Below are 461,373 nucleotides of genomic sequence, written 5' to 3' on the forward strand. Positions count from 1 at the left end.
GGCGGCAGCGAAAGGGACATACGTCAAAAACGTGACGATTACGTCAACGATGGGTCCTGGCATTAAAGTGGACCCGACGACGGTGGCTGTTGCACAGTAACGGTTGACTTTCTGCGTCGAGTCTGATAAAATGCCATTTGGCTGAACAAACGAATATCATTTATACCGTAGACAGTAGGTGCCTGTTTGAGGCTTAATTTCCTACCGAGGTATGTGGACGATAGAACAGCGCGCGCCCTGCGTCGGGGACGAGCGGCGGTGCGTTGAACGACACCTCCATGTCTACGCGGCATGGAGGTTTTTTATTGAGCAGACGGTATAAGTGGTATTCTCTCATTTTCCTTACAGGAGGTGCAGGACGTGTCGAGCGCGATTGAACTGAAAAAACAAGTGGTTGCCGAGATTGCGGACAAATTTCGCGCCAGCAAGGCAACCGTCATCGTCGATTACCGCGGCCTGAACGTGGCGGAAATGACCGAGTTGCGCAAACAGCTGCGCGAGGCAGGCGTCGAGTTTAAAGTGTACAAAAACACCTTGACCCGTCGGGCGCTCGCGGAAGTCGGCCTGGAAGGACTGGATGAAGTGTTCACCGGTCCAAATGCCATCGCCTTCAGCAATGAAGATGTTGTGGCGCCGGCAAAAATTTTAAGCGAGTTTGCGAAAACGCATGAGGCGTTGGAGATCAAAGGCGGCGTCATCGAAGGGAACATCGCCAGCAAAGAAGAAATCGATGCGTTGGCGAAGCTCCCGTCCCGCGAAGGGTTGCTTTCGATGTTGCTTAGCGTTCTCCAAGCCCCGATCCGCAACTTTGCGCTTGCGGTCAAAGCGGTGGCTGACAAGCAAGAAGAACAAGGCGCGTAATGGCGCATCGATATGTGCTTAACAATCATTCAGAAAACAAAGGAGGAAGTTGTGATGACGAAAGAACAAATCATTGAAGCAGTGAAAAATATGACCGTATTGGAATTAAACGAATTGGTGAAAGCGATCGAGGAAGAATTCGGCGTAACAGCTGCGGCTCCGGTTGTTGTCGCGGGCGGCGCAGCAGCCGGCGCTGAAGCAGCGGCAGAAAAAACGGAATTCGACGTCATTCTTGCCGACGCCGGCGCGCAAAAAATCAAAGTCATCAAAGTCGTTCGCGAAATCACTGGCCTCGGCCTGAAAGAAGCGAAAGACTTGGTCGACAACACCCCGAAGCCGATCAAAGAAGGCATTGCGAAAGAAGAAGCAGAAGAAATCAAAGCAAAACTCGAAGAAGCTGGCGCGAAAGTCGAAATCAAGTAATGGCTGCGCCATTGAAAAAAGAGGCTTGCCCGAAGCAAGGGACGGCCTCTTTTTTGTTACACTATATATACGGAAGGCAGTGCAGCCTGTCGACAAGGAGGAGGGGATGATGATGAGCGAGCATTATTACTCAGTCAATCCGACGTCGGAGCGAAACCCGCAAACGTGGACGTTTACGCTCCGGGGGCATGAATTTCGCTTTACAACCGACAGCGGAGTGTTTTCAAAGCGCGAAGTCGACTTTGGCACACGCCTGTTAATTGAAACGTTCGAGGAGCCGGGAGTGGCTGGGGATTTGTTGGATGTCGGCTGCGGATATGGGCCGATCGGGCTTGCCTTGGCCAAATCGTTTCCAAACCGGCGCGTTCACATGATTGATGTCAACGAGCGGGCGCTCGAACTGGCGCAGGAAAACAAGCAGGCAAACGGGATTGACAATGCGGTGATTTACAAAAGCGATCTTTTTTCGGAAGTCGGAGAACAGCGATTTGCAGCGGTCGTCACCAATCCGCCGATCCGGGCTGGCAAACGGGTCGTTTACGCGATTTTTGAACAAAGCCGCGATCATCTGCTCGATCATGGCGAGCTATGGGTCGTCATTCAAAAAAAGCAAGGCGCCCCATCGGCCTTGCAAAAGCTGAACGAATGCTTTCCTGCTGTAGAAGTCGTCGCGAAGAAAAAAGGATATTATATCATAAAGGCGAAAAAATGTTGACACCGTTTTTTTATTGTGGTAGCATTATAAAATGCTAAATATGCACATTTCCCACATGAGGGGATGACGTATATTTTTGGATATGATGGAAAAAATGATAAAATCAATATACAGCTAAACATATGGTTTTCTACTGGATAGAAACCATTTTCTTTTTTTCTCCATCCAACGCCTGGTTTCCTCGCACCGGGAGCGTGTGAAATCCCCTTACCGAAACGGCGGCGTCATAGCTGAACCGTTTCCGTCCGGATGGCGGGGGCCAGCCGCATGCATGCCTAGCGCTTTGCCCCGGAATGGCGGAGCGGCCGACGGCCTTGGCGGCATATGCCGCCAAGGCGGCTGGATCAATGCGATGTTCCGCTTCCGGTTTTCACTAATGTCTACATTTGAGGGGTGAATCACTCTTGACAGGCCGACTAGTTCAATACGGGCGACACCGCCAACGCAGAAGCTATGCACGCATCAGCGAAGTGCTGGAATTGCCGAACTTGATCGAAATTCAAACGTCCTCCTACCAATGGTTTCTCGATGAAGGGCTGCGGGAAATGTTCAAGGAAATTTCCCCGATTGAAGACTTTTCCGGCAATCTCTCGCTTGAATTTATCGACTATAGTTTAGGAGAACCGAAATATACGGTCGAAGAGGCGAAAGAACGCGACGTTACATATGCGGCGCCGCTTCGCGTCAAAGTTCGCTTGATTAATAAAGAAACGGGCGAAGTGAAAGAGCAAGACGTGTTTATGGGCGATTTTCCGCTCATGACGGAAACCGGAACGTTTATTATCAATGGGGCGGAACGCGTCATTGTTTCCCAGCTCGTCCGTTCGCCAAGCGTCTATTACAGCGACAAAGTTGATAAAAACGGCAAACGCGGCTACTCGGCGACAGTGATTCCGAACCGCGGCGCATGGCTTGAATATGAAACCGATGCGAAAGACGTCGTTTACGTTCGCATCGACCGTACCCGTAAACTGCCCGTTACGGTGCTTCTCCGTGCGCTTGGGTTCAGCTCCGACCAAGAAATCATCGATCTGCTCGGCGACAACGAATACTTGCGCAATACGCTTGAAAAAGATAATACCGACAGCACGGAAAAAGCGTTGATTGAAATTTACGAGCGTCTTCGTCCGGGAGAGCCGCCGACGCTTGAGAATGCGAAAAATTTGCTGGCGTCGCGCTTTTTTGATCCGAAGCGCTATGACTTGGCGAGCGTAGGCCGTTATAAAATCAATAAAAAACTTCATATTAAAAACCGCTTGTTCAATCAGCGGCTCGCGGAAACGATCATTGATCCCGAAACCAAGGAAGTCATCGCTGAAGCTGGAGCGATGATCGACCGCCGGACGCTGAACCGCCTGCTGCCGTATTTGGAAAAAGGAGTCGGGTTGCGGACGTACCGTCCGGCTGAGGGAGTGGCGGATGGTCCGATTGAGGTGCAGACCGTGAAAATTTATGCACCGAATGATCCGGACAACGAAAAGGTAATCAACATCATCGGCAACGGCTTTATTGCGGAAGATGTCAAACATATTACGCCGGCGGACATCATTGCATCGATCAGCTATTTCTTCAACTTGCTCCACGGCGTCGGCGATACGGATGACATCGACCATTTGGGCAACCGCCGCCTCCGTTCGGTCGGCGAACTGCTGCAAAACCAATTCCGCATCGGCTTGTCGCGCATGGAACGCGTCGTGCGCGAGCGCATGTCGATTCAAGATACGAACACGATCACGCCGCAGCAGCTGATCAACATCCGCCCGGTGATCGCAGCGATTAAAGAGTTTTTCGGCAGCTCGCAGCTGTCGCAGTTTATGGATCAGACGAACCCGCTCGCTGAACTGACGCATAAGCGCCGCCTTTCTGCGCTTGGCCCCGGCGGATTGACGCGCGAGCGCGCCGGGTTTGAAGTGCGCGACGTTCACTATTCGCACTACGGGCGGATGTGTCCGATCGAGACGCCGGAAGGGCCGAACATCGGGCTCATCAACTCGCTGTCCACTTACGCGAAAGTGAACAAGTTTGGTTTTATTGAAACGCCATACCGGCGCGTCGATCCGGAAACAGGTCGGGTAACGGACCAAATCGATTATTTGACAGCCGATGAAGAGGACAATTACGTTGTAGCGCAGGCGAACGTACCGCTTGCGGAGGACGGCACGTTCCTTGAAGAAAACGTCATCGCCCGTTTCCGCGGCGAGAACATCGTCGTCAAGCGCGATCGCGTCGACTATATGGACGTGTCGCCGAAGCAAGTTGTCTCGGCGGCGACGGCGTGCATCCCGTTTTTGGAAAATGACGACTCGAACCGCGCCTTGATGGGGGCGAACATGCAGCGGCAAGCCGTGCCGCTGTTGGAACCCGAAGCGCCGATCGTCGGCACAGGCATGGAGTATGTTTCGGCGAAAGACTCGGGCGCGGCGGTGATTTGCAAGCATCGCGGCATCGTCGAGCGCGTCGAAGCAAAGGAAATTTGGGTGCGTCGGCTGATTGAAGTGGACGGCAAAGAAGTCAAGGGTGATCTAGATAAATATCGGTTGCTGAAATTCGTCCGGTCGAACCAAGGCACGTGCTACAACCAGCGGCCGATCGTGAAAAAAGGCGATATCGTGGAGAAGGGCGAAATTTTGGCCGATGGCCCGTCGATGGATAAAGGCGAATTGGCGCTTGGCCGCAACGTGCTTGTTGCCTTTATGACATGGGACGGCTACAACTACGAAGATGCGATCATCATGAGCGAACGGCTCGTCAAAGAAGACGTGTATACGTCAATCCATATTGAAGAGTATGAAGCCGAATCGCGCGACACGAAGCTCGGTCCGGAAGAAATTACACGCGACATCCCGAACGTCGGTGAAGATGCGTTGAAAAACTTGGATGAGCGCGGCATCGTCCGCATCGGTGCAGAAGTGAAAGACGGCGATTTGCTCGTCGGCAAAGTGACACCGAAAGGAATGACCGAGCTGACGGCTGAGGAGCGGCTGTTGCATGCGATCTTCGGCGAAAAAGCGCGCGAGGTGCGCGATACGTCGCTGCGCGTCCCGCACGGCGGCGGCGGCATTGTCCTTGACGTCAAAGTTTTCAACCGCGAAGACGGCGACGAACTCCCGCCGGGCGTGAACCAGTTGGTGCGCGTCTATATCGTGCAAAAGCGGAAAATTTCCGAAGGCGATAAAATGGCAGGCCGCCACGGAAACAAAGGGGTTATCTCCCGCATTCTTCCGGAAGAAGATATGCCGTTCTTGCCGGATGGCACGCCGATTGACATCATGTTGAACCCGCTCGGCGTTCCGTCGCGGATGAACATCGGGCAAGTGTTTGAGCTGCATCTTGGCATGGCGGCGAAAAAACTTGGCTTGCATATCGCTTCCCCAGTCTTTGACGGAGCGACGGAGGAAGATGTTTGGAACATTCTTGAAGAAGCCGGCATGGCGCGCGATGCCAAAACGGTGCTGTATGACGGGCGGACGGGCGAACCGTTTGACAACCGCGTGTCGGTCGGGATCATGTACATGATCAAGCTTGCCCACATGGTCGACGACAAACTCCACGCTCGCTCGACCGGCCCGTACTCGCTTGTCACCCAGCAGCCGCTCGGCGGTAAGGCGCAGTTCGGCGGCCAGCGCTTTGGCGAGATGGAAGTATGGGCGCTTGAAGCGTACGGTGCGGCGTATACGCTGCAGGAAATTTTGACCGTCAAGTCTGACGATGTGGTTGGCCGCGTCAAAACGTACGAAGCGATCGTCAAAGGGGAAAACATTCCGGAACCGGGCGTGCCGGAGTCGTTTAAAGTGTTGATCAAAGAGCTGCAAAGTCTAGGGATGGACGTCACGATTTTGACGAGCGACGAACAGGAAATCAACATGGAAAACTTTGACGACGATGATGATCATGCGCCGGATGCGATCATGGTCGATGTGAAACCGGCTGAACCGGAAGAAGCCAGCGAAGAAAAAGATGCGGTAACGAAAGAGTAACCGGCAATGGCGAAAAGGCGGGGAGCGTTTCCCCGCCCGCGGCCATTGAGGCGAACGGATGACGAACAAGCCATGGAGCAAAACCGACGGATCAAAGAGGGAGGTATACCCCTTGCTAGATGTCAATAAATTCGAGTACATGAAAATCGGGCTCGCTTCCCCGGAGAAAATTCGTTCTTGGTCGTACGGTGAAGTCAAAAAGCCGGAAACGATCAACTACCGGACGCTAAAGCCGGAAAAAGACGGCTTGTTTTGCGAACGCATTTTCGGCCCGACAAAAGACTGGGAATGCCATTGCGGCAAGTATAAGCGCGTCCGCTACAAAGGGGTTGTCTGCGACCGCTGCGGCGTTGAAGTGACGCGGTCAAAAGTCCGCCGCGAACGGATGGGTCATATTGAGCTCGCTGCTCCGGTTTCCCACATCTGGTATTTCAAAGGCATCCCGAGCCGGATGGGGCTTGTGCTTGATATGTCGCCGCGGGCGCTCGAAGAAGTGATTTATTTTGCCTCTTACGTCGTCACCGATCCCGGCGATACGCCGCTGGAGAAAAAACAACTGCTGTCGGAAAAGGAATACCGCGCCTATCGCGAGAAATACGGCCAGTCGTTCCAAGCGTCGATGGGGGCGGAAGCGATCAAAAAGCTGCTTCAGGACATTGATTTGGATAAAGAAGTGGCGGCGTTGAAAGAAGAACTGAAGACGGCGCAAGGACAGCGGCGCGCCCGTATCATTAAACGGCTTGAAGTGCTTGAGGCGTTCCGCAGCTCCGGAAACGACCCAGCGTGGATGGTGCTAGATGTATTGCCGGTCATTCCGCCGGAATTGCGCCCGATGGTCCAGCTCGATGGGGGCCGGTTTGCGACATCGGACTTAAACGATTTGTACCGCCGCGTCATTAACCGCAACAACCGGCTGAAGCGCCTGCTTGACCTTGGCGCGCCGAATATTATCGTCCAAAACGAGAAACGGATGCTCCAGGAAGCGGTCGACGCCTTGATTGACAACGGCCGCCGCGGCCGTCCGGTGACCGGGCCGGGGAACCGCCCGTTAAAATCGCTTTCCCACATGCTGAAAGGGAAGCAAGGGCGCTTCCGGCAAAACCTGCTCGGCAAACGCGTTGACTACTCCGGCCGTTCCGTCATTGTCGTCGGTCCGAACTTGAAAATGTATCAATGCGGCCTGCCGAAAGAAATGGCGCTCGAGCTGTTTAAGCCGTTCGTCATGAAGGAGCTTGTGGAGCGGGGGTTGGCGCACAACATTAAAAGCGCGAAACGGAAAATTGAGCGCGTCCACCCTGAGGTATGGGATGTGCTTGAAGACGTCATTAAAGAGCATCCGGTGCTGCTCAACCGCGCCCCGACGCTTCACCGTCTCGGCATTCAAGCCTTTGAGCCGACGCTCGTCGAAGGCCGGGCCATCCGCCTTCATCCGCTCGTTTGTACGGCATACAACGCCGACTTCGACGGCGACCAAATGGCGGTGCACGTGCCGCTGTCGGCCGAGGCACAAGCGGAAGCTCGCCTGTTGATGCTGGCGGCGCAAAACATTTTGAACCCGAAAGACGGAAAGCCGGTCGTGACACCTTCCCAAGACATGGTGTTAGGAAACTATTACTTGACGATGGAACGCGAAGGGGCGATCGGCGAAGGCATGGTGTTCAAAGATACGGACGAAGCGCTGCTCGCTTACCATAACGGTTATGTCCATCTCCACTCGCGCATCGCCGTCCATGCCGGCTCGCTGAAAAATGAAACGTTTACCGAGGAGCAAAACAACAAACTGCTCTTAACGACGGTCGGAAAACTGATTTTCAACGAAATTTTGCCCAACTCGTTCCCGTACATTAACGAGCCGACGACGGAAAACATCGAAGGGCGGACGCCGGACAAGTATTTCCTTGACAAAGGGGTCGACGTGCGCGAGGAGATTCGCAAGCGCGAGCCTGTGCCGCCGTTTAAGAAAAAAGTGCTCGGGCAAATTATTGCTGAAGTGTTCAAGCGGTTCAAAATCACCGAGACGTCAAAAATGCTGGACCGCATGAAAGACCTCGGTTTCCAATATTCGACGAAAGCCGGGATTACGATCGGCGTCGCTGACATTGTCGTCTTGCCGGAAAAACAAGAAATTTTGGATGAGGCGCAAGCGAAGGTCGATACCGTCTTAAAGCAGTTCCGCCGCGGGTTGATCACCGACGAAGAGCGGTATGAGCGTGTCATCTCCATCTGGAGCGCGGCGAAAGATAAAATCCAAGACCGCTTGATGAAATCGCTCGATAAGCGCAACCCGATCTTTATGATGAGCGATTCCGGAGCGCGGGGGAACGCGTCGAACTTTACGCAGCTCGCCGGGATGCGCGGCTTAATGGCCAACCCGGCCGGCCGGATCATCGAACTGCCGATCAAATCGTCGTTCCGCGAAGGACTGACAGTATTGGAGTACTTTATCTCGACGCACGGCGCCCGAAAAGGGTTGGCGGATACGGCGCTCAAAACGGCCGACTCGGGATATTTGACGAGACGTCTCGTCGATGTGGCGCAGGATGTCATCGTCCGCGAAGAGGATTGCGGCACCGACCGCGGCATTTTGGCACGCGCATTGACGGATGGCACCGAGGTCGTCGTCAAGCTGGAAGAACGGCTTGTCGGCCGCTATGCGCACAAAACGGTGCGCCATCCGGAAACCGGTGAAGTGATCGTCCGCAAAGATGAAATGATCACTGAAGACATTGCAAACGAAATTATTAAGGCGGGCATTACGGAAGTGTGGATCCGCTCCGTCTTTGCCTGCAACACGCGCCATGGCGTATGCAAAAAATGCTACGGCCGCAATATGGCGACGGGCATGGATGTGGAAGTTGGCGAGGCGGTCGGCATTATCGCCGCTCAATCGATCGGTGAGCCGGGCACGCAGCTGACGATGCGGACGTTCCATACGGGCGGCGTCGCCGGGGACGACATTACCCAAGGTTTGCCGCGGGTGCAGGAGCTGTTTGAGGCGCGCAATCCGAAAGGGCAAGCGGTCATTTCCGAAATCGACGGCACGGTCATTTCCGTGAACGAAACGCGCGACAACCAATATGAGATCGTTGTTCAAGGCGAGGTCGAAACGCGCACGTACGTTGCTCCATACAACGCGCGGATCAAAGTGGAAGAAGGACAGCGCGTCGAGCGCGGTCAGGAGCTGACAGAAGGCTCGGTCGACCCGAAACAGTTGTTGCGCGTGCGCGACATTACTTCTGTGCAAGAATACTTGCTCCGCGAAGTGCAAAAAGTATACCGGATGCAAGGGGTTGAAATCAGCGATAAGCATATTGAAGTGATGGTGCGGCAAATGCTGCGCAAAGTGCGCGTTGTCGATGCCGGCGATACGGATGTGCTGCCGGGCACGCTTTTGGACGTCCACCAGTTTACCGATGTCAACGCCCAAGCCATCCGCGAAGGAAAGCGACCGGCGACAGCCCGCCCGGTGCTGCTGGGTATTACGAAAGCGTCGCTTGAAACGGATTCGTTCTTGTCCGCGGCTTCGTTCCAAGAAACGACGCGCGTCCTGACCGACGCCGCCATCAAAGGGAAGCGGGATGAGCTGCTCGGCTTGAAAGAAAACGTCATTATCGGCAAACTTGTCCCAGCCGGAACGGGCATGGCCCGCTATCGAAAAGTAAAACCTGCCGTCAAGAAGGAAACGGCTGGCGATACGGTTCCATCGAAGTAAAAAGTAGAGATCGGTCGGTTCAAGGCAACCTTTGACCGGCCGGTCCTTGATGAAAAAAATCCAGTTGACAATGAACAAAGAAAATGGTAGTCTAATAAAGGTGTTCCAACAACCTGGTACTTTGGAGGATATGTTACATGTCTTATGAAAAAGTATTGCAGGCTGGGAAAATCGTCATTGGAACCAAACAAACGATAAGGGCTTTAAAGGAAGGGAAAGTAACGGAAGTGATCGTAGCGGAAGATGCCGATTTGCCGATTATCGAAAAAGTGACCGCTGCTGCCAATGAAGCGAACGTGCCGGTCACGAAAGTCGACTCGATGAAAAAGCTCGGCAAAGCATGCAAAATCCAAGTCGGCGCGGCTGCGGTGGCGATTCTCCGTTGACCAGTTTGCCTTTAAACCTTTGTTTGCATACATGATGAACCACCTGGATATGTGGGCTTAAACGATACATGTGAAAGGAGGAACTTTTTCATGCCTACAATCAACCAATTAGTCCGCAAAGGACGCGAGAAAAAAGTATTTAAATCGAAATCCCCTGCGTTGAACAAAGGGTACAACAGCTTCAAAAAAGAACAAACAAACGTGGCGTCTCCGCAAAAACGTGGCGTCTGCACGCGTGTCGGCACGATGACGCCGAAAAAACCGAACTCGGCGCTTCGGAAATATGCCCGTGTCCGTCTGACGAACGGGATCGAGGTAACGGCTTACATCCCGGGGATCGGCCATAACTTGCAAGAACACAGCGTTGTGCTGATCCGCGGCGGACGTGTTAAAGACTTGCCAGGGGTGCGCTACCATATCATCCGCGGTGCGCTTGATACGGCTGGCGTTGCCAACCGGATGCAAGGTCGTTCGAAATACGGTGCGAAAAAACCAAAAGCAGCGAAAAAGTAATGAAGTGAAGAGAATGTTTTCCTGAAGGGAGGAAAAACTATGCCACGTAGAGGCCCTGTTGCTAAACGTGACGTATTGCCAGACCCAATTTACAATTCAAAACTTGTTACCCGTTTGATCAATAAAATTATGATCGACGGAAAAAAATCAAAAGCGCAAAAAATTCTTTACACTGCCTTTGATATTATTCGTGAACGAACGGGTAAAGATCCAATGGAAGTGTTTGAGCAAGCGCTGAAAAACGTGATGCCGGTGTTGGAAGTGCGCGCTCGCCGCGTCGGCGGAGCGAACTACCAAGTTCCGGTCGAAGTCCGTCCAGATCGCCGCGTCTCCCTCGGATTGCGCTGGCTTGTGCAATACGCCCGCCTTCGCGGAGAGAAAACGATGGAAGAACGCTTGGCGAACGAAATTATGGATGCTGCCAACAACACGGGCGCAGCGGTGAAAAAACGCGAAGATACGCACAAAATGGCCGAAGCGAACAAAGCGTTTGCCCACTACCGCTGGTAAGAATAGCTGCTTGAAAGGAATAGGTGAAAAGGCGCAATCGACGGCCTGTTCACCTATCTTCCTACATATTTCGGCTTTTTGGCCGCGTGCGCGATCATTTCTCTGCAGAACAAGAGGATGGAGGCGCCATCTATCTATTTTATTTTGAAGGAAGGAGAAAATAACCACTATGGCAAGACAGTTCTCCTTGGAAAATACTCGCAACATCGGGATCATGGCGCACATTGACGCCGGGAAGACGACGACGACCGAACGGATCTTGTTCTATACAGGCCGTGTTCATAAAATCGGGGAAGTGCATGAAGGCGCAGCCACGATGGACTGGATGGAGCAAGAGCAAGAGCGCGGGATCACGATCACGTCGGCGGCGACAACGGCACAATGGAAAGGCCACCGCATCAACATCATCGATACGCCGGGGCACGTCGACTTCACGGTTGAGGTTGAACGTTCGTTGCGCGTATTGGATGGAGCTATCACGGTTTTAGACGCGCAGTCAGGTGTAGAGCCGCAAACGGAAACGGTTTGGCGCCAAGCGACGACGTATGGCGTTCCGCGGATCGTGTTCGTCAACAAAATGGACAAGATTGGTGCGGACTTCTTGTATGCGGTGAAAACGCTCCATGACCGCTTGCAAGCAAACGCTCACCCGGTGCAGCTGCCGATCGGCGCTGAAGACCAGTTCTCTGGCATTATCGACTTGGTTGAAATGTGTGCATACCATTACCACGATGAGCTCGGCAAAAACATTGAGCGCATTGAGATTCCGGAAGAATATCGCGATATGGCAGAAGAGTACCATAACAAGTTGGTTGAGGCGGTCGCTGAGCTGGATGAAGAATTAATGATGAAATATTTGGAAGGTGAAGAGATCACGAAAGAAGAGCTGAAAGCCGCCATCCGCAAGGCGACGATCAGCGTTGAATTCTTCCCGGTCTTCTGCGGCTCGGCGTTTAAAAACAAAGGTGTTCAGCTGCTTCTTGACGGCGTTGTCGACTACTTGCCGTCTCCGGTAGACATTCCGCCCATCCGCGGGGTGATTCCGGATACGGAAGAAGAAGTAACGCGTGAAGCGCGCGACGACGCTCCGTTTGCGGCGCTGGCATTCAAAATTATGACCGACCCGTATGTCGGGAAATTGACGTTCTTCCGCGTATACTCGGGAACGCTCGATTCCGGTTCGTACGTCATGAACTCGACGAAACGCAAACGCGAACGGATCGGCCGCTTGCTGCAAATGCACGCCAACCATCGGGAGGAAATCTCGAAAGTATACGCCGGCGACATTGCGGCAGCAGTAGGTTTAAAAGATACGACAACCGGCGATACTCTATGTGATGAGAAAAACCTCGTCATCCTAGAATCGATGCAGTTCCCAGAGCCGGTTATTTCGGTCGCGATCGAACCGAAATCGAAAGCAGACCAAGACAAAATGGGTCAAGCGCTGCAAAAATTGCAAGAAGAAGACCCGACGTTCCGCGCTCACACCGACCCGGAAACAGGGCAAACGATCATTTCCGGGATGGGCGAGCTGCATCTTGACATCATCGTTGACCGGATGCGCCGTGAGTTCAAAGTTGAGGCGAACGTCGGCGCGCCGCAAGTTGCTTACCGCGAAACGTTCCGCAAATCGGCCCAAGTCGAAGGCAAATTCGTTCGCCAGTCCGGCGGCCGCGGTCAATACGGTCACGTTTGGATCGAATTCTCGCCGAACGAACGCGGCAAAGGCTTCGAATTCGAAAACGCCATTGTCGGCGGTGTCGTTCCGAAAGAGTATGTGCCGGCCGTCCAAGCTGGTTTGGAAGAAGCGATGCAAAATGGCGTCTTAGCTGGCTATCCGATCGTCGACATTAAAGCGAAACTGTTCGACGGATCGTACCACGACGTCGACTCGAGTGAAATGGCGTTCAAAATCGCCGCTTCATTGGCGCTGAAAAACGCCGCGACGAAGTGTGATCCGGTTCTCCTTGAGCCGATCATGAAAGTCGAAGTTGTCATCCCTGAGGAATACCTCGGCGACATTATGGGTGACATCACGTCTCGCCGCGGTCGCGTTGAAGGGATGGAAGCGCGCGGGAATGCCCAAGTCGTGCGCGCGATGGTACCGCTGGCCGAAATGTTCGGTTATGCGACATCGCTCCGTTCGAACACGCAAGGGCGCGGAACATTCTCGATGGTATTTGATCACTACGAAGAAGTTCCGAAAAACATCGCCGATGAAATTATCAAAAAAAATAAAGGCGAATAATTGATTTCTCTTGCTAGTTCCGCTATAAATACTTATGTAAGTAAGACTTGGGAACATTTTGTTCCCAAGCATCCTATACTTACCTAACTATACAAATTCATATTTTACTTTTAAGGAGGATCTTTCTCATGGCTAAAGCGAAATTTGAGCGCACGAAACCGCACGTCAACATTGGCACGATCGGCCACGTTGACCATGGGAAAACGACGCTGACAGCTGCGATCACGACGGTTCTTGCGAAACAAGGGAAAGCCGAAGCAAAAGCGTACGACCAAATCGACGCAGCTCCGGAAGAGCGTGAACGCGGGATCACGATTTCGACGGCCCACGTCGAGTATGAAACAGAGGCTCGTCACTACGCGCACGTTGACTGCCCGGGCCACGCTGACTACGTCAAAAACATGATCACGGGCGCAGCGCAAATGGACGGTGCAATCCTTGTTGTATCGGCAGCTGACGGTCCGATGCCGCAAACGCGCGAACACATTCTTCTCTCCCGCCAAGTCGGCGTTCCGTACATCGTTGTTTTCTTGAACAAATGCGACATGGTGGACGACGAAGAATTGCTTGAACTCGTTGAAATGGAAGTTCGCGACCTTCTCTCTGAATACGACTTCCCGGGCGATGAAGTGCCGGTTATCAAAGGTTCGGCATTAAAAGCGCTCGAAGGCGATCCGAAATGGGAAGAAAAAATCATTGAATTGATGAACGCGGTTGATGAGTACATCCCGACTCCGCAACGTGAAGTTGACAAACCGTTCATGATGCCGATTGAGGACGTTTTCTCGATCACAGGCCGTGGTACGGTTGCGACGGGCCGTGTTGAGCGCGGTACGCTCAAAGTCGGTGACCCGGTTGAAATCATCGGTCTTTCTGACGAGCCGAAAGCCACGACGGTTACGGGTGTTGAAATGTTCCGTAAACTTCTTGACCAAGCAGAAGCTGGAGACAACATCGGTGCGCTTCTCCGCGGTGTATCGCGCGACGAAGTTGAGCGCGGCCAAGTATTGGCAAAACCGGGCTCAATCACGCCGCATACGAAATTTAAAGCACAAGTTTACGTTCTGACGAAAGAGGAAGGCGGACGCCATACTCCGTTCTTCTCGAACTATCGTCCGCAATTCTACTTCCGCACAACGGACGTAACAGGCATCATCACGCTTCCGGAAGGCGTTGAAATGGTTATGCCTGGCGACAACGTTGAGATGACGGTTGAGCTGATCGCACCGATCGCGATCGAGGAAGGAACGAAATTCTCGATCCGTGAAGGCGGCCGTACAGTTGGCGCTGGTTCCGTATCGGAAATCATCGAGTAATCAAGAAAAAAGGATGTCCAACGATTGGACATCCTTTTTTCTTTATCCTGGCTGCCAGAGAATCCTATTCATCACCGTTCTTTCAATCTTTGACGCGGCTTTGCCAAACTTCACCGTTTGGGTGTCTTGTTGAAAATGAGGCGGCCGCTATGTATAATGAGGAAGTGTGGGAAAAGCGAAGAAATCACTTGCAATCTCGCTTACATACGAGTATAATATCAAATGTTGGTCTTTGACTGCGATGAAGTGGAAGGTTGCTGACACACCCGGCCGCTTTGCCACGGCGGTGTGCAGGAAATTTCCATGGAGAAGTCTATTTTCAAAATAGGCGAAGAAGGAGGGAAACCAAAATGGCAAAAGAAAAAATCCGTATTCGTTTAAAGGCTTATGATCATCGAATTTTAGATCAATCGGCAGAGAAAATCGTCGAAACGGCAAAACGTTCTGGGGCGAAAGTGTCGGGGCCGATCCCGCTGCCGACGGAAAGAACGGTCTATACGATTTTGCGTGCCGTTCACAAGTACAAAGACTCTCGTGAACAATTCGAAATGCGGACACACAAACGTTTAATTGACATTATCAATCCGACTCCGCAAACGGTTGATTCGTTGATGCGGCTGGATTTGCCGTCGGGCGTTGATATTGAAATTAAACTTTAATCGATTAGGAGGTGTGACGAATGACGAAGGGAATCTTAGGCAGAAAAATCGGTATGACGCAAATATTTGCGGAAAATGGCGATTTGATTCCGGTTACTGTCATCCATGCAACGCCAAACGTCGTGTTGCAAAAGAAAACGATCGAAAACGACGGTTATGAAGCGATCCAATTAGGGTTTGAAGATATTAGCGAAAAACGCGCCAACAAACCGCAAATTGGCCATGCTGCCAAAGCAAACACGGCACCTAAGCGCTTCATTCGTGAAATTCGCGGCGCCAACATCAATGAGTATGAAGTTGGCCAAGAAGTAAAAGTAGACATTTTCAGCGAAGGCGACATCGTCGATGTCACAGGCATTTCCAAAGGGAAAGGGTTCCAAGGGGCCATTAAGCGCCACGGCCAGTCGCGCGGGCCAATGGCTCACGGTTCTCGCTATCATCGTCGCCCGGGTTCGATGGGTGCCATCGCGCCAAACCGCGTATTCAAAACGAAAAACTTGCCGGGACGCATGGGCGGCGAGCGTGTGACGATTCAAAACTTGAAAATTGTCAAGGTCGATCCGGAACGCAACTTGTTGCTCATCAAAGGGAACGTACCGGGCCCGAGAAAAGGATTAGTGATCGTAAAAAGCGCCGTTAAAGCGAAAGCGAAGGCGAAATAACATTTGGCCGAGAAAGGAGGAACTACGTAATGCCAAAAGTAGCATTATATAACCAAAACGGGCAGACAGTCGGAGAAATCGAGCTGAACGATGCCGTTTTTGGGATTGAACCGAATAAACACGTATTGTTCGAAGCTGTCATTATGCAGCGCGCCTCGATGCGCCAAGGAACGCACAAAACGAAAAACCGCGCGGAAGTGAGCGGCGGCGGCCGCAAACCGTGGCGTCAAAAAGGGACAGGACGCGCCCGCCAAGGTTCGATTCGCGCTCCGCAATGGCGCGGCGGCGGCACGGTCTTTGGTCCGGTTCCGCGCAGCTACAGCTACAAATTGCCGAAAAAAGTCCGTCGTTTAGCGATCAAATCGGCATTGTCTTCAAAAGTGCTCGAAAACGACATCGTGGTACTGGACCAATTGTCGCTTGAAGCACCGAAGACGAAGGAAATGGTCAAAATTTTAAACAATCTCTCGGTGGATCGGAAAGCACTCATTGTGACCGACGAACTCAATGAGAATGTATATTTGTCGGCGCGCAACATCCCGGGCGTCAAAGTCGTTCCAGCCAACGGCATCAACGTGCTTGACGTGTTAAACCACGATAAGCTCGTCATTACGAAGGCGGCCGTGGAGAAAGTAGAGGAGGTGCTTGCATAATGAAAGACCCTCGCGACATTATTAAGCGCCCCATCATCACGGAAAACACAATGAATTTGATCGGGCAAAAGAAATATACGTTTGAGGTCGACGTCAAAGCGAACAAAACGGAAGTGAAAGACGCGGTCGAGAAAATTTTTGGCGTCAAAGTCGAGAAAGTCAACATCATGAACTATAAAGGGAAATTTAAACGCGTCGGCCGCTACAGCGGCTATACGAACCGCCGCCGCAAAGCGATCGTTACGCTGACGCCAGACAGCAAAGAAATCGAACTGTTTGAAGTGTAAGACTAAAAGCGAAGGAGGGACATTCCGATGGCGATTAAAAAATACAAACCGACATCGAACGGCCGTCGCGGCATGACGGTGCTTGATTTCTCGGAGATCACGACAGACCAGCCGGAAAAATCGCTGCTTGCTCCATTAAAGAAAAAAGCAGGCCGCAACAACCAAGGGAAAATTACCGTTCGCCATCAAGGCGGGGGTCATAAGCGTCAATACCGGATCATCGACTTTAAGCGTGACAAAGATGGAATTCCAGGACGCGTTGCTACGATTGAGTACGATCCGAACCGCTCGGCGAACATCGCGCTCATCAACTATGCAGACGGTGAAAAACGGTACATCATCGCGCCGAAAAACTTAAAAGTCGGCATGGAAATCATGTCGGGTCCGGATGCGGACATTAAAATCGGGAATGCATTGCCGCTTGAAAACATCCCGGTCGGTACGCTTGTCCACAACATCGAATTGAAACCGGGCCGCGGCGGGCAATTGGTGCGTGCAGCCGGAACGTCGGCGCAAGTGCTCGGGAAAGAAGGCAAATATGTCATCGTTCGCCTCGCTTCGGGCGAAGTGCGCATGATTTTGGGCAAATGCCGCGCTACTGTCGGTGAAGTCGGCAACGAGCAACATGAACTTGTCAACATCGGGAAAGCAGGGCGCGCTCGCTGGTTAGGCATCCGTCCGACTGTTCGAGGTTCGGTTATGAACCCAGTTGATCATCCGCACGGCGGTGGTGAAGGGAAAGCACCGATCGGACGCAAGTCGCCGATGACGCCGTGGGGCAAACCGACGCTCGGATACAAAACGCGCAAAAAGAAAAACAAATCGGATAAATTCATCATTCGCCGCCGTAAGAAATAATGAACGAGCGCAATTCAGAAGGGAGGTTCACTTATGGGTCGCAGCTTGAAAAAAGGTCCGTTTTGCGATGAACATTTGATGAAAAAAATCGAAAAGCTCAATGAAACTGGGCAAAAACAAGTGATCAAAACATGGTCTCGCCGTTCGACGATCTTCCCGCAGTTTGTCGGCCATACGATCGCCGTATATGACGGCCGCAAACATGTACCGGTATACATCACAGAAGACATGGTCGGGCACAAATTGGGTGAATTTGCGCCGACGCGCACGTTCCGCGGCCATGCTGGCGATGACAAGAAAACAAAACGGTAATGAGAGGAGGTTCTGGATATGCAAGCTAAAGCTGTTGCGAGAACCGTTCGCATCGCTCCTCGTAAAGCGCGCTTAGTCATTGACTTGATCCGTGGGAAGGAAGTGGGCGAAGCATTCGCGATTTTGCGCCACACGCCAAAAGCGGCTTCCCCGATCATTGAAAAAGTGTTGAAATCGGCTGTTGCCAACGCTGAACACAACTATGACATGGACGTCAACAACTTGGTCATTTCCCAAGCGTACGTTGATGAAGGTCCAACGTTGAAACGTTTCCGTCCGCGTGCGATGGGCCGGGCAAGCGCCATTAATAAACGCACAAGCCATATTACAATCGTCGTGTCAGAAAAGAAGGAGGGATAATCCGTGGGTCAAAAGGTCAATCCGATCGGTCTGCGCATCGGCATCATTCGTGACTGGGAATCGAGATGGTATGCGGAAAAAGACTATGCAGACCTCGTGCATGAGGACTTAAAAATCCGTGAATACATCAACAAACGTTTGCAGGACGCAGCCGTTTCCCGCGTAGAGATTGAACGCGCCGCCAACCGCGTCAACGTGACGATCCATACGGCGAAACCGGGCATGGTCATCGGGAAAGGCGGTTCGGAAGTGGAAGCGCTCCGCAAAGCGCTCACGCAATTGACCGGCAAACGCGTTCACATCAACATCGTTGAAATCAAAAAACCGGATTTGGATGCGAAACTTGTTGCGGAAAATATTGCCCGCCAGCTTGAAAACCGCGTATCGTTCCGCCGGGCGCAAAAACAAGCGATTCAACGGGCGATGCGCGCCGGGGCGAAAGGGATCAAAACGATGGTGTCCGGCCGCTTAGGCGGTGCAGAGATTGCACGTTCGGAACATTACAGCGAAGGGACGGTTCCACTCCATACGCTGCGCGCTGACATTGACTATGCGACGGCAGAAGCCGATACGACGTACGGAAAAATCGGCGTGAAAGTATGGATTTACCGTGGGGAAGTCCTTCCGACAAAGAAAAAAGCTGAGGAAGGAGGAAAATAATCATGTTAATGCCAAAACGCGTCAAATATCGCCGTGAACATCGCGGACGGATGAAAGGCCGCGCCAAAGGCGGTACGGAAGTTCATTTTGGTGAATTCGGCCTGCAAGCGCTGGAATCGGCTTGGATTACGAACCGGCAAATTGAGGCCGCCCGTCGGGCAATGACCCGCTACATGAGACGGGGCGGAAAAGTATGGATTCGCATTTTCCCTTCGAAGCCATACACAGCGAAACCGCTTGAAGTGCGGATGGGTTCCGGTAAAGGGGCTCCGGAAGGCTGGGTTGCCGTTGTCAAACCAGGCAAAGTGATGTTTGAAGTGGGCGGTGTTTCCGAGGAAGTGGCACGTGAAGCGTTGCGTTTGGCTTCTCACAAACTTCCGATCAAATGCAAATTCGTAAAACGTGAAGAAACTGGTGGTGAGGCGTAATGAAAGCGAAAGAAATCCGTGAGTTAACCACTGCCGAAATCGAACAAAAAATTAAAGCGTTGAAGGAAGAGTTGTTCAACCTTCGCTTCCAGCTGGCGACGGGCCAACTCGAAAACACGGCGCGCATCCGCCAAGTGCGCAAAGACATCGCCCGTATGAAAACGATCATTCGTGAACGTGAGCTCGCTGCCAATAAATAATGTTTGAGAGGAGGTTTGCGGAATGAGCGAACGCAATCAACGAAAAGTGTACGTCGGACGGGTCGTATCAGACAAAATGGACAAAACGATTACCGTTTTGGTTGAAACGTACAAAAAACATCCGTTATACGGCAAGCGCGTGAAATATTCGAAAAAATATAAAGCGCATGACGAACATAACGAAGCGAAAGTGGGCGACATCGTCAAAATCATGGAAACTCGCCCGCTGTCGGCAACGAAACGATTCCGCCTCGTCGAGATCGTTGAAAAAGCAGTTGTTCTGTAATCATTTCATTCCAGTTCGGGGAGATAAGTCCGAAAGGAGGTTTCGTCGATGATTCAACAAGAATCTCGCTTAAAAGTAGCTGATAACTCTGGCGCACGCGAAGTGCTTGTCATTAAAGTGCTCGGAGGCTCGGGCCGCCGCTATGCGAACATCGGCGATGTTGTTGTCGCTACGGTTAAAGATGCGACGCCAGGTGGCGTTGTTAAAAAAGGTCAAGTCGTAAAAGCGGTGGTCGTCCGCACAAAACGCGGGGTGCGCCGTCCGGACGGTTCATATATCCGTTTTGACGAGAACGCCTGCGTCATCATCCGTGATGACAAAAGCCCGCGCGGCACGCGTATTTTTGGGCCGGTTGCCCGCGAACTGCGCGACAAAGATTTCATGAAAATCATTTCGTTAGCCCCGGAAGTTATCTAATGGGACGGAAGCACGTTTCAAGGAGGTGCGAATGCGATGCATGTAAAAAAAGGTGACAAAGTGCAAGTAATCTCCGGTAAAGACAAAGGCAAACAAGGCGTCATCCTGGCGGCGTTTCCGAAGAAAAACCGCGTCATCGTTGAGGGCGTCAACATTGTGAAAAAGCATGCGAAACCGTCGCAAGCGAATCCGCAAGGCGGCATCATCGAAAAAGAGGCGCCGATCCATGTGTCGAAAGTGATGCCGTTAGATCCGAAAACAGGCGAACCGACGCGCATCGGCTACAAAATTGTCGACGGTAAAAAAGTGCGCTACGCGAAAAAATCCGGAGAGATTTTAGATAAATAATCGTGACGCAGGAAAGGAGGTACCTTTATGAACCGCCTAAAAGAGAAGTATGTAAAAGAAGTCGTTCCTGCTCTGATGAGCAAGTTCAACTATAAATCGATCATGCAAGTGCCGAAAATCGAAAAAATCGTCATCAACATGGGTGTCGGCGACGCGGTGCAAAACCCGAAAGCATTAGACAGCGCCGTTGAAGAGCTGACGTTGATCGCCGGCCAGCGTCCGGTTGTGACGCGCGCGAAAAAATCGATTGCGGGCTTCCGTCTCCGCCAAGGGATGCCGATCGGTGCAAAAGTAACGTTGCGCGGTGAACGGATGTATGAATTTCTTGATAAGTTGATCTCGGTCTCGCTCCCGCGCGTGCGCGACTTCCGCGGGGTATCGAAAAAAGCGTTCGATGGCCGCGGCAACTATACGCTCGGCATTAAAGAGCAGCTCATTTTCCCGGAGATTGACTACGATAAAGTGAACAAAGTGCGCGGCATGGATATCGTGATCGTCACAACGGCCAACACGGACGAAGAAGCGCGTGAACTGCTGGCGTTGCTGGGCATGCCATTCCAAAAATAATGATCCCATAAGGAAAGGGAGGCGAAATCGTGGCTAAAAAATCGATGATCGCGAAACAAAAACGGACGCCGAAGTTTAAAGTAAGAGCGTATACCCGCTGCGAGCGCTGCGGCCGCCCGCATTCGGTTTACCGCAAGTTTAAACTTTGCCGTATTTGTTTCCGTGAACTCGCATATAAAGGTCAACTTCCTGGCATCAAAAAAGCCAGCTGGTAATCAACCCATTGATTGGGAAGGAGGTAAAACAAAATGGTGATGACAGATCCAATTGCTGATATGCTGACCCGCATTCGGAATGCGAATATGGTTCGTCACGAAAAACTCGAAGTCCCGGCTTCGAAAATCAAGCGGGAAATCGCCGAAATTTTAAAGCGCGAAGGGTTTATTCGTGATTATGAATATATCGAAGACAACAAACAAGGCATTCTCCGCATCTTCTTGAAGTACGGCCCGAACAATGAACGCGTCATTACAGGGCTGAAACGCATCAGCAAACCCGGTTTGCGCGTATACGTCAAGGCTCATGAAGTGCCGCGCGTCTTAAACGGCTTAGGCATCGCGATTCTTTCGACATCGCAAGGCGTCTTAACGGACAAAGAAGCACGGCAAAAAGGCACGGGCGGCGAAGTAATCGCCTACGTTTGGTAATTTATTTGCTCAAGAATGGAGGTGTGTTTGACATGTCACGTGTCGGCAAAAAACCAATTGAAATTCCTGCCGGTGTCACCGTTACTGTGAACGGCAATACCGTTACGGTCAAAGGGCCGAAAGGGGAATTAACCCGCACGTTCCATCCGGATATGACGATCACCGTTGAGGGCAATGTGATCACCGTTACGCGCCCAAGCGATGAAAAACATCACCGCGCGCTCCACGGCACGACGCGCAGCTTGCTCGCCAACATGGTCGAAGGCGTTTCGAAAGGGTATGAAAAAGCGCTCGAACTCGTTGGTGTCGGGTACCGGGCGTCCAAACAAGGGAAAAAGCTTGTGTTGAGCGTCGGTTACTCCCATCCGGTAGAAATTGAGCCAGAGGAAGGGCTCGAAATCGAAGTTCCGTCCCAAACGAAAATTATCGTCAAAGGGGCAGACAAACAACGCGTCGGCGAATTGGCAGCCAACATTCGTGCTGTACGCCCGCCGGAGCCGTATAAAGGCAAAGGCATTCGCTACGAAGGCGAATTGGTGCGCCTGAAGGAAGGCAAAACTGGTAAATAACGCGGCATAGCGAAGCGAAAGGAGTGACACTCGATGATTACAAAAGTTGACCGAAACGCGGTCCGCAAAAAAAGACACGCGCGCATCCGGAAAAAAATCTTCGGCACGACTGAACGTCCGCGGTTGAGCGTGTTCCGTTCAAACAAACATATTTATGCACAAATTATTGATGATACAAAATCAGCAACGATTGTCAGCGCGTCGACATTGGATAAAGAGTTCGGCTTAGATTCGACGAACAACATTGAGGCGGCGAAAAAAGTCGGCGAACTTGTCGCCAAACGGGCGTTGGAAAAAGGCATCAAACAAGTCGTCTTCGATCGCGGCGGATATTTGTACCATGGCCGGGTGAAAGCACTAGCGGATGCCGCCCGCGAAGCCGGTCTGGAATTCTAATTACAAAGGAGGGACAACGATGCGTCGTATCAATCCAAATAAACTCGAACTCGAAGAGCGTGTAGTCGCGGTCAACCGTGTAGCAAAAGTCGTGAAAGGCGGACGTCGCCTGCGCTTTTCAGCTCTCGTCGTCGTCGGCGATAAAAACGGCCACGTCGGATTTGGCACCGGGAAAGCGCAAGAAGTTCCGGAAGCGATCCGCAAAGCCATTGAAGATGCGAAGAAAAACTTAATTGAAGTGCCGATCGTCGGCACAACGATTCCGCATGAAGTCATCGGCCACTTCGGCGCTGGGGAAATCATTTTAAAACCGGCCTCTGAAGGTACCGGGGTTATCGCCGGCGGTCCGGCCCGTGCCGTATTAGAGCTGGCGGGCATCAGCGACATTTTGTCAAAATCAATCGGCTCGAACACACCAATCAACATGGTGCGCGCCACGTTCGATGGGTTGAAACAATTAAAACGCGCCGAAGACGTAGCAAAATTGCGCGGCAAAACAGTCGAGGAACTGTTAGGATAAGGAGGGAACGATCATGGCAAAAAAACTGGCGATTACCCTCACGCGCAGCGTGATTGGCCGTCCGGAAGATCAGCGCATTACCGTCAGAACGCTCGGCTTGCGGAAAATGCATCAAACGGTCGTCCATAACGACAATCCTGCCATCCGCGGGATGATCAACAAAGTCGCTCATCTGGTCAAAGTGAAAGAAATTGAGGAATAATCGTAAGGAGGTGCTTCGCCATGAAACTTCATGAATTGCAACCAGCGCCGGGTTCCCGGAAGAAAGCGGTTCGTGTCGGCCGCGGGATCGGGTCAGGCAACGGCAAAACGTCCGGACGTGGTCAAAAAGGTCAAAATGCCCGCTCGGGTGGGGGGGTTCGCCTCGGTTTTGAGGGCGGTCAAACACCGTTGTTCCGCCGTTTGCCGAAGCGCGGCTTCACGAACATCAACCGGAAAGAATATGCAGTTGTGAACTTGGAAAAACTGAACCGTTTTGAAGACGGAACGGAAGTAACGCCGGAATTGCTCCTTGAAACGGGCGTTATTAGCAAGTTGAAATCGGGTGTGAAAATTTTAGGCAAAGGCCAAATCGAGAAAAAACTGACGGTCAAAGCACATAAATTCTCAGCATCGGCGAAAGAGGCCATTGAAGCGGCTGGCGGTAAAACTGAGGTGATTTAATGTTTCGGACAATCTCCAACTTTATGCGCGTCAGTGATATTCGAAACAAAATCATTTTCACTCTTCTTATGCTGATCGTGTTCCGCATCGGAACGTTCATCCCGGTTCCGAGCGTGAACACCGATGTGCTCAAGCTGCAAGATGAATTAAATTCGTTCGGCGTCCTGAACATTTTTGGCGGCGGGGCGCTGCAAAATTTTTCAATTTTTGCCATGGGGGTTATGCCCTACATCACCGCGTCGATTATCGTCCAGCTGCTGCAAATGGACGTTGTTCCCAAATTTACGGAGTGGTCGAAGCAAGGCGAGGTTGGCCGGCGTAAATTAGCTCAGTTTACCCGCTATTTCACGGTCGTACTCGGGTTTATCCAAGCGCTTGGCATGTCGTACGGCTTCAACAATTTAGCCGGCGGGATGCTCATTCGAAATCCGGGCATCGGCACGTATTTGTTGATCGCGGTTGTCTTGACCGCCGGCACCGCATTTTTAATGTGGCTCGGCGAACAGATCACCGCGAAAGGCGTGGGCAATGGCATTTCGATCATTATTTTCGCCGGGATTGTCTCAGGCATTCCGACGGTCTTGAACCAAATTTACGCCCAACAGTTTGAAAATGTCGGGGAAGATGTGTTTTTGCGCATCGTCCGGCTCCTGCTTGTGGCGTTGGCGATCGTTGCCGTCATTGTTGGTGTCATTTACATCCAGCAGGCGTTCCGGAAAATTCCGATTCAATACGCAAAGCGGCTTGAGGGCCGAAGCTCGGTGGGCGGCCACTCGACTCATTTGCCGCTCAAAGTGAACCCAGCGGGAGTCATTCCGGTCATTTTTGCTGTATCGTTTTTGATTGCACCACCGACCATTGCATCGTTTTTTGGCACGAATGATGTAACATTGTGGATTCGCCGAACGTTTGATTATACCCATCCGATTGGCATGACGATTTACGTCGTGCTTATTATCGCGTTTACGTACTTTTATGCGTTCGTCCAAGTCAACCCGGAGCAAATGGCGGAGAATTTGAAGAAGCAAGGCGGCTACATTCCAGGCATCCGTCCTGGAAAGAATACACAAGAGTATGTAACGAGAATTTTGTACCGGCTGACGCTCGTCGGCTCTGTCTTTTTAGCGGTCATTGCCGTGCTGCCGGTGTTCTTCGTGAACGTTGCGAACTTGCCACCTTCTGCGAAAATTGGCGGTACGAGCTTGCTCATTGTCGTCGGCGTGGCGCTGGAGACAATGAAACAGCTTGAGAGCCAGCTGGTGAAACGCCATTACCGTGGATTCATCAAATAAAGAAGGCAAGAGCGGGCGTCCCTTGCCGATAGGGGGAGTTAGGATGAATTTAGTGCTGATGGGGCTGCCGGGTGCCGGCAAAGGCACGCAGGCCGAGAAAATCGTAGCGGCTTACGGTATTCCGCACATTTCAACGGGCGATATGTTTCGGGCGGCGATGAAGGAAGGAACGCCGCTAGGGCTTCAAGCGAAGCAATATATGGACCGCGGCGACCTTGTTCCGGATGAAGTGACGATCGGCATTGTCCGTGAACGGCTGAGCAAAGACGATTGCCAAAACGGTTTTTTGCTCGATGGATTCCCGCGCACGGTCGCTCAAGCGGAGGCGCTGGAAACGATGTTGGCCGACATTGGCCGCAAACTTGACTATGTCATCCATATCGATGTCCGCCAAGACGTTTTAATGGAGCGCTTGACCGGCAGACGGATTTGCCGCAACTGCGGAGCGACGTACCATCTTGTTTTTCATCCGCCGGCGAAACCGGGTGTTTGCGATAAGTGCGGGGGGGAATTGTACCAGCGCGCCGATGATAACGAAGCGACAGTGGCGAACCGGCTCGAAGTGAATATGAAACAAATGAAGCCGCTCGTTGACTTTTACGAACAAAAAGGCTATTTGCGCAACATTAACGGCGAACAGGACATGGAAAAGGTGTTTGCCGATATTCGTGAATTGCTCGGGGGACTTGCTCGATGATCATTTGCAAAACCGCGCACGAAATCACCCTCATGCGCGAGGCTGGAAAAATTGTTTCCGCTACGTTGGAAGAGTTGAAAAACCATATTCGCCCCGGGGTCACGACAAAGGAACTGGATGCCATCGCGGAGGAAGTGATTCGTTCCCATGGCGCCGTTCCATCGTTTAAAGGATACCAAGGGTTCCCGGGAAGCATTTGCGCTTCAGTCAATGAGGAGCTTGTGCACGGCATTCCCGGCGACCGTGTGTTATGCGAGGGCGACATTATTACGATCGATGTGGGCGCCCAGTATGAAGGGTATCACGCCGACTCCGCCTGGACGTATCCCGTTGGGGAGATCGATGCGGAGACGAAGCGGCTGCTCGACGTAACAGAACAATCGTTGTATGTCGGACTCGCCGAGGCGAAGCCAGGCGCTCGTTTGACGAACATTTCTCATGCGATTCAAACGTATGTTGAAGCGCACCATTTTTCCGTCGTTCGCGAGTATGTGGGGCATGGAATTGGTCAACACTTACATGAAGACCCGCAAGTCCCACATTATGGGCCGCCGAATAAAGGGCCGATTTTGCGTCCGGGGATGACGCTATGCATCGAACCGATGGTCAATGCGGGCAGCCGCCATGTCAAAACGTTGGCTGATGACTGGACCGTCGTGACGGCGGACGGAAAACGGTGTGCCCATTTCGAACATACGATTGTGATTACGGAAAATGGCTATGAAATTTTAACGTGAACGGATCGAGGCAGAGCCGCCTCAAGGCGCTCGGGCAGATCGGCGAACCGTTTTCAACGTTTGCAGTTGTCTAAAGCTGTTTTGTCGATTCCGCGATCAAGGCGGCCGCTTACCGACCTTCCCGTTCACCGTGGACAATTGCGCCGCCTTATGTCCGTCCGGTTTTGCGTAACACAATGTTACTCATTCGAAGGAGGGGGAGCCGCTCGATGGCAAAAGACGATGTCATTGAAGTAGAAGGCACCGTCATTGAAACATTGCCAAATGCGATGTTTCGTGTAGAATTAGAAAATGGGCATACGGTATTGGCCCATGTGTCCGGCAAAATCCGCATGCACTTCATCCGCATTTTGCCCGGCGACCGAGTGACGGTGGAATTGTCGCCCTATGATTTGACGCGTGGACGAATCACGTATCGGTATAAATAAAAGATTGCACTCCGTTTAATAAGGAGGTAAACAACATGAAAGTGAGACCATCTGTCAAACCGATTTGCGAAAAATGCAAAGTTATTCGCAGACGCGGAAAAGTCATGGTCATTTGTGAAAACCCAAAACACAAACAACGTCAAGGGTAATTTCCAAGGAGGTGTACTACGATGGCACGTATTGCAGGTGTTGACATTCCGCGCGACAAGCGCGTAGTCATTTCGTTGACATACATTTACGGGATCGGCAAACCAACGGCGCAAAAAATCTTAAAAGAAGCAGGAGTATCGGAAGACACGCGCGTCCGTGACTTAACGGAAGAAGAGCTTGGCCGCATTCGCGAAATCGTTGGCCGCTTAAAAGTGGAAGGGGATTTGCGCCGCGAAGTATCGTTAAACATTAAACGGCTGATGGAAATCGGTTGCTATCGCGGACTCCGCCATCGCCGCGGATTGCCGGTTCGCGGCCAAAACACGAAAAACAATGCCCGCACGCGCAAAGGTCCGCGCCGTACGGTAGCGAATAAGAAAAAATAATCACGCAAAGGAGGTCATTTGACGAATGGCACGCAGAACAAACACTCGCAAACGCCGGGTGAGAAAAAATATTGACACTGGCATCGCTCATATCCGTTCGACTTTCAACAACACGATCGTGACGATTACGGACGTTCATGGCAACGCCATCGCCTGGGCGAGCGCCGGTTCGCTCGGATTCAAAGGCTCGCGTAAATCGACGCCGTTTGCGGCGCAAATGGCAGCCGAAGCGGCAGCGAAAGCGTCGATGGAACACGGCATGAAAACGGTCGAAGTGAACGTCAAAGGTCCGGGGGCTGGCCGTGAGGCAGCGATCCGGGCGTTGCAGGCAGCCGGATTGGAAATTACGGCGATCAAAGACGTCACTCCAATCCCGCACAATGGATGCCGTCCGCCAAAACGTCGCCGCGTGTAACGCCCCTGTATAGAATTTGAACCATTGTCAATAATGGGATATGATAAAGACCATGGCAGGCAAGCGTAAAGAGAGATTCATGGGGGAATGTTGTTAGGCGTGTACCGTTTGGTCGGGGTCTCGACGTTTTGAAGGAGGGTATAATAATCGATGATTGAAATTGAAAAGCCGAAAATTGAAACGGTCGAACTGAGCGAAGATGCCAAATACGGCAAATTCGTCGTCGAACCGCTTGAGCGTGGATATGGTACAACTTTAGGGAACTCCTTACGTCGTATCCTATTGTCTTCACTCCCTGGTGCGGCTGTGACATCGGTGCAAATCGACGGTGTACTGCACGAGTTTTCAACGATTGACGGCGTCGTCGAGGATGTGACAGCCATCATCTTGAATATCAAAAAATTGGCGTTGAAGATTTATTCAGATGAAGAGAAAACGTTGGAAATTGATGTGCAGGGTGAAGGAGTTGTCACGGCTGCCGATATTACTCACGACAGCGATGTAGAAATTTTAAACCCGGACCTTCATATTGCTACGCTGGCGGAAGGCGGTCGCCTGCGCATGCGCATGACCGCCAGACGGGGACGTGGGTATGTCCCGGCCGAGGCGAACAAGCGCGAGGACCAGCCCATCGGCGTGATTCCGATCGACTCCATCTATACGCCGGTCTCCCGTGTTTCCTATCAGGTCGAAAATACACGGGTCGGCCAAGTGACCGACTATGACAAATTGACGATCGACGTTTGGACCGATGGGAGCATCGGGCCGAAAGAAGCCATTTCCCTTGGGGCGAAAATTTTAACCGAGCACTTGAACATTTTTGTCGGCTTGACGGATGAAGCGCAAAATGCTGAAATCATGGTAGAGAAAGAGGACGATCAAAAAGAAAAAGTGCTGGAAATGACGATCGAGGAGCTCGATCTGTCTGTCCGTTCCTACAACTGCTTGAAGCGTGCCGGCATTAACACCGTTCAGGAGCTGACGCAAAAAACGGAAGAGGATATGATGAAAGTGCGCAACCTCGGCCGCAAATCGCTCGAAGAAGTGAAAGCGAAGTTAGCGGAACTGGGGCTTAGCCTCCGTAAAGACGATTAAGCGCCAGCCCCGCCCGGTGGGGCGGACATGCGCGTTGGCCATAGATTTGGCGTTAAGCGCCGATCGACTACGACAGCAATGAGGAACACATCATTTTAAAAGGGAGGGACATTTGATGTCGTACAGAAAACTAGGACGCACGACTTCTCAACGGAAAGCATTGCTTCGCGATTTAGCGACAGATTTAATCATCAATGAACGCATCGAAACGACGGAAGCGCGAGCAAAAGAATTGCGCGCGGTTATCGAAAAAATGATCACGCTCGGTAAACGCGGCGATTTGCATGCCCGTCGTCAAGCAGCGGCATTTATCCGCAAGGAAGTCGCCAACAGTGAAACCGGCCAAGATGCACTGCAAAAGCTGTTCAGTGACATTGCGCCGCGCTACCAAGACCGCCAAGGCGGCTATACGCGCATTATGAAACTTGGTCCTCGCCGCGGAGACGGGGCGCCGATGGTCATTATTGAGCTCGTGTAACGGTTTCATTTCAACAAGGGCGAGACAGTTTCGTTTGAACTGGATCTATGCCCTTTTTTTTTTTTTACCATCATTTAGCAAGGCACGGCTGGAAACGTGCCAAGGCGAGGAGAAACAATCATGGCCGAACCGATCCTTTCGATCGAAGGAGTGTATTTCCGTTATCCGAACCAATCGGAGTATGCAGTGCAAAACGTGAGCTTCCAGGCCGGACGCGGGGAGTGGCTGGCGATTGTCGGCCATAACGGATCCGGCAAGTCGACCATTGCCCGGCTGTTAATCGGTTTGCTTCGGCCGGAGCGGGGCGTCATTCGCCTGTTTGGGCGCCCTCTCGATGAAACGACTGTCTGGGAGGTGCGCCGGCGCGTCGGCATGGTGTTTCAAAATCCAGATAACCAATTTGTCGGGACAACTGTCGAGGATGATATCGCCTTTGCCCTTGAAAATAATGGTGTTCCGCGCGATGAAATGATTGAGCGCATCCGTGAAGCCATCCGCCTGGTGCATATGGAGGCGTTCCTCGAACACGAGCCGCACCGGCTTTCCGGCGGGCAAAAGCAGCGTGTCGCTATCGCCGGCATTTTGGCGCTTCACCCTGATATGATCATTTTGGATGAAGCGACATCGATGCTCGACCCGCGGGGAAGGGAAGAGGTGCTCGAGACGGTTCGCCGCTTGAACCGGCAACAGCGCATTACAGTATTGTCGATCACGCACGATTTGGAGGAAGCGGCGAAAGCCGACCGCATCATCGTGATGAACAAAGGTGAGGTCATGGCGGAAGGAACGCCGGAGCAAATCTTTCGGCTTGGGGGCAAGCTCGAGCGCATCGGCCTTGATTTGCCGTTTGCCGTGAAAATGGGCAGCCGTTTGCGGGAACAAGGCATTCCGCTTCGTTCCGCACACTTGACGACGGAGGAGTTGGTCGAAGAGCTATGGACATTGTATTCGAAAAAGTAGAACATGTATACAATGCCCGTTCGCCGCTCGCCCGCCGGGCGCTGTATAATGTGAATGTGTCGATTCCCAGCGGGGCATACGTCGCCATCGTTGGCCACACCGGTTCGGGCAAATCGACGCTCCTTCAACACTTAAACGGCTTGCTGCAACCGACAAGCGGCACGATAAAAATCGGCGATGAGATCATCACCGGCGACAAGCGGCCGAAGCAGCTCAAACCGCTGCGCAAAAAGGTTGGGATTGTGTTCCAATTTCCGGAACACCAGTTGTTTGAGGAAACGGTCGAGAAGGATATTTGTTTTGGCCCGCTTAATTTCGGCGTTTCCGAAGAAGAGGCGAAACGGAAAGCGCGAGAGCTTATCAAACTAGTCGGGCTCAGCGAGGATGTGTTGGCCAAATCGCCGTTCGATTTAAGCGGCGGGCAAATGCGGCGCGTCGCCATTGCCGGCGTGCTGGCGCTTGAACCGGAAGTGCTGGTGCTTGATGAACCGACCGCTGGGCTGGACCCACGCGGGCGGAAAGAGATTATGGAGATGTTTTACCGTCTTCATTGCGAAAAACGGTTAACAACGGTGCTCGTGACTCATAGTATGGAAGATGCCGCCCGTTATGCCGACCAAATCATCGTCATGCATGAAGGGACGGTGTGGGGGCAGGGAGCGCCGGAAGAGGTGTTCCGCGATGCCGATCGGCTTGCCGCCATTGGCCTTAGCGTACCGGAGACGGTCAAGTTGAAGCGGGAGCTGGAAGCGCGGTTTGGGGTCGCCATTCCCTCTCCGTGTTTGACGATCGAACAGACGGTGGAGGCCATCCAGCAACTGTTTTCTAGGGTGAGCATTCATGACTAATCATTTCATTATCGGCCAATACGTGCCCGGCCATTCGCTCATTCACCGCTTAGATCCGCGGGCGAAGCTGCTGATCGTATTCGCCTATGTTTTCATCGTTTTTTTGGCGAATAATGCAGTGACGTATGCGGTGCTGTCGTTGTTTACGTTTGCTTTTGCAGCCCTGTCGCGCATCCCGTTTTCTTTCATTTTGCGCGGCTTAAAGCCGATTTTATGGGTCGTGTTGTTTACGTTGTTATTGCATGTATTGATGACGAAAGAAGGGGATGTCCTCTACCGGATTGGCGCGCTGTCCGTTTACGAAGGCGGCATTCGGCAAGGAATTTTTATTTCCATGCGATTTTTGCTCCTTGTGCTCATAACGACGATGCTGACGCTGACGACAACGCCGATTGAAGTGACCGATGGCGTCGAAAGCTTGCTTAGTCCATTGAAAAAATGGCGCGTGCCGGTTCATGAGCTCGCCTTAATGATGGCGATTTCGCTCCGCTTCATTCCAACTTTAATGGAAGAAACAGAAAAAATTATGAAAGCGCAAGCCGCCCGCGGCGTCGACTTTTCCGGCGGCCGGTTCTCTGAGCGGATGAAGGCGATCGTCTCGCTTCTTGTGCCGCTGTTTATCAGTTCGTTCAAGCGGGCGGATGAGCTGGCGACGGCGATGGAAGCGCGCGGCTACCGCGGCGGCGAAGGGCGGACGAAACTCCGCCAGCTTGCTTGGAAGCCGGCAGACACCGTGTTGTTAGCCGCTACGGCCCTGCTGGCGCTGTTGCTCTTTTTATTACGCTCATAGCGGAGGAAGGCCATGACGAGACGGATCAAATGCGTGGTAGCGTATGACGGCACCCATTTTTCCGGTTATCAAATTCAGCCGGGAAAACGGACGGTGCAAGGCGAGATTGAGGAAGTGCTCAAACGGATGCATAAAGGGAAAGCCGTGCGTGTAACGGCTTCCGGGAGGACGGATGCCGGGGTTCACGCCTATGGGCAAGTCATCCACTTCGATACGGCGCTTGTGCTTTCTCCTGAACAGTGGAAAAGAGCGTTAAACGCCCAGCTTCCGGACGATATCGCCGTTCGTTCGGCAGAGGAGGCAGACAGCACCTTTCATGCCCGCTTTTCGGCCAAGGCAAAAGAGTACCGCTACAAAGTGTGGACTGCCGCCGACCGCGACGTCTTTCGCCGCCATTACTGCGCGTGGCATCCATACCCGCTGCATATCGGCGCCATGGATGAAGCGCTTCGCCAACTGATCGGGACGCATGACTTTACGAGCTTCTGCTCCGCCAAAACGGAAATGGAGGATCGCATACGCACCATTTACCAGGCAGAGGTGGAAACCGACGGTTCGATGATGGAATTCCGGTTCATCGGCAGCGGCTTTTTGTACAACATGGTGCGCATCATCGTCGGCACAGTGCTTGAAATTGGCCAAGGGAGGCGGTCCCCGGCAGACATTGCAGCATTGCTTGCAGCCAAAGACCGGAGACTCGCTGGCCCGACGGCGCCGGCTGAAGGATTGTATTTATGGCGGGTGTACTATGATGATGAGTTTTTCGCCGTCAGTTGACCGGTGGTGAACACCGTGTTCGAAAGTCGTCTCACGCTTTTAGATGACAAAAAACCGGGGCGCCATAAGTGAAGACAACGAGTCCCCGTGTAACATCTTCTTGACATTGGCGTTCCGGCAAGCTATTATATCATATGGCATGTATTTTCCACGATTAGCCCCGGACAGCAATCGTGTTGAAATAAACAACTTTACTTGTTCATTTTTCTTTTTAGGAGGGAACTACATTGCGTACGACTTATATGGCGAAACCGAATGAAGTAGAGCGTAAATGGTACGTTGTCGACGCAGCCGGCAAAACGTTGGGTCGTCTGGCCAGCGAAGTCGCAGCGCTGTTGCGCGGCAAACATAAACCGACATTCACTCCGCACGTTGACTGCGGGGATCATGTGATCGTCATCAATGCTGACAAAGTGGAACTGACAGGGAAAAAGTTAACGAAAAAATTGTACTATCGCCACAGCTTATATCCAGGCGGTTTGAAAGTGAGAACGGCGCTCGAAATGCGCACGAATTATCCGGAAAAAATGATTGAACGGGCGGTGCGCGGCATGCTTCCAAAAGGCAGCCTTGGCCGTCAAATGTTCAAAAAACTGCATGTTTACCGCGGAAGCGAACACCCGCATCAAGCGCAAAAACCGGAAGTATACGAACTTCGCGGATAATTGACAAGGGAGGGTATTTATTTTGGCACAAGTACAATATTACGGTACAGGTCGTCGCAAAAGCTCGGTTGCTCGCGTCCGCCTCGTCCCGGGCGATGGACGCATCATCGTCAACAAACAAGACATTCGTGAATATATTCCGACAGAAGCGCTTATCGAAATGGTAAAGCAACCGCTTGTACTGACAGAAACGCTCGGCAGCTACGACGTGTTGGTGAACGTTCACGGCGGCGGATTTGCCGGCCAAGCGGGCGCCATTCGCCACGGCATCGCCCGCGCGTTGCTTCAAGTCGATCCGGAATTCCGCACCGTATTGAAGCGCGCTGGCTTGCTGACGCGCGATGCCCGCGTCAAAGAGCGGAAAAAATACGGGCTCAAAGGCGCCCGCCGCGCTCCGCAGTTCTCGAAACGTTAACCGTGTTGTCCAACCCAGCCAGTTTGGCTGGGTTTTTTGCTTATTTCTGCCTTTGGCCCGCGCGCATGTTTGCGTTCGATCGTTAAACACTACATCGTAAAGGAGCGTGAAACACGATGACAGTCATCACTTCATTCGCGGAAAAAAGGCAGGAAAAGCAGCTCCGCTATGAGCGGAAAATGCTGCGGGAGTTGTCGCTGGAGAAATTGCGGGCCAAAGTGTTGGAACATTTTGCCCCTTTCTATCAAATGTACCGGATTTTCCCATCTACTGTTGAGGAAGGCTGCATTGACCTGGCCATTGAAGCGTATTTGCTCGGCGCCCATTACAGCCGGTTCGGCTATTATGGGGAGTCTGTGGACAGCGTGCGCCGACGTTGCGCGCAAGAGGAGAAATATTTAATTGACACACTTTTTGATTTTCTCTGCTTTTGGGGCAACATCGACGACGATCTGCTCGGCCAGTCGCTCTATTACGCCTGCGAGCAATATATCGTCGGCTGGTGGACCGAAGGGTTTGAACGGGGAAAAAAACGGCGCCGCCTAAAACTTCACTGAATAAGTTCTATTCCCGCCCCTTGTCCCATATAAGATAGAGAAGGGAAACGCGCGGGAGGAGAAACGATGAAAGAAAAATGGAAGTGGCTTGTCGCCTTTACCGCGGCTGCCATTGCGGGAATTTTGTTATTTCCGTCTTTATTTTCTGATCTGACCTCAACAAAACCGTGGAATCTCCCATTGTCCGGGCGAATTATCGTCCTAGACCCCGGCCATGGCGGGCCGGATGGCGGGGCGGTCGGCGGCGAGGTGCTGGAAAAAGAAATCGCGCTCAACGTCGCGAAAAAATTGCGGGACTACTTGCAGCAACAAGGAGCGCTCGTTCTGATGACGCGGGAGACAGACCGCGATTTGGCCAGCCCGTCCACGCGCGGCTACAGCCGGCGGAAAACGGAAGATTTGCACGAACGAACATCATTCATTAACCATTCCGATGCGGATTTGTTTATCAGCATTCACCTCAATGCCATTCCATCCCCGCACTGGCGGGGGGCACAGACGTTTTATTACGGCTCGCTCATCGAAAACGAGCGGCTCGCCAAATTCATCCAAGCCGAGTTGCGGCGCAACTTGGAAAACACCCACCGGGTAGCGAAAATGATTGATACCGTTTATTTGCTAAAGCATGCCAAAAAGCCCGGAGCGCTCGTTGAAGTTGGATTTTTATCGAATCCGGACGAGCGGGAGCTGCTCGCCTCTGACCATTACCAGACGAAACTCGCCGCCTCGATTTACAAAGGAGTGCTGCGTTACTTTTCGAACGAACCTACCCCTCGTGAATAGCGAGGTTTTTTATCGTCCCGAAGCGGGAAAGGCCCTGCTTCCAAGCGGGGAAGAACGGCCAAGGCGAGAGAACCGTTCTCCCCCGTCCAAAAGCGCGCCATCGCCATTCATACATCTGAAAAGAACACTCAATGTAACGAATGTCGAAAAGCCGGGACAGGCAGGGGGCCGAAATGGAAGCCATCTGGCGGTTTATGGTATAGTAAATATATAAGGGAACTATTGATTTGAAAAAGGGTTGGTGAATACGATGCTGACGGAAAACGAAGTGCGAGCCGTTCTTGAAAATATGAAAGACCCGTTTTTAAACAAGACCTTTAAGGAAACAAACGCCATTCAAGAAGTTAAAATTAAGGAAGAGAAAAACCATGTCAGCGTAAAGATCGCGCTTGCCAAAACCGGCACGCCTGACCAACTGCGCGTGCAAACGGCGATCGTCCAGCAGCTGAAAGAGGCTGGCGCTGCATCCGTCGGCTTGCGGTTTGCCGAACTGCCGCGCGAAGTGGTTGAGAAATACAGCGACAATCCACAAAAAACGACGTATATCGCCATCGCCAGCGGCAAGGGCGGCGTCGGAAAATCAACGGTTTCCGTCAACTTAGCGGTCGCGCTCGCCCGGCTTGGCAAAAAAGTCGGGTTGATCGACGCCGATATTTATGGGTTTAGCGTTCCAGACATGATGGGAATTACTCAGCGTCCGACAGTGCGGGGCGATAAAATCATCCCCGTCGAGCGGTTTGGGGTGAAAGTCATTTCGATGGCCTTTTTCGTCGAGGGCAATGCTCCGGTCATTTGGCGCGGCCCGATGCTTGGAAAAATGCTGAACAACTTCTTCAAAGAAGTTGAGTGGGGTGACTTGGATTACTTGCTGCTCGACTTGCCTCCAGGCACCGGCGATGTCGCGTTAGACGTGCACACGCTTTTGCCGTCATGCAAAGAAATTATCGTCACCACTCCGCACCCGACCGCCGCGTTTGTCGCTGCCCGCGCTGGGGCAATGGCGCTGCGCACCGAACATGAAATTATCGGCGTGATCGAAAATATGTCGTACTACGAGAGCCGGAAAACAGGAGAGCGGGAGTATGTCTTCGGCAAGGGTGGCGGAGAAAAGCTGGCCAAAGAGCTGCAAACCGAGCTGTTAGGGCAGCTGCCGCTTCAGCAGCCGGATTGGAACGACGACGACTTCGCTCCGTCCGTTTACGCAGAAGATCATCCGATCGGGAAAATTTATATGGATATCGCCCGCAAAATCGTTGCAAAATATTAATCGGTTTCACAAAAAGCGTCCGATGGCGAGAAACCGCCGATTAGAGCGTTGGCGGTTTTCAGCGCACGGACGCTTTTTGCTTGATTAATCTCCTCCGCCTTGTTGGTTGCCGGTGCTTTCTTCTCACTCTCCCCCTTCCCCTTCGCCTTCTTCTTGTTTTTCTCCGCCTTGCTGAACCTTTTCAGCTGCTTTCATCAACATATCTTGAATTTTCGCCTGATACAGCGGGCTGTTCAACGTTTCCGTGATCACCTTTTGCAAATGCTGGCGGAACTCTTTGCTTTTTAAGACATCGACCATGGCTTTTTCCATTTCTGGATCTTTTAAAATATCGATCATCAGCGCCTGGTAATCGGGATCTTTCATGAGCGCCTTCATCATTTTTTCATGTTCTGCTTGCAGCCCTTTGGCAAAACTTTCAGCGAATTTCGGGTCTTTTAACGCACTTTCCCAGAACTTTTTTCCTTGATCGGATGTCAGCATTTGTTGCAGCGTTTCTTTTACAGCTTTTTGATCTATGACTAGTTGCTGCTTCATCTGATCTTCCGACATAATATCTTGAATCGCCTTTTTCCCCTCGTCGGTTTTTAAAATGTCAACAACCATCTTTTTCGTTTCGTCATAATCCGGGGGAGGGGGGCTGGTTTCTTGAGGGGCACAGGAACCAAGAACGAGAAAACTGAGCAAGAGGAGCGGTAGGCATTTGTTCATGAAAGTGAGCTCCTTTCTGCAAAAATCCCTCACCCTTAATATGAATGTTGGCGAAAAAAATATACATGGGGAAGATCGGAGCTGGCTTTTTCACAAGGGCGCTGGTAAAATGGTAAGCGGGTTATGCTGAAACGATGGAGGATGAAGCTGTGAACAGCCGCAAATGGGTGCGTTTATTTTTGACCACGCTGCTGATCGGCGGAATCGCGACAGCAGCCGTCGGGATAGTTTTGAATTGGAAAGAGTTTGGACATCTCCTTGTACGTTTCGAGGTCATTGAATTTCTTGCCGTATTGCTTTGGCATGTCGGCGTCGGCTTTATTTTCAGCGTCATCAGCCAGGCGGGCTTTTTTGCCTATTTGACCGTCCATCGGTTCGGACTTGGCATGTTCCGTTCCCTCTGGAACGCTGTCCAGCTTGTTTTGATCATATTCGTGCTGTTCGATCTAGTCTATTTCCGCTACATGGTGTTTGCGGATAAAGGCGATTCGATCATCCCGTATGTATTGACCGCCTTGTTTATTTTGGCGGTTGGCTTAGCCGTTGCCTACATAAAAAGCGCGCAGACGAACAAAGGGGCATTCGTCCCGGCGCTGTTCTTTATGGTCGTGGTAACGGTGATTGAATGGTTTCCCGTTTTGCGCATCAATGACCGAGACTGGTTATATTTGATGCTGATTCCGTTATTAGTATGCAATGCATATCAACTTCTTATACTGCATAAATTGACAGGCGGCGCAGGATCGTCCGCGTAAAGCGCCGCCTGTTCTTTTTTGTCGGGCCGCTCATTCTAAAAGGAAACATGATCAGGATATCATCCAACTGCAACGGCCATGCTAAAGTCTTGAGGGAAGGCTGGCGGCTTTTAGGCGAAAACCCGCCTCCCGCCCTTTTTAGTCGATCCCTTTGCTTTCTGCTTCACCGTTGGCCAGCAGCTCAGAGAGGCTGGCGTTTTTATAGCCGTTTTCTTTCATGGCTGCAATAATTTTCGGCAGCGCCTTTGCCGTTTGTTTGGCCGAGTCGGACGCGTGAAGGAGCACAATATCGCCCGGCTCCAAATCGCTTGTAACGTTGGCGACAATTTGCTCTGTGCCGGGATTCAGCCAGTCCTTCGAGTCAACGCTCCAATGCACAACCGTATAGCCGAGAGACTCCGCAAGTTTTAGCACCTTTTTGTTAAAATTCCCTCCCGGGGGGCGCAGCAACTCGACGTTTTTCACACCTAACATGTCGAACACTTTCTCCGCCATCATTAAATCTTGGCGGATTTTAGCGTTCTCGAGTTCTGCATAATTGACAAAATTATACCCCATGCTGCCGATTTCATGCCCTTCCTCTTTGATCCGCTTTACGACGGACGGATGGCGTTCAGCCCATGAGGCTGATAAAAAAAAGGTTGCGTTTTTAATCCCGTGTTGCTTCAATACGTCCAAAATTTTTTCCGCGTTCTCATCCCCCCAGCTAATGTCAAACGTCAATGCCACCTCATCGCGGTCATTGTCCACCTTGTACACGGCCTTAGGCCCAGAGGAAAGCGAAAACACGGGTCGGTTCATTTCATAAGCGTATAGGATGACCGCAGTGAAAAAAGCAGAACAAATAATAATGAGAGCTTTTTTCAATGTCCGCCCATTTAGTGCGTAAAACATGGCTTCCATCCCTCCCTAAACAGTTGTCCTATGTACATCTTATGCGGCGGTCTATGGCAGTTATGAAACATAATTGCCACTCCTTGGCGCCAGAGGAGGTAAAAGCGGGGGTGGGGATAAACATGGATTGGGATCCGCAAACTTCCTAAAAATATTATCTTGCATTTTTGGAGGTAAAGTGGTATATTTTTAAACGTCGCTGTTCGGAAAAGCAGCTTGGCAACAGCGAAGCAAAAAAGTGGTTGACATCAAAAAAGTGTTATGATAATATAAAAGAGCTGTTTACAAAGGGAAATTTACAGCGTTCCTTGAAAACTGAACGAAACGAAGCGCGACGAAAAGCGGAGGTCCGCGGGTCGCCGCGATGGTCAAATGTTCTTCGCCTGCAAGGGTGCTTGCACCCGGAAGGCGAAGGTTATTTGACCCCGAGCGGCGGCGGACCGAAGCTGGACAATACGAAAAGCGGAGGTCCGCATGGGCCGAAGCAAAAGCCAATCAACTTTCTTTGGAGAGTTTGATCCTGGCTCAGGACGAACGCTGGCGGCGTGCCTAATACATGCAAGTCGAGCGGACCGGATTGGGGCTTGCCTTGATTCGGTCAGCGGCGGACGGGTGAGTAACACGTGGGCAACCTGCCCGCAAGACCGGGATAACTCCGGGAAACCGGAGCTAATACCGGATAACACCGAAGACCGCATGGTCTTCGGTTGAAAGGCGGCCTTTGGGCTGTCACTTGCGGATGGGCCCGCGGCGCATTAGCTAGTTGGTGAGGTAACGGCTCACCAAGGCGACGATGCGTAGCCGGCCTGAGAGGGTGACCGGCCACACTGGGACTGAGACACGGCCCAGACTCCTACGGGAGGCAGCAGTAGGGAATCTTCCGCAATGGGCGAAAGCCTGACGGAGCGACGCCGCGTGAGCGAAGAAGGCCTTCGGGTCGTAAAGCTCTGTTGTGAGGGACGAAGGAGCGCCGTTCGAAGAGGGCGGCGCGGTGACGGTACCTCACGAGAAAGCCCCGGCTAACTACGTGCCAGCAGCCGCGGTAATACGTAGGGGGCGAGCGTTGTCCGGAATTATTGGGCGTAAAGCGCGCGCAGGCGGTCTCTTAAGTCTGATGTGAAAGCCCACGGCTCAACCGTGGAGGGTCATTGGAAACTGGGGGACTTGAGGGCAGGAGAGGAGAGCGGAATTCCACGTGTAGCGGTGAAATGCGTAGAGATGTGGAGGAACACCAGTGGCGAAGGCGGCTCTCTGGCCTGCACCTGACGCTGAGGCGCGAAAGCGTGGGGAGCAAACAGGATTAGATACCCTGGTAGTCCACGCCGTAAACGATGAGTGCTAAGTGTTAGAGGGGTCACACCCTTTAGTGCTGCAGCTAACGCGATAAGCACTCCGCCTGGGGAGTACGGCCGCAAGGCTGAAACTCAAAGGAATTGACGGGGGCCCGCACAAGCGGTGGAGCATGTGGTTTAATTCGAAGCAACGCGAAGAACCTTACCAGGTCTTGACATCCCCTGACAACCCAAGAGATTGGGCGTTCCCCCTTCGGGGGGACAGGGTGACAGGTGGTGCATGGTTGTCGTCAGCTCGTGTCGTGAGATGTTGGGTTAAGTCCCGCAACGAGCGCAACCCTCGCCTCTAGTTGCCAGCATTCGGTTGGGCACTCTAGAGGGACTGCCGGCGACAAGTCGGAGGAAGGTGGGGATGACGTCAAATCATCATGCCCCTTATGACCTGGGCTACACACGTGCTACAATGGGCGGTACAAAGGGCTGCGAACCCGCGAGGGGGAGCGAATCCCAAAAAGCCGCTCTCAGTTCGGATTGCAGGCTGCAACTCGCCTGCATGAAGCCGGAATCGCTAGTAATCGCGGATCAGCATGCCGCGGTGAATACGTTCCCGGGCCTTGTACACACCGCCCGTCACACCACGAGAGCTTGCAACACCCGAAGTCGGTGAGGTAACCCGCAAGGGAGCCAGCCGCCGAAGGTGGGGCAAGTGATTGGGGTGAAGTCGTAACAAGGTAGCCGTACCGGAAGGTGCGGCTGGATCACCTCCTTTCTAAGGACGAAAAGCGGAAGCGCCGCGTTCGGCTCTCGAAGCCAAATGTTCTTCACCCGGAGGGGTGCTGGCACCCCGAGGGGGAAGGTTATTTGGCAGAAGAGAGCCAGGCGCTGGAGCTAGACAAGACGAAAAGTGGAGGCCGCAATGGCCAACTGTCGATACACAGCGCTTTCGTTTCGTTCAGTTTTGAGGGAACGAGTCATGTTCTCTCAATGACAAAAATCGTTCCTTGAAAACTAGATAACCGGAAAAGCGGAGGCTCGCGGGTTGCCGCGATGGGCAAATGTTCTTCGCCTGCAAGGGTGCTTGCACCCGGAAGGCGAAGGTTATTTGACCCCGAGCGGCGGCGAGCCGACGCTAGACAATAAGGAAGAAGCCGAGAGCGCTGTAGGTTAAGCTAGAAAGGGCGCACGGTGGATGCCTTGGCACTAGGAGCCGATGAAGGACGGGGCAAACGCCGAAACGCTCCGGGGAGCTGTAAGCAAGCGTTGATCCGGAGATGTCCGAATGGGGGAACCCACTGTCCGTAATGGGGCAGTATCCATGCCTGAATCCATAGGGCATGGAGGGCACACCCGGGGAACTGAAACATCTTAGTACCCGGAGGAGAAGAAAGCAAACGCGATTCCCTGAGTAGCGGCGAGCGAAACGGGAACAGCCCAAACCAAGAGGCGTGCCTCTTGGGGTTGTAGGACCGCTCATTGTGGGAGTGAGAAAGGAACGGGGTAGACGAACCGGTCTGGAACGGCCGGCCAGAGAAGGTGACAGCCCTGTAGTCGAAACTTCGTTCCCTCCCGAGCGGATCCTGAGTACGGCGGGACACGGGAAATCCCGTCGGAAGCAGGGAGGACCATCTCCCAAGGCTAAATACTCCCTAGTGACCGATAGTGCACCAGTACCGTGAGGGAAAGGTGAAAAGCACCCCGGAAGGGGAGTGAAAGAGAACCTGAAACCGTGTGCCTACAAGTAGTCAGAGCGCGTTCATGCGTGATGGCGTGCCTTTTGTAGAATGAACCGGCGAGTGACGATGGCGTGCGAGGTTAAGCCGAAGAGGCGGAGCCGCAGCGAAAGCGAGTCTGAACAGGGCGAAAAGTACGTCGTCGTCGACCCGAAACCAGGTGATCTACCCATGTCCAGGGTGAAGGCCGGGTAACACCGGCTGGAGGCCCGAACCCACGCACGTTGAAAAGTGCGGGGATGAGGTGTGGGTAGGGGTGAAATGCCAATCGAACTTGGAGATAGCTGGTTCTCCCCGAAATAGCTTTAGGGCTAGCCTCGGGATGGAGAGTGTTGGAGGTAGAGCACTGATTGGGCTAGGGGCCCTCATCGGGTTACCGAACCCAGTCAAACTCCGAATGCCAACGACTTATGCCCGGGAGTCAGACTGCGAGTGATAAGATCCGTGGTCGAGAGGGAAACAGCCCAGATCGCCAGCTAAGGCCCCAAAGTGCACGTTCAGTGGAAAAGGATGTGGAGTTGCAAAGACAACCAGGATGTTGGCTTAGAAGCAGCCACCATTTAAAGAGTGCGTAATAGCTCACTGGTCGAGTGACTCTGCGCCGAAAATGTACCGGGGCTAAACGTGCCGCCGAAGCTGCGGGATGACCGTTGGTCATCGGTAGGGGAGCGTTCTAAGGGCGTTGAAGCCAGACCGGAAGGACTGGTGGAGCGCTTAGAAGTGAGAATGCCGGTATGAGTAGCGAAAACAGAGGTGAGAATCCTCTGCGCCGAAAGCCTAAGGGTTCCTGAGGAAGGTTCGTCCGCTCAGGGTTAGTCGGGACCTAAGCCGAGGCCGAAAGGCGTAGGTGATGGACAACAGGTTGAGATTCCTGTACCACCTCCTTCCCGTTTGAGCGATGGGGGGACGCAGGAGGATAGGGCGAGCAGGCGGCTGGAAGAGCCTGTCCAAGCCGCAAGGCTGATCCGTAGGCAAATCCGCGGATTGTAAGGCCAAGCGGTGATGGCGACGGAGTCATCCGGAAGTCCCCGATTTCACACTGCCAAGAAAAGCCTCTAGCGAGGGAAGAGGTGCCCGTACCGCAAACCGACACAGGTAGGCGAGGAGAGAATCCTAAGGCGCGCGGGAGAACTCTCGTTAAGGAACTCGGCAAAATGACCCCGTAACTTCGGGAGAAGGGGTGCTCGTTTGGGTGAAGAGCCCGAACGAGCCGCAGTGAAAAGGCCCAAGCGACTGTTTATCAAAAACACAGGTCTCTGCGAAGCCGAAAGGCGACGTATAGGGGCTGACACCTGCCCGGTGCTGGAAGGTTAAGGGGAGCGCTTAGCGGAAGCGAAGGTGCGAACCGAAGCCCCAGTAAACGGCGGCCGTAACTATAACGGTCCTAAGGTAGCGAAATTCCTTGTCGGGTAAGTTCCGACCCGCACGAAAGGTGTAACGACTTGGGCGCTGTCTCAACGAGAGACCCGGTGAAATTATACTACCTGTGAAGATGCAGGTTACCCGCGACAGGACGGAAAGACCCCGTGGAGCTTTACTGCAGCCTGATATGGAATTTTGGTATCGCTTGTACAGGATAGGTGGGAGCCTGGGAAGCCGGAGCGCCAGCTTCGGTGGAGGCGGCGGTGGGATACCACCCTGGCGATATTGAAATTCTAACCCGCACCCCTTAGCGGGGTGGGAGACAGTGTCAGGCGGGCAGTTTGACTGGGGCGGTCGCCTCCCAAAAGGTAACGGAGGCGCCCAAAGGTTCCCTCAGAATGGTTGGAAATCATTCGGAGAGTGCAAAGGCACAAGGGAGCTTGACTGCGAGACGGACAGGTCGAGCAGGGACGAAAGTCGGGCTTAGTGATCCGGTGGTTCCGCATGGAAGGGCCATCGCTCAACGGATAAAAGCTACCCCGGGGATAACAGGCTGATCTCCCCCAAGAGTCCACATCGACGGGGAGGTTTGGCACCTCGATGTCGGCTCATCGCATCCTGGGGCTGTAGTCGGTCCCAAGGGTTGGGCTGTTCGCCCATTAAAGCGGTACGCGAGCTGGGTTCAGAACGTCGTGAGACAGTTCGGTCCCTATCCGTCGCGGGCGCAGGAAATTTGAGAGGAGCTGTCCTTAGTACGAGAGGACCGGGATGGACGCACCGCTGGTGTACCAGTTGTCCCGCCAGGGGCACCGCTGGGTAGCTATGTGCGGACGGGATAAGCGCTGAAAGCATCTAAGCGTGAAGCCCCCCTCAAGATGAGATTTCCCACCGCGTCAGGCGGGTAAGATCCCTCGAAGATGACGAGGTCGATAGGTCCGAGGTGGAAGCGTGGCGACACGTGGAGCTGACGGATACTAATCGATCGAGGGCTTAACCTAACAAGAAAAGTGGAGGCCGCCTGCTTATCGGCGAGGCGCGCTGGAGGGCCTGCGAGCGGGCTTAGCCCGCCGCAGCAGGACCGAAGCGTCGCGAGCCGATGGCGGCCGGAACTAGACAGCGAAAAGCGGCGGCGAGCCGGAGCTAGACAATGAAAAGTGAAAGCGTCCCGGCTTCTTCCCGAAACGGTTATCTAGTTTTGAAGGAATGAACTTCCTGTTGACAAATAAAGCAGGGTGGATATAATAATTATTGTCTAAAGCAAATCGATCATCCATTGCCTAGTGGTGATAGCGGAGGGGAAACACCCGTTCCCATCCCGAACACGGAAGTTAAGCCCTCCAGCGCCGATGGTAGTTGGGGCCAGCGCCCCTGCAAGAGTAGGTCGCTGCTAGGCAATGTTATTCACTTCGCAATAGCTCAGCGACGAGCTTTAGCATCGTTGAATTTACTTTGAGTTGTCCCGACGTATCCGACTCCTTATGAATTGGCTGGCAGAGGAAGAGGCAACAAGCACATTGAGAAGATGCGCATGACATATAGTTTATTCATCATTCCGCAATAGCTCAGCGGTAGAGCAACCGGCTGTTAACCGGTAGGTCGTAGGTTCGAATCCTACTTGCGGAGCCATTTTTATGCTTCCATAGCTCAGTAGGTAGAGCACTTCCATGGTAAGGAAGAGGTCACCGGTTCGAGCCCGGTTGGAAGCTCCATTTCTCACTGGCCCGTTGGTCAAGTGGTTAAGACACCGCCCTTTCACGGCGGTAACACGGGTTCGAATCCCGTACGGGTCACTTTCGTTCAAATCAACCGTCCTTCGAAGGGCGGTTGATTTGAAAATGTATAGCCACATTGCAACAGTGACATAATAATTACCGGATATCGAATCGTTTCACAGCGTTGGGCTATAGCCAAGCGGTAAGGCAACGGACTTTGACTCCGTGATGCGCTGGTTCGAATCCAGCTAGCCCAGCCATTATTTTTTGTACATAAAATTTACATGCTATGGGTCATTCGTTCAGCAACGAGCGTTGCATCTTCGAATTTGCTTCGAGTTGTCCCGACGCATCTGACATCTTCGAATATGCTAGTAGAGGAAGGGACATCGTTGTCTCGGGAGTGTTATTGAACCCATGAGCCATTAGCTCAGTAGGTAGAGCAACGAGCGTTGCATCATCGAGTTGGCTTCGAGTTGCCCCGACGCACTTGACTTCTTCGAATAAGCTTGTAGAGGAAGGGGCAGGTAGAGTGAAATGAAGCTTAGAGTGTTATCCTAACCATGAGCCATTAGCTCAGTTGGTAGAGCAACGAGCGAAGCATCTTCGAATTTGCTTCGAGTTGTCCCGACGCATCGTGCATCTTCGAATATGCTAGCAGAGGAAGGGACATCGTTCACTGTGAGTGTATACTTCACTATGAGCCATTAGCTCAGTAGGTAGAGCATCTGACTTTTAATCAGAGGGTCGGAGGTTCGAGTCCTCCATGGCTCACCATAGCGCGGAAGTAGTTCAGTGGTAGAACATCACCTTGCCAAGGTGGGGGTCGCGGGTTCGAGTCCCGTCTTCCGCTTGGGCGGGGCCTTAGCTCAGCTGGGAGAGCGCCTGCTTTGCACGCAGGAGGTCATCGGTTCGATCCCGATAGGCTCCATCAAGAGCAGACTGCTTGTGGTTGTCAAGCAGTCTGCTTTTTTTGTTATATCGGTATAAATATTCAAAATTTTGTCAAGTTGAGTCATCCCCTTTCTTTCCTCTACAATAAAGACGTAACGAAAGGAGTGGGAGACAGCATGAAGCCAATTTCAATTATCGGGGTTCCGATGGATTTAGGGCAGACACGCCGCGGCGTTGATATGGGGCCGAGCGCAATGCGTTATGCAGGCATCATCGAACGTCTGGAACGTCTTCATTACGATATTGAAGATTTGGGAGATATTCCAATTGGGAAAGCAGATCGGTTGCACGAGCAAGGAGATTCATGGTTGCGCAATTTGAAAGCGGTTGCGGAGGCGAATGAGAAACTCGCGGCGGCGGTTGACCAAGTCGTTCAGCGGGGGCGCTTCCCACTTGTGCTGGGCGGCGACCATAGCATCGCCATTGGCACGCTTGCCGGGGTGGCGAAACATTATGAGCGGCTTGGAGTGATCTGGTATGACGCGCACGGCGACGTCAACACCGAGGAAACGTCGCCGTCTGGAAACATTCATGGCATGCCGCTGGCGGCGAGCCTCGGGTTTGGCCATCCGGCGCTGACGCAAATCGGCGGATACAGCCCCAAAATCAAGCCGGAACATGCCGTGTTGATCGGCGTCCGTTCCCTTGATGAAGGGGAGAAGAAGTTTATTCGCGAAAAAGGAATCAAAATTTACACGATGCATGAGGTTGATCGGCTCGGAATGACAAGGGTGATGGAAGAAACGATCACCTATTTAAAAGAACGAACGGATGGCGTTCATTTGTCGCTTGACTTGGATGGCCTTGACCCAAGCGACGCACCGGGAGTCGGAACGCCTGTCATTGGAGGATTGACATACCGCGAAAGCCATTTGGCGATGGAGATGCTGGCCGAAGCACAAATCATCACTTCAGCGGAATTTGTCGAAGTGAACCCGATCTTGGATGAGCGGAACAAAACAGCATCAGTGGCTGTAGCGCTGATGGGGTCGTTGTTTGGTGAAAAACTCATTTAATGCATGTGAGCAAAGAGGGTTGGTTGCGGGATTCACGGATATGATGATGATTTGTTCCCGCTGTTTGTGAAAGAGGGGCTGCCATTTGTTTGGTGTCTCCTCTTTTTCAGTTGTATGATACAATAAATATGTTGCATGAAACTTTTCTTGATCGAGCGCCGTAATATACAGTAAGCCGTGAGGCGGGGGTATTGTATTTTATGGATCTATTTATTAAAAAGAGAATTAAGGCGATCCAAAAAGGGGATCAAAACGCATACGCGGATCTTGTCGATTTGTATAAGGACAAGATTTACCGCCTTTGCTATCGAATGTTGGGCAATCGGCATGAGGCGGAAGATGCGGCGCAGGAGGCGTTCATCCGCGCCTACATCCATATTGATACGTACAATCCTGAAATGAAGTTTTCCACTTGGCTGTACCGGATCGCGACGAACTTGACGATCGATAAATTGCGGAAACGGAAGCCGGACGTGTATTTAGATGAAGAGGTCGGAGGCACGGACGGGTTGACGATGCAGGCTCAGCTTCTTTCCCGCGAAACATCCCCGGAGGAGGCAGTGGAAAGCCTGGAGCTGCAAGAGACGGTGCAGCGAGCGATTGAGCAGTTGCCGGAAAAATACCGGAGCGTGATCGTGTTGAAATATATGGAAGATTTGTCGTTGCAAGAAATCAGCGAGATTTTAGGGTTGCCGGTCGGCACGGTGAAAACGCGGCTGCATCGCGGCCGCGAAGCGTTGCGCAGGCAATTGGGTCATTTATAAGAGGGTGGGAGACTATGGAATGTCCGAAAGAAATCGTGTTGCTCATGCACAGCTATTTTGATGGAGATCTCCAGCCAGAAGGAGAGCAGCAGCTGAAAGAACATTTGCGTTCGTGCGCTGCGTGTGCTGCCCATTTTCACGAGCTGAAAAAGACGGTTGCTTTCCTCCAATATGCCGCCCACGTTGCGGCGCCGCCGTCGTTTGCAGCCAAGGTTATGGAGGCGATGCCGAAAGAGAGAAAGACCGCGCGGCTGCGCCGCTTCCTGCATCGCCACCCGCTGCTTACGGCTGCCTCGTTGTTTTTAGCGCTCACTTTCGGCAGCTTAGCTTCTTCATGGGGGGAAAGAAGCGCGTTTTCCGTCTCAGCTGATGAACATGTCATCATCCGCGATCATACTGTCATCGTGCCGAAAGGAGAAACGGTCAAAGGGGATATTGTCGTCCGCAATGGCTTGATTCGGATTGAAGGAACGGTTGATGGGGACGTGACTGTGATCCATGGAAAGAAATATATGGCGTCCGCCGGGCAAGTGACAGGGGAAGTGGAGGAAATTAATCAAGTGTTTGAATGGATTTGGTATAATATTAAAGAAAGGTTCAATCGTGCGCTCCAATCGATTGAATGATGGCAGCCATCGTTCGATGGCTTTTTCCGTGGCCATCAACAGATTGGAATTAGAGATAAAGGAAGTGTGAAGATGTCCTTCGGAGAGCTCCCCATCGTGTCATATTTGTTAAAAGTGGTTGATATCCTTGTCGTTTGGTATGTGATTTACAAGTTGATCATGATGATTCGCGGGACGAAGGCCATTCAGCTGTTAAAAGGCATTTTTTTAATTATTTTGGTTCGTTTCGTGAGCAATTACCTCGGATTGACGACGTTGCAATGGCTGATGGATCAGGCGATCATTTGGGGATTTCTCGCGATCATCATTATTTTTCAGCCGGAATTGCGGCGCGCCCTGGAGCAGCTCGGCCGCGGACGGCTGTTCACCCGCAATACGGTCAATGAAGATGAAGAGCGGATGCGAATGGTGGAAGCCATTGTCAAAGCGACCGAGTATATGGCGAAGCGACGCATCGGCGCGCTGATTTCCATTGAGCGGGAAACCGGAATGAACGATTATATCGAAACCGGCATTATGTTAAACGCTCATGTGTCGTCGGAACTGCTCATTAATATTTTCATTCCGAACACGCCGCTTCATGACGGGGCGGTCATTATTCAAAAAAACCAAATCGCTGCGGCGGCCTGTTATTTACCATTATCGGAAAGTCCGTTTATTTCGAAAGAGCTCGGAACACGCCATCGGGCGGCGCTCGGCATCAGCGAAGTGACTGACAGCGTCACCGTCGTCGTGTCGGAAGAGACGGGAGCAGTATCGTTGACGAAAAACGGCGAGCTGCACCGCGATTTAACGATCGATGAGTTTCGGGAGCTGTTGACCGGCGAACTTGCTCCAGCGACGAAGGCGCCCGCTTCTTCCCGTTGGCAATGGAGGGGGAAGAAACATGGATAAGTTGATGGACCATCCTTGGTTTATTCGCGTTGTCTCCTTATTGCTGGCGATTATGCTGTATATGTCAGCCAATGTCGGGGCGAAAACCGGTGAAACGCGCAACACGTTTGGCCAGGAAGATACGGAAACGTTGATCGATATTCCGGTGGTCGCTTACTATGATGAAGACAACTTGGTTGTATCTGGCGTCCCGAAATACGTGAACGTTACGCTCCAAGGGCCGGCCAGCATTGTCAAGCCGACGGCTCTGCAGCGAAATTTCGAGGTGTATGTCGATTTAACGGAATTGCCGTTAGGGACATACACGGTGCCGATCAAATACAGGGACATCTCTGACAAGTTGAAAGTGACGATTCAGCCTTCCTCGGCCAAAGTGACGATTCGTGAAAAAGTGTCGAAACGGTTTCCTGTCGGTGTTGAATTTTTCAATCGAAACAAAATGCCGGATGGCTATTCCGTTGGAGAACCGACTGTGAAACCAGATGCCGTGACGATTACCGGGGCGAAGGAACTAATCGACGAGATTGCGTTTGTCAAAGCCATCGTCGACTTAGATGGGGCGACGGAAACGTTGACGAGAGAAGCGCGCGTTTGGGTGTACGATCGACGGGGAAATGAGTTAGATATTGAGCCAGAGCCATCGTCGGTGGAAGTAACCGTGCCGGTGAAAAGCCCGAGCAAGACGGTGCCGGTTCAAGTGCGAACAACTGGGGAGTTGCCGGATGGTGTGCATCTTGTCAGCATCACGCCGGAGCCGGATCGAGTGACGATTTATGGACCGAAAGAAGTGTTGAACCATATTGACAAGCTGGAAGGATTGACCGTTGATTTGGACGATATTACGGATGATGCGACGGTAGAACTTGACGCTCCGCTCCCTGATGGCGCAAAAAGCATCAACCCAGACAAAATCAAGGTCCATATTGATGTGGAAAAAGACGTCACGCAAACGTGGAAAGACGTGCCGATCGCTGTCGTCGGCTTGCCGGATTCATACAAAGCTGAATTTGTCAAACCGCTTGAAGGCAAAATTACGGTCCACCTTGTCGGTCCGCCCGATGTCGTCCGCGGGTTGACAAAAGACGATATTCGTTTGTATGTCGATGTCGGTGGACTTGACACCGGCGAACATCAAGTTCCCATTCAATGGAACCACCCTAAACAAGTCCAATGGCAACCGTCGGCGGAAACGGCGATGGTCCATATTCGCGACAAAGCAACTGCACAATAAACTGCATAGTAAGGAGAGAGTGAACGAATGGGCAAATATTTTGGCACTGATGGTGTACGAGGAGTCGCAAATCGTGAATTGACGCCAGAGTTGGCGTTTCAAATCGGCCGCTGCGGCGGATACGTGCTGACCAAAAGCGCTGAGCGCCCGAAAGTACTGATCGGGCGCGACACCCGCATTTCCGGCCATATGTTGGAAGGCGCCCTTGTCGCCGGGCTTTTGTCGATCGGGGCGGAAGTGATGCGCCTTGGCGTCATTTCCACGCCAGGCGTCGCCTATTTGACGAAGGCGCTTGGAGCGCAGGCCGGCATTATGATTTCCGCCTCCCACAACCCGGTGCAAGATAACGGCATTAAATTTTTCGGTCCGGACGGGTTCAAGCTGTCGGATGAGCAGGAAGCGGAAATTGAGGCGCTGATCGACAGCGCGGAGGATATGCTGCCGCGGCCGATCGGGGCTGGGCTTGGGCAAGTAAACGACTATTTCGAAGGCGGGCAAAAGTACTTGCAGTATTTAAAACAAACGATTGATGAAGAAGATTTTTCCGGGATGAAAATCGCCCTCGACTGCGCGCACGGGGCGACGTCATCGCTTGCGACGTACTTATTTGCCGATTTGGATGCGGATGTCGTGACAATGGGGGCTTCGCCCAATGGGCTCAACATTAACGAAGGGGTCGGGTCCACCCATCCGGAAGCGCTCGCCGCATTTGTCAAAGAAAAAGGAGCGGATGTCGGGCTCGCCTTTGACGGCGACGGCGACCGTCTCATTGCCGTCGATGAGAACGGCAACATCGTCGATGGCGACCAAATTATGTACATTTGCGCCAAATATTTAAAAGAAACCGGCCGCCTCAAGCACCAAACCGTCGTCTCAACCGTCATGAGCAACCTTGGGTTTTACAAGGCGCTTGAGGCGCAGGGAATCAAAAGTGTACAAACGGCCGTTGGCGACCGCTATGTCGTCGAGGAAATGAAGAAGAACGGCTATAATCTCGGCGGCGAGCAGTCCGGACACATCATTTTCCTTGACTACAACACGACGGGGGACGGAATGTTGACGGCGCTCCAGCTTGTCAACATCATGAAAATCAAAGGCAAGCCGCTTTCCGAATTGGCGGGGGAAATGAAAAAATACCCGCAGCTGCTTGTGAACGTCCGGGTAAAAGATAAAGAAAAAGCGATGGAAAATGAGCAAGTGAAAAAAGTGATCCAGGAAGTGGAGGCAGAGATGAACGGCAACGGCCGCGTTCTTGTCCGCCCATCGGGGACTGAGCCGCTTGTGCGCATTATGGCGGAGGCCCCGACCGAAGAAGCGTGCCGCGCCTACGTGGAGCGGATCGCGGATGTCGTTCGCCGTGAAATGGGAGTGGAATAACCGACCGCTTGGACAACCACCCTATGCATAGACGGAACGTTCGCTTCCGTTTATGCATAGGTTATTTTATATAAAGGGATGGATAGATGATAGTTGACGCCGCTGGGAATGTCCTGTAATATTAACGTTGTTGCTTTTTTCTTGAAAGGAGGCGATGGCAGGGCGGAACAAGGAGATCAGGAACAGCAGTTGTTCCAGCGGATGGAACGTTTCAAAAAGAAAAACCGGTTGGTTGTTGCAATCGTTTTGACGACAAAAGCGCCTGGACTAAGCGTTGGACGGAAGAACGCTTAGTTGACGAGGAGGAGGTTTATCGAGGTTTTCGGCGGATGCCTCCCGGCTGGAGCGATGACAGCCGCAAGTCCTCTCTTAAAACAAAGGGGTGACCCTTTGCACAAAGGGGAGGATGTCATCGCGCGAAACGAAGAAGGGAGTCTGCCGCCCGTGGATCGGCGAGGCCCCGTTGTTCTTTGACAACTGAACATGGAAGGATCTCATTAGCGGCAGCCTCCAAGATGAAAAGGAGGAACATTTGCCATGTGCGGCATTGTTGGCTATATCGGTAATCAAGATGTGAAGGAAATTTTATTGCGCGGATTGGAAAAACTCGAGTATCGCGGCTACGATTCGGCGGGGATCGCTGTGTTGAACGAAAGCGGCGTGCATGTGTTTAAGGAAAAAGGACGGATTGCTGATTTGCGCCGCATCGTCGACCCGAACGTCAACGCGACGGTCGGCATTGGCCATACACGCTGGGCGACACACGGGGCGCCAAGCCGAGTGAACGCCCACCCGCATCAAAGCGCTTCAGGCCGTTTTACGCTTGTGCATAACGGTGTCATTGAAAACTATGAAATGGTCAAGCGCGATTATTTAGCCGATGTTACGTTTCAAAGCGACACGGACACGGAAGTCATCGTCCAGCTCGTGGAAAAATTCGTCCGTGACGGGCTGACAACGGAAGAGGCGTTCCGAAAAACGCTCTCGCTGCTAAAAGGATCGTACGCCATCGCCATGATCGATGCGCAAGACGAAAACACCATCTATGCGGCGAAAAACAAAAGCCCGCTTCTCGTCGGCTTGGGCGATGGGTTTAACGTCGTGGCGAGCGACGCGATGGCGATGCTTCAAGTGACGAATCAATTCGTCGAACTGATGGATGGGGAGCTCGTTATCGTCACGAGCGAGAACGTCACGATTCAAACGCTCAACGGCGAGACAGTCGAACGGAAGTCGTTTACGGCCGAGCTCGATGCAAGCGACATTGAAAAAGGAACGTATCCGCATTACATGTTGAAAGAAATTGACGAGCAGCCGTTCGTCATCCGCCGCATCATTCAAAAATACCAAGACGAAAACGGCGGATTGACGATTGACCAAGCGATCATCAACGAAGTGCTGAACGCTGACCGCCTGTACATTGTCGCGTGCGGAACGAGCTACCATGCAGGTCTCGTCGGCAAGCAGTTGATCGAATCGTGGGCGAAAATTCCGGTGGAAGTGCATATCGCCAGCGAATTTTCGTACAACATGCCGCTGTTGTCGGAAAAGCCGCTCTTCATCTTTATCTCGCAAAGCGGCGAAACGGCCGACAGCCGCGCCGTGCTCGTGCAAACGAACAAACTCGGCTATAAAGCGATTACGATCACGAACGTCCCAGGTTCGACGCTGTCGCGGGAAGCCGATTATACGCTCCTGTTGCACGCCGGCCCGGAAATCGCCGTTGCCTCGACAAAAGCCTATACGGCGCAAATTGCTGTGCTTGCGATTTTGGCCGCCGCGGCGGCAAAAGCGAAAGGCTTTGAGCTGGACTTTGACTTGACGAAAGAGCTTGCCATCGTCGCCAATGTGATGGAAATGCTGTGCGATGCGAAAGAGGAAATGGAGAAAATCGCGAGCGACTACTTGACCCTGACGCGCAACTGCTTCTTCATCGGCCGCGCCGTTGACTACTATGTCTGCCTAGAAGGCGCGCTGAAACTGAAGGAGATCTCTTACATCCAAGCGGAAGGGTTCGCCGGCGGCGAGCTGAAACACGGCACGATCGCCTTGATTGAGGACGGCACGCCGGTGATTGCCCTCGCCACCCAAGAGCACGTCAACTTAAGCATTCGCGGCAACGTAAAAGAAGTCGTCGCCCGCGGCGCGAACCCGTGCGTCATCTCGATGCGCGGCCTGGAAGGCGACGGCGACCGCTTCATCATCCCGGCTGTCCATCCGGATCTTACGCCGCTTGTGTCCGTCGTGCCGTTGCAGCTGATCGCATACTATGCCGCCTTGCACCGCGGCTGCGACGTCGACAAACCGCGCAACTTGGCGAAGAGCGTGACGGTGGAGTGAGCGGTTCGTTGGTCGGAAAGGCTGTTGTCCGCGGAAAATAAAGTTGGTAACTAGAAAATAAAGATGGTAACTGAAAAATAAAGTTGGTAACCAAGATAAAAGTGTTGGCAATAAAGCATTGCCAACACTTTTATTGTTTTTTAAAATAAATCGGTTAAATTCATATGGAAACCCAAAATGAAGGGGTCTATACTAAAAACGAAGAAGCATTTAAAAGGATTATGCTGATATAAAGGGAGTGAGGGTGTTATGAATTTTTCTGATAAAGTAAGTTTAATTTGGAATACTGCCGAATTATTACGTGGTGATTATAAACAATCCGATTATGGTAAAGTCATTTTACCGCTTACGGTCATTCGTCGATTAGATTGTGTTCTTGAGCCTACTAAGGATGCAGTATTAGAAAAATATAAAACGATGCAAGAACCTTTAACCTTGTTTAATCAAAGGATTTTATACCGTGTAGCGAATGCGCCGTTTTATAATGTTAGCCCTTTTACCTTGAAGAGCCTAAAGAATTATCCTAATTTGTTAGCAGATAACTTTCGTACATATTTGAACGGATTTTCCGAAAACGTCCGGGAAATTCTCCGACATTTTGATTTTGACGTGCATATTCAGAGATTAAGCGAATCAAATTTGTTGTATTTAGTATTAGATGAATTCTTAAAAATTAATCTTCATCCGGATGTCGTAAGCAACATTGAAATGGGGTACATATTTGAGGAGCTTATCCGTCGTTTCTCTGAACAATCCAACGAAACTGCCGGAGAACATTTTACTCCACGAGAAGTAATCAAATTAATGGTAAATATCTTGTTTGATGCCGATAAAGAAGCGTTAACCGGAGAAAAAGTTGTTCGTAAAATTTATGATCCAGCTTGTGGAACAGGAGGAATGCTTGCAGTAGCTCATGAGTATCTACGAAAGTTAAATCCTACGATGAATATCGAAGTTTTCGGACAGGAGTTAAATCCGGAATCCTATGCCATTTGTAAAGCAGATATGCTTATCAAAGGGCTTAATGCGTCTAATATAAAGTTTGGAAATAGCTTTACTCAAGATGGATTAGAGAATGAACAATTCCATTATTTCCTTTCTAATCCGCCATTTGGAGTTGATTGGAAAAAAGTTCAAAAAGAAATTGAAAAAGAACATAAAGAGCTGGGTTACTCAGGAAGATTTGGGGCAGGTCTTCCTCGCGTAAGTGATGGATCATTATTATTCTTACAACATATGATTTCTAAAATGAAACCAGGAGAAAGTCGTATTGCTATTGTTTTAAACGGAAGTCCGTTGTTCACTGGTGGAGCTGGTTCAGGGGAAAGCGAAATACGGAGATGGATTATTGAAAACGACTGGCTTGAAGCGATTATTGCTCTTCCGACAGATCTTTTCTATAACACCGGTATTGCAACCTATGTGTGGATCTTAAGCAACCATAAAAGTCCAGAAAGACAAGGAAAGATCCAGCTGATTAATGCCGTAGATTTTTACCAAAAAATGCGTAAGAGCTTAGGAAATAAAAGAAATGAACTTACTGAAGAACATATTCAAAAAATCGTAGAGCTATACAGTTTCTTCGAGGAAAATGAATACAGCAAAATTTTTGATAACGAAGACTTTGGCTATCGACGTATTACCATTGAACGACCATTACGTTTGAATTTCCAAACGAGCAAAGAGCGAATAGAAAGACTTTATGAGCAAAAATCATTTACAAAACTAACAAAAGAAGAACAAGAGGCAATTATTAATGCAATCAGAGATATTGATGATTCAAAACTTTTCCGAAATCGGGACGAATTTGAAAAGGAACTTAAAAAAGTAATAAAAAAAGCGGGGTTATCCATAAAAGCATCGGTCATGAAAGCGATTTTAACTGCACTATCCGAACGAGATGAACATGCGGATATTTGTTTAGACAAAGACGGAAATCCAGAACCAGATCCAGAACTTCGCGATTATGAAAATGTACCGTTAAAACAAGATATTTACGAGTATTTTGAACAAGAAGTAAAACCTTATGTTCCGGATGCCTGGATTAATGAAACGATAACCGATGATAAAGATGGATTCGTTGGAAAAGTTGGCTATGAGATTCCGTTTACTCGATACTTTTACAAATTCGAAAAACTTCGTCCATCCTCCGAAATTGCCAAAGAAATTCAAGAGCTTGAAGCAAGTATTGTGGAGAAGATTCGGGGGTTGTTGGCATGAAAGATTTAAAACAGATAGAACAATACACATCTTATACGAAATATAAAGATTCAGGAATTGAGTGGTTAGGTAAGATACCTGAACATTGGAAGGTGTCGAGAATAGAATATGTTGCTAATAAAACACTAAATTCAATAGACACCAAAGATATGAAAGGAAAAGAATTATTTTACTATGATATACCAACAGTACAAAGTGTTGGTTCATCACCAAAAGTTGTACTTGCACCTGTCATGAAAGTATGTTAGCTGTTTCTAGCCGAACCCGCAATGCAAAACGCTGGATATTTCTGTATCCGTATCCCCGACGTTTCATCAGCTTGATCTTGTTATTTGTTCCCTCCATTTTCCCATTTGAATAAGGGGATAAAATGCACGATATGATTTCGTCTGTTCGTTTGACGAGTGATTTTGCTGTAAATTATCACTTTATTTCGGAACAAAAGAGACATTTTTTTGCACATTCCTTCAGAAAGCCCTCTCCCCTTTTCTGAAAGAATGTGCTAAATTTTTTGTGAATTATTTCGGAAGAGAAAATCCATCGGTTCATAGGAGGGGGAGGAGGACGTGATTCAATTTCATGACTTTGGCATTGACGTCCAAACGTATGCAGAGCGTGGAAAAGAAAACGACTTCCCTCTTCTGAAAAAGTGTCCGCATTGCCGGGCCAAGCGCCCGTTGCACCGCCACGGTTACTATAAGCGAAACGCATTGACCCCACATGGCGATTATCGCATTTGGATTGTCCGGTATCGCTGTCGGGAATGCTTGAAGACGGTGAGTGTGCTGCCTTCCTTTCTCCTCCCGTATTTTCAGTATACGTTGTCCGCCATATGGCAAGTCGTGAAAGAGCAGTTGGGATTGACCGAAAGGACGAACCAGGCTCCGTTTCTCCCGACAAAGGACGGCATCATCTTTTATGTCCGACGGTTCTACCGAAACCTATCAAGCCTTCATAGCTTTTTTGCGAGGCGGTGGAGGATCATAGGCCCTATCGTGAAAAAAGAAAAGGAACGGGCTTCTTGGTGGATCCAGACGTTAGAGGAACACGGTCTTGATTCGGCCATCAGAGAGATGTGGGAGGGCGGATTCCGACACCCTTTTGCGAATTAAATGGGATCCTGATTTTACATACATACCCTAAATTGGAAATAGTTTCGGTTCCCACAAACCTTTCCTATCGACGGAGAAAAAGCAATTCGGTACGATAAGGGCAGACGGACCGGAACGGTCCTGATTCCAAGTGAGACAAGGAGGAGATTTGAATGAATGAGTCGATGAGACACGACATTGCCCTGTTTCGGTACGGGCTAATCGCTCCGTTGGTGAATGGGCAGGTGGAACCGAAGACGTATCTGAAAGAGGTGAGCGAGCGAGTGCACCATGTTCCCCACCAGGGAGACAAACGAATCGCAGCCAAGACGATCCTCGATTGGTGCACCCGATACAAAAAAGGGGGCTTTGACGCCTTAAAGCCGAAGCGCCGTTCGGACCGCGGCCACTCAAGGCGTCTGTCGCCCGATGATGAGGATCATATTTTAGCCCTAAGAAAAGAACATCCCACCATGCCCGTGACGGTGTTCTACGAACACCTGATCGAGCAGGGGGAAATCCCAGAAAATCATACCTCTTACTTTACTATATACCGATTGTTGAAAAAACACAACCTGGTGGGAAAAGAAATCTTGCCGATGCCGGAGCGAAAGCGTTTTGCGTATGACCAGATCAATGAGCTATGGCAAGGGGACTTATCCCATGGACCCACGATTCGCGTCCATGGGAAAGCCCAGAAAACGTTTTTGATCGCGTATATCGATGACTGCTCGCGGTTAGTGCCATATGCCCAATTTTTCCCTTCGGAGAAGTTTGACGGGCTGCGGATCGTCACGAAGGAAGCGGTGCTTCGTTGCGGGAAGCCGAAACGCATTTACTCGGACAACGGGAAAATTTATCGGTCCGAGGTGCTGCAGTATGCGTGCGCCGAGATGGGGATTACACTCATCCACACCCAGCCGTATGACCCGCAAAGCAAGGGAAAAATCGAACGGTTCTTCCGCACCGTACAGACACGGTTTTATCCACTGTTGGAGCTGAATCCGCCGAAATCGCTTGACGAGTTGAACGAGCGTTTTTGGAAGTGGCTTGAAGAGGAGTATCATCGAAAACCGCACGCCTCACTGGACGGAAAAACGCCGCATGAGGTGTTTCAATCGCAAGTGCATCTCGTGTCGTTCATCGAAGATGGCGATTGGCTGGATGCGATTTTTCTGAAACGGGAGCACCGCAAGGTGAAAGCCGATGGCACGATCACCCTGAATAAACAGCTATACGAAGTGCCGCCTCGGTTCATTGGGCAATCGATTGAGCTCCGCTATGACGAACGAGGCGTCTATGTGTACGAAGATGGCAAACGGGTGGCGGAAGCCATTCGGGTGCGTTTGGAGGACAATGCCTATGTAAAACGCCATCGGTCCCCGTTTGCGGCGATTCCGGCGAAGGAGGGAGAACACGGTGTATAAATCGTTTTACTCCCTTTCGCGGGAGCCGTTTGCGAAAGAAACAGACCCGTCCGAGGCGTATCAAGGGGCGTCATTTCAGGAAGCGTTGCGGGCGCTGGAGTACGTGAAACGAACCCGGGGGATCGGGCTGTTGATCGGAGAGCCGGGGGCGGGCAAGACGTTCGCCCTTCGGGCGCTGAAAGAGTCATTGAATCCATCATTGTATCATGTCGTCTACTTTCCGTTATCCACCGGAGGCGTGATGGATTTTTACCGTGGACTGGCCTTGGGATTAGGAGAGGAACCGAAGTACCGCAAGGTAGACCTCTTCCGCCAAATCCAGCAGGCGATCGAGCGATTGTATCATGAACGGCGGATCACGCCGGTGTTCATTTTGGATGAGATGCATTTAGCGAAGGATGCATTTTTACAGGACATCGCGATCTTGTTCAACTTTGAGATGGATTCGACCAACCCATTTGTCTTGATTTTGGCCGGGCTGCCCCATTTACAGGGGAAGCTGCGGCTCAATCAGCACCGCCCTCTCGACCAGCGGATCATCATGCGATACCGGATGGGGCCGCTGGAGAAGGAAGAGGTGGCGGGCTACATCGAGCATCGGATGAAACAGGCCGGGGCGAAGCATCCGATCTTCACCCCATCGGCGTTAGAGGCGATTGCCCTGCAGTCGCGGGGATGGCCTCGGGTGATCAACACGTTGGCCACGACGTGCCTGTTATACGGGTATCAGCTGAAAAAGGACGCCATTGACGAAGAAGTGGTGCGCATGGCCGCAGAGGAAATGGGGTATTAGCATGAAAGGGGCCGAATCGGCCTCTTTTGTGCTTTTTCTTTTCCATCGGTCCATCAGGCGCGCTGGAAATCTTCATCTGAAAGAGCGTGCAAACGTTCCGAAAGAATGTGCAAAATCCGGAACAATCCGCAAAAATTTTGCACATTATTTCCGAATCCGCCTGAAATAATTTGAAAAAGGGATTCTGAAATAATGTGCTAGTTTACATTTGCGATGGCGCGAACAGCAGAACAAGGACAAAACAAATACCGATGAACCCAGGCGTTCAAACGACGTTTCGCTTGTCGCTCGTTTTGGCTTTTGGATACATAACGAAAATGTTGAAGGGATTGATAGACAGCCTGCAAGGAATCACTCTCTTTCTGCCACTCCCGCACCGTTTGGCGCTCCTCCTCGGTGAGTTTCTCGGGGCACTGGGTCAATAAGCGGCAAACATGCCGAACATGCCCATGTTTCTTGTTCCCTTTTCCGAAGGATTTGCGGCATCGATCCAACGCTTCCGTAAACAATTGAATCACATGAAAATAATCGACCACATGCTTCGCTTCCGGACACACCCCTTGAATGGCTTTTTTCATCGCTGGAGCCAAATCACTCACGACATACTGAACAGAACCAGACACAGGAGCCAACACACGTCCAATGGCTTCCTCGTTCTTTCCTGCTTCAACGGCATACACTTCTCCCGTTTCGGCATCCATGACTGCCACTCCGTAATCATGTCCTTTTCGAAACGCAAACTCATCGACACAAACTGCCTTTGGTTGGATGTCATTCGATAGGAAGGAAGGGGCATGGGTATAAAACCAGCGTTCAACGGTCGTGTACGGAAGCTTGAGCATACGAGCCACCGCCTGAATGGATGTTCCGATGCAAGATTGCGCCACCCATTGCTGAAACGCATCCGTCGCTGCACTTCGAGGGGAAATTCCGGGATAAGACGTGCTGAATGTCATGCCACATGTACAACAACGTCTACGCTCCACAGGGAGTTCCACCCAAAAGATGCCGATCCGTTGAGCATACCCATGCATCCATTGCTTCTTTTTTCCTGTCATTTTGATCGTGCGTTTCAAGCAAACAGGACATAACGGGCATTGTTCAGGAAGAGAAAGTTCGAAAATCCAACGTTCTTCTTCTTTTCGCACCTTTTGAATCAAAACATCTGGTAAATCGATGAGTTCTTTGATAAACTGAGCGTACATGCGAATTTTCCTCCAATGGTTTGGTTTGGACACCTTTACCATACAGGAAAATTCGCATTTTTTGTACCCTCTATTTTCTCTATGCACACCGATCTTCAATGATCAAGTACAACTTGTGGTGAAGAGCCAAAGTGTTAATGATGGCAGATTAGAAAATGGAGATAACATAGAAAGTAACAAATATAAATTAAAAGGTGGAGAAGTATTAATTTCCAAATTAAATCCAAGAAAAAAAACAGTGGTATTAACAGAAAAGAAAAAACAAGATATAGTTTGTTCAACTGAATTTGTCCCATTTTATCCGAAAAAAATAATGGGCAAATACCTGTATTATATTCTAAGCAATAGTAAATTAGCTGATTATTATAATTCGTTTGTAAAATCAGCAACTAATAGCCATCAAAGGGTAGAACCAGCAATAATATCAAAGACGAAAATCCCAGTCCCGCCATTAGATGAACAGAGGTTAATTGCAGATTTCTTGGATTATAAAACATCTCAAATTGACGTTATCATCAAAGGAAAAGAACGACTCATTGAGCTCCTTCAAGAACAGCGCCAAGCCATCATCACCGAAGCAGTCACGAAAGGATTATCGCCAGAAACAACTAAGATGAAGGATTCAGGGATTGAATGGCTTGGAGAAGTACCTGAGCATTGGGAAATCAAAAAAATAAAATATTTATTTAAGCAGATTGATGAGAGAAATAATTCGGAAGACGCTGAATTATTATCTCTTTATACTGATATAGGTGTCAAACCAAGAAAAGAACTAGAACAGAAGGGAAATAAAGCACAAACCGTTATTGATTACAAAATTGTTAAGAAGAATGACATTGTTGTTAATAAATTATTAGCATGGATGGGGGCAATTTCAATTTCAGATTACGAAGGGGTTTGTAGCCCAGATTATGATGTTTACAGAAAAATAGATGAAGAAATTGAACCAAGATTTTATCACTATTATTTTAGATCTCATTATTTCAAAGGTGATTGCTATAGGTTTGGAAAAGGAATTATGATGATGAGATGGCGAATATATCCAGAACAATTTAAATCAATTTTTGTAGTAAAACCACCTTATGATGAACAAGTACAAATTGTAAACTATGTTGAAAGAATATATACAGAATCACGAGTGTTGATTATCCAAAATTAGACATACGCCTTCCATAAATTTGGGCATACTCAAACAAAGCAGCGGCCATCCCGGATTTCCAATCGAGAGGAAGCTGCCCAGAGAAAAAACGGCGAACAAACGAAATGAAGGAAAGAGAGACGTTCGTCCGTTTTTTGGTTTGATCATACAGCCATCGCAGCAACACATACGCGATGAACGCCGCAAACAGTTGGTTGTATACCGCATTTTCCGTCGTGCCAAACAAGGTCGGGACATTCAGATATTGCTTCACCCAACGGAAAAAGATCTCAACAGTCCAACGTTGTTGGTACATGTCGGCAATGGTTTCCGCAGACGCATGGAAGAGGTTCGTCACGACCCGAATGTCGCGGCCATTCGCATCTCGAAAGATCACTACCCGGTGACGCTTGGTGGAGCGGTATTGTTTCGTTCCCAACTGGCACGTGAAGTCGGCTTGAACCGATGAAGATGCGCTCGGAAGGCGGTTCAAGCTTTTTTTCTGATGAAGTTCGATGTTGTCCTTCATCCGAATGACAAAGAGCTGATGCTGCTCCACAAATCGATCGAGGCGTTCGATTTTGAAATACGCCCGGTCTTCCACCAGCACTTGTTGAGCGTTCGTCAACTGTTCTCCCACCGGGCCATCATGACGCAGTCCGATGGTTTCCACCACGTCTGCCGGCAACGAGGATTCCGGCGAATACGCGACGTGCAGCTTCACTCCGGCGCGTTCGCCGTGATACGGAGCCCATGGGAGGCGGTTTTTCCCGACCGTGACGGTCGTCGAATCCACCACCCGAAGCGGTTTGGGAAACCGAAGCGAACGGCGGGTTTGGCGGTTGCACTTGGAAATGATCAACGCCAACAAGCGTTTCATGATGTCATAGGGAACTTCTTTCGCTTTCTTGGATACAGTTGAATAATGGAATCGCGGCAATCCATACAGAGGCCCCACATCGGCTCCGTGGCGAAAGCTTTTCCATTGATGCATGGCGGCCAGCAGGAAGAAGTGAATCAACTCGCGCAACGTAAAGGTTCGAGACGAATCACGATACCCAACCGCTTCGGCAATCAGTTGAATCTCTTCATCCGAAACAAGTTTTTGCATCAAATTCGGGAGTGTGGTATGCTTGTTCATAGAGAGCACCTCCTGGGTTTGTTTGTGTTGCTACTCACATTCTACAGGAAAGGTGCTCTTTTTTCTATACCCTTTGGATTTTATTGGATAATCAACACGCCTGATACAGAATATGAAAATTTAATTGAAGCAATAAATAATCAAATAAAGAAGTTGCATGAATTTCGAGAATCTTTAATTTATGAAGCCGTTACCGGAAAAATCGATGTTCGTGGATTTCGAAAGGGGGAATAAACATGACCGTCGATCATCGTGAAGTGGCTTTTGAATCAGCGATAGAACATGTATTACTTCAGCAGGGTTATCTGAAAGGTAATCCTGCTGAATTTAATCCTTATTTAGGGCTATTTCCAACCAGATTAATCAATTTTATTAAAGATACACAGCCAAAGGCTTGGGAAGCGCTTGAAACGATTTATGGGGCAAATGTTGAAAATAGTTTTCTTACATCCCTTACAAGAGCAATTAAAACGCATCCAAAAGGATTAATTGGTTTATTGCGTGATAGTGCTAAGGGTAAATATAAAGACCGCGGTATTCCAATAAGATTATTCTTTTTAAAACCAGACAATGATTTAAATCCAGATGCAGTAGCTAATTATCATAAAAATCGATTAACGATTACACGACAAGTGAAATACAGCACAAAAAGTAATGAATCCATTGATGTGGTAATTGATTTGAATGGATTTCCAATTATCACAATGGAATTAAAAAATCATTTAACTGGTCAATCCTATGAAGATGCTATTGAACAATACAAAGACCGAGATCCAAACGAGCCGATCTTTTTGTTTAATCAGCGCTCTCTCGTTCATTTTGCAGTCGACCCAGATGAAGTTCATATGACAACAGAATTAAAAAAAGAAAAGACGTACTTTTTACCATTCAATAAAGGATATGAATACGGTAAAGGAAATCCGCCACACCCATCTGGATATAAAACTTCGTATCTTTGGGAAGAAATTTTACAAAAAGATAGCTTATTTGATGTTTTACAAAACTTTATCGAGCTAAAAATTGAAAAAGACAAAAAGAATAAGAAAAAAAATAAAAAACAATTAATTTTCCCTCGTTTTCATCAATTGGATGCTGTAAGGAAAATTGTAGATGATGTATTAGCAAATGGTCCAGGAAAACGCTATTTAATTCAACATTCTGCAGGAAGCGGAAAGAGTAACACGATCGCATGGCTTTCCTATCGACTAGCATCACTAGCAGACGCCAAAGGTAATGTCATTTTTAATACGGTTACTGTAGATGAGCATTTTTCATTACAATAATTTCCATGGTTAGAGAGACAAACAGGGTACCCCTTACGCGATACGGAGCTGTTTTTTGATCACATCAATGGGAATATCTTGCTTCGCAGCGTCATAAATGAACTCGACGACGCTGTGGTCTTTCCGCGACCGAAGAAGCTCCAGCCCGGTGGAGAGGTTTTGTCGGGATTCGGCGATGCTGTACACGCAGGCCAACAGCACCACCGCCCAATACCGTTTCACCGCCCGAATGTGGCGAACGCGGTATCCATCCAGCTTCAGTTGATCTTTCGCCTGCCGGAAAAAGCACTCGATCGTCCAGCGCTGGGCGTAGTAACGCAAGATGTCTTCGTCCCCGAGTTCCCGGTCGGTGCTCAAGATGCAATGAAGATGTTCCGGCGCCATCGGCTGATCCGCCTTCCAAGCCAGCAGCACCACCGCGTCATCGAGGCCATGGATGGCCCCCTCATAGCGATACACGCGATAACGCTCCTGCCCCACCGTGACGAGGCGGGTGTCTTTGGACTCGATATAGCGGGCGAACTGCTTGGCTTGGATGGCGATGCCTTTCGGGTAGAGAATCCGGTTCGTCTTGAGCATCGCGATGACATGGAATCCCTGTTTCAAGCAGGCTTCAATGAGCTTTTTGGACGGATACCACGAATCCATGAGCACATACACCGGCTGAGCCCGCTTCACCTTGAGCGAGGAAAGCATCTCGATCGCCAGGTCGATCTTGCTTTTTCCCGCTTTCTTGTCATACAGGCGGAACGCAAATGGGAACGCCTGCGTGAAGGTGTGCACCATCAGCCAAACGAGCGAATGCCCCCAGACCGATTGATGATCTTTATGCGAGTAGTGCCAGTCGCACCCTTGAATGGCGTGCACAGCCCGTGACGAAGGCTTTGTTTTTTGGCAAATCGTATCATCAATCGAAACAAAAAGGGGTTGATTCTTCCGTTTGGCCAGTCGTTCGACCTGGGAAAGGATCCACTCTTGAAGCTTCCCAAGCAGCCTTTCCTCGTTCCAAGGGCTTTTCGTGAAAAAGTGACGGAGCGTCGTTCGATGATTCGGATGAAAGCTCCAGTAATGAATATCAGTCAATGTTCCCGAGAATCCCTTGGTGGTCAAGGCATCGACAATATGAATGAGATGCTTGATGACCGGTTTGGAAAGCTGCAGCGTCAACCCCAGCGTGAAGAAAAACTTGTGGATTCCTTGGTGATGTGCTAATCTATTCATGAGACATGAACCTCCTTGTGTGAATGGGTTTTGAGCACATCTATTTTACCCAAGGAGTCCGGTTCATGTCTCCTTTTTTGTTTAGTTGTCAATTTATGTCAGTGAATTTGCTCATCTACAGTACGGTTATTGTAATTACCGATCGAGTTGTTTTAGATGAACAAATTCAAGATACTATTCGCCAATTTGATTCCACTCCAGGCTTTGTTGCTTATATCGATAAAGATTCTAACCAGTTAGCTGAAGCTTTAAGTAAAGGATCTAAAATTATTGTAACAACCCTTCAAAAATTCCCGTTTGTGATCGAGAAAATTCAATCGATGCCTGAAGATGCAACATATGCCATCATTATGGATGAAGCTCATAGTTCTCAAACAGGGATAACTGCCAGAAAAATGAAGGATATTCTATCCTACAAAAATTTAAACCAAGCAGCCGAAGCAGATGCTCTTGAAGAAAGCGATGAGCCGGATATTGATGATCAGATTGCTAGCATTTTATCGGCTTATAAAAGAAAACAAAACTTAAGCTTATTCGCATTTACAGCGACACCAAAGAAAAAAACATTAGAGATGTTTGGGCAAATAAATGAAGAAGGAAAACCTGAACCATTCCATCTGTATTCCATGCGCCAAGCTATTGAAGAAGGTTTTATTTTAGATGTGTTAAAAAATTACGTTACATACGAAACATATTTTAAAATATGCAAAGCAATCAATGATGATCCAGAAGTAGAAAAGAAAACGACCATGAAGGGAATTGCTCGTTTTGTATCATTGCATCCGACTAACTTATCTCAAAAGGCAGAAATAATCATTGAACATTTTCGAAACTTTACTCGCCATAAAATTGGCGGTAAAGCAAAAGCGATGGTTGTCACAAGCTCACGTCTTCATGCGAAACGATACATGGATGCATTCCAAGAGTATCTAAAGAAAAAGAATTATAAAGATTTATATGTATTAGTTGCTTTTTCAGGAAAAGTACATGATGAAGAATTAGGCGAAACAAAAACGGAATCAGAAATGAACGGGTTCCCTGAATCCCAAACGAAGTCTAAATTTGAAGAAGATGATTATAAAATCATGATTGTGGCGGACAAATACCAAACAGGTTTTGATCAACCACTTCTTCATACAATGTACGTTGATAAAAAATTATCAGGCGTCAAAGCGGTACAAACGCTATCGCGATTAAATCGTACACATCCTGAAAAACACGATACATTTGTGCTTGATGTAAATTATCACTTTATTTCGGAACAAAAGAGACATTTTTTTGCACATTCCTTCAGAAAGCCCTCTCCCCTTTTCTGAAAGAATGTGCTAAATTTTTTGTGAATTATTTCGGAAGAGAAAATCCATCGGTTCATAGGAGGGGGAGGAGGACGTGATCCAATTTCATGACTTTGGCATTGACGTCCAAACGTATGCAGAGCGTGGAAAAGAAAACGACTTCCCTCTTCTGAAAAAGTGTCCGCATTGCCGGGCCAAGCGCCCGTTGCACCGCCACGGTTACTATGAGCGAAACGCATTGACCCCACATGGTGATTATCGCATTTGGATTGTCCGGTATCGCTGTCGGGAATGCTTGAAGACGGTGAGTGTGCTGCCTTCCTTTCTCCTCCCGTATTTTCAGTATACGTTGTCCGCCATATGGCAAGTCGTGAAAGAGCAGTTGGGATTGACCGAAAGGACGAACCAGGCTCCGTTTCTCCCGACAAAGGACGGCATCATCTTTTATGTCCGACGGTTCTACCGAAACCTATCAAGCCTTCACAGCTTTTTTGCGAGGCGGTGGAGGATCATAGGCCCTATCGTGAAAAAAGAAAAGGAACGGGCTTCTTGGTGGATCCAGACGTTAGAGGAACACGGTCTTGATTCGGCCATCAGAGAGATGTGGGAGGGCGGATTCCGACACCCTTTTGCGAATTAAATGGGATCCTGATTTTACATACATACCCTAAATTGGAAATAGTTTCGGTTCCCACAAACCTTTCCTATCGACGGAGAAAAAGCAATTCGGTACGATAAGGGCAGACGGACCGGAACGGTCCTGATTCCAAGTGAGACAAGGAGGAGATTTGAATGAATGAGTCGATGAGACACGACATTGCCCTGTTTCGGTACGGGCTAATCGCTCCGTTGGTGAATGGGCAGGTGGAACCGAAGACGTATCTGAAAGAGGTGAGCGAGCGAGTGCACCATGTTCCCCACCAGGGAGACAAACGAATCGCAGCCAAGACGATCCTCGATTGGTGCACCCGATACAAAAAAGGGGGCTTTGACGCCTTAAAGCCGAAGCGCCGTTCGGACCGCGGCCACTCAAGGCGTCTGTCGCCCGATGATGAGGATCATATTTTAGCCCTAAGAAAAGAACATCCCACCATGCCCGTGACGGTGTTCTACGAACACCTGATCGAGCAGGGGGAAATCCCAGAAAATCATACCTCTTACTTTACTATATACCGATTGTTGAAAAAACACAACCTGGTGGGAAAAGAAATCTTGCCGATGCCGGAGCGAAAGCGTTTTGCGTATGACCAGATCAATGAGCTATGGCAAGGGGACTTATCCCATGGACCCACGATTCGCGTCCATGGGAAAGCCCAGAAAACGTTTTTGATCGCGTATATCGATGACTGCTCGCGGTTAGTGCCATATGCCCAATTTTTCCCTTCGGAGAAGTTTGACGGGCTGCGGATCGTCACGAAGGAAGCGGTGCTTCGTTGCGGGAAGCCGAAACGCATTTACTCGGACAACGGGAAAATTTATCGGTCCGAGGTGCTGCAGTATGCGTGCGCCGAGATGGGAATTACGCTCATCCACACCCAGCCGTATGACCCGCAAAGCAAGGGAAAAATCGAACGGTTCTTCCGCACCGTACAGACACGGTTTTATCCACTGTTGGAGCTGAATCCGCCGAAATCGCTTGACGAGTTGAACGAGCGTTTTTGGAAGTGGCTTGAAGAGGAGTATCATCGAAAACCGCACGCCTCACTGGACGGAAAAACGCCGCATGAGGTGTTTCAATCGCAAGTGCATCTCGTGTCGTTCATCGAAGATGGCGATTGGCTGGATGCGATTTTTCTGAAACGGGAGCACCGCAAGGTGAAAGCCGATGGCACAATCACCCTGAATAAACAGCTATACGAAGTGCCGCCTCGGTTCATTGGGCAATCGATTGAGCTCCGCTATGACGAACGAGGCGTCTATGTGTACGAAGAGGGCAAACGGGTGGCGGAAGCCATTCGGGTGCGTTTGGAGGACAATGCCTATGTAAAACGCCATCGGTCCCCGTTTGCGGCGATTCCGGCGAAGGAGGGAGAACACAGTGTATAAATCGTTTTACTCCCTTTCGCGGGAGCCGTTTGCGAAAGAAACAGACCCGTCCGAGGCGTATCAAGGGGCGTCATTTCAGGAAGCGTTGCGGGCGCTGGAGTACGTGAAACGAACCCGGGGGATCGGGCTGTTGATCGGAGAGCCGGGGGCGGGCAAGACGTTCGCCCTTCGGGCGCTGAAAGAGTCATTGAATCCATCATTGTATCATGTCGTCTACTTTCCGTTATCCACCGGAGGCGTGATGGATTTTTACCGTGGACTGGCCTTGGGATTAGGAGAGGAACCGAAGTACCGCAAGGTAGACCTCTTCCGCCAAATCCAGCAGGCGATCGAGCGATTGTATCATGAACGGCGGATCACGCCGGTGTTCATTTTGGATGAGATGCATTTAGCGAAGGATGCATTTTTACAGGACATCGCGATCTTGTTCAACTTTGAGATGGATTCGACCAACCCATTTGTCTTGATTTTGGCCGGGCTGCCCCATTTACAGGGGAAGCTGCGGCTCAATCAGCACCGCCCTCTCGACCAGCGGATCATCATGCGATACCGGATGGGGCCGCTGGAGAAGGAAGAGGTGGCGGGCTACATCGAACATCGGATGAAACAGGCCGGGGCGAAGCATCCGATCTTCACCCCATCGGCGTTAGAGGCGATTGCCCTGCAGTCGCGGGGATGGCCTCGGGTGATCAACACGTTGGCCACGACGTGCCTGTTATACGGGTATCAGCTGAAAAAGGACGCCATTGACGAAGAAGTGGTGCGCATGGCCGCAGAGGAAATGGGGTATTAGCACGAAAGGGGCCGAATCGGCCTCTTTTGTGCTTTCTCTTTTCCATAGGTCCATCAGGCGCGCTGGAAATCTTCATCTGAAAGAGCGTGCAAACGTTCCGAAAGAATGTGCAAAATCCGGAACAATCCGCAAAAATTTTGCACATTATTTCCGAATCCGCCTGAAATAATTTGAAAAAGGGATTCTGAAATAATGTGCTAGTTTACAGCAATATAAAAGAAATATTTCAGGTTTCAATGGAGCACAATTTCATGGAGACAATGTCAATTTTGGGGACAATGTAAAACAAGAGAAAACCATAAACTATGGTTTAACAGAACAAATTTTTAAGGAATTATTATCTGAAATTAAAAATATTGCTGACGAGATGCAACGCGAACAGGCTGAGCATTTCGCCAATGAACTGAAAGTCGCCATCGAAAAAAATGATATTGAAAAAGCAAAGAAATTATATGGCTGGTTGGAGAAAATATTAACAAATTCCGCATCATTATTAACACTCGGAACAACCTTTGGTTTGATTTAAAAAATTATTGAGTAACGAAGAAGTTTAACGACCTATTCAAAGGTCGTTTTTAATTTGTACATACAGAATTGATTATGATCACGAAAAATCATTGTTACAACCATGATGTTCGGTTACCAACTTTATTTTTTATTCGAAATTACAATGCTTAATGATCAGTTACCAACTTTAATAAAAGACGTACTACTTTAACAAAGTAAAGAAACCTTGGAATAAAAGAACTATTGGTTACCAACTTTATTTTTCACTAACAGCTGTTGTTGAGTGACAAAAAAAGCCTTATACTCGCGATCGTATCGAAGCGAAACAAATTCAATTCAGTTTGATTGGCAACGAGGATGGGATTCCAATTAGGGAGAAGGAAATAGGATTGAAGGGAATCGAGAAAGGTACCTAAAGGTGCTTTTCTCGATTTTTTATTTGGAGCCAAAAGAGGAGAAATGGATCGTGAATGTTAGTTAATTGATCAAGCAAGGCTTAGCAAAGAGATAAATTAGAATCGAAACAAAAATTTTACATATAAGGGCACGAGTGTTGATTATCCAAAATTAGACATACGCCTTCCATAAATTTGGGCATACTCAAACAAAGCAGCGGCCATCCCGGATTTCCAATCGAGAGGAAGCTGCCCAGAGAAAAAACGGCGAACAAACGAAATGAAGGAAAGAGAGACGTTCGTCCGTTTTTTGGTTTGATCATACAGCCATCGCAGCAACACATACGCGATGAACGCCGCAAACAGTTGGTTGTATACCGCATTTTCCGTCGTGCCAAACAAGGTCGGGACATTCAGATATTGCTTCACCCAACGGAAAAAGATCTCAACAGTCCAACGTTGTTGGTACATGTCGGCAATGGTTTCCGCAGACGCATGGAAGAGGTTCGTCACGACCCGAATGTCGCGGCCATTCGCATCTCGAAAGATCACTACCCGGTGACGCTTGGTGGAGCGGTATTGTTTCGTTCCCAACTGGCACGTGAAGTCGGCTTGAACCGATGAAGATGCGCTCGGAAGGCGGTTCAAGCTTTTTTTCTGATGAAGTTCGATGTTGTCCTTCATCCGAATGACAAAGAGCTGATGCTGCTCCACAAATCGATCGAGGCGTTCGATTTTGAAATACGCCCGGTCTTCCACCAGCACTTGTTGAGCGTTCGTCAACTGTTCTCCCACCGGGCCATCATGACGCAGTCCGATGGTTTCCACCACGTCTGCCGGCAACGAGGATTCCGGCGAATACGCGACGTGCAGCTTCACTCCGGCGCGTTCGCCGTGATACGGAGCCCATGGGAGGCGGTTTTTCCCGACCGTGACGGTCGTCGAATCCACCACCCGAAGCGGTTTGGGAAACCGAAGCGAACGGCGGGTTTGGCGGTTGCACTTGGAAATGATCAACGCCAACAAGCGTTTCATGATGTCATAGGGAACTTCTTTCGCTTTCTTGGATACAGTTGAATAATGGAATCGCGGCAATCCATACAGAGGCCCCACATCGGCTCCGTGGCGAAAGCTTTTCCATTGATGCATGGCGGCCAGCAGGAAGAAGTGAATCAACTCGCGCAACGTAAAGGTTCGAGACGAATCACGATACCCAACCGCTTCGGCAATCAGTTGAATCTCTTCATCCGAAACAAGTTTTTGCATCAAATTCGGGAGTGTGGTATGCTTGTTCATAGAGAGCACCTCCTGGGTTTGTTTGTGTTGCTACTCACATTCTACAGGAAAGGTGCTCTTTTTTCTATACCCTTTGGATTTTATTGGATAATCAACACGCCTGATATAAGGGGGTTTATTAAGATAAAAAATATGGTATAATTTACAAAAAATGAATTCAATATGTTGCATTGAAACTCCTTCCGAAGTCGAGAAAAAGGAAGGGGCTGACCCAAAACGCGAATGCGTTTTGGGATCAGCCCCCACTTTTTTGCCTCAAATATAGAAGAATCGCCCTTTTTTCTGGTAGAATAGAGTCACCAAAACCACTACCACCGAAAGAAGGGCGATTCTTTTATGAAACATGATCATATTTCCTTTAAAGAGTATACCATGGACAACCTCTCTTTGCCAAGCAACATCGCCGATCTCATTCCACGGGATAACATGGCCCACGTGGTTCATGAGATGGTTGAACGCATCCCGATGGAGACGTTTCTTGCTTACTACAAAGGAGGGGGCGCCTCCGCCTATCATCCGAAAATGATGACCAAAATTCTCCTTTACGCTTACACCCAAAAAATGTATCATGGCCGTGAGATTGCACGGCAGCTCGAAGTCCACCTTCCCCTCATGTGGCTAAGTGGATTTCAAAAGCCGGACTTCCGCTCCATCAATCGGTTTCGTTCGGAGCGGATGAAAGACCTGATTGACGACCTGTTCCGGGAAATGATCACGCTGCTCGTGGCCGACGGCTATGTCAAGATGGAAGATTATTTTGTGGATGGAACGAAAATTGAAGCGAATGCCAACCGGTACACCTTCGTTTGGCGCAAATCGGCTGAGAAGTACCAGGAGAAACTCCAAGCCAATGTCGATCGGCTGATTGCCCAGATCGAGGCGATCGTGGAAGAAGAAAAGGCGGAAGACATCGACCCTTCGCCGGCCTTTACGTCAGAAGAAATCCGAAAGAAAACCGAGGAGTGGGAAAAACGGTTGGAGGCCGAGCCGGACAACCAACCGTTGAAGAAGGCCATCAAGAAGATGAAGGAGGACTACTTGCCCCGCAGTGAAAAGTATGAACACCAACTCCATGTATGCGGGGATCGCAACAGCTATTCCAAGACCGATGTGGATGCCACCTTCATGCGGTTGAAGGAGGATCACATGCGAAACGGCCAGCTCAAGCCGGCCTATAACGTACAGGTGGGTTCTTCCGGCCAATTTATTTTGGGGTATTCCCTTCATCAGAGGCCGGGCGACACTCGTTGTCTTCTCCCGCATTTGGAGACCGTTCGAGAGAAGTACGGCGTGGAACCCGAACGTTTGATCGCTGACGCGGCTTATGGCTCGGAAGAGAACTACGTGAAGCTGGAAGAGAAGCACATATCGGCCTTGATCAAGTACCATACGTATGAGAAGGAGAACACGCGCAAGGTCAAGAAAAATCCGCATCATCAGCAGAATTGGACCTATGTGGAAGAAGAAGACGTTTGGATTTGCGCCAATGGGAAAAAGCTGGTTCGCACCGGAACTTCGAAACAGACCACGGAATCAGGATACACCTCGGTCACCCGACACTACCAATGCCATGAATGCGAAGGATGTCCGTTCCGTTCGGCCTGCACGACTTCCAAGTATGGACGAACCACGCAATGGAACCCCATCTATCATGAACAAAAACAGAAAGCCCGCGAACGGTTGGAGAGTGAAGAAGGGCAAGCCCGATACCGCCAACGCCAAACCGACATTGAGAGTGTATTTGGGCAAATCAAACAAAATCGCGGGTTTCGTCGCTTTGTCCTGCGAGGCCTCCAAAAAGTTTCCATCGAATGGGGGCTGGTTTGTGCTGCCCACAATCTTCTCAAAAAAGCCGCTAGGGACAAGCAATTGTCCTTGGTGGCGTAAATGAGGGGGAGAACAGAGTCGGAATTTTGTTCCGTTTGGTAAAATATACAAAAACCAGAGAGGGCTGACTCCAAAAGTCCGCTTTTTGGCGGACTTTTGGGTCAGCCCCTTCTAGTTTTGTAGGGAATTGTTGAATGCAACATAATATCTATAAGGATCTAACCTGTTCGGGTTTCATGGCGGCGAATGGCCACCGCTTTTTGAGGGTTTCTTTTCCTCGCGATGTTTCCGTTTGCCCGTGTGCTCTTGTCACGCCAGACTGAGCCATTGCATAAGATAGTGGCAGATTCCAAGTGTGAGGAGAGTGAACAGGCAATTGAATCCGAATTACGTCCATCCGTATATTAGCACTCAGTGGCCCTACCCGATGTCCAGTTACTTCCCCCCTCATTATGGCTGGTGGAGCTGGTCACCGTATGCTTATGGTATGCTACAACATGCAAGGAACGACAGGTTTCCTTCCATCAAATTGAGAGATTACGGCGGAAAACCGTTCGTTGTCAATATTGAGAGAGCCGCCGAGCAAAATCAAAATTTCCGAACCGCATTATGGACAGGAAAACATTTGCAAGTGACGTTGATGAGCATTGAGGTAGGAGGAGATATCGGACTGGAAGTTCATCCGAATGTGGACCAGTTTATTCGTATTGAACAAGGACAGGGTCTTGTGCAGATGGGGGAACGAAAAGACCGTCTGGATTTTGAAAGAAGAGTGTCCGAAGATGACGCGATCATGATTCCAGCTGGGACGTGGCATAATGTGACCAATATAGGGCATGTTCCCTTGAAGCTATATTCCATTTATGCTCCGCCCGAGCATCCGTTTGGCACGGTTCACAGGACGAAAGCCGAGGCCATGGCCGATGATCGGTGACTGATTTGGCAGTTTCGTTGGAAACCAGAGTTATGTCAGGTTTTCAATTGATTATGGGAAAAAGTAGCCGCAGAGCCCTTCGTCAGGGGTGTTCTGCGGTTTTTGCTTTCAAACGAGGGGTGCCGCCTGCAACATTTAGGGGTTCGTTTGGCAGAACGTCGCGGCTGATCAAAGCGTTTGTGCAGCTTGTTCGCTTCGGTTGGGCGCAGGCGCAATCTTGCGTGTTTCCGGTTGTCATTTTTGCCTCATTGGCGCTGACGAAGATCGCGCCGCTTCCGCTATTGCCGCGGTATGATTGGCTGCTTGTTATTTGCCTGCTCATGCAATGGTGGATGGTGCGGTCAGGGATGGAAACGCGGGATGAACTCAAAGTGATCACCTTGTTCCACGTCATTGGACTTGCGCTCGAGCTGTTTAAAGTGCGCATGGGTTCGTGGTCGTATCCGGAAGAGGGGTATACGAAAATCTTTGGCGTGCCCTTGTACAGCGGCTTTATGTATGCGAGCGTCGCCAGCTATCTTTGCCAGGCGTGGCGAAGGCTGAAGGTGGAGTTGGTGCAATGGCCGCCGTTTTGGATGGTCGTTCCTCTCGCTTCGGCGATTTACTTGAATTTTTTCACCCACCATTATTGGGTGGACGTTCGTTGGTGGCTCTCAAGCCTCGTCATGCTTGTCTTTTGGCGGTCATGGGTGACGTATGAGGTCGGGGGAATCCGCTACCGGATGCCGTTTGTTTTGTCGTTTTTGCTGATCGGATTTTTCATCTGGATCGCGGAAAACATCGCCACCTTTTTTGGCGCTTGGCAATATCCAAACCAGGCGAAGGCGTGGAGCCTTGTTCATCGTACGATAAGGAAGATCAACCGTAAAGCCGTTTTGTGTTCGCCGTGATCATGGTTTTGACTTGTTCGATATCTCGGCCATAGTGTGCCGCCACGGCTCGCGCGGAGTCCAATAGCCATAACGGCGTCGTCAGTTTTCCGGCAAACGGGCCTGCAAACGGCCATGGGCCATCGGTTTCAAGGAGCAGCTGCTCGATGGGAACGAGGGATAACAGCTGCTTGTCGCGCTCGCGGTAGCACACTTCCGGCGTGACGGAGATGTAGTAGCCGCATTGGACGATTTGTTTGACCACGGCAGGCTCGGCCTTCAGCCAGTGGAAATGGGCGTGTCGGACGCCAGCTTGCTGCAAGATGGCCAAGGCGGTTTCGGCGCGGTCGTAGACGGCGTGAAGGGCGAGCGGCAAGGAAGCATCCGCGGCGATGGCCGCGATTTCGGTTAATCGTTCTTGATACGCGGGCAGCTTGGCGCATGCTTCCGCTGAATAGTATGGCAGCCCGACTTCGCCGATGGCGGCGAGCAGCGGCCGCTCTTGCTTGACAAGCTCTGTCCATTCGTTCCAATCGGCTTCGCTTGGCAGCGGTTGCTCGGGATGAAAACCGATGGCGGCGTAGACGAAGGAAGGGAATCGCTGTTTCAACTCGAGCGTTCGGCAGCTGGAGCGCAAATCGGTGGATACGGCGACGACGCCGGTGATGCCCGCTTCTTGCCAACGGTTGATTTGTTCATCGATGTCCGTGTACTGGTCGAGATGAATATGAGCGTCGATCATCCACAGCGACCTCCCCTGTCCTTTTGGCCGTACGATCGCCAACTGCAGCTTATCCCCATTCCTTATCAATCTGGTACTTGCGGATGCGGTATTGCAAGTTTTGTCGGCTTAAGCCGAGCGCTTTGGCCGTTTTGGTGATGTTGAAGCCGTGATGCTGCAGCGCCTTGCGGATGTAGTAAATTTCGACTTCTTCCATGTATTTGTCAAGAGGCAAAATGTCTTCCGTATCAAATAAAAAGTCCGTTTTCGTTTCGTCGGGCGCCAGCTTGGCTCGAAAAGGGGCAGGCAGATGGGCGAGGGTGATGGTTTGTTCTTGTTCCATCGTCGCCATCGTTTCCAACATGACGGCCTCAAGCTCGCGCACGTTGCCGGGCCAGCTGTAAGCAAGAAACGCCTCTTGCACGTCATCGCCGAGTCCTTCGACATGTAGGCCATAGCGCTCGTTGCCTTGACGGATGAAATGGATAGCGAGCGGCAAAATGTCCTCTTTCCGTTCGCGCAACGGCGGCAGGACGATGCAGTGGACGGCAATTTGGTAGTAAAGCGATTTGATCAATTCTCCGTTTTGGACCGCGTCAATCGGGTCGCCGCTTGTCGAGGCGATGAGGCGAACGTCCGCACGAACCGGTTCTTGGCCATGGGCGCGGACAAACTGTTTTTCTTGCAGGAAACGGGCGAGTTTTTGTTGAAGCGGCAGGCTTAACGAGTCAATATCGTCAAGCAGGACGGTGCCGCCGTCCGCTTGTTCAAACAAGCCGGGCTGGATCTCGCCGCCTTCTTCGCTGCCAAACAGCATCGTTTCCATCCAATCGTCCGGAAGCGACAGGCACGTTTGCGCAAAAAACGGCTTGGCCCGCCGTTCGCTTTCATGGTGAATGCAGGAAGCGAGCAAGTCTTTTCCTGTCCCTTTCTCCCCAATGAGCAGCACAGGCGCTTCCGAGCGGGCGGCATGACGCGCAAGGCGGATGGCCTTTTGCATCGCTTCGCTTTGGCTGATGATATCGGCAAACGTGCGGCTGGCTTCCTTGCGTTGGTGGTGTTCTTGGATCAGTTTGCGGAACTTCGTGATGTCTTTGGCGATTTCCACGGCGCCGATGATGCGCCCGTCTTTTTGCAGCGGGTGTGTTTGATTGACCGTTGTCACGGCTTGTCCTTTGTTATTGAAATAGGTTTGCTGCTTGTTCAGAATGCTTTCACCGGTGCGCAGCGCTTCAAGCAATGTGCTCGGCTGCTCCGGGTTGAAGCGGAAGACGTCCAAAATGTTTTTATCGAGCACGTCCTCGATGTTCATACCCTCGATGTCCCGCATTTTCCGGTTGTAAATGACGGTTTTCCCATGTTGATCGACGGCATGGACGCCAAGGTCGATCATTTCGAGAATTTGCTCATACATTGATAAAAGCGTTTCCATATCCCGGTTCACGATCAGCACCTCTCTTTTTTGTATTATAGCATAAGGTGGACGGGAGACAGGAAGGGAAAGAAAGATGTGAAAAATTTTTTTGCTAAATATATTGAAAATAGACAAAAATAGTTCCATAATAAAGTTATAGTTTATTATAAATTGACAAATAGATTTGCAGTAAGGGAGGTTCTGTTCCCTTTCTCGGAATGTAAGCGGTTGCGAAATCGATCATAGAGAGGGGAGAGTTTTCGGGTGCAACCCGTGCAAGAACTGAAACGAGAGCTAAAAAGCAGGCATTGATTTATGATCGCGCTAGGTGGGGTGATCGGCACCGGTTTGTTTTTAGGATCGGGTTATACGATTCATGAGGCGGGGCCAGGCGGGGCCGTCGTTGCGTATACAGCCCGATCCGTTTTTCCCGAATTTTACTGATCATGGCGGATTGTTTCCAAACGGGTTTTGGGCCATCTTTACGACGATGATCCTCGTGAACTTTTCGTTCCAGGGGACGGAATTGGTCGGCGTGGCGGCAGGGGAAAGCCGCGAGCCGGAAAAAACGGTGCCGGTTGCGTTGCGCAACACCGTATGGCGCATTTTGATCTTCTTTATTTTGGCCATTTTTGTGCTGGCTGGTTAGTTTCCGTGGGAGAAAGCCGGCGTTGTGGAAAGCCCGTTTGTTGAGGTGTTTGACAACATTGGCATTCCGTATGCAGCCGATATCATGAATTTTGTCATCATTACCGCGGTGCTGTCGGTGGCCAACTCAGGGTTATACGCGACGTCGCGCGTCCTCTGGTCGATGTCGCGCCAAGGCATGGTCAGTCCGTTTTTCAGCAAGCTATCGAAACGCGGTGTGCCGATCAACGCACTTATTGCCAGCATTGCCATCGGCTGCTTGTCGCTTTTGTGCAGCATTTACGCTGAAGATACAGTGTACGTTTGGCTGACGGCGATCGCGGGATTTGGCGCCGTCACGGTGTGGGCTTCCATCGCGCTGTCCAGCTATTTTGGACGAAAAGCGTTTTTGCGTGAAGGCGGCGATGTGCGCGATCTGAAATACCGGACGCCGTTGTATCCGTTCGTGCCGCTCGCGGCGTTTGTGTTGAATATGGCGACGATCATCGGGCTGGCGTTTATTCCATATAGATGCAACGAAGAAGTTTAACATATCCTTGACGGAAAAGCGGTTTGTCCATTTTCGACTGTCGAAGGCAAGCCATAGGCTTGCCCCGTCACGCCAAGGCGTGACGGAAGACCGAACAACCACCTGCTTCACAGACCCATATATGGGTCTGTGAAGCGGCGTTGTTCGGTCGCCTGACAGTCGATAAAAGCTGCAAATGGTAAATCTTCAAATTGCATCTATACAGATCAACGGATCGCTCTTTACTGCGGCATTCCGTTTTTGCTCGCTTGCTACGTGTACTACCACCTTGTGGCGAAAAAACGGGTTCAGCCCCTAGCCGCAGAAAAAGGGGAGCTCAAGGCGCCAAGTAAAAATCATTGAAAAAAGCCATAATCATTTGCATAATATAACTATGAAACCGTTTTATAACGAAAAATTTTTTTGCCTTTAAAAAGGAGGATGACGAAATGGTGCAGCCGTACAGACACGAACCGCTCACAGATTTTACCGTGGAAGCAAACCGCGAGGCGTTTTTAGCAGCGCTCAAAAAAGTGGAATCGGAGCTTGGGCGCGATTATCCGCTTGTGATCGGCGGCGAGCGGGTGATGACGGAAGACAAAATCACGTCGATCAATCCAGCGAACAAAGCGGAAGTCATCGGCCGGGTGGCGAAAGCGACCAAAGAGCTGGCGGAGCGGGCGATGAAAACCGCTGATGAGGCGTTTCGCACTTGGAGCCGGACGAGCCCGGAAGCGCGGGCCGATATTTTGTTCCGGGCGGCGGCGATCGTGCGCCGGCGCAAGCACGAGTTTTCCGCTTGGCTGGTGAAAGAAGCGGGCAAACCGTGGCGTGAAGCGGACGCCGATACCGCGGAAGCGATCGACTTTATGGAATATTACGGACGGCAAATGCTGAAGCTGAAAGACGGCATTCCGGTTGAGAGCCGTCCGGGGGAAACGAACCGGTTTTTCTACATTCCGCTTGGCGTCGGGGTTGTCATTTCGCCGTGGAACTTCCCGTTTGCCATTATGGCCGGAACGACGGTCGCTTCGCTTGTCACGGGCAATACGGTGCTGTTGAAACCGGCAAGCGCAACGCCGGTCGTGGCGTATAAATTTGTGGAAGTGTTGGAAGAAGCGGGGCTTCCGGCTGGTGTGTTGAACTATATTCCGGGCAGCGGAGCCGAAGTCGGGGATTATCTCGTCGACCATCCGCGCACACGATTTATCAGCTTCACCGGATCGCGGGATGTCGGCATCCGCATTTATGAGCGGGCGGCGAAAGTGCACCCAGGGCAAATTTGGCTGAAACGCGTCATCGCGGAAATGGGCGGCAAAGACGGCATCATTGTCGATAAAGAAGCGGACCTCGAACTGGCGGCGCAATCGATCGTGGCGTCGGCGTTTGGCTACTCTGGGCAAAAATGTTCGGCGTGCTCGCGCGCCATTATCGTCGAAGATGTGTATGACCAAGTGTTGAATCGCGTTGTCGAGCTGACGAAGCAGCTCAACGTCGGCGATCCGGCGGAGCAAGCGACGTTTATGGGACCTGTCATCGACCAAGGGGCGTACAACAAAATTATGGAGTATATCGAAATCGGCAAGCAGGAAGGCCGTCTCATGACCGGCGGGGAAGGAGACGACTCGAAAGGGTTCTTCATCCAGCCGACCGTGTTTGCGGATGTCGACCCGAACGCGCGCATCATGCAGGAGGAAATTTTCGGACCGGTCGTGGCGTTTGCGAAAGCGCGCGACTTTGACCATGCGCTTGAGATTGCGAACAACACCGAATACGGTCTGACAGGAGCCGTCATCTCGCGCAATCGGGCGAATCTTGAAAAAGCGCGGCACGAGTTCCATGTCGGCAACTTGTACTTCAACCGCGGCTGCACAGGGGCGATCGTCGGGTATCATCCGTTTGGCGGCTTCAACATGTCAGGCACTGACTCGAAAGCGGGCGGCCCGGACTATTTGATCCTCCATATGCAAGCGAAAACCGTATCGGAAATGTTTTAAACCAAAAAAGGGCGGCGGCGTCCGCCCTTTTATAGCGAAGAAACGCAGATAAGGAAAGGAGCGGTTGATGATGGCTACGAAGTCCGAACAGCTCATTGAACAGACGGAGCGATACGGAGCACGAAATTATCATCCATTGCCGATTGTCATTTCGGAAGCGGAAGGGGTATGGGTGAAAGACCCGGAAGGCAACCGCTATATGGACATGTTAAGCGCCTATTCGGCCGTCAACCAAGGACATCGTCATCCGAAAATTGTGGAGGCGTTGAAGCGGCAAGCTGACCGCGTCACGCTCACATCGCGCGCCTTCCATAACGACCAGCTCGGCCCATGGTACGAAAAAGTGTGCCGGCTGACGAAAAAAGAGATGGTGCTGCCGATGAACACCGGCGCCGAGGCGGTAGAAACGGCGCTCAAGGCGGCGCGCCGCTGGGCGTATGACGTGAAAGGCGTCCCTGACAATCAGGCGGAAATCATCGTTTGTGAAGGCAATTTCCATGGCCGGACGCTCGCCGCGGTGTCGTTGTCGTCCGAACCGGCTTATAAACGCGGTTTTGGTCCGCTTTTGCCCGGGGTGAAAATCATCCCGTACGGGGATATCGAAGCGCTCAAGGCAGCGATGACACCGAATACGGCGGCGTTTCTTGTCGAACCAATCCAAGGGGAAGCCGGCATCCGCATCCCGCCGCAAGGCTTTTTAAAAGCGGCCTATGACGTGTGCAAAGAACACAACGTGTTGTTCATCGCCGATGAAATCCAAACCGGGCTAGGACGGACGGGGAAGTTGTTTGCTTGCGACTGGGAAAATGTTGTGCCTGATATGTATATTTTAGGGAAAGCATTGGGCGGCGGGGTGTTCCCGATTTCGTGCGTCGTCGCCAACCGCGACATTTTGTCGGTGTTTGAACCGGGCTCGCACGGGTCGACGTTCGGCGGCAATCCGCTCGCTTGCGCGGTGTCGATCGCGGCGCTTGAGGTGATCGAAGAAGAGCGGCTGGCGGAGCGGTCGCTTGAGCTTGGCGAATATTTTTTGGCAAAGTTAAAGCAAATCGAAAACAAGGACATTAAAGAAATCCGCGGCCGCGGCTTGTTTATCGGCGTCGAGCTGCATGGACCGGCGCGTCCGTATTGCGAAACGCTGAAAGAACAAGGGCTGCTTTGCAAGGAGACGCATGAGACGGTCATCCGTTTTGCGCCGCCGCTCATTATTACGAAAGAAGAGCTCGACTGGGCGATTGAGCGGATTGTAAAGGTGCTGTCCCAACCGGCTGCGGTTTAAAAAAGTGGAAAAAAGGTGTCCCGAAAGTACAGCGGGGCGCCTTTTTGTTTTGCGGGGAATGGCGGTTTTCTGTTAAGATAGGGAAAGGATTGCATTGACGCTGCATAAACATCCTACATAAGCGAAGGACGAGTGAATGGAGGAAGAACGCGTGCAGGCTTGGATCACTGATTTTATGGAGCAATTCGGATATATCGGTATTTTTTTGATGATCGCGCTTGAAAATATTTTCCCGCCGATTCCGTCGGAAGTCATTTTGCCGTTTGGCGGGTTCATGACGACGTACACGTCTTTGACGGTGCCAGGCGTCATTGTGGCAGCGACAGCGGGATCGATCGTTGGGGCGATCGTGCTGTATGGGATCGGCCGGCTGTTGTCCGTTGAGCGGCTTGAGCGGATCGTTGACCGCTGGGGCGGATGGCTGCGGGTGAAGCCGGAAGACATTGCCAAGGCGAACCGGACGTTTCATCGCTACGGGGTGTGGGCCGTTTTTTTCGGACGCATGATTCCGCTTGTACGCAGCTTGATTTCCATTCCAGCGGGCATGGCGAAGATGAATATCGGGCTGTTTGTCTGGCTGTCGGTATTGGGGACGCTCATTTGGAATACGATTTTAATCTCCGTCGGCGCGGCGCTCGGCCAGTCGTGGGGAAAAGTATCCGATGTGATTGGCGCGTACGCTGATGTTGTCTATATCATCATCGCGATTGTCATTGTGGTTGCGGTTGTCCGCTTTTGGAAAAGACGCCGGGTTTTATGAACCGGCGTCTTTGTTTGGCGGGTGTCATCGCTCGAACCCGTTCTCATAACGGGCAGCGGATGTCAACGCTTTAACAACAAGTAAATGAAATACGGCGCGCCGATCAAGGAGACGATGACGCCGGCGGGAAGCGGCTCGGCGAGAACGTTGCGCCCGATCGTGTCAGCTGCAAGCAGCAGCCAGCCGCCAATGAGCATGGAGGCCGGAATGACCCGCTCATGGCGTGGGCCAACGATCGACTTGGCGATATGCGGCGCCATTAAGCCGATAAAGGAGATGCTCCCGGTTACAGAGACGGCGGCGGCCGCGACGGCAATAGCTGTTGTCATAAGCACGAGCCGCTCGCGGCGGACGTGGACGCCGACCCCGATCGAAACAGGGTCGCCTAAGTGCAAAATATTGAGATGCTTCGCCCGATATAGCGCCACCAGTGTGCCCGCAGCCAACCACGGCAGCACGGCCCAAATAAACGGCCAATCATCGCCCCAAATGTTGCCGGAAAGCCAGCGGGCGATAAAATCGACTTTTGTCCGGTCGGCGGCGGAAATGAGGACGATCATCAGCCCAGATAGCGCCATCGACATGCCGACGCCGGTTAAGATAAACGGCACCGGCTGCAGCCCGGTTGTTTTCTTGTAGGAGATGGCATAGATGGCAACTGCTGTCAGAATCGCCCCGGTGAAGGCAACGAGCGGCAAGGCGTAAAGAAATGTTCCGGCCTCAATCGGAAAAAACAAAAAGAACAAGGCGACGCCCGCGCCTGCGCCGGCGTTGATCCCAAGCACGCCCGGGTCGGCGAGGTCATTGCGCGTGAGGCCTTGCAATACGGCCCCGGATAAGGCGAGCGCCATGCCGGCCAACAAGGTGATGAAAAGGCGCGGCAGGCGAAGGGAAAACAAAATGAATTCCTCTTCCATCGAACCGTAGCCCAATAGTGTCGGGACGATGCGGTTATATGAGAGCGGCGCATCGCCGGTGCTTAAGGCGACGGCCGCTGTTGCGGCAATGAGCAACGCAAGCACGGCAAAGAGCGAAAAACTTTTTTTTCTCATGAAAAGCCCCTCCCTTGTTTCCGCACGACGAAGAGGAAAAACGGCAAGCCGATGACGGCGATGATGGCGGCCACCGGCGTTTCAAACGGGGCATTGACCGTGCGCGCCGCCGTGTCGGCCAGCACCATGGCGCTGGCGCCGACAGTCGCTGACAGCGGGATGACAAACCGGTAGTCGGCGCCGGCTATTGCCCTCACGAGGTGAGGAACCATTAAGCCGATAAAGGTGATATTGCCGGCGATGGCGACCGACGCTCCTGTTAATAAAAACACAGCGAAAAACAGCCATGTTTTGACGGTCGTTGTTTTTTGTCCAACGCCAACCGCGACGTCTTCACTCAAACTAAGGATCGTCAGCTGCCGTGAATACCATGCGGCAATAGCGAGCCCGGTCGTGATGAGCGGGATGACGATCGACAATTGTTTCCATGAAGCTCCGGCCACCCCGCCTGACATCCACATCGAGACGTCTTTGGAAATGTGGAAATACAGTCCGATTCCTTCGGCGATGGCGAATAAAAGCGTCGAAACCGCCGAGCCGGCCAAGACGATGCGAAGCGGTGAAAACCCTCCTTTGCGGGCGGCGCCGATGCCAAAGACGGCCCCTGCCCCGGCGGCCGCACCAAGCAAACAGGCGACCGTGATCAAAAGATAATGGGCGGAAGGGAAAAAGGCCATTGTCATGGCCAACGCTGCGTTTGCGCCGGCGGTGAGGCCAAGGAGACCGGGGTCGGCAAGCGGATTGCGCGTCATCCCCTGCATGATCGCTCCGGCGACGGCAAGGCCGGCGCCGACAAAGGCGGCCGCTGTTTCGCGCGGCAGACGGAGCTCGCGAATGAGATCAAGCTGTTTGCTTTGTTGATCGGAAAACAACGCCCGCCATACGTCGCTCCATGTCGTATCGGCGACGCCGACTCGCATCGAGCCAAACCAAACGGCGACAAGCAGGCCAAGCGACAGAAAAAACATATAACGAAACGGCCAACGCCGGCGGTCTGCGTCCATTGGTGACTCCCTCTTTGACACAAAGAAGGACGGGACATTCACTGCCCATGAACGCCCCGTCTCGTCGTTATTGGCCTAAAAAATGTTTTTTAAAGAAATCGAGTTGGTAGTCTAACGTAATCGGGTCGTTGAAATAAAATGCCTTCGCATCGGCGACAAACATATGGCCGTTTTTGACAGCAGGGATGTTTTTGAACGTGTTCGTTTCCATAAACGATGTGTCGCCGTCGTCGTTTTTGCTTAAGATGAGATAATCGCCGACAAACTGCGGGAGCGCCTCAAGGGAAACGGCATAGTAGCCCGGTTTGAGCGCCTGTTCTTCTACAGCTTTTGGCATTTTCAGCTTCATTTCTTGATACAAAATCTCAGTGCCGCGCGCCCAGTTGTTGCCGAACACATACAGCTGCTTATCAAAGTTTTCGACTACAGTGACGGTCGCGTTTTCGCCAATTTTGGCCCGGATTTCTTCCCCGGCTTGTTGCGCCCGTTGTTTGAAATCGTCGATCCACGCTTTCGCTTCTTTTTCTTTATTCAACAGTTTCCCGATTTCCAAAAACTGTGTCAAATAATCGACTTTGCCGTATGTAAAGGTGACGGTCGGCGCGATTTTGCTTAATTTGTGGACGTTTTTCGTATTGGATAATCCGATGATTAAGTCCGGTTTTAACGCCATAATTTTTTCAATGTCTTCATCGGTCACGACTTCGGCATCTTTCAGTTTTTCTTGAAAAAGCGGGCTCATTTTCGACCACGAATCCACGCCAACAACGGGGACGTCCAAGGCCAGCACATGTCCGGCAAACGTCGATAAGACGACGACGCGCTTCGGATTAGCCGGCACTTCCACCGGTCCGTTTTCCGATTGGTATGTAATCGTTTCCGTCTTTTTTTCTTTTGGTGAAGCGCTGTTGTTCTTTTGATCGTCCGCCGCGTTGCCGCATGCGCTTAGCACAAGCGCGAACATCAGCAACAATGCAAGCCATGTTTTCCTCATGATGAATAAGCCTCCTTGAGCAATTGATAAGTGAAGCAAATTGGTTTGTTCGTCCGCGGGTCGCGGCCGATGTCGGCGTCGATGCCGAACACGTCGCGGAGCACTTCGCGACAGATAACGTCTTCGCTCCGCCCGGACTTGATGATGGCTCCTGCTTTCATAGCGATGATATAGTCGGCAAAGCGGGCCGCCTGGTTGATGTCATGAAGCACCATGACGATCGTCCGCCCTTCTTCTTGGTTCAGCCGCTCAAGCAGCTCGAGCACCTCAAGCTGATGGGCGATGTCCAAATACGTCGTCGGTTCATCCAAAAAGATGATGTCGGTCTCTTGGGCGAGCGCCATGGCGATCCAGACGCGCTGCCGCTGCCCGCCCGAGAGAGCATCGACCGGCCGGTGCTTTAAGTCGGCCGTTTTGGTGACGTCAAGCGCCCAGTCAATCGCTTCATAATCCCGCTTTGTCAGCCGTCCGAATCCTTTTTGATACGGAAAGCGGCCGTACGAGACGAGCTCAGCGACCGTTAATCCGCTTGTCGCTTCCGGCGTCTGCGGCAAAATGGCCATTTTTTTCGCCAGCTCTTTCGTCGGTTGCTGGGAAATGGCTTGGCCGTCTAAAATGACCGCGCCCGATTGTGGGGAAATGATGCGCGTCAACGTCTTGAGCAGCGTCGACTTGCCGCACCCGTTCGGCCCGATAATGGCAGTGATTTGCCGATCGGGAATGCGGACGGACAATCGTTCAAAAATCGTCCGGTCGTCATAGCGGACGGTGAGCTCCTCGGCATATAAGCGAACCATGCGGCCACCTCCTTTTGGACTAAGAAAATGAAAATCACTATCATTAACAATCTTTATTATAACGAAATTCTTAAAAAAGACAATGAATTTTCTCATCGAAAAAACAAGTTTTATGATGGAAAAAAGAAGGAGAACAGGATGGACAAGGTATGCGGCCGCCACAGCCACTTCCGGTCCATGCGCGCCTTGAGGAGGTCGCGTTTGGCGGCAGTCTGCTCCGCGCCGTTGTTGATGAGAGCGGCCGCCTGGCCGGTCTATTGACAAAAGAGCAGTATTTGGCGGCGCAGGCAAAGGCGTCCCGCCTTCGCTTAAAACAGCCAGAAGCTATGTTCAACCTCACATTTCGCACCCTCTCGACGAAAATCGGGAGGATTTTTTCGTTCCGATGTCGAATGAATCCTTGACACACAAGGAACGTAAAGGAGTTTTTCTCTTATGAACGTTCAAGTCAAAAAGGTCTATCGCAATTCTTATTTGAACCCGTGGTGCTATATAGATGCAATTTGGCTCTTCACCACAAGTTGTACTTGAGATTTTAAGATAGGTATGCATAGGGAAAATAGAGGATACAAAAAATGCGAATTTTCCTGTATGGGGGTGTCCAAACCATTGGAGGAAAATTCGCATGTACGCTCAGTTTATCAAAGAACTCATCGATTTACCAGATGTTTTGATTCAAAAGGTGCGAAAAGAAGAAGAACGTTGGATTTCCGAACTTTCTCTTCCCGAACAATGCCCGTTATGTCCTGTTTGCTTGAAACGCACGATCAACATGACAGGAAAAAAGAAGCAATGGATGCATGGGTATGCTCAACGGATCGGCATCTTTTGGGTGGAACTCCCTGTGGAGCGTAGACGTTGTTGTACATGTGGCATGACATTCAGCACGTCTTATCCCGGAATTTCCCCTCGAAGTGCAGCGACGGATGCGTTTCAGCAATGGGTGGCGCAATCTTGCATCGGAACATCCATTCAGGCGGTGGCTCGTATGCTCAAGCTTCCGTACACGACCGTTGAACGCTGGTTTTATACCCATGCCCCTTCCTTCCTATCGAATGACATCCAACCAAAGGCAGTTTGTGTCGATGAGTTTGCGTTTCGAAAAGGACATGATTACGGAGTGGCAGTCATGGATGCCGAAACGGGAGAAGTGTATGCCGTTGAAGCAGGAAAGAACGAGGAAGCCATTGGACGTGTGTTGGCTCCTGTGTCTGGTTCTGTTCAGTATGTCGTGAGTGATTTGGCTCCAGCGATGAAAAAAGCCATTCAAGGGGGGTGTCCGGAAGCGAAGCATGTGGTCGATTATTTTCATGTGATTCAATTGTTTACGGAAGCGTTGGATCGATGCCGCCAATCCTTCGGAAAAGGGAACAAGAAACACGGGCATGTTCGGTATGTTTGCCGCTGATTGACCCAGTGTCCCGAGAAACTCACCGAGGAGGAGCGCCAAACGGTGCGAAAGTGGCAGAAAGAGAGCGATTCTTTGCAGGCTGTCTATCAATCCCTTCAACATTTTCGTTATGTATCCAAAAGCCAAAACGAGCGACAAGCGAAACGTCGTTTGAACGCCTGGGTTCATCGGTATTTGTTTTGTCCTTGTTCTGCTGTTCGCGCCATCGCAAAATCACTCGTCAAACGAACAGACGAAATCATATCGTGCATTTTATCCCCTTATTCAAATGGGAAAATGGAGGGAACAAATAACAAGATCAAGCTGATGAAACGTGGGGGATACGGATACAGAAATATCCAGCGTTTTGCATGGCGGGTCCGGCTAGAAACAGCTAACATACTTTCATGACAGGTACAAGTACAACTTTTGGTGATGAACCTGCAATTTGAAGATTTACCATTTGCAGCCTTTATCGACTGTCAGGCGACCGAACAACGCCGCTTCACAGACCCATATATGGGTCTGTGAAGCAGGTGGTTGTTCGGTCTTCCGTCACGCCTTGGCGTGACGGGGCAAGCCTATGGCTTGCCTTCGACAGTCGAAAATGGACAAACCGCTTTTCCGTCAAGGATATGTTAAACTTCTTCGTTGCATCTATATAATACCAAATTTGTTCTCAGGTGCTTTGGTATTAGTTTGCGAATAATGCGGCTATAATAGTTATCTCTTACTACCGCTTCGCCAGATTGGAAGTCAGTCCCTCTTTCCCATTTCAACAAAAAATTTATCCTTTTCCCTATGGTAGGAATTACTTCACTTTTTCAAGTTTAAAGTGGTTGATTCTGTAAACTTCATCACAAAGAATATCAATATCCTCTTGATTATGGCTGGTAAGCAAAATAGTTCTCCCTTCTTGCTTGAATTTTCGGAGTAAATTGCGGATATTTTCAACGCTTTCAGCATCCAAAGCATTAAATGGTTCATCTAAAATAAGTGTTTGTTGATCTTCCATAATGGCTTGAGCAAGGGCAAGCTTTTGTTTCATTCCAAGCGAGTAATGTTTTACCTTTTGTGTCGATTCTGGATTTAATCCAACCATCTTCATCGTTTTCTTTATTTTGTCATCATTAATTTTGTTTCTAATTAGGGCTAATGCTTTTAAATTATCAAACCCTGTCTTTCCCGCTATATATCCAGGCCGATCAATGATAATCCCAAAATTATTCGGAAACCGTTTATTGGTACCCAACTCTTCCCCATCCACGATCACACTACCGTGATCAGGAAATATAAATCCGCATATTAGTTTGAATAATACTGACTTGCCAGAACCGTTAGGACCAATAATTCCATAAATTTTCCCCTTTTCCACTGCAAAATTCATATTTTCAAAAATCGTTACCCCTTTAAAAGATTTACTGACTTGATTCAGTTGTATATGTGGCAACTTCCTCACTCCCCTTTTTATAAATCAATGTCTTTTTTATGAAAAATATACAACACAAAAATTATTCCTAAAATATTCCATAAAGATAGAACCACACTTATACGATAAATAGAGTGATCGCTTAATATATAGCCAATACTATTCAATCCAGATGGAATGATTAACCAATTATTAAGACCTGGAAACATAAAGATCGAAAGTATACAAATAGCCAATAGACTATAAAAAATTTCTTTGCTTAGCCAAGAAATAATAAACACAAATAACACATAGAAGAGAACTTGTAGATAACCATTGACAAAAAAATGATAAAATACCTCGGATATCGTAATAGAGTTATCAACAGAAATATAGAAATCAAAAGAAAAACGTTTCAAAGAAGAGAGCAACAAAGAAAATAATGCCAATATTAACAAATAGAATGCAATATATATCATTATTTTGCGATACCATTCCCAAAACCACTTACTTATAGAGCGATAACGCAAAAGCTTATAATAACCAATTTCCGACAATTCTCTTTGTAAATACAATTGTATTAAATAGATAAAACCAAAATATATAACCCAATAAGACAAAAATGACTTTAAACTAAATGTGTGGTTTGAACCGCCTATAAACATGAAAATAAATTGATCCCAAATGGTTTTTCCTAACTTTTCTCGCATACCGGACCATAATGCTATGACAATCAGTGCAAAAAAAATGATATAGCCCCAGTTATATCGCAATTTACTAAATATTTTCGTATTTAAATCTATTCGATTTACACTCCATACAATCAACGTCGCCAATCCTATTACAATTGCGAACGGTCCCCATATATTACCGAACTGTGCAGCCCCCGAATGTAAAATGAGGTAATTGCACAAATTGAATAAATAAGCATGACTAGGAAGAAGTTTAAATGACACTCCACTATATACCCATATGAAAACCGCAATGAATATGACAATACCTTTTCTTTGTGATTTTACATAAATGATGGCTAGAATAAAGTGGATACAAATCAAACTTAGAATGAGTAACGAAAGATGTAATAACAATGCTAAAAAGGGTGTATCTATAAATTTTTGCAATATTTGCGTTTCACTTAGAGAACCATCAAGCTTACTAAACGGGCTCCAACCAGCAAAAGAAGGAGCGCCAATTAATAAAAGCCCACTCACTGCTCCCCAAACTATCGTTGCTATACTGAGGCTTTGAACAAATTTATTTAATGTTTGATACACCCAACTTCGATAAGAACCTAATCGTATAAGAATCGTGTACTCAAAATCAGATATGATAATCGAAATAGAACGGTATAGTAAAACAGGTAAAATGAAATACAAAATAAGATAAATATCACTAAGAAAGCTATGCAACAAGTCCCACTTGTTCAACGATAATTTTGTTTGAACTGAAAAATAATATAATTGTTCTTTCCTTCTTGATCCATATATGTAAATAATCATTCCAAAGATAATCCATTTGAATGTAAATAGTTCATCGATGACATCTTTCCATTTACTTCTTAATATCCTAGCCATAGTGTTTGTGTAGATTCTCCTTTAAATAAAATCCTAATATGATAATGACAATACATAATATCAGGCGTGTTGATTATCCAATAAAATCCAAAGGGTATAGAAAAAAGAGCACCTTTCCTGTAGAATGTGAGTAGCAACACAAACAAACCCAGGAGGTGCTCTCTATGAACAAGCATACCACACTCCCGAATTTGATGCAAAAACTTGTTTCGGATGAAGAGATTCAACTGATTGCCGAAGCGGTTGGGTATCGTGATTCGTCTCGAACCTTTACGTTGCGCGAGTTGATTCACTTCTTCCTGCTGGCCGCCATGCATCAATGGAAAAGCTTTCGCCACGGAGCCGATGTGGGGCCTCTGTATGGATTGCCGCGATTCCATTATTCAACTGTATCCAAGAAAGCGAAAGAAGTTCCCTATGACATCATGAAACGCTTGTTGGCGTTGATCATTTCCAAGTGCAACCGCCAAACCCGCCGTTCGCTTCGGTTTCCCAAACCGCTTCGGGTGGTGGATTCGACGACCGTCACGGTCGGGAAAAACCGCCTCCCATGGGCTCCGTATCACGGCGAACGCGCCGGAGTGAAGCTGCACGTCGCGTATTCGCCGGAATCCTCGTTGCCGGCAGACGTGGTGGAAACCATCGGACTGCGTCATGATGGCCCGGTGGGAGAACAGTTGACGAACGCTCAACAAGTGCTGGTGGAAGACCGGGCGTATTTCAAAATCGAACGCCTCGATCGATTTGTGGAGCAGCATCAGCTCTTTGTCATTCGGATGAAGGACAACATCGAACTTCATCAGAAAAAAAGCTTGAACCGCCTTCCGAGCGCATCTTCATCGGTTCAAGCCGACTTCACGTGCCAGTTGGGAACGAAACAATACCGCTCCACCAAGCGTCACCGGGTAGTGATCTTTCGAGATGCGAATGGCCGCGACATTCGGGTCGTGACGAACCTCTTCCATGCGTCTGCGGAAACCATTGCCGACATGTACCAACAACGTTGGACTGTTGAGATCTTTTTCCGTTGGGTGAAGCAATATCTGAATGTCCCGACCTTGTTTGGCACGACGGAAAATGCGGTATACAACCAACTGTTTGCGGCGTTCATCGCGTATGTGTTGCTGCGATGGCTGTATGATCAAACCAAAAAACGGACGAACGTCTCTCTTTCCTTCATTTCGTTTGTTCGCCGTTTTTTCTCTGGGCAGCTTCCTCTCGATTGGAAATCCGGGATGGCCGCTGCTTTGTTTGAGTATGCCCAAATTTATGGAAGGCGTATGTCTAATTTTGGATAATCAACACTCGTGACATAATATTGTAAATGGGACGAATACCGTCCACAAAGGTTGTTGTGAGATACTAAAAGGAAACAGGCGTGTTGATTATCCAATAAAATCCAAAGGGTATAGAAAAAAGAGCACCTTTCCTGTAGAATGTGAGTAACGACACAAACAAACCCAGGAGGTGCTCTCTATGAACAAGCATACCACACTCCCGAATTTGATGCAAAAACTTGTTTCGGATGAAGAGATTCAACTGATTGCCGAAGCGGTTGGGTATCGTGATTCGTCTCGAACCTTTACGTTGCGCGAGTTGATTCACTTCTTCCTGCTGGCCGCCATGCATCAATGGAAAAGCTTTCGCCACGGAGCCGATGTGGGGCCTCTGTATGGATTGCCGCGATTCCATTATTCAACTGTATCCAAGAAAGCGAAAGAAGTTCCCTATGACATCATGAAACGCTTGTTGGCGTTGATCATTTCCAAGTGCAACCGCCAAACCCGCCGTTCGCTTCGGTTTCCCAAACCGCTTCGGGTGGTGGATTCGACGACCGTCACGGTCGGGAAAAACCGCCTCCCATGGGCTCCGTATCACGGCGAACGCGCCGGAGTGAAGCTGCACGTCGCGTATTCGCCGGAATCCTCGTTGCCGGCAGACGTGGTGGAAACCATCGGACTGCGTCATGATGGCCCGGTGGGAGAACAGTTGACGAACGCTCAACAAGTGCTGGTGGAAGACCGGGCGTATTTCAAAATCGAACGCCTCGATCGATTTGTGGAGCAGCATCAGCTCTTTGTCATTCGGATGAAGGACAACATCGAACTTCATCAGAAAAAAAGCTTGAACCGCCTTCCGAGCGCATCTTCATCGGTTCAAGCCGACTTCACGTGCCAGTTGGGAACGAAACAATACCGCTCCACCAAGCGTCACCGGGTAGTGATCTTTCGAGATGCGAATGGCCGCGACATTCGGGTCGTGACGAACCTCTTCCATGCGTCTGCGGAAACCATTGCCGACATGTACCAACAACGTTGGACTGTTGAGATCTTTTTCCGTTGGGTGAAGCAATATCTGAATGTCCCGACCTTGTTTGGCACGACGGAAAATGCGGTATACAACCAACTGTTTGCGGCGTTCATCGCGTATGTGTTGCTGCGATGGCTGTATGATCAAACCAAAAAACAGACGAACGTCTCTCTTTCCTTCATTTCGTTCGTTCGCCGTTTTTTCTCTGGGCAGCTTCCTCTCGATTGGAAATCCGGGATGGCCGCTGCTTTGTTTGAGTATGCCCAAATTTATGGAAGGCGTATGTATAATTTTGGATAATCAACACTCGTGAAAAGGAAAAATAGTATAAGTGGGTGAAAATTGCTCATATCCAAGAATTTGCGTAATAAAATTGCCTAACAAATAATACATAAATGGGATGGAAAGCGCAACAAAAGGTTTCTCTAAGATCATAACTAGCAATAATCCCATTGTCGCATACATCATTCCATTCAATCCTACCCATAGCGAGTAAATAATTCCATATGGCAATGTTCCAAGAAAAAGCAATTGCTCAAACGTCGTATAAGGAATAGGATTGCCATCTGCAGGATATAAATGAACGATGTCCAAAACAGGTTCAATATACATAGAAAATATAAAAGGGATGAATACCATTAAAAAGGCTATCAAAAAAGATAGAATCGCATTGACTACTAATTTGCTAAATAAGTAAGTAGCCAAAGGGATACGAATACGCACATATGGAATAAAATAGTTTTTTTGTTCACCAACGAAGTAAATCGCATACACAAGAACCATTATGATAGGAAAAAGCAGCGGAACAAAATTAGAATTTAATCGTAGAAAAAGATCTAATTGTCTATAATAAACATAATTCTCTTTAATCAATAAAAATTGAATGGTGGGAAGAACCAATATCAATGCCGCCCAAATCACACATTGACGCCAGGTGACGGCTCTCATCAATTCTACTTTCACCTGATGACTTAACATTTTTGACATCCTTTCCTGCTCTTAGTTTTAGTTTTGAAGAGAATGGACCGGTCGAATGGCTCGGTCCATTCTCATTGTGAATTAATTGCTTCTCCACTCTCCCTTTACCCTTACGTCTACCAATTGAGTAAGATCCGAGCTGAACTCAACTCGGGCATCCTTACCTGATTTGATCGAATTAGGCAATTTGAATGGCCCCCCAACGGTTGCGATACGAACCCAAGGCCCAGTTCCCCCGCTATAAGAATGCGCTCTTGCATCCAATGCTTTTCCAAGTATAGATACTTTCAAATCAGCTGATGCACCGGTAGTAGATTTGGTTTGTTGAGGAGTAAACGCATTATCGTTTAACTTTGGGACAATTACGTCATACCCGTCATACGTTGTACCAGCCTGAGCCAAGCCTCCTGCCGCGAGAAGCCCTGCTGCTAAGGTAAGTACTGCGAATTTCTTTTTCATTTTTTAACATTCCTCCTCGTAATTTTAGATGATAACTGTAGATGAGTATTTTTCATTACAGTAATTTCCATTCCCTAAGAGACAAACAGGGGACCCCTTAGGCGACATGGAGCTGTTTTTTGATCACATCAATGGGAATATCTTGCTTTGCGGCGTCATAGATGAACTCGACGACGCTGTGCCCTTTCCGAGACCGAAGAAGCTCCAGGCCGGAAGAGATGTCTTGTTGAGATTCCGCGATGCTGTATACGCAGGCTAACAGCACCACGACCCAATACCGTTTCACCGCCCGAACGTGGCGAACACGGTACCCATCGAGCTTCAGCTGGTCTTTTGCCTGCCGGAAAAAGCATTCGATCGTCCAGCGCTGGGCATAGTAACGCAAGATGTCTTCGTCACTCAGCTCCCGGTCGGTGCTCAATATGACATGGAGATGATCCGGCGTCATCGGTTGATCCGCCTTCCAAGCCAGCAGCACCACCGCGTCATCAAGACCGTTGAGCGCGCCTTCGTAGCGGTAGACACGATAGCGCTCGTTCCCCACCGTGACGAGGCGGGTGTCATTTGGCTCGATATAGCGGGCAAACTCCTTCGCTTGGATGGCGATACCTTTCGGGTAGAGAATCCGGTTCGTCTTGAGCATGGCGATGACATGGAATCCTTGTTTCAGACAGGCTTCGATGAGCGCTTGGGACGGATACCATGAATCCACGAGCACATACACCGGCTGAGCCCGCTTCCCCTTGAGCGAGGAAAGCATCTCGATCGCCAGGTCGATTTTGCTTCTTCCCGATGTCTTGTCATACAGACGAAAGGCGAACGGAAACGCTTGCGTGAAGGTGTGCACCATCAGCCAAACAAGCGAATGCCCCCAGACCAATTGATGATCGCTGTGAGAGAAATGCCAGTCACACCCTTGAATGGCGTGCGTTGCCCGTGACGAAGGCTTCGTTTTTTGGCAAATGGTATCATCAATCGAAAGGAACAGGGGTTGATTCGTCCGTTTGGCCAGGCGTTCGATCTGGCGAAGAACCCACTCCTGAAGCTTCTCAAGCAGTTTTTCCTCGTTCCAAGGGCTTTTCGTGAAAAAGTGGCTGAGCGTGGTTCGATGATTCGGATGAAAACTCCAGTACCGGACATCCGTCAATGTCCCCGAAAATCCCTTGGTCGTCAAGGCGTCGACAAGATGAACGAGATGCTTGATGACCGGCTTCGAGAAATAAAGCGCCAATCCCAGCGTCATGAAAAACTTGTGGATTCCTTGATGATGTGCTAATCTATTCATGAGACATGAACCTCCTTGTGGGTAGTTGGTAGCACATCTATTCTAACCAAGGAATCGGGTTCATGTCTCCTTTTTTGTTTAGTTTGTAAATTTATGTTAGCAAATTTGCTCATCTACAGATGATAACCGGCCGGCTTGGCCCCATTATATCAAAACGAATTATAATTGTATAGATGCAATTTGAAGATTTACCATTTTAAGCCTTTATCGACTGTCAGGCGACCGAACAACGCCGCTTCACAGGCCATTTCACCCCTTCAGCGGGGAATTCATGGTTTTTGCCCCAGTACTTCGGTGCTGGGGTTTTATTTTTGTAAACATTTTTTGTCAGACACAAAATAAAAACCATCCTTTGCATGGAGGATGGTTTTTTACTGGTTTTTACTTCGTATCACAAGCTCATATCCCATCATTTCACATATCCTGACAAGTTCAGCCACTCGAAGAGAATTGTTATTGATAGCTGATCGGAAAGTTGTTTCTTTGATGTTCAAATTTCTGGCCACGGCAGCCATGCTGTCAATATCGGATTCTGCCATCATAATCTTCAATGCGCGTTTGAGATCTGTATCATTTAAGACAATTTCTCTTTTCATAGTTCCCCTTGTCCCCTTTCCAATATTTTCATTCAACGACAATTATAACATCGAAATAACAAATATTTGATTAAAAAGGTAAAATATTCATTAATTTTCGTCGGCTCGACGAATATTTCATTGTATCATAGGGAATGAATAGAGATTTAATCATTTTTTGGTAACGGGGAGGGGAAGAAGATGGATTTTACGTTGCCAGCCGAGATTGAATTTTTAAAAGAAAACGTCCGTAAATTTGTGAAAGAAGTCGTGGAACCGGTGGCCATGGACATTGAAGAAAACGACCACATTCCAGAAGATATTATTGAAAAATCGAAAGCCATGGGGCTGTTCGGCTTAAGCATCCTGGAAGAATACGGCGGCCTTGGCTTGTCGATGGTCGGCAAATGCGCCATTTATGAAGAACTCGGGAAAACGCATAACGGCTATACGACATTAATCGGCGCTCATACCGGCATCGGTACGGTCGGCATCGTCGAGCTCGGCACCGAGGAACAAAAGCGGCGCTACTTGCCAAAAATGGCGACAGGCGAAAGGATCGGCGCCTTTGCCTTAACCGAGCCGAGCGCCGGCTCGAACGCCGCCGCAATCGGCCGTGTGCCAAGGCCAAGCATCATCGCCCAGCCGCCGGCAAGCTCCACCATCGTCACGATGTAGGCGAGCCAGCCGGGAAGCCCCATCGCCGCAAACGAATCGGCCGCCGCCTCAAGCCCCCGCTGCCATTTCACCCAGCCATGGGCGAAAAAGATGAACCCGGTGACAATCCGCAACAGAAAGGCGCCGAATTCCTGGGAATGCATGAGATTCTCCCTCCTTGTCCCAACAGCATGGTAGTACAATGTATGCGGGTGGGTCCGCCCCCATGCCTTTCGTTAGCCATTCGACCGGCAATGGGCTACAATGGAGGGGAAGCGCGTCAAAAGTAGAGGAGGATATGGCCGTGAAAATTGAAGTATGGTCCGATTTTGTCTGCCCGTTTTGCTATATCGGCAAACGCCGATTGGAACAGGCGCTTGAGCCATTTCCGCACCGGGAAGACGTTGAAATCGTATTCCGCAGCTTTGAACTCGATCCAAACGCACCAAACGAGACCCCATTGACGATTCATGAAATCATCGCCAACAAATACGGCATTTCGCTCGAGGAAGCGAAGCGGGCGAACGCCGATATCGGCCGGCAGGCGGAGGCGGTCGGTTTGACGTTCCGCTTTGACACGATGAAGCCGACGAATACGTTTGACGCCCACCGGTTGGCTCAATATGCGAATGAAAAAGGAAGGCTTCAAGATGTCGTCGAGCGGTTGTTTTACGCCTATTTTACGGAGTCGAAGCGAATCAGCGACCGCAATGTGCTGCTTGCGATCGCCGAAGCAGCCGGGCTTGACCGGACGGAAGCGGAAGAAGTGTTGGCCAGCGGCCGCTACACACAAGAGGTGCGCCGCGATGAGGAAGAAGCGGCGGCGTTGGGCGTCCGCGGCGTGCCGTTTTTCGTTCTGAACCGGAAGTATGCGATTTCCGGCGCCCAGCCGGTTGAGGTGTTCCGGCGGGCGCTGGAGAAGGTATGGGAGGAAGAACAATCGCGGCCGCTGCAGCCGCTGTCGACTGATCAAGGCGGGACGTGCACCGACGAAGGGTGCTCTATTTAAGAAAATAAATCAAAAGGAAAAGCCGGTTAGGGATGCCTAGCCGGCTTGCTGCTTTGCTGTCATCGAGGTCGGCGTCGGTTTGTAATCATAATGCGCCTCGTCGATTTTGTGGATCAATTCCATCGTGACATGGCGGTGGGAAAGGAAATATTGCACCCATTGTTGTGCGCGGGACATGCGTATTCCTCCTTTGGAATTTATTTCCTCGTCCTATTATACCACAAATAGAGGAAATGTTGGCGGCTAGTGTTTCTCCTTGTTTTGGTCCTTTGCCTGTCACCTTTTCCTTTCAAATGCTTATTCTATTAATAAAATAAGAAAAAATGTGGAGTGGATGTCCCTATATTGTCTTCGTGAAAAACGCCGGACATGTAAGGAAGGGGAGGAAACGACGATGCCGAAAATTTTTATTGACCCCGGTCATGGGGGAAGAGATACCGGAGCGATCGGCAACGGGTTGTTGGAGAAAGACATTACGTTGTTTATCGCTCTTGAAATCAACCGTCTGCTGCAAAATGAGTATGAAGGAGTGTTGGTGCAGCTGAGTCGGACAAAAGATGAAACGGTGCCGCTTGAGGAGCGGACGGATCGGGCCAATCAATGGGGGGCGGATTTATACGTGTCGATTCACGTGAATGCCGGTGGCGGCACGGGGTATGAAGATTATATTTATAATCGGCTCGATGACGATTCGGTAACAGCCCGCATCCGCGATGCCATTCATGAAGAAGTCGTCAAGGCTACAGGATTTCGCGACCGTGGGAAAAAGAAAGCAAACTTCCATGTGCTGCGCGAAACAGTGATGCCGGCGGTGCTCACGGAGAATGGATTTATTGATCGAAAAGAGGATGCAGAAAAATTGAATGACACCCAGTTTTTGCGAACAGTCGCCCGTGGGCATGTGAATGGAATGGCACGGGCATTGGATCTGACAAAAAATCAAACCTCTTTTTAACTTCCCTCCGAAAGAAGTCTCCTACTTCTAAACGTGAAGGTGCGCCAGCACCAGTGAAAGTGGGAGATGAATGTCGGTTGGCGTTAGCCAACGAATAGGATAGAATATGGCTAGAACGGACACCTTCGGAACGAAGGGAAGCGTAAAGGGTTCTTGTGTGTGGCTTACCGTTCAGCGAACACACACAAGTCGCTTGAAGCCCCCACCTCTAAGCGAAGCGTAGGTGGTGGGTAGTTCACCGCGTGTGACAGTGGATGGAACGCAAGTCGGGGCATTTACGGAGAAGGAAAATGTGCTGCGTCAAGTGGAGCGTTATTTAGGAAGAGCGAAGCGGATTGTGCTTGAACAAGTCGAGGAATGACGGGAACGCTTGCCTAGTTTCAGCTGGGCGAGCGTTTTTTTGTCCGTTTGTCCTAGAAGGGTAGTGATGGAGTGAAAAAAACACGAAAAACACGGTGTTCTCAAGTTGAGAAGCCTTTTAAAACCAGGCCTTCTCTCGCGCCCCAAAACACTGATTAAGCGAAAGTCACCGTTTTTCACCGGCCTTCTAGAAAAAAAGAGGGAAGCGCTTATTGTGCGCTTCCCTCTTCATTTTCGCGTTTGTTGTAATCGTATTTCGACGGATCGACCGGTTCGAAGCCTTTTGGGGTATAGAACCGGAGCAAATCGCCGTAAACAACCTTATCCGACAGGTCGAGCTTCGTGCGGACGATTTGTTCGAGACGTTGAATCTCCGGCGTTTCTTCAAGCGGCTCGCCCGTTTTCGTATCATAGTACTTGCCGTTGACCGCTGTCACGGTTGGCGTTACGAAGTCACCGTTGCGGAACGGGATGATTTCTTGATGGTCCGGCGACAACAAGTCCGTTCCGAAGTGGACGTAATTTTTCGAGTCGATGCCAAGCAAATGCAGCAAAGTCGGCAACAAGTCGATTTGGCCGCCGAATTCATGAATGACGCCGCCTTTTATGCCTGGGACATGGATGAACAGCGGCACTCGTTGTAACTGGGCGTGTTCATACGGCGTGATTTCCTTGCCTAAAATTTGCGACATGGCCTTGTTGTGATTTTCCGAAATGCCATAATGGTCGCCGTACAAAATAATGACCGAGCGGTCGTACAGACCGGATTTTTTCAAGTAATCAAAGAACTCTTTGATGGCCTCATCCAAGTAGCGGGCCGTTTGGAAGTAACGGTCGACCGTTCCGTCTCCCGTCGTTGCCGGCGGGATTGTGGCATCTTCCTCGCTGATCGGGTACGGGAAGTGGTTCGACAGTGTAATAAATTTCACATAGAACGGCTCTTTCAACGTTTCCAACAGCGGGATCGACTCCCGGAAGAACGGTTTGTCTTTCAACCCGTAGTTCAAGACGTCCTCGTCGTTCATATCATAGTAGCTGGCGTCAAAGAAATGATCGAACCCGAACGATTTGTAAATTTCATCGCGGTTCCAGAACGATTTGTAGTTGCCGTGGAAAACCGCGCTTGTGTAACCGTATTGGCGCAAAATGGCAGGAGCCGCATGGTACGTATTTTGCCCTTTCGTCGTGAAGACGGCCCCTTGCGGCAGGCCATAGAGCGAGTTTTCGAGCATAAACTCTGCGTCCGATGTTTTCCCTTGACCCGTTTGATGGAAGAAGTTATCGAAATAGAATGTGTTCGGATCGCGGGTGAGCGAGTTTAAAAACGGCGTCACTTCCTGGCCATTCAGTTTGTAGTTGATTAAAAAGTTTTGGAATGACTCCAAGTGAATATAGATGACGTTCATTCCTTTGGCGACGCCGAAATACTTCGGATTCGGCTCGGCATATGTCGCCTGCACATGGTTCAATACGGTTGTGATGTCGCTTTTGTTCGCGAACGCCCGTTGTGTCGACGATTTCATGCTTTGGATCGTGTCATAGATCAAGTAGTTGTATACCCCTAAATATTTGACGATATAGTTGCGGTCAAACGTTCTAGTCAACAGCTGCGGGCGGTCGGCTTCCGCGAGCGCCAAGTTGACGCTGAACATTAAAATGGCCGAAGCAAAAATAACGCCTTTTTTGACGCGACCGGCCCGCACCGGCGGAAGCGGGAACCGTTTCGAGAACACGATCACTGCCAAAATGATCGTGTCCAAGAAATAAAGCGGGTCATACCATCTGAGCAATTCCAAAATGCTGCCGCCGAGATCGCCAAAGTTTTTCGTTTGCGTCAACGTCGGCAATGTAATAAAATCGCTGAAAAAGCGATAATAGACGATATTGGCGTATAAAATGAACGACAAAATGAGATTAATAGTAACGAGCCGCCTATATACCCGTGTTTCTCTGCCCAATAGGGCTAAGCCAAAGAAAAACACCGCCGAGCTGATCGGATTGATCAACAGCAAAAACTCCTGCATGGAGTTGCTGATGCCAAGGTTAAATTCCGCTAGATAGGCGACATACGTCTTCAGCCAAAACAAGAGCACCGCCAAAATAAAAAAACCAATATATTGGTTAGGGAGAGAACGGCATTTTGTCAACAATTTCTTTCCAATCGTTTTCACGTTCTCTTCTCCTCCTTTGTCTCTGTATTCTCGAAAGATCCATTTCTATTTCTATTCTTCTATGAACAGCTTCCGCGCATAGCAGCCAGCATTTTGTCCTGACATCATTTTACATCGGAACGTCTCCATGTCAAGTAGCATAATACGTCTTTTGCCAAAAGTCAATGGAATGTTTTTTAAGGATTGACGGGCGCCTCCCTCCTTGCCACCTCGTTTCCCTGTATGGCGATGGACTGCCACTCATATATGACGAATGGAAATCGAAAAGGTTTCAACTGCCCTTCTGAAAACGTCCCGATGCGCGTGGCCATGCCCTTTACCCATTTTATTAGACAACGAGGACATTATGATAAAAATTATTGGCTGTACCGGAATCGGCTTGTTTTTGGTATATTTTTTCTATGCATTATCCACAAACTATAAGGAAGAACTGGATGAAGGGAAAGAGGTAAGCCATGCCAATGAATCCGAAAGGCAAATTTTTTGATCCGCCGAAAATTCTCGTGTCCGGATTTGCGCTCATTATTTTGATTGGAGCGCTGCTGTTGATGCTTCCTGTTGCGACCGTGGATGGAAAGGGGTTGCCGTTTTTAGACGCGCTGTTTACAGCGACTTCCGCGACGTGCGTAACTGGACTTGTTGTCGTCGACACCGGGACGACGTTTACCCTGTTTGGCCAGCTTGTCATTTTGGCGCTCATTCAAGTCGGTGGGCTCGGATTTATGACGTTTGCGACGCTGTTTGCCTTTTTGTTTGGCAAACGCATTTCGTTGAAAGAACGGCTCATCCTCCAAGAGGCGCTCAATAATTTGACGATCGAGGGCATCGTTCGGCTCGTCAAACGCATTTTCCTTTTTACTGTTGTGATTGAAGGGATCGGCGGGGTGTTGCTCTCAATCCGCTTTGCCTTTGACATGCCGCTCGGCCGGGCGATTTACTTTGGCTTTTTCCATGCGATTTCGAATTTTAACAACGCCGGGTTTGATTTAATGGGTGAGTTCCGCAGCTTGACCGGCTATGTGGACGATCCGGTCGTCAGCCTTGTTGTGCCGATTTTGATTATTTTAGGTGGAATCGGCTTTATTGTCATGAATGAAGTGTACGAGTATAGGCAGATGCGCCGCCTTTCCCTTCATACGAAGGTCGTCGCCATTACGACGGCATGGCTGCTAGTAGCCAGCATGGCGCTGATATTGCTGCTGGAGTGGAACAATCCGAAGACGATGGGGCCGCTGTCGCTCTCAGGCAAGTTTCTGTCCGCGTTTTACCAGGCGGTCACTCCGAGAACGGCGGGCTCGAATACGCTTAACATCCCGGATTTGACGCAGCCGACGCTGTTTTTGATCGTGTTTCTCATGTTTGTCGGCGCTTCCCCGGGTTCGACGGGCGGCGGAATCAAAACAACGACCTTTACGACGTTGCTCGGCGCGGTTTGGTCGCAAATTCGCGGGAAGGAAGACGTCATTTTGTTCCGAAAACGAATTGTCTATGATACGGTATACAAGTCGCTGACCGTGACCATGAGCGGGCTGTTTATCGTCATGTTTGTAACGATGGTGTTGACGATCACCGAAAGCGGAAAAGACTTTCTCATGATTTTATTCGAAGCGACGTCGGCGTTTGGGACCGTCGGACTGTCGATGGGACTGACTCCAGAGTTGTCTCCGCTTGGAAAGACGGTCATTATCTTGACGATGTTTGCCGGCCGCGTCGGTCCGCTGACGATCGCGTACGCGGTCACGCTGCGCCGTCAGCCTGATCCGTTCCGCTATCCGAAAGGGAAAATTATGATTGGATAGAGGCAAGACAGGAAAAAGAAAGAAAGTGTAAAGATAAGGACGGTTTATGCGAAAAAGCGGCTCAAAGGCAGAGAAAATTGTTGTTTTTTCCGCTTTTTCACTGTTTACGGAGAAAAGGAGGAGGAGTAATATATGGAAGCAGAAACAACTGAATATTTAGCGCTGAATCCGTCATGGAGCGGGGGACCCACTTGTTGCAACGCTCGTTGCTAGGGGTGAATCCGAAAGGACGGGCATCTCTCCAAGCCCGAACCCGACAGCTAACCTCGCAAGCGCTTTGGGGAGGGACGAGTATGGTTTTGAACCAAACGTAGCCGTTGAGCGCGTCCTCAGCGGTTTTTTCTTTTTGAATCAACTCGAATATGCTTTGGGAGGAACGGAAGCATGGCTTCGTTAAAACGTTTGTTGATTGGGAAACCGATGGAGACAAAACGGCTCAAACATGAAAAATTGCCGAAATGGAAAGCGTTGGCCGTTTTTTCTTCCGATGCCCTGTCATCGGTGGCCTACGCGACGGAAGAAATTTTGCTTGTGCTTGCTTTATTAGGGACAAGCGTCTTTTTCTATTCGCTGCCGATCGCGGTGGCGATTTTAGTATTGCTTTTGTTAGTGACCTTGTCGTATCGGCAAATCATTTACGCGTTTCCGTCCGGCGGCGGGGCGTATGTCGTCGCCCGCGACCATTTGGGGACGAAAATTAGTTTAGTGGCCGGGGCGGCGCTGATGATCGATTATATTTTAACTGTCGCCGTCAGCATCAGCTCCGGCGTCGCCGCGCTGACATCGGCGTTTCCGGGGCTGCTGCCGTGGAAAGTGGAGCTCGCTGTCGCTCTTGTCTTGCTTTTAATGGTGCTCAATTTACGCGGCATTACCGAATCCGCAACGGTTTTCGCCTACCCGACGTATGTGTTCATTGGCTTCGTTCTTGTGATGATCGCTGTCGGCGGGTGGCAGTTGTGGCAGGAAGGATGGCATGGGTTTACGATGCATGAGCATGCTTCCACAGCTCACATGTTTGCGTCCGGTTACAGTTTGTTTATTTTGCTGCGCGCCTTTTCATCGGGATGTTCGGCGATGACTGGGGTCGAAGCAATCAGCAACGGCGTGCCGGCGTTCCGGCCAGACAGTTCAAAAAACGCCGCCATTACGATGGGATGGATGTCCGCATTGCTTGGCGTGATGTTTTTAGGCATCACCGTGTTGGCGGCGGGATTCGGCGTTACTCCGACCGAGCATCAAACGGTCATTTCGCAAATCGGACGCCATGTGTTTGGGAATGGTCTTTTGTTTTACTTGTTTCAGCTGGCGACGATGGTCATTTTAGTGCTCGCGGCGAATACGAGTTTTGCCGGGTTTCCGCAGTTGACGTCGATTATGGCGAAGGACGGTTTTTTGCCGAGAAGCTTGGCGGCCCGGGGCGATCGCCTTGTGTTTTCCAATGGCATTATATTGTTGAGCGTGCTGGCGATCGCATTGATCATCGCGTTTCATGCCAAAACCCATTCGCTCATCCCGCTTTATGCGGTTGGCGTCTTTCTTTCCTTTACGATCGGTCAGAGTGGGTTGATTAAAAAATTATGGAATCGGGAAGAAGGACGGAAATTCGGCGTGCTGCTCACCGTCGGAACGGGAGCGGTGGTCACCGGGATCGTCACGCTCGTCACGATGATCGCTAAATTTACGCAAGGGGCCTGGATCGTCATCGTGGCGATTCCGCTGTTCGTCTGGATGTTCATCCGAATTCACGAGCATTACAAAAAACTTGGCGAGCAATTGCGGCTTGACGAACGGGAGTGGCAACAGCGCGAGAAACTGTTGAAACCAAAAGTCATTATTCCCATTTCCGGCGTCAGCAAAGTGGTCGCCCAATCCGTTCAGTACGCTCGCAGCATTTCCGACGACATTACGGCACTGTCGATTATTTTCGACGAAAAAGCCGAACAAAAGCTGCGGCAAAAGTGGGAGAAGTTTTATCCGGACATTCCGTTGGAAGTCATCTATTCACCGTACCGAACCATTTTGTCGCCATTATTAGAATACATCACGAAAGCGGAAAAAGAAGCAGACCGCGCGCCGGTGACAGTGCTCTTGCCGCAATTTATCGTGAAAAAATGGTGGCATACATTTTTGCATAACCAAACCGCCATCATCTTGCGCTTTTTCTTGATCATGAAAAAAGATGTGGTCATTGCGACGCTTCCGTATCATTTGCGGGAATAATGTCGAGAAAAGGGGAAACATTTCCCCGGAAATCGATGCGTGTCGAATGGCAAGAAAGTCCCCTCTCTGTACGGAATTGCATATCGTACGGCAGGGGGGGATTCCTATGTGGTTATGGGTGTCCATGATTTTGCTCGCTTTCAGCGTGAGCATGGACAGTTTGAGCGTAGGCATGACGTATGGAATGAGGGGTGTCCGTTTCTCCTTTGTTTCGTTGGTGCTGATCGCATTCATGTCCGGGGCGGTGGTGTTTGCGTCCATGAACATCGGCCGCCTGTTGGCGCTTTTTTTGCCGTTGCAAGTCGAGCGAGGGCTTGCTTCGGTCATTCTCATGGCGCTTGGCGGTTGGGCGATTTATAACGTCTATAAACCAAAGGGAGACGGGAGCGAGTTTTCGATGGAGCCTGATGAAGCAGGGGGGGCTAACCGTTTCAGCGGCACTGTTCAAGTATTGAAACGCCCCGAACTTGGCGATCTTGATCGTTCAGGCACGATCAGTCAAAAAGAAGCGTTATTAATCGGCATTGCTCTTTCGATGGATTCCTTTGGCGCCGGGATCAGTTCGTCGCTTTTGCATTTTCCGCCGCTTTCGTTTGCCTTGCTGGTTGGTATGTTCAATCTTGTGTTCATCAGACTCGGCTTATCGTTGGGGTATATGGTGTCAAAAACAAGAATCATGAAAAGGGCGACCATGCTGCCTGGGGTTGTATTGATCGTCTTGGGGTTGATCAAATTATTTCGGTGACACCATGTTGGCGGCTTGTTCGTAATTCAAGTGTGAATAAGATGAAAAAAGGAGAGAGGTCCGATGTGGAAAAAGTTTTTATCGAGACTCGGCATCAGCGCTGCCAAAGTGGATCTCGTGCTGCATCGCCCGCATGTGCGCCTTGGTGAAACGTTGGAAGGGGAATTTTTGCTGGAAGGGGGTTCAGTCGCCCAACACATTCGGAACTTAGATGTCGTATTGCAATTAGAAGTGCAAGCGGAAGGGAAGGCATATCGCAAAACCGCGGCGGTGATCCCGGTCGCGTCTTCGTTTACGATTCAGCCTAGCGAGCGGAAAGTGCTCCCGTTTTCGTACACACTGCCGCACCATTTGCCGATCAGCCGCCCCACGGTTCGTTATACGTTCGTCACCCGGCTCGATATTGCCGATGGGGTGGATGCATATGACCAAGACGCCATTCACATTTTGCCGCCGACCGCCTTGGATCAAGTGTTTTCCGCATTGGCTGCCTTAGGATTCCGGGAGAAACCGGCATCTGGGAGCATTACACCGTACGGACAAGAATTTTCATTCTTCCCAACGGGTGAGTTTCAAGGGATCGTCCAGGAGGTTGAGTTTTTTGCCCTTGTCGAGGGAGAAGGGGTGCGTTTGTATATGGAGATCGACGTCCGCCACGGCTTTGGCGGGGAACGCGAAATGAAACGGGAACTGTTGATTACTCACGAACAGCTTCGCGATTCGGCGGCGGCAGCCCGTCTGCTTCGAGAAGCCATCGAAGAGGCGGTGCAGGCGGCTGGGGCGTTCGGCCAGCTGAGTGGGCATCCGTTGGCAACGCCACATTCGCCAATCTATAGCCATCCCGTAGGCCATTATTCACCCGTCCATCATTCGCACCATGGCGGACATGGATGGGCCGGAGCCATTGGCGGATTCGCGGCTGGCATGTTGGCGGGAATGGTAGCGGAGGAGTTGCTCGACGATGCAGTTGATGATGTGGCTGACGGTCTGGATGTCGATGACTGGTTTGACGGCGGCGATGGATTTGATGGCGGGGATTGGCTGTAAACAGGATGGAGGAAGGCGTTTCGCCTGAGGCGAGACGCCTTTTTTGCCGATACGGAAGGCCCGTACAATGGTGACCGTTTCCTTTTTATAGGCATATAACAGTAAATGGAAATGAACTGATAAAAAACGAGGGGGAAGCGTGATGAACCATATGCATGGGCAAATGCACGGCCATCGCCATTTGGCATGGCATGAAACGTTGGAGCTGCATGAATTGATCGCTTTTCAGGCCAACGCGTTAATGAAAATGAAAAAGGCTGTCGGCAAGATCGACTGTCCTGAGTTGAAAGGGCTTTATACGGAAACGATTCAAGGATTGGAAACGAACTTGCGCGAGCTGCTTGCCTTCATTCCGGCGGCACCGATGATGGAAGAAAGCCGCGACCATGATGATGGCGACCGGGCCTTGCACGCTGGCGATTTGCTTGGCTTTTCAAAAACGGCAGTGCGTAATTATGCTGCTGCCATTACCGAGGCGGCGACGCCGGTGTTGCGCAAAACGTTTGTCAAACATCTGCTCAAAGCCATTGACACGCACGAAAAAGCGTTCAACTATATGTATGAACGTGGTTACTATCCGGCGTACGACCTCGCCCAGCTTCTTTATCATGATGTCCGTAATGCGCAAAAGGCGTTGTCAATGGGATATGAACGATGATGGAAACGAGCCGCTCCCGCCAACGGAGCGGCTTCTTTCATTGCGGCAGGGAGGTGCAGACGATTGGATCACGAATACATAAAGCATAAAATAAAGCAAGGAAATAGTGAAAAGAATGAAGGAGGCGCCATCGATGCGTTGCTATATCGTTTTCGACATTGGCGGCACGTATGTGAAACATGCCGTCATGAACGAGCGCGGTGATTTTTTGGAAAAGGGGCGCTACCGTTCGGAGCGTCATGACTTTCAACGGTTTCGCGACGACTTGCTTCGCGTCGTCCGCCACGCGCAGGCGAGTTACGAACTTTCTGGCATCGCGATCAGTTCGGCAGGCAGCGTCGACAGCGACATCGGTGTCATTGGCGGAAGCAGCGCCTTGCCGTGCATTCACGGCCCTAACTTTAAAGACGTATTCGGCGGGGCGACGGGTCTGCCGGTGGAGCTGGAAAATGATGCGAACTGTGCGGCGCTTTGTACCACTACCTAGAACGGCGTGGGGAGATGGGGGCAGGCCCATTTCCGCCCGCTGACTGATGACTGACGCTCTTCCCGGCATCGCACCCATCCAAAAACGTGCGGGTAGTAGAAACGAATGATTTTGTAGTACAATAGAGCAGGCACGGCCGAAGCAGGGTGTTATTTCGCCCGCCCGGCCCATATGTATAAAAAGGACGACCCCGCGCAGAAAGGATGGAACGAATGAACTGGATCGAGCTGTTGAAGGCGGTTATTTTAGGGATGGTTGAGGGGCTGACCGAGTTTGCCCCTGTGTCTTCGACCGGGCATATGATCATTGTGGACGATCTTTGGTTGAAATCGACCGAGTTTTTAGGCAAGTACGCGGCGAATACGTTTAAAGTCGTTATCCAGCTCGGCTCGATTTTGGCCGCTGTTGTGGTGTTTAAAGACCGATTTCTCGATTTGCTTGGTTTCCGCGGCCGCCATCCGGGCGGACATCCGCGGCTGACGCTTCTTCACGTCATCGTCGGCCTGCTTCCAGCCGGGGTGCTCGGCGTCTTGTTTGAAGACTACATCGACGAACATTTGTTTTCTACGAAAACGGTGCTCATCGGCCTTGTGCTCGGCGCGCTGCTCATGATCGCCGCCGACAAATTCGCGAAAAGAGCTGCGCGGGCGCAGACGGTCGACGAAATTACGTACAAACAGGCGTTTCTCGTCGGATTGGTGCAATGCTTATCGTTATGGCCCGGTTTTTCCCGCTCCGGTTCGACGATTGCCGGCGGGGTGCTCGTCGGCATGAGCCATCGCGCCGCCGCCGATTTCACGTTCATTATGGCTGTTCCGATCATGGCTGGGGCGAGCGGGCTGTCGCTGTTGAAAAACTGGCAATACGTCACGGCTGCCGACATCCCGTTTTTCATCGCCGGTTTTTTGAGCGCCTTCGTCTTTGCCTTGCTGGCGATCCGTTTCCTCTTGCAGCTCATCAACCGCATCCGCCTCGTGCCGTTTGCGGTATATCGGATCGTGCTAGCCGTTGTTATTTCTTTGTTATACTTTTAGTCGCGCCGCTTGGCGGAGGTGTTCCGCCGGGCGGTTGTTTGTTATCTTCTACTTTTACTCTGTTGGCTGGCATGCATTCCGCTTAGGGGAACAAAAGATGATGGATTGTAGAAGACCAAGGATTTAAGGGGAAATGTTGTGCTTCAACAAGGTTTTTCAAATAGAAAAGTCTTGAAACATCATCATTTGCTTTTGGGCGAGCTCCCTAAACCGCATGAATTCGTTGTTTTTCGCCAGTCCGTCTTCTAAAAAATGTTAAGAAAAGTAAAAAAATAGTTGTTGCTTATCTGTACTATGGATTATAATACGGATAAGCCGTTTAGTCGAGTTGCTTATTTCCATGCCTATGCAAAATAAGGCGATGCCGAAAAAACGGCCGTGGTTAGCCGCGTCAGGCATCGCCTGCTTTCACCGGCGGGCGGTGTCTTGAATGATGGAAAGCAATGTTTGCAGCGGATCGCTTCCGCCGGCTTTCTCCATGTTTTTCCGGTAGCGCTCTTTGTTTTCATATAGGCGGCGAATGGCGGCATAGACCGATTCGTTTGTCAAGTCTTCTTCCATCAGCACTTCCGCATAGCCCGCGTTTTTAAACGAGCGGGCGTTGAGAATTTGGTCGCCGCGGCTTGCCGCTTTCGAGAGCGGGATGAGCAGCATCGGCTTGCGCAAGGCGAGCAGTTCGAAAATGGCGTTTGCGCCCGCGCGAGAGACGACGATGTCGGCCAAAGCCAACAAGTGTGGCAGCTCTTCGTTGACGTATTCGAACTGTTTGTATCCTTTTTGGTCTGCGAGGCTTGGGTCGATGTTTCCTTTGCCGCAAATGTGGATGATGTCAAATTCGGCAAGCAGCGTTGATAAGTTGGCGCGCAAGGCGTCGTTGATTCTTTTCGAGCCTAAGCTGCCGCCCATCGCCAGCAGCACCGGTTTTTTGCCGTCGAACTGGCACATCCTCCGCCCTTGGGCAACGCTGCCGTGCTTCAGTTCCTCGCGGACGACGGCGCCGATGTAGACCGCTTTATCGGCGCTGACGTGTTGCTTCGTTTCCGGAAAGGTGAGGCAAATTTTCGTCGCAAAGGGCATGGCGATTTTGTTTGCAAGACCAGGCGTCAAGTCGGATTCATGAATCACCGACGGTACACCGTTCAGCCAGGCGCCAAGAATGACGGGAACGGAGACGAATCCGCCTTTGGAGAACACGACGTCCGGCCTTTCTTTTTGGATAAGGCGGTACGCCTGCCAAACGCCTTTTAGCACGTTGAACGGATCTTTAAAGTTTTTCCAGTCAAAATAGCGTCGCAGTTTTCCGGTCGAAACCGAATAGTACGGTACGCCGTCGATGCGGCCGATGATCTCCCGTTCAATTCCCTCGTGAGAGCCGATGTAGATGATGTCCCAGCCTTGTGCTTTTAGTTTCGGAATCAAGGCGACGTTGACCATCACATGGCCAGCCGTGCCGCCGCCGGTTAAGACGATTTTCTTTCGCAATGCAGATCACCTGTCTTTTTGCAAGATGAATAACGTACAATGCGGCCGTCCCGTTCCGGCCGTCCGGCGGAACGGATATGCCGATGAATTGCTCTTTGCGGCTAGAGTTTCATACCGATTATGTATTATAGCAGATGCAATGTCATTTATGGTAACTATTCACCCCAGTGCTAGTGTATAAAAAAGCCCAGCACAAATAGGGCATTTCGGTCATAGAAAATGCCCTAGGTAGCGGAAAGAACTCGATCGATCGTTTCGCCTGCCAACAGAAGACATAACGAATCCCACACGTTTTTTTCGTGTTTCGTCAGTGTGGAAACGATGCTTCTTGCGATGCAAAACGACTGCGCGAATGTTTCTTCGCGAAACGTACCCGAAATGTTCTCTTTGACTTTGACCATGCGAAGATCGCGTTCGGCTTGGTTGTTGTCAAAGGGAACATGTACTTCACGTAAGAAACGCAGCGCTTCTTCCTTTCGTTTTTGAAGGCGTCGAACAAAAGCGAGTGCTTTTTTCGGAAGAGGCGTCATCGTTTCTAATCGGTGTTGTGCTCTTTCTAGGATGCGATCATACACTCGTTCCCACCGTCTCGCTTCTTCTTCGGAAAGTGCACCGTGATGGGCTTCGACGGCTTGCTTGGCGGCTAACAGAAACGTGGTCATGCGCATCGCCCACGTATGCCCCTGTTCGATGAATCCTTTTAACTCACGCAAATGGTGGGCATGACAAAGGGCATGGGTGGCATGTGTGTATTTCGGATACGTACCGAACGCATCGTGCATCATCGTCCCTTCATATCGGGGAAGAATCCCGATCTCATCGGTCGCTTTTTTTCCACGAGAAGCGTGAGGAGCCAAGTATGTATATCTCGATGTACACGCGACATGCACCCATGCGAGTTTCCCATTGATGCGCAAACTCGTTTCATCGACATGCAGGATGTTGGATTCAAGTAAGGCGTCTTCGATGATGTCCATATTTGATTCCAGCGCTTCGCGTCCTCGTTTCACCATATTGGCAAGGGTTCCTGTACTAATCGAGTGTTGATATAACGCTTCGATTGTATCACTTAAACGCTTGTACGGGATCAATTGGATATGATGTAAATAAACAACGAGTGCCGTGAGCCGTGGACCGTATTGCACATGATTCGTGACATGGGATGGGAATTCGGCTTGTTGCACGCATCGACAATGTGGACACGATTTCACTTCACGTTCATGTTGTGTCACCTCGATCGCCACAGGAGGGACATCAAACACTTGACGGATATCGACTTTGAACGGTTTGACTTCACGCAAAGAAGCTCCACATCCTTGACACGTATGCACACGGTGGACGATGCGATGATGTGGATGTTCCACTTGACGGAGCGTCTTCCCCTCATGTCCCTCTTGCCCACCAGGCTTTTTGCCAGACGGCTCGCGGGAGGAACGCTTTTTCTCAAAACGGTCAGAAGATGGGGGCAAATGGCTATTGGAGCTGTTTTTTTTCGTGCGTGCTTCCAGCTCTTGAACACGGTACTTCAGTTGTTCATTTTCTTTGCGTAGCTGTTTGTTTTCTTTCAACAGTTGCTCAATGACTTGTTGCTGGTGAGTAATGAGCTGCTTTTGTTGTTGAACTTTGCCGATTAAGCCCTCAACTGTAAATACAGCTTGTTGTACCGTCAACATGCGATTCACCTCCTTGTCTATCAATATTCACATCATAGACAAGGAAAGAAGAAAATATTCAGCTCACTTTATGATGTGGCTGAATAGTTACCATTTATGGAGGAAACCGATCGGCTGGACGTTTCGTATAGAAAAAGGGAACGTTTGGGCGTCACATGAAAATTTCATTGTTTTTCTTTTGATTTTTTTTTCATCGAAATTATAATATTATTATTATAAATTTAGTAGTCTGTATTATATATTATTTATTATAAATTTAGTAGTCTGTTCGCACGTTGTGATTTTTTAAAGGAAAAAATATTGCGAGGTGAGGACGATGTTGGCATGGCTTTTCGGTTGTCTGATCGCTGGAATCATCGTTTACGGGGTTGTGCCGACGATCGTCATTCGCAAAAAGCGGGTACTGTTGTTTCGGGAAGGAACAGCGCCCGATTGCCTTGCTTTGACGTTTGATGACGGTCCTGACCCGTATTATACGCCAAAACTGTTGGATTTATTAAAGAAACACGGTGTCAAGGCGACGTTTTTCGTCGTCGGCCGCAAAGCGGAACGTTATCCGGACATTGTGCGGCGCATGGTGGAGGAAGGCCATGAAGTCGGCATTCACAACTATCGCCATATAAGCAACTGGCTTGTGCCGCCGTTTTGGCTCGATTGGGGGGTGCGCCGCGCCGCTGCGGCGATTGAGCGGGCGACGGGCCAACGACCGATTTATTACCGCCCTCCGTGGGGGCATTTTAACGCATGGGCACCGATCGTACAAAAACGGTATACGACCGTGTTATGGACGCATATTGTTGGCGACTGGAACGCCAAACTGGGGGAAATGGAGTTGTTCCGCCGGTTAAAAGGAGCGTTGCGCGGCGGAGCTGTGATTGTTCTTCATGACAACGGCGATGCGTTGGGGGCCGACCGGCATGCGCCGGAGCAAATGTTGTCAGCGCTTGAGCTGCTGCTGAAAGATGAAGCAGCGAGAAAGATGCGCTGGGTGACGATTACAGAAATGAGAAACGCGCAAACTAACAAACGAATCTCGTCGATGTGATGGGGGAGCCATGGAAACAGGTGTATGGTTGCCGTACGTTCAGTCGTACGGATATGTGACGCTGTTTTTGTTTTTATTTTGCGGCATTGTCGGCATCCCAGCGCCGGAGGAAAGTTTGCTTTTTTTCGTCGGTTTGATCGTCGCCAAGGAGCAGCTGCTGCTTTGGCCGTCGCTCGCGTCATGCTGGGGAGGAGCGATGACCGGCATGGTGGCGGCGTATGGCGCCGGACGATGGTGGGGGGCGCCGTTTATGAAAAAGTACGGCAAATACGTGGGAATTACGGACGAGCGGTGGGGGAGGGCTCAGCTTTGGTTCCGCCGTTATGGGAAATGGGGCATTTTGTTCAGCTGTTATGCGCCAGGCGTCCGGCAAATCTTCCCGTATATGGCGGGGGTAAGCCGGTTTCCGTTTCGGCCGTTTTTGCTGCTTGCAGCGCTTGGAACGGCTGGATGGGTCGCCCCGATGATGTTCGTTGGGCTGCTGCTCGGCCGGCATGTCCATATTCCCCTCGTTTCTTTCCCGCTTGTCGGATTGGCGTTGTTTTTGCTGTTTTTGCTTGCGGCGTGGATCGGACAGCGGAGGCGCAAAAATCTTTCGAAAGCTAAAGGGTGCGATCGATGATGAAAGTGTTGTTCTTGCCGTTGTTTCAAATGAACACGGGACACCATAAAGTCGCGGATACGTTGATCGATTTTTTGCGGCGCCAGTTTCCGGCGGTCGAAAGCAAAAAAATCGATTTTTTGAGCTATTGCAATGAACTGATGGAAAAAATGGTGTCAGAAGCGTATTTGCGCTGGATTCGTTCACATCCCGCTTCCTATCATCGCGTGTACAAAACGTTTATGTATCAAGAGCCGCCGCGGTTCGAGTTTGTTTCATTTGAGCCATGGCTGCCATATTTCGAAAGCAAAATGAAAAAAATGCTCGAGCAGGAACGGCCGGATTTGATCGTTTGCACCCACTCGTTTCCGTCTCGCATTTTGCAGCAGCTTAAGCGGAAACAGGCGTTGTTTGTTCCTGTGGTGAACGTCTATACCGATTTTTTCATGAACAGCGTCTGGGGGAAACGGTTTATCGATTATCACTTCGTCCCCCATCCAGAGGCGAAATGGGAACTGGTCACAAAATACGGGATTGACGAAGGGCGCATCGTGGTCACAGGCATTCCGGTTCATGATGCGTTTCGGATCACGACGGAAACGCGGCGAAAGAGGTGGCCGGCCCATATACTTGTCGCCGGCGGAAGCCAAGGGCTTGGCAATATGATGGCCTTTTTGCGGGCGGCCCAGGCATCGACGCTGTTTCGCTATTCCGTGCTATGCGGCGCCAACCGCCAGTTATACGACGAAATTTCCAGCTGGAATCTCCCGCACATCCGTCCGCTCCCGTACATTGCCGACCCGGAAGAAATGAACCGGCTGTATGATGAGGTGGACGCGGTGGTGACAAAGCCGGGTGGAGTGACGGTGAGCGAGCTGCTTCATAAACGCATTCCGATGTTTACGATCGATTGTCTGCCGGGTCAGGAGCGCATCAATTTGCAATATTTGCAGCGGAACGGCTTGATTTACCATTTAGCTGAACCAGACCGCGGCGAGCGGGCCATGTTGCGCCTGCTCAATGATGATGTTGAGAAAAACCGGTTTTTCCGCCGTGTGTCCGACTATTTCGCCGGGGTGGAGAAAACGGGGCAGGAAGCGCTCGCCGAAATGGTGGCGGCGATGCCGAGGCGTCGCGCCCAGCGTGTGCTTCACCCGTAGCGTGGGCCATCTAACGGACGTTAGATAGCATTTTTTTGTGCCGGGTGGATGCCCCAAGAGTAGCGAAACAAGCTGCACCGTACATATAAAATATCAGACCGTTGGGCGCGAAACGTGTTACAATAGGAACGATGGCCAAGGAAAGAGGAGGAACGAAGATGAAAACGAGAGTCGGAGTGTTGTATGGCGGGAAGTCGCCGGAGCATCAAGTATCGTTGTCAACGGCGATGGCAGTGATGAACGCCATCGATCCCCATAAGTTTGATGTGATTCCGATTTACATTACTCCACAAGGGCAGTGGATTAAAGGAAAGCGATTGACCGGACCGGTCAAAGAAGTGAAACAGCTGCAGTTCACGTCGACAGCGACGGCCATGATCCCGGTATCTTTAAACCAGGTGCCGGCGTCGGAATCGTCGTCTGCGGACAGCGAGGAAACGATTGACGTCATCTTCCCGCTTTTGCATGGGCCGAACGGCGAAGACGGAACTGTGCAAGGACTGCTCGAAATGTTAAACCTCCCGTACGTAGGCAACGGTGTGCTTGCCTCGGCCGTCGGCATGGATAAAGTGATTATGAAAAACTTGTTTGCCCAAGCCGGGCTGCGCCAGGCGAAATATGTGGCGGTGACCAAATATGACTGGCAAAAAAGCGGGGAAGCCGTTTACGACCGGATCGAACAAGAGCTTGGCTACCCGTGCTTTGTCAAGCCGGCCAACGCCGGTTCGAGCGTCGGCATTTCGAAATGCAAACAGCGCGGCGATTTGCACAAGGCGTTTGCCGAAGCGTTTAAGTATGACCGGAAAATCATCATTGAAGAAGCGATCGTCGGCCGGGAGATCGAGATCGGCGTCATCGGCAATGATGAACCGATTTGTTCGGTCGTCGGAGAAATTGTGCCAAAAAAGGAATTTTACGACTATGAGGCAAAATATGAAGACGGACAAACGGAACTGATTATTCCCGCTAAGGTGACGCCAGAGCAGTATGAAACGATTAAGGAAATGGCCATTGCCGCGTTTAAAGCACTTGACTTGTCCGGGCTCGTGCGTGCCGACTTTTTCCTCGCTGAAGATGGCACTGTGTATATTAACGAAATCAATACGATGCCGGGATTTACCCCGTACAGCATGTTTCCGCTTCTTTGGCAGCACAGCGGCGTGCCGTATCCGGAACTGATCGAGCGCCTCATTGCGCTGGCGTTGGAACGGCATCAAGAAAAGCAGACGATCACGTACACATTTGAAAAATAAAGAGGGTGAAAGCGGATGATGAAACGGACGGTGCGGCAAATTGCGGAGATGTCAGGCGGTCGGTGCGTGAAGTCGGAATGGGAGACGATTGCCGTCAGCGGCGTATCGACAGACACGAGAGCGATCCAAGCCGGCAACTTGTACGTTCCGCTTATTGGCGCGAAGTTTAACGGCCATGCCTTTGTGAACGAGGCGGTGCAAAAAGGAGCGGCAGCAGTGCTGTGGGCGGAAGCGGAAGGGACGCCGCCAGAAGGTGTTCCGGCGATTATCGTTGACGATACCCTTTCGGCGTTGCAGCGGCTTGCCGCCCGTTACCGCCAACAGCTTGGGCTGAAAGTGGTTGGCGTGACCGGCAGCAACGGCAAAACGACGACAAAAGATATGATTGCTGCGTTGTTGGCGGCCAACTACCGCGTGCAAAAAACAGAAGGCAACCTTAACAATCATATCGGCGTGCCGTTGACGCTGCTTTCGCTCGAGGAAGACACAGAGATTGCCGTTGTCGAAATGGGGATGAGCGGATTCGGCGAAATCGAGCGGCTCACGTTGATTGCCAAACCGGATGCAGCCGTCATTACCAACATCGGGGAATCACATTTGCAAGAGCTTGGTTCACGGGAAGGCATCGCCAAAGCCAAATTGGAAATTTTGGAAGGGGTGCACCACGATGGCTTGTTCGTCTACCATGGCGACGAACCGCTGTTGGCCGAGCGGGTCCCGCATTTATCTCTTCCCCGCCACGTCGTGACATTTGGAGCGGGAGCGGAAAACGACTACTACCCGACCGATGTGTGCATTGAAGCGGGGGGGACGTCATTTGCCATTAACGTGCTTCCGGGTCGGACGCTCTTTATGCCGGTGTTGGGAAAACATCACGTATACAACGCGCTCGCAGCCATCGCGGTAGCCCGCTTTTTTGGCGTCGATTGGGAAGGCATTGATGCGTCTCTCTCCCGCCTGCAAGTGACGCGCATGCGTACGGAAGTCGTCAAGACGAAATATGGCTTTACCGTCATTAATGACGCCTACAATGCTAGCCCGACATCGATGCGCGCCGCCTTGACGCTGCTTGGGGAATTAGGCGGCTACCGGCAAAAAATCGCCGTATTGGGCGATATGTTGGAGCTTGGTGACGAAGAAGTGGCGTTTCATCGAGAGATCGGGGAGGTGCTGCGGCCGGGAATGGTGGACTATGTGTTCACTTACGGGCCGCTTTCGCACCATATCGCCGCGGCGGCCGCCCCATTTTTTGATGATGGACGGGTGAGGGAGTTCGACGATAAAGCAGCGTTGGCCGAGGCCGTGCGTTCCGTCGCGACTTCGGATGACATTGTTTTATTGAAAGCATCGCGCGGCATGAAATTGGAAGAGTTGCTTCGATATTGGGTGTAACATCAAGCAACCCGAGAGAAACTAAAAGCGGCGTCACAGGCGCCGCTTTTCATTCGGGCGGGGGTGGAAATGATGATCGGCTGTTTATGTATTCACGGGTTTACGGGAAGTCCAGAAGAAGTGGCGCCGCTGGCCGATTATTTGCGAGAGCGGACCGATTGGATGATCGAAACGCCGACCTTGCCGGGCCACGGAAGCGAACTGCGGTTGAAAGGAATTACATACGACCAATGGATCGCAGCGGCGGAACAAGCGTTTTTAGCGCTCCATCACCGTTGCAGTGTGGTGTATGTCATTGGGTTTTCAATGGGTGGAGTGATCGCCGTCTACTTGGCGGAAAAATACCCGGTCGCCAAACTCGTGCTGCTAAGCGCTGCGTTTTACCTCATATTTCGCAACCTTTGCATAATATACAAAAAATGACCAAAATATTCGCATAAAAATAAACTTTTATACAGATATTGTAAAATAACTAATTTTTATTCGATGAAATCAGGTTTATTTTGAATTTTTATTCAAGGTGCGAAATGTGAGTTTTACTATGTCAACCCGCGCCAATTATGGCGCGACATCCGCGAGATGTTTGCCAATGGATGGAAAGGAGCGCGGGAGCACCCACTGTTTCTCCGCTATCGAAACAAAATGATGGCGACGCCGTTTTCAGCTGTCAGGGAGTTTCGCAAACTCGTCCGCGATGTGCGTCCCCGACTTCCGCGCGTCGCGGCACCCGCGCTCATTGTGCAAGGAGAAAAAGATGGGATCGTGCCGCTAAAAAGCGCCTATTATTTATATGAGCAGATTGGATCGGCGGAAAAAAAGCTGTTGCTTTTGCCCAATTCGTTCCATCATGTTTGTCATAGTATCGATCGGCACGTTCTGTTTGCTGAGGTGGAAACATTTTTGCGCGCTGCCCATGCCCATCATTGCAAATCACCGCATAACATGGTATGATAACTGTCAAACCTTTCTCACGAATCAGGGACGATTTTGAATTTAAGGAGTTTGGATAACATTGACGACATTCCAAGAACTAGGATTAAGCCAAGAAGTGATGAAAGCTGTCGAGCGGATGGGATTTGAAGAAACGACCCCGATTCAGGCAAAAACGATCCCGCTCAGCCTGCAAAACAAAGATGTCATTGGCCAAGCGCAAACCGGAACTGGGAAAACGGCGGCGTTTGGTATTCCGATTGTGGAAAAAGTGGACGTAAAAAACGGCGCCGTTCAAGCGCTCGTTGTCGCGCCGACGCGGGAGCTCGCCATTCAAGTGTCGGAAGAGCTGTATAAAATCGGCGCGGTGAAGCGGGTGCGCGTCCTGCCGATTTATGGAGGACAAGATATTGAACGGCAAATTCGCGCCTTGAAAAAACATCCGCACGTCATCGTCGGCACGCCGGGCCGCATTCTTGACCATATCAACCGCGGCACGCTGCGTCTTGAGCACGTGCATACCGTCGTGCTCGATGAGGCGGACGAGATGCTCAACATGGGGTTTATCGAGGACATTGAAGCGATTTTAAGCCATGTGCCGACCGGTCGGCAGACGCTCCTGTTTTCCGCAACGATGCCGGACCCAATCCGCCGCATCGCCGAGAGGTTCATGAATGAACCGGAGCTCGTGAAGGTCAAGGCGAAAGAGATGACCGTGCCGAACATTCAACAGTACTACTTAGAAGTGCACGAGAAAAAGAAATTTGACATTTTGACGCGGCTTCTCGATATTCAGGCGCCGGAGCTTGCGATCGTGTTCGGCCGCACGAAGCGGCGCGTTGATGAGCTTGCCGAGGCGCTCAACTTGCGCGGTTATGCGGCGGAAGGCATCCACGGCGATTTAAGCCAGGCGAAGCGCCTGTCGGTGTTGCGCAAGTTTAAAGAAGGATCGATCGAAATTTTAGTCGCAACCGACGTTGCCGCGCGCGGATTGGATATTTCCGGCGTGACGCACGTATATAACTTCGACATCCCGCAGGATCCGGAAAGCTACGTCCATCGGATCGGGCGGACAGGTCGCGCCGGGAAAATGGGTGTGGCGATGACGTTTGTCACGCCAAGGGAGATCGGCCAACTTCGCCATATTGAGCGGACGACGAAGGGGAAAGTGGAGCGGATGAAGCCGCCAACGCTCGATGAGGCGCTGGAAGGCCAACAGCGCATTGCCATTGAGAAGCTTCTCAATGTGGCGGAAACGGAAAACTTGTCGTTTTACAAGCGGGCCGCCGAGGAGCTGCTGGAAGAGCATGATTCGGTGACGCTTGTCGCCGCCTGCTTGAAAATGTTGACGCGCGAGCCGGATACTACGCCGGTAAAACTGACCGAAGAGCCGCCATTAGCGGTCAAGCGGGAGAAAAAACGGGGCGGCCGCCCGGACGGCTCCGCGCGCGGACGGACGAAAAAACGGCGGATTACGGCGCATTAAGCGCCGTTTTTTCATGGCCGGACGACATGAAACGACGGCGGCTCGGGGCGGACGGTCAAAAACGGAGCGAGCAGCCCGCCGGTGACAAAGCCAAACAGATGGGCGATGAGGTTGCCGTCCGGCTCCATCAAGCCGAGCAACAGGTTGATGGCCATAGCGGCCAACAGCAACTGGGCGTGCCGGGGGGCGATGAGGTCGCGGCGAAAAAGGGCGAGATAGCTGTACATGCCAAATAAGGAGAAAATGGCGCCCGACGCCCCAACATGGCTGTACATCGGCGGAAGAAGCAAGGCGGTGGCAAGGTTGGCGCCGACGCCTCCCCCGATATAAAGAAGCAAAAACTTCCTTTTCCCAAGCGCTTGCTCGAGCCACGAGCCGAACAACCATAAGGAGAGGCTGTTCGCGGCTAAATGATCGAAATCGAGGTGCAATAAAAGCGAGCTGACAAGCCGCCAATACTCCCCATGGCGGATGGCGCCGTTCGTTCCGACGATGCTCTGCCAGACTGGCTCAAGCGCCGGAAGAGGAAGCGTGAACAACCCCCATAAGCCAACATGGACGAGCAACAGGATGAATACGGCGGGGCAAAGGCGAGGCAGCGGCCGACCGTCCCCGGTACGGTGAAACATGAACGAGCCTCCTTTCTTGGCAGGAAACCAAACATATGTTATTGCTATAAGCCATCTTATGCGCGACGGCCGGAAAAAATTTGTCCGCGGCCGGCAAACCGATAGCAGGGGGGGAACGCGATGATCATCGGCATCGGCATTGACATTGTGGAATTGGAGCGCATTCGGTCCATCCTTGCCCGCAGCCGCAAACTCCCGGAGCGGATTTTAACGCCGCGGGAGAAGGCGCAGTTTGATGAGTTGCCGCCTGCCCGGCAGGTGGAATTTCTCGCCGGACGGTTTGCGGCGAAGGAAGCGTACGCCAAAGCGCTCGGGACAGGAATTGGACGGCATTTGTCATTTCAGGATATTGAAATCGCCACAGATGCCTACGGGAAACCGCGCATTGCTGCTGACTGCGACCGCGAAGTCGTTCATCTTTCCATTTCCCATAGCCGCGATTATGCGGTTGCCCAAGTCGTCATCGAGCGGTTGGAACCATTCAAGCCGTTCGATCTTTGTCATAGCTAGTCTGCATATTCCCGGGTGTTGTCTCATATATTGTAGTGCATGGACAGAAACCGATATATGAGGCAAAGGGGTTGAAGCGATGGGCAGAAAGGTGCTTATGGCATTGGTCGGCATCATCTTTCTATTTGTGTTAGCTGGCTGCGGGTCCAAATCGCAGGAGGAAGTGTTCAAGGCGCTGAATGAAAAGATGGATGAGATGACAGGTTACCAAGCGGAAACGAAAATGACGTTCCACACCGGCGCCGAGCCGCAAGTATACCATGTGGAAGTGTGGCATAAGCAGCCGTCGTACTACCGCGTCAGCTTGAAAAACGCCGACAAAGGGCAAAGCCAAGTGATTTTGCGCAATGATGAGGGGGTATTCGTCTTTACACCCGCCCTCAACAAAAGCTTCAAGTTTGTCAGCGATTGGCCGAAAAACAGCAGCCAAGCGTATTTGTACGAATCGCTCGTCAAAGACATTTTGAGCGATCCAAAGGCAAAGTTTAAGGAAACGAAAAATTATTACGTGTTCGAGACAAAAACGAACTACCCGAACAGTGAGGTCGTCCCAACACAGGAGATTACACTGCGCAAAAAAGATTTGGCGCCGGTCTCGGTCAAAGTGATGGATACCGACCGGAAAGCATTGTTGACGGTCGAATTTTCCAATGTTGAATTTAACAAAAAGTTTGATGACGATGCGTTCGACACGTCCAAAAACATGACCGGGGCGCGTCTTGAGGTGCCAACGATGGCCGCAGGAAAAGAACAAGTGATGGAAGTCATGTACCCTGATTTGAGCCGGCTGCCTGAAGGAGTGAAAATGCTCGAGGAAAAAGAGGTCAAAAGTGAGAGTGGCAAACGAGTGATTATGACGTTTGGCGGCAAAAAATCATTTACGCTCGTTCAAGAAAAAGCGGAAGTGCTTCCGGCAACGAGCATGCCCGTCTTGGTGAACGGCGATCCCGTCGATTTAGGCTTCACCGTCGGCGCTCTCACCGATCGAACGCTGACATGGTCGTACAACGGGGTGGAGTTTACGCTCGCCTCGGACGATTTGACTCCACAAGAAATGATAATGGTGGCCAGCACAGTGCAGGAAAAAGCGGCAAAATAACGATGCCATCCGAAAAAAAGGCGTGTCTCCCCGCTTCCGAAAGCAGGGGAGCCGTCTTTTTTCTATTGCCCGATTGGAGTTGCGCACCGGTGCAGCCAACCGCAGCGCCCGTCCAACGTTTTTCACTGTCTTTGTACGCTTTTCCCTATTCCTTCTTCCGCAATGGCATGGTAAACTAAAAAAGGACAAAAATGATTTCGAGCGCTTTCAAGTTTGCGCAACAGGAAAGGCAGCGAGAAACCATGAACGACTTTCATCGCGATACGTGGGCGGAAGTGGATTTGGACGCCATTTACGACAATGTGGCGAATTTGCGCCGTTTGCTGCCGGACGACACGCACATTATGGCGGTCGTGAAGGCGAACGCCTATGGACATGGGGATGTGCAGGTGGCAAGGACAGCGCTCGAAGCGGGGGCCTCCCGCCTGGCGGTTGCCTTTTTGGATGAGGCGCTCGCTTTAAGGGAAAAAGGAATCGAAGCGCCGATTCTAGTTCTCGGGGCTTCCCGTCCAGCTGATGCGGCGCTGGCCGCCCAGCAGCGCATTGCCCTGACCGTGTTCCGCTCCGACTGGTTGGAAGAAGCGTCCGCCCTTTACAGCGGCCCTTTTCCTATTCATTTCCATTTGAAAATGGACACCGGCATGGGACGGCTTGGAGTGAAAGACGAGGAAGAGACGAAACGAATCGTAGCGCTGATTGAGCGCCATCCGCATTTTGTGCTTGAAGGGGTGTACACGCATTTTGCGACTGCGGATGAGGTGAACACCGATTATTTTTCCTATCAGTATACCCGTTTTTTGCACATGCTCGAATGGCTGCCGTCGCGCCCGCCGCTCGTCCATTGCGCCAACAGCGCAGCGTCGCTCCGTTTCCCTGACCGGACGTTCAATATGGTCCGCTTCGGCATTGCCATGTATGGGCTTGCCCCGTCGCCCGGCATCAAGCCGCTGCTGCCGTATCCATTAAAAGAAGCATTTTCGCTCCATAGCCGCCTCGTACACGTCAAAAAACTGCAACCAGGCGAAAAGGTGAGCTATGGTGCGACGTACACTGCGCAGACGGAGGAGTGGATCGGGACGATTCCGATCGGCTATGCGGACGGCTGGCTCCGCCGCCTGCAGCACTTTCATGTCCTTGTTGACGGACAAAAGGCGCCGATTGTCGGCCGCATTTGCATGGACCAGTGCATGATCCGCCTGCCTGGTCCGCTGCCGGTCGGCACGAAGGTGACACTGATTGGTCGCCAAGGGGACGAGGTAATTTCCATTGATGATGTCGCTCGCCATTTGGAAACGATCAACTACGAAGTGCCTTGCACGATCAGTTATCGAGTGCCCCGTATTTTTTTCCGCCATAAGCGTATAATGGAAGTGAGAAACGCCATTGGCCGCGGGGAAAGCAGTGCATAATCTGCTTCAAAAGACAAAGGATAGAAAATGGAGAAATGACTTTGCAGCGCCGTTGTTTAATGGTATCATGAAGTGGAAGCAATGAATGGCTGCAGTTCGTGGAGGTGTATATTTGTGTCGGAATCTGGCGCAACGACGGAAATCATCGTTCGTTTGCCGCAGTCGCTGCTGACGGAGCTCGACGTCCTCGTCAAACAGGAGAACGGCAATCGCAATGAACTTATTTACCAGGCGACGAAAATGTATATCCGGGAGCGGAAAAAGCGGCAAATTCGCGAAGCGATGAGACGTGGCTACATGGAAATGGCGAAAATCAATTTATCTATTGCTTCTGAAGCGTTTCATGCTGAATACGAGGCCGATCACACCGTTGAACGCTTAGTTAGCGGGGGGTAATGCTTTGATTGTCAAACGTGGCGACGTGTATTTTGCGGACCTTTCCCCGGTTGTTGGCTCAGAGCAGGGCGGCGTCCGCCCCGTGTTGGTGATCCAAAACGATATCGGCAATCGCTTCAGTCCAACGGTTATTGTAGCGGCGATCACGGCGCAAATCCAAAAGGCAAAGCTGCCGACGCATGTCGAGATCGATGCGAAGCGCTACGGGTTTGAGCGGGACTCGGTCATTTTGCTTGAACAAATCCGTACGATTGATAAGCAGCGGCTGACTGACAAAATCACCCATCTGGATGATGAGATGATGGACAAAGTCGATGAAGCGCTGCAAATCAGCTTAGGGCTGATCGACTTTTGAAGCAAGCGCAAGGAAATCTTTCCGCTTCAGCGTGAGGGACGCCAAAACAGCAAGTGTTGCTGTGGGAAGATCAATCGATGCGCGTGGAAGCAGCATGGGTGCGCAACGTCTCATGGCAGCGATGTCGGCTCACCGGCCAAACGGGCAGATCGGCTCATGGAACGGTCTGTCCCCTCTATTGGCATTTATGTGTATTCTTTCACAAAGAGGCTACGAATAAGTAGCTCTTTTTTTGTCATCCCCGGTCCGGAACTCTCTCCCTGCCCAAGCTCGGTGCAACCGGCGGGGAATGATGGCTTCCTCTTGCTTCGAATGGACAAAAGATCAGCGGGTGCGTCCGGATTGCGGTGCGGTTGCGGCTGGGACATCGTGCTAACGGGAATATGTTGCGTGAAGAAACGTCGTTTGCCGTCTTCGGAAGGCGGCCGAAGTGTGGAATACGCAGAGACGGTCTAGCGGGCAGCTGTTTGCAAACATTGCTCATTTTCAGGAGCGAGTGTAGATGGGAGAACGTGCAAGGCTGTGCATAAGGAGGGAACGTGTTGGCGATTGAACAGCGTTTGATTCAAACGATCGCTGATGAACAACGGCTGGCAGCCAAACAAGTTGAAAACGTCATCAGCCTGCATCAGGAAGGAAATACGATTCCATTTATCGCCCGCTACCGGAAAGAGATGACGGGTGCGCTCGATGAAGTGCAAATTCGTGCGGTGCTTGAGCGCTGGGAGTATTTGCAGCATTTAGAGCAGCGGAAAGAAGAAGTCATTCGGCTGATCGATGAGCAAGGGAAATTGACCGAAGAGCTGAAAAACGCGATTATCAGCGCCACGAAACTGCAGCAAGTCGAAGATTTGTACCGCCCGTACCGGCAAAAGCGGCGCACGAAGGCGACGATTGCGAAAGAAAAAGGGCTTGAGCCGCTTGCCGATTGGCTTCTTTCCTGCCCTGCCGCCCCAACTCCGGAAGAGCAGGCCCGGGCGTTCATTGATACAGAAAAAGGGGTCGCAACGGCAGACGAGGCGCTGCAAGGGGCGAAGGACATCATCGCCGAGCGGGTGGCCGACGATGCCGCTCTTCGTCAATGGGCGCGGGAACAGACGTGGCGGAAAGGGATGATCGTGTCCACCGCGAAGGCGTCGGAGAAGGACGAAAAAAACGTATACGAGATGTATTACGACTACGAAGAACCTGTGGCGAAAATCGTCCCCCATCGTGTCTTGGCGCTGAACCGCGGCGAAAAAGAGGAGGTGCTGCGCGTCTCGGTCCAAGCCCCTGCCGAAGAAATCATCCGCTATTTGCAGCGGCAAACGATCGTCAACGAGGCGTCCCCGGCCGCCCGGCTCGTGGCTGAAGCGGTGGAAGACGGATACAAACGGCTGATGGAGCCCGCCATTGAGCGCGACATCCGCAACGAGTTGACGGAGAAAGCGGAAGAGCGGGCGATCCATATTTTTGCCGAGAATTTACGCAAACTGCTTCTTCAGCCGCCATTGAAAGGAAAAACGGTGCTCGGTATCGACCCAGCCTACCGAACGGGATGCAAGCTTGCCGTTGTTGATGAAACAGGGAAGCTGCTTCATATCGATGTCATTTACCCACACCCGCCGCAAGAGAAAAAGGATGAAGCGAGGACAAAGATTCTTCGTTTACTTGACGACTATCATGTGGATATGATCGCCATCGGCAACGGAACAGCCTCTCGGGAAACTGAACAGTTTGTCGCCGACACGCTGAAGCATGTGCAACGCGATATCTTTTATTTGATTGTCAATGAAGCAGGAGCGAGCGTCTACTCGGCTTCCGACCTTGCACGCGCCGAGTTTCCCGACTTGCAAGTTGAAGAGCGGAGCGCCGTCTCAATCGCCCGCCGCGTCCAAGACCCGCTCGCCGAACTGGTGAAGATTGACCCGAAATCGGTTGGCGTCGGCCAATACCAGCACGATGTGTCGCAAAAAAAGCTGGCGGAGTCGCTCCGTTTCGTCGTGGAGACGGTCGTCAATCAAGTCGGCGTCAACGTCAACACGGCGTCCGTTTCGCTGCTCCAATACGTCTCGGGACTGACGAAAACCGTCTCCGAAAACATTGTCAAACGCCGCGAAGAGCAAGGGAAATTCCGCAGCCGCGAGGAGCTGAAAACGATCCCGCGTCTTGGGGCGAAAACGTATGAGCAATGCATCGGGTTTTTGCGCATTGTCGACGGCGACGAGCCGCTTGACCGCACGCCGATTCACCCCGAGCGGTACGCGGAAGTGAAGCAGTTGTTGCAAAAGTTAGGATTTACAACCGCCGCCATCGGCAGCAATGAGCTTCGCCAAGCGCTGCAAGCCATCGATGTGAAAGCAGCGGCATCCGAATTCGGCATCGGGGAACTGACGCTCCGCGACATCATTGACGCGTTGTGCCGCCCAGAGCGCGACCCGCGCGACGAGCTGCCCAAGCCGATATTGCGAAAAGACGTTTTGAAAATGGAAGACTTAAAGCCAGGCATGGAGCTCGAAGGAACGGTGCGCAACGTCGTCGACTTCGGCGCCTTTGTCGACATCGGCGTCAAACAGGACGGGCTCGTGCACATTTCCAAGCTAAGCAAACAATACGTCCGCCATCCGCTTGATGTCGTCTCCGTCGGCGACGTCGTCAAAGTGTGGGTGGAAAGGGTTGATGCAGCGAAAGGAAGAATTTCATTATCGATGCTTCCGCCGGAATAAGCTGGAGAGGCTGTCCCGTACTGCCCAATGAACAGCAGGGACAGCCTCAAACATATGTTACGGACAGTGCTTCCTTTGATAAAAAAACCAGCATTGGTTTAACAGCTTAATTTGATCAAGATTTTTCTCATAATAGGCTCGTCTCATCTGATTTTTTAGCCACGTAGGCAAAACAGTCACCTCCCTAACATACGGAAAGGTAGTATATAATGTATGTAGCTGCGCATTGTCCTGTGCTGAAAACATAAAAGGGGGGCGCCTGTCATGGATCAAAAACGCTTGCAAGCGCTCGTTGAACAAATTTCCATAAGCACATTTGGCAAGCCGTTCCGCCATACCGCTTTCTTCAACCCTCGTTTGCGCACCACCGGCGGGCGCTACATGTTGCAGACGCATAACATTGAGCTCAATCAAAAACATTACGAGCAGTTCGGCGAGGAAGAATTGATCGCCATTATCAAACATGAGCTTTGCCATTACCACTTGCACCTTGAGGGAAAAGGCTACCGCCATCGCGACCGCGACTTCCGCGAACTGCTGCAAAAAGTGGGGGCGCCTCGCTATTGTCGTCCAATCGGCCAAAAAACAGACAGGTCGAAAACGATCTATACATACATTTGCACATCTTGCGGCCTGACGTACACTCGAAAAAAGCGCATGAACACCGCCCGCTACGTCTGCGGGAACTGCCGCGGGCGGCTTAAACTAGCGAACCAACGCCGTTGAACGCTTCCTTGCTTATGCCGAACCCTATTAGGAACATCCGCCGTGTCTTTCCCGAAGGAAACGAAACTTTTTATGGAGCTCTTGTATCACGGCACGGATATGCGAACGTCCTCTTCGAAAAGAGAGCAGTATCACATTTTGCAAAAAAAAGTGGTTGACAATTAAATTGGCCATATGCTAAATTATAAAAGCCGTCGCCAAACGGCGATGAAACAAACAGCAAAAAACATGTTGACAAAGAGTCGACAGCTCAATATAATAGACAATGTCGATTGTGAAAGTGTAGGAAATCTGAGCCGTTCCACAATAGTTCAACGACGAGCATTAGCATCATCGAATTCACTACAAGTTGTCTCGACGCATCTTTCTTCCTTGAATTATCTGGAAGAGGTAACGAGCACATCGTAAAGTATAGCATAATTTCTTCATCATTCCGCAATAGCTCAGCGGTAGAGCAACCGGCTGTTAACCGGTAGGTCGTAGGTTCGAATCCTACTTGCGGAGCCAGTGTTTGGAGAAGTACCCAAGTGGCTGAAGGGGACGGTTTGCTAAACCGTTAGGTCGTGACTTAACGGCGCGCGGGTTCAAATCCCGCCTTCTCCGCCACTTTCGATAGTCGCATGGCCCGTTGGTCAAGTGGTTAAGACACCGCCCTTTCACGGCGGTAACACGGGTTCGAATCCCGTACGGGTCACTTACAGCGCGGGGGTTTCCCGCGGATTGCGGTCCCGTAGTGTAGTGGTTAACATGCCTGCCTGTCACGCAGGAGATCGCGGGTTCGAGTCCCGTCGGGACCGCCATTACACCAATCGCTGGGCCATAGCCAAGCGGTAAGGCAACGGACTTTGACTCCGTGATGCGCTGGTTCGAATCCAGCTGGCCCAGCCATTTTATGTGTTAAATACGAGCTATTAGCTCAGCAACGAGCGTTACATCATCGAATTTGCTTCGATTTGCCCCGACGCATCGTGCATCTTTGAATATGCTAGTAGAGGAAGGGACATCGTTCACTGTGAGTGTATACCTAACCATGAGCCATTAGCTCAGTAGGTAGAGCATCTGACTTTTAATCAGAGGGTCGGAGGTTCGAGTCCTCCATGGCTCACCATATTAGCGGGTGTGGCGGAATTGGCAGACGCACCAGACTTAGGATCTGGCGCCTCACGGCGTGGGGGTTCAAGTCCCTCCACCCGCACTGATTAGTCCATATGCGGTCGTGGCGGAATGGCAGACGCGCTAGGTTGAGGGCCTAGTGGGGGCGACCCCGTGGAGGTTCAAGTCCTCTCGACCGCATTCCACTAAACCCAAACATTATGTTGATAAAAGAACGAGTAGTTGTTATAATAAAATTTGTCGCTAAAAAATGCGCTCGTAGCTCAATTGGATAGAGCATCTGACTACGGATCAGAAGGTTAGGGGTTCGAATCCTCTCGAGCGCGCCATGATCGGGAAGTAGCTCAGCTTGGTAGAGCACATGGTTTGGGACCATGGGGTCGCAGGTTCAAATCCTGTCTTCCCGATTTGAATATCTTCATCAATTGCTATACGGGTGCAGTTTAGTGGTAAAATCTCAGCCACGAGCATTGCCTTATCGAATCCGCTTCGAGTTGCCCCGACGCATCCAGCGTCTTTGAATGTGCTTGCAGAGGAAGGGGCACGGAAGAGTGTGGTGGATGTTAGTTCGAAATTATATGCGGGTGTAGTTTAGTGGTAAAACCTCAGCCTTCCAAGCTGATGTCGTGGGTTCGATTCCCATCACCCGCTCCACGAAGAAGCAAGAAGAGAAAAATACAAGAAGTTACCTTGTTCCTTGAAAACTGAACGAAACGAAGCGCGACGAAAAGCGGAGGTTCGCGGGTCGCCGCGACGGGCAAATGTTCTTCGCCTGCAAGGGTGCTTGCACCCGGGAGGCGAAGGTTATTTGACCCCCGAGCGGCGGCGGACCGAAGCTGGACAATACGAAAAGCGGAGGTCCGCATGGGCCGAAGCAAAAGCCAATCAACTTTCTTTGGAGAGTTTGATCCTGGCTCAGGACGAACGCTGGCGGCGTGCCTAATACATGCAAGTCGAGCGGACCGGATTGGGGCTTGCCTTGATTCGGTCAGCGGCGGACGGGTGAGTAACACGTGGGCAACCTGCCCGCAAGACCGGGATAACTCCGGGAAACCGGAGCTAATACCGGATAACACCGAAGACCGCATGGTCTTCGGTTGAAAGGCGGCCTTTGGGCTGTCACTTGCGGATGGGCCCGCGGCGCATTAGCTAGTTGGTGAGGTAACGGCTCACCAAGGCGACGATGCGTAGCCGGCCTGAGAGGGTGACCGGCCACACTGGGACTGAGACACGGCCCAGACTCCTACGGGAGGCAGCAGTAGGGAATCTTCCGCAATGGGCGAAAGCCTGACGGAGCGACGCCGCGTGAGCGAAGAAGGCCTTCGGGTCGTAAAGCTCTGTTGTGAGGGACGAAGGAGCGCCGTTCGAAGAGGGCGGCGCGGTGACGGTACCTCACGAGAAAGCCCCGGCTAACTACGTGCCAGCAGCCGCGGTAATACGTAGGGGGCGAGCGTTGTCCGGAATTATTGGGCGTAAAGCGCGCGCAGGCGGTCTCTTAAGTCTGATGTGAAAGCCCACGGCTCAACCGTGGAGGGTCATTGGAAACTGGGGGACTTGAGGGCAGGAGAGGAGAGCGGAATTCCACGTGTAGCGGTGAAATGCGTAGAGATGTGGAGGAACACCAGTGGCGAAGGCGGCTCTCTGGCCTGCACCTGACGCTGAGGCGCGAAAGCGTGGGGAGCAAACAGGATTAGATACCCTGGTAGTCCACGCCGTAAACGATGAGTGCTAAGTGTTAGAGGGGTCACACCCTTTAGTGCTGCAGCTAACGCGATAAGCACTCCGCCTGGGGAGTACGGCCGCAAGGCTGAAACTCAAAGGAATTGACGGGGGCCCGCACAAGCGGTGGAGCATGTGGTTTAATTCGAAGCAACGCGAAGAACCTTACCAGGTCTTGACATCCCCTGACAACCCAAGAGATTGGGCGTTCCCCCTTCGGGGGGACAGGGTGACAGGTGGTGCATGGTTGTCGTCAGCTCGTGTCGTGAGATGTTGGGTTAAGTCCCGCAACGAGCGCAACCCTCGCCTCTAGTTGCCAGCATTCGGTTGGGCACTCTAGAGGGACTGCCGGCGACAAGTCGGAGGAAGGTGGGGATGACGTCAAATCATCATGCCCCTTATGACCTGGGCTACACACGTGCTACAATGGGCGGTACAAAGGGCTGCGAACCCGCGAGGGGGAGCGAATCCCAAAAAGCCGCTCTCAGTTCGGATTGCAGGCTGCAACTCGCCTGCATGAAGCCGGAATCGCTAGTAATCGCGGATCAGCATGCCGCGGTGAATACGTTCCCGGGCCTTGTACACACCGCCCGTCACACCACGAGAGCTTGCAACACCCGAAGTCGGTGAGGTAACCCGCAAGGGAGCCAGCCGCCGAAGGTGGGGCAAGTGATTGGGGTGAAGTCGTAACAAGGTAGCCGTACCGGAAGGTGCGGCTGGATCACCTCCTTTCTAAGGACGAAAAGCGGAAGCGCCGCGTTCGGCTCTCGAAGCCAAATGTTCTTCACCCGGAGGGGTGCTGGCACCCCGAGGGGGAAGGTTATTTGGCAGAAGAGAGCCAGGCGCTGGAGCTAGACAAGACGAAAAGCGAAGGCCGCAATGGCCAACTGTCGATACACAGCGCTTCTGTTTCGTTCAGTTTTGAGGGAGCGAGTCATGTTCTCTCAATGACAAAAATCGTTCCTTGAAAACTAGATAACCGGAAAAGCGGAGGCGAGCGTTTCGCCGCGATGGGCAAATGTTCTTCGCCTGCAAGGGTGCTTGCACCCGGAAGGCGAAGGTTATTTGACCCCGAGCGGCGGCGAGCCGACGCTAGACAATAAGGAAGAAGCCGAGAGCGCTGTAGGTTAAGCTAGAAAGGGCGCACGGTGGATGCCTTGGCACTAGGAGCCGATGAAGGACGGGGCAAACGCCGAAACGCTCCGGGGAGCTGTAAGCAAGCGTTGATCCGGAGATGTCCGAATGGGGGAACCCACTGTCCGTAATGGGGCAGTATCCATGCCTGAATCCATAGGGCATGGAGGGCACACCCGGGGAACTGAAACATCTTAGTACCCGGAGGAGAAGAAAGCAAACGCGATTCCCTGAGTAGCGGCGAGCGAAACGGGAACAGCCCAAACCAAGAGGCGTGCCTCTTGGGGTTGTAGGACCGCTCATTGTGGGAGTGAGAAAGGAACGGGGTAGACGAACCGGTCTGGAACGGCCGGCCAGAGAAGGTGACAGCCCTGTAGTCGAAACTTCGTTCCCTCCCGAGCGGATCCTGAGTACGGCGGGACACGGGAAATCCCGTCGGAAGCAGGGAGGACCATCTCCCAAGGCTAAATACTCCCTAGTGACCGATAGTGCACCAGTACCGTGAGGGAAAGGTGAAAAGCACCCCGGAAGGGGAGTGAAAGAGAACCTGAAACCGTGTGCCTACAAGTAGTCAGAGCGCGTTCATGCGTGATGGCGTGCCTTTTGTAGAATGAACCGGCGAGTGACGATGGCGTGCGAGGTTAAGCCGAAGAGGCGGAGCCGCAGCGAAAGCGAGTCTGAACAGGGCGAAAAGTACGTCGTCGTCGACCCGAAACCAGGTGATCTACCCATGTCCAGGGTGAAGGCCGGGTAACACCGGCTGGAGGCCCGAACCCACGCACGTTGAAAAGTGCGGGGATGAGGTGTGGGTAGGGGTGAAATGCCAATCGAACTTGGAGATAGCTGGTTCTCCCCGAAATAGCTTTAGGGCTAGCCTCGGGATGGAGAGTGTTGGAGGTAGAGCACTGATTGGGCTAGGGGCCCTCATCGGGTTACCGAACCCAGTCAAACTCCGAATGCCAACGACTTATGCCCGGGAGTCAGACTGCGAGTGATAAGATCCGTGGTCGAGAGGGAAACAGCCCAGATCGCCAGCTAAGGCCCCAAAGTGCACGTTCAGTGGAAAAGGATGTGGAGTTGCAAAGACAACCAGGATGTTGGCTTAGAAGCAGCCACCATTTAAAGAGTGCGTAATAGCTCACTGGTCGAGTGACTCTGCGCCGAAAATGTACCGGGGCTAAACGTGCCGCCGAAGCTGCGGGATGACCGTTGGTCATCGGTAGGGGAGCGTTCTAAGGGCGTTGAAGCCAGACCGGAAGGACTGGTGGAGCGCTTAGAAGTGAGAATGCCGGTATGAGTAGCGAAAACAGAGGTGAGAATCCTCTGCGCCGAAAGCCTAAGGGTTCCTGAGGAAGGTTCGTCCGCTCAGGGTTAGTCGGGACCTAAGCCGAGGCCGAAAGGCGTAGGTGATGGACAACAGGTTGAGATTCCTGTACCACCTCCTTCCCGTTTGAGCGATGGGGGGACGCAGGAGGATAGGGCGAGCAGGCGGCTGGAAGAGCCTGTCCAAGCCGCAAGGCTGATCCGTAGGCAAATCCGCGGATTGTAAGGCCAAGCGGTGATGGCGACGGAGTCATCCGGAAGTCCCCGATTTCACACTGCCAAGAAAAGCCTCTAGCGAGGGAAGAGGTGCCCGTACCGCAAACCGACACAGGTAGGCGAGGAGAGAATCCTAAGGCGCGCGGGAGAACTCTCGTTAAGGAACTCGGCAAAATGACCCCGTAACTTCGGGAGAAGGGGTGCTCGTTTGGGTGAAGAGCCCGAACGAGCCGCAGTGAAAAGGCCCAAGCGACTGTTTATCAAAAACACAGGTCTCTGCGAAGCCGAAAGGCGACGTATAGGGGCTGACACCTGCCCGGTGCTGGAAGGTTAAGGGGAGCGCTTAGCGGAAGCGAAGGTGCGAACCGAAGCCCCAGTAAACGGCGGCCGTAACTATAACGGTCCTAAGGTAGCGAAATTCCTTGTCGGGTAAGTTCCGACCCGCACGAAAGGTGTAACGACTTGGGCGCTGTCTCAACGAGAGACCCGGTGAAATTATACTACCTGTGAAGATGCAGGTTACCCGCGACAGGACGGAAAGACCCCGTGGAGCTTTACTGCAGCCTGATATGGAATTTTGGTATCGCTTGTACAGGATAGGTGGGAGCCTGGGAAGCCGGAGCGCCAGCTTCGGTGGAGGCGGCGGTGGGATACCACCCTGGCGATATTGAAATTCTAACCCGCACCCCTTAGCGGGGTGGGAGACAGTGTCAGGCGGGCAGTTTGACTGGGGCGGTCGCCTCCCAAAAGGTAACGGAGGCGCCCAAAGGTTCCCTCAGAATGGTTGGAAATCATTCGGAGAGTGCAAAGGCACAAGGGAGCTTGACTGCGAGACGGACAGGTCGAGCAGGGACGAAAGTCGGGCTTAGTGATCCGGTGGTTCCGCATGGAAGGGCCATCGCTCAACGGATAAAAGCTACCCCGGGGATAACAGGCTGATCTCCCCCAAGAGTCCACATCGACGGGGAGGTTTGGCACCTCGATGTCGGCTCATCGCATCCTGGGGCTGTAGTCGGTCCCAAGGGTTGGGCTGTTCGCCCATTAAAGCGGTACGCGAGCTGGGTTCAGAACGTCGTGAGACAGTTCGGTCCCTATCCGTCGCGGGCGCAGGAAATTTGAGAGGAGCTGTCCTTAGTACGAGAGGACCGGGATGGACGCACCGCTGGTGTACCAGTTGTCCCGCCAGGGGCACCGCTGGGTAGCTATGTGCGGACGGGATAAGCGCTGAAAGCATCTAAGCGTGAAGCCCCCCTCAAGATGAGATTTCCCACCGCGTCAGGCGGGTAAGATCCCTCGAAGATGACGAGGTCGATAGGTCCGAGGTGGAAGCGTGGCGACACGTGGAGCTGACGGATACTAATCGATCGAGGGCTTAACCTAACAAGAAAAGTGGAGGCCGCCTGCTTATCGGCGAGGCGCGCTGGAGGGCCTGCGAGCGGGCTTAGCCCGCCGCAGCAGGACCGAAGCGTCGCGAGCCGATGGCGGCCGGAACTAGACATCGAAAAGCGCAGGCGAGCGGTTCGCCCCGGCTTCTTCCGACGGTTATCTAGTTTTGAAGGAATGACTTTCCTTCTTGACAATATTTATTTTTTAAGTATAATAAATGATGTCGAAACTGAATCGCTTGCCTAGTGGTGATAGCGGAGGGGAAACACCCGTTCCCATCCCGAACACGGAAGTTAAGCCCTCCAGCGCCGATGGTAGTTGGGGCCAGCGCCCCTGCAAGAGTAGGTCGCTGCTAGGCAATCTTATTCACCAGGGAGTAGCAACACGCCTAATTCCCTTTTTCTTTTTGTTTTGCGAGTTTGATCTCAGGACTGCCCGGGAGGCTCAATATAGCCTTAGCAGGGCAGTCCTTTTGTTTTGTATGGCTGTTTTTTTGGCGCCGGCAGTGGCAACGTTGCCGTTCCTTATGGTAAAATTTCAAAAGTGGAAGCAAAGATGATAAAATGGAATAAGGTGGAACACCATGAAGCAGTTTGAACTTACCGTGCATTCTCCGGAAGAGACGAAGGCGGTTGCACGCCGGCTCGGAGAACGGCTTCAGCCGGGGATGGTCATCGCGTTAGAGGGAGATTTAGGTGCGGGAAAAACAACGTTTACGAAAGGGATTGCCGAGGGGCTGGGCATTGTACAAAACGTCAACAGCCCGACCTTCACGATTATCAAGCAGTATGATGGGCGGCTGCCGCTTTATCATATGGATGTGTATCGGCTTGAAGACGAATGGGAGGATCTCGGATTTGATGAATATTTTAACGGTGATGGTGTTGCGGTTGTCGAGTGGGCCCATTTGATTGCGGGGCAGCTGCCTGAGGAGCGGCTGACCGTTTCTTTGTTTCGCCATGGCGGCGATGAACGGAGACTTGTCTTTGAGCCGTCAGGGTGGCGCTATGAACAGCTATGCAAGGAGATTTTTGCGTCATGAAAATATTAGGGATTGATACATCGAATATGCCGCTAGGCATTGCTGTGGCGGATGGGGATGTTATTAAAGGGGAATTCATTACGAGTGTCAAAAGAGATCATTCTGTCCGGACGATGCCGGCCATTGAGTCGCTGCTTCGGCAGTGCGGAATGGCGCCCAATGAGCTTGATTTAGTTGTTGTTGCGAAAGGCCCTGGATCTTATACCGGGGTGCGGATCGGTGTCACCATTGCGAAAACGCTCGCTTGGTCGCTCGGCATTCCGATAGCCGGCGTCTCGAGTTTAGAGGTGCTCGCCGCTAATGGCCGGTATTTCCCCGGTTTGCTCGTCCCGCTGTTTGACGCGCGGCGCGGACAAATTTACACCGGGTTGTACCGGTACGAGGACGGCGCGCTCCGATGCCTTGAAGCGGACCGGATTGTGGCGGCGGACGAGTGGGCCGATCATTTACGCAGACGGGGAGAGGATGTATTGTTCATCGGGGCCGATGCGCCGGTATATAGTGAGCTGTTTCGGAGCCGCTTGGGCGGGCGGTTTTTCATGACGCCGCCGTCGTTGACATTGCCGCGGCCAAGTGAGCTCATCATGCTCGGAAAAGAGAAAGAACATGAGAATCCGCATACGTTTGTGCCGAATTACATCCGTCTTGCGGAAGCGGAAGCGAAATGGCTTGCGAAACAAAAAGGGGACGGGGACGATGGGGATCGATGTGCAATTCCGGCCGATGACCATTCATGATATCGATGAGGTCGTGCAAGTCGAACAGGCGTCGTTTACCGCGCCGTGGAGCCGGGAATCTTTTTATAATGAACTGATGTACAATCGTTACGCGAAATATATTGTCATGGTGCACCGCGGACGGATCATCGGGTATGCGGGGATGTGGCTCGTGATTGATGAAGCGCATGTGACGAATGTCGCTGTGCTGCCACAGTTTCGCGGACAAAAACTCGGCGAAGCGCTTATGCGCCGCCTTATGGAAACAGCCAAGCAGCATGGGGCGGCGACGATGACGCTGGAAGTGCGCGTCTCGAACCATGTCGCCCAGTCGTTGTACCGAAAGCTTGGGTTTCGCAATGGCGGCATCCGCAAACGGTATTATCCGGACAATTTTGAAGATGCGCTAGTGATGTGGGTGAAACTGACATGAATGAAAACGTGCATGTACTAGGTATTGAAACGAGCTGCGATGAAACAGCGGCGGCCGTGGTGAAAAACGGAAAAGAGATTTTATCGAATGTTGTGGCGTCGCAAATGGAAAGCCATCGGCGGTTTGGCGGTGTTGTGCCGGAAATTGCCTCGCGCCATCATGTCGAACAAATTACACTCGTCATGGAGGAAGCGATGCGGCAGGCTGGCGTATCGTTTTCCGATCTTGATGCCATTGCGGTGACGGCCGGACCGGGGTTGGTTGGGGCGCTCCTTGTCGGGGTGAACGCCGCAAAGGCGCTCGCGTTTGCCCACGGGTTGCCGCTTGTCGGGGTGCATCATATTGCTGGTCATATTTACGCCAACCAGCTCGTGGCGGAGATGAAATTTCCGCTGTTGGCGCTTGTCGTTTCCGGCGGGCATACGGAGCTTGTTTACATGGAAGGCCACGGGGCGTTTCAAGTCATTGGCGAGACGCGCGACGACGCTGCTGGTGAGGCGTATGACAAGGTGGCGCGGGCTTTAGGCCTTCCGTACCCAGGAGGACCGCACATCGACCGGCTGGCTCATGAGGGCGAGCCCGTGATTGATTTGCCGCGAGCGTGGCTTGAGGAAGGTTCGTATGATTTCAGCTTCAGCGGCTTAAAATCAGCGGTTCTCAATGCGCTCCACAACGCGAAGCAGCGCGGCGAGGAGATCGATCCGAGACAGATGGCCGCGAGCTTTCAGGCCAGCGTCGTCGATGTGCTGGTGACGAAAACGGTGCAGGCCGCCAAAGAATACGGCGTACGACAAGTGCTGCTCGCCGGCGGAGTGGCGGCCAACCGCGGGCTTCGGGCTGCACTGCAGGAGAAAATGAAAGAGCTTCCCGATGTGGAGCTTGTCATCCCACCGTTATCGCTATGCACTGATAATGCGGCGATGATTGCCGTTGCGGGAACTGTGTTATATCAACAAGGAAAGCGGGCTGATTTGGCGCTCAACGCCAATCCAAGCTTGCCGCTTGTCTAGAAGGTCGGTGATTTAGTACAAAATACTGCTAGCTCCACTTGTTTCTCAATTAGAGAAAAACTGTGGAATCAGCCTTCTTTTTTGGCGAAATGCCGTTGATTTGCTCGTGACAGCAGTTTGTCACCGGCCTTCTAGGAGGTTGGGGATTTCATGAAAAACTGGCCCAAAACGCACTTTTCTCAAGTTAAAAATCCTTTTAAAGAGCGGATCGCTTAGGGCAGGCGGTCTGCTCTTTTTTGTTTGGCAAGCGGAACGGCCGTCGGGTGGGGACTTGTTGTGCATATTTTTATCCATAGGTTGTGGACAATGTGGAAAAGTAAAAAAAACATGATAACGGCGAGGAGTGCAATACACAATCATTTTTTCATAGAGGAAAGGGATTGATTGTGGATAATGTGGTAATAACTTCTGTTTTGCACAGAAAAGTGTGGATTTCTTTGTGGATAATGTGATTAACACAAAAACGGGGCTGACCTAAAAGGTCGCCTGCCTTCAAGATAGGCGCACGTCTAGTGCGGCAGAAACAGCAAGCATATATATGCAACGAAAGAGGGTGTTCCAATCCTTTGGGGACACCCTCTTGTCAGTCATCGTCCTTCACCTAAGAAGCAGCTTTCATGAACAAGGCAAAAGGCTGCTAAACGAGTTGGCCTGTGATCGGCCTGGCGCGGTGATGCGCACGAGCAGTGCACATGAAGCCGCTAGATGCCCGTGTTGGCGTTCCCTGGCAGCGGATTGGCTCAAAACGAGGCGTAGAGCTGTTCCCACTCGGCCAATAACGTTTCAAGCTGCTGTTTCCGCTTTTCGTTTTCTTGCGTGAGCTGCTGCACGGTTTCATAATCGCCGTATACAGACGGGTCGCACAGCTGCTGCTCGGTTTCAGCGATTTGTGCTTCCAGTGCGGCGATCTCGGCTTCGATCTCTTCCAGACGGCGCTGCCGTTGGCGCTGTCGTCTTTTTTCCTCTTTTTCTTGCTCGTATGTGGATTTGGCTGTTTCGCCGCTGTCCGGTGATGCGGGCGGGTGGGAGTCCAGGCGCGCCAATTCGCGCATTTCTTCTTTTTTCGCCACGTAATAGTCATAGTCTCCTAAATATTCGACAAGCCCATCGCCCGAGAGTTCAAACAGCTTTGTCGCGATGCGATTAATGAAATAGCGGTCGTGGGAGACGAACAAGATCGTTCCCGGATAGTCGACAAGCGCCTGCTCGAGCATCTCTTTGCTGTCAAGGTCGAGATGGTTGGTCGGTTCATCCAACAAGAGAACGTTGGCTTTTTGCAGCATGAGTTTGGCGAGCGCCAGGCGTGCTTTCTCTCCGCCGCTTAAGGCGGAAACCGGTTTTAAGACGTCGTCGCCGGAAAACAAAAAGTTGCCGAGCACGGTGCGAATTTCTTTTTCGGTTTTGTCCGGGTAGGCGTCCCACAACTCGTCGAGCACTCGTTTGTTTGTCGACAGTTCCGCCTGGTTTTGGTCGTAATAGCCGATTTTCACATTTGCACCGTACCGGAGCTTTCCGGATTGGACTGGGAGCTTTCCGGCGATCGTCTTCAACAATGTCGACTTGCCGATGCCGTTTGGTCCGACCAAGGCGACACTCTCCCCCCGTGTTATGCGAAAGCTGATTTGGCGGATGACCGGTGCGCCTTCGCGATAGCCGGCGGTCAATTGCTCTGCGGTGAGCACCTCATGGCCGCTCGGCCGCTCAATCGCAAAAGAAAAAGAAGCTGATTTTTCATCTCCGGCCGGGCGTTCAAGCCGCTCCATTTTTTCGAGCTGCTTTCGCCGGCTTTGCGCCCGTTTCGTTGTCGAGGCGCGGGCGATGTTGCGCCGGATGAAGTCTTCGAGGCGGGCGATTTCCTCCTGTTGCTTTTCGTATCGTTTTAGCTCTTGTTCGTATTGCTCGGCCCGAAGCTCCAAATAGCGGCTGTAATTGCCGCTATACCGCTTAAGCGTCGCGTTGGACAGCTCGTACACTTCGGTGACGACTTTGTCCAAAAAGTAGCGGTCATGGGAAACGAGCAGAACGGCGCCGGGGTATGCCTGTAAATATTGCTCGAGCCATGTGAGCGTATCGAGGTCCAAATGGTTCGTCGGCTCGTCTAAAATAAGCAAGTCCGGCTTGGCCAACAGCAGTTTTCCAAGGGCGAGCCGCGTCCGCTGTCCGCCGCTTAGCGAGGAAACGGGCGTTGTTTGGTAATCGTATGACGAAAATTGCAGCCCGTGCAAAACAGAGCGGATGTCGGCTTCATACTGATAGCCCCCTTGTTCTTTGTATTGCTCTTGCAAGTTGTCATACGCTTGAAGCGTTTTTTCGTAGCGGGACGGATCGGCGAGCAGATCCGGGTCGCCAAGCTGGGCGCCGAGCTCTGCTAGCTGCGCTTCGATCGCCCGGAGCGGCGCGAATACGTCCAGCATCTCGTCCCAAATGGAGCGTGACGAGTCGAGCCCGCTGTTTTGCGCCAAATAGCCGATTTTGATATGGCTTGGCTTGATGATTTCACCGCTGTCGGAAGAAAGTTCGCCGGCGATGATCTTCAGCAGCGTCGATTTGCCTGCGCCGTTGCGGCCGACAAGAGCAATGCGGGCGCGGGACTGTATTTCTAGTTTTATATTCGATAAAATAAGGTCAGCGCCAAAATATTTCGTGATTCCATTCACTTGCAAAATGATCATGTCCGTCACCTCGCGAATAGTTTAACGTAAGTCGCGAAAACGGTCAAAGACAGATAACGAAAAATGGTGTATAGTGATAAATGGAGGAGATTGTCTTGTCATCGTTTACGCATTTCAATGAACAAGGCCGGGCGAAAATGGTCGACATTACGAACAAGGAAGATACGATCAGGATAGCGGTGGCGAGAACGAGCGTCACCGTCAATGAAGAGATTTACGAAAAGATGACGAACAATGCCATTGAGAAAGGTGATGTGCTGGCGGTAGCCCAGGTGGCCGGGGTCATGGCGGCGAAAAAAACGGCCGATCTTATTCCGATGTGCCATCCGCTTATGTTAAAAGGCGTCGATATTGCCTTTGCTTGGGAAAAAGAGGCGGAAGCGTATAAACTTGTGATTACCGTGACGGTCAAAACGAAAGGGAGCACAGGAGTGGAGATGGAAGCGCTGACGGCGGCTTCGGTATGCGCATTGACTGTGTACGACATGTGCAAATCGCTCGATAAAGGAATGACGATCGGTCCAACGTATTTGGTCGAAAAAACGGGCGGGAAGTCCGGCCATTATCGACGGAAAACCGATTAGCTGGGGGATGAAACGATGAGCAACGAACAACCGAAAATCCCGCAGGCGACTGCCAAGCGTCTGCCGTTATACTATCGGTTTTTGAAAAATTTACATGCCTCAGGGAAGCAGCGCGTGTCCTCCGCCGAGCTGAGCGAGGCGGTGAAAGTCGATCCGGCGACAATTCGCCGCGACTTTTCGTATTTTGGCGCGCTTGGCAAAAAGGGATACGGGTATAATGTCAATTATTTGTTGTCGTTTTTCCGCCAGACGCTTGAAGAGGATGAGGTGACCGAAGTCGCCTTGTTTGGCGTCGGCAATTTAGGCACCGCCTTTTTAAACTACAACTTTTCGAAAAATAACAACACGAAAATTGTCATGGCGTTTGATGTCGATGAACGGAAGGTCGGAACGACAGTCGGCGGGGTGCCGGTCTATCATCTCGATGAGCTGGAGGAGCGGCTTCGCGGCGACATTCCGATCGCGATTTTAACCGTGCCGGCCGCCGCGGCTCAAGCGCTGACCGACCGCCTTGTCGCGCAAGGAATTAAAGGCATTTTAAACTTTACTCCGGCGCGGTTGAACGTGCCGAACCATATTCGTGTCCATCATATCGATTTAGCCATTGAGCTGCAGTCGCTCGTCTATTTTTTGAAAAACTATCCATCGCCATCGTAAAAAGGAGAGAACAACACATGAAATATTTGTTGCTCGTTCTTGTCATTTTGTTGCTGTTTGGCACGAAAAAGCTGCCGGAGTTGGGGCGGTCGTTCGGCCAGTCGCTTCGCGAGTTTAAAGACGCCACAAAAGGGCTCGCTGATGACGAAGAAACGAAAACCGACCGATGACAAGGCAGGATGGGGAAACGATGAATGACAAAGAAATGTCCGTGTATGAACACCTCGGAGAGCTGCGGAAACGGCTGATCATCGTGCTTCTCTTTTTCGTTGCGGCGCTTGTAGCCAGCTTCTTTTTTGTCGATGACGTCATTGTGTATTTGCAGCACACTGCGGAAGCGAAACAGCTGACGATGAACGCGTTCCGCCTCACCGATCCGATTAAAGTGTATTTTCAGTTTGCCTTTGTCATCGCCGCTGTACTGACTGCTCCGGTGCTGTTGTATCAAATTTGGGCGTTTGTCAGTCCGGGGCTGTATGAAAAAGAGCGGAAAGCAACGCTCAGCTACATTCCAGCATCGATCATTCTATTTTTAGCCGGGGTTGGTTTTGCGTATTTCGTCTTGTTTCCATTTGTCGTCCGGTTTATGAATCAGCTGGCGGAACGGCTCGGCATTCAACAGATGATCGGCATTAATGAATATTTTCAGTTTTTGCTGCAGCTCGTGCTGCCGTTTGGCATCGTGTTTCAGCTGCCGATTGTTGTCCTGTTTTTCACCCGCTTAGGGCTTATTACGCCGCAGCTTCTTGTTCGCATCCGCAAGTATGCGTATTTGGCGCTGCTTATTTTAGCGGCCGCCATTACGCCGCCGGATGTGTTGTCGCAAGTGATCGTCATGATTCCACTGACGCTTTTGTATGAGGGGAGCATCTGGGTTGCCAAAATCGGCTATCGAAAGGCGCAATTAGCGGCGGAGGAAGGAAGCGGCGATCCATATTGAGGGCAGCATCAAGAGGACGGTTCATACGGCGCCAGGCAAAAACCCTCCCCCAATGGGGAGGGTTTTATTGTCTCGGTGTGAAGAACAAGCGAAAGGCGGTGCCGAAATCAAAAGCGGCCAGCGCCGCCAACGCGATGGTTGAGACGTTCCAAATCGTTTCATGAACGCTTTCGATCGCCAAATACGTAAACAGGAAGCCCAAGATGAAATACGGAACAGAAAACAGCCGCGGATGGCGCGTCATAGCCAAATCCTCCAAATGGCCAGCGGCAGTTCCGCTTGGCGCATCATGTTTTCCAATTCATCAGCCAACAAAATTTGAACGGCAACGACAAACGTGTTCATTGCTACATGGGCGAACATCGGCACGAAAATGCGTCCGGTTTTGGCGTATAAAAAGGCGAACACCATCCCCATGGATGTGTACAAAAGCAAATGCTCCGGCTCCATGTGGGCGAGAGCAAACAGAAGCGAGCTGGCCAGCGCTGCCAACCAAAAGTTGTATTTTTCATAAAGCGAGCCAAAAATGATTTTGCGGAAGATGAGTTCCTCCAAAACCGGGCCGATGACCGACGTGACGACGACGAGCAATGGCGTCAGGCGGATGATGTCGATGATTTGCCTTGTGTTTTCCGAGCCCGGCTCAATGCCCAATAGACGCCATTCGATGTTGGCGGCAACGCTTTGCGCGGCAAGCGCCAAAAAGACGCCCGAGATCGCCCACATCCATGACGAGGCGAGCGGCAGCCGCCGCATTGTCCGTTCATCGCGGTCGCCGCGCAGCAGCCATAAAATGATGGCAAAAGCCAATAAAAAGCTGATGACCGCCCAATAGCCGGAGGCAATTTTCGCTGCTTCGAGACGTGTTTGCGCGCCTTGGCCGACGCCGAGGGAGCGAAGGAGCGGCACACCGACAAAGGAAGACAGCTGCATGGCGATATAGGTGATGATGACATACCAGTAACGGCGCTTCAAATCGTTTTACCCCTTTATTTCAAATATATCCGTATTGTAGCACATGTTCGGCGAAATGATAAGAAAAGCGCGCCGGCCGTGGTTGGCGCGGCCGCCACAAAAAAATTGCCTAGCGTTGTTTATTGATGTTAGAAATGTGCAATAATGAAAATGGATTTTGTGCGCCGATTGATCTGGGGCCTGACAGCTTGTTATCCCATTTTCTCCTTATCTTCGCGCATGAAAGAAAAACAGTTATTTTTTTGTATTTCCTACTTGCAAAACGGAGAAGAGTTCATTAATATTATAAGTGTGTTAGCACTCAATAATGATGAGTGCTAATAAGAACGGCGAAAACTATCGTTAAGGAGGTTGTTTCCCGTGTTGAAGCCATTAGGCGATCGCATTGTCATTGAAGTCGTGGAAACTGAAGAAAAAACGGCTAGCGGCATCGTGCTGCCGGATACGGCGAAAGAAAAGCCGCAAGAAGGCCGCGTTGTCGCTGTCGGTGCAGGCCGCGTGCTTGACAACGGCCAACGCGTTGCGCCGGAAGTTGAAGTCGGCGACCGCATCATTTTCTCGAAATACGCCGGCACGGAAGTAAAATACGACGGAAAAGAATACTTAATTTTGCGCGAAAGCGACGTTTTGGCTGTCATCCGCTAATATATTGCGTTTACCACATAAACATTCCGGAAAACTGACATATCCTTAACTTTATGACACGAATACTTACCTTTTTCACGGCATGCAGTGAAATAAATTCATAAGGAGGTAACGGGGTATGGCAAAGGAAATTAAGTTCAGCGAAGAAGCGCGCCGTGCGATGTTGCGCGGGGTGGACAAACTCGCAGACGCAGTGAAAGTCACATTAGGTCCGAAAGGCCGCAACGTCGTATTGGAGAAAAAATTCGGTTCTCCGCTCATCACGAACGACGGGGTAACGATCGCGAAAGAAATCGAACTCGAAGACCCGTTTGAAAACATGGGCGCGAAACTGGTCGCTGAAGTCGCCAGCAAAACGAACGACATCGCTGGGGACGGGACGACAACGGCTACCGTATTGGCTCAAGCGATGATCCGTGAAGGATTGAAAAACGTGGCAGCTGGCGCCAATCCGATGGGCATCCGCCGCGGGATTGAAAAAGCGGTAGCGGTAGCGGTTGAAGAATTAAAAGCCATCTCCAAACCGATCAAAGGAAAAGAATCGATCGCCCAAGTGGCTGCGATCTCGGCTGCTGACGAAGAAGTCGGCCGATTGATCGCTGAAGCGATGGAACGCGTCGGCAATGACGGCGTCATCACGCTTGAAGAATCGAAAGGCTTCACGACGGAACTCGACGTTGTCGAAGGGATGCAATTCGACCGCGGTTACGTTTCGCCGTACATGATTACAGATACGGAAAAAATGGAAGCTGTTCTCGAAAATCCGTACATCTTGATTACGGACAAAAAAGTATCGAGCATCCAAGAGCTGTTACCGGTTCTTGAGCAAGTCGTGCAACAAGGCCGTCCGCTCCTGATCATTGCGGAAGATGTCGAAGGCGAAGCACTCGCAACGCTTGTTGTCAACAAACTGCGCGGCACGTTCAATGCGGTTGCTGTCAAAGCGCCTGGCTTCGGTGATCGCCGCAAAGCGATGCTCGAAGACATTGCGATTTTGACAGGCGGCGAAGTGATCTCGGAAGAGCTTGGCCGTGAACTGAAATCGACCACGATCGCGTCGCTCGGCCGTGCGTCAAAAGTGGTTGTTACGAAAGAAACGACGACGATCGTCGAAGGCGCTGGCGATTCGGAGCGCATCAAAGCGCGCATCAACCAAATCCGTGCGCAGCTTGAAGAAACGACGTCCGAATTCGACCGCGAAAAACTGCAAGAACGCTTGGCGAAACTCGCTGGCGGCGTAGCGGTCATCAAAGTTGGCGCAGCGACAGAAACGGAATTGAAAGAACGCAAACTGCGCATTGAAGATGCGCTCAACTCGACTCGTGCTGCGGTTGAAGAAGGCATTGTCGCTGGCGGTGGCACGGCGTTGATGAACGTCTACAGCAAAGTTGCGGCCATCGAAGCGGAAGGCGATGAAGCAACGGGTGTGAAAATCGTCTTGCGCGCGATCGAAGAACCGGTTCGTCAAATCGCGCAAAACGCTGGTCTGGAAGGCTCGATCATCGTTGAGCGCCTGAAAAACGAAAAACCGGGCATTGGCTTCAACGCGGCAACAGGCGAATGGGTCGACATGATCGAAGCTGGTATCGTTGACCCGACGAAAGTCACTCGCTCGGCGCTGCAAAACGCTGCCTCTGTCGCCGCCATGGTCTTGACGACAGAAGCGGTCGTTGCCGACAAACCGGAAGAAAACAAAGGCAACAACAACATGCCGGATATGGGTAGCATGATGTAATCTCGCCGCAAAAGCCTTGGAACACTGGGGTTTCCCCGGTGTTCTTTTTCTTTTTGACTATATATGCCTCAGCCAGGTGTTCTTACAGCCGCTGATCGGGTGAAGGGCAGCTGTTGTTTCTCCCTCATATCGCTATTCTATTGCACCTTTTCCTCCGCTGTGCTAGTTATCGCACCTCAATGAAAAACGCATAAATCGCATTCCCTTTTTTCCAAGAGGTGTGAATGGCATAAATGTATGCCTCTTTCTTTTCCGGAAGAGTAATGATTCCGTTTTGCACCGGGCGCCAGTCGGCATCTCCGCCGTTCCATACACCCGCTTCGATCGTCAACGGGAGGTTGTCAAATTGGAGGTGTAATTTTGCCCCAGGGGCAACCGGACAGCCATACAGCGATGAGGAGCCATAGCCATCTATTTTTCATGTCGTTTCCCCCTTTCTCAGTTAGGGTATTGTCAAAAGTTTATCCTCCACACTCACGGTTTTCCCTTGAGTTTCAACGGTTGGAAGAAAAAAAGCTTGCCACCCCCGTTGTTTTCGGCCATCATTGAGGTAACGACACCCAACAGCCAAAACAAAGGAGTGACAAGCTTTGTTACCTCAATTATTAGCCTATTTGCTCGAAATAATCAAGACCCAATATCAAATCATTGTGTATTTGATGGGTGTGATCGTGGGAAAATCCTTGAATCTCGAGGACTTGGACGAACCCATCCAAAAGCCGTACCGGAAACTTCAGGTCGATGACCTTCCGATCATCGATGTGCCGGAAACCCTTGATTACCGAAAGCTGTTGGCAGACTATGAAGCCCAGCACGGACGTCCTTTACGGCCCATCCAGCGCCGCGCGAATGCGAAACACCGTGTTCCGGATTCGTTGACCTGCCCTCGCTGCCAGGCTCCCTCTTCTTACCTGTACGCCAATAACGGCGGAAAAGGGCAATACCAATGCAAAGTGTGCCAGTGCCGGTTCAACCACCGAAATCGGTTCACCAAGCAAGCGGTCTTTCGCTGCCCGCACTGCAAAAAGACGCTGGAAAAAATCAAGGAACGCAAAGAATACAACATCTATAAGTGCAAGAACAACGCTTGCCCGTTTTACCAGGCCAACCTTCGCCGGATGACGAAGAAGGAGCGCCAACAGTTTCAACAGGATCCTCAAGCCTTCAAGGTGCGGTATTTGTTTCGAGAGTTCTTGTTTGACTTTCTCCCGTTGGCTTCCTCGTCGCTCATCAAGCCGAAGGTCGATTTGTCCCGGCTGGCTGCGTCGCCGCACGTGTTGGGGCTCGTGTTGACGTACTACGTCAACTTTGGGATGTCCTCGAGGGAGACCGCCGCCGCCATGAAGGACATCCATGGCGTCTCGATCTCCCATCAGACGGTGCTCAACTACGCCAACAGCGTCGCGCTTTGGATCAAGCCCTTTGTCGACCGGTTCCCGTATGAGCTGTCCGGTTCGTTTTGCGGGGACGAGACGTATATTCGCGTCAAAGGGCGCTGGCATTACCTGTTCTTTATGTTTGACGCCGTCAAAAAGATCGTGCTGTCGTATCGCGTCTCGCCCAACCGGGACACGCTCTCGGCCATCAAGGCCATCGATGATGTCCTCAGGAAGCTAGCGTCCCTCCCAGACGACTTGTCGTTCGTCGTGGATGGCAACCCGATTTATCTGCTGGCGCAACACTTCTTCGCCCAACACGGGATTTCATTTGACGTCCGCCAAGTGATCGGGCTGACCAATGAGGATCCGGTCTCGGAAGAGTTTCGCCCTCTCAAGCAGATCATCGAGCGATTCAACCGGACCTTTAAAGGCAACTACCGCCCGACCCATGGGTTTGGTGCGGAAGAAGGCTCGGTGTCCTTTGTGACGCTGTTTGTGGCGTATTTCAACTTTCTGCGCCCACACAGCGCGCTCGAAGGCCGGGTGCCGGTCGTCATCCCGGAACTGGCGGATCTTCCGCATATGCCGGCCCGGTGGACGAAGCTGATCGCCATGGCACAAGCGTTTCTCCAACAAGAGGCGGCCTGACTTTTTTGTCCTCTGGAGCCCGTTGAACAGAACTCCTGCCGGATTCGGCGAAGCGAACCCTTGACCAACCGAACACCGCCAAAGGTAAAATTCGGTCATGGCAAGGGCGGCTTTCTTATTGCCTTCTTTTTTGTCCCCGTCGCCCTTGACGACTCTTCCGCACCTTTGGCGGGTGTTGGTCAAGGGCGAATCCGGCCCTCCGCATGCCCCACGATGCTCAATGGGATGATCTGTGTGGAGTTTTCATAGAACTTTTGACGCTACCTCAGTTAGGCGTTTTGCCTGCTCATTTGTTTCATTGTCGATTGTGATTTTGGGTAAAATTAGAAATGGAAAGGCGATATCCAAAGGAGGAGAATGGAATGAACGTGCGGATTGAACGCGACTCGCTCGGTGAGGTGCAGGTGCCGGCTGATAAGTACTGGGGAGCGCAGACGGAGCGAAGCCGGCAAAACTTTCGCATCGGCAAAGAAACAATGCCGCTTGAACTCATTTATGCCTATGCCGAGCTGAAAAAGGCGGCGGCGATCGTGAACCATCAGGCTGGAAAGCTGAGCGAAGCGAAGCAGCGGGCGATTGTGGCCGCGTGCGAGGAAATTTTGGCGGGCCGATGGGATGACCATTTTCCACTCGTCGTCTGGCAGACGGGAAGCGGGACGCAGACGAACATGAACGTCAACGAAGTCGTGGCGAGGAGGGCGAATGAGCTGCTAGGTGACGGGGAGGGGCGCATTCACCCAAACGATGATGTGAACATGTCGCAAAGCTCGAACGACACATTCCCAACTGTGATGCATATCGCGATCTTCACGAAGATCCAAACGCACCTCCTGCCAGCGCTTGATGGCTTGATCGGAACATTCGCTGCGAAAGAACGCCAATATGAAAAGACGATCAAAATCGGGCGCACCCACTTGCAAGACGCGACGCCGCTCACATTTGGGCAGGAGATTTCCGGCTGGCGGACGATGCTGGAAAAAAGCAAGGCCATGATCACCGAAGCGAGTGAGAAGCTGCTTGATTTGGCGATCGGCGGCACGGCGGTCGGAACCGGAATCAATGCGCCGCCGGGATTTGGCGAACAAGTGGCCGAGCAGCTGAAGGCGCAAACCGGCTATCCATTCCGTTCGGCAACAAACAAATTCCATGCGTTAACCAGCCATGACGAGATTGTTTACGTCCACGGGTCATTGAAAGCGCTCGCTTCCGATTTGATGAAAATCGCCAACGACATCCGCTGGCTGGCGAGCGGGCCGCGCTCCGGGCTCGGGGAGATCACGATTCCAGCCAATGAACCGGGGAGCTCGATCATGCCGGGGAAAGTGAATCCGACGCAAAGCGAAGCGATGACGATGGTCGCTGTTCAAGTGTTCGGCAACGACGCCACGATCGGTTTTGCGGCAAGCCAAGGCAACTTCCAATTAAATGTGTTCAAGCCAGTCATCGCTTATAACGCCATTCAGTCCGTGCAGCTGCTCGGCGATGCGATTCGTTCGTTTGATGAGCGGTGCGCCAAAGGGTTGGAGGCGAATGAAGCGAAAATGAAAGAATACGTAGAGCGGTCGCTCATGCTCGTGACGGCGCTGAGCCCGCATATCGGCTATGACCGGGCGTCGGAAATCGCGAAGCTCGCCCATCGCGAAGGGTTGACGCTCAAGGAAGCGGCATTGAAAACCGGGTATGTGACAGCTGAGCAGTACGAAGAATGGGTGAGGCCGGAGAAGATGATTTAGCGGCACAAAACGACGGGTAGATCAGCCGTGAGCGAATAGGCGGGCCAAAAACGGGGCTGACCCAAAACGCGAATGCGTTTTGGGATCAGCCCCCACTTTTTTGCCTCAAATATAGAAGAATCGCCCTTTTTTCTGGTAGAATAGAGTCACCAAAACCACTACCACCGAAAGAAGGGCGATTCTTTTATGAAACATGATCATATTTCCTTTAAAGAGTATACCATGGACAACCTCTCTTTGCCAAGCAACATCGCCGATCTCATTCCACGGGATAACATGGCCCACGTGGTTCATGAGATGGTTGAACGCATCCCGATGGAGACGTTTCTTGCTTACTACAAAGGAGGGGGCGCCTCCGCCTATCATCCGAAAATGATGACCAAAATTCTCCTTTACGCTTACACCCAAAAAATGTATCATGGCCGTGAGATTGCACGGCAGCTCGAAGTCCACCTTCCCCTCATGTGGCTAAGTGGATTTCAAAAGCCGGACTTCCGCTCCATCAATCGGTTTCGTTCGGAGCGGATGAAAGACCTGATTGACGACCTGTTCCGGGAAATGATCACGCTGTTCGTGGCCGACGGCTATGTCAAGATGGAAGATTATTTTGTGGATGGAACGAAAATTGAAGCGAATGCCAACCGGTACACCTTCGTTTGGCGCAAATCGGCTGAGAAGTACCAGGAGAAACTCCAAGCCAATGTCGATCGGCTGATTGCCCAGATCGAGGCGATCGTGGAAGAAGAAAAGGCGGAAGACATCGACCCTTCGCCGGCCTTTACGTCAGAAGAAATCCGAAAGAAAACCGAGGAGTGGGAAAAACGGTTGGAGGCCGAGCCGGACAACCAACCGTTGAAGAAGGCCATCAAGAAGATGAAGGAGGACTACTTGCCCCGCAGTGAAAAGTATGAACACCAACTCCATGTATGCGGGGATCGCAACAGCTATTCCAAGACCGATGTGGATGCCACCTTCATGCGGTTGAAGGAGGATCACATGCGAAACGGCCAGCTCAAGCCGGCCTATAACGTACAGGTGGGTTCTTCCGGCCAATTTATTTTGGGGTATTCCCTTCATCAGAGGCCGGGCGACACTCGTTGTCTTCTCCCGCATTTGGAGACCGTTCGAGAGAAGTACGGCGTGGAACCCGAACGTTTGATCGCTGACGCGGCTTATGGCTCGGAAGAGAACTACGTGAAGCTGGAAGAGAAGCACATATCGGCCTTGATCAAGTACCATACGTATGAGAAGGAGAACACGCGCAAGGTCAAGAAAAATCCGCATCATCAGCAGAATTGGACCTATGTGGAAGAAGAAGACGTTTGGATTTGCGCCAATGGGAAAAAGCTGGTTCGCACCGGAACTTCGAAACAGACCACGGAATCAGGATACACCTCGGTCACCCGACACTACCAATGCCATGAATGCGAAGGATGTCCGTTCCGTTCGGCCTGCACGACTTCCAAGTATGGACGAACCACGCAATGGAACCCCATCTATCATGAACAAAAACAGAAAGCCCGCGAACGGTTGGAGAGTGAAGAAGGGCAAGCCCGATACCGCCAACGCCAAACCGACATTGAGAGTGTATTTGGGCAAATCAAACAAAATCGCGGGTTTCGTCGCTTTGTCCTGCGAGGCCTCCAAAAAGTTTCCATCGAATGGGGGCTGGTTTGTGCTGCCCACAATCTTCTCAAAAAAGCCGCTAGGGACAAGCAATTGTCCTTGGTGGCGTAAATGAGGGGGAGAACAGAGTCGGAATTTTGTTCCGTTTGGTAAAATATACAAAAACCAGAGAGGGCTGACTCCAAAAGTCCGCTTTTTGGCGGACTTTTGGGTCAGCCCCGTTTTTCCATTGAGACAGCCTCCTGCCGCCAGCTGGCTGCTTTGCACCGGGCAAATGTTAAGCAAACAGGCGAATGAGTTCATTAATCGACAAGACGGCAAACAGCGCCAGACAAAGAACGAGCAGCGCATTCGAGAGCCAATGGTTGCGCCCTTTTTCTGGAAGCGCTTTTTTCGAATTGAGCAAATAAAGAAGCGTCACAGCCAAAAATGGCATAAACAGCGCGCCGAGCGCCCCGTAGGCGATGATGAGTCCGACCGGCTTGCCGATGAAATGCAAGAGCATCGGCGGGAAGGTGAGCCAAAAGACGTAGAAGCGGAACGCTTTTGACTGGTTGAGCGATTCAGCGCCAACCGGCGTTTTCCGCATGTTGCGAACAAAATCGGCGAACAAATACGAAACGCCGTTCCAAACGCCGATGACCGATGTAAATGACGCCGACCAAAAGCCGAGCAAAAAGAGCCAACGGGCAGCCGGGTGCAGCTCGTTGCCCATGATCGAAGCGAATGACACAAGCCCCTGCTCGCCGCTGATCGTCGTGTCAGTGCCGTACAACAAGGCGGCGCCCCAAGCACGAGAAGCGACAACATAAAGATGGCGGTGACAATATAAGCGACAGCGGGATCATAGCGCATCGGCGATACGTAAGCTCGCCCTTTCCAGCCGTTTTCCTGTAGCCAATATCCGTATGACGCCATGGTGATAGAGCCGCCGACGCCGCCGATCAGCCCCGGGCCGATCATCGTCCACTTCGATTTCCCTTTTTTCTCTTCCCCCTTGTTGCAAATAGGTTCCAAAAGTTCAGTATATTCGATATTGTAGTAATAGTATAAACTTCACCTTGTCTACCGCTGAAAGACCCATTCATTACTATAAAAGGAGTTTGATGTCATGGCGATTTACGAGCCGCTGCTCCCCCCTTTTGAAAAGGTGGTCCGCAACATTGAGCAAGTCATTGTCGGAAAACGCGACGTCATCATCCTCAGCTTAACAGCGTTATTGGCCAAAGGCCATGTGCTGCTCGAGGATGTGCCCGGCGTCGGCAAGACGATGTTGGTGCGTGCGCTGGCGAAATCGTTCAACGTGGAGCTGAAGCGCATTCAGTTTACGCCGGATTTGCTGCCGAGCGATGTGATCGGCGTTTCCGTCTACAATCCGAAAACACAGCAATTTGAGTATAAACCCGGACCGATTGTCGCCCACATCGTGCTCGCGGACGAGATCAACCGGACGTCTCCGAAAACGCAATCGGCGCTCCTGGAAGCGATGGAAGAAGGAAGCGTGACTGTTGACGGCGTCACCCGGGCGCTGCCGCAGCCGTTTTTGGTGATGGCGACGCAAAATCCGATTGAATATGAAGGAACGTATCCGCTCCCCGAGGCCCAGCTTGACCGGTTTTTAGTGAAACTGCACATGGGCTATCCGTCTCCCGATGAGGAAATCGAAATGTTAAACCGTCTCGAAAAAGCGGCGCCACTTTCGGAGATCGGGCCGGTGATGCCGCTTGATGAACTGCTCACTCTGCAGCGAAAGGTGATGGGCGTGCATGTGAGCGACACCGTGAAGCGGTATATCGTCGATCTCATCCAGCAAAGCCGTGTGCACGAAGCGGTCTATTTGGGCGTCAGCCCGCGCGGGGCCGTCGCTTTGATGAAGGCGGCGCAGGCGTACGCGTTCATCCATGGCCGCGATTTTGTCATCCCTGATGATGTGCAGCACCTTGCTCCCTACGTGCTGGCTCATCGCCTGCTTATTCGTCCGGAAGCGAAATGGGACAAGCTTGATGCCACTGCCGTCATCAAACAGCTTCTAGCCTGTACGCCGGTGCCGGTGCAAGGACGGCGATAAAAGCGATGAACGCGAAGCGAATGAAGAAGGGGAGGCGTTGGCTCCCGCTTGTTGGATTGTTGCTGTTGACCGCCATCTTGTTTTCCTATGCCATGTTTCAAGGCGGATTTGTCAGCTGGTTTTTGTTTTACAGCTTTTTGCCGTTTGGACTGCATGCGTTTGCCGTCGCCTTGTATCCGATCAGACGCGTTGCGGTAAGCCGGACGGTGCCGGCGAAGCGCTATCATGCAGGAGAACCGATTCCGGTGACGGTCCGCATGGAGCTGCCTTGGGCGATTCCGCCCGCTGCCCTCACCGTTTCGGGCCAGGAGCCGCGGCATGGAGGGGCGATGGCCGCGTGGCCGTTTCGACGCCGCCTTTCTTGTGCGTGGTCGCTCTCGTTGCCGCGCGGCCGCCATCAGTTGGACATCGTGCGCCTCGAGGCTTCTGACGCCCTCGGCTTTGTGAACAAAGCAGAATCGTTTTCGGCGCCGTGCACGATCATCGTGTATCCCCGCTATTGGCCTTGGCCGGCAGAAATGGTGCGTGAATGGTTCGCCTATGGAAAAGAGGCCCGCCCGCTTGCTTACCGCCGCGATCTGGCGGTGGCGGCCGGCGCCCGCGAGTACGCGCCCGGTGACAAAATGTCGTGGGTGCATTGGAAGGCGTCAGCGCGAAGGCAAGCGTTGATGACAAAAGAGTTCGATGAGCCGCGCAATGACGATTGGATCGTCGTGCTCGACGGCGCCGCATCGCCATGGTTTGAGGAGCTTGTCACGCTGGCGGCGTCCATCGCGAAAGCGTTGATCAATGAAGGAGTCCCAGTCGGCCTGCTCGTGACTGGAAAAGCCCGTTCTTATTTAGCGCCGCGGCGAAGCGAGGAGCAGTGGCCGTCGCTCCTTCTCCGTCTGGCGGAAGCGGAGGCGAACGGATCAGCGCCGCTTGCGTCTCAATTGGCGGAGGAGGGGAACTGGAGAACAGCGGCCGGTTGCGTGGTCGTGACGTCGAGGTTATCCGCCGAGTTGGCTGCGCAGCTGCGAGCGATGGCGTCAAAACGCTGCATAGTGTTGTATGTGGTCAACCGTGAATGGGGAGAGGACGAGCGGAGGTGGGCGGACGGACTCCGCCATGCGGGGGTGCACGTATCCCACATGCCCCCTCAATCATGGCAAACTGTCCGGCAAGGAGGAGAAGACGGATGAGGCGGTTAGGGACAAGGATGTTGTCTGCTATGCTGCCCAACGTCCTAGCGGCTTGGCTGCTCACGGAATGGCTTTGGCCGTTGGAAGACGTGACGGATACAGCGCATATTAGATTGTTTGCGGCCTTTGTCGCCCTTTGCTTCGGGATGTATTGGCTCCGCCTTCCGATCTGGCTGTCCGCTTTGGGGAAAGCGGGATATATATGGTGGTCGCTCGCTTGGCTGTTTTCGTTCCATTCGGCCGCCTCGCTGCCGTATTCCTTATGGCGGGATGGCGCGGCTTGGCTGCAGGGGGGACGCTTGTCCATGCCGAGCGATGCCGTGCGCACCTTTGCCTTTTTTCTGCTGCTATGGGCCATCTCGTTTCTGTTTCATTGGCTGATTGTCCAGAAAAAACGGTGGTTTGTCCCATACGCATTGACAGTTGGGTATATCGCTGTGCTTGATACGTTTTTTCCGTATAGCGGGAACGACGCGATCGTTCGCCTTGTGGCGCTTGGCTTTTTCGCCTTCGTTTGGCTGCATGGCGAGCGGCTGCAGGCAAAAGCGCCGTCTTTTCGCATCGGAACGTGGCGGGCGGCCGCTCTGTTCATTCCTGCCGTCGCTCTTGCGGCTGGGTATGCGGGACCGAAGCTGCCGCCGCAATGGCCGGATCCGGTTGCGTTTATCCGCAGCGATCATGCCCAGCCGGAAGAAACGAACGATGACTCGCCTTCTCCTGGCGTGGCAAAAGTGGGATACGGACAGAATGATTCCCGCCTCGGCGGGCCGTTTATCGCGGATGATACCGTCGTCTTTACGGCGAAAGATCGAGGGCTTCATTACTGGCGGATTGAGACGAAAGATATTTACACCGGCAAGGGATGGGAAGTGTTTCCGAGCGAGCAAGTCCGCTCGTTTGCCAACGGCGAAGAGCTCAAGTATGAATGGTGGAGCGATCAAGTTGAGACAGTGGAGCAAAAGGCGGAGATCGAGCGGCGCAATCAAGGGTTTCATCTCGTTTATCCGCTTGGGTTGCGGCGGGTGGAAGCAGCCGAACCGGTCGTGTACCGTATGGATGTGGCGACAGAGAAAATTTATACGACCGATGACAGGTCGAATGCGTTCCCTGTTGGCAAGTATTCATTGACCTATTGGGAGCCGGATTTTCCGATTGCGGCGTTGCGCGCCGCGCCCCCAGTTCGAGACCCTCTTCTGTTGAAACGATATACGCAGTTGCCAAAGACGCTTCCGCAAAGGGTGCGCGACTTGGCGAAGCAAATCGCCGCCGGAGAACAGACGGCTTACGACAAAGTGAGAGCCATTGAGCAGTATTTTCAACTTGGGCAATATACGTACGAAACAAAGGATGTCGCCGTTCCAAAAGAGAACGAAGATTACGTCGATCAATTTTTATTTGAAACAAAACGGGGGTATTGCGACAATTTTTCGACTTCTATGGTCGTGCTCGTGCGTTCGCTCGGCATTCCGGCGCGCTGGGTGAAAGGCTATACGTCCGGAAGGCTTGTCAGCGAGCAAGACGGGGAAAATCTTTACGAAATCCGCAACCATGACGCTCATGCGTGGGTTGAGGTGTATTTTGAAGGCGTCGGCTGGGTGCCGTTTGAGCCAACGCGGGGGTTTGTCAACCCGTATGCGTTTTCACTTTCTCAACAGAATGAGGAGCAACAAGCGCAGCCCTCGCAGCCGGAACTACAGGAACAGCCGCGCGTGCCGCTCGAACAATTGATCAAACGATCATCGCCAGAGCAAGACCGCCATTGGTGGGAGAAGCTGGCCGACAGTTGGTCATGGCAAATGGTGCTGGGCGTGTTCGCGATGCTGGCGGCATTGGGCGGAACGATTTACACGACAAGACGAAAATGGTGGCCGCGCCTTACGCTCCTTCGATTCCGCCGCCGCCAAGTTGACGGCCCGGAATGGCTTGTCCCCGCTTACTTGGCATTGTTGCGTCAGCTGCATGACTACGGGCTGAAACGAAAAGAAGAGGAAACGTTGCGTCAGTATGCCATCCAAGTGGATCGTTTATTCGAAACCGATGAAATGGAACGTTTGACCAAATCGTATGAACAAGCGGTCTACGGCGCAAACAGCAGCCGGATCGACCTCCGTGAGGCGCGTCAATTGTGGGAAAATTTAATAAAAAGGACGATCTCTTGACCGCCTGCCGGCAAGTTGATAGAATGAATTCAAATTTGCATACGGATAGACGAAAGCCCTTCATATAAGCGCAAGAATATGGCTTGCGCGTCTCTACCGGGCCGCCGTAAACGGCCCGACTATGAAGGCAGAAGACGCTGCTATTCTGCCTTCATCCATGTTTTGGGCAACGGCAGCGTTTATTTTTTGGACGGGGTGGAGAACATGAATCAAGAAATGATCGTCGTATTGGACTTCGGAAGCCAATATAACCAACTGATCACCCGCCGCATCCGTGAATTTGGCGTGTACAGCGAATTGCATCCGCATACGATTCGCGCCGACGAGATTCGCGCGTTGAACGCCAAGGGGATCATTTTTTCCGGCGGCCCGAACAGCGTATATGATGAGCAGGCGTTTCGGTGCGACCCGGCGATTTTTGAGCTCGGGCTGCCGATTTTAGGGATTTGCTACGGGATGCAGCTGATGGCGCACCACTTAGGCGGCAAAGTGGAAAAGGCGTCGCACCGCGAGTACGGGAAGGCGCTCATTCAAGTGAAACATGACTCCCTGTTGTTCCACGGTTTGCCGGACGAACAAGTCGTCTGGATGAGCCATGGCGATTTGGTTACCGCTCCGCCTGACGGCTTTGTCGTAGATGCCACAAGCCCTTCCTGCCCGATCGCAGCGATGAGCGATGAACGGCGGAAGTGGTATGGAGTGCAGTTTCATCCCGAAGTGCGCCACTCGGTCTACGGCAACGATTTGTTGAAGAAGTTTGTTTTCGATGTATGCGGCTGCCGGGGCGACTGGACGATGGAAAACTTCATCGATGAGCAGGTGCGTCGCATCCGCGAACAAGTGGGCGAAAAAAGAGTGTTGTGCGCCTTAAGCGGCGGGGTTGACTCGTCGGTTGCGGCTGTATTGGTGCACCGCGCCATCGGCGATCAGCTCACCTGCATTTTTGTTGACCACGGCCTTCTTCGCAAAGGCGAAGCGGAAAGCGTCATGAAGACGTTCCGTGAGCAATTCCAGATGAATGTCATCAAAGTCGATGCGAAAGACCGCTTTTTGGCGAAACTAAAAGGGGTCAAAGATCCGGAACAAAAGCGGAAAATCATCGGCAACGAGTTTATTTACGTCTTTGACGATGAGGCGGCGAAGCTTGAAGGCATTGAATTTTTAGTGCAAGGGACGCTCTATACCGACATTATCGAAAGCGGCACGGCGACGGCGCAAACGATCAAATCGCACCATAACGTCGGCGGTTTGCCGGAAGATATGAAATTCGAACTGATCGAACCGCTCAATACGCTGTTTAAAGACGAAGTGCGCGCTCTTGGCACACAATTAGGCATTCCGGACGAAATCGTTTGGCGCCAGCCGTTCCCGGGTCCGGGGCTTGGCATTCGCGTCCTTGGCGAGGTGACGGAAGAAAAATTGGAAATCGTCCGCGAATCGGATGCGATTTTGCGCGAAGAAGTGAAAAAAGCGGGGTTGGACCGCGACATTTGGCAATATTTCACTGTTCTTCCCGACATCCGCAGCGTCGGGGTGATGGGTGATGCCCGCACGTACGATTATACGGTCGCCATCCGCGCCGTAACCTCGATCGACGGGATGACCGCCGATTGGGCCCGCATTCCGTGGGATGTGCTGGAACGCATTTCAACGCGCATCGTCAACGAAGTGCCGCACGTCAACCGCGTCGTCTACGACATTACAAGCAAGCCTCCGGCGACGATTGAGTGGGAATAAAAACGAACAAAAGACGAGCATTTCCAAAGAAATGTTCGTCTTTTTTTCTTGACAAGCGACCGACAGGCTGATACAATAGCCGTGGAATCATGAATATTGTCGAATTCCGTCGTATAATCCCGGGAATATGGCTCGGGAGTTTCTACCAAGCTACCGTAAATAGCTTGACTACGAGGGATGTGAAATAGAGAGCCGATGTCCTCTCTCTGTTCGTCATTCCTTCTTAGTCAACGCTTCTGGTAGCTGCAGAAGCGTTTTTATTCTTTATAGGGGGGACAGACGTGAGAAAGTATTTTCAGTTTGATGAGCTCGGCACGAATTATCGGACGGAGATCATCGCCGGGCTGACGACGTTTTTGTCGATGGCGTACATTTTGTTCGTCAACCCATTTACCTTGTCGTTAGGGGCGGTGAAAGATTTTCCTGACGAACTGCGCATTGACCAAGGAGCTGTCTTTGTCGCCACGGCTTTGGCGGCGGCATACGGGTCGATTTTAATGGGAGTGCTGGCCCGCTACCCGATCGCCTTGGCGCCGGGGATGGGGCTGAACGCTTTCTTCGCCTTCACGGTCGTCTTGCATATGGGCATTCCGTGGCAAACGGCCTTGGCGGGAGTGTTTGTTTCCGGCATCATTTTTACGATTTTATCGCTCACCGGCGTTCGAGAAAAAATCATCGATGCCATTCCCGTTGAACTGAAATATGCCGTCAGCGCCGGAATTGGGCTGTTCATCACGTTCATCGGCCTGCAAAACGCCGGGATCATTGTGAATAACGACGCCACGCTGGTCGGATTGAGCGATTTGAAAGACGGCAATACGCTGCTCGCCATTTTCGGATTGTTCATCACCGTTGTTTTAATGGTGAAAAAGGTAAACGGCGGCGTCTTTTACGGCATGGTCATTACGGCTGTCGTCGGCATGATCTTCGGTTTAATTGAAGTGCCGAAGCAAATTGTCGGCGCGATTCCGGATATTTCGCCGACGTTCGGCGTCGCGATTGAACACTTGCCGGACATTTTCTCGTGGAAAATGCTTGGCGTCGTTTTGACATTCTTTATCGTTGACTTTTTCGATGCGACTGGCACCCTTCTAGCTGTCGCCAACCAAGCCGGGTTGTTGAAAAACAATAAACTGCCGCGCGCCGGCAAAGCGTTGCTTGTTGACGCGACAGCGGTGATGGTTGGGGCGGTGTTTGGCACATCGACGACGACATCGTATATCGAATCGTCGGCCGGCGTCGCTGCTGGAGGACGCTCCGGGTTTTCCGCGGTCGTGACGGGGATTTTGTTCTTGCTGGCGCTGTTCTTCTCCCCGCTCCTGAGCGTCATTACCGCACCGGTCACCGCACCAGCGCTCATCATCGTCGGGGTGTTGATGGCTTCGTCGATCGGCGAAATTGACTGGAAAAAGTTCGAAGTCGCTGTACCGGCATTCTTCACGCTCATCACGATGCCGCTTTCCTACAGCATCGCCACTGGGATTGCCGTTGGCTTCATCTTCTACCCGATCACGATGATTTTAAAAGGCCGCGCCAAAGACGTGCATCCGCTGTTATATGTGCTGTTTGTCGTCTTTATCTGTTACTTCGTCTTTTTGCGGGAATAGAAGAGGAATAAAGGGCTGTTCCTAAGGCGGATTGGCTGCCGTGGGAACAGTCTTTTTTTTGACAAGAGCGTAGCGGGGACGACAGAGTGTGGAAGGTGATGTGCTATAATGGAAGAAATGATGAAAGGGGAATGAACGATGTTTATCCATCGCTTAGAGGAACATTCATGGCTAAAGTTGCTCACAATGGAAGATGCGGAATCGCTTTTTGCGTTAATTGATTCATGCCGCCCACATTTGCGTCAATGGCTCCCATGGGTGGATTCAACCCAAACAGTAGCGGATTCGAAAACGTTTATCTTTCAAGGGTTGCAGAAGTTTGCTGCTGGAAACGGCTTTGAGGCCGGGATTTGGCACCGCGGCCAATTGGCTGGTGTGATCGGAATTCATTATATGGATCGAGCGAATCGAAAAACGAGCATTGGCTATTGGCTTGGCGAATCGTTTCAAGGAATGGGGCTGATGACGAAAGCATGCAAGGCGTGCATCGACTATTTGTTTACAGAGCAAGGGATGAATCGCGTTGAAATCCGCTGTGCAACAGAAAATCACCGGAGCAGAGCGATTCCAGAACGGCTGGGATTTACAAATGAAGGAACGATTCGAGACGCGGAGTGGCTTTACGATCGTTTTGTCGACCATGTTGTGTACGGGATGCTAGCGAGAGAATGGGAGAAATGTGAATAAGGGGGTTTGGGGGATGCGGAAAAATGGCTCTTCCCCCATAAGGGATTGCATGTCTGATTCCATTGTGAACAATGCCATCATGGTAGTGGTAGTGCCGAAAAGCCATGCACATCTTTAAGGGATCTTGACCGACTCCCTTTGCAAGTGTGAGTAAAATATTTGTGGGTGACATTCCGAAATGATCCCCGACGAGGGTTGCGAACTTTTGTTCGCGACGCTCGTCGGGGCCACCAAGCGAAGCGCGGTAGAAAAAGCAAATGTCGTGAAAAAAGGACTCTCTCCCTGCTATGATGGTGATTGGCAAACCAACCGAAAACAGGAGGGAGAGAGTCCATGAAACATCTTACCACAGAATGGCCTTTATTAAAAGAGCTGGAGGAGCAATTAGTCAGAACTCTTCAAAAGGTGTTCGCTGTCTTGTTGGCGGCCCTTTTGGAGGAGATTGATCAACAACTGGCGGAAGCGCGGGACAAGCGCCGGTATCAGCTGAAAGACAAACGGCCGACTACGATCCAAACGCTGTTTGGAGAAGTGACGTTTCGACGGAACTACTACTATGATCGGCAGGCGGGGGCGTATACCTTCTTGCTGGATGCCGAACTGGGCTTTGATGGAGCGCAGTCGATCAGCCCTTGCCTCGAGGAAACGGCGGTCGAGTTGGCCGTAGAGTGCTCTTCCTACCGCAAAGCGGCCCGTACGTTGGAGTCGATCGTGGGGTATGCGGTCCTAAGCCACGAGGCGATTCGCCAACTGGTGCTGGAGGCCCCTGTCTCGCTGCACCGCCCTGTTTCCCAACGGCACGGCCGAGTGCTATTTGTGGAGGCGGATGGGCTGTTCATTTCCCGCCAGGGGAAAGGGAAACGGGCGAAAGAAGAGAAAATCCTGGCGGTTCACGAGGGATGGAAACGAAACGGTTCGCAGCTCGAGCTCGTGAACCGGCGCCACTACCTCCATGAAGGGGCGGGAGACGTGTGGGAACGGTTTGAAGAGTGGCTGATGAACGAATATGCCTATGATCCGTGCCGGGACCTTTTGATCATCAACGGCGACGCGGCGTCGTGGATCACGGCCTGCCGGGAGTATTTTGGGAAGCGGGCGTGCTTTCAGCTGGATCGATTTCATGTGGCGCGGGAGCTGCGTCAGTGTCTGTCCGGCCATCCGCGTTGGCGGGAGGTGCGGAGGAAGCTGGCGAAACAAGACGAAGAAGGACTTTTGGTCGAGCTGAACAGCGCGGTCGGCACGTTGGGGGACGAAGGCAAAGAACAACAGCTGGCCGCCTTGATTCGCCGGATCGAGTCGATGCCGGGATGCATCCGGGACTATCGGGAGTGGCTGTCGGAGCAAGGGGTGGAGACGACCGGCATGCGTCCGATGGGCCACGCCGAGAGCGTGATGAGCCGGTTTGCGCATCGGGTGAAATCCCGCCGCAGCTGGAAAGACCAAGGGCTTCGGGCGTTTCTGAGGGCGATGGCGGCCCGAATCGACGGGATTTGGCGGAGAAATGGGCAGTTGGTGGAGGAAGAAGAGACCCGAACGGCGGCCTCGGCCTCAACAAAGTCCAAGCGGGTTGAACAGGCCAAACGGAAGGCCGGACGGTTATGGGCAGATGTGGTGCGTCAGAATCTACCGTGTCTGCAGCGGTCATCCGGGACGCCGATCCATCAAGCGTTGTCGGCGCTCCGGGATGGTGGTTGGGTGTAAAAAAATGGAATATCTTATCATCGCCTCAAGATGAGGGATGAGAGTCCGAAAGCGCTTACGATATGAATTCCTGAAAATGGTTCGCTAACTAGTGATTGACAACACCCGTAGTGAACCGAAAAAATGTTCTCCACAAAGTCTTGACTGACTCCCTTTGCAATAAACATTTGACATATCAAAATGGAGATGCTATATTAATAAAGCCGCTTCGATGCGGCAAAAAAAACAAAAAAGAGTGTTGACAAAAAAACGAAAAGATGATACATTATAATAGTCGCTTTTGAGGAAGTAATTCTTCTGGCGATGAAGAGATTGATCGTTCCTTGAAAACTGAACGAAACGAAGCGCGACGAAAAGCGGAGGTCCGCGGGTCACCGCGACGGGCAAATGTTCTTCGCCTGCAAGGGTGCTTGCACCCGGAAGGCGAAGGTTATTTGACCCCGAGCGGCGGCGGACCGAAGCTGGACAATACGAAAAGCGGAGGTCCGCATGGGCCGAAGCAAAAGCCAATCAACTTTCTTTGGAGAGTTTGATCCTGGCTCAGGACGAACGCTGGCGGCGTGCCTAATACATGCAAGTCGAGCGGACCGGATTGGGGCTTGCCTTGATTCGGTCAGCGGCGGACGGGTGAGTAACACGTGGGCAACCTGCCCGCAAGACCGGGATAACTCCGGGAAACCGGAGCTAATACCGGATAACACCGAAGACCGCATGGTCTTCGGTTGAAAGGCGGCCTTTGGGCTGTCACTTGCGGATGGGCCCGCGGCGCATTAGCTAGTTGGTGAGGTAACGGCTCACCAAGGCGACGATGCGTAGCCGGCCTGAGAGGGTGACCGGCCACACTGGGACTGAGACACGGCCCAGACTCCTACGGGAGGCAGCAGTAGGGAATCTTCCGCAATGGGCGAAAGCCTGACGGAGCGACGCCGCGTGAGCGAAGAAGGCCTTCGGGTCGTAAAGCTCTGTTGTGAGGGACGAAGGAGCGCCGTTCGAAGAGGGCGGCGCGGTGACGGTACCTCACGAGAAAGCCCCGGCTAACTACGTGCCAGCAGCCGCGGTAATACGTAGGGGGCGAGCGTTGTCCGGAATTATTGGGCGTAAAGCGCGCGCAGGCGGTCTCTTAAGTCTGATGTGAAAGCCCACGGCTCAACCGTGGAGGGTCATTGGAAACTGGGGGACTTGAGGGCAGGAGAGGAGAGCGGAATTCCACGTGTAGCGGTGAAATGCGTAGAGATGTGGAGGAACACCAGTGGCGAAGGCGGCTCTCTGGCCTGCACCTGACGCTGAGGCGCGAAAGCGTGGGGAGCAAACAGGATTAGATACCCTGGTAGTCCACGCCGTAAACGATGAGTGCTAAGTGTTAGAGGGGTCACACCCTTTAGTGCTGCAGCTAACGCGATAAGCACTCCGCCTGGGGAGTACGGCCGCAAGGCTGAAACTCAAAGGAATTGACGGGGGCCCGCACAAGCGGTGGAGCATGTGGTTTAATTCGAAGCAACGCGAAGAACCTTACCAGGTCTTGACATCCCCTGACAACCCAAGAGATTGGGCGTTCCCCCTTCGGGGGGACAGGGTGACAGGTGGTGCATGGTTGTCGTCAGCTCGTGTCGTGAGATGTTGGGTTAAGTCCCGCAACGAGCGCAACCCTCGCCTCTAGTTGCCAGCATTCGGTTGGGCACTCTAGAGGGACTGCCGGCGACAAGTCGGAGGAAGGTGGGGATGACGTCAAATCATCATGCCCCTTATGACCTGGGCTACACACGTGCTACAATGGGCGGTACAAAGGGCTGCGAACCCGCGAGGGGGAGCGAATCCCAAAAAGCCGCTCTCAGTTCGGATTGCAGGCTGCAACTCGCCTGCATGAAGCCGGAATCGCTAGTAATCGCGGATCAGCATGCCGCGGTGAATACGTTCCCGGGCCTTGTACACACCGCCCGTCACACCACGAGAGCTTGCAACACCCGAAGTCGGTGAGGTAACCCGCAAGGGAGCCAGCCGCCGAAGGTGGGGCAAGTGATTGGGGTGAAGTCGTAACAAGGTAGCCGTACCGGAAGGTGCGGCTGGATCACCTCCTTTCTAAGGACGAAAAGCGGAGGCCGCAATGGCCAACTGTCGATACACAGCGCTTTCGTTTCGTTCAGTTTTGAAGGAATGAGAAATTCCTTCAAAAGCGCCTGTGCCTGCGTCTGCTAGCAGGTTCAGGGAAGCAAGATTCCTCGGCACAAAGCCGCAAGGAAGTTTGTTCAAAGAAGTCGCTTTGCGTCTACAAGTGAATTCAGAGAAGCTGGATTCCTCGACGCAAGACTGCAGAGAAGTGAATTCAATGAAGTAGTCTCGTTTGCGTCTGCGTCTACAAGCGGATTCGGAGAAGCCGAATTCCTCGACGCAAACCAGCGAAGAAGCAGGTTCAAGGCAGCAACTTCGTTCCTTGAAAACTAGATAACCGGAAAAGCGGAGGCTCGCGGGTCGCCGCGATGGGCAAATGTTCTTCGCCTGCAAGGGTGCTTGCACCCGGAAGGCAAAGGTTATTTGACCCCGAGCGGCGGCGAGCCGACGCTAGACAATAAGGAAGAAGCCGAGAGCGCTGTAGGTTAAGCTAGAAAGGGCGCACGGTGGATGCCTTGGCACTAGGAGCCGATGAAGGACGGGGCAAACGCCGAAACGCTCCGGGGAGCTGTAAGCAAGCGTTGATCCGGAGATGTCCGAATGGGGGAACCCACTGTCCGTAATGGGGCAGTATCCATGCCTGAATCCATAGGGCATGGAGGGCACACCCGGGGAACTGAAACATCTTAGTACCCGGAGGAGAAGAAAGCAAACGCGATTCCCTGAGTAGCGGCGAGCGAAACGGGAACAGCCCAAACCAAGAGGCGTGCCTCTTGGGGTTGTAGGACCGCTCATTGTGGGAGTGAGAAAGGAACGGGGTAGACGAACCGGTCTGGAACGGCCGGCCAGAGAAGGTGACAGCCCTGTAGTCGAAACTTCGTTCCCTCCCGAGCGGATCCTGAGTACGGCGGGACACGGGAAATCCCGTCGGAAGCAGGGAGGACCATCTCCCAAGGCTAAATACTCCCTAGTGACCGATAGTGCACCAGTACCGTGAGGGAAAGGTGAAAAGCACCCCGGAAGGGGAGTGAAAGAGAACCTGAAACCGTGTGCCTACAAGTAGTCAGAGCGCGTTCATGCGTGATGGCGTGCCTTTTGTAGAATGAACCGGCGAGTGACGATGGCGTGCGAGGTTAAGCCGAAGAGGCGGAGCCGCAGCGAAAGCGAGTCTGAACAGGGCGAAAAGTACGTCGTCGTCGACCCGAAACCAGGTGATCTACCCATGTCCAGGGTGAAGGCCGGGTAACACCGGCTGGAGGCCCGAACCCACGCACGTTGAAAAGTGCGGGGATGAGGTGTGGGTAGGGGTGAAATGCCAATCGAACTTGGAGATAGCTGGTTCTCCCCGAAATAGCTTTAGGGCTAGCCTCGGGATGGAGAGTGTTGGAGGTAGAGCACTGATTGGGCTAGGGGCCCTCATCGGGTTACCGAACCCAGTCAAACTCCGAATGCCAACGACTTATGCCCGGGAGTCAGACTGCGAGTGATAAGATCCGTGGTCGAGAGGGAAACAGCCCAGATCGCCAGCTAAGGCCCCAAAGTGCACGTTCAGTGGAAAAGGATGTGGAGTTGCAAAGACAACCAGGATGTTGGCTTAGAAGCAGCCACCATTTAAAGAGTGCGTAATAGCTCACTGGTCGAGTGACTCTGCGCCGAAAATGTACCGGGGCTAAACGTGCCGCCGAAGCTGCGGGATGACCGTTGGTCATCGGTAGGGGAGCGTTCTAAGGGCGTTGAAGCCAGACCGGAAGGACTGGTGGAGCGCTTAGAAGTGAGAATGCCGGTATGAGTAGCGAAAACAGAGGTGAGAATCCTCTGCGCCGAAAGCCTAAGGGTTCCTGAGGAAGGTTCGTCCGCTCAGGGTTAGTCGGGACCTAAGCCGAGGCCGAAAGGCGTAGGTGATGGACAACAGGTTGAGATTCCTGTACCACCTCCTTCCCGTTTGAGCGATGGGGGGACGCAGGAGGATAGGGCGAGCAGGCGGCTGGAAGAGCCTGTCCAAGCCGCAAGGCTGATCCGTAGGCAAATCCGCGGATTGTAAGGCCAAGCGGTGATGGCGACGGAGTCATCCGGAAGTCCCCGATTTCACACTGCCAAGAAAAGCCTCTAGCGAGGGAAGAGGTGCCCGTACCGCAAACCGACACAGGTAGGCGAGGAGAGAATCCTAAGGCGCGCGGGAGAACTCTCGTTAAGGAACTCGGCAAAATGACCCCGTAACTTCGGGAGAAGGGGTGCTCGTTTGGGTGAAGAGCCCGAACGAGCCGCAGTGAAAAGGCCCAAGCGACTGTTTATCAAAAACACAGGTCTCTGCGAAGCCGAAAGGCGACGTATAGGGGCTGACACCTGCCCGGTGCTGGAAGGTTAAGGGGAGCGCTTAGCGGAAGCGAAGGTGCGAACCGAAGCCCCAGTAAACGGCGGCCGTAACTATAACGGTCCTAAGGTAGCGAAATTCCTTGTCGGGTAAGTTCCGACCCGCACGAAAGGTGTAACGACTTGGGCGCTGTCTCAACGAGAGACCCGGTGAAATTATACTACCTGTGAAGATGCAGGTTACCCGCGACAGGACGGAAAGACCCCGTGGAGCTTTACTGCAGCCTGATATGGAATTTTGGTATCGCTTGTACAGGATAGGTGGGAGCCTGGGAAGCCGGAGCGCCAGCTTCGGTGGAGGCGGCGGTGGGATACCACCCTGGCGATATTGAAATTCTAACCCGCACCCCTTAGCGGGGTGGGAGACAGTGTCAGGCGGGCAGTTTGACTGGGGCGGTCGCCTCCCAAAAGGTAACGGAGGCGCCCAAAGGTTCCCTCAGAATGGTTGGAAATCATTCGGAGAGTGCAAAGGCACAAGGGAGCTTGACTGCGAGACGGACAGGTCGAGCAGGGACGAAAGTCGGGCTTAGTGATCCGGTGGTTCCGCATGGAAGGGCCATCGCTCAACGGATAAAAGCTACCCCGGGGATAACAGGCTGATCTCCCCCAAGAGTCCACATCGACGGGGAGGTTTGGCACCTCGATGTCGGCTCATCGCATCCTGGGGCTGTAGTCGGTCCCAAGGGTTGGGCTGTTCGCCCATTAAAGCGGTACGCGAGCTGGGTTCAGAACGTCGTGAGACAGTTCGGTCCCTATCCGTCGCGGGCGCAGGAAATTTGAGAGGAGCTGTCCTTAGTACGAGAGGACCGGGATGGACGCACCGCTGGTGTACCAGTTGTCCCGCCAGGGGCACCGCTGGGTAGCTATGTGCGGACGGGATAAGCGCTGAAAGCATCTAAGCGTGAAGCCCCCCTCAAGATGAGATTTCCCACCGCGTCAGGCGGGTAAGATCCCTCGAAGATGACGAGGTCGATAGGTCCGAGGTGGAAGCGTGGCGACACGTGGAGCTGACGGATACTAATCGATCGAGGGCTTAACCTAACAAGAAAAGTGGAGGCCGCCTGCTTATCGGCGAGGCGCGCTGGAGGGCCTGCGAGCGGGCTTAGCCCGCCGCAGCAGGACCGAAGCGTCGCGAGCCGATGGCGGCCGGAACTAGACAGCGAAAAGCGGCGGCGAGCCGGAGCTAGACAATGAAAAGTGAAAGCGTCCCGGCTTCTTCCCGAAACGGTTATCTAGTTTTGAAGGAATGACTTTCCTTCTTGACAACATTTATTTTTTAAGTATAATAAATGATGTCGAAACTGAATCGCTTGCCTAGTGGTGATAGCGGAGGGGAAACACCCGTTCCCATCCCGAACACGGAAGTTAAGCCCTCCAGCGCCGATGGTAGTTGGGGCCAGCGCCCCTGCAAGAGTAGGTCGCTGCTAGGCAGGCAAAAATGAGGGAGCTGTTTGGTTCTCTCATTTTTTTGCCTATTTCAAATGAGTCATTTTGAATGACGCCATTTTTAATCCTCTCCCCCAAAATGTAAAGCGTGATCATCGTTTCCTAGACCCCCTTTTTCATAAAAGCGATAGGAAACGGAAACTCCCGAAAGGGTGTCCTGCACGCCATGGGACACCCTCTTTTTTTATATGCGGCGGTTGACGGTCTGCTGCCTATTGGGACGATCATTCCCCTTTTTTAATCATAATTTTCTTTTTGGGTTCTTCGGGAATGAGGCGATGCAAGTGAATGAAGAGCAGGCCGTGATGGTATGTCGCTTCAATGCGGTCCTCTTTGACCGGGAATGGCAGTGGAACGGTTTTTTCAAACCGGCCTTGGAAAATGCCTTCTTCTACTAATTCAAACCCTTTAAAGTTGAGATTGACTGTCGCCTTCACTTCCAGCGTTTTGTATGATACATACACTTCCGCGTCCTCGATTTTTTTCAGTCCGGGAAGGCTAATGACGATGAGCAGTTCGTTGTCTTTCTTGTATAGGTTCATGCCGGATGATGATTTGTTTGCCGACGGCAGCAACGGCTGAATGCTCCCCCAAAAATCGGTTTGGAAAAACTGCTCCCAATGCTTTGTCCAATCGGAAAACGGTGTGAACGGGTTTTGATCAGCCATGGCGTTTCCCTCCTCTGCTCCTTCATCATATGCCGCCCCGTCTGTTTGGTGATTGATAAAATACGAACATTTCCTTTTCAAAAATATTAAATGTTCGATTTTGCCTTGACACTTTGTTTCAAAACTTGTTAATATAAAAGTAGCTTCATAGTGTATCGCAATGTCCCTCATATAATTTTGGGAATATGGCCCAAAAGTCTCTACCCAATCACCGTAAATGATTGGACTATGAGGGAAAGGATCGGTTTTGGCTTTTTTTTTCGATCAGCAACTGTCAAAGCCCAGAACGATACTTTCCCTCGTTTATGAACGGGAACGCATGTTCTGGGTTTTGTTGTGCTAGCAAAAGGAGTGAAACGGTATGAGCCCGCTCGTTGGGGTGATCATGGGAAGCCATTCGGATTGGGAAACGATGAAACATGCTTGCGCTATTTTGGCGGAATTGGGTGTTCCGTTTGAGAAAAAAGTCGTATCGGCGCACCGGACGCCGGATGAGATGTTTCGGTATGCGGAGACAGCCGAGGAGCGCGGCATCCGCGTGATCATTGCCGGCGCTGGCGGAGCGGCTCACTTGCCGGGGATGATCGCGGCGAAAACGACGCTGCCGGTGATTGGGGTGCCCGTGCAGTCAAAAGCATTGAATGGACTGGATTCGTTATTGTCGATTGTGCAAATGCCAGGCGGGGTGCCGGTGGCGACGGTGGCGATCGGCAAGGCGGGGGCGACCAACGCCGGACTGCTCGCCGCATCGATTCTTGGACTGCTTGAGCCACGCTATATGGAGGCGCTCAAAGCGCGGCGGGAAGCGATTCGCAAACAAATCGTAGAAAGCAGTGATCAATTTGACTAAGCAACGGATCGTTCCTGGGCAGACGATCGGCATCATCGGCGGGGGGCAGCTCGGGCGGATGATGGCTTTGGCGGCGCGCGAGATGGGTTTTCGCATCGCCGTGCTCGACCCAACGCCTGACTCCCCGTGCGGGCAAGTGGCCGATGTGGAGATTACGGCGCCTTATCATGATTTGGACGCCATCGCTGAACTGGCCCGCGTGAGCGATGTCATTACGTACGAATTTGAAAATATCGATGCGCGAGCGCTTGAGTGGCTGGAGGCAAACGCCTATGTCCCGCAAGGAAGCCGACTGCTTGCGGTGACGCAAGACCGGGCGCTGGAGAAAGCGGCGATCGTTGATGCCAGCTTGCCGGTGGCGCCCTATGTCGAAGTGAATGGAGCGGAGGAACTTGAACAGGCCGTTCAGACGATCGGTTTCCCGTGCGTCTTGAAAACGCGGCGCGGCGGCTACGACGGCAAAGGACAATATGTGCTGCGCGGCGAAGGCGATCTAGCCAAAGCGGCTGATTTGCTTGGGCTTGGCCCATGCATTTTGGAAGGCTGGGTGCCGTTTGTGAAGGAAATGTCGGTCATTGTCGCCCGCAACCTCGATGGTGAGACGGCTGTTTTTCCAGTGGCGGAAAATATTCATATCGAGAACATTTTGCATCAAACGATCGTTCCGGCTCGAATTCCGGAAAGCGTGCAAGAGCGGGCCATTCGCTACGCGGAAGTGTTGGCCGCATCGTTTTCGCTCGTTGGGACGCTGGCGGTGGAAATGTTTTTGACTGCGGACGGGGATATTTATATTAATGAGCTGGCCCCTAGACCGCACAACTCCGGACATTATACAATCAATGCATGCGCGACGTCGCAGTTTGCCCAGCACATCCGCGCCGTCTGCAACTGGCCGCTCGGATCGACCGAATTGTTGAAGCCGGCGGTGATGGTCAATATTTTAGGCGAGCACGTCGAGCCGGTCATTCGGCATATCGGTGCGTTCGACGGGGGGACCTACGTCCATCTGTACGGCAAACACGAAGCGAAGCCGAAGCGGAAAATGGGGCATGTGACGGTGCTGGCAGACGATGTCGAGGCGGCGTTGGCGAGAATCGAATCGTGGCAAATTTGGCATGATCGGAGGCTGGAACGAGGATGATTGAACGTTACACAAGACCGGAAATGGGAGCGATTTGGACCGAGGAAAACCGCTTTAAGGCATGGCTTGAGGTGGAACTGCTCGCGTGCGAGGCGTGGGCCGAGCTTGGCGTCATCCCAAAAGAAGATGTCCGCCGCCTGCGTGAAAACGCGTCGTTTGACGTCAACCGCATTAAGGAAATCGAAGAAGAAACGCGCCACGATGTCGTCGCCTTCACCCGCGCCGTTTCTGAGACGCTTGGGGAAGAACGAAAATGGGTGCATTATGGTCTCACGTCGACCGATGTCGTCGATACGGCGCTCGGCTACTTGTTAAAGCAGGCGAACGCGATTTTGCGGCGTGATTTGGAAAACTTCATTCAAGTGCTGAAAGAGAAAGCGCGCGAACATAAATACACGGTCATGATGGGGCGCACGCACGGCGTTCATGCCGAACCGACGACGTTCGGGCTGAAGCTGGCGCTTTGGTATGCCGAGATGGTGCGAAATTTGGAGCGGTTTGAACAAGCTGCCAAGATGGTGGAAGTCGGGAAAATTTCCGGCGCAGTCGGCACGTACGCCAACGTGGATCCGTTTGTGGAGCAGTATGTGTGTGAAAAACTCGGCTTGACGCCGGCGCCGATTTCGACGCAGACGCTGCAGCGCGACCGCCACGCTTACTATATGGCGACATTGGCCTTAATTGCGACATCGATTGAAAAATTTGCCGTCGAGATTCGCGGCTTGCAAAAAAGCGAAGTCCGCGAAGTCGAAGAGTTTTTTGCCAAAGGACAAAAAGGCTCATCAGCGATGCCGCATAAGCGCAATCCGATCGGTTCGGAAAATATGACCGGCATGGCGCGCGTCATTCGCGGGTATATGGTGACGGCGTATGAAAATGTGCCGCTTTGGCATGAGCGCGACATTTCCCATTCGTCGGCTGAGCGCATCATTTTGCCGGATGCGACGATCGCGTTGAACTATATGCTGAATCGGTTCGCGAACATTGTGAAAAACTTGTTGGTCTACCCGGAAAATATGAAGAAAAATATGGAGCGCACGTTCGGGCTCATTTACTCGCAACGCGTGTTGCTCGCTTTGATTGACAAAGGGATGACGCGCGAGGAAGCGTACGATTTGGTGCAGCCGAAAGCGATGGAAGCGTGGGAGCGACAAGTGCCGTTCCGCTCGCTGCTTGAGGCGGATGAGCGGATTACAAGCCGGCTCACCAAAGAGGAACTCGATGATTGCTTTGACTACCGCCATCATTTGAAACACGTCGATACGATTTTTGCCCGCTTAGGATTGGATTGAGCAGAAAACGGCTGGCTTTGGGCCGGCTGTCCGAGCGGAAAATTTTCAATCTTCTGGATAACGGAGGCGTTCATCATGCCGACAAAACAACAGCTGCTGTACGAAGGAAAAGCGAAAAAGATTTACGCGACCGATGCGCCGGGCGTGCTTTGGGTCGAGTACAAAGACAGCGCGACCGCATTTAACGGCGGGAAAAAGGCGACGATCGCCGGCAAGGGGCGGCTCAATAACGAGATTTCCAGCTTGTTGTTTTTGAAGCTGCGCGAAGCCGGCATCGCCAATCATTTTCTTGAAAAGCTGTCGCCGACCGAGCAGCTCGTCCAACAGGTGACGATCATTCCGCTTGAGGTGGTCGTGCGCAATGTTGTAGCGGGCAGCTTAGCGAAACGCATCGGCTTGGCGGAGGGAACGCCGCTTGAGGCGCCGCTTGTCGAGTTTTACTACAAAAACGATGATCTTGGCGACCCGCTGCTCGTGGAAGACCATATTGCGATTTTAAAACTTGCCAGCCGCGAGGAGATTGACCAGTTGAAACGCGAAGCGCTCAAGGTGAACGACGTGCTGGGGGCCCATTTTGCGGAACGAAAGGTGAGATTAATTGATTTTAAGCTGGAGTTCGGCCGCACGGCGGACGGGGCGATTGTTTTAGCCGACGAGATTTCGCCCGATACGTGCCGGCTGTGGGACGCTGACACGAACGAGAAGCTCGACAAAGACGTGTTTCGCCGCGATCTCGGCAGCTTGACGGAGGCGTATGAAGTCATTTTACAACGATTAGGGGGAGAATCGGCATGTACAAGGTAAAAGTATATGTGACGCTGCGCGAAAGTGTTTTGGATCCGCAAGGGACCGCGGTGAAAGGGGCGCTGCACAGCTTGTCATATACGGAAGTGAAAGATGTACGAATCGGGAAGTTCATGGAGCTTGTGATGGAAGAGAGCGGCCGCGACATCAACGAGATCGTTCGCGAGATGTGCGAAAAGCTGCTCGCCAATCCGGTGATTGAAGATTACCGCTATGAAATTGAGGAGGCCGTCGCCCGATGAAGTTTGCCGTCGTTGTATTTCCGGGATCGAATTGCGACGTCGACATGTATCATGCGATCGCCGATGAGCTTGGCGAGGAAGTCGAGTACGTCTGGCATGATGAGGACAACTTGGACCGGTTTGACGCCGTTTTGCTTCCGGGCGGATTTTCGTACGGCGATTACTTGCGTTCCGGAGCGATCGCTCGCTTTTCGAAAGTAATGGCTGCCGTCAAACAGGCGGCTGATGCCGGAAAACCGGTGCTTGGCGTGTGCAACGGGTTTCAAATTTTGCTTGAAGCCGGCTTGCTTCCTGGGGCGATGCGCCGCAATCAAGGGTTGAAGTTCATCTGCCGGCCGGTGCAGCTTGTGGTGGAAAACAATGGGACGATGTTTACATCCGCCTACGAAAAAGGGGAAGTCATTACGATTCCGATCGCCCATGGTGAAGGGAATTATTATTGCGATGAACAGACGCTCGAGCGCTTAGTGGAAAACAAGCAAATCGTGTTCCGCTACCATGGGGAAAACCCGAACGGCAGCCTCATGGATATTGCCGGCATCGTCAATGAGCGGGGCAATGTGCTTGGCATGATGCCGCATCCGGAGCGGGCGGTCGACGCCTTGCTCGGCAGCGCGGACGGGCTGAAACTATTTCGATCGATCGTCAACTATTGGAGGGAGACGCATGTCGTTACTGCTTGAGCCGAGCGCGGCGATGATCAAAGAACAACAATTGTACCGCGAGATGGGATTGACGGATGACGAATTTGCGCGCATTGAGGCGATTTTAGGAAGACTGCCGAACTACACGGAAACCGGCATTTTTTCGGTAATGTGGTCGGAGCACTGCAGCTATAAAAACTCGAAGCCGGTGCTGAAAAAATTCCCGACCGACGGCCCGCACGTGCTGCAGGGGCCGGGCGAAGGCGCCGGGATCGTCGACATCGGCGACGGGTTGGCGGTGGTGTTTAAAATCGAAAGCCACAATCACCCGTCGGCGATCGAGCCGTATCAAGGGGCGGCGACCGGGGTCGGCGGCATCATCCGCGACGTCTTTTCGATGGGGGCGCGGCCGATCGCGCTGCTCAATTCACTTCGGTTTGGCGAACTGACGTCGCCGCGCGTCAAATATTTGTTCGAGCAGGTCGTCGCCGGCATTGCCGGGTACGGCAACTGCGTCGGCATCCCGACGGTCGGCGGTGAAGTGCAGTTTGATCCGTCGTATGAAGGGAATCCGCTTGTCAACGCCATGTGCGTCGGGATCATCTGCCATGAGGATATTCAGCGCGGCATTGCGACGGGAGTCGGCAACACGGTCATGTACGTCGGGGCGAAAACGGGCCGCGACGGCATCCACGGGGCGACGTTTGCATCGGAAGAGTTGAGCGAACAGTCGGAAGCAAAGCGCCCGGCCGTGCAAGTCGGCGATCCGTTTATGGAAAAACTGCTGCTGGAGGCGTGTTTGGAAGCAGTCAAGTCGGATGCGTTAGTCGGCATTCAAGATATGGGGGCGGCAGGGCTCACGAGTTCATCCGCCGAAATGGCAAGCAAAGGCGGATTTGGCATTGAAATGAATTTGGATCTCGTCCCGCAGCGCGAGACCGGCATGACGCCGTATGAAATGATGCTGTCTGAATCGCAGGAGCGGATGCTGCTTGTCGTCAAGCAAGGGCGGGAAGACGAAATCGCTGCGATTTTTGCCAAATACGGCCTAGAGGCCAAAGCAATCGGCAAAGTGACCGATGACAAAATGCTTCGTCTCTGGTTCCGCGGCGAGGTGGCGGCGGAAATTCCGGTGGACGCGCTGGCGAAAGACGCGCCGGTTTACCATAAGCCGTCGAAAGAGCCGGTTTACTACCGCGAATTTCAAGCGATGCCGCCGTATATTCCGCACATCGAAGACTACAACCAAACATTGCTCGGGCTCCTCGCCCAACCGACGATTGCGAGCAAAGAATGGGTGTACGACCAATATGACTACATGGTGCGGACGAATACGGTCGTCGCCCCAGGATCGGACGCGGCCGTCGTGCGCATCCGCGGCACGAATAAGGCGCTTGCGCTCACCACGGATTGCAATTCGCGCTACTTGTACTTGGATCCGGAAGTGGGCGGGAAAATCGCCGTCGCCGAGGCGGCGCGCAACGTCGTTTGTTCGGGGGCGAAGCCGCTCGCGATTACGGACTGCCTTAACTTTGGCAGCCCGGAAAAGCCGGAGATTTTCTGGCAGCTCGAAAAAGCGGTCGACGGGATGAGCGAGGCGTGCCGGGCGCTCGGGACGCCGGTCGTGAGCGGCAACGTCTCGCTGTACAATGAAACGAACGGTGTGGCCGTCTACCCGACACCGGTCGTCGGCATGGTCGGGCTCATTGAGGACCTTTCGCATATTACCACCCAGCTATTTAAGCAAGTGGGCGACCTCATTTACGTGATCGGCGAGGCGAAGCCGGAGTTTGGCGGCAGCGAGCTGCAAAAATGGCTGGAAGGCCGCATTTTCGGAAAAGCACCGGAGATTGACTTAGAGGTGGAGGCAAGACGCCAGCGCCAGCTGCTGGCGGCGATCCGCGCTGGGGTCGTGGCGTCGGCGCATGATGTGGCGGAAGGTGGGTTGGCGGTCGCGTTGGCGGAGTGCCTGATGGGGGCTTTAGGGCTTGGCGCCAAGGTGACGGTCGGCGGCGACCTCGTCAGTGAACTGTTCGGCGAAACGCAATCGCGCTTTGTTGTTTCAGTGAAAAAAGAACATCAGGAAGCGTTTGAACAGCTCGTGGAAGCGAAGCGAATCGGCGAAGTGACAGACGACGGCATCTTGACAGTGAACGGGGAACAGGGGGAAACGGTCATCCGCCTTTCGGTTGACGAGATGCGAAACGTCTGGAAAGGGGCTATTCCATGCTTGCTGAAATCAAAGGATTGAACGAGGAGTGCGGCATTTTCGGCATTTGGGGGCATGAAGACGCCGCCCGGCTCACATATTACGGGCTTCACAGCCTGCAACACCGTGGGCAGGAAGGGGCCGGCATCGTGGCGGCGCATAACGGGGGCTTATCCGGTCATAAAGGGCTGGGGCTGGTGACGGACGTGTTTCAAAGCGGCACGCTCGATGCACTCAAAGGGGCGGCGGCCATCGGTCATGTCCGCTATTCGACGGCGGGCGGGGGCGGCTATGAAAACGTGCAGCCGCTCTTGTTCCGCTCGCAAACCGGATCGATGGCGCTCGCCCATAACGGCAACTTGACGAACGCCATCGAGTTGAAGCTCGCGCTTGAAGGACAAGGAAGCATTTTTCAGACGACATCGGATACGGAAGTGTTCGCCCATCTCATCCGCCGCAGCCAAGCGCCGACGTTTGTCGGGCAAATGAAAGAGGCTCTAAGCCAGATCGAAGGGGCGTTTGCGTTTTTGCTGCTGACGGAAGAAGCGCTCTATGTGGCGCTTGACCCGCACGGCTTCCGGCCGCTGTCGCTCGGCCGGCTCGGCTCGGCGTATGTCGTGGCATCGGAAACGTGCGCGTTCGACGTCATCGGCGCCACATACGAGCGGGAAGTGGCGCCTGGGGAATTGCTCATCATCAGTCATGAAGGGGTGCATTCGGAACGGTTTGCTCCTAGGCAGCCGCGGTCGATTTGCAGCATGGAATACATTTACTTCGCCCGCCCGGACAGCCATGTCGACGGCATCAACGTCCATACGGCCCGCAAAAACTTAGGGAAACGGCTGGCGCTTGAGGCGCCGGCAGAGGCCGACATCGTCACCGGCGTGCCGGACTCGAGCATTTCGGTCGCCATCGGCTATGCGGAAGCGAGCGGCATCCCCTATGAATTAGGGCTCATCAAAAACCGTTACGTCGGCCGGACGTTCATCCAGCCGTCACAAGCGCTTCGTGAGCAAGGCGTGAAAATGAAGCTGTCACCGGTGCGCGGGGTTGTGGCCGGCAAGCGGGTCGTGATGGTCGACGATTCGATCGTGCGCGGGACGACAAGCCGGCGCATCGTCACGATGCTCCGTGAAGCGGGGGCCGTGGAAGTGCATGTGCGCATCAGCGCCCCGCCGATCACCCATCCTTGTTTTTACGGCATTGATACGTCATCAAGGGAAGAATTGATCGCGACGAAACATTCGGTCGAAGAGATTCGCCGCTTGATCGGTGCGGATTCACTAGCGTTTCTCAGCCAGGAAGGGATGCTTGAGGCGATCGGGCGCCCGGACGTCTCGCCAGAGCGCGGGCAATGTTTGGCATGTTTCACTGGCCAATACCCAACCCGCATCGGCCGGGCTGTCCGACCGTGCTTGACGGTGAAATAACATCGCGATGGAGAACGCGATTCGGTGTGAAGTTGGCTGCATGGCGGCCAAAGGGAGGATGGAATGTGGCAAACGCATATAAAGAAGCAGGGGTTGACATTGAGGCGGGTTACCAAGCGGTCGCTCTCATGAAACAGCACGTACAAAAAACGATGCGCCCGGAAGTGCTGGGCGGGATCGGCGGCTTTGGTGGTTTGTTCGATATATCGGCGCTTGGCTATCGCCAGCCGGTGCTTGTCTCCGGCACGGATGGCGTCGGCACGAAGCTGAAAGTGGCGTTTTTGCTTGACCGACATGATACAATCGGCATCGACTGCGTCGCGATGTGTGTCAACGATATTCTTGTCCAAGGAGCGGAACCGCTCTTTTTCCTTGACTATATCGCCTGCGGCAAGGCGGTGCCGGAGAAAATCGCCGCCATCGTCAAAGGGGTGGCCGACGGCTGCGTCGAAGCCGGCTGCGCCTTGATCGGCGGGGAAACGGCGGAAATGCCGGGAATGTATGAGGAAAATGAGTATGATTTGGCAGGGTTTGCGGTCGGCATTGCGGAAAAAGAACGATTGGTGACCGGGCAAACGATTCAAGCGAGCGATGTGCTGATCGGACTGCCTTCAAGCGGTCTCCACAGCAACGGCTACTCGCTCGTGCGCCGCATCGTGTTTGACCAAGCGAAGTTGGACGTTGACCGCATTTACGAGCCGCTTGCGGTTCCGCTCGGCGAGGAGTTATTGAAGCCGACACGCATTTATGCGAAACCGTTGCGTTCTTTGCTGCAGACGTTTACGATCAAAGGGATGGCTCATATTACCGGCGGCGGATTTATCGAAAACATTCCGCGCATGCTGCCTTCCGGGCTGGGTGCGCGCATTGAGCGCGGCTCATGGCCGGGGCTGCCGATTTTTGATTTGTTGCGCCAAAACGGCGGGCTTGAGGAAGAAGAGATGTTTTCCGTCTTTAATATGGGCATCGGCCTTGTGATGGCGGTCAGCCCGGAGGCGGCGGACTCGGTTGTCGATGCGCTGGCCCAGCAAGGGGAGGCCGCATACATTATCGGCGAAGTCGTCGAAGGGGAAGGCGTGTCGTTTGCCGGAGGGAACGGCGCATGAAACGGTTGGCGATCTTTGCGTCCGGGAGCGGCACGAACTTTCAAGCGATCGTCGACGCAGCCAAGCGCGGTGAGGTGCCCGCGGAAGTAGCGCTTTTGGTGTGCGACCGCCCGGGGGCGAAAGTCATTGAACGGGCGGCGCGCGAAAACGTGCCGGCGTTCGTGTTTTCGCCGAAAGAGTATCCATCGAAGGCGGCGTTTGAAAGCGAAATTTTGCGCGAGCTGAAGGAGCGGCGCATCGACTGGATTGCGCTCGCCGGCTATATGCGTTTGATCGGGCCGACGTTGCTTTCCGTCTATGAAGGGAAAATCGTCAACATTCATCCATCGCTGCTGCCGGCGTTTCCGGGCAAAGATGCGATCGGCCAGGCGTACCGGGCGGGCGTTTTGGAAACAGGCGTCACCGTCCATTATGTTGATGAAGGGATGGACACCGGGCCGGTCATCGCCCAGTGCGCCGTCCCGATCGTGCCCGGTGAGCCGATCGAGGTGCTTGAGGCGCGCATCCATCAAGTTGAACATGAGCTGTATCCAGCGGTGTTGCGCATGCTGCTAGGGGAGAAGGAACAACAGGAAGAAAGGATCGAGAATGATGGCAGTGAAACGAGCATTGATCAGCGTGTCCAATAAAGAAGGGATCATTCCGTTTGCAAAGCAATTGGCGGAACTTGGCGTCGACATCATTTCGACCGGCGGGACGAAACGGGCGCTTGAAGAGGCCGGCGTTCCGGTCATTTCGATCTCCGATGTCACCGGGTTTCCGGAAATTTTGGACGGGCGCGTCAAAACGCTGCATCCAGCCATCCATGGCGGCATTTTGGCGGTGCGCAGCGATGAGCGCCACCAAGCGGCGCTTAAAGAGCACGGCATCCGTCCGATCGATTTGGTCGTCGTCAACTTGTACCCGTTCCAGCAAACGATCGCCAAACCGGACGTGACGCTGGCCGAGGCGATTGAAAACATCGATATCGGCGGCCCGACGATGGTGCGGGCGGCGGCGAAAAACTATGCCGATGTCGCGATTGTCGTTGACCCGGCCGACTATCCAATGGTGATCGAAGAGCTGAAAACAACCGGTTCGATCCAAGCAAAGACGCGGCAGCAGCTGGCGGCGAAAGCGTTCCGCCATACGGCGGCGTATGATGCGATGATCGCCGAATATTTGACCGGTCTTGCCGGCGAAGAGTATCCGGAAACGCTCACCGTCACCTACACGAAAAAACAGTCGTTGCGCTATGGCGAAAATCCGCATCAATCGGCGGCGTTTTACGCCAAACCGCTCGGCGCGGCGTTCTCGATTGCCAAAGCGGCACAGCTGCACGGAAAAGAGCTGTCGTACAACAACATCAACGACGCCAATGCGGCCATCAACCTCATTCGCGAATTTCAAGAGCCAGCCGCAGCGGCGATCAAACATATGAACCCGTGCGGCGTCGGGGTCGGTGCCACGCTTCTTGAGGCATTTACGAAAGCGTACGAGGCCGATCCGGTCTCGATTTTCGGCGGCATTGTCGCCGTCAACCGGGAAGTGGACAAAGAAACAGCCGAACGGATGCACGACATCTTTTTGGAAATCGTCATCGCCCCATCGTTCAGCGACGAGGCGCTCGCCATTTTGACGAAAAAGAAAAACATCCGCTTGTTGACGCTTGATTTTGCCGCGCCGGACGTTAAGGAAAAAACGCTCGTTTCCGTCAATGGCGGCTTGCTTGTGCAAGAGGCCGATAAGTATACGCTTGAAGACGCCGAATGGAACGTCGTCACGAAACGCGAGCCGACCGAGGCAGAGCGCGAACAGCTTCGATTTGCTTGGAAGGTTGTCAAACATGTGAAATCGAATGCGATTGTACTCGCCAAAAATGGGATGACGGTCGGCGTGGGCGCCGGGCAAATGAATCGAGTCGGCGCGGCCAACATTGCCATTGAACAAGCCGGGGAACAGGCGGTTGGCGCTGTGTTGGCGTCCGATGCGTTCTTCCCGATGGACGACACGGTTGAAGCAGCAGCAAAAGCCGGCATTACCGCGATCATTCAGCCGGGCGGCTCGATTCGCGACGCCGACTCGATTCGCAAAGCGGATGAGTACGGCATGGCCATGGTGTTTACCGGTGTGCGCCATTTCAAACATTAACGGCGGCAAAAAGGAGAGGAAGACAATGAACGTTCTAGTAGTCGGACGCGGCGGGCGCGAGCATGCCATCGCCTGGAAAACGGCGCAAAGCCCGCTTGTGGACAAACTGTACGCGGCGCCAGGCAACCCGGGCATCGGGGAAGTGGCGGAGCTCGTCGACATTGATGAGCTCGATATCGACGCGCTTGTGCAGTTTGCCAAGCAACGCGCAATCGATTTGACGATCGTCGGGCCAGAAGCGCCGCTTGCTTCCGGCATTGTTGACCGTTTTATGGCCGAGGGGCTTCGCATTTTCGGCCCAACTCAAGCGGCAGCGCTCATCGAAGGAAGCAAGGCGTTTGCCAAAGAGCTGATGAAGAAATACGGCATCCCAACGGCGGATCATGCGACCTTTGCGTCGTATGAAGAGGCGAAAGCGTACATTGAACAAAAAGGCGCGCCGATCGTCGTGAAAGCGGACGGATTGGCTGCCGGAAAAGGCGTGACCGTCGCCCAAACGGTGGAAGAAGCGCTGGCCGCCGCGAAGGCAGCGCTTGTCGATGGCCAGTTTGGCACAGCCGGCTGCCAAGTCGTGATCGAGGAGTATTTGGAAGGCGAAGAATTTTCGTTTATGGCGTTCGTCAACGGCGAGAAAGTGTATCCACTTGCCATCGCCCAAGACCATAAGCGGGCGTATGACGGGGATGAAGGTCCGAACACCGGTGGGATGGGAGCGTATTCGCCAGTGCCGCAAATCTCAGCGGAGACGGTGGAAACAGCGCTGGAAACGATTTTGCGCCCGGCCGCCAAAGCGTTAGTGGCTGAAGGCCGGCCGTTTACCGGCGTGCTGTATGCTGGGCTGATCGAAACGGCAGCCGGGCCGAAAGTGATCGAATTCAACGCCCGTTTTGGCGATCCCGAGGCGCAAGTCGTGCTGCCGCGGCTGAAAACCGATTTGGTTGAAGCGATCCTCGCGGTGATGGAAGGAAAAGAGTTGGCGCTTGAGTGGACGGACGAAGCGGTGCTCGGTGTCGTGCTGGCTGCCAAAGGCTACCCGGGCGCCTATGAGCGCGGAGCGGCCATTCGGGGGGTGGATCGGCTTGATTCCGATGTGCTGCTATTGCATGCCGGGACGAAGCAAGAAGACGGTGCACTGTACACGAACGGCGGCCGCGTTCTTCTGGCAGCAGCGAAAGGGAGTACACTCGTTGAGGCGAAGGAAAAAGTGTATGAACAGTTGACGCGAATCGAGAGCGACGGGCTGTTTTACCGCCGCGACATCGGCCGGCGCGCTATCGAACGCGCCTCCGCCGCATATACACGTATGAAAGAGCGATAATTCCCCCGATTAACGCGGCCAATACGAACGACATATCGGTCATATATTCCAGCAACATGGTCAATCACTCCTTTGGGTGGAAGGTGTCCCGAATCTGGGACACCTTTTTGGCGTGATAATGGAACAATTCGGGCGGGGTCGAAGCCAACTTTCCTGAGAAGTCCGGGCGGCTCAAGACGCAAGTTCCAAGTAAATGGACGACAAGGCCGAAGCCAGTTCCCCGCAAAGTGGATGCCTCCGAACTTGACGAGACGAGGTCGCAGCATCTTCGTCCGCCGGCGCAACACACGCCAGCACGACAGGAAACAGGTGCCATATGCAACCTTGTTCCAAGTTGACCGCATGATGTTCGTTACGTTGGATTGACAACGGCTTCTTTTTGTTCTTCAAGCAGCTGCTGGCGCTGCATGTTGTCAAACAAGGCCGTCAGCGGGCAAAAACGGGTAATCCCTTCACCGACTTTCATGGCCCCAAGCAAAGCGGCGAACAAGTACGATGTGCACCATGGCCGCCGGGCCAGGCGGGCGGTCGCCCATGCTACGACAGTCAAACCGAGCGTAATGCGAATGAGCGCATTCACAATGCCGATATTTGCCATTGGCTTGCCCCTCCTCATCTTTTTATTGTGAAAATCGCTTTCGTACGTTAAAATGGTTATATGGAACGATTAGGAAACAAGGGACGGGGTGTCAATGGGCGAACAACGTTACCGCTGGAAAGGCAGCGAACTGCGTGAACAAGCAGCAGTGATTGAAGGCAAATAATCACCAACGAAAGTATTGGTGAATGCGACGTATTTGCACTCGTATTTTCGTGAATGGATAAAAGGAAATATATGGATTAATGGTGACCGCATCGTGTATGCCGGAGAGCGTCTTCCCGACCGGGTCGACGGGGCATGCGAAGTCGTCGACTGCCGCGGGTATGTGCTCGTTCCCGGCTACATCGAGCCGCATGTCCATCCATTTCAATTATATAATCCCCGTTCCTTTGCCCGTTATGCAGCGGCGCGCGGGACGACGACGCTAGTGAACGATAACTTGTTTTTCCTTTTGCATCTGAATGATGACGAGGCGCTTTTGTTTTTGCAACAAATGAATACGCTTCCAACTTCGATGTATTGGTGGTGCCGGTTTGATGGCCAAACGGAGCTGGAGCGCGAGGATGAGCAATTGTCCAACGTACGGATCAAACGATGGCTTGACCAGGAAACGGTCCTCCAAGGCGGCGAGCTGACATCATGGTCGAGACTCGTCAGCGGCGATGACATCGTTTTGTATTGGATGCAAGAGGCGAAACGGCGGCGTCGCAAAATCGAAGGGCATTTTCCGGGAGCGTCGGAAAAAACGCTTGTTAAAATGGCGCTGTTTGGCGTGGATGGCGACCATGAGGCCATGACGGGAAAAGAGGTGCGAACCCGTCTTTGGCACGGTTATACGGTCACGCTCCGCCATTCTTCGATTCGTCCGGACTTGCCGGTGCTGCTTGACCGGAATGGACGCTGGCACGTCAACACGATGCTCAAAGGCTTTTCATCAGCGCTCGGCGGATTGGCGAGCTCGTACTCGAATACGGGCGATTTGGTTTTAATCGGCAAACATAAGGAAGATATGTTGCTCGCTTTCCGACGGATGAAGGAAATCGGCGGCGGCTTGGTGCTTGCCGAAAATGGCGAAATCGTATTTGAGCTTCCGCTTCCGCTTGGCGGCATGATGTCCGCGCTGGAGATGGAGTCATTGATCGACAAGGAAAAAGAGTTCATCCGTCTGTTGCGGGAGAGGGGATACCGCTTTGAAGACCCTGTGTATTCGTTGCTCTTTTTGCAGTCGACCCATTTGCCGTATGTGCGCATCACCCAGCGCGGCATTTACGATGTCATGCACAAAACGGTACTCTTTCCTTCGATAATGCGGTAAAATAAAAAAGAAAGGGTTGTGTGTCCATTGAAACATTGGCTGTTCGTCATCAGCTGCGCGGCATTGTTGTTAGGGGGCTGCACGACCAAAAGCGAGCCGAAGCAGGCTGAACCAGCCAAACCGGCTCCTCGGCAGGAGCAGCCGTCCAAGCCTCCGGTGGAGGAAAAACAAACGTTCCCGCTGACCGGGCTGCCGGCGAAAGGGAACGTTCATCAACGGGTCGTCGGCGTGATGGTCAACAACCATCCGAAGGCGCGCCCACAGTCGGGATTAAGCAAGGCGGACATCGTGTATGAGGTGCTCGCTGAGGGGGATATCACCCGCTTTTTGGCGCTTTACCAAAGCGAACAGCCGGAACGAGTCGGACCGGTGCGGAGTGCGCGTGATTATTATATTGATTTGAGCGAGGGCTACAATGCCATTTATGTTTGCCATGGATGGAGCCCGGAAGCGAAAGCGCGGCTCGAGCAGGGGGAAACCGATTATTTGAATGGGCTCTTTTATGACGGAACGCTGTTTAAGCGCGTTTCCTTCCGCAAGGCGCCGCACAACTCGTACATTACGTTTGCCAACATTGAAAAAGGGGCGGAACAAAACGGGTATGCTTGGACGGACGATGTCGCTCCGCTGCCGTTTCGCGCGGACAAACCGAGCGGGGAAAAGGCAGGGAAGGTCCACATCGCCTATTCGCACCGCTCGTACGCCCAAGTGGAATACCGCTATGCTCCGGAACGGCATGGGTATTACCGATACAGCGGCGGCGAGCAGACGGTCGATTACGATACGCGCGACCCGGTTGTGGCGCAAAACGTGATGATCATCGCCGCCCGCCATCAAGTGATCGACAGCCATGGGCGGCGCGACGTTGACCTCACGTCCGGCGGCCAAGGCTATTTGCTGCAAAACGGCATCATCCAGCCGATTGAATGGAAAAATGTCGACGGCCGGCTGCTGCCATACCGCGATGGGGCGCCGGTCGGGTTCGTGCCAGGCAAAACGTGGATCAATATCGTTCCGGAACTGGCGATCGTGCAATGGCGGTGACCCGAAAACGGCCGCCGGCGGGTTTTCCAAACCATAAACATAAAGAGGAGAGCGCCAACAGTCCACCAAATCGTTTTTCGCCAAAGCAAGGAGGAGACAAACATGCAAATCGACAAGCTGCGCGGCAGAGAGCTTGATCAACTGTTTAAAGCCATCTTGTCGCTGCGCGATTTGGAAGAGTGTTACCGTTTTTTCGATGATTTATGCACCGTCAACGAAATTCAGGCGCTTGCCCAACGTCTGGAAGTCGCCCGCATGTTGCGGGAAGGGTATACGTACCATAAAATTGAAACGGAAACCGGAGCGAGCACGGCGACCATTTCGCGCGTCAAACGCTGCCTCAACTATGGAAACGATGCCTATGCCATGGCGCTTGACCGCATTAAAGAGGAACAACCGCAAGAAGAGAATGAATCGGTGACAGACTAAGCAGGCAAGGAGATTCCTTCCATTCGCAAAGGAACTCCTTTTCTTTTTGCGGATTTGTTATAATGAAACAATGGAGAACAGAGTGGAAGGGGTATTGTCATGGAAGAGATTCGCGCCTGGCGCCATGTGTTTAAGCTCGATCCGAACAAACCGATCGATGATGAGCGCCTTGAGCGCCTTTGCGAGTCGGGGACGGATGCCGTCATCGTCGGCGGAACGGACGGGGTGACGCTCGATGGTGTGCTCGATTTATTGGCCCGCATCCGCCGTTTTTCGGTGCCATGCGCGCTTGAAGTCACAAATCTTGAGGCCTTGACGCCGGGGTTTGATGCGTATTTCATTCCGATCGTGTTAAACAGCCGCCATGTCGACTGGGTGGTGGGCCGCCATCATGAGGCGGTGAAACAATATGGCGAGATCATGAATTGGGATGAGATTTTTGCCGAGGGGTATTGCATTTTAAATCCGGAATGCAAGGCGGCGAAGCTCACCGAAGCCGACGCCGGCCTGAGCGAAGACGATGTGGTGGCCTACGCTCGCCTCGCTCAACATTTGTACAAGCTGCCGATCTTTTATCTTGAATATAGCGGCATATACGGCGACCCCGCCTTGGTGGAAAAAGTGAAACAGGCGCTCGGCGAGACGCAGCTGTTTTATGGCGGCGGCATCACCGCACCGGAGCAGGCGGCTGAGATGGCGCGCCGGGCGGATACTGTTGTCGTCGGCAACGCCGTTTACGAATCGTTTGAACAGGCGCTGCTGACCGTGGACGCCGTAAAGCGGGCGAATGAGGCGAAATAGAACATATGGTGTATTGGTGGTGAAAACAATGAACTTTTTATCGGAACAGCTGCTCGCCCATTTAAACAAAGAGCAACAAGAAGCCGTCAGGACGACGGAAGGCCCGCTGCTCATTATGGCGGGGGCGGGAAGCGGGAAAACGCGGGTGTTGACGCACCGCATCGCCTATTTGATGGCGGAAAAGCATGTGGCGCCGTGGAACATTTTGGCCATTACGTTTACGAACAAGGCGGCGCGCGAAATGCGGGAACGTGTGCAGTCGCTCTTAGGTGGGGCGGCGGAAGACGTCTGGATTTCGACGTTCCACTCGATGTGCGTCCGCATTTTGCGCCGCGACATTGACCGCATCGGCATCAACCGCAATTTTTCCATCCTTGATCCGACGGACCAGCTTTCAGTCATGAAAACGATTTTAAAAGAAAAAAACATAGACCCGAAAAAATTTGAGCCGCGGACGATTTTAGGCACGATCAGCGCGGCGAAAAACGAGCTGTTGCCTCCGGAGCAATTCGCGAAGCGGGCCTCGACGTATTACGAAAAAGTCGTCAGCGATGTGTATCAAGAATACCAACAGCGCCTGCTTCGCAATCATTCGCTCGATTTTGACGATTTGATCATGACGACGATCCAACTGTTTGACCGCGTGCCGGATGTGCTTCACTATTACCAATATAAGTTTCAGTACATCCATATTGATGAGTACCAGGATACGAACCGCGCTCAATATACGCTGGTCAAAAAGCTGGCGGAACGCTTTCAAAACATTTGCGCCGTCGGCGACGCCGACCAATCGATTTATCGGTGGCGCGGGGCGGACATCCAAAACATTTTGTCGTTCGAGCGCGACTATCCGAACGCAAAAGTCATTTTGCTTGAACAAAACTACCGCTCGACGAAGCGCATTTTGCAAGCGGCGAACGAAGTCATCGAGCATAACGTCAACCGGAAGCCGAAACGGCTTTGGACGGAAAACCCGGAAGGAAAGCCGATTCTTTATTATGAGGCGATGAACGAAGCGGACGAAGCGCAGTTTGTCGCTGGACGCATCCGCGAGGCGGTGGAGCGCGGCGAACGCCGCTACCGTGATTTTGCTGTCTTGTACCGGACGAACGCCCAGTCGCGTGTCATGGAGGAAATGTTGCTGAAAGCGAACATTCCGTATCAAATTGTCGGCGGCTTAAAGTTCTATGACCGGAAAGAAATTAAAGACATTCTCGCCTATTTGCGCGTCATTGCCAATCCGGACGATGATTTAAGCTTGCTTCGCATCATTAACGTGCCAAAACGCGGCATTGGCGCCTCGACGATCGACAAACTCGTCCGCTATGCAGCCGATCATGAGCTGTCCTTGTTTGAGGCGCTCGGCGAGCTAGAGATGATCGGGCTTGGCGCCAAAGCGGCCGGGGCGCTCGCCGCGTTCCGCAGCCAGCTCGAGCAATGGACACAGCTGCAAGAATACGTCTCCGTCACCGAACTCGTCGAAGAAGTGCTCGACAAATCGGGCTACCGCGAGATGCTCAAGGCGGAGCGGACGATTGAAGCACAAAGCCGGCTCGAGAACTTGGATGAGTTTTTGTCGGTGACGAAGCATTTTGAAAATGTGAGCGACGATAAATCGCTCATCGCCTTTTTAACCGACTTGGCGCTCATTTCCGATTTGGACGAGCTGAACGGGACGGAACAGGCCGCTGAAGGAGATGCCGTCATGTTGATGACGTTGCATGCCGCCAAAGGGCTCGAGTTTCCGGTCGTCTTTTTGATCGGCATGGAAGAAGGCATTTTCCCGCACAACCGCTCTCTCGAGGATGACGATGAGATGGAAGAAGAACGGCGGCTGGCGTACGTCGGCATCACCCGCGCGGAGGAAGAACTTGTGCTGACGAGCGCGCAAATGCGGACGCTGTTTGGCAACATCCAAATGAACCCGCCGTCGCGCTTTTTGAATGAAATTCCGGCGCATTTGCTTGAGACAGCCTCGCGCCGCCAAGCGGGCGCCTCCCGCTCGGCCGTTTCGCGCCCGCAGGCAAGCGGCGCCGTGGGATCGTGGAAAGTCGGCGATCGGGCGAATCACCGGAAATGGGGCATCGGCACCGTCGTCAGCGTCCGCGGCGGCGGCGACGACCAAGAGCTCGACATCGCCTTCCCGAGCCCGATCGGCATTAAACGACTGCTTGCCAAATTTGCGCCGATTGAGAAAGTGTAGGAAAGGAGAACAGGTGAACGTATGGACCGCCAACAAGCCGAACGGCGCGCGGCCGAGCTGCGCGAACTGTTGAACCGCTACGGGTACGAATATTATGTGCTTGACCGCCCGTCTGTTCCAGATGCCGAGTATGACCGGTTGATGCAAGAGCTCATCGCCATTGAGGAACAATATCCGGAGCTCAAAACGAGCGATTCGCCGACCCAGCGCATCGGCGGTCCGCCCCTTGAGGCGTTTCGCAAAGTGGCGCATCGCGTTCCGATGATGAGCTTGGCGAACGCGTTTGGCGAAGGAGACTTGCGCGATTTTGACCGCCGCGTCCGTCAGGAAGTCGGGGAAGCGGCGTACGTATGCGAGCTGAAAATCGATGGCCTCGCCGTCTCGGTCCGCTATGAAGACGGCTATTTCGTCCAAGGGGCGACGCGCGGCGACGGGACGACGGGTGAAGACATTACGGAAAATTTGAAAACGATCCGCTCGCTGCCTCTCCGTCTGAAAGAACCGGTGTCGCTTGAAGCGCGCGGCGAGGCGTTTATGCCGAAAGCGTCGTTTTTGCGCTTGAATGAGGAGCGAAAAGCCCGCGGCGAGGAGCTGTTTGCCAACCCGCGCAACGCCGCGGCTGGCTCGCTCCGCCAGCTCGACCCGAAAGTGGCGGCCTCGCGCCAGCTGGATTTGTTTGTATATGGCTTAGCCGACGCCGAGGCGCTCGGCATCGCTTCACACAGCGAAGCGCTTGATTATTTGCAGGCGCTCGGGTTTAAAGTAAACCCAGAGCGACGGCGCTGCGCCAATATCGATGAGGTGATCGCCTTTGTCAGCGAGTGGCACGACAAGCGGCCGCAGCTGCCGTATGAGATTGACGGCATCGTTATTAAGGTGGACTCATTCGCCCAGCAACGGGCGCTTGGCGCGACGGCGAAAAGCCCGCGCTGGGCGATTGCCTACAAGTTCCCAGCCGAGGAAGTGGTGACGACGTTAATCGGCATTGAGGTGAACGTCGGCCGCACGGGTGTCGTCACGCCGACGGCGATTTTAGAGCCGGTGCGCGTCGCCGGCACGACGGTGCAGCGCGCCACCCTTCACAATGAAGATTTTATACGGGAAAAAGACATTCGCATCGGCGATGCGGTCATCATTAAAAAAGCGGGCGACATCATCCCGGAAGTGGTCGGCGTCGTCGTTGACCGGCGCGATGGGGATGAAACGCCGTTTGCGATGCCGACGCACTGCCCGGAATGCGAAAGCGAGCTCGTCCGTCTCGAGGGGGAAGTGGCACTCCGCTGCTTGAACCCGAACTGCCCGGCCCAGCTGCGCGAGCGGCTCATCCATTTTGCCTCAAGGGCGGCGATGAACATCGAGGGTTTGGGCGAAAAAGTCGTCACCCAGCTGTTTAACGCCGGCCTTGTCCGCGATGTCGCCGATTTGTACTGCCTGACGAAGGAACAGCTTGTCGGGTTGGAACGGATGGGGGAAAAGTCGGCGGCCAACTTGCTTGCGGCGATTGAGGCGTCGAAGCAAAACTCGCTTGAACGGCTGCTGTTTGGCCTTGGCATTCGCTACGTCGGAGCGAAAGCCGCCCAACTTTTGGCTGAGCATTTTGAAACGATGGAGCGGCTCGAACGGGCGACGAAAGAGGAGTTGATGGCCGTCCCCGAAATCGGAGAGAAAATGGCGGATGCGATCACGGCGTTCTTCGCCCAACCCGAAGCAACTGAGCTGCTCCAGGAGCTGCGCGCTTACGGTGTCAATATGGCTTACAAAGGGCCGAAGCGGTCGGCTGAAGCGCCTGCTGACTCTGCCTTCGCCGGCAAAACGGTCGTCTTGACCGGCAAGCTCGCGTCGATGTCGCGCAATGAAGCAAAAGAACAAATTGAGCGGCTTGGCGGGCGCGTCACCGGCAGCGTCAGCCGCAGCACCGACCTTGTCATCGCCGGCGAGGATGCCGGATCGAAGCTGGAGAAAGCCCAGCAGCTTGGCATTGAGATTTGGGACGAATCACGATTTTTGCAAGAGATCAACAGGGGGAAACGATGAAACAAATCTCACTACTGCGCAGTTTCGTTGCTTGTCGTTGGACGAATCGGGCCCGAAAACGGTTGGCCGTTATCGGGCTCGCTTCGATTTGTTTGTTGTCTGCGTGTGCGCCGAAGTTTGACAAAGGTGAGGAAGTCGTGCAAGACAAAGGAAGCAAAGAGCAAGAAGCGGTCATCCCGAAATACAACATTTCTGATTCGTATTACCGCGTTGTCTTGCCTTTTAAGCCGTCCGGGGCGCGCGGGCGGGTCGTCAACGACGTCAACACCCGGCTTGATGTCGATGAATTTGAAACCGGGCTGATGCGCTTGGCATCTGAGCAATTTTCCCCGGATGAATATTTGTTGCAGGAAGGGCAATATTTGGACAGCGAAACGATCGGGCGCTGGCTCGCCCGCAAGCGGACGGAAAGCCAGCTGAAGGCAGAGAAAATGAAACCGGAAGACAACATCGGCTTAAACCCGCCGATCAGCGACAAAGGAACGAATGAGCAAAAAAACAAACAAAGCCCGATTTACCTGGCCAGCATTTTGGAGCACGACTACTTAGTGAAAGTCGATAACGACAAGGTGAAGCTTGGTGGCGTCGCCATCGGCCTGGCGTTGAATTCCGTCCACTACTACTCAACCGAGCAAGGGTATCCACGCGAAGTGAAAATCAAAGACGATGTCATCGAACGGGAAGGAAAGCGGATCGCCGCCGAGGTGTTGAAGCGGCTGCGAAATATCAAAGGGCTCGGCAACGTGCCGATCACGATTGCCTTGTACAAACAGGCGCCGCGCTCGTCCGTGATTCCGGGCCACTTTTTCGCGGTCACCCATGTTGACGACGGAAGCGCCACGATCGATGATTGGGAAGCGGTGAACGAGGAATATTATTTATTCCCGTCCGATGAGGCGGAAAAGAACCATCGCGATGACTGGCTCAAATTCAATAATTTTAAATCAGACGTTGAAGACTTTTTCCCGAACTACACCGGCATCGTCGGCAGAGGATTGTACGTCAACGACCAGCTTCAGAAGTTAACGATCAACATTACGATGCCGTTTTACGGCAAAGCGGAAGTGATCGGCTTTACCCAATACGTGACCGGCTTGGTGATGGAAAAATTCCCGGACTACATCACCGTTAATGTCTACATCGCCTCAGCCGGCCAGCCGGAAAGCCTCATCGTGCGCCAGGCGAAAGCAGACGAGCCGTTTGTGCATATTTATCAATAAGGTCGGCATCATCGCGTTATTTGGGATACGGCGAACGGAGTGATCCGAACATTTGATTCTCCAAAAATGAAGGAAGCGGAAAGGGCTGCAGCAGCGGCCCTTTTTTGCGTGAAAAGGCCGTCCGAACGATGGTGGAAAGAACAGGGAGAGCATTGTATAATGACGGTAGGAAAATGAGCGCAGCACTCGAAAACGGATGCAAAACGAGCAACAGGTTATGGCAGGAGGCGGGTGTGAGACTTGAAGGCGATTTGCGTGTTTTGCGGATCAAGCAATGGAAACGATGGGAGATATAAGGAAGCGGCGAAAGCGCTCGGAACGTTTTTAGCCCGAAGCGGCATTACGCTCATTTACGGCGGAGGGACACGGGGCTTGATGGGAGAGGTTGCTGAGGCGGCGCTGCGTCATCAAGGGCGCGTGGTTGGGATCATTCCACTGAAAGTTTTGGAGAAACATACGGGTGGGACACGGTTGGACTCCCCCTTTGCCATCTATGGTTTGCGATAATCAAGAAGCGGTTACTCCATCTTATTCAGCGGCAAAGGGGAGTATGTGGGAATGCATTCGCCAAGGGCTGGCACGGCGCCTAGCGCGAGGGGGCGCAGCATGTGGCAATACAATGGCCGTCAAGAGCCAGATATGATGTACGTGGCGCCCTCGATTTCGATGCGGCGCGGTTTCTGCACGCCCACAAGCCGGCACGAAAACGGGCGCGTCGATGGATGACGGCGGTCAGCCTCATAGAACCGAATCGCAATGCCGTCGACAGCGAGCTCCGCGTATGCTCCCGCTTCATCGCGCCCGACATCGGGTTCGGGCAAGTCAAACAGCCGGCGGTAGCCGTTGACCGTCCGCTGGAGATCGAGGGTGTAGAGGCTAATTGACGACAGCGAAACAGAGCCAATCGGGTGTCTCATGAGCGGCGCCAGCTCGTTCATGCGTACGTCATCACGGTCGCCCCATTGAATGAAAAACGGATAGCGAAACGCGCCGTCTGTGTCGTCTTCGATAAACAGCATCGACCATGTGAGCTGCTTGCCGTCATCGCGCTCGCGGCTGCCGGGGAGCGGACCGACTGGGGCGAATCCTTTGCTTTTGAGCTGCGCCGCCACCGCTTCGATGTCGTTCGTGCGAAAGGCAAACTGGGAGAAGCCGCTTCCTTCTTGGCGGTCGGCGACAAGCTGAGTGATGAGCGGGTTTCCGCACGTTCTCGCCGTCTGTATATCGGCAATGCCGATCCACTCGATGTAGCGCAAATGCTCCACGTAACATAAGGCGTTGTACGTTCCCCATGATGGATGACGGCCGCCGTGGATGGCCACAAGCCCCCATTGTTCAAACGCCATTTTCACTTGCTCGGGCCGTTCGGTCAAGTGGACGAGATGGTCAAACGCGATATGCATGGCAGCGGCCTCCTCTTAGATGAATCGATCAGCGGAACAGCATTTCTTTCAGCTTGTAAATGATTCGTTCGTTGTCGACGGTGCGGTGGGCGATAAAATTCAAGTCCAGCTTGATGTCTTCGATTTGGGCAGCCAATTGTTCGTAACGGGAGTCCATTTTTTGTTCGAGGCGGTCCACCGTTTGTTTCAATGAGGAAAATTCCCGGTGAAGCTGGTGGACGTCAGCGGCGAGAGCTTCCAGTTTGGCGTCTGTTTCGTCTTGGCGGTGGAGGAGAGCAGCCACGATGCCGTTTAATTCCGTTTGCCCAGCGCGAAGCGAATCTTGTTCTTGACGCAGACGCTGTTGTTCCAGGCGGATTTCCTGCTGCTCTTTTCGAATCTCTTGTTGTTCTTTTCGAATCTCTTGTTGTTCTTTTCGGATTTCTTGTTGCTCTTTTCGAATTTCTTCTTGTTCTTGGCGAATGGCGATTTGTTCCCGCTCGAGCCGCTCTTGGCCCTCTACGAGCTTTTGCAGCGTGCCATCCATGGCGCTTAGGCGGTCGAGCACTTGGGTGAGCAAAGCGTCACTCATCGTCATGATTCCCCCTTTTTCGTCCGTTACAGTCATTATAGTACATATGTTCGGGATTGTCAATTAAGAAAATTTGAACATCCATGGCGGACAAACTCCTTCACATTCCTTGTTTGTCAAGGATTTATTCCATATCGGTGCAAAAAAATCCTCCCGATTTTTGTCAGGAGGGTTCTCACATGGAAGCGAATACTTTTGGCAATGCGATGAAGATTACGTAATCTGCATATGTCCATGGATGATTTTGATTTGGCAGCGACATGCAATTTCCCTCCTTGTGCTTTCATTTTATCGTATTTCTTTGAATAAAAAAAGGCGTCACGAGCGATTCCTTCCTGTGTCTAAAATAGGAGCGCGTCCTTTTCCTCCCATCAACCGTTTACTCATGCGTGTGCCATCCCATCGTGCTCTGTTCAGGAAAACGAAATATTCCTACATCAAACATCAAATCCCCCCGGTTTCACGCCTGCCTTCGCTATTGGGAGAGGTTATAGAACGTATATTCGTTTGCATCGTGAATATATAGATTGATTCTCGCCCAGAACACGTGACAACGGTTGCTTCATTGGATAAAAGTTTGGTATCATCATGGTATTGTGATAGGTCGAACTCGTTGGAGGTGAAACTATGTCGCGAATTTCCATTGACCAAGTGAAACATGTCGCCGATTTGGCGCGGTTGGCGATTACCGATGAAGAGGCGGAGATGTTTACGAAACAGCTCGATGCGATCATTACGTTTGCCGAGCAGTTGAATGAATTGGATACGGAGAACGTTCCGCCGACTTCGCACGTGCTTGATATGAGAAATGTGATGCGCGAGGATATTCCAGAACCGGGGCTGCCGCGCGAGGAAGTGTTGAAAAACGCGCCGGATCAGCAAGACGGCCAGTTCCGTGTGCCGGCCATTTTAGAGTAAGGAGGGGGATTTATGTCGCTTTTTGACCATTCCGTATCAGAATTACATACGTTGCTGCAGAAAAAAGAAGTGTCGATTTCCGATTTAGTCGACGAATCGTACCGACGCATCGGCGAAGTGGAAGAAAAAGTGCAAGCGTTTTTAACATTAAATGAAGAACAGGCGCGGGCGAAAGCGAAAGAGTTGGATGACCAGCTCGCCAAAGGCGAAGAAACGAACCCGCTGTTCGGCTTGCCGATCGGCATTAAAGACAACATCGTCACAAAAGGATTGCGCACGACATGCGCCAGCAAAATTTTATACAACTTTGACCCGATTTACGACGCGACCGTTATGGAGCGGCTGAACGCTGCGGGCGCCATTACGATCGGGAAGCTGAATATGGACGAGTTCGCCATGGGTTCGTCGACGGAAAACTCTGGCTTTCAGCTGACACGCAACCCGTGGGACTTAGAGCGCGTTCCGGGCGGCTCGAGCGGCGGTTCGGCGGCGGCGGTGGCGGCAGGGGAAGTGCCGTTTGCTTTAGGTTCGGATACGGGCGGTTCGATCCGCCAGCCGGCGGCGTTTTGCGGGGTTGTTGGTTTGAAGCCGACATACGGCCGCGTCTCGCGCTTCGGGCTTGTCGCGTTTGCGTCGTCGCTGGACCAAATCGGTCCGATTACGCGCACGGTCGAAGACAACGCCTACTTATTGCAGGCGATTGCAGGCGTCGATCCGATGGATTCGACATCGGCAAACGTGCCGGTGCCGAACTATGTGGAGGCGTTGACCGGGGACATCAAAGGATTGAAAATCGCCGTGCCGAACGAATATTTAGGGGAAGGCGTCGACGAAGGCGTGCACCAGTCGGTGCTGGCGGCGCTTGCCGTGCTTGAGAAGCTCGGTGCAACGTGGGAAGAAGTGTCGCTTCCGCATTCGAAATATGCCTTGGCGACGTACTACTTGCTCGCTTCGTCGGAAGCCTCGGCGAACCTCGCCCGCTTTGACGGCGTCCGCTACGGCTACCGGACGGACAACGCGAAAAACTTGATCGATATGTATAAACTCACACGGAGCGAAGGATTCGGGGCGGAGGTCAAGCGCCGCATTATGCTCGGGACGTTCGCGTTAAGCTCGGGCTATTACGATGCGTATTACAAAAAAGCGCAAAAAGTGCGGACGTTGATCAAGCGCGACTTCGAAAACGTATTTGAACGATATGACGTCATCATCGGCCCGACAACGCCGACTCCGGCGTTTAAAATCGGTGAGAAAACGAGTGATCCGCTGACGATGTACGCAAACGACATTTTAACGATTCCGGTCAACCTGGCGGGCGTGCCGGCCATTTCCGTGCCGTGCGGCTTTGTCGACGGCTTGCCGGTCGGCTTGCAAATCATCGGCAAGCACTTTGATGAAAGCACGGTCTATCGCGTCGCCCACACCTTTGAACAGGCGACTGACTACCATAAGCAAAAACCGGTGTTGTAAGGGGGGTTAGGTGATGAACTTTGAAACGGTCATCGGACTTGAGGTGCACGTCGAGCTGAAAACGAAATCGAAAATTTTCTCCAGCAGCCCGAACGCGTTCGGAGCGCCCCCAAACACGCAAACGAACGTCATTGACTTAGGGTATCCGGGCGTGCTGCCGGTGTTGAACCGCCAGGCGGTCGAGTTTGCGATGAAAGCAGCGATGGCGTTAAACTGCGAAATCGCGACCGAGACGAAATTCGACCGCAAAAACTATTTTTATCCGGACAACCCGAAAGCGTACCAAATTTCGCAATACGATCAGCCGCTTGGCCGAAATGGCTGGATTGAAATTGAAGTAAACGGAAAAAAGAAAAAAATCGGCATCACCCGCATTCACTTGGAAGAGGACGCGGGCAAATTGACGCATACAGGCGACGGCTATTCGCTCGTGGATTTTAACCGCCAAGGGACGCCGCTCATTGAGATCGTCTCGGAGCCAGACATCCGCTCGCCGGAAGAGGCGTACGCCTACTTGGAAAAATTAAAAGCGATCATCCAATACACGGGCGTCTCCGACTGCAAAATGGAAGAAGGATCGCTCCGCTGCGACGCCAACATTTCGCTCCGGCCGATCGGATCGGACCAATTCGGCACGAAAACGGAGTTGAAAAACTTAAACTCGTTCAACTTCGTCCGCATGGGGCTCGAGTACGAAGCGAAGCGGCAGGAGAAAATTTTGCTCTCGGGCGGCGTCATCCGTCAAGAAACGCGGCGCTTTGACGAAGCGACAAAAACGACCATCCTCATGCGCGTCAAAGAAGGCTCGGAAGACTACCGCTACTTCCCGGAGCCGGACTTGGTCATGCTTTATATTGACGACGAATGGAAAGAGCGCGTCCGCGCCTCGATTCCGGAGCTGCCGGACGCCCGACGGAAGCGGTATGTCGAAGAATGGGGCCTGCCGGAATACGACGCCAAAGTGCTGACATTGACCAAAGAAATGGCCGACTTCTTCGAAGCAACGGTCGCCAACGGCGCTGATCCAAAACTGGCGTCGAACTGGCTCATGGTCGAAGTGTCCGGGTACTTAAACGCCGAACAAAAAGAGCTGCATGACATCGCCTTGACGCCGGAAAGCCTAGCAAGCATGATCAAACTCATCCAAAACGGCACGATTTCGTCGAAAATCGCGAAAAAAGTGTTCAAAGAGCTTGTTGAAAAAGGCGGCGACCCGGAGAAAATCGTCAAAGAAAAAGGGCTCGTGCAAATTTCCGACGAAGGAGCGTTGCGCAAAATCGTGCTCGAAGTGCTTGACGCCAACCCGCAGTCGGTGGAAGACTATAAAAACGGCAAAGACCGCGCGCTCGGTTTCCTTGTCGGCCAAGTGATGAAAGCAACAAAAGGGCAAGCGAATCCGCCGCTTGTCAATAAGCTGTTAATAGAGGAAATTGGAAAACGGTGATGAAACAAATAGGAGGCCTGCCCACCGGCAGGCTCTGTTTTCAATAAAAATTTTTTCACTATTAAAAAAATATAATTGACAAACGTTGTGATCCAGTGATAGATTCTTTATAAGAAAAACCAATTGATTTAGTAGGATATGAGATCTCGAGGGATCAAAGAGGGGGAGAGGAAACGATGAGCAATGAACAAACCTTCCGCCCGGAGACGCTCGCCATCCACGCCGGGCAAAAACCGGATGCGGAAACGGGCGCGCGGGCGGTGCCGATTTACCAAACAAGCTCATATGTGTTCCGCGACAGCGAGCACGCAGCCAATTTATTTGGCTTGAAAGAGGAAGGGTTTATTTACACGCGCATTATGAACCCAACGAACGATGTGCTTGAAAAACGGATCGCGGCGCTTGAAGGCGGGATCGGGGCGCTTGCGCTCTCATCAGGGCAGGCGGCGGTGTTTTATTCGATCATCAACATCGCCTCGGCGGGCGATGAAATCGTGTCGTCGTCGTCCATTTACGGCGGCACGTACAACTTGTTCGCTCATACGCTGCGCAAGTTTGGCATTACGGTGAAGTTTGTCGATCCGTCCGATCCGGAAAACTTTGAGAAGGCCATCACCGACAAAACGAAAGCGTTGTTTGCGGAAACGATCGGCAACCCGAAAAACGATGTGCTTGACATTGAAGAGGTCGCCGACATCGCCCATCGCCACGACATTCCGCTCATTGTCGACAACACGGTGGCCAGTCCATACTTATTGCGGCCGATTGAATTCGGCGCCGACATCGTCGTCCACTCAGCGACAAAGTTTATCGGTGGGCACGGCAATTCGATCGGCGGCGTGATTGTCGACAGCGGCAAGTTTGACTGGAAAGGGAGCGGCAAGTTTCCGGAGTTCACCGAGCCAGACCCAAGCTATCACGGGTTGGTGTATGTGGATGCCGTCGGCGAAGCGGCGTACATCACGAAAGCGCGCATCCAGCTGTTGCGCGACTTAGGAGCGGCGCTGTCGCCGTTTAACGCGTTTTTGCTTTTGCAAGGATTAGAGACGCTTCATTTACGGATGCAGCGCCATAGCGAAAACGCCCTTGCCGTCGCCAAGTTTTTAGAAGAGGAAGAAGCCGTCGAATCCGTCAGCTATCCAGGGCTTCCAAGCCATCCGTCACATGAACTCGCGAAAAAGTATTTGCCAAACGGGCAAGGTGCGATCGTCACGTTTGAAATCAAAGGCGGCGTCGAAGCCGGGAAAAAACTGATCGACTCGGTCAAGCTGTTCTCCCATTTGGCCAACATCGGCGATTCGAAATCGCTCATCATCCACCCGGCCAGCACAACGCACGAGCAGCTGAGCCCGGACGAGCAATTGTCCGCCGGCGTCACCCCGGGCCTTGTGCGTCTGTCCGTCGGCACGGAGTCGATCGACGACATTTTGGACGACTTGCGTCAAGCCATCCGCCAAAGCCAGACGGTGGGGGTGAAGTAGAAGCAACGAAGCGAGAACCATTTAGAAAATAGAAAGAGCGCCCTAATCGACAAACTAGGGCGCTCTTTTTTGATTTGCAGAGCAAAGCTATCTCAGAACACGCCTTCTCTGCACTTGCAAGGGAAAATCAGTACATCAGATTTTCCGGACACGGAGACTCCAGACTATCCTCGCTTGTCAAGTACGTTCCACCTGAATCCGTGATAGAAGTGTACCCGAAATGCCGGGAAACTCTCAATTATGCAGAGGCCTCTACTCTATTTCGAATGTTCACCTATTAGGTGAAGAACCGAGATGTAATATTTGGTTGATTGATCAAATTTTCTTGTGGGGGCGTGAACCCGTCTTGATCACCGATTCAAGGTTACAGTGATGCACCCATTTTGTTTTAATTTTTCGTATTTACTTCTTTTTTTTTGTTATAATATCCCATGGGACCGGTCCTGTATTTTAAGGTTCATCACCAAAAGATGTACTTGACTTTTAAAGACAAACATGATAGCAATGTGGGAGCGATTATAAAGCGAATATGTGGATTCAGCAAGGCTCCACGAAAGTGTCGCCAACCGCGCTGAATGTAACCGATAATGACACGCGTTATTTCACTGTCGACCAAAGCGCTGTTGGCAAAAAAGTTTCATTAGTGGCGGAAAATGCATCCTTCACTTACGTTACAGTTGATATCGCAGGCAAATTTTACCCCGACAATTGATCGATTTTATAGATATGTTCAGTCAACTTGGACAAGAGAGAGGTTTTCTTCGTCAGGGACGGTCTTCTTCAATTTCAATGAAGAAGACCGTCCTTAAACAGAAGAATTAGGAGATGATTGTATGTATATGGAATTGCTTAAACTTCTGAAAAATAAGAACTTTTATATCAGCGCAGCTTGCCTGTTGTTGCTCGTCATTGGCGCTGTCGTGTTGGGGGTGAAAGATTATCGTGAAAATGTGCAGTTGCTTGAACGAATTTACCACGACAATCCAAATGTTTCCGCCTTGGCATCGCCTCACCTTGAATGGGTTGGTCTAGGAGGCTTCCGATTTAACGTACTCTCTTCTTTATATTACTTCCTTTTTCCACTATTGTTGTCCATTCCATTGGTAGATTCGATTGATCGTGAGCGAAAGAGCGGAAATATTCATTATCAATTGACACGGATGGGAAGGGGAGTCTATTTTCGAAGGAAATTTGTGTTTTCCTATATCAGCGCTTTCTTCTTATTCCTTCTTCCTCTTGTGCTGGGAGTTGTGCTGGTGAATCTTTTGACGAACCATTGGGATTATTCGAGCTTTTCCCAGGCTTATCGGCAATTGGTCCATGGCACGTTGCCGTTGCCGGACAATTCATTTGAAGGGGAAAAGAAAAGCCTTTTTTCTCCTTTATTGGAGATCTCCCCTTATTGGTATGTTCTCGCGTATTATGTCATTGGCGGGTTGTTTGCCGGTGGCTACGTTTGTCTCGGTTTAGCCTTTTCTTTATTCTTGAAAAATCGGTATTTGATCACGTTGATGCCACAAATCATTTATATGGTTTGTTGGGCAGCGCTGACCATTACCAACCAATTGGCCTGGGATCCGTTTAATTTTTTAATCCCTTCACAACCAGTGGAAGGATTGTCCTATTGGAAAATCGTCATCGTGTTTATCCTCCAATTGTTGATCGCGGTAGGGGTATTTTCATATGGAGTGAAGAAGAGTGAAGATGTTCTCTAGACAGATTGTTTTTTTTTGTTTGGCAAGATTTGCTGTTGCATCGCACCGTTATCCGAATGATTTTGGGCGTCATGGCTCTGTTGATGGTGGTGAGCATCTTGCCGCTAGGAATGGTGGTAGTGGGGAAATGGCACAGCCTTAAAGATTTTATCTTGCTCTATCGGTATGAGTTTTTTCATCTGCCTGTTTTTTTATTTCTTTTAGGTTCAACTGTAAATTATCACTTTATTTCGGAACAAAAGAGACATTTTTTTGCACATTCCTTCAGAAAGCCCTCTCCCCTTTTCTGAAAGAATGTGCTAAATTTTTTGTGAATTATTTCGGAAGAGAAAATCCATCGGTTCATAGGAGGGGGAGGAGGACGTGATCCAATTTCATGACTTTGGCATTGACGTCCAAACGTATGCAGAGCGTGGAAAAGAAAACGACTTCCCTCTTCTGAAAAAGTGTCCGCATTGCCGGGCCAAGCGCCCGTTGCACCGCCACGGTTACTATGAGCGAAACGCATTGACCCCACATGGTGATTATCGCATTTGGATTGTCCGGTATCGCTGTCGGGAATGCTTGAAGACGGTGAGTGTGCTGCCTTCCTTTCTCCTCCCGTATTTTCAGTATACGTTGTCCGCCATATGGCAAGTCGTGAAAGAGCAGTTGGGATTGACCGAAAGGACGAACCAGGCTCCGTTTCTCCCGACAAAGGACGGCATCATCTTTTATGTCCGACGGTTCTACCGAAACCTATCAAGCCTTCACAGCTTTTTTGCGAGGCGGTGGAGGATCATAGGCCCTATCGTGAAAAAAGAAAAGGAACGGGCTTCTTGGTGGATCCAGACGTTAGAGGAACACGGTCTTGATTCGGCCATCAGAGAGATGTGGGAGGGCGGATTCCGACACCCTTTTGCGAATTAAATGGGATCCTGATTTTACATACATACCCTAAATTGGAAATAGTTTCGGTTCCCACAAACCTTTCCTATCGACGGAGAAAAAGCAATTCGGTACGATAAGGGCAGACGGACCGGAACGGTCCTGATTCCAAGTGAGACAAGGAGGAGATTTGAATGAATGAGTCGATGAGACACGACATTGCCCTGTTTCGGTACGGGCTAATCGCTCCGTTGGTGAATGGGCAGGTGGAACCGAAGACGTATCTGAAAGAGGTGAGCGAGCGAGTGCACCATGTTCCCCACCAGGGAGACAAACGAATCGCAGCCAAGACGATCCTCGATTGGTGCACCCGATACAAAAAAGGGGGCTTTGACGCCTTAAAGCCGAAGCGCCGTTCGGACCGCGGCCACTCAAGGCGTCTGTCGCCCGATGATGAGGATCATATTTTAGCCCTAAGAAAAGAACATCCCACCATGCCCGTGACGGTGTTCTACGAACACCTGATCGAGCAGGGGGAAATCCCAGAAAATCATACCTCTTACTTTACTATATACCGATTGTTGAAAAAACACAACCTGGTGGGAAAAGAAATCTTGCCGATGCCGGAGCGAAAGCGTTTTGCGTATGACCAGATCAATGAGCTATGGCAAGGGGACTTATCCCATGGACCCACGATTCGCGTCCATGGGAAAGCCCAGAAAACGTTTTTGATCGCGTATATCGATGACTGCTCGCGGTTAGTGCCATATGCCCAATTTTTCCCTTCGGAGAAGTTTGACGGGCTGCGGATCGTCACGAAGGAAGCGGTGCTTCGTTGCGGGAAGCCGAAACGCATTTACTCGGACAACGGGAAAATTTATCGGTCCGAGGTGCTGCAGTATGCGTGCGCCGAGATGGGGATTACACTCATCCACACCCAGCCGTATGACCCGCAAAGCAAGGGAAAAATCGAACGGTTCTTCCGCACCGTACAGACACGGTTTTATCCACTGTTGGAGCTGAATCCGCCGAAATCGCTTGACGAGTTGAACGAGCGTTTTTGGAAGTGGCTTGAAGAGGAGTATCATCGAAAACCGCACGCCTCACTGGACGGAAAAACGCCGCATGAGGTGTTTCAATCGCAAGTGCATCTCGTGTCGTTCATCGAAGATGGCGATTGGCTGGATGCGATTTTTCTGAAACGGGAGCACCGCAAGGTGAAAGCCGATGGCACAATCACCCTGAATAAACAGCTATACGAAGTGCCGCCTCGGTTCATTGGGCAATCGATTGAGCTCCGCTATGACGAACGAGGCGTCTATGTGTACGAAGAGGGCAAACGGGTGGCGGAAGCCATTCGGGTGCGTTTGGAGGACAATGCCTATGTAAAACGCCATCGGTCCCCGTTTGCGGCGATTCCGGCGAAGGAGGGAGAACACGGTGTATAAATCGTTTTACTCCCTTTCGCGGGAGCCGTTTGCGAAAGAAACAGACCCGTCCGAGGCGTATCAAGGGGCGTCATTTCAGGAAGCGTTGCGGGCGCTGGAGTACGTGAAACGAACCCGGGGGATCGGGCTGTTGATCGGAGAGCCGGGGGCGGGCAAGACGTTCGCCCTTCGGGCGCTGAAAGAGTCATTGAATCCATCATTGTATCATGTCGTCTACTTTCCGTTATCCACCGGAGGCGTGATGGATTTTTACCGTGGACTGGCCTTGGGATTAGGAGAGGAACCGAAGTACCGCAAGGTAGACCTCTTCCGCCAAATCCAGCAGGCGATCGAGCGATTGTATCATGAACGGCGGATCACGCCGGTGTTCATTTTGGATGAGATGCATTTAGCGAAGGATGCATTTTTACAGGACATCGCGATCTTGTTCAACTTTGAGATGGATTCGACCAACCCATTTGTCTTGATTTTGGCCGGGCTGCCCCATTTACAGGGGAAGCTGCGGCTCAATCAGCACCGCCCTCTCGACCAGCGGATCATCATGCGATACCGGATGGGGCCGCTGGAGAAGGAAGAGGTGGCGGGCTACATCGAACATCGGATGAAACAGGCCGGGGCGAAGCATCCGATCTTCACCCCATCGGCGTTAGAGGCGATTGCCCTGCAGTCGCGGGGATGGCCTCGGGTGATCAACACGTTGGCCACGACGTGCCTGTTATACGGGTATCAGCTGAAAAAGGACGCCATTGACGAAGAAGTGGTGCGCATGGCCGCAGAGGAAATGGGGTATTAGCACGAAAGGGGCCGAATCGGCCTCTTTTGTGCTTTCTCTTTTCCATAGGTCCATCAGGCGCGCTGGAAATCTTCATCTGAAAGAGCGTGCAAACGTTCCGAAAGAATGTGCAAAATCCGGAACAATCCGCAAAAATTTTGCACATTATTTCCGAATCCGCCTGAAATAATTTGAAAAAGGGATTCTGAAATAATGTGCTAGTTTACACCTAACACAGCCACAAATAGCGATAACTTGACTTTTCTCCCTTCGATCACGACCTCCCCGACTTCTTTCCAATCGACTTGCATTTGTTCGCCAGGAAGCGTTTCATAACGAACGGTGTATTTCTTTTTCGCCGTCTCTCGGAAAGGTTTCATATAGTCTTTTAAAATCGTCTTTCCTCCCGTATAGCCCTGTTGTCGAATTTCAAAAAACAACTTTTCGCTATTAAACACCCCATCTTCTAACATTCGTTTTTGAAGATACGGCTTAAATGGATCTAACTTGCTTTTTCTTTGTTTTCGCTTGGATTTGGAAGGAGGATTGGGGGAGTGAATATATTTTCGGACGGTTTTCCGATCGATCCCCAATTCCCTCGCAATATCGGAAATACTCATTCCCCTTTCATACATCTCTTTGATCATAAAAAATTCCCCTCTCGTAATCATGAACCATAGCTCCTCTCGTTGACACTATGGTTCTATTGTAAGTGGGGAATTTTATTCCGGCTATATTGGGGATTTTATCATCGGCTTTAACATTATTAGCGCGTTTGTGTTCGCGCTCGTTTCGATTCGCTTTTTCTTAAAGCTTATTAACCAAATCCGCCTCGTGCCGTTTGCGGTGTACCGTATTGTCTTGGCGCTTGTTATTTACATCGTGTATTTCTAGAAATTATTTAACTGACGCCCGATGGACAACGTTCCATCGGGCTGTTTTTATTCCAATATCCCAAGCTTCATCGCTTTGACAACCGCTCCCACCCGTGAGTCGACATCCAATTTTCGCAAAATCGAAGATACGTGGTGTTCGACCGTTCTTCTGCTGATGTTTAACAGCTCGCTGATTTCTGCGTTTGTCCTATCCTCGGAAATGAGTTGGAGAATGTTTAATTCTATTTTTGTGAGAGGAGAATTATAATTGGATAATCGCTCAATCGGAAAAGATTTGATTCCTAAATGGCTTTGCCTAATCGCATTGGCCAATTCAAAGGCGGAATTTTCTTTTGTCACAAACGCATAAGCCCCGGCTTCGTAAGCAGCGTGAATGTATTCGTCATAGTCATACCCTGATAAAATAACGACTTTACATGTTGGATATGTTTCAGTGATTTTCTTCGTCCATTCAATTCCGTTATCGTTTTTCATTCTTATATCCATGACAATGACGTCAGGGTTGTGCTTGATGATTTCCTCCTCTAAACGGGCGGGATGACAAATCGTATTTACAACCTCTAAATCAGCTTCATTTTCTAACAATTGTTGAATCCCGAGCATCACTAATAAATGGTCGTCCACTAGTAATACTTTGATTTTCATTTGTTCCATCCCCATCTATTGGCAGAGTTATCGAAACGCAAGTTCCAGCTCCCGGTTCAGACTGTATGTCAAGTGTGCCTTTGAACTGATTGACTCGTTTTTGAATCGTAATCAATCCTAAATGATTGTTTTGCGATAACTCTGATAAACGATTCGGCACCTTAAATCCAATACCATGATCTTTTACTTTTATGTTTAGGAAATTGTTCGTTTCTACAACAGAAACGAAAACCTTCTTTGACGAAGAATGTTTTATGGCGTTGTAAACCAATTCTTTGATCATTCGAAACACTTGAATAGAGAGGGAAGCGGGAATGACTCTCAGATTCGTATTATAATCAATCTCAATGGTAACATTATGGTTCGTTTGGCATTTTCTTTTTAATGAATAGAGACTTTTCTCCAATCCCAAATCTTCTACTATAACCGGATATAACTCATGGCACATTTCCCTTATTTCAAAAATACTGTTGCGGAGCGACTCTTTGATGTCTTCGAAAACTCCGTTATCCATTTTTTTATTTTTGCTTAGCAATTCAAGTTTATTAAAAAGCAGGATTAAATTTTGCAACACCTCATCATGGAGAAAAACAGATAGCTTCTTTTTTTCCTCTTCTTGTTCATTAATCAGTAGCAAATGAAATTGTTTATAATCTTGAGATTCTTTCATTGTTTCCTTTAACTGTTTTTCGATTTGCTGTAACGATTTCGAGCTGGAAAATAATTCTGTCGCGTCGGTTCGAATTTTTTCGATGAGTTTGATTTCTTCTTTTTCAAAAACCGTCGCGTTCGTTTTCTCTCCGATGATGACCCATCCGATCGTTACATCCTCCATATTCATAGGATAGAAAAAGAAGTTCTTTCCATTGATATTCATTTTTTCAGGATGGCAGCTCTGATGAACGCAAGTCAGTAGTTCCGCATCGTTAAAATGGAGAAAAACTCCTGTTTTATGCAAGACCATAGGGATGTTATCGTTTTTCCATATCAGGCATACTCCGCTAACATCGATCGTTTTATGTATTAAATCAGCAATGAGCTTTGCGCAATATTCCAAATGCTTCCCGTTCAGCAATTGCTGAAGGATGAGCAATTTTTCTTTTTGTATTTCTTGATTCTTAAGATGCCATTTTTTCATTTTTAAAGGTTCCAACCCTTTGTGGATCAGGTCGCAAACAACGAAGGTGCATATGAGTAAGGTGTTCATTAAAATCGCTGACTTTAAGTTGAAATTGTAAAACATAGACAATAATAGGTTAAATGCAACTAAACTCAAAATCACTGCTAATAATTGAAAACTAATTTTTCGAAAGATTTCTCGAAAATCAACGATTTCTTGCTTCGTTAATAGATATGACAGTGTCATAGGAAAGATGATGATGCTGCTAAGACTATAATGAAAAGGAACGCCCGAAAAAGAAAAAAATACATCTGGAATTAAGCTAAGAATGACAACAGGAGCAAACGATAGAATCAGGCCAGCGATTAAAAGATACATTTGATTTTTTATTTTATCGGAATTAGATCGAAGGTGTAAATAAAAGATGACAATACAAGATAGTAACGATAGAACCATGTTCGCGACAATGAATGGCCGAACGATCGTGCTGACGATGACATCGTGACGAATGCCTATTAAGAAATAAATGAGCGTTGCGAAGATGGCAATCAATAATGTGATCATACGCACTTGACGAAAAAATGTCGGTTTTGTTGATGAAGGGAAATGCTCAAAAAATTTCATAAGAATATAGGGAGCAAAAGAGACAACAATTACTTCCAATTCTTTTGCCGGTTTTATATTCCAGCTAGAAGGTGTTGACAAAGCAATAGCAAGCCCGCTAATAAACATTAACGCTAAAAAATGTTGAACAACGATCGAGTTCGGTTTTTGCACATAGCTATAGATGCCAATAAAAAAAAACGCCATTCCAATGAACATCGTGAAATAATGCTGGAACGAAAAGTGCTCATTGTACATTTTCAATAGAGTATAACAAATAATAAGGACAAAAATGAGTGGCATGACAAAGGGAAAAACTTTTTTGTTCATATTATCCCTAGCTTTCCAAATAACTTTTTAAACGATTTACTTGAACTTGTTTTTCCGGAAAATGGGCAGTAAGCTGGTCCACTGCTTTATTCATATAGACTTTGGAAAGAATGAAGCAGTAATCGATTGCTCCGGTTTTACGTATATAGTTCTTAATCTCCTGCATTAATAGAGAGTTGTGATCATTTGCTTTCAGTTGATGAAGTTTCTTTAGCAGCCACCCATTATCTTTTTCGATACTATATTCAACGGCTTTAATGAAAGGAAGAGTGGCCTTTTTGTTCGTTAAATCACTCTTATAATCAGAAAGAATATCTTTTGCATCATTTTTCAGTTGACCGGCAATGCCGATGTCAGTCGCAATGGGACCCCATATGTTTTGGTTATGGATATCGCTGAGTTCGCAAACTAGTTTTACTAAGGACGAAGACTTTTGTTTGATAATACGAAAATAATCATCTTCTGTCGGAACATGTTCAGAAATGACAAAATGTAAATCTCTCCACTGTCCATTACAAGCGTTTTGCAACTCATAGATGATAATAGCGAATTTTTCATACACATCTGTCTTAGAATTATGAAGAATGAGTCGAAACGCTTCCATCATACTCGCATTGGCAATGGTGACCGCTTCACCTATAGATAACTGACTTATTATCTCATCACTTTGATCATGATCGGAAATCTCATCAAAAATGTCTGTTGCTAAAATAAGAAGTTCAATAGCAGCAGCGTGAGTGATAACAGATTGGCTGCACGTATCCTCATCAAAATGGAATGAGGATACGTATGCATAAAACTCTCCCCAAGAAAAATAAGTTCCATCATTATTAAATATTTTTCCTTTGCGGTGCAGCATATGGAAAATATATTGTATGATCTCTTGTTCTAACATACAATTAGTGGACAAGTGATTTTGCAAAAAGGTCTTTATTTCGCTTCTTCCAACAATATTCATTCAACCTTACACCCACGGATTTCCTTTCGCTTTCAATCCATCTTGCAGATACTCTACCAATGCTGAGAAGACTTCTGGACTTAAACTCTCCCTTGCTAACGCAAGTTCCGTTGTTCCGATGGAATCTTTCCCTAGTAGTGTTTGAAGAACATTCCATAAGTTTTGGTTCATAATACCTACCTCCAACCAATATTTTTATCAAAATTTTACACTATATTACAGCTTTTGTCATCACTTTCTAAAAAAATAGGTATTTTCCGCAATCAAATTTACGGAAAATACGGATGTTTTTTGTTTTTAAATGTAGTAAATTGTAGTCGTAGGCTATGAACGCATCTTAATAGGAGCATTCCCGTTAGAAGCTTTTCCGGGGACTTGATCAAAAAAAGCCCTCTTGGTATGATGCAGGGGTGTCAACCACATCACTCACCATACCAAGGAGGACTTCAGATGAATTGTACACAAAACTATAAAATTGATCAAGTTACGGAACAAACGCTTGTCGTGGGCATCGATATCGCGAAACGAACCCACTACGCCTGCTTCGTGGATGACCGGGGGCGCGTGCTTCGCAAGTCGTTCCCGATCTTCCAGTCGAAAGAGGGGTTTCAGCAGCTGTATAAAGCGATTCAGGAGGCGATGCAAGCGTTTGGGAAGTCAGAGGTGATCGTCGCGGTGGAGCCGACCGGGCACTACTGGTTGAACCTGGCCTACTTCCTCGAGGAGCACGGGATCCCGTTGGTCATGGTCAACCCGGCGCATGTGTGCCGGTCGAAAGAACTCGATGACAACCTGCCGACGAAACACGACGCCAAAGACGCCCTGGTCATTGCCAGACTGGCAAAAGACGGACGATTCCTCGTTCCCCGGCTGCTGCACGAGATCGAAGCCGATTTGCGCGTGGGAAGCACGCTCAAAGAGAAGCTCCGCAAGGAACAGACGGCGGTGAAAAACGCGATCGTCCGCTGGACGGATCGGTATTTTCCAGAGTTTTGGACCGTGTTTCGTGACTTGGGGAAAACGGCGCTTTCGGTGTTGGAGTGGACGCCGCTTCCGGCTGATATGGCCGGTCGGACCGCCGAGGAGCTCATCGAGGTGTACCGGCAAAGCAAAGGGATGAAATGCCCGCAGAAGGCCAAAATTCAGGCGTTGATCAACACCGCGAAGGACTCGATTGGGGTGACGGAAGGGACAGCGATGGCCCGGTTTGAGATCGCCGCGCTCGTCCGCCGATACCGCCAATTGGAGGCGGAGATCGCTGCACTGGACGCCGAGTTGAAGGCATTGGTTCAAACGACGATGGAGTACCAATGGTTGAAAACGGTCGACGGGTTGGGAGACGCCACGATCATCGATCTGCTGGCGGAGATCGGCAGCTTCGCCCATTATCGGGACCCGCGCCAATTGGTGAAGTTGGCGGGCCTGACGCTCAAGGAGAACTCCTCCGGCCAGCGCAAAGGGCAAAAGCACATCTCCAAACGGGGACGGAAACGGTTGCGCTCGGTGCTGTTTCGGGCGATGATTCCGCTGATTCGGCATAACGAGGCGTTTCGCGAGCTGCATGAGTATTATACGACCCGATCCGTCAATCCGCTGACCGGAAAGCAGTCCATCGTCGCCTTGTGCCGGAAGCTGTTGAATGTGCTGTTTGCGATTTGTACGAAGAAACAAGCGTTTGACGCGGAGCGAATGAAGCAGGACGTCTTGTCCCAGGTGCAACGGGCGGCCTAAGGCCTCCCCCTGCGAACGGAAGAATCGTTGGACAACGAGATGACACCGGAGAAGCTGGCGTGATTTCATCCATTCGACCTTGAGTCCCTAAAGGAGCTTGGCCGGCCTCCGCCTGATGACGAGACCGAACGAGGGAATGTTGGCGCGAAGACGCCCGGAGACATGGGAGGGTTCGTCCTCATCAGCGACGCGGAGATCCAAAGGGTGCATCGAATATGCTTCCCCCCACGGCAGGAAAATATCCCCAGCCGTGGCCGCGAAGCGCACCCTAGGTCTGTAAGATATCCACAAAACTGAAAAAGGATGTAAGGGATTTTGTCGAAAAATATTTTTTGGACACCCCTGAGGGGCCGAAAAGCCTTGATACATCAACATTTCTAGAGGGAGGATGAAAAATGTCAAGTGTAATTAGAAAGATCGCAGAATACTTACTCAAATACTGGCCTAAAATGAGCAACTGGCTAAAACAGGCTATCATCACTCTCGCGGGTAGTGCAATTGTAGACGCGATTGCTCGAGGTCTTAATGCGCTCATTAATTATCTTTCTACCTTATCATCTGCCGTTATCGAAGCTATTGCAAAATTATTAGGTCTATAAAAAAATTGGCTACAAAAGAACTCTATGAAAGTTCTTTTGAGCCAATCCAAATTTGCCGGAATAACTAGAACACATCGTTAACTCACAATTAATTCACAAAAAACGATGCGTTCTAGCCTACATCTAAATATAAACCATTTATTATTAATAATTATAATGGAGTTTTTGTAATATGTCAATGAGTAATAATGTATTATATGTACGCAACTTAACAAAATCCATAAATAATAAAGTTATTTTACAAGAGTGTAACATTACAATAAAAAAAGGAGAGATATGTTCCCTCTTTGGAAAAAATGGTACGGGGAAAAGCCTATTTTTAAAATGTATACTAGGTTATACAGATTTTGATTTTGGTGTGGTTAAGATTGGAGATTATAATATACGGGAAAGACGGCAGATAAGAAAATACAGTGGATTTGTTCCAAGTGATGATTACTCATTTTGCCAATTGTTAACCCCTAATGAATATTTCTCGTTTATACAAAGTGTTTTTTCCTTACCTTATAAAGAAACAAGGAAAAAAATTGAATATTTAGCTGAGAAGTTAGCAGTACAGCCCTATCTAGATGAACTCATTGAGAATTTATCCTTTGGTACAAGAAAAAAAATTGTGTTGATAGGCACCTTATTGTATGATCCTATTCTTCTAGTTTGTGATGAGATTTTCGAAGGATTGGATGAACAATCTGTAAGAGAAGTTCAAGATTTGTTTTTAAACAAGAAAAAAATCGGACATTCTATTCTTTTTACCACTCATTTATATGATGAGGCCATCACTATTACGGATAAATGTTATCAAATAGTGGATAGAAAAATTATAGAAGTTGACACTTCACAAAAAGGAGTGCTATAGGATAGCATGCTCATAAACCAATATTTTAAAATTTACTCGAAATTAGTAGAAGGGCATGTTAATAAATTACTATCGTGGGGTACAGCTTTCCTTTTTGGTGGAATGTTAGCCGTTATGTTATATATGTTTGAAGATGACATTGTATTAAAGGGTGTTCCAGCAGTCATTTTCCTTTTACATCTAGTTGCAATATTTATGAATGAAAATCAAAGAGAAAGTATCAACTTATTATTTGCGTTTTTAAAGACAACTCCTATACCCCCTTTTACTATTATTGTCTTTAACTTTCTGTGTAAATTATTCAGTAAAGACCAAATTCGTTTTTATTTCTGTAGCTTTTTTGTGTTGATTGCATTTAAAATCCCATTATCATTAATAGGACTCTATTTTTTTCGAATCTTTTTTCTAATAATGATTTCTCAAGTTATAGAGTATATGGTGTGCGTAGTAAAAGAAAAATATTTTTCCCGCTTCTTGGTTCCTTTGCTTCTATTATTTATTTTATTTTTATTAGGGAAAAAAGAACCATACTTTTTTAGTATTAATCTTTTATTAAAGAATTTAATAAAATTATACGATGATATCATTTTATTAGGATTTATTATATTATTAGTTATAAGTCCGTTTTTTGTTAATAAATTGTTAAACACTAAAAAGACTAGTATCCCTACACCAATTATAAAGCTAAGTAATATTATAGCAGGAGTGAGCAGTCTAGTATTATTTAATAAGCAGTTAAAGAACATTATTAAAACTTACATAAAGATATACATAAGAGATAAATTCGTACTCTTTAAATATTTAGTAATCACCACTTTATCTATAATATATTCTTGGATTAGTTACACTTTTCAAGGTTCTGAAGATAAAATTTCTAGCTTTTATTTAACTCTTATGATGAATTTTTATTTTTTCTATGAAATTAGAATGTTAGGATTACTCTATTCGAATGATCTTGATGACTTTTTTCCTATATTAAATCGCTATAAAACTATTTCAATCGATTTTATTGCAGGTTGTTTAAATATCTTGTTTAGTTTATTAGCTTTGGCCTTCTATAGCATTTTGTTAAAAGTCGATTTATCTATTATGTTAACTAATTTGACAATTTCTTGTGTTTTTTATATTATCAGTGTTTATTTTAAAGTACGAAAATCTGCAACAAAGAAAGGGATAATTATTACTTCAATTAAATATATTGTTTTATGCCTATTTATTGGTCTAATGTTGTTGGAACTAGGGATATTCTTCAATATCTTAGTTTTAATAATCTTATGTATTTTCACTTATTACAAAATATATAGAGAAGAGAGGACTGAAAATACACTATGAAGTACGTTTTACTAATTGCTGCTACCATTGCCTATTTTATTTATCGTAACCAGTCTCCACAAAATTTTATATTTATAGCAATTATTGCGTTACTTTTAATATCTGTATTTAATTCCAAAGGAAAGCAAAAATAGGTGACTATTATGAAAGCAATTGTCGAGAAAGAATTTAAAAGCTTGTTCAAAGGTTTTAAGTCTATTGCTGTGATTGCATTTTTTCTTGTAGTGTGTTTTGCTGCTTCTAAATTTTTCAGTAATAACCTGGATATATTACAAAAAGATCATGCTGAATCAGCTTACGTCTCTAGTATTCGAGGGCTAGTTATGTTTTTAGGGTTTCTCTTTGTCTTGTCTTTATCCCATGATGCAATCAACCGAGAAGTTGAAAACCAAACGATCCGCTTTTTGGTTACTAAATCCTCTAGAAGTTCTATTGTTATTGGAAAGTTTTTAGGGATTTTTTTGTTTTGGCTGATTTGTATTTTATGCTCATTTATTGTTATTGGTTTATTTGCTAAGCAGATATTTGTTTTTGACTTTCTGCAAATTATGTGTTTCATTGCCTATGCTGTCAGTTTAACCATCTTGATATCTTTAGTAATAAAAAAACCGTCTCATACTACATTTGTAAGTATTTTGTTAGGTATTGCGCTACCTGTTTTAGGATTGTGGTCTGTTAGCTCGACTAAATTCATATCGGAAATCATTAAGTATATACTCCCGTATTACTATATTCTTAAAGGCGGTTACTATATCATTTTTCCGTTTTTTCTCTCTATTCTTATGCTGTTGATAGCTTTGGCTATATTTCAAAGGAGAGATTTGTAGTGAAAATCATAGAGGTATATAACCTAAAAAAGAAATTTAAAGATCATTATGTCGTGAAAGGTGTTACTTTTGATGTAAAAAAAGGTGAAATTTTCGGGTTTTTAGGTAAAAATGGAGCGGGAAAAACGACAACAATGAATATGTTAACAGGTATTATTTTGCCCACTGAGGGCAGTTTTACTATAGGTGGAAAAACGAATCAAGAAATCGATCAAATCAAGAGGATCATTGGAGTAATGCCTGATGCTGCAAACTATTACTATGATTTAACTGCTATTGAACATCTCATATTTTTTTCAAAATTAAAAAAATTAAAAATGAAAAATAGTGATTTGCTTGCTATATTGGAGAGAGTAGGGCTGAAAGGTCATGAAAAGAAAAAGGTTGGCAGTTATTCGTTTGGTATGAAAAAAAAGCTAGGAATTGCCCAGGCTATTCTAGGGAAGCCACAAGTCGTTTTTCTGGATGAACCTACCTCTGGTTTAGATCCGGAGTCAGCCGTTGAAATTCAGCAACTTATTCAAGAGCTATCTCAAGATCACATGACTATTTTTTTAACTTCACATAATCTTATTGAAGTTGAGAGAATCTGTGACAGAATAGCTATTATGGAAAACGGTATAATATCTAAAATCGGGAGCATGGAAGAATTAAGAGCTTTACATCAACGTACTATACGACTTTCCATCAAAATAAAGAAAGAGGATTCTTTTATTGCCCATTCCATGAAAAATAATTTAGTCGATTATGTTTCTGATATACAAGTAAAAGACCAATATTTATATTGTTATCTGTATAAGGAAGCTGATATACCTAAATTGATTCATTATTTATCCAGCCAAAACATTGATATATATGAAGTAAAAACGGAAAAAGCTACACTAGAAGATATTTTCTTTGATCGGACATCTAGGGATGCGATAGATATGATCAAAACTTAATTTTTACATATTATGGACTAATTACATTAAAAAGGCTCTTCACCACAAAATGTACTTGACAATCAGGTTGTTTTCTGATTAAGGGTACAAAAAATGCGAAATTTCCTGTATGGTAAAGGTGACCAAACCATCAACCACGGAGGAAATTTCGCATACAATCTCAGTTTATCAAAGATTTGATCGCTTTACCAGGCTTTCTTATTCAAGGAGTCAGTCAAGACTTTGTGGAGAACATTTTTTCGGTTCACTACGGGCGTTGTCAATCACTAGTTAGCGAACCATTTTCAGAAATTCATATCGTAAGCGCTTTCGGACTCTCATCCCTCATCTTGAGGCGATGATAAGATATTCCATTTTTTTACACCCAACCACCATCCCGGAGCGCCGACAACGCTTGATGGATCGGTGTCCCGGATGACCGCTGCAGACACGGTAGATTCTGACGCACCACATCTGCCCATAACCGTCCGGCCTTCCGTTTGGCCTGTTCGATCCGCTTGGGCTTTGTTGAGGCCGAGGCCGCCGTTCGGGTCTCTTCTTCCTCCACCAACTGCCCATTTCTCCGCCAAATCCCGTCGATTCGGGCCGCCATCGCCCTCAGAAACGCCCGAAGCCCTTGGTCTTTCCAGCTGCGGCGGGATTTCACCCGATGCGCAAACCGGCTCATCACGCTCTCGGCGTGGCCCATCGGACGCATGCCGGTCGTCTCCACCCCTTGCTCCGACAGCCACTCCCGATAGTCCCGGATGCATCCCGGCATCGACTCGATCCGGCGAATCAAGGCGGCCAGCTGTTGTTCTTTGCCTTCGTCCTCCAACGTGCCGACCGCGCTGTTCAGCTCCACCAGAAGCCCCTCTTCGTCTTGTTTCGCCAGCTTCTTCCGCACCTCCCGCCAACGCGGATGGCCGGACAGACACTGACGCAGCTCCCGCGCCACATGAAATCGATCCAGCTGAAAGCACGCCCGCTTCCCAAAATACTCCCGGCAGGCCGTGATCCACGACGCCGCGTCGCCGTTGATGATCAAAAGGTCCCGGCACGGATCATAGGCATATTCGTTCATCAGCCACTCTTCAAACCGTTCCCACACGTCTCCCGCCCCTTCATGGAGGTAGTGGCGCCGGTTCACGAGCTCGAGCTGCGAACCGTTTCGTTTCCATCCCTCGTGAACCGCCAGGATTTTCTCTTCTTTCGCCCGTTTCCCTTTCCCCTGGCGGGAAATGAACAGCCCATCCGCCTCCACAAATAGCACTCGGCCGTGCCGTTGGGAAACAGGGCGGTGCAGCGAGACAGGGGCCTCCAGCACCAGTTGGCGAATCGCCTCGTGGCTTAGGACCGCATACCCCACGATCGACTCCAACGTACGGGCCGCTTTGCGGTAGGAAGAGCACTCTACGGCCAACTCGACCGCCGTTTCCTCGAGGCAAGGGCTGATCGACTGCGCTCCATCAAAGCCCAGTTCGGCATCCAGCAAGAAGGTATACGCCCCCGCCTGCCGATCATAGTAGTAGTTCCGTCGAAACGTCACTTCTCCAAACAGCGTTTGGATCGTAGTCGGCCGTTTGTCTTTCAGCTGATACCGGCGCTTGTCCCGCGCTTCCGCCAGTTGTTGATCAATCTCCTCCAAAAGGGCCGCCAACAAGACAGCGAACACCTTTTGAAGAGTTCTGACTAATTGTTCCTCCAGCTCTTTTAATAAAGGCCATTCTGTGGTAAGATGTTTCATGGACTCTCTCCCTCCTGTTTTATGGATGTTGGTCATCACCATCATAGCAGGGAGAGAGTCCTTTTTGCATGACATTTGCTTTTTTCTACCGCGCTTCGCTTGGTGGCCCCGACGAGCGTCGCGAACAAAAGTTCGCAACCCTCGTCGGGGAATCATTCCTGAATGTCACCCACAAATATTTTACTCACACTAGGAAAACGGTTTTTGCTAGAAAAAGAGCGGAGAAAATCGTTACAATAAACAGTAGGAAAAAACCGAAGCGAAGGTGGACGGAGATGGATGCCACATGGCTCAAACCCATTGTCGAAACCAAATATTTATCGACCGAAAACGCGCACCGCTACCGTGCGATTTTGCGCTATTTCTATATTCAGCACGAGCGGATGCGCCAATATTTGTTTCCAGAAGAAGTGTACGCTTTTTTAAAGCAGCACGAGGAGTTTGCCGATTACACAGAAGATGACTTGCAGCAAGACCTCGACCAGCTCGTGAAATGGAACAACTTGATCGCCCGTCAAGAGACGTCCCACGTGCGGACGATTGAAGAGTTTAAGAAAAAGCGATTCCGCTACCAATGCAGTCCGTACACGGTGGAGATCGAGCGGATGATCCGCACGCTTGAGCAGCTTGGGGATTCGTTCGGAGGATCGCTTGAGAAAACGCGGTTTGACCGCTTGTATGCTTCCCTTTCCCGCATCGAGGCGATCATCGCCTCCGGGTTTCAGGAACAGAGAGATGAAATGTACCAAGTATGGGAAGAGACGTTCGATTATTTCAAGAAAATCATCCAAAATTCCGCAGACTATATGGCCTATTTACATAGCGAAAACGTGGAAGAGCGGATGACGTCCGAGTCGTTTCTCGTCTATAAAGAGCAGTTTACGGCGTACTTGCGCGATTTTATCGTCGCCTTGCAAAAAACGTCGATGCAGATTGAACAATTGCTTGAAGATCTGCCGGAAGAAGGGGTTCGGCAGTTCATCGGGCATGTCGTCGACTATGAGCGGTCGATCCCGCGCTTTGCCGATGCACCGCCGCCGCGCGCTGTGCAGATTGAAGAAAAATGGGAGACGTGGCGCAGCTTGTGTGAATGGTTTTTAGGCCGCAACGGGCGCGAGAGCGAGCTTTCGTTTTTGCAATACCAGACAAATGAGGCGATTCGCCGTCTGACGCGCGTCGTGCAGCGGCTTGGCGAGCGGCATCATCATTTTCGCAGCCGCAAAGGCGACTACTTGCATTTGGCGCGCTGGTTTTCCCGCCTTGAATCGATTGAAGAGGCGCACTGCCTGTCAGCGGTCGTATTCGGCTGCTTCCATACGAAACATCTCGTCGCTGATGCGGAGGCGACCGACAACATATACCGCGACGTATGGGACGAGCCGCCAGCCGAGTGGGTGACGAAGCCGCGCGTCCGCCATTACGGGGAAAAGAAAAAGCCGCAGGCGATTGAAGACAAAGAACGGGAGAAAGAAGAAGCGCGCCTTCGCTATTTGGAAGAAAAAGAGCGCGAGGAAGCGGCGCTCAGACAGCTTGTGACCGATGGAAAAATCGTGCTGGCTGACCTTCCCGAGGTGACTCCATATGTACGAAAAACGCTGCTCGGTTGGATCGCCAAGGCGATGGGGCGCGAGGGGCAAGCAATGAAGACGGAAAACGGGTGGGTGGTCAAAGTGGTGAACAAAGAGGGGACGATTTGCCTTCGTGCAGAAGATGGGGAACTCGTGATGCCGAACTACGAAATTCATGTGCTTTCGGGAGGTGAGTGAGGATGGAAACGGCGTTTGACGACAAGGCGAAAGAAGCGCTCGCCGCGCTGTTTGAGCAGTTTTGGATCATTCGCGACCAAGAGCCGGATTTGTACCAGCTCGTCCGCGAGCGTGAACATGTGTTGAAACGGTATGTGGAGGAGAAGTTTGGGTATCGACTCATCGTCCACCGCTATTTCGCCAAGCTCGAGAAAATTCCCGCCGATCCCGAGCCGTGGATGGGCATCGAGTCGTTTCAAGAGCCGCTCGATTATGCGCTGTTTTGCTGCTTGATGGCGTATTTGGAAGGCAAGGCGGTGGAGGACAAGTTTTTGCTTTCTGACGTATGCGAAGAAATTCGCGCCATGTACCCGGGGGATCTACCAGTCGATTGGACGAACTACGCGCATCGGCGCGCGCTCATCCGCGTGTTGAAAACGGCGGAACAAATCGGTCTTGTCCGCCGGATGGATGGGGAGATTGAAGCGTTCGCCCAGCATGTGGAGGAAGAAGCGCTGTACGAAGTGCCGGTGCTCGCCCGCTATTTTATGCGTACGCATCCGAAAGATTTGTTGCAATATGAATCGATCGACGAATTGCTCGCCGAGGAGTGGAAAGCCTCGCCGCAAGATTATCGGCGCCATCGCCTGTATCGGAAGCTGTTTTTATCCCCGGCGGTGCATCGGACAGAAGGGGACGAGCAAGATTTTTACTACTTGCGCAACTTCCGCCATCGGCTGCGCGATGACATCGAAGCGCATACGCCGTTTCGGTACGAGTTGTACAAAAACGCCGCCATGTTGATGTTGCCTGAGCGGCAGGCGCCGTACACCGTATTTCCTGATCAGAAAGGAACGTCGGAGATCATCCTTCATTTTGCCGCCTTGGTGCGCGAGCGGCTTGGGGAATATCCACCGGATGAATACGGCCGCATCCGGTTGACGTCTGAACAATTTTCCGCCTGGCTTGCCGATTGCCGCCGCCGTTACGGGGCGGGGTGGGGGAAAACGTACCGCGACATGTCGGCTGCCGAGCTTGTCCGCGAAGTGCTTGCGGCGCTCAACGAATGGCGCATGGCCGATGTGGAGCACGACACCGGAATGATCGTCCTTTACCCCCTCCTCGGGCGGGTGTCGGGACGGTATCCAGATGATTTTGACGCGAAAGAGGGAGGAGAACATGGCGAATCCATGGGTGCTTCATCGTGCGGGGCTGATTAATTTTTGGTATTACGACGAGCAGTATTTTCATTTCGCTGACGGCAAGCTGCTGTTGCGGGGAAGCAACGGGGCGGGCAAGTCGGTGACGATGCAAAGCTTGATCCCGGTGCTTTTAGACGGCAAGAAGACGCCCGATCGCCTCGATCCGTTCGGCTCACGGGCGCGGCGCATGGAAGACTACTTGCTTGGGGAAAAAGACGTCGTCAATCGCGATGAGCGGACGGGGTATTTGTTTTTGGAATACAAACGAAAAGCATCCGACCAATACGTCACAACGGGCATCGGCCTGCGGGCAAAGCGGCAAAAAAGCCTCGACTTTTGGGGGTTTGTCATGTTCGACAACCGCCGCATCGGCTATGACCTTCAGTTGTATAAACAAGAAAAAACAGGTGAAAAAATCCCGCTGACGAAACGCGAGCTCGCCGCATTGCTCGGTGCGGGCGGGACGGTCGTCGAGACGCAAAAAGAGTATATGGAGCTCGTCAATAAGCATGTGTTTCGCTTTGAATCGCTCGAGGCGTTTCAAGAATTGATCGAACTGCTCATTCAACTGCGCAGCCCGAAGCTGTCGAAAGACTTTAAGCCGACGGTGATTTATGAGATTTTGGAAAGCTCGCTGCCTCCGTTGACCGATGACGAGCTCCGCCATTTATCCGAAACGATTGAAAACATGGACCAAGCCAAGCAGCAGCTTGAGCAGCTCGAACGCGACGAACGGGCGTTGAAGCGCCTTTGCGATCAATACCGCCTGTACAACGAATATATGATCGCCGAAAAGGCGGCAGAATACGTAAAAGCGGTCAAGCAGGCCGAACAGCTCGCCGCCGAGCAACAACGCCTTCACGATGAAGAAGAAAAGACGCGAAAGGCGCTTGATGAGCTTGAGGAGTCCATCACCCGCCTCGGCCGCGAAGAAGACGTGCTGCGAGCGCGCGAAATCGACTTGGCTGGCCATGAAGTGTTCCAGCAGGCGGAAAAGTATGAACAGCTGAAAGCCGAACGGCAGCGCCTAGAGGAACGGCGGGAGCGGCACGAGCAGACGATTGCGGAAAAAGAACGACAGGAACGTCAGCACCGCCGCCGCCTCGATGAAGCGGAAGCGCGGCTGGATGACCTTGAGCGGAAGCTTGAAGACGAGCTGGAGCAGCTGCGTATGGATGCCGACGAAGGATCCTTTTCCTTGCATGAAACGAACGAAGACGATTTTCACCGCCATCGCCAAAAGCAACAAGAGTTTTCGTTTGCCGCGTGGAAACAGGAAGCCGACCGCCATATCGAGCAGCTCGAGGAGTTGGCGCGTCTTTGGCGCAGGCATGACGAGGTGAAACGACGCTATGAAGAAGCGAGCAGCGAAGCGGGCGAAAGGCGGCGGGAAATGGACGAATGGCGCCACCAGCAATGGAAATGGGAAGAGCTGTTCGAAGAGGAGAAAGAGCGGTTTGAACAAGCCGTGCTTGCCTGGGTCGAGCAGGGAGGAATCGACGTTTCCGAAACGGACATTCAGGCGTTTTTGCAACAAATGGGCGCCCTCTATGAACAGTATTCGCTCGATGATTTGAAGCGCCCATTCGTGCAAGCGTATTACGATGCCGTCGGCAAGAAAAAGGATGAGAAATGGCGGCTCGAGCATGACATCCGTATGTTGGAAGAAAAACGGGCAGAGCGCGAGGCCGAACTGCGTCAATGGCGGGAACAACGCGACCCCGAGCCTGAACGGGATGAACAAACCACTGCCGCCCGGTTGGCGCTGGAGGAGAAAGGCATTCCGTTTGTCCCGCTTTATGCCGCGGTCGAATTTGTCGACGATGTGCCTGACGATGTGCGCGAGCGAATCGAATCGGCGCTTTCACACGCGGGGCTGCTTGACGCCCTCATTACTGCTCGCGAGATCGACGTCGCCTGCGACCGTGTGCTCATTCCGAAACCGGTCCATATGGCGCACACGCTTGCTGATTATTTGCGCCCAGATGCCAATGCCCCTGTGTCAATGGAGCGGATTGACGAAGTGCTCCGAAGCATCGTCATCACCGATGCCGACCAAGAAGGCGGCATGACGATCGATGAAACGGGGCGCTATTCGCTCGGCCTTGTCCGCGGCCATGCGCCGCGGAGATCGAAGGCGATGTTCATTGGCCGTGCGGCGCGCGAACGGTGGCGGCTTGAGAACATCGCAGCGCTGGAAGCCGAGATCGCCGCTGTGGGGCAAGAGATCGACCGTCTGCGCGGGGCGCATCAGGCGGTGGAAGCGGCCATCCAAGCGCTCGCCGACTGGTTGGCGTCCTTCCCATCGGACCGCGATGTGCGCACCGCGTTTGACGAAGCGCAAGAAGCGCGCCGCCAAGCCGAAAGCAAAGAACGGGAATGGAAGCGGCAAGAAGAAAAAGCCGCTCTCTTGGCGCGCGAATGGAAACAAATCAAACAACAGCTCCACGACGAGTCGGCCGAGCTCGATTTGGCCTTTACTTTAGACGGTTGTGAACAAGCCCAGCTCGCCATGAAATCGTACGTCCGCCATGTGCACGAACTCGAAGTGCTTTACCGCGAAACGTGCCATACCGAGGCGATGATCGCCCAACAGCGCGAGCGGCTCGCGGCGCTGGAAACGGAGATCGACGAAGCGAAAGGCGAACGAAATCGGCTTCGGGATGAAACCGAGCGGCTCGCCTTGCGAATCGCGGAGATGGAACGGACGCTCGCGCAAATGGGGGCGGATGACATTCGCGCCGAAATCGCCCGCATTCAAGAACGATTGGCGTTTTTGCGCCAAGAAATTCCGCGCCTTGTCAACGAACGGGCGCGGACGGAACAGCGGCTCATGCGCTTAGTCGAAGAGCGGGAAAAAGGGGCGCAGCGGGAAGCGTTCGCCCGCGAGCTCGCCGCGATGTGGGAAAAGTCGTTTGCCCGTGAAGCGGCGCTTGGGCTTGTGGATCTTGATCGTTCCCGATCCCTCCTGGAGCAGGCGAAAGAAGCGAAACAACGGTACGAAGCAGTGTTAAAAGAGACGCGTTCCTCGCTTCTGGCGCGGCTGAACACCGTCTTTTTCCAAGAGTCGTCCAACTTGACCGAATACCGGGCGTCCTTCGAGCCGCTGGAAGAACAAACGAAGCCCGAATGGACCGCCGCTGCCCCAGACGATGAGATGGCCATGAAAGCCGCGGACTGGCGGGAGAAACAAGAACGGCACGTCATTTACCTCGACTACAAAGGCGAGCGCGCCACGCCGTTTGCGGTGCTGGCGGAAGTGGAGCGCGACATCGTCTTGCAGCACGAGTATATGAAAGAACAAGACCGCGAGCTGTATGAGGACGTCATCTTAAAATCAGTCGGCCGCATTTTGCGCAGCCGCATCCAGCGCGCCGAACGGTGGGTGAATGAGATGAACAAGCTGATGGGCGGCCTCGACACATCATCAGGGCTTGTGCTGTCCATTCAATGGAAGCCAAAAACGGCGGAGACGGAAGCGGAGCTCGATACGAAAGAATTGGTGCGCCTGTTGCGGCTTGATCCGCGGCTGCTTAGAGAGGAAGATTTACAGCGAGTGACGAACCATTTCCGCTCGAAAATCGCCCGCGCCCGCGAATTGCTTGAAGAGCGCGGCCAAGGCAGCACGCTCCATCAAATCATTAAAGAAGTGCTCGACTATCGGAAATGGTTTTCCTTCACTTTGTACTATGAAAAAACAAACGAGCCGAAACGCGAGCTGACGAACCACCGCTTTTACCAATTCAGCGGTGGGGAAAAGGCGATGGCGATGTACATTCCCCTTTTCGCCGCGGCGTATTCGCGCTACCAAGAAGCGGGCGATGATGCCCCGTACATCATTTCGCTCGACGAGGCGTTCGCCGGCGTCGATGAAAACAACATCCGCAACCTGTTCGGACTTGTCGAACAGCTCGGCTTTAACTACATCATGAACTCGCAGGCGCTTTGGGGCGACTACGACACCGTGCCCGCGTTGTCCATTTGCGAACTCGTCCGCCCGCGCAATGCGTCGTTTGTGACCGTCATTCATTACCGTTGGAACGGGCGCGTCAAACAGCTCATGGTCGATGACAAAGAATGGGAGATGATCGAAACGTGAGCACGGCCAAGGAGGCGGCTGCCTTTTTCCGATCCGAACCGGGCTTCAAGCGGCTGTTTGCCGAAATGAAACGCAAGTACGAGTCGCTCGGCCGCGTCGGCGGCGCGGTGTCTTTAGAGGTGTTCACCGATGAAGAGCGGGAGGCGGTGGCCGCCTTTTTCGGCAAAGACGTCTCCCGCGTCTCCCTTATCGCGTTTGAAAAACAGCTCGGACAGACGAGGTTTGCGGGCGTTGGGCTTGTCGAGCTGCTTGAACAGTACTTCGGCGCCCCGCTTGTCTCAAACAAAGAACGGCGCCAGGCGGAGGAAGAGGAACGGGATCGTTTTTTTGCGCGTCTGACCGAGGAGCATCATTGGGTTGAGTCGGTCCGCCCTCAGCGCTTCGTCCAAACGGCGTACGAAACCGACCGCCGCAGCCTGGAGGAGGCCATCCGCCTTGTCAGCGCGGCTTTGGGCCGCCTCCCGCTCCCGTCATACATGCGCCTCCCGCTCTTTGCCCAGCAAGTGGCGGGCGACCCGCATGCGTTCGATTTGTCCACGCTACCGGGGAGATTGTTGCTTTCGGCGTTGCAAGCGACCGTGCCCGGGGATTGGGACATGGCATCTGTAGAGAGCGTCAACGAGTTGCTCCAGTCCGTCGGCTTGCTCCGTGAGGATATCCTGAACTTTGTCACATGCGCCAACATTCTTGCTGAAACCAAGGACGGACCGCATCCTGTTTTCTCCGCTGCCTGGGAGGCGAACACAGCGCTGAACATGCCGCTTAGAGATGTGCTGTCGCTTGTCCGCGCCCGCCCTGCCCATGGGGGGACGGTGTACATTGTCGAAAACGCGGGCGTCTTTTCGACGCTGCTTGACACCCGCGCCCCGCTTGTCAGCACGAACGGGCAAATGAACGTGGCGACGATGAAGCTGCTCGATCTTCTCGCCTCTTCAGGCGCCAAGCTGTATTACTCCGGCGACTTCGACCCAGAAGGATTGGCCATGGCAGAGCGGCTGCAGGAGCGGTATGGACAGGCCGTCACCCTTTGGCGCTTTTCCGTCGAGGATTATAGGGCCGCCAACCCTGTCGTCGACCTCACCCCCGAGCGCCTCGCCAAGCTCGCATCCGTAACGTCGACGCCGCTGCAGCCGCTGAAAGAGGAGATGGCGGAAACGAAAAAAGCGGGGTATCAAGAGGCAATTATCGGGAGGCTGACAGAGGATATCAACGGGTAGTCCATCCACGAGCCAGAGAAGGAGCCCGGAGCGATCGGGTCTCCTTCTCCAAAAGGAATTTTTGCGCATGCTCGTCCGTCTCGAATTGGATGAAGCGAAACAGCGGCTGTTGTTCGGTTTTTTCGAGACGTATTTGCGGCGATCTGAAGAGGAGGAAGCAAAACGGCGACACGAGGGGAGCCAAATGGAAACGAAGGAAGCAAAGCGTGTGATGGAGCTCATCGTCTCATACGAACAGCGGGGGATGGAAAAGGGAATCCAACAAGGAATCGAACAGGGGTTAAAGCAAGGGATGAAGCAAGGACGCCAAGAAGGGATCGAGGAAGGGAAGCTCGACGTGGTGAAGAGAATGCTGGCGAAAGGATACGATGTCGACACGATCCACGAACCGACCGGACTGCCGATGGAGAAGATTGAAAGGATGAAGGGGTGAGATGGTCCTTCGCCGTCAAGCCCCACATTGTCGTCGACCTCCAATCGTGCTAAAACCCCGGGGGATCGACGACAATGGTTTTTAGCGCCTCAAGCCTACAGCCATCAAGGTTGAAATCCGTTGACAGAATTTTTGAAACGTGGTATGCTGAAAACAGCTCCAAACCGAAAAGCTTGATGGAACAAGCATTTTTGGGGTTTTTATCGTACCTATGAGGGATTGAAACAAAGTTTATGATTAAAAAAGCGATAGCGTTTATCGGTTTTTATCGTACCTATGAGGGATTGAAACGGCACCGGGTAGGCCGTCCGCCGGATTGGCGGGAAATCGTTTTTATCGTACCTATGAGGGATTGAAACGAACGCATGGCGCTGACCAAGCTCAGCCCCATCCAAGTTTTTATCGTACCTATGAGGGATTGAAACTCTACATCCGGCTTACTTGTTGGCCGTAGCTGCCCAGGTTTTTATCGTACCTATGAGGGATTGAAACGGAGATACTGGTGTTCTAGGAATGTACCCAGTATCGGTTTTTATCGTACCTATGAGGGATTGAAACTGCGTATAGGAGCAACATTTCCGCCTGGGTTTTTGGTTTTTATCGTACCTATGAGGGATTGAAACTGGGATAAAGCGGCGGAAAAATCCATGTGGCTCATGAAAGTTTTTATCGTACCTATGAGGGATTGAAACCAATTCCTCGGTTTCCCAATCATCATCCCAATCGTCAGTTTTTATCGTACCTATGAGGGATTGAAACCGGATATGGAGCTAACTCTCCGGTTATGGGCTGGATTGTTTTTATCGTACCTATGAGGGATTGAAACCCATCTCCACACAAAAAGCGATATTCGTCATTCGTTTACGTTTTTATCGTACCTATGAGGGATTGAAACCTTGAGCGGCGCATCCTCGCCTCTCTCGCTTGCTTTCGTTTTTATCGTACCTATGAGGGATTGAAACCAAAATTGATCGCATATTCTTCGGATTCAATCGGCACGTTTTTATCGTACCTATGAGGGATTGAAACCGTACCTCCTTCTCCATCATTTCTCGGAGGAGATCAGTTTTTATCGTACCTATGAGGGATTGAAACATCGCATAATGTCTTTTCGTTTTGAGCGCCTCCTCGTTTTTATCGTACCTATGAGGGATTGAAACTTTTTTAGCTTGTAAGCATCATCGAGAGCCTCATTGTTTTTATCGTACCTATGAGGGATTGAAACTGATAAGTCAGTCCGGCGATTTCCCGCCAATCCGGGTTTTTATCGTACCTATGAGGGATTGAAACTAGCGCCACAACAAATAACAGCGACACTGTAAAAAGTTTTTATCGTACCTATGAGGGATTGAAACAATCGTGGGTGTTTGATGAAGTCCTCCCAACCATCCGTTTTTATCGTACCTATGAGGGATTGAAACTTGGGGATATCGAAAAATACCGCTTCAAAGGCGTGATTGTTTTTATCGTACCTATGAGGGATTGAAACATAAAAGCCGCATAGCTAAAAAATGCTTGATACATCGTTTTTATCGTACCTATGAGGGATTGAAACTGCAGCCGTTCCTTGTCCGTCATCGCCGTTTCAAAGTTTTTATCGTACCTATGAGGGATTGAAACAAAGATGCTGCACTTTCTATTTTGGCAGCAGTCGCAGGGTTTTTATCGTACCTATGAGGGATTGAAACGTAATCGTTGAAGTGACATAACCATTCCTCCTTCTGGTTTTTATCGTACCTATGAGGGATTGAAACGCTGTTCCGGTTGGTGATGCTTGGGCGAATCCGTACACGTTTTTATCGTACCTATGAGGGATTGAAACTGGACAGTGAATTTGCGACGGGCGTTTTCGCAGTAGAGTTTTTATCGTACCTATGAGGGATTGAAACATTTCGGAAAAGCGGCCTGATGTATGCTCGAGCCAAGTTTTTATCGTACCTATGAGGGATTGAAACAGATACAACAAACGTAAATCTTGATCCGTGAGTTTGTTTTTATCGTACCTATGAGGGATTGAAACATTCGCTCGCGCTTCAGAACAGGCTCAATTTCTCTCGCTGTTTTTATCGTACCTATGAGGGATTGAAACCTCGCTTCGCACTTGCTTTGGTGAATCGTTCAATTTGCGTTTTTATCGTACCTATGAGGGATTGAAACTCATACCCTCACCCCACTAAAACGCAAGTGATTCCGTTTTTATCGTACCTATGAGGGATTGAAACGCTGGTTGTAAATCTCCATTTTCACGCGATAAATCTCTTTGTTTTTATCGTACCTATGAGGGATTGAAACACCAACGTATTTTTTCCAACAATACACGCTTTGCAAGTTTTTATCGTACCTATGAGGGATTGAAACCGGCTTCAAAAGCTAAACGAGCCAGACCCATCGTAGTTTTTATCGTACCTATGAGGGATTGAAACTTTCATCATCACATGCGGTTGAAATTCGATTGATACGTTTTTATCGTACCTATGAGGGATTGAAACACCGCTATGTCGAATTAATCGAAACCATCAGCCGCGAGTTTTTATCGTACCTATGAGGGATTGAAACCAGTTAGCACAAGAAACGGATACATCAGGAATGGAGGTTTTTATCGTACCTATGAGGGATTGAAACGAAGCCACCCGTGGCGATGACATTGTGGTTGTCACGGTCGAGTTTTTATCGTACCTATGAGGGATTGAAACAACTGGGGGAAATACAACCTCACTAAAGGCGGCAAGCCGGTTTTTATCGTACCTATGAGGGATTGAAACACAATCCGCAAACAGCGAACGCCGAGGGGTTCTACAAGTTTTTATCGTACCTATGAGGGATTGAAACGATGTTAGGAACTAGCTTTTCGTTGCCCATGATTTCTGTTTTTATCGTACCTATGAGGGATTGAAACCCTGTGACAATCCATTCAAAGGCTTCCATTTTCTCAGTTTCTATCGTACCTATAAGGGATTAAACCTGCGCTAACGTCATAAAACGTTCGGCGCTTTTTTGTTTTCGCCGGACTTATGGGGAGTTGCATGTCTTGTAGTAGTATCGTAATTATGAATTTTATAAAAAACAATCTCGTTTTTTATACCATTTTTTTGTCTATATGGTATAATTAGATTAGTCCAAACGATGCGGAGGGGTGATAGATTGATCGAAGCAATCGCCCGAATCGGAAAGATGGTGCTCGAGAAGCAAGGAGAAGTGTCGGTCATTGATCAGCTGGTTGAGAATCCAGGTTATCCTTCTTGTGTGCTCATTTCATTGCGTGTGGATGGTGAGGGAAACGCTGTCTGGGAAGGATGCGAGGTTGAGGAATGCGGAAGTGATTATAAGAAATATTTGTTTCGTTCCGGATCAACGCGCGGAATCAATTATTCTCCGACAGCGAGAATTACGACGATCGAAAATACATATGATCAAAAAGTTCTCGGATGGTTTCGCAAAGTGAATCGGGTGATGGATGACCCGTTTCTCCGTTCTATCGAGCATGTGCTTGTGCAGCAACAAGAAGCGATTTTGCACGAAATGAAAGACAAGCTTTCGCTTTCTGGCGAACGTGCCATCGTCTCATTGAAAATCAATGGTGCTTATTTGTACGGTTGGACGCCATTTCAGGACGCTTTTTTGTATTTGGTGAATGAAAAAGATATGGAATTGGCAGCCCGCCATCAAGTGTGCGCGATTTGCGGAGAACGCAAGGAAACGGTGATTGGTAAGTTATCCGTCTTTCGTTTTTATACGTTGGACAAACCGGGGTTTATTACCGGGGGGTTCGATGAGGCAAAGGCATGGCGAAATTATCCTGTCTGTTTGTCCTGCAAATCCCATATTGAGGAAGGAAGAAAATTTATTGAATCGTATTTGCAGTATCGGTTTTATGGGTTTTCTTATTTGGCGATTCCCAAGCTGCTGATTCCTGCCGGTCGTGATGTATTGGATGAGCTGTTGGAGTATTTGGTGAATGGGAAAAAGGATATCCGCATCCATCAAGACCAAGCGGAATCGTTTATGACTACGGAAGAAGATTTGCTTGGAACGTTGCAGGATTATAACAATTCTCTTTCGCTGCAGTTGTTGTTTTTGCAGAGAATTCAAAGTGCGGAGCGGATTTTGTTGCTGATTGAGGATGTATTGCCGTCGCGAATCAGCGAACTGTTCCGAGCGAAAAAGGCGACGGAAACATTGTTGTACAGAGAAGGTAATCATCCCTTCCATTTTGGCTTTATTCGCACGTTTTTTCCTATCGGTGTCTATGATAAATATTTTTTGCAAGTGGTGGAATGCGTATTTCAAAAGAAAGCGTTGCCGCTTTCGTTTTTTGCTTCTTTTTTTATGGAGCAGTTGCGGGCTGATTTTCACGATTATGAAACCGGTGATGGGTTCTTTGCCGCTAAGACGCGTCAAGCCATTGCGGTCATGGTTTTCTTGGAGCAGGCTGGAGTATTGATGAGGAAAGGGGATCGGGTGGTGGAAGGAAAATTTGCCCGTTTGTTCGAAACGTATGGAGGACAACTGGAGTCGCCGGAGAAACAAGCGGTTTTTCTGCTTGGGGCATTGACGCAAATGTTGCTTGACATCCAGCAGCAACAACGCGGCAGCAAGCCATTCCTGAAACAACTCATGGGGCTCAAAATGGATCAGCGGGCCATAAAAGGGCTGCTTCCGAAAGTGATTGGAAAGCTGGAAGAATATGAGTCTTACTACGGTGGGCATCGCCAGCTCGCTGAAGAAATTTCCCGTTTATTTTTGTCCTCTTCCCCGAGATGGAAATTGTCTGTGGATGAATTGAATTTCTATTTTGCATGTGGGATGAACCTAACATCGCAAGTCAAAGAAATCATATGGAGCAAGGAGGAACAGTAATATGGTGAAACAGCGTTCAGAACTGCTCTTTTTGTACGATGTGCAGTGGGCGAATCCGAATGGCGATCCGGTGGATGGCAATAAGCCGCGCATTGATGAGGAAACAGGGAAAAACATCGTCACCGATGTGCGCTTAAAACGGACGATTCGCGATTACTTGTATGAGTATCGCGGGCAAGAAATTTTCGTCCGTGAAATTGCGCAAGATGATGAGTATATTCAAGATGCGAAGGCGAGAGCGGAAGACTTTCTGGTTCAAGACGGAAAAAAATTAGAAAAATCAAAATTGAACTTAAGTGAAATGAAAAAGATCATCAATGATGAAGTGTTGCGTCAATGCATTGATGTAAGGCTGTTCGGCGTCACCTTGCCGATTGAAAAAAGCTCAAAGGAAAAAGGTTCGATTACTCACACAGGACCTGTCCAGTTTAAAATGGGGCAGTCGCTCCATCGGGTCAAGCTGGAATATATCAAAGGAACAGGTGCGTTTGCCTCGGGCGGGCAAATGACGCAGAAGACGTTTCGTGAAGAATATGTGCTTCCGTATTCTCTTATTGCGTTCTATGGGGTGATCAATGAGATTGCAGCCCGTTCGACGAGACTGACAGAAGAAGATGTGGAGTTGCTGGTTGAAGCAATGTGGGAGGGGACGAAAAATTTAATTTCCCGCTCGAAAGTCGGCCATGTCCCAAGGTTGCTTTTGCGTGTCGTTTATCAAGAGCCTCACTTCCATATCGGCGAACTGGATCAATACATTTCCCTGCATACGGAAAAGGCGGAAGAGGAAATTCGCGATGTCCGAGATTATGTGCTGGATGTATCTCCGCTCATTAAGGTATTGGTTAGGGAAAAGGAAAAGATTGCGAAGATTGAGCTGCGGCAAGATGAAAGGCTTGTGTGCAGCGAACAGCTCGCTGACCGATTGCGTCAAGAAGGCATTGTTGTGGATATTCGATCATAAGGAATGAGCGCGATGAATGTGCTTGTATTTGATATTCGAGCTGATTTCGGGCATTTTCGCCAGTTGTATTCGACTTCTTCTCCGCTCACGTATTCCTTCATTCCGCCGACCGCGCTTTTTGGGCTGCTCGGCGCGATCACAGGGGTGGGAAAAGAGGAAAACGAGTATTTGCGAGTGTTCAACCATGAGACAACCAATGTGGCCGTACGCCTCATGGGGCCAGTGCGGAAGACAAGAGTGGGCATCAACTATGTGAACACGAAAGGGAACATATGGGTGCCAAAACAGCGGCGTGAAGGAGCGCGAACGCAAATTCGTGTGGAATTTTTGCGTTTTCCTCATTTCCGCTGTTATGTTTCGCTCAAGGACAAGGAACGTTTTTCGGAGCTTGTGGATCTCGTTTGCCAGCATAAAAGCGTATACACGCCCTGCCTTGGTCTGAGCGAATGTTTGGCGGATGTCCAGTTTGTCGCGATGGAAGAGTTTCGCTTCGTCGAAGTGGATGGAGAGGATCACGTGCCAATTTGTTCGGTCATTCCTGGAAACGAGATGCGAGCGTTGAAAGTGGAGCCAGGCAAAGAGTATCGCAAGGAGCGAGTGGCTTGGAAGATGAATGCGGAACGGGTTGTTTCCCAGTACGAAGAGGTAGTGTTTGAGGCGGAAGGACAGCCCATTCTCGCCTCTGTCCCTCACTATTGGGAGAATGAACACGGGGAGCGGATCGTCTTTTTCTATTCCGATGGAAGGGGAGAGTAAGATGTATTCCCATCCGCACTATTTATTATCTGAACATTTGCGGGGGGTGGAGCAGCTTTCCTCCCTCTTTTTGTCTGAAAAGTCCATTCGCTTAGCCGATCCAGTGCTATTGGGTAAGATGAACCGTTGGATCGCACTTTTTCACGATCTTGGCAAGGGCCATGCCTTCTTCCAGCAATACATCCAATCGCCTGATGCGTTTCAAGGTCCGCCAGCGCTCAAAAGCCACGCTCTTTTATCGGCAGTCCTATTAGCGATGTTCCTTAAGGAGAAGGGGATTGACGAGTTTGGGCGGTTGTTGGCCTTTCTTGTCGTGAAGCGTCACCATGGGAACTTAGATGACTGGCTCGAAGAGTTGAAACGGATGGGGGAGGAGACGAAGGCGCTGCTTAGGCGTCAAGTTGAAGCCGTCGATTATGCAGCATTGGCGGAACAAATGGCGCTTGCTGGCTTAGGGAAAGAGGGGATCTGGACAAAAGAAACCTGGTCGGCATGGCTCGATGAATTTTTCACCGAGGCCCGGTCCTTGCGCCGTTTCATCATGTCATGGAACCGGGAAAACAAGTCCCTCGCTCCGTATGTACGAGTATTGTTTCTTTTTTCTTTGCTGATTGATGCGGACAAGTCGGAGGCAGGGATCGTCCAAAAGCAGTCATGGTCATTTTCCGCGCGCAAAGAGATCCCCGCGGATCTCATTTTGCGCTACAAACAGAGACAATCATGGGAAACAACAGCGCTCAATCAGCTAAGGGAGCGGGCGTTCCGTGAGGTGGATGAAACGCCGATCGACCTAAGCCAACACTTTTACCGACTCAATTTGCCGACAGGGATGGGGAAAACGCTGGCAAGCCTCCATTTTGCGTTGCGCTTGCGTGAAACCATTGAGCGGCAACAAGGGATCAAGCCGCGCATCATCTATACCTTGCCGTTTCTTAGCGTCATTGACCAAACGGCGAATGTACTTAAAGAGATATTTTCTTGCAATGGAGTCGGGGAAGATCACCAACTGTGGCTCGCGCACCATCACCTCGCTGACATTCGCTATACGACCAAGCAAGATGATGAACGATATGATGCGGATTATGAAGCTGCTAAGCTATTGATCGAAGGTTGGCATTCGGAATTGATCGTGACGACCTTTGTGCAATTATTTGAAACGATCTTTTCCAATCGCAATGCCTCGTTGCGCAAATTTCATCGGCTGGCCAATTCCATTATTTTGATTGATGAAGTGCAGGCCGTGCCTCATCGATATTGGCTGGCCATTCGTCAGTTGTTTGAGGCCATGGCGGAAGAACTTGGCTGTTATTTCCTGTTCAGTTCGGCCACGGATCCGAAATGGTTCCCTGAAGCGATTTCACTTGTGAATGAACAGGCCTATTTCCAGCCGCTTTCCCGTGTGGCACTGTATCCCGATATCGACAAACCGATGACGATCGAGGAGTTTGTCCGCCGCATTGAGTGGGACGAAGAGAAAACGTATTTGTTTATCTTGAATACGATTGAAAGCGCTAAAACCTTTTACAAGACGCTTTTAGACGAAGGCATCGATGAAGCGGAGGTTGCGTTTTTATCCACTCATATTCCACCTAAAGAGCGTCTGCGGAGGGTGAAGGCCGCGAAAAATGGCGAATATCGAATTGTCGTCAGCACTCAGCTGATTGAAGCGGGCGTCGATATTGATTTTGACGTGGTGTACCGCGACTTCGCGCCGCTTGATTCCATTCAACAGGCTGCCGGGCGGTGCAATCGCCACGGGCATCGAACCGGGGAAGTGCACGTTGTGCGCTTGACAGACAACAGGCGGTTATATGCAAGCTATATTTACGATGCCATTCGGTTGGATATTACCCAAACGTTGTTAAAAGGAAATAAGGAAGTGCATGAAGGGCAGTTTTTGCGGCTGATTACATCTTATTTTGAAACATTGGCAGCCCGGATGAGCAATGCGGAATCGGAGCGGTTGTTAAAAGGGATGATGACGCTGTATTTTGATGGCGAGGAAACGATTGACCGAATCCCTGTGTCTCATTTTCGTTTGATTGAAGGGGATGGAGAAAAAATGAATGTCTTTATTGAATTAGATGAAGAGGCTGTTGATGTATTTCGCGAATATGAGGCCATTTTGCGCCTGCATGACCGTTGGGAGCGCCGAAAACGGTTTGCGTCGTTAAAGAGCCGCTTTTCCCAATATGTGATTGCCATTCCTGCGAAAGTGGACCATCAGCCCCCGATTGTCCATGGCATTGGGTATGTAGGGAGAGACTCCCTGAACGATTTTTACGACGAGAAACTCGGTTATCGAACGAAAAGCGAAGGCTTGATCTGGTAGGTGAAGTCAATGGAATATGAAATGCCTGTCACCGGAACGGATATTTGGTATTATTACATTTGCCCGCGCGAAGTTTGGCTTATGAAACATCAAATTGCCCCCGATCAAGAGGATGAGGCGTTAGAACTTGGACGATTTCTTTCTGAAACATATTATCAACGGGATAAAAAGGAACTGTCGATCGGCCATATTGTCATTGACCGCATTCGTCAAGAAGAAGGAGAGCTGATCATTGGGGAAGTCAAAAAATCATCGAGCTATTCCCAAAGCGCCCGAATGCAGCTGCTATACTATTTGGATACGTTAAAGAGAGCGGGAATTGAGGCGAAAGGGGAACTGTTGTTTCCGAAAGAGCGGAAGAAAGAACGGATCGAATGGACGGAAAAAGCGCGGAGCGAGCTGGAACGCGCCGTGGCAGACATCCGCCGCATCGCGCGAATGCCCGTCCCACCGCCGCCAAAAAAGATCTCATTCTGCGGTAAATGCGCCTATCGTGAATATTGTTGGGCGGAGGAATAAGAATGAAAAAGACGTTGTATATTTTCCAAAATGGTGAACTGCGCCGTAAAGATAATAGTTTATACTTTGAAACGGAAGAGCGGAAACGGTACATTCCGGTTGAAAACACAAATGATATTTATATTTTCGGCGAAGTGGATGTGTCCAAGCGATTTTTGGAATTTGCGGCGCAAAAAGAGATCATCGTTCATTACTTTAACCATTACGGGTACTACGTTGGTTCTTTTTATCCGCGGGAACACTTGAATTCAGGTCATGTCGTGTTGAAGCAGGCAGAACATTATCTCGATCCTCGAAAACGGTTGGAACTTGCCCGTCTGTTTGTCCAAGGCTCCATCCGTCAAATGGAGCGGGTGCTAAAATATTACCGCCCTCGCCTTTCCGAACCAGAGGAATTGGAAAAGGCGCTGCAATCGATTGAACAAGAAGAGGCGAAGCTTGATCAGGCGGAAACGGTGGAGCAGTTAATGGCGGTAGAAGGTCATATTCGCGAGGTATACTATGCATCGTTTGATTCCATCATTCGCCATCCGGACTTTGTGTTCGAGAAACGGACAAAGCGTCCTCCGCATAACCGTTTAAATGCGCTGATCAGCTTCGGCAATTCGATTGTGTATACAATGTGCCTCAGTGAGATTTATAAGACATACCTAGACCCGCGCATCGGGTTTTTGCACAGTACGAACTTTCGCCGTTTCTCCTTGAACTTGGACATCGCGGAAATTTTCAAACCGATCATTGTAGATCGCTTGATCTTTGCATTAGTAAATAAGAAAATGCTGTCCAGTAAACATTTTGAGAAGTTGACAAACGGCATTATGCTGAATGAAGAAGGAAGAAAACTGTTCGTCAGTGAACTCGAGAAAAAAATGCAGACGACCGTCCAGCATCGCCATCTTGGCAAGTCTGTATCCTATCGCCGTCTGATTCGACTTGAACTGTATAAAATTCAAAAGCACATTCTTGGCGAAAAAACGTACGAGCCATATGCGGCTCGCTGGTAGGTGGGATCGTTTGTTCGTGATTCTTGTGTATGATTTCAATGAAAAGCGTGTAGCCAAGGCGTTGAAGATTGCCCGCAAATATCTCCACTGGGTGCAAAACTCTGTATTCGAAGGGGAAATTACGTCAGCCAATTACGAAAAGTTAAAGATGGAATTGCGCCAACTTATGGATCCCGATGAGGATTCAGTTATTTTTTACACGTTTCGCACCCAAAAGTATTCGAAAAGAGAAGAGATGGGATTGAAAAAGGGTGGGGACGAATTCATTTTATAAGAACAAAGGACGGCACTCAACAAGGAAGGCAGGATAACATATGAGATTGACAATCACGATGAGCGGGCGGCAAGGGCCTGTTTCCTTGCCGCTCCATTACCAGCATTTGTTGCAAGGGATGTTGTATCGTTCGTTAGAAAATGAGCAGTTAGCTGCATTTTTGCATGACAAAGGATTCCGTCACGGGAAACGGTCATTTAAACTCTTCACGTTTAGCCGTTTATTTGGAACGCACCAAGTGGATCGGGGAAAAAAAGCGATTCGGTTTTTGGATGATTTCCAATGGCATATCGACACCGTTCTCCCAGAGCTGACTCAGCAACTTGGACAGCGATTTTTGTTGCAGAGAGAGATTGAGCTTTACGGACAGCTGATCGAAGTGAAAAGTGTCAAAATGGAGAACATCGACATACGCGAAAACGAAATGGACATTGTCATGCTCTCTCCATTGACCGTATATAGCACATATGAAACGTTCGACGGAAGAAAGAAAACGCAATTTTTTGACCCCGATGATGAGGTGTTCCCCCACCTGATTGAATTGAATTTCCGTCATAAATATGAAGCGTACTACGGCGTTCCGCCGACGGAAAGACTGTTGATCGAGCCGGTTCACGTTCATCATCGTCATCGTGTGGTGACAATGTTCAAGAATATGTATATTACAGGGTGGCTTGGCTATTACCGCCTCTGTTCTTCACCAGAACAGTTGACATTTTTATATCATGTCGGTCTAGGTGGCCGAAATTCACAAGGATTCGGCATGTTTCGCCTTAAAAGCGAATAAACGGGTCAAGAGATTGTCGTCGACCTCCAATCGTGCTAAAACCCCGGGGGATCGACGACAATGGTTTTTAGCGCCTCAAGCCTACAGCCATCAAGGTTGAAAGCCGTTGACAGAATTTTTGAAACGTGGTATGCTGAAAACAGCTCCAAACCGAAAAGCTTGATGGAACAAGCATTTTTGGGGTTTTTATCGTACCTATGAGGGATTGAAACGCGACTCCCGAGATCGCTCTGTCGCTGGAGCCTCCGGTTTTTATCGTACCTATGAGGGATTGAAACGCGACTCCCGAGATCGCTCTGTCGCTGGAGCCTCCAGTTTTTATCGTACCTATGAGGGATTGAAACTCGCAAACGTATCGAAACTCATCCCGGAGATCCCAGCGTTTTTATCGTACCTATGAGGGATTGAAACGACGAACTGAAAAACAAGCTACAAAATGAAAAGTAGTTTTTATCGTACCTATGAGGGATTGAAACTCGATAAAAATCATCCGGGATACCCGGCAAATTCAGTGTTTTTATCGTACCTATGAGGGATTGAAACAACAAAAAGGAAGAGGAAATTTACAGTCAATTGAACGTTTTTATCGTACCTATGAGGGATTGAAACAGTAGTAGCCATCTAAATACGATTCGCCTAGAACGTCAGTTTTTATCGTACCTATGAGGGATTGAAACTTTATTTTCTCCTTTATATCTTTTCTTCAAATTTTTGTTTTTATCGTACCTATGAGGGATTGAAACAGAAAAGGCTCGCTTGCTGGAGTCGATGGGCGCTTACAGTTTTTATCGTACCTATGAGGGATTGAAACCGAAAAGCGCAAGCTGAAAACGGCGAGGAGGATCCGGTTTTTATCGTACCTATGAGGGATTGAAACCCGCTAATCTTATTATAATCCTTTGCGTTTCATTTGGTTTTTATCGTACCTATGAGGGATTGAAACAATCAACAAACAATCTCCTTACAAAAGATCGTGAACGGTTTTTATCGTACCTATGAGGGATTGAAACCCTCTACGAGATACAAAATGTCGCCTAGATTTTCGCGTTTTTATCGTACCTATGAGGGATTGAAACAGTCTATTTGTCTAGCATACTTTTTCGTTTTTGTCAATGTTTTTATCGTACCTATGAGGGATTGAAACCAGAATACCAAATCACTCTGTATATAAAGAACAGCTAAGTTTTTATCGTACCTATGAGGGATTGAAACCTGCCGATCATAATCATAATCGCGCCGCCGGTCATGTTTTTATCGTACCTATGAGGGATTGAAACTCGACCTACTTAGACCATTTTCCCCGCCCTTTGTACGTTTTTATCGTACCTATGAGGGATTGAAACCTCGTTGAATGTGTCCATTGCCCACATGACGTAAGAGTTTTTATCGTACCTATGAGGGATTGAAACATATTTCGAAATCCAGATTTCGCTTTTCACTACTCGTTTTTATCGTACCTATGAGGGATTGAAACCAAGTTTACGGAAGAGCAAAGGAAGCGTGTTTCTGGTTTTTATCGTACCTATGAGGGATTGAAACAGCTGAGTGTCAGCGAACTGGGAGTTGAACACGTCGTTTTTATCGTACCTATGAGGGATTGAAACAGTATCTGTATCGTCTCCTGCGTCGCCACGTACGCGTTTTTATCGTACCTATGAGGGATTGAAACATCAATCGCCTGAGCAAATCGCCATTTCCGCATCCAGTTTTTATCGTACCTATGAGGGATTGAAACTTCATAACCATACCTCCTACATTTTGTTTTTGTTGCGTTTTTATCGTACCTATGAGGGATTGAAACGAATGGAATCGCCCCATCTTCCATCATCGGTGGTACAGTTTTTATCGTACCTATGAGGGATTGAAACTATCTCGTTTCTGCCAGTCTTCTAGTCCTTCTGGTATGTTTTTATCGTACCTATGAGGGATTGAAACCTCCTTCATCTTTGAAGAATCCGCGGTATGTATACGTTTTTATCGTACCTATGAGGGATTGAAACACGGACGCCAATGCGGATTCCACTCACGAAGTTTACGTTTTTATCGTACCTATGAGGGATTGAAACGTAGATCGGCGTCAAGAAATTATCCAACAACTCAATGTTTTTATCGTACCTATGAGGGATTGAAACAAAGGTATTCAGCAAAAGTTGGATGCAGTCGTTGAGCGTTTTTATCGTACCTATGAGGGATTGAAACACAGAACAGACGAGAAAGGGCATCAAGAAGTACGGCGTTTTTATCGTACCTATGAGGGATTGAAACCCTTGCTTCGGCTTCTGATGATGTAGCGGAATTCATGTTTTTATCGTACCTATGAGGGATTGAAACCTTTGGCGTTTCTTCTCTACCTTCATTGTAAATTATCACTTTATTTCGGAACAAAAGAGACATTTTTTTGCACATTCCTTCAGAAAGCCCTCTCCCCTTTTCTGAAAGAATGTGCTAAATTTTTTGTGAATTATTTCGGAAGAGAAAATCCATCGGTTCATAGGAGGGGGAGGAGGACGTGATCCAATTTCATGACTTTGGCATTGACGTCCAAACGTATGCAGAGCGTGGAAAAGAAAACGACTTCCCTCTTCTGAAAAAGTGTCCGCATTGCCGGGCCAAGCGCCCGTTGCACCGCCACGGTTACTATGAGCGAAACGCATTGACCCCACATGGTGATTATCGCATTTGGATTGTCCGGTATCGCTGTCGGGAATGCTTGAAGACGGTGAGTGTGCTGCCTTCCTTTCTCCTCCCGTATTTTCAGTATACGTTGTCCGCCATATGGCAAGTCGTGAAAGAGCAGTTGGGATTGACCGAAAGGACGAACCAGGCTCCGTTTCTCCCGACAAAGGACGGCATCATCTTTTATGTCCGACGGTTCTACCGAAACCTATCAAGCCTTCACAGCTTTTTTGCGAGGCGGTGGAGGATCATAGGCCCTATCGTGAAAAAAGAAAAGGAACGGGCTTCTTGGTGGATCCAGACGTTAGAGGAACACGGTCTTGATTCGGCCATCAGAGAGATGTGGGAGGGCGGATTCCGACACCCTTTTGCGAATTAAATGGGATCCTGATTTTACATACATACCCTAAATTGGAAATAGTTTCGGTTCCCACAAACCTTTCCTATCGACGGAGAAAAAGCAATTCGGTACGATAAGGGCAGACGGACCGGAACGGTCCTGATTCCAAGTGAGACAAGGAGGAGATTTGAATGAATGAGTCGATGAGACACGACATTGCCCTGTTTCGGTACGGGCTAATCGCTCCGTTGGTGAATGGGCAGGTGGAACCGAAGACGTATCTGAAAGAGGTGAGCGAGCGAGTGCACCATGTTCCCCACCAGGGAGACAAACGAATCGCAGCCAAGACGATCCTCGATTGGTGCACCCGATACAAAAAAGGGGGCTTTGACGCCTTAAAGCCGAAGCGCCGTTCGGACCGCGGCCACTCAAGGCGTCTGTCGCCCGATGATGAGGATCATATTTTAGCCCTAAGAAAAGAACATCCCACCATGCCCGTGACGGTGTTCTACGAACACCTGATCGAGCAGGGGGAAATCCCAGAAAATCATACCTCTTACTTTACTATATACCGATTGTTGAAAAAACACAACCTGGTGGGAAAAGAAATCTTGCCGATGCCGGAGCGAAAGCGTTTTGCGTATGACCAGATCAATGAGCTATGGCAAGGGGACTTATCCCATGGACCCACGATTCGCGTCCATGGGAAAGCCCAGAAAACGTTTTTGATCGCGTATATCGATGACTGCTCGCGGTTAGTGCCATATGCCCAATTTTTCCCTTCGGAGAAGTTTGACGGGCTGCGGATCGTCACGAAGGAAGCGGTGCTTCGTTGCGGGAAGCCGAAACGCATTTACTCGGACAACGGGAAAATTTATCGGTCCGAGGTGCTGCAGTATGCGTGCGCCGAGATGGGAATTACGCTCATCCACACCCAGCCGTATGACCCGCAAAGCAAGGGAAAAATCGAACGGTTCTTCCGCACCGTACAGACACGGTTTTATCCACTGTTGGAGCTGAATCCGCCGAAATCGCTTGACGAGTTGAACGAGCGTTTTTGGAAGTGGCTTGAAGAGGAGTATCATCGAAAACCGCACGCCTCACTGGACGGAAAAACGCCGCATGAGGTGTTTCAATCGCAAGTGCATCTCGTGTCGTTCATCGAAGATGGCGATTGGCTGGATGCGATTTTTCTGAAACGGGAGCACCGCAAGGTGAAAGCCGATGGCACAATCACCCTGAATAAACAGCTATACGAAGTGCCGCCTCGGTTCATTGGGCAATCGATTGAGCTCCGCTATGACGAACGAGGCGTCTATGTGTACGAAGAGGGCAAACGGGTGGCGGAAGCCATTCGGGTGCGTTTGGAGGACAATGCCTATGTAAAACGCCATCGGTCCCCGTTTGCGGCGATTCCGGCGAAGGAGGGAGAACACAGTGTATAAATCGTTTTACTCCCTTTCGCGGGAGCCGTTTGCGAAAGAAACAGACCCGTCCGAGGCGTATCAAGGGGCGTCATTTCAGGAAGCGTTGCGGGCGCTGGAGTACGTGAAACGAACCCGGGGGATCGGGCTGTTGATCGGAGAGCCGGGGGCGGGCAAGACGTTCGCCCTTCGGGCGCTGAAAGAGTCATTGAATCCATCATTGTATCATGTCGTCTACTTTCCGTTATCCACCGGAGGCGTGATGGATTTTTACCGTGGACTGGCCTTGGGATTAGGAGAGGAACCGAAGTACCGCAAGGTAGACCTCTTCCGCCAAATCCAGCAGGCGATCGAGCGATTGTATCATGAACGGCGGATCACGCCGGTGTTCATTTTGGATGAGATGCATTTAGCGAAGGATGCATTTTTACAGGACATCGCGATCTTGTTCAACTTTGAGATGGATTCGACCAACCCATTTGTCTTGATTTTGGCCGGGCTGCCCCATTTACAGGGGAAGCTGCGGCTCAATCAGCACCGCCCTCTCGACCAGCGGATCATCATGCGATACCGGATGGGGCCGCTGGAGAAGGAAGAGGTGGCGGGCTACATCGAACATCGGATGAAACAGGCCGGGGCGAAGCATCCGATCTTCACCCCATCGGCGTTAGAGGCGATTGCCCTGCAGTCGCGGGGATGGCCTCGGGTGATCAACACGTTGGCCACGACGTGCCTGTTATACGGGTATCAGCTGAAAAAGGACGCCATTGACGAAGAAGTGGTGCGCATGGCCGCAGAGGAAATGGGGTATTAGCACGAAAGGGGCCGAATCGGCCTCTTTTGTGCTTTCTCTTTTCCATAGGTCCATCAGGCGCGCTGGAAATCTTCATCTGAAAGAGCGTGCAAACGTTCCGAAAGAATGTGCAAAATCCGGAACAATCCGCAAAAATTTTGCACATTATTTCCGAATCCGCCTGAAATAATTTGAAAAAGGGATTCTGAAATAATGTGCTAGTTTACACCATGGTTAGAGAGACAAACAGGGTGCCCCTTACGCGATACGGAGCTGTTTTTTGATCACATCAATGGGAATCTCTTGCTTTGCAGCGTCATAAATGAACTCGACGACGCTGTGGTCTTTCCGCGACCGAAGAAGCTCCAGCCCGGTGGAGAGGTTTTGTCGGGATTCGGCGATGCTGTACACGCAGGAGAGCAGCACCACCGCCCAATACCGTTTCACCGCCCGAATGTGGCGAACGCGGTATCCATCCAGCTTCAGTTGATCTTTCGCCTGCCGGAAAAAGCACTCGATCGTCCAGCGCTGGGCGTAGTAACGCAAGATGTCTTCGTCCCCGAGTTCCCGGTCGGTGCTCAAGATGCAATGAAGATGTTCCGGCGCCATCGGCTGATCCGCCTTCCAAGCCAGCAGCACCACCGCGTCATCGAGGCCATGGATGGCCCCCTCATAGCGATACACGCGATAACGCTCCTGCCCCACCGTGACGAGGCGGGTGTCTTTGGACTCGATATAGCGGGCGAACTGCTTGGCTTGGATGGCGATGCCTTTCGGGTAGAGAATCCGGTTCGTCTTGAGCATCGCGATGACATGGAATCCCTGTTTCAGACAGGCTTCGATGAGCTTCTTAGACGGATACCACGAATCCATGAGCACATACACCGGCTGAGCCCGCTTCACCTTGAGCGAGGAAAGCATCTCGATCGCCAGGTCGATCTTGCTTTTTCCCGCTTTCTTGTCATACAGGCGGAACGCAAATGGGAACGCCTGCGTGAAGGTGTGCACCATCAGCCAAACGAGCGAATGCCCCCAGACCGATTGATGATCTTTATGCGAGTAGTGCCAGTCGCACCCTTGAATGGCGTGCACAGCCCGTGACGAAGGCTTTGTTTTTTGGCAAATCGTATCATCAATCGAAACAAAAAGGGGTTGATTCTTCCGTTTGGCCAGTCGTTCGACCTGGGAAAGGATCCACTCTTGAAGCTTCCCAAGCAGCCTTTCCTCGTTCCAAGGGCTTTTCGTGAAAAAGTGACGGAGCGTCGTTCGATGATTCGGATGAAAGCTCCAGTAATGAATATCAGTCAATGTTCCCGAGAATCCCTTGGTGGTCAAGGCATCGACAATATGAATGAGATGCTTGATGACCGGTTTGGAAAGCTGCAGCGTCAACCCCAGCGTGAAGAAAAACTTGTGGATTCCTTGGTGATGTGCTAATCTATTCATGAGACATGAACCTCCTTGTGTGAATGGGTTTTGAGCACATCTATTTTACCCAAGGAGTCCGGTTCATGTCTCCTTTTTTGTTTAGTTGTCAATTTATGTCAGTGAATTTGCTCATCTACAGAAAACGTTTTTATCGTACTTATGAGGGATTGAAACTTTTCGCTTGCGGCGGTCAAGCCAATCTATGATGTTTTTATCGTATCCACAAGGAACTGAACCCTCTCCATCTTCGCGCGCAGGTGTGATGGGGGGCTCGTTGTTATCGCAGAGTTAGTTTAGACCACATCTCTCATGTGCTTCGTTTGCGGAGATGAAGCGTTGTGCGCAACGGATGGGCGCCTGCGGAACAGGCAGCACAGCATTCTAAGTTGGGCAAAGGCATTTCTAGTCTCACAGGTTGCCTTTCCAAGAGGCGGGAGAAAAAATAAGATGGCGGCAATTTATGTCGGCGGCATCTTTCGATCGAGGGAATCCCTTTTGAGCAGGGGATTCTTTTTTTGTGTTTCGTCCTCCGACGTTGTTTTGTGTCACTCCTTAAGAGGGGGGTGAAACAGTTAATAAATTTCTATAATTTTTTATAAAACTCTCTACAAAAATAATAAATTTTATGGTGTTATTTATGTAGGGAGTTGATTGTTGTGAAGTATTATAGTATTGGCGAATTTGCAAAACTTATCGGAAAAAGTCAGCAAACTTTGCGAAATTGGGATAAAAATAATGTTTTACAGCCTGCTTATGTTGCACCGTCAGGATTTCGCTATTATTCAGAAGAACAGCTTCATCAAATACTTGGGATCAAAAAGGCAACTCCTCCTAAAAAAGTCGTTGGTTATTGTCGAGTATCGAGTCGGAAACAAAAAGATGAGTTGGAACGGCAAGTTGAAGCAGTACGCACGTATATGATTGCAAAAGGGTATTCGTTTGAAATCATCGAAGATATTGGAAGTGGAATCAACTACACGAAAAAGGGATTAAGCCGCCTAATCGACATGGTTTGTAATCATGAAGTGGAAAAAATTGTTGTTTTGTATAAAGACAGATTCGTTCGTTTTGGGTTTGAACTGATTGAACAAATCTGTCAACGTTATGGGACAGAAATTGAAATCATTGACCAAACAGAAAAAACAGAAGAACAAGAGCTGGTCGAGGATTTAGTCCAAATTATTACCGTTTTCAGTTGTAAACTTCAAGGGAAAAGAGCCAACCGAGTCAAGAAGATGATAAGGGAGTGGCTTGAGGATGATTCGGTCCATCAAAGTTAGGCTAGAGCCAAACAACAAGCAAAAGACCGCATTATTTGGCTCCGCTGGTGTGGCTCGTTGGGCATACAATTGGGCGCTTGAACAACAAGAAGCCAACTACAAAAAGGGCGGCACATTCATCAAGGATGGGGAGTTGCGAAAAAGGCTGACGGCTTTAAAACAAAACGATCCAAATTATCAATGGCTATATCAGTATTCCAACAACATCACCAAACAAGCCATTAAGGATGCTTGCGAGGCATACAAGAAGTTCTTTAAGGGGCAAGCAAGAAAGCCGAGGTTTAAAAGCAAAAAGAGAAGCAAACCGTCCTTCTATCACGACACAGCCAAAATCAAGTTTCGCGATACGCATGTATATCTCGAAAAAGTCGGCTGGGTGCGCCTATCCGAATGAGGAAAAATTCCAACGAATACAAAGTATAAAAACCCTCGGATCACGTTTGACGGTGTGCATTGGTATGTATCCGTAGGATATGATATCCAAAAGCCGCTTATCGCATTAAACAGCCATACGCTAGGAATTGATGTGGGAATACAAAATCTGGCCGTTTGTTCAGACGGTCGGGCATTCCAAAACATAAACAAAACGAAAGAAATCAAAAAACTAGAAAAGCGTTTGCGTCGGTTGCAACGCCAATGCTCAAGAAAGTATGAAATGAATAAAATTCAAGAGAAAGGTGGTGCAGTCCGTTACGTCAAAACACGCAACATTGCAAAACTCGAGAGACAGATGCAGAAGATGCGGATTCGATTGGAACATAAACGCGTGGACTACGAAAACAAAGTCGTCAACGAGTTGGTGAGAACCAAGCCTTCTCGTATGGTAATGGAAGATTTAAACATTCAGGGGATGATGAAAAACCGTCATCTATCCAAAGCCATTCAACAACAACGTTTGTACATGCTGAAACAAAAAATCAAACACAAATGTGAATGGCATGGGATCGAATGGGTGGAAGCCGACAGATGGCATCCATCATCGAAAACGTGCAGTTCATGCGGGGATGTAAAACAATCATTCAAGCTGTCAGAACGGGTATTTCGATGTGAGGATTGTGGACTTGAAATGGACAGAGATTTAAATGCAAGCATCAATCTTTCGGGATATCCTGCATAGTGACGGGTACCGTGAGTTACACGGGAAGTGAAGCCTTCGGAGCGTCAACCAAACGAGAGTAGCTTCGGCGAAATCGGACGCGATGAACAAGGAAGCAAACGAAAACTTCTGCAAGTCTCTTGTAGAGTTTTGTAAGTTTTGCGTAACGGGAGCAGCGGAAAAACCAGCTGGAAGAGACGCTCTTTTACTTTCGAGGGGCCTTGTTATTTTCCATTCGCCTTCGCGAAGTTGGGTGGAAAATTCGTTTTTCACCCGTCTCTTCAGCGGTAAAATGTTTGGAATTGTTGAAAAATATCTCCCTCTATACTTGAAAAATAGGATATAATTGATATAAACATAGCTATATTTTCCCAAGATGAAAGAAATATGGAGGGGAAGGGCGGTTGTACCAGCATATTGTTGTAACGTGTGGTGTGTCGCTGTTGACAGGAAACAGGAACGTTTTCTCGATGAATCGGGATGAAATCATGGGGGAGATTCGTCCTTGGTTGAGCGCGGCCAACATCAATGAGGAAAAACAACGAAAAATTGACGAATGGATTCGTCATGCCAGGCAGTTTGCTCATGAGGCCGCCCGGGATCCCAACCGTGTGTCGGCGGAGTATTCGATGATTTATGAACTTCGTCGACAAGGGAAATTGGCGGAGAGGCCGACGGTTGTCCTCATTGCGACAGACACGGTGGGAGGACGGATTGTGGAAGCCGTGTTGACGAGATTGCTTGAGGAAGACTTTGCGGCAAATGTTCGCGTCATGTACGTGGATGTGGATGTGAATCATCCAAGACGGATGCAAGAGACATTGGGGGAATACATGTGGAAGGTGGCGGATGCTCTCTCCCACGGGGAACCGTCAACAACTTGTTTTGCGCCGATTGGCGGGTATAAAGTGATGACATCGTTGGGCTACATCGTCGGGGCGTTTCTGCACTACCCGACGGCTTATATGCATGAGGACGGCCAAGTGTTGCATGAGATTCCTCCTGTGCCCATACATATTGACGAGCAATTTGTTCATGATCACTTTGATCTGTTGCGGAAATGCCAAAAGGACATGGTTGATGCGGATTCGCTTTCTTACCGCGAAAAACAATGTATTCTTCAATATCCGTTTTTGTTCCAGCAAGAGGATGGTCTTGTGTATTTAAGTGCATTTGGACAATTTTTGTTTGAACATGAAAAATATAAACATTTGTTTGCGACCACGTACCTTGTATCCAAACAAGTCGCCAATATGTTGCAACACAATCATCACCAGTTGCTGTTTGTGCACCAACAAATGCGGGAGCTGGTAAAGAAGCTGAAGCATGAAGAGGGAGACATGGGCGTTTTGTACCACGAAAAGTCATTCAAAACGATTGATGTCCGAAAAGTGAAATATCACTTGTACAAAGGAGCGAGCAACGGACAGACGGCGTTTCGCCTTGCTTACCGATACGATGAAAAAGAAGATTGCTTGTATGCCAACTATTTATGGCTTGACCATAACCGATATGAGCGGGAAGCGGAAAGAGGAAAAGGGATTTATGAAGAGGATTCTGAGTTTATCGATATCACGAAACAATTGGCGGGAGTGGGGAGATAAGCGTGGGGAGAAGGGTATTGTTGTCGTTTCTTGGATTGAGCGATTATGAATATTGTTATTACACATACGAGGGCAAATCGTCTTCTTATACGCGTTTTATCCAGACAGCGGTGTATGAGTTGTTTCGCGGGGATGGGCCGATGGATGTGGTGGTGTTTGCGACGAAAGAGGCGCGGGAGCGGAATGGGCAAGACCGCTTGAAAGGGGAGGAGCGGCTGGAGGGCTTGACCACCGCTTTTCAGCGCATCGCCCCTGAGGCGAATGTGAAGCTCGTGGAAATGGAAAGCCGTCAGGATGAACAGGCCAATTGGCGGTTGTTTGACTGCATTCTGAATGAAATTCGGGAAGGGGATACGATTTATTTTGACATCACCCACAGTTTCCGTTCCATCCCGTTTGTCGCGCTCATCGTGTTGAACTACGCCCGCTTTGTGAAAAAAGCGGACATTGGCGCGATCGTTTACGGCTGGTTTGAAATGCTTGGGCGTCCAGTCGATGTCAAACAGTTGCCTCCAGAACGGCGGTTGGCGCCGATTGTCAATTTGACAAGCATGGCGAGGCTGCTCGATTGGACGAACGGGGTCGATCAATTTTTGCGCACGGGGGATGCCTCCATCATCCAGGCGCTGACCGCGAAAGAAAACAGCGAAGTGTTCCGCAATCCGTCTTCGAGCCAGACAATGCGAAACGAAGTGAAAGAATTAAATCAGTTGACGAAGCAGCTTGATCAGACGGAAAAAGTGATCCGCACGTGCCGAAGCTTGCAAATCGATGAAGAAGTGCAGAAATTTCATGAACAGCTCGGCCGCGTTCGCTCAGCGTCGGCGGAAGCGATTAAACCGCTTGTCCCATTGTTGGATGTGATGGAGAAAAAGTATGCGATGTTTGATGATGATCCGATCATGAACAGTTGGAAGGCTGTGCGTTGGTGTTTGGACCACGGATTGATTCAGCAGGCGCTGACGATGTTGGAGGAAAATGCGGTGACGGCCGTTTGCCGGGTGTTGGGGCTTGATTTGCGGAATGAGAAGGCCCGGGGAGATGTTCATTCGGCTATTGAAATTTTATTGCGAGATATTCCGAAAGAGGAATGGCGCGTTCGTTCCGTAGAGCGGGTTGAACAAATAATCGATTTCTTGTCTCCTTATAAGGGCGACTTAAAACGATTTAGCACGCTTAAGGAGCGGCGCAACGACATCAATCATGCTGGGGCGCGGCCGCAACCGCTAAAGGCGGAAAAGTTTTGGCCCGATGCGGAGCAGTCGTTCCGAGAACTTGGTGCGTTTTTTGAACGCATGTCAGCGCTCGCAAAAACGATGCAAATCTCAAAGGAGAATGCGTGATGGCCTATCAGGAAAGCGGGGTAACAGCTGTTGCTCAGTCGTCATATCCGCTTGTTCTCTTGACGCCGGCCGCCATTCACGGCGCTGATCCGAGGGAGAAGGCGGAGTTTCGCCTTCCGTCGTTGCGAGGGGTATGGAGGTACTGGTGGCGGACGCTGCAGGATGAACCTAATCACGAAAAGCTGCTTGCCAAGGAGGAAGAGTGGTTTGGCGGCACGAGGAAAACAAAGCAGCAATCGCCTGTCCATCTAACGTTGGCAAGAGCGATGGAAGGGACAATGAGAGAAAATATTTTGCCGCATCGTACGTCTCCAACGTTTGTTCCGGCGCTTCCTGCCGGCGGGGAGGTGACCGTGACGCTCTCGGTGCGGAAGCGTCATCAAGAGCGATTGGCGCAATATGATTGGCACTTTCAATATATGCTTCACCTCGCCAGCTTCGGGCAGCGGTCGCGCCGCGGATTCGGAGCTGTGCAATGGACGGAGCATCAATGGGATCACGTTGAGGAATACGGTGAAAGTTTGCGTATGACGCTAGAACGCATCGGGGCGGCGGATGCGTTTTCCTTTGCGGAGCGCGGCTGCCTTGTGGCACGACGTGAAGACATCGCAACACCTCATCCGGTATTGTACGCGGTGTGGGTTGGAGAAGGAAAAGAGAGCGCGGCGGAAGTGGTGAAGGCGTTTGGCAGGGCATCGCATGAAGCGAATCGTTATGGCAGCCTAGGATATATGAGAGGGAAAGAAGGAAAGCTTTCTTCCCCGTTATGGTGCACGGTGAGAAAAATTGGGAATCGGTACCACCCGATTGTGACGGAAGTGAGAAGCGGCGGCTCGCGCTACAGCGAGCCGCGCTATGAGCGAGATCGAAACCGGTTTTTAGAGATCGTTGGGGTGAGGATATGACCAATCGCTATATCGTCATTTTTACGGTCGGGCCTGTGCAGTCGTTTATCGCTTCAGCCCGCAAAACGGAAGATTTTTGGAGCGGAAGTTATATTTTGTCCCACTTGGTGCGAGAGGCGATCAAACAGTTTTACCAATTGGACGCCAACTGTGAAGTCGTATACCCGCTCGTCACAAGGGAGGAGTTGCGGTCGCCATCTGCGCGGGATTTTCGCATTGCTTCGATCCCGAACCGCGTGACGGTGGTGATGAAGGGAACAGAAGAAAAGGTTGGCGGCTGGCTGCGCGAAGTGGAGGACAATGTTCGCCAAGTGTTTCTGGACTTCTGCTTTCAAGCCATTCGACGCGTGTTTCCACATCTCACTGCCGAAGAGTATGAATGGCTGGAGATGATGGTGGAACAGCAAGTGCAGTCGTTTTTAGAAGTGTACTGGGTCGCTGAACCGTATGAGCCGTCCGCTTCGTTCCGGACCGTGCGTGAACGCGCCGAACGGCGGTTGGGGGCGCTGAAAAATGAGAAGCATTACATTCCTGTTTCCCAATCCGGCCTTGTTTGCTCCGTCTGCAAGGAAAGGGAGGCGTTGCGGCTTGCCGAGATGAAGGAAACGGATCATTACGGTGAGATCAAGCGGAAAACGCTCCACCTTTGGAAGCGGCGGGCGGCGGAATTTCAAGGAGCTGGGGGCGAAGAAGATGACCGCCGCGCGGGACGGATTCAAGACAATGAATTTTTATGCGGCATTTGTTTAGGAAAACGGGCCGCCCGCGATTATTTTTCCAAGTTGTTTGGCGCCTCGTTTTTGTCGTTTCCGTCTGTCCTCGAGATCGGAGCGGGCGATTATTACGCTGTGCTCATGATGGATGGGGACAACATGGGGAAATGGTTCTCCGGGGAGCGGAAAGAGGAGTATAGCGAAACGAGTAAAAAGTTGGCGCGATTTGCGAAAGAAGTCGTTCCTCAAATTGTCGAAGAACAATGCCACGGCAAGCTTGTTTATGCAGGAGGCGATGATGTTCTCGCCTTCTTGCCGACCGAGACGGTGCTGAAAGCGGCGGAGGAGCTCCGATTGGCGTTTGGCGATGAATGGAAAGGATTAGGTCATGGAGCGACCGCCTCGTTTGGCGTGGTCATCGCTCACAAAAAGTCGCCGCTCCATCTCGTTCTTAACGCTGTCAGAGCGTTGGAGAAAAAGGCGAAACAGTATTCCAACGACAAGACGGGGCAGCAAAAGGACGCCCTTGCTTTAGCGCTTCACACCCGCTCTGGTGAGATTTCGGAAGCGGTTCTCCCATGGATGATTGGGGGAGAGAAGGTTTCACAATTATTGGATCAATGGATTCATCTGTTGAAAACATCCCTGTCGCCGAACTTTATTTTTCATTTCGCTTCCGCGTTTGCCCCGCTGCTGCATGAGCGGCACTGCCCTAAATGGGAGAATGGCGACATGCTCGCGACAGAGCTTCGGCGTTTGCTTAAGCGGTCTGTAAAAGAGGGAAGCCATCTGAGCGCCCAAGAGATCGCCCATCACACGCAAGTTCTTTTGTCTTTGCATGAAGCGGTTCGCAGCGGCTATGACTTTTTGTATCTGTTAAAGATATTGACCTTTTTCAAACGGAGCGAGGGGAACGGGCAATGACAAAATTAGTCTTGACACCGGTAGACACGTTTTTCTTTAAAAACCATCATGCGACGCAAGCGGGGGAGGCGACGGTGATGGAGTCGATATTCCCTCCGCGCCCGAATACGATTTACGGCGCGTTGCGGGCGGCGTACATTTATGCGTACAGCACGTTTGACGACTTTGCGAGGGGCAGTGATGAACAGGTGAGGAGATGGATGGGCACCCCGACTGAGCGGGGGCAGTTCTGTCTCCATTATTGCACGCTGGTGAAAGAAGACGTCTTGTTCTTTCCCCTGCCCTTTGATTATCAAGTCATAGAGGAGGAAAAATCGCTCAAAGCGTATCCATTGCGGCTTGTCAAAGACCGAAAGCCTTCATCATCTGCTTCGATGTGGCGTCTGGCTTCTTCGCGGCGTGACAAAACGAAAAGTCCGCAGCACTATTACGTCCCGATGGAGGAATGGAAGCAGGCGCTTCTTGAGAATAAGCCAATCTCTTCCCTTTGTTCATTGTCATCGTTCATCGCTCGGGAAGATAAGGTGGGAATTCAACTCGACACGTCCAGCCGAACAGCCCAAAAGGGGCTTTTATACCGGGTGGCGAAAGGGCGTTTTGTAGATGGGGCGTCCCTTGTCGCTTACATCGGTGATGGTCCTGATTTCTCCAAGGTAAAGTGGGCGCGGATCGGCGGGGAAAACCGGCCGTGGTCTATCCGCCAGCAGCCGGAAATGCTTCGTATATGGAATCCGGACGAGAAAAAGAGGATTGAACAAGACATCGAGCGGACGAGGCTGGCAAAGATTATCTTTTTGTCCCCTGCGATTTTCGCCAACGGCTCTCGTCCGATTGCGATGGACGGTGATCGGTGGACATGGCCGAACGGAGCGGTGGTGACATGGCTTGCCGCTTCCATCGGACGTCCGGAGTTGTACGGGGGATGGGACATCGTCCGACATCGGCCAAAACCGCGGAAATGGATGATCCCAGCCGGTTCGGTCATCTATGTGAAGATCGAACGCGACGATGCTTTGCCTCTTGTCCTCTCCGCCCTTGACGGCGTTCATCTCACCGATGAAGGGGCGGAGGAAGGGTTTGGATTTGCAGTGATCACGAGTGCGAAAGAAAGCGAGGAGGAGTTGTAATGTATTCGATCGTACGGCCTTTTCTTATGCATGCCATTACGTCTGTCCATGCGGGGAGCGGGAGCGAGATCGGGTTTGTCGACTTGCCTATTCAGCGAGAGAAGCATACAGGATTTCCAAAAATCGAAAGCTCCTCGCTCAAAGGGGCGCTTCGATATCATATGACAGAGTCGCTTCCTGAAGATGGGAAGAATCTTGAACGGAAGAAGCTTGAACTGATTTTCGGCGCGGACAAAGGACAGGAAAGCGTCACACAAGCGAGCGCCATTGCTCTGAGTGATGCACGTGTTTTGCTGTTTCCGGTTAAATCGCTTCGCGGCGTATTTGCTTGGATTACGTGCCCGTTTGTGATTGAGCGGTGGAATCAAGAGATGAGCGTTCATCAGCAATCGATCGGGAAAGAAGTTCAACTTCTTCCGATGCCCGCACCGAACACGGTCAGTTCCGACCGGTTGATGGCGGTCAATGGACGCATTGTGTTGGAGGAGTATGCGTTTTCGGTCACCGTCTCTTCTGAAGCGAAACAGCTGGCGGAACAACTTGCCGCCCTCCTTGGGGAGCATTGCCGCCTGCGTCTTGTAGATCGACTCGTTGTTCTCTCCGATGACGATTTCACGGATTTCGTCAAATTGTCGACCGAAATTAACGCGCGCATTCGCATTTCACCGGAGACAGGGACCGTTGACAACGGTGCGCTCTGGTATGAGGAAAATGTTCCGCCAGAAACGGTTTTTTACAGTTTCCTCTACATTGGTGATGTACGGGGAGACGGAATAGACGGTCTTGCGAAGGCTGCGGATATTGAACGGTACTTTCTGAATGAAAACAAATTTCCATCCGTCTTTCAGCTTGGCGGGAACAGTACATTAGGTCGCGGAATGATGAGAACGATTTGGGTGTGAACGGAGGAGAAGCCATGGAAACAAACGTGAAGCGTGTGGGGATTGAGAACGGGAGAGCCGCATTTGCGTTTCAAGAAGTGAAACAGGCAAAAGAACGATTGAGAGGAAGCTTCGAAAACTATCGTTCTTACGTCAAAAAAATGCCGTCCTTAATTCAAGTCAACGGTCTCGGACAAGCATTGGCGTTTTGTTTTCAAAAAGGGAAGGAATACAAGGCGATTTATCAATCCCTCGCAAAATGGATGAGGGAACAGTTTCCGGATCAATTTTCATCGGCAAACCAAGAACTCGTCGAGGCTGTCGTCAACTTATCGAGCGCTGATTACCGGTTATGGACGATGGAAGCCATGGCGCTGTTAGATTGGATGCGCAAGTTTGCCGACGGGATGGCGAAAGACGATGCAAAGGCGGCAGAGTAAGGAGGGGAGGGCATGCTTTTTCATCCAAAGGACACCCTAGAAGTCGTGCAAAAGGCCAATAAATCGATCGGGCATTTGGCGTACCATCTCCATTATTTTATTGAGCATCGGTGGAATGACCGTAAAAAAGTGTGGGAACCTTCGAAACAGTTGAAATCCGCCCCGATTCTCCCAGAGCTGAAAGAGGTTGGCGAGCAGCTGCGGGCGCAGCGAGAACAGGCCATGGTGGAATGGGCGCAAACAGGGGGAGTCAAGAAGCTGAAAGCCCGCCTCTCTGGCCGAATTGTCCACGGACTGGGCGCGGGGCATGTTCGCGAGACGTCATTGACGATCCACCCCGTGTACGGTCTTCCTTACATTCCTGCCTCCAGTCTGAAAGGCCTTGTGCGCCATTGGTTTATCGAGGCGTATTGCGAAGGGGACGAGAAACGGCTCGGCGAGCATGAAGACGGACGCGCGATTTTTGGGACGCAAGGCAATAAAGGACAGGTGCAGTTTTACGACATCTTTCTCATCGATGGATTGCGGTTGGAAAAGGATGTGCTCGCTGTACATATGAAGGAGTATTATGAGGGAAAAAACGCTGCGACAGATAATCAAAAACCTGTTCCCGTTTCGTTTTGGACGGTCATGGCTGCAGAGGCAGACATTTATTTAACGGCCTATGGCTTTCGAGACGATGAAAAAACCGCCCGTTTGTTGGAGGCAGCATCGTTATACACAAAACAGGCGTTGATGGAATGGGGGATCGGTTCGAAAACATCGTCAGGCTACGGTCGATTTTCTGAAGTGGACGACGTGACGGAAACCGAATTCCTCCCAATGGTGCAAAAAGAGAGCGCCCGTCTTGAGCGTCGAAAAATCGAGCAGGAAATGGTGGAGCGAAAGAGACGCGAGGAAGAAGAACGAGCAAGGCTGGCTCTTCTCTCCCCCGAAGAACGGTTGGTGGCCGAAATTGAACGGCTCGCCGACAGCGAAGCGGATAAGCAGCGAAGCAAAGACGTGCTGTACCAGCAAGTCCTTGAGCAGCGAAACAAACAAGCCGCCCTTGCCTTGCAGGCGTATTGGCAACGCATCGGCGAATGGGGAAAAGGCATCAGCAAAAAACAAAAGCAAAAAATTGACAAGCTTCAACAGCTGCTAAATGACGAATGACACCATCCCAGTTGTCGTCGACCCCCATTGTGTCCAAATCCGGGGGATCGACGACAAGATTTCGAACTTCAATAGAACCTGTTTTCTTTTATGGATAGATCATTTCTCTAGATGAGCAAATGAACTGTAATAAATTTGCAACCAAACAAAAAAGGAGACATGAACCGGACTCCTTGGTTAGAATCAATGTGCCAACCATTCCTACAGGTTCATGTCTCATGAATGGATAAGCACGTTATCAAGGAGATCACAAGTTTTTCATAACATTGGGGTTCACCTTTTCGGTTTTGAAGCATCACGTTCGTCTCGTCGCCGCCTTGATCACCAAGGGATTTTCCGGAACGTTGACCGTTCTCGATGATGCAATCAAAAACCAGCCTCATGCCGACTAAGGGGCCCCTTGTTTGCCTCTCTTAAAAATGCACATCTACTAATTTGAAGGCAGGATTCTGACACAATGTGCTGATGTACATCCTAGCTCTCCATTTTTTCTATCTTCCATGCAGGATTTTTGCCTCTTGCCCGCGAATCGATATGTTGAACATGTTCAAAGAGGGGGGATGGAATGGCCATTGACCATGACCGGCTGTTCAAAGAACTGATCCAAACGTTCTTCGAAGAGTTTCTCCTTCTCTTTTTCCCCGACATCCACGAGCATATCGATTTCCGCCATTTGTCCTTTTTGTCCGAAGAGCTGTTCACGGATGTGACCGCAGGAGAAAAGTACCGCGTCGATCTGTTGGTCGAGACGAAGCTGAAAGGAGAAGATGGGCTGATCATCGTTCATGTGGAGAATCAAAGCTACGTGCAGCCATCGTTTCCAGAGCGCATGTTTGTCTATTTCAGCCGTCTGTTTGAAAAATACCGCACCCGCATCGTTCCGATCGCCGTCTTCAGCCATGATGCCCTCCGCGAGGAGCCGTCCGTGTTTTCGATCGAGTTTCCCTTTGGCGAGGTGCTGCAGTTCCGCTTTTTCCCGGTGGAGTTGCGCAAGAAACATTGGCGGGACTACATCCGGCATGACAATCCGATCGCGGCTGCCCTCCTTGGCAAAATGGGGTATACTGAAAGTGAGAAAGTCGAGTTGAAAAAAGAGTTTTTGCGCATGTTGGTGCGATTGGAGCTGGATGAAGCGAGGCAGCGGCTGCTCTTGGGTTTTTTTGAAACGTATGTGAAGTTGTCGGAGGAGGAAGAGCAACAACTCCAAAGAGAGGTGAGGGCGATGGAAACGAAAGAAAAAGAGAACGTGTTGGAGCTGATCATTTCCTATGAGCAAAAGGGAAGGAAACAAGGGTTGGAAGAAGGCATCAAACAAGGAATGAAACAGGGAATGAAACAAGGAATGAAACAGCTGATTCGTAACATGGCACGCAAAGGAATGACGGTGGAAGACATTGCTCGGTTGGTGGATCTTTCAGAGGAAGATGTTCGGGGATTGCTTAGAGAGTAGGGAAATCAAACACAAGAGGTGGCCATCTAACGAGGGTATTTCGATGTGATGATTGTGGAATTGAACTTGACAGAGATCGAAACGACAGTATCAATCTTTCGAGATATCCTGCATAGCGACTGGTACCGTGAGTTGCATGGGAAGTGAAGCCTTCGGAGCGTCAATCAAACGAGAGCAGTTTCGGCGAAATCGGACAAGGATCAAGCAGGGAATGAAGCATGGGATTGAACAAGGACGCCAAAAAGGATCGAGGAAGGGAAACCCGACATCGCGAAGGAAATGTTGATGAAAGGGTAGGATATCGACACGATCCACGAACTGACCGGGCTGCCGGCGGAAAAGATCGAACAGCCGAAGAAGTCAACCCGCCTTTGCATTGTCGTCGACCTCCAATCATGCAAAAAACCCGGGGGATCGACGACAATGGTTTTTGACGCTCCAAGCCTACAGCCATCACGATTGAAAGTCATTGACAGAATTTTTGAAACGTGCTATGCTGAAAATAGCTCCAAACCGAAAAGCTTGATGGAACAAGCCTTTTTGGGGTTTTTATCGTACCTATGAGGGATTGAAACACAACATGCCGGAGAAAACGATCGGAAATATCCTTGTTTTTATCGTACCTATGAGGGATTGAAACAAAATAGATGTCCCAAAAATTGACAGGCCGAAAGGGTTTTTATCGTACCTATGAGGGATTGAAACTCACGCCAATCTCCAAGTTTTCACGCAGAAACTTTTGTTTTTATCGTACCTATGAGGGATTGAAACAGCTCAAATTGAATCATTTTCGTTTCACGACGAGGGTTTTTATCGTACCTATGAGGGATTGAAACACGAGTACGTCGACGTCGAAACTACAATAGAAATCGTTTTTATCGTACCTATGAGGGATTGAAACTATAGAAAATGCTGGACGATGAGCTTGCCTTTCCGCGTTTTTATCGTACCTATGAGGGATTGAAACTCATCGCCCATTTCAGTGACAATGGCCACGATGTCGTTTTTATCGTACCTATGAGGGATTGAAACCCACATTTCGCATCGCTGTTCGTTTTGAATGCCCAGACGTTTTTATCGTACCTATGAGGGATTGAAACCCCGACGAGTAGCGGGATAATGTTAGCGTTTTTCCTGTTTTTATCGTACCTATGAGGGATTGAAACCCACTTGTTGAATATTCAGCAAAAGATTGCAGACCGAGTTTTTATCGTACCTATGAGGGATTGAAACTAGTACTACAATTTTATCTAGATGTCAACTACTTTTGTTTTTATCGTACCTATGAGGGATTGAAACCGCATAATTGAACACTCTCCTTTGTGATTAATTTTTCGTGTTTTTATCGTACCTATGAGGGATTGAAACTCCTCAACAATCTCGAAGAAGTCGTCAGAGATTGCGGCGCGTTTTTATCGTACCTATGAGGGATTGAAACTCCAGCATGACAACCACTGTCCCGCTGGATTCACGAAGTTTTTATCGTACCTATGAGGGATTGAAACAAGTTTCAATATCGCCCCGAGATGTATTGGCTTTAGTTTTTATCGTACCTATGAGGGATTGAAACGGTAGAATCACAATTTCGGTTCTCCATATACTTCCCGAAGTTTTTATCGTACCTATGAGGGATTGAAACAAGAAGAGCAGGAAAGAGTAAGAGAGGATCTGGAAGGTTTTTATCGTACCTATGAGGGATTGAAACGCATTTTTGTTACCATTTGAATTTGATTCATCATGATGTTTTTATCGTACCTATGAGGGATTGAAACTCTCTTTTCAAAGTGACGATGTTCATTTATGCGTACAAGTTTTTATCGTACCTATGAGGGATTGAAACCCCAATGATCGTAAGGAAAAAGCAACGCCTTTGCGTTCGTTTTTATCGTACCTATGAGGGATTGAAACCCATGATGGTGATGATGCAGCGATTGCAAAATTTCCGTTTTTATCGTACCTATGAGGGATTGAAACATACGCTCGAGCAATGTTGCTTGGTCTGTTATTTCCGTTTTTATCGTACCTATGAGGGATTGAAACGATGCCTCGATCGGTACGCTGATACATCTTTAGAGGGTTTTTATCGTACCTATGAGGGATTGAAACCGTTCATAATTCCCGCGACAAGGTCAGCTTGCAGGCGTTTTTATCGTACCTATGAGGGATTGAAACTAATGAAGCTAAAGGAGCATTCCCGTTAGGAGCTTTTCCGGGGACTTGATCAAAAAAAGCCCTCTTGGTATGATGCAGGGGTGTCAAACAATACCTACCATCATGCCAAGGAGGACTTCAGATGAATTGTACACAAAACTATAAAATTGATCAAGTTACGGAACAAACGCTTGTCGTGGGCATCGATATCGCGAAACGAACCCACTACGCCTGCTTCGTGGATGACCGGGGGCGCGTGCTTCGCAAGTCGTTCCCGATCTTCCAGTCGAAAGAGGGGTTTCAGCAGCTGTATAAAGCGATTCAGGAGGCGATGCAAGCGTTTGGGAAGTCAGAGGTGATCGTCGCGGTGGAGCCGACCGGGCACTACTGGTTGAACCTGGCCTACTTCCTCGAGGAGCACGGGATCCCGTTGGTCATGGTCAACCCGGCGCATGTGTGCCGGTCGAAAGAACTTGATGACAACCTGCCGACGAAACACGACGCCAAAGACGCCCTGGTCATTGCCAGACTGGCAAAAGACGGACGATTCCTCGTTCCCCGGCTGCTGCACGAGATCGAAGCCGATTTGCGCGTGGGAAGCACGCTCAAAGAGAAGCTCCGCAAGGAACAGACGGCGGTGAAAAACGCGATCGTCCGCTGGACGGATCGGTATTTTCCAGAGTTTTGGACCGTGTTTCGTGACTTGGGGAAAACGGCGCTTTCGGTGTTGGAGTGGACGCCGCTTCCGGCTGATATGGCCGGTCGGACCGCCGAGGAGCTCATCGAGGTGTACCGGCAAAGCAAAGGGATGAAATGCCCGCAGAAGGCCAAAATTCAGGCGTTGATCAACACCGCGAAGGACTCGATTGGGGTGACGGAAGGGACAGCGATGGCCCGGTTTGAGATCGCCGCGCTCGTCCGCCGATACCGCCAATTGGAGGCGGAGATCGCTGCACTGGACGCCGAGTTGAAGGCATTGGTTCAAACGACGATGGAGTACCAATGGTTGAAAACGGTCGACGGGTTGGGAGACGCCACGATCATCGATCTGCTGGCGGAGATCGGCAGCTTCGCCCACTATCGGGACCCGCGTCAATTGGTGAAGTTGGCGGGCCTGACGCTCAAGGAGAACTCCTCCGGCCAGCGCAAAGGGCAAAAGCACATCTCCAAACGGGGACGGAAACGGCTGCGATCGGTGCTGTTTCGGGCGATGATTCCGCTGATTCGGCATAACGAGGCGTTTCGCGAGCTGCATGAGTATTATACGACCCGATCCGTCAATCCGCTGACCGGAAAGCAGTCCATCGTCGCCTTGTGCCGGAAGCTGTTGAATGTGCTGTTTGCGATTTGTACGAAGAAACAAGCGTTTGACGCGGAGCGAATGAAACAGGACGTCTTGTCCCAGGTGCAACGGGCGGCCTAAGGCCTCCCCCTGCGAACGGAAGAATCGTTGGACAACGAGATGACACCGGAGAAGCTGGCGTGATTTTATCCATTCGACCTTGAGTCCCCAAAGGAGCTTGGCCGGCCTCCGCCTGATGACGAGACCGAACGAGGGAATGTTGGCGCGAAGACGCCCGGAGACATGGGAGGGTTCGTCCTCATCAGCGACGCGGAGATCCAAAGGGTGCATCGAATACGCTTCTCCCCACGGAAGGAAAATATACCCATCCGTGGCCGCGAAGCGCACCCTAGGTCTGTAAGATATCCACAAAACTGAAAAAGGATGTAAGGGATTTTGTCGAAAAATATTTTTTGGACACCCCTGAGGGGCCGAAAAGCCTTGATAAATCAACATTTCTAGAGGGAGGAATAATGATGAAAGGCATGTTTTTATCGTACCTATGAGGGATTGAAACATAAGTGAGAACCGTGAATTGAGGAGTAGCTTTTTCCGTTTTTATCGTACCTATGAGGGATTGAAACCTCGATTGTTGCGACTATGCCACTTACCGCGCTCGTACGGTTTTTATCGTACCTATGAGGGATTGAAACCACCTGCGGAGTGGGTAGCGGCTTTGCAAGAAAACCGTTTTTATCGTACCTACGAGGGATTGAAACCGGAGTCGGCCGCTTTCTCCACGCGTTTCCGCCCAGTTTTTGTCGCGCCTATAAGAGGCGAAACCCTCTTCAATGTCACGCCATCGTATGAACGTCTTCCGTTTGAAGAAACCGGATGGCTGCACTTCCCCGATCGACCGCTTCGTTTTGCTTCGGCTGCTCATTCTTGCGCCGCTTGCTTTGCAGGAAGCCGCTTTTTTGTTTCGCACATGGAGAACGTTTTGGCATCTGCTTTTTTTGTATGGCCCCATTGATCCACCAGGCATGGTTGTTCACTGCCTTTCTTTGCCGCTGCTGCATTTCCTCAGTCCGATGCGATATACTTGACATGGGAACAATCACGCTTCTTTCTCGTTCACCGTCGTGTCGGCGGACATGCTGCGTTGGCGTTGGACGGTTTGAAAGAAGGCGGAGAAAAGCGACAGGGGTGGGATGGATGCGCCGCAAGCTTCGCGATCTCGGTTTTTCCATCGGCACGCTTCCGACAGGGGAGCGCAATCAAGTCACCGATGTGCCTGGGGTGCGGGTCGGTCATGTGACGATTCGGGAAGATATGAATGAGCGGACAGTGATCCGCACTGGGGTGACGGCGGTGTTGCCGCATGGGGGCAACTGGTTTTTGGAGAAGGTGCCCGCGGCTTGTTTTGTTTTGAACGGTTTTGGGAAAACGGTCGGGTTGGTGCAGGTCGAGGAACTTGGGTTGATCGAGTCGCCGATTATGCTGACCAATACGTTCAGTGTCGGCGCTGTCTGGCAAGGGACGCTTGAGTATATGCTTGCGATGACGCCGGAGATCGGAGATACGACCGGGTCGGTCAACATTGTCGTCGGGGAATGCAATGACAGCTATTTGAATACGGCGCGGGCGCTTTCGGTGACGAAGGAGCATGCGAAAGAGGCGATTGCCGCGGCGCGGGTGGAGATGGAAGAAGGGGCGATCGGCGCGGGGACGGGTATGATGTGCTTCGGCTGGAAAGGGGGCGTTGGCAGCTCGTCGCGGGTCGTGAGTAGGGGATATACGGTCGGGGCGCTGGTCGTGAGCAATTTCGGCCGGCGTGAGGAGTTGCGGTTCGTGCCGTATGTGCCGCCGTCGTTTGATGAACGGGATGTGCCGCCTGGTTCGATTATGATGATCGTCGCGACCGATGCGCCGCTTGATGCGCGGCAGTTGAAGCGGCTGGCGAAGCGGGCGGCGGTGGGGCTCGGGCGGACGGGAAGCTGCGTCCATCACGGGAGCGGCGACATTGTCATTGCGTTTTCCAATGCTTATACCATTCCCCATTTTTCGGATTCTGCTCTTCAACCGTTCCCTCCGCTCGTCCGTGATGACGCGCCGCTCATGAATGAGCTGTTCCAGGCGGCGATTGAGGCGACCGAGGAAGCGATTTGGAATTCGCTTACGATGGCCGAGACGACGGCCGGGCGCAACGGGCGGGTGGGGGAGGCGATTCCGTATTCGCTGCTTCGACGGATGGGAGAATGATCGAAAACGGCCTGAAAGGGATTCCTCTCAGGTCGTTTATTTATGATCTTGGCCGCGCTGTCAGTGGCGGATGTGAAGGCGGTGCGCCCAGGCGGCGATTTTTTCTTTCATGTCTTCACGCCATGCGCGGTCGTGGGTGGTGGATCCGACCAAAGCCCCTGTGGCGATGAGGAGCAGCCCTGACAAGGCGAAAATGGCCGAAATGGATGCGAATCCTGCGATGGCTCCCGCTGCCGTCGGACCAGCGAGGTTGCCGAGAAAGCGGGAGCTGGCTGTGACGCCGAACACGCGGCCTTGGATGCGGCGCGGGCATTGCGCGTTGATCAGCGCTTGAAGGGCAGGCCATACCCCGCCGACGACAAGCCCTTGCAAGAAGCGCCAGACGTACAATTCATAAAGATGGTCCGTCCATACTTGCGGCAAGGCGAACAAGCCGGACAGCACAAGCAGTATCGGTAATGTTTTCTCCTGCCCGATCCGGTCGCCGAGTTTCCCTAAGTACGGTGCGCCGATGATCGTCGCGATGCCGGTGATCGACGAGGCGAGGCCGGATAGAAAGGCGAGATTGCGAGAATGGCCGACGAGCGACTGGACAAAAATCGTCATCATCGAGTTGACGCCAAGAACCGCAATTTGCACGAGAAACGTGGCGATAAATAAGACGATGAGCGGCCGGTGTCTGAATACTTCTTTGAAGCTGGCCTTGTTTTCTTTTGTCTGCGGCACGACGGGATCTTTTTCGAGCCAAAAAATGACCGGTAAGAGCGTCAGTAAAATGCAAAGCCCGGTCACGAGAAACACCGGGCGGAAGCCGAACAGGTCGGATAAGGCGCCGCCGATGAGAGGTCCGATGATGTTGCCGGCGATGCTTCCCGTCTGCAGCGTCCCGAGAGCCTCGCCGCTATGGTCTCTCGGCACAACGCGGGCCAAGTATGAAAACGAGACAGTGATAAATCCAGAGAAAAAGCCGACAAGAAATCGGAGAGCAAGCAGCGCCATCGGTGAGGCGGCGAACGCCATGCATCCGGTGATCAAGCCCATGCCGATCCCCGCGCGGATGAGGTTGGCGCGCTGGCCGTACTTGTCGGCGAACATGCCCCAAATCGGCGCCATGATGGCCGCCGACAAAAACGTCGCCGAAAAGACAAGACCGGTCCAGACGCTCAACGAATGGTGCTCGGTGATGCCCATTTCCCACAACAGCAGCGACAAAAACGGAATGACCATCGTCATTCCCGCCGACACCATGAAATTGCACAGCCAAAGAACGCGGACGCTTCGCTTCCAGTTCATAGGAGGTCATCTCCTATATTATTTCGTTTCTATAATGATTTTACCACGATGGGAAAACAAAGGAAACGATTTTGCTTCCGAACGGGGAAAGCGAGAGTCAGGCCGTGCGACGGTGGGGAGCGGTGTCATTTCCCTGAACAAACACCATCCCCCTTGCCTGCCCGGCAAGGGGGTCATCTATGTCAAAGGGGGAGGAGATTAGGCGTTATTGGCTTGGGCTTCTTTCCACTTGGCTAACTCACGTTCGACTTCTTCATCAAATGGCACAGGGGACAACACGACGTTCGTTCCGAATCGGGCGGCTGCCGCTTCGGCTTCTAAGGCGATGACGCGCTCTTCTATGCGGACAAAGCCGCGCAGCGCCTCGTCGGCGGAAAAGGAGGCGAGCGCCGAGTCGATTTGCTTCAACGCTTGCGCGGCGTTAACGCGGGTAGCGAGCTCCAGCTGCTTAGCTGCGAGCTCGTCGTACCGCTCGCGCAGTTGGTTTAGACGGTTGGCGACTTCGGCTGTTTTCGCTTTGATGGCGTCGTATTGTTGTTTGTACGCCTCCAGTTTTTTCTCATACAACAGCTTGTCGCGCAAGGCGAGTTTGGCGACGGCTTCTTCGTTGCGCTCGAGCGCCAGTTTCGCTTGGCGGCTCCGTTTTTCAATCGTCGCCTCCGCTTGGGCGATGAGCGTCTCATAGCGCTGCTCGGCGACCCATTGCTGGGCGAGCGCCTGGCGCCCTCGTTCGAGCTGTTCTTCAAGTTCGCGCAAATATTGTTTCGTCATGGCGACAGGGTCTTCCCAGCGGTCGATTTGTTCGTTCACTTCAGCGAGAACGATCGTCTTCATTCGGCGAAAAATGCCCATTTGTTTGTGCCTCCTTTTGAATCGTTTTTTTCCATTCATCAAGCCAATCGGTGGAAACGAATGGCGCCGCTGGCATCAACACCTCAACAGCAGATGGTTTGCGCGCTTGGCGACGTCCCAAGGCGTACACCGCGGCCAGTGCAAGCAAAAGCAACACCCATTTCGGCAGCAACGCCGCAATTCCGAGCGTGACGAGCACCCAGCCGATCCAGCGCTTCGACCGCGCCGCGGCGAGCCATACGGCCCCGGCAGCGGCAAGCAAAAGAGGGATGAGCCACTTTAGGAACAACATCGGCATCATCCAGCCTCCACGCTGCTCCATGATGAACTCCCGATGGGGATGACCGAATCCGCCCGGCATGCCGTCAAACGGAGCGCCCGGCCGCCCGTGCGCCATCACTTCATGCGGAGTGAGAATGTGAAACAGGCTGACCCCTGCAAGGGCAACAAGGGCGAGCAGAAAAACTGCCCGAGCTTTCTTCAATCTCGTCACCTCCCTCTAGAAATGTTGATTTATCAAGGCTTTTCGGCCCCTCAGGGGTGTCCAAAAAATATTTTTCGACAAAATCTCTTACATCCTTTTTCAGTTTTGTGGATATCTTACAGACCTAGGGTGCGCTTCGCGGCCACGGCTGGTTATATTTTCCTGCCATGGGGGGAAGCGTATTCGATGCACCCTTTGGATCTCCGCGTCGCTGATGAGGACGAACCCTCCCATGTCTCCGGGCGTCTTCGCGCCAACATTCCCTCGTTCGGTCTCGTCATCAGGCGGAGGCCGGCCAAGCTCCTTTGGGGACTCAAGGTCGAATGGATAAAATCACGCCAGCTTCTCCGGTGTCATCTCGTTGTCCAACGATTCTTCCGTTCGCAGGGGGAGGCCTTAGGCCGCCCGTTGCACCTGGGACAAGACGTCCTGTTTCATTCGCTCCGCGTCAAACGCTTGTTTCTTCGTACAAATCGCAAACAGCACATTCAACAGCTTCCGGCACAAGGCGACGATGGACTGCTTTCCGGTCAGCGGATTGACGGATCGGGTCGTATAATACTCATGCAGCTCGCGAAACGCCTCGTTATGCCGAATCAGCGGAATCATCGCCCGAAACAGCACCGATCGCAGCCGTTTCCGTCCCCGTTTGGAGATGTGCTTTTGCCCTTTGCGCTGGCCGGAGGAGTTCTCCTTGAGCGTCAGGCCCGCCAACTTCACCAATTGACGCGGGTCCCGATAGTGGGCGAAGCTGCCGATCTCCGCCAGAAGATCGATAATCGTGGCGTCTCCCAACCCGTCGACCGTTTTCAGCCATTGATACTCCATCGTCGTTTGAACCAATGCCTTCAACTCGGCGTCCAACGCGGCGATCTCAGCCTCCAATTGGCGGTATCGGCGGACGAGCGCGGCGATCTCAAACCGGGCCATCGTCGTCCCTTCCGTCACCCCAATGGAGTCCTTCGCGGCGTTGATCAACGCCTGAATTTTGGCCTTCTGCGGGCATTTCAGCCCTTCGCTTTGCCGGTACACCTCGATGAGCTCCTCGGCGGATCGGCCGGCCATATCGGCCGGAAGCGGCGTCCACTCCAGCACCGAAAGCGCCGTTTTCCCCAGGTCGCGAAACACCGTCCAAAACTCCGGAAAATATCGGTCGGTCCAGCGGACGATCGCGTTTTTCACCGCCGTCTGTTCCTTGCGGAGCTTCTCTTTGAGCGTGCTCCCGACGCGCAAATCGGCTTCGATCTCGTGCAGCAGCCGGGGGACGAGGAATCGTCCGTCTTTCGCCAGTCTGGCGATGACTAGGGCATCTTTGGCGTCATGTTTCGTCGGCAGGTTGTCATCGAGTTCTTTCGACCGGCACACATGCGCCGGGTTGACCATGACCAACGGGATCCCGTGCTCCTCGAGGAAGTAGGCCAGGTTCAACCAGTAGTGCCCGGTCGGCTCCACCGCGACGATCACCTCTGACTTCCCGAACGCTTGCATCGCCTCCTGAATCGCTTCATACAGCTGGCGAAAGCCCTCTTTCGACTGGAAGATCGGGAACGATTTGCGAAGCACACGCCCCCGGTCATCCACGAAGCAGGCGTAGTGGGTTCGTTTCGCGATATCGATGCCCACGACAAGCGTTTGTTCGGTGACTTGATCAATTTTATAGTTTTGTGTACAATTCATCTGAAGTCCTCCTTGGTATGGTGAGTGATGTGTTTGACACCCCTGCATCATACCAAGAGGGCTTTTTTTGATCAAGTCCCCGGAAAAGCTCCTAACGGGAATGCTCCTTTTGTGTGGTGGACTGGCTTACGGTTTGTATTGTAGAAGGGGAAGGAGAAAATTAGGTGAAAAGCGAATGTTTTTTGAAGGGGTTTTGAGCATATCATCCATTAGGGGGGAGCCGCGAGATGAACGGTGATGTTCGCATGACATGACGGGGGAGGAAGGAAAGACGTGGTTCGGTCGTATGGGGTTGATGTGGGCGGCGCTTTGTTGGTGTTGTGGTTTTCCTTTTTGTTTCCGACGTTTTATGTTGGATATTATGCGTACGGCTCGTTTTTGGGGGTTGCCATCGGTTCGTTGATCGTCGGCCTATCGAGAATTCGATGGCATCCGCAGGCGCGGTTCGGCGGTACTCTGATCGGTTCGTTCCTCATCATCGCGGTGTCTGTCCTCATCATCCGCCTGTTTCCCATCGAAATCCGAGATGTCGGAGACTTGGTTATGCAGTATATCAACGCGGTTGTGAATGCGTTGATATATTTGGCATTCTCCACGCCCTCCACCTGTTGCATCGCCTGAAGCAGGGCGACGTTCCGTTTGCGAAAAAACGCTGAAGCGGCTCATAACGCCTGTCTCACCGTTCAAGAATTATTAGTTGAAATGTGAGGAAGAACATGAAAAACTGTTCTCCATCATTGTCCCTTGCATCAGAGAGAAATCATGAAAGAATGATAACGATGGCAAGGGTCGATAGAAAAAAACAAGCTTCTGAAGCATTACGCTTCAGAAGCTTGTTCGATGACTGTTGCAAATTGGCGGCGATGTTGGATAGTCAAATAAACGAGTGTTCCCATCATCATGGAAACAACAAATAGTAGCAGCTTGCCGATGTTTTCCCACATAAACGAGAAATCACCGCTTGAGATGACCGCTTTCAATCCGAAAACCGAATACGTCATCGGAAGCCATGCGTTAAAGTGTTGCAACGAGTGTGGAATCAGTTCGAGCGGGAATGTTCCCGCGCTTGTTGTCAATTGCAAAATCAGCACGAAAATCGCGATAAATCTTCCTGGATCGCCGAACACGGTAACAAGAAATTGAATGACAGATAAAAATGTGATGCTAGTGACAATGCTAAACACGATAAAGAGCGGGACGCTTTTTACGTGTAAATCGAGTCCAACCAGCAACACGACATCCGCCAGCAGTGCTTGCAAAATCCCAACGCCGAGCAAGACGCCGAATTTAGCCAAAAACCAATGCAATGGCGAACGTGGAACCCCTGCTGGTTCGCGAAGCGGAAAGACGATGGAAAGCAACAGCGCACCCACAAACAATCCGAGTGACAAGAAGTACGGCGTAAACCCTGTTCCGTAGTTCGGCACTTTATTGATTTCTTCCTTGTGGAGATTCACTGGTTGGGCAAACATGTCGTAGACAGCCTCATTGGCCTTGACATCGCTTGCTCGTTCGGCTCCTTCTTTCAACTTATTCGCCAATTCTTTTGAGCCGTCTGTCAGTTGGTTGACACCATCTTGCAAATGTTTTGTCCCGTTCGTTAATTTCTTCGTTCCATCCGCTACTTGTTGTGAACCGTTTGCCAACCGACGCGTGCCATCTTGAAGCCGATCTGCTCCTTGAGCCAATGTTTGCAGGCCTGAAGAAAGTGTTCCACTGCCATGGGCAAGCTGGCTTGCTCCTTGTGCAGCTTCTTGCATTTTTTCATACATTGTGTTCATGCCGCTGACGAGTTGTTCTTGGCCATTCGCCAGTGCGTCTGCGCCATTGACAAGTTGTTGTTGACCGGCAAGCAGTTTGTCGACTCCGCGATCGAGAGCGATATGCCCTTCGTGCAGCCGTCGGGCTCCTTCGTGCAAAGAAGAGGCTCCAGAGTGCAACGATTGGGCGCCGCTATTTAACTCTGCAAGGCCGTTTTTGACTTGTTGGCTTCCTGATGATAGCTGCATGATCTTTTGTTTTAATTGTTCGTATACGGCTCTCTGTTGCTCTTGGGGAGTTGCCTTGATGAGCGCATCCAACTGTGTGTCCAACTGCTCAAGACCGTTTGCGACTTGTGCTGCTCCTGTTTGAACTTTTGCGGCTCCTTCCTGCCACTGAGCCAGTGAAGCTGTGAGCTTTGCCGCTCCATCGCTCAATTTTTCAGATCCTTGTAAAAGCTGCGGAATGCGGGCGTCGAGCGCTTGCATTCCCTCATATACGCGTCTTGTCCCTGAAGCAAGATTCGCTGTTCCTTGTTGAGCCTGCTTGGCTCCGGAGAGGAGTTTCTCTTGCCCAGCGGTCATTTGTTTCATCCCGTTGTAAAGCGTTTCGATTCCGGTTTGAACTTGCAATGAGCCACTGGCAGCTTGGTGCAGTCCGTCAGTAAAGCTCACGGATTTTTCCGCGAGTGTCGCTAAATGGTGATATAACGTTTCACTTCCGTCTTGTGCTTTTTTCATGCCATCATACAGTCGGTTTGTTCCGTTTTGTGCTTGGCTGAGTCCGTCATGCAGTCGTGCGGCTCCGTCGCTCGCTTTTGTCAATCCGTCAGCGACGGTTTGAATCGTATCAAACATGCTTTCGGCATATGTTTCTGTTATGGCGTTCGCTACTTCGTTTTTTATTTTTTCAACTGCAGTTTGACCGATTTGTGCCGATAGAAAGTTAAATCCCTCATTCGGTTTGTAAATGAGCTCCAGTTTTTTCGGATGATCGTCTTGCAGCGTTGTCGCATTCCGGGAAAAATCGTCAGGGATTTGAATGAGCATATAATATTTTTGTTCTTTTAACCCTTTTTCCCCTTCATGTTCGGTTACAAAATGCCAGTCAAACTGTTTGTTCTCTTTTAACTTCTCGACGAGATCTTTTCCAAGATGAATCTCCTTTCCGTCGAGCATTGCCCCTTTGTCTTGGTTGACTACAGCGACGGGAAGTTCATCCAAATGATTGTATGGATCCCAAAATGCCCATAGAAACATGCCGCTGTATAGAAGAGGGATGAATAATACAGCTATGACAGGAATCAGTACTTTGCGGTTGGTCAGAATGGCCTTCCATTCTTTCAACCATAATTGAAATGCGTGCATGCCCGAACCTCCTTTGTGTATAATTATGACTGATTCGTCCATTTAGTCATTTTTAGCCCAAAAAGTGAAGGATTATCATGGAGACAATCCTTTCAGCAAATACAGATCAAACAGTTCGGCAATGGTTTGTTGAGACAATGGTTCGTGCTCTTTTTCCCATTCAATGCTTAGTGCGATGTACATTTTAAACATGAAAAATGCCGTCAACTCAGGATCGCAAGGGCGAATTTCCCCTTTTGCCATCGCTTCTTCAATTTTTTCGCGAATATAGGCAATCATTTCGCGATCAAGGCGTTTCATCACCTCTCGTACAGCTGCGGTGCCAATATCGCGAACTTCCTGCAAAAGTTTGATGGTTAATTCATGTTCCTGGCGGAACGTAAAAATACGTTGCAAGGCGCGTTGGACGTTTTCGCTGAACGACAAACGATCATCCATAGCCGCATCCGCTTCATGCTTAATTTCGGATATAACAGAGGAAACGATATGGTCAAGCAGCTCTTCTTTGCTTTTGAAAAATGTATAAATCGTTCCTTTCCCGACATTAGCCATCTTCGCTACTTGATCCATTGTCGTTGCTTTGTAGCCGAACAGCGAAAATGATTTGGTGGCGGCATCAATAATTTGTTGTTTTTTATCCGACATGGGCATTCATCCTTTGTTTTGACTAAATGGACGATTTGGTCATCACGTTTTAAATCATAACATGAATACGTTCGATTCGCAACAGCAATATTTATGTTTCATTTTTCTCACTCGACGGCGCGTTCTGTTGGGGGAAGGAAGCCTTGGCCTTGCTGTTTTGTCCCCCGGATTTAGCAAGGAAGACGAACAAGAAATTCGGTTCCTTCCCCGATTTGACTATGGACGTGGATCGCGCCGCCGTGGGCGTCGACGATCCATTTGGCGATCGACAGCCCGAGGCCGTGGCCGCCTTGTTGGCGCGAGCGCGCTTTGTCGACGCGGTAAAAGCGGTCGAAAATGCGGCCGATGTCTTCCGGCGGGATGCCGATGCCGGTGTCTTTGACGGAAAGGAACACGTGCTTTGGCTCGGTGCGGATCGACAGCGTCACCTCGCCGCCTTCGGGGGTGTATTTGATCGCGTTGTCGAGCAAAATGTACAATAGCTGCGTCAATTTGTCCGGGTCAGCGGTGACGAGCGCTTGCTCGGGAGCGTGAAAATGCATTGTAATCTGTTTTTTCGCCGCCAGTTCCGACATGAGCTGGAACGTGCGCTCGGCGTGCGGGCGGAAATCGAACGTTTGTTTTGAAAGCTCCAGCGCGGCGTGTTTCGCATCCGCGCGGGCGAGCGTCAACAAGTCGTTCATCAGTTTCGTGATTCGCTTCAATTCGTCACGCAGGCGGTCGAGCAGGCGGTGGGCAAAGTCGTTTTTCATCACATCCTCCTCAAGCGCAAGCGCCTCGACGGACGAGAAGACGACGCTGAGCGGCGTCCGCAGCTCATGAGAGGCGTCGGCGACGAACTGGCGCTGCCGCTCGTACGCTTCTTCAATCGGTGCGAGCGCGCGCTTGGACATAAAGAAGCTGAGCGCCACGCCGACGGCAAGAAACAGCACCGATAAGCCGATGAGCACAATGAGCAGCCAATGGAACACGCCGAAAAACGACGTGACGTCCATGCCGATATACAGCATGCCCACGAAATCGCCGTGGATGACGAGCGGACGGGCGGCGGCGAGCACGCGCCAGTCGCGGGCCGCTTCGCGCGCGAGGCCAGGCATATGCTCGGGCAGCGACACGGTCACATATACAGGGGTGCGCTCGCCTGTGTCCATACGGGACAAGACGTTCAAAAAATACGGGCGCAGGCGCGGATGAATTTCATCCCCAGCAAGCAGATCGCCGTTTGGGCCGATTACGTAAAAGAAAAGTTGATCTTCACTAAGCAGGACGACGCTTTCGTCATGAAACAAGTCAAAATCGCTCTGCTTCAGTAAAAACTGCTCGATCGTATTCGCCTCTTGCTCGGCGAGGCGGCTGATGCGCCGCTCTTGGTCAGAGGTAGCAATCCAGTAAAACAAGGCCGCGGCGATCATGACAAACAAGGCGAGAAACAACGTGAAAATGCCGCTGTAGAGCGCTGTCAGCCGCCAATGGGCGCGGCGGAACAAGTCGGCGCTTCCTAGGCGGCGCAGCCAGCCGCGCCATTCCCTCCAGTTATTTTTCAATTTTATACCCCACTCCTCGAACGGTTTGGATGACATCGTCTTTCAACTTTTTGCGCAATAGCTTGATTGTCGCGTCGATCGTTTTCATTGACACATCGGCATCCCACCCCCAAACGCGGTCCAATATCGTTTCGCGCGGCACGACTTGCCCTTGGTTTTGCACGAGCAAATCGAGAAGCTGAAACTCGCGTGGAGTGAGGAAAATCTCTTCATCGCCGCGATGGAGCGTATGGCTTGTCCGGTTTAAGGTGAAGCCGTGAAACGCCACTTTTTCCTCTTGGAGCGGGACGAACGTGCGCCGTGCGAGCGCCTTGAGCCGCGCGACGAGCTCGTCGATTTCAAACGGTTTGACCAAGTAATCGTCCGCTCCCGCCTCAAGCCCGGTGACGCGGTCGTGGACGGCGTCTTTCGCCGTCAGCATCAAAATCGCGCCTGTGTAGCCGTTTTGCCTCAACCGTCGACAAATGTCCACCCCATCGCCGTTTGGAAGCATCCAATCGAGCACGACGACATCGTAAAACTCGGCGAGCGCGTAGTCGTACGCATCTTCCCCTTCCTGCACCCAATCGATATGGTCGATCCCTTTCTTTTTCAATAAGTGAACGATCAGCTCCCCTAGGTGAAGATCGTCCTCGGCCAGCAAAATTTTCATCGCCATTCCTCCCGTTCTGTCTCTCTTCCTTCTTAATCATATCAAATCGTTCGTGAAAAAACGGTGAAAACGCAGCCCATTCGCCGCGCAGAAGGCTGTTCTCTCAAAAAGAATTTTCACCATTTTTTCACCTTCCTTGGCTATCATGATGGACGAAGAGGAAAAGGAGGCAAACGGCGATGAGGAAAATGAGGAATTTGCATCTTTGGATTGGGCTGATCAGTTCGATCTTTTTGCTTGTTGAGGCGGTGACGGGGCTCCTTCTATCCGAGCCGTGGCTGATCGGTCAGGCGGAGCGCGGCGAGATGCACCGCGCCGCGCAGGAAAGAATGAACGCGTTCGGGGCGGGGCAGACGTCGGGAGCGGGGGCATCTACGGCCCCGATGGCACCGCGCGCCGAGGGAGGCGGATCGTCGCTCATGATGTTCGTCCGCCAGCTGCACGAAGGGAGAATCGGTTCGCTTGACATCCGCTGGGCGGTTGATGTCGCGGCGGTGGCGATGATCATTTTGACCGCGACGGGGATTTTCCTGTCGATCCGCACGCTCGCAGCGGGACGGAGGCGGAAGCAGAAGCGGATGACGCCAGCGCCGGAGACAACATAACGTATGCAGGAAGGGATGAAACGATGCATCGGAACAACCGGAAGAAACAGCGACGCTGGTCTTCTCTTTATGCAAGGCCGATCGATGTCGGTGGCATCGTCGTATTTCGCCCGCCATTTCACTGCTTGGCGGCCATTCGCTCGAAGATGCTGCATATTCCATCATGGATCATGAAGGAGGAGAGGACAAATGGACATGATGCCATTTGAACCAACCCCAACGCCAGAACCGAAACGCCGCGGCCGCTTCGTATCGTGGCTCGCCGCTTCCGTCGCAGGGGCGGTGATTGGGAGCGCGGCGACGTGGTATGTGGCGCCGAAATGGATGCATGAAGAAACGAATTCCCAAACGGAAACAGCGGAAACGACCGCAAAAAGCGAGGCGCTGCCGCTGCAGCCGACGGCGAACGTCAACACGAACATGATCGCTGCCATTAATAAAGTGGCCGATGCGGTCGTCGGCGTCGTCAACATTCAAAAACAAGTCGACTTTTTCTCCGAACAAGCGCAAGATACGGAAGCGGGGACGGGGTCGGGCGTCATCTTTAAAAAAGAAGGCAATGCGGCCTACATTGTGACGAACAACCATGTCATTGAAGGGGCAAACAAAGTCGAAGTGGCGCTTCCGAACGGCAAAAAAGTGAAAGCCGACATCGTCGGCGCGGATGCACTCACCGACCTTGCCGTCTTGAAAATCCCCGTTGAAGGGGTGACGAAAGTGGCGAGCTTCGGCGACTCGTCGAAGGTGAAAATCGGCGAGCCTGTCGCGGCAATCGGCAACCCGCTCGGCCTTGATTTGTCGCGGACGGTGACGGAAGGGATCGTCAGCGGCAAGCGGACGATGCCTGTTTCGACCTCAGCGGGCGATTGGGAAATTGACGTCATCCAAACGGACGCCGCGATCAACCCGGGCAACAGCGGTGGGGCGCTCATCAACAGCGCGGGGCAAGTGATCGGCATCAACAGCATGAAAATCGCCGAAACGGGCGTCGAAGGGCTCGGCTTTGCGATCCCGAGCGAAAACGTCAAACCGATCGTCCAACAGCTCATGAAAGACGGGAAAATCAAACGCCCGTACCTTGGCGTCCAGCTTGTCGATGTGGCGGATTTGTCCGATGATGTCCGCACGAATGAATTGAAATTGCCGTCGAACATCACAAGCGGGGCGGCCGTCACGTCCGTCGAACCGTTCTCCCCAGCCGCCGAGGCCGGATTGAAATCGAAAGACGTCATCACGGCGATCAACGGGGAGAAAATCGACAGCGTCAGCGCGTTGCGCAACTATTTGTACACGAAAACAGCGGTCGGTGATCGCATCAAACTGACGATCTATCGCGACGGGTTTGAGACGACCGTATCCGTCACCTTAAAATCGAGAGACAGCAGACAGTCATAAGAAGACATCGCCTCTTTTCCAGCGAATCGGCGGGGAAGGGGCGATGTTCATTTTCGTGTGCGGCGCTTGCTCATGATGCTGGAGTATAAAGCGAAATGAGACGGCTGTACGTTGATTCCGTGTCGTCAGCACTTTTTGTATCGAGTCTGCTCATATTGCGAGAGCTGGCAGGACGACGTGCAGCCGTTGCATGTCCGAGAGTGGGTGCGCCCGCAATACAGGGGGCCCCATGATCCGAATCATCACTTCGCTCGGAATGATGTTGGAGGAAGGGCTTCGTTTGCTGTTGTCACAAGGACCGAATTCCTTGGCTAGAATAGGCGTGCCTACTACGAGCCACAAGGACGTTCGTGCCTCATATGTACAACAGCGAAGTCTCACGAAGGGATCTCAGTTGTCCATGGAGATGAGTAAGTTTGCTCACCTACGGTTTCAATTGGGCAACGACTCTCGGAAGCGGCTGCACCACCATAATTTGATTTTCCTGATGCTCCATTCGGTTTCTGTTGTTTGAAGCGCATGAACACGCCAATACATGGGCGGATGGGGCATAAACTGGAATTCCAAAAATCTAAAAAACCAAGAATCTCTTTCTAAGGAAGAGATTTTTTTGTCCTTTTTATTTGCTTCTTGCTCGTTTTTAAAATCAATGTGGTATCCTACAGACTTTTCCAATGCTCGATCTTGATATTCACACAGGATCGTCAAACTGTTAGCCATTTGAGCATTCCCACCGTCCAACAGCGTTGCTCCTAAATGATCTGCCCGGACTTCCATCCACTGTGTGAATAGAGATTGGAAAGCAGGAAGCAGAAAAATCAAGAGCCATAGGCCGAGAAAAACAAAGATTTGATTATGTTCTAGCCAATTTGGAAAGGCTTCATGGATAAGGAAAACACCAGCAAAAACTAACCCAATCAACGCAAATCGCAATAACTGTCCTATCAAGACATCTCGCTTTTTCACATGAATCGCCTCATGAGCCAAAATGCCTTCAATGGCTTCATGGGGAAGTTTCAGCGTTTCTGAAGTTAACGCTACCAATGATCGACCAATATTCGCACCTATCGCAAAACCGTTATATTCGGCCGATTCCGTAACATAAATATCAACATGAGAAAGGCCGGCACGTGAAAAGACTTTCTCGATGATGGGCAGCAAATCGGGATCGTCTATTTTCCTCATATCTAAAGCGATTTTCAATACGCGATCCGAAATCCATAGATTGAATATCCAAAATAGTATAATAACAGCGGTTGTTGCGATCGGCCCGATCCCCAGCAAAGTAAACAGTGTGAGAAGGGCTGCATAAGCTCCCACCCCTTTCACCGTTGCTGCAAAATACCATTTTCCTAAAAGTCGTTTCCAATTTTTCGGATGATAAAAAGGCTTTACTTCGAACTCTTCCATTTTATGTATTTCTCCTTTAAGGAGAAAATCCATCGATTCTAATGGATCAGGGGTGAGATAAACTTTTTCACCGGAAAAAGATAACTTCCACGTTTTCCCCATGCTGGTCGTATAGTCCATATTAGGAGAGAACAAAGAAAAAAGCTGGAATAGTTGCAACACATCCGGCCTTGTCTGAACGCTTACTTCTGAAAGTTCCTTCAATGGATATTTTTTGGTTTCAAACAAAGATACAGCATATAATGCTTCTTCGTGTTCTGCGTAAAAAAGGCGGAGAGAGCGAAGCAGTCCCACTCTTTTTGTCAGCCCAACAAAAAGAGAGATGAAGCTATATAAAAGGATGAACGTAATCGCGGAATTCGGCCCGAAAAGGAAATAAAGAACAGCAATGACGATGAAAAATCCGGAAAATAACAAATCCGCTAATAGGCGCTCTTTATTTTTAGACAAGACTATTTCTCTCGCACCTTGTTCTTTTAGTTGATCGATGATCTCTTTCAATTGGGTTTTGCTTCTTTCCGGTACCGGAGAGCTAAAAAAGCTAAATCCAAATATAAAAAAAATGGGCACCGTTTTTATAAACCCTTGATCTAAGAACACATAGACGATCCATCCGATTCCGAGTATCGCAGTGAGGATATGTACATATAAAGAAAGACACCATTTTTTAAAAAAGTATGCCAAGAAACCGAGAAAAAAGCCGACTGCAGCAGTCCAAATCGATATAGTCACATCTGGCATCTGTTGCTCCCCCTGTCTAGTTGAAAAAGTGCAAGAAAACCCCTAGTCATTATTTATCACTTATCACTTAAGTAAATCCACTAACACCCATTGGTAACGAAATTCGTCCATTCTACATGTAGGTGGTTGACAATGGCATGTTGTTGAACGTTCATGAACGTTTTTCTCCAATATTGGTTCTTTTTTCAATTGACATTATAGCAGGGACAGGTTCGTTTTGTATATCTTTTTCTTTTTTCACTCCACTGCGCTTGTTGGGGAACATGAATATGACCTACAATATTTTCCTCACATGTAACGGATAACGATCATTCATGTAGGAGAGGAACCGTATGATTAAGAGACCCGTTTTTGTATGACTCATGTTGTTGTCTTCCGCATGATTCGTGATTTACGCTTACGAAAGCGAGCGGTCAGTGTCCTGGTATGTTCGTTGCATGAATGGATCAGCAGATTGTTGCTGATGTTTTGACCATTCATTGTATATACATGCTCATTGAAAAGTTAACTTTCGCATAAGCGGTGCCCACTCCGGTTATACTGTCCCTAAGGAAAAGTATGGAAAAGGAGCAGAATTCTGCATGAAACGTCTCAAAATCACCAACGATCACGGATGGACACCTCGGACACTTCGCAAACAGGAACGGAAAATCAAAAACACCTTTCTTCGCCAACGGGTGATGGCCGTTCGCCTCGTCATGGAAGGCTATTCGGGCAAAGAAGCGGCCTCCATGGTCAACGTGTGCCGACAAACGGCGTCCCATTATGTCTCACTGTTCAACGAAGGCGGCCTTGAACTCCTGCTTCATCGGGATTTCGCCCCCGGGCGAGAGCCGTTTCTCACCGAAGAACAGCAGGAAAAGATCAAACAGCTTGTGTTGACCACCACTCCCGCCGAACTGGGCTGGGACGTCGCCTCGGCGTGGAACACCAAACTCCTGCAATCCTATGTCGCAAAGCAATTCGGTGTTTCCATTTCCCGCGAAGCGCTGCGAAAACTCCTGCACCGCAAAGGGCTGTCGTGGACACGACCGACGTACACACTGGCGAAAGGGAACCCGGATGAGCAAAAGCAATTGGAAAAGCAAATGGATCTGATCAAAAAACTTGATCACCAAGGAGACAGAAGATGCCGTTCTTCTGTACATCGATGAAACCCATATCCGCTCTTACCATGTCTTGCGGTCCACATGGTCAGAAGTCGGCCGCCAAAAACAAGTGCCGACGTTCGGCCATCATGCCCACGTATCGCGGTTTGGCGCGGTCAACATCCACGATGGCGAAACGGTGCTTCATCAAACGACTGCCGCGCCAATGCCGCGACGTTCTTGAATTTCTTGAGAATGCTCAAAGAGCGCTATCCAGACCATCTCATCGTCTTGGTGTTGGATAACGCCCGCATTCAGCTTGTGGAAATGGCTGAAAGACACCGTGATCGCCAATGTGTTTCACAAACATCGAAACGATATCGTCCAGGCCATTGCTCGGTTTGCGGACGACATCCACGAACGTCCGCAGGAAGTGCTGCAACGCTTAGGGTGTGCAGGATGACTGAGAAGTTAACTCTTCATGTTGCATGTATATAGAAGTCCGGAAAGGGGGAAAATTGCTATTTTCGAAGCGGTTCCCTCCTTACATTCTTCAAGTTTTGCGCGCAGGGCCGCATTTCTATGTGTTTGCTGATGTGATGGAACAGGAGCACGGTGTATTGTATGTGTTGGATCAGCGCGGTTCCGTAGTGAAGGAAATTTCGTTGCCTACGTCCTTCGCGCGCTCCATGGCGGTCTTTCACGGCCGCCTTGTCATCGCCACGAAACCTCGCCTCACCATCGTGGATCCGCATTCATGGCGAGTGGCCTATTGGGGCATGGGGCAAGAAGAGACGCAGTTCGATCAGCTTTACGTGAAGGGAGACACGCTGTGGGTGAGCTATGTCCAAAGGGGAAAGTCAGGATGGCTTGCGCTGAATGATCAGTTTAAGGTGATGGAGAAGCATGAGCTGCCGTCGGTATACTGGGAAGCGCGGTTTTACGGCGACTATGTGTATGCATTGTTTGAGCCGCAGGAGGGGAACAAGGCGGACCATGCTGGAGAAATGAACATTTTCCATCTTCGTACAGGCCAACTTGCCGCCAAGTTTACCGTGCCGAAGCAAAAGCACAACTTGCAGACATTTCAGGTGATGGATGAAATACAATAGGAGTAGGGGATAACGATAGGTCCGAGCATGCCGTTATGGATGTTGATTGGATACTGGGCTGTCGGCATCGCCACGTTCATCGCTGGCGTGGCGGCGCGCCGCATCCGTCGAAGGGGGAAAGGGAGATGGAATTCCGTGATTATGAAGAGTTTTGGCCCTTTTATTTGACCCAGCACCGGAAACGAGCGACAAGGCGTTGGCATTTTGTCGGAACGAGCTTCGTGTTTTTGTTTGTGATCATCGCGATCGCGACGAGGAATGCGTGGTGGTTGCTCGGCGCGCCAATCGCCGCCTATGCGCTTGCCTGGTTCAGCCACTTTTTCATCGAAGGAAACAACCCCGCCACCTTCGGCCATCCGTTTGGGTCGCTTCGGGCCGATTTTCGCATGTACAGGCTCATGCTTACGGGGCAGCTTTGGCGGGAATTGGAGCGGCTGGGGATTTCAGAGGAATAAAGCGAAGAACGATGAAAAGGCCTTCTCCCTGAAGATGTTTCAAAGTTCGAAGGAGTGGGGGCGGCCATTCGAATGATTCAGGGAGAAGGGGTTTGCCTTCTCATGGCTTCAATTGTTCAATCGTTTCTAGCGGCAGTCCGGTCAGTTCATGGATCGTGTCAGCATCAAATCCTTTTGCCAACATTCGTTTCGCAACATCTAGCTTTGCTTTCTCCATTCCTTTCTCTATTCCTTTCTCTATTCCTTTTTCTATTCCTTTCTCCATGCCTTTCTTCTCGTATGAAACGATGAGTTCCATGACTTTGGCAGCCTCCTTTTCCTCCATGGTCTTCACCTCATCTCGCAGTCGGACTTCTTCTTCCTCCGATAACCGCAAATACGTTTCGAAAAAGCCGAACAACAGACGCTGTCTCGCCTCATCGAGCTCGAGGCGGGTGAGCATGCGCAAAAATTCCTTTTTCACTTCCACCTTCTCCTCTTCATTATACCCCATTTTGCTTAACAGGGCGGCGGCGACCGGGTTGTCATGGCGGATGTATGTGCGCCATGGGAGTTTGGACAATTCCACCGTCAAAAAACGGAAATCGAGAACGGTCAAAAACGGAAACGAAACGGTGAATGAAGATGGTTCATCGCGGATGGCATCATAGCTGAAGATGGCGATCGGAAGAATGCGGCGGCGGTGTTTTTGAAACAAGCGGCTGAAATAAATGAACATTCGCTCTGAAAACGAGGATTGGATGTAGCTTTGATGTTCGATGTGGACGACGATCAGTCCATCTTCTCCTCTCAGCTTCGTCTCGACCAATAAATCGACTCGATGTTTTTCACCTGCGGTGACATCGGTCAGCACTTCTTCTGATAAAAAGGAAAGGTAGTGAAAGTCAATCTGTTCGTGTACGTGAGGAAAGAAGAGGAGAACAAATTCTTCAAAAAAGGTGCTCAACAACTCTTTAAACAGCCGATCGTGGTCAATGCGCGTTTCTGACATGGTCTTCCTCCCGATATGTTTTTAGATTCGCATAGCTTGATTCGCCTTGCACTATGCAAAATCCTGCCGGTCTCCCTGCATTTTTTCTGCTGTTAGAAGAAGGAAATCAGGGAGGATTGTCGAATTTTGATGACATTGGAAAAATGATGAAACCAACGGCTGCCTTCGCCGTATGTATAAGCGAAGGGGAAAGGAGGGAGGGGAGTTGTTCAGCCATTCGCCTGAAGTTGTGTACGGATGGGTGCTTGTCGTCAGTGCGTTGTTGACGGTTTTGTATTTTTTCTTCAGCGATGTGCTTGACGGTTTGTTCGATGTGGCTGATCATCCGCTGTTCAGTCCGCAGTTAGTTTTATCGTTTTTCATTGTTGGCAGCGCGGTCGGATTGCTGGCGGAATGGTACACAGACTGGGCATCGAGCTTGGTTCTGTGGCTTGCCATCGGCGTGGCGCTTGTTGCTGTGTTGCTGTTGCACTTTTTCGTTTTTTTGCCGCTCCGTTCGGCTGAGGCGTCACTTGGGTATACGGACGCCGATTTGGAGGGGGCGCTTGCTAAAGTGATCGTCTCGGTGCCGCCTGACGGGTTGGGCGAAATTCTCATCTCCCGTAAAAGCGGCGCGGTGGCCAAAGCGGCGAAAAGCGCAAATAATGAGGCCATTCCGTCAGGGGAAGAGGTCATCATCGTACAAATGGAAAACGGCGTCGCTGTGGTGGCGAGGCACGATCCGTATCACCTTTCCATCTAAAACAAAGAAAGGGGACTTGTCATGGTTGCGCCATGGTTGATGGTCATTGGTGTCGTCGTCTTGCTTCTTGTCGGACTTATTGCCATTTTTATCGCCCGCTACCGCACCGTCGGGCCGGACGAGGCGCTCATTGTGACGGGCAGCTACTTAGGAAGCAAAAACGTTCATGTCGATGAATCGGGAAACAAAATCAAAATCGTCCGCGGCGGCGGCACGTTCGTCGTGCCGATTTTCCAACAGGCTGAGCCGCTGAGCCTATTGTCGATCAAGCTTGACGTGCAAACGCCCGAGGTGTACACCGAACAAGGCGTGCCCGTGATGGCGGACGGGGTGGCCATTATTAAAGTCGGCAGCTCAATCGGCGAAATCGCGACCGCGGCCGAGCAGTTTTTAGGGAAAACACGCCAAGATATGGAAAACGAAGCGCGTGAAGTGCTTGAAGGCCATCTTCGCTCCATTCTCGGGTCGATGACGGTTGAAGAAATTTATAAAAACCGCGACAAGTTTTCGCAAGAAGTGCAGCGTGTCGCCTCGCAAGATTTGGCGAAAATGGGGCTTGTCATCGTCTCGTTCACGATCAAAGACGTGCGCGACAAAAACGGTTACCTTGATGCGCTCGGGAAGCCGCGCATCGCCCAAGTGAAGCGCGATGCTGACATCGCCACGGCCGAGGCGGAAAAAGAGACGCGCATCAAGCGGGCTGAAGCAGACAAGGAAGCGCGCAAGGCGGAGCTCGAGCGGCTGACGGAAATCGCGGAGGCGGAGAAAATCAACCAGTTGAAGCTCGCTGAGTTCCGCCGCGAGCAAGACATCGCCAAAGCGCGCGCCGATCAGGCGTATCATTTGGAGGAAGCGAAGGCGAAACAAGAAGTGATGGCCCAACAAATGCAAATCAAAATCATCGAGCGGCAAAAACAAATCGAGCTCGAAGAAAAAGAAATTTTGCGCCGCGAGCGCCAATACGACTCGGAAGTGAAGAAAAAAGCCGATGCCGAGCGCTATGCGATCGAACAAAAAGCGGCGGCGGAAAAGGCGAAGCAAATCGCCGAAGCCGATGCGCAAAAATACCGCGTCGAAACGCTGGCGAAAGCGGAAGCGGAGCGCATCCGTCTCGACGGGCTGGCGAAAGCCGAGGCGGAGAAAGCGAAAGGGGAAGCGGAAGCGGAAATCATCCGACTGAAAGGCCTCGCCGAAGCGGAAGCGAAACAAAAGATCGCCGAAGCGTTCGAGCGCTACGGCCAGGCTGCGGTGCTCGACATGATCATCAAGATGCTTCCGGAGTATGCGAAGCAAGTGGCGAGCCCGCTTGCGAACATCGAGAAGCTGACGATCGTCGACACCGGCTCAGGAGCGGGAGGCGGCGCCAACCGCGTCACGGGCTATGCGACGAACTTAATGGCGAGCTTGCAGGAGACGTTAAAAGCTTCGACGGGCATCGATGTGAAGCAGCTGCTCGAGAGCGTCGCCCAGGGTGGAGCGGCCCATGTCCAGCCGCTCGGTGCGCCAGCATCGTCCCAACAGGCGAAGACAACAGAATGATGCCTATCCTCCCACAGCGCCCTTCGTTTGAACCCGAGGGCGCTGTTTCTCGTCGCCTTGTTCACGACATTCGTCGGAGTTGCGCATCAAGCGTTGTTTCGTTATGATGGGAACGGGTGGAATGGAAAAAAGGAAGTAGGTTGAGAATAATGAAACGAGCTCGAATTATTTATAACCCGACATCGGGTCGCGAGTTGTTTAAGCGCCATTTGCCTGATGTGCTCGTGCGGTTGGAAAAGGCGGGCTATGAAACGTCGTGCCACGCCACCGAAGGGCCGGGGGATGCGACGGAAGCAGCGCGCCAGGCCGTCCTGCGGGAATTTGATCTCGTTGTCGCCGCAGGGGGCGACGGAACGATCAATGAAGTCGTCAACGGCATCGCCGATCAGCCGTATCGGCCGACACTGGGCGTCATTCCTGTCGGGACGACGAACGATTTCGCCCGCGCCATCGGCGTGCCCCGTTCGATTGAAGGGGCGTGCGACGTGATCGCCACGGGCGAGCCCGTCCCGATTGACATCGGCTGTGTGACGAACGAAGACAAAACGCACTATTTCATCAACATCGCGGGTGGCGGGCGCCTGACCGAGCTCACCTACGAAGTGCCGAGCAAGCTGAAAACGATGCTTGGCCAGCTCGCCTATTACTTGAAAGGGATCGAGATGTTGCCGTCCATCAAGGCGACCGAAGCGCAAATTGAGTATGACGGCAAACTGTTCGAAGGCGAGATTATGATGTTTTTAGTTTCGCTCACGAACTCGGTCGGCGGGTTTGAAAAACTGGCGCCCGATTCGTCGCTCAATGACGGCCTGTTCGATTTTATCATCGTCAAGAAAACGAACTTGGCCGAATTCATCCGCCTTGTCACCCTCGCGGCGCGCGGCGAGCACATCAACGACCCGCACGTCATTTACACGAAAGCGAACCGGGTGAAAGTGCACTCGCCGATGCAGCTGAACTTAGACGGCGAATTCGGCGGCATGCTTCCAGGGGAGTTCGTCAATTTGCGCCGCCATATTGACGTATTGATGCCAAAAGAAAAGGCAGAACAAGTGAGAACAGGAAGATAAGCCTGTTCTTTTCTTATGCCTTTCCCCTATAAAGGGCACGCTACATATACAGAGGAACGGCAGAAAGGAGAACGACATGACGAAGCAGCAAGCACCAGTCGCCAAAAACGAGTATTATGACGTCACATTCACGGATTTGACCCACGACGGGCTCGGGGTGGCGAAAGTCGACGGCTTTCCGTTGTTTGTGAAACACGCGCTTCCCGGCGAGCGGGCGAAGGTGAAAGCGATCAAAGTGAAAAAAGGGTATGGGTACGGCCGCCTCGTGGAGCTGTACGAACCAAGCCCCGACCGCGTTGAGCCGCCGTGCCCCGTCTATCGCCAATGCGGCGGCTGCCAGCTGCAGCACCTCAGCTACGAAGGCCAGCTGAAAGCGAAGGAAAAGCAGGTGAAAGAAGTGCTCGCCCGCATCGGCAAGCTTGGCGGCGTCACCGTCCATCCCGTCATCGGGATGAAGAACCCATGGCGCTACCGCAACAAGGCGCAAGTGCCCGTTGGCGAGCGCGAAGGGGGCTTGGTCGCGGGCTTTTACAAGGAGCGGACGCATGAAATCATCGATATGGACGCCTGCCTCATCCAGCAAGAGGCGAACGATGTCGTCGTCCAGGCCGTGAAGCGCATCGCCGAGCGCTATGGTATTCCCCCATACGACGAAGCTACGCACAAGGGCGTTCTTCGCCATATTGTCGCCCGCTACGGCGCGGCAACAGGCGAGGTGATGGTCGTTCTCGTCACCCGCACGGACCATCTGCCTCACGAACAGGACATTGTCCGTGACATCGTCCGCGCCATTCCGGGCGTGAAATCGATCGTGCAAAACGTCAACCCCGAGCGGACGAACGTCATTTTCGGCGCCAAAACGCGGGTGTTATGGGGAAGCGAGTTCATCACCGACCGCATCGGCGGCATTCAATTCGCCATCTCGGCCCGCTCGTTTTACCAAGTCAACCCCGAACAGACGAAAGTGCTGTATGACAAAGCGTTCGAATACGCGGAGTTGACCGGGCGGGAGACGGTGATCGACGCCTACTGCGGCATCGGCACGATCTCGCTCTTTTTGGCGCGTAAAGCGAAACACGTCTACGGCGTCGAAATCGTCCCCGAAGCGATCGAAGACGCCAAGCGCAACGCCAAACTCAACGGCATCCAAAACGTCACCTTCGAAGTCGGCGCCGCCGAAGACGTCATCCCGCGTTGGTATCAAGAAGGCATCCGCGCCGACTGCTTGGTCGTTGACCCGCCGCGCAAAGGCTGTGACGCCGCGCTGCTTGAGACGATCATCGCCATGAAACCGCCGCGCGTCGTCTACGTCTCGTGCAACCCGGCGACGCTCGCCCGCGACTCGCGCATCCTAGAAGACGGCGGCTACGAAACGATCGAAGTCCAGCCAGTGGACATGTTTCCGCACACGGCGCATGTGGAGTGTGTGGCGAAAATTCGGTTGAGATAAGACAACGGGCCGGTGGCTCCGGCCTTGTTGTTTGCAGTCGAATTGGGCAAACGGCCATGACGACACGAATGACATGATAAAGATTTCATCCGCCTGCAAAACTGGGGGATGGATGAGATCCATCCTATTGAGAATCCACAACACTTGCAAGTGTTCCTCGAACGGTTATGGTGAACGATTCCCTCTTCATAACAAAGCACAGTGGGAGTTTCTTTGTTCCACAAAGAAAGACATTCTCCGTCTTCCTGAGCGTCAACCGGCATAAAACGTATTTTTCTTCCCCTTTTGTACCGAAAACCGTATATAATGGAGATTGGAAATCACAAGGAGGTACATAGAATCCATGCTCACAGGCGAATTGCGCCATAAAGTCGATAAAATATGGGAAACGTTTTGGACAGGCGGCATTACGAACCCGCTGACGGTCATTGAACAGTTTACCTACTTATTGTTCATCAAAGGCTTGGATGAAGTCGAAACACAGCGCGAGCAGGAGGATGCGCTGCTCGGCATTGAATCGGAACGCATCTTTCCTCCCGATAAGCAACACTTGCGCTGGAGCAAATTCAAACATTTTGAAGCCGCCCATATGTACGATGTCGTGTCCAATGAAGTGTTTCCGTTCATCAAAAACTTGCACGGCAATCGGGAATCGGCCTATGCAAAATATATGGGCGACGCCATTTTCATGATCCCGACGCCGCAAATGCTCGTCAAAATCGTCGACGGCATTGACCGCATTCCGATGAAAGACCGCGATACGAAAGGCGATTTGTACGAGTATTTGTTATCGAAAATCGCCACCGCAGGCACAAACGGCCAATTCCGCACCCCGCGTCATATCATTCACATGATGGTCGAACTGATGAAACCGACGCCGGAAGACATCATCGTCGACCCGGCGGCGGGGTCGGCGGGGTTTTTGGTGGCGGCGGGCGAATATTTGCGCAAACATCGCAGTGACTTATTTTTAGTGCAAAGTTTAAAAGAGCATTTTAATAATCATATGTTTTACGGTTTTGACATGGACCGTACGATGTTGCGGATTGGCGCGATGAACATGATGCTCCATGGCATTGAAAATCCGAATATCGAATATCGCGACTCCTTGTCGGAACAAAACAAAGATAAGGACAAATACACCCTTGTCCTTGCCAATCCGCCGTTTAAAGGCTCGTTGGATTACGAAGCCGTTTCCAGCGACTTATTAAGAGTCGTTAAAACAAAGAAGACAGAGCTTTTATTCTTGGCCTTATTCCTGCGCATCTTAAAAACGGGCGGACGCTGTGCCTGCATCGTGCCAGATGGGGTATTGTTCGGCAGCTCGAAGGCGCATAAAGATATCCGCAAAGAAATTGTGGAAAATCATAAATTAGAAGCCATTATTTCCATGCCAAGCGGCGTATTTAAACCATATGCCGGGGTTTCGACGGCGATTATGATTTTCACCAAAACAGGCGTCGGCGGTACGGATCAAGTATGGTTCTATGATATGAAAGCCGATGGCCATTCATTGGATGACAAGCGCACGCCGATTGAAGACAACGACATCCCGGATATCATTGCCCGCTTCCATAACCGTGAAGCGGAAAAAGACCGGAAACGGACAGAGCAATCGTTCTTCGTGCCGGTGGAAGAAATTCGTGAAAACGACTATGACCTTTCGATTAACAAGTATAAAGAGATTGAGTATGAAGAGGTACAGTATGAAGCGCCGAGTGTGATACTTGAAAGAGTGGAAGCGTTGGAAAAAGAGATTATGCAAGGATTACAAGAGTTGAAAGAAATGATTAGAGGGTAGTGTGTAACATGGGATTTGAGACGGTTAAACTAAAAGATTTAACTATTAATTTAGATAATAAAAGAAAGCCCTTGAATGAGTTAGAAAGAAAATCTCTAAAAAAGAAAGGTTTATATCCATATTGTGGTGCAAATGGAGTGTTAGACTATATTGATGAATTCATTTTCGACCAAGAAATTCTATGTATAGCAGAAGACGGAGGAAGTTGGGGATTTAGAGAAAAGTGTGCTTACATCATGAATGAACCGTGTTGGGTAAATAACCATGCTCATGTGTTAGTAGCAAAAGAAAACGTTAATGTTAAGTACTTATGTTACTATTTAAACTATGCTGATCTAAGTAAACATATTACAGGGACAACAAGAGGTAAACTAACTAAGTCTGCATTAGAGAAAATAGAAGTTAAAATTCCTGATTATAGTACTCAAAATAAAATTGTAAATGCATTAGACAAATCCCAAGAACTCATCGATAAACGAAAAGCCCAAATTGAAGCGTTAGATCAGTTAACGCAAAGTGTGTTTTTGGAGATGTTTGGGGATCCAGTAAGTAATCCAAAGGGATGGGATGTTAAGAAATTAAAAGATATTGCGGAAATTGAGGATGGAGATCGAGGTGAAAACTATCCGAAGCAACATGAGCTTGTTAGTGAAGGTATACTTTTTTTGTCTACCTCAAACTTTGTGAACAACAAATTAGACTTATCGAAAGTAACGTATATTACAAAGGAAAAGTTTAGTCAATTGAGAAAAGGAAAATTAAGACGGGGAGATTTAATTGTTACACTGAGGGGATCCATTGGGAATATAGTCATTTTTGATGAAGAAGGTTATGACACAGGGTTCATAAATGCTCAAATGGCGATTCTTAGATTGAAAAATGTTAATCGAATTTTTTTCCAGCAACTTTATACATCTAATAGCTTTCAATTAGTTTTAAAGAAAACACAAACAGGATCTTCTCAACCGCAGCTTCCGTTAAAAAATTTAAAAGAACTTGAGATCATTATTCCACCTTTAGAGTTACAGGAATTATTTGCAGCTACTATACAACAAATAAACTTAAAGAAAGAACTTCTTTTAAAAAGTCAAGCAGAGATACAAAATATGTTTAATTCCCTCATGCAACGTGCATTTAAGGGAGAATTATTCAACGATTAGTAAGTGTAAAAGGAATTCGTGCTGGTCAAGGGAGGGGTGTTTGTTGCTATCCAACTTTAGTTTTCTAATAGGAAAACCTCATTATGAGAGCTTTACGAATGCGTGTTTAGAGGCGGAGAAAAGTTTGGTTGTGAGTCCGGCGACGTGCGCGATTTTGACGCGCCGTGCGCTGGAGCTTGCGGTGAAGTGGGTGTACAGCTTTGACAGCGCGTTGAAAGTTCCGTATCAAGATAATCTTTCCAGTTTGATTCATGACAACGTCTTTTTGTCCATTATTGATGAAGACTTGTTGCCGTTGTTGCGTTACATTGTCAAACTGGGAAATGTCGCGGTTCATACGAACTCGATGATTACGAGGGAAGAAGCGATTCTTTCCCTGCATCATCTTCATCAGTTTGTGTCTTGGATTGATTATTGTTATTCAGATGAATATACGGCTACGGATTTTGATGAATCATTGCTGCCAATCGGAGAGGAAAAGCGCGAGCGTCCGGAAGAATTGAAAGATTTATACGAACGGTTAAGCTCGAAAGACAAGCGTCTTGAGGAAATGATGAAAGAAAATGAACAGCTTCGCGCTCTTCTCACCGCCAAACGGGAAGCGAATACAAAAGAGTACCACTTCCAAGTCGATGAACTAAGCGAATGGGAAACAAGAAAGAAATATATCGATTTAGATTTGAAGCTGGCGGGTTGGGAATTTAAAAAGGACGTTATTGTGGAATACCCTGTCGTTGGCATGCCGAATCAGGAAGGAGTCGGCTATGTCGATTACGTCCTTTTTGGCGACAACGGGAAGCCGCTGGCGGTTATCGAAGCGAAACGGACAACCGCTGACCCGAACAGAGGAAAGCAACAAGCCAAGCTATACGCCGACTGTATTGAAAAAATGCACGGCCAACGTCCGATTATTTTTTACACAAACGGTTTTGAAACGTATATTTGGGACGACCTTAACTATCCGGCGCGGAGAGTTTCCGGCTTTTACAATAAGGAAGAATTAAGCTTGCTTATTGATCGTCGGACGATGAAGAAGCCGCTAAAAAATGTGCAAATCAATGACAACATTACGAATCGCTATTACCAAAAAGAAGCAGTTTTAGCCGTATGCGACGCGCTCGAGAACAAACGGCGCAAAGCGTTGCTTGTCATGGCAACGGGGAGCGGCAAAACCCGGACGGCGATTTCGATTGTCGATGTTCTTACCCGTCATAATTGGGTAAAAAATATTTTGTTTTTAGCGGACCGCAAAACGCTTGTAACGCAAGCCAAAAACAGCTTTAGCCATTTGTTGCCGAACTTGACACTTTGTAATTTGCTCGATAACAAAGATAATCCAGAGGAAAGCCGCATGGTGTTTTCGACGTACCCGACAATGATGAACGCGATTGACGAAGCGAAACGAAAAGACGGCAAACGCCTCTTTACCGTCGGGCATTTTGATTTAATTATCGTCGATGAATCCCACCGCAGTATTTATAAGAAGTACCGAGCAATTTTTGACTATTTTGACGCAATATTGCTTGGGCTTACCGCCACACCAAAAGATGAAATTGACCGCAATACGTATGAAGTGTTTGATCTGGAAAACGGTGTGCCGACCTATGCCTATGAGTTAGATCAAGCGGTTCAAGATGGCTATTTAGTGGATTATCGTACCATTGAAACAAAGCTCAAATTTTTGGAAGAGGGCATTCATTACGATGAGTTATCGGATGAAGAAAAAGAACGGTATGAAGAAACATTTGATGATGAAGTAGGCGAGGATATTGACAGTGCGGCGTTAAACGAATGGCTGTTTAATGACGATACGATTGATACGGTACTCAGAGATTTAATGGAAAAAGGAATTCGCGTCGAAGGCGGAGACAAACTCGGCAAAACGATTATTTTTGCGAAAAATCATCGTCATGCGGAACGGATTGTGGAGCGCTTTGATCAATTGTTCCCTGAATACAAGGGCGGCTTTGCACGGGTCATTGATTACAGCGTGAACTACTACCAAACCTTAATCGATGATTTTTCCGACCGTAACAAATGGCCGCAGATTGCGGTATCGGTGGATATGCTCGATACTGGAGTGGATATTCCGGAAGTCGTCAACCTTGTGTTCTTTAAAAAGGTACGCTCCAAATCAAAGTTTTGGCAAATGATTGGACGCGGAACCCGTTTATGCAAAGACTTATTCGGAGTTGGACAAGATAAAACGCATTTCCTTATTTTTGATTATTGCGGCAACTTCGAGTTTTTCCGCGAAAATCCAAAGGGAATCGAAGGAAAAGCGGTGGAAAGTTTAACGGAGCGTCTATTTAATGCCAAAATCGAAATCATTAAAGAACTGCAGCATTTACAATACCAAGAAGAAGAGTATATTGCCTATCGCAATGAATTGATTGACGAGGTGCTGGCGGAAATCAATAAGTTAAACGAAGAAAACTTCCGCGTACGCCAACATATTCAATATGTGCATAAGTTTAAAAATCGAGCCAAGTGGGATTCCTTAACGGCGATGGATGTAAATGAAATTAAAGAACACATTTCGCCGCTGATTGTTCCGCTAAACGATGATGAGTTGGCGAAACGGTTTGATTTGCTTATGTACACGATCGAATTGGCGAAGCTGCAAACGAAAAATGCCACGAAGCCGATTCGGAGTGTGATTCGCACCGCAGAGGCGTTATCGAAGCTCGGTTCGATTCCTCAAGTGATGGAGCAAAAATACATCATCGAAAAGGTGCAGACGGAAGAGTTTTGGAGCGAAGCAGATATTTTCGAATTGGAAGCCGTTCGCGAAGCGTTGCGTGATTTAGTCAAATTCCTTGAAAAAGAAACGCAAAAAATTTACTATACGAACTTTAAAGACCAAGTGTTGGAAGTGAAAGAAAACGGACCGATATTTACTGTCAATGATCTGAAAAATTATCGGAAAAAGGTGGAACATTATCTGCACGAACATCGCGACCAGATGGCCATTTACAAGTTGCGAAATAATAAAAAGCTAACCGTCCAAGACGTAAAAACGTTGGAGCATATTCTTTGGAATGAGCTTGGCACACAGGAAGATTATCAAAGAGAATTCGGAGACACACCGATTACAAAGCTCGTCCGCCAAATCGTCGGCCTTGACCCGCAGGCCGCCAACGAAGCGTTTTCCGAATTTTTATCAAGCGAACGGTTGAACATCCAACAAAGCCGTTTTGTCAAATTGATCGTCGATTACTTTGTGAAAAACGGAGTCATGGACAAGCGGGTGCTGCAGGAAGAACCGTTTAAAACCGTCGGCAGCATTGTTGAACTCTTTCAAGACAACATGGACGACGCGCGGAAGATTATTCGCATTATCGATGAGATTAACAGAAATTCAGAAGATATTGTGGGGGCGTAGCAAAAGCGTTCTTTGTGGTATCTAGTTAGCCGTTGGGTGTTGTTGCTAACGTTTCAATATATTCTGTTTTTCTTTGGTGTTAAGGCATCTTTGAGAGTGAAGTATCTCAAAGGTGCCTTCTATTTCTTATACATATAGAACGAAACGAGTATAAATGTTGTGTAGATAGCCCATATTGAGTCGAAATGGTTCGGCAAATATCCATGTATTTGATAATCTAAAATTGAGCCACTTTTCAACGGTTCGATCACATAAAAAATGAGCCACCCGATTTCCAATTTTCATCATCTTTGGCGAGGAGACCCCGACTTCTAAGCGAGAGCGAAAGTCGGGGAGGAATCGCCCTTCCTCCCTCCAACGATTATGATCGCCATCTTAAATTATCCCCTTTTCCCACATGAAACAGATCGCTTCCATACCGTTTTTCACATTCGTGAAGACGAAGAACAGTTTCTTTGGAGCCATCACCTTGAATTTCATCCTATTTCGCGCAGGAGACTCCACTTCAACGACCAAAGGGAGTAAGTGGGAGAGGAATGCGCGTTCCCCCTTTCTTTTGTATATGATAGAATAAAGGCGTGGAGAAAACCGTTCAATAAAGGCACTCCAATCACAGCTGCTCGATGTATGGAGTTGGTTGCAGGAAACGTTGCAACGTAAAACATCGAGCGTAGGTCCGTCTGTTGTGTGTGGAAGCCAAGTACTGCCAACAGACACACCGAGAGAATCGGTAACGATGCAGGCATGACCTGCGTCGTTGGGTAGTCGTCAACCTGCCCCCTGATGCAACCCCAAGTCAAGGAAGGAGGACGAAGTCCGTTTGCACTTCTGGGGAGTGGCAAGCCCCCACTTCAAGCGTTAGCTAAGTGGGGGTAGTTGACGTACTCGACTTGTCACAATTTATGGTAAAATGGAAGAAATATGGCTCTTCACCACAACATGTATTTGACAAGCAATACGGTTTCCTGCACAAAGATGTGCAAAAATCACTGATTTGTTGATTTTCCCTCACAAGCGTAAATAGGGTATGTTCAGAAAAAATCAAGTACAACTTTTGGTGAAGAGCCAGAAATATCGGAGAGAAGTGAAACAGTCACCGGAATGGCCATGGCTAACGATGTTGTCGGCTGTCGATGGACGAACGAAAAAAATGGATGAAGAGATGTTTCGTGAATTGGAGGGAATAGCCATGACAGAACAAGACATTTTAGAAGCACTAGAAGAATGGCAAAACTTAAGCGTCGACCCCGAAAACCGTTACGCATACGAAATGCGGCTGAAATGGCTCCTTGATCAACTCTCAAACATTCGCGGCAGTCGGGAAGAAGGAAGACAAGAAGGATTGAAAGAAGGATTAGAACAAGGTCGAGAAGAAGGGAAAAATGAAACGATTCGAAAAATGGTCGAAAAAGGAATGAGTATAACAGACGTTGCCCATATTCTCGACATGACAGAGGAGGAAGTACGGGAGCGGTTGGGGAATTAGCGAACGGTGCCGGGTGCTGTTTGCGATTTGATCGCAAAGCGCAGCGCTCGGCAAGAACGTTCGAGAAACTGTCCATTCGTGAACAAGTTCCCAGTAACAAAGCGATGCCATGCACGTTCGGAAGAGAAGCCAAGCCTAAAAGATGAATGGCAATGATCACCGCGTCTTCTTGTTTCGCCAAATGACGATTGCGACGTTGAAGATAGCGTTGAATGTGTGACAGCTGGGCAGAAACAAAAAAGAAAATCGCTGCATATTGTTTTTGAATTTTTGCTTTGTCTGTAGTAAAACGAAAGTGCTCTTGCATGGGGATTCTCCTTTCGAATGTTTGGTCGCACTTTCATTCTACAGGAGATCCGCAGGCGAGGGCTATTTTTATGTTTGCTCGATTTTATCTAGCACCATCGGTTATTTGATATAAACTCGGACTTTTAAAAAATATTTTGGTATGACAGATTCTGTCTAACCTATTTGATAATATAAGTATAAAGAATTAATTGGAAACTCTAAGGGTGATACGGTGGACAAAGAGAAAGAGGCGAAAATAAGTAGGGTGCTTAAATTGTATGATACGTTCCGAAAAGGGGGAGTTATCAATAAGAAGAGAACTGCTGATGAATTAGGTGTAAACGAAAGAACCGTTCAGAGAGATATTGATGACATAAGAATGTTTTTATCTAATAACTGTGCTGGTGAGGAAATACTATACGACTTTTCTAAAAAAGGATATTACCTAAGTGGATTTGTTAAAAATCCTTTAACTGGGGTCGAATTGCTAAGCATCATAAAGATAATTTTGGAGAGCAGAGCTTTTTGTAAATCAGAGATGAATGGGTTAATTGATGCTCTCCTTAGTCAGGCAACTGAAGAGGATAGAAAATTTATAAAAGCTATCATTGGAAATGAGTTAATTCATTTTCAACCATTACAGCATAACAAACCCCTTCTGAAGATGATTTGGGATATTGGTTTTAGCATTAGAAACAAACAAATGATAGAGATAACTTATGAAAGAATGGATGGAAAAGAGTCAGTAAGAATTGTAAAACCCGTTTCGATAATTTTTTCCGAATATTATTTCTACTTAATTGCGTTTATAAAGGATAGTGAATATCAATCACCAGCTTTTTTTAGAGTGGACAGAATTAAGCATTTTAAGCTGTTACAAGAGAAATTCAAATACTCCGAAAAAGACAGGATAGAAGAAGGGGAGCTTAGAAAACGTATTCAATTTATGTATGCAGGAGACCTAATGACCATTAGATTTAAATTTTTTGGTCTTTCGCTTTCTGCTGTATTGGACAGGTTTCCTAATGCTAAAGTCATTGAAAAGCTTCCAGAAGGATGGTTAATTGAAGCGGAGGTTTACGGAAAAGGATGCATGATGTGGCTATTGAGCCAAGGAGAGCGTGTAGAGGTTATCAGTCCTCAAAGCTTAAGAGATGAAATGAAAAGAACCATTCAATTAATGGCTGATAAATATAATTAAAAGAAAGGGGTTGGGTCATGCTTAAGAGAAGTATTAAATTTCCTTTGATAATGAAGTCAGGTGCAAAGGTGCGAACTATAGAAGAGTTAAGAGCAAATTTTGACTTGGAATCAGTGATGGAGCTATTTTTTGATGGCAGGTTAAAGGTATGGTTAGAACAGAGATTTTATAAAAACGAACTTGAACAATTGGAAAGAATTAAGGATATACCTATTGAAGAGGCAGAAACTATTGCAAAAAGATTGTTTGAAATTTTCAACATCCCTTTTTCTGAAGATCATTTGGATGTTAATTACATAATTAAAAAAAGACAGAAGATAGAAATGTTAAAACAATTCACAAATGAACAAATTGAAAATGTAGACCAGGTAGCAACATCGCAAGAGGAACTATGCAAGATTTTGGAGAACAGCGTGTTAAATAATGAAACAACAGTATATTTATTGGGAGATATTTTTGAGGTCAGCTGTAAACTAGCACATTATTTCAGAATCCCTTTTTCAAATTATTTCAGGCGGATTCGGAAATAATGTGCAAAATTTTTGCGGATTGTTCCGGATTTTGCACATTCTTTCGGAACGTTTGCACGCTCTTTCAGATGAAGATTTCCAGCGCGCCTGATGGACCTATGGAAAAGAGAAAGCACAAAAGAGGCCGATTCGGCCCCTTTCGTGCTAATACCCCATTTCCTCTGCGGCCATGCGCACCACTTCTTCGTCAATGGCGTCCTTTTTCAGCTGATACCCGTATAACAGGCACGTCGTGGCCAACGTGTTGATCACCCGAGGCCATCCCCGCGACTGCAGGGCAATCGCCTCTAACGCCGATGGGGTGAAGATCGGATGCTTCGCCCCGGCCTGTTTCATCCGATGTTCGATGTAGCCCGCCACCTCTTCCTTCTCCAGCGGCCCCATCCGGTATCGCATGATGATCCGCTGGTCGAGAGGGCGGTGCTGATTGAGCCGCAGCTTCCCCTGTAAATGGGGCAGCCCGGCCAAAATCAAGACAAATGGGTTGGTCGAATCCATCTCAAAGTTGAACAAGATCGCGATGTCCTGTAAAAATGCATCCTTCGCTAAATGCATCTCATCCAAAATGAACACCGGCGTGATCCGCCGTTCATGATACAATCGCTCGATCGCCTGCTGGATTTGGCGGAAGAGGTCTACCTTGCGGTACTTCGGTTCCTCTCCTAATCCCAAGGCCAGTCCACGGTAAAAATCCATCACGCCTCCGGTGGATAACGGAAAGTAGACGACATGATACAATGATGGATTCAATGACTCTTTCAGCGCCCGAAGGGCGAACGTCTTGCCCGCCCCCGGCTCTCCGATCAACAGCCCGATCCCCCGGGTTCGTTTCACGTACTCCAGCGCCCGCAACGCTTCCTGAAATGACGCCCCTTGATACGCCTCGGACGGGTCTGTTTCTTTCGCAAACGGCTCCCGCGAAAGGGAGTAAAACGATTTATACACTGTGTTCTCCCTCCTTCGCCGGAATCGCCGCAAACGGGGACCGATGGCGTTTTACATAGGCATTGTCCTCCAAACGCACCCGAATGGCTTCCGCCACCCGTTTGCCCTCTTCGTACACATAGACGCCTCGTTCGTCATAGCGGAGCTCAATCGATTGCCCAATGAACCGAGGCGGCACTTCGTATAGCTGTTTATTCAGGGTGATTGTGCCATCGGCTTTCACCTTGCGGTGCTCCCGTTTCAGAAAAATCGCATCCAGCCAATCGCCATCTTCGATGAACGACACGAGATGCACTTGCGATTGAAACACCTCATGCGGCGTTTTTCCGTCCAGTGAGGCGTGCGGTTTTCGATGATACTCCTCTTCAAGCCACTTCCAAAAACGCTCGTTCAACTCGTCAAGCGATTTCGGCGGATTCAGCTCCAACAGTGGATAAAACCGTGTCTGTACGGTGCGGAAGAACCGTTCGATTTTTCCCTTGCTTTGCGGGTCATACGGCTGGGTGTGGATGAGCGTAATTCCCATCTCGGCGCACGCATACTGCAGCACCTCGGACCGATAAATTTTCCCGTTGTCCGAGTAAATGCGTTTCGGCTTCCCGCAACGAAGCACCGCTTCCTTCGTGACGATCCGCAGCCCGTCAAACTTCTCCGAAGGGAAAAATTGGGCATATGGCACTAACCGCGAGCAGTCATCGATATACGCGATCAAAAACGTTTTCTGGGCTTTCCCATGGACGCGAATCGTGGGTCCATGGGATAAGTCCCCTTGCCATAGCTCATTGATCTGGTCATACGCAAAACGCTTTCGCTCCGGCATCGGCAAGATTTCTTTTCCCACCAGGTTGTGTTTTTTCAACAATCGGTATATAGTAAAGTAAGAGGTATGATTTTCTGGGATTTCCCCCTGCTCGATCAGGTGTTCGTAGAACACCGTCACGGGCATGGTGGGATGTTCTTTTCTTAGGGCTAAAATATGATCCTCATCATCGGGCGACAGACGCCTTGAGTGGCCGCGGTCCGAACGGCGCTTCGGCTTTAAGGCGTCAAAGCCCCCTTTTTTGTATCGGGTGCACCAATCGAGGATCGTCTTGGCTGCGATTCGTTTGTCTCCCTGGTGGGGAACATGGTGCACTCGCTCGCTCACCTCTTTCAGATACGTCTTCGGTTCCACCTGCCCATTCACCAACGGAGCGATTAGCCCGTACCGAAACAGGGCAATGTCGTGTCTCATCGACTCATTCATTCAAATCTCCTCCTTGTCTCACTTGGAATCAGGACCGTTCCGGTCCGTCTGCCCTTATCGTACCGAATTGCTTTTTCTCCGTCGATAGGAAAGGTTTGTGGGAACCGAAACTATTTCCAATTTAGGGTATGTATGTAAAATCAGGATCCCATTTAATTCGCAAAAGGGTGTCGGAATCCGCCCTCCCACATCTCTCTGATGGCCGAATCAAGACCGTGTTCCTCTAACGTCTGGATCCACCAAGAAGCCCGTTCCTTTTCTTTTTTCACGATAGGGCCTATGATCCTCCACCGCCTCGCAAAAAAGCTGTGAAGGCTTGATAGGTTTCGGTAGAACCGTCGGACATAAAAGATGATGCCGTCCTTTGTCGGGAGAAACGGAGCCTGGTTCGTCCTTTCGGTCAATCCCAACTGCTCTTTCACGACTTGCCATATGGCGGACAACGTATACTGAAAATACGGGAGGAGAAAGGAAGGCAGCACACTCACCGTCTTCAAGCATTCCCGACAGCGATACCGGACAATCCAAATGCGATAATCACCATGTGGGGTCAATGCGTTTCGCTCATAGTAACCGTGGCGGTGCAACGGGCGCTTGGCCCGGCAATGCGGACACTTTTTCAGAAGAGGGAAGTCGTTTTCTTTTCCACGCTCTGCATACGTTTGGACGTCAATGCCAAAGTCATGAAATTGGATCACGTCCTCCTCCCCCTCCTATGAACCGATGGATTTTCTCTTCCGAAATAATTCACAAAAAATTTAGCACATTCTTTCAGAAAAGGGGAGAGGGCTTTCTGAAGGAATGTGCAAAAAAATGTCTCTTTTGTTCCGAAATAAAGTGATAATTTACAGTCAGCGATAAATATTCACATGTTCAATACATTGGTTTAAATAATCCCAAAGTAAAACTGTTGTGTGAAGGGACTTTCAATGCCAAACAAAAGGGTATCTCTTTCGCTAATTTAGTTCTAACTTCAGATACAGATATTAGATTCAAGCCAGGTACGAACTCTAATGTTACATTTGAAGGAAAAAATATATCGTTGCAAAAAGGTGATTTTAATAATCTTATAGGAAGTATAAAGATTGATTACAGTCAGTTTGGAGATTCGGGTTTTTCTGATGGTCATAGAAATATTTTTGTATATGAAAATACGATTGTAGTTAGAAAAGGAAAATGTTTTGTTTTTTATGATTTAAATAGTGGAAAGGGGATTAATCAATTCAAATCGAATTTTTTTGGTTATGATGATATAAAAGCATTTAGAGAAAAGCATATGTTTTATATTTTAGATTATGAAAAAGTAGATGGTCCAGGTAATCGATATAAGAGTGTGTTATACATCTTTGATTTAAATAATCCATATAAAATGAAAAAACAAGAATTGGATTTAATTTGGAACGAGGGAGATGTAAATGCGTTCGGAAATATAACTATTGAAGATAATAAATTATTTATCAATGAAATTTCTAATGGTTTTCTGGGAACAGGGGATGTTAGCTATTATTCATATTCCATTAATTTAAATAACTTAAGTATTATAAGCAGTAAGTCATACAGAAAAATTAACATGAAGTTAAAAGATCTGAGAGCATTTTCAAGAAATGAAAACGATTGTTTTTCAATTTATAGACAACAACTTTATTATATTCCCTCTTACGGTGCGGGAGAATTGTTTAATCCAAAATCATTTTATCCAATGTTTAAAATAGGAATGAAAAGCTTTAAGATTGCATCGGATAAGATATTTGCTGTCCCGTTAAAAGGCAACCAACGAAATGTTGATGGAGGACTATATTTCGGGAGTTCTCCGTTTCCACTAAGAAATATATATTCCTTCTTAAAAAATGAAAAAGATAAAGAAGGAGAAATTGCTGTTTTTGACTTGAATACAGGTAATAAGATAGCAGATTTACCAACACCTCCATTTTATTTCATGAATGTGGTTGATAGATATTTAGTGACTGCAAGAGTTGGTTTAAAAAGAGAAGATGGTACAGAAAAACCAGGGGAAATTAGTATTTGGGATACTGATACATTAGAAAAGTTAAGCACGATACAAGTACCAGGATTGTTTGATTGGTCTTATGAATTTGATATTGATGTTAGCGATGATAAAATGGCAATTCTATATAAGGACCAAGTGTTTGTTTATGGATCGTAGGGAGGGGAGCAAATGCTTTTAGAACAGGTAAAAGAAAAGGTATTGCATTACGTTGACGCACAATTTCCTATTCTTTATCTAAATACATTTGAAGAAGCAAAAGCTGATGAAATCATAAAGAAATCTGCTTATGGAAGAGAAATTTTAGAATGGAATGCATCAAGAGGGTTTGTTGATTTCCGAACAAAACTTCCTCTTCTGGAGGGAATGAAACAATTAGAAGTTACTTTATCGTTTTTGAATAATAATGATGAACTAAGAGGAAAAATCCTTGTAATAAAAGACGTGCATCATTTTATTGACAATCCTTATGTCATTAGCAGGTTAAAAGACATTTCTCTTCGTATTCATAATGGATTGGAAACAATAATCTTTCTGGTTTCGCCTGTTTTGAAGATTCCTGTTGAGTTAGAAAAGTATACAACCATTATTGAAATGGATTATATGGGAGAAAAAGAAATAAAAAGTTTGATTAAACAGTTTATAGAGGTTAATGAACTACCAGACATATCTGACTCGTTGTTAGAGGAGTTTACCACTGCCTTTAAGGGGTTAACTGAATACGAGATTATTAATATTTTATCCCTTGCCTACTCAAAAGATGGTAATCTGAATCGTAAAGATTTAGAAATTGTATATGAGCAGAAATACCAAATGATTAAGAAATCAGGAATTCTTGAGATGATTCCTCTAAAGGAAAGCTTTGATGAAATCGGAGGACTTGATAATTTAAAAAAATGGCTTTCCAACAAATCCATCGTCTTTAAAAATATGAACAAGGCAATTGAATACGGAGTTGATATTCCAAAAGGAGTATTAGTTGTAGGGATGCCTGGCTGTGGGAAATCACTAAACGCTAAAGCAACAGCTCACCTTTTTGGTATTCCTTTACTTCGGTTAGACATGGGAAGATTAATGGGGAAATATGTTGGAGAGTCTGAAGCGAATATGAGAAAGGCGATTAAGTTAGCGGAAGCGATTTCTCCTTGCGTTCTTTGGATTGATGAGCTTGAAAAAGCCTTTGCAGGTATCGGGAACAGCGGGAACACAGAGGTAGCCAGTCGATTGTTTGGTCATTTTTTAACATGGATGCAAGAAAAACGGAGCCCAACTTTTGTAGTCGCTACTGCAAATGATATTTCCAACTTACCACCCGAATTATTAAGAAAAGGTCGTTTTGATGAGATATTTTATGTAGATTTGCCTACAGAAGATGAAAGAAAAAAAATTTTTGAAATTCATATTGGAAAACGAAGAAAAGAAGATTTGGAGAAAATCGATGTAGCTAAACTGAGCAAAAAAACAGATGGATATAGTGGGGCAGATATTGAAGGGGTCGTAAAGGAAAGCATAGAGAAAGCGTTTGTTGCTGGTAAAGAGTATGTCACAACAGAAGATATTCTTACTGTGATAGAAAATACTCGTCCACTATCAGAACTATTAAAAGATAAGATAAAGCTCTTAGCAGAAATTTATAAAAATAATCACTTTAAACCTGCATCCCAAAAATAAGAGAGGGGAAGAGAATGAGTTATAGGGGAGACAATCAGGAGGCATTAGAACTTATCGAACTTATTCAAGGTACTATTGAGAGTTATTCAAAAAAAGAAAAAAGTTTAACAGACGATGCTTGGATTAAAAATGAGTTGCGAAACAACAATTTAGAGATTGATGAGAAAGAGATTGAGGTATTCAGTAAAGAAGTATTAGAAACCATAGAATTGAACAATAGGAACATTGAAAGTATTAATAGAGCAATTGAAAATGGGGTTTCTAAAGAAGCATGGTTTCAACAGAAAGTGCAGGAAGCTTCTGCTGGAATGTCGGTGAACCAAGTTGGGCAATACTTGCAAAACATTGATAATGCAATTAATAATGCAAACGATTTAATGAGTCAAGTAATTCTGAATAATGATGGTACTATTAATCGTAATATTAATCTTGATGGTTTTATTTTTGAACAACATCATGCTAATTCCTTCAATTTAGACGTTGCATTAAAAGGTGGAGATTATAAAGCCGAGGCTTTGAAACCAAATCCTGGGGAAATTTATAAAAGAAATTCTGTGGATTTAGTTATTAAGGATAACCAAGGTAGAATAGTAAAGAAATATCAAGCAAAGTTTTCCTCAGATTATAAAAATGCAACCATAGCCTTTAAGAAAGGGAATTATAAATTTCAGGGAAAACTTGTTGCAAAGGGTCAAGTCGAAAATGTGGCAAAAAGCACAGACACGATAAGCATTAAAAACTATAAAAGCACACCTTTAAGTAAACAAGAGGGAAAAGAGCTTCAGAAACTTGCACAAAGCGGAAAACAAATAGAGGTTGATTGGAACTACTATAAATTAAAAGATTTAACGAGTCATATGACTAAAAATGTAGCATTAGCTGGTGTGCAATCAGCGGCCATTGCAGTTGGGTACGATTTAGTTTATAAATCAATGACCAATAAAAATATTGAAGTAAATGAAGTGGTGGAGTTAGCACTTAAAACAGGGGCGGATTCGGGTGTAAAGACTTCAGTAACGGTTGCTTTAAAAATAGCCTCAGAAAAAGGGCTTTTAAAAGCAATCCCACCTGGAACACCCCCAGCGATAATTGCTAATATTGCAACTGTATCCATCGAAAACGTGAAAGTTTTAAATAAAGTGGCTAATGGGGAGTTGAGTGTCACCCAGGGACTTCAACAAATGGAAAGAGTAACGGTTGCTACTGTTGCTGGATTGGTAAGTGCAGAATTAGGAACTGTTACAGGCTCGGTAGCAGGAGCTTTGGCTTTAAGCTGGATACCGATTGTGGGTAGTCCAGTAGGTGCTGTAATAGGAGGAATTGTTGGAGGTACAGTTGCCTACATGGCTGGTTCAACAATTGGTGGTAAGATATGTGAAACCGCCCAAAAGGTTAGGAAAACTGTCGTTGCTTCATTAAAGACAGGAGCAAGAGCAGTTGGAACAGCGGTTAACAAAGCAAAAAATTTTGTTAAATCACTTTTTTAGTTTGAGTGAGTATTTTTCCATTAGGATCGGTGCCTGTGCACTGCGATCCGAAAAGTAGACAGTATAAATTCAGTTAACGTGAAGGAATCAGAGCGAAACAGTTCTGATTCCTTTCCTTTTCTCGTCTTTTCCGTGAAAATCCCCACCACTTGGTGAGTGCGGTATACGCTCCTGATCCGTGAGGGTATACTGAAAATGGCCAAAAAAGGCAATAGGAAAGCAGAGGTGCCCGATTTTAGGCATCTCGTATAACCTGTCTGCCTTTTGGCTAGACTAAATAAGTTGTGGTTGGCGGAACGGCTCTTTGCGGGAGATCATGCAAAAGATGATCACCAACATCCGCCGAGCAATGGCGATGAGGGCTTTTTTCTTCCCGCACCGGGCCGCCAACGACCAAAACTTTCGGGACAAGGGATGCGTCTTGGATCGAGCTGCTGACCATGCCGCCTCGCATAACGCCGATCGGAGATGGGGATTGCCTTTTGTCGTGCGCGTGCTCTTTCGCTTTCCGGCGCTTTCATGGTTGCCGGGGGACAATCCAGTCCATGAAGCCGCCCGTTCCGGCGTTTCAAAGACGCTCATGTCGGTTCCCATCTCGGCGATGATGACGGCGGCGGTTTGTTTTTTCACTCCGGGCATGGTCATCAGCAGGTTCACTTCCTCGCGATACGGCTCGAGCAGGCGGTCGATGTGTTGGTCGACTTCTTCGATGAGCCGCTCCAATTCCTCAACGTGTTTCCACAAGAGGCGAAGGAGACGGAGCTCGTGTTCGGTCAAGGTGCCGAGCAGCGAATCGTACACCGCTTGCTTTTTCTTTTTGAGCCTTCCGCGCAGGCATTCATCCAACTCGTCCTTGTCCACGTATCCCTTCTCCAGCAGCCGGGCGAGGATGTCTTTTCCGGAAACGCCGAAGAGATCGGAGAGGACCGAGCCGAGTTTGACATTGGAAGACTCGAGCACTTTTTGAATCCGGTTTTTCTCCGAAGTCAGCTGTCCGACCCACTTTTTGCGGAGGCGGGTAAAATCCCGCAATTCGCGAATATCCGCTGGGGGGACGAAACTTTTTTCAACGAGTCCATGGCGGAGCAGCTTGGCGATCCACTCGGCGTCAGAGACATCGGTTTTTCTTCCCGGGACATTTTTGATCCGCTGCGGATTGGCCAGTGTCAAGTCGACATAGCCCTCGAGGAAGGCGAAGACCGGTTTCCAATACACGCCGGTGGATTCCATGGCGACATGGGTGACGCCATGTTCTTCGAGCCACTCAAGCAGGTCGCCAAGTCCTTTCGAGAACGTGGAGAAGGTTTGAATGTCCTTTTGAATGTGTCCATCTTCTTCCCATAGCGCGCAGGCGACGATGGTTTCGGCATGAACATCCAATCCTGCGCAGCGAGGATAGATGACATCCATGATGAAAATCCTCCATTATGGAAGGAGAGATGGATTTTCATGCCTGGGTGGGGAGTAAAATTTACTCATGGATGTTTTTTGTTTTTCATTCAAATAAATACTTGAATAATAAAAGAAATGGGGTATAATATATTCGAACGGAAATTTGAATATGAAAGGGGGATAATGAATGAGTAAGAAAGATAAATGTGAAATTTATTGTTATGACGAAGAAAAAGTCAATCGAATACAAGGGGAATTGCAAAAAGAAGATATATCCAGTGTTGTCCTGTTGTTTAAAGCACTGGCAGATGAAAATAGGGCAAAAATTGTCTATTCACTTTGCCAAGATGAAGAGTTATGTGTATGTGATATTGCTAATATCATCGGGGCTTCTGTTGCAACCACTTCCCATCATTTACGGACTCTTTATAAACAAGGGATTGTAAAGTATCGAAAAGAAGGAAAGCTAGCATTTTATTCGCTGGATGATGACCATATTAAGCAGTTAATCATGATTGCGTTAGTACATGATAAAGAGGTGAAAGTCCGTGTCTGAACAACAAGCAAAATTATCTAAATCAGAAGCGAAAACCTACCGTGTTCAAGGATTTACTTGTGCAAACTGTGCGGCAAAGTTTGAAAATAATGTAAAATCATTGCCAGGTGTTCAGGATGCTAAAGTAAACTTTGGAGCGTCTAAAATTACCGTTTGGGGTACAACAACCATCGAAGAATTAGAAAAAGCAGGGGCTTTTGAAAACTTAAAGGTTCGGGAAGATAAAGAAAAATCAGTCAAGCGTGAACCTTTTTGGAAGCAAAAAGAGAACATTAAAGTGTATATTTCCGCCGTTTTGCTTGTGATCAGTTGGTTTTTAGGGAAGCAATACGGAGAAGAGCATATCTTTGCGACAATTGGATATGCTGCAGCAATTTTAATCGGTGGATATTCGTTATTTATAAAAGGTTTCAAAAACCTAGTTCGATTGAATTTTGATATGAATACGCTGATGACAGTGGCGATTTTAGGAGCTGCAGCGATTGGTGAATGGGGAGAAGGTGCAACGGTTGTTATTCTATTCGCCATTAGCGAAGCCTTAGAGCGTTATTCCATGGATAAAGCTCGTCAATCCATTGAATCGTTGATGGATATTGCTCCAAAAGAAGCATTAATTCGTCGCGGAAATGAAGAAATGATGGTCCCTGTTGACGATATTCAAGTCGGAGATATTATGATCGTAAAGCCTGGTCAGAAATTAGCGATGGATGGAATCGTCATCAAGGGTACATCTACGCTAAATCAGGCTGCCATTACGGGAGAAAGTGTTCCAGTAACCAAAACAGTCGGTGATGAAGTCTTTGCAGGAACATTGAATGAAGAAGGGTTATTGGAAGTAAAAGTTACAAAACGAGTGGAAGATACAACTCTTTCGAAAATCATCCATTTAGTGGAAGAAGCTCAAGCAGAACGAGCACCTTCTCAAGCGTTTGTAGATCGTTTTGCCAAATACTATACACCAGCCATTATCATTTTTGCTCTTTTACTAGCCGTTATTCCTCCATTATTTATGGGTGCTGATTGGAGCGAATGGATTTATCGAGGTCTAGCTGTATTAGTGGTTGGTTGTCCGTGTGCGTTGGTTATTTCCACGCCTGTTTCGATTGTAACTGCCATTGGAAATGCAGCGAAAAACGGTGTGTTAATTAAAGGTGGTATTTATTTAGAGGAAGCAGGATCTCTAAAAGTCATCGCTTTTGATAAAACAGGAACATTAACAAAAGGTATTCCTTCCGTCACCGATGTGGTCACTTATAATGGCAATGAAAATGAACTAATGACCATTACAGCAGCCATTGAAAAAGGCTCACAACATCCACTTGCTTCCGCCATTATAAGAAAAGCAGAAGAAGATGGATTGAATTTTAATGATGTATCGGTTGAAGAATTCCAATCCATTACAGGTAAAGGGGTAAAAGCCAAAGTAAATAACGCAATGTATTATGTCGGAAGTCCAGGTCTTTTTGAAGAACTTCTTCCAAATGGCATCCAATCAGAAATAAAAGAACAAATTACAACCCTTCAAATACAAGGGAAAACGGTCATGGCATTAGGGACGGAAAAAGAAATTCTGGCGTTAATTGCCGTGGCAGACGAAATAAGAGAATCATCCAAAGAGGTTATTCGAAAACTTCATCAAGTCGGTATTGAAAAAACGGTGATGCTGACGGGAGATAACCAAAGAACAGCCGAAGCCATCGGAAAACAAGTCGGGGTTTCCGATATTAAAGCCGATTTACTTCCAGAAGATAAACTGAATTTCATCAAAGAGCTTCGCGACAAGTATCGAAGTGTTGCGATGGTTGGAGATGGTGTGAACGATGCACCAGCTCTTGCAGCTTCAACCGTTGGTGTGGCAATGGGTGGTGCTGGAACCGATACAGCCCTAGAAACAGCCGATATTGTCTTAATGTCTGATGATTTAAGCAAATTGCCATATACGATTAAATTGAGCCGCAAAGCTTTAGCGATTATTAAGCAAAACATTACTTTCTCTTTAGGGATTAAGGCATTGGCATTACTGTTAATTGTGCCTGGTTGGTTAACGCTATGGTTAGCGGTATTTGCCGATATGGGAGCAACATTAATCGTAACATTAAACAGCATGCGATTGCTAAAAGTTAAAGAATAGGCTCTTCACCACAAGTGGCAGTGCACGATAAGGAGGGCTGAACGTGGGCATTTCGTCTCTCATTTTGCTTTTGTTGGTCATGTCGATCGTGTTGTTCGTGTATGGTGTTGTCCAAAAGAGCAAAGCCGCCAAACGGATCGCCTTTGGTCTCTTCATCGCATCGGTCGGATTAGCGGGTTTTGTCGTGTTTCTCATCGGTTATATGTAACGGAAAGCCAAAGCCGAACACGCTGTTCTGTGTGTTCGGCTTTGCGTTTGCGGCGATTCAGATGGGGATCATTAGGGGAGATGGGGCTCGCGCTCAAGGCCTCAAGGACTGGCATTAGGGGATCGTTCGAGGCGGATTTCTCTGTCTTGCCTCATCTATCATTTTTGGGCTTCAAAGTTATTTTTAAAAAAAGCGAAGAAAGTCGTTCATTTTTCTACACGAGGACAAGCGCAGGAAATATAAAGAAAATGCAGAAAAGAATGATATATAAAAAAATTATTGAAGCAGAAGTGTGTAGTATTTATAATATTATTTGGTTATGTGTTATACAACAAAAGTAATCAGCTGGCATAGGAGGGATTGGATTGATTGAAAAGCTCGTGGAAACGGTGAACGGGTGGCTGTGGAGCCCTTTCTTAATTGCTTTTATTGTCTGTTGTGGTTTGTATTTTAGCATTCGCACCCGCTTCCTGCAAATCCGCCACGTGAAAGAGATGATCCGGCTTGTGACGACGGGGAAGGGCTCTGAGGCCGGGGTGTCTTCTTTCCAGGCGTTGACGATGTCGTTGTCCGGCCGCATTGGCGTTGGGAACGTGGCAGGGACGGCGACGGGGATTGCGTACGGGGGGCCGGGCGCTGTCTTTTGGATGTGGGTCATCACCTTTATCGGAGCGGCGACGGCGTATGTCGAGTCGACGCTGGCGCAAATTTATAAAGAGGAACAAGACGGACAGTACCGCGGCGGTCCGGCTTTTTATATTGAAAAGGGCCTTGGCTGGAAATGGTTTGCGGTTGTGATTGCCGGGGCGATCATTCTCTCCATGGCGGTGTTGATGCCGGGGATTCAGGCGAATTCGATCGCGGATGGGTTTTCGAATGCGTTTGGCATTCCGAAATTGGTGACGGGAATTTTCGTGATCGCTGTTCTTGGCTTTACGATTTTTGGAGGAGTGAAGCGGATCGCGAAAACGGCGGAAATTGTCGTTCCGTTTATGGCAGTTGGCTATTTATTGGTCGCGATTGCCATTATTGCGGCCAATATTGAAAAAGTCCCGGATGTGTTTGGCCTGATTTTCAAAAGCGCGTTTGGCGCTGATCAAGTGTTTGGCGGCATTCTTGGGTCGGCCGTGATGTGGGGGGTCAAACGCGGCCTTTATGCGAATGAAGCGGGGCAAGGGACGGGCGCCCACCCGGCAGCGGCGGCGGAAGTGTCCCACCCGGCGAAGCAGGGGCTTGTGCAGGCGTTTTCGATTTATTTGGACGTGTTCTTGGTCGTGACGGCGACGGCGCTGATGATTTTGTTTACAGGTCAATACAATGTGATCAATGAAAAAACGGGAGAGACGATTGTCGAGCATTTGAAAGGGGTGGAACCGGGCGCAGGGTATACGCAGGCGGCGGTGGACACGCTCTTCCCGGGATTCGGGTCGGCCTTTATTGCGATCGCTCTGTTCTTCTTCGCGTTTACGACGATGTACGCGTATTACTATATTGCCGAGACGAACCTCGCCTATTTGGTGCGCAGTGAAAAGAGGGGAACGGCCTTCTTTGCCTTGAAGCTCGTCTTTTTGGCGGCCACGTTCTATGGAACGGTCAAAACGGCGACGACGGCGTGGGCGATGGGCGACATCGGGCTTGGCATCATGGTGTGGCTCAACTTGATTGCGATCTTGTTGTTGTTTAAACCGGCCTATATGGCCTTGAAAGATTATGAAGAACAGCTGAAGCAAGGGAAAGATCCGGAGTTCAACGCGTCGAAATACGGAATCAAGAACGCGAAATTCTGGGAAAATGGATATAAGAGATGGGAAGAAAAGAAAGAGAAGACATTGTAACAGGTTGATTGGTTGGAGTCGACGGTGTCCCGGATGCAGCGGGACACCCTTTTTTCATCATCATCTATATGGATAAGGAACACTTTCGTTAGACATTCTCTAGGATGGGCATCCTCGAACCATCTTGCCCCCCGTGAATTCATGCGATTTTGCCATTATGATGGCTCCTCATCCGCTTCCACCATACGCTTGAGAGCCGCAAGCCGTTCATCCAATACCCTTCAAAGAAGGAAAGCCACGTTTTCAGTTCGACGAGAGGTTCGGGCTCCAGCCTGTACCTTGTTTCGCGTCCCGTTTTCCGACAGCTGCCCAACCTTGCTTCCGAAAGCACACGAAGATGTTTATTGACAGCTGTGCGGCTGATCGGGAAGGATTTGGCAATCGCGGCAATCGACAATTCGTTGTCCGCGAGCAGCTGCAACATCTGGCGGCGGGTTGGATTGGCGATGGTGTGAAACACATCGTGCTTCGGCGTGGAAACGGTTCGTTTATCCTTCGAGATATGTGGGAAGTTTTTGGTTGACAATGTTCTCCCACCCGTCATCCATAATCTTGCGAACGACTGTGTGAGGCTGCCCAAATTCGGTTGCTTTGTCCGCATCCCATCCGGAATGAATCAAGGTGAATTCCGTTTTTCCGTCTTCCAATGCTTTTCATTCCCAATCTTTTCCCCTGCGCGAAGTTTCTTTGGATTCGTCCACTGATCGTGTACAATACATAAAGGGTGACAACATCGTTCATCTCGGAAGGAGGAAAGCCGTTGACAGACAGCGCAAAACAATCATTCATTACGGACATTCAACAGTTAGATAAAAAAGGAGCCGGGCAAGCGGTCGTTTGGCATGAAGAGGAGGGAAAGAGAAAAAAGCTCAAACTCACTGTTCCGTCCACGCTTCCTGGTGAAAGGGTGCGGGTTTTGATCGATTGGCCGAAACGCCGGAGGGCCCATGCCCGAGTGGAAGAAGTGATTGAGCGGCATCCAGAGCGGCTCGATCCGCCGTGTCCGCACTTTGACCGCTGCGGCGGCTGTGTCTGGCAGCACTGGCGCTATGAGGGACAGCTGCGGCATAAGACCGAACAGGTGAAGGCGCTGCTTGCCCAGCACGGATTTGATCCGGACGTTGTGCGCGAGACGATCGGGATGGAACATCCGTGGCATTACCGCAATAAAATGGAGTTTACGTTCTCTCCTGAGGGCCTGCTTGGACTGCACGAGCAAGGGAATTTCCGGCAAGTGGTTTCGTTGGAGACATGTCTCATTGCCGGCGAGAAGATCGTCAAAGCCGCTATGGAAGTGGCGCGTTGGGCGCGCGATCATCAGCTGCCTGGGTATCACAAAGACACCCATGAAGGGCTGCTTCGCCACGTCATGGTGCGCGAGTCGTTTGCGACAGGAGAGGTGATGGTGGCGCTCTTTGCGACCGAGGCGCCGGAAGGGGAGTTGAAAGAAGCGGCGGCTGATTTGACGGAGCGGATCACGAAGGCGCTCCCGGACGTGAAAAGTTTGCTTTGGCTGGAGAATCGGGCGTGGGCCGACCGCACCCAGGCGGAACGAACGCACGTGCTGGCCGGACGGGATTTCATTTACGATGAATTGTGCGGGTTCCGCTACCGTCTTTGGTTTGATACGTTTTTCCAAACGAACCCGGTGCAGGCGGCCAAATTGGTTGAACTGGCGTTGGAGATGGGCGAGCCCAAGCCCCATGAGAAAATGATCGATCTCTTCTGCGGAGTCGGCACGTTTTCCTTGCCGTTCGCCAAGCGGGTGAAGGCGTTGGCGGGCATTGAAATTGTGGAAACGTCGATCGAGTCGGCGAAACGAAACGCGAAAGACAACGGCGTTGACAATACGTACTTTTTGGCGCGGGATGCGCGGCGCGGGATTGATGACGTGTTGGAGCAGTTCGGGCGGCCGGAGCTGCTGCTTTTGGATCCTCCACGTTCTGGCGCAGGCGGAAAAGTGATGCGCAAAATCGGCCGAGCGCAACCGAAGCGGGTGGTGTATGTCTCCTGCAATCCGGAGACGTTTGTGGCGGATATTGCGGAGCTAGCCCCGTTTGGCTATGTGTTGAAAACTGTCCAACCGGTGGACATGTTTCCGCATACGGCGCATGTCGAGTGCTGTGCGTTGCTTGTCAAATCATCATAAATCAGGAAAAGCCCGTTCCCCCAAGTGAGAGGGAAACGGGCTTTATACAAGAAGGGTTTCAGTTGCCACCCGCTCGTTTTGCATGAAATTCAGATTCGATGATGACGGCGGTTTTTTCTTTGCGTCTCTTCGCATATTCCGCTGTTGCGGTGAAAAGAACATCGGAAGAGGAGTTCAGGGCCGTTTCACATGAATCTTGCAACACGCCAATGATAAAACCAACCCCTACTACTTGCATGGCAATATCATTTGGGATGCCAAACAAACTGCATGCCAACGGGATAAGGAGAAGCGAGCCGCCCGCGACGCCGGATGCCCCTGTAGCGGCGATGGTGGAAAGAATGCTAAGAATCAGCGCTGTACCTAGATCGACTTCAATCCCCAATGTGTGAACCGCAGCAAGCGTCAACACGGAAATCGTAACGGCGGCGCCAGCCATATTAATCGTTGCACCGAGAGGGATCGAGACCGAATACGTATCTTTGTTTAATCCGAGTTTTTCAGCCAAATTCATATTCACCGGAATGTTTGCGGCCGAGCTGCGCGTAAAGAAGGCGGTCATTCCGCTTTCCCGAATGCATCTCCACACGAGCGGGTACGGATTTTGGCGAATGTTCACAAAGACAATCAGCGGATTTATGACGAATGCCACGAAAAACATCGTCCCAAGAAGAACGGCCAATAACTTTCCGTATTCGATGAAAGCGGAAAGCCCGTTGGTGACCATCGCGTCAAAAACAAGCCCCATGATTCCGATGGGTGCCAAATTGATGACCCATGTGACAATGTTTGAAATGGCGTCAGAAAAACTGGCGATGACGTTTTTGACCGTCTCCGGCGCAGGTCTTAATGCGATGCCAAGCAGCACCGCCCAAGTCAGGATACCGATATAATTCGCATTGATCAGTGCATGAATAGGGTTATCAACAATATTAAGCAACAATGACTGAAGTACCTCTGTTATGCCGCTAGGGGGAGAGATATCTTTCATCCCTTCAGCTAAAGATAAATGAACCGGAAAGATGAAGCTGGCCACGACGGCGGTAAGACCGGCTAAGAACGTGCTGGCCCCGTATAGGACAAGAATGTGTTGGATATTTGTTTTTTGGCCGCTTTGATGGCGGGAAATGGCGGAGACCACGAGAAAGAACACCAATACGGGTGCGACGGCCTTTAGAGCGTTGACAAACAAGGAACCAAAAATGGACACCCATTTTGTTGATTCCGGGACGGCCATGGCGAGGACAATCCCGATGATGATACCGACAAGGATACGTCTGACAAGGCTAAGCTGATTCCACCTTACAATGAGTTGCTTCATAACGTTCCTCCTGACACTCATGGATGATCAAGAATGAAATTCACCGTACATGCACAAGTGTTTTCTAGTGGTGAACAAACACTATTTTAGCATGAATATTAGTGATTAACGAATAGATTGTTATATTAGAATAGCTTGAATTGTACAAATATTGCATTGCCTTTTGCGCTTATGGCAAGGTCGAAAAAGAAGCCAGCCGCGATGGGGTTGACATCGGTTGCAAAGCAAAAAGCTCACTGAATCCTAGCCGTATGAATCAAAACAAAAGGAGTGTGTGGTGCAATTTGAAATTGTAGTAATGTGGTTTTTGCAGAACAGTTGGGTCGACTGCAGGGAAGATAGACAAGCTTTTCACTGCATCCGTATAGCACATAGTACAAAAGGGCCGAGTGGCCCCTTCGTTTTTTGCCCCTTTTCGCTCAGCTATACCGGCTAATTGCATTCGCCAACCATTGCGCCAATGAAGCGACATCGCTCGGCCCATAGGTGAACCGGACAAGCGTTTCGTCCATATCAAGCGCCTCGGAAAGCAATCCAGCAAACCCGCGCGCTTTGCGGTCAATCTCTAAAATGGCTTCAACCCCATGCTCGGAGACAAAGAAAATGGCCTCCAGTTCGTCAAGTCGGCCTTTAAACGGTCCGCTTGCCGGCTTGAATTCAAACTCTTGGACAAACGGCAGCCGCTGTTGCCAATAGCGCGGCGCTTGTTCGCATTGCACATGGCGAAGGCGGAAACCTAATTGGCGGGCCGCCTCGAGAAACGCGGCGACAAGCGGGTGCGGTTCGATGGCGAGATGGTCGCGGTCTTGCGGGTCGAGCGCCGTTTTAACATAAATCAGCCAGAAGTCCCCCACCTCTACAGGTGGGGGATGAATGGCGTTCGGTTTTTCTGTTTTTTTCTTTCTTCTTTGGATGGCAATAGAATACAATAAACATAGGAGGTGAAACCATGTATCGAACGCTGAAAACCCGTTTTCGGGCAAAGAAAGAAGTTATCCAAAAACTATTTGAATGCAATCGTATCTCCGCAGAAGTTTGGAACGAATGCCTTCGTTTGGCAAAAGAACATCATTTGGAAACAGGAAAATGGATAACCAAAACGGAACTGCAAAAAGCAACAAAAGGTCGTTTTTCTATCCACAGCCAAAGCATCCAGGCGGTTGTGCATAAATATATCTTTGCCCGTGATGGGGCAAAAGAAGCACGGAAAAAAGGAGAAAAAATCAAATATCCATACAAAAAGAAAAAACATTTCAACACGAAATGGGCAAAAGATGGGTTTGTTTTGCATGAAGACGGAACGTTGGAACTGTCGCTAGGAATTTGGAATCGAAAACGACAATCTCCTTTGGTGGTGAAAATCGACAAAGAGAAACTTCCAAACGGAAAAGTCAAAGAAATCGAGTTGGTCTATGACCGTGGTTTGTGGCTTTGTTTATCGTATGAAGATGGGAAAAAACCAAAAGAAAATCCATGTAAAAACCGTGTTGCTATTGACCCAGGGGAAATTCACACCATCGCAGCCATTTGTGAAAATGGGGAAAGCCTCATTATCACGGGAAGAAAAATAAGAAGCATTCATCGGTTGAGAAACAAGAAATTAAAAGAACTGCAAAAACTCATGAGCAGATGCAAAAAAGGCTCCAAACAATGGAAAAAGTACAATCGGGCGAAACAATATGTACTTTCGAAATCAGAGGCACAACTAAAGGATGCACTGCACAAAACCACGAGACAATTTGTTCGTTGGTGTTTGGAAAACCAAGTGAAAGAAGTCGTCATTGGAGATATCGAAGGAATCCAACGGAATACGAAAAAGAAACGAAACAAAAAGACCAATCAGAAATTATCCAATTGGTCGTTTGGAAAATTATTTGATTATCTCAAATACAAATTGAATGCCGAAGGAATTCAAATCGAGAAAAAAGATGAAAGTTATACCTCGCAAACATGCCCTGTTTGCGGGAAGAAAAATAAATCTTCTTCTAGAAATTATACATGTCAATGCGGGTACAAACGACACCGTGATATCCATGGGGCAATGAATTTATTTGCCAAAGTATATTATGGTGAAATCCGCCCATTGGAATTTACGGTCAAACCGTTTACGTATCGACGGATTGCTTAGGTATGAAGTCGTAGATGGCGAGTTCCCGCCCTTGAGTATCATGGATACTCATGTTGCCTGTGGCTCCCAACGGGACGGGTGCCAGGTGTTGCCTGCAGATAGGCTGCCAACCAGCCTATCATGCATCCACCTCCGAAGGGGAAACAGGAAACCCCCACTTCGATAAGTGGGGGAGGTTCATTGTCAAGGCCGGTTTGCAGCCATACCCGCGAAGAACCGAGCGTGACCGGTACGTCGTACGGCAAGGCGAATTGAAACGGGATCGTTTTCGTTTCGTTCGGCGCGATCGTCAGCGGGCCGCTCACTTTGTAGCGCGCCAGCACGGCTTTTTCTTCAAATTTCTTATCATCGATTTCGCGGATGTACGTTGTGACTAATGCCAAATAAATTTCATCAATGTGCTGTTCGACGCTGCCGCCGCGAATGTCGACAACCCCTTCGACGGTTTCGCCTTAGACATATTGCGCTTTGGCGAGCTTCGTATCAACAGCGGCGGCACCGATGCCGATCGAACTTAACAGTTTTTTGAACAACACGTTCTCCCCCTTGTCAGCGATTTCAGTTGAGAATACGGAGCACCTGGTGAAAAGGTTCTGCTCTTCTTTAAAGTAACATAACGCCTAAAGGGGTTTCACTGTTTTGGAAAGCGAGACGGTTTTTGCTAAAATGGCGTATATGGATGAGAAGGGCGGGTCATGAATGAAACGGGTCATTCATGTTGTCGGGGCAGCCATCTTCAATGAACAGAGGGATGTGTTATGTGCGTTGCGCGCGCCGAACATGTCGCTGCCCAACGTGTGGGAGTTTCCGGGCGGCAAAGTGGAAGAGGGGGAGCGGCCCGAAGACGCTTTAGTTCGGGAAATTCGCGAGGAGCTTGGCTGCACCATTTCGGTCGGTGAGTTGTTGGCTGATGTGTTCCATGAGTATGAACACGCCATCGTGCATTTGCGGACGTATGAAGCCCGCTTAGTCGATGGGGAGCCGCGGGCGCGGGAGCATGCTGAGCTTCGGTGGGTGCCGCTTCAAGCATTGCGCTCTCTTGAGTGGGCGCCGGCGGACATTCCGACTGTTGAGGCGTTGTTGGTTGAGGGGGAAGCGCAGAAGGGCGTTTTGGACGTTCTGATGAGACCGAGATCTATCGACGATTGAGGTGAAGAAAGCCTGGTTGCGGCCGTTTGCCATGTGGCCGCACCAGGCTCTTTTGGTGTCAGCAGTTAGCGGATGTCAAGTGGGTCGTCTGCTTTATCCGTCACGGTGCACGCTTCCGCCAAAGCGAGGTCGGCGGCGGCGTCTTCGGCGGTGACGAGGACGCGCCAGCTCGGGTTCTCGATCAAACGGCAAAAATCAAGAAAGCGCGTTTGAGCGATCGCTTCGTACCACCCGTGGCGGTCCGAGAGCACCACGGTGCGCTCGTATGGGCGGCGCGGAGCGGCTGAAGGTTCCGTGGGCGGCAACAGCCGGTCGGCCGCTTGCTGCAGTTGTTCGATAGCGTCAGCCGACGGCTTTGTCGGGATGGCGTCAAGCCAGGCGTCAATGCAGGCTGCCTCCTCGTCAGTGACGAGGCCGGAGACGGACAGCTGCGTCGGAATCCAGCCGTCAAGCACGATGCGGCCGCGTTTCGTATGAATGTCCCAGTGCGTCGATTCCGAAGCGGCAGGGTCCATCGTAAAGCCATGGTAATAATGGACGGGGATGCGCCGGCCCTTGCCTTCATGAATCACCGTAGCGCCGACGCGCGGCCGTGTGCCGTCTGGTTCCTGAAGCGCGAATCCGCGTGCGGAAGCCGCTTCGCCAAACCAGTCGCGTCCGACTTCAAAAAAGTGGACGCCGTGCTCAATGAGAATGCCTCCGCTTCGCCGCTCGTCCCAAAACCAATGGCCTTTGGCGACGCGGTGAGCCGCGTTGTGAAGGCTTGCGTAGTCCACTGGGCCAAGAAGCGCGCGATGGATGAGTTGCTTGACAGCTTCAGCGAGCGGGTGGTAGCGAAGAACGAGATTGACCGCCAACGCCCGGTTTTGGCGGGCGGCGAGCTGGATGTTCGCCCGCAGCGCCTCGGCGGTGAGGCCGCCTGGCTTTTCAAGGAGCACATGTTTTCCTTCCTCAAGCGCCCGCTTGGCAAGCGGGGCGTGCAAATGCGGCGGGGTGGTGAGAATGACGATGTCAACATGCGGGTCAACGATCAATTGTTCAGCTTCGCGGTATTCGCGCACGTCGCCCGCCTGCGGCTGACGGCGGCGATAGGCGTCGATGACGCGCTGGCGCTTTGCGTCCGTTCGGCCGGCGACGGCAGCAAGCTGAAAGGAAGGAAGCGGGGCGAGCGCGCCGGCTAAAAATTCAGCGAATGCACCGGCGCCGGCGATGCCGACACGGTAACGGAAAAATGAAGAAATCATGGCGTATTCTCCTCCTCCCTCACATATATATAGCATTAACGATGTACATTATACCGCAAAGAAAAAGAAGAACGAGAAAATGAAAGTTTTGAAATTTGCAAGCATCAATCATTCCTCATCGATACCATCCGACAATCATTTCGCTTGCGCAACAGAAGGAATATTATGTATATTATTATTAGCAACCATCTCAGTCGAGTGCTAGCAATATATGAACTACTTTCATTTTCACGTTCATCCGTCAAAAAAGGTGTCTATTTTTGTGAAAAAAAGATATGGAGGGATGACGAAATGAAAGCATTGTTGCTGGCAGGAGGATTAGGTACGCGTCTTCGTCCATTGACCGAAAACATCCCCAAACCGATGGCCCCGATTGCGAACCGGCCATGGCTTGAACACCTCATCGTTCATCTTCGCGACCAAGGAGTCAACGAATTTGTCATCGCCGCCCATCATTGTTCAGAAGTGATCCGTCGCTATTTCGAAGATGGGAAGCGCTGGAACGTCAAGATTACATACGCGCTCGAACCGTTCCCGCTCGGAACGGCTGGGGCGATCAAAAACGCCGAGCGCTGGCTGAAGGAACGGTTTCTCGTGTTTAACGCCGACATTGTGCATTTGCCGCAATTGATCCCGCTGCTTGATTTCCATCGTCAACATGGCGGTTTGGCGACCATTGTTTTAACGGAAGTAGACGATCCTTCTTCCTATGGGGTCGTAGAACAAGACGACAGCGGGCGAATTTTGCGCTTTATCGAAAAGCCGCGCCGCGAAGAAGCGCCATCGAACCGGATCAACGCCGGCATGTATATTTTGGAGCCAGAGGTGATGCGCTATATCCCGGCGGAGCGGGAAGTGTCGATTGAACGCGAAACATTCCCGCTGCTGATCGAAAGGAATGTCGGTGTCTATGGCATCGTCAGTGACGGATACTGGCGTGATATGGGGACGCCGGCCCGCTACCGCCAAGTTCACTGGGATGCGTTGCGTCGGGAGTTTCCGATTCCGCTGAAAGGCCGTGAAATCCAGCCAGGGGTATTTGTCGGCGAACATGTCGAGATTGGGTCGGGCGTCTTGTTTGTACCGCCTGTGCTCATCGGCGACCATGTGAAAATCGGACGGCAGGCTGTGATCGGCCCGAATGCGGTCATCGGCGACCGCTGCCAAATTGGCGCCCGCGTCCATTGCGCGCAGACCATCGTTTGGGACCGCTCTGTCATTCGTGACCGCAGCCGTTTGCAAAACAGCATTTTCGGCTATCGGACGGTGACGCCGGCGGGAAAAGTGTTCGAAGATTCGATTATTAATCAGTTCAAGGAGGCGGTGCAAGCATGATTCGAATTGCCTACGTCAGCACGTATCCGCCGCGGCGGTGCGGGCTGGCGACGTTTACGGAACATTTGCGGCAAAGTATTGACGGCGTCCGCGGACCGTCCGATGGCGACCGCATCATCGTGTTGTACAACGAAAGCGACGGCGATGACGCCTATCGCCACAACCCGGCGTATTGGCCGCTCCCGGCGCAAAACCGCGCGGCGTATGCCGAAATGGCGAAACGGGTGAATGAGAGCGACATCGATGTTGTCGTCCTGCAGCATGAATTTGGCATTTTCGGCGGCGAGGCAGGCGAATACATTCTCGATTTCATCGCGGCGCTCGAAAAGCCGCTCGTGACGACGTTCCATACGGTGTTTGCCGAACCGCCGCTGCCGTACCGCCCGATTCAAGAAAAAATCGCGGCGGCAAGCGACGCCATCATCGTCATGAACCGGCAGGCGATCCCGTATTTGGTCAAAGCGTTTGGCTTGCCGGAAGAAAAAATTGTCTACATTCCGCACGGTGCTCCAGGCCCAAGCAGCGAAAATCGCGATTCGCTTCGCCGACGCCTCGGATTCAGCGGCCGCAAAGTGATGTTGACGTTCGGGCTTCTAAGCCGCGGCAAAGGAATCGAGTCGGTGCTCGCCGCATTGCCGGGCGTCGTGCGCAAGGTGCCGGAAGCGCTGTATGTCATCGCCGGACAGACACATCCGGAAGTGAAAAAACGGGAGGGCGAGGCGTACCGCGATGAACTGAAAGCGTTGATTCATCGGCTTGGACTCGACGGCCATGTCCGCATGGAGGACCGGTATTTCAGCGAAGAAGAGCTGATTGATTATTTGACGGCGTGCGATTTGTATGTCACCCCGTACCCGGGCATTCAGCAAATTACAAGCGGCACGCTTGCCTATGCGGTCGGCGTCGGCCGTCCGGTCGTTTCGACGCCGTATGAGCATGCGCGCGATTTGTTGCGGGGCTGCGAGGAGCTACTGTTGCCGTATGGCGATACCGCCCGATGGGAAGAGCGGCTTGGGCAGCTGTTGGCCGATGAGGCGGCGTTAAAACGCTGGGAAGAAACCGTGCGCCAAATTGGGGCGAACACGCATTGGCCGCGCATCGGCGAACAGCATGTCGCCTTATTTGAGCGCGTGTGCGCCGCAAAACGCGGGGAGGTGAAGGCGGTTGGTTTCGTCGGTCATTAAGTTCGACCATCTCGAGCGCATGACTGACGACACCGGGTTGCTCGAGCATAGCCTCGGCCGCATTCCGCGGCGGCGCGAAGGGTATTCGACCGATGACAACGCCCGCGCCATATGGGCGTGCCTCGAGTGGCTGGCGTTGCTCGACGATCAAGAAACAAAGGAGCGGCTGTATCGTCTGCTTGACCGATATTTGGCCTTTTTGCTTTGGGCGCAAAACGATGACGGGACGTTCCATAACAACTTTTTCTTCGATCGGACGAAAGAGGAAGAGACGCCCTCAGACGACTGCTTCGGGCGGTCGTTTTGGGCGGCGGCGATCGCGTATAAGCAATTGGATGATGCGGCGCGGCGCGAGGCGGCTGCGGACATGTTGAGGAGGGCGCTGCCGGCGGCATGGGAGCTTCGCTCGCTGCGCGGCGTCGCCTGGGGGGTGGCCACTTGCGGCGTCTTATTGACAGAAGGACGCCCGCTTGGCATCGATCAAGAGGAAGTGGCAGCTTTGGCTGCACGGCTTGAGCAGCGGCTGCTTGCGGCGTATTGGGAGCATGCTGGCGACGATTGGCATTGGTATGAGCCGGAGTTGACGTACGCCAACGGGGTGCTGCCGTGGGCGCTTTGGACGGCATATCGGCGCGCGCCGCGGGATGAGGTGAAGGAAGTGGCGGAAAAAAGCCTTGCTTTCCTTATTGAAAAAATGAGCGGACCGGGAGGTGTCATCCGTCCGGTCGGCAACCGCGGCTGGTGCAGCCGCCGCTACCGCGCCGATTGGGATCAACAGCCGCTTGATGTGATGAAGCTCGCTTTGGCGGCGCGCGAAGCGTATTGGGCAACGGACGACGAGCGTTATCGCGGCGTCGTCCGCCGCTGCCTCGCTTGGTTTTACGGACAAAACGACGGCAACGCGCCGCTTGCGGACCCAAGCGACGGCAGTTGCTGCGACGGGCTTAGCCCGAACGGCCCGAACCCGAATCGAGGGGCGGAGTCAACATTGTCGTACTTGTTAACAGCAGCAATCGCTCAATCAATTTCGGTGGAGGTGGTTGTCGATGAATACGTCAACAACGAAACCGTTCGCATGGCCAGCACACGTGTTTAAAGAATACGACATCCGCGGACGAGCCGGAGAGGAGCTCGATGAGTCGTTCGCGTATTGGCTCGGACGGGCCTTTGCCGACATGATGCAAAAGGAAGGCGAGAAGAGGGCGGTTGTCGGTCATGACAATCGTCTGTCATCGCCTGGCTTGCATCGGGCGCTCAAAGATGGGCTGCTCGATGGCGGCTGCGATGTCGTCGATATTGGGCTTTCGACGACGCCGATGTTTTACTACAGCTTATACTACACGAACATTCCATGCGGCATGATCATCACCGCCAGCCATAACCCAGGGGATGAGAACGGATTTAAAATCGCCATGGGGAAAACGACAATTTATGGCGAGCGCATCCAAGCGCTGCGGCGGGCGATGGAGCGGCTCAGCCAGGAACAGCCGCGTCCTGAAACAGCGCGCGGGCGCGAGGAAACGCTTGACCTTGCTCCGGCCTATATCAAGATGTTGAAGGAGAAAATTAAGCTCGGTCCGCGCAAGCTGAAGGTCGTCGTCGACTGCGGCAACGGCACCCCATCGATCATTGCGCCACAAGTGCTCAAAGAGTGGGGATGTGATGTCATCCCGCTTTACTGTGAATCCGATCCGACGTTTCCGAATCATCATCCGGACCCGGTCGTGCCGGAGAACTTAACGGACTTGATTGAGATGGTGCGCAAGGAGCAGGCGGATCTTGGCATCGCGTTTGACGGCGACGGCGACCGGATCGGAGTCGTGGATGAAACGGGTGCGATCCGCTGGGGCGACCAACTGATGGTGCTGTTCTGGCGCGAAATTTTGAAGCGCCATCCGGGAGCCGACGCGCCCGTCGAAGTGAAATGTTCGCAAGCGCTAGTTGAGGAAATTGAGCGGCTCGGCGGGAAACCGTTCTTCCATCGCACCGGCCATTCGCACGTCAAAGCGACGTTGCGCCGTCGTCCGGAGATCCCGTTTGCCGGTGAAATGTCTGGTCATTTGTTCTTCAATGATGAGTTTTACGGCTATGACGATGCGCTGTACGCCGCTGGGCGCCTGCTTCGATTACTGTCGCACGATGAGCGCCCGCTGTCCGAGTGGTTCGCCGACGTGCCGCAGTACGCCGCGACGCCGGAGACACGCGTCGCTTGCCCGGAAGAGAAAAAAGCGGCTGCCATTGCCAGAGTAAAAGAGAAATTTGCCGGCCGTTTCCCTGTTGTCGATGTGGATGGCGCCCGCATCCAGTTCCCAGACGGCTGGGGGTTGGTGCGGCCGTCGAACACGCAGCCGATTCTTGTGTTGCGTGCAGAAGCCAAGACGGAGGCTGCATTGGCGGAGATTAAGCGGCAGCTGGCTGATTGCCTCGCTACCCTTGAATTGCGCATTGACTGGTGACGCCTTTTCACCGAATGGTCTGCGCTTGTCGCCCTTTGTCCGTTTCAAAAGATTCGTTCCGGCGTGGGTCGTCCGTAGGGATCCCACGCCGGTTTATTTTTGTTGTGAGGGGGCTCATGCTTGATTTCTTGCAAATGGTTTGTCCATAATAGATAAGGATAAAACCCAACGAAGCGGTGGCGTTGTAAGGTCTTTTAAGAAACTTATTGAAGAGCGGTGTTTCCCCTCAAATCGCCGTCCTTCTTGAGCCCTCCAACGCTCACACCCCAAACAGGCGGGGAAAATTCAAGGGAGGGCCGCCTTGGACGGATGTAGATTTCTTTTTGAAATTTGGCTAAAATAAAGGCAATTCGCTGTCAGGAGCGAATACAATGATAGAAAGGGCAGGAGGAGGGAAAACCGTATGGCGGTGACGAACCCGGTGGGGTTTTGGAAGCGGTTGTTGGCTAATATATTGGATGCGATTGTCGTTGGCATTCCGATTTCGATCATCGGCTATTTCATCACGGGCAGTTGGGAAACGAACTGGTTTACGTCATTGGCGAACATCCTTTACGCGTTAATCGTTCCTGCTGTTTGGTACGGATATACGGTCGGCAAGCGGATGCTTGGCATCCGGATTGCGAAAGTGAACGGCGGCAAAGTCGGCATCGGCACAATGTTTTTGCGCTCGTTCGTTGGCGGACTCGTATACTTTATCACGTTCGGCATTGGTCTCATTATTAGTGCGATTATGGTCGCGGCGAGAGAAGACAAACGGTCGATTCACGATTTTATTGCCGGGACGTATGTGACAACGGAAAAACCGGCGGTGTAAAGCGGAAAACAACAGGTGGTGCCCCAATCGAACGGGGCGCCTTTTCTTATTTTCGTCACCGATTATAGGCGATCAAAAGCATGATGTTTTTGTGCGGGTCCTTGTTAGATCAGAAAACTTTGCAACCACCCCTATTCATGATTAGGACTAGGAAGGAAAATGGACGTTCATTCACGAATCTATTTATGTGGTAAAGAAATAAGAAAGGTGTTTGCATCATGGCAAAAGGAGGAGAGCGTTTTGTCATTAGCAAGTTATATCATCCGCACCATGTTCATCGTCATCCCTGGCACAGCGGCGATCGGCCTTGTGATATGCCTGGCCAATGGCATTCGCGGGGCGGCGTTTTGGTGGACGCTTGCTGCCATCATGCTATTCGGGGCGGTGGTCGGCTTGGTTTCATCGACGCTCAACTACCGGCGGTTTGTCGCGCCGATCGCTGTCATCAATGAACATGTAAGCAAAATGACAGAGGGGGACTTGAAGACGCGCATGCCGCTTGATCGCGTGCAGCAGCTGCGGCCGATCGCGGCTGCGTTCAACCGTATGGCCGATGCATGGCAGGAAGTGATGGGCAGCGTGCAGCATCATGCCGAAGAGGTGGCGCAAGTGTCCGGCCAGTTGGCCGCTGTCGCTGAGCAGACGACGAAAGCGACAGAGCAAATTGCGACAACGATGGAAACGCTTGCGGCAAGTGCGGAGGAGCAGGCTGATGCTGTCCGCACCACCGCCGCGTCCGTGCATGATATTTCCCAAACATTGAGCGACGTCGCTTTCCATACGAAAGAAGTGGCGCACCGGGCTGAGAAAACATCGGCGAAAGCAGAGGACGGCAAGCAGTCAATCGGACAAATGTCCGAGCAAATGCAGTTCATTTACGACCACGTTCAAGCGCTTGGCCAGGTCGTTCAAAGGCTCGGGGAGCGCTCGAATGAGATTGGACAAATTACGGAAGCGATCACCGGCATTGCGTCGCAGACGAATTTGTTGGCGCTCAATGCCGCGATCGAAGCGGCGCGCGCCGGCGAGCAAGGGAAAGGGTTTGCGGTTGTCGCGGATGAAGTGCGCAAGCTCGCAGAACAATCCGCGCGCTCCGCGCAACAAATTTCCGAGCTGATCGGCTACATTCAAGAAGAAACGAAGCGGGCGGTTTCGTCTGCCGAACAGGTGATCTCCGAAGTGGCGAAAGGATTGAACGTGGCGGCGGCATGCGGCCAATCATTTGCCCATATTCGCGAGGAGGTCGGCCAAGTGAGCAAACAAATTGGACAAGTATCGTCCGCCATCGAGCAAATGAAGGAGCATGCCCGCCAAGTGAACGACGCACTCCAACAGATGACCAATATTGTCGAACAGTCAGCGTCCGGTGCGGCCAACGTATCGGCAGCGACGCAGGAACAAATGGCTTCCGTCGAGGAAATCGCCTCTTCGTCGACATCGCTCGGTCAGATGGCGGAAGAGATGCGGGCAATGCTGAAGAAATTTTCTGTGTGAGTGAGGAAAAGGACGCTTTCTTCGAGAAAGAGGGGCTTTCAAACGACGTGTGGGAGTCAACGTTTGGAATAAAATGGTTTGCATCTTTGCCAATTGCCTGATAAAATAAAAAAAGTCAGTCATCATGGTTATACGCTCATCTGCTAGGGGAGTCCGGGAGCCGGGCTGAGAAAAGAACGCGATGAAGTTCTTTGACCCTTTGAACCTGATCTGGGTCATGCCAGCGTAGGGAAGCAGGCAGCGGGAACAGATGGACGCACAGGCTGTTCATTTGGCCTTTTTGCCTTGATCGGGTTCCGTTCGTTTTGCGGAACCCGTTTTTGCGTAAATATCCCCCGTTTTTGCCTCTCTTTTGCTGGTGCGGCTGCAGGTCTCAACCACCATTTCAAAGGAGGAAAGCCGCATGGAAAACATCCGCTCGTTCATGTCATTTCCAGCCAGCCGCAAGGTGTACATTGAAGGATCGCGCAAGGATGTGCGCGTGCCGATGAGAGAGATCGTGTTGTCGCCGACGAAAACGCCGCAAGGAACGGTGGAAAACGAGCCGGTGCGCGTCTATGACACAACCGGTCCATACACCGATCCTCATTTTGAGCCGGACGTCGAAAAAGGATTGCCGCCTCTTCGCCGCAACTGGATTGTTGAGCGCGGCGATGTCGAAGAAGTGAAGCCATCAGCGACCGCCGGCGTCCGCCCGCTGCCGTTCGTGCGCCGTCCATTGAGGGCAAAGCCCGGAAAAACCGTAACGCAAATGCATTATGCCAAACGGGGGATCATTACGCCAGAGATGGAGTTCGTCGCCATCCGTGAACGAATCGACCCCGAAATCGTTCGCCAGGAAGTAGCGGCCGGACGGGCGATCATTCCGGCGAACATTAATCACCCCGAGAATGAGCCGATGATCATCGGCCGTCGTTTCCATGTGAAAATTAATGCCAATATCGGCAACTCGGCTGTTTCTTCATCGATTGAAGACGAAGTGGAAAAATTGCTTTGGGCAGTGCGTTGGGGCGCCGATACGGTCATGGATTTATCGACCGGCAAACACATTCATGAAACGCGCGAGTACATCATCCGCAATTCGCCGGTCCCCGTGGGAACGGTGCCGATTTATCAGGCGCTCGAAAAGGTAGGAGGGGTGCCGGAGAAGTTAACGTGGGACGTGTATCGTGAGACGTTGATGGAGCAGGCGGAGCAAGGAGTCGACTACATGACGATCCACGCCGGTGTGCGGCTTCATTACATTCCGCTCACCGCCAACCGGACGACCGGCATCGTCTCGCGCGGCGGCTCGATCATCGCCCAATGGTGTTTGGCCCATCATGAAGAAAACTTTTTGTATACGCATTTTGAAGAAATCTGCGAGATTTTGAAACAATACGATGTCGCGATCTCCCTTGGCGACGGCTTGCGCCCCGGCTCCATCGCCGATGCGAACGATGAGGCGCAGTTTGCCGAACTGGAAACGCTTGGCGAGCTGACGAAAATCGCCTGGAAGCATGATGTGCAGGTGATGATCGAAGGGCCGGGCCACATTCCGATGCATAAAATTCGCGAAAATGTCGAGCGGGAACAGGACATTTGCCATGGAGCGCCGTTTTATACGTTAGGGCCGCTTGTCACCGACATCGCGCCGGGATACGATCACATCACGTCGGCGATTGGCGCCGCCATCATTGGCGCTTATGGAACGGCGATGCTTTGTTACGTAACGCCGAAAGAGCATTTAGGGCTGCCGAATAAAGAGGACGTACGCGCCGGGGTCGTGGCCTATAAAATCGCCGCCCATGCGGCTGATCTGGCGAAAGGGCATCCGGCCGCCCAGCAACGTGACGATGCGCTCTCGAAAGCGCGCTTTGAGTTTCGCTGGAACGACCAGTTCAACTTGTCGCTTGACCCGGAACGGGCTCGTGAGTACCATGATGAAACATTGCCGGCCGAGGCGGCGAAAACAGCTCATTTTTGTTCGATGTGCGGGCCGAAGTTTTGTTCGATGAACATTTCGCACGAGCTGCAGCGGCAAATCAAAGAGGAAGGGATGAAAGAAAAAGCGCAACAATTTATTCGGCAAGGCTCGTCGCTGTATAGTCAAAAAATAAATTAAATTGGCTCTTCACCACAACATGTACTTGACAAGCAATACAGCTTCCTGCACAAAGATTTGAAAAAATCACGGATTTGTTGATTTTCCCTTACAAGCGTAAATAGAGTTCAGAAAAAATCAAGTACAACTTTTGGTGAAGAGCCATTAAATTTAATATATATAAGTTGCAATAAAGATTTTCCGATTGTTCGATTCTGTTTTCCTTCATAACAAGTCATTTTGATAGAATGCAGCGGGCGCTCTACTGGATGTAAAACAAAGTTGTAACTATTCAGCCACATCATAAAGTGAGCTGAATATTTTCTTCTTTCCTTGTCTATGATGTGAATATTGATAGACAAGGAGGTGAATCGCATGTTGACGGTACAACAAGCTGTATTTACAGTTGAGAGCTTAATCGGCAAAGTTCAACAACAAAAACAGCTCATTCATCAACTCATTCAAGAAAATGAACATTTGCGTCACGAAAACAAACAACTACGCAAAGAAAATGAACAACTGAAGTACCGTGTTCAAGAGCTGGAAGCACGCACGAAAAAAAACAGCTCCAATAGCCATTTGCCCCCATCTTCTGACCGTTTTGAGAAAAAGCGTTCCTCCCGCGAGCCGTCTGGCAAAAAGCCTGGTGGGCAAGAGGGACATGAGGGGAAGACGCTCCGTCAAGTGGAACATCCACATCATCGCATCGTCCACCGTGTGCATACGTGTCAAGGATGTGGAGCTTCTTTGCGTGAAGTCAAACCGTTCAAAGTCGATATCCGTCAAGTGTTTGATGTCCCTCCTGTGGCGATCGAGGTGACACAACATGAACGTGAAGTGAAATCGTGTCCACATTGTCGATGCGTGCAACAAGCCGAATTCCCATCCCATGTCACGAATCATGTGCAATACGGTCCACGGCTCACGGCGCTCGTTGTTTATTTACATCATATCCAATTGATCCCGTACAAGCGTTTAAGTGATACAATCGAAGCGTTATATCAACACTCGATTAGTACAGGAACCCTTGCCAATATGGTGAAACGAGGACGCGAAGCGCTGGAATCAAATATGGACATCATCGAAGACGCCTTACTTGAATCCAACATCCTGCATGTCGATGAAACGAGTTTGCGCATCAATGGGAAACTCGCATGGGTGCATGTCGCGTGTACATCGAGATATACATACTTGGCTCCTCACGCTTCTCGTGGAAAAAAAGCGACCGATGAGATCGGGATTCTTCCCCGATATGAAGGGACGATGATGCATGATGCGTTCGGTACGTATCCGAAATACACACATGCCACCCATGCCCTTTGTCATGCCCACCATTTGCGTGAGTTAAAAGGATTCATCGAACAAGGGCATACGTGGGCGATGCGCATGACCACGTTTCTGTTAGCCGCCAAGCAAGCCGTCGAAGCCCATCACGGTGCACTTTCCGAAGAAGAAGCGAGACGGTGGGAACGAGTGTATGATCGCATCCTAGAAAGAGCACAACACCGATTAGAAACGATGACGCCTCTTCCGAAAAAAGCACTCGCTTTTGTTCGACGCCTTCAAAAACGAAAGGAAGAAGCGCTGCGTTTCTTACGTGAAGTACATGTTCCCTTTGACAACAACCAAGCCGAACGCGATCTTCGCATGGTCAAAGTCAAAGAGAACATTTCGGGTACGTTTCGCGAAGAAACATTCGCGCAGTCGTTTTGCATCGCAAGAAGCATCGTTTCCACACTGACGAAACACGAAAAAAACGTGTGGGATTCGTTATGTCTTCTGTTGACGGGTGACACGCTTGATCGCGTTCTTTCTACCACTTAGGGCATTTTCTATTACGGGGATGCCCTATTTGTGTTGCGCTTCTTTACATACTACTATCGGAGTGAATAGTTACCTTTATTTTCATTTTTCCCTGTACTATCACACGCTTCTAAATTATCCAATCTCAAACAATAAATGTGTTTTTTACTCTTATAAAAATGTAAATGTGGATAAGTTTTTGCATTATCTGGACTATCATAATAAACAGTCCACTCCCCTTTGTCATAAATCTTAGATCTACTGGCTGCATCTACTTTCTCAAATGTATTTAAAAATATAATAAATATTAAAACAAACGAAAATAATACTTTTAAAATTTTAAACATTATGTTCCTCCTTGATTTCTTCAATTAAAACATCTACTTCTTTTGAATAAATATCTTCAACTTTTTTGAAAATACATTCAAAATTCTCAGAAACATCATGTATTAAATTAATAATCTTTTCTAAATGTTTTTGATCTTCAAAATTCGATTCATTCTCAGAGAAAATATATAATTTATAATTCATTTCTGTATTTTTAATAATAAGAACTAAATCATCAAAATCATTTTCTCCATTGCTTAAATTGATATGTGGATACAACCATAATTCAAAATTAACACCTACTTCAATTCTTCTTGGAAATAATCCAGTTAAATCTTCAAAATCACATAAAATTTTAATATCCATATTCACAAATTCCTCCTTTTATTGAATATTATAAAGTATTTAATAATATGATGCTAGTATATTTTTATGGACACATCTTAGTTAAGTTTTTGGGGTCTTCACCATTTTCTGTGGTTTTCACTCAATCCCAGAAACATGTTAGCTGGATGAAATAGGTTCGTCAGTCAGGATCCTTCTTCCGCATACAGACCACGAAGTTGGTAGAATGGAAACAGTCAAGTGCACGAGTGTTGATTATCCAAAATTAGACATACGCCTTCCATAAATTTGGGCATACTCAAACAAAGCAGCGGCCATCCCGGATTTCCAATCGAGAGGAAGCTGCCCAGAGAAAAAACGGCGAACAAACGAAATGAAGGAAAGAGAGACGTTCGTCCGTTTTTTGGTTTGATCATACAGCCATCGCAGCAACACATACGCGATGAACGCCGCAAACAGTTGGTTGTATACCGCATTTTCCGTCGTGCCAAACAAGGTCGGGACATTCAGATATTGCTTCACCCAACGGAAAAAGATCTCAACAGTCCAACGTTGTTGGTACATGTCGGCAATGGTTTCCGCAGACGCATGGAAGAGGTTCGTCACGACCCGAATGTCGCGGCCATTCGCATCTCGAAAGATCACTACCCGGTGACGCTTGGTGGAGCGGTATTGTTTCGTTCCCAACTGGCACGTGAAGTCGGCTTGAACCGATGAAGATGCGCTCGGAAGGCGGTTCAAGCTTTTTTTCTGATGAAGTTCGATGTTGTCCTTCATCCGAATGACAAAGAGCTGATGCTGCTCCACAAATCGATCGAGGCGTTCGATTTTGAAATACGCCCGGTCTTCCACCAGCACTTGTTGAGCGTTCGTCAACTGTTCTCCCACCGGGCCATCATGACGCAGTCCGATGGTTTCCACCACGTCTGCCGGCAACGAGGATTCCGGCGAATACGCGACGTGCAGCTTCACTCCGGCGCGTTCGCCGTGATACGGAGCCCATGGGAGGCGGTTTTTCCCGACCGTGACGGTCGTCGAATCCACCACCCGAAGCGGTTTGGGAAACCGAAGCGAACGGCGGGTTTGGCGGTTGCACTTGGAAATGATCAACGCCAACAAGCGTTTCATGATGTCATAGGGAACTTCTTTCGCTTTCTTGGATACAGTTGAATAATGGAATCGCGGCAATCCATACAGAGGCCCCACATCGGCTCCGTGGCGAAAGCTTTTCCATTGATGCATGGCGGCCAGCAGGAAGAAGTGAATCAACTCGCGCAACGTAAAGGTTCGAGACGAATCACGATACCCAACCGCTTCGGCAATCAGTTGAATCTCTTCATCCGAAACAAGTTTTTGCATCAAATTCGGGAGTGTGGTATGCTTGTTCATAGAGAGCACCTCCTGGGTTTGTTTGTGTTGCTACTCACATTCTACAGGAAAGGTGCTCTTTTTTCTATACCCTTTGGATTTTATTGGATAATCAACACGCCTGAAGGAGGTTCATGTCTCATGAATAGATTAGCACATCACCAAGGAATCCACAAGTTTTTCTTCACGCTGGGGTTGACGCTGCAGCTTTCCAAACCGGTCATCAAGCATCTCATTCATATTGTCGATGCCTTGACCACCAAGGGATTCTCGGGAACATTGACTGATATTCATTACTGGAGCTTTCATCCGAATCATCGAACGACGCTCCGTCACTTTTTCACGAAAAGCCCTTGGAACGAGGAAAGGCTGCTTGGGAAGCTTCAAGAGTGGATCCTTTCCCAGGTCGAACGACTGGCCAAACGGAAGAATCAACCCCTTTTTGTTTCGATTGATGATACGATTTGCCAAAAAACAAAGCCTTCGTCACGGGCTGTGCACGCCATTCAAGGGTGCGACTGGCACTACTCGCATAAAGATCATCAATCGGTCTGGGGGCATTCGCTCGTTTGGCTGATGGTGCACACCTTCACGCAGGCGTTCCCATTTGCGTTCCGCCTGTATGACAAGAAAGCGGGAAAAAGCAAGATCGACCTGGCGATCGAGATGCTTTCCTCGCTCAAGGTGAAGCGGGCTCAGCCGGTGTATGTGCTCATGGATTCGTGGTATCCGTCTAAGAAGCTCATCGAAGCCTGTCTGAAACAGGGATTCCATGTCATCGCGATGCTCAAGACGAACCGGATTCTCTACCCGAAAGGCATCGCCATCCAAGCCAAGCAGTTCGCCCGCTATATCGAGTCCAAAGACACCCGCCTCGTCACGGTGGGGCAGGAGCGTTATCGCGTGTATCGCTATGAGGGGGCCATCCATGGCCTCGATGACGCGGTGGTGCTGCTGGCTTGGAAGGCGGATCAGCCGATGGCGCCGGAACATCTTCATTGCATCTTGAGCACCGACCGGGAACTCGGGGACGAAGACATCTTGCGTTACTACGCCCAGCGCTGGACGATCGAGTGCTTTTTCCGGCAGGCGAAAGATCAACTGAAGCTGGATGGATACCGCGTTCGCCACATTCGGGTGTAAATTATCACTTTATTTCGGAACAAAAGAGACATTTTTTTGCACATTCCTTCAGAAAGCCCTCTCCCCTTTTCTGAAAGAATGTGCTAAATTTTTTGTGAATTATTTCGGAAGAGAAAATCCATCGGTTCATAGGAGGGGGAGGAGGACGTGATCCAATTTCATGACTTTGGCATTGACGTCCAAACGTATGCAGAGCGTGGAAAAGAAAACGACTTCCCTCTTCTGAAAAAGTGTCCGCATTGCCGGGCCAAGCGCCCGTTGCACCGCCACGGTTACTATGAGCGAAACGCATTGACCCCACATGGTGATTATCGCATTTGGATTGTCCGGTATCGCTGTCGGGAATGCTTGAAGACGGTGAGTGTGCTGCCTTCCTTTCTCCTCCCGTATTTTCAGTATACGTTGTCCGCCATATGGCAAGTCGTGAAAGAGCAGTTGGGATTGACCGAAAGGACGAACCAGGCTCCGTTTCTCCCGACAAAGGACGGCATCATCTTTTATGTCCGACGGTTCTACCGAAACCTATCAAGCCTTCACAGCTTTTTTGCGAGGCGGTGGAGGATCATAGGCCCTATCGTGAAAAAAGAAAAGGAACGGGCTTCTTGGTGGATCCAGACGTTAGAGGAACACGGTCTTGATTCGGCCATCAGAGAGATGTGGGAGGGCGGATTCCGACACCCTTTTGCGAATTAAATGGGATCCTGATTTTACATACATACCCTAAATTGGAAATAGTTTCGGTTCCCACAAACCTTTCCTATCGACGGAGAAAAAGCAATTCGGTACGATAAGGGCAGACGGACCGGAACGGTCCTGATTCCAAGTGAGACAAGGAGGAGATTTGAATGAATGAGTCGATGAGACACGACATTGCCCTGTTTCGGTACGGGCTAATCGCTCCGTTGGTGAATGGGCAGGTGGAACCGAAGACGTATCTGAAAGAGGTGAGCGAGCGAGTGCACCATGTTCCCCACCAGGGAGACAAACGAATCGCAGCCAAGACGATCCTCGATTGGTGCACCCGATACAAAAAAGGGGGCTTTGACGCCTTAAAGCCGAAGCGCCGTTCGGACCGCGGCCACTCAAGGCGTCTGTCGCCCGATGATGAGGATCATATTTTAGCCCTAAGAAAAGAACATCCCACCATGCCCGTGACGGTGTTCTACGAACACCTGATCGAGCAGGGGGAAATCCCAGAAAATCATACCTCTTACTTTACTATATACCGATTGTTGAAAAAACACAACCTGGTGGGAAAAGAAATCTTGCCGATGCCGGAGCGAAAGCGTTTTGCGTATGACCAGATCAATGAGCTATGGCAAGGGGACTTATCCCATGGACCCACGATTCGCGTCCATGGGAAAGCCCAGAAAACGTTTTTGATCGCGTATATCGATGACTGCTCGCGGTTAGTGCCATATGCCCAATTTTTCCCTTCGGAGAAGTTTGACGGGCTGCGGATCGTCACGAAGGAAGCGGTGCTTCGTTGCGGGAAGCCGAAACGCATTTACTCGGACAACGGGAAAATTTATCGGTCCGAGGTGCTGCAGTATGCGTGCGCCGAGATGGGAATTACGCTCATCCACACCCAGCCGTATGACCCGCAAAGCAAGGGAAAAATCGAACGGTTCTTCCGCACCGTACAGACACGGTTTTATCCACTGTTGGAGCTGAATCCGCCGAAATCGCTTGACGAGTTGAACGAGCGTTTTTGGAAGTGGCTTGAAGAGGAGTATCATCGAAAACCGCACGCCTCACTGGACGGAAAAACGCCGCATGAGGTGTTTCAATCGCAAGTGCATCTCGTGTCGTTCATCGAAGATGGCGATTGGCTGGATGCGATTTTTCTGAAACGGGAGCACCGCAAGGTGAAAGCCGATGGCACAATCACCCTGAATAAACAGCTATACGAAGTGCCGCCTCGGTTCATTGGGCAATCGATTGAGCTCCGCTATGACGAACGAGGCGTCTATGTGTACGAAGAGGGCAAACGGGTGGCGGAAGCCATTCGGGTGCGTTTGGAGGACAATGCCTATGTAAAACGCCATCGGTCCCCGTTTGCGGCGATTCCGGCGAAGGAGGGAGAACACAGTGTATAAATCGTTTTACTCCCTTTCGCGGGAGCCGTTTGCGAAAGAAACAGACCCGTCCGAGGCGTATCAAGGGGCGTCATTTCAGGAAGCGTTGCGGGCGCTGGAGTACGTGAAACGAACCCGGGGGATCGGGCTGTTGATCGGAGAGCCGGGGGCGGGCAAGACGTTCGCCCTTCGGGCGCTGAAAGAGTCATTGAATCCATCATTGTATCATGTCGTCTACTTTCCGTTATCCACCGGAGGCGTGATGGATTTTTACCGTGGACTGGCCTTGGGATTAGGAGAGGAACCGAAGTACCGCAAGGTAGACCTCTTCCGCCAAATCCAGCAGGCGATCGAGCGATTGTATCATGAACGGCGGATCACGCCGGTGTTCATTTTGGATGAGATGCATTTAGCGAAGGATGCATTTTTACAGGACATCGCGATCTTGTTCAACTTTGAGATGGATTCGACCAACCCATTTGTCTTGATTTTGGCCGGGCTGCCCCATTTACAGGGGAAGCTGCGGCTCAATCAGCACCGCCCTCTCGACCAGCGGATCATCATGCGATACCGGATGGGGCCGCTGGAGAAGGAAGAGGTGGCGGGCTACATCGAACATCGGATGAAACAGGCCGGGGCGAAGCATCCGATCTTCACCCCATCGGCGTTAGAGGCGATTGCCCTGCAGTCGCGGGGATGGCCTCGGGTGATCAACACGTTGGCCACGACGTGCCTGTTATACGGGTATCAGCTGAAAAAGGACGCCATTGACGAAGAAGTGGTGCGCATGGCCGCAGAGGAAATGGGGTATTAGCACGAAAGGGGCCGAATCGGCCTCTTTTGTGCTTTCTCTTTTCCATAGGTCCATCAGGCGCGCTGGAAATCTTCATCTGAAAGAGCGTGCAAACGTTCCGAAAGAATGTGCAAAATCCGGAACAATCCGCAAAAATTTTGCACATTATTTCCGAATCCGCCTGAAATAATTTGAAAAAGGGATTCTGAAATAATGTGCTAGTTTACATTCGGGCGGTGAAACGGTATTGGGCGGTGGTGCTGCTCTCCTGCGTGTACAGCATCGCCGAATCCCGACAAAACCTCTCCACCGGGCTGGAGCTTCTTCGGTCGCGGAAAGACCACAGCGTCGTCGAGTTCATTTATGACGCTGCAAAGCAAGAGATTCCCATTGATGTGATCAAAAAACCGCTCCGTATCGCGTAAGGGGTACCCTGTTTGTCTCTCTAACCATGGAAATTATTGTAATGAAAAATGCTCATCTACAGTTAATAATAAAAAGTGCTTCTGGTTCTCCCAATATATTTTCATTTAGGTGAGAAAAAGATCTGTTATTTCTAATATCATTTAATTTATGTAATAATTTACTGATGCTATTTATAATCGCGTTAAAATTTGGATCATTATCTACCTTAAAACAAGGATGTTCATTTTTTAATTTACTAAATATCTCTTGGATTGTGGGTCTGTCTTTTTCAAATACAATACCAGCTTCATCGCAAATTTTCTTTAAATAACCATGTAAAGCAGTATGCACTCGATCAACGGCAGATGCTGCAGAATGATTATTGATTAAAATTTCTGCTTGTTTTAATACTTCTTCTACAAGCTCATAATCTAATTCGTCAACTTTAATAAGGCCATTACCTTCGAGTTGACTTATCCATCCCTTTATTTTTGTATAAAGTCGCCTTTTGTTTTCTATTTCTGTTTTATTAAGAAAACCTTCTTCGAATCTATCTTCAAAATATTCTAACGGATATTTTTCTAATACACCCCGCAGAATTTTTGATTGTTGATATGCATCAGCTTCTGTAAGAATCTTAATAAATCTTTCTCTTGTAGTTCCTTCATAATCATTTGGATTAATGTCTAATCCACAATATGACGGATAAAATTCAGCATGCGATGCATATGAGAAATTTCCTAAATAACCATTATGAACACCTATATATGCTACAACAGAATTGATTTCTGTAGGAGATAATTTTTCCATAATATAGGTTCCCCTCCCTTTTCTAAAATTAAATAAATTGTTCAATTTCAATTTACACTTATTGTAACTATTCAGCCACATCATAAAGTGAGCTGAATATTTTCTTCTTTCCTTGTCTATGATGTGAATATTGATAGACAAGGAGGTGAATCACATGTTGACGGTACAACAAGCTGTATTTACAGTTGAGGGCTTAATCGGCAAAGTCCAACAACAAAAACAGCTCATTCATCAACTCGTTCAAGAAAATGAACATTTGCGTCACGAAAACAAACAACTACGCAAAGAAAATGAACAACTGAAGTACCGTGTTCAAGAGCTGGAAGCACGCACGAAAAAAACAGCTCCAATAGCCATTTGCCCCCATCTTCTGACCGTTTTGCCAACACACGTTCTTCCCGTCAACCATCTGGCAACAAGCCAGGCGGACAAGAAGGACATCAAGGAACGACGCTCCATCAAGTAGAACATCCACATCATCGTGTCGTCCACCGTGTGCATACGTGTCAAGGATGTGGAGCTTCTTTGCGTGAAGTCAAACCGTTCAAAGTCGATATCCGTCAAGTGTTTGATGTCCCTCCTGTGGCGATCGAGGTGACACAACATGAACGTGAAGTGAAATCGTGTCCACATTGTCGATGCGTGCAACAAGCCGAATTCCCATCCCATGTCACGAATCATGTGCAATACGGTCCACGGCTCACGGCGCTCGTTGTTTATTTACATCATATCCAATTGATCCCGTACAAGCGTTTAAGTGATACAATCGAAGCGTTATATCAACACTCGATTAGTACAGGAACCCTTGCCAATATGGTGAAACGAGGACGCGAAGCGCTGGAATCAAATATGGACATCATCGAAGACGCCTTACTTGAATCCAACATCCTGCATGTCGATGAAACGAGTTTGCGCATCAATGGGAAACTCGCATGGGTGCATGTCGCGTGTACATCGAGATATACATACTTGGCTCCTCACGCTTCTCGTGGAAAAAAAGCGACCGATGAGATCGGGATTCTTCCCCGATATGAAGGGACGATGATGCATGATGCGTTCGGTACGTATCCGAAATACACACATGCCACCCATGCCCTTTGTCATGCCCACCATTTGCGTGAGTTAAAAGGATTCATCGAACAAGGGCATACGTGGGCGATGCGCATGACCACGTTTCTGTTAGCCGCCAAGCAAGCCGTCGAAGCCCATCACGGTGCACTTTCCGAAGAAGAAGCGAGACGGTGGGAACGAGTGTATGATCGCATCCTAGAAAGAGCACAACACCGATTAGAAACGATGACGCCTCTTCCGAAAAAAGCACTCGCTTTTGTTCGACGCCTTCAAAAACGAAAGGAAGAAGCGCTGCGTTTCTTACGTGAAGTACATGTTCCCTTTGACAACAACCAAGCCGAACGCGATCTTCGCATGGTCAAAGTCAAAGAGAACATTTCGGGTACGTTTCGCGAAGAAACATTCGCGCAGTCGTTTTGCATCGCAAGAAGCATCGTTTCCACACTGACGAAACACGAAAAAAACGTGTGGGATTCGTTATGTCTTCTGTTGACGGGTGACACGCTTGATCGCGTTCTTTCTACCACTTAGGGCATTTTCTATTACGGGGATGCCCTATTTGTGTTGCGCTTCTTTACATACTACTATCGGAGTGAATAGTTACCCAAAGTTCCAACTTATATAGAACATTAAAAATTTATAATAAAAAATCACGAGTGTTGATTATCCAAAATTAGACATACGCCTTCCATAAATTTGGGCATACTCAAACAAAGCAGCGGCCATCCCGGATTTCCAATCGAGAGGAAGCTGCCCAGAGAAAAAACGGCGAACGAACGAAATGAAGGAAAGAGAGACGTTCGTCTGTTTTTTGGTTTGATCATACAGCCATCGCAGCAACACATACGCGATGAACGCCGCAAACAGTTGGTTGTATACCGCATTTTCCGTCGTGCCAAACAAGGTCGGGACATTCAGATATTGCTTCACCCAACGGAAAAAGACCTCAACAGTCCAACGTTGTTGGTACATGTCGGCAATGGTTTCCGCAGACGCATGGAAGAGGTTCGTCACGACCCGAATGTCGCGGCCATTCGCATCTCGAAAGATCACCACCCGGTGACGCTTGGTGGAGCGGCATTGTTTCGTTCCCAACTGGCACGTGAAGTCGGCTTGAACCGATGAGGATGTGCTGGAAAGGCGTTTCAAGCTTTTTTTCTGATGAAGTTCGATGTTGTCCTTCATCCGAATGACAAAGAGCTGATGCTGCTCCACAAATCGATCGAGGCGTTCGATTTTGAAATACGCCCGGTCTTCCACGAGCACTTGTTGAGCGTTCGTCAACTGTTCTCCCACCGGGCCATCATGACGCAGTCCGATGGTTTCCACCACGTCTGCCGGCAACGAGGATTCCGGCGAATACGCGACGTGCAGCTTCACTCCGGCGCGTTCGCCGTGATACGGAGCCCATGGGAGGCGGTTTTTCCCGACCGTGACGGTCGTCGAATCCACCACCCGAAGCGGTTTGGGAAACCGAAGCGAACGGCGGGTTTGGCGGTTGCACTTGGAAATGATCAACGCCAACAAGCGTTTCATGATGTCATAGGGAACTTCTTTCGCTTTCTTGGATACAGTTGAATAATGGAATCGCGGCAATCCATACAGAGGCCCCACATCGGCTCCGTGGCGAAAGCTTTTCCATTGATGCATGGCGGCCAGCAGGAAGAAGTGAATCAACTCGCGCAACGTAAAGGTTCGAGACGAATCACGATACCCAACCGCTTCGGCAATCAGTTGAATCTCTTCATCCGAAACAAGTTTTTGCATCAAATTCGGGAGTGTGGTATGCTTGTTCATAGAGAGCACCTCCTGGGTTTGTTTGTGTCGCTACTCACATTCTACAGGAAAGGTGCTCTTTTTTCTATACCCTTTGGATTTTATTGGATAATCAACACGCCTGATAAAAAATATTAAAATATAAATGAAGGAGGTGATAAATATTTTAGTAACAAGAGTCGAACAACATCAAATTAATTCCTATCATTACTTATATCATTATTGTAATGATTTATGTTTCAAATCTAAAAATCTTTACAATTATGCTAATTACATTGTTAGGCAAGAGTTTATAAATAACAATGAATGGATTCGTTATAATTCATTACTGTAGATGAGTATTTTTCATTACAGTAATTTCCATTCCCTAAGAGACAAACAGGGGACCCCTTAGGCGACATGGAGCTGTTTTTTGATCACATCAATGGGAATATCTTGCTTTGCGGCGTCATAGATGAACTCGACGACGCTGTGCCCTTTCCGAGACCGAAGAAGCTCCAGGCCGGAAGAGATGTCTTGTTGAGATTCCGCGATGCTGTATACGCAGGCTAACAGCACCACGACCCAATACCGTTTCACCGCCCGAACGTGGCGAACACGGTACCCATCGAGCTTCAGCTGGTCTTTTGCCTGCCGGAAAAAGCATTCGATCGTCCAGCGCTGGGCATAGTAACGCAAGATGTCTTCGTCACTCAGCTCCCGGTCGGTGCTCAATATGACATGGAGATGATCCGGCGTCATCGGTTGATCCGCCTTCCAAGCCAGCAGCACCACCGCGTCATCAAGACCGTTGAGCGCGCCTTCGTAGCGGTAGACACGATAGCGCTCGTTCCCCACCGTGACGAGGCGGGTGTCATTTGGCTCGATATAGCGGGCAAACTCCTTCGCTTGGATGGCGATACCTTTCGGGTAGAGAATCCGGTTCGTCTTGAGCATGGCGATGACATGGAATCCTTGTTTCAGACAGGCTTCGATGAGCGCTTGGGACGGATACCATGAATCCACGAGCACATACACCGGCTGAGCCCGCTTCCCCTTGAGCGAGGAAAGCATCTCGATCGCCAGGTCGATTTTGCTTCTTCCCGATGTCTTGTCATACAGACGAAAGGCGAACGGAAACGCTTGCGTGAAGGTGTGCACCATCAGCCAAACAAGCGAATGCCCCCAGACCAATTGATGATCGCTGTGAGAGAAATGCCAGTCACACCCTTGAATGGCGTGCGTTGCCCGTGACGAAGGCTTCGTTTTTTGGCAAATGGTATCATCAATCGAAAGGAACAGGGGTTGATTCGTCCGTTTGGCCAGGCGTTCGATCTGGCGAAGAACCCACTCCTGAAGCTTCTCAAGCAGTTTTTCCTCGTTCCAAGGGCTTTTCGTGAAAAAGTGGCTGAGCGTGGTTCGATGATTCGGATGAAAACTCCAGTACCGGACATCCGTCAATGTCCCCGAAAATCCCTTGGTCGTCAAGGCGTCGACAAGATGAACGAGATGCTTGATGACCGGCTTCGAGAAATAAAGCGCCAATCCCAGCGTCATGAAAAACTTGTGGATTCCTTGATGATGTGCTAATCTATTCATGAGACATGAACCTCCTTGTGGGTAGTTGGTAGCACATCTATTCTAACCAAGGAATCGGGTTCATGTCTCCTTTTTTGTTTAGTTTGTAAATTTATGTTAGCAAATTTGCTCATCTACAGTTCATTAGATAAGATGTTGAAACACGAACAAGTTTATAAAGAATTACCTGCTCAAACATCGCAACAAATATTAAGATTGCTAGATAAGAACTGGAAGTCATTTTTCAAGGCTATAAAGGATTGGATCAAAAACAAAGAAAAATATTTAGGTAAACCAAAATTGCCTAAATATAAAAAGAAAAATGGGCGTAATGTTGTGATTTTCACGAATCAACAATGTAAGATTAAAGGATGGATACATTAAATTTCCAAAAACTGATTTAAAACTAAAAACAAAGGTTATTGAAGGATTGCAACAAGTGCGAATTGTACCAAAGGGTAGTATTTACGTAATTGAAGTTGTTTATAAAAAAGAAATTCCAAATATGATTCGTGAAAGTAATCGTGTTGTAGGTATTGATTTAGGATTAGATAACTTTGTAACTATGGTAAATAACATCGGTGAAACACCGATTGTTATTAATGGCAAAGGTATTAAATCCATAAATCAATACTACAACAAACAAAAAGCGTATTTTCAAAGTATTTTAAAGAAACAAAATGGATTGGATTGGAGTAAAAGACTAGAAAAATTAACATTAAAACGGAACAATAAAATTAAAGACTTCATGCATAAAGCAAGCAGACATGTTGTAGATTGGTGTGTTAAACATAACATTGATACGATTGTTATTGGTAAAAATGATAATTGGAAACAAGAGGTTGATTTAGGGAAACGACTAAATCAAGCGTTCGTTCAAATTCCTTATGATATGTTTATCCATCAATTACAGTACAAAGCGGAAGAGCAAGGGGTTCGTGTCATTGTAACAGAAGAAAGCTACACATCGAAATGTAGTTTTTTAGACATGGAAGAAATCAAAAAGCAAAAACAATACAAGGGGAAGCGCATCAAACGAGGATTATTCCAATCTGAGAAAGGAATACTGATTAACGCAGATGTCAACGGAGCGTACAACATTATTAGGAAAGTATTCCCAAAGGCGTTTGCCGATGGGATAGAGGGTGTGGGGTTACACCCAGTTAAGCTAAACGTGGCTTAACGAAGAATAATGTTTAATGAAGGATTTTAATATTTTTGAATAAATTAAACATTATTCATAACCTGGAAGTTCGATCAACGGAAAAAGCATGAGCTGGAAAGCGCTCAGTGCTGATCGAAGCAGCGGAGGGGGGGCGAACGTTCATCGCCCCTCTTGTTTGTTGTGCAAATGGGTGTGGTTTTTTATTATTTTTAAAATATATAATTTTCAAAAAATATATTTACAAATCGTTTCAGATGGATTATGATAATGGCATAAGGTGCAAATTTTGAATCATAGAATGATCATGAGGGGAAAACTGCGCAGTCTATCGCGACGCCTTCGCCGGCGCTTCGCTTCCATAGACAGCGGCCAGTTGCGTCATCGAACCGTGGATGATGCCGGCCGCTTCTTTTTATGGCGAAAGGGCCGGGTTTCAGATGGTTGGATCGCGTTTTTTCAGAAGGCCGGTGAAAAAACGCTGTTTTCCTTGATCGATGGGTGAACGTGTGAAAATAGGGTCGATGCTACAAGCTTTTTCTACTTGAGAAGCGATTCCAGTAAGCTGTTGTTTCAGTAAATCACCGGCCTTCTAGCAGCTTCGTGAAAAAGCCTGCTATTCGAGAAAAAAGATTTTGATGATGTCTTGATGTGCGCAAGCCATTAATATTATAGGCTGCTTCTGGAACGTGAGACGGGCATGAGGGGGATGGGCGTGCGCATAAACTGAAACGAAGGGCCATGAGGAGGGATGGGATTGAACACATTTTCCGATATTGTGCAGACGATGCCGCCATATTTGTTCTCCCGATTTCAAAAGAAAAAAGAAGAACTGCTAAAGCTCGGGGTCGATGTCATTGATTTAGGGATCGGCGCCCCCGATTTGCCGCCCCCTTCCTTTATCATCGAAGCGTTGAAAGAAGCGCTCGATGCGCCAGAACACTATACGTATTCGCCGTATGGCGGCTGCAGGGAGTATCGGGAAGCGGTCGCGCGTTTTTATGAACGGGAATATGGCGTCAAGCTCGATCCGGAGACCGAGGTGTTGGCGTTAATCGGCTCGAAAGAAGGAATCGTCCATTTGCTACAAGCCGTTCTCAATCCCGGCGAGCTCGCCTTGGTGCCTGATCCAGGCTATCCTGTCTACCGGACGGCCGTCCATTTTGCCCGCGGCCAGAGCCGATCGCTGCCGCTCGATGCGCAACATGGTTATATTCCTCGGTTTGATGCGCTTCCCTCGTCCGTTTATGACCAAGCGAAAATCATGTTTCTCAATTATCCGAGCAATCCGACGGCCGCCGCTGTCGATTTGGATGTATTGGCCGAAGCCGTTTCACTTGCCCGTCGGCACCGGATGTTCATTGCTCATGATGCGGCCTACTCGTTCGTGACGTTTGCCGGTTTTCAAGCGCCGAGCATTTTGCAGGTGGACGGGGCAAAGGAAGTGGCGGTGGAATTTGGATCGTTGTCCAAAAGCTATAACATGGCCGGCTGCCGCATCGGATACGTAGTCGGAAACCAGGACATGATTCGAGCGCTTTCGGTGATCAAGAGCAACACGGATACGTGCCAGTTTATTCCGATCCAGAAGGCGGCGGTGGCCGCTTTGACGAACGGACGGACGTTTATTCGAGAAAATAGCCGCATTTATGAACAACGCATGAATAGGATGGTCGAGAGACTCCGAGAACTGGGCATCGACGTGCAGCGGCCGAAAGCGACCTTTTTCTTGTGGATCCCGGTCTATGACGGATACTCATCCGAACGATTTGCCGCCAAACTGCTCGAAGAAGCGGGAGTCATCGTCACACCGGGAACAGCGTTTGGACCCGCAGGGGAAGGATATGTCCGCGTATCGCTGTCAGCGCCGATGGAGCGTCTAGAGCAAGCCGTTGAACGATGGAAGCAAGTGAATTGGGAGGAATCGGCGCCATGAAGCGAACGATGCGTCACATCACGGTGGCTCAAGCCATCGTCGAATGTTTCAAACAGGAACAAATCCGTTATGTGTTTGGTGTGCCGGGGGAAAGTTATTTGCCCCTGCTTGATGCCATCTATGATGAGCCATCCATCGAGTTCATCTCCGCCCGCCATGAAGGGGGTGCTTCCTTTATGGCGGAAGGGTATGCGAAAGCGTCGCAAAAGTGCGGCGTCGTGCTGGCTACAAGGGCGGTTGGCGGGGCGAATTTGGCGATTGGCGTCCATACCGCGAGGCAAGATTCCACTCCGATGGTCGTGTTTTTGGGGCAAGTGAACAGCCGCTTCCTAGGACGTGAAGGATTTCAGGAAGTCGATATGGAAGCGTTTTTTCGTCCGATCGCAAAATGGGTGGTCGAAATTCGCGAAGCCGAGCGGGTGCCAGAGCTGGTGCAACGGGCGTTTCGCACCGCGAAAACAGGGCGGCCCGGCCCCGTCGTCGTTTCACTGCCAGAAGATGTCTTTTCCAAAACGATAACGGAAGCAGTGATGGCCGAGACCTATGTGCCGAAGCCGGCCCCAAGGCAAGAGGATATACAGCACATTGAAGAGATTCTGAAGCGCGCCAAACGGCCGCTCGTGATTGCCGGCGGCGGCGTCAAATGGTCGGGAGCGGAGCAGTTGCTGCGCTTATGGGCGGAAAAGTATGCACTTCCGGTCATGGCGGCGTTCCGGCGGCATGATGTGTTTCCCCACAACCATCCGTGCTATGTCGGACACCTAGGTCTAGGGTCGCCCAAAGCGGTCATCGAAACGGCCGAGCAGGCGGATGTGGTGATGGCATTGGGAACGCGGCTATCGGAAGTAACGACACAAGATTACCGTTTGCTCTCTCCCAATCAGACGCTGATTCACATCGATATTGACAGCGATGGATTCGGAAAAGTGTATGCACCGGATCTCGCGGTTTGGGCTGACTGTCAGGAAGTGCTGTCCCGTTTGCTCGATCTCGCGGTGCGGCCGTCTTGGCAAGAATGGGCGGCTGAACGGAGGAAACGGTACGAACAAACAGCCAGGCTGCCGGTGGAACATCGCAATCTCTATGAAGCTGTGATGGCAAGTTTGGCGCGCCATTTGCCAAAAAATGCGGTCATTACGAACGATGCCGGGAATTTCGCCGGTTGGCTCCATGCTTTTTTCCCGTTTGGGGATGGGCACACGTACATCGGCCCGACGTCAGGAGCGATGGGATATGGCATGCCGGCCGCCATTGGCGCGAAACTGGCCTTTCCCGACCGGACCGTCGTTTCTTTATCCGGGGATGGCGGCTTTATGATGACGGTGCAGGAGTTGGAAACGGCCGCTCGATACGATATTCCGATCATCAGCATTGTGTTTAACAATCATATGTACGGCACCATCCGCATGCATCAAGAATTGCAGTTTCCGGGGCGGGTCATCGGCACCGATTTAGGTCGCGTGTCGTTTGCCCGGTTGGCAGAATGCCTAAACGGCCGCGGGTTCCAAGTACAGACGGAACAACAGTTCACGGAAGCGCTTCTGTTAGCGCTTGAGGCCAAGAAGCCGACGGTGATTGAAGTATTGGCCGATCCGGACCACATTTCGGTGGCCGCCACGATCCAGGACTTGCGGGCCAAGAGGAAGTCCTGACGATTATCGCTCGGCGTTCAATGTATAAATTATCTCAATAAATCATCTGGAAAAATGGGGGGAGTATACAGTGAAAATCCAAAACTATATCAATGGAGAATGGAAGGAGCCAAGCACCGGGCAATTTGCGCCGGTGATTAATCCGGCGACGGGGGAAACGATTGCCGAGGTGGCGATGTCCGGGCCAAACGATATTGATGAGGCCGTTCAGGCAGCCAAAGAAGCGCAAAGACAGTGGGCGCTCGTGCCGGCGCCGAAACGCGCGGAAGTTTTATATCGAGTCGGCATGCTGCTAAAGGAGCGGAAAGAACAATTGGCACGGCTGTTGACGATGGAAATGGGCAAGGTGATCGAGGAAGCGCGCGGCGAAGTGCAGGAAGGCATTGATATGGCGTTTTATATGGCGGGGGAAGGGCGGCGGCTGTTCGGCGATACGACGCCGTCTGAGCTGAAAGACAAGTTTGCGATGAGCGTCCGCGTGCCGGTGGGGGTTGTCGGCATCATCACTCCTTGGAACTTTCCGATTGCCATCGCAACGTGGAAGTCGTTCCCCGCGATTGTGGCCGGCAATGCGGTCGTATGGAAGCCCGCGCCCGAGACACCGATCATGGCGCAGGAATTAGCTCGCATTTTTGAAGAAGCGGGCTTGCCTCCGGGAGTGTTTCATGTGGTCCACGGTGACGGACCGACAGTCGGCAATGCGCTCGTCGAGCATCCGGATGTCAAGGTCATCTCATTTACCGGATCGAATGAAGTCGGGCGGATGATTGCGGAAAAATGCGGACGACTGTTGAAAAAAGTGTCGCTTAAAATGGGTGGGAAAAACGCGGTGATCGTCATGGATGATGCCGATTTGACATTGGCGGTTGACGGCATCATCTGGAGTGCGTTCGGCACATCAGGCCAGCGGTGCACGGCGTGCAGCCGGGTCATCGTCCATGAGTGGGTGAAAAAGGAGCTTGAGCGGCGTCTGCTGGAAGCCGTGAAAACATTGAAAATCGGCAACGGGTTGGATGAAACGGTCAAAGTCGGACCCGTCATCCATGAAGAGGCGCTGCAAAAAATCGACCGCTACGTGCGCATTGGCGTAGAAGAAGGGGCGAAACTGCTTGTGGGTGGCTATATATTGCGCGAGGGCGACTATGCGCGCGGCTTTTACTACGCGCCGACGATTTTCACCGATGTCACGCCGAATATGCGCATCGCCCGCGAAGAAATTTTCGGCCCGGTTGTGTCGATCATGTCCGTCCGCAGTTTGGACGAAGCGATCGCCGTCAACAACAGTGTCGATTACGGGCTGTCAAGCGCCATTTTCACCCGCGATGTCAACCGCGTCTTCCGAGCAATGCGCGATTTGGACACCGGCATCGTGTATGTCAACGCCGGCACGACAGGGGCGGAAATTCATTTGCCGTTTGGCGGCACGAAAGGGACGGGCAACGGCCACCGCGACTCCGGCGTCGCGGCGCTTGACGTCTTCACCGAATGGCGGAGCATTTATGTCGATTTCAGCGGCAAGCTGCAACGGGCGCAAATCGATACCGATGATTGAACCGGGCTGTCGCTTGCAACATGGCCGGCAAAAGAGAAGCGAAGATCAACGTGGAACCTATATCGTGAATCGAAGCAGCGGCCGCGGCAAAGATGTGAAAAAAGCGGCTGTCATGTGAGCGTATGGCAAACAATCGGTGACAGAGGGGGAAAGAACGATGAAAGTGCTCGTGCTTGGAGCGGGGCTGATGGGCAAAGAAGCAGCACGCGATTTAGTGCAAAGCCAAGATGTTGAGGCGGTGACGTTGGCGGATGTCGATTTGGCCAAGGCGGAGCAGACGGTGCGGCAGCTTCATTCCAAAAAGCTTGCCGCTGTGCGGGTGGATGCCAGCGACAAGCGGCAGCTGTCGGCTTTCATGAAAGGGCACGATGTGGTTGTCAACGCCTTGTTTTACCAGTTTAACGAAACGGTGGCGAAAACAGCTATTGCAGCTGGCGTCCATTCTGTCGATTTAGGCGGCCATATCGGCCATATCACCGACCGGGTGCTTGAGCTGCATGAACAAGCCCAAGCCGCTGGGGTGACCATCATCCCCGACCTTGGCGTCGCACCCGGAATGATCAACATTTTATCCGGCTATGGGGCGAGTCAACTCGATGAGGTGGAATCCATCTTGCTGTATGTTGGCGGCATCCCTGTCCGCCCCGAACCGCCGCTGGAGTACAACCATGTGTTTTCGCTCGAGGGGCTGCTTGACCATTACACCGATCCGGCCTTGATCATCCGCAACGGCCAAAAGCAGGAAGTGCCGTCCCTTTCGGAAGTCGAGCCGATTTATTTCGACCGGTTTGGGCCGCTTGAAGCGTTTCATACCTCAGGAGGGACGTCGACGCTCTCGCGCTTGTTTCCGAACTTGAAGCGGCTCGAGTACAAAACGATCCGCTACCGCGGCCATGCAGAAAAATTTAAGCTGCTCGTCGATTTGAACTTGACGCGCCACGATGTGGAAGTGGAGGTCAATGGATGCAAAGTCAAACCGCGCGATGTGCTGCTTTCCGTCCTGAAGCCGCTGCTTGATTTGAAAGGAAAAGATGATGTGGTGTTGCTTCGGGTCATCGTCGGCGGCCGAAAAGGCGGGAAGGAAACGGTATTGGAATACGAGACCGTCACGTTTAATGACCGCGAAAACAAGGTAACGGCGATGGCGCGCACGACGGCCTACACCATTTCCGCTGTCGCCCAGCTCATCGGCCGCGGGGTGATCACAAAGCGCGGCGTCTATCCGCCGGAGCAAATCGTTCCGGGGGATGTATATATGGACGAGATGAAAAAACGAGGAGTGGTGATTAACGAGAAGAAAACGGTTCGCTTATGAAAAAAGCATCATAGAGTGATAATAAGAGATGATGACAATGATCCAAATAAAAGGGGCTGACCCAAAACGCGAATGCGTTTTGGGATCAGCCCCCACTTTTTTGCCTCAAATATAGAAGAATCGCCCTTTTTTCTGGTAGAATAGAGTCACCAAAACCACTACCACCGAAAGAAGGGCGATTCTTTTATGAAACATGATCATATTTCCTTTAAAGAGTATACCATGGACAACCTCTCTTTGCCAAGCAACATCGCCGATCTCATTCCACGGGATAACATGGCCCACGTGGTTCATGAGATGGTTGAACGCATCCCGATGGAGACGTTTCTTGCTTACTACAAAGGAGGGGGCGCCTCCGCCTATCATCCGAAAATGATGACCAAAATTCTCCTTTACGCTTACACCCAAAAAATGTATCATGGCCGTGAGATTGCACGGCAGCTCGAAGTCCACCTTCCCCTCATGTGGCTAAGTGGATTTCAAAAGCCGGACTTCCGCTCCATCAATCGGTTTCGTTCGGAGCGGATGAAAGACCTGATTGACGACCTGTTCCGGGAAATGATCACGCTGTTCGTGGCCGACGGCTATGTCAAGATGGAAGATTATTTTGTGGATGGAACGAAAATTGAAGCGAATGCCAACCGGTACACCTTCGTTTGGCGCAAATCGGCTGAGAAGTACCAGGAGAAACTCCAAGCCAATGTCGATCGGCTGATTGCCCAGATCGAGGCGATCGTGGAAGAAGAAAAGGCGGAAGACATCGACCCTTCGCCGGCCTTTACGTCAGAAGAAATCCGAAAGAAAACCGAGGAGTGGGAAAAACGGTTGGAGGCCGAGCCGGACAACCAACCGTTGAAGAAGGCCATCAAGAAGATGAAGGAGGACTACTTGCCCCGCAGTGAAAAGTATGAACACCAACTCCATGTATGCGGGGATCGCAACAGCTATTCCAAGACCGATGTGGATGCCACCTTCATGCGGTTGAAGGAGGATCACATGCGAAACGGCCAGCTCAAGCCGGCCTATAACGTACAGGTGGGTTCTTCCGGCCAATTTATTTTGGGGTATTCCCTTCATCAGAGGCCGGGCGACACTCGTTGTCTTCTCCCGCATTTGGAGACCGTTCGAGAGAAGTACGGCGTGGAACCCGAACGTTTGATCGCTGACGCGGCTTATGGCTCGGAAGAGAACTACGTGAAGCTGGAAGAGAAGCACATATCGGCCTTGATCAAGTACCATACGTATGAGAAGGAGAACACGCGCAAGGTCAAGAAAAATCCGCATCATCAGCAGAATTGGACCTATGTGGAAGAAGAAGACGTTTGGATTTGCGCCAATGGGAAAAAGCTGGTTCGCACCGGAACTTCGAAACAGACCACGGAATCAGGATACACCTCGGTCACCCGACACTACCAATGCCATGAATGCGAAGGATGTCCGTTCCGTTCGGCCTGCACGACTTCCAAGTATGGACGAACCACGCAATGGAACCCCATCTATCATGAACAAAAACAGAAAGCCCGCGAACGGTTGGAGAGTGAAGAAGGGCAAGCCCGATACCGCCAACGCCAAACCGACATTGAGAGTGTATTTGGGCAAATCAAACAAAATCGCGGGTTTCGTCGCTTTGTCCTGCGAGGCCTCCAAAAAGTTTCCATCGAATGGGGGCTGGTTTGTGCTGCCCACAATCTTCTCAAAAAAGCCGCTAGGGACAAGCAATTGTCCTTGGTGGCGTAAATGAGGGGGAGAACAGAGTCGGAATTTTGTTCCGTTTGGTAAAATATACAAAAACCAGAGAGGGCTGACTCCAAAAGTCCGCTTTTTGGCGGACTTTTGGGTCAGCCCCTTCGTTTTGTCCGCAACGGTTGCTTTTATACAGTTTTCGTTGCCGATGGCTCCCGTTTGCGCCAGGCAAGGAAAAGGAATGCAACAAGCGCCAGCGCCATGGCGACCATAAACGGCGCCTTTGCCGAAACGGCATGACCGATGACGCCAGATAGCACTGGAGCGATGGCCGCCCCCATCCAGCGAACGAAGTTGTACATGCCGGAAGTGACGCCGCATTCATACGGCGATGTTTCCGCTGGTCGGCGAGGGTGACGTGATGTACGAAGGGCGGCGGATGTCTGCTCATCAAGCGCTCTCACAAGCAGGGATTTCGCCGCTTTCGTTGCAAGCGAAAGAAGGGCTGGCGCTTATTAACGGCACGCAGGCCATGACAGCGGTTGGGGCGCTCGCTTGCTTGGAAGCGGAGCAGCTTGCGTATGAGAGCGAGTGGATCGCATCGATGACAATCGAAGCGCTGTACGGCATTCTCGATGCCTTTGACGCGCGCATCCACGAAGCGCGCGGATTTTCGGAGCAGGCGGAGGTGGCGGAACGAATGCGCCGCTATTTAGCTGGCAGCCAGCTTGCCACAAGGCAAGGGGAGCGGCGCGTGCAAGATGCGTACTCGCTCCGCTGCATCCCGCAAGTGCACGGGGCATCGCTCAGGGCGCTTCGCTATGTGAAGGAAACGCTTGAAATCGAAATGAATGCGGCGACGGACAATCCGCTCATTTTTGCCGACGGGGCGGTGCTCTCTGGCGGCAACTTTCACGGCCAGCCGGTGGCGATCGCTATAGATTTGCTGAAAATCGCGGTGGCGGAGCTGGCCAACATCAGCGAACGCCGCATCGAACGGCTCGTCAATCCGCAGCTTAGCGAAGGCTTGCCGCCGTTTTTAAGCCCACAGCCTGGCTTGCAGTCGGGAGCAATGATTATGCAATATGTCGCCGCTTCGCTCGTATCGGAAAACAAGACGCTCGCCCATCCGGCCAGCGTCGATTCGATTCCGTCATCGGCCAACCAGGAAGACCATGTCAGCATGGGAACGACCGCCGCCCGCCATGCGTACATGATCGTGCAAAACGCTCGAAAAGTGTTGGCGATTGAGCTCATTTGCGCTTTGCAGGCTGTCGAAGCGCGCGGCATCGAGCGAATGGCCCCGTCAACGAGGCAGTTTTACCATAAGGCGCGCCGCATTGTTTCCTCCATTACAGCTGACCGCGTCTTTTCTGATGACATTGAAGCGGTGGCGGCGTGGTTGAGCGAAAGGGCAAACCATCACTTTCTCCGTGATGAAGCGAAAGCTTAGAAGTCTAGTGAGAAAGAGCCAGGAAGTTGTGGGGTTGCAAGGTTTTTCAACTTGAGAAATACTGTTGGAGGACAGCATTTCCCCTTGAATCACCAGCTTTTTCAAGAAGGGCAAAGCATAGTGGGCGTAGAGGCGTGAGAGCGTTCAAGGATAGGTGTTTGAAAAAATGGTAGTGATATAGACCTTTTCCGCTAGAGATAGGGAAGCAGTCATCAGTGAAGATGGTTTGCTTCCCTAACTTTTTCTACGGAGTTCGGACGATGCAGTGAGCCTTCCCCATAATTGGTTAGGACGAGAGCATTGACAGTCTATTCCATTGTTGTCCCCCAGTCGAATTTGCAGTATGATGAAGAAGAGAGACAAAGGGGAAAGGGTGGGTATATCATTGACTATTTCTGCCACGGCGCTGTTGGCGTTATGGAAGATTATTGCGATTGATATCATTTTGTCGGGGGATAATGCGGTCGTCATTGCGATGGCGACGCGCCGGCTGCCGAAAGACCAGCGAAACAAAGCGATTTTTTGGGGAACAGCGGGGGCGGTGTTGCTGCGCATTTTGTTTGCGGCGGTCATCGTCTTTTTGCTCAACATCCCGTTCGTTCACTTTGTGGGCGGTTTGCTGCTTGTCTGGATCGCCTATAAAGTGCTTGTTGAGCGGGAGGAGGAGGCCAAAGTGCAAGCGGCAGACCGGTTGCCGAAAGCCATCATGACGATCATCATCGCCGATGAGGTCATGAGCTTGGACAATGTCGTCGCCGTCGCCGGGGCGGCGGAAGGGCATCTAGGCATGCTAGTGCTTGGGGTCGCCATCAGCATCCCGATCATGATTTTCGGCTCCAAAGCGATCGTCCATGTGATGGAAAAACATCGTTGGATCGCATACGTCGGCTCGGGCATTTTGGCGTGGACGGCCGGAAAGATGATGGCAGGGGATGAAGGGGTATTGCATTGGTTTCACCTTTCTTACGGCCCGTTCGTCTACGCGGTGGCCGCTGGCGTGACGATTTTGGTCGTGTCTGCCGGCTACATCACGAATAAAAGAGCCGAGCGTGAAAAAGGGACGTTGATTTGAGCGGTTGGGGGTGGTGTGATGCCATGAACATCCGACGCATTCTCGTGACGGGAAGGCTTTATGCCGAGCTTGCCGCCCTTCTTCCGGACAAGCGGCCCGATAAAGCGTTTCGCTTTGTGGCGGAGGAAGAACTGACGGACGATGATTTCGTCTGGGCGGATGCGTACGTCGGCTTTCGGCCGGCCGGGCCGTTTTCGCTTGCCAACTTGCGCTGGGTGCATTCGCTTGGCGCGGGCGTTGACGCGTTTTTATGGAAGCGGGAATGGAAGAAGGATGTGCTGCTGACGCGGACGGTCGGCTCGTTCGGCGAGCAGATCGCCGAATATTGTCTCAGCTACTTGCTGCGCGACGCCCAATGCCATGACGTTTATGCATGGCATCAAGAGCAGCGGCAGTGGAAGCCGTTCGCTCCGAAGCGGCTTGGCGAACAGCGGGTTGTCATTTATGGGACGGGTGAGATCGGCCGGCGCATCGCGGAAACGCTTCGTTTATTTGGGGTTTCCCCGATCGGCGTCTCGCGAAGCGGCCGAGACACGCCGCCGTTTTCGGCTGTTTACCGCCATGAAGAGGCGGGGGAAGCGCTTGCCTGCGCTGATTGGGTGATCGCTGCGCTTCCGCTGACAGAGGAAACGCATCATCTCTTTGACGAGACGTTTTTTGCCTGTTTGCACAACGCGGGCTTTATCAATGTTGGGCGTGGGGCGACGGTTGATGAGACGGCGCTTGTCGGCGCCTTGGAAAACCGAAATGTCCGCCTGGCGGTGCTCGATGTGTTCGAAGAAGAGCCGCTGCCGCCGCACTCGCCGCTTTGGGTTCATCCGAATGTCATCATCACCCCGCATATCGCGGCGCTGACATCAGTTGACGCCGCCGCCCATAGCGTTTTAGACACGCTCCGCCGCATCGAAACGGGCGAACCGCTCGCCAATGCGGTCGATGTGAGCCGGCGGTATTGAACCGGCATTTCGCGTCTTAACCGCGTCACAAAGGTTTTTTAGTAACTGTAGATGAGCAAATTCACTGACATAAATTGACAACTAAACAAAAAAGGAGACATGAACCGGACTCCTTGGGTAAAATAGATGTGCTCAAAACCCATTCACACAAGGAGGTTCATGTCTCATGAATAGATTAGCACATCACCAAGGAATCCACAAGTTTTTCTTCACGCTGGGGTTGACGCTGCAGCTTTCCAAACCGGTCATCAAGCATCTCATTCATATTGTCGATGCCTTGACCACCAAGGGATTCTCGGGAACATTGACTGATATTCATTACTGGAGCTTTCATCCGAATCATCGAACGACGCTCCGTCACTTTTTCACGAAAAGCCCTTGGAACGAGGAAAGGCTGCTTGGGAAGCTTCAAGAGTGGATCCTTTCCCAGGTCGAACGACTGGCCAAACGGAAGAATCAACCCCTTTTTGTTTCGATTGATGATACGATTTGCCAAAAAACAAAGCCTTCGTCACGGGCTGTGCACGCCATTCAAGGGTGCGACTGGCACTACTCGCATAAAGATCATCAATCGGTCTGGGGGCATTCGCTCGTTTGGCTGATGGTGCACACCTTCACGCAGGCGTTCCCATTTGCGTTCCGCCTGTATGACAAGAAAGCGGGAAAAAGCAAGATCGACCTGGCGATCGAGATGCTTTCCTCGCTCAAGGTGAAGCGGGCTCAGCCGGTGTATGTGCTCATGGATTCGTGGTATCCGTCTAAGAAGCTCATTGAAGCCTGCTTGAAACAGGGATTCCATGTCATCGCGATGCTCAAGACGAACCGGATTCTCTACCCGAAAGGCATCGCCATCCAAGCCAAGCAGTTTGCCCGCTATATCGAGTCCAAAGACACCCGCCTCGTCACGGTGGGGCAGGAGCGTTATCGCGTGTATCGCTATGAGGGGGCCATCCATGGCCTCGATGACGCGGTGGTGCTGCTGGCTTGGAAGGCGGATCAGCCGATGGCGCCGGAACATCTTCATTGCATCTTGAGCACCGACCGGGAACTCGGGGACGAAGACATCTTGCGTTACTACGCCCAGCGCTGGACGATCGAGTGCTTTTTCCGGCAGGCGAAAGATCAACTGAAGCTGGATGGATACCGCGTTCGCCACATTCGGGCGGTGAAACGGTATTGGGCGGTGGTGCTGCTCTCCTGCGTGTACAGCATCGCCGAATCCCGACAAAACCTCTCCACCGGGCTGGAGCTTCTTCGGTCGCGGAAAGACCACAGCGTCGTCGAGTTCATTTATGACGCTGCAAAGCAAGAGATTCCCATTGATGTGATCAAAAAACAGCTCCGTATCGCGTAAGGGGTACCCTGTTTGTCTCTCTAACCATGGAAATTATTGTAATGAAAAATGCTCATCTACAGTTTACATGGTAATTATTGTTATGAAAATTGCTCATCTACAGTATATAATAAAATGGTTTGATAAAGATACAGCATCATACTTCACTAAAAATAAATCTAAAGTTATAAAAGCTTTAAATCAGTTAGAAGATTGGATTGATGATGCAAGTGATTTAACTCAAAGTACAATTAAAACTAAATTAAATTCCTTATTACGATCAGCAGGCGTACCGTCTACTTACTCACTATCTATTGCTGACGCAATTGCAAGAACTATTACTTGGTTAATACTTTAACTCTAATCAATTCTTCAGGGAGAAAGGAGAGTAGTATTTCATGAGAAAAATTTACGAATATATATCTATCGACGAAAAAAAAGAAGTAGTTGAAAAATTAAAAGCGGATCTAAAAGAGTTAGAGCAAGAGATAAATCAAAATAAAGATTCCTTTTCAAAATTTGTGTGTGAAATTTTGTATAGTACACGAGATAAATGGCTTTTAGAAATTGAAGAGTTAGAAAATGAAATAAAAGCTAATAGTTAAAACCAAAAAAAGAGCACTCCTTCTGGAATGCTCTTTTTCACTCTATCACATAATTTTTTAACCCCACATGCCATCTTGCAATCACGTCAAATGTGCCATTGGCGACCTCATCCTCACCCGTCACAAGTATGAGTCTATGTTTCCGGGATCGAATGAAGTCGTGATCACCAAGGAAGCGAACATCCCCTATTTCGCTGCCCTGACCAAACGTGATGGTCATTGGCTGATTGTTAAGATGAGCGGTCAAGATACGTATTCGAAAAGGGGACAGGAGAACGGGGCGATGATTAGGGCATCACGATCAGAGACTTTGCCTGCATCAATCACTGGCGGCGATGTTGTAACTCAAGGTTTTTACACCTATTACTCCCGGCAAGGAGCTGTCAACTACGCCAATCGTTGGTGGAATGGACGTAACCCAAAGTACCGATCCTTTTCGAACGATTGTGCTAATTTTGTCTCGCAGTCTTTCTATGAAGGGGGCTCTGCTCGGCAAACTTGGGCGGAACCGTATGTTTGGTGGTACAATACCAAAGGGACTTCGGGAACCGGGGATGATGCATGGACTTACAGCTGGTCTGTGGCTCACGATCAAGCGTATCATCTTTCCCGCAATAACGAGACGGATGAGCACCGTGGCACGTACGTTGCGAAGGCAACTGATCTGCAATTGGGTGACAGCATATATTATGATTTTGACGGTGACGGCATCTTGGATCACAGCGCCATTGTCGTTGAGATCAAGAACGGTCAGCCGTATGTCAACTATCATACCAATGATACGTATCACCGTCATTGGGATTTGGGAGCCAAGACGACAAGGTTCCTCCATGTGACGGATTATTATTGGGTGAACTAACTAAGGAGTGCGATGATAGATAATCCAGCAACAATCCAGTCTGCTATGGACGCATTTCAAAGCTAAGATTCTGCTTAAGCTGTGGGAGCGGAGGAGGATGAAGTGCGCATAGGCATCCCGTTGGTTTTAATCCTTGTAATTGCTTTTTTTCAGGATGTCAGCAGCAACAGACTGTGCCGGGGTATCAAGACATCCCGCTGCATCCACAAGCGAGTGACATTCGTTCGGTGGATGAACGGGTGGAGTTTGTTGTTGCGTCTTCTTCGGCGGAGGAAGTGGCTGACTATTATCTTGACGAATTGGAGAAACGTCAATGGACTCAAGTTGACAGGTGGGGGTCAGCTTTCGTGTATGAGAAGAAGGGAAGGCAGATTTTGCTGGTCGTTACGGATGTGAAAAATCACGCGAAAGTGTCTGTCAGTCCGTTCCACCCGAATTGATCAAGACGTCAAACCGTTGCGAACAACCACTTTTGCCGCATCGAAGTCGGGAAGCCGCTCGCCAATGCGGTCGATGTCAGCCGGCAATATTGCAGGAAAAAAGGTGCCCCATGATATCAAGAAGGGGCACCGTTTCGTTTTGGTCAGCGGTCAGTGACGACGATATACGCCGCTTTCATCGGGCCGTGGACGCCGACGACCAAGTTCATTTCAATGTCGGTCGAGTTGCTCGGGCCGGTGATGAAGTTGATGCATGACGGAATGAGGACGCCTTTTTCAATTTGCTCGTGAATGATGGCCGCCGCTTGCGTCATGCGCGGCACGACCGTGCTTTTCGGGACGATGGCGATATACGTCTTCGGCAAAAAGTGAATGGCCCGCCCTTGTTCATTGCGCGAAAACAAAACGACTGTCCCTGACTCGGCGAGGGTGATGTCACTGAACGCGATGCCGACGTTCGCCTGCTCGGCGGCGTCAATGTTTTGGCGTCCAAGCGCCGGATTCCAAATATGGACGGTCGTTTGTTCCGCGGGCCATTCGTCGCGAAGCAAGGCGGACAGCCCGTACTCGGCAAAGCGCGGGTCATCCGGCACGATGACCGGACCGCCGCCATAGGCGGCCACTTGCCGCCTCAGCGCGCCGGCAAGTTCGGCGCTTGTCGTCTCGATGTAATCGGTATGGATCAATCCGCATTGTTTTTGCAGCACGTTCAGCAAGTCGTCTTGGCTATAGCCGGCAAACACCGTCCATTGCGGCGCATAATCCCATTGCGGCCGAGAGACGCCGGACAGGCGCGGGCTTCTCCCAAGGTGTTCGGCGATGGTTTGCAAAAACGCATCGCGGTTTTGAATGGTGCCACGCGTCATGATGGATTCCCTCCCTCTAGAAATGTTGATGTATCAAGGCTTTTCGGCCCCTCAGGGGTGTCCAAAAAATATTTTTCGACAAAATCCCTTACATCCTTTTTCAGTTTTGTGGATATCTTACAGACCTAGGGTGCGCTTCGCGGCCACGGCTGGGGATATTTTCCTGCCGTGGGGGGAAGCATATTCGATGCACCCTTTGGATCTCCGCGTCGCTGATGAGGACGAACCCTCCCATGTCTCCGGGCGTCTTCGCGCCAACATTCCCTCGTTCGGTCTCGTCATCAGGCGGAGGCCGGCCAAGCTCCTTTAGGGACTCAAGGTCGAATGGATGAAATCACGCCAGCTTCTCCGGTGTCATCTCGTTGTCCAACGATTCTTCCGTTCGCAGGGGGAGGCCTTAGGCCGCCCGTTGCACCTGGGACAAGACGTCCTGTTTCATTCGCTCCGCGTCAAACGCTTGTTTCTTCGTACAAATCGCAAACAGCACATTCAACAGCTTCCGGCACAAGGCGACGATGGACTGCTTTCCGGTCAGCGGATTGACGGATCGGGTCGTATAATACTCATGCAGCTCGCGAAACGCCTCGTTATGCCGAATCAGCGGAATCATCGCCCGAAACAGCACCGAGCGCAACCGTTTCCGTCCCCGTTTGGAGATGTGCTTTTGCCCTTTGCGCTGGCCGGAGGAGTTCTCCTTGAGCGTCAGGCCCGCCAACTTCACCAATTGGCGCGGGTCCCGATAATGGGCGAAGCTGCCGATCTCCGCCAGCAGATCGATGATCGTGGCGTCTCCCAACCCGTCGACCGTTTTCAACCATTGGTACTCCATCGTCGTTTGAACCAATGCCTTCAACTCGGCGTCCAGTGCAGCGATCTCCGCCTCCAATTGGCGGTATCGGCGGACGAGCGCGGCGATCTCAAACCGGGCCATCGCTGTCCCTTCCGTCACCCCAATCGAGTCCTTCGCGGTGTTGATCAACGCCTGAATTTTGGCCTTCTGCGGGCATTTCATCCCTTTGCTTTGCCGGTACACCTCGATGAGCTCCTCGGCGGTCCGACCGGCCATATCAGCCGGAAGCGGCGTCCACTCCAACACCGAAAGCGCCGTTTTCCCCAAGTCACGAAACACGGTCCAAAACTCTGGAAAATACCGATCCGTCCAGCGGACGATCGCGTTTTTCACCGCCGTCTGTTCCTTGCGGAGCTTCTCTTTGAGCGTGCTTCCCACGCGCAAATCGGCTTCGATCTCGTGCAGCAGCCGGGGAACGAGGAATCGTCCGTCTTTTGCCAGTCTGGCAATGACCAGGGCGTCTTTGGCGTCGTGTTTCGTCGGCAGGTTGTCATCAAGTTCTTTCGACCGGCACACATGCGCCGGGTTGACCATGACCAACGGGATCCCGTGCTCCTCGAGGAAGTAGGCCAGGTTCAACCAGTAGTGCCCGGTCGGCTCCACCGCGACGATCACCTCTGACTTCCCAAACGCTTGCATCGCCTCCTGAATCGCTTTATACCACGAGTGTTGATTATCCAAAATTAGACATACGCCTTCCATAAATTTGGGCATACTCAAACAAAGCAGCGGCCATCCCGGATTTCCAATCGAGAGGAAGCTGCCCAGAGAAAAAACGGCGAACAAACGAAATGAAGGAAAGAGAGACGTTCGTCCGTTTTTTGGTTTGATCATACAGCCATCGCAGCAACACATACGCGATGAACGCCGCAAACAGTTGGTTGTATACCGCATTTTCCGTCGTGCCAAACAAGGTCGGGACATTCAGATATTGCTTCACCCAACGGAAAAAGATCTCAACAGTCCAACGTTGTTGGTACATGTCGGCAATGGTTTCCGCAGACGCATGGAAGAGGTTCGTCACGACCCGAATGTCGCGGCCATTCGCATCTCGAAAGATCACTACCCGGTGACGCTTGGTGGAGCGGTATTGTTTCGTTCCCAACTGGCACGTGAAGTCGGCTTGAACCGATGAAGATGCGCTCGGAAGGCGGTTCAAGCTTTTTTTCTGATGAAGTTCGATGTTGTCCTTCATCCGAATGACAAAGAGCTGATGCTGCTCCACAAATCGATCGAGGCGTTCGATTTTGAAATACGCCCGGTCTTCCACCAGCACTTGTTGAGCGTTCGTCAACTGTTCTCCCACCGGGCCATCATGACGCAGTCCGATGGTTTCCACCACGTCTGCCGGCAACGAGGATTCCGGCGAATACGCGACGTGCAGCTTCACTCCGGCGCGTTCGCCGTGATACGGAGCCCATGGGAGGCGGTTTTTCCCGACCGTGACGGTCGTCGAATCCACCACCCGAAGCGGTTTGGGAAACCGAAGCGAACGGCGGGTTTGGCGGTTGCACTTGGAAATGATCAACGCCAACAAGCGTTTCATGATGTCATAGGGAACTTCTTTCGCTTTCTTGGATACAGTTGAATAATGGAATCGCGGCAATCCATACAGAGGCCCCACATCGGCTCCGTGGCGAAAGCTTTTCCATTGATGCATGGCGGCCAGCAGGAAGAAGTGAATCAACTCGCGCAACGTAAAGGTTCGAGACGAATCACGATACCCAACCGCTTCGGCAATCAGTTGAATCTCTTCATCCGAAACAAGTTTTTGCATCAAATTCGGGAGTGTGGTATGCTTGTTCATAGAGAGCACCTCCTGGGTTTGTTTGTGTTGCTACTCACATTCTACAGGAAAGGTGCTCTTTTTTCTATACCCTTTGGATTTTATTGGATAATCAACACGCCTGGCTTTATACAGCTGCTGAAACCCCTCTTTCGACTGGAAGATCGGGAACGACTTGCGAAGCACGCGCCCCCGGTCATCCACGAAGCAGGCGTAGTGGGTTCGTTTCGCGATATCGATGCCCACGACAAGCGTTTGTTCCGTAACTTGATCAATTTTATAGTTTTGTGTACAATTCATCTGAAGTCCTCCTTGGCATGATGGTAGGTATTGTTTGACACCCCTGCATCATACCAAGAGGGCTTTTTTTGATCAAGTCCCCGGAAAAGCTCCTAACGGGAATGCTCCTTTTTGGCGATTGCGAAACCAATCGCGGAACCGCTCTTTGCTTGGCGCCGGAAATTCGCGGCTTTCCGTCCACGCTTTGAGCGGGCCGGGGCCTTTTGTGATGCGCCCGTCTTCGACAAACGGGGCGAAGGCGCTTGGTGCCAACTTCGTGCCGAACCGGTACAATGACGGTGAGGCGGTCCCGAGACGAAACGCCTTCATCGCCAATTTTTCTGCGACCGGCGCTTTTCCTTCCCGCTCGACGATGATTTGGCGATGTTTGATGAGCAGCTCGTGAAGCGGGATTTTCACCGGGCACGCTTCCGTACAGGCGGCGCAAAGGGAGGACGCGTACGGAAGCTCCTAGTAGTCGTCGTAACCGCCCAAATGGACGACGACATTCGCGACCGGCTCGCCGACCGGCAAATCCGCGCCAATGGCGGCTGCGACGGGTTCCTAAATAAAATGAATATGCTTTGCTCCGCAATGTTTGGCGATTTCGTAAAAAGAGCGGCGCTCGACGGAGGTGGCGTGGAATGGGACGCTCATGACGATGTCTGGTTTTTTGAAAGCGAGGCCGAACTGTTTGAAGACTTGCTGCAACAGCGCCTTGGCGCGGTCAAAATCAGCGATCACGCCGTTTCGCAATGGATACGTCACTTCAACATGGGGAGAAGTCTTGCCGATCATTTGTTTTGCCTTTTGGCCGATTGCCATGAGTTTGTCCGCCTGGCGGTTATAGGCGACCGTTGCTGGTTCGTCAAACAGAAGCCCTTTCGTCTGGCTGAACAGCCTGACATTCATCGTCCCTAAATCAACGCCCAGCTGTGAGGAAGCGAACAACGGAAACACCTGCCTTTGTCAAAAATCGATGAACGGACAACTAGTCATCATCTATACCATTCGACAAGAGCCGCGGCTTTATGTCCATATTGTCGAAACGGGAGGGGGCAGCCGTTGCGGCTGGGGATCATAAAAAATTTTTTTGTTTTCATGTATAAAAGACGAAAAGGGAGGAAATAAATAATAGCGTAACGTTTCCAGGTATTCCCCCGATCCCCTATGAATATATATTAGGCCCTCCGGTTTCGGAGGGCCGCTTTTTTGGCATAATAAAAACCCCCTGCCTATTAAGCGCGCTTAATATGGCAGAGAGCTTTTGCAATGAACCGCTACAGACGCTTGGCTCCGACATATCTTGTTTTCCAATAGCTGCTGTTTAAGCTGTCGATTTTGACACCGCGGGAAACGGCATGAATAACTTGATTGTTCCCAATATAGATGGCAACGTGGGAGACGCCTTTTGTCTGTTTCGAAGTGTCAAAAAACACCAAATCCCCTGGCTGCAATTTCGATTTATGTACGTATTTTCCTTTTTTATACATTTCTTTGGACGCGCGCGGCAACGTGACGCCGACTTTTTTATGGGTATAGTAAACAAATCCGGAGCAGTCAAATCCTTTTGGCGTTGTGCCGCCATACCGATACGGAGTGCCGACCAGTTTTTTGGCCTCGGCGATCAGCCTCGTCTTGTTGGCGGCTGCGTCAGAACTGGAGGTGCTTACAAAGAAGCAGGAAAAAAGAACGATGAATGCTACAGAAACAAGAGTGAGCCATTTTTTCATTTTCCCGAACCCCCGACAAAATCATTTTCCATTCGACGTTGTTTGATTACAGTATAACAGAGGAAAACAGTCTTGTTTTTTACAGTTGAATTAAATAATGTTGCAGTGTGATTACAAATATATATAAGTTGCAATAAAGATTTTCCGATTGTTCGATTCTGTTTTCCTTCATAACAAGTCATTTTGATAGAATGCAGCGGGCGCTCTACTGGATGTAAAACAAAGTTCCAACTTATATATTTCGTGGCAGTGCCAGCGACTGACTACAATCGGAACGGCCGCATCGACGGCGAAAAGGAACAAGCGGTTCCACCTGGGACAGTTTACCGCCGCCATTTTCCAGAGATCGAAGAGGCGTTCCACGGCCGGTTTGCGATGGAACAGCATCCGACAACGGATGAATGGGGAAGGAGCATTCAAGGAAAAAAAGATGTCATCTTGCCGGCGATCATCCGCCTCGGGCATAATATAGGTGTCAAAGTGTTGGCCGAAGGGGTCGAAACGGAGACCGAAGCGGCCTATTTGCAAGGAAAACGGTGCGATGAGGCGCAAGGCTACTACTTTTCCCCACCGCTTCCGTATGATGAGTTTGTTCGCTTTTTGAAAGAGCAGCATGCGAGGCGGCGGGCGCAGGAGTTGACGTGAAATGGACGGATTTTGGCGCATCGCCGAGGAGAAAATTCGCGAGGCGATGAAAAACGGCGAGTTTGACAACTTGCCCGGCTTCGGCAAACCGCTTGAGATTGAAGACCTTTCCCGCATTCCAGAGGAGCTGCGGCTCGGGTATTTGTTGCTGAAAAACGCCGGCTATGTGAGGGAAGAAGCGGAGTTGCGCAAAGAGCTTTTGACGCTCGAGGACTTGCTTCGTTGCTGCGAGGATGACGAGAAAAAGCAGGAACTTACGAAAAAATGGACGGAAAAACAGCTTCGTTTTTCCGAACTGATGAAAAAACGGCAACCGGCAAACTCGAAGGCGTTGCGCGACTATGGGCGGCGTATTGAAGAGAAATTTCGCTAAACGTTTTTTTTCAACATGAAGGGGAGGACCTCGTTTTTGTAGGTCTTCCCATTTTTTATGCAAGGATATCCAAAAAACGGGGAAAATAGGGGAGGAGTAAATGGTTGGAAAGGAGGCGGCGCGAAGAAGAGCAAAAGCGGATGATGAATCCCAGCTGTCTAGTCGTGGGTGAATGGTAAGTGAAAGGAAAAGGAGTGAACATCGTGAGAAACGTATGGATTGCCTTTTTTGCTTCACTCATGCTGGCGATGCCGTCATGGGTGGCTGCCGGCAGCTATAAAGGAGAGGCAGCCGATGTGCATCTGCCGGTCGGCCATATGTGGGAGCACGACAGATTGGATGAGCAAAAGTGGATGGAGATGGTTCAAACGTATACGCCTGAACAGGCAGATGAATGGAAAAAAGTGCTCGACGAGCGGAACGCGTTGCGTCAGCAGTTGAACGATGAGAACGTGAAACAGGCCATTAAAGAAAAGTGCAAAAAGATGAAAAAAGAGCGTGAAGCGGCGTTTGACCGGCTCATCGATCAGCTGGCCAATAAAAAAATCACCAAAGAACAGTTTAAACAAGAGCTGAAACAGTTGCATAAAATGAAACGGTGGATGACGAAAGAAGAAAAACAACAGCTTCATCAGCTTCATGAACAAACGAGGCAAGCGATGGAGAACAATGATCAGGAGGCCATGAAAAAACTGCTCCCGCAATGGCTTGAGCATATGAAAAAGAAAAATGAACGGTTGGCGAAATGGCTTCAAGAAGTGAAACAAGGATGATATAATGAAGAAAAAGGCCGTGTTCGATGCACGGCTTCTTTTTTTACTTTTTGTTGTCAGCCAAGGCAGGCGGTCGGGGAAGATTGCGCCTGTTTGTGCGCAGAAACCGACTCAGTCTGCCTGATGGATGCCGGAATGGGGGGTTGCGCCGTGGGGTATCCGATTGTTCTTCATGTGCGCGGCCGCCGCGCGGTCGTCGTTGGCGGCGGGAAGGTGGCGGCGCGGAAAGTTTACGGTTTGCTTGAAGCAGAAGCGGACGTTGTGGTAATCGCCCCGGAGGCGGTGCCGGACATTGAAGCGCTCGCGGCCAAAGGAGAGATCGTTTGGCGTAAGAAAACGTTCGCTGAAGACGACTTGGCAGGAGCGTTTCTTGTCATTGCGGCGACAAACGACCGGAATGTGAACGAAGCGGTGGCGCAAGCAGCAGCGCCCGGCCAACTCGTAAATGTCGTGGATGACCCGAAACGGTGTGATTTTCATGTTCCCGCTGTCATCCGCCGCGGTCCACTCACCATTGCCGTGTCGACCGGGGGGGCAAGTCCGGCGCTTGCCCGCCGCATCCGCCGCGAGCTTGAGGAGAAGTATGGTGAAGAGTATGAGCCGTATCTTCAATTTTTGCAGAAGGCCCGCGATATCATTTTGCGTGAGGTGGCGGACGATGCCGCACGAAAGCGGCTGTTTCGGGCGCTCGCTGCTGAGTCTTTCCGGCAGCGGGGCCGATGGGATGAAGAGTTGGCCCAGCTATTGGTGAACGAAAAAGAACGAAACGGGGAAAGAGGGAAAGAGCCATGAACATTCCGATGTATATTGTCGATGCGTTCACTGACCGGCCGCTTTTTAGTTGTACAACGGAAGTTGATAGCTGGTTCAGCGGCTCGGCGGGGTTTCGGTGAACGCGGAAACAAGGTGTCCTCATCGGGATGGACACCTTGTTCAAGGCGGGTTAGGCAGGTCAATCATCCCAACGGTACGTCCAAAACCGCTCTGTTTTGAGCCAGGCAAGCGCATCGCCGCGCTTGGAGGCTGCCTGCATCAGCCCTTCGGTTTGCGAACGGTGGGCGCGGATGGCGGCCAGCTTCGTCTCGATCACCGTGCTGACATCGCGGATGACGTCTGGCTGGCCAAGATCTTGTTCACAGTTTTTCGCAAACGCCACACAATGGACGGTCGGCCGTTCTTCTTTCGGCCAGCGCGTCAAGGCGCTGATGACTGCAGCGCCGCATGCATCGTGGTCAGGGTGAACGCTGTAGCCGGGGTAAAACGTGATGACGAGCGACGGGTTTGTTTCTGCCACGATGGCGGCAATCCGGTCAGCGAGTTCGTTTTCATCCTCAAATTCGACCGTTTTGTCGCGATACCCGAGCAGGCGCAAATCGCGAATGCCGAGAACGCGGCACGCTTCTTCCAGCTCCTGCTTGCGGATGAGCGGAAGCGTTTCACGGTTGGCAAACGGGGGCACGCCCATGTTTCGCCCCATTTCCCCAAGGGTCAGGCAGGCGTACGTCACCGGTGTGCCGCTTTGCACATGCTGGGCGATGGTGCCCGAAACGCCAAACGCCTCATCATCCGGGTGGGGAAACACAACAAGTACGTGTCGTTCCTTCATCGAAAGCCCCTCCTTATGCGAACGGCGTGTCGCTCAGCTCAAGAGCGACAGCCAGTTTCCCTTCGTAATCGTGTCCGGCCAACAACAATTGTCCTTCGTTCGTCCATTCCCAATGGGTCAGCCCTTCGGCGTACACCCAGCCGATTTGAAGCTTCAGCCCGACGCGGTACGGCCCCGGGCCGGTGATTTTGCCGCGGGTGAAGCGGATGCGAGCGTTGCGGATGTAAGCGCCGGCGGAAAAGAATCGTTCGTTATGATGAGAGGCGTACGCCCCGTTCGTCGTTTCCAAATGGATGTATACGTCGCGATTGGCGAAGCGATCCAACGCCTCTTGAACAGCGGCGGCGTCAATCGGCTGCACGCGGGGTCCCTCCTTTAGCTGTTTTCTATTATTGTACATGACCAAGGCATAGGAACGGAAATATTTCGTCTTTCATTGTATTTCATTGTATAATGAAGAACGGACACAGCTTGGACTCATCCGCACCTGAGAGGCGTTGAACAACGATTCAGCGAAAGGAAGGGTGAGGAGAAATGGGGTTTCAAGGCAATGGTGTCACGATGCTCAATTTTGACGGCACTTACCGGCCGCAAAAGCGATTGTTCCGCTTTCCGCACGAATGGATCGATCTGTCGGATGTGCCGGAGACGAATTTGTATTGCAGCGGGGAGGCTCTCGCCGAAATCGAACGGCGGCTGCGCCGTCGGCGGATGCGCGGAGCGGTTTTAATCGGGAACGGCAACTTCCATTATGTAAGCTATTTGCTCATAAAGGAGATGAAAGAGCCGTTTACGCTCGTCTTGTTTGACCATCATACCGATGCCGAAGGGGGGAGCGACCGCCTCATTTCATGCGGCTCGTGGGTCGCTTACGCACTCGGACATCCGCAGCTGCAAAAAGTCATCATTGTTGGTCCGTCATGTTCTCCAAGCCATCTTCGTTTATCTCCAAAGATTACAGTTCTTCCTTTCGATGATCACGATGAATGGCCGACGGCGCTTTTGGACGCTATTCCGACCGGGAGCGTCTATATCAGCATTGATAAAGATGCGCTGCGCCGCGAAGACTCCGTGACGAACTGGGATCAGGGGATGATGCCGCTTTCCCGGCTGCTCGCTTGTTTGCGCCTTCTGCTATTCTATAAAAAAGTGCTCGGCGTGGACATATGCGGGGAGTACCCGCAAGCGGCTGTCGATGTATTCCATCCGTTTTGCCGTGAAGCGCAGCAAAAAAATGAGCGTGCGAATACGGCCATTTTGGAGACGTGTTTTCAATATGCGGCGCCGCATTGCGGCCGGCTTAAGCAGGACGGATGGTGATCCCGCTTTTTCATTGGTGGAAAGAGCGCTTGACGGCAGACGGACAACGTCTGCGCTGGGAATAGATCCAAGCGGTGCAACAGTCAAATGCCGCTTCCGTACACAATGCGGAACTTAGTTTCGTCAGGGCGGACGGGGCGCGGCTCAACGTGCATGCGGGAAACTTTGGCAAACATCGTGCCGGCTTCAATCGTATCCAAAAACAGTTGGAGCGCGCTTTCATGCCCTTGGACTTCCATCTCCACCGTCCCGTCATCGTTGTTTTTCACCCAGCCGGTCAGCTGGCGTTTGAGCGCTTCGTGTTGGACGAAATAGCGAAACCCGACGCCTTGCACGCGCCCTTCGACCATGACATGAACCCGTTTCATCATGATTGAAGCCCTCCTTCGCTGCGGTCGCTTCGCTTCCATCATACCATGAAAAAAGGAGCTTGTCTGCTCAAGCTCCTTTTTTCGCTGCCGACAGCGCCTGCACCTGTTGTTGAATGAGCGTTACAAGCCGCGGATGATACCCTAAGTATGAGCATAAATGCCACTGTTGATCGGAAACAGGCATCGCTTGCAGCTTCCGTTCGACTGTTTTCATTAAAACGCCGGTAAACAGCAAATACGGCACGATAAAGACGCGCCGGTATATGGATGCCTGCGCCCGCTTGAACCCTTCGTCAAGCGTCGGGCGGATGGCGGCGAGAAAACAAACGTCAACGTGCGGCACGCTCGTTTTTTCTTGCAAGCGCCGGGCGATAGCGGCGATGTCGCGCTTCGTATCCGGGTCGCTGCTGCCGCGGCCAATCAGCAGAACCATTGATTCATGGTCAAGCGGCGCCGGCTGCTCGCCGATGCGGTCGATGATGATGTCAATCATTGCATCGTGGACGCCAAACGGCGCTCCGCAGACGATCTCCAAAGACGGATGGCGCTGTTTCGCTGCTTTAAGCGCAGCCGGAATGTCCTGTTTGGCATGTCCGGCGGATAGAAGCAGCAACGGGATGACGATCACACGGGTTGCCCCTTGGGCGGCGCAACGGTCAACGCCGGTCGCAATATCCGGCTCAGCCAGCTCAACGAAGCACAGTTCTTGAATCGGGATGTCGATGGCCGCCTTGCATTGTTCAACGAAGCGGGCTGCTTCTCGGCGCGCAGCCGGAACCCGGCTGCCGTGGCTGACGTACAAAATGGCTTCCATCGCCATTGCCTCACGAGGTGGCGCCAGCGGCTGCCGATGATGACAACAACCGCTCAAACCATTGAATGTTGGCGCGCAGCCGGACGACATCCCCGATGATGACCATGCTTGGATTTTCGATGCGTTCTTTGGCGGCAATAGCGGCGATTGTCGACAGCGTGCCGGTGACCGTGCGCTGGATGGGGGTCGTTCCCCACTGAATGATCGCCGTCGGCGTATCCGGCGCCTTGCCGTATTTAATCAGCTGACCGCAAATGTATGGCAAATTGTGGACGCCCATGTAAATGGCGATCGTATCAATGCCTTTGGTGAGGCTTTCCCACTTAATGTCTTCGCGGGTTCCGTCGCGGCGATGCCCCGTGACAAAGGCGACGCTGGAGCTGAACTCGCGATGGGTGACAGGAATACCGGCGTAAGCGGCCGCCGCGATGGCCGATGTGACGCCAGGGACGATCTCAAACTCGATCCCGTGCTGAACGAGCGCTTCCGCCTCTTCACCGCCGCGCCCGAACACAAACGGATCGCCGCCTTTTAAACGGACAACTGTTTTTCCTTTTTTTGCATGCAGAACGAGTGAACGGTTGATCGTTTCCTGCTGCATAGCATGGTAGCCGGGCAGCTTGCCGCAAAAAATGAGTTCAGCGTCTGGCTTGGCATATGCCAGCAAGTCCTCATTAATGAGGCGGTCGTACAAAATGACGTCGGCTTGTTGAATGCATTTCAACCCTTTGACGGTAATGAGTTCCGGATCGCCGGGGCCGGCCCCGACCAAATATACTTTCCCCATCGTTGTTTCAGCCCTTTCTGTCGTGATCCCGTCAGCTGCCGGCAGCAGCGCAAACGTTCCGTTGATGTTCATTGTAAACGCCTGGCCGTGGCATGAAAACGACTTTGTAAAATCGTCTCCCACTCTTTTTTCGAGTGGGAAACACGGTATCGTTAATGGGTTTCCAATGCGGGGATGAATCCGCGCTCCCGCAAATACGCGAGCACTTGCTCGACACATTCGTCCACCGAATAACGATGCGTTTCGATGGTCAGCTCCGGCGCTTCCGGCGCTTCATACGGCGAATCGATGCCGGTGAATTCGCGGATTTCCCCGCGGCGCGCTTTTTGATACAGCCCCTTTGGATCGCGCTTCTCGCACTCCTCAATCGGGCAGTTGACATATATCTCAATGAATTCGTCTTCCTCGACTAAGCGGCGAACGAGCGCCCGGTCTTCGGCAAACGGCGAAATGAATGCCGTTAACACGAACTGGCCGCTGTCGACAAACAGTTTGGCGACTTCGCCGATGCGGCGGATGTTTTCTGTCCGATCGGCGGCGGAAAAGCCGAGGTCTTTATTGAGCCCGTGGCGGATATTGTCACCATCGAGAACGTAATTTTGAATGCCAAGCTCAAACAGCCGTCTGGAGACGGCGTTCGCCACCGTCGATTTGCCGGATCCGGACAGGCCGGTGAACCAAAGGACGGCGCTATGATGGCCGTTGCGTTGGCGGCGATCTTCTTTTGTCACCGATGTATGATGCCAAACGATATTCGTGCTCATCTCGCTCCTCCTTTAGCGTGTCGACGGGGTGACCGTTTCGCGTTCTTGCAGCCCTTTGATCAAAACGGCGGCCACTTCCGGACGGCTGAATGTGCTCGGCGGCACTTGGCCGTTACGCAACATTTCACGGACTTTCGTGCCAGAAAGGACAACGTGATATTGCGCGTCGTGCGGGCATGTTTTCGTCGATGCCATGCCTTCGCATTTCGTGCAATAAAAGCTGTGTTCGAAAAAGAGCGGTGTAATGCCAAGCTCTTCGGCTGTAAAGTTCGAGAAGATTTTTTGCGCATCATACGTGCCGTAATAGTTGCCGACGCCCGCATGGTCGCGGCCGACGATGAAGTGCGTGCAGCCGAAGTTTTTCCGCACCATGGCATGGAAAATCGCTTCGCGCGGACCGGCATAGCGCATCGCAGCTTGGAAGACGCCCAAGAAAACGCGGTCTTTCGGATAATAGTTTTCCAGCAGCACTTGATAGCTTTCCATCCGGATGTCGGCCGGAATATCGTCCGCTTTCGTTTCGCCGACGAGCGGGTTTAAAAACAAGCCGTCCACGATTTCAAGCGCGCATTTTTGAATGTATTCATGGGCGCGGTGAACCGGGTTGCGTGTTTGGAAGCCGACGACGGTATTCCAGCCGAGTTCGGCAAATCGTTTCCGCGTTTCGGCCGGATCGAAATAAAACGGAGCAAACTGGCCTTTGTCGGTCCGTTTGACGAGCGTAACCGCTCCGCCGACGTACACATCTGGTTTTTCAAACAGCTTGCGCACGCCCGGGTGAGCGAGTTCATCGGTTTTATAGACGAGCTTGGCTTCTTTCGTTTTATCCGGGCGGTAAATATCGGTGATTTCAATGACGCCGTAGACGTCGCCGCCATAAACGAGTTTCGCTTTGTCGCCGACAGTGAGTTCACTCGCTTTTTCTTCCGTCACCGCCAGCGTGATTGGAATGCTCCAGACAGTGCCATCAGCGAGGCGCATCGTTTCTACGACCGCATCGTAATCGGCTTTCGTTAAAAACCCGGTGAGCGGGCTGTAGGCGCCTGTGCCGATCAGCTCAAGGTCGCTTAGTTCGGCTTTGGACAGCTCGATCGTTTTCGTTGCTTCATCGATTGGGTAATCCGGATTCCAACGGTTGATCAATGTGCCGCCATGCGGAATGCTCAAACTCATGTTCATAACCTCCTAGATTGATAGATGTTCATTAAATGCCGCCGCCATGTTCATGAAGCGAACGCTCTTCTTCGGCGACTGTTTTTTTTAAGCTGATGACGCCAAGCGTCGCCAGGCAGACGCTGAAGATGGCAATCACCGTGTAAACATCGCTGTCAAGCAACAGTTTCACAAGGCTGTACGAAATGACAAGGGAAAATATTGGCGAAACAAACCACACTTTCAACAGTTGCACGACAATCCGCTTTTGCCAAATCGACATCCCGCTTTTCGCCGTGCCGATGCCGATGATCGCCGATGTCGTAATCTGCGTAAGCGGAACAGGCAAACCAAACAGCGACGAAATGATGACGAGCACGGCTCCCGTGCCGGAAATGGCGATTCCTTCAAACGGGGAGAAGTTTGTAATTTTCTTTCCGTTTGTTTCTAACACGCGATGCCCAAGCAACAGGGCGCCGGCAGCGACAAACAAGCCGCCGAAGATAGTTGCCGGCCCGACCGCCATCAGCCCGGCGCCGACGAGCGGCCCGACGGCATTGGCCACATTGTTCATGCCGGCGGAAAACGCCTCGAGAAAGCCCGTGACAACGAGCAAGGCCATGAATGTTTTTTGCCAGCGCCCTTGTTCAAGCTGCGGATATTTTCGCTTGAGCGTCAAAAACCATTTGCCGACAGCCAGCGTAAACGAAAAGGCGACGATCGGGATCACGATCCATACCGACACGATAAACAGCAGCTTATGAAAGTACAACGCCTGATAGGCGATGCCAACACCGACGACTGATCCAACGGTGATCTCGCTCGTCGAGAGCGGAATGCCCATGATGTTCGCCGCAAAAAGTGAAATGGCCGCCGCCGTTAAAATGATGACGACGATTTTGACGGTGAGGATCGAAGACGGAATAATGCCCGACCCGATCGTTTTCACTACTTCTCCGCCGCCAAGGCTGCCGAGAAACACGCCGATGCCGCAAAGAAGGAGGGCCATCGACTTTTTCGGAATGGCGCCCGACCCGTACGCGACGCCCATCGAGGCGGCCGCGCCGCTCGCCCCGATGTTCATGGCGAAGAAAAAGGACACAATAAAGGCAATGGCAAGGAGCATATAGTTGTTCTCCCCTTATGTGAGATGGAGCCCGCACTCCGTTTTCCCCTGGCCGGCCCAGCGCCCGGAGCGCAAATCGTTCGGATCCGATGCCGGCGCTGTGCAAGGGGCGCAGCCGATGCTCGGGTAGCCCCGGTCATGGAGCACGTTGTACGGAAGACCTTGTTTATATACGTAATTCCAAACGTCTTTCCACGTCCAATGAATGAGCGGGCACACTTTAATGGAGCGGAATTTGTCGTCTTTATTGATGTACTCGACATGGCGCCGCGTCGGCGACTGTTCGCGGCGCAAGCCGGAAATCCAGGCGGTGACGCCGGTCAAGACTTCCCGCAGCGGAATGACTTTGCGCAACTCACAGCATTTGTTCGGATCGCGTTTCCATAGTTCATCGCCGAACTGTGCAGCCTGCTCCTCCAGCGTCAAGTGCGGCTGTTTCATCACGATGCGGAGCGACGGGTATTTTTCCTGTACGTTCGCGATCGTGTCGTACGTCTCTTGGAAATGCATCCCTGTATCCAAAAAGACGATTTCCGCATCCGGCTTGACTTGGAAAATCAAATCAATGAGCACAATCCCTTCAATGCCGAAACTGCACGCATAGACAATGTCATCGCCGTATTCGCGGTACGCCCAAGCAAGGACAGCCAACGCCCCTTTCGTTTCATCATCGGACGGAAAAGACGGTTTTTCGGCCGTTTCCCATTGGTCATATGTGAGCATCGTTTCCCCCTCCTTAAAAAACAAAGAAAATCAACATAATTAGTCGGATATTCATCCGGCAACGGGCAGCCTGGCGATAAAAACGCCCCTTCCATTTCGGAAAGAGCGGAAGAACGAGGGACGCCTTATCTTCCAAAATGGATCCCATTTTGCTGGAATTAGCACCTTGCCAAACGCGGCAGGTTGCCGGAGTTCATCGGGCCAGTCCCTCCCCCGCTCTTGATAAGCGTATGTAATTTATATTGATTAAATTTTAACACAATTGGCGCTAATGTCAATCCTAGTTTTTCGATAGGAATTTTTTTATATACATAGGCAGCTTCGCGATGCTTCCATCCGGTGACGGAAGGAGAGGATTACCGCTTGCGCAGGCTTCCGAGCTCCTCAACAATGGCCTGTATTTCGCTTGAACTGAACGTTTCACGCTTCATGACCATGTCGTAAATGTCTTTCAGTTCGTCATACCATGCCTCGGAAAAATGGGCCGGCTTAATCGCATCAAAATTGAGCACTTTTAATTTTTTCTTCAGTTGTTCAACGATATATTCGACGTTTTCTGCGGACGGTTTCGATAAATCCATGGTTTCGCTCCTTTCGTGGCAGGTTATCATGTATTGTACCACACCGGCGGTGAAAAAGGGGAGAGGCAATATAGTCCGCGCCAGCGTTAGGTGGTAAAATATAGGTGCATGTGCACGAGCTGCTAGAAAGCAGCTATCAAGCGCTTGGATGAAAAGGGAAAACTAATGCCAAGAAAACGGGATGGAAAGGAGTGGCTGCTTCGATGGTCAAAGTGTTGTTTGTTTGCCTCGGCAACATTTGCCGTTCGCCGATGGCGGAAGCGGTATTCCGTCATTTGGTGAACGAACGGGGGCTTGACGGACAGATTGTCGTTGATTCAGCGGGAACGGGCAGCTGGCATGTCGGGGAGCCGCCGCATGAGGGGACAAGGCGGATTTTGAGTGAAAACGACATTGACTATTCCGGCATCCGCGCCCGGCAAGTCGGGCGCCGCGACTTGGAGGAATTTGATTACATCATCGCCATGGACGCCGCCAATTTGAGCGATTTGCGCCGGCTCGCCGGGCCGAATTCGCCGGCGGTGATCGCCCGGCTGCTTGATTTTGTCCCGGATCGGGAAAAAGACGATGTGCCGGATCCGTATTATACCGGGAATTTTGCCGAAGTGTACCGCTTGATTCGCTCCGGCTGCGAGCATTTGCTTGACGCGATCGTCCGCGATCATCGGCTGGCCCCTAGGGAAAGAAAATGATGAAAAAACGGAAAAGGAGGGCGACCCGTGTTGGTGGATATGACGTTCATCCGCGAGTTGGCCCGGCGCTTTACGGAGGATGAAGTTCCGCGGCTGTCGGCGGAATTGGCGTATTACTTTCTGTTGTCGTTGTTCCCGTTTTTATTGTTTTTAATGACGCTGCTGGCTTACTTGCCGATCCCGCACGAAGATGTGCTTATGCTTGTGCGGCAGTATGCGCCGAAAGAAGCGCTTCATCTGATCGAGACGAATGTCCACCGTCTGATGGATGAGCAAAACGGAAAGCTGCTGTCGTTAAGCATTATCGGCGCCATTTGGTCGGCATCGAACGGCATGAGCGCCATTATGCGGGCGTTAAACCGCGCATATGACGTACAAGAGGACCGTCCGTTTTGGGTTGTGCGGGGCCTGTCGATTGTGCTGACGATCGGGATGATCGCGGTCATTATCGTTATGCTTGTATTGCCGGTATTCGGGCGGATGATCGGTTTGTTTTTGTTTTCCACCCTCGGGTTGTCGCAGCCGTTTTTGACGATATGGAACACATTTCGCTGGGTGACGAGCGTGATCATCTTGTTTGTTGTTTTTACCGCCCTTTATTATTTTGCCCCGAACAAACAGCTGCGTTGCGTCAATGTCGTGCGCGGCGCTTTGTTCGCCACCGCCGGCTGGATTGCGATATCATGGGCGTTTGCCTATTATGTCAACCATTTTGCTGACTATACAGCCATGTACGGAAGTCTCGGCGGGATGATTGTGCTGATGATTTGGTTTTATTTATCGGGCATGATTCTCGTGTTAGGAGGGGAAATGAACGCCATTTTCGATTGTGAACGTGAAGGAAGAAAGCGGCTCCGTTGATGTGCATAAATGCTCCGCAAACCGGATAACGTAACGATGCGGGGGATTTTGATACAGGGGGGATTGCGATGACGAAGCACACGAAAAAAGACGGGGGTACGAAGCAAAAAGGGAAAAACAGGCCGAAACATAAAACGAGCGGCAGCGCCAACGGCCAAAACGGCTATCATTAGAAAAGGTGTCCCAATGCGGGACACCTTTTTCGCTGGGGCGGTCAGCGAACGGCGCTTTACTCCACAATTTCTTCATGATGGTAGTAATACCGCTCGTAAATGTACTCGATCTCGGCGTCAGTTATGCAGGCGAGCTCTTCCCGCGACAACCCCCGCACTTTTTCGATAAACTCGATCATGTTTTTCCGTTCTGCTCTGCTCATCATCGCCACTCCTTTTTCTGTTTTAAAACAGTAACTTGTTATCTTGTTTTTATTATATAACAGCAAAAATAAAATGGTCAATTAAAAAAGCGGTCAAGCCGCTTTTTCCTGTTCCTTCCGTCCGGCAAGGCAGACGGCGGGGATGAGAAGAACAGCGGTGACCGTCAGAAAAAAGGCGTTCGTTGCCGCATCGACGGCGCTTCCGGCAAGGGGCGGGCCCACCATGCTGCCGAGGCTGTACAGCATTCCGCACAACAAGTTGCCGGTCGGGAGGAGCGCTTTCGGCAACAAGTCGGTCATATAGGCAATGCCAAGGGAAAAAAGGGAGCCAGTAAACATGCCGGCGGCAAACAGACAGGCAGCGAGCCCGACAGTGGACGCACCGACCGTGAGCACGGCCAAAAAACAGCTGGCGCCGGCCAGCAAGGCAAAACGAATTACCGCCCGCCGCCCGAACCGGTCGCTGAGCGCCCCGAGCGGGAGCTGAAAGACGATGCCGCCTAACGAGAAAAACGGCAAAATGAAGGCGATCTGTTCGGCGCTCATCTGCTTGCGCAAGGCATACAGCGGGAACACGGAATGAAGGGACGCTTCCAAAAAGCCGTAGGCAAGCGGCAGCAAGAGCGCTGGCCATGCATGTTTCCATGCACCGACCCACCGGCCGGCGGCTGAGGAAGAGCGTTCAAACGGCTTCGGTTTTTCTTTTGGTAGCCAAAAGACGGCCACCCATCCGCTGAAACTGAGGAGAGCGGCCAAATAAAACGGCCACGCCTCATTGATCGAGGCGAGCGAAGCGAGAAGCGGGCCGGCTGTAAAACCAAGGCCGAATGCCAAACCATACAGTGACAGACGCCGCCCGCGCTTAGCCGGCAGCGAAAAGTCGGTGATCCATGTCTGCGTCGCGAAATGAAGCATATGGTCGCCGACGCCGATCAAAAAACGGAGAGCCAGCCAAATAAAAAATGAAGAAAAAAGTGGAAAAAGAGTAAGCGAACATATTACAATAGAACCACCAAGGAGAATGATGGGTCGATACCCATACTTCACCAACGGACGCTCCAGAAACGGTGAAATGGCCAGCACGCCGATATATAGAGCAGCAGCATGCACCCCGTTGACGGACGAAGGGACGCCTTGTTCATCAAGCAACATGGCTAACAGCGGAAGCAACATTCCTTGGGATAAGCCAGAGATGGCCACGACCGCAGTTAAAATGGCAAAACGCATCGTCATATCCTCACTTCTTTAAATTGGCCAGTCCGCGAACAAACAGAATCCGTCTTTTCACGGCGGAACGGCTGGCCCGTATTCCATCGTACATACAAGCAACGATCAATGCAACGAAAAAATGTTGATGGGAAAGGTGGAAGAAACACAAATGAACAGGTTGTTTGCCTGGATGGCATGGATCGGCGTGCCGGTGTCAGTAATCGGCGGCTTTCTTCACTGGCCGACCGTCTTGATGTTTGGGCTGTATTGTTTGACGATCATTGCGCTCGCCAGCTATATGGGGCGGGCGACAGAGAGTTTGGCCATCGTCGCCGGACCGCGCATCGGCGGGCTGTTAAACGCCACCTTTGGCAATGCGGTCGAGTTGATCATCTCGATTTTTGCCTTGCAAGCCGGACTCGTGGATGTCGTGCTCGCCTCCTTGACCGGCTCGGTGCTGGGAAATTTGCTGTTGGTTGCCGGGTTATCGTTTTTTGTCGGCGGTTTGAAATATAAACGGCAAGAATTCAATATTTATGACGCCCGCCATAACGCCGGGCTGCTGACGTTTGCCATTTTCGTCGCGTTTGTCATTCCGGAAGTGTTTACAATGCAAATGGACGGCGGCGAACGGCTTGCGTTGAGCGTCGGCATTTCGATTATTATGATTTTGCTTTACATCGCTGCCCTTTACTTCCGGCTTGTCACCCACCGCGGCGTATACCAGCATAAATCGGACGAAGCGGAAGAACATGAGGAGCCGGAATGGGGAAAAGGAAAAGCGACCGCCATTTTGGCACTGGCTACGCTCGCGGTTGCCTACTTGTCAGAGCGGCTCGTCCATACGTTCGAAACCGTGGCGGAGTCGTTTGGCTGGAGCGAGCTGTTTATCGGGATCATCATCGTCGCCATCGTCGGCAATGCGGCGGAGCATGCTTCGGCTGTCATGATGGCATACAAAAATAAAATGAACGTCGCCGTCGAGATCGCCGTCGGCTCGACCTTGCAAATCGCCATGTTCGTCGCGCCGGTGCTTGTGCTCGTTTCGCTTTTGTTTCCGGAAAAAATGCCGCTTGTCTTTTCACTTCCCGAACTCGTCGCGATGGCCGCTTCGGTGCTCTTGATGATCGTATTGTCCAACGATGGCGATACGAACTGGTTTGAAGGGGCGACGCTGCTGGCGGCCTATATCATTATGGGCATTGGTTTTTATTTGCTTTGACGGATTCACCCGGGCGGTTGGCGCTCGGGTTTTTTGGACAGAGGAACGGCGCCGGGACGGAAGAAATTTTCACTGTCACGGATAAACGGTGCGTTTTGACGGAAAATAACAGTGAATATGAGATAGAAAGGAGCGAATGCGATGAAAAAATGGGCGGTTTCGCTGTTTGCGAGCGCACTGCTTCTGTATGCGGCAGCGTTCCCGACATTGGCGGCTTCCGGAAAGCCGGCGCCCGGTGCGGTGATCGATATCTCGAAAGAGAACACATACCCGAATCCAACGCAAGACTTGCCGCATCTAGAGCCAAGCTCGTTTACGAAACAGCTGCTGAAATCAGCCAATGTGAACATTGAGAATCCTGAATTGGTTCATCTCTTTAATGAATCTTCGGCAACGAACGCGCCGTGGGCCATCGGCTACCGGGCGACGATTTATTTAGGCCAATGGCCACTCAACTACCAATCGCTCGAAACATCAACAAATTGGGAGTATCAAAAGGTCAATACGAATTTTCTCGACAACCGCGGCGGCGACACAGCACAAAAACTGTATTACAAACAGGAAATGCAAAAATACGTCCGTGGCGGCTTGACGGTGAAAGTGCCGAATGAAGACGCCGTCAAACGGATGATGTTGAACAAGGCCATGGAAAAAACAAATTTACCGCTCGCTTTCAGCACCGTTGTCGGTCTTGGCACGAAAAAGGATCAGCCGTACAACGTGCCGGCGAAAAAAATGGGCTATTTGTATGCGTATGCTCCGGCTGTGAATGAAAAAGGGAAAGTGACGTACGGGGAAGTGTATATCGTCTTGAAAGGAAACAAAAAGAAAATCGTCGTCAAAAACGTGACGACAAGAGGGGTCGGGGCATGGATTCCGGTGCAAGACCGGCTGTATATGTCCTATGTCGTCAGCGAGCAGCCGCGATAAAAGAGTCGGGCCCAAAAAGCAGGCGCGTTTTGGGCCCGACTCTTTTTTATGCGCATGGCCGATGATGCGCTTGCCTCTGCGGCGTTGCTGTTTATCGGGCGATGCGCGCCGCCCGTTTTGTAAAATCGACGCCGCGGTAATACGTCTGCTTGACGAGCACATTGGGCCCTAAGCAGCGAGCGGCCGGGCAGCGGCAAAGAAGTTCATTGGCGAGTTTCGAGCGCCGCCATCGGTTATACACATCCGGCAATGAATCGCGGACGATGTTGCCAAGCGGCGGTTCATCGCCGAAATCGGTGACGATGACATCGCCGGTGAAAATGTTGACATTAAGCCGCGAACGGCCGTCAGGGTCGTTGCGGACGGTGACGTTTTTGCTTTCATACAGCCGCTTTAATAGGCGAAGATCGTCTTCATTGTCGCTGCACGGGTAAAATGGCAGCGTGCCAAACAACATCCAGACGTTTTCATCGCGAATGTCAAGCAAATGGTGGATCGCCGCGCGCAGCTCATCGAGACTTAGCGTCTCTAAGGCGCTGGCAAAATCGCTTGGGTACATCGGGTGAATTTCATGGCGCCGGCAGCCCATTTCCTCAACGACTTGGCGATGGATCGTTTCCAAATGGCGGACGGTCCGTTTGTTTAACATCGTTTCCGCCGATACCATCACGCCGGCATTGGCCAGCGCTTTTGCATTGTCAAGCATGCGCTGGAAGTATTTCTCGCGTTGGGCGCGCGTCGGTTTTCGCTCCATCATAGCGAATCCACCGTCGATGAAATCGTCGATTGTCCCCCAGTTGTGGGAGATATGGAGCACATCCAAATACGGAATCACTTTTTCGTAGCGGGACAAGTCAAGCGTCAAATTCGAATTCAGCTGCGTTCGCACCCCGCGCTCATGTGCATAGCGGAGAAGCGGAACGACGTATTGTTCAACCGATTTTAATGACAGCATCGGCTCGCCGCCGGTGATGCTTAATGAGCGTAAATGCGGAATTTCTTCAAGCCGGCGGAGCAACAACTCAAGCGGCAGCGCCTCGGGATCTTTCGCTGTCAACGTATAGCCGACGGCGCAATGTTCACAGCGCATATTGCAAAGCGTCGTTGTCGTAAACTCGACGTTCGTCAGTTCCAACTTTCCATACTCTTCTAGATCAACGTACGCCTCCCACGGATCGTACGCCGGCGTAATGGCCGGCATGGCGAATGAACGCATCGCTTTCTCCTCTCTCTATAAAAAAGTTCCATCCTTCATTATTAGCCGCCTTAGCAGCCCTTGTCAATCGTTTTAGCTGTTTTGCCTCTACCCATTCGTATGATGAGAAAGGAGCCATCATGAGATGGAAAAGAAAGATTTTTTACATAACAGCGAGAAACGGAGTATAATAGAAAAAGATAAGGACAACTGCCTATGCACGATGAGCATGGGAAGGGGCGTTTAGACAAATGGAAAAGTTCCAGCAAAGCATGTACGACTTGATCGTCGAGACGTCGACGAAGCTGCCGAAGGACGTCCGTCGAGCGATCGCTCGGGCGAAAGCGCGCGAAAACGCCGGCACGCGGGCGGCGATGGCATTGGATACAATCGTTGGCAACATTCAAATGGCGGACGAAAACGTATCGCCGATTTGCCAAGATACGGGCTTGCCGACGTTTAAAATCAAAGTGCCGGTCGGCGTCAACCAAATCGAAATGAAAAAAGCGATCCGGGCTGCCATTGTCGAAGCGACGAAAAATGGCAAACTGCGCCCGAACTCGGTCGATTCGCTCACCGGCAAAAACAGCGGCGATAACTTAGGGGAAGGCGTGCCGGTCATTAAATTTGAACAGTGGGAAAACGATTACATTGACGTTCGCCTTATTTTAAAAGGCGGCGGCTGTGAAAACAAAAACATCCAATACAGCCTGCCGTGTGAACTCGAAGGGCTCGGCCGCGCCGGCCGCGATTTGGACGGCATCCGCAAATGCATTTTGCATGCGGTGTATCAGGCGCAAGGGCAAGGGTGCAGCGCCGGCTTCATCGGCGTCGGCATCGGCGGCGACCGCTCATCCGGCTATGAGCTCGCCAAAGAACAGCTGTTCCGTCCGGTTGATGACGTCAACCCGATTGAAGAATTGCGCCAGCTGGAAGAATACATTATGGAAAACGCCAACAAGCTCGGCATCGGCACGATGGGCTTTGGCGGCGAATCGACGCTGCTTGGCTGTAAAATCGGCGTCATGCATCGCATCCCGGCGAGCTTCTTCGTCTCCGTCGCCTACAACTGCTGGGCGTTTCGGCGCATGGGCGTGAAAATCGATCCGGCCACCGGTGAGATCATCGAATGGCTGTACCAAGACGGCGAAGACGTCGATTTTGCAAAAGAGTTGGAAAAAGCGGAATCGGCCGCGGCGCTTGAACAAGGAGAGGCGCGCGTCATCGATCTCGTTCCGCCGCTGTCGGAAGAACAAGTGCGGAAGCTCCGCGTCGGCGACGTCGTCCGCATCAGCGGCGTCATTTACACCGGCCGCGACGCCATTCATAAATATTTGATGGATCACGATGCCCCCGTCGATTTGAACGGGCAAATCATTTACCATTGCGGCCCGGTCATGCTAAAAGACGAAGACGGCCGCTGGCACGCCAAAGCCGCCGGCCCGACGACCAGCATCCGCGAAGAGCCGTATCAAGGCGACATTATGAAAAAATTCGGCGTCCGCGCTGTCATCGGCAAAGGCGGCATGGGCGCAAAGACGCTGCAAGCGTTAAAAGAACACGGCGGCGTGTACTTAAACGCCATCGGCGGCGCGGCCCAATATTATGCGGACTGTATCAAATCAGTCGAAGGCGTGGATCTCATGGAATTTGGCATTCCAGAAGCCATGTGGCATTTGCGTGTTGAAAACTTCACCGCCGTCGTTACGATGGACTCGCACGGCAACAGCTTGCATGAAGACGTTGAAAAGTCATCGCTCGAAAAACTGGCCCAATTCAAAGAACCGGTGTTCAAATAAACGTGAAGAAACGATTGGCAGCGTGACTCCCCAAAAGCATCCGCTTTTGGGGTCTTTTTTTGCAAAAAATGGCGTGCGTAAAGCAGCTGAGGGCGAAAACAATAAAAAAGAGGAAAAGACGGCGGCCAAGGAGGAACCAGGCATGAGATGGCTTATTTCTCTCGTTTTAGCGATTGCGCTTTTTCCCGCTTCTGCGTTTGCCGCAAGCAATCAAGCGATCCATTGGGGATTCAAGCGGAGCGAAAACCACGAGCCCCCGTCGGCGGGAAAAGAGCTCGATGAGCTGCTTGCCAAATATGACGCGTTTTATTTAGGCGATACGAGTGAAAAAACGATTTACTTGACGTTTGACAACGGCTATGAAAACGGCTATACGGTGCAAATTTTGGACATCTTGAAAGAAAAACATGTGCCGGCCGCCTTTTTTGTCACCGGCCATTATTTGCAAACCGCGCCTGATTTAGTGAAACGAATGGCTGCCGAAGGACATATCATCGGCAACCATTCGTGGCACCATCCCGATTTAACGACCGCCAGCGATGAGCGGGTGCGCGAAGAGTTCGAAAAAGTCAAGGAAAAGACAGAAGAGCTGACCGGGCAAAAAGGGATGATGTACCTTCGCCCGCCGCGCGGCATTTTCAGCGAACGGACGTTATCTCTCGCCCGCGAGCTCGGCTATTACCACGTCTTTTGGTCGCTGGCGTTCGTCGACTGGCAAACCGACCGTCAGCGCGGCTGGCAATATGCCTATGACCAAATCATGAAACAAATTCACCCAGGCGCGATTTTGTTGCTGCACTCCGTATCGAAAGACAACGCCGACGCGCTGCCGAAGGTGATCGACGACTTGCGAAAACAAGGGTATACGTTTGCCAGCTTAGATGAATTGATGGCGAAAAAGATGGGACTCCATCCGTGGCTGTTTCGCCCATAAGCGGTTTCGTTTGAAAAATGGCCCCACCCGTGAGCCGTTTGGTTCAGCGGGTGTTTTTCGTTATAATGAGGATACGGACGAAAGAAACAGGTGAATGCGATGTGGACAAAAACAGTGACGGTGCCGGCGCCGTACGATTTCGCCCACGCCCTTGAGCGGCTTTCGCTCGACCCGCTGTTGGCCGTGGATCGGGAACGGCAGCGCATCACCGTGCCGCTCGCCCTCGACGGCTGTTTCGTGCCCGTAACGGTGGAAGGCGTCGGCACAAAAGATGACCCGAGATTTGTCGTTTCAGCTCCTTTTCCCGAGCGGCAAGACGAGGTGATGGAGCGGATTTCGCATCTGTTTCAATGGCGGACGCCGCTCGGGCCCGTTCACGAGCATTTCCGCCGCACTGACCTGGCGCCGCTGTTTGCCGAGTATGAAGGAATGCCGCTTGTGCTCGATTTTGATCTATATTTTTGCCTCATCAAATGTTTGATCCATCAGCAACTTCATCTCAAAGTCGGCTATCGGCTGACGGAGCGGTTTGTGAAAACGTTCGGAACAGAAGTGGATGGCGTTTGGTTTTACCCGCGCCCGGAAGAAGTGGCCGCCCGTTCGTACGAGGATGTGCGCGCCTTGCAGCTGAGCGGGCGGAAAGCGGAATATATCGTCGATGTGTCGCGTCTCATCGCTGACGGAAAGCTGCGGCTTGATGAACTTAAGCAGATGGAAGACGGCGAGGTGATGGAGCGGCTGACGGCCGTGCGCGGCATCGGCCCGTGGACGGTGCAAAACTTCCTCCTCTTCGGCCTTGGCCGTCCAAACGTCTTCCCGCCGGCGGATATCGGCTTGCAGCGGGCGGTTGAAAAACAATTCGGGCTTCCGAAGCGGCCGACCGCAAAAGAGATGGCGGCGCTCGGCGAGCGGTGGAAACCGTACGCCAGCTATGCGGCGCTTTATTTGTGGCGAAGCATTGAATGAGAGGGACCGATATGGCAAAGCAACAAACGAACATCAAAATCAAAAAAGGCGACCAATTTCCTGTGACCATTCAACGGATCGGCATTAACGGCGAAGGGGTCGGCTATTTCCAAAAACAAGTCGTCTTCGTCCCCGGCGCGTTGCCGGGGGAAGAAGTCGTCGTCGAAGCGACGGACATCCATCCAACCTACGCCGAGGCGAAAATCAAGCGCATCCGCAAGCGCTCGCCAAACCGTATCAAGCCGCCATGCCCGCTCTATGACCAGTGCGGCGGCTGCCAGCTCCAGCACTTATCGTACGAAGCGCAGCTTGAAGCCAAACGCGACATCGTCATCCAAGCATTGCGCCGCCACGCCCGCCGCCTCGATGTCGACAAACTTGACATCCGCCCGACGATCGGCATGGCCGACCCGTGGCAATACCGAAACAAAAGCCAATTTCAAGTCGGGATGAAAAGAGGGAAGGTGCTCGCCGGGCTGTACGGTCTCAACTCCCACCGACTCGTCGACCTATCGGAATGCCGCATCCAGCATCCGCAAACGACGCGCGTGACGAACATCGTGAAAACGATTTTGCAAGACTTGCGCATCCCGATTTACAACGAGCGGACGAGAACGGGCGTCGTGCGGACGATCGTCGTCCGTGTCGGCTTCCATACGGGCGACATCCAGCTTGTGCTGGTGACAGCGACAAAAGACATTCCGCGCAAACAGCTGCTCATTGACGAAATTCGCCGCCGCCTTCCGGAAGTGAAATCAATCGTGCAAAACATCAACGGCGAAAAAACGTCGCTCATTTTTGGCAACGAAACCGAAGTGCTCGCCGGCGACGAGTACATTCAAGAAACGCTCGGCGACTTGTCATTTGAACTGTCGGCGCGCGCCTTTTTCCAGCTTAACCCGATCCAAACGGTCAAGCTGTACGACGAAGTGAAAAAAGCGGCCGCTCTCACCGGAACGGAGCGGATCGTTGACGCCTACTGCGGCGTCGGCACGATCGGGCTGTGGCTCGCCCGCGATGCGAAAGAAGTGCGCGGCATGGACACGATCCCCGAAGCGATTGAAGACGCCAAGAAAAACGCGGACAAACAGGGCTTTACGAACACGCACTACGTCGTCGGCAAAGCGGAATACTGGCTGCCCAAATGGGTGAACGAAGGCTGGAAGCCGGACGTCATCATCGTCGACCCGCCCCGCGTCGGCTGCGACCGGGCGCTGCTTGACACGATCCTTGGCGTCCGTCCGAAAACGGTCGTCTACGTCTCGTGCAACCCATCGAGCCTCGCCCGCGACCTCGACGCCTTGGCGGCCCAATACCGCGTCGACTACATCCAGCCGGTCGACATGTTTCCGCACACGGCGCATGTAGAAAGTGTAGCTCGATTAGTATTAAAGTTGTAAACACAAAATAAACTCGTTCCACTGAAAACATAACCGTTCATCACGAGAAAGAAAGTTGAGTATTGGAAGATGTTTGTCATAGCCGAGAATTTTTTAAACATATGTGGAAAACCATCGGGACAGGGAAGATATGGAGGAGAGAGATCAAAAATAAAGCGAAAGATGGGAGTTACTACTGGGTTCAGTCTACCATTGTCCCCTTTTTGGATGAACGAGGAAAGCCGTATCAATACGTGTCGATTCGAACGGATATTACCCGTTTGAAACAGTATGAAGAGCAAATCAAATATATGGCCAACCATGATGATTTGACGGGCCTTCCCAATCGCCGTTTTTTAACATTTTTCGTCTTTGCCGGTCATTGCATCCGACTGTCGAGTGACCGAACAACGCCGATTAAAGACCCATGAACGGATCTTGTAAAGCGAGTCGTTGTTCGGTCTTCCGTCACGCTAAGGCGTGACGGAGGCAAACCACACGCTTGCCTTCGACAGTCGAAAATGGGCAAACCACTTTTCTGTCAAGGATATGTTAAACTTCTTTGTTGCATCTATATAAATTGCTGAAAGAGACGAAAGAGGAGGAACGACTGCTGGCCGTTTATTTTATTGATTTAGCGCGGTTTAAAAACATTAATGATTCATTTGGGCATTCGGTGGGAGACGAAGTGTTGAAACATTAGAAAGCCATTTGCATCGTGCTATCGAAATCAAATATTAAAGGAAATGGGGTGCAACGGAGGGCAAGGGTATTTTTGGAGGCAACCTGTGTCGGAAACGGAGATTGGATCGTTGTTGCAATGCAATGAGTGAACAGTTCAAAATGGCAATATAGGTCGTCTTGCCATACTCGGGTATGTTGAGGCAACGAATGAAGAGGAAAAGGAGCTGGTTTCATGGAAACGCTCAGACAACGGCTGCGATCCATTGATCAAAAGGGATATAAAGCGTATAAAACGATCGAAGGGACGTATTCGTTTCCATTGTTTACGCTCGCGATTGACCACGTGCAGGGCGATCCGTTTGCTGAGCCGTCCAAGGTCCGCGTGATCATACCGCGGGCGAAAACGGCGTTGGCAGCGGAGTGGATGAATACGAAACCGCGCCGCATCCGCTGTGAAGATGTGCTGGCGCGCCGCGTCTATCATGAATTGCGGCAATGGCCGCTGCGGGCGCGTGGATCGGGAAAAAGCGGGCTCGTCTTGATCGATGCCCCGGAGCAGAAGGTGCTCGAGCGGACAGCAGTGCAAGTGACAGACGAGACGGTCACTGTCTGTTTGTCGGTCGGGTTGCCGGCGAACGGGCGTCGCATTTTGGCGAAAGAAGCCGAGGCCATCTTTTTCGAACAAATTCCATCCGTCATCGAGCGGGCGGTGTACGGCCTTCGGGAGGAGGATATTCGTGCGGCAGTCGAGCTTGCCGATCAGCAGCACGCCATTCGCCGCTATTTGCGTGAACACGGATTGGTGGCGTTTGTCGCGAACGGTGCGGTTTTGCCGCGGGAGAGCGGAGTGAGCGACAAGCCGCTGCAACGTGGAGCGGTGCCGTTTCAAAGTCCGCCAGAGCTGGAGATTGCGATCCCCGTTCCGCATCGCGCTGAACCGATCAAAGGCATGGGCATCCGCAAAGGGATTACGCTGATTGTCGGTGGCGGCTACCACGGCAAATCGACGCTGCTGCAGGCGCTAGAGCACGGCGTGTATGATCATGTCGCCGGCGACGGGCGGGAGTTTGTCATCACGGACAGCGGGGCGGTGAAAATTCGCGCCGAAGACGGCCGGAGCGTCGCCAGTGTTGACATTTCCCCGCTCATTGGCACGCTGCCGTATGGAAAAGAGACGAAACAGTTTTCGACGGAAAACGCGAGCGGCAGCACCTCACAGGCCGCGAGCATGATCGAAATGATTGAAGCTGGGGCATCGGCGTTTTTGATTGATGAAGATACGAGCGCGACGAATTTGCTCATCCGAGATGGACGCATGCAGGCGCTCGTGGTGAAAGATGCCGAACCTATCACGCCGTATATCGACAAGGCGCGTCAACTATTTCGCGATTACGGCATTTCGACCGTTCTTGTCGTCGGCGGATTGGGGGATTACTTGGATATCGCGGATTGCGTGATCAAAATGGAGCAGTACGTCCCGTTTGATGTGACGGCAGAGGCAAAACAAATCGCCTTGCAGATGCCGTCGGGACGGAAAGCGGAAGGCGGCGAGTCGTTCGGCTGCATTCATGAGCGCATTCCGCTGCCTGGGAGTTTAAATAGCCAAAAAGGAAAAAAAGAAAAAGCGGTCGCGCGCGGACGGCACGTCATTCAGTACGGGCAAACCGATCTATTGCTTTATGCGCTTGAGCAGCTGGTCGATGACAGCCAAACGCGGGCGATTGTCGCGGCGCTGCTGTATATGGAACGAAAAGGATGGTTCGACGGAAAGAAAACCGTCCGCCAACTGCTCGATGCGATCGAAGAACAATGGGATCGCCAAGGCTTGGGCTCCGTTTCGTTCCGAAAAGGGCATCCGGGTGAACTTGCCCGCCCGCGCCGATTCGAGCTGGCGGCGGCGCTCAATCGGCTGCGGACGCTCCGTTGCCGCCAACGCTGAACCATTGCGGGCGGAAGCGGATTGAACCTGCTTTCGCTTTTCGTTTCCGTTGATTTTGTCTAGCGTCCCCTTTCGATTATCGTTATAATTATGTTTATCAGTTCAATGAAACGGCTGGCAGCGGGGAGGCCGCGGTTTGGCTGAAGGGGGATCGAGGCATGGGCAAATCAAAAGGTTCGATTGAATCGGAAATCAGCAAAGCATTGACAAAATGGGAAAAAGATTTTCTTGGCCGCGGTTCGGTATCGGTGAAAACCGATATTTTGCGCGATATGATCATCGTTTCGTTGCACGGCATCCTGACGCCCGCCGAGTACGCGCTTTGCGAATCAAAAGAAGGAATGTTATCGGTGAAGCGGTCGCGGACGAGTTTAGTGGAGTCTGGAGTCGATGACTTGAAAGAAATGATTTTTGAAATCACCGGCGAGAAGGTGAAGAGCTTCCATACGGATTTAAGCACCCGAACGGGCGAGCGGGTGATCGTCTTTAAGCTGTTCAACGATTTAGAAAAACAGCTGACGGGCTAAATGTTCGCCCGCATCGCCATAAAACGGCGCTCCGGACGAAGAAGGCATTTTTTTATAAAGTTATTGTATAATTGAAACAACTTTTGTATAGTAAGTATAGGACTGTAGATGAGCAATTTTCATAACAATAATTACCATGTAAAAAGAAACAAACAGGGTACCCCTTATGCCACATGGAGCTGTTTTCCAGAAAAGCCCTTCGTGATCATCGCATCCACGATATGAACGAGATGCTTCATAACAGGTTTTGAAAAATAAAGGGCCAACCCCAACATCGTGAAAAACTTGTGAATTCCTTGATGATGTGCTAATCTATTCATTAGATATGAACCTCCTTGTAAATGGTTTGGTAGCACATCTATTCTAACCAAGGAATCGGGTTCATGTCTCCTTTTTTGTTTCGATGTAAATTTATGTTAGTGATTTTGCTCATCTACAGTATAGGATAAACATAAAGGACAGCATGTCGGGAGCCCTTCAAAAAACTTACGCCAGTGTAAGTTCGTTGAAGGGAAACCGACCGGTGTCTGTTGCACAGCGGGAGATCTTCAAACAATCGCCTCACGATTGGTTGAAGGTAAACCGGCTATGGGCAATCTATAGGCAATGGTGCGGCCTTTTTGGTCGCGTTGCCTGATTGACATAGCCGGTTTTTTCTTTTTTCTCCCGAACGAAGACAAAGGACGAGGGGAGGAGAATGTGATGGCAGCACAATGGTTCATATGGGGATGGCTCGCCGCAGTGGCCATCGTTTTCATCAGCGCAGCCGCATGGCTGCATCCGCGCATGCCGGAGCGGTATGTGCATGTGCACGTCTGGCTGTTGCTTCTTCCGGGAGCGGCGGCTGCCGCCGGATGGATCGGCGCCGGCAACGCAGAGGCCGGGCCGTGGCGGTTTGATGCGGTCAGTTGGTTGGTGGCCGTCTATATTTCACTTCTCAGTTGGGTGATTCAACGGTTTGCCGTTCGCTATTTGCATGGCGACCGCGCTTACCGGCGCTATTTTTCCTTGTTGACGTGGACGGTGTCGGCCGCTTCTCTGACATGGGCAAGCGGCGACATGCGCCTCGTTGCCGTCTGCTGGGGGCTTCCATTGATGGGCCTTGTGGCGTTAACGGCATTGAAAAAAGAATGGAGGCCGGCGCAGTTTGTCGCCCGGCAAATGGCGGTCGTGTTCAGCCTGAGTTGGCTGGCCGTCGTCATCGCTGCCGTCTGGCTCGGAACGGCGGCCGGCGAATGGCAGCTTGCTTCTGCGCTGTCGGCGGAGCGCCTTGCCCGCCTAGACGCCTGGGAGAGGGCGGTGATGAACGGACTGCTTATTTTGGCCGCCATTATCCCGGCTGGACAATGGCCGTTCCATCGCTGGCTGATGGAATCGGCGGTGACGCCGACGCCGGTGTCGGCGGTGATGCATGCGGGGCTCGTCAATGCCGGCGGGCTGTTGCTTTGGCGCTTTTCCCCGCTCTTTAGCGGGACGGGGGCGCATATCGCATTGTTTGTGATCTCCTTTTGCTCGATTTTGATTGGTATGGGCATTAGTTTGGTGCAGGCGGACTATAAACGCCAGCTGGTCGCGTCCACGATGGCGCAAATGGGAGTTATGCTTGTGCAATGCGCCCTCGGCGCCTACGGGGCGGCGGTTGTGCATTTGGTGCTGCACGGGCTGTTTAAAGCGACGCTTTTTCTGCAGTCCGGTTCGGTTGTTCCGAGGATCGGCCGGCCGGGATTCCAACGAGGAAGCGGGTCATGGCAGGGAGGTCTTCTCCTTGGCGTGCTGCTTGGGGTGTCTTTTTGGTTCGCTTCCCCGAATGAACCGGCCCGCCTGCTGAGCGCACTTTTGCTTGGGGCCTCGGCGGCGGTCGCTTGGGGACGGCTAGCCGATTTCCGCGAAGGCCGCTGGATGGGCCTGGCGGCGGTGGCTGTGTTGGCGTTTGGTTCGGAAACGGTGCGCCATCAGTTTTTGACGCTGCTCGGCCAGGGGGAAGCGACGGTTTTTGTGCCGCCTGCCGCGTTTGAATGGACAGTAGGCGTCTTGTTTGCGATGGCGGCATTGACCGCTGCCTGGCTGGCAAACCGGCGCACATCGGCGCTTGCCGTTCGGGTGTATATGCATCTCGTTCATCTCGGGGAGCCGCGCCCAGCGGCTATGGAGGCGCATCCCCGTTATTTGGCATCCTATCTGAAGGAGGGAATGGCTCATGAGTAAAAGTGCAATGCCGCTTGAACGGCTAACGGGGGAATCGAAGCCCACCGGCGCAGAAGCCCGCCCGCTTGCTATGCTTGTCAGCGAAGCGGCAAAGGCGGTTGCGCCGCTTTGGCCGATTTCCGCCTTTATCGCCCGCCATCCGTGGATGGGGCTTGAAGAGCAGACGTTTTCCGACGCAGCCGCCCGCCTGCAGCAGGCGCATGGAATTGATTTGTATCCGCCGATGGCGGTTTTCCATGCGGCGATGGCAAAAGGGGAGATTGACCTTGTATTCGTCGAGCGGCGGCTGCAGCGTTGGCTTGACAACAAGCCGCTCCCGGTGCGGCGCCAAGAAGCAGAGCGAATGTGCCGCGCCCTCCTTTGGAATGAGACGGTGCCCAACGAGGCGCTTCGTCTGCCGGAACTTGCGGAGCTGGCGCATGCGGCGGCATGGCGTCCGGCGGCTGTTCGGACGGCGGGCGCCGCGTTGCACGGCGTAAGCCAACGCCTTGACCAACAAACCGTCAAATGGTGCAAACTGTTTTATGGTTCGAACACGGCGCCATGGGCGCTTCCACATCGTGAGCTGGGGTTTTACGGAGCATGGCGCCGGCTCATCGCCGCCGACCCGGCGCTCTCGAAAGAGGAACGGAAGCGGCTTGCCGATTGGCCGCACGATGGGGAAGAGGCGCTGCGTCAAGCGTTGATGAAGCTTGGCGTACAGGAGGAAGAGACCGCCGCTTACTTGGAGGCGCATTTGTTGGCGTTGCCCGGCTGGGCTGGCATGGTTGTATGGCAGTCGCGCCGGACGGGCGACGAATTGAGGGGATTGATTGACTATTTGGCGGTCCGTCTGTCGCTTGAATGGACGCTTGTGGCGCCATATTTGCCGCTTGAACGGGAGGATCATGCGGACATCGGCGCTGCTCTTTCACTGTTGGCCGCTTGGCTGCATTGGGGAGGGATGACGCTGGAAGACTGGCGGAACCTGTCCGGCAAAGAGCAGCGCGCCCGGTTGGCGTTTATCGATCGGTTTTGGAGAATTGACCGGTGTCATCTTTGGCTTGAAGCGTGGGAAGATACGTATGAAGCGAAATTGAAAGAAGCGGTATTGGCGCATCAGCCGATGGATGAGACGAAGAAGGCGGCAGCGCAGCTATTGTTTTGCATCGACGTCCGTTCCGAGCCGTTCCGCCGCCATTTGGAAGCGGCCGGACCGTTTGAAACGTATGGCTGCGCCGGCTTTTTCGGCTTGCCGATTCAAACGCGCGCACTTGACAGCGATGACGCTCACCCGTCATGCCCGGCGATCGTCGCGCCGCAGCATGAAATCAACGAAACCGCCGCTTTGGAAGCGGCGCGTCCGTACCGTCGCCGGCGCGATGCATTCCGCTTTGTCGGCCAGACGTTTAAAAAGATCAAACAGCATATGTTGGCCGGCTTATTGCTTCCGGAAATGAGCGGACCATGGCTCGGCCTTCATACCTTCGCCCGCAGCGCCGCGCCGGCTTGGGCTGGCCGGGTCGTCCGCCAGGCGGAAGCGGCAGCCGAACATAAGCCGAAGACGGACTTGTCGCTCCACCGCCATGGAAAGGATGAATCGTCTGGACTGCCGATCGGCTTTACAACCGAGGAACAAGTGCAATACGTGAAGCAGCTGCTCGTCAACATTGGCTTGACGTCTTCGTTCGCTCCGCTTGTGGTTGTTTGCGGCCATGAAAGCGAGACGGCCAACAACCCGTACGCTTCGGCGCTCGATTGCGGGGCGTGCGGTGGTGCGGCCGGGGCGTTCAACGCCCGCGTATTCGCCGCGTTGGCCAACTTGCCGGAAGTGCGCGCTGGACTGGCGGCTGAAGGGATCAACATTCCGGATGAAACGGTGTTTGTCGCTGCGGAACATATTACGACCGTCGATGAAGTCCGCTGGCTTGATATGCCGCCGTTGTCCGCAGCGGCTGAGGCGTCGTTTCGACAGCTGAAGCAGGCGCTTGGCGAAGCGAGCCGCCGTGCGAACGCTGAGCGGATGGCAAAGCTCCCCCATGTCGGACAGACGCCGCGCGATCCGGTGGCGGAAGCGCAACGGCGCGCCATTGATTGGAGCGAGATCCGTCCAGAATGGGGATTGGCCCGGAACGCTGCGTTCTTGATCGGCCGCCGCAAGTTGACAAAAGGAAAGGACTTAGACGGCCGGGTGTTTTTGCATAGCTACGATTGGCGCGAAGATCCGACCGGTGAGGCGCTCGCCGGCATTATCGCCGGGCCGGCGACCGTCGGACAATGGATTAACTTGCAATATTACGCTTCAACAGTCGCACCGCACTACTACGGGAGCGGCGATAAAACGACCCAGACGGTGACCGGCGGCATCGGCGTCATGCAAGGGAACGGGAGCGACTTGTTAGCCGGCTTTCCATGGCAGTCGGTCGCCGCGTCCGATCGCGAACTGTTTCATGCTCCTCTTCGGTTGCTTGTCATCATCGAAGCGCCGTCCTATTATATCGAGCAGCTGCTCGACAGAAATGAAGAGTTTCGTCGCAAAGTGCAAAACGGTTGGCTCCGTCTCGCCTCGATTGACCCAGACAGCGGGGCGTGGGTGAACTGGGAGGCAGACCGTCTTGCATCAAGGCAGAAGCGCTAAAAAGCAACGATTTGCCGCTTGCCGAGTTTGCTTGGCGGGCGGCTTTTTTTTGCTGCCTGCCAAACGAGGCAGGGAAAATAGATGTACGCCGCGAAACAAGATAATAGTTGGTATAACAGCAATAAGAAAGACGAGGAAAGAGGGAAAGCGGATGAAAACGCAGTTTATCGCCGGCCATGCGCGGCTGCCGGCCGGAATGGCGGCCAAAAGCCTTTACGATACGCTGACGATTACGGCGGAAATTGATAAAAAGTACGGGGGGATCGTGGAGGCATCATGCACACTGGCTACTGAATGAACAGGGACTGGGGCAACGGATAAGTGAGACACCTGGATGTCGCCGTAAATTTTTTTATAGCGGTCAACAAATTGCTCTTTGCCGACTGTTTTTTTCGTTTCTTCTGAGAGCATGTCGTACATTTTCGCAAATTGCTGTTTCGTCCAGTAGGAGGTGTACGTTTTTAATGCATCGTGCGGCGATGGCGGTTTGCTGCAGGAGAAAAGTGTGATTGCTAAAAACGAAATGAGAGCCAACACCCAACGAACATTCCCCATATGTTTCCAATCCCCCTTTTTCTGTTCTCTTTCCACTATATCATGGACAGGAAATATGATCCAACGAAAAGGATGATAGGAAAACATTGCTGTCCAAGGCCAAAAGGGGGCAACATTTGCCTGCGTTCAGATATAATGTAGAGAAAGGGGAAACGATGACGCAAAGGAAGTGATGATGCATGTTCCGCATTTTAGTGACGGCAGACGCCAATTATCTTCCACCGCTGAAAGTGCTTATGTATTCGTTATTTTGCAATAACCGGCGCCCGTTTACATTTTATTTGCTTTATTCGCGCATTGCGGAGGAGGAGATCCGGGCGCTTAGTGATTTCGTTCGCAAGCAAGGGCATGAACTGGTGCCAATTTATGTCGACCCGCAGCTGTTTCATGATGCTCCGGTGTTTCGCCACTATACGGTGGAGATGTATTACCGTCTGGCGGCGCATTTGTTTTTGCCGCCCGATGTCGACCGGGTGCTGTACTTGGATCCGGACATTGTCGCCATCAATCCGATCGATGAGCTGTATGAGATGGACTTTGAGGGGAACTGGTTTATCGCCGCCGAGCATACGCATTCGACCAAAGTGGCCAATTTGTTCAACAAACTTCGCTTGAAAACGCCGAACGCGAAAGGTTATTTCAACACGGGCGTCATGATGATGAACATCGCGGCGATGCGCGAACACGTCCGGCTCGCGGACATTTACCAGTTTATCCGCGACAACCGGTTTAAGCTTGTCCTTCCTGACCAAGATGTGCTCAACGGGCTGTATTGGGACAAAATCAAACCGGTCGATAGCTACCGTTACAACTATGATGCCCGTTATTACGATTTTTTGCAGCTGTTGCCCAACCCAAAACATAATTTGGCGTGGATCGAGGAAAACACCGTCTTTATTCATTATTGCGGCAAAGAAAAACCGTGGAAAGACAATTACAAAGGGGAGCTCGGCCTCTTTTACAGGCGATACAGCCAAGTGCTCGAACCGGCGGGGGAGGCGGCGACATAACGGTGCGGTCTGCACAGGAAAGAGGTGTCCCATTGAAAGGACACCTCTTTCCGTTACCGTTTGCGCTCTTGCCGGCGGATGCCAGCAGCGGCCGCGCGCGCTTGCGCCTCGAGGTCTTCATGGTCGGCAAATTCCGCCGAATATTCGACGTCAATGCCGTCAGATTTCAATTGTTTGGGAACCTGCGGCAAAGTTGCCTTGTTTTTGTCGCGCGTCCGTTGTCCGCGAGATCGGCCCATCGTCCATGCCCCCTATAAAGAAGTGTGAATCGTACGATTCATTCATTAGCATGGCATGGACGGCGCCGCCATATAAATAGCAATCATTTCTAATGGCGCGCTTTTTTGGCAGTGTAACCGCCCGCTTGGTCCGCCATTTTAAAATCGCGGGCATAACTTACTTCTTGGGCGCTTGTCAACGTATGCTTCACTTTTTCGCGTTTTCGTTTTTCCTCCATCGCTCGTTCCCTCGCTTTGCATGATATGCCTTTAGTTCCATTTTGGACGAGGCCAGCCGTTTTTATGCATATATAAATAAAAGAGGATGTCCGAACGGACAGCCTCTTTTTCGATCGTCATGCGTCCTTCCGCGCTTACGCTTCTTTTCGTTGTTCCTTTTCCAGCGTAAAGGAGGGATGGCGCATCGTATAAAGCGTGTAGTTGTCTTTTGTAATTTCGTACAAATTGTATACATCCGTGCCGATTTGCTCGAGCAGCGCCCGCCGCGTTTCATTGGCCGGCGTGACGTACGGCAGTTTTTCCGCCGCTTTGATCGAGCGCACATTGACTTTGCGGATGCGCAAAAACACCGTTTCGATGGAAAGCTCATAAAACAGTTCGTGGAAAAACGATTCCTTGGCGCGCTGATTGTAGCCGCGCCCGTGGTACGGTTTGCCAAGCCACGTTCCTAAAAAGCCGGCGCCGTCTTGAATGTCAAAGAGGCTGATCGTGCCGATTGGGTTTCCCCATTCGTCTAAAATCGTGCGCGAAATCAATTCGCCGCGTTCTTCCGCCTCCATGAGCTGTTTTGTCATGAATAAAAACTCTTCGTACGAGCTGGCTTTTTGGCGCACGAAAGGGAAGACGTCCGGATGCACCATCAGCTCGTACAGCGCATGGCAGTCTTGCAGCTCGCGTTTTTTCAACATGGCCCATCCCTCCTTTGGATGCCGAGGGCAGCCTCCCAGCGGGAACCCACCCTCGAAATTTTTTTATAAAAACATCGTTAAAAAAATTTCGGGGTGGGAATCGAACCCACTAGAACCAGCGCGAGCGCTGGTGGCGCACCATTTGCCTCCCCCTTATTCCTGTCCGTATGCGGTTATGAACCACAACTGCCCTGAAGTCTTCTTTATCATACACGATTAGATGAAAAAAGGGAATTGCTTTTTTGTTAATTTTTTTGGATATTTTTTGTCAGCCTTGCGGCAAAAACAAATCCGTGAGACAATCTTCTAACGTTGGAAACGAAAAGCGGAACCCAGCTTGCAGCAGCTTTTCCGGAATGACGCGTTGCCCTTCGGCAACAAGCATGCTCATTTCGCCGAGGAGAAGGCGAAGTGCCCAGGCGGGAACCGGAAGCCAGTGCGGGCGGCGAAGCAGGCGGGAGACCGTACGACTGGTTTATTTTATGACTTCGCTTTTGGTGTCAGAAGTTCCTGCTTATGATACCATAAAAGATAAGGGGGACAAACAATGGGAACGATTGCCGACATTGTCGCAACCGAACAAAATGCTGAACGATTTTGGATTGTCGTGCACCGTGACGGCGCACCGTCGTTGAGATTGACAGTTGATCAAGATGTATTGCTTCAATTCCGCTTGAAAAAAGGGCTGGAGATCAGCGACGACCTGCTTCAACATATTGTGTATGCCGATGAGGTGAAAAAGGCGTATCAACAGGCGCTTTACTTTTTGGCGCACCGGATGCGTTCGGAGCATGAGGTCGCTGCACATTTGCGAAAAAAAGGCGCTCCGGATTCGGTGATTGATGAAGTGCTCAAAAAACTTCGCGCTGAGCGGTATGTTGATGACGGGGCGTTTGCGGCCGCCTACGTGCGCACGCAAAAAAAGACGGCGGCGAAAGGGCCGCTTCTCATCCGCGCTGAACTGGAACGGCTCGGTGTTTTGGGCTGCTTGATCGAGCAGAGTTTGGCGGAGTATACGTTGGATGAACAGATGGCCATCGCCCGCTCGCTTTACGAAAAGGCGAAAAAACAGCGCCGGGCTGAATCGGCTCGCGCGTTTTTGGAACGGGTGCGGCAGCAGCTGATGCGCAAAGGGTTTCCGCATGAGGTGATTGCCGCCGTTTTGGCGGATGGCGGCGCTCATACTGAAAAAGAAGAACGGGAGGCACTCAGTGTTCAGGCGGAGAAAGCGCACCGCCGTTATGCGCACCACCCGCGGCCGCTTTATGAGCAAAAGATGCGCCAAGCCCTTTATCGGAAAGGGTTTTCACTCGACTTGATCGATGAATGGCTGCGCGGGCAAGGCAGCGGTGAAAACCAAAAAGGGGGATCGTGACCATGAGAGAGGACCAAAAACGGTATAGCGAGATGACGAAAGAGGAGTTGCAGCGGGAAATCGCCGTGTTGGCTGAGAAAGCGCGTAAGGCGGAGCAGATGGGCATGGTGAATGAATATGCTGTCTATGAGCGAAAAATGGCCATGGCGAAAGCGTATATGCTTAACCCTGCTGATTTTCGGTAGCGTCAAAAGTTCTATGAAAACTCCACACAGATCATCCCATTGAGCATCGTGGGGCATGCGGAGGGCCGGATTCGCCCTTGACCAACACCCGCCAAAGGTGCGGAAGAGTCGTCAAGGGCGACGGGGACAAAAAAGAAGGCAATAAGAAAGCCGCCCTTGCCATGACCGAATTTTACCTTTGGCGGTGTTCGGTTGGTCAAGGGTTCGCTTCGCCGAATCCGGCAGGAGTTCTGTTCAACGGGCTCCAGAGGACAAAAAAGTCAGGCCGCCTCTTGTTGGAGAAACGCTTGTGCCATGGCGATCAGCTTCGTCCACCGGGCCGGCATATGCGGAAGATCCGCCAGTTCCGGGATGACGACCGGCACCCGGCCTTCGAGCGCGCTGTGTGGGCGCAGAAAGTTGAAATACGCCACAAACAGCGTCACAAAGGACACCGAGCCTTCTTCCGCACCAAACCCATGGGTCGGGCGGTAGTTGCCTTTAAAGGTCCGGTTGAATCGCTCGATGATCTGCTTGAGAGGGCGAAACTCTTCCGAGACCGGATCCTCATTGGTCAGCCCGATCACTTGGCGGACGTCAAATGAAATCCCGTGTTGGGCGAAGAAGTGTTGCGCCAGCAGATAAATCGGGTTGCCATCCACGACGAACGACAAGTCGTCTGGGAGGGACGCTAGCTTCCTGAGGACATCATCGATGGCCTTGATGGCCGAGAGCGTGTCCCGGTTGGGCGAGACGCGATACGACAGCACGATCTTTTTGACGGCGTCAAACATAAAGAACAGGTAATGCCAGCGCCCTTTGACGCGAATATACGTCTCGTCCCCGCAAAACGAACCGGACAGCTCATACGGGAACCGGTCGACAAAGGGCTTGATCCAAAGCGCGACGCTGTTGGCGTAGTTGAGCACCGTCTGATGGGAGATCGAGACGCCATGGATGTCCTTCATGGCGGCGGCGGTCTCCCTCGAGGACATCCCAAAGTTGACGTAGTACGTCAACACGAGCCCCAACACGTGCGGCGACGCAGCCAGCCGGGACAAATCGACCTTCGGCTTGATGAGCGACGAGGAAGCCAACGGGAGAAAGTCAAACAAGAACTCTCGAAACAAATACCGCACCTTGAAGGCTTGAGGATCCTGTTGAAACTGTTGGCGCTCCTTCTTCGTCATCCGGCGAAGGTTGGCCTGGTAAAACGGGCAAGCGTTGTTCTTGCACTTATAGATGTTGTATTCTTTGCGTTCCTTGATTTTTTCCAGCGTCTTTTTGCAGTGCGGGCAGCGAAAGACCGCTTGCTTGGTGAACCGATTTCGGTGGTTGAACCGGCACTGGCACACTTTGCATTGGTATTGCCCTTTTCCGCCGTTATTGGCGTACAGGTAAGAAGAGGGAGCCTGGCAGCGAGGGCAGGTCAACGAATCCGGAACACGGTGTTTCGCATTCGCGCGGCGCTGGATGGGCCGTAAAGGACGTCCGTGCTGGGCTTCATAGTCTGCCAACAGCTTTCGGTAATCAAGGGTTTCCGGCACATCGATGATCGGAAGGTCATCGACCTGAAGTTTCCGGTACGGCTTTTGGATGGGTTCGTCCAAGTCCTCGAGATTCAAGGATTTTCCCACGATCACACCCATCAAATACACAATGATTTGATATTGGGTCTTGATTATTTCGAGCAAATAGGCTAATAATTGAGGTAACAAAGCTTGTCACTCCTTTGTTTTGGCTGTTGGGTGTCGTTACCTCAATGATGGCCGAAAACAACGGGGGTGGCAAGCTTTTTTTCTTCCAACCGTTGAAACTCAAGGGAAAACCGTGAGTGTGGAGGATAAACTTTTGACAATACCTGATTTTCCCCCGGGAGAGATTTATGAAATTGAAGGAGCACCTGGGGAATATTTCAAAGTTCGCTATTTAAAAGGAGTGTTTGCCTGGGGCTGGCGGCTGAAAGGAAACGGGGAGGAAGAAGCGTTGCCGATTTCGCTGCTCCGCAAGCCGAATTTGCCCTCCTCATGACAGGCGGGATCAGTTTGCAGCCAGACGGAAAGCGAGTCGAAAGAAAAAAACTTAGGGGGAACAACCCCTAAGTTTTTTCGCTACGACTGCTTGCGCGTCTCCCGCTCTAAAATGATGAGGTCGAGCGTTTGCTGCGTTTCACCGTTCACCTGCGAATGAGCGTGTTTCGGATTGGCCCACGGCTGCTGGAACGGATTCGAGTAAAAGTTGTCATAAAATTTTTTGCGCTGATGGTGACTCATGACCGTTCACCTCGCTGCTGAATGTGCCGGGGAGCAGGCGAATGTGTCCATGCTCCCCGGTTTTTCTCTCTTTAGAAGAAGTCGCTGCGCTTGCCTGAAGCGCGCATCCGCTCTTGTGGGTGAGTGTTGGTCGTCCCGTCAGCCCGCTTGGACGCGTATTCCGCTTTGGCGCGCGGCTCGCCTTCGAGCTTGTTGTTGTTTTGGTTCGGGAAGTTGCGTTCCTTATTTCGCACGGCCCATTCCCCCTTTTGAGGCGAGCTCGTGTTGGATGGCCAACACGTATTCTTATTATGAAACGAAGGGCGGCGCTTATGTGTGCAAATTGTTGGATCAAAACAAGCCGCTCTGTCAGTTTGGCGTCACCTCGAGCTTTTTCCGCAGCCTTCCTTCGCTGAAAATCCAGCCCGTGTATGAGCTGACAATGTTGAGGTTGCGGTCTAGCTGAACGACGGCCACGAATGGATAGTATCCTTTGCTCCGGTAGCGCAAATCAGTAAAGCGCACTTCATAATAGTCGTCGTATTCGTTCATTTCCCAACGGTACACCGGGGAAAACGACAAAAAGGCGGCGACGTTTTCATCGCGCTTGGCGGCGTTGATCACCGGGTGGTCGGGAAGCGGCCGTTTTTGGAAGCGGTCGAGGATGATGAGCTCGCCGTGTTTGACGCGGGCAACGTAAAATTCGTCGCAGGTTGAAATGGCTAAATGCCATTCGCGCGGCCGCCACGTCGGCACAGTAATGATGTCCGTCACTCCTTGTATAGAGGCGTGCACGAGCTGTTTAATGTTGGCTTGTTCGCGGAAGCGGAACACATAATACGCGGCCACGAGCGCATAAACGACGAGAAACGCATAACCGGGGTGGACGTTGAGAAACAGGGCGCCGACGCCGAGCAAATGAAGCGCAAAAATAACTGGGTCAAACGTATGAACGACGCCAAGGGCGATCCATTTTTTTGTGAACGGGCGCAGCGCTTGCGTCCCGTAAGCGTTAAAAATATCGACAAACACGTGAAAGGCAACAGCCACAAACGTCCAAAGCCAAACGCGGAGCCAGTCCGTTTCCGGATAGACGGCGGCCATGATGCCGACGATCAACAGCGGCCAAATGACAACGGCGGGAATCGAATGGGTGATGCCGCGATGATTGCGAATATATTTGGCGTTATTGCGCAACTTTAAAATTGTATCGATATCGGGTGCCTGTGATCCGGCGAGCGTGCCAATCAATACGGCATGGGATAAAAACGGGTCATGGGCAATGGTGGGGTCGAGCGATGCTAAGCTGCCGAGCGCCACTCCCATCAAAACATGTGTGCCTGTATCCAACGTGAAGGCGCCTCCTTTGTCAGCGTCGTTTGTTAGTATATCCCGTCCGGGGTCGGGCCAATAACCGTTCTCTTGTCCAGTTGGGGCAAACAACGGTATGGCTATTGTATCATACGACGCCGACAGCTGGGGAGGGGCGGAATCACTAAAATTCATTGCCGACGCAAGCCGGCAGCGGATGGTGTTTTGGCAAACAAAACAGCGCCCTGCTTTTGCACAGGACGCTGTTGGTTTTGGAAGAAGAGGTTTCAGTTGTCAGCTTTTTAGGTTTGTCGGCTGCGTTCCTTGGCCATTTTGTGGAAAAGCACGGGCCGCGGAAATCCGGGCTATTGGCGGCCGTCTTCTTTGGCCTCGGGGTGACGGGGTCTGGTTTGGCCGTGGCGCTTGGTTCGAAATACTTGCTGTATTTGTTTTACGGGGTGTTGGGAGGAATTGGGCTTGGCGTCGGATACATTGCGCCGGTGTCGACGCTTGTGAAATGGTTCCCGGACCGGCGCAGGTTGGCTACAGGGCTGGCGATTATGGGGTTCGGGTTTGCTGCGGCGATTGCGAGCCCAGCATGAACAAATCGCCTGTGTTTCGGCGGCTAAGGAAAGTTGAGAACGATTCCTTCCGTTTCCCCTCGGCGTGCGGCAAGCCACGCCGAGGGCTTTTTGGTATAATGGGATGGACAATAGGCATCATGGGGGAAGAATAGTGAAAATCACAACGTGGACTAAGCGGTTTCCGGCGCGCGAGTTTCAGCGCGATTTGCTTGACTGGTTCGCCCGGGAGCGCCGCGACTTGCCATGGCGAAAAGACCGAGACCCATACAAAGTATGGGTGTCGGAAGTGATGCTGCAGCAGACGCGCGTCGAGACGGTGATCCCGTATTTTGAAAAGTTTGTAGAACAGTTTCCGACGCTGGAGGCGCTCGCCGAGGCTGAAGAAGACGAGGTGCTGAAGGCGTGGGAAGGGCTTGGCTACTACTCGCGCGTCCGCCATTTGCACGCGGCGGTCAAGGAAGTAAAGGAACGGTACGGCGGGCAGGTGCCGGACGATCCGGAGCAGTTTTCGAAGCTAAAAGGAGTCGGTCCGTACACAGTCGGGGCGGTGTTGAGCCTTGCCTACGGCGTGCCGGAACCGGCGGTGGACGGCAATGTCATGCGCGTGTTGTCGCGCTTGTTTTTCGTGACGGATGATGTTGCGAAACCATCGACGCGAAAACGGTTTGAACAAATCGTCCGCGAGATTATGGCGTACGAAAACCCGGGAGCGTTTAACGAGGCGCTGATTGAGCTTGGCGCTCTTGTTTGCACGCCGCGCCGCCCATCATGCCTTCTTTGTCCCGTGCAAGCCTACTGTCAAGCGTTCGCCGAAGGGGTGCCGGAAGAGCTACCGGTGAAAACGAAAAAAACAGCGGTCAAACAAGTGGCGCTCGCAGTAGCGGTGCTGGCCGATGATGAAGGACGCATTCTCATCCGCAAGCGCAGCAACACCGGCTTGTTGGCGAATTTATGGGAATTCCCGGGCTGTGAAACAGGCGGGGAAGAAGGGAAAGAGAAGCTCGGACAAATGTTGCATGAGCGGTACGGTTTGCAAATCGAGCTGGCCGAGCCGTTTGCCTCGTTTGATCACGCGTTTTCCCATCTAGTTTGGCGGCTGACGGTGTATCGCGGGCGTCTAGTTGACGGCGGACCGGTGGAAGAGCCGCTCCGGCTCGTGCCAGGCGACGAGCTTGAGTCTTATGTGTTTCCGGTGTCACACCAGCGTATTTGGCGTAAGTACAAAGAACAGGCAGGCGAAGCGCACCGCCTGCATTAGTCAGGCACTGTCATCGTGCCGTTTGTATACGTCGCTTCACGGCGCCCAAGGCCGCCGCGCGCTTCGATTTCTTCGAGAATTTCGCGGTAGATCGTTTGCCCTTCGGCGTTTAAATACGGAGCGATTTGCTGGAATGAATGGTGAAAATGAGCGAGTTCGTCGTCTGTCCATTCCGTTTTCGGGATCATGGACAATTCTGTCATATCGCGGCCAACGTACATAGGCTGCGCCTCCTTCGCGGTGGAATTCGGCTATATTATACGTAAAGGGGCGGAAAAACATGAGTGGAAAAGTAGCGGTCGTGACAGGAAGCAGCCGCGGCATCGGCAAAGCCATTGCGATGCGGCTGGCGCAAGAAGGATATGATATCGTGGTCAATTATGCCCGCAGCAAAACCGCTGCTGAAGAAACGGCTCGTGAAATTGAAGCGCTCGGGAGAAAAGCGCTCGTCGTCAAAGCGAACGTTGGCGATGTCGAGAAAATCCGGGCGATGTTTGCCAAAATTGATGAAACGTTCGGACGGGTCGACGTGCTCGTGAACAACGCTGCCTCCGGCGTGCTGCGCCCGGCGCTGGAACTTGAGGAAACGCATTGGAACTGGACGATGAACATCAACAGCAAAGCGCTTCTCTTTTGCGCCCAAGAAGCGGCGAAACGGATGGAGCGGGTTGGCGGCGGGAAAATTGTGAGTATCAGCTCGCTTGGGTCGATCCGCTATTTGGAAAACTATACGGCGGTCGGCGTCTCGAAAGCCGCTCTGGAAGCGCTGACCCGCTACTTAGCTGTCGAGCTGGCGCCGAAAAACATCGCCGTCAACGCCGTTTCCGGCGGAGCAGTTGATACGGAGGCGTTGAAGCATTTTCCGAACCGCGACGAGCTGCTCGCCGATGCGGCGGCCAACACGCCAGCTGGGCGCCCAGTCAAACCGGACGATCTCGTCAACGCCGTTTTGTTTTTATTATCCGATGCCGCCGAGATGATTCGCGGGCAGACGATTATTGTTGATGGTGGAAGATCTTTGCTTTTGTAGTGTCCACGGATAAGTCCGTCACCTCCGGGGCATAGTAAGGCATGTGGAGGTGAGAACAATGGCCAAACAACCGAACAAAACAGCAGCTGGCACGAACATTCAAGAAGTAAGACAACAAAATGCCCAATCGGCTCAAGCTGCTCAAGCAGGCCAATTCGCAACGGAATTTGCGGCTGAGACGAATGTGCAACAAGTAAAACAACAAAATGCGCAAGCGGAAGCTCGCAAAGCGCAAAATGTCAATCAGTAACCAACGATCATCCATGGCTGACGCCTGGCGGTTGTGACGACGGCGTATGTTGCTACAAGAGCGCAGGCGATAGGCCGAAGATGGAAGGAAAAAGCAGGGGCAGCGCGCCCCTGCTTTTTTTGCGACAAAAACCGCCACTCTTTTGCAAGATTAGCGAAAGGGATTAACGGCTTAAGGAGCGAACTGTTTTGTTAAAGCCAGGAGGCAAAAGGGGAAGGGAGAATGGAGGAAGAATGATGGGGCATGGGTGGATGAATGCCGGGGACGAAGCGCTGTTTTTGCGACATGAGATGGAGCGTTGCGACCAGCTTGCTCGCGAGTTGGACGAGCTCGAACGCGAAGCGCCGACCTCCGCGCTTCGCGAGGAAGTGCGGCGAATGAAGCAGCAAGTCGAAGACATCCGCCGCGCATTTTTCGGACAGATGGCGTCCAGAGCCTAGACGGAGCGCGCCGCTTGGCCGTTCCGGCCTGGGCAAATCGGCCTGCTTTTCTTTTCATTGCCAAAAGAACACGGTATAATACGGTATAATACAGAAGAAAAGCTCCCGTCGGAAAGTGGGGAAGAATGATGCCGGCATATCCTCGGGAAGGGAAAATCATTCAAATCCATAGCTACAAACATAATGGGATGATTCACCGCATTTGGAACGAAACGATCGTGTTAAAAGGAACGCCATCCTATGTGATCGGCGGCAACGACAAGACGCTCGTCATGGAAGCAGACGGCCGGACGTGGGTGACGCGCGAGCCGGCGATTTGTTTTTTTTATGCTAAGCACTGGTTTAACATTATCGCCATGATCCGCGAGGACGGGGTGTATTATTACTGCAATTTAAGTTCACCGTTTGTTTGGGATGAGGAAGCGCTCAAATACATCGATTACGATTTAGACATTAAAGTGTTTCCGGACATGACGTATATGCTGCTCGATGAGGATGAGTACGAACGGCACCGCCGCGAGATGCACTATCCGGATGTGATTGACCGCATTTTAAAAGACAACGTCCATAAGCTTGTCGGCTGGATTCAAGAGCGAAAAGGGCCGTTTGCGCCCGAGTTTATCGACAAATGGTACGCGATGTTTCAAGCTTACCAAAAATAAATAGCGGCGTGAAAAAAGCCTGTTCGGCATCGCTGGCAGGTTTTTTCTGCTTTTTTTGTCGAAAGAGGCGCGCATGAGGAACTGATGGAAAAGGGAGGAAGCTATTATCATTTGTTGACGATCCAGCAGTTGCAGTAGTAAGCAAAAATATTAAGAAAATGTTGTCTGATGCCAAAGACTTCTTGACCCAAGCACCGTGGACGATGATTTTCCCTGGATTGGCGATCATGCTGACGGTGCTTGGCTTTAACTTAATGGGCGACGGGCTGCGCGACGCGCTTGACCCGCGGATGAAAAATTGAGAGAGGCGGCCTGCTAGGAGCGGCCGCCTGCCGACTTTTCGAGCTGTTTGGCCAATTCGTCATCGTAATGGTAATGGTGAAAACTATCAATTAACTTGTCTAAATGCTCAAGCCGGTCTCCATAATCAATGATGGCGCCGAGTAACGAAAATAGGCGGTAATCGGAAGGTGGCTGCCCGTCGGCGTAAATCATGGAAGCGAGCTGCCCCCGTTCGCGATCGATGCCTTCTGCCCACATGTGATGGGGAAGCGGCTTTGCTTGATGGACAAACTTCAGCAACATTTGCTCGTGATACCCAACCAGGCTGCCAAGGTGCAGGAAGATGGCATGGCGAAACGGGTCGGACAGGCGGCCCAACTCATTCTCAAGGCGGTGGAGCCATTTTAATACGGACAGCGCCCGGTCGGCTGAGGCAATCATTTGCCGGTACAGCACAAGCTTGCGCGACTTTTGGAAGCGTTGGCGTCGAAAATAGGTGCGTTCTTCTTTATACATTAAATACAAGTGCTCCAGTTTCGTCATTTTCTCGTGCAACGTTTCGATCTCGTCCTTTAAGTGATGATGATCGGTCGCCTGCTGTTGACAAAGGCGAATCCATTTCAAAATCGCTTCCGTCTCATCGCGAATTTTTTCGTACAATTTCTTTTCATACTTTGGCGGCAAGAAAATCAAGTTGACAAGAAAGGCGGCGAAAATGCCGAACATAATCGTTAAAAAGCGGATGGCCGCAAATTCGATAAATTGGCGATCCGTGTATTCCATAATGGCAATGACGGTGACAAGCGCCACGGAAATTGTCGACGATTCAAGGCGCATTTTTAGGCAAAGAGCGATCACAATCATGAGCGTCAAGCCGACGACCAGCGGGTCGCGGCCGAGGATAAGAACCGCCGCAATCGCGAACAAGGCGCCGATCACGTTCGCCTGCACTTGTTCGATGAGTGACAAATATGAGCGATAAATGGTTGGCTGCATGGCAAATACAGCGGAAATGCCGGCGAACACCGGTGACGGAAAGTGAAAGAGCGCCGCCAAAAACAAGGCGAGCGCCACCGCGATCCCCGTTTTGAAAATGCGGGCACCGAGCTTCATCTATGGAAACCTCTCCTTTTCCATTTTCGTAGACCATTCAGTACTATACACACTTTTAGATATGAGTGCAAGGAAAAAAATATAAGTGCAAGGAAAAAAATATAACGCCCTGCCGAAATCAGCAGGGCGTGAAGGATCAAAAGGTGATCGGAGCATGTGCATCGCGCCGATTGGAGAGGCGGATTGCCATCTCTTGGAGGAAATGGTCGCCATTCAGCCATTGGGTTCGCCCCGTTGTGGAACGGATGAGCGCCAGCGGCTGGCCGGGAGCGAGCGGTTCAGCATGGCCGCCCTGCGGACGAGAGGCGATGAATACACGGGAGGAATCATCCGTTTTCCAAAGCGCTCCGGCTGTTCCGGCGACCCATACGGCTTCTTGTTCGAAGCTGGCGGCCAAACATGCCGGCAGCTGTCCGATAGACGGCAAGCTGTGTCGTTTGGCCGCGTCGGGCCAAAAGGCAGCTCCGGCTGCCTCGAGCAGGCTGTAACCGTGGTCGTAAATAAGCGTTTCCACAGCGCCAACAGACATTTCCCCGCAATGGACAAGCATGCCGGCTGAACCGAGCCGCTGATGGCAAAAGAAAGACTCCGCCCCATTGGCATAGGCGAACGAAGCGGCTGAGGCGAAAAACGGATGGGATACATCCGGTTCGCGCAACAAATCAGCCAGTGTATATGCTTGATAGATCACATGAGTGTGGCCGAGCGAAGCAACGCGGACGTGCGGCTCGCGTTCCATAGCGGCCGTCAGTCGAAACAAGCGGTCTGATAACGAAAATACATCGCCTGGCAGCATGGCGATTTGCCAAAACAAGGCGCTTTCATCTGCGGATGGCCGGATGGTTTCGAACAGAAGAATGAAGCCGAACTGTTTGCACAATTGGCGAAGGTGCGCCCGAACCCGCTCAGCGTCAGCGGAAGGCGCAACGTGTATATGGCCGACGGTGAAATAGCTGTTTGTTGCAATTTCCGGATTTTGTCCAGCATTCGCGAGTTTTTCCATCCATAGTTTGCGCGGGATGTCCAGCTGAATCGCAGCGTTTCCTTTTGCGCCCCATTGGGCAAGCGCCTGAAGGACAGTTTGGACATGTTCGTTGGTCGGGATGTTCCGCTTTTCCATTGCCGCCAACAGTATGGCGCCGCGTTGGTTCGCTTCGTTTGCCGAACGATATGTACGTTGCTCCATGTATACTTAGGCGCGGTCGGGAGGGCGCTCTCCCCTCGGCGCCGGTCACCTCCTCCACTGCTTGCTGGATGAAAAATACGAGTCTTAATTTTCAGAATTTAATGTTTATCATATCATGCAGGCAGGTGGAAATCAATGACCCTTTCCTGTTCTCCTGCTTTGTTCACAAAATTGTCAACAAATGCAGTGAAAACAAAACAGCGCCTGCCTGACGCGGGCGCTGTTTGACGAGGGTGACGGAGGCGCAAGCGCTTATAGCTGCCGAAACGCCTTGCCGACCGCCTCGATCGTATAGGCGATGTCGTCTTCTGTATGGGCGAGGGTGATAAACCATGCTTCATATTTCGATGGCGCGAGATTGATCCCTTGTTTGAGCATGAGCTTGAAAAATTTCGCAAACAACTCGCCGTCGCTGCGCTGGGCTTGCTTGTAGTTTTCCACCTTTTCGTCCGTGAAGAAGACGGTGAGCGCGCCTTTTAAGCGGTTGACGGTCACCGGAAGGCCGCATTGGCGAGCATGGGCAAGGATGCCCTCTTCCAGCATGGCTCCCAATCGGTCGAGATGCTCATAGACGCCCTCTTGTTTCAACACCTCAAGGCAGGCGATGCCCGCAAGCATCGATGCCGGGTTGCCGGCCATCGTCCCGGCCTGGTACGCCGGTCCGAGCGGAGCGACTTGTTCCATAATGTTCTGGCGTCCGCCGTACGCCCCAATCGGCAGACCGCCGCCAATAATTTTCCCCATCGCCGTCAAGTCGGGCTCCACACCAAGCAAGTTTTGCGCTCCGCCGTACATAAAGCGGAAGGCGGTGATCACTTCGTCGTAAATGACGAGCGCCCCTTCCTTGTGAGCAATCTCATTGATCGCTTCTAAAAAGCCCGGTTTTGGTAGGACGATGCCGAAGTTGCCGACGATCGGCTCAACCAATACGGCGGCGACTTGTTCGCCCCAAACATTCATCGCTTCACGGAATGAGTCGACATCGTTGTATGGCACGGTAATGACTTCTTGGGCGATGCTTTGCGGCACGCCGGCTGAATCCGGCGTCCCCAACGTCGATGGCCCCGAGCCGGCGGCGACAAGTACAAGGTCCGAATGGCCGTGGTAGCAGCCTTCGAATTTGACGATTTTGCTTCGTCCGGTGTAGGCGCGGGCGACGCGGATTGTCGTCATCACCGCTTCCGTCCCCGAGTTGACAAAGCGGACTTTCTCAAGCGACGGAATCGCCTCTTTCAACATCTTCGCAAATGTAATCTCATGCGGCGTCGGCGTGCCGTACAACACACCGGTCTCGGCGGCGCGGCGGATGGCTTCCGCGATGTGCGGATGGGCGTGCCCGGCGATGATCGGTCCGTAGGCGGCCAAGTAGTCGATGTACTTGTTTCCATCCACATCCCAAAAATACGCCCCTTGCGCCCGCTCCATCACGACTGGGGCACCGCCGCCGACCGCTTTGTATGAGCGAGACGGGCTGTTCACCCCGCCAACGATGTGCTGGAGCGCTTCTTCATACAATTGCTCCGATTTTGTCCATTGCATCGCTTCATCCTCCTGTCCCCGATGACTTCCTCTTTATTTTACCATAGCGCGCACACTTGTCTGGAAAAACAAAAAAGGTGAAAATAGCAACGATTTATGTATAATTGCAACATAGGAGAAGGGCGGATGACGTCCTTTTTGATGTTGATGTGATGAAGAGGCAGGAGGAGAACGATGAACGCCATCGAAGTAGAACAATTGCGCAAAGAATTTAAAGTGCACAAAAGCCGCTCCGGCCTCGTCGGAGCGTTTCGCGATTTATGGACGCGCCGTTATGCGACCATCCGGGCGGTGGACGGCATTTCGTTTGCGGTCAGGCAAGGAGAGATCGTCGGCTATATTGGCGAAAACGGCGCCGGCAAGTCAACGACGATCAAAATGTTGACCGGCATTTTAACGCCGACATCCGGGCGCATTGTCGTCAACGGGATGAATCCGCATAAAGAGCGGGAGAAATTTGTGCGGACGATCGGCGTCGTCTTCGGCCAGCGCTCGCAATTATGGTGGGACATCGCCGTGCAAGAATCGTTTCGTCTGTTAAAAAAAGTATACCGCGTCCCCGATGAGCAATATCGCCGTCATATGGGCGAAGTCATCGAGATGCTAGACATCGGTCCGCTCCTTGACAAGCCGGTGCGCAAGCTGTCGCTTGGCCAGCGGATGCGCTGCGAGCTCGCCGCCGCCCTCATTCACAACCCGCCGCTGTTGTTTTTGGACGAGCCGACCATCGGTTTGGATGTGCTGGTGAAACTGAACATCCGCCAGTTTTTAAAGCAATTGAATGAACGGTATGGCACGACGATCCTGCTGACGACGCACGATATGTCAGACATTGAAGCGCTTTGCGAGCGGGTGATTATGCTTGATGAAGGGAAAATCATTTATGACGGTTCGCTCGGGCAGTTGAAAGAAAAATGGGGCCAAGGAAAACGGATTTCGTTTACATTTGTTGAAGAAGCCCCCCTCGTTGCCTTGCAGGAGCTGACAACTGGATTGGATGTTAATTGGAAACAAGGTGAACAGCCGAACGTTTGGGTGGCGCACGTTCCATCAGGAGGCGTGCCGGAAGTCGTCAGCCGCGTCGCCGCCCGCTATCCACTGCAAGACATCCACATTCATGAAGTGCCGACGGAGGAGATCATCCGCAATATTTATCAAGAAGGTGCGGCTAATGGGTAAGTATGTCGAGATGATCCGCATCCGCTTTTTAATGATGCTTGCCTACCGGACAAACTATTATACTGGCATTTTGATTTACGCCATTAACATCTCAGCGTATTACTTCCTTTGGTCGGCTATTTATGGCGGCAAATCATCGATGCAAGGAATGTCGCTTGGGCAAATGACGACGTATGTCGCCATTTCCTGGCTGGCGCGAGCGTTTTATTTTAACAACCTTGACCGCGAAATCGCGATGGAAATCCGCGATGGAAAAATAGCGACGGAACTCATCCGTCCGTACAGCTATTTAGGGATGAAAGCGGTGCAAGGGCTTGGCGAAGGGCTGTTCCGATTGTTCTTCCTATCGTTGCCGGGGTTGCTGGTTGTATCGCTCTTTTTGCCGCTCGAGTTTCCGGAACACGCCAAAACATGGCTGTCTTTCGGCTTGTCGCTTCTATTCAGCTTTATCATCTTTTCGGAGCTGAACTTGCTTGCGGGAGTCGTGACATTTTTTACGTTCCGAAATGAAGGGCTGCTGAGGGCGAAACGGTTTATTATTGATCTATTTTCCGGTCTGATTTTGCCGTTGTCGTTTTACCCGGATTGGGCGCAACAGCTCATGGCGTATATGCCGTTTCAAGCCATCAGCTACATTCCAAGCATGATCATCACAGAAAGTTTTCAAGGAGCTGCTGTCCGTGATGGCCTGCTTCTGCAGGCGGCATGGTCCGTGCTGTTATGGTTTCCGATTGTGCTGTTATGGCGGGTGGCGAAAAAACGGCTCGTTGTGCAAGGGGGGTAGACTTTGTTTTACGTATCGGTTTTTTTTCAATATATGGCCCAGTACATGAAGACAAAATGGCAATACCGCGCGGATTTGCTGATTGAATGGTTGTCCGACTTCATGGCGCAGGCGGTCAACTTGGTGTTCTTGCTCGTCGTGTTTGGCCATACGACGCTGCTTCACGGTTGGTCGCGCGATGAGATGTTGTTTATTTACGGCTTTTTCCTTGTGCCGTACGCCGTATTTGGCGCCTTTTTTAATCTATGGGATTTCAACGAGCGCTACATTGTTCAGGGAGAAATGGATCGCGTGTTGACGCGCCCGGTTCACAGCCTGTTCCAGATCATTTTGGAGCGGATGGAGCTCGAATCGTTGCTTGGCGCTGTGCCCGGGCTGATCATTATGCTGTATGCCGGCAGCCGCTTGTCTCTTTCATTTCATTGGTATGATGTCTTCGTGTTTATTTTGCTTGTGATTGGCGGTGCATTGATTTACGCCGGCATTTTCATTTCACTGGCGACGATCAGTTTTTTTGCCGACGCCCGCACATCCATCATGCCGATGATGTACAACATCAGCAGCTACGGCCGCTATCCGGTCGATATTTATCACCGCGTCATCCGCTATATATTAACGTGGGTGCTGCCGTTTGCCTTTGTCGGCGTTTATCCAGCTTCGTATTTTCTCCATAAGCAGGAATGGTATGGTTATGCGTTTTTGACCCCGGTTGTCGGCATGTTGTTTTTCATCATCGCCGTGATGCTCTGGAACGCCGGGGTCAGGAGGTACCGCGGGACGGGGAGCTGAGTGCTCCCGTTGTTTGCCGCGGCGTCTGTCATGAAATGGACAAACAATAGTCAAACAATCGCCACAATCGCGCATGCATTGCGGTGCGCCTTTCGCGTAAAATATTTATATGAAAGTGTTCGCATTATATTGAGGGAGGATGAATGCAATGAAAAACAACGGTGGAGCCCGAGTAGTGGTCATCGGCGCCGGGTTTGTCGGCGCCAGTTATGTGTTTGCCTTAATGAATCAAGGGATTGCCGATGAGATCGTGCTCATCGATGCGAATGAAAGCAAGGCCATAGGCGATGCGATGGACTTCAACCATGGGAAAGTATTTGCGCCGAAGCCGGTTGACATTTGGCACGGCGATTACGATGATTGCCGCGATGCCGATTTGGTTGTCATTTGCGCCGGCGCCAACCAAAAACCGGGCGAGACGCGACTTGATCTTGTGGACAAAAACATTGCCATTTTCCGCTCGATCGTTGAGTCGGTCATGGCATCCGGATTTCAAGGACTGTTTCTCGTCGCCACCAATCCGGTCGACATTTTAACGTACGCGACGTGGAAATTCAGCGGCCTGCCGCATGAGCGGGTGATCGGTTCGGGGACGATTTTAGATACGGCGCGGTTCCGCTTTTTGTTGGGCGAGTATTTCTCTGTCGCTCCGCAAAATGTTCATGCCTATATTATTGGGGAACACGGCGACACTGAACTCCCGGTCTGGAGCCAGGCTTATATCGGCGTCATGCCGATCCGCAAGCTGGTCGAGTCCAAAGGGGAAGAAGCGCAAAAAGATCTCGAGCGCATTTTTGTCAATGTGCGCGATGCCGCCTACCAAATTATTGAGAAAAAAGGAGCGACGTACTACGGGATTGCGATGGGGCTTGCCCGCGTGACGCGCGCCATTTTGCATAACGAAAACGCTATTTTGACCGTATCAGCCTACCTCGATGGCCTATATGGGGAGCGCGACGTCTACATCGGCGTGCCGGCTGTCATTAACCGCAATGGCATCCGCGAGGTGATCGAAATTGAATTGAATGATGACGAAAAAAATCGATTCCATCATAGCGCAGCTACATTAAAAAGCGTGCTAGCCCGTGCTTTTACGCGATGAGGCAACAAACGAAAAGTTGTGCCGACAGTCTTTCTCGTCCAAACAGGGGGATGTATGGCTCTGAGGGCGACACGCTGTTCCGATTGGGAAGGCGGCTTATTCCCGCATAATTGTCCGTTTCACGGTGTATATATGAACTACGGACAATTTGTGGAGGGAAGCGAATGGATTACGCATTCCTCGGAGTGGTGACCGCCGTGTTGCTCGGCAGCATCACTTCGCTTTGGACAGCGAGCGTACAAGCAACGCACCGCCTCTCCCTTGACAGTTTATGGGTGCTCGTTCAATGGTATGGGACGATGCTGCTAGGGTTTGCGATGATTTATATGATTTTGCAAGCCAACGGCCATCATGTATTTACTCCGTCACCAAGCAGTGCAGCAGGAAACCGCCTGTCTATGCTGGAAGACAGTCTATATTTAAGCGGCATGACCCTCCTGTCGGTCGGATACGGAGACGTCACCCCGGTCGGCATCGGGCGGTGGATCGCCATCGCCGAGGCGCTGCTTGGCTACATTATGCCTGCTGTTATCGTCACGCGCACGGTATTTGACTCGGATCGCCGTTGACAGTTGCAATTTTCCTCTGTCTTCGTTACGCTAAAAGAAGACATTAAGGAGACGGAGGGAACGCTATGACGATCGCCATTGGCCAGCCAGCTCCAGATTTCACCTTGCCGGCAAGCAACGGGAAAATGGTTTCGCTCTCAGACTTCCGCGGCCAGTATGTCGTCCTTTATTTTTATCCAAAGGATATGACGCCTGGATGCACGACAGAAGCGTGCGATTTTCGCGACCGTCACGAGCAATTCGCCGGACTGAACGCTGTCATTTTAGGGGTGAGCCCGGATCCGGTTGCACGGCATGAAACGTTTATCGAAAAGTACAAACTGCCGTTTTTGCTTCTTTCCGACGAGCGACATGAAGTGGCAGAAATGTACGGAGTGTGGAAGAAAAAGAAAAACTTCGGCAAAGAGTATATGGGGATCGAACGCTCCACGTTCATTATCGCCCCCGATGGGACGTTGGTTCAAGAATGGCGCGGGGTGAAAGTGAAGGGGCACGTCGATGAGGCGCTCGCGGAAGTCGCCCGATTGGCATCGTCTAGGTGAGTGTCCAATCAATCATAACGTTTTTGCGTACAATGCATAGTAACCTCCTCAAATGAAGGAAATGCGGCGGGTGGAAGTGATTTCCACCCCCCTTTTTTTTTGTTAAAAAGATGGATGAGCCCATATATTAATGGTATCTATCCTGAAAATACCCGAACTTCAAAATGTGTAAAGTTGTAAAATTCAACATAGAGGTCTTTTCATCCTTCCGATGGTGACGAAATTTTTTTGTCATGGGAGTCTATATTGACAAAAGGCATATACTCCTTGTAGACTAATTACAAATATTATAAAATGATAATTTTTTTTATCTTATACGGAGAGTGAGGTGCATGACGGTGTCTACCAACGAGCAGCTGAAGGAAGCGCTTGACATGTTGAAAAAGACGGGCATACGCATCACGCCGCAGCGTCATGCGATATTAGAGTATTTGATCACCTCGATGTCCCATCCGACAGCGGATGAAATATACAAAGCGCTGGAAGGGAAATTTCCGAATATGAGCGTAGCGACCGTCTACAATAATTTGCGCGTCTTCAAAGAAATCGGGCTTGTCAAAGAGCTGACATATGGCGATTCATCAAGCCGGTTTGACTTCGTCACTTCCAATCATTATCACGTCATCTGTGAAGAGTGCGGCAAAATTGTCGATTTCCACTATCCAGCGCTTGATGAAGTCGAGCAGCTTGCCGCTCACGTCACCGGCTTTAAGGTCGACCATCATCGCATGGAAGTGTACGGAGTCTGCCCTGACTGTCAAAAAAGCGGGGCACCGGCGCATTCGGATTAAAAAGCTGATAGCACAAGGCGGCTATCAGTTTTTTCTTTTTTTGTTGTACTTTTCGTCAAACTCTTTTCCTTCCAGGTCGCGGTCTAACGTCAACGGTTCACGGCAAAACATGCATAAATCGACGCGTCCGAGCATTTTTGTCACTTTGCCGCACGACGGGCAAACGACTTGGACGGCTCTCGTCGAGAGTGTTCCGATCCAAAAATATACAATGCCACTGGCGACAAGAAACAACATCCCAAACAACATAAACAACGTCATGATGACCGGGGACGTACGAAAAAACAGCCCCAGATACATGACAATGACACCGATAAAAATCAAGCTTAAGGCGAAAGTGCGAATTTTGTTGATTTTGCTCGAATATTTGATGCTCATCACAGTCCCTCCTACATAGACCACTATACCATAAAACGGGGTCCCATCGCGAAGAAGAAATCAACAAAATCGACGTTTTAAAGAAAGGAATTCCTCGTTTTTTGTCGAATAACGAATGACGGCAACAAACGACAGTTTCATGGATGCAAGCATTCTGGTCTTTCTGAAATGAAACAGGCGTTGACAGCATTGTTTGAACATCTGCACAAACGCAATGTGATGATTGATGACGGTGGAAGGGAGGAAAAAACGTTGCAGAAAAAACAGCCGGCTCAAAATAGGAACGTATGGTTGTCTGTCAATCGATATGTTGGGAGATCTGAGGGATTTGTCCGCCCGGATATCGCGGCCGGCTTTCTGCAACGGATGCGAGGTATGAAAGAATTGCTGCATCCCATCTGTCACGAATGGGCAAACCGCTGCAACACGCACGGAATTTTAATGATTGAAAAAACGGCTTTCCATGCAGCAACAACGGATACGTTTGATGTCGTGCTGCTCGTCATTGTCGACCCGCAAAGCGAGCCTATGCTTCTCAGACAGTATTCACTAAACGAGAAAAAGGCGGTGCTTTATGCAGTCAGTGAACGGCAGTTAAATGAATGGCTTGTTCTCGGGTCACATCGAAAGGCGGTCGACTGGGTGTTCAACGGAACAGTCGTGTTTGACCGAAACGGCTATGTTCAGCAGTTGCGCCAGCGCCTTGAGCAATTCCCGCCTAAAGAACGGCGATTGAAAATGGGACTCGAGTTTGCCAAACTGATCCGCCATTATACAGATGGCAAGGCGCTGTTTGCCGCCAAGCATTGGCTCGACTCATACAACCATATGGTGCAAGCCCTCCGTCATTTGGCGCGATTGACCGTAATCGAGCACGGACTTTACCCGGAAGTGACCGTATGGAATCAAGTCAAGCGAATGGATGGAAGGATTTATAAACTGTATGAAGAACTCGTTGGAAGTGAAGAACCGCTTCCGAAACGGCTGGAACTTTTGTTGCTGGCCAGTGAATTTTTGATTCATTCTTACGTAGAATCAGGTTCCTCTCATTTATGCGAAGCGCTGAAAGAAAAAAATGGTGCTTGGAGCATTGAGGAAATGACCGGTCATCCGCAGTTTGCGCCTTACTCGGTTGATCTTGTTATCATGCTTGAGTATCTTGTCGAAAGGAAAGTGCTAACCGTCGTGGAAATGCCGACAAAAGGAAATACAATGCTCGAACGGTATTACACGTTGTAAAAAAAGAATTTTGACGGTCCCCTTCTGCTGATCCCCAAAAATGGAAGGGAGCCGGTGAGAGGATGGATGCTATTAGGAATTTCATTGTGTTTATACAAATGTCAGTTGCCAAGATCATTGAAGGAAGGAGGCAACCCGGCCGAAAAAAGCTCTTGACTTCCTTGTCGAACGATGATATATTTTAAATCGCTGTCGCTCCGGGAAAATGTTGCGGAGCGGTATGAATAAAAGGCTGTTGACAACAAACAATAAAAATGCTATGACGTAAGGGTCGCTTTAGGAAGCGGAAAACACATTTGCGTTTGAGGGAGTCCAGAGGAGTTGGATTCCTCGGCGCAAGATTGCAACGAAGTAAGTTCAAGAAGAGGTCTCGTTCCTTGAAAACTGAACGAAACGAAGCGCGACGAAAAGCGGAGGTCCGCGGGTCACCGCGACGGGCAAATGTTCTTCGCCTGCAAGGGTGCTTGCACCCGGAAGGCGAAGGTTATTTGACCCCGAGCGGCGGCGGACCGAAGCTGGACAATACGAAAAGCGGAGGTCCGCATGGGCCGAAGCAAAAGCCAATCAACTTTCTTTGGAGAGTTTGATCCTGGCTCAGGACGAACGCTGGCGGCGTGCCTAATACATGCAAGTCGAGCGGACCGGATTGGGGCTTGCCTTGATTCGGTCAGCGGCGGACGGGTGAGTAACACGTGGGCAACCTGCCCGCAAGACCGGGATAACTCCGGGAAACCGGAGCTAATACCGGATAACACCGAAGACCGCATGGTCTTCGGTTGAAAGGCGGCCTTTGGGCTGTCACTTGCGGATGGGCCCGCGGCGCATTAGCTAGTTGGTGAGGTAACGGCTCACCAAGGCGACGATGCGTAGCCGGCCTGAGAGGGTGACCGGCCACACTGGGACTGAGACACGGCCCAGACTCCTACGGGAGGCAGCAGTAGGGAATCTTCCGCAATGGGCGAAAGCCTGACGGAGCGACGCCGCGTGAGCGAAGAAGGCCTTCGGGTCGTAAAGCTCTGTTGTGAGGGACGAAGGAGCGCCGTTCGAAGAGGGCGGCGCGGTGACGGTACCTCACGAGAAAGCCCCGGCTAACTACGTGCCAGCAGCCGCGGTAATACGTAGGGGGCGAGCGTTGTCCGGAATTATTGGGCGTAAAGCGCGCGCAGGCGGTCTCTTAAGTCTGATGTGAAAGCCCACGGCTCAACCGTGGAGGGTCATTGGAAACTGGGGGACTTGAGGGCAGGAGAGGAGAGCGGAATTCCACGTGTAGCGGTGAAATGCGTAGAGATGTGGAGGAACACCAGTGGCGAAGGCGGCTCTCTGGCCTGCACCTGACGCTGAGGCGCGAAAGCGTGGGGAGCAAACAGGATTAGATACCCTGGTAGTCCACGCCGTAAACGATGAGTGCTAAGTGTTAGAGGGGTCACACCCTTTAGTGCTGCAGCTAACGCGATAAGCACTCCGCCTGGGGAGTACGGCCGCAAGGCTGAAACTCAAAGGAATTGACGGGGGCCCGCACAAGCGGTGGAGCATGTGGTTTAATTCGAAGCAACGCGAAGAACCTTACCAGGTCTTGACATCCCCTGACAACCCAAGAGATTGGGCGTTCCCCCTTCGGGGGGACAGGGTGACAGGTGGTGCATGGTTGTCGTCAGCTCGTGTCGTGAGATGTTGGGTTAAGTCCCGCAACGAGCGCAACCCTCGCCTCTAGTTGCCAGCATTCGGTTGGGCACTCTAGAGGGACTGCCGGCGACAAGTCGGAGGAAGGTGGGGATGACGTCAAATCATCATGCCCCTTATGACCTGGGCTACACACGTGCTACAATGGGCGGTACAAAGGGCTGCGAACCCGCGAGGGGGAGCGAATCCCAAAAAGCCGCTCTCAGTTCGGATTGCAGGCTGCAACTCGCCTGCATGAAGCCGGAATCGCTAGTAATCGCGGATCAGCATGCCGCGGTGAATACGTTCCCGGGCCTTGTACACACCGCCCGTCACACCACGAGAGCTTGCAACACCCGAAGTCGGTGAGGTAACCCGCAAGGGAGCCAGCCGCCGAAGGTGGGGCAAGTGATTGGGGTGAAGTCGTAACAAGGTAGCCGTACCGGAAGGTGCGGCTGGATCACCTCCTTTCTAAGGACGAAAAGCGGAAGCGCCGCGTTCGGCTCTCGAAGCCAAATGTTCTTCACCCGGAGGGGTGCTGGCACCCCGAGGGGGAAGGTTATTTGGCAGAAGAGAGCCAGGCGCTGGAGCTAGACAAGACGAAAAGTGGAGGCCGCAATGGCCAACTGTCGATACACAGCGCTTTCGTTTCGTTCAGTTTTGAGGGAACGAGTCATGTTCTCTCAATGACAAAAATCGTTCCTTGAAAACTAGATAACCGGAAAAGCGGAGGCTCGCGGGTTGCCGCGATGGGCAAATGTTCTTCGCCTGCAAGGGTGCTTGCACCCGGAAGGCGAAGGTTATTTGACCCCGAGCGGCGGCGAGCCGACGCTAGACAATAAGGAAGAAGCCGAGAGCGCTGTAGGTTAAGCTAGAAAGGGCGCACGGTGGATGCCTTGGCACTAGGAGCCGATGAAGGACGGGGCAAACGCCGAAACGCTCCGGGGAGCTGTAAGCAAGCGTTGATCCGGAGATGTCCGAATGGGGGAACCCACTGTCCGTAATGGGGCAGTATCCATGCCTGAATCCATAGGGCATGGAGGGCACACCCGGGGAACTGAAACATCTTAGTACCCGGAGGAGAAGAAAGCAAACGCGATTCCCTGAGTAGCGGCGAGCGAAACGGGAACAGCCCAAACCAAGAGGCGTGCCTCTTGGGGTTGTAGGACCGCTCATTGTGGGAGTGAGAAAGGAACGGGGTAGACGAACCGGTCTGGAACGGCCGGCCAGAGAAGGTGACAGCCCTGTAGTCGAAACTTCGTTCCCTCCCGAGCGGATCCTGAGTACGGCGGGACACGGGAAATCCCGTCGGAAGCAGGGAGGACCATCTCCCAAGGCTAAATACTCCCTAGTGACCGATAGTGCACCAGTACCGTGAGGGAAAGGTGAAAAGCACCCCGGAAGGGGAGTGAAAGAGAACCTGAAACCGTGTGCCTACAAGTAGTCAGAGCGCGTTCATGCGTGATGGCGTGCCTTTTGTAGAATGAACCGGCGAGTGACGATGGCGTGCGAGGTTAAGCCGAAGAGGCGGAGCCGCAGCGAAAGCGAGTCTGAACAGGGCGAAAAGTACGTCGTCGTCGACCCGAAACCAGGTGATCTACCCATGTCCAGGGTGAAGGCCGGGTAACACCGGCTGGAGGCCCGAACCCACGCACGTTGAAAAGTGCGGGGATGAGGTGTGGGTAGGGGTGAAATGCCAATCGAACTTGGAGATAGCTGGTTCTCCCCGAAATAGCTTTAGGGCTAGCCTCGGGATGGAGAGTGTTGGAGGTAGAGCACTGATTGGGCTAGGGGCCCTCATCGGGTTACCGAACCCAGTCAAACTCCGAATGCCAACGACTTATGCCCGGGAGTCAGACTGCGAGTGATAAGATCCGTGGTCGAGAGGGAAACAGCCCAGATCGCCAGCTAAGGCCCCAAAGTGCACGTTCAGTGGAAAAGGATGTGGAGTTGCAAAGACAACCAGGATGTTGGCTTAGAAGCAGCCACCATTTAAAGAGTGCGTAATAGCTCACTGGTCGAGTGACTCTGCGCCGAAAATGTACCGGGGCTAAACGTGCCGCCGAAGCTGCGGGATGACCGTTGGTCATCGGTAGGGGAGCGTTCTAAGGGCGTTGAAGCCAGACCGGAAGGACTGGTGGAGCGCTTAGAAGTGAGAATGCCGGTATGAGTAGCGAAAACAGAGGTGAGAATCCTCTGCGCCGAAAGCCTAAGGGTTCCTGAGGAAGGTTCGTCCGCTCAGGGTTAGTCGGGACCTAAGCCGAGGCCGAAAGGCGTAGGTGATGGACAACAGGTTGAGATTCCTGTACCACCTCCTTCCCGTTTGAGCGATGGGGGGACGCAGGAGGATAGGGCGAGCAGGCGGCTGGAAGAGCCTGTCCAAGCCGCAAGGCTGATCCGTAGGCAAATCCGCGGATTGTAAGGCCAAGCGGTGATGGCGACGGAGTCATCCGGAAGTCCCCGATTTCACACTGCCAAGAAAAGCCTCTAGCGAGGGAAGAGGTGCCCGTACCGCAAACCGACACAGGTAGGCGAGGAGAGAATCCTAAGGCGCGCGGGAGAACTCTCGTTAAGGAACTCGGCAAAATGACCCCGTAACTTCGGGAGAAGGGGTGCTCGTTTGGGTGAAGAGCCCGAACGAGCCGCAGTGAAAAGGCCCAAGCGACTGTTTATCAAAAACACAGGTCTCTGCGAAGCCGAAAGGCGACGTATAGGGGCTGACACCTGCCCGGTGCTGGAAGGTTAAGGGGAGCGCTTAGCGGAAGCGAAGGTGCGAACCGAAGCCCCAGTAAACGGCGGCCGTAACTATAACGGTCCTAAGGTAGCGAAATTCCTTGTCGGGTAAGTTCCGACCCGCACGAAAGGTGTAACGACTTGGGCGCTGTCTCAACGAGAGACCCGGTGAAATTATACTACCTGTGAAGATGCAGGTTACCCGCGACAGGACGGAAAGACCCCGTGGAGCTTTACTGCAGCCTGATATGGAATTTTGGTATCGCTTGTACAGGATAGGTGGGAGCCTGGGAAGCCGGAGCGCCAGCTTCGGTGGAGGCGGCGGTGGGATACCACCCTGGCGATATTGAAATTCTAACCCGCACCCCTTAGCGGGGTGGGAGACAGTGTCAGGCGGGCAGTTTGACTGGGGCGGTCGCCTCCCAAAAGGTAACGGAGGCGCCCAAAGGTTCCCTCAGAATGGTTGGAAATCATTCGGAGAGTGCAAAGGCACAAGGGAGCTTGACTGCGAGACGGACAGGTCGAGCAGGGACGAAAGTCGGGCTTAGTGATCCGGTGGTTCCGCATGGAAGGGCCATCGCTCAACGGATAAAAGCTACCCCGGGGATAACAGGCTGATCTCCCCCAAGAGTCCACATCGACGGGGAGGTTTGGCACCTCGATGTCGGCTCATCGCATCCTGGGGCTGTAGTCGGTCCCAAGGGTTGGGCTGTTCGCCCATTAAAGCGGTACGCGAGCTGGGTTCAGAACGTCGTGAGACAGTTCGGTCCCTATCCGTCGCGGGCGCAGGAAATTTGAGAGGAGCTGTCCTTAGTACGAGAGGACCGGGATGGACGCACCGCTGGTGTACCAGTTGTCCCGCCAGGGGCACCGCTGGGTAGCTATGTGCGGACGGGATAAGCGCTGAAAGCATCTAAGCGTGAAGCCCCCCTCAAGATGAGATTTCCCACCGCGTCAGGCGGGTAAGATCCCTCGAAGATGACGAGGTCGATAGGTCCGAGGTGGAAGCGTGGCGACACGTGGAGCTGACGGATACTAATCGATCGAGGGCTTAACCTAACAAGAAAAGTGGAGGCCGCCTGCTTATCGGCGAGGCGCGCTGGAGGGCCTGTGAGCGGGCTTAGCCCGCCGCAGCAGGACCGAAGCGTCGCGAGCCGATGGCGGCCGGAACTAGACATCGAAAAGCGCAGGCGAGCGGCGGCGAGCCGGAGCTAGACAATGAAAAGTGAAAGCGTCCCGGCTTCTTCCCGAAACGGTTATCTAGTTTTGAAGGAATGAAAAAAAGTCCTTGACAATAAGCTCAATTCCCTTATAATAATACTTGTCGCCATTGCCTAGTGGTGATAGCGGAGGGGAAACGCCCGTTCCCATCCCGAACACGGAAGTTAAGCCCTCCAGCGCCGATGGTAGTTGGGGCCAGCGCCCCTGCAAGAGTAGGTCGCTGCTAGGCAATTTCGTGGAGGATTAGCTCAGCTGGGAGAGCACTTGCCTTACAAGCAAGGGGTCGGCGGTTCGATCCCGTCATCCTCCACCACTTACACCAATTGTGTATTCTTATCGCCGCGGGGTGGAGCAGTCCGGTAGCTCGTCGGGCTCATAACCCGAAGGTCGCAGGTTCAAATCCTGCCCCCGCAACCAAAATTGGTCCCGTAGTGTAGTGGTTAACATGCCTGCCTGTCACGCAGGAGATCGCGGGTTCGAGTCCCGTCGGGACCGCCATTCTTTCAAAATTGTGAAAGATGAAAAATACGGCTCAGCAGCTCATTCGGTAGAGACGAGCATCTGCTTCATCGAATTCGCTTCGAGTTGCCTCAACGCATCGAGCGTCTTTGAATCAGCTGGTAGAGGAAGAGGCACAGAGCAATTCAACGAGCGAGTTAAAAAATAATATATGGCTCGGTAGCTCAGTCGGTAGAGCAAAGGACTGAAAATCCTTGTGTCGGCGGTTCGATTCCGTCCCGAGCCACCATCAAACTATAAATTATGCCGTCTTAGCTCAATTGGTAGAGACGAGCATTCGCATCGTTGAATCTGCTTCGAGTTGTCCCGACGCATCCCACTTCTTTGAATAAGCTTGCAGAGGAAGGGACACCGAGCATTTGATTTCCTCGAATCAGCTTGTAGAGGAAGAGGAACAACCGAGCAGATCATATGATCCAGTAACTCATGTTAAATGTGCCGGCTTAGCTCAATTGGTAGAGCAACTGACTTGTAATCAGTAGGTTGCGGGTTCAAGTCCTGCAGCCGGCATCTTCCATTTTGAAAAAATTCAACTAGCGAAACATGAGCTCAGAAACGAGCGATACATCTTCGAGTTCGCTGCGAGTTGCCCCGACACACTTGACTTCTTCGAATAAGCTTGTAGAGGAAGGGGCAGGTAGAGTGAAATGAAGCTTAGAGTGTTATCTTAACCATGAGCCATTAGCTCAGTAGGTAGAGCAACGAGCGATGCATCATCGAGTTGGCTTCGAGTTGTCCCGACGCATCTTGCATCTTCGAATATGCTAGTAGAGGAAGGGACATCGTTCACTGTGAGTGTATACCCAACCATGAGCCATTAGCTCAGTAGGTAGAGCATCTGACTTTTAATCAGAGGGTCGGAGGTTCGAGTCCTCCATGGCTCATCGTCTTGCGGAAGTAGTTCAGCGGTAGAACACCACCTTGCCAAGGTGGGGGTCGCGGGTTCGAGCCCCGTCTTCCGCTCCACTTCCGCCGGGGTGGCGGAATTGGCAGACGCACAGGACTTAAAATCCTGGGGTAGGTAACTACCGTGCCGGTTCGAGTCCGGCCCTCGGCACGTGCGCTCGTAGCTCAATTGGATAGAGCATCTGACTACGGATCAGAAGGTTAGGGGTTCGAATCCTCTCGAGCGCGTTTTGTCGGGAAGTAGCTCAGCTTGGTAGAGCACACGGTTCGGGTCCGTGAGGTCGCAGGTTCAAATCCTGTCTTCCCGATTTATCATGGGGCCTTAGCTCAGCTGGGAGAGCGCCTGCTTTGCAAGCAGGAGGTCATCGGTTCGATCCCGATAGGCTCCACCTTTTGACTTAAATTTGGCGGTGTAGCTCAGCTGGCTAGAGCGTACGGTTCATACCCGTGAGGTCGGGGGTTCGATCCCCTCCACCGCCACCATTATCGGACCTTTAGCTCAGCTGGTTAGAGCAGACGGCTCATAACCGTCCGGTCGTAGGTTCGAGTCCTACAAGGTCCACCATTATTATTATTGTTGCTTTTTTGGAGGAGTACCCAAGTGGTTGAAGGGGTCGGTCTTGAAAACCGAGAGGCGCCGCAAGGCGCGCGGGGGTTCGAATCCCTCCTCCTCCGCCATGCACTTTAAAATCGTGCCGTCTTAGCTCAATTGGTAGAGACGAGCATTCGCATCGTTGAATCTGCTTCGAGTTGTCCCGACGCATCCCACTTCTTTGAATAAGCTTGCAGAGGAAGGGACACCGAGCATTTGACTTCCTCGAATCAGCTTGTAGAGGAAGAGGAACAACCGAGCAGATCATATGATCCAGTAACTCATGTTAAATGTGCCGGCTTAGCTCAATTGGTAGAGCAACTGACTTGTAATCAGTAGGTTGCGGGTTCAAGTCCTGCAGCCGGCACCAGAACGAGGCGACTATGGCGAAGTGGTTAACGCACCAGATTGTGGCTCTGGCATGCGTGGGTTCGATTCCCACTAGTCGCCCTTTTCATTATATTCTATATTTGCGGGTGTAGTTTAGTGGTAAAACCTCAGCCACGAGCATCTGCATCATCGAATTAGCTTCGAGTTGCCCCGACGCATCTGGCTTCTATGAATCAGCTGGTAGAGGAAGGGGCATGGAAGCAGCGTGGCGGATGTTAAGCCAAATATTATGCGGGTGTAGTTTAGTGGTAAAACCTCAGCCTTCCAAGCTGATGTCGTGGGTTCGATTCCCATCACCCGCTTTTGATGGGCCTATAGCTCAGCTGGTCAGAGCGCACGCCTGATAAGCGTGAGGTCGGTGGTTCAAGTCCACTTAGGCCCATTATTTTCCATTGAATATTTTTGGGTCATTCGCTATAATAATGGGCGAACAATGCCCCATCGTTCCACAGCAAAATCGGAGCGACGAGCTTCACATCTTCGAATTCGCTGCGAGTTGCCTCGACGCATCTCGCTTCCTTGAATTAGCTGGCAGAGAAAGAGGCAACGAGTACATTTGGAAGATGTGCATAACATATACATCATTCCGCAATAGCTCAGCGGTAGAGCAACCGGCTGTTAACCGGTAGGTCGTAGGTTCGAATCCTACTTGCGGAGCCATTTCTTTGGAGAAGTACCCAAGTGGCTGAAGGGGACGGTTTGCTAAACCGTTAGGTCGCAGTTTTGCGGCGCGCGGGTTCAAATCCCGCCTTCTCCGCCATAATGGCCCGTTGGTCAAGTGGTTAAGACACCGCCCTTTCACGGCGGTAACACGGGTTCGAATCCCGTACGGGTCACTGGTTGCTGGCACCAGAGATTCTGGTGCCCTTTTGTACAATTTCTTTTGTCGATTTTTGCGTTTTTTCTTGCGATGCGTGTGGAAGTCTGTTATAATATCTCTCGTTAGCTTTAAAATTACGTTATGATTGTTGGGGACAACGCAGTGTTTCGTTTCGTTAAAGAACGAGGCATTGCGTTTTTTTATTTACCACCCTAAACCGAGAAGACCCTCATTTCCACGCGTGAGCGTAGGGAGAGAGTTCAGGTAGGAAGGGAGTCCCCCGTTTCCAACGGCAGGAAAGTGGGGGGAGAAGATCAAACGAACAATTGGGCGTCGGCTTCGCCGCCATGAATTTGCACAAACATCGTTTGGATGGCTTGAAGCCGGCGCTTGGCGGTTTCTTCTGGCGTTGATGGGAGAAAGTAAACGATTTGCAAAGCGTTTTTCGTTTCTCTCGTCACGGCGGTCCGCTCCGAATCGACGATCGGACTGCCAAACGGCCCTCGTTCATCTTTGCTGACGAGTTTGTTGGCAAAGTTGACTGTGCGGCCGTTTAACGCGATGTATTCATCTTTTTCCGTGCCGATCGTGAGCGTCACTGTCCCGTTGATGCGGTCTAGATCATAGATGCCGAGCGGAATTTTATAATAGAGTGAAAAAAAGTTGTTTATGTCTGCCGCTGAATGGATAGGCGGAATGAAGCTTTTTTTCTGGATGCGTCGGTACAGGCTTTCACTTGACGGTCGATAGCGGCTTGGGTCCGTTCCGATTTGTTTGAAAGTACGGCGCCATTCGACCATTTCAGGAATGTCGGCAATCGACTTTTCCTGCAGCTCGATGTAAAGAGATTCTTGAAACAGCTCAAGCCGCCCCCTTAACATTTGCGGTGAATCGCTGACCTCGATATGATAATAGCGGATGACGCCGAATTTACCAGAAGGAAGGCGTTGCTTTAGTTGTTCTGATATCACGCATTTCATCTTGATCACCTCGGATTTCATTTTACCATATATGACGAAAGGAGGGAAAACGATGGATGTTATGGCATTAAAGCAGGAAGTCATTGAGTACAGTCGGTCAATCGGCATTGATAAAATCGGATTTGCGAGCGCTGATCCGTTTGTGGAATTAAAGGAACGGCTGCGCCGCCAGCAGGAGCTCGGCTATCAGTCCGGTTTTGAGGAACCAGATATTGAGAAACGGACGAATCCTTCATTGCTTCTTCCGGAAGCAAAATCGATTATTGCCATTGCTCTTGCCTATCCGTCTAAAATGAAAAATGCGCCGCGGGGGACAAAGACGGAACGGCGCGGCGTTTTTTGCCGCGCTTCATGGGGAAAGGACTACCACGATGTGTTGCGGGAACGTTTGCAGCAGCTCGAGGAGTTTTTGCTGGCCAAAGTGCCCCATGCCCGCGTTCGCTCGATGGTGGATACCGGAGAGCTCGCCGATCGGGCGGTGGCGGAACGGGCAGGGATCGGTTGGAGTGGCAAAAACTGCTCTATTATTACACCAGAGTTTGGATCGTATGTGTATTTGGGAGAAATGATTACGAATATTCCATTTCCCCCTGATGAACCGGTTGAAAACCGATGCGGCACGTGCACGAAATGCATTGATGCCTGCCCGACTGGGGCGCTTGTGCAAGGGGGACAACTGAACGCACAGCGGTGCCTTTCCTTTTTAACGCAAACGAAAGGCTTTTTGGCCGACGAGTTTCTAGAGAAAATCGGGAATCGGCTGTATGGCTGCGATACATGCCAGCAAGTCTGCCCGGAAAATAAGGGAAAAGACTTTCATTTGCATCCGGAATTCGAGCCGGATCCGGAAGCGGTAAAGCCGAAACTCATCCCGCTGCTTCAGATGAGCAACCGTGAATTTCAAGAAACATTTGGGGCCATGGCGGGTTCATGGCGTGGGAAAAAGCCGATTCAGCGCAATGCCATTCTGGCGCTTGCCCATTACAAAGACCAAACCGCGGTGCCGCATTTGCTGCGTTTGTTGAAAGAGGATAGCCGTCCCGTCATCCGCGGGACGGCGGCGTGGGCGCTCGGGAAAATCGGGGATCCAAGCGCTAAGCCTTATTTGGAGGCCGCGCGGCAAACGGAGGCGGATGCCGATGTGATCGCTGAGATTGAAAAAGGACTAAAACTGTTGGCTGAGGCAAAGGAATAGGGAAAAAAACGCAGCTTCCCCACATAAGGTAGTAACAAAAACGAAAGTGGTGGAAAGCAGCATGAAAAAACAGTTGCGCGCGTGGTTGGATGAGCGAGCCCGCTCGTTTGTGTCGGAAAGCAATATCCGAAGCGAAGAGGCGGCAAGAAAGCAACAGCTTTGCCAAAAGCGCGGTGCGGAGATCGTCCGTTGCACGATCCGGGGGCAAATTGTCGGCAGGCAGACCATTGAGCGGGAAGCGAAAGTGATGTATATTGCCCACCATCAATTTTTAATTAAGCAAAGGGGTTCACTATATATAGAAGAACAGGTTGAGGAGCGATGCGCCTGTTTTGTTGGCGGTGAGCTTGTTGCTGATGAACCGATCAACCGATTGGGGGGGGATATGGAGGCGCCGCGCGTCGAACGAGAGCAATGGACGGGAGATCGTCTTTCTTACCAGTATGACCGCGCCCGGGCGGTTCGGTATGCGGAAACGTGGTGGAATCGGCATAACCCGGTGTTTCCGTCGTTTCCGGTGGATTGCACGAATTTTGTTTCCCAATGCTTGTATGCGGGCGGGGCACCGATGACGGGCTATCCGAACCGGGCGAGGGGATGGTGGTGTCAAAACGGAAGTTGGAGTTACAGCTGGGCTGTCGCTCATTCCTTTCGTTGGTATTTGAGCGGGTCGTGCATTGGCTTGCAGGCGGTGGAAGTGGCGGAGCCGGAGCAATTGATGGCAGGCGATGTCATCTGTTATGATTTTCAAGGGGACGGACGCTTCGACCACTCAACGATTGTGGTGGCGAAAGATCAGAACGGGATGCCGCTTGTGAACGCCCATACGACAAACAGCCGAATGCGCTATTGGTCGTATGAAGATTCAAGCGCCTATACGCCGAACATTCGCTATAAGTTTTTTCACATCATCGATCGCAAATAAACGTTGCTGAGGTGAAGGAAATGCCGCTTCATGTAGTGCTATACCAGCCAGAAATTCCAGCCAATACTGGAAACATCGCTCGTACGTGCGCAGCAACCGATACGTCGCTCCATTTGATCCGCCCGCTCGGTTTTTCTACGGATGATAAAATGTTAAAGCGCGCCGGGCTTGATTATTGGCCGTATGTCAATATTTCGTATTATGACTCGCTTGACGAACTATTCGCCCGCTTTCCGGAAGGGGAGTTTTATTTCATTACGAAATTCGGGCGCCGGTATTATGATTCGTTTGATTTCAGCGATACAGAAAAACATATTTTCTTTGTGTTCGGCCGTGAAACGACCGGACTGCCGAGGGAGCTGCTTGAGGCCAATATGGACCGTTGCCTTCGCATCCCGATGAATGACAAAGTACGCTCGTTAAACTTGTCGAACACGGCGGCCATTTTAGTGTACGAAGCGTTGCGCCAACAACGGTTTTATGGGTTGTCATAAACAAAAAAAAACGACCTTCGCTCTGGAGGTCGTTTTTTTGGTCTTATTGTCTGACGCCTGGTTTGTCTTCATAGCCAGCGGTGAAAATGGCCGTCAAAAACGCAATGATAACCCCTAGCACAAGCAACGTGCGCATCGTTTGTTCCTCCTTCATAATGAAAGTGGCAGGCGTTTCCCCCTTTATTATAGCGAATATGGCTAAGCATGTGAATGACCGCAGTTGGTTGTTAGGAGACAAAATTTTTTTTGCGGCGAATGATACGGGACATCCTCACATAAATTGTAATAATCTTGCTGTTAGACATCCAAGGGTGAGGAGGTCCTTTATGGATATTTTGCAAAAAATCACCCGGTATCGGGAAGAAGAAGAAAAGTTGAAATGGGAAGGAACGTTTGCCGAGTATTTAAAGATTTTAAAAGAAAAGCCGTGGGTGGCCCAGTCGGCTCATTCGCGTGTTTATAATATGATCAAAGATGCTGGGGTCGAAGAGGTGAATGGGCGGAAACGATATAAGTTTTTTAGCCAGCACCTGTTCGGGCTTGAGGAGGCGCTTGAGCGGCTCGTTGAGGAATATTTCCACCCGGCGGCGAAGCGGCTTGATGTGCGGAAACGGATTTTGCTGCTGATGGGGCCGGTCGGCGGCGGGAAATCGACGTTGGTAACGCTCCTGAAGCGCGGGCTTGAGGAGTACTCCAAAACGGAGCACGGAGCCGTTTATGCGATTAAAGGGTGCCCGATGCATGAAGACCCGCTTCACCTCATTCCTCACCATTTGCGCGACGATTTTTACCGCGAATACGGAATTCGCATCGAAGGCGAGCTGTCGCCGCTCAATATGATGCGGCTTGAGAAAGAGTACGGCGGACGCATTGAAGACGTGCTAGTGGAGCGCATTTTCTTCTCGGAAAACCGCCGCGTCGGCATCGGGACGTTCAGTCCGTCTGATCCAAAATCGCAAGACATCGCCGATTTAACGGGAAGCATCGATTTTTCAACGATCGCGGAATACGGCTCCGAGTCCGACCCGCGCGCGTACCGGTTTGACGGCGAGCTGAACAAAGCCAACCGCGGGATTATGGAATTTCAAGAGATGTTAAAGTGCGATGAAAAATTTCTTTGGCATTTGCTGTCGCTGACGCAAGAAGGCAATTTCAAGGCTGGGCGGTTTGCTTTAATCAGCGCCGACGAATTGATTATCGCTCATACGAACGAAACGGAATATCGGTCGTTCATCGCCAACAAAAAGAACGAGGCGCTCCATTCGCGCATCATCGTCATGCCGATTCCATACAACTTGCGCGTCTCGGAAGAAGAGCGCATTTACGAAAAAATGATCCGCGAAAGCGATGTCGCCGACGTGCATATCGCCCCGCATACATTGCGGATTGCGGCCATGTTTACGATTTTGACTCGGCTGAAAGAGTCGAAGCGGCCGGATGTGGATTTATTGAAGAAAATGCGCTTGTATGATGGCGAAATGATCGAAGGATTCAGCGAGGTCGATGTGGAGGAGCTGAAAAAGGAGCATCCGGACGAGGGGATGAGCGGCATCGACCCACGCTATGTCATCAACCGCATTTCTGCCTGCATCATTCGCAAAGGAGTGCTGTCGATCAATGCGCTTGACGTGCTTCGTTCGTTGAAAGAAGGGTTGGATCAGCATCCGTCGATCACGAAGGAAGACCGCGAGCGGTATTTGAATTTCATTTCGCTCGTGCGCAAGGAGTATGATGAAATCGCAAAACAAGAAGTGCAAAAGGCGTTCGTCTATTCGTATGAAGAGTCAGCGAAAACGTTGATGGATAACTATTTGGACAACGTCGAGGCGTACTGCAACAAGACGAAACTGCGCGATCCGCTTACGGGTGAGGAAATGAATCCGGATGAAAAGCTGATGCGCTCGATTGAGGAACAGATCGGCATTTCGGAAAATGCGAAAAAGGCGTTCCGGGAAGAAATTTTAATCCGCATTTCCGCCTACGCACGCAAAGGGCAAAAGTTTGACTACAATTCGCATGAGCGGTTGCGTGAAGCGATCCGGAAAAAGCTGTTTGCTGATTTAAAGGATATTGTGAAAATCACGACATCGACGAAAACGCCCGATGAACAGCAACTGAAAAAAATTAATGAAGTCGTCGCCCGCCTGATCGATGAATACGGGTACAACTCCACGTCGGCCAATGAATTGCTCCGCTATGTCGGCAGCTTGTTGAACCGCTAGGCATGCCTCGAGCGCCGGGGCATGCTTTTTTGCATCGATAATCGGGCTTGTCCGTCCGTTGTTCGCTTTTCTATTTTCGGCATTCATCTGTCAATTATTTTGAATTTTTGCATAGGATAAAATAAACAACTTGGCATAGTGATGGTCCGTTTTGATGACGCCAACATAAGTATATGCGGGAAAGTGAAAAGTGTGAGAACCATTTTAACGGTAGCGTCAAAAGTTCTATGAAAACTCCACACAGATCATCCCATTGAGCATCGTGGGGCATGCGGAGGGCCGGATTCGCCCTTGACCAACACCCGCCAAAGGTGCGGAAGAGTCGTCAAGGGCGACGGGGACAAAAAAGAAGGCAATAAGAAAGCCGCCCTTGCCATGACCGAATTTTACCTTTGGCGGTGTTCGGTTGGTCAAGGGTTCGCTTCGCCGAATCCGGCAGGAGTTCTGTTCAACGGGCTCCAGAGGACAAAAAAGTCAGGCCGCCTCTTGTTGGAGAAACGCTTGTGCCATGGCGATCAGCTTCGTCCACCGGGCCGGCATATGCGGAAGATCCGCCAGTTCCGGGATGACGACCGGCACCCGGCCTTCGAGCGCGCTGTGTGGGCGCAGAAAGTTGAAATACGCCACAAACAGCGTCACAAAGGACACCGAGCCTTCTTCCGCACCAAACCCATGGGTCGGGCGGTAGTTGCCTTTAAAGGTCCGGTTGAATCGCTCGATGATCTGCTTGAGAGGGCGAAACTCTTCCGAGACCGGATCCTCATTGGTCAGCCCGATCACTTGGCGGACGTCAAATGAAATCCCGTGTTGGGCGAAGAAGTGTTGCGCCAGCAGATAAATCGGGTTGCCATCCACGACGAACGACAAGTCGTCTGGGAGGGACGCTAGCTTCCTGAGGACATCATCGATGGCCTTGATGGCCGAGAGCGTGTCCCGGTTGGGCGAGACGCGATACGACAGCACGATCTTTTTGACGGCGTCAAACATAAAGAACAGGTAATGCCAGCGCCCTTTGACGCGAATATACGTCTCGTCCCCGCAAAACGAACCGGACAGCTCATACGGGAACCGGTCGACAAAGGGCTTGATCCAAAGCGCGACGCTGTTGGCGTAGTTGAGCACCGTCTGATGGGAGATCGAGACGCCATGGATGTCCTTCATGGCGGCGGCGGTCTCCCTCGAGGACATCCCAAAGTTGACGTAGTACGTCAACACGAGCCCCAACACGTGCGGCGACGCAGCCAGCCGGGACAAATCGACCTTCGGCTTGATGAGCGACGAGGAAGCCAACGGGAGAAAGTCAAACAAGAACTCTCGAAACAAATACCGCACCTTGAAGGCTTGAGGATCCTGTTGAAACTGTTGGCGCTCCTTCTTCGTCATCCGGCGAAGGTTGGCCTGGTAAAACGGGCAAGCGTTGTTCTTGCACTTATAGATGTTGTATTCTTTGCGTTCCTTGATTTTTTCCAGCGTCTTTTTGCAGTGCGGGCAGCGAAAGACCGCTTGCTTGGTGAACCGATTTCGGTGGTTGAACCGGCACTGGCACACTTTGCATTGGTATTGCCCTTTTCCGCCGTTATTGGCGTACAGGTAAGAAGAGGGAGCCTGGCAGCGAGGGCAGGTCAACGAATCCGGAACACGGTGTTTCGCATTCGCGCGGCGCTGGATGGGCCGTAAAGGACGTCCGTGCTGGGCTTCATAGTCTGCCAACAGCTTTCGGTAATCAAGGGTTTCCGGCACATCGATGATCGGAAGGTCATCGACCTGAAGTTTCCGGTACGGCTTTTGGATGGGTTCGTCCAAGTCCTCGAGATTCAAGGATTTTCCCACGATCACACCCATCAAATACACAATGATTTGATATTGGGTCTTGATTATTTCGAGCAAATAGGCTAATAATTGAGGTAACAAAGCTTGTCACTCCTTTGTTTTGGCTGTTGGGTGTCGTTACCTCAATGATGGCCGAAAACAACGGGGGTGGCAAGCTTTTTTTCTTCCAACCGTTGAAACTCAAGGGAAAACCGTGAGTGTGGAGGATAAACTTTTGACAATACCATTTTAAAAAGGAGGGGAAAATATGAAAGGGAATTTCGTTGTATCGAAAGAAGACTGGTCCCTCCACCGCAAAGGATATGACGATCAAAAGCGGCATCAAGAAAAGGTAAAGGAAGCGATCAAAAACAATTTGCCGGATTTGATTACGGAAGAAAGCATCATTATGTCCAACGGACGCGATGTAATTAAGATTCCGATTCGCTCGCTGGATGAATATAAAATTCGCTACAACTATGAGAAAAACAAACATGTCGGCCAAGGAAACGGAGACAGCCAAGTCGGCGATGTCGTGGCCAGAGACGGAAGTGGGGAGGGGCAAGGGCCAGGAAAAGGCCAAGGAGCCGGCGACTTGCCGGGTCAAGATTATTACGAGGCTGAAGTGTCGTTGATGGAAATCGAAGAAGCGCTCTTCAGCCAACTGGAGCTGCCGAACTTGCAGCGGAAAGAACTGGATCAAAATGTCGTTCAACATATCGAATTTAACGACATTCGCCGCACCGGGTTGATGGGGAACATCGATAAAAAGCGGACGATGCTCGCCGCTTTCAAACGCAATGCCATGAGCGGCAAACCAGGCTTTTACCCGATTTACCGCGAAGATTTAAAGTTTAAAACGTGGAATGAAGTCGTCAAGCCGGAATCGAAGGCCGTTGTCTTGGCCATGATGGACACAAGCGGCTCGATGGGCATGTGGGAAAAATACATGGCGCGCAGTTTCTTCTTTTGGATGACGCGTTTTTTGCGCACGAAGTACGAAACAGTCGACATCGCCTTTATCGCCCATCATACGGAAGCGAAAGTTGTCAGCGAGGATGAATTTTTCACGAAAGGGGAAAGCGGCGGGACGATTTGCTCATCTGCCTACCGCAAGGCGCTGGAACTGATCGAAACGAAGTATTCTCCGTCGCGCTACAACATTTATCCGTTCCACTTCTCCGACGGCGACAACTTGACATCGGACAATGCCCGCTGTGTGAAGCTTGTTCAAGAGCTGATGAAAGTGTCGAACATGTTTGGGTATGGAGAAGTCAACCAGTACAACCGCCATTCCACACTCATGTCGGCGTATCGCAATATTAAGGATGAAAAGTTCCGCTATTATATTTTGAAGCAAAAATCAGATGTGTTCCATGCGATGAAAACATTTTTCCGCAAAGAAGAGAGCAAGCAGCTCGTTTGACCCTCTGGCAGCTGAAAAAAGGGGGTTTTTCTTTTTGGAAAGGGAGGGCAATCGCCCTCCCTAAAATAAGTTATTGCTTTTGCAGCGTCGCCGCCATGGCGAGCACGGCGCCAAGCACGTCTTCGTTGCGTGGAGCGTGCACGGTCAATAGCATTGGCGCTGGTTGGGCGCTGGCGATGACATGAACGGTGACACCGTCCGCTTGGGCAGTGTACCAAACGGCATCAGCGAACGGCTTAGGCAATCCGTTCGTTTGTTGGCGGGCGGCGTTGGCGTCAACCGCTTGGGCATGTTCTTGCGCTAGTTGCTCGTAGTTTGTTTCCCCCTCCGAAAGCAAGCGGATGCGAGCGAATGCTTCGCCATGAAGCAAGACATCGGCGCCCGGTTCTTCGGCGTCAAGGGTCCATCCTTCCAAAACATAGAGGGAAAAATGCTGATTGTTGCTTGTTTGCAGCGTTGCGGTTTTCGTGACGGTTTGGTTTCCATCTTGGTAGGACAATGAAATGGTCGGTTGTGAAGCAGCGGGTTGTCCTCCTCCTGCCGCTCGTTGCTCTTCTTCGTTCTTTTTCGTTGATGTTTGCTCTTTTGCTTCCTTCGAAGGAGAAGGGTTCTTGGATGACGGCGCATCAGACGATGGTTTTTGATCGGCGGCTGTCTGCTCTTCCTTTGCCGCCTGTGTCGTCTCGTGCTCTTTCGTTCCACAGCCAACCAGCAAGACGAAGGCGACAGCGAGAGAGAACAACAGTTTCCAGTATCGAATCATGTTCATTCCTCCCTACGTTCCATATACCCCCCATTATACCAATTGAAACGGTGGAAACAAACAGACTCGTTTCCCTATTTTTTCTGTTTGTTCGTTTTGGCTTGTTGTTTGGTGTGCAAGGCGACATGCGCCCCGCGCCAAACAGTGGCGACGAGTGGCGCTCCCCCATTTTACGCTTGGGGAAAGAGCGTTTCACCTTCTTTACCATTGGCTGGAGACAGGAAATGTTCCGCGAAAACAAGAAGAGTTGCCCACCCGGTTAATCGTGCGGGCTACCGGGTAGGCTATAGTCGTTTCAACTGATAGCGGTTGACGGGGCGTCCGACGCCGACGTATTGCACATCGAGTATCACTTGTCCCGTTTTCTCAAGGTATTCCAAGTAGCGGCGGGCCGTCACACGGGCGATGCCGACGCCCTCGGCCACTTCCTCGGCGGAAACAGGGAAGCGGTGCTGGCGCAAGTAGGCGACGACTTTTTCCAACGTCACTTCGTTTAATCCCTTCGGAAGTTCAGGGAGCGAGGCGGCAGGTTGTTCAGCCGTTTGCCGTAGTGCATCGAGTTCTGCCTGGGTGAGCGATTCCTTTTCTGCAAGCGACTGGCGGAACGCCCGATAATTTCCCAGCGCCTGTTTGAGCTGTTCAAATTTAAACGGTTTCAAAATGTAATCGAAGGCGCCGTTTTGCAGGACGCGGCGCACTGTTTCAATGTCGCTTGCCGCTGTGATGGCGATGATATCAACTTCATGGCCGCGGGCGCGGATTTGCTTTACTGTTTCAAGGCCGTCCAGCTGCGGCATGTAAATATCAATCATCGCTAAATCGGGACGCAGCTCGTCGATGAGGCGGAGTCCTTCTTCACCGTTTCCGGCAAGGCCGACGATGGTGAAGCCGTCGACTTGTTCAATCATTTGCCGGTTCACTTCCTGGACCATCGGATCGTCTTCAATGAGCAGTACACGGTACATGCTTTTCCTCCTTTGCACGGATGGAGCCTGTTTACATGATGGAGAAAGACACCAGCGCTGTTTCGCTAGGCTTCCTTGCTATGTTACATGTCAAATGTGATCGTAAAGATGGTGCCTTTTCCTTCTTCTTTTGTATGAAAAAAATCGCTGATGATAAACAAGCCGCTCAGCAGCATCGAAAAACTGACGATGACAAAAATTAAAATCATGATTTTCCAACGGATCGGCAGCCGATTCGTGGCGAGACTCCTCTTTTTTCGAAACAGTCATTATCATTTATTTTAGCATGATTCCTCTGATATGATAAAAGAGAGGATCGTAATAGGCTTCCGCGGGCGGAAGCTTTTTTGTTTTTGAACAGCAAAAAAGGTCAAGACCAAAACGACCATTATCACCATAATATTTTGATTTCAACGATTTTTCTTTATGATAATGTTGAAAGTGTTTCCAATATATCGAAAGGAGTGGGAGAAATGCGGAGAAAACTGAAAAACTTGACGGTGCAAGTCATCATCGGCATTATTTTAGGGATCATTGTCGGATTTCTATTTCCAGAATTCGTAGCGAAGTTAAAAGTATTGGCAGACGGATTTATTAAGCTGATTAAAATGGTGATCGCCCCGATCATTTTCTTCACCGTCGTCATCGGAATCGGCAATATGGGCGACTTGAAAAAGGTCGGCCGCATCGGCGGCAAGGCGCTCATTTATTTTGAAATTGTCACGACGTTTGCGTTGGCGATCGGGATTGTCGTCGTCAACCTTGTCAAACCAGGGGTTGGGTTTCATACCGATGCAGTAAAAGGCGGCGACATTTCGCAATATACGAAGCAGGCGGAAGAGACGAGCCACGGGTTTGTCGATTTCGTGCTCAGTATTATCCCGGATAACGTCGTCGCCGCGATGGCCAGCGGAGAATTGCTTCCGGTACTCTTCTTCGCCGTCCTGTTTGGCTTGGCGGCAGCAGGGTTAGGGGAGAAAGTCAAACCGGTGCTTTCGTTGTTTGAGCGAATCGCTGAAATTTTCTTTGGCGTCGTCAACATGGTTATGAAGGTGTCGCCGATCGCCGCGTTCGGCGCGATGGCGTACACGATCGGCACGTTCGGCCTCGGATCGCTCGTGTCGCTCGGTAAACTGATGGGTTCTGTTTACATTACGATGGCGCTTTTCATTTTCGTCGTGCTTGGCGGGATTGCCAAGTTTTATGGGTTTAACATCTTTAAGTTTCTCGCTTATATCAAAGAGGAACTGTTGCTTGTTTTGGGCACATCTTCGTCTGAATCAGCGTTGCCGCGGCTGATGGAACGTTTGGAAAAATACGGGTGCTCGAAATCGGTTGTTGGTCTTGTCGTTCCGACAGGGTATTCGTTTAACCTAGACGGCACATCGATTTACTTGTCGATGGCAGCCATTTTCATCGCCCAAGCGTACGGCATTGATTTAACCATTTGGCAAGAGCTGACGTTGCTTGGCGTATTAATGCTCACCTCGAAAGGGGCAGCAGGGGTTACCGGTTCCGGCTTTATTACACTGGCTGCAACGTTGGCAGCATTTCCGATGATTCCGGTCGAAGGCATCGCCTTGTTGCTTGGGGTTGACCGCTTCATGTCGGAAGCGCGGGCGATTACGAACATCATCGGCAATGCTGTAGCGACAGTGGTTGTTTCGAAAATGGAAAACGAGTTTCATCCGAACGAAGCTGAAGTGGAGCGCGCCTCGATGAGCGTGGCCAAATAAGAGTCAGGAGCCGATCTGCAAGTCCAATTGACAGCTTTTCCGTTCGCATGTTTCTGACTGCGTCGGGAAAGGAGCCGCACGCTGCAAATCGCCGAATGGATGAAAGAAGGAATGCAATAACAGCGCGAGGGGAGCGTTTCCCCTCGTTTTTGCGTTGATTTTCCCCTAAAGAAAGAACAAGAGGGACGCGGGGAAGTGAGAAAGGAGAGCAAGCATATATTTTGATTTTCTTTCCCTCTTTTCCCATAATGAAACTATAATGACGCTCGAGGAGGAGAGGATATGAACGGCCTGCAAGATTGCGCCACTTTGCATAACGGGGTGAAAATGCCTTGGGTTGGCCTTGGCGTCTACAAAGTAAAGGAGGGCGAGGAAGTAAAAAGCACGGTGCGCACCGCGTTGGAAATTGGCTATCGCCATATTGACACGGCCGCTTTTTACGAAAACGAAGAAGGGGTCGGGCAAGCGATCCGTGAATCCGGCATTCCGCGCGAGCAAGTATTTGTGACGACGAAAGTATGGAACACCGACCAAGGGTATGAGACGACGCTGAAGGCGTTTGATGCAAGCTTGAAAAAGCTTGGGTTTGATTATGTTGACCTGTACTTAGTCCACTGGCCGGTGAAAGGGAAGTATAAAGAGACGTACAAAGCGCTGGAAAAGCTGTATAAAGACGGCTATGTGCGCGCGATTGGCGTCAGCAACTTCCAAATTCACCATTTGCAAGATGTGCTGGCTGACTGCGAAATTAAGCCGATGGTCAACCAAGTCGAGTATCACCCGCGCCTGACGCAAAAAGAGTTGCTTACGTTTTGTCGGGAAAACGGCATCCAGCTTGAGGCATGGTCGCCGCTTATGCGCGGGGAAATTTTAACCGAACCGACAATCGTTGAAATTGGCAAAAAATACGGGAAAACGCCAGCGCAAGTCGTGTTGCGTTGGGATTTGCAGCACGGCGTCGTGACGATCCCGAAATCGGTGACGCCGGCGCGGATCAAGGAAAACGCTGATATTTTTGATTTCTCGCTGACCGACGAAGAAATGAAACAGATCGACGCGTTGAACTTGAACAAACGGGTCGGTCCTGACCCAGACAATTTCAATTTTTGATGTCCCCATCAGCCAAATAGCGCCTCGATGCAGGTGCTGTTGTTTTTTTTTTTTTTTTTTTTTTTTTTTTTTTTGAAACCGGAGCGAGCCGTTTGACGTATGAAAAGGTGAGCAAGTACAATAAATAATAGTATACACATTTGATGAACATTGAAAAAACGGAGGGTGCTGTGATGCTATTCCATCCGATGGATATTTTCATTTTTATCGCCTTCCTGATATCGCTTTGGGCGCAATGGAAGGTATCAAGCAATTTCAATGCCTGGTCTGAAGTTCCAGCCTCATCGGGGTTGACGGGGGCGGAAGTGGCGCGCATGATTTTAGACCGCCACGGGTTGCACCATGTGCCGGTTGAGGTCGTTCCGGGACGATTGTCCGACCATTATGATCCGATTTCCCGCACGGTCCGTTTGTCGGAGCCGGTCTTTTATGGGCGTTCAATCGCTTCCATTTCCGTTGCCGCCCACGAGGTTGGCCATGCCGTTCAACACCAGCAAGGCTACGCGGCGCTCGTCCTTCGCCACCGGATGTTTCCGATTGTGAACTTCGCTTCGGGCGTTGCGCCGTTGTTGTTGCTCGTTGGATTTGTGCTCCATCAATTTTCGCTGATTGGACTCGGCATTTTGTTTTTCTCGCTGGCGGTGGCCTTCCAAATCATTACCTTGCCGGTGGAGTTTAACGCGAGCGCACGGGCGAAGCGGTTTATGCTGGCTGAAGGGTTGATCGCCCCAAATGAAGCGCGAGGCGTAAACAAAGTGCTTGGCGCGGCGGCGCTGACATACGTCGCGGCAACGTTGATCGCCGTATTTGAACTGCTGAAATATGTGCTCATTTTCACCCAAGGGAACAATAATGAGGAATCGTAACATATTGGGCCGCCTAAGGCGGCCCAGCGGCATCATCGTCTATCAGCTGCAATGGAAACCTTTGTGTGCAGGAGGTGTAACCTGGGCGCTTCATCCGCGCTCGGAGACGAATTGGATATAGCCAGTTTGCTGTTGGTGGCGTTTCTCATCGCTTGCACCGCCTTTTTTGTCGCTTCTGAATTTGCGATCGTCAAGGTGCGCAGCTCGCGCATCGATCAGCTTGTCAATGAAGGGAATCGACGGGCGGTCGCGGCGAAAAAAGTGATTTCGAATTTGGACGGCTATTTATCGGCGAACCAGCTCGGCATTACGCTCACCTCGCTTGGTCTTGGCTGGCTCGGGGAGCCGACGGTGGCGCGGATGTTGCTGCCGCTGTTTGAACGCCTCCATTTATCGGAATCCGTCTCCCACTTTTTAGCGTTTATCATTTCGTTTTCGCTCATCACCTTTTTGCATGTCGTCGTCGGTGAATTAGCGCCGAAGACGCTTGCCATTCATAAGGCGGAAGCGATTACGCTGTTTACGGCTCAGCCGCTCATCTGGTTTTACAAAATCATGTATCCGTTCATTTGGACGCTCAACAACTCTGCGCGGCTCGTGACGCGCCTGTTTGGCCTCAGGCCGGTGGCGGAGCATGAAATCGCCCACTCTGAGGAGGAGTTGCGCCTCATTTTATCAGAAAGCTACAAAAGCGGGGAGATCAATCAGTCAGAGTACCGCTATGTCAATAATATTTTTCGTTTTGACGACCGCATAGCGAAGGAAATTATGGTGCCGCGCAAAGAAATTGTGGCGCTCGATATTAACAAAAGCGTCAAGGAAAACTTGGACATCATTCGCGAAGAAAAGTATACGCGCTATCCGGTCATTGACGGCGATAAAGACCATGTGCTTGGACTCATCAACGTGAAAGAGGTGTTTACGGACTTTATTGCCAATCCGTCCAACGAAAAGCAGATGAAAGACTATATCCGCCCGATCATTCAAGTGATTGAATCGATCGCCATTCACGATTTGTTGGTCAAAATGCAAAAAGAACGCATCCATATGGCGATTTTGGTCGATGAATACGGCGGCACGTCTGGACTGGTTACAGTCGAGGACATTTTGGAAGAAATCGTTGGCGAAATCCAAGATGAGTTTGATATTGATGAAACGCCGCTGATTCAAAAAATGGACGATCGATTGATCTTGGAGGGCAAAGTGTTGATCAGCGAAGTGAATGACTTGCTTGGGCTGGACATTGACGATGATGACGTCGATACGATCGGCGGCTGGATTTTAACGAAGCATTATGATATCAAACCAGGCGAGAGTGTAGAAATCGATGGCTACTTGTTTACGGTGAAGGAAATGGATGGCCATCATGTGAAATCGCTGGAAGTGGCAAAAAAAGAGCCGAGCAAAGAGGAGGAGGCGGCAGGCGCCGAAGAGGAGGAGTTGCGTTTGTAAGGCAGACGGGGGCGTCTGCCTTTTCTCGTTTCGGCCGAGAAATCCCCTTCTCCATTGAAGGACGGCGGAGTAGATCAATTGTAAATGCGCGAAAGGTCGGTGGGAAAATCGCTTGTTGGCGCGAGACAAATGACCTCTTCGTTTGTAAACGGATGGCGGAACGTTAGCTTAGCGGCATGAAGCGCATGGCGATGAAACACTGGTTTGCCGCCATAAAGCACATCGCCGACGAGCGGATGGCCGAGATGGGCCAAATGGACGCGGATTTGGTGCGTCCGTCCAGTCTCGAGAGAAAGCTCGACAAGCGATGTTGACGGGAATGTTTTGATGACGCGATAGTGTGTCACCGCTTTTGCCCCCGTCTTCGAGACGCGCCGGCGCGTTGGATGGTGGCGGTCGCGGCCGATTGGCGCGGAAATGGTTCCTGATTCCGGGGACAAACGACCGTGAACAAGGGCGACGTACGTCCGCTTGATGGCACGGTGGGCGAGCATCCGATCGAGCGTCGCACCGGCAAGCGGGTGTTTGGCAAATAAAATCGCTCCCGACGTGTCGCGGTCAAGGCGGTGAATGTGGCGCACTTTTGTTAAAATTGCCTGCGACTGCAAATAAAACGCGACCGCATTGGCGAGCGTGCCGGTTTGCCCCGGTTCGGACGGATGAATGTCGATGCCGGCTTCTTTGTTCAAGACGAGCAGATGGTCGTCCTCCCATAAAATCGAAAGCTCCCGATATTCTGGAACGATGAACGACGGCTCCGGCTCATATGCGTAAAGCTGAAGCCGGTCGCGTTCGTTGAGCACCGTCTTCCAGGGAACAGCCTGGCCGTTCAGTTTGACGCCGTGTTCCATCCGCCAACGGTGGGCGAGCTTTTTCGAGGCGGCCCATACGTCTTTCAGGAGCTGTTCAATCGTCAAACCGCTCCACCAGCTAGGGATGATGCATTCCAGCCAATCGCCTTTTCTTGTCCACAAAGGTTGTCACACTCCCAATTGTTTGTTAGCTGTGGAAACACTTTCTACCCCTATCCTTGCGCGAGATATGGTACACTCATAGTATCGTCTTAGTGATGGAGAACGCAAGCATTGCGGCGAGAAAAGGTGGTAGGACGTTGAAAATGATGTATGCAGCGACTCCGGAACAAGAGCATTACATGCAGTATTTGCTCAACTACTTTTATACCGATGTGTTCCCGTATTACTTCGATGATGAACAAATCCGTCAATTTGAGGAATGGGGCATTCTTTCGCTGGACCACGAACATGTGGCATATAATGGAACAATGAAGGAGGCTTTCCAAATCATTTCGGCGCTGCAGTCGCTCATTACCGTCATCGAATATATGGGGGAACATGGAGAGTGCGACCAATATGAATGGCTGTTTGCCCGCAACCAAAACATTTTGGCTCGTCATGGCATTACCTTTCCATTTCGGGCCAAGCAGTTTATCCATAAGCGGGCGATGCCGTGCAGCATGTATGTTCCCGCTGTGAACCAGTGGGTGATGTAGGGCAAGGGGCTACGTCTTGTAAAAGGCGCAGCTCCTTATTTTTTTGGCATTGGCAGTGAGGCAAACCATCGGCGAAACGTTTTTTCATCATGGTATCCTTCGATGCGTTTTGCCTCTTTGCCGTTTTCATAATGGACAATGGTCGGGGTTGCTTCAATATGGTATATGTCCCAACCGTCTTCAAATTCGAGCAAGTTGAACAATTTTAAGTCGATGCCCAGCTGTTTCGCCAAAGGAACGACGATCGGCGTTGTCCGCTGGCAGTGAGGGCATGTCGGGCTGTAAAAGTAAACGGTCAGCGTCTTGCCGTCAGCCAGCTGCTGTTTCAACTTCGCGGGCAAAATAATGTTGCGGTAGTTCGGGTCGTCAAGTTGGGCGATGGTGGCTGGGTTGAGCTCACTTTTATGGTAAGGATTGTTGCTTGCGGCTTCTTTTTGTTCGTACATCGTAATAAACGAGATCGCAGCGAACAGGACGACAATGATGCCGCCAAATGCGAGCAGTTTTTTCAACGTTCGCTCTCCTTTCTTTGCTGGCGCATGACGGTCCAACTTAACAACATAATGATCATAAAGGCAGTGAACGCCAAAAATGGAATGGTGATAAATCCAAGCCAGTTTATATATTGCCCTGTGCACGGAATGCGGCCGCAGCTGATGGCGTATTCTTGAAGCAGCGGAATTTTTTGCAATCCATAATGATACAGAGAAATACCCCCGCCAATCAATGAAAGTGTGAAGCTATAGCGAGCTGCCGCAGCGTCTTTGCGCACGATGGCGATTCCTAAAATGATGACTTGCGGATACATAAAAATGCGTTGAAACCAGCACAGGTCGCACGGAATGTACCCAAGCACCTCCGAAAAATAAAGGCTTCCGAGGGTGGCGATGAGCGCAGTCGCCCATGCGGCCAAAAGCAAGTGTTCCGCGCGTTTTTCTTGTTCCATCCTTCTCCCCTTCTTCCGTTGCAGACACCGTTGCCCGATCTTACACTGTTCAGCTCCATTATAAGGGATGGAAAACGGCACGTCCATTCATAACTGGCAAAGGGCAGGAAAGAAAACAACATTTTCTATCTATATCGCTCGACAAACGAGCCATACTAATCGGTGAAAGGGGAGGATCACATTGACGAACAACAGCGGAAACAAAGTGCAGGACATTATGACGAAAAACGTCGCAACGATTTCGCCGAACCAAACGGTGCAAGAAGCAGCGCAAATCATGAGCCAAAAAAATATTGGGGCGCTTCCGGTTGTGGAAAACGGGCAAGTCAAAGGGATGATTACGGACCGCGATATTACGTTGCGTGTTTCGTCCCAAGGAAAAGACCCGTCGACCGTCAAAGTAGCGGAGGTCATGACGAATCAAGTCGTCACCGGTACGCCGAATATGAGCGTGCAGGAAGCCGCGAATGTCATGGCCCAACATCAAGTTCGCCGTTTGCCGATCGTGGAAAACAACCAGCTACAAGGCATTGTTGCACTAGGCGATATTGCGACGAACAGCGCATCAAACGAAGCGGCTGAACAGGCGTTGACGAACATTTCGGAACCGTCGCAGCCGCAAGGGTAATGAGGAAAAAGGATGCCCACATTTTTCCAGGGCATCCTTTTTCTTTTGGCAGGTATATTGTATGATGGGAACGAATATATAAACGGGGAAAATGAAAATCAAGGGGGAACAGCGATGGAGTGGAGACAAAAATACGAACAATGGCTGCGTGAGCCGCAGCTCGATCCGGAATTGAAGCGGTTGTTGGAACAACGCCGCCATGATGAACGATGGCTGGAGGATTGCTTTTACAAAAATCTCGAATTCGGCACCGGCGGCATGCGCGGCGAGATCGGCCCGGGGACGAACCGAATGAACATGTATACGGTGCGAAAAGCGTCGGAAGGATTGGCGCGATACATACAATCGTTTGGCGATGAGGCGAAGCAACGCGGGGTCGTCATTGCCTATGACTCCCGGCATAAGTCGCCGGAATTTGCGATGGAGGCGGCGAAAACGTTGGCTACGAACGGCATTCAAACATACGTGTTTGATGAATTGCGTCCAACGCCGGAACTGTCGTTTGCTGTTCGCTATTTGCGGGCGTTTGCCGGCATTGTCATCACCGCTAGCCATAATCCGCCCGAATATAACGGCTATAAAGTATATGGAGAGGACGGGGGTCAGCTGCCGCCTGCTGTCGCCGACCAAGTGATCCGCTATGTCAATGAAGTCGAAAATGAGCTCGCCATTCATGTGGAAGATGAGAAAACGTTAAGAGAAAAAGGCCTTATTCGCATCATCGGAAGCGAAGTCGATGATGCTTATATCCATGCGGTCAAAACGATTTCCATCCATCCAGAGCTCGCTCGGGAAACGGCGATCAATATCGTGTTTACGCCGCTTCACGGCACGTCAAACAAACCGGTGCGCCGCGCGCTCGCTGAGCTCGGCTACCAAAACGTCTTTGTCGTCAAAGAGCAGGAGTTGCCGGATCCGAATTTCTCGACGGTCGCCTCGCCCAATCCGGAAGAACACGCGGCCTTCGCCATGGCGATGGAGTTGGGCAAGAAAGTGAACGCCGATCTGTTGATCGCCACCGACCCGGATGCCGACCGACTGGGCGTGGCGGTTAAAAATGACAAGGGAAACTATGTCGTGCTGACCGGCAATCAAACCGGCGGCTTGTTGCTCCACTATTTGCTGTCGCAACGAAAAGCTCAAGGCACTCTGCCGGAAAATGGTGTTGTCTTAAAAACGATCGTGACGTCTGAATTTGGTCGGGCGATCGCCCAATCGTTTGGTCTTGAGACGGTCGATACGTTGACCGGTTTCAAATTCATCGGCGAAAAAATGAAGGAATACGAACAAACAGGGCAATATGCGTTCCAGTTCGGATATGAGGAAAGCTATGGGTATCTGATCGGCGGTTTTGTCCGCGACAAAGATGCCGTGCAGGCGGCTGTCCTCGCGGCGGAAGTGTGCGCGTTTTATAAAAAGCAAGGGCTATCGTTGTATGAGGCGCTCTTGCAATTGTTTGACCAGTACGGCTATTATCGCGAGGAGCAGCGATCGCTCACGCTGAAAGGCAAAGAAGGAGCAGAGGCAATTGCCGCGATTTTAGCGTCGTTCCGCCAACAGCCGCCGGTGGAGGCCGCGGGGAAAAAGGTGACGGTGATTGAGGATTACAAAACGAAAGAGCGGACGAACACGTTGACCGGCGAAAAAACGGCCATTGATTTGCCGACATCCAATGTGCTCAAGTATATCTTGGAGGATGGCTCGTGGTTTTGTCTGCGTCCATCAGGGACGGAGCCGAAAATGAAGGCGTACTTCGGCGTCAAAGGGACGTCGCTGGAGGACAGCGAAGAAAAACTAGTCCGCTTAACAGAAGCCGTCATGCAGCGCGTAAAGGATGTGCTCAGCACCGTTTCTCCTTCTTATGCGCAATGATCAGCACAATCTGCGGGGAATTGGCATCAGCCAATTCCCCGTTCGTCTTACGAGTAAAACTGCGCGTACTGCTCGACTCCCATTTTTTGTTCGCTCACTTCAAGCGCATGGTCAATATAGCGAAGCAAGGCGTGCAACCGCTCCTGGATGACGGAGTAATCATGTTCAAAATTATAAGCGTGGAGAAACTTTTCGATTTTTTTTGACAAAATATCATCAGGCGTACGCACCATTAAAATAAGCAAATTGTCCCATTCGGAGCGATGCGTGTAATAGAGCGCCTTATCATAGTCGACGGTGTTCAAGCGGCATGCCTCCTTTATCAAGAAGGAGTCATTGTTAGTGTATGACGGCGGGGCGTTTTGTTGCCCTGTAAATGTTGCGACAGAAGGCAAAATATAAATTGTAACCGAAATGAAAACGAAAAAGGAAAAATAAATGTTGCAATTTTGTGACAAGGATAGTATCCTCAAAATAATGGGATGATGAGAATGAACAAACGGCACGAATGGCAAGAAATTATCAACATGTGCAAATGGATGGCGTCAGTGGGATTGATTGTCGGAGTTGTACTGTTATTGCTTATTTTTATCGCAAGCGCTTACAACAAAGACTATTTCTTGACGATCATCAGTCTCGGCATTATCGGGGCCTCGATGTTTATGTTCGTATTCGGCCTGTTTATGGGTCTGCTGACGGAAACGTACCATCGCGGCCCGCGCGAGAACGTATAGCGCGCATAGAGAATGAAAAACACCGGAGATTACCCCGGTGTTTTTCGCTTTTGATGGATGTACCAATAGAAGATGGCGAAACCAAGAGCGACCAAAAAGACTGGAAATAAGAATGGACGGTAGGCATGGATGTACTGCTTGACGGCCATCCAGCGGCTTTCAAAATAGGCGCCGATCGTCAAAAAGACAGCGACCCACACCATCGCCCCGCTGTAGGCGAACAAAGCAAACTTTCTCCAACGGTAGGCGTTCATGCCGGCCCAAAAGGCGGCGAGATGCCGAACGCCGGGGATGAAATAGCAAATGAACAATACCGCTGGGCCGAGCTTCGAAAAAAGCGCTTTTGTTTGCTCGAGCCGTTTTTCTGTAAGATGGAGCTTGGGACCGAATTTATGCAAAAACGGCAGCCCGAGCGTAATCCCTAGCATATAGCTGAGCGAGATGCCAATGATGGCTCCAAGCCAGCAGGAAAGAAAAGCGAGCGGATACGAAAACGCCCCCGTTGAAACGCGGTAACCGGCATATGTCAACAGCAGCTCGTCGGGGATCGGCAGCCCAACAATGCCGAGCATCAGCGCAACCATAATGCCGATGTAGCCGAAGTGTTCGATAAGATAATGCAAATAGTGCTGCAAATGACCACCACGCTTTGCCGCGATTTCTTGTATATGACCATTATAAACCAACGGTCCACAAATGAAAATGGGGCGCTGCGCGTTCATGCCAAACGATGGAACGTATCAAAACACCGTTTCCCTCATACATTGTGATAAGAGGAAAAAGGGGGGGAGATGGATGCGGCAGGACGAGCTGAAAGAGTTGGAACGGGCGATTGCGGAAATTACGGAAATTGCGGAAGGATTTGGCCTTGATTTTTATCCAATGCGTTATGAAATTTGCCCGGCGGACATTCTTTATACGTTTGGTGCCTATGGGATGCCGACGCGATTTTCCCACTGGAGCTTTGGGAAACAGTTTTACAAAATGAAGCTTCATTATGATTTAGGGTTAAGCAAAATTTACGAGCTCATCATCAATTCGGACCCTTGCTACGCGTTTTTGCTCGATACGAATACGCTCATCCAAAATAAGCTGATCGTCGCCCATGTGTTGGCCCACAGCGACTTTTTCAAAAACAACGTCCGCTTCAGCAACACGAAGCGCGATATGGTGGAAAGCATGGCGGCGACAGCGGAGCGGATCAAGCATTATGAACATCAATACGGAAAATTGGAAGTGGAAAAATTTTTGGATGCCGTCTTGGCCATTCAGGAGCATATCGATCCCTCGCTCCTGCGGCCGAAGCTGTCATGGACGTGGGAAGATACGGAAGTGTACGAAGAGGAGGAGCCTCCGAAAACATCGACGCCGTACGACGATTTATGGTCGCTTGACGAGCGAGACAAACTGAAAACGCCGCCGCGAAAAAAACGGCGCAAGTTTCCGCCGCAACCGGAAAAAGATGTGCTATTGTTCATTGAAGAATACAGCCGCGAACTGGAGGATTGGCAACGCGACATTTTAACGATGATGCGCGAGGAAATGCTTTATTTTTGGCCGCAGCTGGAGACGAAAATCATGAACGAAGGATGGGCGACGTATTGGCATCAGCGCATTTTGCGCGAGATGGATTTGACGAGCGATGAGGCGATTGAATTTGCGAAACTGAACGCCAACGTCGTGCAACCGTCGCGCACTGGCATCAATCCGTATTATTTAGGACTGAAAATTTTTGAAGACATTGAAGAGCGGTGGAACAACCCGACTGAGGAGATGAAAAAATACGGCGTCAAGCCGGGGTCGGGGAGGGCGAAAATTTTTGAAGTGCGCGAACTCGAATCCGACATTTCGTTTTTGCGCAACTATTTAACGAAAGAGCTCGTTATGCGCGAAGATATGTATTTGTTCCAAAAACAGGGGAAAGAATATAAAATCGTCGACAAAAACTGGGATCATATCCGCGACCAACTCGTCAGCATGCGGGTGAACGGTGGATTCCCGTATATCACGGTCAATGACGGCGATTATATGCGCAACGGAGAGTTGTATTTGAAGCATTGGTATGAAGGAATCGAACTCGATCTGAAGTATTTAGAAAAAGTGCTCCCATACATTTATCAGTTGTGGGGCCGTCCGGTCCATATGGAGACGGTCGTCGAGGAAAAGCCGATGTTGTTTACGTATGACGGGAAAACGGTGCATCGGAAATATTTATAACATGAGGGCAGGGATCTCCTGCTTTTTTTGTTTGTCACGATGAATATGTGAAAAATGACACAAATTATTCGAAATCATGCCGGATAGCGTCCCCGATTTTATGAAATAATATGGAGTGGATAATTTGTGATGATTGTCACAAATTCTTCACCACTGTTTGTTCGCTCGGGGGGGTAGATATGTGGAAGCGGCATGAAAAAACGCTTGTGTTCGTTAGCTTTGCTGTTGCGACTATTGTCTTGCTTTCCTTGATTGGTCGCTTGTTTTCATAAGGGGGGATGAATCGTGAACGGTTACGATCCGGTGCTGCTTAGCCGTATTTTGACGGGATTGACGCTGACGGTCCACATCATTTATGCCACGATCGGCGTCGGGGTTCCACTGATGATCGCCATTGCCCAGTGGGTTGGGATTCGCAAAAATGATATGCATTACATCTTACTCGCTCGCCGCTGGACGCGCGGTTTTGTCATCACCGTAGCGGTCGGCGTGGTGACAGGAACAGCGATCGGCTTGCAGCTGTCGCTTTTATGGCCGAACTTTATGCAGCTGGCTGGCCAAGTGATCAGCTTGCCGCTGTTCATGGAGACGTTCGCCTTCTTTTTTGAAGCCATTTTCCTCGGCATTTATTTGTATACATGGGATCGGTTCGAAAATCAGAAAAAACATTTGCTTTTGCTTATCCCGGTGGCAATCGGGTCTTCAGCATCAGCCATGTTTATTACGATGGTGAACGCGTTTATGAATACGCCGCAAGGGTTTGAATTTAAAAACGGCGAGCTTGTCAACATCGATCCAATCGCGGCTATGTTCAACCCAGCGATGCCGACGAAAGTCGCCCATGTGCTGGCGACTTCGTATATGACGTCAGCATTCGTGCTTGCTTCGATCGCCGCTTGGCATTTATGGAAAGGCAATCGTCACATTTATCATCGCAAGGCACTTCATTTAATGATGAAAACAGCTTTTATTTTTTCGGTAGCCAGTGTATTGATTGGCGACTTATCGGGCAAATTTTTAGCCAAATACCAGCCAGAAAAGCTGGCGGCCGCTGAATGGCATTTTGAAACGAGCTCCCACGCGCCGCTCGTGTTGTTTGGCATGCTGACAGAGGATGGCGAGGTGAAGTATGCCATTAAAATCCCATATGCGTTAAGCATTTTGGCGCACAACCACCCGGGGGCGGTTGTGACCGGGCTGAACGAATTTCCGGAAGATGAACGCCCACCACTGTACATTCATTACTTATTCGATGTGATGGTCACGATCGGGGTGTTTTTAATGGTTGTCGCAGCCGCGTATTGGCTCGGATCGATTTTCCGCTGGAAGTGGACGGCGAAAAAGTGGTTTTTTGGACTGCTGGTGGCGGGAGGGCCGCTGGCGATGGTTGCGATTGAGGCGGGATGGTACTTAGCGGAAGTCGGGCGGCAGCCGTGGATTTTGCGTGGCTATATGAAAACGGCGGAAGGAGCGACATCGTCGGCGCATGTGGATACGATGCTTGTGTTGTTTTGCCTTTTGTATATGGTGTTAGTAATTGCGAGCGCAATAGTGCTCATCCGTATGTTCCGCCGCAACCCGGTTGAACGGGAGCTGGCAGAGCGGGCCAATAATGGGGAGGTGGCGCCATGACGCTCGAAGTCATTGGCATTTCGGTGTTATGGCTGTTTTTGTTCGGGTACATTATCGTTGGCTCGATTGATTTCGGGGCTGGGTTTTTCAGCGCCTATAGCCATTGGGCAAACAAACAGCATATTTTGCACCGCATCATTCAGCGCTATCTTTCCCCTGTATGGGAAGTGACGAACGTCTTTCTTGTCTTTTTCTTTGTCGGCATTGTCGGCTTTTTTCCGAAAACGGCGTATTATTACGGTTCTATTTTGCTTGTCCCGGCGAGCATCTCCATCATTTTGTTAGCTATTCGCGGCTCGTACTATGCGTTTCATACGTATGGGGGGACGGAACGGAACTGGTATTTAATCGCTTATGGATTGACGGGGTTGTTTATTCCGGCCTCCCTGTCCATCGTGTTGACGATTTCTGAAGGCGGGTTTGTGGAGGTAGGCGCCTCAGGCGTTACGCTGGATTATGGGAAGCTGTTTGCAAGCCCGTTGTCATGGAGCATTGTGCTGCTCAGTGTGACGAGCGTTCTTTACATTTCTGCCGTTTTCTTAACGTACTATGCGGACGAGGCCAAGGATGAACGGGCGCGGGCGCTGTTGCGCCGCTACGCTCTTCTTTGGAGCGGGCCGACGATGTTGTCAGCGCTGCTCATTATTTACCAGCTCCGCTACCATAATCCCGAGCATTACGCCAACCTATGGAATGTGGCGTGGATGCTGGTCATTTCCTTTTTGTGTTTTGTCATTACCGTTTGGCTGCTTTGGCGGCAGCGGCGGTTCGGCTGGGCGTTTATTGCGCTGTTGTTTCAATACGCGTTCGCCTTTTACGCCTATGGCATTTCACATTATCCGTATTTGTTATACCCGTATTTGACGATTTATGACGGGTTTACGAATGAGACGATGGCTATGGCGTTGATCGTCGCGTTTATTGCCGGCCTCCTGTTATTAATTCCGTCACTTTATTTGCTTATGCGCCTCTTTGTGTTTAACAAGGAGTACGTTAAAGGAAAATGGGAAGGGGGAAAAGGATAATGCAAACATTTTTGATCATGTATGCGCCGATGATCATCGTCGCCCTGTCGATCATCGCCGCGTTTTGGGCTGGTTTGAAAGATGTGCACGTAGATAAGTAAACACAATTTCAGCGTCTTGGTAATGCATAGTTTGCCGCCAATCGCCCACACTAGCGGATGACAACGAATAGAGAAAGGATGGGCGAGCATGAAAGAAATATTGGAGCGTGTGAAAGAGCAGCTGGAACAATCGTTTGACGAACCGCGCTCGACGAGTCTTGATGGGGCGATTCATGAGCTTGAACGGTTAAAAGCGAGCGCCAGGGATAAACGGCAAATGATCGAAGATGTCATCCGTGCGGTGACTCACGCGCGCAATGCGCGAATGGAGCTGGCCGAGGCGGGAGATGAATCGGCGACAAACGCTTTCGCTGAGGCCTACCGGGCGCTCGATCAAGCGATTGAATCGTACAGTGGCGTCGATAACGACCCGGTGTAAGACGGATGGGGGCCCCCTTGGCCTTCTGTTGTGACGATTGCGGGGATGGCGGCGAGCTTTTACTTTTTATCACTGGCGATAAAAACGTTGCCGATCGGCACCGCCTATGCGGTGTGGACGGGAATCGGAGCGCTCGGGGCGGCCTTGGTCGGCATGTTGTTTTTAAACGAGCCGGTCAACGCGCTGCGGGTGGCGTTTTTGCTTTGCATTCTTGTCGGAGTCATTGGTTTGAAGTTTACGGCGGGGCAATAAATTGGATTCATTTCTTGCCAAGAAAAAGAGTTGACAACAGGTATAAATATTGAATATCATGAAAATATAAAAACGAATATAGTTTCTTTTGTTAAAGGGGAGTAGCTTTAACAGCAAAGTCGTCAGTTCAGGGCGCATGCCCTCGGCTTTGTTGGCAACGGCGACGTTGTTAGCGAGACCTTTACCGATGTTGGTAAAGGTCTCTTTTACTTATGAAGGCCTTTACCAAGGATGGTAAAGGCCTTCTTTCATGTCATGGAACAAAAGGGGGAAGATAATCGTAAAAGAAGATAGGTTCAGCTTCAAAAAGAACAAAAAGCGGAGGGGATGACATGCGCAAATGGTGGAAACGACTTCGCTTCATCGTCCATGTCCGGCGTTTTCTACCGTTTTTGTTCGAATTTTTCGTTTCTCATGAAGTGCCAATGCGAAAAAAATTGTTTTCTGTCGGTTTGCTGCTTTTGTATATAGCGTTGCCGCTTGACCTCATTCCAGATTGGATTGCGTTGTTTGGTTTGATCGATGATTTGACCGTCTTCCTGTTTATTTTGCAACAAGTCATCAAGATGGCGCCGATTTCGCTAAAGGAAAAATATAACTTGTGAAGGGGGATTGTTCCATGGATGTATTGTCAGCGGAGTTTTGGACGGCGTTGCTGTCGATCATTATTATCGATCTTTTGCTGGCAGGGGATAACGCCATTGTGATTGGATTGGCGGCCCGCAACTTGCCAAAGCATCAGCAAAAAAAGGCCATCATTTGGGGAACGGCCGGCGCCGTTGTTGTTCGGGCGTTAGCAACGATTTTCGTTGTATGGCTTCTTAAAATTCCAGGCCTCTTGCTTGTTGGCGGTCTCTTACTTGTCTGGATCGCTTACAAGCTGCTCGTTGAGGAAAAGGGGCACGATGATATCGAGGCTGGGGGAAGTTTATGGGAAGCGATGCGCACGATTATTATTGCCGATGCGTTGATGGGACTTGACAACGTGTTGGCGGTCGCCGGTGCCGCGCATGGAAATTTTCTCCTTGTTATCCTTGGGCTGCTCATTTCTGTTCCAATCATGGTGTGGGGCAGCACGTTTATTTTAAAATGGATCGAGCGCTTCCCAATCATTATTACGATCGGCGCCGGTGTCCTCGCCTGGACGGCGGCGAAAATGATCGTCGATGAGCCGTTTTTAAAGGCGTATTTTGCCAATCCTGCCGTGAAGTATGGATTTGAGTTGCTTGTTGTTGCCGCTGTCATTGTGGCGGGAACGATAAAAAAACGAAAAAGCGCCAAAGAGACGAAACCGAAAGCCGCCAATGAATAATTGGCGGCTTTTGTGGCTGGGCAATCACCAAGCGGATGGCTATTTCCATTTCAGCAGCAGAAATTGCAGCAGCCATCCAATGGAGAGCCCGGGGATGACAGATAAGATCGGCAGCCAAATCGGTCCAAAAAACACGCCGCCGATCGTCACGTGCGACGAGTACATCAAGCCGACCGTCACAAAGTAGGCGGAGACGACAAACGGCAAAAACGAGTACGGCGTTTGCCCGCCGCCAGCGTCTTTAAACGCATCCCACATGGCAAAAAAGTATAAACATGGATAAAACATCAGCCATCCGATATCGACAATGCGGGCGGCCTCATCCGTACGTCCCAAAAAGCTGAGGCGGATGGCTTCATTGAAATGGGATTGGGTGTTAATCACAAATTCCAACGCAATAAACAAAATTCCTTTTATATACTTTTTGTTCAACAGTTGCCCGAATCCAGGCAAAGCAATGCTCCATAACAATGCTTCGATCGCTTTCACCTTTTCGAACCCTTTACTGAGATAGTATTAGTTGATCGTTGCTTTGTCCGTTGCACCGTCAGATGGACCTGGAGACAATCGATGGGTGTAATTACATTTTTTACTAAAAATACTTGTTTTATACTTTTTTGCAATAGGAAGGCAGGAAAACTTTCCTATAGAACCAAACGATATGTTAGCTGAAGATAAAAAATACTTTAAATTTTTCTGAATAATGAATATAATAGTTGTGTAAAGGATTTTGACAAATAAATAAAGGGGGAAGCCGTGTGAAGGGGATAAAATCGATTTTGTTATGGGGCCTGATTTCCGTCCTTGGGGCCGCAGCGTTTGCCATTTTGGCTTTAAGCCGCGGCGAATCGGTCAACGCCATATGGCTGATCGTCGCCGCCGTCTGCACGTATGCGGTCGCTTATCGGTTTTACAGCCGGTTTATCGCCCGCAAAGTGTTTGGTCTTGATGATAACCGGAAAACGCCAGCGGAAGTGTTCAATGACGGGAAGGACTATGTTCCGACGAACAAATGGGTGCTATTTGGCCATCACTTTGCCGCTATTGCGGGTGCGGGACCGCTTGTCGGACCGATTTTGGCCGCGCAGATGGGCTATCTGCCTGGGACGCTTTGGATTGTGATCGGCGTTGTGCTCGGCGGAGCGGTGCAAGACTTTGTCATTTTGTTCGCTTCGATGCGCCGCAACGGGAAGTCGCTCGGCGAAATGATTAAGGAAGAAATGGGTCCGGTGACGGGCTTGATCGCAGCGCTTGGCATTTTGGGCATTATGATTATTTTATTGGCCGTATTGGCGCTCGTTGTTGTGAAATCGCTTATCGGAAGCCCGTGGGGGATGTTTACGATCGCCGCGACGATTCCGATTGCGATTTTGATGGGCATTTACATGCGCTTCATCCGTCCAGGTCGTGTTGCCGAGGCGTCGCTTGGGGGATTTGTGTTGTTGATTTTGTCGATTGTGGCCGGTCAGTACGTCGCAGAGCATCCGACGCTTTCGGCGATGTTTACGCTCAAAGGAGAAACGATCGCGATCTTAATGATCATTTACGGATTTGTCGCTTCGGCGCTACCGGTATGGCTGCTGCTTGCGCCGCGTGACTATTTGAGCACATTCTTGAAAATCGGCACCATCGTCGGATTGGCGCTTGGCATTTTCGTTGTGATGCCGGATTTGCAAATGCCGGCAGTGACGAAATTTATCGACGGTACAGGACCGGTCTTCGCCGGCAATTTGTTCCCGTTCTTGTTCATCACGATTGCCTGCGGCGCAGTGTCCGGGTTCCACGCGCTCGTTTCATCCGGCACGACGCCGAAGATGATTGAGCTTGAAAGCCATGCGCGGCCGATCGGCTACGGTGCGATGTTGATGGAGTCGTTCGTGGCGGTTATGGCGATGGTGGCGGCTTGCGTCCTGACGCCAGGGGCGTATTTTGCCATCAACAGCCCGGCGGCAGTGATCGGCACGGATGTCGTTCAGGCGGCCAAAGTCGTGTCATCGTGGGGATTTACGATCACCCCTGACATGCTGACGAAGCTGGCGAAGGACGTCGGCGAGCAAACGGTGTTGTCGCGCACGGGCGGGGCGCCGACGTTGGCGATTGGGATGGCGCACATTTTATCGAGCGCCATCGGCGGCAAGGCGCTCATGGCGTTCTGGTATCACTTTGCCATCCTGTTCGAAGCGCTGTTCATCTTGACGACGATTGACGCTGGCACGCGCGTCGGCCGCTTTATGATCCAAGATATTATGGGGACGTTCTACAAGCCGCTTGGCAAAACGGATTCGCTTGCCTCGAACTTGATCGCCACGACCCTTTGTGTGTTGGCGTGGGGTTACTTCCTGTACCAAGGCGTCGTCGATCCGCTTGGGGGCATCAACACCCTATGGCCGCTGTTTGGCATCGCTAACCAAATGTTGGCGGGCATCGCCTTGTTGTTTGCGACGACCATTCTATTTAAAATGGGCAAAAAGGCTTATGTTTGGGTGACGCTCGTGCCGACGATATGGCTTTTGGTCGTCACGCTGACGGCGGGGTATCAAAAGCTGTTCCATGAAAACGTTAAAATTGGTTTCTTGTCGCATGCGAAAATGTTCCAAGACAGCTTGAGCCAAGGCAAAATTTTGGCGCCGGCCACGAATGAGGCGCAAATGCGGCAAATTATTATGAACGACTACATTGATGCGACATTGTGTGCGATTTTCATGCTCGTTGTGATTGCGATGTTGATCTCGGCGTTGAACATCTGGATCAAAGTGCTGCAAAACAAACATGTGCCGCTCAAAGAAGCGCCGTACGTGCCGCGCGATGGAGAAGGAGCGAAGCATTATGCCTAAATGGCTGCAAACTGTGTTGGCCTATCGCCGGCAGTTTCTTGACTTGCTTGTCGGCGTGCCGAGTTATGAAAAATATGTCGAGCATATGAAAACCCATCATCCGGGTGAGCCGATCAAGTCGCGGAAAGAGTTTTTCTGCGAGGCGCAAGAGGCGCGCTACAATGCCAAGGGCGGCAAAGTGTCGCGTTGCTGCTAGCGGCTGGAAAGGAAGGAGGGGGGGCCCTTCTTCCTTTTTTCAACGTCTGCATCGAAACGCTGTCCATTCCAGCCTAGGCTTGGCTATGAACATGTGGGAAAAGGGGGATACATAACATGCGCGTTCTTGTCGTGGGAGCAGGGGCGGTTGGCGGCTATTTCGGCGGACGCCTGCTCGAAAAAGGCGTCGATGTGACATTTCTCGTCCGTGAGCGGAGAAAGCGGGAGCTTGAGGAACGCGGGCTTGTCATCCGCAGCGTCCACGGCGATGCAGTGCTCGCGCCGAAACTGATCGCGGCCGGTGAACGGACGGAGCCGTTCGATCTTGTTGTGTTTTCAAACAAGGCGTATCATTTGGCGGGCGCCCTCGCTGATGCTAAACCGTACGTCGGTGAGACAACGATGATTTTGCCACTCTTAAACGGCATGGTCCATATGGATGTGTTGCGGGAGTCATTTGGCGATGACAAGGTGTTGGGGGGCTTTGTTTCATCGAAACGACGTTAAACGAAAAAGGGGAAATCGTTCAAACGGCTGTTGTTTTACGGGCGGCAATTGAAAACAACAGCCTAAAAATATTCATCAATCACCCGTGGTGCTAGATAAAATCAGACAAGCATAAAAATAGCCCTTGCCTGGCGGATCTCCTGTAGAATGAAAGTGCGACCTACCATTCGAAAGGAGAATCCCCATGCAAGAGCACTTTCATTTTACTACAGATCGGGCCAAGATTCAAAAGCAATATGCCGCCATTTTCGTTTTTGTTTCTGCTCAACTTTCATGCATTCAGGTGCATCTTCATCGTCGAAATCGCCATTTGGTCAAGCAACAGGACGCTGTCATCATCGCCATTCATCTTTTAGGAAAGCTGCTCGGTTTTACTTCTGAACGGGCGTGGCATCGCTTTGTTATCGGGAACTTGTTCCCAAAGGGGCAGTTTCTGGAACGTTCCCGGTATCATCGTCGTTGTCGATCTGCGATCAAATGGATTCGCCATGAATTGGCGAAACGCGGGCAGCACCATGCCTACGCTGTGGTGGATAGCTTGCCAATCGAGTTATGTCATGCCGTGAGAATGGATCGGGTCAAACGGTTTCAAGAGATCGCCAACATCGGGTATTGCGTTTCCAAAAAGCAATGGTACTACGGGTTGAAGCTGCACCTTCAAGTGACCGATCAAGGGCTGCCAATGGGGTATGTGGTGACGGAAGCATCTTGCCACGATCGAATCGCAGCCGAAAGCGTGATGACCCAAATTCCCCACCCGTATAACTTTGGGGACAAAGGATTCATTAGCCGTGACTTGCAAAAAAGGCTGTACGAAGAATACCAAATGGCGCTTTGGACTCCGTCTCGAAAAAACCAGAAACATCGTGCGTCTGAGACATGGGAGCAGTGGATCCAACAAAAACGCAAAGTGATCGAGACGGTGTTCTCGGTTCTGGTTGACCACTATCGCATCACGGGGATCCGAGCCAATTCGATTATCGGATTTGAAGTGGCACTAGACGGTATATTGTTAGCTTATTCCCTGGTTACACTTGGGCTAGTTGAGCGCTAAAGCTCAACTAGCACCACGGGTATGCTAAAATCTATTTTTGATCGATATAGGGTTCAAATCACTTTTACACTGCATTTCATTATGACATCCCCTCTTGTTACTACGTTATTCTTTGCGATGTATTCTAACTCTCCCGCTTTATCAAGCATATTGGTAATAACAATGGGGGTTACGATTTCTTTATGTTTTTGCTCTAAATAATCGAGGTCTACATTTAGTAAAGGGTCTCCCACTTTCACTGTTTCGCCGGCACTTACCGCAACCTCAAATCCTTTCCCATTTAGCTCTACAGTCTCTAATCCAATATGAATAAGTATTTCTAATCCTTCCTCTGAAACGAGACCAACTGCATGCTTCGTAGGAAAAATTTGCACAACCTTTCCGTTAATAGGGGAAACTACTTTTCCGTTTTTCGGAATAATCGCTAAAACGTCTCCCATCATTTTTTGAGCAAATACAGGGTCAGGAACTTCTTCTAACGGTATTGCTTCCCCATCAAGCGGGGAATGTATTTCCACTACTCTAGTTTCTATTTTTTTGCTAAATAATTTTTTCAGCATATCTCAACAACCCACTTTCTATCCGTTTTTAAAATGTAATTTTCATTAATAAAAATAAACAAACGATAGAGAGAAAAAATACTAATGTACTCCCGAAAAGTCTCACGCATGCTTCTTTATGTTTGAGTTCTAACTTCTTTTCTTTTAATAACATTGGTTGTTCTTTTCTTTGTTGATACAAACCGAATAGGAGAATGATGCTGGCAAAGAGATTTCCAATAAGCAATTGAGATGCAGCTACCATCCACAATGTTACATATGATAACTTGACATGCCTTTTGTTTTCTAAATCATTTACCGCTACTTTTGTTAATACAGCAAAAAAAGGATTTAGCATCGCTATAACAAACATAATGGTGATGATCGGCTCGCGGATTACCGGAGTGAAAAATGTTTGATGCGCATGAAGCGTCACTAAGTACAGGCAAGTGACAAAAATCAATGGCACTGCATAAAAAAAGTAAATGGCTGCTTTAAAAAAACAGCGCTTTTAGCCATTATGGTCTGAGAGTTCCAAGTCAAAAAATTTTTGGTTCATCACCAAAAGTTGTACTTGCACCTGTCATGAAAGTATGTTAGCTGTTTCTAGCCGAACCCGCAATGCAAAACGCTGGATATTTCTGTATCCGTATCCCCGACGTTTCATCAGCTTGATCTTGTTATTTGTTCCCTCCATTTTCCCATTTGAATAAGGGGATAAAATGCACGATATGATTTCGTCTGTTCGTTTGACGAGTGATTTTGCGATGGCGCGAACAGCAGAACAAGGACAAAACAAATACCGATGAACCCAGGCGTTCAAACGACGTTTCGCTTGTCGCTCGTTTTGGCTTTTGGATACATAACGAAAATGTTGAAGGGATTGATAGACAGCCTGCAAGGAATCACTCTCTTTCTGCCACTCCCGCACCGTTTGGCGCTCCTCCTCGGTGAGTTTCTCGGGGCACTGGGTCAATAAGCGGCAAACATGCCGAACATGCCCATGTTTCTTGTTCCCTTTTCCGAAGGATTTGCGGCATCGATCCAACGCTTCCGTAAACAATTGAATCACATGAAAATAATCGACCACATGCTTCGCTTCCGGACACACCCCTTGAATGGCTTTTTTCATCGCTGGAGCCAAATCACTCACGACATACTGAACAGAACCAGACACAGGAGCCAACACACGTCCAATGGCTTCCTCGTTCTTTCCTGCTTCAACGGCATACACTTCTCCCGTTTCGGCATCCATGACTGCCACTCCGTAATCATGTCCTTTTCGAAACGCAAACTCATCGACACAAACTGCCTTTGGTTGGATGTCATTCGATAGGAAGGAAGGGGCATGGGTATAAAACCAGCGTTCAACGGTCGTGTACGGAAGCTTGAGCATACGAGCCACCGCCTGAATGGATGTTCCGATGCAAGATTGCGCCACCCATTGCTGAAACGCATCCGTCGCTGCACTTCGAGGGGAAATTCCGGGATAAGACGTGCTGAATGTCATGCCACATGTACAACAACGTCTACGCTCCACAGGGAGTTCCACCCAAAAGATGCCGATCCGTTGAGCATACCCATGCATCCATTGCTTCTTTTTTCCTGTCATTTTGATCGTGCGTTTCAAGCAAACAGGACATAACGGGCATTGTTCAGGAAGAGAAAGTTCGAAAATCCAACGTTCTTCTTCTTTTCGCACCTTTTGAATCAAAACATCTGGTAAATCGATGAGTTCTTTGATAAACTGAGCGTACATGCGAATTTTCCTCCAATGGTTTGGTTTGGACACCTTTACCATACAGGAAAATTCGCATTTTTTGTACCCTCTATTTTCTCTATGCACACCGATCTTCAATGATCAAGTACAACTTGTGGTGAAGAGCCAAATTTTTCGATCTCCTCAAGGTTGTTCACCATTTTTTTCTTCATTTTGCAGTTGCTTAAGATAATCGACATAGTGACTAAAAAGCATCTCTCCTATAATAAAAAAAGAAGCAAATGTGTTGAGCTTAGTGTCATCACTTAATTCGTTGCTCGAGCTATTGGCATATAAGTTAAAAGGAGTCATTCTTGCCAGGTGATTATTTTTTAAGTTTGTTACTGAAATAAATGGTATTCCTTTTGCAACCAATGACTGAATTGCCGGAAAAATTGTCGGAGTATCTCCAGAAAAAGAAATAATAATGACTAAATCATTTATAGTCAGGTCTTTAATTACCATTTCCAATTCAGTTTGCGCCTGAATGACATGTAAATATTTTTGTACGGCCAAAAACATTCGTTGTAATTCAAAGGCACAGTCTAATTGCGCCGTACCAGTTCCATAAATAAATATTCTTTGCGCGTGATGGATTAATTTGCAGATTTCAGAAAAACCCTTTTTCTTGATATATTTTAATGTTTCGAGAATATCGTTTCTTAAAATTTCGACTTGGCTTTTATCACTATTGCCTCCTTCTTGTTCCTGCCATTTCAGAAACACACGAAACTCACTATATCCACTAAACCCAAGCTTTTGAGCTAATCTTAAAATGGATGAGCGTGAAACATTGCACTTTTCTGCTAAACTGTTGATTCCTAATTTGTGGCATTCGCTTTTATTGTTTAAAATATACTTTAAAATATGCAAATCGGTCTCATTTATGTTGATTATAATGTTTA

The 461,373-nt window shown here is 50.8% G+C and carries 396 protein-coding genes, 39 tRNA genes, 12 rRNA genes, 41 pseudogenes, 4 CRISPR repeat arrays, 6 riboswitches and 1 other annotated feature (2 of these 499 running past the window's edge); of the genes and pseudogenes, 366 read left to right on the forward strand and 122 right to left on the reverse strand.

Features of this window, described 5'->3' with window-relative positions; all coding sequences use genetic code 11:
- The 50 genes from rplA to NSQ51_RS00845 all read left to right on the forward strand — a co-directional run.
- On the forward strand, nt 1–100 hold the 3' end of the coding sequence (gene rplA, locus NSQ51_RS00600) for a 50S ribosomal protein L1 (RefSeq protein WP_033017251.1). It extends 602 nt beyond the left edge of the window; 100 of the gene's 702 nt are visible here — the last part of the coding sequence; the start codon falls outside the window, past its left edge; its stop codon occupies nt 98–100.
- A 47-nt stretch (nt 101–147) separates the two neighbouring features.
- Nucleotides 148–313: a sequence feature (ribosomal protein L10 leader region), on the forward strand.
- A 47-nt stretch (nt 314–360) separates the two neighbouring features.
- The gene (rplJ, locus tag NSQ51_RS00605; protein ID WP_033017249.1) at nt 361–861 is read left to right on the forward strand and encodes a 50S ribosomal protein L10; all 501 of its coding nucleotides are present in this window, start codon (nt 361–363) and stop codon (nt 859–861) included.
- 54 nt (nt 862–915) lie between these two features.
- A complete protein-coding gene (gene rplL / locus NSQ51_RS00610) occupies nt 916–1,284 on the forward strand; it encodes a 50S ribosomal protein L7/L12 (protein WP_012820484.1) in 369 nt (122 codons plus the stop codon).
- A gap of 112 nt (nt 1,285–1,396) precedes the next feature.
- A complete protein-coding gene (locus NSQ51_RS00615; protein WP_049624213.1) occupies nt 1,397–1,999 on the forward strand; it encodes a class I SAM-dependent methyltransferase in 603 nt (200 codons plus the stop codon).
- Between the two features lie 404 nt (nt 2,000–2,403).
- Nucleotides 2,404–5,976, forward strand: coding sequence for a DNA-directed RNA polymerase subunit beta (gene rpoB / locus NSQ51_RS00620; protein WP_033017248.1), 3,573 nt, complete (start codon nt 2,404–2,406; stop codon nt 5,974–5,976).
- A gap of 112 nt (nt 5,977–6,088) precedes the next feature.
- The gene (gene rpoC, locus NSQ51_RS00625; RefSeq protein ID WP_033017247.1) at nt 6,089–9,688 is read left to right on the forward strand and encodes a DNA-directed RNA polymerase subunit beta'; all 3,600 of its coding nucleotides are present in this window, start codon (nt 6,089–6,091) and stop codon (nt 9,686–9,688) included.
- Nucleotides 9,689–9,825: 137 nt separating this feature from the next.
- Nucleotides 9,826–10,074: a 50S ribosomal protein L7ae-like protein gene (locus tag NSQ51_RS00630; protein WP_033017245.1), complete on the forward strand. Its 249-nt coding sequence runs from the start codon at nt 9,826–9,828 to the stop codon at nt 10,072–10,074.
- A gap of 90 nt (nt 10,075–10,164) precedes the next feature.
- Nucleotides 10,165–10,587, forward strand: a complete 423-nt coding sequence (gene rpsL, locus NSQ51_RS00635; RefSeq protein ID WP_033008650.1) for a 30S ribosomal protein S12 — start codon at nt 10,165–10,167, stop codon at nt 10,585–10,587.
- 39 nt (nt 10,588–10,626) lie between these two features.
- Entirely contained in the window at nt 10,627–11,097 is a 471-nt protein-coding gene (gene rpsG / locus NSQ51_RS00640) for a 30S ribosomal protein S7 (protein WP_033008652.1), read from the forward strand.
- 169 nt (nt 11,098–11,266) lie between these two features.
- Nucleotides 11,267–13,345 (forward strand): elongation factor G, encoded by a 2,079-nt coding sequence (gene fusA / locus NSQ51_RS00645; protein ID WP_049624208.1) that lies wholly within the window; start codon nt 11,267–11,269, stop codon nt 13,343–13,345.
- Nucleotides 13,346–13,473: 128 nt separating this feature from the next.
- Complete coding sequence (tuf, locus tag NSQ51_RS00650) at nt 13,474–14,661, forward strand: elongation factor Tu (RefSeq protein WP_033017243.1); 1,188 nt, start codon at nt 13,474–13,476, stop codon at nt 14,659–14,661.
- Between the two features lie 350 nt (nt 14,662–15,011).
- Entirely contained in the window at nt 15,012–15,320 is a 309-nt protein-coding gene (gene rpsJ, locus NSQ51_RS00655; protein ID WP_008881945.1) for a 30S ribosomal protein S10, read from the forward strand.
- A 20-nt stretch (nt 15,321–15,340) separates the two neighbouring features.
- Nucleotides 15,341–15,982, forward strand: a complete 642-nt coding sequence (rplC, locus tag NSQ51_RS00660; protein ID WP_033008659.1) for a 50S ribosomal protein L3 — start codon at nt 15,341–15,343, stop codon at nt 15,980–15,982.
- Between the two features lie 29 nt (nt 15,983–16,011).
- On the forward strand, nt 16,012–16,635 hold the full coding sequence (gene rplD, locus NSQ51_RS00665; RefSeq protein WP_033008661.1) for a 50S ribosomal protein L4: 624 nt from the start codon (nt 16,012–16,014) through the stop codon (nt 16,633–16,635).
- Nucleotides 16,635–16,922: a 50S ribosomal protein L23 gene (rplW, locus tag NSQ51_RS00670; protein ID WP_033008663.1), complete on the forward strand. Its 288-nt coding sequence runs from the start codon at nt 16,635–16,637 to the stop codon at nt 16,920–16,922. The genes rplD and rplW overlap by 1 nt, the downstream gene beginning before the upstream one ends.
- Nucleotides 16,923–16,949: 27 nt before the next feature.
- On the forward strand, nt 16,950–17,780 hold the full coding sequence (gene rplB, locus NSQ51_RS00675; protein WP_011229623.1) for a 50S ribosomal protein L2: 831 nt from the start codon (nt 16,950–16,952) through the stop codon (nt 17,778–17,780).
- Between the two features lie 33 nt (nt 17,781–17,813).
- Nucleotides 17,814–18,092: a 30S ribosomal protein S19 gene (gene rpsS, locus NSQ51_RS00680; RefSeq protein ID WP_003247570.1), complete on the forward strand. Its 279-nt coding sequence runs from the start codon at nt 17,814–17,816 to the stop codon at nt 18,090–18,092.
- An 18-nt stretch (nt 18,093–18,110) separates the two neighbouring features.
- Nucleotides 18,111–18,452 (forward strand): 50S ribosomal protein L22, encoded by a 342-nt coding sequence (gene rplV / locus NSQ51_RS00685; RefSeq protein WP_033008668.1) that lies wholly within the window; start codon nt 18,111–18,113, stop codon nt 18,450–18,452.
- 3 nt (nt 18,453–18,455) lie between these two features.
- Complete coding sequence (gene rpsC, locus NSQ51_RS00690) at nt 18,456–19,112, forward strand: 30S ribosomal protein S3 (RefSeq protein ID WP_033008670.1); 657 nt, start codon at nt 18,456–18,458, stop codon at nt 19,110–19,112.
- A gap of 2 nt (nt 19,113–19,114) precedes the next feature.
- Nucleotides 19,115–19,540: a 50S ribosomal protein L16 gene (gene rplP / locus NSQ51_RS00695; protein WP_011229627.1), complete on the forward strand. Its 426-nt coding sequence runs from the start codon at nt 19,115–19,117 to the stop codon at nt 19,538–19,540.
- The gene (gene rpmC / locus NSQ51_RS00700) at nt 19,540–19,740 is read left to right on the forward strand and encodes a 50S ribosomal protein L29 (RefSeq protein ID WP_011229628.1); all 201 of its coding nucleotides are present in this window, start codon (nt 19,540–19,542) and stop codon (nt 19,738–19,740) included. Before rplP ends, rpmC begins: the two co-directional genes overlap by 1 nt.
- A gap of 22 nt (nt 19,741–19,762) precedes the next feature.
- The gene (gene rpsQ / locus NSQ51_RS00705) at nt 19,763–20,026 is read left to right on the forward strand and encodes a 30S ribosomal protein S17 (RefSeq protein ID WP_033008672.1); all 264 of its coding nucleotides are present in this window, start codon (nt 19,763–19,765) and stop codon (nt 20,024–20,026) included.
- Nucleotides 20,027–20,074: 48 nt separating this feature from the next.
- Nucleotides 20,075–20,443 carry a 50S ribosomal protein L14 gene (gene rplN / locus NSQ51_RS00710; RefSeq protein WP_011229630.1) on the forward strand — a complete coding sequence of 123 codons (369 nt, stop codon included), beginning with the start codon at nt 20,075–20,077 and terminating at the stop codon, nt 20,441–20,443.
- A 36-nt stretch (nt 20,444–20,479) separates the two neighbouring features.
- Entirely contained in the window at nt 20,480–20,791 is a 312-nt protein-coding gene (gene rplX / locus NSQ51_RS00715; protein ID WP_011229631.1) for a 50S ribosomal protein L24, read from the forward strand.
- A gap of 27 nt (nt 20,792–20,818) precedes the next feature.
- Nucleotides 20,819–21,358, forward strand: a complete 540-nt coding sequence (gene rplE / locus NSQ51_RS00720) for a 50S ribosomal protein L5 (protein ID WP_033008675.1) — start codon at nt 20,819–20,821, stop codon at nt 21,356–21,358.
- A gap of 29 nt (nt 21,359–21,387) precedes the next feature.
- Nucleotides 21,388–21,573 carry a type Z 30S ribosomal protein S14 gene (locus NSQ51_RS00725; RefSeq protein ID WP_003247599.1) on the forward strand — a complete coding sequence of 62 codons (186 nt, stop codon included), beginning with the start codon at nt 21,388–21,390 and terminating at the stop codon, nt 21,571–21,573.
- A gap of 33 nt (nt 21,574–21,606) precedes the next feature.
- Nucleotides 21,607–22,005 (forward strand): 30S ribosomal protein S8, encoded by a 399-nt coding sequence (gene rpsH, locus NSQ51_RS00730; protein WP_033008676.1) that lies wholly within the window; start codon nt 21,607–21,609, stop codon nt 22,003–22,005.
- Between the two features lie 32 nt (nt 22,006–22,037).
- Nucleotides 22,038–22,574, forward strand: coding sequence for a 50S ribosomal protein L6 (gene rplF, locus NSQ51_RS00735; RefSeq protein ID WP_011229634.1), 537 nt, complete (start codon nt 22,038–22,040; stop codon nt 22,572–22,574).
- 33 nt (nt 22,575–22,607) lie between these two features.
- Nucleotides 22,608–22,970: a 50S ribosomal protein L18 gene (rplR, locus tag NSQ51_RS00740; RefSeq protein WP_033008681.1), complete on the forward strand. Its 363-nt coding sequence runs from the start codon at nt 22,608–22,610 to the stop codon at nt 22,968–22,970.
- A gap of 19 nt (nt 22,971–22,989) precedes the next feature.
- The gene (gene rpsE, locus NSQ51_RS00745; protein WP_033017242.1) at nt 22,990–23,490 is read left to right on the forward strand and encodes a 30S ribosomal protein S5; all 501 of its coding nucleotides are present in this window, start codon (nt 22,990–22,992) and stop codon (nt 23,488–23,490) included.
- Nucleotides 23,491–23,503: 13 nt separating this feature from the next.
- A complete protein-coding gene (gene rpmD / locus NSQ51_RS00750) occupies nt 23,504–23,692 on the forward strand; it encodes a 50S ribosomal protein L30 (protein WP_033008683.1) in 189 nt (62 codons plus the stop codon).
- Between the two features lie 20 nt (nt 23,693–23,712).
- Nucleotides 23,713–24,153, forward strand: a complete 441-nt coding sequence (rplO, locus tag NSQ51_RS00755; protein WP_011229638.1) for a 50S ribosomal protein L15 — start codon at nt 23,713–23,715, stop codon at nt 24,151–24,153.
- Entirely contained in the window at nt 24,153–25,445 is a 1,293-nt protein-coding gene (gene secY / locus NSQ51_RS00760; protein WP_049624207.1) for a preprotein translocase subunit SecY, read from the forward strand. Before rplO ends, secY begins: the two co-directional genes overlap by 1 nt.
- A gap of 43 nt (nt 25,446–25,488) precedes the next feature.
- Nucleotides 25,489–26,142, forward strand: a complete 654-nt coding sequence (locus tag NSQ51_RS00765) for an adenylate kinase (RefSeq protein ID WP_049624206.1) — start codon at nt 25,489–25,491, stop codon at nt 26,140–26,142.
- Nucleotides 26,139–26,879: a type I methionyl aminopeptidase gene (gene map, locus NSQ51_RS00770; RefSeq protein ID WP_033008687.1), complete on the forward strand. Its 741-nt coding sequence runs from the start codon at nt 26,139–26,141 to the stop codon at nt 26,877–26,879. Before NSQ51_RS00765 ends, map begins: the two co-directional genes overlap by 4 nt.
- A 209-nt stretch (nt 26,880–27,088) precedes the next feature.
- Entirely contained in the window at nt 27,089–27,307 is a 219-nt protein-coding gene (gene infA, locus NSQ51_RS00775; protein WP_011229642.1) for a translation initiation factor IF-1, read from the forward strand.
- Nucleotides 27,308–27,342: 35 nt separating this feature from the next.
- Nucleotides 27,343–27,456 carry a 50S ribosomal protein L36 gene (gene rpmJ / locus NSQ51_RS00780; protein WP_003247619.1) on the forward strand — a complete coding sequence of 38 codons (114 nt, stop codon included), beginning with the start codon at nt 27,343–27,345 and terminating at the stop codon, nt 27,454–27,456.
- Nucleotides 27,457–27,477: 21 nt separating this feature from the next.
- The gene (gene rpsM / locus NSQ51_RS00785) at nt 27,478–27,843 is read left to right on the forward strand and encodes a 30S ribosomal protein S13 (protein ID WP_008881920.1); all 366 of its coding nucleotides are present in this window, start codon (nt 27,478–27,480) and stop codon (nt 27,841–27,843) included.
- A 25-nt stretch (nt 27,844–27,868) separates the two neighbouring features.
- Nucleotides 27,869–28,258 (forward strand): 30S ribosomal protein S11, encoded by a 390-nt coding sequence (gene rpsK / locus NSQ51_RS00790; RefSeq protein WP_011229644.1) that lies wholly within the window; start codon nt 27,869–27,871, stop codon nt 28,256–28,258.
- 150 nt (nt 28,259–28,408) lie between these two features.
- Nucleotides 28,409–29,353, forward strand: coding sequence for a DNA-directed RNA polymerase subunit alpha (locus NSQ51_RS00795; protein WP_033008688.1), 945 nt, complete (start codon nt 28,409–28,411; stop codon nt 29,351–29,353).
- A 115-nt stretch (nt 29,354–29,468) separates the two neighbouring features.
- Nucleotides 29,469–29,831 (forward strand): 50S ribosomal protein L17, encoded by a 363-nt coding sequence (rplQ, locus tag NSQ51_RS00800; protein ID WP_033017237.1) that lies wholly within the window; start codon nt 29,469–29,471, stop codon nt 29,829–29,831.
- Nucleotides 29,832–29,951: 120 nt separating this feature from the next.
- A complete protein-coding gene (locus NSQ51_RS00805) occupies nt 29,952–30,791 on the forward strand; it encodes an energy-coupling factor ABC transporter ATP-binding protein (protein WP_033017236.1) in 840 nt (279 codons plus the stop codon).
- A complete protein-coding gene (locus NSQ51_RS00810; RefSeq protein ID WP_033008692.1) occupies nt 30,767–31,639 on the forward strand; it encodes an energy-coupling factor ABC transporter ATP-binding protein in 873 nt (290 codons plus the stop codon). The genes NSQ51_RS00805 and NSQ51_RS00810 overlap by 25 nt, the downstream gene beginning before the upstream one ends.
- Nucleotides 31,632–32,429 (forward strand): energy-coupling factor transporter transmembrane protein EcfT, encoded by a 798-nt coding sequence (locus NSQ51_RS00815; RefSeq protein WP_033017235.1) that lies wholly within the window; start codon nt 31,632–31,634, stop codon nt 32,427–32,429. The genes NSQ51_RS00810 and NSQ51_RS00815 overlap by 8 nt, the downstream gene beginning before the upstream one ends.
- A 12-nt stretch (nt 32,430–32,441) precedes the next feature.
- The gene (gene truA / locus NSQ51_RS00820) at nt 32,442–33,206 is read left to right on the forward strand and encodes a tRNA pseudouridine(38-40) synthase TruA (protein ID WP_033008695.1); all 765 of its coding nucleotides are present in this window, start codon (nt 32,442–32,444) and stop codon (nt 33,204–33,206) included.
- A 227-nt stretch (nt 33,207–33,433) separates the two neighbouring features.
- On the forward strand, nt 33,434–33,871 hold the full coding sequence (rplM, locus tag NSQ51_RS00825) for a 50S ribosomal protein L13 (protein ID WP_033017233.1): 438 nt from the start codon (nt 33,434–33,436) through the stop codon (nt 33,869–33,871).
- 22 nt (nt 33,872–33,893) lie between these two features.
- Nucleotides 33,894–34,286 (forward strand): 30S ribosomal protein S9, encoded by a 393-nt coding sequence (rpsI, locus tag NSQ51_RS00830; protein ID WP_033008697.1) that lies wholly within the window; start codon nt 33,894–33,896, stop codon nt 34,284–34,286.
- A 116-nt stretch (nt 34,287–34,402) separates the two neighbouring features.
- On the forward strand, nt 34,403–34,843 hold the full coding sequence (locus NSQ51_RS00835) for a YbaK family protein (protein WP_033008700.1): 441 nt from the start codon (nt 34,403–34,405) through the stop codon (nt 34,841–34,843).
- A gap of 66 nt (nt 34,844–34,909) precedes the next feature.
- Nucleotides 34,910–35,626: an N-acetylmuramoyl-L-alanine amidase CwlD gene (cwlD, locus tag NSQ51_RS00840; protein WP_033017232.1), complete on the forward strand. Its 717-nt coding sequence runs from the start codon at nt 34,910–34,912 to the stop codon at nt 35,624–35,626.
- A gap of 250 nt (nt 35,627–35,876) precedes the next feature.
- Nucleotides 35,877–36,893 (forward strand): Mrp/NBP35 family ATP-binding protein, encoded by a 1,017-nt coding sequence (locus NSQ51_RS00845; protein ID WP_033017231.1) that lies wholly within the window; start codon nt 35,877–35,879, stop codon nt 36,891–36,893.
- A gap of 123 nt (nt 36,894–37,016) precedes the next feature.
- Here NSQ51_RS00845 and gerD read toward each other — a convergent pair whose 3' ends face one another.
- On the reverse strand, nt 37,017–37,604 hold the full coding sequence (gene gerD, locus NSQ51_RS00850) for a spore germination lipoprotein GerD (RefSeq protein WP_033017230.1): 588 nt from the start codon (nt 37,602–37,604) through the stop codon (nt 37,017–37,019).
- A gap of 149 nt (nt 37,605–37,753) precedes the next feature.
- Here gerD and NSQ51_RS00855 point away from each other — a divergent pair, with 149 nt between their 5' ends.
- Nucleotides 37,754–38,359 carry a KinB-signaling pathway activation protein gene (locus NSQ51_RS00855; RefSeq protein WP_033017271.1) on the forward strand — a complete coding sequence of 202 codons (606 nt, stop codon included), beginning with the start codon at nt 37,754–37,756 and terminating at the stop codon, nt 38,357–38,359.
- Nucleotides 38,360–38,497: 138 nt separating this feature from the next.
- Here the strand turns inward: NSQ51_RS00855 and pdaB are convergent, their stop codons facing one another.
- A complete protein-coding gene (gene pdaB / locus NSQ51_RS00860; protein ID WP_033008709.1) occupies nt 38,498–39,253 on the reverse strand; it encodes a polysaccharide deacetylase family sporulation protein PdaB in 756 nt (251 codons plus the stop codon).
- A gap of 502 nt (nt 39,254–39,755) precedes the next feature.
- Here pdaB and NSQ51_RS00865 point away from each other — a divergent pair.
- From NSQ51_RS00865 to NSQ51_RS00960, 20 genes are all read left to right on the forward strand, one after another.
- Nucleotides 39,756–41,314: ribosomal RNA gene (locus NSQ51_RS00865) — 16S ribosomal RNA — on the forward strand.
- A gap of 270 nt (nt 41,315–41,584) precedes the next feature.
- On the forward strand, nt 41,585–41,713 hold the full coding sequence (locus tag NSQ51_RS00870) for a hypothetical protein (protein ID WP_268760403.1): 129 nt from the start codon (nt 41,585–41,587) through the stop codon (nt 41,711–41,713).
- Nucleotides 41,708–44,635, forward strand: a 23S ribosomal RNA gene (locus NSQ51_RS00875). The genes NSQ51_RS00870 and NSQ51_RS00875 overlap by 6 nt, the downstream gene beginning before the upstream one ends.
- 278 nt (nt 44,636–44,913) lie before the next feature.
- Nucleotides 44,914–45,030, forward strand: a 5S ribosomal RNA gene (gene rrf / locus NSQ51_RS00880).
- Together the 16S, 23S and 5S rRNA genes with 7 tRNA genes alongside form the textbook arrangement of a ribosomal RNA operon.
- A gap of 158 nt (nt 45,031–45,188) precedes the next feature.
- A tRNA-Asn gene (locus NSQ51_RS00885) sits at nt 45,189–45,263 on the forward strand.
- A 7-nt stretch (nt 45,264–45,270) separates the two neighbouring features.
- Nucleotides 45,271–45,346, forward strand: a tRNA-Thr gene (locus tag NSQ51_RS00890).
- A 9-nt stretch (nt 45,347–45,355) separates the two neighbouring features.
- A tRNA-Glu gene (locus tag NSQ51_RS00895) sits at nt 45,356–45,427 on the forward strand.
- Nucleotides 45,428–45,534: 107 nt separating this feature from the next.
- Nucleotides 45,535–45,609, forward strand: a tRNA-Gln gene (locus NSQ51_RS00900).
- Nucleotides 45,610–46,050: 441 nt separating this feature from the next.
- Nucleotides 46,051–46,126, forward strand: a tRNA-Lys gene (locus NSQ51_RS00905).
- 4 nt (nt 46,127–46,130) lie between these two features.
- Nucleotides 46,131–46,202: transfer RNA gene (locus tag NSQ51_RS00910), tRNA-Gly, on the forward strand.
- A gap of 5 nt (nt 46,203–46,207) precedes the next feature.
- Nucleotides 46,208–46,280 (forward strand) — tRNA-Ala (locus tag NSQ51_RS00915).
- Nucleotides 46,281–46,419: 139 nt separating this feature from the next.
- A complete protein-coding gene (rocF, locus tag NSQ51_RS00920; protein ID WP_033016928.1) occupies nt 46,420–47,319 on the forward strand; it encodes an arginase in 900 nt (299 codons plus the stop codon).
- A 200-nt stretch (nt 47,320–47,519) separates the two neighbouring features.
- Nucleotides 47,520–48,083, forward strand: a complete 564-nt coding sequence (gene sigW / locus NSQ51_RS00925) for an RNA polymerase sigma factor SigW (protein ID WP_049625215.1) — start codon at nt 47,520–47,522, stop codon at nt 48,081–48,083.
- Nucleotides 48,084–48,097: 14 nt separating this feature from the next.
- The gene (gene rsiW / locus NSQ51_RS00930) at nt 48,098–48,709 is read left to right on the forward strand and encodes an anti-sigma-W factor RsiW (RefSeq protein ID WP_033016927.1); all 612 of its coding nucleotides are present in this window, start codon (nt 48,098–48,100) and stop codon (nt 48,707–48,709) included.
- 72 nt (nt 48,710–48,781) lie between these two features.
- Nucleotides 48,782–49,603: a diadenylate cyclase CdaA gene (gene cdaA, locus NSQ51_RS00935; RefSeq protein WP_033016924.1), complete on the forward strand. Its 822-nt coding sequence runs from the start codon at nt 48,782–48,784 to the stop codon at nt 49,601–49,603.
- Complete coding sequence (locus NSQ51_RS00940) at nt 49,596–50,834, forward strand: CdaR family protein (protein ID WP_033016923.1); 1,239 nt, start codon at nt 49,596–49,598, stop codon at nt 50,832–50,834. The genes cdaA and NSQ51_RS00940 overlap by 8 nt, the downstream gene beginning before the upstream one ends.
- Before the next feature lie 27 nt (nt 50,835–50,861).
- Nucleotides 50,862–52,211: a phosphoglucosamine mutase gene (gene glmM / locus NSQ51_RS00945; protein ID WP_033016922.1), complete on the forward strand. Its 1,350-nt coding sequence runs from the start codon at nt 50,862–50,864 to the stop codon at nt 52,209–52,211.
- Between the two features lie 537 nt (nt 52,212–52,748).
- The gene (glmS, locus tag NSQ51_RS00950) at nt 52,749–54,551 is read left to right on the forward strand and encodes a glutamine--fructose-6-phosphate transaminase (isomerizing) (RefSeq protein WP_049625214.1); all 1,803 of its coding nucleotides are present in this window, start codon (nt 52,749–52,751) and stop codon (nt 54,549–54,551) included.
- 249 nt (nt 54,552–54,800) lie between these two features.
- Nucleotides 54,801–56,771 carry a class I SAM-dependent DNA methyltransferase gene (locus NSQ51_RS00955; protein ID WP_049625735.1) on the forward strand — a complete coding sequence of 657 codons (1,971 nt, stop codon included), beginning with the start codon at nt 54,801–54,803 and terminating at the stop codon, nt 56,769–56,771.
- The gene (locus NSQ51_RS00960; protein ID WP_147432151.1) at nt 56,768–57,019 is read left to right on the forward strand and encodes a hypothetical protein; all 252 of its coding nucleotides are present in this window, start codon (nt 56,768–56,770) and stop codon (nt 57,017–57,019) included. The genes NSQ51_RS00955 and NSQ51_RS00960 overlap by 4 nt, the downstream gene beginning before the upstream one ends.
- On the opposite strand, the pseudogene NSQ51_RS00965 reads toward NSQ51_RS00960, so the two are convergent.
- Nucleotides 57,003–57,185, reverse strand: a pseudogene (locus tag NSQ51_RS00965) (ISL3 family transposase); the annotation flags it as partial. The gene NSQ51_RS00960 and the pseudogene NSQ51_RS00965 sit on opposite strands and share 17 nt — an antisense overlap.
- Nucleotides 57,186–57,337: 152 nt before the next feature.
- Here NSQ51_RS00965 and NSQ51_RS00970 point away from each other — a divergent pair.
- The 3 genes from NSQ51_RS00970 to NSQ51_RS00980 all read left to right on the forward strand — a co-directional run bounded on the left by NSQ51_RS00970 (nt 57,338) and on the right by NSQ51_RS00980 (nt 60,082).
- Nucleotides 57,338–57,883: a DUF6431 domain-containing protein gene (locus NSQ51_RS00970; protein WP_121692564.1), complete on the forward strand. Its 546-nt coding sequence runs from the start codon at nt 57,338–57,340 to the stop codon at nt 57,881–57,883.
- A gap of 152 nt (nt 57,884–58,035) precedes the next feature.
- On the forward strand, nt 58,036–59,289 hold the full coding sequence (locus NSQ51_RS00975; RefSeq protein ID WP_342462705.1) for an IS481 family transposase: 1,254 nt from the start codon (nt 58,036–58,038) through the stop codon (nt 59,287–59,289).
- Complete coding sequence (locus NSQ51_RS00980) at nt 59,282–60,082, forward strand: AAA family ATPase (protein WP_064213564.1); 801 nt, start codon at nt 59,282–59,284, stop codon at nt 60,080–60,082. Before NSQ51_RS00975 ends, NSQ51_RS00980 begins: the two co-directional genes overlap by 8 nt.
- 197 nt (nt 60,083–60,279) lie before the next feature.
- Here the strand turns inward: NSQ51_RS00980 and NSQ51_RS00985 are convergent, their stop codons facing one another.
- A complete protein-coding gene (locus tag NSQ51_RS00985; protein ID WP_342462719.1) occupies nt 60,280–61,287 on the reverse strand; it encodes an ISL3 family transposase in 1,008 nt (335 codons plus the stop codon).
- 115 nt (nt 61,288–61,402) lie between these two features.
- On the opposite strand from NSQ51_RS00985, the gene NSQ51_RS00990 reads away from it, so the two are divergent.
- A complete protein-coding gene (locus NSQ51_RS00990; protein ID WP_183085850.1) occupies nt 61,403–62,446 on the forward strand; it encodes a restriction endonuclease subunit S in 1,044 nt (347 codons plus the stop codon).
- Here NSQ51_RS00990 and NSQ51_RS00995 read toward each other — a convergent pair.
- Nucleotides 62,433–63,566, reverse strand: a complete 1,134-nt coding sequence (locus tag NSQ51_RS00995; protein WP_121678437.1) for an IS4 family transposase — start codon at nt 63,564–63,566, stop codon at nt 62,433–62,435. The two genes, NSQ51_RS00990 and NSQ51_RS00995, sit on opposite strands and share 14 nt — an antisense overlap.
- A gap of 236 nt (nt 63,567–63,802) precedes the next feature.
- On the opposite strand from NSQ51_RS00995, the gene NSQ51_RS01000 reads away from it, so the two are divergent.
- Nucleotides 63,803–64,849, forward strand: a complete 1,047-nt coding sequence (locus NSQ51_RS01000; protein WP_121674117.1) for a type I restriction endonuclease — start codon at nt 63,803–63,805, stop codon at nt 64,847–64,849.
- A 33-nt stretch (nt 64,850–64,882) separates the two neighbouring features.
- Here NSQ51_RS01000 and NSQ51_RS01005 read toward each other — a convergent pair whose 3' ends face one another.
- Nucleotides 64,883–66,070 carry an IS701 family transposase gene (locus NSQ51_RS01005; RefSeq protein ID WP_033010947.1) on the reverse strand — a complete coding sequence of 396 codons (1,188 nt, stop codon included), beginning with the start codon at nt 66,068–66,070 and terminating at the stop codon, nt 64,883–64,885.
- A 65-nt stretch (nt 66,071–66,135) separates the two neighbouring features.
- On the opposite strand from NSQ51_RS01005, the gene NSQ51_RS01010 reads away from it, so the two are divergent.
- The 5 genes from NSQ51_RS01010 (at nt 66,136) to NSQ51_RS01030 (ending at nt 70,730) form a co-directional block, all read left to right on the forward strand.
- On the forward strand, nt 66,136–67,386 hold the full coding sequence (locus NSQ51_RS01010; protein ID WP_220699889.1) for a DEAD/DEAH box helicase family protein: 1,251 nt from the start codon (nt 66,136–66,138) through the stop codon (nt 67,384–67,386).
- A 73-nt stretch (nt 67,387–67,459) separates the two neighbouring features.
- Entirely contained in the window at nt 67,460–68,005 is a 546-nt protein-coding gene (locus tag NSQ51_RS01015; protein ID WP_033011705.1) for a DUF6431 domain-containing protein, read from the forward strand.
- Between the two features lie 152 nt (nt 68,006–68,157).
- On the forward strand, nt 68,158–69,411 hold the full coding sequence (locus NSQ51_RS01020; protein ID WP_117219280.1) for an IS481 family transposase: 1,254 nt from the start codon (nt 68,158–68,160) through the stop codon (nt 69,409–69,411).
- On the forward strand, nt 69,404–70,204 hold the full coding sequence (locus tag NSQ51_RS01025) for an AAA family ATPase (RefSeq protein WP_064213564.1): 801 nt from the start codon (nt 69,404–69,406) through the stop codon (nt 70,202–70,204). The genes NSQ51_RS01020 and NSQ51_RS01025 overlap by 8 nt, the downstream gene beginning before the upstream one ends.
- Nucleotides 70,205–70,571: 367 nt before the next feature.
- Nucleotides 70,572–70,730 carry a hypothetical protein gene (locus NSQ51_RS01030; RefSeq protein WP_155734043.1) on the forward strand — a complete coding sequence of 53 codons (159 nt, stop codon included), beginning with the start codon at nt 70,572–70,574 and terminating at the stop codon, nt 70,728–70,730.
- 538 nt (nt 70,731–71,268) lie between these two features.
- Here NSQ51_RS01030 and NSQ51_RS01035 read toward each other — a convergent pair.
- Nucleotides 71,269–72,402 (reverse strand): IS4 family transposase, encoded by a 1,134-nt coding sequence (locus NSQ51_RS01035; RefSeq protein WP_121678437.1) that lies wholly within the window; start codon nt 72,400–72,402, stop codon nt 71,269–71,271.
- Nucleotides 72,403–72,738: 336 nt separating this feature from the next.
- Here NSQ51_RS01035 and NSQ51_RS01040 point away from each other — a divergent pair, with 336 nt between their 5' ends.
- The 3 genes from NSQ51_RS01040 to NSQ51_RS01050 all read left to right on the forward strand — a co-directional run bounded on the left by NSQ51_RS01040 (nt 72,739) and on the right by NSQ51_RS01050 (nt 76,053).
- Nucleotides 72,739–74,289, forward strand: a complete 1,551-nt coding sequence (locus NSQ51_RS01040; protein WP_183084396.1) for an IS1182 family transposase — start codon at nt 72,739–72,741, stop codon at nt 74,287–74,289.
- 316 nt (nt 74,290–74,605) lie between these two features.
- Nucleotides 74,606–75,163 carry a cupin domain-containing protein gene (locus tag NSQ51_RS01045; RefSeq protein ID WP_049625088.1) on the forward strand — a complete coding sequence of 186 codons (558 nt, stop codon included), beginning with the start codon at nt 74,606–74,608 and terminating at the stop codon, nt 75,161–75,163.
- Between the two features lie 167 nt (nt 75,164–75,330).
- Nucleotides 75,331–76,053 (forward strand): DUF817 domain-containing protein, encoded by a 723-nt coding sequence (locus tag NSQ51_RS01050; protein ID WP_049625087.1) that lies wholly within the window; start codon nt 75,331–75,333, stop codon nt 76,051–76,053.
- On the opposite strand, the gene NSQ51_RS01055 is transcribed toward NSQ51_RS01050, so the two are convergent.
- Both NSQ51_RS01055 and NSQ51_RS01060 read right to left on the reverse strand, forming a co-directional pair.
- The gene (locus NSQ51_RS01055) at nt 76,022–76,774 is read right to left on the reverse strand and encodes a TatD family hydrolase (RefSeq protein WP_049625085.1); all 753 of its coding nucleotides are present in this window, start codon (nt 76,772–76,774) and stop codon (nt 76,022–76,024) included. The two genes, NSQ51_RS01050 and NSQ51_RS01055, sit on opposite strands and share 32 nt — an antisense overlap.
- A gap of 49 nt (nt 76,775–76,823) precedes the next feature.
- Complete coding sequence (locus NSQ51_RS01060; RefSeq protein WP_121650138.1) at nt 76,824–78,197, reverse strand: sigma 54-interacting transcriptional regulator; 1,374 nt, start codon at nt 78,195–78,197, stop codon at nt 76,824–76,826.
- A 285-nt stretch (nt 78,198–78,482) separates the two neighbouring features.
- Between NSQ51_RS01060 and NSQ51_RS01065 the strand changes: the two are divergent.
- From NSQ51_RS01065 to NSQ51_RS01080, 4 genes and pseudogenes are all read left to right on the forward strand, one after another.
- Nucleotides 78,483–79,320, forward strand: a pseudogene (locus NSQ51_RS01065) (amino acid permease); the annotation flags it as partial.
- A 452-nt stretch (nt 79,321–79,772) separates the two neighbouring features.
- Nucleotides 79,773–81,320, forward strand: a complete 1,548-nt coding sequence (pruA, locus tag NSQ51_RS01070) for an L-glutamate gamma-semialdehyde dehydrogenase (RefSeq protein ID WP_033016502.1) — start codon at nt 79,773–79,775, stop codon at nt 81,318–81,320.
- Between the two features lie 70 nt (nt 81,321–81,390).
- Nucleotides 81,391–82,599, forward strand: a complete 1,209-nt coding sequence (locus NSQ51_RS01075) for an ornithine--oxo-acid transaminase (RefSeq protein WP_033016504.1) — start codon at nt 81,391–81,393, stop codon at nt 82,597–82,599.
- Between the two features lie 151 nt (nt 82,600–82,750).
- Nucleotides 82,751–83,359 carry a DedA family protein gene (locus tag NSQ51_RS01080; protein ID WP_033016526.1) on the forward strand — a complete coding sequence of 203 codons (609 nt, stop codon included), beginning with the start codon at nt 82,751–82,753 and terminating at the stop codon, nt 83,357–83,359.
- Between the two features lie 62 nt (nt 83,360–83,421).
- On the opposite strand, the gene NSQ51_RS01085 is transcribed toward NSQ51_RS01080, so the two are convergent.
- The 4 genes from NSQ51_RS01085 to NSQ51_RS01100 form a co-directional block, all read right to left on the reverse strand.
- The gene (locus NSQ51_RS01085) at nt 83,422–84,411 is read right to left on the reverse strand and encodes an iron ABC transporter permease (RefSeq protein WP_033016505.1); all 990 of its coding nucleotides are present in this window, start codon (nt 84,409–84,411) and stop codon (nt 83,422–83,424) included.
- Complete coding sequence (locus NSQ51_RS01090) at nt 84,408–85,415, reverse strand: iron ABC transporter permease (protein WP_049625084.1); 1,008 nt, start codon at nt 85,413–85,415, stop codon at nt 84,408–84,410. The genes NSQ51_RS01085 and NSQ51_RS01090 overlap by 4 nt, the downstream gene beginning before the upstream one ends.
- A gap of 67 nt (nt 85,416–85,482) precedes the next feature.
- Nucleotides 85,483–86,409, reverse strand: a complete 927-nt coding sequence (locus NSQ51_RS01095) for an iron-hydroxamate ABC transporter substrate-binding protein (RefSeq protein ID WP_049625083.1) — start codon at nt 86,407–86,409, stop codon at nt 85,483–85,485.
- Complete coding sequence (locus tag NSQ51_RS01100) at nt 86,406–87,206, reverse strand: ABC transporter ATP-binding protein (protein WP_049625082.1); 801 nt, start codon at nt 87,204–87,206, stop codon at nt 86,406–86,408. Before NSQ51_RS01100 ends, NSQ51_RS01095 begins: the two co-directional genes overlap by 4 nt.
- A gap of 149 nt (nt 87,207–87,355) precedes the next feature.
- Between NSQ51_RS01100 and NSQ51_RS01105 the strand changes: the two genes are divergently transcribed.
- Entirely contained in the window at nt 87,356–87,610 is a 255-nt protein-coding gene (locus tag NSQ51_RS01105) for a hypothetical protein (RefSeq protein ID WP_049625081.1), read from the forward strand.
- Between the two features lie 221 nt (nt 87,611–87,831).
- Nucleotides 87,832–89,007, forward strand: a pseudogene (locus NSQ51_RS01110) (ISL3 family transposase).
- Between the two features lie 400 nt (nt 89,008–89,407).
- Here the strand turns inward: NSQ51_RS01110 and NSQ51_RS01115 are convergent.
- Both NSQ51_RS01115 and NSQ51_RS01120 read right to left on the reverse strand, forming a co-directional pair.
- Complete coding sequence (locus NSQ51_RS01115) at nt 89,408–90,046, reverse strand: ATP-binding cassette domain-containing protein (protein ID WP_049625389.1); 639 nt, start codon at nt 90,044–90,046, stop codon at nt 89,408–89,410.
- A gap of 17 nt (nt 90,047–90,063) precedes the next feature.
- Entirely contained in the window at nt 90,064–91,578 is a 1,515-nt protein-coding gene (locus NSQ51_RS01120; RefSeq protein ID WP_183085391.1) for a permease, read from the reverse strand.
- A 164-nt stretch (nt 91,579–91,742) separates the two neighbouring features.
- Here NSQ51_RS01120 and NSQ51_RS01125 point away from each other — a divergent pair, with 164 nt between their 5' ends.
- Both NSQ51_RS01125 and NSQ51_RS01130 read left to right on the forward strand, forming a co-directional pair.
- Nucleotides 91,743–92,876, forward strand: coding sequence for an IS4 family transposase (locus NSQ51_RS01125; protein ID WP_121678437.1), 1,134 nt, complete (start codon nt 91,743–91,745; stop codon nt 92,874–92,876).
- A gap of 178 nt (nt 92,877–93,054) precedes the next feature.
- Nucleotides 93,055–94,188: an IS4 family transposase gene (locus NSQ51_RS01130; RefSeq protein WP_190305132.1), complete on the forward strand. Its 1,134-nt coding sequence runs from the start codon at nt 93,055–93,057 to the stop codon at nt 94,186–94,188.
- Here NSQ51_RS01130 and NSQ51_RS01135 read toward each other — a convergent pair whose 3' ends face one another.
- The 4 genes from NSQ51_RS01135 to NSQ51_RS01150 all read right to left on the reverse strand — a co-directional run bounded on the left by NSQ51_RS01135 (nt 94,189) and on the right by NSQ51_RS01150 (nt 97,206).
- The gene (locus NSQ51_RS01135) at nt 94,189–94,875 is read right to left on the reverse strand and encodes an ABC transporter permease (protein WP_235435169.1); all 687 of its coding nucleotides are present in this window, start codon (nt 94,873–94,875) and stop codon (nt 94,189–94,191) included.
- A gap of 72 nt (nt 94,876–94,947) precedes the next feature.
- Complete coding sequence (locus tag NSQ51_RS01140; RefSeq protein ID WP_049625467.1) at nt 94,948–95,325, reverse strand: hypothetical protein; 378 nt, start codon at nt 95,323–95,325, stop codon at nt 94,948–94,950.
- Nucleotides 95,326–95,422: 97 nt separating this feature from the next.
- Entirely contained in the window at nt 95,423–96,610 is a 1,188-nt protein-coding gene (locus NSQ51_RS01145; protein ID WP_049625563.1) for an IS701 family transposase, read from the reverse strand.
- A 371-nt stretch (nt 96,611–96,981) separates the two neighbouring features.
- A complete protein-coding gene (locus tag NSQ51_RS01150; protein ID WP_049625123.1) occupies nt 96,982–97,206 on the reverse strand; it encodes a hypothetical protein in 225 nt (74 codons plus the stop codon).
- A 180-nt stretch (nt 97,207–97,386) separates the two neighbouring features.
- Between NSQ51_RS01150 and NSQ51_RS01155 the strand changes: the two are divergent.
- Nucleotides 97,387–97,797: pseudogene (locus NSQ51_RS01155) on the forward strand (acyl-CoA dehydrogenase family protein); the annotation flags it as partial.
- On the opposite strand, the gene NSQ51_RS01160 reads toward NSQ51_RS01155, so the two are convergent.
- The gene (locus NSQ51_RS01160) at nt 97,713–98,006 is read right to left on the reverse strand and encodes a DoxX family protein (RefSeq protein ID WP_080985726.1); all 294 of its coding nucleotides are present in this window, start codon (nt 98,004–98,006) and stop codon (nt 97,713–97,715) included. The pseudogene NSQ51_RS01155 and the gene NSQ51_RS01160 sit on opposite strands and share 85 nt — an antisense overlap.
- Before the next feature lie 140 nt (nt 98,007–98,146).
- Here NSQ51_RS01160 and NSQ51_RS01165 point away from each other — a divergent pair, with 140 nt between their 5' ends.
- A complete protein-coding gene (locus tag NSQ51_RS01165) occupies nt 98,147–98,851 on the forward strand; it encodes a DsbA family oxidoreductase (protein ID WP_049625124.1) in 705 nt (234 codons plus the stop codon).
- A 48-nt stretch (nt 98,852–98,899) separates the two neighbouring features.
- Here NSQ51_RS01165 and NSQ51_RS01170 read toward each other — a convergent pair.
- Nucleotides 98,900–99,028 (reverse strand): annotated as a pseudogene (locus tag NSQ51_RS01170) (DinB family protein); the annotation flags it as partial.
- Between the two features lie 217 nt (nt 99,029–99,245).
- Between NSQ51_RS01170 and NSQ51_RS01175 the strand changes: the two are divergent.
- Nucleotides 99,246–99,788, forward strand: a pseudogene (locus tag NSQ51_RS01175) (N-acetylmuramoyl-L-alanine amidase); the annotation flags it as partial.
- Between the two features lie 259 nt (nt 99,789–100,047).
- A pseudogene (locus NSQ51_RS01180) lies at nt 100,048–100,167 on the forward strand (N-acetylmuramoyl-L-alanine amidase); the annotation flags it as partial.
- 208 nt (nt 100,168–100,375) lie between these two features.
- On the opposite strand, the gene NSQ51_RS01185 reads toward NSQ51_RS01180, so the two are convergent.
- Entirely contained in the window at nt 100,376–102,337 is a 1,962-nt protein-coding gene (locus tag NSQ51_RS01185; RefSeq protein ID WP_049624471.1) for an LTA synthase family protein, read from the reverse strand.
- Between the two features lie 461 nt (nt 102,338–102,798).
- Here NSQ51_RS01185 and NSQ51_RS01190 point away from each other — a divergent pair, with 461 nt between their 5' ends.
- From NSQ51_RS01190 to NSQ51_RS01220, 7 genes and pseudogenes are all read left to right on the forward strand, one after another.
- Nucleotides 102,799–104,136 (forward strand): TrkH family potassium uptake protein, encoded by a 1,338-nt coding sequence (locus NSQ51_RS01190; RefSeq protein ID WP_033016513.1) that lies wholly within the window; start codon nt 102,799–102,801, stop codon nt 104,134–104,136.
- A 150-nt stretch (nt 104,137–104,286) separates the two neighbouring features.
- Nucleotides 104,287–104,426: riboswitch (cyclic di-AMP (ydaO/yuaA leader) on the forward strand.
- Between the two features lie 94 nt (nt 104,427–104,520).
- Entirely contained in the window at nt 104,521–106,356 is a 1,836-nt protein-coding gene (locus tag NSQ51_RS01195) for an APC family permease (protein ID WP_049624470.1), read from the forward strand.
- A 106-nt stretch (nt 106,357–106,462) separates the two neighbouring features.
- On the forward strand, nt 106,463–107,101 hold the full coding sequence (ytaF, locus tag NSQ51_RS01200) for a sporulation membrane protein YtaF (protein WP_049624469.1): 639 nt from the start codon (nt 106,463–106,465) through the stop codon (nt 107,099–107,101).
- A 63-nt stretch (nt 107,102–107,164) separates the two neighbouring features.
- A complete protein-coding gene (locus NSQ51_RS01205; RefSeq protein WP_049624468.1) occupies nt 107,165–108,148 on the forward strand; it encodes a sporulation protein in 984 nt (327 codons plus the stop codon).
- 151 nt (nt 108,149–108,299) lie between these two features.
- Entirely contained in the window at nt 108,300–108,806 is a 507-nt protein-coding gene (locus NSQ51_RS01210) for a spore coat protein (RefSeq protein ID WP_080706550.1), read from the forward strand.
- A gap of 133 nt (nt 108,807–108,939) precedes the next feature.
- A pseudogene (locus NSQ51_RS01215) lies at nt 108,940–109,278 on the forward strand (ROK family protein); the annotation flags it as partial.
- Between the two features lie 227 nt (nt 109,279–109,505).
- Nucleotides 109,506–110,327, forward strand: a complete 822-nt coding sequence (locus NSQ51_RS01220) for an undecaprenyl-diphosphate phosphatase (protein ID WP_033016517.1) — start codon at nt 109,506–109,508, stop codon at nt 110,325–110,327.
- Between the two features lie 408 nt (nt 110,328–110,735).
- Here NSQ51_RS01220 and NSQ51_RS01225 read toward each other — a convergent pair whose 3' ends face one another.
- Nucleotides 110,736–111,809, reverse strand: a complete 1,074-nt coding sequence (locus NSQ51_RS01225; protein WP_121650053.1) for an undecaprenyldiphospho-muramoylpentapeptide beta-N-acetylglucosaminyltransferase — start codon at nt 111,807–111,809, stop codon at nt 110,736–110,738.
- A 224-nt stretch (nt 111,810–112,033) separates the two neighbouring features.
- A complete protein-coding gene (locus NSQ51_RS01230; protein WP_342462708.1) occupies nt 112,034–113,482 on the reverse strand; it encodes an IS66-like element ISGst1 family transposase in 1,449 nt (482 codons plus the stop codon).
- Between the two features lie 316 nt (nt 113,483–113,798).
- On the opposite strand from NSQ51_RS01230, the gene NSQ51_RS01235 reads away from it, so the two are divergent.
- From NSQ51_RS01235 to NSQ51_RS01270, 8 genes and pseudogenes are all read left to right on the forward strand, one after another.
- Nucleotides 113,799–114,527 (forward strand): polysaccharide deacetylase family protein, encoded by a 729-nt coding sequence (locus NSQ51_RS01235; protein ID WP_049624467.1) that lies wholly within the window; start codon nt 113,799–113,801, stop codon nt 114,525–114,527.
- A 10-nt stretch (nt 114,528–114,537) separates the two neighbouring features.
- Nucleotides 114,538–115,149, forward strand: a complete 612-nt coding sequence (locus NSQ51_RS01240) for a DedA family protein (protein ID WP_049624466.1) — start codon at nt 114,538–114,540, stop codon at nt 115,147–115,149.
- The gene (locus NSQ51_RS01245) at nt 115,146–116,288 is read left to right on the forward strand and encodes a galactosyldiacylglycerol synthase (RefSeq protein WP_049624465.1); all 1,143 of its coding nucleotides are present in this window, start codon (nt 115,146–115,148) and stop codon (nt 116,286–116,288) included. Before NSQ51_RS01240 ends, NSQ51_RS01245 begins: the two co-directional genes overlap by 4 nt.
- 158 nt (nt 116,289–116,446) lie before the next feature.
- A complete protein-coding gene (locus tag NSQ51_RS01250) occupies nt 116,447–117,541 on the forward strand; it encodes a D-alanine--D-alanine ligase (protein ID WP_033010295.1) in 1,095 nt (364 codons plus the stop codon).
- A gap of 15 nt (nt 117,542–117,556) precedes the next feature.
- The gene (murF, locus tag NSQ51_RS01255; protein WP_033016545.1) at nt 117,557–118,933 is read left to right on the forward strand and encodes a UDP-N-acetylmuramoyl-tripeptide--D-alanyl-D-alanine ligase; all 1,377 of its coding nucleotides are present in this window, start codon (nt 117,557–117,559) and stop codon (nt 118,931–118,933) included.
- Between the two features lie 72 nt (nt 118,934–119,005).
- Nucleotides 119,006–119,317, forward strand: a pseudogene (locus NSQ51_RS01260) (alpha/beta fold hydrolase); the annotation flags it as partial.
- 150 nt (nt 119,318–119,467) lie between these two features.
- Nucleotides 119,468–119,884 (forward strand): annotated as a pseudogene (locus tag NSQ51_RS01265) (alpha/beta hydrolase); the annotation flags it as partial.
- A 61-nt stretch (nt 119,885–119,945) separates the two neighbouring features.
- Nucleotides 119,946–121,349 (forward strand): DEAD/DEAH box helicase, encoded by a 1,404-nt coding sequence (locus tag NSQ51_RS01270; RefSeq protein WP_033016549.1) that lies wholly within the window; start codon nt 119,946–119,948, stop codon nt 121,347–121,349.
- Between the two features lie 11 nt (nt 121,350–121,360).
- On the opposite strand, the gene NSQ51_RS01275 is transcribed toward NSQ51_RS01270, so the two are convergent.
- Entirely contained in the window at nt 121,361–121,978 is a 618-nt protein-coding gene (locus NSQ51_RS01275) for a rhomboid family intramembrane serine protease (RefSeq protein ID WP_049624464.1), read from the reverse strand.
- 120 nt (nt 121,979–122,098) lie between these two features.
- Between NSQ51_RS01275 and acpS the strand changes: the two genes are divergently transcribed.
- The 6 genes from acpS to NSQ51_RS01305 all read left to right on the forward strand — a co-directional run bounded on the left by acpS (nt 122,099) and on the right by NSQ51_RS01305 (nt 128,452).
- A complete protein-coding gene (acpS, locus tag NSQ51_RS01280) occupies nt 122,099–122,488 on the forward strand; it encodes a holo-ACP synthase (RefSeq protein WP_033010299.1) in 390 nt (129 codons plus the stop codon).
- A 79-nt stretch (nt 122,489–122,567) separates the two neighbouring features.
- On the forward strand, nt 122,568–123,587 hold the full coding sequence (locus NSQ51_RS01285; RefSeq protein ID WP_033016553.1) for an outer membrane lipoprotein carrier protein LolA: 1,020 nt from the start codon (nt 122,568–122,570) through the stop codon (nt 123,585–123,587).
- A 242-nt stretch (nt 123,588–123,829) separates the two neighbouring features.
- Complete coding sequence (alr, locus tag NSQ51_RS01290; protein WP_033016557.1) at nt 123,830–124,996, forward strand: alanine racemase; 1,167 nt, start codon at nt 123,830–123,832, stop codon at nt 124,994–124,996.
- Nucleotides 124,997–125,110: 114 nt separating this feature from the next.
- On the forward strand, nt 125,111–125,392 hold the full coding sequence (locus NSQ51_RS01295) for a hypothetical protein (protein ID WP_033010302.1): 282 nt from the start codon (nt 125,111–125,113) through the stop codon (nt 125,390–125,392).
- 4 nt (nt 125,393–125,396) lie between these two features.
- Nucleotides 125,397–125,747, forward strand: coding sequence for a type II toxin-antitoxin system endoribonuclease NdoA (gene ndoA / locus NSQ51_RS01300; protein ID WP_003253417.1), 351 nt, complete (start codon nt 125,397–125,399; stop codon nt 125,745–125,747).
- Nucleotides 125,748–126,289: 542 nt separating this feature from the next.
- Nucleotides 126,290–128,452, forward strand: a complete 2,163-nt coding sequence (locus tag NSQ51_RS01305; RefSeq protein WP_049624463.1) for a Tex family protein — start codon at nt 126,290–126,292, stop codon at nt 128,450–128,452.
- 57 nt (nt 128,453–128,509) lie between these two features.
- On the opposite strand, the gene cmpA is transcribed toward NSQ51_RS01305, so the two are convergent.
- A complete protein-coding gene (gene cmpA / locus NSQ51_RS01310) occupies nt 128,510–128,623 on the reverse strand; it encodes a cortex morphogenetic protein CmpA (protein WP_121625977.1) in 114 nt (37 codons plus the stop codon).
- A 93-nt stretch (nt 128,624–128,716) separates the two neighbouring features.
- Between cmpA and NSQ51_RS01315 the strand changes: the two genes are divergently transcribed.
- The 20 genes from NSQ51_RS01315 (at nt 128,717) to tsaD (ending at nt 139,270) form a co-directional block, all read left to right on the forward strand.
- On the forward strand, nt 128,717–129,178 hold the full coding sequence (locus NSQ51_RS01315) for a SprT family protein (protein WP_033016555.1): 462 nt from the start codon (nt 128,717–128,719) through the stop codon (nt 129,176–129,178).
- 432 nt (nt 129,179–129,610) lie between these two features.
- A tRNA-Asn gene (locus NSQ51_RS01320) sits at nt 129,611–129,685 on the forward strand.
- A 6-nt stretch (nt 129,686–129,691) separates the two neighbouring features.
- Nucleotides 129,692–129,784, forward strand: a tRNA-Ser gene (locus NSQ51_RS01325).
- A gap of 16 nt (nt 129,785–129,800) precedes the next feature.
- Nucleotides 129,801–129,872, forward strand: a tRNA-Glu gene (locus NSQ51_RS01330).
- Between the two features lie 30 nt (nt 129,873–129,902).
- A tRNA-Asp gene (locus tag NSQ51_RS01335) sits at nt 129,903–129,978 on the forward strand.
- Between the two features lie 13 nt (nt 129,979–129,991).
- Nucleotides 129,992–130,066, forward strand: a tRNA-Gln gene (locus NSQ51_RS01340).
- 144 nt (nt 130,067–130,210) lie between these two features.
- Nucleotides 130,211–130,286, forward strand: a tRNA-Lys gene (locus NSQ51_RS01345).
- Nucleotides 130,287–130,291: 5 nt separating this feature from the next.
- A tRNA-Leu gene (locus NSQ51_RS01350) sits at nt 130,292–130,373 on the forward strand.
- A gap of 15 nt (nt 130,374–130,388) precedes the next feature.
- Nucleotides 130,389–130,471: transfer RNA gene (locus NSQ51_RS01355), tRNA-Leu, on the forward strand.
- 72 nt (nt 130,472–130,543) lie between these two features.
- Nucleotides 130,544–130,620: transfer RNA gene (locus tag NSQ51_RS01360), tRNA-Arg, on the forward strand.
- A 4-nt stretch (nt 130,621–130,624) separates the two neighbouring features.
- Nucleotides 130,625–130,698: transfer RNA gene (locus tag NSQ51_RS01365), tRNA-Pro, on the forward strand.
- A gap of 173 nt (nt 130,699–130,871) precedes the next feature.
- Nucleotides 130,872–130,945, forward strand: a tRNA-Gly gene (locus NSQ51_RS01370).
- A gap of 238 nt (nt 130,946–131,183) precedes the next feature.
- Nucleotides 131,184–132,742, forward strand: a 16S ribosomal RNA gene (locus NSQ51_RS01375).
- Between the two features lie 92 nt (nt 132,743–132,834).
- Nucleotides 132,835–132,978, forward strand: coding sequence for a hypothetical protein (locus NSQ51_RS01380; RefSeq protein WP_162489997.1), 144 nt, complete (start codon nt 132,835–132,837; stop codon nt 132,976–132,978).
- A 157-nt stretch (nt 132,979–133,135) separates the two neighbouring features.
- Nucleotides 133,136–136,063, forward strand: a 23S ribosomal RNA gene (locus NSQ51_RS01385).
- Nucleotides 136,064–136,310: 247 nt separating this feature from the next.
- Nucleotides 136,311–136,427 (forward strand): 5S ribosomal RNA (gene rrf / locus NSQ51_RS01390).
- A 225-nt stretch (nt 136,428–136,652) separates the two neighbouring features.
- Nucleotides 136,653–137,111 carry a tRNA (adenosine(37)-N6)-threonylcarbamoyltransferase complex ATPase subunit type 1 TsaE gene (tsaE, locus tag NSQ51_RS01395; protein WP_033010045.1) on the forward strand — a complete coding sequence of 153 codons (459 nt, stop codon included), beginning with the start codon at nt 136,653–136,655 and terminating at the stop codon, nt 137,109–137,111.
- Nucleotides 137,108–137,848: a tRNA (adenosine(37)-N6)-threonylcarbamoyltransferase complex dimerization subunit type 1 TsaB gene (gene tsaB, locus NSQ51_RS01400; RefSeq protein ID WP_033016751.1), complete on the forward strand. Its 741-nt coding sequence runs from the start codon at nt 137,108–137,110 to the stop codon at nt 137,846–137,848. The genes tsaE and tsaB overlap by 4 nt, the downstream gene beginning before the upstream one ends.
- Nucleotides 137,808–138,260: a ribosomal protein S18-alanine N-acetyltransferase gene (rimI, locus tag NSQ51_RS01405; protein WP_033010040.1), complete on the forward strand. Its 453-nt coding sequence runs from the start codon at nt 137,808–137,810 to the stop codon at nt 138,258–138,260. Before tsaB ends, rimI begins: the two co-directional genes overlap by 41 nt.
- Entirely contained in the window at nt 138,257–139,270 is a 1,014-nt protein-coding gene (gene tsaD / locus NSQ51_RS01410; protein WP_047817700.1) for a tRNA (adenosine(37)-N6)-threonylcarbamoyltransferase complex transferase subunit TsaD, read from the forward strand. Before rimI ends, tsaD begins: the two co-directional genes overlap by 4 nt.
- Before the next feature lie 740 nt (nt 139,271–140,010).
- Here tsaD and NSQ51_RS01415 read toward each other — a convergent pair.
- On the reverse strand, nt 140,011–141,942 hold the full coding sequence (locus NSQ51_RS01415; RefSeq protein ID WP_049624796.1) for an ABC-F family ATP-binding cassette domain-containing protein: 1,932 nt from the start codon (nt 141,940–141,942) through the stop codon (nt 140,011–140,013).
- Between the two features lie 95 nt (nt 141,943–142,037).
- On the opposite strand from NSQ51_RS01415, the gene moaC reads away from it, so the two are divergent.
- The 4 genes from moaC to tatC are packed head-to-tail and all read left to right on the forward strand — an operon-like array spanning nt 142,038 to nt 144,123.
- Nucleotides 142,038–142,526, forward strand: a complete 489-nt coding sequence (moaC, locus tag NSQ51_RS01420; RefSeq protein WP_033016803.1) for a cyclic pyranopterin monophosphate synthase MoaC — start codon at nt 142,038–142,040, stop codon at nt 142,524–142,526.
- Nucleotides 142,527–142,541: 15 nt separating this feature from the next.
- Nucleotides 142,542–143,183: a redox-sensing transcriptional repressor Rex gene (locus NSQ51_RS01425; protein WP_033016754.1), complete on the forward strand. Its 642-nt coding sequence runs from the start codon at nt 142,542–142,544 to the stop codon at nt 143,181–143,183.
- A 17-nt stretch (nt 143,184–143,200) separates the two neighbouring features.
- Nucleotides 143,201–143,353 (forward strand): twin-arginine translocase TatA/TatE family subunit, encoded by a 153-nt coding sequence (tatA, locus tag NSQ51_RS01430; protein ID WP_031406010.1) that lies wholly within the window; start codon nt 143,201–143,203, stop codon nt 143,351–143,353.
- Nucleotides 143,354–143,373: 20 nt separating this feature from the next.
- Complete coding sequence (tatC, locus tag NSQ51_RS01435) at nt 143,374–144,123, forward strand: twin-arginine translocase subunit TatC (RefSeq protein ID WP_033016804.1); 750 nt, start codon at nt 143,374–143,376, stop codon at nt 144,121–144,123.
- 64 nt (nt 144,124–144,187) lie between these two features.
- Here the strand turns inward: tatC and NSQ51_RS01440 are convergent, their stop codons facing one another.
- Nucleotides 144,188–144,367, reverse strand: coding sequence for a YdiK family protein (locus NSQ51_RS01440; RefSeq protein ID WP_033010036.1), 180 nt, complete (start codon nt 144,365–144,367; stop codon nt 144,188–144,190).
- Nucleotides 144,364–145,098, reverse strand: a complete 735-nt coding sequence (locus NSQ51_RS01445; protein ID WP_049624795.1) for a type II CAAX endopeptidase family protein — start codon at nt 145,096–145,098, stop codon at nt 144,364–144,366. Before NSQ51_RS01445 ends, NSQ51_RS01440 begins: the two co-directional genes overlap by 4 nt.
- 360 nt (nt 145,099–145,458) lie before the next feature.
- On the opposite strand from NSQ51_RS01445, the gene groES reads away from it, so the two are divergent.
- The gene (gene groES / locus NSQ51_RS01450) at nt 145,459–145,743 is read left to right on the forward strand and encodes a co-chaperone GroES (RefSeq protein WP_033010033.1); all 285 of its coding nucleotides are present in this window, start codon (nt 145,459–145,461) and stop codon (nt 145,741–145,743) included.
- Between the two features lie 118 nt (nt 145,744–145,861).
- Nucleotides 145,862–147,478: a chaperonin GroEL gene (gene groL / locus NSQ51_RS01455; protein ID WP_049624794.1), complete on the forward strand. Its 1,617-nt coding sequence runs from the start codon at nt 145,862–145,864 to the stop codon at nt 147,476–147,478.
- 166 nt (nt 147,479–147,644) lie between these two features.
- Here groL and NSQ51_RS01460 read toward each other — a convergent pair whose 3' ends face one another.
- The gene (locus NSQ51_RS01460) at nt 147,645–147,809 is read right to left on the reverse strand and encodes a hypothetical protein (protein ID WP_231107667.1); all 165 of its coding nucleotides are present in this window, start codon (nt 147,807–147,809) and stop codon (nt 147,645–147,647) included.
- A gap of 259 nt (nt 147,810–148,068) precedes the next feature.
- On the opposite strand from NSQ51_RS01460, the gene NSQ51_RS01465 reads away from it, so the two are divergent.
- From NSQ51_RS01465 to NSQ51_RS01475, 3 genes are all read left to right on the forward strand, one after another.
- Nucleotides 148,069–149,505, forward strand: a complete 1,437-nt coding sequence (locus NSQ51_RS01465; protein WP_047817981.1) for a DDE-type integrase/transposase/recombinase — start codon at nt 148,069–148,071, stop codon at nt 149,503–149,505.
- Nucleotides 149,506–149,867: 362 nt separating this feature from the next.
- On the forward strand, nt 149,868–151,238 hold the full coding sequence (gene fumC, locus NSQ51_RS01470; protein WP_049625479.1) for a class II fumarate hydratase: 1,371 nt from the start codon (nt 149,868–149,870) through the stop codon (nt 151,236–151,238).
- Between the two features lie 186 nt (nt 151,239–151,424).
- Entirely contained in the window at nt 151,425–152,975 is a 1,551-nt protein-coding gene (locus NSQ51_RS01475; RefSeq protein ID WP_183085840.1) for an IS1182 family transposase, read from the forward strand.
- Nucleotides 152,976–153,141: 166 nt separating this feature from the next.
- Here NSQ51_RS01475 and NSQ51_RS01480 read toward each other — a convergent pair whose 3' ends face one another.
- Entirely contained in the window at nt 153,142–153,639 is a 498-nt protein-coding gene (locus NSQ51_RS01480) for an Nramp family divalent metal transporter (RefSeq protein ID WP_235434235.1), read from the reverse strand.
- A 336-nt stretch (nt 153,640–153,975) separates the two neighbouring features.
- Here NSQ51_RS01480 and NSQ51_RS01485 point away from each other — a divergent pair, with 336 nt between their 5' ends.
- The 10 genes from NSQ51_RS01485 (at nt 153,976) to rrf (NSQ51_RS01530) (ending at nt 169,910) form a co-directional block, all read left to right on the forward strand.
- Nucleotides 153,976–154,932 (forward strand): MoxR family ATPase, encoded by a 957-nt coding sequence (locus NSQ51_RS01485; protein WP_049625458.1) that lies wholly within the window; start codon nt 153,976–153,978, stop codon nt 154,930–154,932.
- Between the two features lie 5 nt (nt 154,933–154,937).
- Entirely contained in the window at nt 154,938–156,113 is a 1,176-nt protein-coding gene (locus NSQ51_RS01490; protein WP_049625457.1) for a DUF58 domain-containing protein, read from the forward strand.
- A complete protein-coding gene (locus tag NSQ51_RS01495; protein ID WP_049625456.1) occupies nt 156,110–158,272 on the forward strand; it encodes a transglutaminaseTgpA domain-containing protein in 2,163 nt (720 codons plus the stop codon). Before NSQ51_RS01490 ends, NSQ51_RS01495 begins: the two co-directional genes overlap by 4 nt.
- 40 nt (nt 158,273–158,312) lie before the next feature.
- A riboswitch (purine riboswitch) is annotated at nt 158,313–158,414 on the forward strand.
- A gap of 62 nt (nt 158,415–158,476) precedes the next feature.
- Nucleotides 158,477–160,009 (forward strand): glutamine-hydrolyzing GMP synthase, encoded by a 1,533-nt coding sequence (gene guaA / locus NSQ51_RS01500; protein ID WP_033016815.1) that lies wholly within the window; start codon nt 158,477–158,479, stop codon nt 160,007–160,009.
- Between the two features lie 89 nt (nt 160,010–160,098).
- Nucleotides 160,099–160,200, forward strand: a riboswitch (purine riboswitch).
- A 90-nt stretch (nt 160,201–160,290) separates the two neighbouring features.
- Nucleotides 160,291–161,616 carry an NCS2 family permease gene (locus NSQ51_RS01505; protein WP_049625455.1) on the forward strand — a complete coding sequence of 442 codons (1,326 nt, stop codon included), beginning with the start codon at nt 160,291–160,293 and terminating at the stop codon, nt 161,614–161,616.
- 138 nt (nt 161,617–161,754) lie between these two features.
- Nucleotides 161,755–162,303, forward strand: coding sequence for a GNAT family protein (locus NSQ51_RS01510; RefSeq protein WP_033016802.1), 549 nt, complete (start codon nt 161,755–161,757; stop codon nt 162,301–162,303).
- A gap of 333 nt (nt 162,304–162,636) precedes the next feature.
- Nucleotides 162,637–164,004, forward strand: a complete 1,368-nt coding sequence (locus NSQ51_RS01515) for an ISLre2-like element ISGsp3 family transposase (RefSeq protein WP_342462722.1) — start codon at nt 162,637–162,639, stop codon at nt 164,002–164,004.
- A gap of 517 nt (nt 164,005–164,521) precedes the next feature.
- A 16S ribosomal RNA gene (locus tag NSQ51_RS01520) occupies nt 164,522–166,080 on the forward strand.
- 513 nt (nt 166,081–166,593) lie between these two features.
- Nucleotides 166,594–169,521, forward strand: a 23S ribosomal RNA gene (locus NSQ51_RS01525).
- 272 nt (nt 169,522–169,793) lie between these two features.
- Nucleotides 169,794–169,910: ribosomal RNA gene (gene rrf, locus NSQ51_RS01530) — 5S ribosomal RNA — on the forward strand.
- A 240-nt stretch (nt 169,911–170,150) separates the two neighbouring features.
- Here rrf (NSQ51_RS01530) and NSQ51_RS01535 read toward each other — a convergent pair.
- On the reverse strand, nt 170,151–170,594 hold the full coding sequence (locus NSQ51_RS01535; protein WP_049624736.1) for an Hsp20/alpha crystallin family protein: 444 nt from the start codon (nt 170,592–170,594) through the stop codon (nt 170,151–170,153).
- 147 nt (nt 170,595–170,741) lie between these two features.
- Nucleotides 170,742–170,843: riboswitch (purine riboswitch) on the forward strand.
- 112 nt (nt 170,844–170,955) lie between these two features.
- Between NSQ51_RS01535 and purE the strand changes: the two genes are divergently transcribed.
- From purE to purD, 12 genes are all read left to right on the forward strand, one after another.
- Nucleotides 170,956–171,444 carry a 5-(carboxyamino)imidazole ribonucleotide mutase gene (purE, locus tag NSQ51_RS01540; RefSeq protein WP_011229766.1) on the forward strand — a complete coding sequence of 163 codons (489 nt, stop codon included), beginning with the start codon at nt 170,956–170,958 and terminating at the stop codon, nt 171,442–171,444.
- On the forward strand, nt 171,437–172,585 hold the full coding sequence (gene purK / locus NSQ51_RS01545; RefSeq protein WP_011229767.1) for a 5-(carboxyamino)imidazole ribonucleotide synthase: 1,149 nt from the start codon (nt 171,437–171,439) through the stop codon (nt 172,583–172,585). Before purE ends, purK begins: the two co-directional genes overlap by 8 nt.
- Nucleotides 172,582–173,877 (forward strand): adenylosuccinate lyase, encoded by a 1,296-nt coding sequence (purB, locus tag NSQ51_RS01550; RefSeq protein WP_049624735.1) that lies wholly within the window; start codon nt 172,582–172,584, stop codon nt 173,875–173,877. The genes purK and purB overlap by 4 nt, the downstream gene beginning before the upstream one ends.
- Nucleotides 173,878–173,952: 75 nt before the next feature.
- A complete protein-coding gene (gene purC, locus NSQ51_RS01555) occupies nt 173,953–174,681 on the forward strand; it encodes a phosphoribosylaminoimidazolesuccinocarboxamide synthase (protein ID WP_033009943.1) in 729 nt (242 codons plus the stop codon).
- Nucleotides 174,669–174,923, forward strand: a complete 255-nt coding sequence (gene purS, locus NSQ51_RS01560) for a phosphoribosylformylglycinamidine synthase subunit PurS (protein WP_049624734.1) — start codon at nt 174,669–174,671, stop codon at nt 174,921–174,923. The genes purC and purS overlap by 13 nt, the downstream gene beginning before the upstream one ends.
- Nucleotides 174,920–175,606, forward strand: coding sequence for a phosphoribosylformylglycinamidine synthase subunit PurQ (gene purQ / locus NSQ51_RS01565; protein ID WP_033016682.1), 687 nt, complete (start codon nt 174,920–174,922; stop codon nt 175,604–175,606). Before purS ends, purQ begins: the two co-directional genes overlap by 4 nt.
- Entirely contained in the window at nt 175,590–177,818 is a 2,229-nt protein-coding gene (gene purL, locus NSQ51_RS01570; protein WP_049624733.1) for a phosphoribosylformylglycinamidine synthase subunit PurL, read from the forward strand. Before purQ ends, purL begins: the two co-directional genes overlap by 17 nt.
- Complete coding sequence (purF, locus tag NSQ51_RS01575) at nt 177,794–179,206, forward strand: amidophosphoribosyltransferase (protein ID WP_049624732.1); 1,413 nt, start codon at nt 177,794–177,796, stop codon at nt 179,204–179,206. The genes purL and purF overlap by 25 nt, the downstream gene beginning before the upstream one ends.
- Nucleotides 179,207–179,271: 65 nt before the next feature.
- On the forward strand, nt 179,272–180,312 hold the full coding sequence (gene purM, locus NSQ51_RS01580) for a phosphoribosylformylglycinamidine cyclo-ligase (protein ID WP_033016678.1): 1,041 nt from the start codon (nt 179,272–179,274) through the stop codon (nt 180,310–180,312).
- The gene (purN, locus tag NSQ51_RS01585; RefSeq protein ID WP_049624731.1) at nt 180,309–180,941 is read left to right on the forward strand and encodes a phosphoribosylglycinamide formyltransferase; all 633 of its coding nucleotides are present in this window, start codon (nt 180,309–180,311) and stop codon (nt 180,939–180,941) included. Before purM ends, purN begins: the two co-directional genes overlap by 4 nt.
- Nucleotides 180,904–182,442: a bifunctional phosphoribosylaminoimidazolecarboxamide formyltransferase/IMP cyclohydrolase gene (gene purH, locus NSQ51_RS01590; RefSeq protein ID WP_033016676.1), complete on the forward strand. Its 1,539-nt coding sequence runs from the start codon at nt 180,904–180,906 to the stop codon at nt 182,440–182,442. Before purN ends, purH begins: the two co-directional genes overlap by 38 nt.
- A 25-nt stretch (nt 182,443–182,467) precedes the next feature.
- Nucleotides 182,468–183,760, forward strand: a complete 1,293-nt coding sequence (purD, locus tag NSQ51_RS01595) for a phosphoribosylamine--glycine ligase (protein ID WP_049624730.1) — start codon at nt 182,468–182,470, stop codon at nt 183,758–183,760.
- Here the strand turns inward: purD and NSQ51_RS01600 are convergent.
- Both NSQ51_RS01600 and NSQ51_RS01605 read right to left on the reverse strand, forming a co-directional pair.
- Nucleotides 183,714–183,818, reverse strand: coding sequence for an EYxxD motif small membrane protein (locus NSQ51_RS01600; protein ID WP_325048220.1), 105 nt, complete (start codon nt 183,816–183,818; stop codon nt 183,714–183,716). The two genes, purD and NSQ51_RS01600, sit on opposite strands and share 47 nt — an antisense overlap.
- Nucleotides 183,819–184,112: 294 nt before the next feature.
- Complete coding sequence (locus NSQ51_RS01605) at nt 184,113–184,358, reverse strand: DUF2892 domain-containing protein (RefSeq protein WP_033009953.1); 246 nt, start codon at nt 184,356–184,358, stop codon at nt 184,113–184,115.
- Nucleotides 184,359–184,542: 184 nt separating this feature from the next.
- On the opposite strand from NSQ51_RS01605, the gene NSQ51_RS01610 reads away from it, so the two are divergent.
- From NSQ51_RS01610 to NSQ51_RS01645, 8 genes and pseudogenes are all read left to right on the forward strand, one after another.
- A complete protein-coding gene (locus NSQ51_RS01610) occupies nt 184,543–185,676 on the forward strand; it encodes an adenine deaminase C-terminal domain-containing protein (RefSeq protein ID WP_233434075.1) in 1,134 nt (377 codons plus the stop codon).
- A 27-nt stretch (nt 185,677–185,703) separates the two neighbouring features.
- On the forward strand, nt 185,704–186,720 hold the full coding sequence (locus tag NSQ51_RS01615; RefSeq protein WP_049624729.1) for a DUF3048 domain-containing protein: 1,017 nt from the start codon (nt 185,704–185,706) through the stop codon (nt 186,718–186,720).
- A 102-nt stretch (nt 186,721–186,822) separates the two neighbouring features.
- A complete protein-coding gene (locus tag NSQ51_RS01620; RefSeq protein ID WP_033016672.1) occupies nt 186,823–187,149 on the forward strand; it encodes a YerC/YecD family TrpR-related protein in 327 nt (108 codons plus the stop codon).
- Nucleotides 187,150–187,248: 99 nt separating this feature from the next.
- On the forward strand, nt 187,249–187,950 hold the full coding sequence (locus NSQ51_RS01625) for a heptaprenylglyceryl phosphate synthase (RefSeq protein WP_033009957.1): 702 nt from the start codon (nt 187,249–187,251) through the stop codon (nt 187,948–187,950).
- Nucleotides 187,951–187,978: 28 nt separating this feature from the next.
- Entirely contained in the window at nt 187,979–190,153 is a 2,175-nt protein-coding gene (gene pcrA, locus NSQ51_RS01630) for a DNA helicase PcrA (protein ID WP_049624738.1), read from the forward strand.
- Between the two features lie 21 nt (nt 190,154–190,174).
- Nucleotides 190,175–192,187 carry an NAD-dependent DNA ligase LigA gene (gene ligA, locus NSQ51_RS01635; RefSeq protein WP_033016671.1) on the forward strand — a complete coding sequence of 671 codons (2,013 nt, stop codon included), beginning with the start codon at nt 190,175–190,177 and terminating at the stop codon, nt 192,185–192,187.
- The gene (locus NSQ51_RS01640) at nt 192,184–193,407 is read left to right on the forward strand and encodes a CamS family sex pheromone protein (protein ID WP_049624728.1); all 1,224 of its coding nucleotides are present in this window, start codon (nt 192,184–192,186) and stop codon (nt 193,405–193,407) included. The genes ligA and NSQ51_RS01640 overlap by 4 nt, the downstream gene beginning before the upstream one ends.
- A 240-nt stretch (nt 193,408–193,647) precedes the next feature.
- Nucleotides 193,648–193,860: pseudogene (locus NSQ51_RS01645) on the forward strand (TIGR00730 family Rossman fold protein); the annotation flags it as partial.
- 173 nt (nt 193,861–194,033) lie between these two features.
- Here NSQ51_RS01645 and NSQ51_RS01650 read toward each other — a convergent pair.
- Together NSQ51_RS01650 and NSQ51_RS01655 are read right to left on the reverse strand one after the other, a co-directional pair.
- Nucleotides 194,034–194,810, reverse strand: coding sequence for a VOC family protein (locus tag NSQ51_RS01650; protein ID WP_049624727.1), 777 nt, complete (start codon nt 194,808–194,810; stop codon nt 194,034–194,036).
- Nucleotides 194,811–194,838: 28 nt separating this feature from the next.
- On the reverse strand, nt 194,839–195,387 hold the full coding sequence (locus NSQ51_RS01655) for a hypothetical protein (protein WP_049624726.1): 549 nt from the start codon (nt 195,385–195,387) through the stop codon (nt 194,839–194,841).
- Nucleotides 195,388–196,008: 621 nt separating this feature from the next.
- On the opposite strand from NSQ51_RS01655, the gene gatC reads away from it, so the two are divergent.
- From gatC to NSQ51_RS01695, 8 genes are all read left to right on the forward strand, one after another.
- Complete coding sequence (gatC, locus tag NSQ51_RS01660) at nt 196,009–196,299, forward strand: Asp-tRNA(Asn)/Glu-tRNA(Gln) amidotransferase subunit GatC (RefSeq protein WP_014194780.1); 291 nt, start codon at nt 196,009–196,011, stop codon at nt 196,297–196,299.
- Nucleotides 196,300–196,311: 12 nt separating this feature from the next.
- Entirely contained in the window at nt 196,312–197,769 is a 1,458-nt protein-coding gene (gene gatA, locus NSQ51_RS01665; RefSeq protein WP_049624725.1) for an Asp-tRNA(Asn)/Glu-tRNA(Gln) amidotransferase subunit GatA, read from the forward strand.
- A gap of 13 nt (nt 197,770–197,782) precedes the next feature.
- Nucleotides 197,783–199,213 carry an Asp-tRNA(Asn)/Glu-tRNA(Gln) amidotransferase subunit GatB gene (gene gatB / locus NSQ51_RS01670; protein ID WP_049624724.1) on the forward strand — a complete coding sequence of 477 codons (1,431 nt, stop codon included), beginning with the start codon at nt 197,783–197,785 and terminating at the stop codon, nt 199,211–199,213.
- 176 nt (nt 199,214–199,389) lie between these two features.
- The gene (locus tag NSQ51_RS01675) at nt 199,390–200,694 is read left to right on the forward strand and encodes a homocysteine synthase (RefSeq protein ID WP_049624723.1); all 1,305 of its coding nucleotides are present in this window, start codon (nt 199,390–199,392) and stop codon (nt 200,692–200,694) included.
- Between the two features lie 833 nt (nt 200,695–201,527).
- Entirely contained in the window at nt 201,528–202,409 is an 882-nt protein-coding gene (locus NSQ51_RS01680; protein WP_049624722.1) for an NADH dehydrogenase, read from the forward strand.
- Between the two features lie 363 nt (nt 202,410–202,772).
- Nucleotides 202,773–203,318, forward strand: coding sequence for a DUF6431 domain-containing protein (locus tag NSQ51_RS01685; protein WP_033011705.1), 546 nt, complete (start codon nt 202,773–202,775; stop codon nt 203,316–203,318).
- A gap of 152 nt (nt 203,319–203,470) precedes the next feature.
- Entirely contained in the window at nt 203,471–204,724 is a 1,254-nt protein-coding gene (locus NSQ51_RS01690; RefSeq protein ID WP_094239815.1) for an IS481 family transposase, read from the forward strand.
- The gene (locus NSQ51_RS01695; protein WP_064213564.1) at nt 204,717–205,517 is read left to right on the forward strand and encodes an AAA family ATPase; all 801 of its coding nucleotides are present in this window, start codon (nt 204,717–204,719) and stop codon (nt 205,515–205,517) included. The genes NSQ51_RS01690 and NSQ51_RS01695 overlap by 8 nt, the downstream gene beginning before the upstream one ends.
- Nucleotides 205,518–205,723: 206 nt before the next feature.
- On the opposite strand, the pseudogene NSQ51_RS01700 reads toward NSQ51_RS01695, so the two are convergent.
- Nucleotides 205,724–206,167, reverse strand: a pseudogene (locus NSQ51_RS01700) (helix-turn-helix domain-containing protein); the annotation flags it as partial.
- Between the two features lie 73 nt (nt 206,168–206,240).
- Here NSQ51_RS01700 and NSQ51_RS01705 point away from each other — a divergent pair.
- Nucleotides 206,241–206,390, forward strand: a pseudogene (locus NSQ51_RS01705) (undecaprenyl-diphosphatase); the annotation flags it as partial.
- 47 nt (nt 206,391–206,437) lie between these two features.
- Here NSQ51_RS01705 and NSQ51_RS01710 read toward each other — a convergent pair.
- The 4 genes from NSQ51_RS01710 to NSQ51_RS01725 form a co-directional block, all read right to left on the reverse strand.
- Nucleotides 206,438–207,037 (reverse strand): response regulator transcription factor, encoded by a 600-nt coding sequence (locus NSQ51_RS01710; RefSeq protein WP_080985714.1) that lies wholly within the window; start codon nt 207,035–207,037, stop codon nt 206,438–206,440.
- The gene (locus NSQ51_RS01715) at nt 206,964–208,967 is read right to left on the reverse strand and encodes an ATP-binding protein (RefSeq protein WP_342462723.1); all 2,004 of its coding nucleotides are present in this window, start codon (nt 208,965–208,967) and stop codon (nt 206,964–206,966) included. The genes NSQ51_RS01710 and NSQ51_RS01715 overlap by 74 nt, the downstream gene beginning before the upstream one ends.
- 130 nt (nt 208,968–209,097) lie before the next feature.
- Complete coding sequence (locus NSQ51_RS01720; RefSeq protein ID WP_049625308.1) at nt 209,098–210,048, reverse strand: polyprenyl synthetase family protein; 951 nt, start codon at nt 210,046–210,048, stop codon at nt 209,098–209,100.
- Between the two features lie 6 nt (nt 210,049–210,054).
- Nucleotides 210,055–210,219: a hypothetical protein gene (locus NSQ51_RS01725; protein ID WP_167359665.1), complete on the reverse strand. Its 165-nt coding sequence runs from the start codon at nt 210,217–210,219 to the stop codon at nt 210,055–210,057.
- A 279-nt stretch (nt 210,220–210,498) separates the two neighbouring features.
- Between NSQ51_RS01725 and NSQ51_RS01730 the strand changes: the two genes are divergently transcribed.
- The 6 genes from NSQ51_RS01730 to NSQ51_RS01755 all read left to right on the forward strand — a co-directional run bounded on the left by NSQ51_RS01730 (nt 210,499) and on the right by NSQ51_RS01755 (nt 216,334).
- Nucleotides 210,499–211,779 carry an IS110 family transposase gene (locus NSQ51_RS01730; protein ID WP_033013870.1) on the forward strand — a complete coding sequence of 427 codons (1,281 nt, stop codon included), beginning with the start codon at nt 210,499–210,501 and terminating at the stop codon, nt 211,777–211,779.
- A gap of 395 nt (nt 211,780–212,174) precedes the next feature.
- Nucleotides 212,175–212,378 (forward strand): hypothetical protein, encoded by a 204-nt coding sequence (locus NSQ51_RS01735; protein WP_049624431.1) that lies wholly within the window; start codon nt 212,175–212,177, stop codon nt 212,376–212,378.
- Nucleotides 212,379–212,550: 172 nt separating this feature from the next.
- A complete protein-coding gene (locus NSQ51_RS01740; RefSeq protein ID WP_049624430.1) occupies nt 212,551–213,234 on the forward strand; it encodes an ABC transporter ATP-binding protein in 684 nt (227 codons plus the stop codon).
- A 6-nt stretch (nt 213,235–213,240) separates the two neighbouring features.
- A complete protein-coding gene (locus tag NSQ51_RS01745; protein WP_049624429.1) occupies nt 213,241–214,566 on the forward strand; it encodes a hypothetical protein in 1,326 nt (441 codons plus the stop codon).
- Nucleotides 214,567–214,709: 143 nt separating this feature from the next.
- Complete coding sequence (locus tag NSQ51_RS01750) at nt 214,710–215,393, forward strand: ABC transporter permease subunit (protein ID WP_064213618.1); 684 nt, start codon at nt 214,710–214,712, stop codon at nt 215,391–215,393.
- Entirely contained in the window at nt 215,393–216,334 is a 942-nt protein-coding gene (locus NSQ51_RS01755) for an ABC transporter ATP-binding protein (RefSeq protein ID WP_049624427.1), read from the forward strand. Before NSQ51_RS01750 ends, NSQ51_RS01755 begins: the two co-directional genes overlap by 1 nt.
- Before the next feature lie 358 nt (nt 216,335–216,692).
- On the opposite strand, the gene NSQ51_RS01760 is transcribed toward NSQ51_RS01755, so the two are convergent.
- Nucleotides 216,693–218,060, reverse strand: coding sequence for an ISLre2-like element ISGsp3 family transposase (locus tag NSQ51_RS01760; RefSeq protein WP_342462724.1), 1,368 nt, complete (start codon nt 218,058–218,060; stop codon nt 216,693–216,695).
- Nucleotides 218,061–218,335: 275 nt separating this feature from the next.
- Here NSQ51_RS01760 and NSQ51_RS01765 point away from each other — a divergent pair, with 275 nt between their 5' ends.
- From NSQ51_RS01765 to NSQ51_RS01840, 16 genes and pseudogenes are all read left to right on the forward strand, one after another.
- Entirely contained in the window at nt 218,336–219,826 is a 1,491-nt protein-coding gene (locus NSQ51_RS01765) for a TIGR02677 family protein (RefSeq protein ID WP_033016653.1), read from the forward strand.
- Nucleotides 219,827–219,828: 2 nt separating this feature from the next.
- Nucleotides 219,829–221,025, forward strand: a complete 1,197-nt coding sequence (locus NSQ51_RS01770) for a TIGR02678 family protein (RefSeq protein WP_049624943.1) — start codon at nt 219,829–219,831, stop codon at nt 221,023–221,025.
- On the forward strand, nt 220,985–225,106 hold the full coding sequence (locus NSQ51_RS01775; protein ID WP_049624944.1) for a TIGR02680 family protein: 4,122 nt from the start codon (nt 220,985–220,987) through the stop codon (nt 225,104–225,106). The genes NSQ51_RS01770 and NSQ51_RS01775 overlap by 41 nt, the downstream gene beginning before the upstream one ends.
- The gene (locus tag NSQ51_RS01780) at nt 225,103–226,323 is read left to right on the forward strand and encodes a TIGR02679 family protein (protein ID WP_033016650.1); all 1,221 of its coding nucleotides are present in this window, start codon (nt 225,103–225,105) and stop codon (nt 226,321–226,323) included. The genes NSQ51_RS01775 and NSQ51_RS01780 overlap by 4 nt, the downstream gene beginning before the upstream one ends.
- A gap of 46 nt (nt 226,324–226,369) precedes the next feature.
- Nucleotides 226,370–226,756, forward strand: a pseudogene (locus NSQ51_RS01785) (DUF4351 domain-containing protein); the annotation flags it as partial.
- Between the two features lie 196 nt (nt 226,757–226,952).
- A CRISPR array of direct repeats spans nt 226,953–229,718; the repeat unit is 30 nt; unit sequence GTTTTTATCGTACCTATGAGGGATTGAAAC.
- 179 nt (nt 229,719–229,897) lie between these two features.
- Nucleotides 229,898–231,613: a TIGR02556 family CRISPR-associated protein gene (locus NSQ51_RS01790; RefSeq protein WP_049624945.1), complete on the forward strand. Its 1,716-nt coding sequence runs from the start codon at nt 229,898–229,900 to the stop codon at nt 231,611–231,613.
- Between the two features lies 1 nt (nt 231,614).
- Complete coding sequence (gene cas7b, locus NSQ51_RS01795; RefSeq protein WP_049624946.1) at nt 231,615–232,574, forward strand: type I-B CRISPR-associated protein Cas7/Csh2; 960 nt, start codon at nt 231,615–231,617, stop codon at nt 232,572–232,574.
- Nucleotides 232,575–232,586: 12 nt separating this feature from the next.
- Nucleotides 232,587–233,330: a type I-B CRISPR-associated protein Cas5b gene (cas5b, locus tag NSQ51_RS01800; protein ID WP_049624947.1), complete on the forward strand. Its 744-nt coding sequence runs from the start codon at nt 232,587–232,589 to the stop codon at nt 233,328–233,330.
- Between the two features lies 1 nt (nt 233,331).
- Nucleotides 233,332–235,662, forward strand: a complete 2,331-nt coding sequence (locus NSQ51_RS01805; RefSeq protein WP_049624948.1) for a CRISPR-associated helicase/endonuclease Cas3 — start codon at nt 233,332–233,334, stop codon at nt 235,660–235,662.
- Between the two features lie 9 nt (nt 235,663–235,671).
- Nucleotides 235,672–236,181 carry a CRISPR-associated protein Cas4 gene (cas4, locus tag NSQ51_RS01810; RefSeq protein WP_020279825.1) on the forward strand — a complete coding sequence of 170 codons (510 nt, stop codon included), beginning with the start codon at nt 235,672–235,674 and terminating at the stop codon, nt 236,179–236,181.
- 2 nt (nt 236,182–236,183) lie between these two features.
- A complete protein-coding gene (gene cas1b, locus NSQ51_RS01815; protein WP_020279826.1) occupies nt 236,184–237,185 on the forward strand; it encodes a type I-B CRISPR-associated endonuclease Cas1b in 1,002 nt (333 codons plus the stop codon).
- A 10-nt stretch (nt 237,186–237,195) separates the two neighbouring features.
- Nucleotides 237,196–237,459 (forward strand): CRISPR-associated endonuclease Cas2, encoded by a 264-nt coding sequence (gene cas2, locus NSQ51_RS01820; RefSeq protein WP_013522869.1) that lies wholly within the window; start codon nt 237,196–237,198, stop codon nt 237,457–237,459.
- Nucleotides 237,460–237,499: 40 nt separating this feature from the next.
- Complete coding sequence (gene cas6, locus NSQ51_RS01825; protein WP_049624949.1) at nt 237,500–238,246, forward strand: CRISPR-associated endoribonuclease Cas6; 747 nt, start codon at nt 237,500–237,502, stop codon at nt 238,244–238,246.
- Between the two features lie 182 nt (nt 238,247–238,428).
- Nucleotides 238,429–240,577: a CRISPR direct-repeat array (repeat unit 30 nt; unit sequence GTTTTTATCGTACCTATGAGGGATTGAAAC).
- 178 nt (nt 240,578–240,755) lie between these two features.
- Nucleotides 240,756–241,301 (forward strand): DUF6431 domain-containing protein, encoded by a 546-nt coding sequence (locus NSQ51_RS01830; protein ID WP_033011705.1) that lies wholly within the window; start codon nt 240,756–240,758, stop codon nt 241,299–241,301.
- 152 nt (nt 241,302–241,453) lie between these two features.
- Entirely contained in the window at nt 241,454–242,707 is a 1,254-nt protein-coding gene (locus NSQ51_RS01835) for an IS481 family transposase (RefSeq protein WP_117219280.1), read from the forward strand.
- Nucleotides 242,700–243,500 carry an AAA family ATPase gene (locus NSQ51_RS01840; protein WP_064213564.1) on the forward strand — a complete coding sequence of 267 codons (801 nt, stop codon included), beginning with the start codon at nt 242,700–242,702 and terminating at the stop codon, nt 243,498–243,500. The genes NSQ51_RS01835 and NSQ51_RS01840 overlap by 8 nt, the downstream gene beginning before the upstream one ends.
- Nucleotides 243,501–243,737: 237 nt before the next feature.
- Here the strand turns inward: NSQ51_RS01840 and NSQ51_RS01845 are convergent, their stop codons facing one another.
- Entirely contained in the window at nt 243,738–244,925 is a 1,188-nt protein-coding gene (locus tag NSQ51_RS01845) for an IS701 family transposase (RefSeq protein ID WP_339239558.1), read from the reverse strand.
- A 638-nt stretch (nt 244,926–245,563) separates the two neighbouring features.
- On the opposite strand from NSQ51_RS01845, the gene NSQ51_RS01850 reads away from it, so the two are divergent.
- From NSQ51_RS01850 to NSQ51_RS01910, 13 genes and pseudogenes are all read left to right on the forward strand, one after another.
- A complete protein-coding gene (locus NSQ51_RS01850; RefSeq protein ID WP_064213731.1) occupies nt 245,564–246,187 on the forward strand; it encodes an IS607 family transposase in 624 nt (207 codons plus the stop codon).
- Nucleotides 246,165–247,304 (forward strand): annotated as a pseudogene (locus tag NSQ51_RS01855) (transposase). Before NSQ51_RS01850 ends, NSQ51_RS01855 begins: the two are co-directional and overlap by 23 nt.
- A gap of 383 nt (nt 247,305–247,687) precedes the next feature.
- Entirely contained in the window at nt 247,688–248,887 is a 1,200-nt protein-coding gene (locus NSQ51_RS01860; protein ID WP_049624452.1) for a putative CRISPR-associated protein, read from the forward strand.
- Between the two features lie 2 nt (nt 248,888–248,889).
- Complete coding sequence (gene csx2 / locus NSQ51_RS01865) at nt 248,890–250,230, forward strand: TIGR02221 family CRISPR-associated protein (protein WP_049624453.1); 1,341 nt, start codon at nt 248,890–248,892, stop codon at nt 250,228–250,230.
- Complete coding sequence (gene cmr1 / locus NSQ51_RS01870; protein ID WP_049624454.1) at nt 250,230–251,135, forward strand: type III-B CRISPR module RAMP protein Cmr1; 906 nt, start codon at nt 250,230–250,232, stop codon at nt 251,133–251,135. Before csx2 ends, cmr1 begins: the two co-directional genes overlap by 1 nt.
- Complete coding sequence (gene cas10, locus NSQ51_RS01875) at nt 251,132–252,772, forward strand: type III-B CRISPR-associated protein Cas10/Cmr2 (RefSeq protein WP_049624455.1); 1,641 nt, start codon at nt 251,132–251,134, stop codon at nt 252,770–252,772. Before cmr1 ends, cas10 begins: the two co-directional genes overlap by 4 nt.
- A complete protein-coding gene (locus NSQ51_RS01880) occupies nt 252,769–253,899 on the forward strand; it encodes a type III-B CRISPR module-associated Cmr3 family protein (RefSeq protein WP_049624456.1) in 1,131 nt (376 codons plus the stop codon). The genes cas10 and NSQ51_RS01880 overlap by 4 nt, the downstream gene beginning before the upstream one ends.
- Nucleotides 253,899–254,801, forward strand: a complete 903-nt coding sequence (gene cmr4 / locus NSQ51_RS01885; RefSeq protein WP_042382412.1) for a type III-B CRISPR module RAMP protein Cmr4 — start codon at nt 253,899–253,901, stop codon at nt 254,799–254,801. The genes NSQ51_RS01880 and cmr4 overlap by 1 nt, the downstream gene beginning before the upstream one ends.
- Before the next feature lie 14 nt (nt 254,802–254,815).
- The gene (gene cmr5 / locus NSQ51_RS01890) at nt 254,816–255,220 is read left to right on the forward strand and encodes a type III-B CRISPR module-associated protein Cmr5 (protein WP_025039256.1); all 405 of its coding nucleotides are present in this window, start codon (nt 254,816–254,818) and stop codon (nt 255,218–255,220) included.
- A gap of 12 nt (nt 255,221–255,232) precedes the next feature.
- On the forward strand, nt 255,233–256,375 hold the full coding sequence (gene cmr6 / locus NSQ51_RS01895; RefSeq protein WP_049624457.1) for a type III-B CRISPR module RAMP protein Cmr6: 1,143 nt from the start codon (nt 255,233–255,235) through the stop codon (nt 256,373–256,375).
- A gap of 119 nt (nt 256,376–256,494) precedes the next feature.
- Nucleotides 256,495–256,731, forward strand: a pseudogene (locus NSQ51_RS01900) (IS701 family transposase); the annotation flags it as partial.
- A gap of 209 nt (nt 256,732–256,940) precedes the next feature.
- A complete protein-coding gene (locus NSQ51_RS01905) occupies nt 256,941–257,825 on the forward strand; it encodes an Rpn family recombination-promoting nuclease/putative transposase (protein ID WP_020279792.1) in 885 nt (294 codons plus the stop codon).
- Nucleotides 257,826–258,370: 545 nt separating this feature from the next.
- Nucleotides 258,371–259,997: direct repeats of the CRISPR family, unit length 30 nt; unit sequence GTTTTTATCGTACCTATGAGGGATTGAAAC.
- A gap of 121 nt (nt 259,998–260,118) precedes the next feature.
- Complete coding sequence (locus NSQ51_RS01910; RefSeq protein WP_033013870.1) at nt 260,119–261,399, forward strand: IS110 family transposase; 1,281 nt, start codon at nt 260,119–260,121, stop codon at nt 261,397–261,399.
- Between the two features lie 406 nt (nt 261,400–261,805).
- Nucleotides 261,806–262,038: a CRISPR direct-repeat array (repeat unit 31 nt; unit sequence GTTTTTATCGTACCTATGAGGGATTGAAACC).
- 74 nt (nt 262,039–262,112) lie between these two features.
- Here NSQ51_RS01910 and NSQ51_RS01915 read toward each other — a convergent pair.
- The gene (locus NSQ51_RS01915) at nt 262,113–262,265 is read right to left on the reverse strand and encodes a hypothetical protein (RefSeq protein ID WP_231107682.1); all 153 of its coding nucleotides are present in this window, start codon (nt 262,263–262,265) and stop codon (nt 262,113–262,115) included.
- A 208-nt stretch (nt 262,266–262,473) separates the two neighbouring features.
- Between NSQ51_RS01915 and NSQ51_RS01920 the strand changes: the two genes are divergently transcribed.
- Entirely contained in the window at nt 262,474–263,520 is a 1,047-nt protein-coding gene (locus NSQ51_RS01920) for a P1 family peptidase (protein WP_121650195.1), read from the forward strand.
- A gap of 60 nt (nt 263,521–263,580) precedes the next feature.
- Here the strand turns inward: NSQ51_RS01920 and NSQ51_RS01925 are convergent, their stop codons facing one another.
- The 4 genes from NSQ51_RS01925 to NSQ51_RS01940 form a co-directional block, all read right to left on the reverse strand.
- Entirely contained in the window at nt 263,581–264,813 is a 1,233-nt protein-coding gene (locus NSQ51_RS01925) for an MFS transporter (RefSeq protein WP_049624121.1), read from the reverse strand.
- Nucleotides 264,814–265,011: 198 nt separating this feature from the next.
- A complete protein-coding gene (locus NSQ51_RS01930; RefSeq protein WP_121650196.1) occupies nt 265,012–265,665 on the reverse strand; it encodes a PspA/IM30 family protein in 654 nt (217 codons plus the stop codon).
- Nucleotides 265,625–266,149 carry a hypothetical protein gene (locus tag NSQ51_RS01935; RefSeq protein WP_033016940.1) on the reverse strand — a complete coding sequence of 175 codons (525 nt, stop codon included), beginning with the start codon at nt 266,147–266,149 and terminating at the stop codon, nt 265,625–265,627. The genes NSQ51_RS01930 and NSQ51_RS01935 overlap by 41 nt, the downstream gene beginning before the upstream one ends.
- 396 nt (nt 266,150–266,545) lie before the next feature.
- Entirely contained in the window at nt 266,546–267,826 is a 1,281-nt protein-coding gene (locus NSQ51_RS01940) for an IS110 family transposase (protein ID WP_327861284.1), read from the reverse strand.
- 273 nt (nt 267,827–268,099) lie between these two features.
- On the opposite strand from NSQ51_RS01940, the gene NSQ51_RS01945 reads away from it, so the two are divergent.
- Nucleotides 268,100–268,447 (forward strand): hypothetical protein, encoded by a 348-nt coding sequence (locus NSQ51_RS01945; protein ID WP_033016941.1) that lies wholly within the window; start codon nt 268,100–268,102, stop codon nt 268,445–268,447.
- Between the two features lie 197 nt (nt 268,448–268,644).
- Here NSQ51_RS01945 and NSQ51_RS01950 read toward each other — a convergent pair whose 3' ends face one another.
- From NSQ51_RS01950 to NSQ51_RS01965, 4 genes are all read right to left on the reverse strand, one after another.
- On the reverse strand, nt 268,645–270,954 hold the full coding sequence (locus tag NSQ51_RS01950; protein ID WP_049624125.1) for a YhgE/Pip domain-containing protein: 2,310 nt from the start codon (nt 270,952–270,954) through the stop codon (nt 268,645–268,647).
- A gap of 75 nt (nt 270,955–271,029) precedes the next feature.
- Nucleotides 271,030–271,599: a TetR/AcrR family transcriptional regulator gene (locus NSQ51_RS01955; RefSeq protein WP_033016946.1), complete on the reverse strand. Its 570-nt coding sequence runs from the start codon at nt 271,597–271,599 to the stop codon at nt 271,030–271,032.
- 170 nt (nt 271,600–271,769) lie between these two features.
- Nucleotides 271,770–273,143: an ATP-binding protein gene (locus NSQ51_RS01960; protein WP_033016947.1), complete on the reverse strand. Its 1,374-nt coding sequence runs from the start codon at nt 273,141–273,143 to the stop codon at nt 271,770–271,772.
- Nucleotides 273,133–273,795: a response regulator transcription factor gene (locus tag NSQ51_RS01965; protein ID WP_033016949.1), complete on the reverse strand. Its 663-nt coding sequence runs from the start codon at nt 273,793–273,795 to the stop codon at nt 273,133–273,135. The genes NSQ51_RS01960 and NSQ51_RS01965 overlap by 11 nt, the downstream gene beginning before the upstream one ends.
- Nucleotides 273,796–273,962: 167 nt before the next feature.
- Between NSQ51_RS01965 and NSQ51_RS01970 the strand changes: the two are divergent.
- The 3 genes and pseudogenes from NSQ51_RS01970 to NSQ51_RS01980 form a co-directional block, all read left to right on the forward strand.
- A pseudogene (locus tag NSQ51_RS01970) lies at nt 273,963–274,400 on the forward strand (PepSY-associated TM helix domain-containing protein); the annotation flags it as partial.
- Between the two features lie 23 nt (nt 274,401–274,423).
- Complete coding sequence (locus tag NSQ51_RS01975; protein WP_121650147.1) at nt 274,424–274,609, forward strand: hypothetical protein; 186 nt, start codon at nt 274,424–274,426, stop codon at nt 274,607–274,609.
- Nucleotides 274,590–275,795: a trypsin-like peptidase domain-containing protein gene (locus NSQ51_RS01980; RefSeq protein ID WP_033016954.1), complete on the forward strand. Its 1,206-nt coding sequence runs from the start codon at nt 274,590–274,592 to the stop codon at nt 275,793–275,795. Before NSQ51_RS01975 ends, NSQ51_RS01980 begins: the two co-directional genes overlap by 20 nt.
- Before the next feature lie 432 nt (nt 275,796–276,227).
- Here the strand turns inward: NSQ51_RS01980 and NSQ51_RS01985 are convergent, their stop codons facing one another.
- Nucleotides 276,228–277,946 (reverse strand): M56 family metallopeptidase, encoded by a 1,719-nt coding sequence (locus tag NSQ51_RS01985; RefSeq protein WP_049624128.1) that lies wholly within the window; start codon nt 277,944–277,946, stop codon nt 276,228–276,230.
- A 581-nt stretch (nt 277,947–278,527) separates the two neighbouring features.
- Between NSQ51_RS01985 and NSQ51_RS01990 the strand changes: the two genes are divergently transcribed.
- The 3 genes from NSQ51_RS01990 to NSQ51_RS02000 all read left to right on the forward strand — a co-directional run bounded on the left by NSQ51_RS01990 (nt 278,528) and on the right by NSQ51_RS02000 (nt 280,601).
- Nucleotides 278,528–279,100, forward strand: a complete 573-nt coding sequence (locus tag NSQ51_RS01990; protein ID WP_183085372.1) for a winged helix-turn-helix domain-containing protein — start codon at nt 278,528–278,530, stop codon at nt 279,098–279,100.
- Between the two features lie 452 nt (nt 279,101–279,552).
- Entirely contained in the window at nt 279,553–280,146 is a 594-nt protein-coding gene (locus NSQ51_RS01995; protein WP_328207939.1) for a hypothetical protein, read from the forward strand.
- Nucleotides 280,147–280,271: 125 nt separating this feature from the next.
- Complete coding sequence (locus tag NSQ51_RS02000) at nt 280,272–280,601, forward strand: DUF962 domain-containing protein (protein ID WP_049625058.1); 330 nt, start codon at nt 280,272–280,274, stop codon at nt 280,599–280,601.
- Nucleotides 280,602–280,701: 100 nt separating this feature from the next.
- Here the strand turns inward: NSQ51_RS02000 and NSQ51_RS02005 are convergent, their stop codons facing one another.
- The gene (locus NSQ51_RS02005; RefSeq protein ID WP_049625059.1) at nt 280,702–281,592 is read right to left on the reverse strand and encodes an Rpn family recombination-promoting nuclease/putative transposase; all 891 of its coding nucleotides are present in this window, start codon (nt 281,590–281,592) and stop codon (nt 280,702–280,704) included.
- Between the two features lie 205 nt (nt 281,593–281,797).
- Between NSQ51_RS02005 and NSQ51_RS02010 the strand changes: the two genes are divergently transcribed.
- The 8 genes from NSQ51_RS02010 (at nt 281,798) to NSQ51_RS02045 (ending at nt 294,225) form a co-directional block, all read left to right on the forward strand.
- A complete protein-coding gene (locus NSQ51_RS02010; RefSeq protein ID WP_033013903.1) occupies nt 281,798–282,334 on the forward strand; it encodes an NfeD family protein in 537 nt (178 codons plus the stop codon).
- Nucleotides 282,335–282,355: 21 nt separating this feature from the next.
- Nucleotides 282,356–283,873: a flotillin family protein gene (locus NSQ51_RS02015; RefSeq protein WP_033013904.1), complete on the forward strand. Its 1,518-nt coding sequence runs from the start codon at nt 282,356–282,358 to the stop codon at nt 283,871–283,873.
- A gap of 149 nt (nt 283,874–284,022) precedes the next feature.
- Nucleotides 284,023–284,943 carry a diacylglycerol kinase gene (locus NSQ51_RS02020; protein ID WP_033013905.1) on the forward strand — a complete coding sequence of 307 codons (921 nt, stop codon included), beginning with the start codon at nt 284,023–284,025 and terminating at the stop codon, nt 284,941–284,943.
- A gap of 76 nt (nt 284,944–285,019) precedes the next feature.
- Nucleotides 285,020–286,393 carry a 23S rRNA (uracil(1939)-C(5))-methyltransferase RlmD gene (gene rlmD / locus NSQ51_RS02025; RefSeq protein ID WP_049626055.1) on the forward strand — a complete coding sequence of 458 codons (1,374 nt, stop codon included), beginning with the start codon at nt 285,020–285,022 and terminating at the stop codon, nt 286,391–286,393.
- A gap of 343 nt (nt 286,394–286,736) precedes the next feature.
- A complete protein-coding gene (locus NSQ51_RS02030) occupies nt 286,737–288,194 on the forward strand; it encodes a class I SAM-dependent DNA methyltransferase (protein ID WP_049626054.1) in 1,458 nt (485 codons plus the stop codon).
- An 8-nt stretch (nt 288,195–288,202) separates the two neighbouring features.
- Nucleotides 288,203–289,354 carry a restriction endonuclease subunit S gene (locus NSQ51_RS02035; RefSeq protein WP_080986149.1) on the forward strand — a complete coding sequence of 384 codons (1,152 nt, stop codon included), beginning with the start codon at nt 288,203–288,205 and terminating at the stop codon, nt 289,352–289,354.
- Between the two features lie 43 nt (nt 289,355–289,397).
- Nucleotides 289,398–292,739 (forward strand): DEAD/DEAH box helicase family protein, encoded by a 3,342-nt coding sequence (locus NSQ51_RS02040; protein WP_049626056.1) that lies wholly within the window; start codon nt 289,398–289,400, stop codon nt 292,737–292,739.
- 1,150 nt (nt 292,740–293,889) lie between these two features.
- Nucleotides 293,890–294,225, forward strand: coding sequence for an Rpn family recombination-promoting nuclease/putative transposase (locus tag NSQ51_RS02045; protein ID WP_235434181.1), 336 nt, complete (start codon nt 293,890–293,892; stop codon nt 294,223–294,225).
- A gap of 26 nt (nt 294,226–294,251) precedes the next feature.
- Here the strand turns inward: NSQ51_RS02045 and NSQ51_RS02050 are convergent.
- A pseudogene (locus NSQ51_RS02050) lies at nt 294,252–294,532 on the reverse strand (IS982 family transposase); the annotation flags it as partial.
- Between the two features lie 213 nt (nt 294,533–294,745).
- Here NSQ51_RS02050 and NSQ51_RS02055 point away from each other — a divergent pair.
- Nucleotides 294,746–295,714 carry a WYL domain-containing protein gene (locus NSQ51_RS02055; RefSeq protein ID WP_049625163.1) on the forward strand — a complete coding sequence of 323 codons (969 nt, stop codon included), beginning with the start codon at nt 294,746–294,748 and terminating at the stop codon, nt 295,712–295,714.
- A gap of 17 nt (nt 295,715–295,731) precedes the next feature.
- Nucleotides 295,732–296,244, forward strand: a complete 513-nt coding sequence (locus tag NSQ51_RS02060; protein ID WP_121650211.1) for a hypothetical protein — start codon at nt 295,732–295,734, stop codon at nt 296,242–296,244.
- A 144-nt stretch (nt 296,245–296,388) separates the two neighbouring features.
- Here the strand turns inward: NSQ51_RS02060 and NSQ51_RS02065 are convergent, their stop codons facing one another.
- The 3 genes from NSQ51_RS02065 to NSQ51_RS02075 form a co-directional block, all read right to left on the reverse strand.
- Entirely contained in the window at nt 296,389–297,189 is an 801-nt protein-coding gene (locus NSQ51_RS02065) for an AAA family ATPase (protein ID WP_064213564.1), read from the reverse strand.
- Entirely contained in the window at nt 297,182–298,435 is a 1,254-nt protein-coding gene (locus NSQ51_RS02070) for an IS481 family transposase (protein ID WP_117219280.1), read from the reverse strand. Before NSQ51_RS02070 ends, NSQ51_RS02065 begins: the two co-directional genes overlap by 8 nt.
- 152 nt (nt 298,436–298,587) lie before the next feature.
- A complete protein-coding gene (locus NSQ51_RS02075; RefSeq protein WP_033011705.1) occupies nt 298,588–299,133 on the reverse strand; it encodes a DUF6431 domain-containing protein in 546 nt (181 codons plus the stop codon).
- Between the two features lie 344 nt (nt 299,134–299,477).
- On the opposite strand from NSQ51_RS02075, the gene NSQ51_RS02080 reads away from it, so the two are divergent.
- From NSQ51_RS02080 to NSQ51_RS02090, 3 genes are read left to right on the forward strand one after another with little or no spacing between them, the layout of a single operon-like run.
- Entirely contained in the window at nt 299,478–300,599 is a 1,122-nt protein-coding gene (locus NSQ51_RS02080; RefSeq protein ID WP_121650198.1) for a hypothetical protein, read from the forward strand.
- Between the two features lie 12 nt (nt 300,600–300,611).
- Nucleotides 300,612–302,111 carry an AAA family ATPase gene (locus tag NSQ51_RS02085; RefSeq protein WP_049625165.1) on the forward strand — a complete coding sequence of 500 codons (1,500 nt, stop codon included), beginning with the start codon at nt 300,612–300,614 and terminating at the stop codon, nt 302,109–302,111.
- 14 nt (nt 302,112–302,125) lie between these two features.
- Entirely contained in the window at nt 302,126–303,598 is a 1,473-nt protein-coding gene (locus NSQ51_RS02090; RefSeq protein WP_049625166.1) for a hypothetical protein, read from the forward strand.
- 273 nt (nt 303,599–303,871) lie between these two features.
- Here the strand turns inward: NSQ51_RS02090 and NSQ51_RS02095 are convergent, their stop codons facing one another.
- Nucleotides 303,872–305,008 (reverse strand): IS110-like element ISGka2 family transposase, encoded by a 1,137-nt coding sequence (locus NSQ51_RS02095; protein ID WP_064213609.1) that lies wholly within the window; start codon nt 305,006–305,008, stop codon nt 303,872–303,874.
- Nucleotides 305,009–305,177: 169 nt separating this feature from the next.
- On the opposite strand from NSQ51_RS02095, the gene NSQ51_RS02100 reads away from it, so the two are divergent.
- From NSQ51_RS02100 to NSQ51_RS02115, 4 genes are all read left to right on the forward strand, one after another.
- Nucleotides 305,178–305,546, forward strand: coding sequence for a metalloregulator ArsR/SmtB family transcription factor (locus NSQ51_RS02100; protein ID WP_121650172.1), 369 nt, complete (start codon nt 305,178–305,180; stop codon nt 305,544–305,546).
- Nucleotides 305,539–307,677, forward strand: coding sequence for a heavy metal translocating P-type ATPase (locus NSQ51_RS02105; RefSeq protein ID WP_121650173.1), 2,139 nt, complete (start codon nt 305,539–305,541; stop codon nt 307,675–307,677). Before NSQ51_RS02100 ends, NSQ51_RS02105 begins: the two co-directional genes overlap by 8 nt.
- Nucleotides 307,678–307,720: 43 nt before the next feature.
- The gene (locus NSQ51_RS02110) at nt 307,721–307,885 is read left to right on the forward strand and encodes a hypothetical protein (protein ID WP_183085383.1); all 165 of its coding nucleotides are present in this window, start codon (nt 307,721–307,723) and stop codon (nt 307,883–307,885) included.
- Between the two features lie 365 nt (nt 307,886–308,250).
- Entirely contained in the window at nt 308,251–309,720 is a 1,470-nt protein-coding gene (locus tag NSQ51_RS02115; protein WP_049625515.1) for an alanine/glycine:cation symporter family protein, read from the forward strand.
- A gap of 155 nt (nt 309,721–309,875) precedes the next feature.
- Here the strand turns inward: NSQ51_RS02115 and NSQ51_RS02120 are convergent.
- Together NSQ51_RS02120 and NSQ51_RS02125 are read right to left on the reverse strand one after the other, a co-directional pair.
- Nucleotides 309,876–310,246, reverse strand: a pseudogene (locus NSQ51_RS02120) (metalloregulator ArsR/SmtB family transcription factor).
- Nucleotides 310,209–310,373, reverse strand: a pseudogene (locus tag NSQ51_RS02125) (SRPBCC domain-containing protein); the annotation flags it as partial. The pseudogenes NSQ51_RS02120 and NSQ51_RS02125, both read right to left, overlap by 38 nt.
- 107 nt (nt 310,374–310,480) lie before the next feature.
- Between NSQ51_RS02125 and rlmD (NSQ51_RS02130) the strand changes: the two are divergent.
- Nucleotides 310,481–311,869, forward strand: a complete 1,389-nt coding sequence (gene rlmD / locus NSQ51_RS02130) for a 23S rRNA (uracil(1939)-C(5))-methyltransferase RlmD (RefSeq protein ID WP_033013910.1) — start codon at nt 310,481–310,483, stop codon at nt 311,867–311,869.
- A gap of 58 nt (nt 311,870–311,927) precedes the next feature.
- Here the strand turns inward: rlmD (NSQ51_RS02130) and sstT are convergent, their stop codons facing one another.
- On the reverse strand, nt 311,928–313,190 hold the full coding sequence (gene sstT / locus NSQ51_RS02135) for a serine/threonine transporter SstT (RefSeq protein ID WP_049625516.1): 1,263 nt from the start codon (nt 313,188–313,190) through the stop codon (nt 311,928–311,930).
- Between the two features lie 419 nt (nt 313,191–313,609).
- Nucleotides 313,610–314,044, reverse strand: a complete 435-nt coding sequence (locus NSQ51_RS02140; RefSeq protein ID WP_235434225.1) for a sporulation protein — start codon at nt 314,042–314,044, stop codon at nt 313,610–313,612.
- 95 nt (nt 314,045–314,139) lie between these two features.
- Between NSQ51_RS02140 and NSQ51_RS02145 the strand changes: the two genes are divergently transcribed.
- Nucleotides 314,140–315,318 (forward strand): RNA-guided endonuclease TnpB family protein, encoded by a 1,179-nt coding sequence (locus tag NSQ51_RS02145; protein WP_011231306.1) that lies wholly within the window; start codon nt 314,140–314,142, stop codon nt 315,316–315,318.
- 182 nt (nt 315,319–315,500) lie between these two features.
- On the opposite strand, the pseudogene NSQ51_RS02150 reads toward NSQ51_RS02145, so the two are convergent.
- A pseudogene (locus NSQ51_RS02150) lies at nt 315,501–315,854 on the reverse strand (sporulation protein); the annotation flags it as partial.
- Nucleotides 315,855–316,017: 163 nt separating this feature from the next.
- On the opposite strand from NSQ51_RS02150, the gene NSQ51_RS02155 reads away from it, so the two are divergent.
- On the forward strand, nt 316,018–316,467 hold the full coding sequence (locus NSQ51_RS02155; protein ID WP_020754997.1) for a (deoxy)nucleoside triphosphate pyrophosphohydrolase: 450 nt from the start codon (nt 316,018–316,020) through the stop codon (nt 316,465–316,467).
- A 65-nt stretch (nt 316,468–316,532) separates the two neighbouring features.
- Here the strand turns inward: NSQ51_RS02155 and NSQ51_RS02160 are convergent, their stop codons facing one another.
- A complete protein-coding gene (locus NSQ51_RS02160; protein WP_049624932.1) occupies nt 316,533–317,711 on the reverse strand; it encodes a Gfo/Idh/MocA family oxidoreductase in 1,179 nt (392 codons plus the stop codon).
- Nucleotides 317,712–318,002: 291 nt separating this feature from the next.
- Here NSQ51_RS02160 and NSQ51_RS02165 point away from each other — a divergent pair, with 291 nt between their 5' ends.
- The 6 genes from NSQ51_RS02165 (at nt 318,003) to NSQ51_RS02190 (ending at nt 324,997) form a co-directional block, all read left to right on the forward strand.
- Nucleotides 318,003–319,046, forward strand: coding sequence for an NDP-sugar synthase (locus tag NSQ51_RS02165; RefSeq protein ID WP_049624931.1), 1,044 nt, complete (start codon nt 318,003–318,005; stop codon nt 319,044–319,046).
- Nucleotides 319,043–320,230 (forward strand): glycosyltransferase family 4 protein, encoded by a 1,188-nt coding sequence (locus tag NSQ51_RS02170; protein WP_049624930.1) that lies wholly within the window; start codon nt 319,043–319,045, stop codon nt 320,228–320,230. Before NSQ51_RS02165 ends, NSQ51_RS02170 begins: the two co-directional genes overlap by 4 nt.
- Nucleotides 320,211–321,326: a glycosyl transferase gene (locus NSQ51_RS02175; protein ID WP_121674107.1), complete on the forward strand. Its 1,116-nt coding sequence runs from the start codon at nt 320,211–320,213 to the stop codon at nt 321,324–321,326. Before NSQ51_RS02170 ends, NSQ51_RS02175 begins: the two co-directional genes overlap by 20 nt.
- Entirely contained in the window at nt 321,277–322,686 is a 1,410-nt protein-coding gene (locus tag NSQ51_RS02180) for a phosphomannomutase/phosphoglucomutase (RefSeq protein WP_049624929.1), read from the forward strand. The genes NSQ51_RS02175 and NSQ51_RS02180 overlap by 50 nt, the downstream gene beginning before the upstream one ends.
- 403 nt (nt 322,687–323,089) lie before the next feature.
- A complete protein-coding gene (locus NSQ51_RS02185) occupies nt 323,090–323,503 on the forward strand; it encodes an RDD family protein (RefSeq protein ID WP_033013917.1) in 414 nt (137 codons plus the stop codon).
- Between the two features lie 240 nt (nt 323,504–323,743).
- Nucleotides 323,744–324,997 carry a methyl-accepting chemotaxis protein gene (locus NSQ51_RS02190; RefSeq protein ID WP_049625227.1) on the forward strand — a complete coding sequence of 418 codons (1,254 nt, stop codon included), beginning with the start codon at nt 323,744–323,746 and terminating at the stop codon, nt 324,995–324,997.
- Between the two features lie 135 nt (nt 324,998–325,132).
- Nucleotides 325,133–325,246: riboswitch (TPP riboswitch) on the forward strand.
- An 18-nt stretch (nt 325,247–325,264) separates the two neighbouring features.
- Here the strand turns inward: NSQ51_RS02190 and NSQ51_RS02195 are convergent.
- Nucleotides 325,265–325,423: a hypothetical protein gene (locus NSQ51_RS02195; protein WP_155266780.1), complete on the reverse strand. Its 159-nt coding sequence runs from the start codon at nt 325,421–325,423 to the stop codon at nt 325,265–325,267.
- Here NSQ51_RS02195 and thiC point away from each other — a divergent pair.
- On the forward strand, nt 325,401–327,101 hold the full coding sequence (gene thiC / locus NSQ51_RS02200) for a phosphomethylpyrimidine synthase ThiC (RefSeq protein ID WP_049625226.1): 1,701 nt from the start codon (nt 325,401–325,403) through the stop codon (nt 327,099–327,101). The two genes, NSQ51_RS02195 and thiC, sit on opposite strands and share 23 nt — an antisense overlap.
- Nucleotides 327,102–327,455: 354 nt before the next feature.
- Entirely contained in the window at nt 327,456–328,904 is a 1,449-nt protein-coding gene (locus tag NSQ51_RS02205; RefSeq protein WP_342462725.1) for an IS66-like element ISBst12 family transposase, read from the forward strand.
- 53 nt (nt 328,905–328,957) lie between these two features.
- On the opposite strand, the gene NSQ51_RS02210 is transcribed toward NSQ51_RS02205, so the two are convergent.
- The 3 genes from NSQ51_RS02210 to NSQ51_RS02220 form a co-directional block, all read right to left on the reverse strand.
- Nucleotides 328,958–329,230, reverse strand: a complete 273-nt coding sequence (locus tag NSQ51_RS02210) for a hypothetical protein (RefSeq protein ID WP_121650223.1) — start codon at nt 329,228–329,230, stop codon at nt 328,958–328,960.
- The gene (locus NSQ51_RS02215) at nt 329,223–329,576 is read right to left on the reverse strand and encodes a hypothetical protein (protein WP_003353791.1); all 354 of its coding nucleotides are present in this window, start codon (nt 329,574–329,576) and stop codon (nt 329,223–329,225) included. Before NSQ51_RS02215 ends, NSQ51_RS02210 begins: the two co-directional genes overlap by 8 nt.
- A gap of 234 nt (nt 329,577–329,810) precedes the next feature.
- Nucleotides 329,811–330,944 carry an IS4 family transposase gene (locus NSQ51_RS02220; RefSeq protein WP_121678437.1) on the reverse strand — a complete coding sequence of 378 codons (1,134 nt, stop codon included), beginning with the start codon at nt 330,942–330,944 and terminating at the stop codon, nt 329,811–329,813.
- 120 nt (nt 330,945–331,064) lie between these two features.
- Between NSQ51_RS02220 and NSQ51_RS02225 the strand changes: the two are divergent.
- The 5 genes and pseudogenes from NSQ51_RS02225 to NSQ51_RS02245 form a co-directional block, all read left to right on the forward strand.
- Nucleotides 331,065–332,060: pseudogene (locus tag NSQ51_RS02225) on the forward strand (IS701 family transposase); the annotation flags it as partial.
- A 153-nt stretch (nt 332,061–332,213) separates the two neighbouring features.
- Nucleotides 332,214–332,759, forward strand: a complete 546-nt coding sequence (locus tag NSQ51_RS02230) for a DUF6431 domain-containing protein (protein ID WP_033011705.1) — start codon at nt 332,214–332,216, stop codon at nt 332,757–332,759.
- Nucleotides 332,760–332,911: 152 nt separating this feature from the next.
- Nucleotides 332,912–334,165 (forward strand): IS481 family transposase, encoded by a 1,254-nt coding sequence (locus NSQ51_RS02235; RefSeq protein ID WP_117219280.1) that lies wholly within the window; start codon nt 332,912–332,914, stop codon nt 334,163–334,165.
- A complete protein-coding gene (locus NSQ51_RS02240) occupies nt 334,158–334,958 on the forward strand; it encodes an AAA family ATPase (RefSeq protein ID WP_064213564.1) in 801 nt (266 codons plus the stop codon). Before NSQ51_RS02235 ends, NSQ51_RS02240 begins: the two co-directional genes overlap by 8 nt.
- Before the next feature lie 206 nt (nt 334,959–335,164).
- A pseudogene (locus NSQ51_RS02245) lies at nt 335,165–335,362 on the forward strand (IS701 family transposase); the annotation flags it as partial.
- 52 nt (nt 335,363–335,414) lie between these two features.
- On the opposite strand, the gene NSQ51_RS02250 reads toward NSQ51_RS02245, so the two are convergent.
- Nucleotides 335,415–336,152 (reverse strand): abortive infection family protein, encoded by a 738-nt coding sequence (locus tag NSQ51_RS02250; protein WP_049626802.1) that lies wholly within the window; start codon nt 336,150–336,152, stop codon nt 335,415–335,417.
- Between the two features lie 154 nt (nt 336,153–336,306).
- On the opposite strand from NSQ51_RS02250, the pseudogene NSQ51_RS02255 reads away from it, so the two are divergent.
- Nucleotides 336,307–337,754: pseudogene (locus NSQ51_RS02255) on the forward strand (IS66 family transposase).
- A 132-nt stretch (nt 337,755–337,886) separates the two neighbouring features.
- Here NSQ51_RS02255 and NSQ51_RS02260 read toward each other — a convergent pair.
- Together NSQ51_RS02260 and NSQ51_RS02265 are read right to left on the reverse strand one after the other, a co-directional pair.
- Nucleotides 337,887–339,020 (reverse strand): IS4-like element IS5377 family transposase, encoded by a 1,134-nt coding sequence (locus NSQ51_RS02260; protein ID WP_015374614.1) that lies wholly within the window; start codon nt 339,018–339,020, stop codon nt 337,887–337,889.
- Nucleotides 339,021–339,389: 369 nt separating this feature from the next.
- Entirely contained in the window at nt 339,390–340,577 is a 1,188-nt protein-coding gene (locus NSQ51_RS02265; RefSeq protein ID WP_049625563.1) for an IS701 family transposase, read from the reverse strand.
- Between the two features lie 135 nt (nt 340,578–340,712).
- Here NSQ51_RS02265 and NSQ51_RS02270 point away from each other — a divergent pair, with 135 nt between their 5' ends.
- The 7 genes from NSQ51_RS02270 (at nt 340,713) to NSQ51_RS02300 (ending at nt 349,910) form a co-directional block, all read left to right on the forward strand.
- Complete coding sequence (locus tag NSQ51_RS02270) at nt 340,713–340,940, forward strand: hypothetical protein (protein ID WP_233434103.1); 228 nt, start codon at nt 340,713–340,715, stop codon at nt 340,938–340,940.
- On the forward strand, nt 340,936–341,739 hold the full coding sequence (locus NSQ51_RS02275) for a transposase (protein ID WP_268760411.1): 804 nt from the start codon (nt 340,936–340,938) through the stop codon (nt 341,737–341,739). Before NSQ51_RS02270 ends, NSQ51_RS02275 begins: the two co-directional genes overlap by 5 nt.
- Before the next feature lie 736 nt (nt 341,740–342,475).
- Nucleotides 342,476–343,654 carry an aminotransferase class I/II-fold pyridoxal phosphate-dependent enzyme gene (locus NSQ51_RS02280; protein WP_121650057.1) on the forward strand — a complete coding sequence of 393 codons (1,179 nt, stop codon included), beginning with the start codon at nt 342,476–342,478 and terminating at the stop codon, nt 343,652–343,654.
- Nucleotides 343,651–345,306 carry a thiamine pyrophosphate-binding protein gene (locus NSQ51_RS02285; protein ID WP_049624906.1) on the forward strand — a complete coding sequence of 552 codons (1,656 nt, stop codon included), beginning with the start codon at nt 343,651–343,653 and terminating at the stop codon, nt 345,304–345,306. The genes NSQ51_RS02280 and NSQ51_RS02285 overlap by 4 nt, the downstream gene beginning before the upstream one ends.
- A gap of 70 nt (nt 345,307–345,376) precedes the next feature.
- On the forward strand, nt 345,377–346,858 hold the full coding sequence (locus NSQ51_RS02290; protein WP_049624905.1) for an aldehyde dehydrogenase family protein: 1,482 nt from the start codon (nt 345,377–345,379) through the stop codon (nt 346,856–346,858).
- A 157-nt stretch (nt 346,859–347,015) separates the two neighbouring features.
- Nucleotides 347,016–348,173 carry a saccharopine dehydrogenase C-terminal domain-containing protein gene (locus tag NSQ51_RS02295; RefSeq protein ID WP_064213395.1) on the forward strand — a complete coding sequence of 386 codons (1,158 nt, stop codon included), beginning with the start codon at nt 347,016–347,018 and terminating at the stop codon, nt 348,171–348,173.
- A 186-nt stretch (nt 348,174–348,359) separates the two neighbouring features.
- Nucleotides 348,360–349,910: an IS1182 family transposase gene (locus NSQ51_RS02300; RefSeq protein WP_183085840.1), complete on the forward strand. Its 1,551-nt coding sequence runs from the start codon at nt 348,360–348,362 to the stop codon at nt 349,908–349,910.
- 134 nt (nt 349,911–350,044) lie between these two features.
- On the opposite strand, the pseudogene NSQ51_RS02305 reads toward NSQ51_RS02300, so the two are convergent.
- Nucleotides 350,045–350,254: pseudogene (locus tag NSQ51_RS02305) on the reverse strand (MFS transporter); the annotation flags it as partial.
- A 2-nt stretch (nt 350,255–350,256) separates the two neighbouring features.
- Between NSQ51_RS02305 and NSQ51_RS02310 the strand changes: the two are divergent.
- The 8 genes and pseudogenes from NSQ51_RS02310 to NSQ51_RS02345 form a co-directional block, all read left to right on the forward strand.
- Nucleotides 350,257–351,309: pseudogene (locus NSQ51_RS02310) on the forward strand (aromatic amino acid lyase); the annotation flags it as partial.
- A gap of 343 nt (nt 351,310–351,652) precedes the next feature.
- Nucleotides 351,653–352,381, forward strand: a complete 729-nt coding sequence (locus NSQ51_RS02315; protein WP_183085389.1) for a TerC family protein — start codon at nt 351,653–351,655, stop codon at nt 352,379–352,381.
- A gap of 23 nt (nt 352,382–352,404) precedes the next feature.
- On the forward strand, nt 352,405–353,337 hold the full coding sequence (locus tag NSQ51_RS02320; RefSeq protein WP_049624901.1) for a D-2-hydroxyacid dehydrogenase: 933 nt from the start codon (nt 352,405–352,407) through the stop codon (nt 353,335–353,337).
- Between the two features lie 166 nt (nt 353,338–353,503).
- Nucleotides 353,504–354,691 (forward strand): IS701 family transposase, encoded by a 1,188-nt coding sequence (locus NSQ51_RS02325; protein WP_339239558.1) that lies wholly within the window; start codon nt 353,504–353,506, stop codon nt 354,689–354,691.
- 82 nt (nt 354,692–354,773) lie between these two features.
- Nucleotides 354,774–355,028 (forward strand): hypothetical protein, encoded by a 255-nt coding sequence (locus tag NSQ51_RS02330; protein WP_183085390.1) that lies wholly within the window; start codon nt 354,774–354,776, stop codon nt 355,026–355,028.
- Between the two features lie 40 nt (nt 355,029–355,068).
- Entirely contained in the window at nt 355,069–355,275 is a 207-nt protein-coding gene (locus tag NSQ51_RS02335) for a hypothetical protein (RefSeq protein ID WP_049624332.1), read from the forward strand.
- Nucleotides 355,276–355,435: 160 nt separating this feature from the next.
- Nucleotides 355,436–356,134 (forward strand): amidase domain-containing protein, encoded by a 699-nt coding sequence (locus NSQ51_RS02340; protein WP_231107650.1) that lies wholly within the window; start codon nt 355,436–355,438, stop codon nt 356,132–356,134.
- A gap of 173 nt (nt 356,135–356,307) precedes the next feature.
- Complete coding sequence (locus NSQ51_RS02345; RefSeq protein ID WP_231107651.1) at nt 356,308–356,574, forward strand: hypothetical protein; 267 nt, start codon at nt 356,308–356,310, stop codon at nt 356,572–356,574.
- A 143-nt stretch (nt 356,575–356,717) separates the two neighbouring features.
- Here the strand turns inward: NSQ51_RS02345 and NSQ51_RS02350 are convergent, their stop codons facing one another.
- From NSQ51_RS02350 to NSQ51_RS02380, 7 genes and pseudogenes are all read right to left on the reverse strand, one after another.
- Complete coding sequence (locus NSQ51_RS02350; protein WP_049624333.1) at nt 356,718–357,440, reverse strand: lactate utilization protein C; 723 nt, start codon at nt 357,438–357,440, stop codon at nt 356,718–356,720.
- A 397-nt stretch (nt 357,441–357,837) separates the two neighbouring features.
- Entirely contained in the window at nt 357,838–358,971 is a 1,134-nt protein-coding gene (locus tag NSQ51_RS02355; RefSeq protein WP_342462727.1) for an IS110 family transposase, read from the reverse strand.
- On the reverse strand, nt 358,964–360,097 hold the full coding sequence (locus NSQ51_RS02360; protein WP_121678437.1) for an IS4 family transposase: 1,134 nt from the start codon (nt 360,095–360,097) through the stop codon (nt 358,964–358,966). Before NSQ51_RS02360 ends, NSQ51_RS02355 begins: the two co-directional genes overlap by 8 nt.
- Nucleotides 360,098–360,199: 102 nt before the next feature.
- Nucleotides 360,200–360,376, reverse strand: a pseudogene (locus tag NSQ51_RS02365) (transposase); the annotation flags it as partial.
- Between the two features lie 72 nt (nt 360,377–360,448).
- A pseudogene (locus tag NSQ51_RS02370) lies at nt 360,449–360,850 on the reverse strand (lactate utilisation protein LutB domain-containing protein); the annotation flags it as partial.
- A pseudogene (locus NSQ51_RS02375) lies at nt 360,845–361,306 on the reverse strand (rod shape-determining protein); the annotation flags it as partial. The pseudogenes NSQ51_RS02370 and NSQ51_RS02375, both read right to left, overlap by 6 nt.
- A gap of 329 nt (nt 361,307–361,635) precedes the next feature.
- Entirely contained in the window at nt 361,636–362,088 is a 453-nt protein-coding gene (locus NSQ51_RS02380; protein ID WP_033013931.1) for a C40 family peptidase, read from the reverse strand.
- Between the two features lie 414 nt (nt 362,089–362,502).
- On the opposite strand from NSQ51_RS02380, the pseudogene NSQ51_RS02385 reads away from it, so the two are divergent.
- The 4 genes and pseudogenes from NSQ51_RS02385 to NSQ51_RS02400 all read left to right on the forward strand — a co-directional run.
- Nucleotides 362,503–362,733: pseudogene (locus NSQ51_RS02385) on the forward strand (EAL domain-containing protein); the annotation flags it as partial.
- Between the two features lies 1 nt (nt 362,734).
- Entirely contained in the window at nt 362,735–363,106 is a 372-nt protein-coding gene (locus tag NSQ51_RS02390) for a DnaJ family domain-containing protein (protein WP_033013933.1), read from the forward strand.
- 203 nt (nt 363,107–363,309) lie between these two features.
- Nucleotides 363,310–363,879, forward strand: a complete 570-nt coding sequence (locus NSQ51_RS02395) for a hypothetical protein (RefSeq protein WP_033013934.1) — start codon at nt 363,310–363,312, stop codon at nt 363,877–363,879.
- Between the two features lie 150 nt (nt 363,880–364,029).
- Nucleotides 364,030–364,671 carry an NAD(P)-dependent oxidoreductase gene (locus NSQ51_RS02400; protein WP_033013936.1) on the forward strand — a complete coding sequence of 214 codons (642 nt, stop codon included), beginning with the start codon at nt 364,030–364,032 and terminating at the stop codon, nt 364,669–364,671.
- A gap of 160 nt (nt 364,672–364,831) precedes the next feature.
- Here NSQ51_RS02400 and bshB2 read toward each other — a convergent pair whose 3' ends face one another.
- On the reverse strand, nt 364,832–365,485 hold the full coding sequence (bshB2, locus tag NSQ51_RS02405) for a bacillithiol biosynthesis deacetylase BshB2 (RefSeq protein ID WP_033013937.1): 654 nt from the start codon (nt 365,483–365,485) through the stop codon (nt 364,832–364,834).
- A 13-nt stretch (nt 365,486–365,498) separates the two neighbouring features.
- Nucleotides 365,499–365,846 carry a YojF family protein gene (locus NSQ51_RS02410; protein WP_025949074.1) on the reverse strand — a complete coding sequence of 116 codons (348 nt, stop codon included), beginning with the start codon at nt 365,844–365,846 and terminating at the stop codon, nt 365,499–365,501.
- Nucleotides 365,847–366,019: 173 nt separating this feature from the next.
- Between NSQ51_RS02410 and NSQ51_RS02415 the strand changes: the two genes are divergently transcribed.
- Nucleotides 366,020–366,805: an arginase family protein gene (locus tag NSQ51_RS02415; protein ID WP_033013938.1), complete on the forward strand. Its 786-nt coding sequence runs from the start codon at nt 366,020–366,022 to the stop codon at nt 366,803–366,805.
- 83 nt (nt 366,806–366,888) lie between these two features.
- Here NSQ51_RS02415 and NSQ51_RS02420 read toward each other — a convergent pair whose 3' ends face one another.
- The 8 genes from NSQ51_RS02420 to NSQ51_RS02455 form a co-directional block, all read right to left on the reverse strand.
- Nucleotides 366,889–367,173: an acylphosphatase gene (locus tag NSQ51_RS02420; RefSeq protein WP_033013948.1), complete on the reverse strand. Its 285-nt coding sequence runs from the start codon at nt 367,171–367,173 to the stop codon at nt 366,889–366,891.
- A 70-nt stretch (nt 367,174–367,243) separates the two neighbouring features.
- A complete protein-coding gene (locus NSQ51_RS02425; RefSeq protein WP_033009575.1) occupies nt 367,244–367,990 on the reverse strand; it encodes a sirohydrochlorin chelatase in 747 nt (248 codons plus the stop codon).
- A gap of 10 nt (nt 367,991–368,000) precedes the next feature.
- Nucleotides 368,001–368,777, reverse strand: coding sequence for a uroporphyrinogen-III C-methyltransferase (gene cobA / locus NSQ51_RS02430; RefSeq protein ID WP_049624345.1), 777 nt, complete (start codon nt 368,775–368,777; stop codon nt 368,001–368,003).
- A 152-nt stretch (nt 368,778–368,929) separates the two neighbouring features.
- Nucleotides 368,930–369,541, reverse strand: coding sequence for an adenylyl-sulfate kinase (gene cysC / locus NSQ51_RS02435; RefSeq protein WP_049624336.1), 612 nt, complete (start codon nt 369,539–369,541; stop codon nt 368,930–368,932).
- Between the two features lie 12 nt (nt 369,542–369,553).
- Nucleotides 369,554–370,714, reverse strand: coding sequence for a sulfate adenylyltransferase (gene sat / locus NSQ51_RS02440; protein WP_049624337.1), 1,161 nt, complete (start codon nt 370,712–370,714; stop codon nt 369,554–369,556).
- A 31-nt stretch (nt 370,715–370,745) separates the two neighbouring features.
- Nucleotides 370,746–371,819, reverse strand: a complete 1,074-nt coding sequence (locus tag NSQ51_RS02445) for an inorganic phosphate transporter (RefSeq protein ID WP_049624338.1) — start codon at nt 371,817–371,819, stop codon at nt 370,746–370,748.
- 15 nt (nt 371,820–371,834) lie between these two features.
- Nucleotides 371,835–372,542: a phosphoadenylyl-sulfate reductase gene (locus NSQ51_RS02450; RefSeq protein ID WP_049624339.1), complete on the reverse strand. Its 708-nt coding sequence runs from the start codon at nt 372,540–372,542 to the stop codon at nt 371,835–371,837.
- Nucleotides 372,543–372,664: 122 nt separating this feature from the next.
- Nucleotides 372,665–372,771: riboswitch (SAM riboswitch) on the reverse strand.
- 127 nt (nt 372,772–372,898) lie between these two features.
- On the reverse strand, nt 372,899–373,123 hold the full coding sequence (locus tag NSQ51_RS02455) for a DUF1128 domain-containing protein (RefSeq protein ID WP_049624340.1): 225 nt from the start codon (nt 373,121–373,123) through the stop codon (nt 372,899–372,901).
- Between the two features lie 203 nt (nt 373,124–373,326).
- Here NSQ51_RS02455 and NSQ51_RS02460 point away from each other — a divergent pair, with 203 nt between their 5' ends.
- Together NSQ51_RS02460 and NSQ51_RS02465 are read left to right on the forward strand one after the other, a co-directional pair.
- The gene (locus NSQ51_RS02460; RefSeq protein WP_033009583.1) at nt 373,327–373,815 is read left to right on the forward strand and encodes a low molecular weight protein-tyrosine-phosphatase; all 489 of its coding nucleotides are present in this window, start codon (nt 373,327–373,329) and stop codon (nt 373,813–373,815) included.
- 27 nt (nt 373,816–373,842) lie between these two features.
- Nucleotides 373,843–374,676: a YihY/virulence factor BrkB family protein gene (locus NSQ51_RS02465; protein ID WP_049624341.1), complete on the forward strand. Its 834-nt coding sequence runs from the start codon at nt 373,843–373,845 to the stop codon at nt 374,674–374,676.
- A gap of 229 nt (nt 374,677–374,905) precedes the next feature.
- Here NSQ51_RS02465 and NSQ51_RS02470 read toward each other — a convergent pair whose 3' ends face one another.
- A complete protein-coding gene (locus NSQ51_RS02470) occupies nt 374,906–375,052 on the reverse strand; it encodes a BH0509 family protein (protein ID WP_049624342.1) in 147 nt (48 codons plus the stop codon).
- Between the two features lie 93 nt (nt 375,053–375,145).
- Nucleotides 375,146–376,279 (reverse strand): MFS transporter, encoded by a 1,134-nt coding sequence (locus NSQ51_RS02475; RefSeq protein ID WP_049624346.1) that lies wholly within the window; start codon nt 376,277–376,279, stop codon nt 375,146–375,148.
- Between the two features lie 151 nt (nt 376,280–376,430).
- Between NSQ51_RS02475 and cax the strand changes: the two genes are divergently transcribed.
- Nucleotides 376,431–377,483, forward strand: a complete 1,053-nt coding sequence (cax, locus tag NSQ51_RS02480; RefSeq protein WP_033013951.1) for a calcium/proton exchanger — start codon at nt 376,431–376,433, stop codon at nt 377,481–377,483.
- Nucleotides 377,484–377,624: 141 nt separating this feature from the next.
- Entirely contained in the window at nt 377,625–378,413 is a 789-nt protein-coding gene (locus NSQ51_RS02485) for a YfkD famly protein (RefSeq protein ID WP_033013941.1), read from the forward strand.
- A 91-nt stretch (nt 378,414–378,504) separates the two neighbouring features.
- Here NSQ51_RS02485 and yfkAB read toward each other — a convergent pair whose 3' ends face one another.
- The gene (gene yfkAB, locus NSQ51_RS02490) at nt 378,505–379,629 is read right to left on the reverse strand and encodes a radical SAM/CxCxxxxC motif protein YfkAB (protein ID WP_055358378.1); all 1,125 of its coding nucleotides are present in this window, start codon (nt 379,627–379,629) and stop codon (nt 378,505–378,507) included.
- Nucleotides 379,630–379,859: 230 nt separating this feature from the next.
- Here yfkAB and NSQ51_RS02495 point away from each other — a divergent pair, with 230 nt between their 5' ends.
- From NSQ51_RS02495 to NSQ51_RS02530, 8 genes and pseudogenes are all read left to right on the forward strand, one after another.
- Entirely contained in the window at nt 379,860–381,407 is a 1,548-nt protein-coding gene (locus NSQ51_RS02495; RefSeq protein ID WP_033013943.1) for a fumarate hydratase, read from the forward strand.
- A gap of 142 nt (nt 381,408–381,549) precedes the next feature.
- Nucleotides 381,550–382,341: a delta-lactam-biosynthetic de-N-acetylase gene (pdaA, locus tag NSQ51_RS02500; protein WP_049625096.1), complete on the forward strand. Its 792-nt coding sequence runs from the start codon at nt 381,550–381,552 to the stop codon at nt 382,339–382,341.
- Between the two features lie 99 nt (nt 382,342–382,440).
- Entirely contained in the window at nt 382,441–383,307 is an 867-nt protein-coding gene (locus NSQ51_RS02505) for a DNA-3-methyladenine glycosylase (protein ID WP_053532235.1), read from the forward strand.
- Nucleotides 383,304–384,707: a 23S rRNA (uracil(1939)-C(5))-methyltransferase RlmD gene (gene rlmD / locus NSQ51_RS02510; RefSeq protein ID WP_033016690.1), complete on the forward strand. Its 1,404-nt coding sequence runs from the start codon at nt 383,304–383,306 to the stop codon at nt 384,705–384,707. The genes NSQ51_RS02505 and rlmD (NSQ51_RS02510) overlap by 4 nt, the downstream gene beginning before the upstream one ends.
- Before the next feature lie 77 nt (nt 384,708–384,784).
- Nucleotides 384,785–385,045, forward strand: a pseudogene (locus NSQ51_RS02515) (PAS domain-containing protein); the annotation flags it as partial.
- A 203-nt stretch (nt 385,046–385,248) separates the two neighbouring features.
- Nucleotides 385,249–385,389 (forward strand): diguanylate cyclase, encoded by a 141-nt coding sequence (locus NSQ51_RS02520; protein ID WP_080706559.1) that lies wholly within the window; start codon nt 385,249–385,251, stop codon nt 385,387–385,389.
- Between the two features lie 213 nt (nt 385,390–385,602).
- Nucleotides 385,603–387,309 (forward strand): ABC-ATPase domain-containing protein, encoded by a 1,707-nt coding sequence (locus NSQ51_RS02525; RefSeq protein WP_121650001.1) that lies wholly within the window; start codon nt 385,603–385,605, stop codon nt 387,307–387,309.
- Nucleotides 387,310–387,467: 158 nt separating this feature from the next.
- A complete protein-coding gene (locus NSQ51_RS02530) occupies nt 387,468–387,836 on the forward strand; it encodes a DUF2294 domain-containing protein (protein WP_033016693.1) in 369 nt (122 codons plus the stop codon).
- Between the two features lie 185 nt (nt 387,837–388,021).
- Here NSQ51_RS02530 and NSQ51_RS02535 read toward each other — a convergent pair.
- Nucleotides 388,022–388,207: pseudogene (locus NSQ51_RS02535) on the reverse strand (IS701 family transposase); the annotation flags it as partial.
- 331 nt (nt 388,208–388,538) lie between these two features.
- Here NSQ51_RS02535 and NSQ51_RS02540 point away from each other — a divergent pair.
- From NSQ51_RS02540 to NSQ51_RS02550, 3 genes and pseudogenes are all read left to right on the forward strand, one after another.
- Nucleotides 388,539–390,041, forward strand: coding sequence for an NADH dehydrogenase subunit 5 (locus NSQ51_RS02540; protein ID WP_049625091.1), 1,503 nt, complete (start codon nt 388,539–388,541; stop codon nt 390,039–390,041).
- Nucleotides 390,034–392,658, forward strand: coding sequence for a DUF2309 domain-containing protein (locus tag NSQ51_RS02545; protein ID WP_049625090.1), 2,625 nt, complete (start codon nt 390,034–390,036; stop codon nt 392,656–392,658). The genes NSQ51_RS02540 and NSQ51_RS02545 overlap by 8 nt, the downstream gene beginning before the upstream one ends.
- A gap of 151 nt (nt 392,659–392,809) precedes the next feature.
- Nucleotides 392,810–392,953: pseudogene (locus NSQ51_RS02550) on the forward strand (DUF3870 domain-containing protein); the annotation flags it as partial.
- Between the two features lie 44 nt (nt 392,954–392,997).
- Here the strand turns inward: NSQ51_RS02550 and NSQ51_RS02555 are convergent.
- Nucleotides 392,998–393,300 (reverse strand): annotated as a pseudogene (locus NSQ51_RS02555) (NTF2-like N-terminal transpeptidase domain-containing protein); the annotation flags it as partial.
- A 92-nt stretch (nt 393,301–393,392) separates the two neighbouring features.
- Here NSQ51_RS02555 and NSQ51_RS02560 point away from each other — a divergent pair.
- On the forward strand, nt 393,393–394,223 hold the full coding sequence (locus NSQ51_RS02560; protein WP_033016696.1) for a glycosyltransferase family 8 protein: 831 nt from the start codon (nt 393,393–393,395) through the stop codon (nt 394,221–394,223).
- A 53-nt stretch (nt 394,224–394,276) separates the two neighbouring features.
- Here NSQ51_RS02560 and NSQ51_RS02565 read toward each other — a convergent pair whose 3' ends face one another.
- From NSQ51_RS02565 to NSQ51_RS02580, 4 genes and pseudogenes are all read right to left on the reverse strand, one after another.
- Complete coding sequence (locus NSQ51_RS02565; protein WP_033009876.1) at nt 394,277–394,462, reverse strand: YfhD family protein; 186 nt, start codon at nt 394,460–394,462, stop codon at nt 394,277–394,279.
- A gap of 89 nt (nt 394,463–394,551) precedes the next feature.
- Nucleotides 394,552–394,680 carry a YfhE family protein gene (locus tag NSQ51_RS02570; protein ID WP_080706560.1) on the reverse strand — a complete coding sequence of 43 codons (129 nt, stop codon included), beginning with the start codon at nt 394,678–394,680 and terminating at the stop codon, nt 394,552–394,554.
- A 135-nt stretch (nt 394,681–394,815) separates the two neighbouring features.
- Nucleotides 394,816–395,370 carry a GNAT family protein gene (locus tag NSQ51_RS02575; RefSeq protein WP_049625089.1) on the reverse strand — a complete coding sequence of 185 codons (555 nt, stop codon included), beginning with the start codon at nt 395,368–395,370 and terminating at the stop codon, nt 394,816–394,818.
- 268 nt (nt 395,371–395,638) lie between these two features.
- Nucleotides 395,639–395,830, reverse strand: a pseudogene (locus NSQ51_RS02580) (DUF1731 domain-containing protein); the annotation flags it as partial.
- A gap of 87 nt (nt 395,831–395,917) precedes the next feature.
- Here NSQ51_RS02580 and recX point away from each other — a divergent pair.
- Together recX and NSQ51_RS02590 are read left to right on the forward strand one after the other, a co-directional pair.
- The gene (gene recX, locus NSQ51_RS02585; protein ID WP_033016700.1) at nt 395,918–396,745 is read left to right on the forward strand and encodes a recombination regulator RecX; all 828 of its coding nucleotides are present in this window, start codon (nt 395,918–395,920) and stop codon (nt 396,743–396,745) included.
- Nucleotides 396,746–396,747: 2 nt separating this feature from the next.
- Nucleotides 396,748–396,927 (forward strand): annotated as a pseudogene (locus tag NSQ51_RS02590) (DUF1811 family protein); the annotation flags it as partial.
- A 263-nt stretch (nt 396,928–397,190) separates the two neighbouring features.
- Here NSQ51_RS02590 and NSQ51_RS02595 read toward each other — a convergent pair.
- Nucleotides 397,191–398,627, reverse strand: coding sequence for a DDE-type integrase/transposase/recombinase (locus tag NSQ51_RS02595; protein ID WP_047817981.1), 1,437 nt, complete (start codon nt 398,625–398,627; stop codon nt 397,191–397,193).
- A 112-nt stretch (nt 398,628–398,739) separates the two neighbouring features.
- Here NSQ51_RS02595 and NSQ51_RS02600 point away from each other — a divergent pair, with 112 nt between their 5' ends.
- Complete coding sequence (locus NSQ51_RS02600) at nt 398,740–398,940, forward strand: YfhH family protein (RefSeq protein WP_259463657.1); 201 nt, start codon at nt 398,740–398,742, stop codon at nt 398,938–398,940.
- An 80-nt stretch (nt 398,941–399,020) separates the two neighbouring features.
- Here NSQ51_RS02600 and NSQ51_RS02605 read toward each other — a convergent pair whose 3' ends face one another.
- From NSQ51_RS02605 to NSQ51_RS02615, 3 genes are all read right to left on the reverse strand, one after another.
- Nucleotides 399,021–399,182, reverse strand: a complete 162-nt coding sequence (locus NSQ51_RS02605; protein ID WP_080706561.1) for a YpzG family protein — start codon at nt 399,180–399,182, stop codon at nt 399,021–399,023.
- A gap of 71 nt (nt 399,183–399,253) precedes the next feature.
- Complete coding sequence (locus NSQ51_RS02610) at nt 399,254–399,415, reverse strand: small, acid-soluble spore protein K (RefSeq protein WP_033009883.1); 162 nt, start codon at nt 399,413–399,415, stop codon at nt 399,254–399,256.
- A gap of 115 nt (nt 399,416–399,530) precedes the next feature.
- Nucleotides 399,531–400,511 carry a metal-dependent hydrolase gene (locus NSQ51_RS02615; RefSeq protein ID WP_033016701.1) on the reverse strand — a complete coding sequence of 327 codons (981 nt, stop codon included), beginning with the start codon at nt 400,509–400,511 and terminating at the stop codon, nt 399,531–399,533.
- A gap of 260 nt (nt 400,512–400,771) precedes the next feature.
- Here NSQ51_RS02615 and NSQ51_RS02620 point away from each other — a divergent pair.
- Both NSQ51_RS02620 and mutY read left to right on the forward strand, forming a co-directional pair.
- A pseudogene (locus NSQ51_RS02620) lies at nt 400,772–401,068 on the forward strand (MFS transporter); the annotation flags it as partial.
- A gap of 145 nt (nt 401,069–401,213) precedes the next feature.
- On the forward strand, nt 401,214–402,314 hold the full coding sequence (mutY, locus tag NSQ51_RS02625) for an A/G-specific adenine glycosylase (protein ID WP_049624104.1): 1,101 nt from the start codon (nt 401,214–401,216) through the stop codon (nt 402,312–402,314).
- Here the strand turns inward: mutY and NSQ51_RS02630 are convergent.
- The gene (locus tag NSQ51_RS02630) at nt 402,311–402,535 is read right to left on the reverse strand and encodes a hypothetical protein (protein ID WP_033016704.1); all 225 of its coding nucleotides are present in this window, start codon (nt 402,533–402,535) and stop codon (nt 402,311–402,313) included. The genes mutY and NSQ51_RS02630 overlap by 4 nt on opposite strands.
- A gap of 59 nt (nt 402,536–402,594) precedes the next feature.
- Here NSQ51_RS02630 and fabL point away from each other — a divergent pair, with 59 nt between their 5' ends.
- The 5 genes and pseudogenes from fabL to NSQ51_RS02655 all read left to right on the forward strand — a co-directional run.
- Nucleotides 402,595–403,344 carry an enoyl-[acyl-carrier-protein] reductase FabL gene (gene fabL / locus NSQ51_RS02635; protein WP_033016705.1) on the forward strand — a complete coding sequence of 250 codons (750 nt, stop codon included), beginning with the start codon at nt 402,595–402,597 and terminating at the stop codon, nt 403,342–403,344.
- A gap of 58 nt (nt 403,345–403,402) precedes the next feature.
- The gene (locus NSQ51_RS02640) at nt 403,403–403,594 is read left to right on the forward strand and encodes a gamma-type small acid-soluble spore protein (RefSeq protein WP_033016706.1); all 192 of its coding nucleotides are present in this window, start codon (nt 403,403–403,405) and stop codon (nt 403,592–403,594) included.
- 236 nt (nt 403,595–403,830) lie between these two features.
- Complete coding sequence (locus tag NSQ51_RS02645) at nt 403,831–404,034, forward strand: YgaB family protein (RefSeq protein ID WP_230581390.1); 204 nt, start codon at nt 403,831–403,833, stop codon at nt 404,032–404,034.
- A gap of 128 nt (nt 404,035–404,162) precedes the next feature.
- Nucleotides 404,163–404,696 (forward strand): DUF402 domain-containing protein, encoded by a 534-nt coding sequence (locus tag NSQ51_RS02650; protein ID WP_033016708.1) that lies wholly within the window; start codon nt 404,163–404,165, stop codon nt 404,694–404,696.
- Between the two features lie 155 nt (nt 404,697–404,851).
- Nucleotides 404,852–404,998: pseudogene (locus tag NSQ51_RS02655) on the forward strand (ABC transporter permease); the annotation flags it as partial.
- Nucleotides 404,999–405,011: 13 nt separating this feature from the next.
- Here NSQ51_RS02655 and NSQ51_RS02660 read toward each other — a convergent pair.
- The 3 genes from NSQ51_RS02660 to NSQ51_RS02670 all read right to left on the reverse strand — a co-directional run bounded on the left by NSQ51_RS02660 (nt 405,012) and on the right by NSQ51_RS02670 (nt 408,816).
- Complete coding sequence (locus NSQ51_RS02660; protein ID WP_049624097.1) at nt 405,012–406,091, reverse strand: aromatic acid exporter family protein; 1,080 nt, start codon at nt 406,089–406,091, stop codon at nt 405,012–405,014.
- Between the two features lie 136 nt (nt 406,092–406,227).
- A complete protein-coding gene (locus NSQ51_RS02665) occupies nt 406,228–407,277 on the reverse strand; it encodes a glutamate synthase (RefSeq protein WP_049624098.1) in 1,050 nt (349 codons plus the stop codon).
- A gap of 252 nt (nt 407,278–407,529) precedes the next feature.
- Nucleotides 407,530–408,816 carry a glutamate-1-semialdehyde 2,1-aminomutase gene (locus NSQ51_RS02670; protein WP_033016710.1) on the reverse strand — a complete coding sequence of 429 codons (1,287 nt, stop codon included), beginning with the start codon at nt 408,814–408,816 and terminating at the stop codon, nt 407,530–407,532.
- Nucleotides 408,817–408,990: 174 nt separating this feature from the next.
- Here NSQ51_RS02670 and NSQ51_RS02675 point away from each other — a divergent pair, with 174 nt between their 5' ends.
- The 7 genes from NSQ51_RS02675 to perR all read left to right on the forward strand — a co-directional run bounded on the left by NSQ51_RS02675 (nt 408,991) and on the right by perR (nt 414,572).
- Nucleotides 408,991–409,995 carry an ABC transporter ATP-binding protein gene (locus NSQ51_RS02675; RefSeq protein WP_049624100.1) on the forward strand — a complete coding sequence of 335 codons (1,005 nt, stop codon included), beginning with the start codon at nt 408,991–408,993 and terminating at the stop codon, nt 409,993–409,995.
- Nucleotides 409,988–410,779, forward strand: a complete 792-nt coding sequence (locus NSQ51_RS02680; protein ID WP_049624101.1) for an ABC-2 family transporter protein — start codon at nt 409,988–409,990, stop codon at nt 410,777–410,779. Before NSQ51_RS02675 ends, NSQ51_RS02680 begins: the two co-directional genes overlap by 8 nt.
- Before the next feature lie 3 nt (nt 410,780–410,782).
- Nucleotides 410,783–411,568, forward strand: coding sequence for an ABC-2 family transporter protein (locus NSQ51_RS02685; RefSeq protein ID WP_049624102.1), 786 nt, complete (start codon nt 410,783–410,785; stop codon nt 411,566–411,568).
- Nucleotides 411,569–411,716: 148 nt separating this feature from the next.
- Complete coding sequence (locus NSQ51_RS02690) at nt 411,717–412,670, forward strand: L-lactate dehydrogenase (protein ID WP_033016716.1); 954 nt, start codon at nt 411,717–411,719, stop codon at nt 412,668–412,670.
- 164 nt (nt 412,671–412,834) lie between these two features.
- The gene (locus NSQ51_RS02695) at nt 412,835–413,239 is read left to right on the forward strand and encodes a potassium channel family protein (protein WP_033016717.1); all 405 of its coding nucleotides are present in this window, start codon (nt 412,835–412,837) and stop codon (nt 413,237–413,239) included.
- A 65-nt stretch (nt 413,240–413,304) separates the two neighbouring features.
- Nucleotides 413,305–413,781 carry a thioredoxin-dependent thiol peroxidase gene (bcp, locus tag NSQ51_RS02700; protein ID WP_033009906.1) on the forward strand — a complete coding sequence of 159 codons (477 nt, stop codon included), beginning with the start codon at nt 413,305–413,307 and terminating at the stop codon, nt 413,779–413,781.
- Between the two features lie 332 nt (nt 413,782–414,113).
- Nucleotides 414,114–414,572: a peroxide-responsive transcriptional repressor PerR gene (gene perR / locus NSQ51_RS02705; RefSeq protein ID WP_033016718.1), complete on the forward strand. Its 459-nt coding sequence runs from the start codon at nt 414,114–414,116 to the stop codon at nt 414,570–414,572.
- Between the two features lie 24 nt (nt 414,573–414,596).
- Here perR and NSQ51_RS02710 read toward each other — a convergent pair whose 3' ends face one another.
- Nucleotides 414,597–414,950 carry a YgzB family protein gene (locus NSQ51_RS02710; RefSeq protein WP_033016719.1) on the reverse strand — a complete coding sequence of 118 codons (354 nt, stop codon included), beginning with the start codon at nt 414,948–414,950 and terminating at the stop codon, nt 414,597–414,599.
- A 375-nt stretch (nt 414,951–415,325) separates the two neighbouring features.
- On the opposite strand from NSQ51_RS02710, the gene NSQ51_RS02715 reads away from it, so the two are divergent.
- From NSQ51_RS02715 to NSQ51_RS02840, 26 genes are all read left to right on the forward strand, one after another.
- A complete protein-coding gene (locus NSQ51_RS02715; RefSeq protein ID WP_121650124.1) occupies nt 415,326–416,189 on the forward strand; it encodes a nucleotidyltransferase-like protein in 864 nt (287 codons plus the stop codon).
- 571 nt (nt 416,190–416,760) lie between these two features.
- Nucleotides 416,761–418,319: ribosomal RNA gene (locus NSQ51_RS02720) — 16S ribosomal RNA — on the forward strand.
- A gap of 270 nt (nt 418,320–418,589) precedes the next feature.
- The gene (locus tag NSQ51_RS02725; RefSeq protein WP_268760403.1) at nt 418,590–418,718 is read left to right on the forward strand and encodes a hypothetical protein; all 129 of its coding nucleotides are present in this window, start codon (nt 418,590–418,592) and stop codon (nt 418,716–418,718) included.
- Nucleotides 418,713–421,640 (forward strand): 23S ribosomal RNA (locus tag NSQ51_RS02730). The genes NSQ51_RS02725 and NSQ51_RS02730 overlap by 6 nt, the downstream gene beginning before the upstream one ends.
- Before the next feature lie 274 nt (nt 421,641–421,914).
- Nucleotides 421,915–422,031: ribosomal RNA gene (gene rrf, locus NSQ51_RS02735) — 5S ribosomal RNA — on the forward strand.
- Nucleotides 422,032–422,039: 8 nt separating this feature from the next.
- A tRNA-Val gene (locus NSQ51_RS02740) sits at nt 422,040–422,115 on the forward strand.
- Nucleotides 422,116–422,142: 27 nt separating this feature from the next.
- Nucleotides 422,143–422,219: transfer RNA gene (locus NSQ51_RS02745), tRNA-Met, on the forward strand.
- A gap of 5 nt (nt 422,220–422,224) precedes the next feature.
- Nucleotides 422,225–422,300, forward strand: a tRNA-Asp gene (locus NSQ51_RS02750).
- Nucleotides 422,301–422,474: 174 nt separating this feature from the next.
- Nucleotides 422,475–422,550 (forward strand) — tRNA-Phe (locus NSQ51_RS02755).
- Nucleotides 422,551–422,758: 208 nt separating this feature from the next.
- Nucleotides 422,759–422,831 (forward strand) — tRNA-Thr (locus tag NSQ51_RS02760).
- A 301-nt stretch (nt 422,832–423,132) separates the two neighbouring features.
- Nucleotides 423,133–423,205 (forward strand) — tRNA-Lys (locus tag NSQ51_RS02765).
- A gap of 7 nt (nt 423,206–423,212) precedes the next feature.
- Nucleotides 423,213–423,287 (forward strand) — tRNA-Gly (locus NSQ51_RS02770).
- Nucleotides 423,288–423,292: 5 nt separating this feature from the next.
- A tRNA-Leu gene (locus NSQ51_RS02775) sits at nt 423,293–423,378 on the forward strand.
- A 3-nt stretch (nt 423,379–423,381) separates the two neighbouring features.
- Nucleotides 423,382–423,455 (forward strand) — tRNA-Arg (locus tag NSQ51_RS02780).
- A gap of 6 nt (nt 423,456–423,461) precedes the next feature.
- Nucleotides 423,462–423,535: transfer RNA gene (locus NSQ51_RS02785), tRNA-Pro, on the forward strand.
- Nucleotides 423,536–423,543: 8 nt separating this feature from the next.
- Nucleotides 423,544–423,616, forward strand: a tRNA-Ala gene (locus NSQ51_RS02790).
- Nucleotides 423,617–423,633: 17 nt separating this feature from the next.
- Nucleotides 423,634–423,710, forward strand: a tRNA-Met gene (locus NSQ51_RS02795).
- A 5-nt stretch (nt 423,711–423,715) separates the two neighbouring features.
- A tRNA-Ile gene (locus NSQ51_RS02800) sits at nt 423,716–423,792 on the forward strand.
- A gap of 22 nt (nt 423,793–423,814) precedes the next feature.
- Nucleotides 423,815–423,905: transfer RNA gene (locus tag NSQ51_RS02805), tRNA-Ser, on the forward strand.
- 208 nt (nt 423,906–424,113) lie between these two features.
- Nucleotides 424,114–424,189: transfer RNA gene (locus tag NSQ51_RS02810), tRNA-Thr, on the forward strand.
- Between the two features lie 7 nt (nt 424,190–424,196).
- Nucleotides 424,197–424,269, forward strand: a tRNA-His gene (locus NSQ51_RS02815).
- 171 nt (nt 424,270–424,440) lie between these two features.
- Nucleotides 424,441–424,511, forward strand: a tRNA-Gly gene (locus tag NSQ51_RS02820).
- A 6-nt stretch (nt 424,512–424,517) separates the two neighbouring features.
- Nucleotides 424,518–424,591: transfer RNA gene (locus NSQ51_RS02825), tRNA-Ile, on the forward strand.
- Nucleotides 424,592–424,794: 203 nt separating this feature from the next.
- Nucleotides 424,795–424,869 (forward strand) — tRNA-Asn (locus tag NSQ51_RS02830).
- A 7-nt stretch (nt 424,870–424,876) separates the two neighbouring features.
- Nucleotides 424,877–424,969 (forward strand) — tRNA-Ser (locus NSQ51_RS02835).
- A 4-nt stretch (nt 424,970–424,973) separates the two neighbouring features.
- A tRNA-Glu gene (locus tag NSQ51_RS02840) sits at nt 424,974–425,045 on the forward strand.
- A 298-nt stretch (nt 425,046–425,343) separates the two neighbouring features.
- Here the strand turns inward: NSQ51_RS02840 and NSQ51_RS02845 are convergent.
- A complete protein-coding gene (locus tag NSQ51_RS02845; RefSeq protein WP_033016385.1) occupies nt 425,344–426,009 on the reverse strand; it encodes a phenylalanine--tRNA ligase beta subunit-related protein in 666 nt (221 codons plus the stop codon).
- Nucleotides 426,010–426,061: 52 nt separating this feature from the next.
- Between NSQ51_RS02845 and queG the strand changes: the two genes are divergently transcribed.
- From queG to NSQ51_RS02865, 4 genes are all read left to right on the forward strand, one after another.
- Nucleotides 426,062–427,204: a tRNA epoxyqueuosine(34) reductase QueG gene (gene queG / locus NSQ51_RS02850; protein WP_121650178.1), complete on the forward strand. Its 1,143-nt coding sequence runs from the start codon at nt 426,062–426,064 to the stop codon at nt 427,202–427,204.
- Between the two features lie 61 nt (nt 427,205–427,265).
- Nucleotides 427,266–428,129: an amidase domain-containing protein gene (locus NSQ51_RS02855; RefSeq protein WP_033016387.1), complete on the forward strand. Its 864-nt coding sequence runs from the start codon at nt 427,266–427,268 to the stop codon at nt 428,127–428,129.
- 20 nt (nt 428,130–428,149) lie between these two features.
- Nucleotides 428,150–428,623 (forward strand): tRNA (uridine(34)/cytosine(34)/5-carboxymethylaminomethyluridine(34)-2'-O)-methyltransferase TrmL, encoded by a 474-nt coding sequence (trmL, locus tag NSQ51_RS02860; protein WP_049624377.1) that lies wholly within the window; start codon nt 428,150–428,152, stop codon nt 428,621–428,623.
- A 326-nt stretch (nt 428,624–428,949) separates the two neighbouring features.
- A complete protein-coding gene (locus tag NSQ51_RS02865) occupies nt 428,950–430,845 on the forward strand; it encodes a PrkA family serine protein kinase (RefSeq protein WP_049624378.1) in 1,896 nt (631 codons plus the stop codon).
- Between the two features lie 474 nt (nt 430,846–431,319).
- Here the strand turns inward: NSQ51_RS02865 and NSQ51_RS02870 are convergent, their stop codons facing one another.
- A complete protein-coding gene (locus NSQ51_RS02870) occupies nt 431,320–432,756 on the reverse strand; it encodes a DDE-type integrase/transposase/recombinase (protein ID WP_047817981.1) in 1,437 nt (478 codons plus the stop codon).
- A gap of 166 nt (nt 432,757–432,922) precedes the next feature.
- On the opposite strand from NSQ51_RS02870, the gene yhbH reads away from it, so the two are divergent.
- The gene (yhbH, locus tag NSQ51_RS02875; RefSeq protein ID WP_050368243.1) at nt 432,923–434,080 is read left to right on the forward strand and encodes a sporulation protein YhbH; all 1,158 of its coding nucleotides are present in this window, start codon (nt 432,923–432,925) and stop codon (nt 434,078–434,080) included.
- A 70-nt stretch (nt 434,081–434,150) separates the two neighbouring features.
- On the opposite strand, the gene NSQ51_RS02880 is transcribed toward yhbH, so the two are convergent.
- Together NSQ51_RS02880 and NSQ51_RS02885 are read right to left on the reverse strand one after the other, a co-directional pair.
- Nucleotides 434,151–434,843 (reverse strand): hypothetical protein, encoded by a 693-nt coding sequence (locus NSQ51_RS02880; protein WP_033016566.1) that lies wholly within the window; start codon nt 434,841–434,843, stop codon nt 434,151–434,153.
- A gap of 284 nt (nt 434,844–435,127) precedes the next feature.
- Nucleotides 435,128–435,808: a response regulator gene (locus NSQ51_RS02885; RefSeq protein ID WP_049624417.1), complete on the reverse strand. Its 681-nt coding sequence runs from the start codon at nt 435,806–435,808 to the stop codon at nt 435,128–435,130.
- Between the two features lie 35 nt (nt 435,809–435,843).
- Between NSQ51_RS02885 and NSQ51_RS02890 the strand changes: the two genes are divergently transcribed.
- The 5 genes from NSQ51_RS02890 to NSQ51_RS02910 all read left to right on the forward strand — a co-directional run bounded on the left by NSQ51_RS02890 (nt 435,844) and on the right by NSQ51_RS02910 (nt 440,972).
- Complete coding sequence (locus tag NSQ51_RS02890; protein WP_162489994.1) at nt 435,844–436,011, forward strand: hypothetical protein; 168 nt, start codon at nt 435,844–435,846, stop codon at nt 436,009–436,011.
- A gap of 270 nt (nt 436,012–436,281) precedes the next feature.
- Nucleotides 436,282–437,544 (forward strand): dicarboxylate/amino acid:cation symporter, encoded by a 1,263-nt coding sequence (locus NSQ51_RS02895; protein ID WP_049626352.1) that lies wholly within the window; start codon nt 436,282–436,284, stop codon nt 437,542–437,544.
- Between the two features lie 282 nt (nt 437,545–437,826).
- The gene (locus tag NSQ51_RS02900; protein ID WP_049625104.1) at nt 437,827–438,654 is read left to right on the forward strand and encodes an aldo/keto reductase; all 828 of its coding nucleotides are present in this window, start codon (nt 437,827–437,829) and stop codon (nt 438,652–438,654) included.
- Between the two features lie 173 nt (nt 438,655–438,827).
- Entirely contained in the window at nt 438,828–439,520 is a 693-nt protein-coding gene (locus tag NSQ51_RS02905) for a zinc metallopeptidase (RefSeq protein ID WP_011230067.1), read from the forward strand.
- A gap of 111 nt (nt 439,521–439,631) precedes the next feature.
- Nucleotides 439,632–440,972 carry a hemolysin family protein gene (locus NSQ51_RS02910; RefSeq protein WP_049625103.1) on the forward strand — a complete coding sequence of 447 codons (1,341 nt, stop codon included), beginning with the start codon at nt 439,632–439,634 and terminating at the stop codon, nt 440,970–440,972.
- Between the two features lie 74 nt (nt 440,973–441,046).
- Here the strand turns inward: NSQ51_RS02910 and NSQ51_RS02915 are convergent, their stop codons facing one another.
- A complete protein-coding gene (locus NSQ51_RS02915; protein ID WP_033013887.1) occupies nt 441,047–441,946 on the reverse strand; it encodes an RluA family pseudouridine synthase in 900 nt (299 codons plus the stop codon).
- Between the two features lie 137 nt (nt 441,947–442,083).
- Between NSQ51_RS02915 and NSQ51_RS02920 the strand changes: the two genes are divergently transcribed.
- A complete protein-coding gene (locus NSQ51_RS02920) occupies nt 442,084–442,482 on the forward strand; it encodes a YhcU family protein (RefSeq protein ID WP_033013886.1) in 399 nt (132 codons plus the stop codon).
- A 35-nt stretch (nt 442,483–442,517) separates the two neighbouring features.
- Here NSQ51_RS02920 and NSQ51_RS02925 read toward each other — a convergent pair whose 3' ends face one another.
- On the reverse strand, nt 442,518–442,994 hold the full coding sequence (locus NSQ51_RS02925; RefSeq protein ID WP_033013885.1) for a thioredoxin family protein: 477 nt from the start codon (nt 442,992–442,994) through the stop codon (nt 442,518–442,520).
- Nucleotides 442,991–443,428, reverse strand: a complete 438-nt coding sequence (locus tag NSQ51_RS02930) for a disulfide oxidoreductase (protein ID WP_033013884.1) — start codon at nt 443,426–443,428, stop codon at nt 442,991–442,993. The genes NSQ51_RS02925 and NSQ51_RS02930 overlap by 4 nt, the downstream gene beginning before the upstream one ends.
- Before the next feature lie 181 nt (nt 443,429–443,609).
- On the opposite strand from NSQ51_RS02930, the gene NSQ51_RS02935 reads away from it, so the two are divergent.
- On the forward strand, nt 443,610–444,056 hold the full coding sequence (locus NSQ51_RS02935; protein WP_011230073.1) for a CBS domain-containing protein: 447 nt from the start codon (nt 443,610–443,612) through the stop codon (nt 444,054–444,056).
- A 114-nt stretch (nt 444,057–444,170) separates the two neighbouring features.
- Nucleotides 444,171–445,928, forward strand: a complete 1,758-nt coding sequence (locus NSQ51_RS02940) for a phospho-sugar mutase (protein WP_121650118.1) — start codon at nt 444,171–444,173, stop codon at nt 445,926–445,928.
- Nucleotides 445,929–445,975: 47 nt separating this feature from the next.
- Here NSQ51_RS02940 and NSQ51_RS02945 read toward each other — a convergent pair whose 3' ends face one another.
- Nucleotides 445,976–446,233 (reverse strand): YhdB family protein, encoded by a 258-nt coding sequence (locus NSQ51_RS02945; RefSeq protein ID WP_013146280.1) that lies wholly within the window; start codon nt 446,231–446,233, stop codon nt 445,976–445,978.
- Nucleotides 446,234–446,413: 180 nt separating this feature from the next.
- On the opposite strand from NSQ51_RS02945, the gene NSQ51_RS02950 reads away from it, so the two are divergent.
- A complete protein-coding gene (locus NSQ51_RS02950) occupies nt 446,414–446,662 on the forward strand; it encodes an MFS transporter (RefSeq protein WP_121650117.1) in 249 nt (82 codons plus the stop codon).
- 29 nt (nt 446,663–446,691) lie between these two features.
- Here NSQ51_RS02950 and NSQ51_RS02955 read toward each other — a convergent pair whose 3' ends face one another.
- Entirely contained in the window at nt 446,692–447,297 is a 606-nt protein-coding gene (locus NSQ51_RS02955) for a DedA family protein (protein ID WP_064213542.1), read from the reverse strand.
- 160 nt (nt 447,298–447,457) lie between these two features.
- Here NSQ51_RS02955 and NSQ51_RS02960 point away from each other — a divergent pair, with 160 nt between their 5' ends.
- The 7 genes and pseudogenes from NSQ51_RS02960 (at nt 447,458) to NSQ51_RS02990 (ending at nt 453,580) form a co-directional block, all read left to right on the forward strand.
- Entirely contained in the window at nt 447,458–448,879 is a 1,422-nt protein-coding gene (locus NSQ51_RS02960; protein WP_049625101.1) for a SpoVR family protein, read from the forward strand.
- Between the two features lie 285 nt (nt 448,880–449,164).
- Nucleotides 449,165–450,511 carry a cytochrome ubiquinol oxidase subunit I gene (locus NSQ51_RS02965; protein ID WP_064213539.1) on the forward strand — a complete coding sequence of 449 codons (1,347 nt, stop codon included), beginning with the start codon at nt 449,165–449,167 and terminating at the stop codon, nt 450,509–450,511.
- On the forward strand, nt 450,508–451,536 hold the full coding sequence (locus tag NSQ51_RS02970) for a cytochrome d ubiquinol oxidase subunit II (protein ID WP_049625099.1): 1,029 nt from the start codon (nt 450,508–450,510) through the stop codon (nt 451,534–451,536). Before NSQ51_RS02965 ends, NSQ51_RS02970 begins: the two co-directional genes overlap by 4 nt.
- Nucleotides 451,537–451,725: 189 nt before the next feature.
- Nucleotides 451,726–452,016, forward strand: a complete 291-nt coding sequence (locus NSQ51_RS02975; protein WP_033013879.1) for a hypothetical protein — start codon at nt 451,726–451,728, stop codon at nt 452,014–452,016.
- 18 nt (nt 452,017–452,034) lie between these two features.
- Nucleotides 452,035–452,268: pseudogene (locus NSQ51_RS02980) on the forward strand (multidrug efflux SMR transporter); the annotation flags it as partial.
- A 332-nt stretch (nt 452,269–452,600) separates the two neighbouring features.
- Nucleotides 452,601–452,873, forward strand: a complete 273-nt coding sequence (locus tag NSQ51_RS02985) for a YkvA family protein (protein WP_033013877.1) — start codon at nt 452,601–452,603, stop codon at nt 452,871–452,873.
- A gap of 14 nt (nt 452,874–452,887) precedes the next feature.
- Complete coding sequence (locus tag NSQ51_RS02990; protein WP_033013876.1) at nt 452,888–453,580, forward strand: TerC family protein; 693 nt, start codon at nt 452,888–452,890, stop codon at nt 453,578–453,580.
- Between the two features lie 39 nt (nt 453,581–453,619).
- Here the strand turns inward: NSQ51_RS02990 and NSQ51_RS02995 are convergent, their stop codons facing one another.
- Nucleotides 453,620–454,069: a hypothetical protein gene (locus NSQ51_RS02995; RefSeq protein ID WP_014194961.1), complete on the reverse strand. Its 450-nt coding sequence runs from the start codon at nt 454,067–454,069 to the stop codon at nt 453,620–453,622.
- A gap of 269 nt (nt 454,070–454,338) precedes the next feature.
- Between NSQ51_RS02995 and NSQ51_RS03000 the strand changes: the two genes are divergently transcribed.
- From NSQ51_RS03000 to NSQ51_RS03015, 4 genes and pseudogenes are all read left to right on the forward strand, one after another.
- Nucleotides 454,339–456,414, forward strand: a complete 2,076-nt coding sequence (locus tag NSQ51_RS03000) for a carbon starvation CstA family protein (RefSeq protein WP_064213541.1) — start codon at nt 454,339–454,341, stop codon at nt 456,412–456,414.
- On the forward strand, nt 456,407–456,610 hold the full coding sequence (locus tag NSQ51_RS03005) for a YbdD/YjiX family protein (RefSeq protein ID WP_015374005.1): 204 nt from the start codon (nt 456,407–456,409) through the stop codon (nt 456,608–456,610). The genes NSQ51_RS03000 and NSQ51_RS03005 overlap by 8 nt, the downstream gene beginning before the upstream one ends.
- A gap of 116 nt (nt 456,611–456,726) precedes the next feature.
- Nucleotides 456,727–457,145 (forward strand): annotated as a pseudogene (locus tag NSQ51_RS03010) (2-dehydropantoate 2-reductase N-terminal domain-containing protein); the annotation flags it as partial.
- Nucleotides 457,146–457,300: 155 nt separating this feature from the next.
- Nucleotides 457,301–458,170 carry an IS982 family transposase gene (locus NSQ51_RS03015; protein WP_339240106.1) on the forward strand — a complete coding sequence of 290 codons (870 nt, stop codon included), beginning with the start codon at nt 457,301–457,303 and terminating at the stop codon, nt 458,168–458,170.
- A gap of 53 nt (nt 458,171–458,223) precedes the next feature.
- Here NSQ51_RS03015 and NSQ51_RS03020 read toward each other — a convergent pair whose 3' ends face one another.
- The 4 genes and pseudogenes from NSQ51_RS03020 to NSQ51_RS03035 all read right to left on the reverse strand — a co-directional run.
- Entirely contained in the window at nt 458,224–458,730 is a 507-nt protein-coding gene (locus NSQ51_RS03020) for a PTS glucose transporter subunit IIA (protein ID WP_049626649.1), read from the reverse strand.
- A 28-nt stretch (nt 458,731–458,758) separates the two neighbouring features.
- Complete coding sequence (locus NSQ51_RS03025) at nt 458,759–459,145, reverse strand: hypothetical protein (RefSeq protein ID WP_233434080.1); 387 nt, start codon at nt 459,143–459,145, stop codon at nt 458,759–458,761.
- 147 nt (nt 459,146–459,292) lie between these two features.
- On the reverse strand, nt 459,293–460,468 hold the full coding sequence (locus NSQ51_RS03030) for an ISL3 family transposase (protein WP_050367390.1): 1,176 nt from the start codon (nt 460,466–460,468) through the stop codon (nt 459,293–459,295).
- A gap of 144 nt (nt 460,469–460,612) precedes the next feature.
- Nucleotides 460,613–461,373: pseudogene (locus tag NSQ51_RS03035) on the reverse strand (MurR/RpiR family transcriptional regulator); it runs 23 nt beyond the window's last position.

It is taken from the genome of Geobacillus sp. FSL K6-0789 (assembly GCF_038593135.1).
GTDB classification, from domain to species: Bacteria; Bacillota; Bacilli; order Bacillales; family Anoxybacillaceae; genus Geobacillus; species Geobacillus stearothermophilus.

What these genes read in the sequence shown, in the direction of transcription:
- rplL (WP_012820484.1), top strand. Translation starts at nt 916, where the DNA reads ATGACGAAAGAACAAATCATTGAAGCAGTGAAAAATATGACCGTATTG.
- NSQ51_RS00615 (WP_049624213.1), top strand. Translation starts at nt 1,397, where the DNA reads ATGAGCGAGCATTATTACTCAGTCAATCCGACGTCGGAGCGAAACCCG.
- NSQ51_RS00630 (WP_033017245.1), top strand. Translation starts at nt 9,826, where the DNA reads ATGTCTTATGAAAAAGTATTGCAGGCTGGGAAAATCGTCATTGGAACC.
- rpsL (WP_033008650.1), top strand. Translation starts at nt 10,165, where the DNA reads ATGCCTACAATCAACCAATTAGTCCGCAAAGGACGCGAGAAAAAAGTA.
- rpsG (WP_033008652.1), top strand. Translation starts at nt 10,627, where the DNA reads ATGCCACGTAGAGGCCCTGTTGCTAAACGTGACGTATTGCCAGACCCA.
- fusA (WP_049624208.1), top strand. Translation starts at nt 11,267, where the DNA reads ATGGCAAGACAGTTCTCCTTGGAAAATACTCGCAACATCGGGATCATG.
- tuf (WP_033017243.1), top strand. Translation starts at nt 13,474, where the DNA reads ATGGCTAAAGCGAAATTTGAGCGCACGAAACCGCACGTCAACATTGGC.
- rpsJ (WP_008881945.1), top strand. Translation starts at nt 15,012, where the DNA reads ATGGCAAAAGAAAAAATCCGTATTCGTTTAAAGGCTTATGATCATCGA.
- rplC (WP_033008659.1), top strand. Translation starts at nt 15,341, where the DNA reads ATGACGAAGGGAATCTTAGGCAGAAAAATCGGTATGACGCAAATATTT.
- rplD (WP_033008661.1), top strand. Translation starts at nt 16,012, where the DNA reads ATGCCAAAAGTAGCATTATATAACCAAAACGGGCAGACAGTCGGAGAA.
- rplW (WP_033008663.1), top strand. Translation starts at nt 16,635, where the DNA reads ATGAAAGACCCTCGCGACATTATTAAGCGCCCCATCATCACGGAAAAC.
- rplB (WP_011229623.1), top strand. Translation starts at nt 16,950, where the DNA reads ATGGCGATTAAAAAATACAAACCGACATCGAACGGCCGTCGCGGCATG.
- rpsS (WP_003247570.1), top strand. Translation starts at nt 17,814, where the DNA reads ATGGGTCGCAGCTTGAAAAAAGGTCCGTTTTGCGATGAACATTTGATG.
- rplV (WP_033008668.1), top strand. Translation starts at nt 18,111, where the DNA reads ATGCAAGCTAAAGCTGTTGCGAGAACCGTTCGCATCGCTCCTCGTAAA.
- rplP (WP_011229627.1), top strand. Translation starts at nt 19,115, where the DNA reads ATGTTAATGCCAAAACGCGTCAAATATCGCCGTGAACATCGCGGACGG.
- rpmC (WP_011229628.1), top strand. Translation starts at nt 19,540, where the DNA reads ATGAAAGCGAAAGAAATCCGTGAGTTAACCACTGCCGAAATCGAACAA.
- rpsQ (WP_033008672.1), top strand. Translation starts at nt 19,763, where the DNA reads ATGAGCGAACGCAATCAACGAAAAGTGTACGTCGGACGGGTCGTATCA.
- rplN (WP_011229630.1), top strand. Translation starts at nt 20,075, where the DNA reads ATGATTCAACAAGAATCTCGCTTAAAAGTAGCTGATAACTCTGGCGCA.
- rplX (WP_011229631.1), top strand. Translation starts at nt 20,480, where the DNA reads ATGCATGTAAAAAAAGGTGACAAAGTGCAAGTAATCTCCGGTAAAGAC.
- rplE (WP_033008675.1), top strand. Translation starts at nt 20,819, where the DNA reads ATGAACCGCCTAAAAGAGAAGTATGTAAAAGAAGTCGTTCCTGCTCTG.
- rpsH (WP_033008676.1), top strand. Translation starts at nt 21,607, where the DNA reads ATGGTGATGACAGATCCAATTGCTGATATGCTGACCCGCATTCGGAAT.
- rplF (WP_011229634.1), top strand. Translation starts at nt 22,038, where the DNA reads ATGTCACGTGTCGGCAAAAAACCAATTGAAATTCCTGCCGGTGTCACC.
- rplR (WP_033008681.1), top strand. Translation starts at nt 22,608, where the DNA reads ATGATTACAAAAGTTGACCGAAACGCGGTCCGCAAAAAAAGACACGCG.
- rpsE (WP_033017242.1), top strand. Translation starts at nt 22,990, where the DNA reads ATGCGTCGTATCAATCCAAATAAACTCGAACTCGAAGAGCGTGTAGTC.
- rpmD (WP_033008683.1), top strand. Translation starts at nt 23,504, where the DNA reads ATGGCAAAAAAACTGGCGATTACCCTCACGCGCAGCGTGATTGGCCGT.
- rplO (WP_011229638.1), top strand. Translation starts at nt 23,713, where the DNA reads ATGAAACTTCATGAATTGCAACCAGCGCCGGGTTCCCGGAAGAAAGCG.
- secY (WP_049624207.1), top strand. Translation starts at nt 24,153, where the DNA reads ATGTTTCGGACAATCTCCAACTTTATGCGCGTCAGTGATATTCGAAAC.
- NSQ51_RS00765 (WP_049624206.1), top strand. Translation starts at nt 25,489, where the DNA reads ATGAATTTAGTGCTGATGGGGCTGCCGGGTGCCGGCAAAGGCACGCAG.
- map (WP_033008687.1), top strand. Translation starts at nt 26,139, where the DNA reads ATGATCATTTGCAAAACCGCGCACGAAATCACCCTCATGCGCGAGGCT.
- infA (WP_011229642.1), top strand. Translation starts at nt 27,089, where the DNA reads ATGGCAAAAGACGATGTCATTGAAGTAGAAGGCACCGTCATTGAAACA.
- rpmJ (WP_003247619.1), top strand. Translation starts at nt 27,343, where the DNA reads ATGAAAGTGAGACCATCTGTCAAACCGATTTGCGAAAAATGCAAAGTT.
- rpsM (WP_008881920.1), top strand. Translation starts at nt 27,478, where the DNA reads ATGGCACGTATTGCAGGTGTTGACATTCCGCGCGACAAGCGCGTAGTC.
- rpsK (WP_011229644.1), top strand. Translation starts at nt 27,869, where the DNA reads ATGGCACGCAGAACAAACACTCGCAAACGCCGGGTGAGAAAAAATATT.
- NSQ51_RS00795 (WP_033008688.1), top strand. Translation starts at nt 28,409, where the DNA reads ATGATTGAAATTGAAAAGCCGAAAATTGAAACGGTCGAACTGAGCGAA.
- rplQ (WP_033017237.1), top strand. Translation starts at nt 29,469, where the DNA reads ATGTCGTACAGAAAACTAGGACGCACGACTTCTCAACGGAAAGCATTG.
- NSQ51_RS00805 (WP_033017236.1), top strand. Translation starts at nt 29,952, where the DNA reads ATGGCCGAACCGATCCTTTCGATCGAAGGAGTGTATTTCCGTTATCCG.
- NSQ51_RS00810 (WP_033008692.1), top strand. Translation starts at nt 30,767, where the DNA reads ATGGACATTGTATTCGAAAAAGTAGAACATGTATACAATGCCCGTTCG.
- NSQ51_RS00815 (WP_033017235.1), top strand. Translation starts at nt 31,632, where the DNA reads ATGACTAATCATTTCATTATCGGCCAATACGTGCCCGGCCATTCGCTC.
- truA (WP_033008695.1), top strand. Translation starts at nt 32,442, where the DNA reads ATGACGAGACGGATCAAATGCGTGGTAGCGTATGACGGCACCCATTTT.
- NSQ51_RS00835 (WP_033008700.1), top strand. Translation starts at nt 34,403, where the DNA reads ATGACAGTCATCACTTCATTCGCGGAAAAAAGGCAGGAAAAGCAGCTC.
- cwlD (WP_033017232.1), top strand. Translation starts at nt 34,910, where the DNA reads ATGAAAGAAAAATGGAAGTGGCTTGTCGCCTTTACCGCGGCTGCCATT.
- NSQ51_RS00845 (WP_033017231.1), top strand. Translation starts at nt 35,877, where the DNA reads ATGCTGACGGAAAACGAAGTGCGAGCCGTTCTTGAAAATATGAAAGAC.
- gerD (WP_033017230.1), bottom strand. Translation starts at nt 37,604, where the DNA reads ATGAACAAATGCCTACCGCTCCTCTTGCTCAGTTTTCTCGTTCTTGGT.
- pdaB (WP_033008709.1), bottom strand. Translation starts at nt 39,253, where the DNA reads ATGTTTTACGCACTAAATGGGCGGACATTGAAAAAAGCTCTCATTATT.
- rocF (WP_033016928.1), top strand. Translation starts at nt 46,420, where the DNA reads ATGAAGCCAATTTCAATTATCGGGGTTCCGATGGATTTAGGGCAGACA.
- sigW (WP_049625215.1), top strand. Translation starts at nt 47,520, where the DNA reads ATGGATCTATTTATTAAAAAGAGAATTAAGGCGATCCAAAAAGGGGAT.
- rsiW (WP_033016927.1), top strand. Translation starts at nt 48,098, where the DNA reads ATGGAATGTCCGAAAGAAATCGTGTTGCTCATGCACAGCTATTTTGAT.
- cdaA (WP_033016924.1), top strand. Translation starts at nt 48,782, where the DNA reads ATGTCCTTCGGAGAGCTCCCCATCGTGTCATATTTGTTAAAAGTGGTT.
- NSQ51_RS00940 (WP_033016923.1), top strand. Translation starts at nt 49,596, where the DNA reads ATGGATAAGTTGATGGACCATCCTTGGTTTATTCGCGTTGTCTCCTTA.
- glmM (WP_033016922.1), top strand. Translation starts at nt 50,862, where the DNA reads ATGGGCAAATATTTTGGCACTGATGGTGTACGAGGAGTCGCAAATCGT.
- glmS (WP_049625214.1), top strand. Translation starts at nt 52,749, where the DNA reads ATGTGCGGCATTGTTGGCTATATCGGTAATCAAGATGTGAAGGAAATT.
- NSQ51_RS00955 (WP_049625735.1), top strand. Translation starts at nt 54,801, where the DNA reads ATGAATTTTTCTGATAAAGTAAGTTTAATTTGGAATACTGCCGAATTA.
- NSQ51_RS00960 (WP_147432151.1), top strand. Translation starts at nt 56,768, where the DNA reads ATGAAAGATTTAAAACAGATAGAACAATACACATCTTATACGAAATAT.
- NSQ51_RS00975 (WP_342462705.1), top strand. Translation starts at nt 58,036, where the DNA reads ATGAATGAGTCGATGAGACACGACATTGCCCTGTTTCGGTACGGGCTA.
- NSQ51_RS00985 (WP_342462719.1), bottom strand. Translation starts at nt 61,287, where the DNA reads ATGTACGCTCAGTTTATCAAAGAACTCATCGATTTACCAGATGTTTTG.
- NSQ51_RS00995 (WP_121678437.1), bottom strand. Translation starts at nt 63,566, where the DNA reads ATGAACAAGCATACCACACTCCCGAATTTGATGCAAAAACTTGTTTCG.
- NSQ51_RS01000 (WP_121674117.1), top strand. Translation starts at nt 63,803, where the DNA reads ATGACCGTCGATCATCGTGAAGTGGCTTTTGAATCAGCGATAGAACAT.
- NSQ51_RS01005 (WP_033010947.1), bottom strand. Translation starts at nt 66,070, where the DNA reads ATGAATAGATTAGCACATCACCAAGGAATCCACAAGTTTTTCTTCACG.
- NSQ51_RS01010 (WP_220699889.1), top strand. Translation starts at nt 66,136, where the DNA reads ATGTCTCCTTTTTTGTTTAGTTGTCAATTTATGTCAGTGAATTTGCTC.
- NSQ51_RS01020 (WP_117219280.1), top strand. Translation starts at nt 68,158, where the DNA reads ATGAATGAGTCGATGAGACACGACATTGCCCTGTTTCGGTACGGGCTA.
- NSQ51_RS01030 (WP_155734043.1), top strand. Translation starts at nt 70,572, where the DNA reads ATGCAACGCGAACAGGCTGAGCATTTCGCCAATGAACTGAAAGTCGCC.
- NSQ51_RS01035 (WP_121678437.1), bottom strand. Translation starts at nt 72,402, where the DNA reads ATGAACAAGCATACCACACTCCCGAATTTGATGCAAAAACTTGTTTCG.
- NSQ51_RS01040 (WP_183084396.1), top strand. Translation starts at nt 72,739, where the DNA reads ATGAAACATGATCATATTTCCTTTAAAGAGTATACCATGGACAACCTC.
- NSQ51_RS01055 (WP_049625085.1), bottom strand. Translation starts at nt 76,774, where the DNA reads ATGATCGACGCTCATATTCATCTCGACCAGTACACGGACATCGATGAA.
- pruA (WP_033016502.1), top strand. Translation starts at nt 79,773, where the DNA reads ATGGTGCAGCCGTACAGACACGAACCGCTCACAGATTTTACCGTGGAA.
- NSQ51_RS01075 (WP_033016504.1), top strand. Translation starts at nt 81,391, where the DNA reads ATGGCTACGAAGTCCGAACAGCTCATTGAACAGACGGAGCGATACGGA.
- NSQ51_RS01085 (WP_033016505.1), bottom strand. Translation starts at nt 84,411, where the DNA reads ATGAGAAAAAAAAGTTTTTCGCTCTTTGCCGTGCTTGCGTTGCTCATT.
- NSQ51_RS01090 (WP_049625084.1), bottom strand. Translation starts at nt 85,415, where the DNA reads ATGGACGCAGACCGCCGGCGTTGGCCGTTTCGTTATATGTTTTTTCTG.
- NSQ51_RS01095 (WP_049625083.1), bottom strand. Translation starts at nt 86,409, where the DNA reads ATGAGGAAAACATGGCTTGCATTGTTGCTGATGTTCGCGCTTGTGCTA.
- NSQ51_RS01100 (WP_049625082.1), bottom strand. Translation starts at nt 87,206, where the DNA reads ATGGTTCGCTTATATGCCGAGGAGCTCACCGTCCGCTATGACGACCGG.
- NSQ51_RS01105 (WP_049625081.1), top strand. Translation starts at nt 87,356, where the DNA reads ATGCGGCCGCCACAGCCACTTCCGGTCCATGCGCGCCTTGAGGAGGTC.
- NSQ51_RS01120 (WP_183085391.1), bottom strand. Translation starts at nt 91,578, where the DNA reads ATGGCTAGGATATTAAGAAGTAAATGGAAAGATGTCATCGATGAACTA.
- NSQ51_RS01125 (WP_121678437.1), top strand. Translation starts at nt 91,743, where the DNA reads ATGAACAAGCATACCACACTCCCGAATTTGATGCAAAAACTTGTTTCG.
- NSQ51_RS01130 (WP_190305132.1), top strand. Translation starts at nt 93,055, where the DNA reads ATGAACAAGCATACCACACTCCCGAATTTGATGCAAAAACTTGTTTCG.
- NSQ51_RS01135 (WP_235435169.1), bottom strand. Translation starts at nt 94,875, where the DNA reads ATGTCAAAAATGTTAAGTCATCAGGTGAAAGTAGAATTGATGAGAGCC.
- NSQ51_RS01140 (WP_049625467.1), bottom strand. Translation starts at nt 95,325, where the DNA reads ATGAAAAAGAAATTCGCAGTACTTACCTTAGCAGCAGGGCTTCTCGCG.
- NSQ51_RS01145 (WP_049625563.1), bottom strand. Translation starts at nt 96,610, where the DNA reads ATGAATAGATTAGCACATCATCAAGGAATCCACAAGTTTTTCATGACG.
- NSQ51_RS01150 (WP_049625123.1), bottom strand. Translation starts at nt 97,206, where the DNA reads ATGAAAAGAGAAATTGTCTTAAATGATACAGATCTCAAACGCGCATTG.
- NSQ51_RS01160 (WP_080985726.1), bottom strand. Translation starts at nt 98,006, where the DNA reads ATGCATTCCCAGGAATTCGGCGCCTTTCTGTTGCGGATTGTCACCGGG.
- NSQ51_RS01190 (WP_033016513.1), top strand. Translation starts at nt 102,799, where the DNA reads ATGAATCCGAAAGGCAAATTTTTTGATCCGCCGAAAATTCTCGTGTCC.
- NSQ51_RS01195 (WP_049624470.1), top strand. Translation starts at nt 104,521, where the DNA reads ATGGCTTCGTTAAAACGTTTGTTGATTGGGAAACCGATGGAGACAAAA.
- ytaF (WP_049624469.1), top strand. Translation starts at nt 106,463, where the DNA reads ATGTGGTTATGGGTGTCCATGATTTTGCTCGCTTTCAGCGTGAGCATG.
- NSQ51_RS01205 (WP_049624468.1), top strand. Translation starts at nt 107,165, where the DNA reads ATGTGGAAAAAGTTTTTATCGAGACTCGGCATCAGCGCTGCCAAAGTG.
- NSQ51_RS01210 (WP_080706550.1), top strand. Translation starts at nt 108,300, where the DNA reads ATGCATGGGCAAATGCACGGCCATCGCCATTTGGCATGGCATGAAACG.
- NSQ51_RS01220 (WP_033016517.1), top strand. Translation starts at nt 109,506, where the DNA reads ATGAACTGGATCGAGCTGTTGAAGGCGGTTATTTTAGGGATGGTTGAG.
- NSQ51_RS01230 (WP_342462708.1), bottom strand. Translation starts at nt 113,482, where the DNA reads ATGTTGACGGTACAACAAGCTGTATTTACAGTTGAGGGCTTAATCGGC.
- NSQ51_RS01235 (WP_049624467.1), top strand. Translation starts at nt 113,799, where the DNA reads ATGTTGGCATGGCTTTTCGGTTGTCTGATCGCTGGAATCATCGTTTAC.
- NSQ51_RS01240 (WP_049624466.1), top strand. Translation starts at nt 114,538, where the DNA reads ATGGAAACAGGTGTATGGTTGCCGTACGTTCAGTCGTACGGATATGTG.
- NSQ51_RS01245 (WP_049624465.1), top strand. Translation starts at nt 115,146, where the DNA reads ATGATGAAAGTGTTGTTCTTGCCGTTGTTTCAAATGAACACGGGACAC.
- NSQ51_RS01250 (WP_033010295.1), top strand. Translation starts at nt 116,447, where the DNA reads ATGAAAACGAGAGTCGGAGTGTTGTATGGCGGGAAGTCGCCGGAGCAT.
- murF (WP_033016545.1), top strand. Translation starts at nt 117,557, where the DNA reads ATGATGAAACGGACGGTGCGGCAAATTGCGGAGATGTCAGGCGGTCGG.
- NSQ51_RS01275 (WP_049624464.1), bottom strand. Translation starts at nt 121,978, where the DNA reads ATGTTTCACCGTACCGGGGACGGTCGGCCGCTGCCTCGCCTTTGCCCC.
- acpS (WP_033010299.1), top strand. Translation starts at nt 122,099, where the DNA reads ATGATCATCGGCATCGGCATTGACATTGTGGAATTGGAGCGCATTCGG.
- NSQ51_RS01285 (WP_033016553.1), top strand. Translation starts at nt 122,568, where the DNA reads ATGGGCAGAAAGGTGCTTATGGCATTGGTCGGCATCATCTTTCTATTT.
- alr (WP_033016557.1), top strand. Translation starts at nt 123,830, where the DNA reads ATGAACGACTTTCATCGCGATACGTGGGCGGAAGTGGATTTGGACGCC.
- NSQ51_RS01315 (WP_033016555.1), top strand. Translation starts at nt 128,717, where the DNA reads ATGGATCAAAAACGCTTGCAAGCGCTCGTTGAACAAATTTCCATAAGC.
- tsaE (WP_033010045.1), top strand. Translation starts at nt 136,653, where the DNA reads ATGAAGCAGTTTGAACTTACCGTGCATTCTCCGGAAGAGACGAAGGCG.
- tsaB (WP_033016751.1), top strand. Translation starts at nt 137,108, where the DNA reads ATGAAAATATTAGGGATTGATACATCGAATATGCCGCTAGGCATTGCT.
- rimI (WP_033010040.1), top strand. Translation starts at nt 137,808, where the DNA reads ATGGGGATCGATGTGCAATTCCGGCCGATGACCATTCATGATATCGAT.
- tsaD (WP_047817700.1), top strand. Translation starts at nt 138,257, where the DNA reads ATGAATGAAAACGTGCATGTACTAGGTATTGAAACGAGCTGCGATGAA.
- NSQ51_RS01415 (WP_049624796.1), bottom strand. Translation starts at nt 141,942, where the DNA reads ATGATCATTTTGCAAGTGAATGGAATCACGAAATATTTTGGCGCTGAC.
- NSQ51_RS01425 (WP_033016754.1), top strand. Translation starts at nt 142,542, where the DNA reads ATGAGCAACGAACAACCGAAAATCCCGCAGGCGACTGCCAAGCGTCTG.
- tatA (WP_031406010.1), top strand. Translation starts at nt 143,201, where the DNA reads ATGAAATATTTGTTGCTCGTTCTTGTCATTTTGTTGCTGTTTGGCACG.
- tatC (WP_033016804.1), top strand. Translation starts at nt 143,374, where the DNA reads ATGAATGACAAAGAAATGTCCGTGTATGAACACCTCGGAGAGCTGCGG.
- NSQ51_RS01440 (WP_033010036.1), bottom strand. Translation starts at nt 144,367, where the DNA reads ATGACGCGCCATCCGCGGCTGTTTTCTGTTCCGTATTTCATCTTGGGC.
- groL (WP_049624794.1), top strand. Translation starts at nt 145,862, where the DNA reads ATGGCAAAGGAAATTAAGTTCAGCGAAGAAGCGCGCCGTGCGATGTTG.
- fumC (WP_049625479.1), top strand. Translation starts at nt 149,868, where the DNA reads ATGAACGTGCGGATTGAACGCGACTCGCTCGGTGAGGTGCAGGTGCCG.
- NSQ51_RS01475 (WP_183085840.1), top strand. Translation starts at nt 151,425, where the DNA reads ATGAAACATGATCATATTTCCTTTAAAGAGTATACCATGGACAACCTC.
- NSQ51_RS01485 (WP_049625458.1), top strand. Translation starts at nt 153,976, where the DNA reads ATGGCGATTTACGAGCCGCTGCTCCCCCCTTTTGAAAAGGTGGTCCGC.
- NSQ51_RS01490 (WP_049625457.1), top strand. Translation starts at nt 154,938, where the DNA reads ATGAACGCGAAGCGAATGAAGAAGGGGAGGCGTTGGCTCCCGCTTGTT.
- NSQ51_RS01495 (WP_049625456.1), top strand. Translation starts at nt 156,110, where the DNA reads ATGAGGCGGTTAGGGACAAGGATGTTGTCTGCTATGCTGCCCAACGTC.
- guaA (WP_033016815.1), top strand. Translation starts at nt 158,477, where the DNA reads ATGAATCAAGAAATGATCGTCGTATTGGACTTCGGAAGCCAATATAAC.
- NSQ51_RS01510 (WP_033016802.1), top strand. Translation starts at nt 161,755, where the DNA reads ATGTTTATCCATCGCTTAGAGGAACATTCATGGCTAAAGTTGCTCACA.
- NSQ51_RS01515 (WP_342462722.1), top strand. Translation starts at nt 162,637, where the DNA reads ATGAAACATCTTACCACAGAATGGCCTTTATTAAAAGAGCTGGAGGAG.
- NSQ51_RS01535 (WP_049624736.1), bottom strand. Translation starts at nt 170,594, where the DNA reads ATGGCTGATCAAAACCCGTTCACACCGTTTTCCGATTGGACAAAGCAT.
- purE (WP_011229766.1), top strand. Translation starts at nt 170,956, where the DNA reads ATGAGCCCGCTCGTTGGGGTGATCATGGGAAGCCATTCGGATTGGGAA.
- purB (WP_049624735.1), top strand. Translation starts at nt 172,582, where the DNA reads ATGATTGAACGTTACACAAGACCGGAAATGGGAGCGATTTGGACCGAG.
- purC (WP_033009943.1), top strand. Translation starts at nt 173,953, where the DNA reads ATGCCGACAAAACAACAGCTGCTGTACGAAGGAAAAGCGAAAAAGATT.
- purS (WP_049624734.1), top strand. Translation starts at nt 174,669, where the DNA reads ATGTACAAGGTAAAAGTATATGTGACGCTGCGCGAAAGTGTTTTGGAT.
- purQ (WP_033016682.1), top strand. Translation starts at nt 174,920, where the DNA reads ATGAAGTTTGCCGTCGTTGTATTTCCGGGATCGAATTGCGACGTCGAC.
- purL (WP_049624733.1), top strand. Translation starts at nt 175,590, where the DNA reads ATGTCGTTACTGCTTGAGCCGAGCGCGGCGATGATCAAAGAACAACAA.
- purF (WP_049624732.1), top strand. Translation starts at nt 177,794, where the DNA reads ATGCTTGCTGAAATCAAAGGATTGAACGAGGAGTGCGGCATTTTCGGC.
- purN (WP_049624731.1), top strand. Translation starts at nt 180,309, where the DNA reads ATGAAACGGTTGGCGATCTTTGCGTCCGGGAGCGGCACGAACTTTCAA.
- purH (WP_033016676.1), top strand. Translation starts at nt 180,904, where the DNA reads ATGGCAGTGAAACGAGCATTGATCAGCGTGTCCAATAAAGAAGGGATC.
- purD (WP_049624730.1), top strand. Translation starts at nt 182,468, where the DNA reads ATGAACGTTCTAGTAGTCGGACGCGGCGGGCGCGAGCATGCCATCGCC.
- NSQ51_RS01600 (WP_325048220.1), bottom strand. Translation starts at nt 183,818, where the DNA reads ATGTTGCTGGAATATATGACCGATATGTCGTTCGTATTGGCCGCGTTA.
- NSQ51_RS01605 (WP_033009953.1), bottom strand. Translation starts at nt 184,358, where the DNA reads ATGGCAAATATCGGCATTGTGAATGCGCTCATTCGCATTACGCTCGGT.
- NSQ51_RS01620 (WP_033016672.1), top strand. Translation starts at nt 186,823, where the DNA reads ATGCAAATCGACAAGCTGCGCGGCAGAGAGCTTGATCAACTGTTTAAA.
- NSQ51_RS01625 (WP_033009957.1), top strand. Translation starts at nt 187,249, where the DNA reads ATGGAAGAGATTCGCGCCTGGCGCCATGTGTTTAAGCTCGATCCGAAC.
- pcrA (WP_049624738.1), top strand. Translation starts at nt 187,979, where the DNA reads ATGAACTTTTTATCGGAACAGCTGCTCGCCCATTTAAACAAAGAGCAA.
- ligA (WP_033016671.1), top strand. Translation starts at nt 190,175, where the DNA reads ATGGACCGCCAACAAGCCGAACGGCGCGCGGCCGAGCTGCGCGAACTG.
- NSQ51_RS01640 (WP_049624728.1), top strand. Translation starts at nt 192,184, where the DNA reads ATGAAACAAATCTCACTACTGCGCAGTTTCGTTGCTTGTCGTTGGACG.
- NSQ51_RS01650 (WP_049624727.1), bottom strand. Translation starts at nt 194,810, where the DNA reads ATGCATATCGCGTTTGACCATCTCGTCCACTTGACCGAACGGCCCGAG.
- NSQ51_RS01655 (WP_049624726.1), bottom strand. Translation starts at nt 195,387, where the DNA reads ATGACGATGAGTGACGCTTTGCTCACCCAAGTGCTCGACCGCCTAAGC.
- gatC (WP_014194780.1), top strand. Translation starts at nt 196,009, where the DNA reads ATGTCGCGAATTTCCATTGACCAAGTGAAACATGTCGCCGATTTGGCG.
- gatA (WP_049624725.1), top strand. Translation starts at nt 196,312, where the DNA reads ATGTCGCTTTTTGACCATTCCGTATCAGAATTACATACGTTGCTGCAG.
- gatB (WP_049624724.1), top strand. Translation starts at nt 197,783, where the DNA reads ATGAACTTTGAAACGGTCATCGGACTTGAGGTGCACGTCGAGCTGAAA.
- NSQ51_RS01675 (WP_049624723.1), top strand. Translation starts at nt 199,390, where the DNA reads ATGAGCAATGAACAAACCTTCCGCCCGGAGACGCTCGCCATCCACGCC.
- NSQ51_RS01680 (WP_049624722.1), top strand. Translation starts at nt 201,528, where the DNA reads ATGTATATGGAATTGCTTAAACTTCTGAAAAATAAGAACTTTTATATC.
- NSQ51_RS01690 (WP_094239815.1), top strand. Translation starts at nt 203,471, where the DNA reads ATGAATGAGTCGATGAGACACGACATTGCCCTGTTTCGGTACGGGCTA.
- NSQ51_RS01710 (WP_080985714.1), bottom strand. Translation starts at nt 207,037, where the DNA reads ATGAAAATCAAAGTATTACTAGTGGACGACCATTTATTAGTGATGCTC.
- NSQ51_RS01715 (WP_342462723.1), bottom strand. Translation starts at nt 208,967, where the DNA reads ATGGCGTTTTTTTTTATTGGCATCTATAGCTATGTGCAAAAACCGAAC.
- NSQ51_RS01720 (WP_049625308.1), bottom strand. Translation starts at nt 210,048, where the DNA reads ATGAATATTGTTGGAAGAAGCGAAATAAAGACCTTTTTGCAAAATCAC.
- NSQ51_RS01725 (WP_167359665.1), bottom strand. Translation starts at nt 210,219, where the DNA reads ATGAACCAAAACTTATGGAATGTTCTTCAAACACTACTAGGGAAAGAT.
- NSQ51_RS01730 (WP_033013870.1), top strand. Translation starts at nt 210,499, where the DNA reads ATGAATTGTACACAAAACTATAAAATTGATCAAGTTACGGAACAAACG.
- NSQ51_RS01735 (WP_049624431.1), top strand. Translation starts at nt 212,175, where the DNA reads ATGTCAAGTGTAATTAGAAAGATCGCAGAATACTTACTCAAATACTGG.
- NSQ51_RS01740 (WP_049624430.1), top strand. Translation starts at nt 212,551, where the DNA reads ATGTCAATGAGTAATAATGTATTATATGTACGCAACTTAACAAAATCC.
- NSQ51_RS01745 (WP_049624429.1), top strand. Translation starts at nt 213,241, where the DNA reads ATGCTCATAAACCAATATTTTAAAATTTACTCGAAATTAGTAGAAGGG.
- NSQ51_RS01750 (WP_064213618.1), top strand. Translation starts at nt 214,710, where the DNA reads ATGAAAGCAATTGTCGAGAAAGAATTTAAAAGCTTGTTCAAAGGTTTT.
- NSQ51_RS01760 (WP_342462724.1), bottom strand. Translation starts at nt 218,060, where the DNA reads ATGAAACATCTTACCACAGAATGGCCTTTATTAAAAGAGCTGGAGGAA.
- NSQ51_RS01765 (WP_033016653.1), top strand. Translation starts at nt 218,336, where the DNA reads ATGGATGCCACATGGCTCAAACCCATTGTCGAAACCAAATATTTATCG.
- NSQ51_RS01770 (WP_049624943.1), top strand. Translation starts at nt 219,829, where the DNA reads ATGGAAACGGCGTTTGACGACAAGGCGAAAGAAGCGCTCGCCGCGCTG.
- NSQ51_RS01775 (WP_049624944.1), top strand. Translation starts at nt 220,985, where the DNA reads ATGGCGAATCCATGGGTGCTTCATCGTGCGGGGCTGATTAATTTTTGG.
- cas7b (WP_049624946.1), top strand. Translation starts at nt 231,615, where the DNA reads ATGGTGAAACAGCGTTCAGAACTGCTCTTTTTGTACGATGTGCAGTGG.
- cas5b (WP_049624947.1), top strand. Translation starts at nt 232,587, where the DNA reads ATGAATGTGCTTGTATTTGATATTCGAGCTGATTTCGGGCATTTTCGC.
- NSQ51_RS01805 (WP_049624948.1), top strand. Translation starts at nt 233,332, where the DNA reads ATGTATTCCCATCCGCACTATTTATTATCTGAACATTTGCGGGGGGTG.
- cas4 (WP_020279825.1), top strand. Translation starts at nt 235,672, where the DNA reads ATGGAATATGAAATGCCTGTCACCGGAACGGATATTTGGTATTATTAC.
- cas1b (WP_020279826.1), top strand. Translation starts at nt 236,184, where the DNA reads ATGAAAAAGACGTTGTATATTTTCCAAAATGGTGAACTGCGCCGTAAA.
- cas6 (WP_049624949.1), top strand. Translation starts at nt 237,500, where the DNA reads ATGAGATTGACAATCACGATGAGCGGGCGGCAAGGGCCTGTTTCCTTG.
- NSQ51_RS01835 (WP_117219280.1), top strand. Translation starts at nt 241,454, where the DNA reads ATGAATGAGTCGATGAGACACGACATTGCCCTGTTTCGGTACGGGCTA.
- NSQ51_RS01845 (WP_339239558.1), bottom strand. Translation starts at nt 244,925, where the DNA reads ATGAATAGATTAGCACATCACCAAGGAATCCACAAGTTTTTCTTCACG.
- cmr1 (WP_049624454.1), top strand. Translation starts at nt 250,230, where the DNA reads ATGGCCTATCAGGAAAGCGGGGTAACAGCTGTTGCTCAGTCGTCATAT.
- cas10 (WP_049624455.1), top strand. Translation starts at nt 251,132, where the DNA reads ATGACCAATCGCTATATCGTCATTTTTACGGTCGGGCCTGTGCAGTCG.
- NSQ51_RS01880 (WP_049624456.1), top strand. Translation starts at nt 252,769, where the DNA reads ATGACAAAATTAGTCTTGACACCGGTAGACACGTTTTTCTTTAAAAAC.
- cmr4 (WP_042382412.1), top strand. Translation starts at nt 253,899, where the DNA reads ATGTATTCGATCGTACGGCCTTTTCTTATGCATGCCATTACGTCTGTC.
- cmr5 (WP_025039256.1), top strand. Translation starts at nt 254,816, where the DNA reads ATGGAAACAAACGTGAAGCGTGTGGGGATTGAGAACGGGAGAGCCGCA.
- cmr6 (WP_049624457.1), top strand. Translation starts at nt 255,233, where the DNA reads ATGCTTTTTCATCCAAAGGACACCCTAGAAGTCGTGCAAAAGGCCAAT.
- NSQ51_RS01905 (WP_020279792.1), top strand. Translation starts at nt 256,941, where the DNA reads ATGGCCATTGACCATGACCGGCTGTTCAAAGAACTGATCCAAACGTTC.
- NSQ51_RS01910 (WP_033013870.1), top strand. Translation starts at nt 260,119, where the DNA reads ATGAATTGTACACAAAACTATAAAATTGATCAAGTTACGGAACAAACG.
- NSQ51_RS01915 (WP_231107682.1), bottom strand. Translation starts at nt 262,265, where the DNA reads ATGCCAAAACGTTCTCCATGTGCGAAACAAAAAAGCGGCTTCCTGCAA.
- NSQ51_RS01920 (WP_121650195.1), top strand. Translation starts at nt 262,474, where the DNA reads ATGCGCCGCAAGCTTCGCGATCTCGGTTTTTCCATCGGCACGCTTCCG.
- NSQ51_RS01925 (WP_049624121.1), bottom strand. Translation starts at nt 264,813, where the DNA reads ATGAACTGGAAGCGAAGCGTCCGCGTTCTTTGGCTGTGCAATTTCATG.
- NSQ51_RS01930 (WP_121650196.1), bottom strand. Translation starts at nt 265,665, where the DNA reads ATGGGCATTTTTCGCCGAATGAAGACGATCGTTCTCGCTGAAGTGAAC.
- NSQ51_RS01940 (WP_327861284.1), bottom strand. Translation starts at nt 267,826, where the DNA reads ATGAATTGTACACAAAACTATAAAATTGATCAAGTCACCGAACAAACG.
- NSQ51_RS01950 (WP_049624125.1), bottom strand. Translation starts at nt 270,954, where the DNA reads ATGCACGCATTTCAATTATGGTTGAAAGAATGGAAGGCCATTCTGACC.
- NSQ51_RS01955 (WP_033016946.1), bottom strand. Translation starts at nt 271,599, where the DNA reads ATGTCGGATAAAAAACAACAAATTATTGATGCCGCCACCAAATCATTT.
- NSQ51_RS01965 (WP_033016949.1), bottom strand. Translation starts at nt 273,795, where the DNA reads ATGAAAATTTTGCTGGCCGAGGACGATCTTCACCTAGGGGAGCTGATC.
- NSQ51_RS01975 (WP_121650147.1), top strand. Translation starts at nt 274,424, where the DNA reads ATGCATCGGAACAACCGGAAGAAACAGCGACGCTGGTCTTCTCTTTAT.
- NSQ51_RS01980 (WP_033016954.1), top strand. Translation starts at nt 274,590, where the DNA reads ATGGACATGATGCCATTTGAACCAACCCCAACGCCAGAACCGAAACGC.
- NSQ51_RS01985 (WP_049624128.1), bottom strand. Translation starts at nt 277,946, where the DNA reads ATGCCAGATGTGACTATATCGATTTGGACTGCTGCAGTCGGCTTTTTT.
- NSQ51_RS01990 (WP_183085372.1), top strand. Translation starts at nt 278,528, where the DNA reads ATGAAACGTCTCAAAATCACCAACGATCACGGATGGACACCTCGGACA.
- NSQ51_RS02000 (WP_049625058.1), top strand. Translation starts at nt 280,272, where the DNA reads ATGGAATTCCGTGATTATGAAGAGTTTTGGCCCTTTTATTTGACCCAG.
- NSQ51_RS02005 (WP_049625059.1), bottom strand. Translation starts at nt 281,592, where the DNA reads ATGTCAGAAACGCGCATTGACCACGATCGGCTGTTTAAAGAGTTGTTG.
- NSQ51_RS02015 (WP_033013904.1), top strand. Translation starts at nt 282,356, where the DNA reads ATGGTTGCGCCATGGTTGATGGTCATTGGTGTCGTCGTCTTGCTTCTT.
- NSQ51_RS02020 (WP_033013905.1), top strand. Translation starts at nt 284,023, where the DNA reads ATGAAACGAGCTCGAATTATTTATAACCCGACATCGGGTCGCGAGTTG.
- rlmD (WP_049626055.1), top strand. Translation starts at nt 285,020, where the DNA reads ATGACGAAGCAGCAAGCACCAGTCGCCAAAAACGAGTATTATGACGTC.
- NSQ51_RS02030 (WP_049626054.1), top strand. Translation starts at nt 286,737, where the DNA reads ATGCTCACAGGCGAATTGCGCCATAAAGTCGATAAAATATGGGAAACG.
- NSQ51_RS02035 (WP_080986149.1), top strand. Translation starts at nt 288,203, where the DNA reads ATGGGATTTGAGACGGTTAAACTAAAAGATTTAACTATTAATTTAGAT.
- NSQ51_RS02045 (WP_235434181.1), top strand. Translation starts at nt 293,890, where the DNA reads ATGGATGAAGAGATGTTTCGTGAATTGGAGGGAATAGCCATGACAGAA.
- NSQ51_RS02060 (WP_121650211.1), top strand. Translation starts at nt 295,732, where the DNA reads ATGCTTAAGAGAAGTATTAAATTTCCTTTGATAATGAAGTCAGGTGCA.
- NSQ51_RS02070 (WP_117219280.1), bottom strand. Translation starts at nt 298,435, where the DNA reads ATGAATGAGTCGATGAGACACGACATTGCCCTGTTTCGGTACGGGCTA.
- NSQ51_RS02085 (WP_049625165.1), top strand. Translation starts at nt 300,612, where the DNA reads ATGCTTTTAGAACAGGTAAAAGAAAAGGTATTGCATTACGTTGACGCA.
- NSQ51_RS02090 (WP_049625166.1), top strand. Translation starts at nt 302,126, where the DNA reads ATGAGTTATAGGGGAGACAATCAGGAGGCATTAGAACTTATCGAACTT.
- NSQ51_RS02095 (WP_064213609.1), bottom strand. Translation starts at nt 305,008, where the DNA reads ATGGATGTCATCTATCCTCGCTGCGCAGGATTGGATGTTCATGCCGAA.
- NSQ51_RS02100 (WP_121650172.1), top strand. Translation starts at nt 305,178, where the DNA reads ATGAGTAAGAAAGATAAATGTGAAATTTATTGTTATGACGAAGAAAAA.
- sstT (WP_049625516.1), bottom strand. Translation starts at nt 313,190, where the DNA reads ATGAAGCAACTCATTGTAAGGTGGAATCAGCTTAGCCTTGTCAGACGT.
- NSQ51_RS02145 (WP_011231306.1), top strand. Translation starts at nt 314,140, where the DNA reads ATGTATCGAACGCTGAAAACCCGTTTTCGGGCAAAGAAAGAAGTTATC.
- NSQ51_RS02155 (WP_020754997.1), top strand. Translation starts at nt 316,018, where the DNA reads ATGAAACGGGTCATTCATGTTGTCGGGGCAGCCATCTTCAATGAACAG.
- NSQ51_RS02160 (WP_049624932.1), bottom strand. Translation starts at nt 317,711, where the DNA reads ATGATTTCTTCATTTTTCCGTTACCGTGTCGGCATCGCCGGCGCCGGT.
- NSQ51_RS02165 (WP_049624931.1), top strand. Translation starts at nt 318,003, where the DNA reads ATGAAAGCATTGTTGCTGGCAGGAGGATTAGGTACGCGTCTTCGTCCA.
- NSQ51_RS02170 (WP_049624930.1), top strand. Translation starts at nt 319,043, where the DNA reads ATGATTCGAATTGCCTACGTCAGCACGTATCCGCCGCGGCGGTGCGGG.
- NSQ51_RS02180 (WP_049624929.1), top strand. Translation starts at nt 321,277, where the DNA reads ATGAATACGTCAACAACGAAACCGTTCGCATGGCCAGCACACGTGTTT.
- NSQ51_RS02185 (WP_033013917.1), top strand. Translation starts at nt 323,090, where the DNA reads ATGGCGGTGACGAACCCGGTGGGGTTTTGGAAGCGGTTGTTGGCTAAT.
- thiC (WP_049625226.1), top strand. Translation starts at nt 325,401, where the DNA reads ATGGAAAACATCCGCTCGTTCATGTCATTTCCAGCCAGCCGCAAGGTG.
- NSQ51_RS02195 (WP_155266780.1), bottom strand. Translation starts at nt 325,423, where the DNA reads ATGAACGAGCGGATGTTTTCCATGCGGCTTTCCTCCTTTGAAATGGTG.
- NSQ51_RS02205 (WP_342462725.1), top strand. Translation starts at nt 327,456, where the DNA reads ATGTTGACGGTACAACAAGCTGTATTTACAGTTGAGAGCTTAATCGGC.
- NSQ51_RS02210 (WP_121650223.1), bottom strand. Translation starts at nt 329,230, where the DNA reads ATGTTTAAAATTTTAAAAGTATTATTTTCGTTTGTTTTAATATTTATT.
- NSQ51_RS02215 (WP_003353791.1), bottom strand. Translation starts at nt 329,576, where the DNA reads ATGGATATTAAAATTTTATGTGATTTTGAAGATTTAACTGGATTATTT.
- NSQ51_RS02220 (WP_121678437.1), bottom strand. Translation starts at nt 330,944, where the DNA reads ATGAACAAGCATACCACACTCCCGAATTTGATGCAAAAACTTGTTTCG.
- NSQ51_RS02235 (WP_117219280.1), top strand. Translation starts at nt 332,912, where the DNA reads ATGAATGAGTCGATGAGACACGACATTGCCCTGTTTCGGTACGGGCTA.
- NSQ51_RS02250 (WP_049626802.1), bottom strand. Translation starts at nt 336,152, where the DNA reads ATGGAAAAATTATCTCCTACAGAAATCAATTCTGTTGTAGCATATATA.
- NSQ51_RS02260 (WP_015374614.1), bottom strand. Translation starts at nt 339,020, where the DNA reads ATGAACAAGCATACCACACTCCCGAATTTGATGCAAAAACTTGTTTCG.
- NSQ51_RS02265 (WP_049625563.1), bottom strand. Translation starts at nt 340,577, where the DNA reads ATGAATAGATTAGCACATCATCAAGGAATCCACAAGTTTTTCATGACG.
- NSQ51_RS02285 (WP_049624906.1), top strand. Translation starts at nt 343,651, where the DNA reads ATGAAGCGAACGATGCGTCACATCACGGTGGCTCAAGCCATCGTCGAA.
- NSQ51_RS02295 (WP_064213395.1), top strand. Translation starts at nt 347,016, where the DNA reads ATGAAAGTGCTCGTGCTTGGAGCGGGGCTGATGGGCAAAGAAGCAGCA.
- NSQ51_RS02300 (WP_183085840.1), top strand. Translation starts at nt 348,360, where the DNA reads ATGAAACATGATCATATTTCCTTTAAAGAGTATACCATGGACAACCTC.
- NSQ51_RS02315 (WP_183085389.1), top strand. Translation starts at nt 351,653, where the DNA reads ATGATGAAGAAGAGAGACAAAGGGGAAAGGGTGGGTATATCATTGACT.
- NSQ51_RS02320 (WP_049624901.1), top strand. Translation starts at nt 352,405, where the DNA reads ATGAACATCCGACGCATTCTCGTGACGGGAAGGCTTTATGCCGAGCTT.
- NSQ51_RS02325 (WP_339239558.1), top strand. Translation starts at nt 353,504, where the DNA reads ATGAATAGATTAGCACATCACCAAGGAATCCACAAGTTTTTCTTCACG.
- NSQ51_RS02330 (WP_183085390.1), top strand. Translation starts at nt 354,774, where the DNA reads ATGAAAATTGCTCATCTACAGTATATAATAAAATGGTTTGATAAAGAT.
- NSQ51_RS02335 (WP_049624332.1), top strand. Translation starts at nt 355,069, where the DNA reads ATGAGAAAAATTTACGAATATATATCTATCGACGAAAAAAAAGAAGTA.
- NSQ51_RS02350 (WP_049624333.1), bottom strand. Translation starts at nt 357,440, where the DNA reads ATGACGCGTGGCACCATTCAAAACCGCGATGCGTTTTTGCAAACCATC.
- NSQ51_RS02360 (WP_121678437.1), bottom strand. Translation starts at nt 360,097, where the DNA reads ATGAACAAGCATACCACACTCCCGAATTTGATGCAAAAACTTGTTTCG.
- NSQ51_RS02380 (WP_033013931.1), bottom strand. Translation starts at nt 362,088, where the DNA reads ATGAAAAAATGGCTCACTCTTGTTTCTGTAGCATTCATCGTTCTTTTT.
- NSQ51_RS02390 (WP_033013933.1), top strand. Translation starts at nt 362,735, where the DNA reads ATGGACGGATTTTGGCGCATCGCCGAGGAGAAAATTCGCGAGGCGATG.
- bshB2 (WP_033013937.1), bottom strand. Translation starts at nt 365,485, where the DNA reads ATGAAGGAACGACACGTACTTGTTGTGTTTCCCCACCCGGATGATGAG.
- NSQ51_RS02415 (WP_033013938.1), top strand. Translation starts at nt 366,020, where the DNA reads ATGGGGTTTCAAGGCAATGGTGTCACGATGCTCAATTTTGACGGCACT.
- NSQ51_RS02420 (WP_033013948.1), bottom strand. Translation starts at nt 367,173, where the DNA reads ATGAAACGGGTTCATGTCATGGTCGAAGGGCGCGTGCAAGGCGTCGGG.
- NSQ51_RS02425 (WP_033009575.1), bottom strand. Translation starts at nt 367,990, where the DNA reads ATGGAAGCCATTTTGTACGTCAGCCACGGCAGCCGGGTTCCGGCTGCG.
- cobA (WP_049624345.1), bottom strand. Translation starts at nt 368,777, where the DNA reads ATGGGGAAAGTATATTTGGTCGGGGCCGGCCCCGGCGATCCGGAACTC.
- cysC (WP_049624336.1), bottom strand. Translation starts at nt 369,541, where the DNA reads ATGAGCACGAATATCGTTTGGCATCATACATCGGTGACAAAAGAAGAT.
- sat (WP_049624337.1), bottom strand. Translation starts at nt 370,714, where the DNA reads ATGAGTTTGAGCATTCCGCATGGCGGCACATTGATCAACCGTTGGAAT.
- NSQ51_RS02445 (WP_049624338.1), bottom strand. Translation starts at nt 371,819, where the DNA reads ATGCTCCTTGCCATTGCCTTTATTGTGTCCTTTTTCTTCGCCATGAAC.
- NSQ51_RS02450 (WP_049624339.1), bottom strand. Translation starts at nt 372,542, where the DNA reads ATGCTCACATATGACCAATGGGAAACGGCCGAAAAACCGTCTTTTCCG.
- NSQ51_RS02455 (WP_049624340.1), bottom strand. Translation starts at nt 373,123, where the DNA reads ATGGATTTATCGAAACCGTCCGCAGAAAACGTCGAATATATCGTTGAA.
- NSQ51_RS02460 (WP_033009583.1), top strand. Translation starts at nt 373,327, where the DNA reads ATGGTCAAAGTGTTGTTTGTTTGCCTCGGCAACATTTGCCGTTCGCCG.
- NSQ51_RS02470 (WP_049624342.1), bottom strand. Translation starts at nt 375,052, where the DNA reads ATGAGCAGAGCAGAACGGAAAAACATGATCGAGTTTATCGAAAAAGTG.
- NSQ51_RS02475 (WP_049624346.1), bottom strand. Translation starts at nt 376,279, where the DNA reads ATGCGTTTTGCCATTTTAACTGCGGTCGTGGCCATCTCTGGCTTATCC.
- cax (WP_033013951.1), top strand. Translation starts at nt 376,431, where the DNA reads ATGAACAGGTTGTTTGCCTGGATGGCATGGATCGGCGTGCCGGTGTCA.
- NSQ51_RS02485 (WP_033013941.1), top strand. Translation starts at nt 377,625, where the DNA reads ATGAAAAAATGGGCGGTTTCGCTGTTTGCGAGCGCACTGCTTCTGTAT.
- yfkAB (WP_055358378.1), bottom strand. Translation starts at nt 379,629, where the DNA reads ATGCGTTCATTCGCCATGCCGGCCATTACGCCGGCGTACGATCCGTGG.
- NSQ51_RS02495 (WP_033013943.1), top strand. Translation starts at nt 379,860, where the DNA reads ATGGAAAAGTTCCAGCAAAGCATGTACGACTTGATCGTCGAGACGTCG.
- pdaA (WP_049625096.1), top strand. Translation starts at nt 381,550, where the DNA reads ATGAGATGGCTTATTTCTCTCGTTTTAGCGATTGCGCTTTTTCCCGCT.
- NSQ51_RS02505 (WP_053532235.1), top strand. Translation starts at nt 382,441, where the DNA reads ATGTGGACAAAAACAGTGACGGTGCCGGCGCCGTACGATTTCGCCCAC.
- rlmD (WP_033016690.1), top strand. Translation starts at nt 383,304, where the DNA reads ATGAGAGGGACCGATATGGCAAAGCAACAAACGAACATCAAAATCAAA.
- NSQ51_RS02525 (WP_121650001.1), top strand. Translation starts at nt 385,603, where the DNA reads ATGGAAACGCTCAGACAACGGCTGCGATCCATTGATCAAAAGGGATAT.
- NSQ51_RS02530 (WP_033016693.1), top strand. Translation starts at nt 387,468, where the DNA reads ATGGGCAAATCAAAAGGTTCGATTGAATCGGAAATCAGCAAAGCATTG.
- NSQ51_RS02540 (WP_049625091.1), top strand. Translation starts at nt 388,539, where the DNA reads ATGGCAGCACAATGGTTCATATGGGGATGGCTCGCCGCAGTGGCCATC.
- NSQ51_RS02545 (WP_049625090.1), top strand. Translation starts at nt 390,034, where the DNA reads ATGAGTAAAAGTGCAATGCCGCTTGAACGGCTAACGGGGGAATCGAAG.
- NSQ51_RS02560 (WP_033016696.1), top strand. Translation starts at nt 393,393, where the DNA reads ATGTTCCGCATTTTAGTGACGGCAGACGCCAATTATCTTCCACCGCTG.
- NSQ51_RS02565 (WP_033009876.1), bottom strand. Translation starts at nt 394,462, where the DNA reads ATGGGCCGATCTCGCGGACAACGGACGCGCGACAAAAACAAGGCAACT.
- NSQ51_RS02570 (WP_080706560.1), bottom strand. Translation starts at nt 394,680, where the DNA reads ATGGAGGAAAAACGAAAACGCGAAAAAGTGAAGCATACGTTGACAAGC.
- NSQ51_RS02575 (WP_049625089.1), bottom strand. Translation starts at nt 395,370, where the DNA reads ATGTTGAAAAAACGCGAGCTGCAAGACTGCCATGCGCTGTACGAGCTG.
- recX (WP_033016700.1), top strand. Translation starts at nt 395,918, where the DNA reads ATGGGAACGATTGCCGACATTGTCGCAACCGAACAAAATGCTGAACGA.
- NSQ51_RS02605 (WP_080706561.1), bottom strand. Translation starts at nt 399,182, where the DNA reads ATGAGTCACCATCAGCGCAAAAAATTTTATGACAACTTTTACTCGAAT.
- NSQ51_RS02630 (WP_033016704.1), bottom strand. Translation starts at nt 402,535, where the DNA reads ATGTACGTTGGCCGCGATATGACAGAATTGTCCATGATCCCGAAAACG.
- fabL (WP_033016705.1), top strand. Translation starts at nt 402,595, where the DNA reads ATGAGTGGAAAAGTAGCGGTCGTGACAGGAAGCAGCCGCGGCATCGGC.
- NSQ51_RS02640 (WP_033016706.1), top strand. Translation starts at nt 403,403, where the DNA reads ATGGCCAAACAACCGAACAAAACAGCAGCTGGCACGAACATTCAAGAA.
- NSQ51_RS02645 (WP_230581390.1), top strand. Translation starts at nt 403,831, where the DNA reads ATGGGGCATGGGTGGATGAATGCCGGGGACGAAGCGCTGTTTTTGCGA.
- NSQ51_RS02650 (WP_033016708.1), top strand. Translation starts at nt 404,163, where the DNA reads ATGCCGGCATATCCTCGGGAAGGGAAAATCATTCAAATCCATAGCTAC.
- NSQ51_RS02660 (WP_049624097.1), bottom strand. Translation starts at nt 406,091, where the DNA reads ATGAAGCTCGGTGCCCGCATTTTCAAAACGGGGATCGCGGTGGCGCTC.
- NSQ51_RS02665 (WP_049624098.1), bottom strand. Translation starts at nt 407,277, where the DNA reads ATGGAGCAACGTACATATCGTTCGGCAAACGAAGCGAACCAACGCGGC.
- NSQ51_RS02670 (WP_033016710.1), bottom strand. Translation starts at nt 408,816, where the DNA reads ATGCAATGGACAAAATCGGAGCAATTGTATGAAGAAGCGCTCCAGCAC.
- NSQ51_RS02675 (WP_049624100.1), top strand. Translation starts at nt 408,991, where the DNA reads ATGAACGCCATCGAAGTAGAACAATTGCGCAAAGAATTTAAAGTGCAC.
- NSQ51_RS02680 (WP_049624101.1), top strand. Translation starts at nt 409,988, where the DNA reads ATGGGTAAGTATGTCGAGATGATCCGCATCCGCTTTTTAATGATGCTT.
- NSQ51_RS02690 (WP_033016716.1), top strand. Translation starts at nt 411,717, where the DNA reads ATGAAAAACAACGGTGGAGCCCGAGTAGTGGTCATCGGCGCCGGGTTT.
- NSQ51_RS02695 (WP_033016717.1), top strand. Translation starts at nt 412,835, where the DNA reads ATGGATTACGCATTCCTCGGAGTGGTGACCGCCGTGTTGCTCGGCAGC.
- bcp (WP_033009906.1), top strand. Translation starts at nt 413,305, where the DNA reads ATGACGATCGCCATTGGCCAGCCAGCTCCAGATTTCACCTTGCCGGCA.
- perR (WP_033016718.1), top strand. Translation starts at nt 414,114, where the DNA reads ATGACGGTGTCTACCAACGAGCAGCTGAAGGAAGCGCTTGACATGTTG.
- NSQ51_RS02710 (WP_033016719.1), bottom strand. Translation starts at nt 414,950, where the DNA reads ATGAGCATCAAATATTCGAGCAAAATCAACAAAATTCGCACTTTCGCC.
- NSQ51_RS02715 (WP_121650124.1), top strand. Translation starts at nt 415,326, where the DNA reads ATGAAAGAATTGCTGCATCCCATCTGTCACGAATGGGCAAACCGCTGC.
- NSQ51_RS02845 (WP_033016385.1), bottom strand. Translation starts at nt 426,009, where the DNA reads ATGAAATGCGTGATATCAGAACAACTAAAGCAACGCCTTCCTTCTGGT.
- queG (WP_121650178.1), top strand. Translation starts at nt 426,062, where the DNA reads ATGGATGTTATGGCATTAAAGCAGGAAGTCATTGAGTACAGTCGGTCA.
- NSQ51_RS02855 (WP_033016387.1), top strand. Translation starts at nt 427,266, where the DNA reads ATGAAAAAACAGTTGCGCGCGTGGTTGGATGAGCGAGCCCGCTCGTTT.
- trmL (WP_049624377.1), top strand. Translation starts at nt 428,150, where the DNA reads ATGCCGCTTCATGTAGTGCTATACCAGCCAGAAATTCCAGCCAATACT.
- NSQ51_RS02865 (WP_049624378.1), top strand. Translation starts at nt 428,950, where the DNA reads ATGGATATTTTGCAAAAAATCACCCGGTATCGGGAAGAAGAAGAAAAG.
- yhbH (WP_050368243.1), top strand. Translation starts at nt 432,923, where the DNA reads ATGAAAGGGAATTTCGTTGTATCGAAAGAAGACTGGTCCCTCCACCGC.
- NSQ51_RS02880 (WP_033016566.1), bottom strand. Translation starts at nt 434,843, where the DNA reads ATGATTCGATACTGGAAACTGTTGTTCTCTCTCGCTGTCGCCTTCGTC.
- NSQ51_RS02885 (WP_049624417.1), bottom strand. Translation starts at nt 435,808, where the DNA reads ATGTACCGTGTACTGCTCATTGAAGACGATCCGATGGTCCAGGAAGTG.
- NSQ51_RS02890 (WP_162489994.1), top strand. Translation starts at nt 435,844, where the DNA reads ATGATGGAGAAAGACACCAGCGCTGTTTCGCTAGGCTTCCTTGCTATG.
- NSQ51_RS02895 (WP_049626352.1), top strand. Translation starts at nt 436,282, where the DNA reads ATGCGGAGAAAACTGAAAAACTTGACGGTGCAAGTCATCATCGGCATT.
- NSQ51_RS02900 (WP_049625104.1), top strand. Translation starts at nt 437,827, where the DNA reads ATGAACGGCCTGCAAGATTGCGCCACTTTGCATAACGGGGTGAAAATG.
- NSQ51_RS02905 (WP_011230067.1), top strand. Translation starts at nt 438,828, where the DNA reads ATGCTATTCCATCCGATGGATATTTTCATTTTTATCGCCTTCCTGATA.
- NSQ51_RS02930 (WP_033013884.1), bottom strand. Translation starts at nt 443,428, where the DNA reads ATGGAACAAGAAAAACGCGCGGAACACTTGCTTTTGGCCGCATGGGCG.
- NSQ51_RS02940 (WP_121650118.1), top strand. Translation starts at nt 444,171, where the DNA reads ATGGAGTGGAGACAAAAATACGAACAATGGCTGCGTGAGCCGCAGCTC.
- NSQ51_RS02950 (WP_121650117.1), top strand. Translation starts at nt 446,414, where the DNA reads ATGAGAATGAACAAACGGCACGAATGGCAAGAAATTATCAACATGTGC.
- NSQ51_RS02960 (WP_049625101.1), top strand. Translation starts at nt 447,458, where the DNA reads ATGCGGCAGGACGAGCTGAAAGAGTTGGAACGGGCGATTGCGGAAATT.
- NSQ51_RS02970 (WP_049625099.1), top strand. Translation starts at nt 450,508, where the DNA reads ATGACGCTCGAAGTCATTGGCATTTCGGTGTTATGGCTGTTTTTGTTC.
- NSQ51_RS02975 (WP_033013879.1), top strand. Translation starts at nt 451,726, where the DNA reads ATGAAAGAAATATTGGAGCGTGTGAAAGAGCAGCTGGAACAATCGTTT.
- NSQ51_RS02985 (WP_033013877.1), top strand. Translation starts at nt 452,601, where the DNA reads ATGCGCAAATGGTGGAAACGACTTCGCTTCATCGTCCATGTCCGGCGT.
- NSQ51_RS02990 (WP_033013876.1), top strand. Translation starts at nt 452,888, where the DNA reads ATGGATGTATTGTCAGCGGAGTTTTGGACGGCGTTGCTGTCGATCATT.
- NSQ51_RS03005 (WP_015374005.1), top strand. Translation starts at nt 456,407, where the DNA reads ATGCCTAAATGGCTGCAAACTGTGTTGGCCTATCGCCGGCAGTTTCTT.
- NSQ51_RS03015 (WP_339240106.1), top strand. Translation starts at nt 457,301, where the DNA reads ATGCAAGAGCACTTTCATTTTACTACAGATCGGGCCAAGATTCAAAAG.
- NSQ51_RS03020 (WP_049626649.1), bottom strand. Translation starts at nt 458,730, where the DNA reads ATGCTGAAAAAATTATTTAGCAAAAAAATAGAAACTAGAGTAGTGGAA.
- NSQ51_RS03030 (WP_050367390.1), bottom strand. Translation starts at nt 460,468, where the DNA reads ATGTACGCTCAGTTTATCAAAGAACTCATCGATTTACCAGATGTTTTG.